The sequence below is a fragment of the Pectobacterium sp. A5351 genome (genome assembly GCF_028335745.1).
GTDB lineage: Bacteria > Pseudomonadota > Gammaproteobacteria > Enterobacterales > Enterobacteriaceae > Pectobacterium.
In genome coordinates this window covers 3,572,443-4,033,815 of the sequence record NZ_CP116477.1, presented here as the reverse complement: position 1 = coordinate 4,033,815, position 461,373 = coordinate 3,572,443, and the positions used below count along the sequence as shown (strand labels likewise).

413 protein-coding genes, 4 tRNA genes, 3 rRNA genes, 15 pseudogenes, 2 riboswitches and 1 other annotated feature (2 of these 438 cut by a window edge) are annotated in these 461,373 nt (G+C 52.0%); of the genes and pseudogenes, 286 read left to right on the top strand and 149 right to left on the bottom strand.

Annotation, left to right across the window (positions count from 1 at the left end):
- A protein-coding gene (recQ, locus tag O1Q74_RS18595) for an ATP-dependent DNA helicase RecQ (RefSeq protein WP_271874990.1) crosses the window boundary here: on the top strand, window positions 1-646 show its final stretch. 1,181 nt of this gene lie to the left of the window's left edge; 646 of the gene's 1,827 nt are visible here — the last part of the coding sequence; its start codon lies beyond the left edge, outside the window; the stop codon is at window positions 644-646.
- A 12-nt stretch (window positions 647-658) separates the two neighbouring features.
- On the opposite strand, the gene rhtB is transcribed toward recQ, so the two are convergent.
- Complete coding sequence (gene rhtB / locus O1Q74_RS18590; protein ID WP_271874989.1) at window positions 659-1,279, bottom strand: homoserine/homoserine lactone efflux protein; 621 nt, start codon at window positions 1,277-1,279, stop codon at window positions 659-661.
- Window positions 1,280-1,410: 131 nt separating this feature from the next.
- Between rhtB and pldB the strand changes: the two genes are divergently transcribed.
- Window positions 1,411-2,448, top strand: a complete 1,038-nt coding sequence (gene pldB / locus O1Q74_RS18585) for a lysophospholipase L2 (protein ID WP_271874988.1) — start codon at window positions 1,411-1,413, stop codon at window positions 2,446-2,448.
- A gap of 102 nt (window positions 2,449-2,550) precedes the next feature.
- On the top strand, window positions 2,551-3,351 hold the full coding sequence (gene yigL, locus O1Q74_RS18580; RefSeq protein WP_271874987.1) for a sugar/pyridoxal phosphate phosphatase YigL: 801 nt from the start codon (window positions 2,551-2,553) through the stop codon (window positions 3,349-3,351).
- A gap of 178 nt (window positions 3,352-3,529) precedes the next feature.
- Here yigL and glpQ read toward each other — a convergent pair whose 3' ends face one another.
- Together glpQ and glpT are read right to left on the bottom strand one after the other, a co-directional pair.
- Window positions 3,530-4,615, bottom strand: a complete 1,086-nt coding sequence (glpQ, locus tag O1Q74_RS18575) for a glycerophosphodiester phosphodiesterase (protein ID WP_271874986.1) — start codon at window positions 4,613-4,615, stop codon at window positions 3,530-3,532.
- Window positions 4,616-4,690: 75 nt separating this feature from the next.
- Window positions 4,691-6,040: a glycerol-3-phosphate transporter gene (gene glpT, locus O1Q74_RS18570; RefSeq protein ID WP_271874985.1), complete on the bottom strand. Its 1,350-nt coding sequence runs from the start codon at window positions 6,038-6,040 to the stop codon at window positions 4,691-4,693.
- 314 nt (window positions 6,041-6,354) lie between these two features.
- Between glpT and glpA the strand changes: the two genes are divergently transcribed.
- The 11 genes from glpA (at window position 6,355) to gntR (ending at window position 18,661) form a co-directional block, all read left to right on the top strand.
- Entirely contained in the window at window positions 6,355-8,022 is a 1,668-nt protein-coding gene (gene glpA, locus O1Q74_RS18565) for an anaerobic glycerol-3-phosphate dehydrogenase subunit A (protein ID WP_271874984.1), read from the top strand.
- Window positions 8,012-9,274, top strand: coding sequence for a glycerol-3-phosphate dehydrogenase subunit GlpB (gene glpB, locus O1Q74_RS18560; RefSeq protein ID WP_271874983.1), 1,263 nt, complete (start codon window positions 8,012-8,014; stop codon window positions 9,272-9,274). The genes glpA and glpB overlap by 11 nt, the downstream gene beginning before the upstream one ends.
- Window positions 9,271-10,482 (top strand): anaerobic glycerol-3-phosphate dehydrogenase subunit GlpC, encoded by a 1,212-nt coding sequence (gene glpC / locus O1Q74_RS18555; protein WP_271874982.1) that lies wholly within the window; start codon window positions 9,271-9,273, stop codon window positions 10,480-10,482. Before glpB ends, glpC begins: the two co-directional genes overlap by 4 nt.
- A 755-nt stretch (window positions 10,483-11,237) precedes the next feature.
- Window positions 11,238-12,107 carry a thymidylate synthase gene (locus O1Q74_RS18550; protein ID WP_271874981.1) on the top strand — a complete coding sequence of 290 codons (870 nt, stop codon included), beginning with the start codon at window positions 11,238-11,240 and terminating at the stop codon, window positions 12,105-12,107.
- Window positions 12,097-12,654 carry an inosine/xanthosine triphosphatase gene (locus tag O1Q74_RS18545; protein ID WP_271874980.1) on the top strand — a complete coding sequence of 186 codons (558 nt, stop codon included), beginning with the start codon at window positions 12,097-12,099 and terminating at the stop codon, window positions 12,652-12,654. The genes O1Q74_RS18550 and O1Q74_RS18545 overlap by 11 nt, the downstream gene beginning before the upstream one ends.
- Window positions 12,647-13,321 carry an HAD family hydrolase gene (locus O1Q74_RS18540; protein ID WP_271874979.1) on the top strand — a complete coding sequence of 225 codons (675 nt, stop codon included), beginning with the start codon at window positions 12,647-12,649 and terminating at the stop codon, window positions 13,319-13,321. The genes O1Q74_RS18545 and O1Q74_RS18540 overlap by 8 nt, the downstream gene beginning before the upstream one ends.
- Window positions 13,314-14,603, top strand: a complete 1,290-nt coding sequence (locus O1Q74_RS18535) for an amidohydrolase family protein (protein ID WP_271874978.1) — start codon at window positions 13,314-13,316, stop codon at window positions 14,601-14,603. The genes O1Q74_RS18540 and O1Q74_RS18535 overlap by 8 nt, the downstream gene beginning before the upstream one ends.
- Window positions 14,600-15,229 carry a phosphoribosylglycinamide formyltransferase gene (gene purN / locus O1Q74_RS18530; protein ID WP_271874977.1) on the top strand — a complete coding sequence of 210 codons (630 nt, stop codon included), beginning with the start codon at window positions 14,600-14,602 and terminating at the stop codon, window positions 15,227-15,229. The genes O1Q74_RS18535 and purN overlap by 4 nt, the downstream gene beginning before the upstream one ends.
- On the top strand, window positions 15,210-16,409 hold the full coding sequence (locus O1Q74_RS18525) for an MFS transporter (protein WP_271874976.1): 1,200 nt from the start codon (window positions 15,210-15,212) through the stop codon (window positions 16,407-16,409). Before purN ends, O1Q74_RS18525 begins: the two co-directional genes overlap by 20 nt.
- Window positions 16,410-16,805: 396 nt before the next feature.
- A complete protein-coding gene (locus O1Q74_RS18520; RefSeq protein ID WP_263058221.1) occupies window positions 16,806-17,501 on the top strand; it encodes a pirin family protein in 696 nt (231 codons plus the stop codon).
- Window positions 17,502-17,665: 164 nt separating this feature from the next.
- Window positions 17,666-18,661, top strand: coding sequence for a gluconate operon transcriptional repressor GntR (gene gntR, locus O1Q74_RS18515; protein WP_271874975.1), 996 nt, complete (start codon window positions 17,666-17,668; stop codon window positions 18,659-18,661).
- A gap of 9 nt (window positions 18,662-18,670) precedes the next feature.
- On the opposite strand, the gene O1Q74_RS18510 is transcribed toward gntR, so the two are convergent.
- A complete protein-coding gene (locus tag O1Q74_RS18510; RefSeq protein WP_271874974.1) occupies window positions 18,671-19,183 on the bottom strand; it encodes a gluconokinase in 513 nt (170 codons plus the stop codon).
- 158 nt (window positions 19,184-19,341) lie between these two features.
- Between O1Q74_RS18510 and O1Q74_RS18505 the strand changes: the two genes are divergently transcribed.
- A complete protein-coding gene (locus tag O1Q74_RS18505) occupies window positions 19,342-20,718 on the top strand; it encodes a GntP family permease (protein WP_271874973.1) in 1,377 nt (458 codons plus the stop codon).
- An 88-nt stretch (window positions 20,719-20,806) separates the two neighbouring features.
- Here O1Q74_RS18505 and O1Q74_RS18500 read toward each other — a convergent pair whose 3' ends face one another.
- On the bottom strand, window positions 20,807-21,400 hold the full coding sequence (locus O1Q74_RS18500; RefSeq protein ID WP_263058219.1) for a YhgN family NAAT transporter: 594 nt from the start codon (window positions 21,398-21,400) through the stop codon (window positions 20,807-20,809).
- A gap of 297 nt (window positions 21,401-21,697) precedes the next feature.
- On the opposite strand from O1Q74_RS18500, the gene asd (O1Q74_RS18495) reads away from it, so the two are divergent.
- The 3 genes from asd (O1Q74_RS18495) (at window position 21,698) to O1Q74_RS18485 (ending at window position 24,635) form a co-directional block, all read left to right on the top strand.
- Complete coding sequence (gene asd / locus O1Q74_RS18495; protein ID WP_271874972.1) at window positions 21,698-22,801, top strand: aspartate-semialdehyde dehydrogenase; 1,104 nt, start codon at window positions 21,698-21,700, stop codon at window positions 22,799-22,801.
- Window positions 22,802-23,071: 270 nt separating this feature from the next.
- A complete protein-coding gene (locus O1Q74_RS18490) occupies window positions 23,072-23,377 on the top strand; it encodes a helix-turn-helix domain-containing protein (RefSeq protein WP_442953100.1) in 306 nt (101 codons plus the stop codon).
- Window positions 23,367-24,635, top strand: a complete 1,269-nt coding sequence (locus O1Q74_RS18485) for a type II toxin-antitoxin system HipA family toxin (RefSeq protein WP_271874970.1) — start codon at window positions 23,367-23,369, stop codon at window positions 24,633-24,635. Before O1Q74_RS18490 ends, O1Q74_RS18485 begins: the two co-directional genes overlap by 11 nt.
- Before the next feature lie 58 nt (window positions 24,636-24,693).
- Here the strand turns inward: O1Q74_RS18485 and O1Q74_RS18480 are convergent, their stop codons facing one another.
- Window positions 24,694-26,412 (bottom strand): sensor histidine kinase, encoded by a 1,719-nt coding sequence (locus O1Q74_RS18480; protein ID WP_271874969.1) that lies wholly within the window; start codon window positions 26,410-26,412, stop codon window positions 24,694-24,696.
- Between the two features lie 370 nt (window positions 26,413-26,782).
- On the opposite strand from O1Q74_RS18480, the gene glgB reads away from it, so the two are divergent.
- From glgB to glgP, 5 genes are all read left to right on the top strand, one after another.
- Window positions 26,783-28,960: a 1,4-alpha-glucan branching enzyme gene (gene glgB, locus O1Q74_RS18475; RefSeq protein WP_271874968.1), complete on the top strand. Its 2,178-nt coding sequence runs from the start codon at window positions 26,783-26,785 to the stop codon at window positions 28,958-28,960.
- Entirely contained in the window at window positions 28,961-30,937 is a 1,977-nt protein-coding gene (gene glgX, locus O1Q74_RS18470; RefSeq protein ID WP_271874967.1) for a glycogen debranching protein GlgX, read from the top strand.
- Window positions 30,938-30,973: 36 nt separating this feature from the next.
- On the top strand, window positions 30,974-32,251 hold the full coding sequence (gene glgC, locus O1Q74_RS18465; protein ID WP_271874966.1) for a glucose-1-phosphate adenylyltransferase: 1,278 nt from the start codon (window positions 30,974-30,976) through the stop codon (window positions 32,249-32,251).
- A 28-nt stretch (window positions 32,252-32,279) separates the two neighbouring features.
- On the top strand, window positions 32,280-33,719 hold the full coding sequence (glgA, locus tag O1Q74_RS18460; protein ID WP_271874965.1) for a glycogen synthase GlgA: 1,440 nt from the start codon (window positions 32,280-32,282) through the stop codon (window positions 33,717-33,719).
- A gap of 75 nt (window positions 33,720-33,794) precedes the next feature.
- Window positions 33,795-36,242: a glycogen phosphorylase gene (gene glgP / locus O1Q74_RS18455; RefSeq protein ID WP_271874964.1), complete on the top strand. Its 2,448-nt coding sequence runs from the start codon at window positions 33,795-33,797 to the stop codon at window positions 36,240-36,242.
- Between the two features lie 92 nt (window positions 36,243-36,334).
- Here glgP and glpD read toward each other — a convergent pair whose 3' ends face one another.
- Window positions 36,335-37,837, bottom strand: coding sequence for a glycerol-3-phosphate dehydrogenase (glpD, locus tag O1Q74_RS18450; RefSeq protein WP_271874963.1), 1,503 nt, complete (start codon window positions 37,835-37,837; stop codon window positions 36,335-36,337).
- Between the two features lie 444 nt (window positions 37,838-38,281).
- Here glpD and glpE point away from each other — a divergent pair, with 444 nt between their 5' ends.
- From glpE to malQ, 5 genes are all read left to right on the top strand, one after another.
- Entirely contained in the window at window positions 38,282-38,605 is a 324-nt protein-coding gene (gene glpE / locus O1Q74_RS18445; RefSeq protein ID WP_225086059.1) for a thiosulfate sulfurtransferase GlpE, read from the top strand.
- A gap of 68 nt (window positions 38,606-38,673) precedes the next feature.
- Complete coding sequence (gene glpG, locus O1Q74_RS18440) at window positions 38,674-39,507, top strand: rhomboid family intramembrane serine protease GlpG (RefSeq protein ID WP_271874962.1); 834 nt, start codon at window positions 38,674-38,676, stop codon at window positions 39,505-39,507.
- 24 nt (window positions 39,508-39,531) lie between these two features.
- Complete coding sequence (locus tag O1Q74_RS18435) at window positions 39,532-40,290, top strand: DeoR/GlpR family transcriptional regulator (RefSeq protein WP_005969330.1); 759 nt, start codon at window positions 39,532-39,534, stop codon at window positions 40,288-40,290.
- 42 nt (window positions 40,291-40,332) lie between these two features.
- Window positions 40,333-42,855, top strand: coding sequence for a maltodextrin phosphorylase (malP, locus tag O1Q74_RS18430; protein ID WP_271874961.1), 2,523 nt, complete (start codon window positions 40,333-40,335; stop codon window positions 42,853-42,855).
- A gap of 12 nt (window positions 42,856-42,867) precedes the next feature.
- Window positions 42,868-44,952 carry a 4-alpha-glucanotransferase gene (gene malQ, locus O1Q74_RS18425; protein ID WP_271874960.1) on the top strand — a complete coding sequence of 695 codons (2,085 nt, stop codon included), beginning with the start codon at window positions 42,868-42,870 and terminating at the stop codon, window positions 44,950-44,952.
- A gap of 69 nt (window positions 44,953-45,021) precedes the next feature.
- Here malQ and nfuA read toward each other — a convergent pair whose 3' ends face one another.
- Both nfuA and gntX read right to left on the bottom strand, forming a co-directional pair.
- Window positions 45,022-45,597 (bottom strand): Fe-S biogenesis protein NfuA, encoded by a 576-nt coding sequence (gene nfuA, locus O1Q74_RS18420; RefSeq protein WP_015842023.1) that lies wholly within the window; start codon window positions 45,595-45,597, stop codon window positions 45,022-45,024.
- A gap of 60 nt (window positions 45,598-45,657) precedes the next feature.
- Window positions 45,658-46,359: a DNA utilization protein GntX gene (gntX, locus tag O1Q74_RS18415; protein ID WP_271874959.1), complete on the bottom strand. Its 702-nt coding sequence runs from the start codon at window positions 46,357-46,359 to the stop codon at window positions 45,658-45,660.
- An 89-nt stretch (window positions 46,360-46,448) separates the two neighbouring features.
- Between gntX and bioH the strand changes: the two genes are divergently transcribed.
- The 14 genes from bioH (at window position 46,449) to O1Q74_RS18345 (ending at window position 59,957) form a co-directional block, all read left to right on the top strand.
- Window positions 46,449-47,216, top strand: a complete 768-nt coding sequence (bioH, locus tag O1Q74_RS18410; protein WP_271874958.1) for a pimeloyl-ACP methyl ester esterase BioH — start codon at window positions 46,449-46,451, stop codon at window positions 47,214-47,216.
- Between the two features lie 378 nt (window positions 47,217-47,594).
- Window positions 47,595-50,711: a multidrug efflux RND transporter permease AcrD gene (acrD, locus tag O1Q74_RS18405; RefSeq protein WP_271874957.1), complete on the top strand. Its 3,117-nt coding sequence runs from the start codon at window positions 47,595-47,597 to the stop codon at window positions 50,709-50,711.
- A 146-nt stretch (window positions 50,712-50,857) separates the two neighbouring features.
- Complete coding sequence (locus O1Q74_RS18400; RefSeq protein WP_271874956.1) at window positions 50,858-51,472, top strand: LysE family translocator; 615 nt, start codon at window positions 50,858-50,860, stop codon at window positions 51,470-51,472.
- Window positions 51,473-51,578: 106 nt separating this feature from the next.
- Entirely contained in the window at window positions 51,579-52,562 is a 984-nt protein-coding gene (locus O1Q74_RS18395; protein ID WP_271874955.1) for a GlxA family transcriptional regulator, read from the top strand.
- Window positions 52,563-52,686: 124 nt separating this feature from the next.
- The gene (locus tag O1Q74_RS18390) at window positions 52,687-54,432 is read left to right on the top strand and encodes an alkaline phosphatase (RefSeq protein WP_271874954.1); all 1,746 of its coding nucleotides are present in this window, start codon (window positions 52,687-52,689) and stop codon (window positions 54,430-54,432) included.
- 12 nt (window positions 54,433-54,444) lie between these two features.
- A complete protein-coding gene (locus O1Q74_RS18385) occupies window positions 54,445-54,948 on the top strand; it encodes a hypothetical protein (protein ID WP_271874953.1) in 504 nt (167 codons plus the stop codon).
- 8 nt (window positions 54,949-54,956) lie between these two features.
- Complete coding sequence (locus tag O1Q74_RS18380; protein ID WP_271874952.1) at window positions 54,957-55,649, top strand: ABC transporter ATP-binding protein; 693 nt, start codon at window positions 54,957-54,959, stop codon at window positions 55,647-55,649.
- Complete coding sequence (locus O1Q74_RS18375) at window positions 55,646-57,025, top strand: FtsX-like permease family protein (RefSeq protein WP_271874951.1); 1,380 nt, start codon at window positions 55,646-55,648, stop codon at window positions 57,023-57,025. Before O1Q74_RS18380 ends, O1Q74_RS18375 begins: the two co-directional genes overlap by 4 nt.
- Before the next feature lie 180 nt (window positions 57,026-57,205).
- The gene (locus tag O1Q74_RS18370; RefSeq protein WP_271874950.1) at window positions 57,206-57,535 is read left to right on the top strand and encodes a type II toxin-antitoxin system RelE/ParE family toxin; all 330 of its coding nucleotides are present in this window, start codon (window positions 57,206-57,208) and stop codon (window positions 57,533-57,535) included.
- The gene (locus tag O1Q74_RS18365) at window positions 57,516-57,797 is read left to right on the top strand and encodes a helix-turn-helix domain-containing protein (RefSeq protein WP_271874949.1); all 282 of its coding nucleotides are present in this window, start codon (window positions 57,516-57,518) and stop codon (window positions 57,795-57,797) included. The genes O1Q74_RS18370 and O1Q74_RS18365 overlap by 20 nt, the downstream gene beginning before the upstream one ends.
- 294 nt (window positions 57,798-58,091) lie before the next feature.
- The gene (locus O1Q74_RS18360) at window positions 58,092-58,883 is read left to right on the top strand and encodes an SUMF1/EgtB/PvdO family nonheme iron enzyme (RefSeq protein WP_271874948.1); all 792 of its coding nucleotides are present in this window, start codon (window positions 58,092-58,094) and stop codon (window positions 58,881-58,883) included.
- Window positions 58,873-59,406: a carbapenem self-resistance protein CarG family protein gene (locus O1Q74_RS18355; RefSeq protein ID WP_271874947.1), complete on the top strand. Its 534-nt coding sequence runs from the start codon at window positions 58,873-58,875 to the stop codon at window positions 59,404-59,406. Before O1Q74_RS18360 ends, O1Q74_RS18355 begins: the two co-directional genes overlap by 11 nt.
- Window positions 59,403-59,540 (top strand): hypothetical protein, encoded by a 138-nt coding sequence (locus tag O1Q74_RS18350; protein WP_271874946.1) that lies wholly within the window; start codon window positions 59,403-59,405, stop codon window positions 59,538-59,540. The genes O1Q74_RS18355 and O1Q74_RS18350 overlap by 4 nt, the downstream gene beginning before the upstream one ends.
- Window positions 59,541-59,615: 75 nt before the next feature.
- Entirely contained in the window at window positions 59,616-59,957 is a 342-nt protein-coding gene (locus tag O1Q74_RS18345) for a hypothetical protein (protein WP_271874945.1), read from the top strand.
- Here O1Q74_RS18345 and O1Q74_RS18340 read toward each other — a convergent pair.
- The 5 genes from O1Q74_RS18340 to O1Q74_RS18320 form a co-directional block, all read right to left on the bottom strand.
- Entirely contained in the window at window positions 59,954-60,154 is a 201-nt protein-coding gene (locus tag O1Q74_RS18340) for a hypothetical protein (RefSeq protein WP_271874944.1), read from the bottom strand. The two genes, O1Q74_RS18345 and O1Q74_RS18340, sit on opposite strands and share 4 nt — an antisense overlap.
- Window positions 60,155-60,453: 299 nt before the next feature.
- The gene (kduI, locus tag O1Q74_RS18335; protein WP_271874943.1) at window positions 60,454-61,290 is read right to left on the bottom strand and encodes a 5-dehydro-4-deoxy-D-glucuronate isomerase; all 837 of its coding nucleotides are present in this window, start codon (window positions 61,288-61,290) and stop codon (window positions 60,454-60,456) included.
- A 12-nt stretch (window positions 61,291-61,302) separates the two neighbouring features.
- On the bottom strand, window positions 61,303-62,259 hold the full coding sequence (gene kdgT, locus O1Q74_RS18330; RefSeq protein WP_271874942.1) for a 2-keto-3-deoxygluconate transporter: 957 nt from the start codon (window positions 62,257-62,259) through the stop codon (window positions 61,303-61,305).
- A gap of 305 nt (window positions 62,260-62,564) precedes the next feature.
- Window positions 62,565-63,236 carry an IclR family transcriptional regulator gene (locus tag O1Q74_RS18325; protein WP_271874941.1) on the bottom strand — a complete coding sequence of 224 codons (672 nt, stop codon included), beginning with the start codon at window positions 63,234-63,236 and terminating at the stop codon, window positions 62,565-62,567.
- 461 nt (window positions 63,237-63,697) lie between these two features.
- Window positions 63,698-66,031, bottom strand: coding sequence for a Tex family protein (locus O1Q74_RS18320; RefSeq protein ID WP_271874940.1), 2,334 nt, complete (start codon window positions 66,029-66,031; stop codon window positions 63,698-63,700).
- 267 nt (window positions 66,032-66,298) lie between these two features.
- On the opposite strand from O1Q74_RS18320, the gene O1Q74_RS18315 reads away from it, so the two are divergent.
- The gene (locus O1Q74_RS18315; RefSeq protein ID WP_271874939.1) at window positions 66,299-66,712 is read left to right on the top strand and encodes a citrate/2-methylcitrate synthase; all 414 of its coding nucleotides are present in this window, start codon (window positions 66,299-66,301) and stop codon (window positions 66,710-66,712) included.
- A gap of 70 nt (window positions 66,713-66,782) precedes the next feature.
- On the opposite strand, the gene O1Q74_RS18310 is transcribed toward O1Q74_RS18315, so the two are convergent.
- Together O1Q74_RS18310 and O1Q74_RS18305 are read right to left on the bottom strand one after the other, a co-directional pair.
- Window positions 66,783-68,450: a methyl-accepting chemotaxis protein gene (locus O1Q74_RS18310; RefSeq protein WP_271874938.1), complete on the bottom strand. Its 1,668-nt coding sequence runs from the start codon at window positions 68,448-68,450 to the stop codon at window positions 66,783-66,785.
- Between the two features lie 89 nt (window positions 68,451-68,539).
- Window positions 68,540-68,821, bottom strand: a complete 282-nt coding sequence (locus tag O1Q74_RS18305) for a hypothetical protein (protein WP_271879017.1) — start codon at window positions 68,819-68,821, stop codon at window positions 68,540-68,542.
- Window positions 68,822-69,123: 302 nt separating this feature from the next.
- Here O1Q74_RS18305 and O1Q74_RS18300 point away from each other — a divergent pair, with 302 nt between their 5' ends.
- Genes O1Q74_RS18300 through greB form a run of 3 tightly spaced genes read left to right on the top strand, consistent with a single transcriptional unit; the run spans window position 69,124 to window position 71,223 of the window.
- Window positions 69,124-69,462 carry a helix-turn-helix transcriptional regulator gene (locus O1Q74_RS18300; RefSeq protein ID WP_271874937.1) on the top strand — a complete coding sequence of 113 codons (339 nt, stop codon included), beginning with the start codon at window positions 69,124-69,126 and terminating at the stop codon, window positions 69,460-69,462.
- Window positions 69,452-70,747 (top strand): type II toxin-antitoxin system HipA family toxin, encoded by a 1,296-nt coding sequence (locus tag O1Q74_RS18295; protein ID WP_271878986.1) that lies wholly within the window; start codon window positions 69,452-69,454, stop codon window positions 70,745-70,747. The genes O1Q74_RS18300 and O1Q74_RS18295 overlap by 11 nt, the downstream gene beginning before the upstream one ends.
- The gene (gene greB / locus O1Q74_RS18290) at window positions 70,744-71,223 is read left to right on the top strand and encodes a transcription elongation factor GreB (protein WP_271874936.1); all 480 of its coding nucleotides are present in this window, start codon (window positions 70,744-70,746) and stop codon (window positions 71,221-71,223) included. Before O1Q74_RS18295 ends, greB begins: the two co-directional genes overlap by 4 nt.
- Window positions 71,224-71,306: 83 nt before the next feature.
- On the opposite strand, the gene O1Q74_RS18285 is transcribed toward greB, so the two are convergent.
- A complete protein-coding gene (locus tag O1Q74_RS18285; RefSeq protein ID WP_271874935.1) occupies window positions 71,307-72,188 on the bottom strand; it encodes an HpcH/HpaI aldolase/citrate lyase family protein in 882 nt (293 codons plus the stop codon).
- 250 nt (window positions 72,189-72,438) lie between these two features.
- Between O1Q74_RS18285 and O1Q74_RS18280 the strand changes: the two genes are divergently transcribed.
- The 10 genes from O1Q74_RS18280 (at window position 72,439) to envZ (ending at window position 85,632) form a co-directional block, all read left to right on the top strand.
- Window positions 72,439-74,340, top strand: a complete 1,902-nt coding sequence (locus O1Q74_RS18280; RefSeq protein WP_271874934.1) for an IucA/IucC family protein — start codon at window positions 72,439-72,441, stop codon at window positions 74,338-74,340.
- An 83-nt stretch (window positions 74,341-74,423) separates the two neighbouring features.
- Window positions 74,424-76,628 carry a TonB-dependent receptor gene (locus O1Q74_RS18275; protein ID WP_271874933.1) on the top strand — a complete coding sequence of 735 codons (2,205 nt, stop codon included), beginning with the start codon at window positions 74,424-74,426 and terminating at the stop codon, window positions 76,626-76,628.
- Window positions 76,629-76,669: 41 nt separating this feature from the next.
- On the top strand, window positions 76,670-78,073 hold the full coding sequence (locus tag O1Q74_RS18270) for a Y4yA family PLP-dependent enzyme (protein WP_271874932.1): 1,404 nt from the start codon (window positions 76,670-76,672) through the stop codon (window positions 78,071-78,073).
- A gap of 13 nt (window positions 78,074-78,086) precedes the next feature.
- The gene (locus O1Q74_RS18265; protein WP_271874931.1) at window positions 78,087-79,103 is read left to right on the top strand and encodes a PLP-dependent cysteine synthase family protein; all 1,017 of its coding nucleotides are present in this window, start codon (window positions 78,087-78,089) and stop codon (window positions 79,101-79,103) included.
- A gap of 10 nt (window positions 79,104-79,113) precedes the next feature.
- Window positions 79,114-80,271, top strand: coding sequence for an NAD/NADP-dependent octopine/nopaline dehydrogenase family protein (locus O1Q74_RS18260; RefSeq protein WP_271874930.1), 1,158 nt, complete (start codon window positions 79,114-79,116; stop codon window positions 80,269-80,271).
- Between the two features lie 37 nt (window positions 80,272-80,308).
- On the top strand, window positions 80,309-81,559 hold the full coding sequence (locus O1Q74_RS18255) for an MFS transporter (protein WP_271874929.1): 1,251 nt from the start codon (window positions 80,309-80,311) through the stop codon (window positions 81,557-81,559).
- Entirely contained in the window at window positions 81,552-82,712 is a 1,161-nt protein-coding gene (locus tag O1Q74_RS18250; protein WP_271874928.1) for an ABC transporter substrate-binding protein, read from the top strand. The genes O1Q74_RS18255 and O1Q74_RS18250 overlap by 8 nt, the downstream gene beginning before the upstream one ends.
- Before the next feature lie 67 nt (window positions 82,713-82,779).
- A complete protein-coding gene (locus O1Q74_RS18245; RefSeq protein WP_271874927.1) occupies window positions 82,780-83,190 on the top strand; it encodes a ParB N-terminal domain-containing protein in 411 nt (136 codons plus the stop codon).
- Between the two features lie 364 nt (window positions 83,191-83,554).
- A complete protein-coding gene (gene ompR / locus O1Q74_RS18240) occupies window positions 83,555-84,274 on the top strand; it encodes an osmolarity response regulator transcription factor OmpR (RefSeq protein ID WP_005969424.1) in 720 nt (239 codons plus the stop codon).
- On the top strand, window positions 84,271-85,632 hold the full coding sequence (gene envZ, locus O1Q74_RS18235) for a two-component system sensor histidine kinase EnvZ (protein WP_271874926.1): 1,362 nt from the start codon (window positions 84,271-84,273) through the stop codon (window positions 85,630-85,632). The genes ompR and envZ overlap by 4 nt, the downstream gene beginning before the upstream one ends.
- Window positions 85,633-85,727: 95 nt before the next feature.
- Here the strand turns inward: envZ and pckA are convergent, their stop codons facing one another.
- The 5 genes from pckA to O1Q74_RS18210 all read right to left on the bottom strand — a co-directional run bounded on the left by pckA (window position 85,728) and on the right by O1Q74_RS18210 (window position 92,154).
- Entirely contained in the window at window positions 85,728-87,347 is a 1,620-nt protein-coding gene (pckA, locus tag O1Q74_RS18230) for a phosphoenolpyruvate carboxykinase (ATP) (protein ID WP_271874925.1), read from the bottom strand.
- Between the two features lie 322 nt (window positions 87,348-87,669).
- Window positions 87,670-88,539 carry an Hsp33 family molecular chaperone HslO gene (gene hslO / locus O1Q74_RS18225; RefSeq protein WP_271874924.1) on the bottom strand — a complete coding sequence of 290 codons (870 nt, stop codon included), beginning with the start codon at window positions 88,537-88,539 and terminating at the stop codon, window positions 87,670-87,672.
- 135 nt (window positions 88,540-88,674) lie between these two features.
- On the bottom strand, window positions 88,675-89,085 hold the full coding sequence (hslR, locus tag O1Q74_RS18220) for a ribosome-associated heat shock protein Hsp15 (RefSeq protein ID WP_271874923.1): 411 nt from the start codon (window positions 89,083-89,085) through the stop codon (window positions 88,675-88,677).
- A gap of 117 nt (window positions 89,086-89,202) precedes the next feature.
- Window positions 89,203-89,889, bottom strand: coding sequence for a GMP/IMP nucleotidase (gene yrfG / locus O1Q74_RS18215; protein WP_194431213.1), 687 nt, complete (start codon window positions 89,887-89,889; stop codon window positions 89,203-89,205).
- 117 nt (window positions 89,890-90,006) lie between these two features.
- A complete protein-coding gene (locus tag O1Q74_RS18210) occupies window positions 90,007-92,154 on the bottom strand; it encodes an intracellular growth attenuator family protein (RefSeq protein WP_271874922.1) in 2,148 nt (715 codons plus the stop codon).
- A 437-nt stretch (window positions 92,155-92,591) separates the two neighbouring features.
- On the opposite strand from O1Q74_RS18210, the gene nudE reads away from it, so the two are divergent.
- Complete coding sequence (nudE, locus tag O1Q74_RS18205) at window positions 92,592-93,149, top strand: ADP compounds hydrolase NudE (protein ID WP_271874921.1); 558 nt, start codon at window positions 92,592-92,594, stop codon at window positions 93,147-93,149.
- Between the two features lie 49 nt (window positions 93,150-93,198).
- A complete protein-coding gene (locus tag O1Q74_RS18200) occupies window positions 93,199-93,501 on the top strand; it encodes a nucleoside hydrolase-like domain-containing protein (protein WP_271874920.1) in 303 nt (100 codons plus the stop codon).
- A gap of 100 nt (window positions 93,502-93,601) precedes the next feature.
- On the opposite strand, the gene mrcA is transcribed toward O1Q74_RS18200, so the two are convergent.
- Window positions 93,602-96,157, bottom strand: coding sequence for a peptidoglycan glycosyltransferase/peptidoglycan DD-transpeptidase MrcA (gene mrcA / locus O1Q74_RS18195; protein ID WP_271874919.1), 2,556 nt, complete (start codon window positions 96,155-96,157; stop codon window positions 93,602-93,604).
- 111 nt (window positions 96,158-96,268) lie between these two features.
- Between mrcA and pilM the strand changes: the two genes are divergently transcribed.
- The 12 genes from pilM (at window position 96,269) to trpS (ending at window position 106,593) form a co-directional block, all read left to right on the top strand.
- Entirely contained in the window at window positions 96,269-97,120 is an 852-nt protein-coding gene (gene pilM, locus O1Q74_RS18190; protein ID WP_271874918.1) for a type IV pilus biogenesis protein PilM, read from the top strand.
- 2 nt (window positions 97,121-97,122) lie between these two features.
- The gene (locus O1Q74_RS18185; protein WP_271874917.1) at window positions 97,123-97,692 is read left to right on the top strand and encodes a PilN domain-containing protein; all 570 of its coding nucleotides are present in this window, start codon (window positions 97,123-97,125) and stop codon (window positions 97,690-97,692) included.
- Window positions 97,685-98,272, top strand: coding sequence for a hypothetical protein (locus O1Q74_RS18180; protein ID WP_271874916.1), 588 nt, complete (start codon window positions 97,685-97,687; stop codon window positions 98,270-98,272). Before O1Q74_RS18185 ends, O1Q74_RS18180 begins: the two co-directional genes overlap by 8 nt.
- Window positions 98,269-98,646 carry a HofP DNA utilization family protein gene (locus O1Q74_RS18175; RefSeq protein ID WP_271874915.1) on the top strand — a complete coding sequence of 126 codons (378 nt, stop codon included), beginning with the start codon at window positions 98,269-98,271 and terminating at the stop codon, window positions 98,644-98,646. Before O1Q74_RS18180 ends, O1Q74_RS18175 begins: the two co-directional genes overlap by 4 nt.
- A gap of 92 nt (window positions 98,647-98,738) precedes the next feature.
- Entirely contained in the window at window positions 98,739-100,010 is a 1,272-nt protein-coding gene (gene hofQ / locus O1Q74_RS18170; RefSeq protein WP_271874914.1) for a DNA uptake porin HofQ, read from the top strand.
- Window positions 100,011-100,359: 349 nt separating this feature from the next.
- Window positions 100,360-100,881 carry a shikimate kinase AroK gene (aroK, locus tag O1Q74_RS18165; protein ID WP_271874913.1) on the top strand — a complete coding sequence of 174 codons (522 nt, stop codon included), beginning with the start codon at window positions 100,360-100,362 and terminating at the stop codon, window positions 100,879-100,881.
- Between the two features lie 52 nt (window positions 100,882-100,933).
- On the top strand, window positions 100,934-102,019 hold the full coding sequence (gene aroB / locus O1Q74_RS18160; RefSeq protein ID WP_180743256.1) for a 3-dehydroquinate synthase: 1,086 nt from the start codon (window positions 100,934-100,936) through the stop codon (window positions 102,017-102,019).
- Window positions 102,020-102,186: 167 nt separating this feature from the next.
- Window positions 102,187-103,203 (top strand): SPOR domain-containing protein, encoded by a 1,017-nt coding sequence (locus O1Q74_RS18155; RefSeq protein WP_271874912.1) that lies wholly within the window; start codon window positions 102,187-102,189, stop codon window positions 103,201-103,203.
- A 79-nt stretch (window positions 103,204-103,282) separates the two neighbouring features.
- Window positions 103,283-104,095, top strand: a complete 813-nt coding sequence (gene dam / locus O1Q74_RS18150; protein ID WP_271874911.1) for an adenine-specific DNA-methyltransferase — start codon at window positions 103,283-103,285, stop codon at window positions 104,093-104,095.
- Between the two features lie 122 nt (window positions 104,096-104,217).
- The gene (gene rpe / locus O1Q74_RS18145; protein ID WP_271874910.1) at window positions 104,218-104,895 is read left to right on the top strand and encodes a ribulose-phosphate 3-epimerase; all 678 of its coding nucleotides are present in this window, start codon (window positions 104,218-104,220) and stop codon (window positions 104,893-104,895) included.
- Window positions 104,888-105,592, top strand: coding sequence for a phosphoglycolate phosphatase (locus tag O1Q74_RS18140; protein WP_271874909.1), 705 nt, complete (start codon window positions 104,888-104,890; stop codon window positions 105,590-105,592). The genes rpe and O1Q74_RS18140 overlap by 8 nt, the downstream gene beginning before the upstream one ends.
- A complete protein-coding gene (gene trpS, locus O1Q74_RS18135) occupies window positions 105,589-106,593 on the top strand; it encodes a tryptophan--tRNA ligase (RefSeq protein ID WP_271874908.1) in 1,005 nt (334 codons plus the stop codon). The genes O1Q74_RS18140 and trpS overlap by 4 nt, the downstream gene beginning before the upstream one ends.
- A 71-nt stretch (window positions 106,594-106,664) precedes the next feature.
- Here the strand turns inward: trpS and O1Q74_RS18130 are convergent.
- The 6 genes and pseudogenes from O1Q74_RS18130 to nirB form a co-directional block, all read right to left on the bottom strand.
- Window positions 106,665-107,294: pseudogene (locus O1Q74_RS18130) on the bottom strand (amidohydrolase); the annotation flags it as partial.
- A complete protein-coding gene (locus O1Q74_RS20315; protein ID WP_334311369.1) occupies window positions 107,212-107,430 on the bottom strand; it encodes a hypothetical protein in 219 nt (72 codons plus the stop codon). The gene O1Q74_RS20315 and the pseudogene O1Q74_RS18130, both read right to left, overlap by 83 nt.
- Window positions 107,430-108,137: pseudogene (locus O1Q74_RS18120) on the bottom strand (ABC transporter permease). Before O1Q74_RS18120 ends, O1Q74_RS20315 begins: the two are co-directional and overlap by 1 nt.
- A gap of 493 nt (window positions 108,138-108,630) precedes the next feature.
- Window positions 108,631-110,010 (bottom strand): siroheme synthase CysG, encoded by a 1,380-nt coding sequence (gene cysG / locus O1Q74_RS18115; RefSeq protein WP_271874904.1) that lies wholly within the window; start codon window positions 110,008-110,010, stop codon window positions 108,631-108,633.
- A gap of 81 nt (window positions 110,011-110,091) precedes the next feature.
- Window positions 110,092-110,460, bottom strand: coding sequence for a nitrite reductase small subunit NirD (nirD, locus tag O1Q74_RS18110; RefSeq protein WP_271874903.1), 369 nt, complete (start codon window positions 110,458-110,460; stop codon window positions 110,092-110,094).
- Entirely contained in the window at window positions 110,457-113,009 is a 2,553-nt protein-coding gene (gene nirB, locus O1Q74_RS18105) for a nitrite reductase large subunit NirB (protein ID WP_271874902.1), read from the bottom strand. Before nirB ends, nirD begins: the two co-directional genes overlap by 4 nt.
- 710 nt (window positions 113,010-113,719) lie before the next feature.
- Here nirB and O1Q74_RS18095 point away from each other — a divergent pair.
- On the top strand, window positions 113,720-114,295 hold the full coding sequence (locus O1Q74_RS18095; protein ID WP_271874901.1) for an aminodeoxychorismate synthase component II: 576 nt from the start codon (window positions 113,720-113,722) through the stop codon (window positions 114,293-114,295).
- 119 nt (window positions 114,296-114,414) lie between these two features.
- Window positions 114,415-115,641, top strand: coding sequence for a bifunctional acetylornithine/succinyldiaminopimelate transaminase (argD, locus tag O1Q74_RS18090; RefSeq protein WP_271874900.1), 1,227 nt, complete (start codon window positions 114,415-114,417; stop codon window positions 115,639-115,641).
- A 158-nt stretch (window positions 115,642-115,799) separates the two neighbouring features.
- Here the strand turns inward: argD and crp are convergent, their stop codons facing one another.
- Window positions 115,800-116,432, bottom strand: a complete 633-nt coding sequence (gene crp / locus O1Q74_RS18085; RefSeq protein WP_004090925.1) for a cAMP-activated global transcriptional regulator CRP — start codon at window positions 116,430-116,432, stop codon at window positions 115,800-115,802.
- A gap of 376 nt (window positions 116,433-116,808) precedes the next feature.
- Between crp and O1Q74_RS18080 the strand changes: the two genes are divergently transcribed.
- Window positions 116,809-117,216, top strand: a complete 408-nt coding sequence (locus O1Q74_RS18080) for an OsmC family protein (RefSeq protein ID WP_039466366.1) — start codon at window positions 116,809-116,811, stop codon at window positions 117,214-117,216.
- Between the two features lie 111 nt (window positions 117,217-117,327).
- On the opposite strand, the gene O1Q74_RS18075 is transcribed toward O1Q74_RS18080, so the two are convergent.
- The 3 genes from O1Q74_RS18075 to O1Q74_RS18065 all read right to left on the bottom strand — a co-directional run bounded on the left by O1Q74_RS18075 (window position 117,328) and on the right by O1Q74_RS18065 (window position 119,587).
- Entirely contained in the window at window positions 117,328-118,197 is an 870-nt protein-coding gene (locus O1Q74_RS18075; RefSeq protein WP_271874899.1) for a phosphoribulokinase, read from the bottom strand.
- Window positions 118,198-118,322: 125 nt separating this feature from the next.
- Window positions 118,323-118,559 (bottom strand): YheU family protein, encoded by a 237-nt coding sequence (locus tag O1Q74_RS18070; protein ID WP_271874898.1) that lies wholly within the window; start codon window positions 118,557-118,559, stop codon window positions 118,323-118,325.
- A complete protein-coding gene (locus O1Q74_RS18065; protein ID WP_271874897.1) occupies window positions 118,556-119,587 on the bottom strand; it encodes a hydrolase in 1,032 nt (343 codons plus the stop codon). Before O1Q74_RS18065 ends, O1Q74_RS18070 begins: the two co-directional genes overlap by 4 nt.
- 106 nt (window positions 119,588-119,693) lie before the next feature.
- Here O1Q74_RS18065 and O1Q74_RS18060 point away from each other — a divergent pair, with 106 nt between their 5' ends.
- Window positions 119,694-120,296: a LysE family translocator gene (locus O1Q74_RS18060; RefSeq protein ID WP_271874896.1), complete on the top strand. Its 603-nt coding sequence runs from the start codon at window positions 119,694-119,696 to the stop codon at window positions 120,294-120,296.
- 60 nt (window positions 120,297-120,356) lie between these two features.
- Here O1Q74_RS18060 and O1Q74_RS18055 read toward each other — a convergent pair whose 3' ends face one another.
- The gene (locus O1Q74_RS18055) at window positions 120,357-122,270 is read right to left on the bottom strand and encodes an ABC transporter ATP-binding protein (protein WP_271874895.1); all 1,914 of its coding nucleotides are present in this window, start codon (window positions 122,268-122,270) and stop codon (window positions 120,357-120,359) included.
- A gap of 125 nt (window positions 122,271-122,395) precedes the next feature.
- Here O1Q74_RS18055 and kefG point away from each other — a divergent pair, with 125 nt between their 5' ends.
- The 4 genes from kefG to slyD all read left to right on the top strand — a co-directional run bounded on the left by kefG (window position 122,396) and on the right by slyD (window position 125,717).
- Window positions 122,396-122,947 carry a glutathione-regulated potassium-efflux system ancillary protein KefG gene (gene kefG, locus O1Q74_RS18050; RefSeq protein WP_271878984.1) on the top strand — a complete coding sequence of 184 codons (552 nt, stop codon included), beginning with the start codon at window positions 122,396-122,398 and terminating at the stop codon, window positions 122,945-122,947.
- Window position 122,948: 1 nt separating this feature from the next.
- Window positions 122,949-124,760: a glutathione-regulated potassium-efflux system protein KefB gene (gene kefB, locus O1Q74_RS18045; protein WP_271874894.1), complete on the top strand. Its 1,812-nt coding sequence runs from the start codon at window positions 122,949-122,951 to the stop codon at window positions 124,758-124,760.
- Between the two features lie 62 nt (window positions 124,761-124,822).
- Window positions 124,823-125,017, top strand: a complete 195-nt coding sequence (locus O1Q74_RS18040; RefSeq protein ID WP_271874893.1) for a YheV family putative zinc ribbon protein — start codon at window positions 124,823-124,825, stop codon at window positions 125,015-125,017.
- A 121-nt stretch (window positions 125,018-125,138) separates the two neighbouring features.
- Window positions 125,139-125,717 carry a peptidylprolyl isomerase gene (gene slyD / locus O1Q74_RS18035; RefSeq protein WP_271874892.1) on the top strand — a complete coding sequence of 193 codons (579 nt, stop codon included), beginning with the start codon at window positions 125,139-125,141 and terminating at the stop codon, window positions 125,715-125,717.
- Window positions 125,718-125,818: 101 nt separating this feature from the next.
- Here slyD and O1Q74_RS18030 read toward each other — a convergent pair whose 3' ends face one another.
- Window positions 125,819-126,037, bottom strand: coding sequence for a protein SlyX (locus O1Q74_RS18030; RefSeq protein WP_271874891.1), 219 nt, complete (start codon window positions 126,035-126,037; stop codon window positions 125,819-125,821).
- Between the two features lie 282 nt (window positions 126,038-126,319).
- Between O1Q74_RS18030 and fkpA the strand changes: the two genes are divergently transcribed.
- On the top strand, window positions 126,320-127,138 hold the full coding sequence (gene fkpA / locus O1Q74_RS18025; RefSeq protein ID WP_271874890.1) for an FKBP-type peptidyl-prolyl cis-trans isomerase: 819 nt from the start codon (window positions 126,320-126,322) through the stop codon (window positions 127,136-127,138).
- A 184-nt stretch (window positions 127,139-127,322) separates the two neighbouring features.
- On the opposite strand, the gene pdxR is transcribed toward fkpA, so the two are convergent.
- Window positions 127,323-128,822 carry a MocR-like pyridoxine biosynthesis transcription factor PdxR gene (gene pdxR / locus O1Q74_RS18020; protein ID WP_271874889.1) on the bottom strand — a complete coding sequence of 500 codons (1,500 nt, stop codon included), beginning with the start codon at window positions 128,820-128,822 and terminating at the stop codon, window positions 127,323-127,325.
- 103 nt (window positions 128,823-128,925) lie between these two features.
- Here pdxR and O1Q74_RS18015 point away from each other — a divergent pair, with 103 nt between their 5' ends.
- Both O1Q74_RS18015 and glyA read left to right on the top strand, forming a co-directional pair.
- Window positions 128,926-129,738, top strand: a complete 813-nt coding sequence (locus O1Q74_RS18015) for a YggS family pyridoxal phosphate-dependent enzyme (RefSeq protein WP_271874888.1) — start codon at window positions 128,926-128,928, stop codon at window positions 129,736-129,738.
- A 32-nt stretch (window positions 129,739-129,770) separates the two neighbouring features.
- Window positions 129,771-131,042, top strand: a complete 1,272-nt coding sequence (gene glyA / locus O1Q74_RS18010; protein ID WP_271874887.1) for a serine hydroxymethyltransferase — start codon at window positions 129,771-129,773, stop codon at window positions 131,040-131,042.
- Between the two features lie 71 nt (window positions 131,043-131,113).
- On the opposite strand, the gene pmrB is transcribed toward glyA, so the two are convergent.
- The 3 genes from pmrB to eptA are packed head-to-tail and all read right to left on the bottom strand — an operon-like array spanning window position 131,114 to window position 134,516.
- On the bottom strand, window positions 131,114-132,208 hold the full coding sequence (gene pmrB, locus O1Q74_RS18005; RefSeq protein ID WP_271874886.1) for a two-component system sensor histidine kinase PmrB: 1,095 nt from the start codon (window positions 132,206-132,208) through the stop codon (window positions 131,114-131,116).
- Entirely contained in the window at window positions 132,205-132,873 is a 669-nt protein-coding gene (gene pmrA, locus O1Q74_RS18000) for a two-component system response regulator PmrA (RefSeq protein WP_271874885.1), read from the bottom strand. The genes pmrB and pmrA overlap by 4 nt, the downstream gene beginning before the upstream one ends.
- Window positions 132,870-134,516, bottom strand: a complete 1,647-nt coding sequence (eptA, locus tag O1Q74_RS17995) for a phosphoethanolamine transferase EptA (RefSeq protein WP_271874884.1) — start codon at window positions 134,514-134,516, stop codon at window positions 132,870-132,872. The genes pmrA and eptA overlap by 4 nt, the downstream gene beginning before the upstream one ends.
- 178 nt (window positions 134,517-134,694) lie before the next feature.
- Here eptA and O1Q74_RS17990 point away from each other — a divergent pair, with 178 nt between their 5' ends.
- From O1Q74_RS17990 to O1Q74_RS17795, 40 genes are all read left to right on the top strand, one after another.
- Entirely contained in the window at window positions 134,695-135,417 is a 723-nt protein-coding gene (locus O1Q74_RS17990) for a helix-turn-helix transcriptional regulator (protein WP_010296984.1), read from the top strand.
- Window positions 135,417-135,806, top strand: coding sequence for a sulfurtransferase complex subunit TusD (tusD, locus tag O1Q74_RS17985; protein ID WP_271874883.1), 390 nt, complete (start codon window positions 135,417-135,419; stop codon window positions 135,804-135,806). The genes O1Q74_RS17990 and tusD overlap by 1 nt, the downstream gene beginning before the upstream one ends.
- Window positions 135,807-135,815: 9 nt before the next feature.
- Complete coding sequence (gene tusC / locus O1Q74_RS17980) at window positions 135,816-136,175, top strand: sulfurtransferase complex subunit TusC (RefSeq protein WP_271874882.1); 360 nt, start codon at window positions 135,816-135,818, stop codon at window positions 136,173-136,175.
- A gap of 17 nt (window positions 136,176-136,192) precedes the next feature.
- Window positions 136,193-136,480 carry a sulfurtransferase complex subunit TusB gene (tusB, locus tag O1Q74_RS17975; RefSeq protein ID WP_271874881.1) on the top strand — a complete coding sequence of 96 codons (288 nt, stop codon included), beginning with the start codon at window positions 136,193-136,195 and terminating at the stop codon, window positions 136,478-136,480.
- Window positions 136,481-136,611: 131 nt separating this feature from the next.
- Entirely contained in the window at window positions 136,612-136,986 is a 375-nt protein-coding gene (gene rpsL, locus O1Q74_RS17970; protein WP_005969567.1) for a 30S ribosomal protein S12, read from the top strand.
- A 96-nt stretch (window positions 136,987-137,082) separates the two neighbouring features.
- Window positions 137,083-137,553 (top strand): 30S ribosomal protein S7, encoded by a 471-nt coding sequence (rpsG, locus tag O1Q74_RS17965; protein WP_009111198.1) that lies wholly within the window; start codon window positions 137,083-137,085, stop codon window positions 137,551-137,553.
- Between the two features lie 96 nt (window positions 137,554-137,649).
- Window positions 137,650-139,764: an elongation factor G gene (gene fusA / locus O1Q74_RS17960; protein ID WP_182100789.1), complete on the top strand. Its 2,115-nt coding sequence runs from the start codon at window positions 137,650-137,652 to the stop codon at window positions 139,762-139,764.
- A gap of 69 nt (window positions 139,765-139,833) precedes the next feature.
- On the top strand, window positions 139,834-141,018 hold the full coding sequence (gene tuf, locus O1Q74_RS17955) for an elongation factor Tu (protein ID WP_012772931.1): 1,185 nt from the start codon (window positions 139,834-139,836) through the stop codon (window positions 141,016-141,018).
- A 277-nt stretch (window positions 141,019-141,295) separates the two neighbouring features.
- Window positions 141,296-141,490 (top strand): bacterioferritin-associated ferredoxin, encoded by a 195-nt coding sequence (bfd, locus tag O1Q74_RS17950; protein WP_039349749.1) that lies wholly within the window; start codon window positions 141,296-141,298, stop codon window positions 141,488-141,490.
- A 72-nt stretch (window positions 141,491-141,562) separates the two neighbouring features.
- Window positions 141,563-142,036: a bacterioferritin gene (gene bfr / locus O1Q74_RS17945; protein WP_010286186.1), complete on the top strand. Its 474-nt coding sequence runs from the start codon at window positions 141,563-141,565 to the stop codon at window positions 142,034-142,036.
- Between the two features lie 310 nt (window positions 142,037-142,346).
- Window positions 142,347-142,658, top strand: coding sequence for a 30S ribosomal protein S10 (gene rpsJ, locus O1Q74_RS17940; protein WP_001181005.1), 312 nt, complete (start codon window positions 142,347-142,349; stop codon window positions 142,656-142,658).
- 32 nt (window positions 142,659-142,690) lie between these two features.
- Window positions 142,691-143,320: a 50S ribosomal protein L3 gene (gene rplC / locus O1Q74_RS17935; RefSeq protein ID WP_010304941.1), complete on the top strand. Its 630-nt coding sequence runs from the start codon at window positions 142,691-142,693 to the stop codon at window positions 143,318-143,320.
- A 10-nt stretch (window positions 143,321-143,330) separates the two neighbouring features.
- Entirely contained in the window at window positions 143,331-143,936 is a 606-nt protein-coding gene (gene rplD, locus O1Q74_RS17930) for a 50S ribosomal protein L4 (protein ID WP_015841926.1), read from the top strand.
- The gene (rplW, locus tag O1Q74_RS17925) at window positions 143,933-144,235 is read left to right on the top strand and encodes a 50S ribosomal protein L23 (protein WP_005970277.1); all 303 of its coding nucleotides are present in this window, start codon (window positions 143,933-143,935) and stop codon (window positions 144,233-144,235) included. Before rplD ends, rplW begins: the two co-directional genes overlap by 4 nt.
- A gap of 17 nt (window positions 144,236-144,252) precedes the next feature.
- Window positions 144,253-145,074 carry a 50S ribosomal protein L2 gene (gene rplB / locus O1Q74_RS17920; RefSeq protein ID WP_010286179.1) on the top strand — a complete coding sequence of 274 codons (822 nt, stop codon included), beginning with the start codon at window positions 144,253-144,255 and terminating at the stop codon, window positions 145,072-145,074.
- Window positions 145,075-145,090: 16 nt separating this feature from the next.
- Entirely contained in the window at window positions 145,091-145,369 is a 279-nt protein-coding gene (gene rpsS / locus O1Q74_RS17915; protein WP_004929772.1) for a 30S ribosomal protein S19, read from the top strand.
- A 14-nt stretch (window positions 145,370-145,383) separates the two neighbouring features.
- Entirely contained in the window at window positions 145,384-145,716 is a 333-nt protein-coding gene (gene rplV / locus O1Q74_RS17910) for a 50S ribosomal protein L22 (RefSeq protein ID WP_180743836.1), read from the top strand.
- Between the two features lie 17 nt (window positions 145,717-145,733).
- The gene (rpsC, locus tag O1Q74_RS17905; protein ID WP_005970274.1) at window positions 145,734-146,435 is read left to right on the top strand and encodes a 30S ribosomal protein S3; all 702 of its coding nucleotides are present in this window, start codon (window positions 145,734-145,736) and stop codon (window positions 146,433-146,435) included.
- Window positions 146,436-146,447: 12 nt separating this feature from the next.
- On the top strand, window positions 146,448-146,858 hold the full coding sequence (gene rplP, locus O1Q74_RS17900; RefSeq protein WP_005970273.1) for a 50S ribosomal protein L16: 411 nt from the start codon (window positions 146,448-146,450) through the stop codon (window positions 146,856-146,858).
- Window positions 146,858-147,049 (top strand): 50S ribosomal protein L29, encoded by a 192-nt coding sequence (gene rpmC / locus O1Q74_RS17895; protein WP_005970272.1) that lies wholly within the window; start codon window positions 146,858-146,860, stop codon window positions 147,047-147,049. The genes rplP and rpmC overlap by 1 nt, the downstream gene beginning before the upstream one ends.
- Window positions 147,049-147,303 carry a 30S ribosomal protein S17 gene (rpsQ, locus tag O1Q74_RS17890; RefSeq protein WP_011095505.1) on the top strand — a complete coding sequence of 85 codons (255 nt, stop codon included), beginning with the start codon at window positions 147,049-147,051 and terminating at the stop codon, window positions 147,301-147,303. Before rpmC ends, rpsQ begins: the two co-directional genes overlap by 1 nt.
- 163 nt (window positions 147,304-147,466) lie before the next feature.
- Window positions 147,467-147,838, top strand: a complete 372-nt coding sequence (rplN, locus tag O1Q74_RS17885) for a 50S ribosomal protein L14 (RefSeq protein WP_000613954.1) — start codon at window positions 147,467-147,469, stop codon at window positions 147,836-147,838.
- A 10-nt stretch (window positions 147,839-147,848) separates the two neighbouring features.
- The gene (rplX, locus tag O1Q74_RS17880; RefSeq protein WP_005970267.1) at window positions 147,849-148,163 is read left to right on the top strand and encodes a 50S ribosomal protein L24; all 315 of its coding nucleotides are present in this window, start codon (window positions 147,849-147,851) and stop codon (window positions 148,161-148,163) included.
- A gap of 14 nt (window positions 148,164-148,177) precedes the next feature.
- Complete coding sequence (gene rplE, locus O1Q74_RS17875; protein ID WP_005970265.1) at window positions 148,178-148,717, top strand: 50S ribosomal protein L5; 540 nt, start codon at window positions 148,178-148,180, stop codon at window positions 148,715-148,717.
- Between the two features lie 13 nt (window positions 148,718-148,730).
- The gene (rpsN, locus tag O1Q74_RS17870) at window positions 148,731-149,036 is read left to right on the top strand and encodes a 30S ribosomal protein S14 (RefSeq protein WP_010286114.1); all 306 of its coding nucleotides are present in this window, start codon (window positions 148,731-148,733) and stop codon (window positions 149,034-149,036) included.
- A 33-nt stretch (window positions 149,037-149,069) separates the two neighbouring features.
- On the top strand, window positions 149,070-149,462 hold the full coding sequence (gene rpsH / locus O1Q74_RS17865) for a 30S ribosomal protein S8 (RefSeq protein ID WP_005970261.1): 393 nt from the start codon (window positions 149,070-149,072) through the stop codon (window positions 149,460-149,462).
- Window positions 149,463-149,474: 12 nt separating this feature from the next.
- Window positions 149,475-150,008 (top strand): 50S ribosomal protein L6, encoded by a 534-nt coding sequence (gene rplF / locus O1Q74_RS17860; protein ID WP_015841923.1) that lies wholly within the window; start codon window positions 149,475-149,477, stop codon window positions 150,006-150,008.
- A gap of 9 nt (window positions 150,009-150,017) precedes the next feature.
- The gene (rplR, locus tag O1Q74_RS17855; protein WP_010286111.1) at window positions 150,018-150,371 is read left to right on the top strand and encodes a 50S ribosomal protein L18; all 354 of its coding nucleotides are present in this window, start codon (window positions 150,018-150,020) and stop codon (window positions 150,369-150,371) included.
- A 14-nt stretch (window positions 150,372-150,385) separates the two neighbouring features.
- On the top strand, window positions 150,386-150,886 hold the full coding sequence (rpsE, locus tag O1Q74_RS17850; protein WP_005970257.1) for a 30S ribosomal protein S5: 501 nt from the start codon (window positions 150,386-150,388) through the stop codon (window positions 150,884-150,886).
- Window positions 150,887-150,891: 5 nt separating this feature from the next.
- The gene (rpmD, locus tag O1Q74_RS17845; RefSeq protein ID WP_004846568.1) at window positions 150,892-151,071 is read left to right on the top strand and encodes a 50S ribosomal protein L30; all 180 of its coding nucleotides are present in this window, start codon (window positions 150,892-150,894) and stop codon (window positions 151,069-151,071) included.
- A gap of 3 nt (window positions 151,072-151,074) precedes the next feature.
- Window positions 151,075-151,509, top strand: coding sequence for a 50S ribosomal protein L15 (gene rplO / locus O1Q74_RS17840; protein ID WP_015841922.1), 435 nt, complete (start codon window positions 151,075-151,077; stop codon window positions 151,507-151,509).
- Window positions 151,510-151,516: 7 nt separating this feature from the next.
- Window positions 151,517-152,848: a preprotein translocase subunit SecY gene (gene secY / locus O1Q74_RS17835; RefSeq protein WP_005970255.1), complete on the top strand. Its 1,332-nt coding sequence runs from the start codon at window positions 151,517-151,519 to the stop codon at window positions 152,846-152,848.
- Between the two features lie 33 nt (window positions 152,849-152,881).
- Window positions 152,882-152,998 (top strand): 50S ribosomal protein L36, encoded by a 117-nt coding sequence (gene rpmJ / locus O1Q74_RS17830; RefSeq protein ID WP_002227352.1) that lies wholly within the window; start codon window positions 152,882-152,884, stop codon window positions 152,996-152,998.
- Between the two features lie 146 nt (window positions 152,999-153,144).
- Window positions 153,145-153,501 (top strand): 30S ribosomal protein S13, encoded by a 357-nt coding sequence (rpsM, locus tag O1Q74_RS17825; RefSeq protein ID WP_010286058.1) that lies wholly within the window; start codon window positions 153,145-153,147, stop codon window positions 153,499-153,501.
- Window positions 153,502-153,517: 16 nt separating this feature from the next.
- Window positions 153,518-153,907, top strand: a complete 390-nt coding sequence (rpsK, locus tag O1Q74_RS17820; RefSeq protein WP_002919257.1) for a 30S ribosomal protein S11 — start codon at window positions 153,518-153,520, stop codon at window positions 153,905-153,907.
- 30 nt (window positions 153,908-153,937) lie between these two features.
- Window positions 153,938-154,558, top strand: a complete 621-nt coding sequence (gene rpsD / locus O1Q74_RS17815) for a 30S ribosomal protein S4 (protein ID WP_010286047.1) — start codon at window positions 153,938-153,940, stop codon at window positions 154,556-154,558.
- Between the two features lie 25 nt (window positions 154,559-154,583).
- The gene (locus O1Q74_RS17810; RefSeq protein WP_005970247.1) at window positions 154,584-155,573 is read left to right on the top strand and encodes a DNA-directed RNA polymerase subunit alpha; all 990 of its coding nucleotides are present in this window, start codon (window positions 154,584-154,586) and stop codon (window positions 155,571-155,573) included.
- A gap of 40 nt (window positions 155,574-155,613) precedes the next feature.
- Complete coding sequence (gene rplQ, locus O1Q74_RS17805) at window positions 155,614-156,006, top strand: 50S ribosomal protein L17 (protein WP_005970246.1); 393 nt, start codon at window positions 155,614-155,616, stop codon at window positions 156,004-156,006.
- A 91-nt stretch (window positions 156,007-156,097) separates the two neighbouring features.
- Window positions 156,098-156,457, top strand: coding sequence for a DUF1992 domain-containing protein (locus tag O1Q74_RS17800; protein ID WP_271874880.1), 360 nt, complete (start codon window positions 156,098-156,100; stop codon window positions 156,455-156,457).
- 113 nt (window positions 156,458-156,570) lie between these two features.
- Window positions 156,571-156,783 carry an alternative ribosome-rescue factor A gene (locus tag O1Q74_RS17795; RefSeq protein WP_271874879.1) on the top strand — a complete coding sequence of 71 codons (213 nt, stop codon included), beginning with the start codon at window positions 156,571-156,573 and terminating at the stop codon, window positions 156,781-156,783.
- A gap of 30 nt (window positions 156,784-156,813) precedes the next feature.
- Here the strand turns inward: O1Q74_RS17795 and mscL are convergent, their stop codons facing one another.
- From mscL to def, 5 genes are all read right to left on the bottom strand, one after another.
- Window positions 156,814-157,227 carry a large-conductance mechanosensitive channel protein MscL gene (gene mscL, locus O1Q74_RS17790; RefSeq protein ID WP_271874878.1) on the bottom strand — a complete coding sequence of 138 codons (414 nt, stop codon included), beginning with the start codon at window positions 157,225-157,227 and terminating at the stop codon, window positions 156,814-156,816.
- Window positions 157,228-157,317: 90 nt separating this feature from the next.
- Window positions 157,318-158,694: a Trk system potassium transporter TrkA gene (trkA, locus tag O1Q74_RS17785; RefSeq protein ID WP_039308887.1), complete on the bottom strand. Its 1,377-nt coding sequence runs from the start codon at window positions 158,692-158,694 to the stop codon at window positions 157,318-157,320.
- 56 nt (window positions 158,695-158,750) lie between these two features.
- Entirely contained in the window at window positions 158,751-160,040 is a 1,290-nt protein-coding gene (gene rsmB / locus O1Q74_RS17780; protein ID WP_271874877.1) for a 16S rRNA (cytosine(967)-C(5))-methyltransferase RsmB, read from the bottom strand.
- Window positions 160,041-160,107: 67 nt separating this feature from the next.
- Complete coding sequence (fmt, locus tag O1Q74_RS17775) at window positions 160,108-161,055, bottom strand: methionyl-tRNA formyltransferase (protein ID WP_271874876.1); 948 nt, start codon at window positions 161,053-161,055, stop codon at window positions 160,108-160,110.
- 23 nt (window positions 161,056-161,078) lie between these two features.
- Entirely contained in the window at window positions 161,079-161,591 is a 513-nt protein-coding gene (gene def, locus O1Q74_RS17770; RefSeq protein ID WP_271874875.1) for a peptide deformylase, read from the bottom strand.
- A 128-nt stretch (window positions 161,592-161,719) separates the two neighbouring features.
- Between def and dprA the strand changes: the two genes are divergently transcribed.
- The 6 genes from dprA to O1Q74_RS17740 are packed head-to-tail and all read left to right on the top strand — an operon-like array spanning window position 161,720 to window position 165,527.
- Complete coding sequence (gene dprA / locus O1Q74_RS17765; protein WP_271874874.1) at window positions 161,720-162,841, top strand: DNA-protecting protein DprA; 1,122 nt, start codon at window positions 161,720-161,722, stop codon at window positions 162,839-162,841.
- Entirely contained in the window at window positions 162,813-163,286 is a 474-nt protein-coding gene (gene smg, locus O1Q74_RS17760) for a DUF494 family protein Smg (RefSeq protein ID WP_271874873.1), read from the top strand. Before dprA ends, smg begins: the two co-directional genes overlap by 29 nt.
- A gap of 20 nt (window positions 163,287-163,306) precedes the next feature.
- On the top strand, window positions 163,307-163,864 hold the full coding sequence (locus tag O1Q74_RS17755) for a DNA topoisomerase family protein (RefSeq protein WP_271874872.1): 558 nt from the start codon (window positions 163,307-163,309) through the stop codon (window positions 163,862-163,864).
- Window positions 163,857-164,426, top strand: a complete 570-nt coding sequence (gene tsaC, locus O1Q74_RS17750) for an L-threonylcarbamoyladenylate synthase type 1 TsaC (RefSeq protein ID WP_271874871.1) — start codon at window positions 163,857-163,859, stop codon at window positions 164,424-164,426. The genes O1Q74_RS17755 and tsaC overlap by 8 nt, the downstream gene beginning before the upstream one ends.
- A 19-nt stretch (window positions 164,427-164,445) precedes the next feature.
- The gene (aroE, locus tag O1Q74_RS17745; RefSeq protein ID WP_271874870.1) at window positions 164,446-165,273 is read left to right on the top strand and encodes a shikimate dehydrogenase; all 828 of its coding nucleotides are present in this window, start codon (window positions 164,446-164,448) and stop codon (window positions 165,271-165,273) included.
- Complete coding sequence (locus O1Q74_RS17740) at window positions 165,270-165,527, top strand: DUF1488 domain-containing protein (protein ID WP_271874869.1); 258 nt, start codon at window positions 165,270-165,272, stop codon at window positions 165,525-165,527. Before aroE ends, O1Q74_RS17740 begins: the two co-directional genes overlap by 4 nt.
- Here O1Q74_RS17740 and O1Q74_RS17735 read toward each other — a convergent pair.
- Window positions 165,512-166,060 (bottom strand): gamma carbonic anhydrase family protein, encoded by a 549-nt coding sequence (locus O1Q74_RS17735; protein ID WP_271874868.1) that lies wholly within the window; start codon window positions 166,058-166,060, stop codon window positions 165,512-165,514. The genes O1Q74_RS17740 and O1Q74_RS17735 overlap by 16 nt on opposite strands.
- A 487-nt stretch (window positions 166,061-166,547) precedes the next feature.
- On the opposite strand from O1Q74_RS17735, the gene O1Q74_RS17730 reads away from it, so the two are divergent.
- The 8 genes from O1Q74_RS17730 (at window position 166,548) to aceK (ending at window position 177,878) form a co-directional block, all read left to right on the top strand.
- Window positions 166,548-168,089, top strand: a 16S ribosomal RNA gene (locus tag O1Q74_RS17730).
- 86 nt (window positions 168,090-168,175) lie between these two features.
- A tRNA-Glu gene (locus O1Q74_RS17725) sits at window positions 168,176-168,251 on the top strand.
- 254 nt (window positions 168,252-168,505) lie between these two features.
- A 23S ribosomal RNA gene (locus O1Q74_RS17720) occupies window positions 168,506-171,412 on the top strand.
- 138 nt (window positions 171,413-171,550) lie between these two features.
- Window positions 171,551-171,666: ribosomal RNA gene (gene rrf, locus O1Q74_RS17715) — 5S ribosomal RNA — on the top strand.
- Together the 16S, 23S and 5S rRNA genes with 1 tRNA gene alongside form the textbook arrangement of a ribosomal RNA operon.
- Window positions 171,667-171,902: 236 nt before the next feature.
- The gene (gene metA, locus O1Q74_RS17710) at window positions 171,903-172,832 is read left to right on the top strand and encodes a homoserine O-acetyltransferase MetA (protein ID WP_271874867.1); all 930 of its coding nucleotides are present in this window, start codon (window positions 171,903-171,905) and stop codon (window positions 172,830-172,832) included.
- A gap of 283 nt (window positions 172,833-173,115) precedes the next feature.
- Window positions 173,116-174,714 carry a malate synthase A gene (gene aceB / locus O1Q74_RS17705; RefSeq protein WP_271874866.1) on the top strand — a complete coding sequence of 533 codons (1,599 nt, stop codon included), beginning with the start codon at window positions 173,116-173,118 and terminating at the stop codon, window positions 174,712-174,714.
- A 31-nt stretch (window positions 174,715-174,745) separates the two neighbouring features.
- The gene (gene aceA, locus O1Q74_RS17700; protein WP_271874865.1) at window positions 174,746-176,053 is read left to right on the top strand and encodes an isocitrate lyase; all 1,308 of its coding nucleotides are present in this window, start codon (window positions 174,746-174,748) and stop codon (window positions 176,051-176,053) included.
- A gap of 49 nt (window positions 176,054-176,102) precedes the next feature.
- Complete coding sequence (gene aceK / locus O1Q74_RS17695; RefSeq protein ID WP_271878982.1) at window positions 176,103-177,878, top strand: bifunctional isocitrate dehydrogenase kinase/phosphatase; 1,776 nt, start codon at window positions 176,103-176,105, stop codon at window positions 177,876-177,878.
- Window positions 177,879-178,096: 218 nt separating this feature from the next.
- On the opposite strand, the gene O1Q74_RS17690 is transcribed toward aceK, so the two are convergent.
- Complete coding sequence (locus O1Q74_RS17690) at window positions 178,097-179,743, bottom strand: Na/Pi cotransporter family protein (protein ID WP_271874864.1); 1,647 nt, start codon at window positions 179,741-179,743, stop codon at window positions 178,097-178,099.
- 305 nt (window positions 179,744-180,048) lie between these two features.
- Here O1Q74_RS17690 and O1Q74_RS17685 point away from each other — a divergent pair, with 305 nt between their 5' ends.
- The gene (locus O1Q74_RS17685) at window positions 180,049-181,503 is read left to right on the top strand and encodes a DASS family sodium-coupled anion symporter (protein WP_271874863.1); all 1,455 of its coding nucleotides are present in this window, start codon (window positions 180,049-180,051) and stop codon (window positions 181,501-181,503) included.
- A 69-nt stretch (window positions 181,504-181,572) separates the two neighbouring features.
- Here the strand turns inward: O1Q74_RS17685 and O1Q74_RS17680 are convergent.
- The 7 genes and pseudogenes from O1Q74_RS17680 to metH all read right to left on the bottom strand — a co-directional run.
- Window positions 181,573-181,716, bottom strand: a pseudogene (locus tag O1Q74_RS17680) (hypothetical protein); the annotation flags it as partial.
- A gap of 17 nt (window positions 181,717-181,733) precedes the next feature.
- Window positions 181,734-182,927, bottom strand: coding sequence for an IS4 family transposase (locus O1Q74_RS17675; RefSeq protein ID WP_271874016.1), 1,194 nt, complete (start codon window positions 182,925-182,927; stop codon window positions 181,734-181,736).
- A gap of 81 nt (window positions 182,928-183,008) precedes the next feature.
- A pseudogene (gene foxA, locus O1Q74_RS17670) lies at window positions 183,009-184,988 on the bottom strand (ferrioxamine B receptor FoxA); the annotation flags it as partial.
- A gap of 179 nt (window positions 184,989-185,167) precedes the next feature.
- The gene (locus O1Q74_RS17665; protein WP_271874862.1) at window positions 185,168-186,124 is read right to left on the bottom strand and encodes an AraC family transcriptional regulator; all 957 of its coding nucleotides are present in this window, start codon (window positions 186,122-186,124) and stop codon (window positions 185,168-185,170) included.
- Between the two features lie 186 nt (window positions 186,125-186,310).
- A complete protein-coding gene (locus O1Q74_RS17660) occupies window positions 186,311-186,922 on the bottom strand; it encodes a hypothetical protein (RefSeq protein ID WP_271874861.1) in 612 nt (203 codons plus the stop codon).
- Window positions 186,891-188,249 (bottom strand): AAA family ATPase, encoded by a 1,359-nt coding sequence (locus O1Q74_RS17655; RefSeq protein WP_271874860.1) that lies wholly within the window; start codon window positions 188,247-188,249, stop codon window positions 186,891-186,893. The genes O1Q74_RS17660 and O1Q74_RS17655 overlap by 32 nt, the downstream gene beginning before the upstream one ends.
- Before the next feature lie 37 nt (window positions 188,250-188,286).
- Window positions 188,287-191,970, bottom strand: a complete 3,684-nt coding sequence (gene metH / locus O1Q74_RS17650; RefSeq protein WP_271874859.1) for a methionine synthase — start codon at window positions 191,968-191,970, stop codon at window positions 188,287-188,289.
- 192 nt (window positions 191,971-192,162) lie between these two features.
- On the opposite strand from metH, the gene iclR reads away from it, so the two are divergent.
- Window positions 192,163-192,993 (top strand): glyoxylate bypass operon transcriptional repressor IclR, encoded by an 831-nt coding sequence (gene iclR / locus O1Q74_RS17645; protein WP_271874858.1) that lies wholly within the window; start codon window positions 192,163-192,165, stop codon window positions 192,991-192,993.
- Window positions 192,994-193,370: 377 nt separating this feature from the next.
- Here the strand turns inward: iclR and lysC are convergent, their stop codons facing one another.
- Window positions 193,371-194,747 (bottom strand): lysine-sensitive aspartokinase 3, encoded by a 1,377-nt coding sequence (lysC, locus tag O1Q74_RS17640; protein ID WP_263058142.1) that lies wholly within the window; start codon window positions 194,745-194,747, stop codon window positions 193,371-193,373.
- 114 nt (window positions 194,748-194,861) lie between these two features.
- Window positions 194,862-195,054: riboswitch (Lysine riboswitch) on the bottom strand.
- Between the two features lie 201 nt (window positions 195,055-195,255).
- On the opposite strand from lysC, the gene pgi reads away from it, so the two are divergent.
- Both pgi and O1Q74_RS17630 read left to right on the top strand, forming a co-directional pair.
- A complete protein-coding gene (pgi, locus tag O1Q74_RS17635; RefSeq protein ID WP_271874857.1) occupies window positions 195,256-196,905 on the top strand; it encodes a glucose-6-phosphate isomerase in 1,650 nt (549 codons plus the stop codon).
- A gap of 30 nt (window positions 196,906-196,935) precedes the next feature.
- Window positions 196,936-197,280: a DUF4156 domain-containing protein gene (locus O1Q74_RS17630; protein ID WP_225085962.1), complete on the top strand. Its 345-nt coding sequence runs from the start codon at window positions 196,936-196,938 to the stop codon at window positions 197,278-197,280.
- Between the two features lie 60 nt (window positions 197,281-197,340).
- Here the strand turns inward: O1Q74_RS17630 and epmB are convergent, their stop codons facing one another.
- Window positions 197,341-198,393, bottom strand: coding sequence for an EF-P beta-lysylation protein EpmB (gene epmB / locus O1Q74_RS17625; RefSeq protein WP_271874856.1), 1,053 nt, complete (start codon window positions 198,391-198,393; stop codon window positions 197,341-197,343).
- A gap of 41 nt (window positions 198,394-198,434) precedes the next feature.
- Between epmB and efp the strand changes: the two genes are divergently transcribed.
- The 3 genes from efp to O1Q74_RS17610 all read left to right on the top strand — a co-directional run bounded on the left by efp (window position 198,435) and on the right by O1Q74_RS17610 (window position 199,783).
- Window positions 198,435-199,001 (top strand): elongation factor P, encoded by a 567-nt coding sequence (efp, locus tag O1Q74_RS17620; RefSeq protein ID WP_180742814.1) that lies wholly within the window; start codon window positions 198,435-198,437, stop codon window positions 198,999-199,001.
- A 182-nt stretch (window positions 199,002-199,183) separates the two neighbouring features.
- Window positions 199,184-199,315, top strand: coding sequence for an entericidin A/B family lipoprotein (locus tag O1Q74_RS17615; RefSeq protein WP_005972977.1), 132 nt, complete (start codon window positions 199,184-199,186; stop codon window positions 199,313-199,315).
- A 114-nt stretch (window positions 199,316-199,429) separates the two neighbouring features.
- Window positions 199,430-199,783 carry a DMT family protein gene (locus O1Q74_RS17610; protein ID WP_015841889.1) on the top strand — a complete coding sequence of 118 codons (354 nt, stop codon included), beginning with the start codon at window positions 199,430-199,432 and terminating at the stop codon, window positions 199,781-199,783.
- 121 nt (window positions 199,784-199,904) lie between these two features.
- On the opposite strand, the gene O1Q74_RS17605 is transcribed toward O1Q74_RS17610, so the two are convergent.
- The 5 genes from O1Q74_RS17605 to frdA all read right to left on the bottom strand — a co-directional run bounded on the left by O1Q74_RS17605 (window position 199,905) and on the right by frdA (window position 203,906).
- Window positions 199,905-200,474, bottom strand: a complete 570-nt coding sequence (locus O1Q74_RS17605; protein WP_271874855.1) for a lipocalin family protein — start codon at window positions 200,472-200,474, stop codon at window positions 199,905-199,907.
- A gap of 125 nt (window positions 200,475-200,599) precedes the next feature.
- Window positions 200,600-200,956 (bottom strand): fumarate reductase subunit FrdD, encoded by a 357-nt coding sequence (gene frdD, locus O1Q74_RS17600; protein WP_005972985.1) that lies wholly within the window; start codon window positions 200,954-200,956, stop codon window positions 200,600-200,602.
- Window positions 200,957-200,970: 14 nt separating this feature from the next.
- A complete protein-coding gene (gene frdC, locus O1Q74_RS17595; protein ID WP_182101166.1) occupies window positions 200,971-201,366 on the bottom strand; it encodes a fumarate reductase subunit FrdC in 396 nt (131 codons plus the stop codon).
- A gap of 13 nt (window positions 201,367-201,379) precedes the next feature.
- Window positions 201,380-202,117, bottom strand: coding sequence for a succinate dehydrogenase/fumarate reductase iron-sulfur subunit (locus O1Q74_RS17590; protein WP_271874854.1), 738 nt, complete (start codon window positions 202,115-202,117; stop codon window positions 201,380-201,382).
- The gene (gene frdA / locus O1Q74_RS17585) at window positions 202,110-203,906 is read right to left on the bottom strand and encodes a fumarate reductase (quinol) flavoprotein subunit (protein ID WP_271874853.1); all 1,797 of its coding nucleotides are present in this window, start codon (window positions 203,904-203,906) and stop codon (window positions 202,110-202,112) included. Before frdA ends, O1Q74_RS17590 begins: the two co-directional genes overlap by 8 nt.
- Window positions 203,907-204,380: 474 nt before the next feature.
- Between frdA and epmA the strand changes: the two genes are divergently transcribed.
- The gene (gene epmA, locus O1Q74_RS17580; protein WP_271874852.1) at window positions 204,381-205,358 is read left to right on the top strand and encodes an elongation factor P--(R)-beta-lysine ligase; all 978 of its coding nucleotides are present in this window, start codon (window positions 204,381-204,383) and stop codon (window positions 205,356-205,358) included.
- Window positions 205,359-205,408: 50 nt separating this feature from the next.
- Here epmA and mscM read toward each other — a convergent pair whose 3' ends face one another.
- The 3 genes from mscM to rsgA form a co-directional block, all read right to left on the bottom strand.
- Window positions 205,409-208,732: a miniconductance mechanosensitive channel MscM gene (mscM, locus tag O1Q74_RS17575; protein WP_271874851.1), complete on the bottom strand. Its 3,324-nt coding sequence runs from the start codon at window positions 208,730-208,732 to the stop codon at window positions 205,409-205,411.
- 57 nt (window positions 208,733-208,789) lie between these two features.
- Window positions 208,790-209,818, bottom strand: a complete 1,029-nt coding sequence (asd, locus tag O1Q74_RS17570) for an archaetidylserine decarboxylase (protein ID WP_271874850.1) — start codon at window positions 209,816-209,818, stop codon at window positions 208,790-208,792.
- A 144-nt stretch (window positions 209,819-209,962) separates the two neighbouring features.
- Window positions 209,963-211,012, bottom strand: a complete 1,050-nt coding sequence (gene rsgA / locus O1Q74_RS17565; RefSeq protein WP_271874849.1) for a small ribosomal subunit biogenesis GTPase RsgA — start codon at window positions 211,010-211,012, stop codon at window positions 209,963-209,965.
- Window positions 211,013-211,317: 305 nt separating this feature from the next.
- Between rsgA and orn the strand changes: the two genes are divergently transcribed.
- The 6 genes from orn (at window position 211,318) to O1Q74_RS17535 (ending at window position 215,620) form a co-directional block, all read left to right on the top strand.
- Window positions 211,318-211,860 carry an oligoribonuclease gene (gene orn, locus O1Q74_RS17560; RefSeq protein WP_271874848.1) on the top strand — a complete coding sequence of 181 codons (543 nt, stop codon included), beginning with the start codon at window positions 211,318-211,320 and terminating at the stop codon, window positions 211,858-211,860.
- A gap of 246 nt (window positions 211,861-212,106) precedes the next feature.
- Window positions 212,107-212,182: transfer RNA gene (locus O1Q74_RS17555), tRNA-Gly, on the top strand.
- Between the two features lie 76 nt (window positions 212,183-212,258).
- Window positions 212,259-212,334 (top strand) — tRNA-Gly (locus O1Q74_RS17550).
- Window positions 212,335-212,872: 538 nt separating this feature from the next.
- Window positions 212,873-213,418, top strand: coding sequence for a hypothetical protein (locus tag O1Q74_RS17545; protein ID WP_271874847.1), 546 nt, complete (start codon window positions 212,873-212,875; stop codon window positions 213,416-213,418).
- 516 nt (window positions 213,419-213,934) lie between these two features.
- Window positions 213,935-214,708, top strand: a complete 774-nt coding sequence (locus O1Q74_RS17540) for a 2OG-Fe(II)-dependent halogenase WelO5 family protein (RefSeq protein ID WP_271874846.1) — start codon at window positions 213,935-213,937, stop codon at window positions 214,706-214,708.
- 21 nt (window positions 214,709-214,729) lie between these two features.
- Window positions 214,730-215,620 (top strand): DMT family transporter, encoded by an 891-nt coding sequence (locus O1Q74_RS17535; protein ID WP_271874845.1) that lies wholly within the window; start codon window positions 214,730-214,732, stop codon window positions 215,618-215,620.
- Between the two features lies 1 nt (window position 215,621).
- Here the strand turns inward: O1Q74_RS17535 and O1Q74_RS17530 are convergent, their stop codons facing one another.
- The 3 genes from O1Q74_RS17530 to O1Q74_RS17520 are packed head-to-tail and all read right to left on the bottom strand — an operon-like array spanning window position 215,622 to window position 217,491.
- Entirely contained in the window at window positions 215,622-216,170 is a 549-nt protein-coding gene (locus tag O1Q74_RS17530; RefSeq protein WP_271874844.1) for a biotin transporter BioY, read from the bottom strand.
- A 32-nt stretch (window positions 216,171-216,202) separates the two neighbouring features.
- A complete protein-coding gene (locus O1Q74_RS17525) occupies window positions 216,203-216,820 on the bottom strand; it encodes an energy-coupling factor transporter transmembrane component T family protein (RefSeq protein ID WP_271874843.1) in 618 nt (205 codons plus the stop codon).
- Complete coding sequence (locus tag O1Q74_RS17520; protein WP_271874842.1) at window positions 216,817-217,491, bottom strand: energy-coupling factor ABC transporter ATP-binding protein; 675 nt, start codon at window positions 217,489-217,491, stop codon at window positions 216,817-216,819. The genes O1Q74_RS17525 and O1Q74_RS17520 overlap by 4 nt, the downstream gene beginning before the upstream one ends.
- A 289-nt stretch (window positions 217,492-217,780) precedes the next feature.
- Between O1Q74_RS17520 and O1Q74_RS17515 the strand changes: the two genes are divergently transcribed.
- Window positions 217,781-218,488, top strand: coding sequence for an SDR family oxidoreductase (locus O1Q74_RS17515; protein ID WP_271874841.1), 708 nt, complete (start codon window positions 217,781-217,783; stop codon window positions 218,486-218,488).
- 58 nt (window positions 218,489-218,546) lie between these two features.
- Here O1Q74_RS17515 and birA read toward each other — a convergent pair whose 3' ends face one another.
- The 8 genes from birA to O1Q74_RS17480 form a co-directional block, all read right to left on the bottom strand.
- Entirely contained in the window at window positions 218,547-219,506 is a 960-nt protein-coding gene (gene birA / locus O1Q74_RS17510) for a bifunctional biotin--[acetyl-CoA-carboxylase] ligase/biotin operon repressor BirA (protein ID WP_271874840.1), read from the bottom strand.
- Between the two features lie 169 nt (window positions 219,507-219,675).
- Window positions 219,676-220,680, bottom strand: a complete 1,005-nt coding sequence (locus O1Q74_RS17505; RefSeq protein ID WP_271874839.1) for a zinc-dependent alcohol dehydrogenase family protein — start codon at window positions 220,678-220,680, stop codon at window positions 219,676-219,678.
- Window positions 220,681-220,715: 35 nt separating this feature from the next.
- On the bottom strand, window positions 220,716-221,501 hold the full coding sequence (locus tag O1Q74_RS17500) for an enoyl-CoA hydratase/isomerase family protein (RefSeq protein WP_271874838.1): 786 nt from the start codon (window positions 221,499-221,501) through the stop codon (window positions 220,716-220,718).
- A gap of 2 nt (window positions 221,502-221,503) precedes the next feature.
- The gene (locus tag O1Q74_RS17495) at window positions 221,504-222,721 is read right to left on the bottom strand and encodes a thiolase family protein (RefSeq protein ID WP_442953150.1); all 1,218 of its coding nucleotides are present in this window, start codon (window positions 222,719-222,721) and stop codon (window positions 221,504-221,506) included.
- A complete protein-coding gene (locus O1Q74_RS17490) occupies window positions 222,684-224,201 on the bottom strand; it encodes an AMP-binding protein (protein ID WP_271874836.1) in 1,518 nt (505 codons plus the stop codon). Before O1Q74_RS17490 ends, O1Q74_RS17495 begins: the two co-directional genes overlap by 38 nt.
- Window positions 224,202-224,204: 3 nt before the next feature.
- Window positions 224,205-224,648, bottom strand: coding sequence for an acyl-CoA thioesterase (locus O1Q74_RS17485; RefSeq protein ID WP_271874835.1), 444 nt, complete (start codon window positions 224,646-224,648; stop codon window positions 224,205-224,207).
- A 163-nt stretch (window positions 224,649-224,811) separates the two neighbouring features.
- A complete protein-coding gene (locus tag O1Q74_RS20415) occupies window positions 224,812-224,982 on the bottom strand; it encodes a DUF1963 domain-containing protein (RefSeq protein ID WP_442953149.1) in 171 nt (56 codons plus the stop codon).
- 330 nt (window positions 224,983-225,312) lie between these two features.
- On the bottom strand, window positions 225,313-225,927 hold the full coding sequence (locus tag O1Q74_RS17480) for an MFS transporter (protein ID WP_271874834.1): 615 nt from the start codon (window positions 225,925-225,927) through the stop codon (window positions 225,313-225,315).
- A 151-nt stretch (window positions 225,928-226,078) separates the two neighbouring features.
- Between O1Q74_RS17480 and O1Q74_RS17475 the strand changes: the two genes are divergently transcribed.
- From O1Q74_RS17475 to O1Q74_RS17455, 5 genes are all read left to right on the top strand, one after another.
- Window positions 226,079-227,128 carry an NAD(P)-dependent alcohol dehydrogenase gene (locus O1Q74_RS17475; protein WP_271874833.1) on the top strand — a complete coding sequence of 350 codons (1,050 nt, stop codon included), beginning with the start codon at window positions 226,079-226,081 and terminating at the stop codon, window positions 227,126-227,128.
- A gap of 521 nt (window positions 227,129-227,649) precedes the next feature.
- On the top strand, window positions 227,650-228,057 hold the full coding sequence (locus tag O1Q74_RS17470) for a DUF6138 family protein (RefSeq protein WP_271874832.1): 408 nt from the start codon (window positions 227,650-227,652) through the stop codon (window positions 228,055-228,057).
- Between the two features lie 54 nt (window positions 228,058-228,111).
- On the top strand, window positions 228,112-229,038 hold the full coding sequence (locus O1Q74_RS17465) for a D-2-hydroxyacid dehydrogenase (RefSeq protein WP_271874831.1): 927 nt from the start codon (window positions 228,112-228,114) through the stop codon (window positions 229,036-229,038).
- Window positions 229,039-229,259: 221 nt separating this feature from the next.
- Window positions 229,260-230,738: a hypothetical protein gene (locus tag O1Q74_RS17460; protein WP_271874830.1), complete on the top strand. Its 1,479-nt coding sequence runs from the start codon at window positions 229,260-229,262 to the stop codon at window positions 230,736-230,738.
- Window positions 230,739-231,031: 293 nt separating this feature from the next.
- A tRNA-Gly gene (locus O1Q74_RS17455) sits at window positions 231,032-231,107 on the top strand.
- 378 nt (window positions 231,108-231,485) lie between these two features.
- On the opposite strand, the pseudogene O1Q74_RS17450 reads toward O1Q74_RS17455, so the two are convergent.
- Window positions 231,486-231,605 (bottom strand): annotated as a pseudogene (locus O1Q74_RS17450) (IS3 family transposase); the annotation flags it as partial.
- A 271-nt stretch (window positions 231,606-231,876) separates the two neighbouring features.
- Here O1Q74_RS17450 and O1Q74_RS17445 point away from each other — a divergent pair.
- From O1Q74_RS17445 to ahpF, 9 genes are all read left to right on the top strand, one after another.
- Entirely contained in the window at window positions 231,877-232,176 is a 300-nt protein-coding gene (locus tag O1Q74_RS17445; protein ID WP_334311368.1) for an ATP-binding cassette domain-containing protein, read from the top strand.
- Between the two features lie 1,337 nt (window positions 232,177-233,513).
- On the top strand, window positions 233,514-233,813 hold the full coding sequence (locus tag O1Q74_RS17440) for an ATP-binding cassette domain-containing protein (protein WP_334311368.1): 300 nt from the start codon (window positions 233,514-233,516) through the stop codon (window positions 233,811-233,813).
- A gap of 1,326 nt (window positions 233,814-235,139) precedes the next feature.
- Window positions 235,140-235,841 carry an ABC transporter ATP-binding protein gene (locus O1Q74_RS17435; RefSeq protein WP_271874829.1) on the top strand — a complete coding sequence of 234 codons (702 nt, stop codon included), beginning with the start codon at window positions 235,140-235,142 and terminating at the stop codon, window positions 235,839-235,841.
- Complete coding sequence (locus O1Q74_RS17430; protein ID WP_271874828.1) at window positions 235,834-237,072, top strand: ABC transporter permease; 1,239 nt, start codon at window positions 235,834-235,836, stop codon at window positions 237,070-237,072. The genes O1Q74_RS17435 and O1Q74_RS17430 overlap by 8 nt, the downstream gene beginning before the upstream one ends.
- Window positions 237,065-238,531, top strand: a complete 1,467-nt coding sequence (locus tag O1Q74_RS17425) for a TolC family protein (protein ID WP_271874827.1) — start codon at window positions 237,065-237,067, stop codon at window positions 238,529-238,531. Before O1Q74_RS17430 ends, O1Q74_RS17425 begins: the two co-directional genes overlap by 8 nt.
- Entirely contained in the window at window positions 238,524-239,792 is a 1,269-nt protein-coding gene (locus O1Q74_RS17420) for an efflux RND transporter periplasmic adaptor subunit (RefSeq protein WP_271874826.1), read from the top strand. Before O1Q74_RS17425 ends, O1Q74_RS17420 begins: the two co-directional genes overlap by 8 nt.
- A 305-nt stretch (window positions 239,793-240,097) precedes the next feature.
- Complete coding sequence (locus tag O1Q74_RS17415) at window positions 240,098-240,421, top strand: hypothetical protein (protein WP_271874825.1); 324 nt, start codon at window positions 240,098-240,100, stop codon at window positions 240,419-240,421.
- A 110-nt stretch (window positions 240,422-240,531) separates the two neighbouring features.
- Window positions 240,532-241,095, top strand: a complete 564-nt coding sequence (ahpC, locus tag O1Q74_RS17410) for an alkyl hydroperoxide reductase subunit C (protein WP_271874824.1) — start codon at window positions 240,532-240,534, stop codon at window positions 241,093-241,095.
- 177 nt (window positions 241,096-241,272) lie between these two features.
- Entirely contained in the window at window positions 241,273-242,835 is a 1,563-nt protein-coding gene (gene ahpF, locus O1Q74_RS17405; RefSeq protein ID WP_271874823.1) for an alkyl hydroperoxide reductase subunit F, read from the top strand.
- A 547-nt stretch (window positions 242,836-243,382) separates the two neighbouring features.
- Here ahpF and queG read toward each other — a convergent pair.
- A complete protein-coding gene (queG, locus tag O1Q74_RS17400; protein ID WP_271874822.1) occupies window positions 243,383-244,522 on the bottom strand; it encodes a tRNA epoxyqueuosine(34) reductase QueG in 1,140 nt (379 codons plus the stop codon).
- A gap of 145 nt (window positions 244,523-244,667) precedes the next feature.
- Here queG and nnr point away from each other — a divergent pair, with 145 nt between their 5' ends.
- The 11 genes from nnr (at window position 244,668) to O1Q74_RS17345 (ending at window position 257,307) form a co-directional block, all read left to right on the top strand.
- The gene (nnr, locus tag O1Q74_RS17395) at window positions 244,668-246,185 is read left to right on the top strand and encodes a bifunctional ADP-dependent NAD(P)H-hydrate dehydratase/NAD(P)H-hydrate epimerase (protein ID WP_271874821.1); all 1,518 of its coding nucleotides are present in this window, start codon (window positions 244,668-244,670) and stop codon (window positions 246,183-246,185) included.
- Between the two features lie 78 nt (window positions 246,186-246,263).
- Window positions 246,264-246,746 carry a tRNA (adenosine(37)-N6)-threonylcarbamoyltransferase complex ATPase subunit type 1 TsaE gene (gene tsaE / locus O1Q74_RS17390; RefSeq protein ID WP_271874820.1) on the top strand — a complete coding sequence of 161 codons (483 nt, stop codon included), beginning with the start codon at window positions 246,264-246,266 and terminating at the stop codon, window positions 246,744-246,746.
- Window positions 246,743-248,428, top strand: a complete 1,686-nt coding sequence (gene amiB, locus O1Q74_RS17385; RefSeq protein WP_271874819.1) for an N-acetylmuramoyl-L-alanine amidase AmiB — start codon at window positions 246,743-246,745, stop codon at window positions 248,426-248,428. Before tsaE ends, amiB begins: the two co-directional genes overlap by 4 nt.
- 51 nt (window positions 248,429-248,479) lie before the next feature.
- Entirely contained in the window at window positions 248,480-250,489 is a 2,010-nt protein-coding gene (gene mutL / locus O1Q74_RS17380; protein ID WP_271874818.1) for a DNA mismatch repair endonuclease MutL, read from the top strand.
- A complete protein-coding gene (miaA, locus tag O1Q74_RS17375; protein ID WP_271874817.1) occupies window positions 250,482-251,423 on the top strand; it encodes a tRNA (adenosine(37)-N6)-dimethylallyltransferase MiaA in 942 nt (313 codons plus the stop codon). Before mutL ends, miaA begins: the two co-directional genes overlap by 8 nt.
- Window positions 251,424-251,551: 128 nt before the next feature.
- Window positions 251,552-251,854 carry an RNA chaperone Hfq gene (gene hfq / locus O1Q74_RS17370; protein WP_271874816.1) on the top strand — a complete coding sequence of 101 codons (303 nt, stop codon included), beginning with the start codon at window positions 251,552-251,554 and terminating at the stop codon, window positions 251,852-251,854.
- A 94-nt stretch (window positions 251,855-251,948) separates the two neighbouring features.
- Window positions 251,949-253,229, top strand: a complete 1,281-nt coding sequence (gene hflX / locus O1Q74_RS17365; RefSeq protein ID WP_225085872.1) for a ribosome rescue GTPase HflX — start codon at window positions 251,949-251,951, stop codon at window positions 253,227-253,229.
- A 96-nt stretch (window positions 253,230-253,325) separates the two neighbouring features.
- Entirely contained in the window at window positions 253,326-254,585 is a 1,260-nt protein-coding gene (gene hflK, locus O1Q74_RS17360) for an FtsH protease activity modulator HflK (RefSeq protein ID WP_271874815.1), read from the top strand.
- Window positions 254,586-254,588: 3 nt separating this feature from the next.
- On the top strand, window positions 254,589-255,584 hold the full coding sequence (gene hflC / locus O1Q74_RS17355) for a protease modulator HflC (protein WP_180742961.1): 996 nt from the start codon (window positions 254,589-254,591) through the stop codon (window positions 255,582-255,584).
- A 124-nt stretch (window positions 255,585-255,708) separates the two neighbouring features.
- Window positions 255,709-255,909: a DUF2065 domain-containing protein gene (locus O1Q74_RS17350; RefSeq protein ID WP_180778747.1), complete on the top strand. Its 201-nt coding sequence runs from the start codon at window positions 255,709-255,711 to the stop codon at window positions 255,907-255,909.
- Window positions 255,910-256,008: 99 nt separating this feature from the next.
- A complete protein-coding gene (locus O1Q74_RS17345) occupies window positions 256,009-257,307 on the top strand; it encodes an adenylosuccinate synthase (RefSeq protein ID WP_102118525.1) in 1,299 nt (432 codons plus the stop codon).
- A gap of 113 nt (window positions 257,308-257,420) precedes the next feature.
- On the opposite strand, the gene mpl is transcribed toward O1Q74_RS17345, so the two are convergent.
- Window positions 257,421-258,806: a UDP-N-acetylmuramate:L-alanyl-gamma-D-glutamyl-meso-diaminopimelate ligase gene (gene mpl, locus O1Q74_RS17340; protein WP_271874814.1), complete on the bottom strand. Its 1,386-nt coding sequence runs from the start codon at window positions 258,804-258,806 to the stop codon at window positions 257,421-257,423.
- Between the two features lie 169 nt (window positions 258,807-258,975).
- Between mpl and fbp the strand changes: the two genes are divergently transcribed.
- Window positions 258,976-259,980: a class 1 fructose-bisphosphatase gene (gene fbp / locus O1Q74_RS17335; RefSeq protein WP_010285800.1), complete on the top strand. Its 1,005-nt coding sequence runs from the start codon at window positions 258,976-258,978 to the stop codon at window positions 259,978-259,980.
- 101 nt (window positions 259,981-260,081) lie between these two features.
- Here the strand turns inward: fbp and ruvX are convergent, their stop codons facing one another.
- From ruvX to metK, 7 genes are all read right to left on the bottom strand, one after another.
- Window positions 260,082-260,501, bottom strand: a complete 420-nt coding sequence (gene ruvX / locus O1Q74_RS17330) for a Holliday junction resolvase RuvX (RefSeq protein WP_271874813.1) — start codon at window positions 260,499-260,501, stop codon at window positions 260,082-260,084.
- Entirely contained in the window at window positions 260,501-261,064 is a 564-nt protein-coding gene (locus O1Q74_RS17325) for a YqgE/AlgH family protein (RefSeq protein ID WP_271874812.1), read from the bottom strand. Before O1Q74_RS17325 ends, ruvX begins: the two co-directional genes overlap by 1 nt.
- A gap of 83 nt (window positions 261,065-261,147) precedes the next feature.
- The gene (gene gshB, locus O1Q74_RS17320; protein WP_010285797.1) at window positions 261,148-262,107 is read right to left on the bottom strand and encodes a glutathione synthase; all 960 of its coding nucleotides are present in this window, start codon (window positions 262,105-262,107) and stop codon (window positions 261,148-261,150) included.
- 11 nt (window positions 262,108-262,118) lie between these two features.
- Window positions 262,119-262,853, bottom strand: coding sequence for a 16S rRNA (uracil(1498)-N(3))-methyltransferase (gene rsmE, locus O1Q74_RS17315; protein ID WP_271874811.1), 735 nt, complete (start codon window positions 262,851-262,853; stop codon window positions 262,119-262,121).
- Between the two features lie 117 nt (window positions 262,854-262,970).
- Window positions 262,971-263,669, bottom strand: a complete 699-nt coding sequence (endA, locus tag O1Q74_RS17310) for a deoxyribonuclease I (protein ID WP_271874810.1) — start codon at window positions 263,667-263,669, stop codon at window positions 262,971-262,973.
- Between the two features lie 96 nt (window positions 263,670-263,765).
- The gene (locus O1Q74_RS17305) at window positions 263,766-264,278 is read right to left on the bottom strand and encodes a SprT family zinc-dependent metalloprotease (protein ID WP_271874809.1); all 513 of its coding nucleotides are present in this window, start codon (window positions 264,276-264,278) and stop codon (window positions 263,766-263,768) included.
- A gap of 302 nt (window positions 264,279-264,580) precedes the next feature.
- On the bottom strand, window positions 264,581-265,732 hold the full coding sequence (metK, locus tag O1Q74_RS17300) for a methionine adenosyltransferase (protein WP_225085861.1): 1,152 nt from the start codon (window positions 265,730-265,732) through the stop codon (window positions 264,581-264,583).
- A gap of 683 nt (window positions 265,733-266,415) precedes the next feature.
- Between metK and O1Q74_RS17295 the strand changes: the two genes are divergently transcribed.
- Both O1Q74_RS17295 and speA read left to right on the top strand, forming a co-directional pair.
- Entirely contained in the window at window positions 266,416-266,574 is a 159-nt protein-coding gene (locus O1Q74_RS17295; RefSeq protein ID WP_271874808.1) for a hypothetical protein, read from the top strand.
- Entirely contained in the window at window positions 266,567-268,549 is a 1,983-nt protein-coding gene (gene speA, locus O1Q74_RS17290) for a biosynthetic arginine decarboxylase (protein WP_271874807.1), read from the top strand. The genes O1Q74_RS17295 and speA overlap by 8 nt, the downstream gene beginning before the upstream one ends.
- 59 nt (window positions 268,550-268,608) lie before the next feature.
- Here speA and O1Q74_RS17285 read toward each other — a convergent pair whose 3' ends face one another.
- Entirely contained in the window at window positions 268,609-269,154 is a 546-nt protein-coding gene (locus tag O1Q74_RS17285) for a helix-turn-helix transcriptional regulator (protein ID WP_271878978.1), read from the bottom strand.
- 669 nt (window positions 269,155-269,823) lie between these two features.
- Window positions 269,824-270,576, bottom strand: a complete 753-nt coding sequence (locus O1Q74_RS17280; RefSeq protein WP_271874806.1) for a M48 family metallopeptidase — start codon at window positions 270,574-270,576, stop codon at window positions 269,824-269,826.
- 411 nt (window positions 270,577-270,987) lie between these two features.
- Here O1Q74_RS17280 and tkt point away from each other — a divergent pair, with 411 nt between their 5' ends.
- The 8 genes from tkt to O1Q74_RS17240 all read left to right on the top strand — a co-directional run bounded on the left by tkt (window position 270,988) and on the right by O1Q74_RS17240 (window position 280,951).
- Window positions 270,988-272,982, top strand: coding sequence for a transketolase (tkt, locus tag O1Q74_RS17275; protein WP_271874805.1), 1,995 nt, complete (start codon window positions 270,988-270,990; stop codon window positions 272,980-272,982).
- Between the two features lie 314 nt (window positions 272,983-273,296).
- Window positions 273,297-274,313: an erythrose-4-phosphate dehydrogenase gene (gene epd / locus O1Q74_RS17270; RefSeq protein WP_271874804.1), complete on the top strand. Its 1,017-nt coding sequence runs from the start codon at window positions 273,297-273,299 to the stop codon at window positions 274,311-274,313.
- A 72-nt stretch (window positions 274,314-274,385) separates the two neighbouring features.
- Window positions 274,386-275,549, top strand: coding sequence for a phosphoglycerate kinase (gene pgk, locus O1Q74_RS17265; RefSeq protein WP_271874803.1), 1,164 nt, complete (start codon window positions 274,386-274,388; stop codon window positions 275,547-275,549).
- Between the two features lie 136 nt (window positions 275,550-275,685).
- Complete coding sequence (fbaA, locus tag O1Q74_RS17260) at window positions 275,686-276,762, top strand: class II fructose-bisphosphate aldolase (protein WP_015841829.1); 1,077 nt, start codon at window positions 275,686-275,688, stop codon at window positions 276,760-276,762.
- A 128-nt stretch (window positions 276,763-276,890) separates the two neighbouring features.
- Window positions 276,891-278,219 carry an IS4 family transposase gene (locus O1Q74_RS17255; protein WP_271874802.1) on the top strand — a complete coding sequence of 443 codons (1,329 nt, stop codon included), beginning with the start codon at window positions 276,891-276,893 and terminating at the stop codon, window positions 278,217-278,219.
- Between the two features lie 105 nt (window positions 278,220-278,324).
- Window positions 278,325-279,185 (top strand): small-conductance mechanosensitive channel MscS, encoded by an 861-nt coding sequence (gene mscS / locus O1Q74_RS17250; protein WP_271874801.1) that lies wholly within the window; start codon window positions 278,325-278,327, stop codon window positions 279,183-279,185.
- 207 nt (window positions 279,186-279,392) lie between these two features.
- Window positions 279,393-280,007, top strand: coding sequence for an arginine exporter ArgO (gene argO / locus O1Q74_RS17245; RefSeq protein ID WP_271874800.1), 615 nt, complete (start codon window positions 279,393-279,395; stop codon window positions 280,005-280,007).
- Window positions 280,008-280,225: 218 nt separating this feature from the next.
- Window positions 280,226-280,951: an oxidative stress defense protein gene (locus tag O1Q74_RS17240; RefSeq protein WP_271878976.1), complete on the top strand. Its 726-nt coding sequence runs from the start codon at window positions 280,226-280,228 to the stop codon at window positions 280,949-280,951.
- Window positions 280,952-281,033: 82 nt separating this feature from the next.
- On the opposite strand, the gene O1Q74_RS17235 is transcribed toward O1Q74_RS17240, so the two are convergent.
- Window positions 281,034-281,927, bottom strand: a complete 894-nt coding sequence (locus O1Q74_RS17235) for a LysR family transcriptional regulator ArgP (protein WP_015841813.1) — start codon at window positions 281,925-281,927, stop codon at window positions 281,034-281,036.
- 239 nt (window positions 281,928-282,166) lie between these two features.
- On the opposite strand from O1Q74_RS17235, the gene rpiA reads away from it, so the two are divergent.
- Together rpiA and serA are read left to right on the top strand one after the other, a co-directional pair.
- Window positions 282,167-282,826 carry a ribose-5-phosphate isomerase RpiA gene (gene rpiA / locus O1Q74_RS17230; RefSeq protein ID WP_263058102.1) on the top strand — a complete coding sequence of 220 codons (660 nt, stop codon included), beginning with the start codon at window positions 282,167-282,169 and terminating at the stop codon, window positions 282,824-282,826.
- A gap of 294 nt (window positions 282,827-283,120) precedes the next feature.
- Window positions 283,121-284,353: a phosphoglycerate dehydrogenase gene (gene serA, locus O1Q74_RS17225; protein WP_263058101.1), complete on the top strand. Its 1,233-nt coding sequence runs from the start codon at window positions 283,121-283,123 to the stop codon at window positions 284,351-284,353.
- 70 nt (window positions 284,354-284,423) lie between these two features.
- Here the strand turns inward: serA and O1Q74_RS17220 are convergent.
- Window positions 284,424-285,057, bottom strand: a pseudogene (locus tag O1Q74_RS17220) (zinc-binding dehydrogenase); the annotation flags it as partial.
- Between O1Q74_RS17220 and O1Q74_RS17215 the strand changes: the two are divergent.
- Window positions 285,058-285,339, top strand: a pseudogene (locus O1Q74_RS17215) (LysR substrate-binding domain-containing protein); the annotation flags it as partial. It lies immediately after the preceding pseudogene.
- A gap of 250 nt (window positions 285,340-285,589) precedes the next feature.
- A complete protein-coding gene (locus O1Q74_RS17210; protein WP_271874799.1) occupies window positions 285,590-287,293 on the top strand; it encodes a methyl-accepting chemotaxis protein in 1,704 nt (567 codons plus the stop codon).
- Between the two features lie 76 nt (window positions 287,294-287,369).
- Here O1Q74_RS17210 and ettA read toward each other — a convergent pair whose 3' ends face one another.
- The gene (gene ettA / locus O1Q74_RS17205; RefSeq protein ID WP_015841807.1) at window positions 287,370-289,037 is read right to left on the bottom strand and encodes an energy-dependent translational throttle protein EttA; all 1,668 of its coding nucleotides are present in this window, start codon (window positions 289,035-289,037) and stop codon (window positions 287,370-287,372) included.
- A 366-nt stretch (window positions 289,038-289,403) separates the two neighbouring features.
- Here ettA and sltY point away from each other — a divergent pair, with 366 nt between their 5' ends.
- On the top strand, window positions 289,404-291,329 hold the full coding sequence (gene sltY, locus O1Q74_RS17200; RefSeq protein WP_442953148.1) for a murein transglycosylase: 1,926 nt from the start codon (window positions 289,404-289,406) through the stop codon (window positions 291,327-291,329).
- A 72-nt stretch (window positions 291,330-291,401) separates the two neighbouring features.
- A complete protein-coding gene (gene trpR / locus O1Q74_RS17195; RefSeq protein WP_271874797.1) occupies window positions 291,402-291,749 on the top strand; it encodes a trp operon repressor in 348 nt (115 codons plus the stop codon).
- A 3-nt stretch (window positions 291,750-291,752) separates the two neighbouring features.
- Here the strand turns inward: trpR and yjjX are convergent, their stop codons facing one another.
- Window positions 291,753-292,292 carry an inosine/xanthosine triphosphatase gene (yjjX, locus tag O1Q74_RS17190; protein WP_271874796.1) on the bottom strand — a complete coding sequence of 180 codons (540 nt, stop codon included), beginning with the start codon at window positions 292,290-292,292 and terminating at the stop codon, window positions 291,753-291,755.
- Window positions 292,293-292,342: 50 nt separating this feature from the next.
- On the opposite strand from yjjX, the gene gpmB reads away from it, so the two are divergent.
- Window positions 292,343-292,993 carry a 2,3-diphosphoglycerate-dependent phosphoglycerate mutase GpmB gene (gpmB, locus tag O1Q74_RS17185; RefSeq protein ID WP_271874795.1) on the top strand — a complete coding sequence of 217 codons (651 nt, stop codon included), beginning with the start codon at window positions 292,343-292,345 and terminating at the stop codon, window positions 292,991-292,993.
- A gap of 30 nt (window positions 292,994-293,023) precedes the next feature.
- Here the strand turns inward: gpmB and robA are convergent, their stop codons facing one another.
- Window positions 293,024-293,890 (bottom strand): MDR efflux pump AcrAB transcriptional activator RobA, encoded by an 867-nt coding sequence (gene robA / locus O1Q74_RS17180; RefSeq protein WP_271874794.1) that lies wholly within the window; start codon window positions 293,888-293,890, stop codon window positions 293,024-293,026.
- Window positions 293,891-294,095: 205 nt separating this feature from the next.
- Here robA and creA point away from each other — a divergent pair, with 205 nt between their 5' ends.
- Window positions 294,096-294,578, top strand: a complete 483-nt coding sequence (creA, locus tag O1Q74_RS17175) for a protein CreA (RefSeq protein WP_271874793.1) — start codon at window positions 294,096-294,098, stop codon at window positions 294,576-294,578.
- 60 nt (window positions 294,579-294,638) lie between these two features.
- Here creA and arcA read toward each other — a convergent pair whose 3' ends face one another.
- A complete protein-coding gene (gene arcA, locus O1Q74_RS17170) occupies window positions 294,639-295,355 on the bottom strand; it encodes a two-component system response regulator ArcA (protein WP_264496648.1) in 717 nt (238 codons plus the stop codon).
- Window positions 295,356-296,101: 746 nt separating this feature from the next.
- Between arcA and O1Q74_RS17165 the strand changes: the two genes are divergently transcribed.
- From O1Q74_RS17165 to thrC, 6 genes are all read left to right on the top strand, one after another.
- A complete protein-coding gene (locus O1Q74_RS17165) occupies window positions 296,102-296,788 on the top strand; it encodes a tRNA/rRNA methyltransferase (protein ID WP_271874792.1) in 687 nt (228 codons plus the stop codon).
- Window positions 296,789-296,798: 10 nt separating this feature from the next.
- Window positions 296,799-296,954 carry a hypothetical protein gene (locus tag O1Q74_RS17160; protein ID WP_180999029.1) on the top strand — a complete coding sequence of 52 codons (156 nt, stop codon included), beginning with the start codon at window positions 296,799-296,801 and terminating at the stop codon, window positions 296,952-296,954.
- Window positions 296,955-296,981: 27 nt separating this feature from the next.
- A complete protein-coding gene (gene thrL, locus O1Q74_RS20410) occupies window positions 296,982-297,068 on the top strand; it encodes a thr operon leader peptide (protein ID WP_071531141.1) in 87 nt (28 codons plus the stop codon).
- Window positions 297,007-297,122: a sequence feature (Thr leader region), on the top strand. Its footprint overlaps the gene before it by 62 nt.
- 91 nt (window positions 297,123-297,213) lie before the next feature.
- Window positions 297,214-299,673 (top strand): bifunctional aspartate kinase/homoserine dehydrogenase I, encoded by a 2,460-nt coding sequence (gene thrA / locus O1Q74_RS17155; protein WP_271874791.1) that lies wholly within the window; start codon window positions 297,214-297,216, stop codon window positions 299,671-299,673.
- Between the two features lie 2 nt (window positions 299,674-299,675).
- Entirely contained in the window at window positions 299,676-300,605 is a 930-nt protein-coding gene (gene thrB, locus O1Q74_RS17150; RefSeq protein WP_225085841.1) for a homoserine kinase, read from the top strand.
- A 3-nt stretch (window positions 300,606-300,608) separates the two neighbouring features.
- Window positions 300,609-301,898, top strand: coding sequence for a threonine synthase (thrC, locus tag O1Q74_RS17145; protein WP_271874790.1), 1,290 nt, complete (start codon window positions 300,609-300,611; stop codon window positions 301,896-301,898).
- A gap of 61 nt (window positions 301,899-301,959) precedes the next feature.
- Here the strand turns inward: thrC and yaaA are convergent, their stop codons facing one another.
- Window positions 301,960-302,733 (bottom strand): peroxide stress protein YaaA, encoded by a 774-nt coding sequence (gene yaaA / locus O1Q74_RS17140; RefSeq protein ID WP_271874789.1) that lies wholly within the window; start codon window positions 302,731-302,733, stop codon window positions 301,960-301,962.
- A 285-nt stretch (window positions 302,734-303,018) separates the two neighbouring features.
- Between yaaA and tal the strand changes: the two genes are divergently transcribed.
- Entirely contained in the window at window positions 303,019-303,972 is a 954-nt protein-coding gene (gene tal, locus O1Q74_RS17135; protein WP_015841794.1) for a transaldolase, read from the top strand.
- A gap of 76 nt (window positions 303,973-304,048) precedes the next feature.
- On the opposite strand, the gene O1Q74_RS17130 is transcribed toward tal, so the two are convergent.
- Entirely contained in the window at window positions 304,049-305,137 is a 1,089-nt protein-coding gene (locus tag O1Q74_RS17130) for a GGDEF domain-containing protein (RefSeq protein ID WP_271874788.1), read from the bottom strand.
- A 388-nt stretch (window positions 305,138-305,525) separates the two neighbouring features.
- On the opposite strand from O1Q74_RS17130, the gene mog reads away from it, so the two are divergent.
- Entirely contained in the window at window positions 305,526-306,113 is a 588-nt protein-coding gene (mog, locus tag O1Q74_RS17125) for a molybdopterin adenylyltransferase (RefSeq protein ID WP_271874787.1), read from the top strand.
- A gap of 120 nt (window positions 306,114-306,233) precedes the next feature.
- Window positions 306,234-307,571, top strand: a complete 1,338-nt coding sequence (locus O1Q74_RS17120; RefSeq protein WP_271874786.1) for an MFS transporter — start codon at window positions 306,234-306,236, stop codon at window positions 307,569-307,571.
- A gap of 134 nt (window positions 307,572-307,705) precedes the next feature.
- Here O1Q74_RS17120 and satP read toward each other — a convergent pair whose 3' ends face one another.
- Window positions 307,706-308,281, bottom strand: a complete 576-nt coding sequence (gene satP, locus O1Q74_RS17115) for an acetate uptake transporter (protein ID WP_271874785.1) — start codon at window positions 308,279-308,281, stop codon at window positions 307,706-307,708.
- Window positions 308,282-308,764: 483 nt separating this feature from the next.
- Here satP and dnaK point away from each other — a divergent pair, with 483 nt between their 5' ends.
- From dnaK to nhaR, 4 genes are all read left to right on the top strand, one after another.
- Window positions 308,765-310,672, top strand: a complete 1,908-nt coding sequence (gene dnaK / locus O1Q74_RS17110) for a molecular chaperone DnaK (RefSeq protein WP_271874784.1) — start codon at window positions 308,765-308,767, stop codon at window positions 310,670-310,672.
- A 107-nt stretch (window positions 310,673-310,779) separates the two neighbouring features.
- Entirely contained in the window at window positions 310,780-311,922 is a 1,143-nt protein-coding gene (gene dnaJ / locus O1Q74_RS17105) for a molecular chaperone DnaJ (RefSeq protein WP_271874783.1), read from the top strand.
- A gap of 285 nt (window positions 311,923-312,207) precedes the next feature.
- Window positions 312,208-313,404: a Na+/H+ antiporter NhaA gene (nhaA, locus tag O1Q74_RS17100; protein WP_271874782.1), complete on the top strand. Its 1,197-nt coding sequence runs from the start codon at window positions 312,208-312,210 to the stop codon at window positions 313,402-313,404.
- A gap of 32 nt (window positions 313,405-313,436) precedes the next feature.
- Complete coding sequence (gene nhaR, locus O1Q74_RS17095) at window positions 313,437-314,351, top strand: transcriptional activator NhaR (RefSeq protein WP_271874781.1); 915 nt, start codon at window positions 313,437-313,439, stop codon at window positions 314,349-314,351.
- Between the two features lie 37 nt (window positions 314,352-314,388).
- Here the strand turns inward: nhaR and rpsT are convergent, their stop codons facing one another.
- The gene (gene rpsT, locus O1Q74_RS17090; RefSeq protein ID WP_010681770.1) at window positions 314,389-314,652 is read right to left on the bottom strand and encodes a 30S ribosomal protein S20; all 264 of its coding nucleotides are present in this window, start codon (window positions 314,650-314,652) and stop codon (window positions 314,389-314,391) included.
- A gap of 425 nt (window positions 314,653-315,077) precedes the next feature.
- On the opposite strand from rpsT, the gene ribF reads away from it, so the two are divergent.
- The 10 genes from ribF (at window position 315,078) to O1Q74_RS17040 (ending at window position 328,091) form a co-directional block, all read left to right on the top strand.
- Window positions 315,078-316,019, top strand: a complete 942-nt coding sequence (gene ribF, locus O1Q74_RS17085) for a bifunctional riboflavin kinase/FAD synthetase (protein WP_271874780.1) — start codon at window positions 315,078-315,080, stop codon at window positions 316,017-316,019.
- Between the two features lie 31 nt (window positions 316,020-316,050).
- Complete coding sequence (gene ileS / locus O1Q74_RS17080; protein WP_271874779.1) at window positions 316,051-318,864, top strand: isoleucine--tRNA ligase; 2,814 nt, start codon at window positions 316,051-316,053, stop codon at window positions 318,862-318,864.
- Window positions 318,861-319,376: a signal peptidase II gene (lspA, locus tag O1Q74_RS17075; protein WP_271878974.1), complete on the top strand. Its 516-nt coding sequence runs from the start codon at window positions 318,861-318,863 to the stop codon at window positions 319,374-319,376. Before ileS ends, lspA begins: the two co-directional genes overlap by 4 nt.
- Window positions 319,376-319,849, top strand: a complete 474-nt coding sequence (gene fkpB / locus O1Q74_RS17070) for an FKBP-type peptidyl-prolyl cis-trans isomerase (RefSeq protein WP_271874778.1) — start codon at window positions 319,376-319,378, stop codon at window positions 319,847-319,849. The genes lspA and fkpB overlap by 1 nt, the downstream gene beginning before the upstream one ends.
- Window positions 319,830-320,780 carry a 4-hydroxy-3-methylbut-2-enyl diphosphate reductase gene (ispH, locus tag O1Q74_RS17065; RefSeq protein WP_271874777.1) on the top strand — a complete coding sequence of 317 codons (951 nt, stop codon included), beginning with the start codon at window positions 319,830-319,832 and terminating at the stop codon, window positions 320,778-320,780. The genes fkpB and ispH overlap by 20 nt, the downstream gene beginning before the upstream one ends.
- A 337-nt stretch (window positions 320,781-321,117) precedes the next feature.
- Complete coding sequence (dapB, locus tag O1Q74_RS17060; protein WP_271874776.1) at window positions 321,118-321,939, top strand: 4-hydroxy-tetrahydrodipicolinate reductase; 822 nt, start codon at window positions 321,118-321,120, stop codon at window positions 321,937-321,939.
- A 445-nt stretch (window positions 321,940-322,384) separates the two neighbouring features.
- Window positions 322,385-323,533 carry a glutamine-hydrolyzing carbamoyl-phosphate synthase small subunit gene (carA, locus tag O1Q74_RS17055; RefSeq protein ID WP_271874775.1) on the top strand — a complete coding sequence of 383 codons (1,149 nt, stop codon included), beginning with the start codon at window positions 322,385-322,387 and terminating at the stop codon, window positions 323,531-323,533.
- Between the two features lie 14 nt (window positions 323,534-323,547).
- Window positions 323,548-326,772 (top strand): carbamoyl-phosphate synthase large subunit, encoded by a 3,225-nt coding sequence (gene carB, locus O1Q74_RS17050; RefSeq protein WP_271874774.1) that lies wholly within the window; start codon window positions 323,548-323,550, stop codon window positions 326,770-326,772.
- 163 nt (window positions 326,773-326,935) lie between these two features.
- Window positions 326,936-327,625 (top strand): helix-turn-helix transcriptional regulator, encoded by a 690-nt coding sequence (locus O1Q74_RS17045; RefSeq protein ID WP_271874773.1) that lies wholly within the window; start codon window positions 326,936-326,938, stop codon window positions 327,623-327,625.
- 97 nt (window positions 327,626-327,722) lie between these two features.
- Window positions 327,723-328,091, top strand: a complete 369-nt coding sequence (locus tag O1Q74_RS17040) for a VOC family protein (RefSeq protein ID WP_271874772.1) — start codon at window positions 327,723-327,725, stop codon at window positions 328,089-328,091.
- A 101-nt stretch (window positions 328,092-328,192) separates the two neighbouring features.
- Here O1Q74_RS17040 and O1Q74_RS17035 read toward each other — a convergent pair whose 3' ends face one another.
- Complete coding sequence (locus tag O1Q74_RS17035) at window positions 328,193-328,807, bottom strand: LysE family transporter (RefSeq protein ID WP_271874771.1); 615 nt, start codon at window positions 328,805-328,807, stop codon at window positions 328,193-328,195.
- Between the two features lie 203 nt (window positions 328,808-329,010).
- Between O1Q74_RS17035 and O1Q74_RS17030 the strand changes: the two genes are divergently transcribed.
- From O1Q74_RS17030 to folA, 3 genes are all read left to right on the top strand, one after another.
- Window positions 329,011-329,784, top strand: a complete 774-nt coding sequence (locus tag O1Q74_RS17030; protein ID WP_271878972.1) for a threonine/serine exporter family protein — start codon at window positions 329,011-329,013, stop codon at window positions 329,782-329,784.
- On the top strand, window positions 329,775-330,245 hold the full coding sequence (locus O1Q74_RS17025; RefSeq protein ID WP_271874770.1) for a threonine/serine exporter: 471 nt from the start codon (window positions 329,775-329,777) through the stop codon (window positions 330,243-330,245). The genes O1Q74_RS17030 and O1Q74_RS17025 overlap by 10 nt, the downstream gene beginning before the upstream one ends.
- A gap of 98 nt (window positions 330,246-330,343) precedes the next feature.
- A complete protein-coding gene (gene folA, locus O1Q74_RS17020) occupies window positions 330,344-330,826 on the top strand; it encodes a type 3 dihydrofolate reductase (protein ID WP_271874769.1) in 483 nt (160 codons plus the stop codon).
- A 325-nt stretch (window positions 330,827-331,151) separates the two neighbouring features.
- On the opposite strand, the gene O1Q74_RS17015 is transcribed toward folA, so the two are convergent.
- Window positions 331,152-332,483 carry an FAD-binding oxidoreductase gene (locus O1Q74_RS17015; protein WP_271874768.1) on the bottom strand — a complete coding sequence of 444 codons (1,332 nt, stop codon included), beginning with the start codon at window positions 332,481-332,483 and terminating at the stop codon, window positions 331,152-331,154.
- A gap of 664 nt (window positions 332,484-333,147) precedes the next feature.
- Here O1Q74_RS17015 and gfa point away from each other — a divergent pair.
- Entirely contained in the window at window positions 333,148-333,720 is a 573-nt protein-coding gene (gfa, locus tag O1Q74_RS17010; protein ID WP_271874767.1) for an S-(hydroxymethyl)glutathione synthase, read from the top strand.
- A 105-nt stretch (window positions 333,721-333,825) separates the two neighbouring features.
- Window positions 333,826-334,398, top strand: coding sequence for a DUF1349 domain-containing protein (locus tag O1Q74_RS17005; protein WP_271874766.1), 573 nt, complete (start codon window positions 333,826-333,828; stop codon window positions 334,396-334,398).
- 51 nt (window positions 334,399-334,449) lie between these two features.
- Here O1Q74_RS17005 and O1Q74_RS17000 read toward each other — a convergent pair.
- From O1Q74_RS17000 to O1Q74_RS20405, 3 genes and pseudogenes are all read right to left on the bottom strand, one after another.
- Window positions 334,450-334,756 (bottom strand): annotated as a pseudogene (locus O1Q74_RS17000) (IS3 family transposase); the annotation flags it as partial.
- A 172-nt stretch (window positions 334,757-334,928) separates the two neighbouring features.
- On the bottom strand, window positions 334,929-335,531 hold the full coding sequence (locus tag O1Q74_RS16995; RefSeq protein WP_271874765.1) for a LysE family translocator: 603 nt from the start codon (window positions 335,529-335,531) through the stop codon (window positions 334,929-334,931).
- A 187-nt stretch (window positions 335,532-335,718) separates the two neighbouring features.
- Complete coding sequence (locus O1Q74_RS20405; RefSeq protein WP_442953147.1) at window positions 335,719-335,910, bottom strand: pyridoxine 5'-phosphate oxidase C-terminal domain-containing protein; 192 nt, start codon at window positions 335,908-335,910, stop codon at window positions 335,719-335,721.
- A 314-nt stretch (window positions 335,911-336,224) separates the two neighbouring features.
- Between O1Q74_RS20405 and O1Q74_RS16990 the strand changes: the two are divergent.
- Both O1Q74_RS16990 and O1Q74_RS16985 read left to right on the top strand, forming a co-directional pair.
- Window positions 336,225-336,379: pseudogene (locus O1Q74_RS16990) on the top strand (IS3 family transposase); the annotation flags it as partial.
- A 310-nt stretch (window positions 336,380-336,689) separates the two neighbouring features.
- The gene (locus O1Q74_RS16985) at window positions 336,690-336,884 is read left to right on the top strand and encodes a hypothetical protein (RefSeq protein WP_271874764.1); all 195 of its coding nucleotides are present in this window, start codon (window positions 336,690-336,692) and stop codon (window positions 336,882-336,884) included.
- A 43-nt stretch (window positions 336,885-336,927) separates the two neighbouring features.
- Here the strand turns inward: O1Q74_RS16985 and apaH are convergent, their stop codons facing one another.
- The 6 genes from apaH to lptD all read right to left on the bottom strand — a co-directional run bounded on the left by apaH (window position 336,928) and on the right by lptD (window position 343,816).
- The gene (gene apaH, locus O1Q74_RS16980; protein WP_271874763.1) at window positions 336,928-337,773 is read right to left on the bottom strand and encodes a bis(5'-nucleosyl)-tetraphosphatase (symmetrical) ApaH; all 846 of its coding nucleotides are present in this window, start codon (window positions 337,771-337,773) and stop codon (window positions 336,928-336,930) included.
- 2 nt (window positions 337,774-337,775) lie between these two features.
- Window positions 337,776-338,153 (bottom strand): Co2+/Mg2+ efflux protein ApaG, encoded by a 378-nt coding sequence (gene apaG, locus O1Q74_RS16975; protein ID WP_015841767.1) that lies wholly within the window; start codon window positions 338,151-338,153, stop codon window positions 337,776-337,778.
- A 12-nt stretch (window positions 338,154-338,165) separates the two neighbouring features.
- Window positions 338,166-338,984, bottom strand: a complete 819-nt coding sequence (rsmA, locus tag O1Q74_RS16970) for a 16S rRNA (adenine(1518)-N(6)/adenine(1519)-N(6))-dimethyltransferase RsmA (protein WP_271874762.1) — start codon at window positions 338,982-338,984, stop codon at window positions 338,166-338,168.
- Complete coding sequence (gene pdxA / locus O1Q74_RS16965; RefSeq protein ID WP_271874761.1) at window positions 338,977-339,978, bottom strand: 4-hydroxythreonine-4-phosphate dehydrogenase PdxA; 1,002 nt, start codon at window positions 339,976-339,978, stop codon at window positions 338,977-338,979. Before pdxA ends, rsmA begins: the two co-directional genes overlap by 8 nt.
- 31 nt (window positions 339,979-340,009) lie before the next feature.
- On the bottom strand, window positions 340,010-341,305 hold the full coding sequence (gene surA, locus O1Q74_RS16960) for a peptidylprolyl isomerase SurA (protein WP_271874760.1): 1,296 nt from the start codon (window positions 341,303-341,305) through the stop codon (window positions 340,010-340,012).
- A gap of 102 nt (window positions 341,306-341,407) precedes the next feature.
- Window positions 341,408-343,816 (bottom strand): LPS assembly protein LptD, encoded by a 2,409-nt coding sequence (gene lptD, locus O1Q74_RS16955; protein WP_271874759.1) that lies wholly within the window; start codon window positions 343,814-343,816, stop codon window positions 341,408-341,410.
- Window positions 343,817-343,965: 149 nt separating this feature from the next.
- Here lptD and djlA point away from each other — a divergent pair, with 149 nt between their 5' ends.
- Window positions 343,966-344,841 carry a co-chaperone DjlA gene (djlA, locus tag O1Q74_RS16950; protein ID WP_271874758.1) on the top strand — a complete coding sequence of 292 codons (876 nt, stop codon included), beginning with the start codon at window positions 343,966-343,968 and terminating at the stop codon, window positions 344,839-344,841.
- A gap of 83 nt (window positions 344,842-344,924) precedes the next feature.
- Here djlA and rluA read toward each other — a convergent pair whose 3' ends face one another.
- The 4 genes from rluA to O1Q74_RS16930 all read right to left on the bottom strand — a co-directional run bounded on the left by rluA (window position 344,925) and on the right by O1Q74_RS16930 (window position 352,922).
- Complete coding sequence (gene rluA, locus O1Q74_RS16945) at window positions 344,925-345,578, bottom strand: bifunctional tRNA pseudouridine(32) synthase/23S rRNA pseudouridine(746) synthase RluA (protein ID WP_271874757.1); 654 nt, start codon at window positions 345,576-345,578, stop codon at window positions 344,925-344,927.
- Between the two features lie 168 nt (window positions 345,579-345,746).
- Complete coding sequence (gene rapA, locus O1Q74_RS16940) at window positions 345,747-348,650, bottom strand: RNA polymerase-associated protein RapA (protein ID WP_271874756.1); 2,904 nt, start codon at window positions 348,648-348,650, stop codon at window positions 345,747-345,749.
- A gap of 184 nt (window positions 348,651-348,834) precedes the next feature.
- Window positions 348,835-351,201 carry a DNA polymerase II gene (locus O1Q74_RS16935; protein WP_271874755.1) on the bottom strand — a complete coding sequence of 789 codons (2,367 nt, stop codon included), beginning with the start codon at window positions 351,199-351,201 and terminating at the stop codon, window positions 348,835-348,837.
- 122 nt (window positions 351,202-351,323) lie between these two features.
- On the bottom strand, window positions 351,324-352,922 hold the full coding sequence (locus tag O1Q74_RS16930; RefSeq protein ID WP_271874754.1) for a sensor domain-containing diguanylate cyclase: 1,599 nt from the start codon (window positions 352,920-352,922) through the stop codon (window positions 351,324-351,326).
- A gap of 146 nt (window positions 352,923-353,068) precedes the next feature.
- On the opposite strand from O1Q74_RS16930, the gene O1Q74_RS16925 reads away from it, so the two are divergent.
- Window positions 353,069-353,839, top strand: a complete 771-nt coding sequence (locus tag O1Q74_RS16925) for a DedA family protein (protein WP_271874753.1) — start codon at window positions 353,069-353,071, stop codon at window positions 353,837-353,839.
- A 97-nt stretch (window positions 353,840-353,936) separates the two neighbouring features.
- Here O1Q74_RS16925 and ilvN (O1Q74_RS16920) read toward each other — a convergent pair whose 3' ends face one another.
- The 3 genes from ilvN (O1Q74_RS16920) to ivbL form a co-directional block, all read right to left on the bottom strand.
- A complete protein-coding gene (gene ilvN, locus O1Q74_RS16920; protein WP_271874752.1) occupies window positions 353,937-354,266 on the bottom strand; it encodes an acetolactate synthase small subunit in 330 nt (109 codons plus the stop codon).
- A gap of 5 nt (window positions 354,267-354,271) precedes the next feature.
- Window positions 354,272-355,936, bottom strand: coding sequence for an acetolactate synthase large subunit (gene ilvB, locus O1Q74_RS16915; RefSeq protein WP_271874751.1), 1,665 nt, complete (start codon window positions 355,934-355,936; stop codon window positions 354,272-354,274).
- Window positions 355,937-356,050: 114 nt separating this feature from the next.
- The gene (ivbL, locus tag O1Q74_RS16910; RefSeq protein ID WP_271874750.1) at window positions 356,051-356,155 is read right to left on the bottom strand and encodes an ilvB operon leader peptide IvbL; all 105 of its coding nucleotides are present in this window, start codon (window positions 356,153-356,155) and stop codon (window positions 356,051-356,053) included.
- 415 nt (window positions 356,156-356,570) lie between these two features.
- On the opposite strand from ivbL, the gene O1Q74_RS16905 reads away from it, so the two are divergent.
- Complete coding sequence (locus tag O1Q74_RS16905) at window positions 356,571-358,193, top strand: family 43 glycosylhydrolase (protein ID WP_271874749.1); 1,623 nt, start codon at window positions 356,571-356,573, stop codon at window positions 358,191-358,193.
- A gap of 4 nt (window positions 358,194-358,197) precedes the next feature.
- On the opposite strand, the gene thiQ is transcribed toward O1Q74_RS16905, so the two are convergent.
- The 4 genes from thiQ to O1Q74_RS16885 form a co-directional block, all read right to left on the bottom strand.
- Entirely contained in the window at window positions 358,198-358,908 is a 711-nt protein-coding gene (gene thiQ / locus O1Q74_RS16900; RefSeq protein WP_271874748.1) for a thiamine ABC transporter ATP-binding protein ThiQ, read from the bottom strand.
- Window positions 358,895-360,502 (bottom strand): thiamine/thiamine pyrophosphate ABC transporter permease ThiP, encoded by a 1,608-nt coding sequence (thiP, locus tag O1Q74_RS16895; RefSeq protein WP_271874747.1) that lies wholly within the window; start codon window positions 360,500-360,502, stop codon window positions 358,895-358,897. Before thiP ends, thiQ begins: the two co-directional genes overlap by 14 nt.
- On the bottom strand, window positions 360,478-361,461 hold the full coding sequence (gene thiB / locus O1Q74_RS16890) for a thiamine ABC transporter substrate binding subunit (RefSeq protein ID WP_271878970.1): 984 nt from the start codon (window positions 361,459-361,461) through the stop codon (window positions 360,478-360,480). The genes thiP and thiB overlap by 25 nt, the downstream gene beginning before the upstream one ends.
- Window positions 361,462-361,541: 80 nt before the next feature.
- Window positions 361,542-361,638: riboswitch (TPP riboswitch) on the bottom strand.
- 129 nt (window positions 361,639-361,767) lie between these two features.
- On the bottom strand, window positions 361,768-362,670 hold the full coding sequence (locus tag O1Q74_RS16885; protein WP_271874746.1) for a LysR family transcriptional regulator: 903 nt from the start codon (window positions 362,668-362,670) through the stop codon (window positions 361,768-361,770).
- Window positions 362,671-362,939: 269 nt separating this feature from the next.
- Here O1Q74_RS16885 and O1Q74_RS16880 point away from each other — a divergent pair, with 269 nt between their 5' ends.
- Window positions 362,940-363,869 carry an aromatic alcohol reductase gene (locus tag O1Q74_RS16880; protein ID WP_271874745.1) on the top strand — a complete coding sequence of 310 codons (930 nt, stop codon included), beginning with the start codon at window positions 362,940-362,942 and terminating at the stop codon, window positions 363,867-363,869.
- Between the two features lie 49 nt (window positions 363,870-363,918).
- Here the strand turns inward: O1Q74_RS16880 and sgrR are convergent, their stop codons facing one another.
- Window positions 363,919-365,577 carry an HTH-type transcriptional regulator SgrR gene (sgrR, locus tag O1Q74_RS16875; protein ID WP_271874744.1) on the bottom strand — a complete coding sequence of 553 codons (1,659 nt, stop codon included), beginning with the start codon at window positions 365,575-365,577 and terminating at the stop codon, window positions 363,919-363,921.
- 90 nt (window positions 365,578-365,667) lie between these two features.
- On the opposite strand from sgrR, the gene sgrT reads away from it, so the two are divergent.
- On the top strand, window positions 365,668-365,832 hold the full coding sequence (gene sgrT / locus O1Q74_RS16870; RefSeq protein ID WP_015841746.1) for a glucose uptake inhibitor SgrT: 165 nt from the start codon (window positions 365,668-365,670) through the stop codon (window positions 365,830-365,832).
- Between the two features lie 243 nt (window positions 365,833-366,075).
- Here the strand turns inward: sgrT and tnaA are convergent, their stop codons facing one another.
- Both tnaA and tnaC read right to left on the bottom strand, forming a co-directional pair.
- Entirely contained in the window at window positions 366,076-367,476 is a 1,401-nt protein-coding gene (gene tnaA, locus O1Q74_RS16865; protein ID WP_271874743.1) for a tryptophanase, read from the bottom strand.
- 106 nt (window positions 367,477-367,582) lie between these two features.
- Window positions 367,583-367,693: a tryptophanase leader peptide gene (gene tnaC / locus O1Q74_RS16860; protein ID WP_271874742.1), complete on the bottom strand. Its 111-nt coding sequence runs from the start codon at window positions 367,691-367,693 to the stop codon at window positions 367,583-367,585.
- A gap of 504 nt (window positions 367,694-368,197) precedes the next feature.
- Here tnaC and O1Q74_RS16855 point away from each other — a divergent pair.
- Complete coding sequence (locus tag O1Q74_RS16855) at window positions 368,198-369,157, top strand: Tar ligand binding domain-containing protein (RefSeq protein ID WP_271874741.1); 960 nt, start codon at window positions 368,198-368,200, stop codon at window positions 369,155-369,157.
- Here O1Q74_RS16855 and O1Q74_RS16850 read toward each other — a convergent pair.
- The 6 genes and pseudogenes from O1Q74_RS16850 to leuA form a co-directional block, all read right to left on the bottom strand.
- Complete coding sequence (locus O1Q74_RS16850) at window positions 369,144-369,461, bottom strand: hypothetical protein (protein ID WP_271874740.1); 318 nt, start codon at window positions 369,459-369,461, stop codon at window positions 369,144-369,146. The two genes, O1Q74_RS16855 and O1Q74_RS16850, sit on opposite strands and share 14 nt — an antisense overlap.
- 66 nt (window positions 369,462-369,527) lie before the next feature.
- Window positions 369,528-369,584, bottom strand: a pseudogene (locus O1Q74_RS20400) (hypothetical protein); the annotation flags it as partial.
- Between the two features lie 310 nt (window positions 369,585-369,894).
- Complete coding sequence (leuD, locus tag O1Q74_RS16845) at window positions 369,895-370,497, bottom strand: 3-isopropylmalate dehydratase small subunit (RefSeq protein ID WP_271874739.1); 603 nt, start codon at window positions 370,495-370,497, stop codon at window positions 369,895-369,897.
- A 13-nt stretch (window positions 370,498-370,510) separates the two neighbouring features.
- Window positions 370,511-371,911, bottom strand: coding sequence for a 3-isopropylmalate dehydratase large subunit (gene leuC / locus O1Q74_RS16840; RefSeq protein ID WP_271874738.1), 1,401 nt, complete (start codon window positions 371,909-371,911; stop codon window positions 370,511-370,513).
- A gap of 2 nt (window positions 371,912-371,913) precedes the next feature.
- Window positions 371,914-373,005 (bottom strand): 3-isopropylmalate dehydrogenase, encoded by a 1,092-nt coding sequence (gene leuB, locus O1Q74_RS16835; protein ID WP_039278282.1) that lies wholly within the window; start codon window positions 373,003-373,005, stop codon window positions 371,914-371,916.
- A complete protein-coding gene (leuA, locus tag O1Q74_RS16830; protein WP_271874737.1) occupies window positions 373,005-374,603 on the bottom strand; it encodes a 2-isopropylmalate synthase in 1,599 nt (532 codons plus the stop codon). The genes leuB and leuA overlap by 1 nt, the downstream gene beginning before the upstream one ends.
- Before the next feature lie 411 nt (window positions 374,604-375,014).
- On the opposite strand from leuA, the gene O1Q74_RS16825 reads away from it, so the two are divergent.
- The 4 genes from O1Q74_RS16825 to cra all read left to right on the top strand — a co-directional run bounded on the left by O1Q74_RS16825 (window position 375,015) and on the right by cra (window position 380,921).
- The gene (locus tag O1Q74_RS16825; protein WP_271874736.1) at window positions 375,015-376,820 is read left to right on the top strand and encodes an AMP-dependent synthetase/ligase; all 1,806 of its coding nucleotides are present in this window, start codon (window positions 375,015-375,017) and stop codon (window positions 376,818-376,820) included.
- A 487-nt stretch (window positions 376,821-377,307) separates the two neighbouring features.
- Window positions 377,308-379,026: an acetolactate synthase 3 large subunit gene (gene ilvI, locus O1Q74_RS16820; RefSeq protein ID WP_271874735.1), complete on the top strand. Its 1,719-nt coding sequence runs from the start codon at window positions 377,308-377,310 to the stop codon at window positions 379,024-379,026.
- A 2-nt stretch (window positions 379,027-379,028) separates the two neighbouring features.
- Window positions 379,029-379,520, top strand: a complete 492-nt coding sequence (gene ilvN / locus O1Q74_RS16815; protein WP_271874734.1) for an acetolactate synthase small subunit — start codon at window positions 379,029-379,031, stop codon at window positions 379,518-379,520.
- Window positions 379,521-379,916: 396 nt separating this feature from the next.
- Window positions 379,917-380,921 (top strand): catabolite repressor/activator, encoded by a 1,005-nt coding sequence (cra, locus tag O1Q74_RS16810; RefSeq protein ID WP_180778507.1) that lies wholly within the window; start codon window positions 379,917-379,919, stop codon window positions 380,919-380,921.
- Between the two features lie 96 nt (window positions 380,922-381,017).
- Here the strand turns inward: cra and O1Q74_RS16805 are convergent, their stop codons facing one another.
- The gene (locus O1Q74_RS16805; protein ID WP_271874733.1) at window positions 381,018-381,455 is read right to left on the bottom strand and encodes an L-alanine exporter AlaE; all 438 of its coding nucleotides are present in this window, start codon (window positions 381,453-381,455) and stop codon (window positions 381,018-381,020) included.
- Between the two features lie 870 nt (window positions 381,456-382,325).
- Between O1Q74_RS16805 and mraZ the strand changes: the two genes are divergently transcribed.
- The 16 genes from mraZ to lpxC all read left to right on the top strand — a co-directional run bounded on the left by mraZ (window position 382,326) and on the right by lpxC (window position 400,189).
- A complete protein-coding gene (gene mraZ / locus O1Q74_RS16800; protein WP_015841733.1) occupies window positions 382,326-382,784 on the top strand; it encodes a division/cell wall cluster transcriptional repressor MraZ in 459 nt (152 codons plus the stop codon).
- Between the two features lie 2 nt (window positions 382,785-382,786).
- Window positions 382,787-383,731 (top strand): 16S rRNA (cytosine(1402)-N(4))-methyltransferase RsmH, encoded by a 945-nt coding sequence (gene rsmH, locus O1Q74_RS16795; RefSeq protein ID WP_271874732.1) that lies wholly within the window; start codon window positions 382,787-382,789, stop codon window positions 383,729-383,731.
- Window positions 383,728-384,048 (top strand): cell division protein FtsL, encoded by a 321-nt coding sequence (gene ftsL, locus O1Q74_RS16790; RefSeq protein WP_271874731.1) that lies wholly within the window; start codon window positions 383,728-383,730, stop codon window positions 384,046-384,048. Before rsmH ends, ftsL begins: the two co-directional genes overlap by 4 nt.
- A gap of 23 nt (window positions 384,049-384,071) precedes the next feature.
- Entirely contained in the window at window positions 384,072-385,835 is a 1,764-nt protein-coding gene (locus tag O1Q74_RS16785; protein WP_271874730.1) for a peptidoglycan glycosyltransferase FtsI, read from the top strand.
- Window positions 385,822-387,309 (top strand): UDP-N-acetylmuramoyl-L-alanyl-D-glutamate--2,6-diaminopimelate ligase, encoded by a 1,488-nt coding sequence (gene murE / locus O1Q74_RS16780; RefSeq protein WP_271874729.1) that lies wholly within the window; start codon window positions 385,822-385,824, stop codon window positions 387,307-387,309. The genes O1Q74_RS16785 and murE overlap by 14 nt, the downstream gene beginning before the upstream one ends.
- Complete coding sequence (gene murF / locus O1Q74_RS16775; RefSeq protein WP_271874728.1) at window positions 387,306-388,667, top strand: UDP-N-acetylmuramoyl-tripeptide--D-alanyl-D-alanine ligase; 1,362 nt, start codon at window positions 387,306-387,308, stop codon at window positions 388,665-388,667. The genes murE and murF overlap by 4 nt, the downstream gene beginning before the upstream one ends.
- Window positions 388,661-389,743 (top strand): phospho-N-acetylmuramoyl-pentapeptide-transferase, encoded by a 1,083-nt coding sequence (gene mraY / locus O1Q74_RS16770; RefSeq protein ID WP_225085785.1) that lies wholly within the window; start codon window positions 388,661-388,663, stop codon window positions 389,741-389,743. Before murF ends, mraY begins: the two co-directional genes overlap by 7 nt.
- A gap of 3 nt (window positions 389,744-389,746) precedes the next feature.
- Complete coding sequence (murD, locus tag O1Q74_RS16765) at window positions 389,747-391,063, top strand: UDP-N-acetylmuramoyl-L-alanine--D-glutamate ligase (RefSeq protein ID WP_271874727.1); 1,317 nt, start codon at window positions 389,747-389,749, stop codon at window positions 391,061-391,063.
- Window positions 391,063-392,265, top strand: coding sequence for a cell division protein FtsW (gene ftsW / locus O1Q74_RS16760; RefSeq protein WP_225085783.1), 1,203 nt, complete (start codon window positions 391,063-391,065; stop codon window positions 392,263-392,265). Before murD ends, ftsW begins: the two co-directional genes overlap by 1 nt.
- Complete coding sequence (gene murG / locus O1Q74_RS16755) at window positions 392,262-393,353, top strand: undecaprenyldiphospho-muramoylpentapeptide beta-N-acetylglucosaminyltransferase (RefSeq protein ID WP_271874726.1); 1,092 nt, start codon at window positions 392,262-392,264, stop codon at window positions 393,351-393,353. Before ftsW ends, murG begins: the two co-directional genes overlap by 4 nt.
- Window positions 393,354-393,415: 62 nt before the next feature.
- The gene (gene murC, locus O1Q74_RS16750) at window positions 393,416-394,876 is read left to right on the top strand and encodes a UDP-N-acetylmuramate--L-alanine ligase (RefSeq protein ID WP_334311367.1); all 1,461 of its coding nucleotides are present in this window, start codon (window positions 393,416-393,418) and stop codon (window positions 394,874-394,876) included.
- Window positions 394,877-394,884: 8 nt separating this feature from the next.
- On the top strand, window positions 394,885-395,805 hold the full coding sequence (locus O1Q74_RS16745; RefSeq protein ID WP_271874725.1) for a D-alanine--D-alanine ligase: 921 nt from the start codon (window positions 394,885-394,887) through the stop codon (window positions 395,803-395,805).
- A gap of 1 nt (window position 395,806) precedes the next feature.
- Window positions 395,807-396,634 (top strand): cell division protein FtsQ, encoded by an 828-nt coding sequence (gene ftsQ, locus O1Q74_RS16740; protein WP_271874724.1) that lies wholly within the window; start codon window positions 395,807-395,809, stop codon window positions 396,632-396,634.
- 56 nt (window positions 396,635-396,690) lie between these two features.
- On the top strand, window positions 396,691-397,947 hold the full coding sequence (gene ftsA / locus O1Q74_RS16735; RefSeq protein ID WP_010298002.1) for a cell division protein FtsA: 1,257 nt from the start codon (window positions 396,691-396,693) through the stop codon (window positions 397,945-397,947).
- Between the two features lie 68 nt (window positions 397,948-398,015).
- Complete coding sequence (ftsZ, locus tag O1Q74_RS16730) at window positions 398,016-399,167, top strand: cell division protein FtsZ (protein WP_005975217.1); 1,152 nt, start codon at window positions 398,016-398,018, stop codon at window positions 399,165-399,167.
- A gap of 104 nt (window positions 399,168-399,271) precedes the next feature.
- Window positions 399,272-400,189 (top strand): UDP-3-O-acyl-N-acetylglucosamine deacetylase, encoded by a 918-nt coding sequence (gene lpxC / locus O1Q74_RS16725; protein WP_271878968.1) that lies wholly within the window; start codon window positions 399,272-399,274, stop codon window positions 400,187-400,189.
- Between the two features lie 12 nt (window positions 400,190-400,201).
- Here the strand turns inward: lpxC and O1Q74_RS16720 are convergent, their stop codons facing one another.
- Window positions 400,202-400,729, bottom strand: a complete 528-nt coding sequence (locus O1Q74_RS16720; RefSeq protein WP_271874723.1) for a DUF721 domain-containing protein — start codon at window positions 400,727-400,729, stop codon at window positions 400,202-400,204.
- Window positions 400,730-400,755: 26 nt separating this feature from the next.
- On the opposite strand from O1Q74_RS16720, the gene secM reads away from it, so the two are divergent.
- From secM to mutT, 3 genes are all read left to right on the top strand, one after another.
- Window positions 400,756-401,271: a secA translation cis-regulator SecM gene (secM, locus tag O1Q74_RS16715; protein WP_271874722.1), complete on the top strand. Its 516-nt coding sequence runs from the start codon at window positions 400,756-400,758 to the stop codon at window positions 401,269-401,271.
- 112 nt (window positions 401,272-401,383) lie between these two features.
- A complete protein-coding gene (secA, locus tag O1Q74_RS16710) occupies window positions 401,384-404,086 on the top strand; it encodes a preprotein translocase subunit SecA (protein ID WP_271874721.1) in 2,703 nt (900 codons plus the stop codon).
- Between the two features lie 95 nt (window positions 404,087-404,181).
- Window positions 404,182-404,577 carry an 8-oxo-dGTP diphosphatase MutT gene (mutT, locus tag O1Q74_RS16705; RefSeq protein WP_271874720.1) on the top strand — a complete coding sequence of 132 codons (396 nt, stop codon included), beginning with the start codon at window positions 404,182-404,184 and terminating at the stop codon, window positions 404,575-404,577.
- Window positions 404,578-404,641: 64 nt separating this feature from the next.
- Here the strand turns inward: mutT and yacG are convergent, their stop codons facing one another.
- The 3 genes from yacG to coaE all read right to left on the bottom strand — a co-directional run bounded on the left by yacG (window position 404,642) and on the right by coaE (window position 406,284).
- Window positions 404,642-404,836 (bottom strand): DNA gyrase inhibitor YacG, encoded by a 195-nt coding sequence (gene yacG / locus O1Q74_RS16700; protein ID WP_271874719.1) that lies wholly within the window; start codon window positions 404,834-404,836, stop codon window positions 404,642-404,644.
- A gap of 76 nt (window positions 404,837-404,912) precedes the next feature.
- Complete coding sequence (gene zapD / locus O1Q74_RS16695) at window positions 404,913-405,665, bottom strand: cell division protein ZapD (RefSeq protein WP_263058054.1); 753 nt, start codon at window positions 405,663-405,665, stop codon at window positions 404,913-404,915.
- Window positions 405,658-406,284, bottom strand: a complete 627-nt coding sequence (gene coaE / locus O1Q74_RS16690) for a dephospho-CoA kinase (RefSeq protein WP_271874718.1) — start codon at window positions 406,282-406,284, stop codon at window positions 405,658-405,660. The genes zapD and coaE overlap by 8 nt, the downstream gene beginning before the upstream one ends.
- A gap of 282 nt (window positions 406,285-406,566) precedes the next feature.
- On the opposite strand from coaE, the gene O1Q74_RS16685 reads away from it, so the two are divergent.
- Complete coding sequence (locus tag O1Q74_RS16685; RefSeq protein ID WP_225085773.1) at window positions 406,567-407,607, top strand: GMP reductase; 1,041 nt, start codon at window positions 406,567-406,569, stop codon at window positions 407,605-407,607.
- 85 nt (window positions 407,608-407,692) lie between these two features.
- Here O1Q74_RS16685 and hofC read toward each other — a convergent pair whose 3' ends face one another.
- Genes hofC through ppdD form a run of 3 tightly spaced genes read right to left on the bottom strand, consistent with a single transcriptional unit; the run spans window position 407,693 to window position 410,828 of the window.
- On the bottom strand, window positions 407,693-408,898 hold the full coding sequence (gene hofC, locus O1Q74_RS16680; protein ID WP_271874717.1) for a protein transport protein HofC: 1,206 nt from the start codon (window positions 408,896-408,898) through the stop codon (window positions 407,693-407,695).
- Window positions 408,895-410,379 (bottom strand): type II secretion system protein GspE, encoded by a 1,485-nt coding sequence (gene gspE, locus O1Q74_RS16675; RefSeq protein WP_271874716.1) that lies wholly within the window; start codon window positions 410,377-410,379, stop codon window positions 408,895-408,897. Before gspE ends, hofC begins: the two co-directional genes overlap by 4 nt.
- 2 nt (window positions 410,380-410,381) lie before the next feature.
- Window positions 410,382-410,828, bottom strand: a complete 447-nt coding sequence (gene ppdD / locus O1Q74_RS16670) for a prepilin peptidase-dependent pilin (protein ID WP_271874715.1) — start codon at window positions 410,826-410,828, stop codon at window positions 410,382-410,384.
- A 123-nt stretch (window positions 410,829-410,951) separates the two neighbouring features.
- Here ppdD and O1Q74_RS16665 point away from each other — a divergent pair, with 123 nt between their 5' ends.
- Entirely contained in the window at window positions 410,952-411,158 is a 207-nt protein-coding gene (locus O1Q74_RS16665) for a hypothetical protein (protein WP_271874714.1), read from the top strand.
- Here O1Q74_RS16665 and nadC read toward each other — a convergent pair.
- Window positions 411,138-412,028, bottom strand: a complete 891-nt coding sequence (nadC, locus tag O1Q74_RS16660; protein ID WP_271874713.1) for a carboxylating nicotinate-nucleotide diphosphorylase — start codon at window positions 412,026-412,028, stop codon at window positions 411,138-411,140. The genes O1Q74_RS16665 and nadC overlap by 21 nt on opposite strands.
- A 608-nt stretch (window positions 412,029-412,636) precedes the next feature.
- Here nadC and ampD point away from each other — a divergent pair.
- Window positions 412,637-413,209, top strand: a complete 573-nt coding sequence (gene ampD, locus O1Q74_RS16655; protein ID WP_271874712.1) for a 1,6-anhydro-N-acetylmuramyl-L-alanine amidase AmpD — start codon at window positions 412,637-412,639, stop codon at window positions 413,207-413,209.
- Window positions 413,209-414,063, top strand: a complete 855-nt coding sequence (ampE, locus tag O1Q74_RS16650) for a beta-lactamase regulator AmpE (protein ID WP_271874711.1) — start codon at window positions 413,209-413,211, stop codon at window positions 414,061-414,063. Before ampD ends, ampE begins: the two co-directional genes overlap by 1 nt.
- Window positions 414,064-414,140: 77 nt before the next feature.
- Here ampE and O1Q74_RS16645 read toward each other — a convergent pair whose 3' ends face one another.
- The gene (locus O1Q74_RS16645) at window positions 414,141-415,499 is read right to left on the bottom strand and encodes an amino acid permease (protein WP_271874710.1); all 1,359 of its coding nucleotides are present in this window, start codon (window positions 415,497-415,499) and stop codon (window positions 414,141-414,143) included.
- Window positions 415,500-416,167: 668 nt separating this feature from the next.
- On the opposite strand from O1Q74_RS16645, the gene pdhR reads away from it, so the two are divergent.
- The 4 genes from pdhR (at window position 416,168) to lpdA (ending at window position 423,308) form a co-directional block, all read left to right on the top strand.
- Entirely contained in the window at window positions 416,168-416,932 is a 765-nt protein-coding gene (gene pdhR / locus O1Q74_RS16640) for a pyruvate dehydrogenase complex transcriptional repressor PdhR (RefSeq protein WP_271874709.1), read from the top strand.
- Between the two features lie 141 nt (window positions 416,933-417,073).
- The gene (aceE, locus tag O1Q74_RS16635; protein WP_271874708.1) at window positions 417,074-419,737 is read left to right on the top strand and encodes a pyruvate dehydrogenase (acetyl-transferring), homodimeric type; all 2,664 of its coding nucleotides are present in this window, start codon (window positions 417,074-417,076) and stop codon (window positions 419,735-419,737) included.
- A 14-nt stretch (window positions 419,738-419,751) separates the two neighbouring features.
- Window positions 419,752-421,647: a pyruvate dehydrogenase complex dihydrolipoyllysine-residue acetyltransferase gene (gene aceF, locus O1Q74_RS16630; RefSeq protein ID WP_271874707.1), complete on the top strand. Its 1,896-nt coding sequence runs from the start codon at window positions 419,752-419,754 to the stop codon at window positions 421,645-421,647.
- Between the two features lie 236 nt (window positions 421,648-421,883).
- On the top strand, window positions 421,884-423,308 hold the full coding sequence (lpdA, locus tag O1Q74_RS16625) for a dihydrolipoyl dehydrogenase (RefSeq protein ID WP_039278363.1): 1,425 nt from the start codon (window positions 421,884-421,886) through the stop codon (window positions 423,306-423,308).
- Window positions 423,309-423,369: 61 nt separating this feature from the next.
- Here the strand turns inward: lpdA and O1Q74_RS16620 are convergent, their stop codons facing one another.
- Window positions 423,370-424,266, bottom strand: a complete 897-nt coding sequence (locus tag O1Q74_RS16620) for a LysR family transcriptional regulator (protein ID WP_271874706.1) — start codon at window positions 424,264-424,266, stop codon at window positions 423,370-423,372.
- Between the two features lie 118 nt (window positions 424,267-424,384).
- Between O1Q74_RS16620 and O1Q74_RS16615 the strand changes: the two genes are divergently transcribed.
- The 3 genes from O1Q74_RS16615 to O1Q74_RS16605 all read left to right on the top strand — a co-directional run bounded on the left by O1Q74_RS16615 (window position 424,385) and on the right by O1Q74_RS16605 (window position 428,061).
- Window positions 424,385-425,578 carry a serine hydrolase domain-containing protein gene (locus O1Q74_RS16615; protein ID WP_271874705.1) on the top strand — a complete coding sequence of 398 codons (1,194 nt, stop codon included), beginning with the start codon at window positions 424,385-424,387 and terminating at the stop codon, window positions 425,576-425,578.
- The gene (locus O1Q74_RS16610) at window positions 425,575-426,759 is read left to right on the top strand and encodes an MFS transporter (protein ID WP_271874704.1); all 1,185 of its coding nucleotides are present in this window, start codon (window positions 425,575-425,577) and stop codon (window positions 426,757-426,759) included. Before O1Q74_RS16615 ends, O1Q74_RS16610 begins: the two co-directional genes overlap by 4 nt.
- Window positions 426,760-426,882: 123 nt before the next feature.
- Window positions 426,883-428,061, top strand: coding sequence for a dienelactone hydrolase family protein (locus tag O1Q74_RS16605; RefSeq protein ID WP_271874703.1), 1,179 nt, complete (start codon window positions 426,883-426,885; stop codon window positions 428,059-428,061).
- Between the two features lie 427 nt (window positions 428,062-428,488).
- Here O1Q74_RS16605 and O1Q74_RS16600 read toward each other — a convergent pair whose 3' ends face one another.
- Window positions 428,489-429,817: an MmgE/PrpD family protein gene (locus O1Q74_RS16600; RefSeq protein ID WP_271874702.1), complete on the bottom strand. Its 1,329-nt coding sequence runs from the start codon at window positions 429,815-429,817 to the stop codon at window positions 428,489-428,491.
- Between the two features lie 225 nt (window positions 429,818-430,042).
- Between O1Q74_RS16600 and O1Q74_RS16595 the strand changes: the two are divergent.
- A pseudogene (locus tag O1Q74_RS16595) lies at window positions 430,043-430,186 on the top strand (IS630 transposase-related protein); the annotation flags it as partial.
- Here O1Q74_RS16595 and O1Q74_RS16590 read toward each other — a convergent pair.
- Complete coding sequence (locus tag O1Q74_RS16590; RefSeq protein WP_271874701.1) at window positions 430,154-430,783, bottom strand: hypothetical protein; 630 nt, start codon at window positions 430,781-430,783, stop codon at window positions 430,154-430,156. The pseudogene O1Q74_RS16595 and the gene O1Q74_RS16590 sit on opposite strands and share 33 nt — an antisense overlap.
- 11 nt (window positions 430,784-430,794) lie before the next feature.
- Between O1Q74_RS16590 and O1Q74_RS16585 the strand changes: the two are divergent.
- Together O1Q74_RS16585 and O1Q74_RS16580 are read left to right on the top strand one after the other, a co-directional pair.
- Window positions 430,795-430,977, top strand: a pseudogene (locus O1Q74_RS16585) (transposase domain-containing protein); the annotation flags it as partial.
- Window positions 430,978-431,126: 149 nt separating this feature from the next.
- Window positions 431,127-432,248, top strand: a complete 1,122-nt coding sequence (locus O1Q74_RS16580; protein WP_271874700.1) for a glycerophosphodiester phosphodiesterase family protein — start codon at window positions 431,127-431,129, stop codon at window positions 432,246-432,248.
- A 455-nt stretch (window positions 432,249-432,703) separates the two neighbouring features.
- Here the strand turns inward: O1Q74_RS16580 and O1Q74_RS16575 are convergent.
- Window positions 432,704-433,228: pseudogene (locus O1Q74_RS16575) on the bottom strand (DDE-type integrase/transposase/recombinase); the annotation flags it as partial.
- 416 nt (window positions 433,229-433,644) lie between these two features.
- Here O1Q74_RS16575 and acnB point away from each other — a divergent pair.
- On the top strand, window positions 433,645-436,242 hold the full coding sequence (gene acnB, locus O1Q74_RS16570; RefSeq protein WP_271874699.1) for a bifunctional aconitate hydratase 2/2-methylisocitrate dehydratase: 2,598 nt from the start codon (window positions 433,645-433,647) through the stop codon (window positions 436,240-436,242).
- Window positions 436,243-436,466: 224 nt separating this feature from the next.
- On the top strand, window positions 436,467-436,826 hold the full coding sequence (gene yacL / locus O1Q74_RS16565) for a protein YacL (RefSeq protein ID WP_271874698.1): 360 nt from the start codon (window positions 436,467-436,469) through the stop codon (window positions 436,824-436,826).
- Window positions 436,827-436,924: 98 nt separating this feature from the next.
- Here yacL and fsa read toward each other — a convergent pair whose 3' ends face one another.
- From fsa to O1Q74_RS16545, 4 genes are read right to left on the bottom strand one after another with little or no spacing between them, the layout of a single operon-like run.
- Complete coding sequence (gene fsa, locus O1Q74_RS16560) at window positions 436,925-437,590, bottom strand: fructose-6-phosphate aldolase (RefSeq protein WP_271874697.1); 666 nt, start codon at window positions 437,588-437,590, stop codon at window positions 436,925-436,927.
- A 53-nt stretch (window positions 437,591-437,643) separates the two neighbouring features.
- Window positions 437,644-438,903, bottom strand: a complete 1,260-nt coding sequence (locus tag O1Q74_RS16555; RefSeq protein ID WP_271874696.1) for a PTS ascorbate transporter subunit IIC — start codon at window positions 438,901-438,903, stop codon at window positions 437,644-437,646.
- A gap of 15 nt (window positions 438,904-438,918) precedes the next feature.
- Window positions 438,919-439,206 carry a PTS sugar transporter subunit IIB gene (locus tag O1Q74_RS16550; protein ID WP_039470109.1) on the bottom strand — a complete coding sequence of 96 codons (288 nt, stop codon included), beginning with the start codon at window positions 439,204-439,206 and terminating at the stop codon, window positions 438,919-438,921.
- Window positions 439,207-439,228: 22 nt separating this feature from the next.
- Window positions 439,229-439,672, bottom strand: a complete 444-nt coding sequence (locus O1Q74_RS16545) for a PTS sugar transporter subunit IIA (protein ID WP_271874695.1) — start codon at window positions 439,670-439,672, stop codon at window positions 439,229-439,231.
- A gap of 322 nt (window positions 439,673-439,994) precedes the next feature.
- Here O1Q74_RS16545 and O1Q74_RS16540 point away from each other — a divergent pair, with 322 nt between their 5' ends.
- The 9 genes from O1Q74_RS16540 to O1Q74_RS16500 all read left to right on the top strand — a co-directional run bounded on the left by O1Q74_RS16540 (window position 439,995) and on the right by O1Q74_RS16500 (window position 449,588).
- Window positions 439,995-441,185, top strand: a complete 1,191-nt coding sequence (locus tag O1Q74_RS16540; RefSeq protein WP_271874694.1) for a LacI family DNA-binding transcriptional regulator — start codon at window positions 439,995-439,997, stop codon at window positions 441,183-441,185.
- 458 nt (window positions 441,186-441,643) lie between these two features.
- Entirely contained in the window at window positions 441,644-442,474 is an 831-nt protein-coding gene (locus tag O1Q74_RS16535) for a DeoR/GlpR family DNA-binding transcription regulator (RefSeq protein WP_271874693.1), read from the top strand.
- A gap of 24 nt (window positions 442,475-442,498) precedes the next feature.
- On the top strand, window positions 442,499-443,482 hold the full coding sequence (locus O1Q74_RS16530; RefSeq protein ID WP_271874692.1) for a substrate-binding domain-containing protein: 984 nt from the start codon (window positions 442,499-442,501) through the stop codon (window positions 443,480-443,482).
- 4 nt (window positions 443,483-443,486) lie between these two features.
- Window positions 443,487-445,007 (top strand): sugar ABC transporter ATP-binding protein, encoded by a 1,521-nt coding sequence (locus O1Q74_RS16525; RefSeq protein WP_271874691.1) that lies wholly within the window; start codon window positions 443,487-443,489, stop codon window positions 445,005-445,007.
- A complete protein-coding gene (locus tag O1Q74_RS16520; protein ID WP_271874690.1) occupies window positions 445,000-445,989 on the top strand; it encodes an ABC transporter permease in 990 nt (329 codons plus the stop codon). The genes O1Q74_RS16525 and O1Q74_RS16520 overlap by 8 nt, the downstream gene beginning before the upstream one ends.
- Window positions 445,990-446,006: 17 nt before the next feature.
- A complete protein-coding gene (locus O1Q74_RS16515) occupies window positions 446,007-447,053 on the top strand; it encodes an ABC transporter permease (RefSeq protein WP_271874689.1) in 1,047 nt (348 codons plus the stop codon).
- Window positions 447,053-447,745, top strand: coding sequence for a D-allulose 6-phosphate 3-epimerase (gene alsE, locus O1Q74_RS16510; protein WP_271874688.1), 693 nt, complete (start codon window positions 447,053-447,055; stop codon window positions 447,743-447,745). The genes O1Q74_RS16515 and alsE overlap by 1 nt, the downstream gene beginning before the upstream one ends.
- A complete protein-coding gene (gene alsK / locus O1Q74_RS16505) occupies window positions 447,742-448,635 on the top strand; it encodes an allose kinase (RefSeq protein ID WP_271874687.1) in 894 nt (297 codons plus the stop codon). Before alsE ends, alsK begins: the two co-directional genes overlap by 4 nt.
- Entirely contained in the window at window positions 448,632-449,588 is a 957-nt protein-coding gene (locus O1Q74_RS16500) for a ribokinase (RefSeq protein WP_271874686.1), read from the top strand. Before alsK ends, O1Q74_RS16500 begins: the two co-directional genes overlap by 4 nt.
- 205 nt (window positions 449,589-449,793) lie before the next feature.
- Here the strand turns inward: O1Q74_RS16500 and O1Q74_RS16495 are convergent.
- Window positions 449,794-450,131, bottom strand: a pseudogene (locus tag O1Q74_RS16495) (pyruvate formate lyase family protein); the annotation flags it as partial.
- A 184-nt stretch (window positions 450,132-450,315) separates the two neighbouring features.
- Here O1Q74_RS16495 and O1Q74_RS16490 point away from each other — a divergent pair.
- A complete protein-coding gene (locus O1Q74_RS16490) occupies window positions 450,316-451,356 on the top strand; it encodes an IS630 family transposase (protein ID WP_271874685.1) in 1,041 nt (346 codons plus the stop codon).
- Window positions 451,357-451,523: 167 nt separating this feature from the next.
- Window positions 451,524-451,718, top strand: a complete 195-nt coding sequence (locus O1Q74_RS16485; RefSeq protein WP_271874684.1) for a toxin-antitoxin system HicB family antitoxin — start codon at window positions 451,524-451,526, stop codon at window positions 451,716-451,718.
- Window positions 451,719-451,758: 40 nt separating this feature from the next.
- Here the strand turns inward: O1Q74_RS16485 and O1Q74_RS16480 are convergent, their stop codons facing one another.
- The gene (locus O1Q74_RS16480; protein WP_271874683.1) at window positions 451,759-452,340 is read right to left on the bottom strand and encodes a hypothetical protein; all 582 of its coding nucleotides are present in this window, start codon (window positions 452,338-452,340) and stop codon (window positions 451,759-451,761) included.
- 753 nt (window positions 452,341-453,093) lie between these two features.
- Between O1Q74_RS16480 and O1Q74_RS16475 the strand changes: the two genes are divergently transcribed.
- Window positions 453,094-453,486 carry a YybH family protein gene (locus tag O1Q74_RS16475; RefSeq protein ID WP_271874682.1) on the top strand — a complete coding sequence of 131 codons (393 nt, stop codon included), beginning with the start codon at window positions 453,094-453,096 and terminating at the stop codon, window positions 453,484-453,486.
- A gap of 91 nt (window positions 453,487-453,577) precedes the next feature.
- On the opposite strand, the pseudogene O1Q74_RS16470 reads toward O1Q74_RS16475, so the two are convergent.
- Window positions 453,578-454,152 (bottom strand): annotated as a pseudogene (locus O1Q74_RS16470) (DUF1176 domain-containing protein).
- Window positions 454,153-454,528: 376 nt separating this feature from the next.
- On the opposite strand from O1Q74_RS16470, the gene lpxP reads away from it, so the two are divergent.
- Complete coding sequence (gene lpxP, locus O1Q74_RS16465; protein ID WP_271874681.1) at window positions 454,529-455,452, top strand: kdo(2)-lipid IV(A) palmitoleoyltransferase; 924 nt, start codon at window positions 454,529-454,531, stop codon at window positions 455,450-455,452.
- Between the two features lie 256 nt (window positions 455,453-455,708).
- On the opposite strand, the gene O1Q74_RS16460 is transcribed toward lpxP, so the two are convergent.
- Window positions 455,709-456,113, bottom strand: coding sequence for a hypothetical protein (locus O1Q74_RS16460; RefSeq protein ID WP_271874680.1), 405 nt, complete (start codon window positions 456,111-456,113; stop codon window positions 455,709-455,711).
- A 258-nt stretch (window positions 456,114-456,371) separates the two neighbouring features.
- Here O1Q74_RS16460 and O1Q74_RS16455 point away from each other — a divergent pair, with 258 nt between their 5' ends.
- The 4 genes from O1Q74_RS16455 to O1Q74_RS16440 all read left to right on the top strand — a co-directional run.
- Window positions 456,372-457,727 carry an NCS2 family permease gene (locus O1Q74_RS16455; RefSeq protein WP_271874679.1) on the top strand — a complete coding sequence of 452 codons (1,356 nt, stop codon included), beginning with the start codon at window positions 456,372-456,374 and terminating at the stop codon, window positions 457,725-457,727.
- A 278-nt stretch (window positions 457,728-458,005) separates the two neighbouring features.
- On the top strand, window positions 458,006-459,652 hold the full coding sequence (locus O1Q74_RS16450; RefSeq protein WP_271874678.1) for a Na+/H+ antiporter: 1,647 nt from the start codon (window positions 458,006-458,008) through the stop codon (window positions 459,650-459,652).
- A 359-nt stretch (window positions 459,653-460,011) separates the two neighbouring features.
- Window positions 460,012-460,722: a response regulator transcription factor gene (locus tag O1Q74_RS16445; RefSeq protein ID WP_010285248.1), complete on the top strand. Its 711-nt coding sequence runs from the start codon at window positions 460,012-460,014 to the stop codon at window positions 460,720-460,722.
- Window positions 460,700-461,373: the 5' end (the start) of a sensor histidine kinase gene (locus O1Q74_RS16440; RefSeq protein ID WP_271874677.1), read on the top strand. The gene runs 841 nt beyond the window's last position; the window shows 674 of its 1,515 coding nt (coding positions 1-674); the start codon lies at window positions 460,700-460,702; its stop codon lies beyond the right edge, outside the window. Before O1Q74_RS16445 ends, O1Q74_RS16440 begins: the two co-directional genes overlap by 23 nt.

Below are 461,373 nucleotides of genomic sequence, written 5' to 3'. Positions count from 1 at the left end.
ACAACCTTGCGGTAACTGCGATGTTTGTCTCGATCCGCCGAAGCGCTACGACGGGCTGGTTGAGGCGCAAAAAGCGCTGTCCTGCGTGTATCGAGTCGGGCAGCGCTTTGGTTTAGGGTATATCGTCGAGGTGCTACGCGGCGCCAATAACCAGCGTATCCGAGATTTTGCTCATGACAAGCTGCCGGTTTACGGCATCGGTAAGGATAAATCGCAGGAGCATTGGGTCAGCGTGCTGCGCCAGTTGATTCACCTGGGCTTGCTGAACCAGAACATCACGATGCATTCCGCCGTACAGCTTACCGAATCGGCACGTCCGGTATTGCGGGGAGAAGTGCCGCTACAGCTGGCTGTGCCGCGTGTGATTAACCTGAAGCCTCGCGCGAATCAAAAATCTTACGGCGGAAACTACGACCGTAAACTGTTCGCCAAATTGCGCAAACTGCGTAAATCCATTGCGGATGAAGACAATATCCCGCCTTACGTGGTGTTCAGCGACGCGACGCTGCTGGAGATGGCGGAACTGATGCCGATCACCGCGGGTGAACTGCTGAATATCAACGGGGTAGGATACCGTAAACTCGAACGTTTCGGGGCGCCTTTCATGAACATGATTCGCGATCATGTCGATAATGATGACGAGTGAGACTTCTCTTTGTCAGGCCTTTCTCGCTGTGGCGAGCAACGCGCCGACCAACACAAACAGTGAACCGAATATTCGGTTAAGCATCTTCATCTGCCGTGGACCTTTCAGCCAGCCAGCGATACGCGTGGCCAGCGTGGCGTAGCCAATCATCACGATAATATCGACTACCACGGTGGTGACGCCCAACACCAGATACTGTGCGGCCTGCGGCTGGTGGGGGATAATGAACTGCGGGAACAGCGCTGCCAGAAACACAATGCTTTTTGGGTTGGTCAAATTCACCAGCACTGCGCGTTTAAAGAGTTTACGACGTGGCATCGCGCTGGCGATCGCCTTAAGGTCAAGCGCACCTGCGGCACGCCACTGCTGAATCCCCAGCCAAATCAGATACGCTGCGCCCAGCCATTTCAGCATATCGAAAGCCAGTACGGACTGGTTAAGCAGCGCGCCTAGCCCGATGCCGACCAGTACGATATGAATCGCCAATCCGACCTGTAAACCACAGATCGAGGCTGCCGCACCGCGATAGCCGTGGCTAATGCCGGTACTCATGGTGTTGATGGCACCCGAGCCGGGTGACAGGCTGAGAATCAGCGTTGTGAGTAAATAGGTTAACCACCAATCCCATGTCATGAAGCCTGCCCCTGAATGATGTTCTGTATTACGAGAGTCTGTCTGTTTTTTATGTCACAATACGCTTGTGCTTCACTGCTTGTCATGTTTTTCCGCTAGCTTTCGTTTTCCCGCGTCACCGGAGAGGTGTGATGATTCAACGCCACAATTCGTTGTTTACGTCGGAACGGTTAACGCCTGAAGGGTTAACCTCGAGCCTGTTAACGCGAGAAGCGCAGTTTGCCGCTTTTGCTACCGGAGAATTACTGGATTTCTGGCGTCAGCGTGAAGAGGGCGAATTCTCTGGCGTTGATGACGTACCTATCCGGTTTGTTCGTTTTACCGCGCCACAGCACGACAAGCTTGTCGTTGTCTTTTCAGGCCGTATCGAAAGCTATGTCAAATATAGCGAAGTGGCGTATGACCTCTTTCATCGCGGCTATGATGTACTCATCATGGATCACCGTGGGCAAGGTCGGTCTGGACGGGTGCTGCAAGACGGCCACCGTGGACACGTTGTGCGCTTCAGTGACTATGTTGATGATGCCGAAACGCTGTGTCAGCAGTACATTGGTCTCAAACGGTACACCCGTCGGTTTGCGTTAGCGCATTCAATGGGGGGCACAATTCTGGCACAACTGCTGATTCGTCAGCCCGCGATGTTTGATGCCGTGGCGCTGTGTGCGCCGATGTTTGGTATCCGCTTGCCGCTTCCTCATTGCGTCGTGGGGTGGATTGTTGATTGGGCAGAGCGTCGCCCGGCGATTCGCGATTATTACGCCATCGGCACCGGACAGTGGCGTCCGTTGCCTTATCGGATGAATGTGCTGACACACAGCCGTGAACGCTACCAGCGCAGCATTCGCTTTTATGCGGATTCACCGGATTTACGCGTCGGCGGCCCCACTTATCACTGGGTGCGTGAAGCGATACTGGCGGGGAAACAGTTGCAGGCTCAGGCCAGTGCCGTTACTACGCCGCTTCTGCTGTTACAGGCGGGAGAGGAACGCGTGGTGGATAACCGTAGCCAGAATGCGTTTTGCCAGGCGCTGGCGCAGAGTGGTAACGCCAATGCGCATAATGTTTTGCAGGTTATCCCCGGTGCGCGGCATGAAATTCTCTTTGAAACGGATAACCTCCGCGCTCAGGCATTCGCACTGATTCTGGCGCATTTTGCGCGTTATCATTGATTGTAGGCTGTTGGTAAACCGCTTAACGGACACGCGGAGTCACCTCGTTAATTTTTTGCGGCGTGTGCCGCTACAACACACCAGAAGTGAGATCTTATCGTTATGTACCATGTCGTTGCTTCCGATTTAGATGGCACACTGCTGTCACCTGACCACTCGCTGTCCCCGTATGCGAAAGACACCCTCAGGCTGCTGACGGAAAAAGGGATTCACTTTGTGTTCGCTACTGGACGGCATCACATGGATGTTGCGCAGATCCGCGATAATCTCGGCATCAGCGCGTTTATGATTACCTCGAATGGCGCGCGAGTGCACAACTCGCAGGGCGAGCTGATTTTTAGCCACAATCTGGATCAGGACATTGCCCGCGACCTTTACAGCGTCGTGCACAATAACCCCGATATGCTGACGCACGTTTATCGTGATGACGAGTGGTTCATGAACCGCCCGCGTGCGGAAGAAGAACGTTTCTTCAAAGAGTCGATCTTTAAATACAAGCTGTTCGAGCCTGCGCTGCTGGAAACCGATGGTGTCAGCAAGGTGTTCTTTACCTGCGATTCCCATGAACAGCTGCTGCCGCTGGAAGAAGCGATCAACGCGCGCTGGGGCGACCGCGTCAACGTGAGCTTTTCGACGCTCACCTGTCTGGAAGTGATGGCGGGCGGCGTATCTAAAGGTCATGCGCTGGAACAGGTGGCGAAGATTATCGGCTTCTCACTCAAAGAGTGTGTGGCGTTTGGTGATGGCATGAACGACTACGAAATGCTGTCGATGGCCGGAAAAGGCTGCGTGATGCAGAACGCGCATCAGCGTCTGAAAGATATGCTGCCAGATCGCGAAGTGATTGGCTCTAACGCGGACAGCGCGGTACCGAATTACCTGCGTGAACTGTTTCTGAAATAATCGATGTGTTATCGAGCCAACGCATCATCGGGCACACCGTGCCCGATGGGAAAGCTGAGCCTCAGCGATTGTTTAAGGATCGAGATACCGAGGGCGACCACGGTGCGAGGCATCCCTGCGGGAGCCTCATCATCGTGTTTCCCTCTAAATCCATGCTTAAGCGACCAGTATTAGCGCTTCAGCGCGGTTTTTTCAGGAAATCGACCGCTTTATCGGGAAAGTCGGTGAACAGGCCGTCAACATCCGCCTGATAGTAGAGAATATCGTAGAGCCGATCGATATCCTTGGCGTACGCCGGTAGCCTGTCGGCTCTTGCCGTAAACGGGTGTACCTGAAGTTTATGCTGGTGGGCTTCTTTCACCATGTCGGTAAAGGTGATGTTGTCAGGCGTCGCTCCTTTCTGGACGAGCATGTGGTAGTCCGGCCCGATACCATCGGCATAGGTTGCAATCTGCTGCATAGCGCCGGGCTTTTGCATCCAGTCGTAGTGGTAATTCACCCACGTCCCATCGGCCTGTTTCTCGTAGGTCTCATGCCAGTCGGTATAGGCAATCAACTGAATCAGGTTCAGATCCATCTTCATCTGCGGCTGCAATTCGGTTTTGATGCGCTTTAGCTCGGCAACATCAAACGATTGCAGGAAGACCTTATCGCTTTTTTTCGTATAGCCATACTGCTTCAACACAGCCAGCGTTTCGCGGGCGATGTCTTTCCCTTCCTGATGGTGAAACCACGGCGCTTTGATCTCGGGGTAGAGCCCGATGTTCTTGCCGGTTGAATGATTCAGTCCCTGAATAAATTCAATCTCTTCCTGAAAGGTATGAATACGGAAGTCGGATTTCCACATCGGGAAACGGTTCGGGTAGCTCTGTACCTGCTTGCCGTCTTTGATGTCGAATCCTTCGGTGAATTTCAGCGATTTGATCTCTTGTAGCGTGAAGTCGATGGCGTAAAAGCGTCCATCTTTACGGGCGCGTTGCGGAAAACGTTCTGCTACGTCGGTCACGCGATCCAGATAGTGGTCATGCAGGACAATCAGTGCGTTATCTTTGGTGAGCACCAGATCCTGCTCCAGATAATCTGCACCCTGAGCGTAGGCCATTGCCTTGGCCGGAAGCGTATGCTCGGGCAGATAGCCGCTGGCGCCACGGTGGGCAATGACGATTTTGGTGGTTGATGAAGCGGGATCACTCGCGTGACTGGAGGCACTCAAGGACATGGAGAGTGCGAGGGCGGAGAGTAGGGATGTTACGGTAACGTTCATGCGATCAAACCTCTTTCTGTTGAGAGAAAGGCGGCGTCATCATGACGCCGCCAGAGGGATGCTTACAAGAGCGGGTTAAGCGCGGTTGGCTAACTCTGCTTTATGTTTTTTCTCATTCAGCATAACAACAATCAGCAGAAGTACCGCCAGAATGCTGCCGCCGATCATCACCATGAAGCCGCCGTCCCAACCGAAGAAGTCAACGGTGTAGCCGACGATGGCGCTAGCGGCAACGGAGCCACCGAGGTAGCCGAACAGGCCAGTGAAGCCCGCTGCTGTACCTGCTGCTTTCTTCGGTGCCAGCTCCAGTGCGTGCAGACCAATCAGCATCACCGGGCCGTAAATCAGGAAGCCGATGACGATCATACAGGCCATATCCACACCCGGATTACCGGCTGGGTTCATCCAGTACACGATGGTCGCTATCGTCACCAGCGTCATAAAGAACACGCCCGTTGCGCCACGGTTACCTTTGAACACTTTATCGGACATCCAGCCGCACAGCAGCGTACCCGGAATACCCGCGTATTCGTACAGGAAGTAGGCCCAGGACGATTTATCCAGTGCGAAGTGTTTCACTTCTTTCAGATAAGTCGGTGACCAGTCGAGGATGCCGTAACGCAGCAGGTAAACGAAGACGTTGGCGATAGCGATGTACCACAGCAGTTTGTTCGGGAAAACGTACTGCATGAAAATCTGCTTAGCCGTCAGTTCTTCTTCTGCTTTCTCATTATAATCAACCGGATAGTCGTTTTTGTACTCTTCGATTGGCGGCAAACCACAGGATTGCGGGGTATCACGCATCAGCGCAAAGGCAATCAGCGCAACCAGAATCGCGGCGAAGGCTGGCATGTAGAGCGCGGCTTTCCAGTCGTTGAACCAGGCCATACCCAGCAGGAACAGCAGCGGAGGAATACCGCCGCCGACGTTGTGAGCACAGTTCCACACGGACACGATGCCACCACGTTCTTTCTGTGACCACCAGTGAACCATGGTGCGTCCGCACGGTGGCCATCCCATTCCCTGGAACCATCCGCACAGGAACAGCAGAACGAACATAATCGCAATGCTGGACGTTGCCCACGGTACGAAGCCCATGAACAGCATAACGGCAGCGGCCAGAATCAGACCAGCAGGCAAGAACACGCGCGGGTTGGAACGGTCAGATACCGAACCCATGATGAATTTGGAAAAACCGTAGGCAATGGAAATGCCGGACAGCGCAAAACCAAGATCGCCGCGCGAGAAGCCCTGTTCAATCAGGTAAGGCATGGCGAGTGCGAAGTTTTTACGTACCAGATAGTAGGCGGCGTAGCCAAAAAAGATCCCCATGAAAATCTGCCAGCGCAGACGGCGATAGAGGGGATCGACACGATCCTGCGATACGCGCGCCTGGTGGGCTGCGGGCCTAAAAATACTCAGCATAGATATCTCCAATGCGAAAAAAAACGATAGCTTTTTTGTTCTATTACGAACGTTATTGTAAGGGGATAGCGTGCAAATGAGTGTGATTCATGACGCTAATGTTACACTTTTATGAAACTGTGACGATTTTTGCGCTCATGTTAACAGAATCGGAAAATTACACAGTGTGGTTTTAGTGACCTTAATCACACTTATTGTTTTTAGACACCTCTTTATTTTCGTTTAGTGTTCGTTTTTGCTCTTTATCAAACATTAACCCTTCTTTCTGTGTCCCAATAGCAACATACATACCCTCCGCCTGGAACGAGAACAGAATGAAAAACACGGGGAACTGGCGTGAAACTGACGTGGTTGTCATCGGCGGTGGCGCGACGGGAGCAGGTACTGCAAGGGATTGCGCCCTGCGCGGACTGCGCTGCCTGCTGCTTGAACGTTATGATATTGCGACCGGTGCGACTGGGCGTAACCACGGCCTGTTACACAGCGGTGCCCGCTACGCGGTAACCGATGGCGAGTCTGCTCGCGAATGTATTGAAGAAAATCAGATTCTCCGGCGGATCGCCCGCCACTGTATTGAACCCACCGACGGCCTGTTTATCACCTTGCCAGAAGACGATCTCGGCTGGCAGGCGCAATTTATTACCGCCTGTCAGCAGGCGGGGATTCGCGCGCAGGCAATGGATCCGCAGGAAGCGCTTAGGTTGGAGCCAGCGGCAAACCCTACATTGATTGGCGCGGTGCGCGTGCCGGATGGTTCTGTCGATCCCTTTCGCCTGACGGCAGCCAACATGATCGATGCCTGCGAGCACGGCGCGGAAGTCTTGACCTATCATGAAGTTATCGGACTGATTCGTCAGGGCGATCGGGTTACCGGCGTGCGCGTTTTCGACCATAAAAAAGGTGTGGAAACGGAAATATACGCACAGGTGGTCGTCAACGCTGGCGGTATCTGGGGACAACACATTGCGGAATATGCCGATCTGCGCGTGCGTATGTTTCCGGCAAAAGGCGCACTGCTGATTCTTGGGCACCGCATCAACAACATGGTGATCAACCGCTGCCGTAAACCGGCGGATGCCGACATTCTGGTGCCGGGCGATACCATTTCGCTGATTGGTACGACCTCAACTCACATCGACTACGACCAAATCGACAATATGCTGGTGACGCCTGCTGAGGTGGAAACGCTGATGCGCGAAGGTTCCATGCTGGCGCCGTCTCTGGCGAGCACGCGAATTTTGCGCGCCTATGCTGGCGTCCGTCCTCTTGTTGCCAACGACAGTGACCCCAGCGGGCGTAGCGTAAGTCGCGGCATTGTGCTGCTCGACCATGCCAGCCGCGACGGGCTGGAAGGGTTTATCACGATCACCGGCGGCAAGCTGATGACCTACCGACTGATGGCGGAGTGGGTGACGGACGCCATCTGCAAAAAGCTGGGTCATGACGTGGCCTGCTCGACGGCACAGACGCCGCTGCCCGGATCGGAATCACTGGATGAAGTGAAAACCGTTCCCCATGCGCTGTCTGCTTATCCTGCGGCAAAACCGCTCTCGGCACCGCTGCGCGGGTCGGCGATTTATCGCCACGGTGAACGTGCCGGAAGAATGTTGTCCGGTGAACGTCTTGATCGCAGCCTGGTGTGTGAATGTGAGGCCGTGACGGCGGGAGAAGTGCGCTACGCCGTGGAATCGTTGCAAGTGAATAACCTGATTGACCTGCGTCGGCGTACTCGCGTTGGCATGGGCACCTGTCAGGGGGAACTGTGCGCCTGTCGTGCGGCCGGTCTGTTGTGCCGTCTGGGTACTGCGACGCCGGGGCAGTCGCTCACGCAGCTCAGCCAGTTTTTGAACGAACGCTGGAAAGGCATTCGGCCGATTGCCTGGGGCAATGCCCTGCGTGAAAGCGAGTTTACCAGCTGGATTTATCAGGGCTTGTGCGGCCTGACGGCCAGCGACAGTCAGGAGGATCGCCATGCGTTATGACGTTGTGATTATCGGTGGCGGGCTGGCAGGGCTGACCTGCGGTATCCGCTTAGTGGAGCAGGGGAAACGCTGCGCGATTATTAGCGCCGGACAGAATGCGCTGCATTTTTCTTCCGGTGCGCTGGATTTACTCTCCCATCTCCCTGACGGACAGCCCGTGAGCCAGCCGCTTGAGGCACTAGACGAGCTGGCGCGTCAGGCTCCTCACCACCCTTATTCGCGTATGGGAGCAGCGGCGGTTGCCGCACTGTTGCCACAGGTTGAAGCATTGCTGGAGCGCAGCACTATCACTCTGCGAGGTAATCATCAACAGAACCACTGGCGCATGATGCCGCTAGGTAAGTTTCGTTCATGCTGGCTGAGCCCGGTCGATGGCGTCACGCGTGGTCTGCCGGATTCCCGATTTGGCGATAATCCGTTGATTGCCGGTATTGAAGGCTTTCTGGATTTTCAATCCCGTATCGTGGCTGGCACGCTTCAGACGCAGGGAATTGCGGCGCGCAGTGATGAACTCAAGCTGCCAGTTCTGGATCGGTTACGCCAAAACCCCAGTGAATTCCGTGCGGTAAATATCGCCCGGGTGCTCGACCGACCAGAAAATCGCTCGGCGCTGGTGGAGGAGTTGTCGCTTCTGGCCAACGGTAACGATGCCATCATCATGCCCGCCTGTTTGGGATTGGATAGCCCCGCGATCGTGGCTGAACTGGCTGATGCACTCGGTAAACCGGTATTACTACTGCCGACATTACCGCCGTCAGTGCTCGGGTTGCGTTTGCATCAGGCGCTGTCGCAGCGCTTTCGCCAACTGGGTGGCATGGTGATGCCGGGCGATCGCGCGGTGCGCGCATCGCTATCGCCGCAGGAGATTACCGTCCATAGCCACCATCACCGCGATATTCCGCTGCGGGCGAAGCACGCGGTGCTGGCGAGCGGCAGTTTCTTCAGCAACGGGCTGGTGACGCAATTCGATCGGGTGACCGAGCCGGTCTTTGGGTTGGATGTGCGGTTCGCTGACCAGCGCGAGGGCTGGAGCCAGCAGGATGTGTTTGCGCCGCAGCCCTATATGCAGTTTGGTGCGATTGTCGATGAGCATCTGCACCCGCGTATTGGCGGTGAAACGATCGGCAATCTGTACGCCATCGGCGCGGTGATGGAAGGCTTCGATCCGATTGCACAGGGATGTGGGGCGGGCGTTTCTTTGCTCAGCGCACTTCATGTTGCCGAACAGATTTTGACGGAGGGCAACCCATGAACCTGCTTAGCGATAACAGTTTTGAAGATTGTATCAAGTGTACGGTCTGTACCACGTACTGTCCGGTGTCGCGTGTGAACCCGATTTATCCCGGCCCGAAACAGGCTGGCCCGGACGGCGAACGCCTGCGGCGTAAAGACCCGGCGCTGTATGATGATGCGCTGAAATACTGCACCAACTGCAAGCGCTGCGAAGTCGCGTGCCCGTCGGATGTCAAAATTGGCGACATTATTCAGCGTGCGAAAGCCACGCACAACAGCCACAAGCCGACGTTGCGCGACGCGATTCTGAGCCATACCGACCTCATGGGATCGATTGCCACACCGTTTGCGCCGCTGGTCAATACGGCTACCAGCCTGAAGCCGGTGCGCCAATTGCTGGATAAGGCGTTGAAAATCGACCACCGTCGCCAGTTGCCGAAATATTCGTTCGGCACCTTCCGGCGCTGGTATCGTCAGCAGGCGGCAAAGCAGCAGGCCTATGATGAGCAGGTGGCTTACTTCCACGGCTGCTATGTGAACTACAACCATCCACAGTTGGGTAAAGATCTGGTGCAGGTCTTTAACGCGATGGGTATTGGTGTGCAGTTGCTGAATAAAGAGAAGTGCTGCGGCGTACCGCTGATCGCCAATGGTTTTCACGACAAGGCCAGAAAGCAGGCGCGCGCCAACATTACGTCGCTGGATGAGGCGATTAATCAAAAATCCCTGCCGGTGGTGGCGACCTCATCCAGCTGTACGTTCACGCTACGGGACGAGTACCCGCATCTGCTGGGCGTGGATAACGGCCACGTGCGCGAGGGTATCGAACTGGTGACGCGCCAGCTCTATCGCCTGCTGGAAGAAGAGGGGAGAACGCTGCCGCTGCGTAAATTGCCGCTGCGGGTGGCGTACCATACCCCTTGCCATCTGGAGAGGATGGGGTGGACAGCGTATACCCTGGCGCTGCTGCAACGCATCCCCGGTCTTGAACTGGTGATGCTGGACTCCCAGTGCTGCGGTATTGCGGGCACCTACGGCTTCAAGAAAGAGAATTACGCCACGTCGCAAGGCATTGGCGCACCGCTGTTCCAGCAGATTGAAGAAAGCGGGGTCGATATTGTGGTGACGGACTGCGAAACCTGTAAGTGGCAGATTGAGATGTCGACCAGCAAACGGTGTGAACATCCGATCACGCTGTTGGCGAGGTCATTAGCGCAGCCAGAGTAGCAATCTGCAGTAACGTGTTTCCGAACGTTTAACGCTCGGAAACACGAAACATAAAAAGCTCACGTAATAGCGACTTATCTTATTTATTTCAATCACATTATTTTAAAAATAAAGTACCCTCAAGGCGTGTTATACGCTAAATAATTCGAATTTCTCTCTTTCTGCTTTCCTCGGAATTTAGCGTATAAAACTATATTTTAATAAGCTAACGACTTACCATGGTAAGTGACGTGATTCATTAACTTGAACATATAAACAATGGTGTGATCATTTACCTCTCCTACATTAATTGTATATTTTATTGCTGCGCTACTCGATGTCCGTATATGTGCCTCTTTTCGCGGGAAGTTATGAAAATATCATTTAAATCAATAAATTGTGCAGGGGGGTGATCTAAGTAAGTTTATTGGTTTTTTTATGTGAATAGAATTACTTAAGGTATGGTAGAGGAATAGTTATATTTTATTATTTATGTATTCCTAATTATTCATAGTGTAATTATTATAGTTCTAATGTGTGTATCTTTATCTAATTTTTTATTTTCACTTAATTAATATTTAGAAAACATTTGATAAAAATTATTTTTGAACATATCTTATTAAGCGTTATTCCAGTTTTTGAAATATTACTTCATTCTAAAGTGCTCGATCTACACAGCAGCATTCTCCAAGTGCCTGTGCCAGTAATTCGTTGGGGAGTTGGGGAACAGGGTGACGTACTACGGATATATAAGCTTTATGATACAAGGAGAGAACATGAGCTTTGATATTGCAGAAAACACCTCTTCAGAGATTCAGGATTTTGTGACCATTAGCGGCTCTTCTGTGGATGAGCTTGTAAAAAAAGGAATTTATCATATTCAAACTTCTGGAAAGCGAATTTCATCCAGAGCGGGTAATGCATTACAGTCCTATGGGGTAAATTATATACTTAAAGATCCACGTAACCGGCTTCATCATCTTCGTGATGGGGCAATAAAGTATCTTTCTCGTGAGTTTTTGGCTTATTTCAGTGGGAACCTTAAAGCTGAAACTGGGCTTGCAAAAGCATCCAAATTTTGGATGACACTTGTAGATGAAGATGGGAATGTAAATTCTAATTATGGATACTATGTTTTTTATGAGGCGGTTGAGTCATATGGTAATCAGTATAATTGGGTGAAAAGTGTTTTACTTAAAAATAGGGATTCAAGAAGAGCGATTATAAATATAAACCAAAATTACCATAAATCTGACACAAAGGATTTCCCATGTACACTTGGAATGCAATTTTATATAAAAAATAATAAATTATTCTGTGAAACAATATCCCGTAGTACAGATGTAATTACAGGTCTTCCATACGACATGGGTTTTTTCTCTTTTATTCACGAGTTGGTTTGGAAAGATTTGATTGAAAATGGAGTTAAAAATCTTGATTTGGGATATACTATAATGAAAACAACGTTTACCCAAATATATGATAAGAATATTTCAAAAGCATGTGAAGCTATAGAAAATTTTTCTGATTATACTTCTATAACGAGAATGCCTGCTATTGAGTCAGCAAGCGAAACGTTGTCAGATATTTTGACAGGCAATGAAAATACTACCGTTATGAAATGGATTCATGCTCATGCAGAATAAAAATGTCACTATTATTTTGGCTTCAAATAACGAAGCGAAAATATCATCTACGCAGAATATATGTAGTAGTCTTTTCCCGAACTTCACGCTTAGTCATCATATAGTCTCTTCTGGTGTAAGCGAAACACCTGAAACTGATGACGAAGCTATAAAGGGATGCTATACACGCATTGATAATCTTGAGAGCGACATCAATTATCATGTTGATTATATTATTGCTCTGGAGGGGCTAACGGAAAAAACCTCTTTTGGCAGTTTTGTTTATGGATGGGCGGTTATTAAAGATACGAAAAAAAATAAATATCACTATGGTTGTAGTGGCAAAGTCATGTTACCTGAAGATGTAATGGAAAAGCTTTCAAAATATATCCGATTATCGGATGTAGTTCTTAATCTATACCCACATATATCAAAAGCAGATATGGATAGGCTTGGCACCAATGGCGTGCTCACCAATGGGCTTTATACACGAGTTCATGAGTTTGAAACCGCGTTGAAATGTGCATTTGGCTCACTTGCTCTTGAGAAAGGTAAGATGGGTGATTAAATTAATTTTATTTGATATTGATGATACGCTCGTGGACCATAAAACTGGGGCTTATCAGGCTATACAGAGAATCTCGGGTCTAATGATTCGTCTAAATTATGCTGATGCTCTGTATGACTTTAGTGAATTCATTTGCAGCTATGAGGCGCGAAACCATACACTTTGGTCAAAGTTTGAATTTGGTGAAATTGATATTGCTACATTATTAAAAAAGCGATTTATCTATATATATGATTGGTTCGGTGTTAAAGATTCTGATTATGAAATTATTGAAGAAACATATTGGAATGCATATGTAGAAAATTGTGCATTGAACAGTGACTGGCTTCCTTTACTTAAACAGTTAAGCTCTAGGTTTCCTTTGGTGATATGTAGTAATGGTATGGAATCTGTCCAGCGCCGAAAGCTTATACATACTAATATTTTGCCATTCTTTAGTCGTTTTTATTTTGGAAATCGTTATCCTGACTGTAAGCCTGATGTTCATTTCTTCACAAGAATTCTTCTGGATTTTAATGTGCAACCCGAAAATGCCATTATGATAGGGGATAGTATTAATAACGATATTCTCCCTTGTAAAAAACTGGGGATGAAAACACTACATTATAGTGATTTTGATTCGTTTCAACCTATTAAAAAAACACTTATGGAACTCACCAATGGATAAAGAATTTATCTTTAGGGATATAAGTTACCTTGATTCGACTTCAATGAAGTTAGTTCAAGGGGATATCTCGATGATGGGGGACGTGATAACTTACGTAGGCGAAAAGAGGAAGGGTGATGTCGAAGGAGTAATTATACCATCAGAACAATTCGTCGTCTTACCTGGGCTTGTCAATGCTCACCTTCACCCTAGTAAAGAGATTTATGGAAGCATCTTAGATGCATCCCCTATTGATGTGGTGCTTGATTCTGTGCATCGAAATAATACGCTGGAGGACGCTGAAGGTCAGTATGTTGCTTCGCTTAAATCATTAATGATGGCTATGAAGAAAGGTATAACAACAGTTGGTATTTTTACAAGCCGAATTGAAAGTGATATACGTGCAATACAACAGGTGAAAAGTCGGTGTGTAATAAATTTTTGTCAGAGTAATCAGTGGGTAGGTAATGGTAAAGGCCCAGAAAATGAAAGTGTTGAAACAATTTTTTATAAATACCTTCTTGCTGAGGAAAAATACCAGTCAGAATTAATTACTATTCTACCGGCTACCGCATCTGAACTTTCTGCCGATGACATTTTACTTAAAAAATTACACCAGCTTGCTAATCACCATCAAAAAAAGTTTACTCTTCATATTCATGAGGGAGCATATCAGGTTGATTCTCACCGAAATATATTTGGTGTGAGCGGCATTGAGCGTTTTGCTCGCTTGGGTATTCTTGATAAACATACAACGCTTATTCACTGTTGCCATCTATCAGATAGTGAGCTAGATATTCTGTTATCAACACAATGTCATATTATCCATTGCCCAGTAAGTAATAGTTTTGTTGGCGCAGGCACTTTACCATTACGTCGGCTCTCGTCTCATCTGGACCTAGGGCTTGGTACCGATGCTGCAATGGTTAATCCTGGAAATGATCTTACTTTTGACGCGCTTTTTGCCTTATACCATCATGGTGATGCCAATTTTGACACGAAAGTAGATGCTGGAAAAATTCTTCATATGATTACAGAAGGGGGAGCGAAGTCTCTTGGTCTAATGAATGTGGGTAGAATTGCTCGTGGTTTTAAAGCAGATCTTATTTTCTTTGATAAGACATGCATCGATGTTGATTATATCAATACACCTATTTCATTACTGAAAATGTTGCACTATGAGAATCCCTGTAAAGTAATCGTGAATGGCGACATTCGCCTGGATAATGGTCAATTTATAGACCCTGTTTTAGAAGGTAACAACGAAAAATTTTCTGAAATTAGAAGGAAGATCATAATATGAAAAGCATCGCTTTTTTGTTTTCAGGGAGAGGAAGTCTTTTAACCTCTGTGCAAGATGCTATCAAGGATACGGACTCTCAGGCAAAGTTGAGCCTTGTCTTAACAAATAACCGAGATTTTTCTCCTGAGGGTAAACCTATTTTCGACGGTGTTGCAGTTACAAAAATAACTCATCATGATTATAAAAATCGATGTGATTTTGAAGAAAAAATTGCGGAAAAATTAATAGAAGAAAAAGTTGATTTGATTATTTTAGGCGGTTTTAGACGAATTTTTTCTCCCGAATTTGTCGAGAGATTTGGTGACAAAACAATGAACACGCATCCATCACTTCTCCCTGCTTTTCCTGGCGATAAAGCGCAACTTAAAGCGTTGCAAGCAGGGTTGAGAGTGACTGGGGCAACGTTGCATTTTATTAATGAAGACGTTGACGCTGGTCCAATAATTGATCAAGAGCCTGTTAGGATCACTAATGGGATGAGCGAATCTCAGCTTCGAGAGAGTATTGTCGAGGCCGAAAAGAAAATGATATATAACGCCATTCGTGCTTTTTTGGATGGGAAAATAAAAATAGTGAATAATAGAGTTAGCTATGAAGGATATGCCGATGTACAAGATAAAAAATAATATTATTGCTGCGATCTGTGTTGCAAGTATACTATTTTTAGCTATTGTCAGCCTAGGGTTGTCACTGGCAATCCTTCCTTTATATGTTAATAAAGTGCTTGAGTATTCTGCATTTTATGTTGGTCTTGTGGTTGCGGTTGAGTCTGTGTCCACCTTGCTATCACGTGCGCTCGCTGGTCGATATTCTGATAATCATGGCCCGAGGAAAGGGATGGTGGTAGGTTTATTTTTAACTGTTTTTTCTGGTTTATTATGCTATCTATCATTTGCATTTCTGGACCCAGGAAAAGCGGTTTTTGCTGTAATAATTATTTCACGTATATTGATGGGAATAGGTGAGAGTCTTATTTTTACCTGTAGTGGCACTTGGCCGATTGGCTTGGTTGGAAGGGAGCATGCAGGTAAAATTATGTCTTGGGTTGGAATAGCAATGTTTCTTGGATTAGCTATTGGTAATTATTTTGGCATATGGTCTTATTATCACACTGGGATCACCCTATCCGCGATTATAATGACGATTTTACCCGCCCTAGGGTTTATTATCGTTTTAATCGTCAAGCCTGTAGCTGTGCATCCGAATAAGACACACGCGACACTATTATTTGCTGTTAAAAGAATATGGAAAGCCGGATCTGGTTTTTCATTAGCTAATATTGGTTATGCCTCTATTACCACTTTTTTAGTTCTTTATTTCATACAGAATGACTGGGGAGAAGATTCGGCTGTTGCGCTTGCTCTTTTTGGCGTGGGCTATGTTATTTCGAGGCTGACTCTTGGTTGGAAGGCTGACAGTTCGGGGTTAAAAATGACTCTATTCTCACTGACAATTGAGGCGGTAGGTCTGTTGTTGATCGGCTTATCATCCCATCCGTATGAGGCAATGCTGGGTTCTTTCCTTACAGGATTTGGTTTATCTATGGTATATCCGTTGCTCGCTCTTCCTGCTTTAAAAAGTATGCCGGAAGAGCATCTCGGTCTTGCTCTCAGTACCTATGAATCTTGCTTTGATATTGGCATTTTATTTTCTGGATTTATCGGGGGCATCATAGTTTCTGTTTTTGGCTATCCTGCTATGTTCCTTTTCTCATTTTGCTGTTGCCTGTTGGCATTGTACTCGTCGGTGTTGGCATATCGACAGGTGTCATTATCTGGTTCTATTCATCAGGTTCAGTCTTCCTAGCTGATGAACTCATTGGATGAGAGTGGGAAGTCAGGTTTGGAGATCCCTGCAAGTAATCCTTCGACTCGTATTGAGAATAAGAATTTATCGCAAAAAGCACTTTACAAGTGCGAATGATAATGATTATTATTGCTGTGCGTTCCGGGGAACGATGTCATGCGCCTGTGTTAGTTATTGATGGTGTTCATGACGATTCGGCTTCCCTGTGAAGGCACGACATTGCTCACATTGCTTCCAGTATTATTTAGCCAGCTCGGGTGCTGGCTTTTTTTTTTGCCTTCCTTTTTTACCCTTCACCCTGTTCTGATTTTTCGAACAGAGCGGTGAGTTTTTTGCGCTATCTTATTTACCACCGCCCGTTACACTTTCCTTATCAAAAACGCGGGAGGAAATAACATGATCTATTTACGTCAAGCGCAAGATCGCGGACATGCGAATCACGGCTGGCTCGACAGCTGGCACACGTTCTCATTCGCCGATTATTACGATCCTGATTTCATGGGATTTTCGGCACTGCGTGTGATTAATGAAGACGTTATCGAAGGTGGTCAGGGCTTTGGCACACACCCGCATAAAGATATGGAAATTCTGACCTATGTATTGTCCGGTGCGGTTGAACATCAGGATAGCATGGGAAATAAAGAGCAGGTGCCAGCGGGTGAATTCCAGATTATGAGTGCAGGCACGGGCATTCGTCACTCTGAATACAATGCCAGCAAAGACGAACCGCTGCACCTGTATCAAATCTGGATTATCCCGGAAAAAACTGGGCTGACGCCGCGCTACGAGCAGAAGCGCTTTGATGTGCAGCAAGGGCGTCAACTGGTGCTGTCCCCGGATGCGCGTGAAGGCTCGCTGAAAGTCTTTCAGGACATGACGTTGTGGCGTTGGGCGCTGAAAGCGCAGGAGCAATCGGTGTATCAGATTCAGGCTGAACGCCGCGTCTGGGTGCAGGTGGTGCGCGGTACGGTAGAGATTAACGGCCAGAAAGCGGAAACCAGCGATGCGTTTGCGGTCTGGGACGAAACGGCGATCTCCGTCCACGCCAGTGAGGACAGCGAAATCCTGCTGTTTGATTTGCCGCCAGTATAACAATGGCTAAGTCATCACACAGAAGCCTGCGTAGGAAAGACGCAGGCTTTTTATTTTCTTAAAAACCTCACGTTATCATGCAGATTCTGCCCCTTTGCCTTTACTTTCTTCATGCTTTTTTTGCTAGACTTAGCTTACTGTTTTTCAGGCATTTTTAGTCGACGATGAAGAAGAAAAGACCCGTTCTCCAGGATGTTGCTGACCGCGTTGGGATTACCAAAATGACGGTAAGCCGCTATTTGCGTAATCCTGCGCAGGTGTCAGCCGCGTTGCAGGAAAAGATCGCTATTGCATTGGATGAGCTGGGCTATATTCCCAATCTCGCGCCGAATATGCTTGCCAGTTCCACCAGTCGGGCGATTGGGGTGCTGTTGCCGTCATTAACCAATCAGGTTTTCGCTGAGGTATTACGCGGGATTGAACACACGGCGGAAGCGCACGGCTACCAGACCATGCTGGCGCACTATGGCTATCATCCTGACAGAGAAGAGCAGCGCCTGACTTCACTGCTGTCGTATCACATCGATGGGCTGATTCTGGCTGAACGTACCCACACGCCGCGAACGCGTCAGATGCTGGACGTCGCCGGCATTCCGGTGGTGGAACTGATGGATTCTGTTTCGCCCTGCCTGGATATGGCCGTCGGATTTGATAATGTTGAAGCCGCCCGCCAGATGACGCTGCGTATGGTCGCACTGGGGCACAGCCATATCGTTTATCTCGGGGCGCGGCAGGATGAGCGTACGATCATGCGCTGCCGGGGCTATGAACAAGCGATGTGGGAAAGCGGGCTCAAGAGCTATTGCGTGATGAGCGAGCGAGCCTCTTCCTATTCACTTGGTGGCGAACTGCTGCGGCAGACGCAGGAGGAATACCCGCAGGTCGATAGCGTATTTTGTACTAATGACGATTTAGCCGTCGGCGCGATGTTTGAATGCCAGCGGCAGGGATTGCGTGTGCCGGAAGATATCGGCGTCGCGGGTTTTCACGGGCACGACATCGGTCAGGCGATGGTGCCGAAGTTGGCTAGCGTATTGACGCCGCGTGAGCACATGGGGCGTGTCGGCACCGAACGTTTGCTGGCTCGTCTGCGGGGCGAGCCAGTCTCACTGGATATGATCGATGTCGGATTTACTCTGCTGGACGGCGAAAGCCTTTAAGCGGCGGCGTTAGCCAGCCGTGCGCAGTGCGTCAACACAGCGCTGTACGACTTCTTCGCGGGTGCCGTTAATATCGACCTTCAGGACATCCGGTTCATCGCTGCCCGGTTCTTCCAGCGCATCGAACTGGCTTTTCAGCAGGTCTGTTGGCATAAAGTGGCCTGCCCTGGCTTTGTGACGTTCCAGCACCAGCTCAAAGCTGCCTTTCAAATAGATAAACACCATCTTTTCGTTCCCTTCGCGCAGGCGGTCACGGTAACGCTTTTTCAGCGCGGAACAGACGATGATGCCGATCTCGTTTTTGTGTGCCAGGCTATAGGCGACATCGCTGAGCCGCTCCAGCCACGGTGCGCGATCGTCGTCGTTTAGCGGTGTGCCACTGGCCATTTTCTGGATATTCGCACGCGGGTGCAGATCGTCGCCGTCAATAAATTTTGCCTGAATGGCGCGGCCAAGTTCAGCGCCAACTGAGGATTTTCCACTGCCTGATACGCCCATCAGAATAATGCTTCGACCTGACATAATTTGATCTCTATCTCAAAATGTAAATTAAATGGTACTTAATGGTTCCTGATTTTAACATGTTACCCGTATCATGTTACCGGTATCAAATGATGATGTGATACACCTCACAAACAATCAGTCAATCCAGACCGAGTGCCCTAAAGAGATTATTAACGATGACAGAAATCACCTCCGCCTATAGCGCCAGTGTGTTATTGACCATTGCCGCTGGTGCAGTCGCACTGTTACTGGTGCTGATTATGCGCTTTAAAATCCATGCGTTTCTGGCACTGACGTTGGTCAGTGTGATCACCGCACTGGTAACGAAAACCCCTTATGAAAAAGTGGTTCCTATGCTGCTCAGTGGTTTCGGCAGTACGTTGGCATCTGTCGCGCTGTTGGTGGGACTGGGAGCCATGATTGGCCGACTGCTGGAGGTGACTGGGGGGGCGAATGTCTTAGCCGATACCCTGATTAATAAATTTGGCGAACATCGTGCGCCTTTCGCGCTGGGTGTCGCCTCTCTATTGTTTGGCTTCCCGATCTTCTTCGATGCGGGCCTGGTCGTGATGCTGCCGATTATTTTTAGTGTCGCAAAACGCTTCGGTGGTTCGACATTAAAATATGCTTTCCCTGCCGCAGGGGCGTTTGCAGCAATGCATGCACTGGTTCCCCCCCATCCCGGCCCGGTTGCTGCCAGCGAATTGTTAGGTGCTAACATTGGATTACTGGTGATTATCGGTACCCTCATTGCGCTGCCAACCTGGTATTTCGGCGGCTATCTCTATGGCTTGTACGCGGGGAAAAAATTCGACATCAAGCTGCCGTCAAGTTTTCTGTCTGCGGTTGAAACCGATTCGACAGTTAAACCACCGCGCTTTTCCGTGGTATTGAGCATCCTGTTGTTGCCATTGGTGTTGATCTTCCTTGATACGGGGCTGAATACGCTGACGGTGATGGGTATCGTGAGTGGCGACAATGGCGTCGTACAGTTCTTGCGGATGTTGGGGAAAACCCCGGTTGCGCTATTGATTACGGTGTTCTTCGCGCTGATGGTCTTTAGTGGCCGCAAGAGTGGCTCACACCTTGAAAAAATTTGTGACGGGGCGTTAGGTCCGATTTGCTCGATTATTCTGGTTACGGGAGCTGGCGGCATGTTCGGTGGCGTTCTGCGTGCCAGTGGCATCGGCAATGCGTTGTCTGGTGCCTTGGCGGATACCGGAATGCCGGTTATTGTGGCGGCGTTCGTGGTATCGATGGCGTTGCGTGTTGCCCAAGGGTCTGCAACGGTAGCACTGACGACGACAGCGGCGCTGATGGCACCGACTGTGGCGGCAACGACAGGGTTAAGCCAGTTTGACCTGTGCTTTATTGTGGTCGCAATTGCGGGCGGTGCGACGGTGTTGTCGCATGTGAATGACTCTGGCTTCTGGCTGGTCAGTCGCTTCCTCGAAATGGATGAGAAAACGACGCTGAAAACCTGGACGGTGATGGAAACGCTGCTCGGCACCATCGCGTTCCTGCTGGCAGGGATAGGTAGTATTTTGTTCTGATGTGTTTAGCCCTCCTCCTTGTGGAGGAGGGTTTTGACATGAGTCGGCATAAAAAATGTGACTAAGACACAGGGAGGCAACGATGCGGCTATAGCTTCATATAAGCGCGTACGCCGTCGAGGAACATCTGCGTCGATAGCATCACCAGAATCAACCCCATCAATTTCTCCAGCGCACTCACGCCTTTCTCACCCAGCAAACGCAAGAACACATTGGACATCAGCAGGATAATGAAAGAGATGCTCCAGGCGATAAACAGCGCCAGCGTCAGGTGGGGGAGCTGATTAGGGTACTGGTGGGAAAGTAGCATCAGCGCCGCCAGGATCGACGGCCCTGCCACCAGTGGAATCGCCATGGGCACCAGAAACGGTTCTTCACCGGCTGGCAGACCGCTGCTGTTGCCTTCCTGCGAGGGGAAAATCATACGAATCGCGATAAGGAACAGCACGATACCGCCGGAAATGGACACGGTTTCGGTACGCAGATTCAGGAACGCCAAAATGCGTTCGCCCGCAAACAGGAAAATCAGCATCAGACCAAGTGCGATCAGCATTTCACGGATCAGCACCACGCGCCGGCGTTTGGGGTCGAGGTGCTTGAGCACGGACATAAAAATCGGCAGGTTGCCGAGTGGATCCATAATGAGCAACAGCAGCACCGTTGCGGAGATCATTTCTGTCATGTTGGTTTTTTACTCCCGAAACCTTGTTTCCTGACCTGAGCCATCTTCACGGGCTGGTCAACGTTGTTATCCTGTACGCGGTCGATGATATTAGAATGACTGCTGAAAAATGCCGTACTATCGAATAAATTCACTTGCGACTTTATGTACATTTTGTAAGGCTGAATGACACAATTATTTACGGGTTTACGACACGACACGCGCACCTTCTGCGGCAGATCACTGAGTCAGCAATAACCAGGCGCTATCGACGTTAGCCACAATTCTTTTTGTTACCCCCAAAGCAGGACAGTTACCATGAAAAATGTTGGTTTTATTGGCTGGCGCGGTATGGTCGGCTCGGTTCTCATGCAGCGCATGGTGGAAGAACGCGACTTTGATGTGATTCACCCGGTATTCTTCTCGACTTCTCAGCACGGCGAACCTGCTCCGGCGCTGGGTGGTCATCAAGGCGTGTTGCAGGATGCTTATAATATCGAAGCCCTGCGTGCGCTGGACATCATCATTACCTGTCAGGGCGGCGATTATACCAATGAAGTCTACCCGAAGCTGCGTGAAAGTGGCTGGCAGGGTTATTGGATCGATGCCGCGTCCTCGCTGCGTATGAAAGATGACGCGATTATTATTCTGGATCCGGTTAACCACGGGGTGATTCAGCAGGGGCTGGATAAAGGCATCAAAACCTTTGCCGGCGGTAACTGTACCGTCAGCCTGATGCTGATGTCATTGGGCGGCCTGTTTGCCAACAATCTGGTGGAGTGGGTTTCTGCCGCGACGTATCAGGCTGCTTCTGGCGGCGGTGCGCGTCACATGCGTGAGCTGCTGACCCAGATGGGCGCGCTGCACGGTGAAGTGGCGAAAGAGCTACAGGATCCAGCTTCTGCGATTCTGGATATCGAACGTAAAGTGACTGCGCTGACCCGTAGCGGTTCGCTGCCGACCGATAACTTCGGCGTGCCGTTGGCCGGAAGTCTGATTCCGTGGATCGACAAGCAACTGGACAACGGCCAGAGCCGTGAAGAGTGGAAAGGTCAGGCGGAAACCAACAAGATTCTGGGTACCAACAGCGTCATTCCTGTTGATGGCCTCTGCGTACGCGTCGGCGCACTGCGCTGCCACAGCCAGGCATTCACCATCAAACTGAAAAAAGACGTGGCGCTGCCGGAAATCGAACAACTGCTGGCAACCCATAACGATTGGGTGAAAGTGGTGCCGAACGATCGTGATATTACTATGCGTGAGCTGACGCCTGCTGCGGTAACCGGCACGCTCTCTACGCCAGTGGGTCGTCTGCGTAAACTGAACATGGGACCGGAATACCTGTCCGCCTTCACGGTCGGCGATCAGCTGCTGTGGGGAGCCGCTGAACCGCTGCGCCGTATGCTGCGCATCCTGCTGTAGTTATCTTGCTATAGTCCTCCTGCTTTCCTGGCGCAACATCAGTTGGTGTTGCGTCAGATTTCTCAGCTCGAATCCCTTCTGTTAGTCACGTCTTCGGCAATTTGCACTCGTTTACCTTATCTCTGTCAGATTTTGGTTCTGATGGATTGTGGCATCGCATTTATTGCTGAAATTAACGCCACTTCGCTGTCGAATGGCAGTGAATAAATCTATAATATTGGGTGTTAAGTGAATTTATTCGAGGTAACTCACCATATTATGGATTTATCTATGAGTAAGCCTGACGAGATCGTCAAACTGCTCTGTCAGCGATTGCGTAAGGAGCGGCTGTCGCAGCAGATGACTCAGTCAGATGTGGCAGCCCGCTCAGGCATTGGCGTCAACACAGTGTCCAATCTGGAATCCGGGCGTAATGTTGGGTTTGAGAATGTGGTTAGAGTGGCAATGGTTCTTGGACGCGGTAATGAACTGGAAGCGCTGTTCATGCCAAAGATAGACAGTCTTGATGATCTGCTACGTTACGAAAAAAGTGCTACTCGCCAGCGTATCAAAAGGAGTTTCAACGATGGTGAGTAAAGTTGCTGTTTACTACGAAGGTTGGGGAGAGCGTTGGCAATGGGGAACGTTGGTTTCTTCTACTGCACTGACCGTGCGTCCACTGATTATGTTTGAGTACAGTGAGGAAGCCATTCGTCGTGGGCTGGAGCTATCTTCCTTCAGATTGCCCCTGAAAGGTCCAAGACTATCCCGAGATTTTCCCCTGCATCAGTTGGGTCTGCCGGGGCCTGCTTATGACTCGCTTCCTGACGGTTGGGGCATGTTATTGATGGATCGTCTGTTCAAGCTCCGTGGCCTCAATGCTGCACGTATAGGCCCTTTGGAACGGTTGACCTATATCGGTAGCAATGCGATGGGAGCGATGTCGTTCGAACCTTCCCAGCCTGAAGTCGCAGCGGTGGCTGAGGATATCCAGCTTGCCCAATTGTCTACAGAAGTTCAGGAAGTGCTTGATGGCGAAGGTGGTGCTTTTCTGCAAAGGCTATTGCTGATGGGGGGATCGCCTCAAGGGGCGAGGCCAAAAGCATTATTGTATCGTGCCCCAGGTTCTCGAATTTTCACAACATCGGCTACCTCTGGTCTGGAGGCTTGGCTGTTTAAGTTTCCGGCCAAACAGGAACATCCAGAAGTTTGTGCTATCGAAGCCGTCTATGCGCAATGTCTGCGAGAATGCCATATCCGCACGCCAGACACCGAATATTTTGCGTTGCCCAACGGGCAGGCGGCATTTGCCAGCAGGCGATTTGATCGGCAAAACGGTCTGCGTGTCCCGATGCAAAGTCTGGCTGCTTTTACTGGGGCAAACTACCAGAGTCCCGGCTCGCTGGACTATGCCAATTTTCTGCGCGCAACACAGCTATGCACCAATGACGTCAGGGAAAAAGTGCTGGCCTTTGAACGGGTTGTCTTCAACATTATTTTCAATAACCGGGACGATCATCCGAAGAATTTCGCCTATATCATGTCATCGTCTGGGCAATGGCAACTGGCACCAGCCTATGATGTTACCTACTGCGAAGGCCCAGGGGGGTATCATCAAATGGACGTGATGGGGGAAGCATTAGCAATCTCTCGGAAATCGCTTCATAAACTAGGTGTGCAGGAGGCAGATCTGGCACCGTCACAAATGGATCTCATCATAGATAAATACAGTGAGGTCGCAGCCAGTTTCGCTAAGAGAGCCGCAGGTATGTTCCCTGGATGTATCACTCAGGATACGCTCCGCACCATTCAGGCACGTATCAACGACAATATGGGTTACTTGCAAAGACGTTAGTATCACGGCGTGTCGCAGAGATACTCTGCGACATCCAGTCCGGGACGCCTGCACCCCATCACGCCACGCTATCCAGCTGTTCCAATGCCTGACGGGGTGAAATCAGCGGGACGCGCACTTCGACCCGGGTGAATTTATCCGCTTCGCTGACCACCGTGATGCCATAGCGGTTGCCGTAGCGTGCTTTGATACGGCGATCGACCAAATTCATGCCTAGCCCATCGCCGCCGCTGCAAGGCTGATAGGTGCCGGCGTTATCTTCTACTGACAGCTCCAGCGTGTTGGCGTGCAGGCGTCCGCTGATGTGGATGTGTCCGCTTTCAATCATCTGTGAGATACCGTGCTTAATCGCATTTTCGACGATGGGTTGCAGGGAAAACGCGGGTAATCGCGCCTCACGCAGCGCTTCCGGCAGCGAAATATCTACCGTCAGATGATCGGCAAAGCGCGCTTTCTCGATTTCGAGATAGGCGTTCACGTGCTCCAGCTCGTCATTGAGCGAGATTTCATCGTTGCTGCGTTTGAGGTTTTTACGGAAAAACGTCGACAGAGACAGCACCAGTTGACGGGCGTGAGCAGGATCGCGCCGTATCACGGCGGACAGCGTATTCAGCGCGTTGAACAGAAAATGGGGGTTGACCTGTGCGTGCAGCAGCTTGATTTCCGACTGGGCCAGAAGCTGTTTCTGCTGTTCAAAACGTCCTGTCAGAATCTGCGCGGAAAGCAGGTGAGCGATCCCTTCTCCCAGTGTGCGGTTAATGCTGGAAAATAGCTTATTCTTGGGCTCATAAAGCTTGATCGTGCCGACAACGCGCTGATCTTCGCCACGCAGCGGGATCACCAGCGTGGAACCGAGTTTGCAGTGTGATGAAACCGAACAGGTATAAGACACCTCATTGCCGTCGGCGTACACCACCTGATTGTTGTCTATCGCCCGGCGCGTGTGTGATGACGTGATAGGCGCGCCGACGTTGTGGTGGTCGTCGCCGAGCCCGATGAAGGCCAGCAGTTTGTCGCGATCGGTAATCGCCACTGCACCCACGCCCAGCTCTTCATACAAAACACGGGCAACGCGCATACTGTTTTGTGGGTTAAACCCCTGGCGCAGCGCCCCTTCGGCGCGGGCGGCGATTTGCAATGCCTTGGCGGAAAACGCGGAGGTGTATTTTTCAAAAATGGCGCGTCTGTCGAGCAGGATACGCATGAACATGGCGGCACCGATGGTGTTGGTGATCATCATCGGTAAGGCGATATCTCGAACCAGTTCAACAGCGTTATCAAACGGACGGGCGACCAGCAGGATAATCGCCATTTGCAGTATCTCCGCAACCAGCGCGGTCAGGCCGACGACGAGGGGCTGAAACAGCAGATCGATACGATTACGGCGTGCCAGATAGCGATGCAGTAACCCGCCGAGCAGGCCTTCGGCGATGGTCGACAGCATACAGGCCAGCGCGGTCATGCCGCCCATCGAATAGCGGTGTAATCCGCCCGTTAATCCGACGAGAAAGCCAACGGAAGGGCCGCCCAGCATGCCCCCGAGCACGGCACCGGTCGCACGGGTATTGGCAATCGAATCGTCTATATGCAGACCGAAGTAGGTTCCCATAATGCAAAACACGGAAAAAACCAGATAGCACACCAGCTTGTGCGGCAGGCGGATGGTGACCTGCATTAGCGGGATGAACAGCGGTGTCTTGCTGAGCAGATAGGCGATAACCAGATAAACACACATCTGCTGTAACAGGGAAAGAATGAGATCAATCTGGCTAACCATGGGCGGGGTCTCAACATACACAATCGCCAAATTGTACTGCTTTTTGCCAGCGGACGAATCGATCTTTAAACAAAAGATGCTAATTATCCCGTGTCATAACTTATTCATATAAATATAAACGGAAAAATTTCATCCGTTCTCTGATATTTCTCTGTTCTTTGACTACGCTGAATTAAGGGGCGTGGCTCAAGAACTCTTTCATACTATTCATTATTTTTACACGTCGCCGTTATTCATTAGCAAGCTAATAACCCGTTATTTTTATTGGTTTTTTGTTAAAAATAAGTAACGGGGGAATATAAGCGCAACGTAATGCGCTTTTATATTACTTATTTATTTAATTCAAATGGTTAATCAGAGGATGGATACCATGTCAGCGTTTTCTGATGCGATTAATTCACTTATTTCCGGGCATTATGCCGATCCGTTTTCGCTGTTAGGTATGCATCATTCTTCTAAAGGCCTTGAAGTTCGGGCACTGCTGCCGGATGCGCAGGCCGCCTGGGTGGTTGATGCCAGCAATGGACGAAAAATTGTCGAGCTGGAACGTATAGACGAACGCGGTTTTTTTTGTGGCCTGGTGCCGCGCCGGAAAAACGCTTTCCGTTATCAATTGGCCGTGACCTGGCGTGCAGAAACCCGGGTGATTGAAGATCCTTACCGCTTTGGCCCGCTGTTGCAGGATATGGACATTTGGCTGTTGGCCGAAGGCACCCATCTGCGGCCTTACGAGCGGCTGGGTGCCCATCTGGAAACGCTGGACGGTGTTGAAGGCACGCGTTTTGCCGTCTGGGCACCGAATGCTCAGCGCGTGTCGGTAGTGGGGCAGTTCAACTTCTGGGACGGTCGACGTCATCCGATGCGGCTGCGCAGAGAAAACGGCATTTGGGAGCTGTTTCTGCCCGATGTGAAAGCGGGGCAGCTCTACAAATATGAAATGATCGACAGCCACGGGAACGTCCGGTTGAAGGCCGATCCGTATGCGTTTGAAGCGCAGATGCGTCCTGATACCGCCTCGCTGATTACGCCGCTGCCTGAGAAAGTCCCAACCAGCGATGCCCGGCGTGAGGCGAATGGCCTGCGTTCGCCTATCTCCATTTATGAAGTTCACCTCGGTTCCTGGCGGCGGCATACGGATAACAATTTTTGGCTGAGCTATCAGGAACTGGCGAAGCAACTGATTGATTATGTGCAGTACATGGGTTTCACGCATGTGGAGCTGATGCCGATTAACGAACACCCGTTTGATGGTAGCTGGGGCTATCAACCGCTGGGGCTCTATGCGCCAACGCGTCGTTTCGGCACCGCGCAGGAGTTCAGGGCGTTTGTTGATGCGCTCCATGACGCGGGCATCAACGTCCTGCTGGACTGGGTGCCGGGGCACTTTCCCGGCGACGAATACGGTTTGGCACAGTTTGACGGCACCGCGCTGTATGAATACGCCGATCCGCGTGAAGGCTACCATCAGGACTGGAACACACTGATTTATAACTATGGCCGCCATGAAGTGCGTAACTATCTGGCGGGCAACGCGCTGTTCTGGATGGAACGCTATGGCATCGACGGGCTGCGGGTGGACGCCGTGGCTTCTATGATTTACCGCGATTACAGCCGTAGCGAAGGCGAATGGGTGCCGAACCATTATGGCGGTAAAGAGAACCTCGAAGCGATTTCGTTTCTGCGCTACACCAACCACATGCTGGGCCATGCGGCACCCGCGGCGATCACGCTGGCCGAAGAGTCTACCGATTATCCGGGCGTGACGCTGCCGCCAGACTGCAATGGTTTAGGATTTCACTACAAATGGAACATGGGCTGGATGCACGACACGCTGGCCTATATGCAGCACGATCCGGTTCACCGCAAATACCATCACGATTTGCTGACATTCGGCATGCTGTACGCCTATAGCGAGAACTTTGTGCTGCCGCTGTCTCACGATGAAGTGGTGCACGGCAAGCGCTCGTTGCTGGATCGTATGCCCGGCGATGTCTGGCAGAAATTTGCCAATTTACGTGCTTATTACGGCTTTATGTGGGCGTATCCCGGCAAGAAGCTGCTGTTCATGGGCGGCGAATTTGCACAAGGGCGTGAGTGGAACCACGATGCCAGTCTGGACTGGCATTTGCTGGAGGAGCCGGAAGGCTGGCACCGCGGCGTGCAGACGCTGGTGCGCGATCTCAATCATTGCTATCGCCAGCAACCGCCGTTGTATCAGTTGGATTTTCAGCCGCAGGGTTTTGAATGGCTGGTGGTGGACGATCGGGAGAACTCGGTTTTCGCCTTTGTCCGGCGTGATGAACAAGGTAATGAGGTGCTGGTGGTCAGCAACTTCACGCCGGTTCCACGCTATGGATACCGCATCGGCATCAACCAGCCCGGTGGCTGGCGAGAAGCGATCAACACGGATTCTGTTCACTACAACGGCAGTAATCTGGGCAATGCCGGAACGATTTACAGCGAGGAGTGGGGCAGCCATCAGCGTCAGCATTCTCTTGTTCTGACTATTCCGCCGCTTGCCACGCTGTATCTGGTGAAGGAGGCGTGAATGGCGGAATTACAGACGGGTAAGCCGACGCCGCTGGGGGCCAGTTTTGATGGACAGGGCGTGAATTTCGCCCTGTTTTCGGCGGATGCCGAGCGGGTCGAGCTGTGTGTCTTTGATGAACGCCAGCAGGAGCAGCGGATTGCGCTGACCGCACGCAGCGGCGATATCTGGCACGGCTACCTTCCTGCTGCGCAGCCCGGCTTACGTTACGGTTTCCGGGTCGATGGGCCGTTCGAGCCGTCACAAGGCTTGCGCTTCAACCCACATAAGCTGCTGTTAGATCCCTATGCGCGCCAGCTTGACGGCTGGGTAGTGGATGATGATTCCCTGCAAGGCGGCATTGACCAGCGGGATGAACGCGATAGCGCTGACATCATGGCGAAGTGCGTGGTCACGTCGGAAGAGTACGACTGGCAGGGCGACCAACATCCGCAAACGCCCTGGAGCCAGACGGTGATTTATGAGGCGCACGTACGCGGCCTGACACAGTTGCACCCCGATATTCCCGAAGACATTCGCGGTAGCTATGCGGCGTTAGGCCATCCGCTGATGATTGACTATCTGACGTCGCTGGGCGTGACGGCGCTGGAATTGCTCCCGGTGCAGCAGCATGCCGATGAACCCCGACTTCAACAGTTGGGGCTGCGTAACTACTGGGGCTATAACGTGCTGCTGCCGTTTGCTGTCGATAACAGCCTGGCCGCAGGTGACGACGCGCTGAATGAATTTCGGGATGCGGTGAAAGCGCTGCATCACGCGGGCATTGAGGTCATTTTGGATGTGGTGTTCAACCACAGTGCCGAATTGGACGTCGAAGGCCCCACACTCTGCCAGCGCGGTATCGATAATCGCAGTTATTACTGGCTGAGTGAAAACGGGGAATACCATAACTGGACTGGCTGCGGCAATGTGTTGCGCCTGAATCATCCGGCGGTCATTGACTGGGTGATGGACTGCCTACGCTTCTGGCGCGAAGTCTGCCACGTTGACGGCTTCCGCTTCGATCTGGCAACCGTATTGGGGCGCACCCCGGATTTTACTGCCGCCGCGCCGCTCTTGTCTGCCATGAAAAAGGATAGCCGCTTACAGGGCTGCAAGCTGATTGCCGAACCGTGGGACATCGGGCATGGCGGTTATCAGTTAGGTCAGTTCCCGACACCGTTTGCCGAGTGGAGCGATCGCTACCGTGACGACATGCGCCGCTTTTGGCTGCATGGTGATATTTCTCTCGGCGCATTTGCCCGCCGCTTTGCCGCCTCCAGCGACATCTTCCAACAGCGTGACCGCCTGCCTTACGCCTCCATCAACAAACTGACGGCCCATGACGGCTTTACGCTGCGCGATCTGGTGAGTTTCAACCACAAGCACAACGATGCCAACGGCGAGGGCAACCGCGACGGCACCGACAGCAATTTCAGCAATAACCACGGTACGGAAGGGCTGGAAGCGGACGATGACATCCTTCAACGCCGACTGGCCAGCCAGAAGGCGCTGCTGACGACGTTGATTCTGTCGCAGGGAACGCCAATGCTGCTGGCAGGTGATGAACTGGGACACAGCCAGCAGGGCAACAACAACGCGTACTGTCAGGATAACGAATTGACCTGGCTGCTCTGGGAAAACGCGAATAGCGCACTGCGCGAATTTGTCGCCGGATTGATCCAGTTACGCCGCACGATTCCGGCATTACAGCAGGAAACGTGGTGGCAAGAAGGGGATGGCGCGGTGCAGTGGCTGAACCGAGAAGGACAGCCTTTGACGCCGCAACAGTGGGAGCAGGGGGAGCACCAGCTACAGATTTTACTTTCCGGTCGTTGGCTCGTGTTGTTTAACGCCAGCCTGCATGCCGGTGCGTTCATTTTGCCAGAAGGCCACTGGCAGGTTTCACCGCCGTTTGATGAGACGAATCCGCCTGAGGGTGGAATGTGGCACGGACAAGCGCAGGCGGTGTGCGTCTTGATAAAGCAGACCGCCTAAGCGCAAGCCATTGAAAAGAATAATCAGGAGATAGCCATGGTGAATAACGATAAGCATGACCCTCTGATGTTGGCAAGACAGCTCCCTCTGAAATCCGTGGCATTAATTCTGGCCGGAGGCCGTGGAACGCGCCTGAAAGGGCTGACGGCGCTGCGTGCCAAGCCTGCCGTCCACTTTGGCGGTAAATTTCGCATTATTGATTTCGCGCTTTCTAACTGTCTGAATTCCGGGATCCGCCGTATTGGTGTGATTACCCAATATCAGTCGCATACGCTGGTACAGCATATTCAGCGCGGCTGGTCATTTCTGAATGCGGAAATGAACGAATTTGTTGATTTGCTTCCCGCTCAGCAGCGTCATTCTACCGATCACTGGTATCGGGGAACGGCGGATGCGGTTTGTCAGAATCTCGACATCATTCGGCGCTACCGTGCGGAGTATGTGGTGATCCTCGCGGGCGATCACATCTACAAGATGGACTACTCACGTATGCTCATCGATCACGTAGAGAAGGGGGCGGAATGCACCGTTGCCTGCCTGCCCGTGCCGCTGGAAGAAGCCAGCGCCTTTGGCGTCATGAGTGTGGACAAACAGCACCGCATTCTCGATTTTGCCGAAAAGCCGGATAACCCGACGCCGATGCCGGATAACCCCGACATGGCGCTCGCGAGCATGGGGATCTATGTTTTTAATGCAGACTATCTTTATCAATTGCTGGAAGCGGACCATCACGCGGCGGACTCTGCCCACGACTTTGGACAGGATCTGATCCCGAAGATTGTCTCTCAGCGTCTGGCCTGGGCGCATCCGTTTACCCTGTCGTGCGTCACGTCGGGTGAAGATGAAAATCAGTATTGGCGGGATGTCGGCACGCTGGAAGCCTACTGGCGCGCCAATCTCGATCTGGCGTCCGTCACGCCTGAACTGGATGTCTACGATCAGCACTGGCCGATTCGTTCCGCGATTGAATCGCTGCCGCCCGCCAAATTTGTTCAGGACCGTTCCGGTAGCCATGGGATGACGATGAACTCGCTGGTATCGGGAGGCTGCATCGTGTCTGGCTCTGTCGTCACGCATTCGGTGCTGTTCCCGCGTGTGCGGGTCAATTCATTTTGCAGTATCGATTCGACGGTGATCTTGCCGGATGTCAACGTAGGGCGCTCCTGTCGTTTACGCCGTTGCGTGATTGATCGCGCCTGCCATTTGCCGGAAGGCATGGTGATTGGTGAAAACGCGGAAGAGGATAGCCGCCGTTTTTACCGCTCGGAAGAGGGGATCGTGCTGGTCACGCGATCGATGTTGGAAAAGCTGTAAACACCATCGGAACGAAACGGGAGTAATAATGCGGGTCTTACATGTTTGTTCAGAGCTCTTTCCACTGCTGAAAACCGGTGGACTGGCGGATGTGGCTGGTGCGTTGCCCGGCGCGCAGATTGCGGCGGGGATGGATGTCCGCGTCATCCTGCCTGCCTTCCCCGATCTGAAAAAAGGCATCGCTAACCTACAGGTTGTACGTGAGCTGGATACCTTCGCCGGGCACGTCACGCTGCTGTTCGGTCATTTTAACGGCGTCGGTATTTATTTGATTGATGTGCCCGAGCTGTATGAACGCGCGGGCAGCCCTTATCACGACCCGGCGCTTTACGCTTATGCCGATAACTATCTGCGCTTTGCGCTGCTGGGGTGGATGGGATGCGAAATGGCGTGCGGCCTGGATCACTATTGGCGGCCCGATATCGTGCATGCCCATGACTGGCACGCGGGGCTGACCTGCGCCTATCTGGCGGCGCGTAACCGCCCGGCGAAATCGGTCTTTACCGTTCATAACCTTGCCTATCAGGGGCTGTTCGATGCCCGGCATATGTCGGATATCCAGTTGCCGGTCGATTTCTTTCAGGTATACGGGCTGGAATTTTACGGCCAGATTTCCTACCTCAAGGCGGGGTTGTACTACGCTGACCATATTACGACCGTGAGCCCGACCTACGCCCATGAGATTACGCTGCCGGCATATGGCTACGGTATGGAAGGCTTGCTGAAGGCGCGTGAAGAGGAAGGACGCCTGTCCGGTATCCTCAATGGCGTAGACGAGATGATTTGGAATCCGGCGCACGATCCTTTACTGACGAACCATTACAGCCGTGATGCGCTGGCGAATAAAGCGGAAAACAAGCGCCATCTGCAAACGGCGATGGGCCTGAAGGTTGATGAGAAAGCGCCGGTTTTTGCCATTGTCAGTCGTCTTACCAACCAGAAAGGGCTCGATATCGCGCTAAGCGCGATACCCGATCTGCTGGAGCAGGGCGGGCAACTGGTGGTGCTGGGCGCAGGGGATGCCGATTTGCAGGAAGGCTTTCTGGCGGCAGCAGCCGAATATCACGGTCAGATTGGAGTACAGATTGGCTACCACGAGGCCTTCTCCCACCGCATTATTGGCGGCGCGGATGTCATCATGGTGCCAAGCCGGTTTGAGCCTTGTGGGTTAACGCAACTCTATGGCCTGAAATATGGCACGTTGCCGTTGGTACGCCGTACCGGCGGGTTGGCAGATACGGTATCAGACTGTTCGCTGGAGAATCTGGCGGATGGGCTGGCAAGTGGGTTTGTCTTTAACGATTGCAGTGTGGGGTCGCTATCCCGCGCGATTCGTCGTGTGTTCGTGTTGTGGTCTCGCCCCACGTTATGGCGTTATGTGCAGCGTCAGGCGATGGCGATGGACTTTGGTTGGCAGGTTGCTGCTCAGGCTTATGGTGCGCTCTATCAACGCTTGTATACCCACTAGTTTTCCCACCACGCGTCATCCGCGTGCAATCTGAAAACGACAGGGTAGGGTAACACTCACTTGGGAATGAATATTATGAACTCTCCGTTTATCTATACTTCGCCAACGATCAGTGTGGAAGCGCTGAAACACTCTATTGCTTACAAGCTCATGTTTACCGTGGGGAAAGATCCCTCGATTGCGAATAAACATGACTGGCTGAACGCTACGCTATTGGCCGTGCGTGACCGGATGGTGGAGCGCTGGTTGCGCTCGAACCGCGCACAGCTTTCGCAGGATGTGCGGCAGGTGTATTACCTGTCGATGGAATTTTTGCTGGGACGAACACTATCGAACGCGCTGCTGGCGATGGGATTGTACGACGATCTAAAAGCGGCGCTGGATGGCATGGGGCTGGAACTGGACGATCTGCTTCAGGAAGAAAATGACCCCGGCTTAGGCAACGGCGGTCTGGGTCGTCTGGCGGCCTGTTTCCTGGATTCGTTGGCGACAATGGCGCTGCCGGGGCGCGGCTACGGTATTCGCTACGAATACGGCATGTTCAAACAGAATATTGTTAACGGCAAGCAGGCGGAATCGCCGGACTACTGGCTGGAATACGGCAACGCGTGGGAATTCCCGCGTCACAGCACGCGTTACAAAGTGCGCTTCGGCGGTCGTATCCAGCAGGAAGGCAGCAAAATGCGCTGGCTGGAAACGGAAGAGGTTATCGCGTGCGCCTACGACCAAATCATTCCCGGTTTTGATACGGATGCCACCAATACACTGCGTCTATGGGGCGCGCAGGCCAGTAATGAAATCAATCTGGGTAAATTCAATCAGGGCGACTATTTTGCAGCGGTAGAAGATAAAAACCACTCGGAAAACGTGTCGCGCGTGCTGTATCCCGATGACTCCACCTATTCAGGCCGCGAGCTGCGTCTGCGTCAGGAATACTTCCTGGTTTCGGCCACGGTACAGGACATCCTGAACCGTCACTGGATGATGCATAAAACGTACAGCAATTTGGCGGAGAAGTTCGCCATCCACCTGAACGATACGCATCCGGTGCTGGCCATCCCTGAGTTGATGCGTCTGCTGATCGATGAGCACAAATTCAAATGGATAGAGGCGTGGACGGTGGTGCGGAAAGTGTTCTCCTACACCAACCATACGCTGATGCAGGAAGCGCTGGAAACCTGGCCTGTCGATATGCTGGGTAAAATTCTGCCGCGCCATCTGCAATTGATTTTCGAAATCAACGAACATTTTCTGGAATACGTTCAGAAAGAAGTTCCCGATGACAACGATCTGCTGGCGCGGGTTTCCATCATTGATGAAAACAACGGGCGTAAGGTGCGGATGGCGTGGCTGGCCGTGGTCGCCAGCCATAAGGTCAACGGCGTATCGGAGCTGCATTCGGACCTGATGGTGCAATCTCTGTTTGCCGATTTCGCCCGCCTTTTCCCTAATCGGTTCTGTAACAAGACCAACGGCGTGACGCCACGGCGCTGGCTGGCGCTGGCTAACCCATCGCTCTCCAAACTGCTGGACGACACCATAGGCCACAACTGGCGCACCGATCTGAGTCAGTTGAGCGAATTGAAACAGCACATCGATTATCCGGCGTTTGTGCAGAAAATCCGTAAGGTGAAGCTGAAGAACAAAGTGCGCTTAGCGACTTATATGGCGGAAAACCTGAATATTGTGGTTAACCCTGAGTCGCTGTTTGATGTGCAGATTAAGCGCATTCACGAATATAAACGGCAATTACTGAATGTGTTGCACATCATTACGCTCTATAACCGCATTAAAGACGACCCTGATGTTGATCGTGTACCGCGTGTTGCCATCTTTGCGGGTAAGGCGGCATCGGCCTATTACATGGCGAAGCACATCATTAATCTGATCAACGACGTCGCCAAGGTGATCAATAACGATCCGGCATTGCACGATCGGCTGAAAGTGGTCTTCATCCCGAACTACAGCGTGAGTCTGGCGCAGTTAATCATCCCGGCAGCCGATCTCTCTGAGCAGATCTCGCTGGCGGGGACGGAAGCCTCCGGGACCAGTAATATGAAATTTGCCCTGAACGGCGCGCTGACGATCGGCACGTTGGATGGGGCGAATGTCGAAATGCTGGAACACATTGGCGAAGAGAACATGTTTATCTTCGGCAATACGGCTGAGCAGGTCGAAGCGCTGCGCCAGAGCGGTTATAACCCGAGACAGTATTACGATCAGGATGAAGAACTGCGCCGTGTACTGACACAAATTACTACAGGCGTCTTCAGCCCTGATGACAGCCGACGCTACAGTGACCTGTTTGATTCACTGGTGAATTTTGGCGATTACTACCAGCTACTGGCGGACTATCGCAGCTATGTGGATACACAGGATCGGGTGGATGAGCTGTATGAGAAAAAGGACGAATGGGCGCGCTGTGCCGTCCAGAATATTGCCAACATGGGCTATTTCTCGTCTGATCGCACTATCGGCGAATATGCAGAGGATATCTGGAATATCAAACCGATACGGTTGTGATTGCATGAGGGTGATATGAAAAAGCGCCGTAGGTTTTTGCCTATGGCGCTTTTGTATTTTTGGCAGTAAAAGGCGCTTGCGGTAACTGCTGATTAACCCGCTTTGGCCATTTGCTGTTGGCGGTGGCTGGCTAACCAGTCGCTGATGCGTTGTTTCTGGGCGTCATCGAAGCGCATGCCCAGCTTGGTGCGGCGCCAGATGACGTCGTCCAGCGTGACGGCCCATTCTTTCTCGACCAGATAGCGCAGTTCCGCTTCGTACAGGTCATGACCGAAATCTTCACCCAGATCGCCAAGGCCTTTCACGTTTGCCAGAATCAGTTCGCTGTTTGAACCGTAAGTGCGGCTGTAACGGCGCGTCAGTGATTCCGGCAGGTTGAAGCGACGACGCAGCGCAGCGGCATAGTCATCACGCGTGCCAGCGATATCACCACCCGGCAATACTGCATCTTTCGTCCAGGCTTTACCCGCTTGTGGATAGTATTTGTGCAGCTTCTCCAGCGCGTGCTCTGCCAGCTTACGGTACGTCGTCAGTTTGCCGCCAAACACGGAAAGCAGTGGAGCCTGACCGTTATCATCATCGACAGACAGCGTGTAATCACGGGTAATCGCCTGCGGAGAATCAGACTCGTCATCGCAGAGCGGACGCACACCGGAGTAAGTCCAGACGATGTCGTCACGCGTCAACTGCTGTTTGAAATGGTCGTTATACACATCCAGCAGGTAGCCGACTTCGTTATCGTCGATCTTCACATCGTGCGGATTGCCTTTATATTCCACGTCGGTCGTGCCGATGATCGAGTAATCGTCTTGCCACGGGATCACGAACACAATACGGTGATCTTTGTTTTGCAGAATATACGCCTGCGGCTGGTTGTGGACTTTTGGCACCACGATGTGGCTGCCTTTGATCAAACGGATGCCGTAAGGCGATTTCAGTTGCAGGCCGTCATCAAAGAATTCTTTCACCCACGGGCCGGTGGCGTTAACCAGACCTTTGGCGCGCCAGGTGAAAGTTTCACCGGTCAGTGAGTCGACCGCATCCACAATCCATACGCCTTGCTCACGGCGTGCGCGGGTGACTTTGGTGCGGGTACGGACTTCACCGCCGCGTTTTGTCACTTCCTGCGCGTTTAACACCACCAGACGCGCATCGTCCACCCAGCAGTCCGAATATTCAAAGCCCTGCTTCAATTCAGGCTTAAGCACGGAATCCGCGCCGAATTTCAATCCTTTACTGGCTGGCAGGCTGACGCGTTTGCCAATATTGTCGTACATGAACAGACCGATGCGAATCATCCAGGCCGGGCGCAGGTGCGGTTGATGAGGCAAACGAAAGCGCATCGGGAAAATAATGTGCGGGGCCATTTTCAGCAGCGTTTCGCGCTCAGACAGCGCTTCGCTGACCAAACGAAATTCATAGTGCTCAAGGTAACGCAGGCCACCGTGAATCAGCTTGGAGCTGGCGGAGGACGTGGCACAGGCAAGATCCTGCGCTTCTAACAACAGGACTGATAACCCCCGCCCAGCCGCATCTGCGGCGATGCCTGCACCGTTAATTCCGCCGCCGATAACGATGAGATCTTTGGTTTCCACGTTTCTTCCTCCACCCTCGAATAAATCAAAATGTTCGTTTTCGAGCATTATAATAATCGAAAACAAACAAATCAGCCAATGGTTAACCAAATAAAAACATTTATGCGTGATGAAGCTAACAATATGATGATAATTGTCACATTAAAATAAGGGTTATTGGGCTAATACTGGTCACTTAAGCCCGTTATTAGGGGAAACACAGAGGGAGGTTCCCGCAGGGAGGCCTCACCCCTGTGGTCGCCCCGTGTATCCCGATGCTTAAACGATCGGCATTAGGGTATTGGGCTGGGATTGTGCTGCTTTGTCGTCACGCTTCACGTTAGTGAAGCACTGTTTTTATAAATAACCTTATAATCATATAGGTTTTATGCCACCGAAGGCGGGTTACAATGACGCCAGTTGTTACGAATATCCTGTCCATTATTAACAAGGTTGTCACTTTCGATGGAACAATTTGAAGCTATTAGTCTTGAGCAAGCCCATTCTCGCTGGCAGGAAGGGGGCGTCGTCGTTGATATTCGCGATCCACAGAGCTTTGCCGCGGCCCATGTTCCCGGCGCGACGCATCTGACAAACGAGACGCTGTCTGACTTTGTACGCGGCGCTGACCTCGAAGCACCGGTCATGGTGATTTGCTACCACGGTATTAGCAGCCGCAATGCTGCACAGTACCTGATTAGTCTGGGGTTTGATTCGGTGTACAGTATCGATGGCGGCTTTGAAGCCTGGCAAAATCGCTACCCGCAAGACACGCAGGCGCAAGCCTGATCGCATGACGATTAAAGAACCTTTATTATCATGTTCCTAACTCAACCTACTCACTGGCGCTTCCCGCTATGATGACTCGCGTTATTGCTCTCTCCAATCCGCGTCTGGCTCAGGCATTTGTTGATTACATGCGTACACAGCAGGTCCATCTGGAAATGCGGCCTCAGGGGCATGAAGCTGAGCTGTGGCTGGAGGATGAAACCCAACTGAGCAAGGTTCAGGAAGCGCTGGAGATTTTTCTGCGCGACCCGACAAACCCGCGTTATCTGGCGGCCAGTTGGCAAACGGGATCGATGGACACCGGTATTCAATACCAACGCTACTCTTACCTGCAAACGCTGAAACAAAAGGCAGGGCCGCTGACGCTATCCGTGATGGTCGTGACGATTGCGGTGTTTATCCTGATGCAGATTTCAGGCTATGAGAGCGTGATGACGTGGCTGGCATTTCCGGCTGAGGGGCAGCAACTGGAGCTGTGGCGCTGGTTCAGTCATGCTTTGTTGCACTTTTCCCTGCTGCACATTTTGTTCAATCTGATGTGGTGGTGGTATCTGGGGGGACCGGTTGAAAAAGTGTTGGGGACCGGCAAGCTGCTGGTCATCACGCTGGTTTCCGCGCTGGTCAGCGGCTGGGCGCAGTCCTGGTTCAGCGGCACGTATTTTGGCGGCCTGTCTGGCGTCGTTTATGCCCTGATGGGCTATGTCTGGCTGCGAGGGGAAAGGGAGCCTGACGGCTACTTATCTATGCCGCGTAGTCTGATGGCTTTCGCTTTACTGTGGCTGGTCGCCGGATATTTCGATATTTTAGGCATGTCGATCGCCAATGCGGCGCATGTGGCTGGGCTGATTGTCGGGCTATTGATGGCCTTTTGGGACACGTATAATAAAACCAACCCCCGGTAAACCGGGGCGTCTTAGGGGATAAATGTGAAGCAGACACAACGGCATGACGCCATTATTGAACTGGTGCGTCGGCAGGGGTATGTCAGTACTGAAGAGCTGGTGGATCATTTTGCGGTGAGCCCGCAGACCATCCGTCGCGATCTGAACGATCTGGCCGAACAGAATAAAATCCATCGCCACCACGGCGGCGCGGCCTTGCCGTCCAGTTCAGTGAATACGGCCTACCATGACCGCAAAATGATGTGGTCGGACGAAAAAGCGCGCATTGCCCGTCGGGTGGCGAGCCAGATTCCAGACGGTGCCACCTTGTTTATCGATATCGGCACCACGCCTGAAGCGGTGGCCTATGCGCTCATGCAGCATAAGGATCTGCGCGTGGTGACCAATAACCTGAACGTGGCAACGCTGCTGACGGCAAAAGAGGATTTTCGCCTGATTCTGGCTGGTGGCGAAGTGCGCACCCGTGATGGCGGTATCATGGGTGAGGCGACGCTGGATTTTATCTCTCAGTTCCGCCTGGATTTCGGCATTTTGGGCATCAGCGGTATTGACATGGATGGGTCATTACTGGAGTTTGATTACCATGAAGTGCGCACAAAACGGGCGATTATTGAAAATTCTCGCTGCGTCATGCTGGTGACGGATCATTCCAAGTTTGGCCGTAATGCGATGGTGAATTTGGGCAACATGGATTTGATCGACTATCTTTTTACCGATCAGTCACCACCGCCCAGCGTACTGAAAATCATTGAACAACATAAGGTACAGTTGGAGTTGTGTTGAACCCGATGTGCCTTTTCCATGACGGACAACGGAGGAGGCACGATGTCAGATTCTTCAAGAAAGCCGGGTTCTGCAAAGCGATCAGGCTCGTCAACACGTTCAGCGGCGGCAAAAAAGCCAGAGGCTTTCACGCAGCCCGTTTCCTCCGCTTATCCCCCCATCGCTTTTGATACCGCAGAATTTACCGCCGCGCTGCTTCGTCAGCAGCGGCTTGCTGGCGTCACCTCGCTTAATGCGATGACGCCAGTGCAGTGCTGGCGCGCCGTCAGCCTTGCGCTGTCTGAACAATTGCTGATGCATACTGCATCGCCCACGTCTTCCTCGACCAATACGCCGCAACGCCATGTGAACTACCTGTCGATGGAGTTTCTGCCTGGACGTCTGACGGGCAACAACCTGATTAATCTGGGATGGTATGACGCCGTTGCCGCCGCGCTGGCTGAGCAGGGGCTGAACCTGAGCGATATTCTGGAGCAGGAAACCGATCCGGGTTTAGGCAACGGTGGATTAGGCCGACTGGCGTCCTGCTTTCTGGATTCGATGGCAACGGTGGGGCAGCCCGCCACGGGGTATGGTCTCAACTATCAGTATGGCCTGTTCCGTCAGCACTTCGCCCAAGAACAGCAGCAGGAAACGGCGGATGACTGGCAGCGCGACACCTATCCGTGGTTTGTACCGCGCGCGGAACTGGCGGTGGATGTCGGGTTTGGCGGGCGTCTGCAACCCCAGACGGACGGCACCCTGCGCTGGCTGCCGGATACCGTTTTCAGAGGCGAAGCCTGTGACCTGCCGGTGATTGGCTATCACAACGGCGCCGCGCAGCCGCTGCGTCTGTGGCGCGCGACGCATCGCGATCCATTTGATTTGACGCTATTCAACGAAGGGCATTACCTGCGTGCGGCCCAGGCGGGCATTTCCGCCAGCAGCCTGACCAGCGTGCTGTATCCGAATGACAATCATGCGGCGGGCAAACGCCTGCGCCTGATGCAGCAGTATTTCCACTGTGCCTGTTCGGTGGCCGATATTTTGCGTCGCCATCTTAAGGCGGGGCGCGCACTGTCCACGCTGCCGGATTACGAAGTCATCCAGCTTAATGATACTCATCCGACGCTGGCGATCCCTGAACTGATGCGGCTGCTGCTGGATGAGCATCAGATACCGTGGGATGAAGCCTGGTTGATAACCGGACGCACCTTCGCTTATACCAACCATACACTGATGCCGGAAGCGCTTGAGCGCTGGGACGAACGGCTGTTTGGCCGTCTGCTGCCGCGTCACCTGTCTATCATTCGGCAAATTGATACCCAGTTTAAGGCGCAGGTCGAGGACAAGTGGCCTGGCGATCGGCAGGTGTGGGCGAAGCTTGCCATCCGCCATCAGCGCCAGATTCGCATGGCAAACCTGTGCGTCGTCAGTTGCTTTGCGGTCAACGGCGTGGCCGCGCTGCACTCGGAACTGGTGGTGAAAGATCTGTTCCCTGAATACCACCAGTTGTGGCCGACCAAATTCCATAACGTCACCAACGGCATTACGCCACGTCGCTGGCTAAAACAGTGTAACCCGGCGCTGTCCGCGCTGATCGACGATACGCTTCACACGCCGTGGGTAAATGATTTGCCCGCGTTGCGCGGGCTGGAGCCCTATGCTGACGATGCCGGTTTTCGTGAGCGTTATCGACAAATCAAAGCTGATAATAAAACGCAACTGGTGACCTACCTGCGCCAGCAGTACGACATCGTCATCGATCCGCAGGCGCTGTTTGATGTGCAAATCAAGCGATTGCATGAGTACAAACGCCAACATTTGAATCTGCTGCATATTCTCGCGCTATATCGTCAATTGCGTGACAATCCGCATCTGGATATAGTGCCGCACGTCTTTTTGTTCGGTGCCAAAGCGGCACCGGGCTATGTATTAGCGAAAAACATCATTTACGCCATTAACCGGGTTGCTGCGGTCATTAATCAGGATCGCCGTGTTAGCGATCGCCTGAAGGTCGTCTTCCCGCCGGACTATCGCGTCTCGCTGGCTGAACGGATGATTCCTGCCGCAGATGTGTCTGAGCAGATTTCAACAGCAGGCAAAGAGGCGTCTGGCACGGGCAATATGAAGCTGGCGCTGAACGGTGCGCTGACCGTTGGCACGTTGGACGGGGCGAATGTAGAAATGGCGCAGCAGGTCGGTGAAGACAATCTGTTCATTTTCGGCCACACCGTTGAACAGGTAAAAGCGTTGCAGGCGCAGGGCTATGAGCCGTCTGACTACCTTGCCGTGACGCCGCTGCTGCGTGAAGTGCTGAATGAGCTTGCGAGCGGCGCGTTCAGTCAGGGGGATAAAAACGCGTTCGCCCCGTTGTTGGATAGCCTGCTGAAGCTGGGCGATCCCTATATGTTAATGGCCGATTTTGCACCGTACTGCGAGGTGCAACAGCGTGTTGATGCGCTTTACCGTGAGCCGGATGAATGGACGCGCCGCTGTGTGCTGAATACCGCCAAAATGGGGATGTTCAGTTCGGACCGGGCGATCCATGATTACCAGACGCGCATTTGGCAGGCGCATCGTTAGGAAAAGGAGAGGGTGTTCAAGGTGGATAAACTGGCAAGCCAGCAGACAGGCATTGCGGAAAGCTATACCGATGCCTATGGCAAAGAGCACATTGTTGCGGCCGCAATCAGAAACCAGATTCAGGCAATGATGGACGTTTCTGATAGCGGCAATGCGCCTTTGCCGCCTGTTCGTGTCTTTTTGCAAGGGCGGGATGCGATCATCGAGCTTGCTGGTCACGGTGAATTCCTCTGGACGCTGATGTATGAAAACGGCGGTCAAATTCAAGGACAGATAACGGGTGGATCAACGCTGGCGTTGCCGGGCGTGCTGCCGCTGGGTTATCACTACCTGACGCTGACGCAGGCCGACCAGCGCTGGAGCTGCCGGATTATTGTCGCGCCGCACCGCTGCTATGAGCCCGAAGCCTTACAGCAGGGAAAACGCTGGTGGGGCGTTACCGTCCAGCTTTATACCCTGCGCTCGCAGAATAACTGGGGCGTCGGGGATTTTGGCGACCTGCGCCAACTGGTGGAGCAGATTGCCCGACGCGGCGGTGCCTTTGTGGGGCTGAACCCGCTGCATTCGCTGTATCCCGCACAGCCAGAAGCCGCCAGTCCTTACAGTCCTTCCTCCCGACACTGGCTGAACATCATTTATATCGACGTGAATCGCATTGATGATTTTCAGCAGAGCGAGGAAGCGCAGGCATGGTGGCACCGTGAGGATACACAAAGCGCGGTTGCCGCGTTACGGGGAGGGCGCTGGGTCGATTATGAACCAGTGACAGCCCTTAAACTGACCGCCTTACGGATGGCTTTCCGCTACTTTACGACCCGCAGCGCGCTGGACCCGCGTATTAGCGCCTTTCGCCAGTTTGTCGTCAGCGGCGGGCAGAGCCTGCAACTTCAGGCGACGTTTGATGCGTTGCAGGCCTACCTGAAAAAGCAGGGCGAGAATTACGCAGACTGGCACCAATGGCCTGCCCGTTACCATGACGTGCACAGTGAGGCCGTGAAATCATTCCGCCGTGAACACAGCGATGAGATTACGTTTTACAGCTGGCTGCAATGGGTGGCGCATGAGCAACTTGCAGAGTGTTACGCGCACAGTAAACAGCTTGGCCTGCCGCTCGGTCTGTATCGCGATTTAGCCGTTGGGGTCGCACAGGGCGGCGCGGAAACCTGGGATGAACGGCAGCTCTATTGCCTTGATGCCTCTATCGGTGCACCGCCGGATCCGCTTGGACCACAGGGACAAGACTGGCAGCTCGCGCCGATGAACCCCACCATGATGCAGCTGCGCGGCTATCAGCCGTTTATCGACGTACTGCGCAGTAACATGGCGCACTGTGGTGCGCTGCGACTTGATCACGTGATGGCGCTCTTGCGCCTGTGGTGGATCCCCAAGGCGGAGACAGCAGGCAACGGGGCTTACGTACATTATCCGGTTGACGATCTGCTGGCGGTGCTGGCGCTGGAAAGTCAGCGCCATCGCTGCCTGATTATCGGCGAGGATTTAGGCACGGTGCCGCCGGAAATTGTCAGCAAGCTGCATGACTACGGTATCTATTCTTACAAGGTGCTGTTCTTTGAAAAGGATGAGGAGAACCATTTCCGCGCACCGGAAGATTACCCACGTCAGGCGATGACAACGATCACCACGCACGATCTCCCGACGCTGCGCGGCTACTGGCAAACCGTGGATTTATCGCTGGGGCGGGAATTGGGGCTGTACCCGACGGAGGCGTTACTGCAAGAACAAATGCAGCAGCGTGAGAAGGCGAAACAGGGGCTGCTTAACGCGTTGCACGAATTCGGGCTATTGCCGCAGCGGGTGGGGCGTAACTCGGCGCTGACGACGATGGGTGCGCCGCTGAGTCGCGGTGTTCATCGGTATGTTGCCGATAGCGCAAGCGCATTGGTCGGGTTCCAACTGGAAGACTGGCTGGATATGGCGACGCCGGTCAATGTGCCGGGTACCAATCGTGAATACCCCAACTGGCGGCGCAAACTTACGCGCCCGCTGGAGTCGATCTTCGCTGACCGCTGCCTTGAACGGCTGGTTCGGGATATGGATTTGCGCCGTGGCGCACCAATGAAAACGCAGAAAGCCTAAATCACGGAATGACAATGATTCCTCCCCCGAGTTGGGGAGGAATAAGAAATAAATCAGCAGGAGAGGGGATTAATAGTAGGAGTGTTCGCCGCGCTGGTGCTCGGTGAGATCTCTCACGCCTTTCAGCTCAGGGAATTTTTCCAGCAGCTCTTTCTCGATCCCTTCTTTCAGCGTGTAGTCGACCATTGAACAGCCGTTACAGCCACCGCCAAATTGCAGAATCGCCATGCCGTCATCGGTAATTTCCATCAGCGTCACGCGGCCGCCGTGGCCAGCCAGCTGTGGGTTGATCTGCGATTGCAGTACATACTCAACGCGTTCCATCAGCGGGGCGCTGTCGTCCACTTTACGCATTTTGGCGTTTGGCGCTTTCAGCGTGAGCTGAGAACCTAACTGGTCAGTTACGAAGTCGATTTCAGCGTCTTCCAGATAAGGTGCGCTGAGTTCGTCTACGTAAGCGGAAATCTTTTCAAACTTCAGTACGGTATCGCTCGCTTCTACGGCATCCGGCGGACAATACGAGACACCGCACTCGGCGTTTGGCGTACCTGGATTGATAACAAATACGCGAATCTGTGTGCCTTCTTCCTGTTTTGCCAACAGTTTTAGGAAATGCTCCTGAGCAGCATCGGTAATACGGATCATAATAGTAAGCTCAATAGTTGACTGCACTTGTCGGTTATAATACGCCCATCCTCCCCCCAACTACAAGGTGCGGCACACACACCAGACCTGAACGCCCGCCGCACCTTGAGCCAGCAGCAGCCTGCTGATTTCAGCGGCGGTACTGCCCGTCGTGACCACATCATCCAGTAACACCACCTGTTGCCCGGATAGCGAAATGTCACACGAGAATGCGCCCCGTAGGTTGCGCCGCCGCGCGCTGGCGCTGAGCGTTTGCTGTAGCGGCGTGCGCCGGATGCGCTGCAATGCGCGGGGCTCGTAAGCACAGTTTAACCAGCGGGCGAGAGGACGGGCGAGCAACGCGGTCTGGTCGAAGCCACGATGCCACTGGCGGTTTCGGTGCAGGGGAACGGTGAACAGACGGTCAGGGCGGAACAGGGGAACCTGTCCGGTGAGTTTCCGATCGCGGTAGGTCATTTGCCAGCGCAGTAAGAGCTGCCGGGCGAGCACGGCTGCCAGCTCGGTTTTACCGTGGAACTTAAACTGTTTCAGCAGCGTGTTAAACGGCGGTACATAGTCGCTGATAAAGGTGAGCGATTGCCAGGGCGGTGGATTTTGCAGGCAGCGCCCGCACTGACGCGTTGTGTCGCTGGAGGGCAAGCCACAACGTGGGCAGCAGGCGGGCAGACGCGGCAAATGGCGCTGGCAGTACGAGCAAATGCCTTGCTGGCTACGATGAAGCGGTAATAAACATAGCCAGCAGCGGGCGGTGATGGTTAACATTGTTTTCCTTAACGATAACGATCGTTTTCCCTGAAATATATTGACCCCACGCAAACGTGAAGGGGTGTCCTGAAGAAGGAAGATAACTGATGGCAGCGTTGTATTGGCAGACCGAAGGCGCAGGAAATACGGATCTTGTGTTGCTGCACGGATGGGGATTGAATGCGCAGGTATGGCAAAGCATTACTGCGCGACTCGCCCCGCATTTTCGTTTGCATAGGGTCGATCTGCCGGGCTATGGCAGAAGTCAGGGGTTTGGACCGATGTCGCTGAGTGACATGGCGGCGAAGGTATTAGCGCAGGCACCGGAACGCGCCGTCTGGCTAGGATGGTCGCTGGGCGGACTGGTTGCCAGCCAGATTGCGTGGCGCGCGCCTGAGCGCGTGGAAAAGTTGATTACCGTGGCATCGTCGCCCTGTTTCAGCGCACAGGACGGCTGGCCGGGTATCAAGCCGGACGTCTTGCAGGGGTTTCAGCAGCAGCTTAGTGAAGATTTTCAGCGTACGGTCGAGCGGTTTCTGGCGCTGCAAACGCTGGGAACGGAGAGCGCACGGCAGGATGCCCGACTATTAAAAAGCGTGGTGCTGGAACAGCCAATGCCGTCCGTCGAGGTATTAAACGGCGGACTGGCCATATTGCGTGAAGCGGATTTACGTCAGCCGTTAGCCGGCTTGGGCGTGCCGTTCCTGCGGCTTTATGGTGCGTTAGACGGGCTGGTGCCGCGCAAAGTCGCTGGATTGCTGGATGAGCAGTGGGCGAATTCGACGTCGGTGGTGATGCCAAAGGCCGCACATGCGCCTTTTATCTCGCATCCCGATGCCTTTACCGAGCAGGTGATCGCGTTCGCTCAGGCCTAGCCGACGATAATTTACATTTTCTCCTCAATTTCTCCACGATTTAGCCGATGTCGGCAGTTAAGGTAATTCGGCACCCTGTATGCATAATGTCGGTCGTTTCAAGATCGAGATACCGGGGGACTACCACGGTGTGAGGCATCTCTACGGGAACCTCATCATCGTGTCTCCCCCTATAAAATGCAAACGCATTTTAAATGCCACTTGTGGCAGCCCGTCAGGGCGAGCACAGGAACTGGGCGAGTAAATTCATGCTGAAGTGATCTGCATTACCTTGTATGCAGGGTTTTCTCTGGGTTGAATGAACCCGATTCTGTTCGATTATAAGTAGGCTGCTCATACAGCAGCCTCGTCAAGATATGGCTGAGGAGTATCGAAGCGATGGCGAATTTTTTTGTCGACCGTCCTATTTTTGCGTGGGTACTGGCTATCCTTCTCAGCCTGTGCGGTATGTTAGCCATCAAGTCATTACCGCTGGAACAGTATCCCGATCTGGCTCCGCCCAGCGTGCGGATTACGGCGAGCTATCCCGGTGCATCGGCGCAAACGCTGGAAAATACCGTTACGCAGGTTATTGAGCAGAGTATGACCGGGCTGGATAACCTGATGTACATGGCCTCAGACAGCAGCAATACCGGGCAAGCGCGCGTCATGTTGACCTTCGAGGCGGGTACCGACCCCGATGAAGCCCGCCAACAGGTGCAAAACCAGCTTCAATCCGCTATCCGCAAGCTGCCACAGGACGTCCAGCAGCAGGGTGTCACCGTGAGTAAAACGGGCGATACCAATATCCTGATGGTCGCGTTTGTCTCTACCGATGGCAGCATGGACAAACAGGATATCGCCGATTATGTCGCGACGAATATTCAGGAACCGATTAGTCGTATCAGCGGGGTGGGTGAAGTTTCTGCGTATGGATCGCAGTATGCGATGCGCATTTGGCTGGATCCGGCCAAACTGATGGATTATGTGCTGACTACCAGCGACGTGGTACGCGCCATCGAATCGCAGAACAGCCAGGTTTCGGTAGGGCAAGTCGGCGGCGTACCGTCGGTTGACAATCAGGCGCTGAATGCGACGATCAATGCACAATCCCTGCTACAGACGCCGCAGCAGTTCCGTGATATCACGCTGCGCGTCAATCAGGATGGCTCCGCCGTGACGTTAGCTAACGTTGCAGAAGTAGAACTGGGTGCCGAACGTTATGATTTTCTCAGTCGTTTCAACGGGCAATCCGCTTCTGGTTTGGGGGTGACGCTGGCGTCTGGTGCGAATGAGCTGGAAACGGATAAGCGTGTCAGGGAACGCATCGAGGAACTATCACACTATTTTCCGCACGGGCTGGAAGCCAAAATCGCTTTTGAAACCTCCCCCTTCGTAAAAGCCTCGATCACCGATGTGGTGAAAACCCTGTTTGAAGCGGTGCTGCTGGTCTTTTTGGTGATGTACCTGTTCTTGCAGAATTTCCGCGCCACGCTGATTCCCACTATTGCGGTGCCGGTGGTGTTGCTCGGCACGTTTGCCGTGCTGTACGTCTGTGGGTTCAGCCTGAACACCCTGACGATGTTCGCGATGGTGCTGGCGATTGGTCTGCTGGTCGATGATGCCATTGTGGTGGTGGAGAACGTCGAACGGGTGATGAGCGAAGAGGGGCTCTCACCACGGGAAGCGACACGAAAATCAATGGGGCAGGTGCAGGGCGCGCTGGTCGGGATTGCGCTGGTGCTGTCGGCTGTGTTTGTGCCAATGGCCTTCTTTGGCGGCACTACGGGGGCGATTTACCGCCAGTTCTCCATCACGATTGTGACGTCAATGATTCTGTCGGTGCTGGTGGCGATGATTCTGACGCCCGCGCTGTGCGCGACGCTGCTCAAGCCGCTTGCCAAGGGGCAGCATCATGGCCGCAAAGGGTTCTTCGGCTGGTTTAACCGGAGCTTTATCCGCACGTCGCTGAAGTATGAGCGCGGCGTCGGCAAGATATTGATTACCAGCGGGCGCTGGCTGCTGCTGTATATGGGCATCATCGGGGTTATGGCTTTCCTGTTCTTCCGACTGCCGACCTCGTTTTTGCCGCAGGAAGATCGGGGCGTGTTCACGACACAAGTGCAGCTACCGCCGGGGGCGACGCAGCAGCAGACCTTACAGGTGGTTCACAAGATCGAGCAGTACTATCTCACGCAGGAAAAAGACACGGTGACGTCCGTGTTTTCCACCATTGGTTCAGGGCCGGGCGGAAATGGGCAAAACGTGGCGCGGCTGTTTATACGTCTTAAAGACTGGAGCGAACGCACCACGCCGGAAAGTAGCTCGTTTGCGGTGATTGAAAGCGCGACCAAAGCCTTTCGTCATATTCAGGAAGCGCGTGTGTTTGCCAGTAGCCCGCCGTCAATTAACGGCTTGGGTAGCGCTGCGGGCTTCGCCATGCGGTTGCAGGATCGTGGTGGGCTGGGGCACGATGCGCTGATGGAAGCGCGAGATCAACTGCTGAACATGGCTGACAGCAACCCCGAACTGACGCGCGTGCGCCACAACGGTCTGGACGATAGCTCGCAACTGCGGATTCATATCGATCAGCGCAAAGCACAGTCGCTGGGGGTGTCGATCGATGACATCAACAGCACGCTGAAAACGGGCTGGGGCTCGACCTATGTGAATGATTTCCTTGACCGTGGCAGGGTGAAGAAAGTCTACGTTCAGGCGGCGGCGAAGTTCCGTATGCTGCCGGACGATGTCAGTAAATGGTATGTGCGCAACAACCGTGGCGGCATGGTGCCCTTCAGCGCGTTTGCGCAAACCGTCTGGGAAACCGGATCGCCACGCCTCGAACGCTATAACGGTTATTCCTCGCTGGAGATTGTCGGTGAAGCGATGCCGGGCATCAGTACCGGTACTGCCATGACGATCATGGAATCGCTGGTGGCGAAGTTGCCGGAAGGCTTTGGCTTAGAGTGGACGGGCATGTCGTTACAGGAACGTCTGAGCGGGGCGCAGGCACCGGCGCTGTATGCGATTTCGCTACTGGTGGTGTTCCTGTGTCTGGCTGCGCTGTACGAGAGCTGGACGGTGCCGTTCTCCGTCATGCTGGTGGTGCCGATGGGCGTGCTGGGGGCGCTGTTGGCAACCTGGGCGCGCGGTCTGGAAAACGATGTTTATTTTCAGGTCGGGCTACTGACGGTCGTCGGGCTATCGGCGAAGAACGCCATTCTGATTGTGGAATTCGCCAACGAGATGAATCAGAAAGGGAAGGATTTGGTTGAAGCCACGCTGGAGGCATCCCGTCAGCGACTGCGGCCGATATTGATGACGTCACTGGCATTTGTCTTCGGTGTTTTGCCGATGGCGACCAGCAGCGGCGCGGGCTCGGCCAGTCAGCATGCGGTGGGAACGGGCGTGATCGGCGGTATGCTGGCTGCAACTTTCCTCGCTATTTTCTTCGTGCCGCTGTTCTTTGTCGTTGTACGGCGTCGTTTTCCGTTGAAGGAGAAGACGCTGGAGTAGGGCATCGTCGACATTGCCTGACGACCTGATGGTATTCGTCAAAGGGTGGCTTGCTGGGTGTCCATAAACAACACGATTTAGTCCGAACTGTTCATTTCTTCACGCTGAACAGTTCGCTCTAATACCTCTGTAAAAGAGGAGATCTTATGGACATCACGGTGTGGTTTTACTTCGCGCTTGCCTGTTGTGGCCTTGCTCTGACCCCTGGGCCGAATGCGCTACTGGTCATCACGCACAGTATTCGATTCGGGCCTGCTATCACCCTGTATACCATTTTGGGCGGCATACTGGCCTTCGCGCTGTTGATGACGGTGTCCCTGTTTGGCATTGACGTGTTGCTTAACATGTACCCTTCTTTCCTGACTTACCTAAAATTTGTCGGCGGCCTGTATCTTATCTGGCTGGGTTTCAGGCAGTGGCGGTTAAGAACGTTGAATATCGGTGAGTCTGCGCCATTGACCGCATCGATAAATCGGTTATCTCTTTTTACTCAGGGTGCCGCGTCAGCAGGGGCGAATCCGAAAGTCTTCTTATTCTTCGGGGCATTTCTCTCTCAATTTATCGATCCGACAAAGGACACATTACTGCAATTTGTCGTGATGGTTGCCACCTTTGCTGCTGTAGAGTTTCTGGTTGAATTGGCTATCAACCTGACGGCGGGGCGATTCCGGGCTTACCTTGCTGTGCATGGTAAAGCCTTTAGTCTGGTCTGCGGTGCCATCTTTATGACGATTGGCGGGCTGGTACTGTTTATGCAGTAAACGGTGGTGCTTGCGCGAAAAAGACGCTTTCCCTCGCTGAGCGTTAAAATAGGGTTATCTCTGTCTGGATTGCGTTGTCGCGATCCGTTTTTTGAGCAGGCGTAAAATGGCTGATCCCAAGGTAAAATTTGTTCTACTGCTGATGCCGGGGTTTTCCCTGCTGTCGGTCGGCGGGTTTCTTGACAAGCTACGGTTCTCTGGCGATGAGGAGGACTATAGCCGTCAGATGAACTGTTCCTGGACGCTGACTGCGCTGGATAACCAGCCGGTGACAGCCAGCTGTGGGGTCGTACTCGTACCAGACGACGCGGTTTCAACGCAGAAAATCCATGCCGGAAACTGCGATTATTTCGTCATTTTTGGTGGGAATACACCCGCCAAAGTCATGTCTGATACCGCCTTTTATCTCCCCTTGCTGCGGCACCTTCGGCGCAGCAAGATCCCGCTTGTGAGTGTCGATAACGCCGCCTTTCTTCTCGCGGAGACAGGATTTTCCGGCAAACGCATTCTGGTTCACTGGCGTCACTTTGGTGAGTTTAAAGCCCTGTTTCCGTCTATTACCCCCGTTACGGACAGGAACGTCATGGAGGAAGGAAACCTCTATTCTTGCCCCGGCGGCAGCGCCACCATCGAGCTGGCCGCCTTTCTGCTGGAAAAAAAACTAGGGAGAGAACGGGCTATCAAGGGGTTGTCAGATATGTTGGTCGGTGGGTTTGTTCCGCCGTCCAGCCTGACATGGAACAGCCCTGAGCTTGAAGGCGCGCCGACGTCGGTACGACGGGCGCTGACTATCATGCGCCAGAGTCTGGCAAGCAGGCTAACTTCTAAAGAGATTGCCCAGCGCAGCGGCCTGTCGCGGAGACAGCTGGATAGATCGCTGCAAAAGAGCATTGGCCGTACCATCCAGCAGACGTACATGGACATGAGGATCGCTCAGGCCTGTTGGCTGATGCTGCGGACTTCCCGTACTTTGTCCCAAATTGCGGCAGATACCGGTTTTTCCGATCCCAGCCATCTGAGCCGCATTTTCCGGCAGCATCTGGGGATGGCGCCCGGAAAGTGGCGTCGGGAGAATGCATTTGAAACGTAACAGCCAGATTGCATTTGTTATTGAAAATAGATGTAGATGCAATAATTTATGGTGAAATTCATCAAACTGTAAAAAAAGGTAACTACGTTATGTCCTGTTAAATGACGCAACCAAGGACATAACAATGAAAGCTCGCTGGTTACTGCCTTTACTGATTTCTACTGCTTTACCGGGGATGGTGCAGGCTCAGGCTATTTATCCCATTGACCGCGCCACCATGTTGGCGGGCGGGAAATTCGATTTTAAAGTCGAGTTTGATGAAGTACTCAAGCCGGAAGATATCCGCATTCTGATCAACGGCAAGGATTACCAGCAGGTGCTGGGCAAAACGGCCTCGTTTGTTGAGCGTGAAGACGGCGGCAATGCCTCCACGATCTGGCTGCGAGACGTAAACCTGCCAGAAGCAGGCAAATATGTCGTCGAAGCAGAAGCTAAAGGCAAAAAAACACAGGTGAGCTGGGACGTTTATTCCGCGTCCGGTACGCGTAAAGCCAAAAACGTGATTCTGTTCATCGGCGATGGCCTGTCCGTTGCGCACCGCACTGGCGCACGTATCCTGTCCAAAGGGGTGACGGAAGGCAAGGCAGACGGGCGTCTGGCGATTGATGACCTGCAATATATGGCGTTTGCCGGTACGTCCAGTACCGACTCCATCGCGGCCGACAGCGCCAACACCATGAGCGCTTACATGACCGGTCACAAATCCGGTGTGAATGCGCTGGGTGTGTACGTCAGCCGTAGCAAAAATTCACTGGAGCACCCGAAGCAGGAAACGCTGGGTGAGCTGTTAACCCGTTCGACCAAGATGTCTGTCGGCGTCGTCAGCGATGCTGAACTTCAGGATGCTACGCCAGCGGCGGTCGTCTCTCATACTCGTCGTCGTGCGGATAAAGCTGAAATCGTTGAGATGTTCTACAACGTGCAGCCTACCGTCATGCTGGGTGGCGGCTCTGCCTACTTCCTGCCGAAAAGCACGCCGGGATCAAAACGTAAAGACGAAACCAACTACGTTGAGAAATTCCAGCAAGCTGGCTACTCATTGGTGACTGATGCGGATTCACTGAAGAAAAACGCGGCGCAGGCCACCAAGCTGCTGGGGCTGTTCCACACCGGCAACATGGATGGCGTGATGGATCGTCGTTTCCTGAAAAACGATGTCGCCAAGAAATTCCCTAACCAGCCTGACCTGACTGAAATGACACAGGCGGCGCTGGATGTGCTGTCCAAAAACAAAGACGGTTTCTTCCTGATGGTAGAATCCGCGCTGATCGACAAAGCCTCTCACCCGCTGGATTGGGAGCGCGCGTTTACTAACACCATCATGCTGGATCAGTCTGTGGCTATCGCGAAGAAATTCGCCGAGAAAAACCCGGATACGATGATTATCGTGGCGGGCGACCATACGCACGGCCTGTCTATCATCGGTACGGTAGATGACAGCAAGCCGGGTACCGAGATGCGTGAGAAAGTCGGTGTGTATGAAGATGCAGGCTATCCGAACTATAAAGACGCCAACAAAGACGGCTACCCGGATGACCTGAATGTTTCTAAGCGTCTGGCCGTGTTCTTCAACAACTTCCCTGATTATTACGAAACGTTCCGTCCGAAGCTGGATGGCCAGTTCGTTCCTGCTATCAAGAACGAAAAAGATGAATACGTTGCCAACAAAGCCTACGAAAAAGTGGAAGGTGCGGTATTCCGCGAAGGGATTCTGCCACGCTCTTCCGATACGGGCGTTCATGCCGTTGACGATATGGTCATTCAGGCTAGCGGTCCAGGTGCAGAACGTATCCGTGGTTACATGGAAAACACTGACCTGTTCCGGGTGATTGTGGACGCGCTTGCGGTTAAACCTCAGGACAAAAAGTAATCCGATAACACGATGAATAATGCGACATGCAGCAAAGCGGGGGCAACCCCGCTTTTATTCTCCTGGTTGCGCACGGTGCTGGTGCTCCTCCTTCTCGGTGGTATTGCTCCGGCGAACGCCGCGCAGTCTGAATTTTCTTTCGATAAGCAGTCTGAACTTTCTTTCGATAAATTGTACGCCTCTTACGGCGTGTTGGGTCTGGAATTCTCCAATGATGTCAAAGCGCTCTCCGGTAAACGGGTCAAGATGCGCGGCTTTATGGCACCGCCGCTCAAGGCGGAGTCACAATTCTTTGTCTTAACCAAAATGCCGATGGCGCTGTGCCCCTTCTGTTCCTCTGATGCGGACTGGCCTGAAGATATTGTCGTTGTCTATCTCGCCAAACGTCAGACCTTCGTACAGAACAACACCATGATTGAGGTAGAAGGCGTGCTGGAGCACGGATCGTGGACCGATCCTGAAACGGGTTTTGTCAGCCTGCTGCGATTGCGTGAAGCCACGTTCGATACCCTTTAGGAGCGCTGATGGCGGAGTTATTGATTCAACACCTAAGTGTGACCTTCCCCGATACGTCCGAGGCCGTGCTGGATATTCCCGCACTGTCTATCCGTTCTGGTGAGCGGGTCGCGGTGATGGGGCCTTCCGGTTCTGGCAAAACCACGTTGGTGAATGCCATCACCGGGATGGATCACAGCGGAACGGGCTGTGTACAGTGGGAAAAGCAGGATATCTGGCAGATGAACGAAGCGGAACGCGACCGCTGGCGGGCGCAGCATATTGGGTTGGTGATGCAGGATTTCCATCTGTTCCCCGGCCTGAATGCGCTGGAAAACGTCTTACTGCCCGCGCAGTTTCACCACTGGCGGATACCTGTGTCGCTCAAACAGCGGGCGGCGGATTTGTTGGCTCAGGTGGGGCTGGATACCGCGAAACGCCCGATCGACGTGCTATCACGCGGCGAGAAGCAGCGGGTTGCCGTGGCGAGAGCGTTGCTCAGCAAGCCAGATATTATCGTGGCCGATGAACCAACAGCCAGTCTGGACGCGCAGAGCGGCGAGCAGATTGCCGATTTGCTGGCGACGCTAGCGCGCGATAGCCGTGCCACGCTGATCGCCATTACGCACGATGCGCGTCTGGCTTCGCAGATGTCGCGCTGTATTCAACTGGAAAAAGGACGCCTCGTGGCGGACACGCCGTATCAGGAGGATCGCGCATGATTCCTTGGCGTCTTATCTGGGTCGACTGGCGTCGGCTCTGGCCGGGTGTGCTGGTCGTGGTGTTGCTGATCGCGATGGCGACAGCATTAAGTATTTCGGTGAGTTTGCAGGAAAGAGCGCTGCGCATGGGCAGTGCCAAAGCCGCTGACCGTTTCGATCTGGTGATCGGCGCGCCGGGGAGCGAAACCCAACTGGTGCTGTCGTCCGTGTTCCTGCAACCGTCCGCGCTGACGTTGATTCCTGCGCAGGTGCTGGCCGATCTGGAAAAGAATCCGCTGGTGGCTTGGGCGGCCCCGGTCGCGTTTGGTGATTTCTATCAGGGAATGCCGATTGTCGGTACGACACCACCGCTGGTGACGGATAACGGTAAGCGGCAGCTCATCGCCGGACGTGTGTTCAACGATGACTTTGAAGCCGTAGTCGGCGAGCAAACGGGGCTGAGGGTGGGGAGCACGTTCAGCCCGATTCATGGTCAGGTGGGGACGGAAGGGGCGCATGCGCACGATGACGTCACCTACACCGTGGTCGGCGTGTTGCCTGCTGACGGCAGCGCGTGGGATAAAGCGATTCTGGTGCCGGTGAATGCGGTATGGCGGGTACATGGTATCCATCCGCCACATGATGCGGACGATGCACACCACGATCATGACGAACATGGGCAGGGGGAAACTGCGCATGCGGAAGGCGATCAGCATGCCGATGAACATCATCATGATGCGCATCCCGCAGAAGGTGCAGCAAGTGACGATCATCATGCCGATGCTGAGGCCGCTCAACCGGTAACGGCTTCACACGCCGACGAGCACGACGAGGCAGAAGCACACGGCCATGCGCATCAGGCGGGTTTACCCGCTATCGTGGTGAAACCGAAAACGATCGCGGGGGCCTATCAGCTGCGTTCGCTGTATCGCAGCAATACAACGCTGGCGGTGTTCCCCGGCGAAGTGCTGGTGAAGCTCTACTCGATGCTGGGCGATATTCGTGAACTGCTGACCTATATCTCGCTGGGGACGCAGGGGCTTGTGGGCGTCGCGGTGGCGATGGTGGCGGTTATCCACCTGCGGCAGCGGCAGAAACAGATCGGCGCACTCCGTGCGTTTGGCGCGCCGCGCTATGGGATTTTCACGCTGATTTGGAGCGGACTGATGTCACTGGTGAGCGTCGGCGTACTGCTGGGCGTTGGCCTGGGCTACCTGGCTGCCCGTGCGATTGCGGTGGTCATGAGCGAAAAAAGCGGCTTTGTCCTGCCGGTGACGCTGGAATGGGAAGACATCCATTTTGTTCTGCTCTTGTTGCTGGTTGCCGCGGTAGTTCTCACTCTCCCCGCAATGCTGTCCTACCGTCAATCACCCGCAACGGCGCTGCGTGGCGAGTAAGTTGTTACGCTAGCCGTATTCGCATCGGACGTGTCTTTTTGGCGTCCGATGCTGTTTTTCTGATTCAAGATGCTGTTTTCTGATTCAAATAGGATTAAGCTCCGTTTATTAGCTTATGGGTTAATTTTTTCTTGTTGAAAATAACGCTATCGGTTAATTTTATTGGAGATGTAAGGCCATATGTTTAATGTCGTTTATCACCCAACAGCGAGAGAAGAAGCGACAGCTTTACCCGTGCGGCTTCGGGTGAAATTTGACCGGCTCATCAGTAAACTGGAGTATGATGCCCGATTACTACGAGAACCGGATACCAAACCTTTAGGTGATGGTTTTTTTGAGATCCGCACGATGGGGACGGATATTGCCAGAGGTATCTGGGTATATCACACAGGCAATACCATCATCATGCTCCGAGTTTTCATCAAGAAGTCACAGAAAACACCAGCGAAAGACATCGAATTTGCGAAAAAGCGGTTAGCAGAGGTACTTAATGAAACTGGTAAGTCATAAAGAACTGCATAATGAGTGGATGCAGAACGATGAGTATCGCGAGGCATGGCAGGAAGAAGAACGCAAAGAGAAACTCAGAAACTTATTGGCTGAATGGCGTAAGCATGACAACCTGACAAAAGCACAGGTTGCTGACCGCATGGGCGTCACACCTCCTGTTATCTCCCGTTTGGAAAACAACATTACCAAAGCCAGCATCGATACACTGACCCGTTACGCCCGCGCCTGTGGCATCAAAAAGCCGGTTATTCCTCTGTATTGAACAACCTGCCAGTCAGTGCAGGTCTTTTTATAGAGTCTGTCGAATGTTGTGTTGCCCCATCGAATGATGGTTTCAGAGTCATCCTTTCGTCTTCACTCAGAAAGCTTGGCTTTTCACTCCATTCCTAATGTCTGCTTCGGCAGTAAATCATCAGACGACCTCCTCTCTTTAGTACACGCAACATGGATGGTTATGTTTAAGAGCTGTTTTATCTTTTTAGGCTTGTGTTTAGGACTATCGTTTATCACCGCCACTAGCGCGTCTCTTCCTGTTACTGATGTTAAGGCAACGGGCATGACCGAAGTCGTCGTCAACGGTGGTCATTTCTATGTTGGATCGGTCTTTGGCTCGGAAGACTATGCCGCCCATGCCAACACCTCTGTCGTGTCTTTTGCCATGACGAAAACGGAAATCACCTATCAGCAATACCATGCGTTGCAAGCATGGGCGGACGCACACGACTATCAGCTAAGCGGTGGTTGCAATGGTGCGACCTTCGAAGATTGCCTGCCGCCTGAACAGGATGGCGGCCTTCATCCTGTCACCAATATCTCATGGTGGGATGCTGTGATTTTCGCCAATGCGCTGAGTGAACGGGAACGGCTGCAACCTCACTATCTGGCGGCAGACGGCAAAACGCTGAAGCGTGCGCCGGACGGTGATAATGAAAAACTCATACGCGAGAATCCGCAGGCTTCAGGCTATCGCTTGCCCACGCTGGCGGAATGGCAGATTGCGGCCAGAGGCGGAAAGAAAGGACTCGCGAATGCTACTTACGGTCAGCGCTATGCTGGCAGCGAACAGCCGGAGAGTGTGGCGCATTTCCCCTCTGATTCATCCTCGTTCGGCACGGTGCCTGTGGCGTCGAAGCGCCCTAACGCTCTGGGGATTTACGATATGAGCGGTAATGTATCCGAGTGGCTGAACGAACCTTATGTGGTGGAGGGGGGCAAAACCATGTACTACTTTTGCGGCGGAAGTTATCTCGAGCGGACGCACAGTCTGGCGAGCTGCGATCTTCACACGCCCGGTTTTTTCATGCCGGATATTGGTTTTCGACTAGTAAGGACACTTGATGGTCAATAAAGTTATAGGGTGGTTGGCGCTCTGCGCGATCGGTAGTTCGGCTGCTGCACTCTCTCCCGTGGCGTTGAAAGACGGCATCAATCGGGTGGATCTCAATCAGGACGGCGGGAAAGATTATGTCGTCGTCGCCCAATTTGACAACAATACCTCACACCCTAATCTCGGGATGACTTTTTTTGTCCGCCGTCCAGACGGTGGGCATAGCATCATGCCAGTTGCCAACAGCAATACGTTTACCTGGTTCGACTATCGGTTGTCCGCCGCCGCGGATTTTCTGGTGCAGGATAATCGGTTGTTCTTGTCTGGGAAGCATTACTTTCTGGTGACGGCAAAGAAGCAAGGGGAAAATGTCTTTGATTCGACAAAAGTCATTTTAACGATTTACGATTTTAAAGCCTCGCGGGACGATCCTGGAGTGCCGCTCTATGAATGGTCGGAGCGCAAGCGTGTGGTAACGCAAAATACCTACCAATCGGTCGATGAGGCCTACAAGGAAGTGAATGAGGCGATGCTGGAAAAATGAAAACATTGGTATTAATCGTGTTCGGCCTATTGTCGCCCCTCGGGGCATGGGCGCAGCTCAGTGAGCAGGATTACCAGCAACGCGTACAGGAGTTTTTTTATGCAGAACCGCCGCTGTGTCTGGGCGAGAAGTAGTGGCCGGTTCATAGTCCTAAAGGTGATTCCCCCTGGAACAGTGGACGTTTGAATGCGCTAGTGGAAGCAAAGTTGGTGCATGAGACGCTTGAAGGAACAGGTAAAGTCTATCGTTTATCCCCTGTAGGAGAGAAGAATTGGCGTCAATATGGTGACCTGTGCTACGGCCGTATGCAGGTAAGTCGTATTGAGAAAATCGATCGCGTGAACCAGGAATTGACGGTGGTGTACTTCACGTATCGTCTGACTTCATTGGAGGATTGGGCGTACAATCGTTCGTTACGCTTTGCATTTAGCGAACTGGATAACCTTGTTGGTGGCATGGAAACCACGCTCTATTCGGCCACGATTCGTGAGACGTTGGGCGGAGCCGCCAAGTTGCAGGACTACCCCGTGCCGGTCGAGCTGGATTACTAACGCGAGCATAGTGAAAACCTACGTTGTTGTGAAAAGGTATAACCTGTCGTAGCCGTATTGGATTCTGCCTTTCCGGCGATGGTGCCGCCGGTTGCGTATATCGTGACGCCAGGTTTGGCGTCATCGGCCAGTTGCGCATGGGACGACAGCATCAGACAGGCGGCGGTGATGGTGCGGGCGATGGATGAGAGTTGCATTCACAGGTCCTTGTTTTTGGTATGGGAAAACAAGAACAAAGCAACTTCTATACCAATGCGTATTTATCTATTAGTCCGCTAATTAATGGTGGCGAGTCTTTGGTTTGGTGCACCGCGTGGGGCGTTGGCGGCTGTATTACACTGCAATGGTGAGCGCAGCGGCAGTGAAGGAGATGAGAGGGGCGACGGGTGTTGGTAACCTGGAATGACGTCATGCGACGTCCTACTGACGCGGTATTAAAACAGGGTGAACGAGGCTCACCCTGCTGTATTTTACGATCGCTGTAACTGCTGGCGGATTAGCGTAAATCCAACATCGCGATATGATCCATATCGTCAAACGTCAGGTTTTCACCGATCATGCCCCAGATGAAGGCATAGTTTTTCGTGCCGACACCGGTATGAATCGACCAACTGGGGGAGATCACCGCCTGCTCGTTATGCATCACCAGATGGCGCGTTTCATGCGGTTCACCCATCATGTGGAAGATAATGGTGTCTTCCGTCATATCAAAATAGAAGTACACTTCCATTCTGCGTTCATGGGTATGCGTCGGCATGGAGTTCCAGTTGCTGCCTTCCGCCAGACGTGTTAATCCCATGCTCAACTGGCAGGTGTCCACCACTTCCGGTACCAGATATTTGCAAATCGTCCGCTTGTTGCAGGTTTTCACATCGCCCAGCGGGGCTTTGATCGCGTCATCCTGCGTAATGATGCGTGTCGGGTAAACGGCATGCGCCGGAGCGCTGTTATAATACAGTTTGGCTGGCTTGGCTTTGTCCAGGCTGCTGAATGCTAAGTCTTTGGCACCTTTTCCAACATAGAGCGCTTCTTCATTACCAACCTGATAGCTTGTGCCGTCGATAACAATGTTGGCCGGGCCACCGATGTTGATAAGCCCCAGTTCGCGCCGCTCAAGAAAATAGTTCACGCCAAACTGTTTGCCGATACCGTCATCAAACGTGATCTCGCCATCTATCGGCATGATGCCGCCCACCACAATACGGTCGATGTGGCTGTAAGTCATGGTGTAGTGGTTTGGCGTAAATATCTGCTCAATGAGAAATTTCTTTCTCAGCTCAGTGGTATCAAGCGTTTTCGCATGCTCACTGTGTACACTCTGTCGTACGTCCATTTCGTTACCTTTTTATGCGTGTTTAGGTGAAAAGCGTTTTGTCCATAATGCCGTGATGATGGGCACCAATACTGATGTCACGATCACACTGGTGGCGACGAGCGCTGTCGCCTGTTGAGCGACCGGCGCGAATTCCGGCGCCATATTCGCGATGAGCAGAGGTGTGGCGACGGCAGCGCCTGCGCTGCTGGATGCGGCCACACCCGCTGTACCATTACCACCGCCGATAAATTTATCCGCCAGAATCAACGGGATCCCAGTAACGATAATCACCAGCAGGCCGAGGAAGATACCCGCAAAGCCGGTCTGGAGGATCACGGCCAAATTAATCGTATTGCCTAACGCAAAGGCAAAGAAAGGAATCAGCGTTTGTACGGAATTACCAAACAGTTTTCTCAGGTTCGAGTCGAGGTTACCCAGTATAAAACCAATCAGGAAAGGCAGGACGGCACCGACAAAGAGCCGAGGCTCGAAGGTGGAAATACCACTGGCACTCAGAATGACCATAGTCATCAACGGGCCGGACTCCAGAGACATCAGGACGAATGCGCCTGCTTCTTCTTTCGAACCGTATTGGTTCATCAATGCGGCGTACAAACCGCCGTTAGTCATGTCCATTGCCGCGACCAGCGCCAGTACGGAAATCCCGGCCAGCAAGCCGTTCTGGATGCCGTCTCCTGGTAAGAATGTGCCCGCGATCAGCGCGACCACCCAGGCGGTGGCGATTTTGGTGACTACCAGAACGCCTGATTTTCTCAACATGGTTCCCGTTGCTTTAAATTCAGTGGACGCGCCCATGCAGAAAAACCAGACTGCCAGAATAGGAATGGTGCCAGTAATCAGGCCGTTACTGAAAGAACCTAAGTATTTCCCAGCCCCTGGTGTAAAGGTATTACAGAGTGCGCCCAAAAAGAGCGGCACCAGCATTAATCCTCCTGGAATCTTATCAATAGCTTGCTTGATTTTCATAAAAGACCTCATTTAAAAATATGTTCAGCCTGATTTCAGTGAAAGCAGATGGATTATTTGTAAAACGTATAAATAAGGGGGATAAAATCCAAGAGGTTATTACCTGATTTTATTAACTATTGAATATGGCTATACTTATTATTAAATTGATAATGAATGTTTTTCGTTGTCTTGATGATAGCCTTTAAATTATGATTATTTTGCTTTTAATTATGTCTTAATGTGTCCGTGTTCCTGATTTTTTATGATGCTATCTTCAATGCATCATAAGTTAAAATGTAGTCTGTCTCTTCACGATAAATATATTATCTACTATCAGTATTCCTGCTGTTAATATGCGTATTAATTGCTTTTCTGGTTTTAATCAGGCTTGCCAGATGCTTCTCTTTCTTTCCATTAGCATATTGTGATTGCATGCCGTTAACGCCAATGGCGGCGATGGCTTCACCGTTTTGGTTAAAAATCGGGGCGGATATACAGCAGATTTCTTCTATATCTTCGCTGTCGTCGATTGCCCAGCCTTGTTCCTTGACGATTTTCAGATGCTGTAGGAAATCTTCTTTTTTGGTAATTGTCCGGGGTGTTAAATATTCAAAAGTGCAATCGGCAATCAGTGCGTCAATTCTTTCTTGTGGCAGCCAGGCTAATAATACTTTTCCCAGCGACATACGGTTAAAAACGATTTTCTTACCTTCCCAAGATGTTTTTACGATGGCCCTGGGCGATGCCACTTTACTCAGGAAGAAACCGTTGTCGCCGTCCAGAATACCGAGATGGCAGGTCAATTCTGTCTCTTTGACCAACTCATGCATAACGTTAATGGTGTCTTTACGCAGATCGATATTCTTTATTACCAGACCGACCAGCTCGAATAGCCTTAACTCCAAAACATAACGCCCGTCAGCACGCTGGCACAGCAGTTGCGTAACAACCAGCACCTCTAATAAATGGTGCACGCTGCTTTTGGGGATAGACAAATCAGTTCAAATATCAGTGAAACTGGCTTCGTCACGCTTGGCGATGTAGTCAATCATCATCACTAAACGAACCGCTGCTGGTGCTTTACTGTGTTCGAGCTGTTGGAATATATTCATGGTTGTTCTATATATAAAACGATGGTTTCCTATATAGAGAAATAATAACGAAAAGGTAATTTATTTACTTGGATGCAGATGACAAAACAGTCTCGAAATGGTTGAATATTTCAATATAAATGAAGCGTGGTTTTATTAGGGAAAAAATAGCGGTATTTTGGCGGGAAAGAGAAAGATGCCAGACCTTATGAAAATAAGGTCTGGCTAATAGTAGAACGGTTATTAGCGAATATAGGTCACTTAAGCCCGTTATTAGGGGAAACACAGGGGGAGGTTCCCGCAGGAGGCCTCACCCCTGTGGTCGCCCCGTGTATCTCGATGCTTAAACGATCGGCATGAGGTGATTAACGTTTTTTAAAGGCAGCGGCCAGCGCGTCACCCATCGCGCTATTGCCAGCGACGGGGGTAATAGCTGGACGAGGGCGTGATTTTCCTGCGGACTGACGCGGCAAGGTGTTGCTGTCGCCGCGTGCATTGCCGCCGCCACGGCGTGATGCCGTCTCGCCCGGCTGATCATCCAGACGCATGGTTAGCGCGATGCGCTTACGTTGCAGATCCACTTCCATTACTTTCACTTTCACGATATCGCCCGCTTTTACGACCTTATGCGGATCGTCGACGAAATGATCGGCCAGTGATGAAATGTGGACCAAACCGTCCTGATGGACGCCGATATCCACAAAAGCGCCAAAGTTGGTGACGTTGGTGACCGACCCTTCCAGAACCATGCCCGGCAGCAGATCGTTTAAGGTTTCTACGCCTTCGGCGAAGCTGGCGGTTTTGAATTCAGGGCGCGGATCGCGACCCGGTTTTTCCAGCTCTTTGATGATGTCGGTCACTGTCGGTACACCGAAACGCTCATCGGTGAAGTCCGAAGGTTTCAGATTACGCAGTGCGTTTGGATTCCCCATCAGCGCTTGCAACGCCTGTTCCGTCGCGGCCAGAATGCGTTCCACGACCGGATATGCTTCCGGGTGAACGGTAGAAGCATCCAGCGGGTTATTACCGTGGTTGATGCGCAGGAAGCCCGCACACTGTTCAAAGGCTTTTGGCCCCAGACGGCTGACTTTCAGCAGTTGCTCACGATTATGGAAGCGGCCATTCTCATCACGCCAGGTCACAATATTTTGCGCCATCATGCGCGTCAGCCCTGCAACACGCGTCAGCAGCGCCACGGATGCGGTGTTCAGGTCAACGCCGACGGCGTTTACGCAGTCTTCGACCACTGCATCCAGTTTCTTCGCCAGCAGGCTCTGGCTTACATCATGCTGATACTGGCCAACGCCGATGGATTTCGGGTCGATCTTCACCAGCTCTGCCAGCGGATCCTGCAAACGGCGGGCGATGGATACCGCACCGCGCAGCGACACATCCAGATCGGGGAATTCTTGTGCAGCCAGCTCGGACGCGGAATACACCGATGCGCCCGCTTCGCTGACGATCACTTTCTGTGCGTTGATATCCGGGAATTGCTTCTGCGTATCGAGGAAGAAACGCTCGGTTTCACGTGAGGCGGTACCGTTACCAATCGCCACCAGCTCAACCTGATGTTTGAGGCACAGCGCGGCCACAACCGTCGCGGCTTTAGCCGCCTGACCGGTATGCGGATAAATGGTGTCGGTGGCGACCAGCTTGCCAGTGGCATCCACCACCGCGACTTTTACGCCGGTACGCAGACCGGGATCCAGCCCCATCGTGGCGCGCATGCCCGCCGGGGCGGCCATCAGCAGGTCGTGCATGTTGCGGGCGAAGACGTTGATCGCTTCATCTTCGGCTTTTTCACGCACGCTGCCCATCAACTCGGTTTCAAGGTGCAGCAGCACTTTAATACGCCACGTCCAGCTAATCACGGCGCGTCGCCAACTGTCCGCTGCCGCATTCCCCAACCGTAGGTTCAGGTGGTCGATAATAATCTGTTCGCAGTAGCTCTCACGCGGCGCTTCTTCATGCTGTGGATCGGCATTCAACGCCAGTTGCAGCACACCTTCATTCCGGCCACGGAACATCGCCAGCGCGCGGTGTGAAGGCACCTGAGCGATCGGTTCATGATGATCGAAATAGTCACGGAACTTCGCGCCTTCCTCCTCTTTCCCTTCCACGACTCGGGAAACCAGATGGGCGTTTTTCCACAGGTAGTTACGCACTTTTGCCAGCAGCGTGGCATCTTCGGCGAAGCGCTCCATCAGAATGTAACGAGCACCGTCCAGCGCGGCTTTCACGTCCGCCACGCCTTTCTCGGCATCGACATAAGACTGTGCCGTCAGCTCTGGAGCCTGGCTTGGGTCTTGCCACAGGCCGTCGGCCAACGGCTCCAGACCCGCTTCAATCGCAATCTGTCCGCGCGTGCGGCGTTTCGGTTTATACGGCAAGTAGAGATCTTCCAGCTCGGTTTTGCTCAGTGTGCCGTTAATGGCAGTAGCGAGCTGTGGGGTTAATTTCCCCTGATCGTCGATGGATTTCAGAATAGTCTGGCGTCGGTCTTCCAGCTCACGCAGGTAACCGAGGCGTGTTTCGAGTTGGCGCAGTTGGGTGTCATCCAGCCCGCCGGTCACTTCTTTACGGTAACGGGCGATAAAAGGGACGGTATTTCCTTCGTCCAGCAGGCGGACTGCGGCGTCCACCTGCTCCGTACGCGCCTGCAATTCGCTGGCGATGATGTGGCTTAATGAATCATTCATAGGTCTGATATCAGTCGTCATCACATTAGTGGAATAAAAAGTAGTGGGTGAAACAAGTGAGGACAGTTATACGGATTGAGCGCGCAAAATGCCAGCCGTCACCGTCTGGAATACGGCGGCGATAACGGCGCTGTTCGACGAATTACAACCAGAGAAAGAGAAAACAGTAGAGCAAAATTTACCTAATTGATGCGGTGAATAGAAGAGTGTGCGGCTACTGTCGAAAATGCCGATCATGGTCAATGCCCGTCTACGATGGCGGTCAGCGTGTCTGGCTCTTTTGGCGTGAACACGTTTGCCTGCATGCGTCTGCTGGAAGAGATTCAAACGGTCAATCGCGTGCCTGAATTCGTACAACGTGCAAAAGGTGGCTGTGATTCTTTCCTCCTGATGAGATTCGGCAACTCTGTCTACCAGCATTTCGATCCCCACGCGGCGATTCTGCGTAAAATCTGCTACGAAGTGCTCAACGAACTCGGCAGGGAAGACAGCCTGTTACTGGTGGCGATGGAACCACCGCCATCAATGTTTACGGTTATCTCCACTGCTGGCAGGATGGTTGGCTGGATTGCGCATGGGGATGAGATGCACAAGCAGGAAGATATCAACATCTATCGCGCGCGCCAGATTTATACCGTGCAGCCGTCGGGATTATGTTTCCCAAAAATAGTCTTTCTCTAAGCAAGGTTGGCACGATTATCACCATGATGCCGATATTGGCGCATCATGGTGATCGTGAGCAGGAATAAGCCTAGAATTTTTCCCAGTTGTCTTGTGTGTTGCCGACCGGCGCGAGGGCTAAACGGGCCGGTTGCGTTTTCTTCGCCATTGGTGCCGGACGGGCTGCTGGCGTGCCGCGCAGGTGGAAATGGTTCATGAGTGTAACCAGATGGGATGACTGTTCGCGCAGGTTGGTTGCCGCATTGGCGGACTCTTCCACCAGCGTCGCGTTCTGTTGGGTGACCTGATCGAGCTGGTTCACCGCGTCATGAATTTGCGAAATGCCGGATTCCTGCTCCTGCGTTGTCGTCCCGATCTCACTGATTAAATCTGCCACGCTGCGTGCCTGACGTACCAGCTCATCAATGGTGCTGCCGGTGTCTTCGACCAGACGGTTCCCCGCTTCGACTTTTTCGACGCTGGTGTTGATCAGTACCGCGATCTCTTTGGCGGCGGAGGCGGAACGCTGCGCCAGGGAGCGGACTTCTCCGGCTACCACGGCGAAGCCGCGGCCTTGCTCACCCGCGCGTGCGGCTTCGACCGCTGCATTCAGCGCCAGAATGTTGGTCTGGAAGGCGATGCCATCAATGACGCTGATGATATCGCGGATTTTATGTGAGCTGTCGGAGATCTCTTTCATGGTAATGACCATATCGCCGATCGCCTCACCGCCCTTGGTCGCCGTCTTGCTGGCCTGGCTGGCAAGCTGAGTGACGCTACGCACGGTATGCGCATTCTGGCGAATCGCCTGACTCATCTGTTCCATTGACGCTGCGGTCTGCTGTAGGCTGGCGGCCTGCTCTTCCGTGCGTTGGCTCAGGTTTTCGCTGCCTGCGGCGATTTGGCTGGAGCCCGAAGCGATAGCTTCGCTGCTCTCCCGCACCTGCTCGACGATATCACCCAGGTTATTGCTCATATGGCGCATTGTGGCTAACAGGCTGCTGTGGTCATTCGTGTTTATGGCAATATCGACGGCCAGATCGCCATCGGCCACCTGCCGGGCAACGTGGGTCGCGTAGAGCGGCTCGCCGCCCAGTTGGTTTTTCAACGTACGGGTAATCAGCCAGGCCACGACTGCGGCCATGGCAGCGGCGGCAAGGGCGAGAATCAGCATAATGACGCTGCCGGAGTACGCGCTATGCTGTGCGTGGCTGACAATCTCGTTGGTATCTTGCTGCTGTGAGGCCATCATCGCGTCCAACACTTTGAACAATGCGTTTTGCGCGGGCTGCATCTCATTGAGAATAATGGCGTTACCTCTCAGACGCTGCTCTGGATCGGTGGATTGCACCAGTTCTATGGCTTTCAAAAAGGCCGCAAGGTACGGCGGGCGGGTGTCCTGAAACTGCTTCAGTAGCGCACTGGTTCCTTCGGTATCCAGCTGTTGCCCCAGTTTTTTCAGGTTGGCGGTATTACGGGCGATTTGCTCATCGACAAACTGCTTTTCCTGTCTGATTTGCGCTGGGTCGGTGCTGATTGCAATGTTGCGAATCAGGCGAGCATTGGCGTCGAAACCGGCTTTAACTTCCTGAATCAATAGCATGTTTGCTAATGTAGTGCCGGAAAGGCGGCTGATGTCGTTACCCAGCCCAACCAGTTGGAGCCGTCCGAAGAATGCCACCATCAGACTGATGATGATAACCAGAGAAAATCCCATACCCAGCATCTTGCCGAGTTTGATTCTGTTCAGCATATTCATAAACATCCTTAATTTTTTGACATGCTATGAAGGCATAACGGAGGGGACTTGCTATCGTAATCGATGCAAGTAATGACAAGGTATTATAGCTATGTTTTACATTTCCGGGATACATCGATAACTCCCGCATTCAAAAATATATAGATAAGAATATCTTTAATATCGGCAGAAAAAGCGTTCAGTTGATCACGTAAATTACGACAGAGGGGATTTCGTATGAAATGTGTGATCTGAGAGACAAAATACGCGTGACTATCGCTGGCAAAAGTGGCGGTATAGCGCTGATAGCGTGGGGCTTTCAATTTCTTCAGATCGATAAGCACCGGATCCAAGCCTTTCAAATGTGGGTAACGCCGGGCAAATTGCTGCATTTCATTTTCAAATAGCAGAGAACGCAAAACCGTTTTCTGCCAGGGTGGCGTATGGCGATTTTTTCGGGCTATTACCAACCCAGGATGCTGATTAGCTGTGGAAAAAGCTCGCCAGAACAGGTCTGTTGCCGCTGTTATTCAATGCAGGGTCGTTTTCCGTGCTTCATTAATAAGGCATAGTTTGCCAATATGACCTATTAATAGAACGAAAGTCTTGTATTCCCTTCATTGCAGACGCATCATGTTCTATAAATAGGTGTCAAGTATGGGGTATGCCCCATTAATGGAACAGGAATATAGCGATGGCGAAACCTTCTGCTCGAACATATTCTCGCTACAGCCGTGACGCAGCTCGTTTACTCGGGTTGATGCTTCGCAGCGCGAGGATCGAACGTAATATGACAGTGGAAGAATTAGCTGAACGGGCAGGCGTATCACGAGGCTTAGTCTATCGCGCAGAGGAAGGAGATATGGGATGTTCAATTGGCGCGGTTTTTGAGCTGGCTACCCTTGTTGGTGTCCCTCTTTTTACCGCGGACCAATCCGCAATGGCACTTCATATGGCCAACACGGAGAAAACACTCTCTCTTCTGCCGCGCGCTGTACATCATTCCAAAAAGGTCGTGAATGATGACTTCTGATAACGCTATCGACAAAGCCTATGTATGGATCTGGTTGCCTGATGCGACGAAGCCTGTTGTGGCTGGTTTATTGAGCCGGGACGGCGACCGACTCATTTTCAATTATGGTCGTAACTATCTGGAGCGAAAAGACGCGATCCCTATCTATGAACCTGAACTGCCGTTAATGCGTGGTGCTATACCGCCAGCGGCGGGCCTATGGCAGGCGAGTGCATTACGCGATGCCGCACCTGACGCATGGGGACGCAGGGTCATCCTTAATCGACTGATGGGTGTCAGAGGCAGGGGAACAGATAGCAGTACGCTGGATGAATTGACATATCTGCTTGAGTCCGGTTCAGACAGAATTGGCGGGCTCGATTTTCAGGCATTGCCGACAGAGTATGTCCCGCGTTCAGCTCAAAATGCTTCTCTTGAAGAGTTGATGCTTGCTGCCACTATGGTGGAAAACGGTGCCTTGTTGACGCCTGAGCTTGATCAAGCACTTTTCCATGGGAGTTCGTTGGGGGGCGCACGGCCGAAAGCGATGATTGAAGATGAGAACCATAAGTTCATCGCAAAATTTTCATCTTCAACGGATACCTACAACGTTGTTAAGGCCGAATATATCGCTATGCGGTTGGCCGCAAGTGCTGGCTTAGATGTGGCTCCGGTGCACTTTCGTCAGACGGCGGGGAAGGACGTTATTCTGATAGAACGTTTTGACCGTATGAAAGCAGAAGGTGGCTGGAAACGCAGGCTAATGGTCTCTGCACTGACGCTTTTCAGCCTTGATGAAATGATGGCGAGATATGCGAGCTACGAAGAATTCTCGGACATCATCCGGCAACGTTTCGACGAACCGAAAGCGACGCTGCGTGAGTTGTTTGGCCGCCTGGTCTTCAACATCATCTGCGGAAACACCGACGATCATGCCCGAAACCACGCGGCATTCTGGGATGGCCGAACACTAAAGCTGACTCCAGCCTATGATATTTGCCCGCAGAATCGGGCGGGTAATGAGGCGACGCAGGCAATGTTGATCACGGGTGAAAACAGGATGAGCAATTTCGCTGTCTGTCTGGCGGCTGCACCTAAATTTCTGCTGAGCGAAGCTGAAGCTATTGAGATCATCATGCATCAGATAGAAACGGTGCGTGCGTGCTGGGAAAGCATCTGCGATGAAGTCGCATTAAGCGAAGTGGATCGCAAGCTGTTTTGGGGCCGGATGTTTCTCAACCCTTTTATTTTTGAAGGTACGCCGGACAGCTTACGCACTAAGCGCCTAACGGGGTTAATGACTTGAAAACCAACCTGATTACCCGCGAGGGGTATGACAAACTGCGGGCAGAGCATGACCATCTCTGGAATGTAAAGCGCCCGGAAATTACCAAAATTGTTTCCTGGGCAGCCAGCTTGGGGGATCGTTCAGAAAATGCAGACTACACCTATAACAAGCGTTTATTACGCCAGATCGACAGGCGTGTGCGTTACCTGAGAAAATGCCTGACGGAATTGAAAATCGTTGATTATTCGCCGCAGCAGGATGGCAGCGTATTTTTTGGTGCCTGGGTAGAGATCGAAAATGAGCAAGGTGATGTGAAGCATTTTCGGATTGTCGGCCCGGATGAGATCTACGGCGACAATAAAGACTATATTTCGATCGATTCCCCGATGGCGCGTGCCATGCTGAAAAAAGCGGTTGATGAGGAATTCACCGTGAATACGCCAGACGGCCCGCGTGAGTGGTTCGTCAATTCCATTGATTACGTTAAGTCATAAACCGCTCGGTAGCGGCACGTAGGGGAACACGCAACAAGCCATGCTAGCGCATTCTCCCTTCGTGCCCTAGTGGCACCAGAGGTTTAGTCATCTACATTTTTCGCTCGCAATAGCTGCCTGGCCTGCTCAATGACGGGTAAATCCACCATCTCGCCGTTTATCTGGAAAGCGTAGCTGTGTTCGGCCGCTTTCAGAACCTGCTTTGCCCAGTCTATTTTGCTGCGATCCGTTGCGAACGCCTGCTGAACGGCATCGATCTGTGAGGGGTGAATACAGAGTTTGGCCGAGAAGCCGAGCGAGCGCGCATGTAATGCATCGGCTAACACCCGGTCATGATGTGTGAAGTCAGGGTTGACGCAATCTATTGGCGGGGGCAAATCGGCCTGTCTTGAAGCCACGACAATACGGCTTCTGGCATACAGCAAGGCATGCAGGGATTGATCGCAATGCATATCGAGTGAGAAATCCAGTGAGCCAAATGCGACTCTTTCTACTCCTGCCGCACAAATTTCTTCTGCATTATGCAGCCCGCGCACGGTTTCAATAATCGCAATAATATTCACGTTTTCCAATCTATTACGATTTATCATTTCCCGCGCGTCATTCAGCATTTCTGCTGATTCTATTTTAGGTAAAACAATTTCCCATGTGACTATTTTATGTTTGGATGATGTGTTATTTCTTAATTTCTCTTTATTGCTGAGTTTATTCAGAAACTCGATGTCTTCGCTGAATGCCATTGATCCAAATTTATTTAAACGTATATATTTTTTGCAATTTATTTCAGAGACGGGAGTATCGTTTTTATCCCACTCGATAATATTCTCTCTGGCCTGGTTTTTCTCATCAGGATGAACAGCATCTTCTAAATCAAATATCACGGCATCGGCCCCGCAGTTGACGGCATGTTGAAAGCGGCGGGGCGCATTACCGGGTACAAAGAGATAGGTTTTAGCGTGTTCCATGCTGCTCTCATTTTGTTAATTAATTGATTAAATTACATTTTATTAAAATGTAACTAATTAATTGCGAATAAGAATGATACCTATTTACATTGACGTTAGTGATATGCTAGCTTTCCGTTCATTATTTTTCAATCCATCTATCACGACATTTTTATTAAGTTTCGGGATGTGTTAACCCGAGCTTTAATGACACCCTTTTATACGTTACTGCAATCGGTTTTTACTTGTTTTATCGGTATGAGGAGTGGTTATGAATATCAAGGCTGACGACGTTAAATACAGGGATATACATCAGGATGTAGATGGTTTTCTTTCTGATTATTCAAATAAAAACGCGTTAAGGCGATTGATTCGCTGTTTTTTTGCAGAAGGGATTTTGAATAAAAATGACCTGAATTTTATTAAGGATAATTCCCGGAAAGCAACGCTGGCGTTGCAGGGTGGCAAAGGTATATTGAAATTCGACGATATTTCCCCATCACCGGCAAACACTTATATTAATAATGGAAATATTTATCATATTAATTCAGATGGCGCGTCTTTTCCCGTTACCAGCCACGAGCGATTGATTGATTTACTTCGCGATAATTTCGATTTTCTCCCTGAAGAGAGCGGCATCAGCGGCCTGAAAAAAGATGTGGGTAACAGTATTCGCAATGATACCCATGCCCGGCGCTATCGCTGCCAATGGCGTGCTGAGGTGGCTGATGCCATGCAGCAGGACGGGCAGAACCATTTCACGCCGTGGCTGCGCCGGCAGTTAAGCATTCGCGATGCGGCCATGTTTCTCGATCAGTGGGGATCGCTGGAAGGCCACCCTTACTACCCGACCTGGAAATCCCGCCCTGGCCTGAGTGACGAAGACGTCCAGCAACTGTCACCCGAATTCAACGCCCGCGTGCCGCTGCGTATTACCGCGCTGCGCCGCGATATGGCGTATGTGGAATCCATGCCTCACGTCGATGATTTTCATGCGTGGTTTGCTCAGGCGTTCCCCGCGCTCTGGCAGGACTGGAAGCAGCGCCTGAATCAACAGGGGCTGGATGAGGCGCAGTGGCTCCCGCTGCCTATCCACAGCTGGCATCTGGAAAACTGGGTGAAATCTCACTACGCGGATGAGATCGCCGAAGGGATTCTACTGACCGATGGTCCCGATCTCATCACGCTGCCGGGTATGTCGTTCCGTACCGTTTTGCCCGTTGAACCGCCTGCGTCCCCCTTCATCAAACTGCCTGTCGCCATCTGGATGACCAGCGAAATGCGCAGCCTACAGGCGAAATCGATCCACATGGGGCCACGTATCAGCACCATTATCGAAGCGATTTTGGCACAGGAAGGCGGATTCGAGCAGCGGCTGGAGTTTTTCCGTGAAGAGGCAGCGTTCCACTACAAGCACGCGGTTCATCAGGATGATGCGCCGGGCAAACACCTTTCGGTTGTGTTCCGCGATGCACACGCCTATGAACGCGCTGACGGCGCGCTGCCCGTGACCGTCGCCACGCTGTTTACGGCGCTGCCTCATCGCGACCAGCCGTTGTTCACCGAGCTGGTCACGCTGTCCGGGCTTGTCCCCGAAGCGTGGTTCTGCCAATACGTGCGCGCCGTGACCCGGCCTGTCATCGCTATCTATCTGCTGTACGGCATCGGGCTGGAAGCGCATCAGCAGAACAGCCAGATCCTCTTTTCATCTGAAGGCGTCGCGCAGGGATTATTAATCCGCGATTTCGGCGACGGGCGTACCTACGCGCCGCTGCTGCGTCAGCGCGGCTATCACCTGCAACCCTACGTTTGGCCCGGCATTCTGCCCACGGTGTTTGAAGGCGATATCGAACCCGTGCGGATGTTTGTCGTCGATGCCTGTTTTGTCAGCCACCTGCACGAACTGGCGCTGGCGCTGAGTGCGGAATACGGCTTTGCCGATGCGCGTCTGTGGCAGGTGATGAAAGAAGAAACGGCCGCAGCGTTTGATGCGGTGAAGTCGCGCGTTGATGGCGAACTGTGGCAGACCGAACGCGACATGTTTTTGACCCAGCCCTGGTATACGCGTTCGCTGCTGCGGATGCATATCCAGGAATATCGCGACTACCGGATTCAGCACGGTCTGAGCAACCCCTTTCTCACGGCAGGGGAAGAAACCCGCCTCGGATCGTGATGTATGGCGATGCTCCCGCCTTACAGGCTGAAAACACGGGAGCATCTTTTTCACTCCTCATTTTGAGATGGATAACTTTGTTGATGAACGCCAGGAAGAACTTCACTCCACCTACCGGGAAAACGCGTTTTCCTATTCCCTCCGCGTTGGCCGCCGCCGTCACGACGGCACTCACTGTGCTAACCGGCATCGCGATACCCGCGCAGGCTGAAACGGGCGAGCGCGATGATTCCACTATCGTGGTTGAAGCCAAAAACGCGGAAGCCGTTCAGGGGCTGGTGGCGGGTGGCATGTCGGCGCGTTCGTCCAGTACCGGGCTGCTGGGCAAAAAGGACGTGATGGATACGCCGTTTAACGTCAGCAACATGACCTCATCGTTTATTGAAAATAAACAGGCACAGACGCTGGGGCAGGTGGTCGCACATGATGCATCGGTGCGGGTGAGCAGTTCTCAGGGCGGCCTGTTGGATTCTTATTACATCCGCGGCTTTCCACTCAATGAAGGAAACCTGAGCGACATCGCCATGAACGGTGTCTACGGTGTTGCGCCCAACTATCAACTGATGACTGACTACATCGAGCGGGTGGAAGTGCTGAAAGGGCCGTCGGCGCTGCTGTATGGGTTGTCGCCTAACAGCAGTGTGGGTGGCGTGATTAACGCCGTCACCAAACGCCCGACCACCGTAGGCAATCTGACCCGACTGACCACCAGCTGGCAGTCTGATTCCCAACTCATGCAGCATGCGGATATTTCCCGCGTCTATGCGTTGGAGAACAACAACCTGCTCGGCATTCGCTTTAACGGGAATTACGGCTACGGCGACACGGTGTGGGACGGCAGCGACAAGCGCACGCAGGTCGGCGCGCTCGGGCTGGATTTCTCGTCAGAACGTTTCCGCACCACGCTGGATCTCATCACTCAGCACCTGAAAACCCGGGCACCGTCGCGTCCTTATTCGTTTGCGGCCGGTGTGACCGTGCCCGACGCGCCGGATGGCAATAACAATATCTCTCAGCCATGGGGATTCTGGCATTCCAAAGACCAGTCGGTGCTGCTGCATACCGAATACGATCTGGCGGATAACGTCACCTGGTTTACCGATCTGGGCGGTTCCAGCGCACACGTGAGCCGACTGTCGGAGCAGGTGCCGCAGGTGACGAATAACAATGGTGATGTGAGTTCCGACGTGAGGAATTTCCGTTTTACTACCAGCCGCTACACGCTGGCGACCGGTGTTCGGGCGGATGTGGAAACCGGATCGGTGACGCACAAACTGTCGGCACAGACTAGCTACTATCGCGATCGCCAGGCTAGCGCTAATGCGCGAGGAACAACCATTAATTCAAATATTTATAATCCAGTTTCCTCACCCACACAGAATATTGCTGCTCCCCCAAGCGTGTATAAGCGTTCATCCACTGCGCTGTCAGGCATCGCATTGGCGGATACGCTCGGCTTCTGGAACGATGCATTGCAAGTGACGGGAGGACTGCGTTATCAGCAAATCAACTCGGATAACTTCGCTGCGCCGGATGGCGGGGCGCGCTCTTCTTATGACAAGAGCGCAATCACCCCGATGCTCGGGGTGATTGTTAAACCCTGGCAGCACGTCTCGCTCTACGCCAATTACATCGAAGGGCTGAGTAAAGGGGACGTGGCACCCACGACGGCGAGCAATGCGGGGCAGGTGTTGGCACCGTATAAGAGCAAGCAGTACGAAGCTGGGGTGAAAGTGGACGCGCTGGGGACGATCTCTACGCTGAGCGTCTTCCAGATTACCAAGCCGAGCGGTGCGCTGGTTAATGGTACGGGTAGTGAGTTTGTTACCGCCAACGAGCAGCGCAATCGGGGTATTGAGCTGGATGTGGTTGGTTCACCGCTAGAAGATCTGCGTCTGACCGGTGGCGTGATGCTGCTGGATGCCGAGCTAACCAAAAGCGTGACGCCGGGTGCACAGGGCAAGCGCGCGCCGGGGACGTCACGTTTTCAGGCGAACGCCGGCGTGGAATATGATCTGCCGTTCCTGCGCGATCTGACGCTGAACGCCAACGTCACCCATAACGGGAAGCAGAACGTCAACACCATCAATACCCAATCCATTCCTTCCTGGACCACCGTTGATTTCGGCGCGCGCTACAAGACGCGAATCTATAACGCGCCCACCACGTTCCGTGCCGATGTGCTTAACGCTTTTGACCGTAATTACTGGTCTGGCGTGACATCGTTCAGCACGGTATCGCAAGGAACGCCGCGAACGCTGATGCTGTCCGTCGCGGTGGATTTCTAAGGATAGGCATTTTTCAGGAACCGAACGTTAAGGAGATAGCGATGAGCAACCTGTTTAGCTTTGCCGCAGTGTCTTCCCCCTCTGTCGCGCAGGCCCACTGGCCTGAGAGACTGACGCCTTATCTGGATAGTGAGATTGAGCAGTTTCTTTTCAACTCGCCGCAAAGGCTGTCATGGCTGGTTGAGCAGTATGGGTCGCCGCTGAATATTGTCTGGCCGCACACCGTGGCCAACAATATCGCGGCATTGCGAACCGTGTTGCAGCGTCATGATGTGGACTGCCGTCTGTACTACGGCGCGAAGGTGAACAAATCACCGGGGCTGGTTCAGGCGGCGGTTAACGCGGGCGTCGGCGTGGATGTTTCCAGCTTACAGGAACTGAAAGATGCGCTGCGGGCAGGCGGTGACGGCACGCGGCTGTGCGCCACCGGTCCGGCGAAAACGCGCGAATTCCTGACGGAGCTGGTTTATCACCGCGCGCTTATCGTGCTGGATTCGCCGGAAGAGTTCGGCGAGGTACTCGCGCTGGCGGATTTACTGCGCGTGACGGAACCGGTGCGGGTTTTGCTGCGCTATCGCCCGTCGTTCGCACAAAACAGCCGGTTTGGCATGCTGGCTGATGAGATCGCTATTTGCCTGGATACGTTGAGTACCAGACTGAATGCGCTTCATCTGGAGGGCTTCCATTTCCATCTGGGCGGCTATGAACCCGACACCCGCGTGGCCGCATTGGCTGAGGTGCTGCCGTTGCTGGAGCGGGCGCGCTCAAAGGGATTACAGCCCGCCATTATTGATATCGGTGGGGGATTGCCGATTCAATATCTTCCGGCTTCACGCTATCAGGACTATTTAGCGAAGCAGAGTGGGGCAGACTACCGCCACGGTCAGGTGCCGGCCTCGTTTTATCCGTATGGTGGCGAGCGTTCGGCAACTGACTACCTTGAGGCATTTCTGTCAGCCTCAATCGGGGATACCCGTGTGGCAGACATGCTCAAGCAGCACGGCCTGATTCTGGCGATAGAGCCGGGACGCAGTCTGGCTGACCAAAGTGCGATTACGGTGTTTCGCGTCACGCGCACGCGCCGCCAGCCGGATGGCAACTACGTCGTGTTTGTCGAAGGCAGTAGCTTCAGCGCGTGTGAAACCTGGTTTAACTCTGAGTTTTTGATTGATCCTCTGCATGTTTTTTCCGTCAAAAAAGACACGTCTCCGACACCGGGCAAAGCCTGGATCGCCGGACACAGCTGTCTGGACGATGATGTCATTACGAACCGATTGATTCATTTTCGAACCGTGCCGCAGCCTGGCGATTTACTGATTTACGCGAATACGGCGGGATACCAGATGGACCTGCTGGAAAACGCGTTTCATCGGCATCCGCTGCCTGCGCGCCTGTGTGCGTTCAAAGGTAAGAAAGGTGAGCTGATTTTTTCCAGTGATAACTGAATGGAGCAGAACCATGATCCTGAATAAAGTAACTGATTTGATTGGTAATACGCCTGTTATACAAATTCCGGTTCCCTATGGGGATACGCGTTTGTTTTTAAAAGTGGAGAAGAATAACCCCGGTGGCAGCATGAAGGATCGCATGGCGCGAAACATGATTGTCGCCGGGCTGAAGTCAGGCAAAATCCGCCCCGGTGGCACCATTGTTGAGTCGTCATCGGGTAATACCGGTATCGGGCTGGCGCTAGCGTCGATTGAATACGGCCTGCGCTTTATCGCCGTGGTCGATCATCATGCGGCGCAGGACAAAATTGCCATCATGCGCGCGCTCGGCGCGGAAATTCGCTATGTCTCCGGCGACTACGGCGAAGATGAGGTCGCGGTGGTGGAACGCCAGCGCATGGCGGCACAGCTGGCGCAGGAAATACCCGGCGCGGTGTTTATGAACCAGTCGGACAACGCGGCGAATGCGGGCGGCTATGCCGACTTGGTGCGCGAGCTGTTCAGCCAGATTGGCAAGATCGACGCGTTTGTCGGCTGCGTGGGCACTGGCGGATCGATGACCGGCATTTCACACGGCCTGAAAGTCCATAACCCGGATATTACAACCATTGCCGTTGAACCGGTGGGTTCTATCGTCTTTGGGCACCCCGGCAAGCCTTACTATCAATCCGGCACCGGTACGCCAGCGGGAGATACCGTGGGGCTGGTGCTGGATTACAGCTGCATCGACTGTGGCGAGCAGGTTTCGGATGCGCAGGCGTTTGAAACCGCACGCTATATCGCACGTCATTACGGCCTGCTGGTCGGCGGCTCGACGGGTGGGGTGATCTATAAAGCGCTGGAACTGATCTATCAGGATCGCATCGGCGGCAACGTCGTGCTGGCGATCGCCGACGGCGGTGAAAAATACCTGCACACGGTGTTTAACGAAGAGTGGCTGGCGGCGCGTAATCTGACAGATAGCGGCGTATGGCACGATCTGGATCGCTGGCTGGGCAACGCGATTGCTCTGGAGCAGGCAAGCTAAGGAGTCAAGGATGACCGAAGCGCTAAGCGGGCAGCCGCTTAACGTGGTGATTTGCGGGGCCGGCAAGACCGGCCATCTCACCACGGTACTGTTTAAGCAACTGCCGGACGTTAAGGTGACGCTGCTGGGCAGCCATCCGCGCCTGCCGGAAGCCTATCAGCAGCACGGTAAGCGGCTACACGCACTGCTGCCGGATGGCGAGACGCTAACGGCGACACCAGACTGCGTCACCTGCGATCCGGCGCAAGCCTGCCGCGACGCGGATGTCGTGATTATCACCGTTCCCGCCAACTTCCGTGCCGATCTGCTGGCGCGGATCGTTCCCCATCTGCCCGCCGACAAGCCGGTTTACGTTGGCGCGATCCCCGGTTTTTGCGGCTTTGACTGGCTCGCTGAACGTGAGCTGGCTGCTCGGCCAAACGCGGTGATTTGGGGAATGAAGGACGTCGCGCACATTGCGTTTGATTTGCAGCCAGGTCAGTCGATCAAAATGGGGGGCGAAAAATCCACGCTGTATGCGGCTACGCATCGGCGTGAAACGGCTGCGCGCCAGCAGGCGCTGATGGCGCTGCTGCAACGGCTTTATTCTGCGCCCGTGGTGCTATTGCCGGATTATCTGGAAATCACGCTGACACCGGGTAACCCGATTATGCACAGTGCGGTGATTTATGGCCTGATCGGCCCCTATGGGCAGTGGCACGCTCGACCTTTTCCGCAGCCGTTGTGCTGGTGGAATGATTGCCCGGAACTCGGTGCTTATTATCTGGAACGTATGGATGAAGAGAACCAGCAGCTGTGTGCGGCGCTGGAAACGCGGCTCGGCGTGCGGCTGGACTCGGTACTGCCGCTCAAGCAGGAGATTATCGATGCCTATGGCGATCAGATTGCCGATGCACACACGATGCTCTCTGTGCTGCGTACCAATCAGGCTTACCACGGCATCGGCCTGCCGCTGCGACAGCATGACGGGGGTGGGTACGTGTTTGATACGCAGCATCGGGTGTTTCAGGAAGATATTGCCTACGGCCTGAGCCTGCTGGTGACCATCGCGGAGAATCTGGCGGTTAGCGTGCCGTATATTGAGGAAGTCTACCGGTGGTGCAGCGATTACATGGGCGCATCCACGCAGGATCGTCCCGACTATTTCCCGCCGCAGTGGCTGAAATGAAGTGGGGTAATGCTGTGGAACTCGAAGGAGCTGACGCATGCGCTTAAGCGGGCAGGTGGCGTTCATCATCCACTTTATGTTTGTCGTGCAACTGGTCGCGATGGGGGCGATGGAGATGAGCGGGCCGTTTTGGCCGCTGCATCTGGAAAGTATGTCGTCCGGCGCGGAACTGAGTATCGCGGGGATTGCCGTGTACGTCGGGCCGATGCTGGGCATCATGCTGACCAGCGCCTTCTGGGGACGGATGGGCGATAGGCTGGGCAACAAAGCCATGATGATCCGCGCGCTGTTTGGGCTGGCGTTGACCCAGCTTGGACTAGCGTGGGCGAATGATATCTGGATCATCGTCGCGCTGCGCTTTATTCAGGGTGCCTGTGCGGGCTATATCGCCCCCGCGCAGGCTTACGGTGTTGCGGTGGTTAGCCCGTTACAGCGCACGCGGCTGTTCGCCTGGCTTCAGGTGTCCACTAACGTGGGATCGCTGCTGGGCGCGATTGTCGGCGGGCTGATCCTCGACTACCTGAACTTCTTCTGGATCAACCTGAGTGCGGCGATCCTGTGTGCGCTGTGCGGCATTACCGTCGCGCTGTTTCTGCCCCATGTTGCGCCGGTGGTGCCTGCTGTTCCACCTGAGAATACGTCACAAAACAACGCTTCCCGCAGGCTGATTTGGGCACTGTCTCCGATTTCCGGTCTGCTGCTGATTTCTGGCCTGCTGCTGACCAGCCGCATGATTCCGCAAACGCCGTTTTCCCTCTATATGGACGGCTTTTTTCAGGTGGATAAATGGATTATTGGCCTGTGCTATGGCTTGCAGGCGACCGGCGTGATTGTCTCTGCATCGCTGTGGGCGCGCTATTTTGAAAACCTCTCGCTGTCGCAGACGCTGAGCCGCCTGTGTGTGGTGATGCTGGCCTGCGCCATCGTCACGTTGACGGCCGCCACGATCCTGGATATTGCGATTTTCATCCCGCTTTATTTTCTGTGGGGCGTGCTGTTGGGGGCGACGACGCCCGTTCTGATGGCGCTGATTTCTCGCTCGGCGGGGGATGGGCAGCAGGGTTACCTACTCGGTGTGGCGCAAAGCGTCAGCCAGTTTGCCTCTATTCTGGGCATTTCTTTGGGCGGAGTGGTGCTCTACTCCCCCGGACTACGTTCGCTGTTCTTCTGCGTTGGCGCCGCTTACCTGGTGACCTTCCTGGTCTCGCTGATGCTGCTACGACGCCTGCGGAGACAGGCGGAAAAACATGACGCTCTCTCGACGAAGGGAAATATCGAAAATGTGTAATCGTTGGACGCGGCAACATTGCCGTCGGTTATTGCTGAGTGCGCTGTTGATGGTCGGTCTGTCGCCGCTGGCGGGTCAGGCTGAGCAAATCGCGCAAACGTCAACCGTCATCAAGGACGTGCTGGGGCGTGAGGTGAGAGTCAACACGCCAGTGCAGCGCGTTATGTTGGGCGAGGGGCGTCAGCTTTATCTGGTTGCGATGCTCGACAGGGAAGATCCGGCGAAAAGGATTGTCGCCTGGCGGCGCGATCTGATTCAGTCCGATCCGGCAACGTGGCACCAGTATCGCGATCGTTTCCCACAACTGACGAAAATCCCGACGTTCGATGGTACGGAAAAGGGCACGTTTGACGTGGAGCAGGCGGTGTCGCTCAAGCCGGACGTCATCATTATGAACATTGAGGCGCAGCGGGCGATTGTGGATGCGGGCTATGACCGGATACTGGATAGCGTCGGCATTCCGATTGTGTATGTCGATTTCCGTTATCACCCGTTGGAAAACACCGCGCCAACCCTGCGTCTTTTCGGCAAGCTGTTTCATCAGGAAGCGCGTGCCGAAGCGTTTCTCGCGTTCCGTGAGGCGCAGCTAAAACGCGTTTCCGACCTGCTGGCGGCCAAAAAACCGCGCTCTCCACGCGTGTTCATTGAGCGATTGGGAGGGTACACCGATGAATGCTGCCTGACGTTCGGCCGGGATAACTTCGGTAAGTTCGTACAACTGGCCGGTGGCGATAATGTTGCGGCGAAAAGTGCGCCGAACACGTTTATGCAGATGCACCCGGAACAGGTGATTGTGGAGAACCCGGAAATCGTCGTCATCACTAGCGGCAACTTTGAAGCCTTCGTGCCCGGTGGGCGCTGGATTGGATTGGGGCCGGGGCAGGACATGACGGAAGGGCGCAAGCGGCTTGAATGGTTTTTGGGGCGGCCTGCGTATACCAACACCGTTGCGAAACAGCAACGCGCCTTCCATGCCATCTGGCACCAGTTCTACAACGGCCCCTATGATTTCATTGCGATTCAGCAACTGGCTGAGTGGTTCCACCCTGACCTATTCCGCGATATCAATGCGGATGACACCTTCCGCCAGCTTCATCAGCAATTTTTACCAGTTGATTACCAGCCGGGCTATTTCGTCAGTCTTGAGCAGTAAGTCAATAAGAGGCGGCTCCGGTAGATAAACCGGAGCGACACGAGACCGTTACGTCAGGAGGTGGATAATGTTTGAAGGTATGAGTTACCACATTGCCCTTACGCCCGTGCAGTTCCTGCTTCCCTCTGAAAATGTTGATATGTCGAACGTGGAGTGTCTGATGGAGGATATTTGCCGCTGTGGCTGCTGGACGACGCCGGTACCGATAGAGAAAGAGACCGGAATTATTATGGATGGCAACCATCGGCTACGAGCCGCCACCGAACTGGGGTTAAAGCATATTCCTTGCGCGCTGCTCGATTACGAAGATCCTCGCGTATCGGTTTACCATTGGAAGACCGGACAGCCTTTTTGCAAGAATCTGATTATGCAGACGATCGTGACGGAAAAGAGCCTGTTTCCCTACAAGACCACGCGCCATTTTTTCCAGCCCGCACTGCCGTCGGTGAGCGTGGTGCTGGATGAACTGATGCGCTAATCATGGCTAGCGCTAACCGCCTTACGTTGTCGCCCTGGATCCGGGTGGCAACGCCCTCTCTTTTCTCTTTTTCTCCTGCTTTTGCCGCTACCGTGCCTTTTTATTGTCGGCGGCGTTACTATAATCTTCGTAAAAGGCAATTTTCATAAATCACAGCCTTCATAAACGACTCTCTTCGTAAGCGACAATCACCGTAAATCGCCGATTATTTTATGACTGATGGCAAAGGAAATGATTGATTACACGAATTTTAATATGCTTTGTAACAATTTTGCCTAGAATGTATACCAGAAACGACTGTCAGTAATTCGTGTGTTTCTGAACAATAGCAGCGTCGGCGCTATTACGCCTTTGGAGAAAGAGAATGCAAGAAAACTATAAAATTCTGGTTGTAGATGACGACATGCGGTTGCGTGCGCTGTTAGAGCGTTATCTGACTGAACAGGGTTTTCAGGTACGTAGCGTAGCCAATGCTGAACAGATGGACCGTTTACTGACCCGTGAATCCTTTCACCTCATGGTGCTGGACCTGATGCTGCCGGGCGAAGATGGTCTGTCCATCTGCCGTCGCTTGCGTAGCCAGAGCAACCCGATGCCGATCATTATGGTGACGGCGAAAGGGGAAGAAGTGGATCGTATCGTCGGGCTGGAAATCGGCGCGGACGATTATATTCCTAAACCTTTCAACCCACGCGAACTGCTGGCGCGTATTCGTGCGGTGCTGCGTCGTCAGGCGAATGAACTGCCGGGCGCGCCGTCGCAGGAAGAAGCCATTATCGCGTTTGGTAAATTCAAGCTGAATCTGGGCACGCGCGAAATGTTCCGTGATGATGAACCTATGCCGTTGACCAGCGGTGAGTTTGCCGTGCTTAAGGCGCTGGTGAGCCACCCGCGTGAACCGTTATCTCGCGATAAGCTGATGAATCTGGCGCGCGGTCGCGAATACAGTGCGATGGAACGTTCCATCGACGTACAAATTTCCCGCCTGCGCCGCATGGTGGAAGAGGATCCGGCGCACCCGCGCTACATCCAGACCGTGTGGGGCCTTGGCTACGTGTTTGTTCCGGACGGCAGTAAGGCATGATGCAATGGCGCTTTTCTCCGCGCAGCTCATTTGCACGGACGTTGCTACTGATTGTCACGTTATTGTTTGTCAGTTTGGTCACCACCTATCTGGTGGTACTTAACTTCGCTATTTTGCCGAGTTTGCAGCAGTTTAATAAGGTGCTGGCATACGAAGTGAGAATGCTGATGACGGACAGTCTGCAACTGGAAGATGGCACCACGCTCGAGGTGCCGCCTGCGTTCCGGCGTGAGATTTACCGCGAATTGGGTATATCGCTGTACACCAATGCGGCGGCAGAGGAAAGCGGCCTGCGTTGGGCGCAGCACTACAAGTTTTTGAGTGACCAGATGGCGCAACAGTTGGACGGCCCGACGGATGTGCGCGTTGAGGTCAGCAAGAACACGCCTGTGGTGTGGCTGAAAACCTGGCTGTCACCGGATATCTGGGTGCGCGTTCCCCTCACTGAAATCCATCAGGGCGATTTCTCGCCGCTCTTCCGCTATACGCTGGCGATCATGCTGCTGGTGATTGGTGGTGCCTGGCTATTTATCCGAGTGCAGAACCGACCTTTAGTTGAGCTGGAACATGCGGCGTTGCAGGTCGGTAAGGGCATTATTCCGCCGCCGCTGCGTGAGTATGGTGCCTCCGAAGTGCGTTCTGTGACTCGCGCCTTTAACCAGATGGCCTCCGGCGTGAAGCTGCTGGCGGATGACCGCACACTGTTAATGGCGGGCGTGAGCCATGACCTGCGTACGCCGTTGACGCGAATTCGTCTGGCGACTGAAATGATGGGCAAGGAAGATGACTATCTGGCGGAGTCGATCAATAAGGACATTGAAGAGTGTAATGCGATTATTGAGCAGTTCCTCGACTACCTGCGCACGGGGCAGGAAATGCAGACGGAAGTGGCCGATCTGAACGCCATCATGGGTGAAGTGGTGGCATCGGAGAGCGGTTATGAACGCCAGATCGACAGCGAGTTTGCTATCGGTGAGCTGCTGGTGTGCATCAGTTCGCTGTCGATAAAACGGGCGGCGCTGAATCTGGTGGTGAATGCGGCGCGTTACGGTAACGGCTGGATAAAAGTCAGTACCGGACGTGAGCTACAGCGCGTCTGGTTTCAGGTCGAGGATGACGGAGAAGGCATTGCACCCGATCAACTGAAGCACCTGTTCCAGCCGTTCGTCCGTGGCGACAGCGCGCGAACTACCAGCGGTACTGGGCTGGGGCTGGCGATTGTGCAGCGTATTATTGATGCGCACAATGGCGTGCTGGATGTCGGCACCAGCGAACGCGGTGGGCTCTGCGTCCGCGCGTATCTGCCGTTGCTCTCGGACGTCGCGGTAGCGGATACGGGGGCTGTGAAGGAGTCATAAGTATGTTGGGCAGCACTGGCATTAAAGCTGTTCAGATATGAATAAAAGAAAGGCGCGGAGTCCGCGCCTTTTTCGTTATGGACTCTCTTCAGTGTTTACCGCTTCGGTCCTGCTTTCACCAGCGCTGCGCCTGCTGGTGCATCGGTGTATTTATCGAAGTTGGTGATAAAGCGCTGTGCCAGGTCGTCCGCTTTTTCCTGCCACTGCTCGACGCTCGCGTAGGTATCACGTGGGTCGAGAATGTCAGGATTAACGCCGGGCAGCGAAGTGGGGATCGCCAAATCGAAGACCGGCAACGTCTGCATTTCTGCATTATCAATGCTGCCATTCAGGATGGCGTCAATAATCCCGCGCGTATCCTTAATAGAGATACGTTTACCGCTGCCGTTCCAGCCGGTGTTCACCAGATAGGCCTGTGCGCCCGCCGCCTTCATGCGTTTTACCAGCACTTCAGCGTACTGCGTTGGGTGCAGCATCAGGAATGCCGCGCCGAAGCAGGCGGAGAATGTCGGTGTTGGTTCCGTCACGCCGCGTTCGGTTCCCGCCAGCTTGGCGGTAAAGCCAGACAGGAAGTGATACTGCGTTTGATCGGACGTCAGGCGAGAAACAGGAGGCAACACGCCGAATGCATCAGCCGTCAGGAAGATCACTTTCGTTGCATGGCCCGCTTTGGAGACCGGTTTAACGATATTCTGAATGTGGTAGATCGGATAAGAAACACGGGTGTTTTCGGTTTTGGAACCGTCGTTGAAGTCTACGGTGCCGTCTGCCAGCACCGTGACGTTCTCCAGCAGCGCATCGCGCTTGATGGCACCAAAGATATCCGGTTCGGCTTCTTTGGAAAGCTTGATGGTTTTGGCATAGCAGCCGCCTTCAAAATTGAAGACGCCATCGTCGTCCCAGCCGTGTTCGTCATCGCCAATCAACTGGCGTTTGGGATCGGTGGAAAGCGTGGTTTTTCCCGTACCGGACAGACCAAAGAACACCGCCACATCGCCTTTTTTACCGACGTTTGCCGAACAGTGCATGGAGGCGATGCCTTTCAGCGGCAGCAGGTAGTTCATGATGGAGAACATCCCTTTCTTCATTTCGCCGCCGTACCAGGTGCCGCCAATCAGTTGGATGCGCTCTGTCAGGTTGAACGCGACAAAGTTCTCGGAGTTCAGCCCCTGTTCCTGCCAGTTCGGGTTAGTGCATTTTGCGCCGTTCATCACGATGAAATCCGGCTCAAAGCCTTCCAGTTCTTCATCGCTCGGGGGGATAAACATGTTTTTGACGAAATGCGCCTGCCAGGCCACTTCCGTCACGAAACGTACGCTAAGGCGGCTGTCTGGATTCGCGCCGCAGAAGGCATCGATGATGAATAACCGCTTGCCAGAAAGCTGCGTAGTGACGAGCTGCTTCAGGTGCGTCCAGGTTTCCTGGCTCAACGGGTGGTTATCGTTCTTACCTTTACCCTGATCGGACCACCACACGGTGTCACGGGTTACGTCATCGCGCACGATGTATTTGTCTTTCGGGGAACGGCCGGTAAAGATGCCAGTATCGACGGCTACGGCACCCAGTTGGGTTTCGATACCGCGTTCATAACCTTGTAGAGTAGGGGAGCATTCTTCTTCAAAAAGCAGTTCATAGCTGGGGTTGTAGACAATATCGCGGACATCGTGGATTCCATAAGCCGTCAGGGCTTGCGGGGTAATACCGTTGATCTGCATGTTGCCACTCCTCAAGTTATAGTCGTACTACTATACTCGTCATACTTCAAGTTGCATGTGCGTTGGCTGCGTTCACTCACCCGAATCACTTACTCAAGTAAGCTCATCGGGATTCCTTCTCTTGCCGCCTTCCTGAAACTCGAATTATTTAGAGTATAAACATTGTAGGGAGTGAGCTTATTTTAACCGCGATAGCAATCATAAAATTAAATAAATTCATTAATAACTTTGCTTATTTAGGGTGTTTGAAAAATAATCACGGCGATTTACAGATGGGAAAATAAGCAAAATAAAACGGGTACTGTCGTACCCGTTAAAACGATTAATGCAACAGATTTTCTGATGAATCATTCCGTATGGCGCGGATGTCCAGCGAATTAAACAAGTAGTGCGTACCACAATAATCACAGTGCATATCGATTTCACCATCCTGCTCGATCATTTCATTGATCTCCTGATCGGACAGCGTCATTAATGCATCAGCGCAACGATCGCGCGAACAGTGGCAGCGGAATTCGACATCCTGCGGTTCGTACACGGTCACCTCTTCCTGATGGTAAAGGCGATACAGCACCTCGGTGGCGGGCAGGGAAAATAGCTCTTCGGCTTTGACCGTGGTGGTGAGCTGCGTCAGGTGATCAAAATCATTACGATTGGCATCCTGTGCAGGTAGTACCTGAAGCAGCATACCTGCGGCCGCCTGATTACCCTCGTGCTGTCCGGTACGGATAAACAGCCGTGTCGGCAACTGCTCGGACTGCTGGAAATAGCTCTCCAGACATTCGGCAACGGTCTCACCTTCTAAACCGACAACGCCCTGATAGCGTTCACCTTCCGTCGGCGTAATGGTAATCACCAGATAGCCATTGCCGACCATCTCTTTCAGCGAACTCCCCGGCGCGATATCCCCTTGCAGGCGGGCAACGCCACGCATTTGCTGCTGATGGTTGCCGTTAATCACTGCCAGTTTCAGTGGACCGTCGCCCTGAAGCTGAACGGTAATATCGCCGCTGAATTTTAGCGTGGCCGTCAACAGGCTGGTGGCAACCAGCATTTCACCCAGTAGCGTTTGCACCGCAGACGGATAGTCGTGGTTGGTCAAAATACGTTGATACGTCTGGTTAACGGTGACTAGTTCGCCACGAACAGCATGATTTTCAAATAGGTAACGGTGTAATTGGTCGTGAGCCATAATGTTTTCTCGTTGTTGTAGTGCGCGATGAGTTGTAGTGCGCGATGAGTGGTACGGCGAATGAATGGTGCAGCGATCGCTGAGCCTTCTCTCTATTGTCATCAGTTTGATGACCAACAAATGAAGGGCGGAGCGTTATTCCTGATCGCTGTATTTAAATTTAATCAGATCGCGTCGCTCTTTTTTATCAGGGCGGCGATCGGGGTGTGGCATCGTTAGCGCATTCATTTTCCGCGCCTGCGCCAGCTTTTCTCGCTTCTCAATACTGTCGGCCGTTTCCTGATACAGCGCCTGCGCCTCTGTCGCACTTCTGCGCTGGCCGCTGACGGCTAAAATGACCACGGTGCGTTCGTCATTGCCCTGACGCAGTTTAACCTCGGCATTCAGTTCGACCTGTTTGCTCGGCTTACCGCGTTGCCCGTTATAGTGGACTTTGCCGCCGTCGATCATTTCGCGGGCAATGGCCCGGGTTTTATAGAAACGGGCTGCCCAGAGCCATTTGTCCAGACGAACGGCGTTGTCGGCCTGCTCGGTAATTTTCGCCATCAATCCCCCTGATTACCCTCATGCCGATCGTTTAAGGATCGAAATACTGGGGGCGACCACGGCGCGAGGCATCCCTGCGGGAACCTCATCGCCGTGTTTCCCCTTCATGCCACTGCATTACCCGGCGTTAACGGAGTGACGCAGAGCGGGTAGCAGCGCAAGATAGTCGTTCATTGACGGATGTTGCAGGAATACCTTTTCCTGCTCGCCGGAATCTGGATTACGCACGCCCAGACAGTAATGGATGCCGAAGGTTTTCGCGGCATCCAGAATCGGCTCGCTGTCATCCACGAATAATGTTCTGGCAGGGTCGAAGCCGGTTTGCTGCTGGACGGCCTGCCACAAGCGCTGATTCTCTTTCGGATACCCATAAGTATGGGTGGAAAGTAATAAATCAAGGTGCTGATCCAGCCCGGTATGTTCGATTTTTACCGCCAGACTGTGTGGATGAGCATTGGTCAGCAGAATCGTCTCTTTACCGCACTCGCGCAGCGCCGTTAAAAATGGCGTGGTGTCATCGCGCAAGCGGGCACGCGTGCCGATATCCGTCGTCATTTGATAGATGTCCAGATCGAGACGTTCTGACCAGTAATCGAAACAATACCAGTTTAGCGTGTGCTGAACCGCCTGATACTCTTGCTTGATAAGTTGGTGTGCCTGCTCAAGGCTGATATGGCGCTTTTCACTGAGCGACTGCGGTACCAGTTGAAGCCAGAAGTAGCTGTCAAATGCCAGATCGAGCAGCGTGCCATCCATATCCAGTATCACGGTGTCGATGTCGTGCCAGTTAACGTGGGGATTCATAACGACTCCAGATGTCGCGCGTGCCATAAGGATGATGAAGCAGGAGACGCGCAATGCAATAGTGACGGGAAACCGATTCCGCTAGGTTAGCATAACCGCAGAGCGGACACGATGCCGTTAGCGGGGGAGCTGGGGGCGATTGTCCAGGAATGCATTCGTCATCATGTTGAAACGGGAAGCGTAATAGCGCTGAATATCGCTAATGCGTTTCTGGCTTTTACGCATTTTAATGCCGGTCAGAACCGCATTAACGATAAACGTTGCAGAAAACAGCAGCAGCAGCAGGCAACTGCCGAGATAGCGCCAGACGGTAATGACGTCGGGTTCGCTGTGCAGGTTGATGTGCTGCGTTCCGTTGGCATCGGTGCTGAGTTGGGTGATAACGCCCGTGGCATTAAACGGGGTATGCAGCAGCATCGCGGAAAGCCGCTGTAGCTCTTGCCACTGATCTGATGGACGATAATCATTGAGCGGCATCGGAGGAAGCGGATGGCTGACGAACTGCTTTCCCTCGTCGCTGCGAATCAGGAATCCTCCGGGCGGTGGGCTGTTTAGCGACTCTGCCGCATTATTGATTTCCTGATAGAAGAATTGATCGGTAGAACTGTTGACCAGAGATTCCAGCGTTTCTGCGCTGACGGCGGGCAGCACCACGTTCATGCCTTTCAGGGTGCCGGAGTTGGCGTCTTTGACCAGCGTATTCCAGTTTTTGACATCGCTCAGATTCACCAGCGCATTCTTCAGGCGGGAACAATCGTTTTCCTGTCTACACAGATCTTGTGTTTTCAGGACAACATCAGCGAAGTTTTTCATCAGGATCAGCCCTGATTTCTGGATCGTGGACGCTAGCTGAGAATTTACCTGACCTTCTTTTTCCGCCTGCGGGTGAAGCTGGCTGTTGACGGATTTCAGCAAGGCAGAGGCTTTTTCAATCGTCTCGGATTCCGGTAATGGCAACGGTGCGGCTTTATTCCAGTAAATGGCGGAACAGTCGAATGGGCTGAACGCGTAGGACGACGGCGTGGAGACGGGACGAATTTCTGCGGGCACATAGCACATGCCGCTGCCACGCACCGCCAGCATATCCCCAATGCGGAGTTGGGCTTTTTCCAGATCGCTGACCTGCGTAACCTCAATACGCTGTGCGCCCTGAAGCCAGGCCAGACTGAGCCTGAGCGGCAGTTCAAGCTGCACGTTGGTAACCAGTAAAATCAGGCTGAGCAGTGAACCAACGGACAGCAGCAGATTTCTGCCCCAGCGCTGTAGCGGGAAATTTTTCACTTCATCATGCAGCGAAAGGTGTTCTCCCTGACGGATGACCTGTCGATCGAGATAGATATCGACATCCGTTTTTCTGCCCAGATCCTGCGTGATGTAGGGTTGCCAATGAGGCGGGTAAATCAAATCGATATTACCGAGCGAGATATTGCCGAGCGGCCCCTGATTGGATTCGCCAAACAGGCCCAAACCTTGCGGTGTGCCGTGAAGGCAGTGCACATCCCGCAGTTCATGAGCGGACGGCGAGCGAAAAAGCTGCCACAGGCTCCAGCCCGCTAATAAGGATGCGGTACCGATCAGCCAGGGGAGCAGGGGGATAGGGCTATTCAGGCTGATGAACAAGAGCAGAAAAGCCAGGCAGAGTACGGCGGTTTCCTTCAAGCCCCCAGAGTAATGCATGGCGTGTTCTTCACGTGTTTCCTTACGGATCGTGACCAACTCGACATGCTCACTGCCTTCCTGACGAATGGAGGCATTCGGGAGAGGAATGTCGCTCGGTAATGGAGACAGCGGCCGATCGTCGAGGCACTCTGTTAGCGAGTGCCCGTTCAGGGAAATAACCAGCGGGATCGAGCGTGTCTTTATCAGTTCGACGGTGTTGTTTTCGGTAATGAACTGCTCCCAACTGGGCGGCAAATGGATCTCTTGTGTATCGATGTAGTAGCGCCACTTATTCTGAGCATCGGTGCTCAGGCCGTAGCGGGTAATCGTATGGGTGACGGGGTAAACCCGATTACTTTGTAGGGAACGCGGCAGTTTTGGCTGCGCATTCGGGGTATCAAGCGGCGTGGTTTGCTGGCTATTTTCCTGAGCCAGATAACGTTCAACGGCGATCCGTTCATCTTCAGTTAGCCGTCGGGGAAGCGATTGCGAAACGGGTAATGGCGGGGTAGATAAGAAACGACGGCGCAGTCGGTAGCTGACAAGACCTCCGATCACGATCAGACAGGCAAGCAATATCGCCAATAAGGTAAATATTGTGCTCATGTCATCTCCTTTCCAAAACGCGAGGCTCCTTGTTTTCGTCGGAGTTTAACAAAATTATACAATTGATGATAATCCGTATGGCATTGTTTTCTTAGATTAATAAGGTAATTGTGAGTGGGATTAATCGTATAAGGCGATGATAGTAACAAGCAAAAAATGCCTCTTGAATGAGGATATTCCTATTTTTCTTACGGTATTGACTTTTAGCGGCGGTTTCTCATACAGAATGTATCCCGTATGTTGCTCACACGTAAATTCATCGTCACGATAGTTGCAGCGAAGGCAACTGTTAACGCACAATGTGAACAGAATCAAAAAAGAATATTTACGATCTCTTCTTACTCCAACAGCATGCCATATTCAGATTGTCTTAGATGCAGTCTCTCATGGGGGTTGGGCTAAGATGCCGTTCTGGTCGTAACGCTCTGGGGGCATCAATGAGTCATAACCTGCAAAAACCTAAAATCCTCAAGGTAGAAACAGTAGCACGTTCGAGCCTGTTTAATGTGGAGTCCGTCGATCTTGAATTTAGCAACGGGGTACGCCGGGTTTATGAACGGATGCGTTCAAGCGGTCGACAGGCGGTAATGGTTGTCCCAGTTATTGATGATGAACTGGTGTTGATCCGTGAATACGCCGTCGGCATTGAGGAATACGAATTAGGCTTCCCCAAAGGGCTGATCGATCCCGGTGAAACAGTCTTTGAAGCCGCTAATCGCGAACTAATGGAAGAAATCGGCTTTGGGGCGGAGCAGTTGGAGTTACTGGCGACATTAACCATGGCGCCGTCCTATTTTTCCAGCCAGATGAATATCGTGGTGGCGCGCGGATTGTATCCGCAAAGCTTGGAAGGGGACGAGCCGGAGCCCATGCCACAAGTCCGTTGGCCTGTGGATAACATGATGTCACTGCTGCAAGAGCCTGATTTCCGTGAAGCGCGTAATGTCAGTGCGCTGTTTCTGGCTCACGATTGGTTGTGTCGTACACCCCGCTAATTTCCTGTGACATAACGGAAAGCGTACTGAACCTGATGACTCGCAGTCTTTGGTTCGCTTCCTGCTCTACAGTAACGAATTCGATGTCGAAGGGATTGCGGCAACCACCTCAACCTGGCTGAGGAATAAGGTCAATCCAGAGATGATTATGCCGCGCCTTGATGCTTACGAGCAGGTGTTGCCTAACCTGCGTCAGCATGCGTCCGGCTATCCGTTTGCGGAGGCATTGCGTCAGACGTTAAAACACCGACGCTTTTTCATATCATTTTACAGGCGAAAGATGAGGGAACACCGAACCTGTTCTCCTATCGTCGGGCGATTGTCACCGTGGTGCCCAGGTGATGTGGTTTGAAAGGTGAAGGATTGAACGCCGATAGCCCGATCTACAAGGCATTGTGCCAATAAAAATGGCCTTCCGTCAGGAAGGCCATCAATGAACGTGATACCGGATATCAGAACAGCTCTTCGCTTTGTCCGTTATCCATCAGCGTAGTGCCGACTTCGTGCACTTCATATTCTTTTGGCTGCGTTCCGTCAATGAAGTATTCGGAACGGCTGTTCCCGCCACCATTGGACAGTTTGCCGCTACTGCGGTCAATGACGACACTGACGACGCCGGGTGGTGGTGTTAGCGGCTGTTCCGGTACGCCATCCAGCGCGGATTTCATGAAATCATCCCACGCAGGCTGTGCGGATTTCGCCCCACCTTCATAGCCGGAGATCTGATCTTTGATGACGCCAGAGGCGCTGCTGGTGCCCAGATCGCGGCGGTGATCGTCAAAGCCTATCCAGACCGAGGTGACCAGATTCGGACCATAGCCGGAGAACCAAGCGTCTTTGGAACTGTTCGTTGTACCGGTTTTACCGCCGATATCCCGACGCTTCAAATCACGACCTGCGCGCCAGCCCGTACCCATCCAGCCGGGTTCGCCAAAGACGTTACTGTTCAGCGCGTCTTTAATCAGGAACGCCAGCGGCGTGCTGATGACGTGCGGAGCGTAAGGCTGTGCCGCGTTTTGCTGTGCCGCCTCTGGTGTGACAGGCTCCAGCTCCGGCTGCGGCAGACCTTGCGGTGGCGCTTCGTTTGATGTGGCGACGTCTTCAACGTTAGTGGTCGCCAACACCGGTGAGCGTGGCGTTTCGCCGTAGACCAGCGGTAAGTTACAAGTATCGCAGACTACTTTAGGCGTCGCCGTAAAGACCGTACCGCCTGCTTCGCTCTCTATTCTGGTAATCAGATAGGGATCGACCAGATAGCCGCCATTTGCCATCACGGCATAACCCCGCACGACCTGAAGCGGCGTAAACGAAGCGGCACCCAGCGCTAGCGATTCGGTATGGACGATATTCTGCTCAGGGAAACCGAAGCGTTGCAGGTAATCCGCCGCATAATCCACGCCCATCGCGCGCATGGCACGTACCATCACTACGTTTTTGGACTGACCCAGCCCCTGACGCAGACGGATCGGACCATCATAGGTTGCCGGTGAGTTTTTTGGCCGCCAGTCAGATCCAGCACCCGCATCCCAACGGGTAATCGGCACGTCGTTCAGAATCGTTGCCAGCGTTAACCCTTTGTCCATCGCTGCGGTGTACAGGAACGGTTTGATGTTGGAACCAATCTGCCGCAAAGCCTGCGTCGCACGGTTGAATTTACTTTGGTTAAAGTCAAAACCGCCGACCAGCGCTTCTATCGCGCCATCTTTCGGGTTGAGAGAAACGATGGCGGAGTTGACGTCCGGCACCTGTGCCAGCCACCAGTCATCATTCACTTTACGTACCCAGATCTGCTGGCCTGCCTGCACCACGTCCGTTACGCGTTTCGGCGTTGGCCCTTGCTGCGTATCGGAACGGTATGGACGTGCCCAACGCATGCCCGCCATTGGCAGAGCAATATTGCTGCCGTCAGACAGGATCGCAATCGCGTTGTCTGCCGTGGTGCTGGTAACGATAGCCGGAGAGAGCGGGCCATAGACCGGCAGCGCTTTCAACGCGGCAATCATTTTCGCCTGATCCCAAACGCCTTCACCCACTTTCCAGAGTACTTTGCTCGGGCCGCGGTAACCGTGGCGCATGTCATAGGCCATCACGTTATTACGCAGGGCGTCCTGCGCGGCTGTTTGCAATTTTTTGGTGACCGTCGTGTAGACCTTATAACCGTCGTTATAAGCGTCTTCGCCGTAGCGTTTAACCATCTCCTGCCGCGCCATTTCCGCGACATACGGTGCGGAGAACGAAATATCCGGTGCGTGATAGTTCGCGACCAGCGTTTCGCTACGCGCTGCATCGTATTGCGCCTGCGTGATGTAGTTTTCATCCCTCATGCGCGCAAGTACCACGTTGCGGCGGGCAACGGCGCGGTCATAGGAATAGAGCGGGTTGAACGTTGACGGTGCTTTCGGCAGGCCGGCGATCATCGCCATTTCGCTCAGCGTCAACTGGTCAACAGGGCGGCCAAAGTACACCTGTGCCGCCGCGCCAACGCCATAGGCGCGATAGCCGAGGTAAATCTTGTTCAGATAGAGCTCAAGGATTTCATCCTTGGTCAGCAACTGCTCAATGCGGATAGCCAGAAACACTTCCTTGATCTTACGAATCAGGGTGCGTTCTGGGCTCAGGAAGAAGTTCCTGGCGAGCTGCTGCGTAATGGTACTCGCCCCTTGAGAGGCGTGACCCGACGTTAACGCGATAGACGCGGCACGGATAATCCCGACGGGATCGACACCGTGGTGATCGTAGAAGCGGCTGTCTTCGGTCGCGATAAAGGCGTGTACCAACTCAGGGGGAATCTGGTCCAGCTTGAGCGGGATACGGCGTTTTTCACCAAATTGGGCGATCAGTTCGCCATCGGCGCTGTAGACCTGCATCGGCGTTTGCAACCGAACGTCTTTCAGCGTGGCGACATCGGGCAGTTGGGGTTCGATATAGCGGTACAAACCGTATATCGAGGCAGCTCCCAGCAGAATGCAAGAGACTGCAAGGATGAATAGATACTTTACGAACTTCACCTGGGATTTTCCATTCAGTAGCGTTTGGACAGTTTATAAACAACCGGGCGCTAGTATAAAGGTAAGCCAGCACTGTGGATATGTTTATTGGATAAGGAAATCGGGTTGAACATGGCTTATCACATCTGGCGGGTTGGATTAGATATACAGAACGGCTTCATGCGCGCTCTGGCGGTTCAGCGCCGCCGCTATGGCTGGCAGCTTCGTCACTGGTGGCAATGTCCGTTACCAGACGATACGTTGCGCACGGGTAGTCTACACCATACTGAGGCGCTTTGTGAGGCCTTGCGCACATGGCGTTGTTTGCTGCCTGGACACATTTCGCTACGGGTCGGGTTTCCTGCCCAGCTGATCTTGCAGCAGCATCTACCGATGCCCGACCAGCGCTTACAGGAGCCAGGGCGCAGTCTCTATATTGAAACCATGGCGGCGCGTAAGCTGCCAGTTAGCAGCGAATCGCTGGCGATAGACTATCGGGAAGACCCGCAGGAACAGGGGGCGCTGCTGGTGACGGCAGCACGCCGGCAGGAAATTGATAAATGGCAGGCATGCCTGAATAGCGCGGGGCTGCGTCCTGATGTCCTTGACGTCTCAACGTGTGCGCTTCGAACGATGGCGCAGCTGGCAGGGCTTGAATCTCATCGTCTGTTGCTGCATCGCCTGTTGGATGGTTGGCTGTGGGTATCCCCGTTGAACCACGCTTTTCACTCGGGGGTCATACATCTTGATGAACTGAACGACGAGGTTGATATCTTATCGATTGTAAGCACTCGCTATCAGCATGACATCGATAATATCGCCTATTACTCTGGCGTTTCGCCCGATTTTCTCAATCAGAAGGTCGACGTATTACAGCCGTGGTCGCCGTTAACGGTGTTTAGCCACCTGCAACCACCGTTGCCGAGTTTCCCCTCGGCTTTTGCGATTGCGGGTGGACTGGCATTGCGCCCTGAGGATGTCTGACTATGCTGCTGATTAATCTTTTACCCTGGCGCAAAAACCGGATGCATTGGCAGGCACGTCGCTGGGTGGGGCTGTTGTGGCTACAGACAGGGATGGCGTTATGCCTTATCGCCGCGAGTTATCTGTTTTGGCAGCACAGGCAGCAACAGGCGCAGGATGCACTCAATACGGTGCTGGCCCAGCAACAGCAACTGACGGTGCGATATCAACAAACGCATCAGGCGCGGGAAACGCTGCGTCGCTATCTGGAACAAGAACGGATTCAGGCGATAATCCTGAATGACAATCGTCGTAACCTCCATTTGCTAGAGCAGATTGCTGGCATGATGCCCGCGCGTCTGTGGCTGACGGAAATCGCCGACCGCGGATCGCATCTGTTGCTTTCAGGCGTGAGTGAAAGCTATCGCGATATCGTTACGTTACAGCATGCATTATTGCGCCATGCTTCCGTCGAACGTGTACAACTGCTGCATACTTCCCAAGAGCGTGGCGTGAACACCGGGCTGCGCTTTTCCTTTCAGGCTAACTGGCGTGATGTGGGTACTTCCTCATTGGGGGAAGGCCATGATTAATCAAACGCTCCTGATTGACGTCGTACTGCGCCGGCCAGAGCTGGTGAATAAACCGCTCTGGCAACAGATAGCTCTTCAATTGGCATTTGTCGTCGTTACCGGACTGCTGGCCGGTTGGTTACTTATCGGCGAAGCCCGGCAGGTGGTGCTTGGTATAGAAGCGCAAACCGCTCAGGCGCGCTTCGCGTTACGGGAACTCCAACAAAAGCTAGACGTGATGCCGCAGCTGTCAGAGCTACGCGAGCAATTAGCGGAGAAAATCGCGCAAGACCAACCTTTCCAGCCGGACAGGCTGTCGCAGCTTATCGTCGAGCCGCTGGCACAGGCTGGCGCATCGCTACTGTCCTGGCAGCCAGCTCCGAGTCACGCAGGGGAACCTCATCAGGAACGTTGGCAATTGGCGTTTAGCGCAGATTATACGGGCGTGTTGCAGGTGCTGCGTGAACTGGCTGCGCTGCCTTATGTGCTGCGTATTGCACAGTTGAGTATCAAGCCTGATGCGGTTCTAACCGCATCGCCGCCGGAAACACCGCCGCTTCAGGTCGCATTAACGTTGAGCGGGCCGGAGGACGTGCCATGAGTCTTGCCTTCTTTCGGATCACATTGGTGCTGCTATTCGTGCCACATAGCGTGCTGGCAGAAAAGCTCGCAGAACGTATCGACCCTTTTCAGCCGTTGGTCACCGCGCGTTGTTTGCCCTCCGCAGTGCTCCCCGCGTGGCAGCTAAAAGGCGTGATTGGCTCTGGCGAACGCTGGATTGGCTGGTTGGCGCAGCCAGAGGCTGGCTGGGTCCGGCTGGCGAGCGGCGAAACGATCCCTCCTGGGAACTGGATGGTTAGCCAACTGGATAAATCCGGTGCAAAACTTGTCCCTATCGTGCGTGAGATGGGCTGTGATGGCCTGCCGGATAGCCTGCTGCTGGCTTCTCCGTTTATCAATAAGCCAGAGGAATAGGCGAAATCTGACTGGTGCCGCGTATTCGTTTTTTGGCAGCCGCTCTTTGAAAACAACGCTGATAACAGCGTATCTCAATAATAAGGAAAGTGATGAACATGAGGATGTTATGTCAGGTGGTGTGGATCGGGCTGCTTTTTCTTACCGCGTCGTCTTATGTTCGCGCGGAAAGTTCGGTATCGATGGCGTTTGAGGATGCACCGATAGCACGGGTGCTACAGGCGTTAGCCGATCACCAGCAGCTTAACGTCGTGATGGCGCCGGGCGTGGCGGGTAATCTGAGTTTGAGGCTGGCAGACGTACCGTGGCAGCAGGCGCTGGATATTGTGCTGCGCATGGGGAAGCTCAGCGTAGAACGTAGCGGTAATGTGCTATTGGTTTTCCCTGCCGGGCACCTTGAGTCTTTATTGAAGGAGCAGGACGAACGTATGGCGGAGCAGGCGCAGAAATTGCCGCTGCACAATCTCTCTGTCGCGTTGCAGTATGCCGAAGCGACGGAAGTGGCGGCTAGCGTTCAGGCTCAGCGCGGAGCGCTGCTCTCTACTCGCGGCAGCGTAACGGTGGATAAACGGACGAATACGCTATTGATTCGCGATACAGAAGAGGCTCTGGCACAGCTCGAACCGTGGGTGAAGGCGCTCGATCTCCCCTTAGCGCAGGTACAGTTGGCGGCGCATATTGTCACCATCAGTAGTGAACACCTTCAGGAACTGGGCGTTAATTGGGGGTTGGGGGAAGGCGGTGCGGCGAATAAAGCGCTCAGGCTGAATAATTTTAATGTTGGTTTGCCAGTAGATACGCCAGCAATCAATGCGGGATTCCATTTAGCGCGATTGAATGGCCGCCTGCTGGATCTGGAACTCATGGCGCTGGAGCAGGAAAGTCAGGTTGAAATTATTGCCAGCCCTCGCCTGTTTACCGCGCACCAGCAGACTGCCAGTATTAAACAAGGTACGGAAATCCCATATCAGGTTTCCAGTGGTGCCAGCGGATCAACGTCCATCGAGTTTAAGGAAGCGGTGCTCGGAATGGAGGTCACGCCGGCTATTTTGCGTGCCGGGCGGATTACACTGAACCTGAAAATCAGTCAAAACATGCCAGGACAGACGATTAAGCAGGGCGATAATGGCGAAGCGTTGGCGATTGATAAACAGGAAATCCAAACTCAGGTGACGGTCGCCGATGGCGAAACTATCGTATTGGGCGGCATTTTCCAGCAGCAAAAAAAGAACAGCGACAAACAAGTGCCACTCTTGGGTGAGGTTCCCGTATTTGGTCACCTGTTCAGAAACCATACTCAGCAGCACACGCGTCGAGAATTAGTCATTTTCATTACCCCGACGCTGATACCTGCCTCATCGTGAGTAAACCCAGTCATACACTGATGCCATACGGTTATTTTTTTCTGGCAGGACACAATATTTTGTCGCGTTCGCGCTTATGCGTTTGACGCTGCGGCGGATTTAGCTTACAAGGGTTAGCGAATTGAGCACTGAAGTGTTGTTCCACCGAAAATGTCGATAAAACATACTGCATTGACCCCCTGTGGTCGGTGTGACATTTTATTCGGTTGCCAAACTACCCTGAGTCTTGAGATAATTTTTTGTCTGATTCTCGCACTATCGCTCATGAGGTTTCAGTTTAGGTCCCGCCGCTGGTTTGATTGGCGGGGCGGGTTATCATTAACGAATTGTCTTAGTAATACCAAAAAACATGGCAGAGAAACGCAATATCTTTCTGGTTGGGCCTATGGGTGCCGGCAAAAGCACTATTGGCCGTCAGTTAGCTCAGCAACTCAATATGGAGTTTTTCGACTCTGATCAAGAAATTGAGCGACGCACTGGGGCTGATGTGGGCTGGGTATTCGATGTGGAAGGCGAAGAAGGCTTCCGCGATCGTGAAGAGAAGGTCATTAATGAATTGACGGAAAAGCAAGGCATCGTGCTGGCGACAGGCGGTGGCTCAGTCAAATCACGTGAGACGCGTAACCGTCTTTCCGCGCGGGGCGTTGTCGTTTATTTGGAAACGACGATCGAGAAGCAGTTGGCTCGCACGCAGCGTGATAAGAAGCGTCCGTTACTTCAGGTTGAAGCCCCTCCACGTGAAGTATTGGAAGCGTTGGCGAAAGAGCGGAACCCGCTTTATGAAGAAATCGCTGACGTGACCATTCGGACTGACGAGCAAAGTGCTAAGGTCGTTGCTAACCAGATTATCAATATGCTGGAAAGTAACTAAAAGCATACCTTTATCCGCATTGAGCGGATCCTGAACGGGTTGTTTAACGCGCATGGAAAGAATTACCGTAACACTCGGGGAACGCAGTTATCCCATTACGATAGCCGCCGGATTATTTGATGATTCGGCTTCTTTTATGCCGTTGAAAGCGGGGGAGCAGGCCATGCTGGTGACTAACCAGACGTTGGCTCCTCTGTATCTTGACCGTGTTCGTGGTGTGCTGGAAAACAACGGTGTACATGTCGATCAGGTGATTTTGCCTGATGGTGAGCAGTACAAATCGCTGGCCGTATTGGATCAGGTCTTTAGCGCGCTGTTGGCGAAGCCGCATGGTCGTGATACGACGATTGTTGCCTTGGGTGGCGGTGTTATCGGCGATTTAGCCGGTTTTGCCGCAGCCAGTTATCAGCGTGGCGTCCGGTTTATTCAGGTGCCAACCACGCTGTTATCGCAGGTAGATTCCTCCGTCGGTGGTAAAACCGCCGTCAATCACCCGTTGGGTAAAAACATGATCGGGGCGTTCTACCAGCCCGTATCGGTTGTGATCGATCTGGATTGCCTGAAGTCTTTACCGGCACGGGAATTGTCATCCGGGCTGGCGGAAGTCATCAAGTACGGCATCATTCTGGATCGCGATTTCTTTCTTTGGCTTGAAGAAAACATTGAAGCAGTGCGTGGGTTACAGCATGACGCGCTGGCTTATTGCATTCGACGCTGCTGTGAAATCAAAGCGGCAGTGGTCGCGGCAGATGAACGTGAAAGTGGTATGCGTGCGCTGCTCAATTTGGGCCATACTTACGGTCATGCTATCGAAGCGGAAATGGGCTACGGCAACTGGCTTCATGGTGAAGCGGTTGCGGCAGGTATGGTGATGGCTGCACATACGGCACGTCGCCTTGGGCAGTTCTCCGTTGAGGATGTCGAGCGAGTCAAATCTCTGCTGGTTCGCGCGGGCCTGCCGGTGAACGGCCCTGCACAAATGGCGCCTGAAGCCTATCTTCCTCATATGATGCGCGACAAGAAAGTGCTGGCGGGTGAGTTACGTCTGGTACTGCCAACGGCAATTGGCCAATCGGAAGTCCGTGGCGGCGTAGCGCATGACATGGTGCTGGCCTCAATAGCTGATTGCCTGGCCTGATGCGATAGCGCTATCGGGTTGTGAAAGACGATCGGTTATGAAAGATAAGTATTAACGACAGACACGCCCTGATGGGTTATGGTTAATAAAATACAATGCGTTACGATTCAATGATTCGCCCTGGCGACTGCGCGGCGGATTCGAGCTTTTTAGTGGGGAGATGTTAAATGGATGAGTTCAAGCCGGAAGATGAGCTGAAGCCTGATACCAGTGACCGTCGACCTACTCGTCAGCAAAAAAGCAGCAACTTCGCGGTACCTAAAATCGCGCTTTCCAGACAGCACCTGATGATTGGTATCGGGATTGTTGTGCTGGTGTTGCTGATCGTGGGTATCGGTTCTGCTTTGCAGGCACCTTCTCAGCCACAAACGTCACAGACGCAGAATCAAGCGAGCGGCGAGAGAAATATCGATCTCTCTTCCTCGTCCTCCATGACGCAGAGCACGCAGCCTTCCTCACAGGGTGAAAGCCCTGCGGCAGTTTCCGGCGATGCCAGCCATGGCCAACTGTCAGGGCAGGCGTCTTCTCAGATGCCGACGTCGCCTCAGACATTAAGCGCTCCGCCAATTTCCGGTACGCCGACGGATGCGCAAGTTCAGCAGCCAGTGGCAGGCCAGCAGCGTATCGAGCTGCCGGGCAATATCACCGATGCGTTGTCACAACAGCAAGGGCGCGTGAGCGAATTCTCTCAGGGTACGACAGGAAACTCTACGCTGCCGACGGCACCTGCGACCGTCGTGCCGACGGGGAAAACGCCAGCAACCTCATCCGCTAAAAATACGCACAATACGGTGCCTGCACATGCGAATGGCACCAAACCTGCGGCGAACAGCGCACCAAAAGCGCCAGTCGTAAGCAAGCCAGCGGCTAATGCCAAAGCGGCGCCGGCGGCAGCCGGGCAGACCGTCTCCGTACAGAATGCACCTGCCAGCCACTTTACGTTACAACTGAGCAGCGCGTCACGCGCGGACACGCTGAAAGCCTACGCGAAACAGAACAACCTCACCCATTCGTGGGTGTACGAAACGAAACGAGACGGAAAATCCTGGTATGTGTTAGTGACCGGAGTCTATGCGTCTTCTGCGGAAGCAAAACAGGCGATTGCCACCTTGCCCGCAGAAGTTCAAGCGAAAAAACCATGGGTTAAGCCGATCCGTCAGGTGAAGCAGGACTTGAATAAGTAACACCAATTTTAGCCCTGATGTGCTGTCTGACACAGAGTACAATCCGCGGCTCTGAAACGTATGAGTAACTAACGACGGCATGAAGAAGAACCGCGCTTTTTTAAAATGGGCTGGTGGTAAATATCCGCTGGTAGAAGAGATTCGTCGCTATTTACCCGCAGGAGACTGTCTTATTGAGCCCTTTGTCGGCGCGGGTTCCGTATTTCTGAATACGGAATACGATCGCTACATACTGGCCGATATTAATAGCGACCTGATTAACCTGTACAATATCGTCAAATCGAATGCCGATGAGTTTGTTCTCGACGCCCGTAAACTGTTTACGGAAGAGGTGAACACGTCTGAGGCGTTTTATCTGCTGCGTGATGAATTTAACCTTTGCAGCGACGCCTATCGGCGCGCGCTGCTGTTTCTCTATTTGAATCGCCACTGCTATAACGGCCTGTGCCGCTACAACATGCGTGGGGAATTCAATGTTCCTTTCGGGCGCTATAAAAAGCCCTATTTTCCTGAAGAAGAGATCCGCTGGTTCGCCTTTAAGGCGCAAAATGCCACCTTTGTCTGTGAGCACTATCAGGACACGCTGGAAAAAGCAGAGAAAGGATCGGTTATTTATTGCGATCCGCCTTATGCGCCGCTGTCTGCGACCGCAAATTTTACGGCCTATCACACCAATAATTTCAGCCGTGCCGATCAGCAGAGTTTGGCGCAATTGGCGCGCCGTTTGTCGGTAGAAAGCCAGATTCCGGTACTGATTTCCAATCATGACACGTTGCTGACCCGTGAGTGGTATCAGGAAGCTGTGCTGTATGTGGTTAAAGCGCGTCGAACAATTAGCCGTAATATTTTAGGGCGTAGTAAAGTAAGCGAGTTATTAGCCCTCTATCGGTGATACCGTTTTGTATACAGGGTGGGGTAAACAGAGCGCAGTGAATCGGTTAATGGCGTGAAAGACGTTATTAACCGGGAACAGGTTACCCGCAGGCATTCAGACTTTACCGTTTGGAGAAATGAATGAAACCGTTTTTAATCGCGCCGTCCATTTTGTCGGCTGATTTTGCCCGTCTTGGTGACGATACCGCTAACGTATTGGCTGCCGGTGCGGATGTGGTCCATTTTGATGTCATGGATAACCACTATGTGCCAAATTTGACGATTGGCCCGCTGGTACTGAAATCCCTGCGCGATTACGGCATTACCGCGCCGATTGACGTTCACCTGATGGTGAAACCCGTTGATCGTATCATCCCCGATTTCGCCAACGCGGGAGCCAGTTTCATTACCTTTCATCCTGAAGCCACCGATCACCTCGATCGTTCTCTGCAACTGATCAAAGATCACGGTTGCAAAGCCGGGCTGGTGTTTAACCCTGCGACGCCGTTAAGTTATCTCGATTACGTCATGGATAAGCTGGATATCATTCTGCTGATGTCGGTTAACCCCGGATTTGGCGGCCAGTCCTTTATTCCCAGCACGTTGGATAAGCTGCGTCAGGTTCGCCGCTTGATCGACGACAGCGGTTACGACATTCGACTGGAAGTCGATGGTGGTGTAAAAGTAGAGAATATCGGCGCGATTGCTGAAGCAGGCGCGGATATGTTTGTGGCGGGATCGGCTATTTTTGGTCACCCAGATTATCGAACCGTCATTGATCAAATGCGTAATGAAATTTCAAGGACGACACATGACTGAATTAACCGCAGTTCGCAGCTTGGCTTTTGATTTGGACGGCACACTGATTCACAGCGCACCGGGTCTGGCGGCCGCTATTGATCAGGCGTTAGTGGCGCAATCGTTACCTGCGGCGGGTGAAGCCCGTGTCGCAACCTGGATTGGTAACGGTGCGGACGTGATGGTGGAACGTGCGCTGCGCTGGGCTGGTGTTGAGCCAACGGCGGCGCGCTTGCAGGAAACCCGTGAGCGGTTCGATGGCTATTATGCGCAGACGGTGGATAGCGGTAGTACGCTGTTTCCGCAGGTAAAAGAGACGCTGGCGCAGTTGGCGCAGCAGGGCGTTCCGATGGCGGTGGTGACCAATAAGCCCACGCCGTTCGTTGCCCCGTTATTGGCAGGCTTGGGGATTGGTGATTATTTTTCGCTGATCATCGGTGGTGATGACGTCATTGTGAAAAAGCCTCACCCTGCGCCGCTCTATCTGGTTCTGGGTAAGTTGGGGCTGCGTGCCAGCGAACTCCTGTTCGTCGGCGATTCTCGCAACGACATTCAGGCGGCACAGGCGGCGGGCTGCCGTAGCGTCGGCATGACGTATGGTTATAACTATGGTGAAGCGATCGAACTGAGCCAGCCGGATGTCGTTCTGGATCGTTTTGCCGATATTTTGCCCCTGATCGGGCATTCTTCTTCACACAATCAGGAACCCTTAGTATGAGCAAGCCCATTGTATTTAGCGGTGCGCAACCGTCTGGTGAATTGACCATTGGTAACTACATGGGGGCGTTACGTCAGTGGGTCAACATGCAGGACGATTACGACTGCATCTATTGCATCGTGGATTTGCACGCCATCACGGTACGTCAGGATCCGCAGGCGCTGAGAAAAGCGACGCTGGATACGCTGGCGCTGTACCTGGCTTGTGGTATCGATCCGAAAAAGAGCACCATTTTTGTTCAGTCCCACGTGCCTGAGCACAGCCAACTGAGCTGGATACTGAACTGCTACGCGTATTTCGGTGAACTGAGTCGTATGACGCAGTTCAAGGATAAATCCGCGCGTTATGAAGAGAACATCAACGCGGGTCTGTTTGATTATCCGGTGCTGATGGCGGCGGATATCCTGCTGTATCAAACGAATCAGGTGCCAGTGGGTGAAGATCAGAAGCAGCATCTGGAACTGAGCCGTGACGTTGGCCAGCGCTTTAACAGCCTGTATGGTGATATTTTCAACGTGCCAGAGCCGTTCATTCCGAAATCGGGCGCGCGCGTGATGTCGCTGCTGGAACCGACCAAGAAGATGTCCAAGTCTGACGATAACCGCAATAACGTTATCGGGCTGCTGGAAGATCCGAAAGCGGTGGTGAAGAAGATCAAACGCGCGATGACGGATTCCGATGAGCCGCCAGTCATTCGCTATGATGTGAAGAATAAAGCTGGGGTATCGAACCTGTTGGATATTCTGTCTGGCGTGACGGGAAAAACCATCCCTGAGCTGGAGCAGGAATTTAACGGCCAGATGTATGGTCACCTGAAAGGCGCGGTGGCGGATGCGGTATCCGGCATGCTGTCTGAACTGCAAGAGCGTTATCACCGCTTCCGTAACGATGAGGCATTCCTGCAACAGGTCATGCGTGAAGGCGCGGAAAAAGCCAGCGCTCGTGCACAGGAAACGCTGAAGAAAGTCTATGACGCCGTGGGTTTTGTTGCTCGCCCGTAAGTCTTAATCACCGTCAGGAGGGTATCTCCTGACGGTATCTTGTCACTTTTCCATCTCTTCGAATTCGCGTCTTATCCCTGTGGGATAGGCGGGAACACATCGTCTTGAATCGGGTTTTCGAACGGCGTCTGTTGCAATCTTTCCTGATGGTCGGCTTTTGCCTGTGCAATCAGTTCAGGCGTCACGAGCAGATCGATAGCCAGTGAGGCCATCGCTTTCGCTGCATACTCCATGCCTTTGTGTGCCGCACCGGTTTTCCCCTGTGCGACCAACTGCCACGAATGCGCCGGTGTGCCGATGGCATAGGTGGCGCTGCGAATCTGCACGGTCGGCACAACCCAACTGACCGTTCCCACGTCCGTAGAGCCGATGAAGGCGTCATTCGGGCTATACAGCGGATAAATTCCGTCGTGCAGCGTTAAACCCGGCTGCGGTTTAACGCCGAAACGCGCGTAGGATTCGGCGATGTCTTCTGCGCTCAGCGCGGTCTGGAACATCGCCGCCATCTTACGGTCTTCGTCATCGAACGGTATTGGGCCGAGCGCCAGCAGATGTTCGTGCATACGCGCTTCCAGCGGCGGATTTGCCAGCAGATTGGCATCGCCGCTAATCACTTCGCTACTGACTTCGGTTTCTGTCATCAGCGCCGCGCCCTCGGCAATTTTCTTCACACGTTTGACGAGCTGGTGCAGTTCCGGCAAAGGATGACTGTTGCATCAATGCCAAACCTAATGCCAGAAAGAAGCCCAGAAAAACGGAGCTGACCGCCAGTTGCAGCGTCAGCGGAATGCCGGGAATCATCTCCAGAAACGTGTCGTACAGAAAAGGGAAATCCATCAGTGTTTCACCCCCCGAGAATAATGAGACTCGGCGCGGCGCATAATCCAGCCAGAACCGATCGAAATAAACAGATACAGCAGCCATGAAGAAATCAAACGGTTTGCCAGTCGATCCAGCCCCGGTTTGCGACTGGGTCATTAGCTCGGCGACACCGGTAACGGAAACCAGCGCGGAGGTTTTCAGCACCAGTTGCCAGACGTTGCCGAGCGCGGGGATGGCGTGGCGCAGCAGAAGCGGCATGATGATGCGGCGCAGGCGTAACATCGTTGGCATGCCACAGGCTTTGGCGGCTTCAATTTCCCCTTGGAGACGGCGTAGAACGCACCGCGATAAACTTCCGTCTGCTGTGCGCCGGAGGAAATGTCGACAGCGAAGACACCCGCGAGGAAGCCTGGAAAGCCCAGGAATTCGTTGCTGCCAAACAGTTTAGCCAGCAGTGTTAACGCGGAGCTACCGCCGAAATACAGCAGATAGATGATGAGCAGGTCTGGAATGCCGCGGGTGATGGTAGTGTACCCATCGGCCAGATAGCGCACGGGACGATTGCCACAAATTTTGGACCAGGTGCCAATCGTGCCGATCGTCGCCCCCAGCAGGAAACCGCAGATCGCCAGTGCGAGCGTCATGCCTGCCCCAATCAGTAATAATTTTCCCCAGCCCTGTTCACCAAAACTGATGAGTTGCCAGAAAGTAACGTCTTCCACAAGTGACTCCAAACGGCTTGCTTGTTGTTCTGCTAAACAGAACTCTTTTTGTGATGAGAGGACTCTATGTTCCGTCTCTGTTCAGAAACGAGAGTAGAAATACGTCATGACGCGATGTATCACCCTTTGATATGTACTCATGGGATGAGGCACTCATTTCGATAAACCACGATGGCTTGACGATGAGATCGGTTCGATATGAACGACTCAGGGGCCGTGCCGAGAATCTATTAGAAGGCTAAGCAATAGCCAAGCCACATTTTACGTAAACTATTATTGATTATTTATTCATATAGTCCGCTTATTAATGAGTTTTGTTTTAGTCAAAATAAGGCAGATATGGCCTGCGGTAAAGCATTAAAGTGACATTTTGTAAGGGAGTATGTTCAAAATAGTGCATTGTTATGCTATTTGATAGTGCGTTGCATTATGATGGTGCATAACCGCTATCCGGTAGAACGGATAGCGGGTAAGCCGAGAGGCAGGGAGAGGATTATGCTGTCTGATCAGAGAACCAGCTCAATTTCTCCCGTAGTCCGACGACGCTGCCGATGATGATCAAACTTGGGCTGCTTGCCTGTTGTGCTAATTCGCTCAGTTGGGAGAGTTGTCCACTCAGAACGCGCTGTTTGGTTGAGGTGCCGTTTTCGATAATGGCAATAGGCACGGTTTCTGGTAGCTGCTGTTCGATCAGCTTGCTTTGAATGTACCCAGCCTGTTGAAGCCCCATGTAAAACACCAGCGTCTGTTTTTCCGCTGCGAGGCTGGACCAGTCCAGATCGTTGTCGTGCTTGACGTGTCCGGTGATCAGCCTGACGCCCTGCGAGTGATCGCGATGGGTGAGCGGGATACCGCTGTAGGCTGAACAGCCCGACGCGGCGGTAATACCGGGCACGACAGAGAACGGCACGCCCGCCTGTTGCAGATACTCCAGCTCTTCGGCACCACGGCCGAAGATAAAAGGGTCGCCGCCTTTCAGCCGGACGACGCGATGGCCAGCCCGCGCCTTTTCTTCCAGTAGCTGATTGATTTGCTCCTGAGGAACGCTGTGATAGCCAGATGATTTACCGACGAAGATGCGCTCGGCGTCGCGGCGTGACAGGTCGAGAATCTCTTTCGAGACCAGCCGATCGTAAACGACGATGTCGGCCTGTTGTAAATGCTGTAGGCCTTTCAACGTCAGTAATCCCGCGTCGCCCGGCCCAGCGCCGACCAGCGTCACTTCGCCTCGGTCATCCAGCGGGGCGGAAAAGAGCAGTTCCGTCAGCTGTTGAACGCTTTGGCTATTTTCATTGGCCAGCGCCTGCGCCAGCCGATCGTGGACGAAGAGTTTTTCCCAGAAGCGACGACGTGCGCTCATATTGCGGAACCGGCTTTTCACCCGGCTGCGCAGTTCGCCTGCGAATGTCGCCAGTTTACCGAGATGTTGCGGCAGAATACTTTCCAGCTTTTCCCGCAGCAGTCGTGCCAATACCGGCGCGGTACCGCCAGAAGACACGGCGACCATGAGTGGTGAACGGTCGATGATCGACGGCATAATGAAGCTGGCGCGTTCAGGTGAATCGACGACATTGCAGAAAATCCGGCGTTCGCTGGCGCTGGCATAGACATGGTTGTTGACGTCCTGATCGTCAGTGGCGGCAATCACCAGCCACACGTCGTCCAGTAACGTCGGATCGAAAGTGCCGTGTACCAGCGTTAATTGCGCGTCCTGCTCCCAGGCCCGAAATTGATCGTTAAAATCGAGTGCGTTGACGGTAATGATTGCACCAGCGTCCAACAACAGCCGGGCTTTGCGCTCGGCGATTTCACCCCCTCCCACCAATAGACAAGGTTTATCGTGTAGCTGACAGAATATTGGCAGGTAATCCATGTAACGCCTCTTGAACACGCAGATTTTCTTGAAAAATCAAATGGGGTTGTGCCCTGCGGCCACAGGGCATCGACCATTTCATTAAGGTAATGGTTGGCTATTATCAACCGCTATGTCATGGTCTGCGATGGATATTTGCACATTACCATTGGTGACCTGAGCATCGTACGCTGCAACAGAATAGGCTCCATCCTCCAGACAGAAGCCATCATAAAGGCGAAAATGTTGTTTTTTCAATGGGCTTGCTACCCAAAGCTCCTCATGATGTTCGGCCAGTATGCCACGGCTTAATACGCTAGCCTGCGCGAACGGATCGATATTGCTGATGGCGTAAACCTGCTCGTCGTTACGAGGCCGGAACACGGCGACCTGCTGCTGTTCGACGAGTGCGCAAACGCCAGTGCCGGGCAGAATGTCGTCTAACTTACATACTGTAGTCCACTGTCTCATGCGTTTTCCTCTTCTGGTTCAATCTGTTGCACAGGAATGCGCTCAACAGGGCGCGCCGGACGATGTTGTTGGCGTTCACTCACCATTTGCACGTTTGGATCACGTTCCGGGCTGTTAATGAAGTGGGCAAAGCGTTTCTGTGCTTCCGGGGCTGTCAGCGTCGCCTGCCATTCACAGACGTAGCCGTCGCGCAGCCGTGCGATATCGGCTTCAAGCTGATCGTTAATGCCCAGTTTGTCTTTCACAATCACGTTGCGCAGATAGTCGATGCCGCCTTCGAGGTTATCCAGCCAAACGGAGGTACGCTGGAGCTTATCGGCCGTGCGGATATAGAACATCATGAAGCGGTCCAGATAGCGGATTAAGGTCTCGCGATCTAAATCGGCTTCCAGAAGGTCGGCGTGGCGCGGCTTCATCCCGCCGTTGCCGCATACATAGAGGTTCCAGCCTTTTTCGGTGGCGATAATCCCCACGTCTTTACCCTGTGCTTCTGCACATTCCCGCGTACAGCCGGAGACGCCAAATTTCATTTTGTGCGGCGTGCGGATGCCTTTGTAGCGGTTTTCCAGCTCGACGCCAAAGCCTACGCTGTCGCCGACGCCAAAGCGGCACCAGGTGCTGCCGACGCAGGTTTTTGCCATGCGTAACGCCTTGGCGTAAGCATGGCCGGTTTCAAACCCGGCTTCGATGAGCTGGGCCCATACGTCCGGCAGATCGTCTTTCTGCACGCCAAATAGCGCCATGCGCTGGGAACCGGTCATTTTGGTGTACAGGCTATATTGCTTCGCGATGCGACCGATGGCGATCAGACCATCCGGCGTGATTTCCCCGCCTGCGGAGCGTGGGATCACGGAGTACGTTCCATCTTTCTGGATGTTGCCGAGGAAGTTATCGTTGGAATCCTGTAGTGGAGTGTGCTGTGGTTTGAGCACGTATTCATTCCAGCAGGAAGCCAGCAGGGACGCCGCTGTCGGTTTACAGACTTCACAGCCGTAGCCTGAGCCGTGTTTCTCCAGCAGCTGATCGAACGTTTTGATTTTCTCGATTTGGATCAGGTGGTATAACTCCTGACGCGAGTAGGCGAAGTGTTCGCACAGGTGATTATTGACTTCAATTCCCTGTTTGCTGAGTTCGGTGTTTAACACCTGTGTGATTAGCGGGATACAGCCGCCGCAGCCAGTGCCCGCTTTGGTGGTTTCCTTAATCGCCGCAACGGTGTGACAGCCGCCGTTAATCGCTTTGATGATGTCGCCTTTGGATACGTCGAAACAGGAGCAGATTTGGGCGCTTTCCGGTAACGCATCTACACCCAGCGTCGGTTTTGCATTGCCAGCCGTCGCAGGAAGAATCATCGCTTCGGGGGAATCCGGCAGCGGGATCTTGTTGAGCATGAATTGCAGCAGGTTGCCGTAATCCCGCGTGTCGCCGACCAGAACGGCACCGAGCAGCGTTTTATTGTCGGCGCTGACGATCAAACGTTTGTAGGTTTCTTTGTTTTCATCCAGCCACATGTAGCTGCGGGAGCCCGGTGTGTGGCCGTGTGCATCGCCAATTCCGCCGACATCGACGCCCATCAGCTTGAGCTTGGCGCTCATATCGGCGCCCTGGAATCGGTTTTCATGCCCTAACAGGTGGTCGACGGCCACCTGCGCCATCTTGTAGCCGGGCGCGACCAGACCGAATGGTCTGCCTTGCCAGGCGGCACATTCGCCGATGGCGTAGACATCGGGATCGGACGTCTGGCACCAGTCATTAATCGCGATACCGCCGCGTGGGCCAATTTCCAGCGCACACTGGCGCGCCAGTTTGTCCTGCGCGCGGATGCCGGTAGAGAACACGATAAAGTCGACTTCCAGCGTACTGCCATCGGCAAACACCATCGTCTTGCGGCTTTCCAGACCAGAATGCTGGATGGCCTGCGTATTCTTGCTGGTATGCACGCGCACACCCATGTTTTCAATCTTGCGTTGCAGCAGGGCGCCGCCCTGCGCATCCAACTGCTCGGCCATGAGTACGGGAGCGAACTCAATGACGTGCGTTTCCACGCCGAGGTGTTTCAGCGCGCCTGCCGCTTCCAGACCTAACAGCCCGCCGCCGATTACCGCACCGCGTTTGCTACGGCGGGCGCAGTTTTCGATGGCATTCAGATCTTCAATGGTGCGGTAGACGAAACAGTCTTGCCCGTTTGAGCCTTTAATGGCAGGGATCCAAGGATAAGAACCGGTTGCCATGATCAGCTTGTCGTAATACACGGTTCGGCCGGAATTGGAGTGAATCGCTTTTTCACTGCGGTTGATGGTGATGGCGCGTTCACCGAGCAGGACGTTAACACCATTTTTTTCATAGTAGCCTTCGCGTACTAAAGAAAGCTCTTCTACCGTGTGGTGCGCGAAGTAAGAAGAGAGGTGGACACGATCGTAGGCGACGCGGGGTTCTTCACAAAAAACGGTAATCTCGTAGGTGGACGTCGGGGTCTTATCCAGCAACTCTTCGATAAAACGGTGGCCGACCATCCCGTTACCGATAACAGCGAGTCTGACTTTGTTCATTTTTGCCTCAAAATTGCTTCTTCTGAGGTTACCTTATCGCTCTACAGAGGGCGCTTATTGATGTACATCAAATAGTCTTTTATATACTACTTTATGAGTATCTTTATGATTTTACTTATTTTTTATTAAGTGTTGGTTTTTGTTGGGGTTTTGGTGGCAGGAAAAAATGAGACCTATAGCACGCTTTTGGTCAGAAGCCGACTGATTAGCGGCCAATCCGGTATCAGAGTAATCGTCCCCCTCGTCAATCATTCGTTCTGCTGGATGCTTAAACATAAAACTAAGGGCCTATCTCAATAGGACTTTATTCCAGACGATAAGGCCACAGGCAAAATGCAACATGGCCTCGTAATTTTCAGACTTCTTTTCTCATCGGGTGAAGTCAGGGAAGATGATACTGCCAGCGACCCCGAGTTGGCGGGCATTGCGCGGCTGACAGAAAATCATTTTACTCTGTGGTAGGCCATTCGCTCACGCACGGCCAATGACGAAGGCTGCACCAGCTCATTAGTGCGTGATGATATGTGGGCAGGGGGCTTTGTTAACGGCAATTTCTTGTCATCCCTTTCATGCCGGAGACGGGTACAATGGTTTTTATCGCTTTAGCCCAAACAATAAGAAGGTATCGAAAAAAATTGCAGGTATTCATGCGAGTATGGAAAGAAAAAATAAATAATATGTTTATTATTTATCAATGGGTTAAGTAAAATATGCTGCTAATTATCGATAACTACGACTCCTTTACCTACAACCTTTACCAATACTTTTGTGAGCTTGGTGCGCAGGTTGTGGTGAAGCGTAATGATGAACTCACGCTGCGTGAGATTGAACAGCTTGCGCCTGAGCGATTGGTCATTTCACCGGGCCCTTGTACACCGGATGAGGCGGGTATTTCACTGGCTGCAATCCGTCACTTCGCCGATAAATTACCGATTCTGGGCGTATGCCTTGGCCATCAGGCGATGGGGCAGGCGTTCGGCGCGCGCGTGGTGCGGGCACGGCAGGTCATGCACGGGAAAACGTCTGCGATTGCGCACAGCAATACAGGCGTTTTTACGGGGCTAGCTCAGCCTTTGACGGTTACCCGCTATCATTCACTCATCATTGATTCCGCCTCTCTACCCGATTGCTTTGAGGTTACGGCCTGGAGCGAATCGGAAGGAAAACGTGACGAAATTATGGGAATCCGCCATCGCGTATTGCCGCTGGAGGGAGTGCAGTTTCATCCAGAAAGCATTCTCAGCCAGCAAGGGCATCAACTTTTGGATAATTTCCTTAAAATTTAGCCATATAGAGAGTTATTCTCTCCAATAGCCGATTTAATATTGCCTGTTATTGATTTTTTATGCATATTTATTGACTATATTTTCATTCCGATATGATGGACAGCAGAGTGAGGCAGCAAATGGCAGCAGAGCAGAAAGCAGTGACACGGGATACTCACGATAAAGTGATTTTGCCGGTTTATGCACCCGCGAAGTTTGTACCAGTGAAAGGTAAAGGGAGCCGCGTCTGGGATCAGGATGGCCGCGAGTATATTGATTTCTCTGGTGGCATTGCGGTTACGGCACTGGGTCACTGCCATCCTGCACTGGTGAACGCATTGCAGCAACAGGGTGAAAAGCTGTGGCACACCAGCAATATTTTCACCAACGAACCTGCGCTACGTCTCGCCAGCAAATTGATTGATGCCACTTTTGCCGATCGCGTGTTCTTTGTTAACTCCGGCGCTGAAGCTAACGAAGCGGCATTTAAACTGGCACGTCACTATGCGGTTAAACGTCATAGCCCGTATAAAACCAAGATCATTGCCTTCTACAATGCATTCCATGGCCGGACGCTGTTCACTGTCTCGGTTGGCGGACAGCCTAAATATGCCGATGGCTTCGGGCCTAAGCCGGCGGATATTGTCCATGTTCCTTTCAACGATTTGGCTGCGGTCAAAGCAGTGATGGACGATCACACCTGTGCCGTCGTGCTGGAGCCGATTCAGGGTGAGGGCGGCATTACGCCTGCTACGCCTGAGTTTTTGCAAGGTGTTCGCGAGCTGTGCAATCAACACAAGGCGCTGCTGGTATTTGATGAAGTGCAGAGTGGGATGGGTCGTACCGGTAAATTATTCAGCTATATGCATTACGGTATTACGCCGGATATTCTCACCACCGCTAAAGCGCTGGGCGGCGGTTTCCCGATTAGTGCGATGCTGACGACGGAAGAGATTGCCTCTGCGATGACGGTGGGGGTACACGGAACCACCTACGGCGGCAACCCGCTGGCCTGTGCGGTGGCGGAAGCGGCGCTGGATATCATCAATACGCCGGAAGTGCTGTCAGGTGTCGCAGATCGGCACGCTCGCTTTGTCAGTGAACTGGAGAAAATCAACCAGCAGTACGGCGTATTTGAGCAGGTTCGCGGTATGGGGCTGTTGTTGGGGGCAGAACTGAAATCGCAGTGGCATGGTCGTGCAGGCGAGTTTTTGGCTGCTGCAACGGCTCAGGGCCTGATGGTACTGATGGCAGGGCCGAACGTCATCCGCTTTGTGCCGTCTTTGATCATTGATGAAGACGACATTGTGCAGGGGATGGATAAGTTTGCAAAAGCCGTCGCACAGGTTGTTAACGCAGCAAACTGAGTGCGCTCTCAAAAGAGCAGCCATAAAAAAACGTAGGGAACGTTTTTCAACGTTGCGTCAGCAACGGCCCGAAGGGTGGCGAGCAGGAAGCTCGCCATAAAAAAAGCCTGAGGCCGAGGCTTCACGCTTTTTTATTGGTAGGGTACAGCGGCAGGGATTTAGCGAGTGCCGTAAACGACAATCGTTTTACCGTGCGCAGAGATCAGGTTCTGGTCTTCTAACATTTTCAGAATGCGGCCCACGGTTTCACGCGAGCAGCCAACGATTTGCCCAATTTCCTGACGAGTAATTTTTATTTGCATGCCATCTGGATGCGTCATGGCATCAGGTTGTTTGGCCAGGTTGAGTAGCGTTTGAGCAATACGGCCGGTCACATCAAGGAAGGCGAGGTTGCCGACTTTCTCTGAAGTAACCTGGAGTCTGCTTGCCATTTGCGCAGACAGACGCATGAGGATATCTGGGTTAACCTGAATGAGCTGGCGGAACTTTTTATAGGAAATTTCAGCCACTTCACAGGCGGTTTTTGCCCGCACCCAAGCGCTGCGTTCCTGACCTTCTTCAAACAGGCCGAGCTCGCCGATAAAATCGCCCTGATTGAGGTAGGAAAGGATCATTTCCTTGCCTTCTTCATCTTTGATTAGCACTGCGACAGAGCCTTTCACGATGTAGTAAAGCGTTTCTGCTTTTTCACCTTGGTGAATAAGCGTGCTCTTCGATGGATACTTGTGGATATGACAATGGGAAAGGAACCATTCGAGAGTTGGGTCTGTTTGCGGTTTGCCGAGAACCATTCGCTATCATCCTCTGTTGTAATTCACTGCGCAAATTACAGGGGTCAGAGTTCCCTGTACGGCGTGTTTAACTGCTAAAAAAAATAAAATTCAGTCTAGGCAGAATGACGTCAGGGAATATACTGGAACCACTGTACCCTTGATTTTCCGGTTGCTGCCTTGCCGCACCGTAAACGTGGCTGGGGTATGTCCGGCTACGTCATCATCTTCTTCGTTTCTGGGTTTGTCCAGAAAAGGTCTATTCTATTTTCGTTTTAACACAGCTTTAAGGACGTGTCTTGTGTTGTCTCGCTTCAGCATGACAAAGCTCTGATTAACGCTGGTTTTTGTACAGTAACGGTATAAATTTTCAAAAAATTTTTAGTGGAGAGGCACCATGCAGGCACGGGTAAAATGGGTTGAAGGCTTAACGTTTTTGGGCGAATCCGCGTCAGGGCACCAGATCTTGATGGACGGTAATTCCGGTGATAAAGCGCCCAGTCCGATGGAAATGGTGTTGATGTCTGTGGGGGGATGCAGCGCGATTGATGTGGTGTCGATTCTGCAAAAAGGCCGCAACGATGTGGCGGACTGCGAAGTGAAACTGACGTCAGAGCGCCGGTCTGACGCGCCGCGTTTATTTACCCATATCAATCTGCATTTTATCGTGACGGGAAAAGGGCTGACCGACAAAGCCGTTGAGCGAGCTGTCGCACTATCAGCGGAAAAATACTGCTCTGTGGCACTGATGCTGGGCAAAGCCGTTGAGGTAACGCACAGCCACGAAATTAGAGTGCTGGAATAATCCCTTTCTCTGGGTACTAATTCTGGTCACTTAAGCCTGTTATTAGCGGAAACACAGGGGGAGGTTCCCGCAGGGAGGCCTCACCCTGTGGTCGCCCGTATATCTCGATGCTTATTCGATGGTTTTCCCTTCAATTAACCGCTGCACCAGCGGTGCCATGATGAGCTCCATCGCCAGCCCCATTTTCCCGCCGGGAACGACCAACGTGTTGATGTGGGAGATAAACGATCCCTGCAACATGGCCAGCAGATAGGGGTAATCAATATTATCCAACCCCTGAAAGTGAATAACGACGAAGCTTTCATCCAGTGACGGGATCGATTTGGCAGCAAACGGGTTGGAGGTGTCCACGGTGGGTACGCGCTGGAAGTTGATGTGCGTACGAGAGAACTGCGGGGTGATGTAGGTGATGTAGTCTTCCATCGAACGGACGACGGAATCCATCACCGCTTCACGCGAGTGACCACGTTCATTGACATCACGAATCAGCTTTTGGATCCATTCCAGGTTGACGATCGGCACCACGCCGACGAGCAAATCGACATGCTGTGCCACGTCGTTTTGCTCGGTGACCACACCGCCGTGCAGCCCTTCATAAAACAGAATGTCGGTGGGTTCCGGCATCGGCTCCCACGGCGTGAAGGTTCCGGGAACCTGATTATAGGGAATCGCTTCATCGTAAGTATGAAGGTATTTACGCGTCTGACCGCGGCCGTGCAGGCCATATTCGATAAACGACTGTTCCAGCAGGCTGAAGTCATTCGCTTCCGGGCCGAAGTAGCTGATGTGGCGTCCTAAATCACGTGCTTTGCGAATGGCCATATCCATTTCTGGGCGGGTATAGCGGTGAAAACTGTCCCCTTCCAGCTGGGCGGCTCGCAGGTCAAGCTGCTGAAAAATCTTACGGAAGGCCAGGCTGGTTGTCGTTGTTCCCGCCCCGCTGGAGCCGGTAACCGCAATAATCGGATGCTGATGTGACATAAGGCGCGTAACTCCGTGATCGCGATGCCCGCATCGGCTGAGAGCCTGCGCGCATCCTCAAAAATGACGTAAGTTTTTATCATTGTTAGCATGTTTGACGCGTTCTTTCACGACTTTCGGCGTGCTCAATAAGGAGCATGTCCTCCAGAATTGAGCTGGTTGCGGGACATGATATTGAGAGTTTCATGTAACTCAGACCACACCAACACCACCTCGCCCGATTTGAGCTGGCTGCGAATATCTTCCACTTTCTGCGCCAGCGAATGTTCCTGTTCGCCGTAATCGGTACCTTCCCGCAGGACGAAAGATTCGATGATGTTATCCAGCGTTTCTGGATCGAGCTGTTGCCAGGGAATAATCACGCTATTCCTCCTGAATAAGAGGTTCCTGAGTGAAAGGTTCCTGAAGAATCGGTGGCGTGGTCCAAAAATGGGCTAAGCCAGTTAGGAATGCGCTGTTCCAGCCACATTTCCGGTTTCAGCAACGTGCCACCGACGAAGCCAACATGTCCACCGTGTTCCGTTAGCTGATATTCAATAGTAGACGGTAACTGCGACAAATCGGGAATCACCTCTGATGTCATGAAAGGATCGTCCTTCGCATGGATGATGAGCAGCGGTTTGCGTATCTGAGGTAACAGCGGCAGGGCGCTACAGCGTCGATAATAGTCGGCCGCATCGCGGAAGCCGTGGATACGTGAAGTAATAACGTCATCAAACTCTCGCAGTTGGCGGATTCGCTTCAACTGTGGCAACTGAATCGGCAGCGTGTCTGGATAAGCTGCTAGTTTGCGTCGGGCGTTTTGTTTCAACAGTCGCAGAAGATAGTGCTGATAGACACGGGAGAAGCCTTGCTCCATTCGACGGCTACAGGGTTCGAGCATCAATGGCGCGGAAACAACCACGGCAGCGGACAAAGAACAGGCTTCACCCTGCTGTGCGAGCAGATATGCCAGCATGTTGCCGCCAAGCGAGACGCCGATGGCGGCGGTAGGTACCTCGCCCAGCGTCTCTTGCATCCAGTGCAGAAAATAGCTGGCATCACTGGTTTCACCAGAGTGATAAATACGCTTCATTCGGTTGGGCTTACCGCTGCATCCACGAAAATGCATGATGACGGCTAGCCAACCGCGCTGTCTACAGGCATGTAACAGGCCGTGAGCGTAAGGGCTGTGGAAGCTGCCTTCCAGCCCGTGAAACAGCACCACTCGCGGTTTGTGCCGCGCCTGTTCAGGCGCTTCGCTCCACGCCAGATCGACGAAATCGCCGTCCGGTAATTCGAGCGCTTGCCAGACTGGCAAGAACTGCGCGTGACGGCGAATCAGGCGCGGTAATAGCGTTTGCAGATGTGGGTTACGAGCGCCGCTCAGCGGACGAAAATGGTCATGCATAAAGGATATGAAAATCTTGTTGTTGGCTCTTGTACGATCAATATCACACTGTTAGCTTCAATGCTGCCAGTTGGTACGATATTTGGGTCAGGAGCGCCCACAAATAATGGAGCTGAGTTTATTTCTGTCGATGTTGGGTTTTTTGTGGGTGGCGGCCATCACGCCGGGGCCGAATAATATGCTGTTGACCACCTCGGGCGCGAATTTTGGCTTTATGCGTTCGCTGTGGCTGATGATTGGCATCATGCTGGGCATGCAAAGCATTTTGTTGCTGGTGGCATTCGGTGTCGGTGGTTTGATTCTGATTTACCCTGCGCTGCACGTTATCCTGAAAGTTCTCGGTAGCGCCTATCTGCTCTGGCTGGCGTGGAAAATCGCCACGGCGGCTTACGAACGGCTGGAAACGTCCGTTGCGCCGCCCCAGCCGATCCGGCTTTATCAAGGGTGGTTGCTGCAATTCCTGAACCCGAAAGCGTGGCTCATGGCGCTGGGCGCGGTGGCCAGTTTTAGTCTGGCGGGTGAAGAGTATAACCATTCTGTGATCGCGATAAGCATCGGGATTGTGCTGGTGAATCTGGTGTCCGGTGTTATCTGGCTCGGATTCGGCACGATGATTGGGCGACTGCTGCGCAGTAAGAAGGCGTGGATTATCTTTAATGTGTCAATGGGACTGCTGACCGCCGCCTGCGTGTTGTTGATTTGGCATTAATGCTTCGTTGATAACGTCGCGAGCAGTTTTCCGCTCGCGACGTCTTTCAGGGCACAAATCTTAAAGCGAATCGCTCTGCATCATTTGCTCTAGCTGTTCCTGCGCATCCAGCCAGGACATTTCCGTTTCTTCCAGCTCGATTTTGACTTTGGTTTGCTGTTGCAGGCAGTCGGTGAGTTCGGCCTTGCGGCTGATGTCGTAGATTGCGCTGTCCGCCAGTCGGGCTTCAAGCGCTGCCAGCGTTTCACCCAGCTTTTCCATCTGCTGTTCAAACTTAGCGATCTGTTTGCGCAGTGGCTGGGTTTGTGTTCTCAACTCGGCTTCGCGACGTTTCTGATCTTTTCTGCCCTGCGCGCTGTTGGTCGTATTTTCTTTTGGTGTTTCAGCCGCTGCATTTTCCTGACGTTGCAGGCTAACCAGCCACTGTTGGTAATCTTCCAAATCGCCGTCGAACGGCTCTACTTTTTGGTCGTGTACCAGATAGAGATCGTCGGTAGTCGAACGGATCAGGTGTCGATCGTGCGAGACAACAACCAGCGCGCCTTCAAAATCGATTAACGCTTCAGTCAACGCCTGACGCATATCCAGATCGAGGTGGTTGGTCGGTTCGTCGAGCAGCAGGAGATTCGGACGCTGCCAGACGATCAGCGCCAGCACCAGACGGGCTTTTTCGCCGCCGGAGAAACGTTCGGTGATCTCGGTGACTTTATCGCCCTGAAAACCGAAACCGCCGAGGTAATCACGTAGCTGCTGTTCCGTTTCCCGCTCTGCCAGACGTACCAGATGCTGCAAGGGCGACTCGTCCGCACGCAGAAACTCTAACTGGTGCTGAGCGAAATAACCGAGCTTCACGCCTTTTGCCAGCCCGATTTCCCCTTTCAACGGGGCAAGTGACCCAGCAAGCAATTTGATCAGCGTGGATTTACCCGCGCCGTTATGGCCGAGCAGTCCGATGCGGGAACCCGGTACTAAATTGAGTTTAATCGATTCCAGAATCAGCTTGTCGCCATAGCCTGCGCTGACCTTTTCCATCTTCATGAGTGGATTGGGCAACGATTCCGGGGCACGAAAGCTGAAGCGGAAAGGATTATCGACATGCGCGGGCGCAATCAGCTCCATGCGTTCCAGCATTTTTATCCTGCTTTGCGCCTGCTTGGCTTTGGTCGCTTTCGCGCGGAAGCGGTCAATATAGTGTTGCAGATGTGCGACGCGTTCCTGCTGATGCTCATAAAGTGACTGCTGCTGTGCAAGACGGGTGGCGCGCTGGCGTTCAAACGAGGAGTAGTTACCGGTGTACTCGTTGAGCGACTGCTGCTCGATGTGCAGAATCTTGGTCACCACCGGATCGAGGAAATCGCGGTCGTGCGAGATAAGAACCAGCGTGCCAGTGTAGTTTTTCAGCCACTTTTCCAGCCAGATGACGGCATCCAGATCGAGGTGGTTGGTGGGTTCATCCAGCAGCAGCAGGTCTGAACGACAGATCAGCGCCTGTGCCAGATTCAGGCGCATCCGCCAGCCGCCGGAAAAAGCGCTGACAGGCTGCTGTAATTGTGACTGAGAAAACCCTAGTCCGTTGAGCAGGCTCGAGGCTCTGGCCTGAATCGTCCAGGCCTGAATCGCATCCAGTTTGCCGTGTAGCGTGGCGATGGCGTTGCCGTCGTTCTCTTCGTTGGCGGTATGCAACGCGGCTTCCAGTTGGCGAAACTCGCGGTCGCCGTCAATCACGTAGTCCAGCGCGGGTTTGTCCAATGCCGGTGTTTCCTGATTAACCCAGGCCAGCGACCAGTTTTGCGGGAATGTCGCGCTGCCGCCGTCGGCGCTGATTTCACCTTTCAGTAAGGACAGCAGGGTAGATTTACCACAGCCGTTCTTGCCAACCAGACCGACTTTCTGGCCGGGATTAACCGTTGCTGTCGCGTTGTCGATCAGAACGCGCACACCACGTCGAATTTGCAGCGAAGAGAAAACAATCATAAAGCGCCGTATGTTCAGAGTATGTTAAATTATGGACATATCAGGACACGCGGTGTCCTGTTTTTAGTCGTTGCGCAGCATGGTAACGGAAAACAATTATCATGACGACGCTTTGGAGGGGAATGATGTCGCAGCCACCGAAGATTTTGCTGCTGTATGCCCATCCGGAACCACAGGATTCGGTGGCAAACCGGATCTTATTGCAACCGGCGCAGCAGTTGGCGAATGTAACCGTGCACGATCTTTACGCGCACTATCCTGATTTTTTTATCGATATTCATCATGAACAACAGCTGCTGCGTGAGCATCAGGTCATTGTTTTCCAACATCCATTTTATACCTACAGCTGTCCGGCTTTGCTGAAAGAGTGGCTCGATAGGGTGCTATCCCGCGGCTTTGCCAATGGGATTGGCGGTAATGCGCTGGCGGGGAAATACTGGCGCTCGGTGATTACGACCGGTGAACCGGAAGATGCCTATCATCCTGACGGGAGTAATCGCTACTCGATGGAAGAGTTGCTACGTCCGTTTGAGCTAACGGCAGCCATGTGCCGTATGCATTGGATGCACCCCATGATTGTTTACTGGGCGCGCCGTTTACAGCCCGATGTGTTGTCGAGTCAAGCCAAAGCTTACGGTGAATGGCTATCCTCCCCTTTACCTGAAGAGGAACGCTAATATGGAGAGTTCCGCGCTACTGACCGCTGGAGTCTTGTTTTTGTTTGTGGCGGTCGTAGCCGTACCGATTGCTGCCCGACTAGGAATTGGCGCTGTACTGGGCTATTTGATCGCCGGGATCGCCATTGGCCCGTGGGGTCTTGGCTTTATCCGTGATGTGGAAGCGATTCTGCATTTCTCGGAGCTGGGTGTCGTTTTCCTGATGTTCATCATCGGTCTGGAGTTGAATCCCTCTAAGCTCTGGACGCTGCGCCGCTCGATTTTTGGCGTGGGGGCCGCGCAGGTTGGCCTGAGTGCGCTGCTTTTAGGCGGTGCCTTGTATCTGACTGACTTTTCGTGGCAGTCCGCGCTGATTGGTGGCGTCGGGCTGGCGATGTCATCGACGGCCATGGCGCTACAGTTGATGCGTGAAAAGGGCATGAACCGTAGCGAGTCCGGGCAGCTTGGCTTCTCTGTCCTGCTGTTTCAGGATTTGGCTGTGATTCCTGCATTGGCGTTGATTCCGATTTTGGCGGGTGTGCAGGGCGATTTCGGGGATTGGGAACGGATTGGTCTGAAGGTCGCTGCGTTTCTCGGTATGTTAATCGGTGGCCGCTATCTGGTGCGTCCGCTGTTCCGCTTTATCGCGGCATCCGGCGTACGTGAGGTGTTTACTGCCGCCGCGTTGTTGCTGGTGCTCGGCTCGGCGCTGTTTATGGAAACGCTGGGGCTTTCCATGGCGCTAGGGACTTTTATCGCCGGTATTTTGCTGGCGGAAAGCGAGTATCGGCATGAGTTGGAAATTGCTATCGAACCGTTCAAAGGCTTGTTGCTGGGCCTGTTCTTTATTTCGGTGGGGATGGCGCTGAATCTCGGCATCCTCTACACCCACATTGTGAAGATTATGGTTGCGGTGCTGGTGCTGGTGGCAGTGAAAGCGGCTGTACTGTATTTCCTTGCGCGGGTTAACCGGATGCGCCGCTCCGAGCGCTTGCAGTTTGCCGGCGTGCTGAGTCAGGGCGGCGAGTTCGCTTTCGTCCTGTTTTCCGCTGCGGCGTCATTCAACGTATTGAAAGGCGAACAGTTGCCGCTGTTGCTGGTGACGGTGACCTTATCGATGATGACGACGCCGTTGCTGATGCAGGTGATCGACCGCATTCTGGCGCGTCGTTATAACGTGCAGGATGTACCGGATGAGAAACCGTATGTCGAGGATGACGAGCCACAGGTGATTGTGGTGGGGTTCGGCCGTTTCGGACAGGTGATCAGCCGCTTGCTCATGGCGAACAAAATGCGGATTACGGTTTTGGAACGTGACATCAGCGCCGTGAGCCTGATGCGCAGCTATGGCTATAAGGTTTACTATGGCGATGCCACAGAGCTGGAACTGCTGCGTTCGGCGGGTGCGGATAAAGCGCGCTCAATCGTGATCACCTGTAATGCGCCGGAAGATACGATGGAGATTGTGCACCTTTGTCAGCAGCATTTTCCGAATCTGGAAATTCTGGCGCGGGCGCGCGGACGTGTTGAAGCCCATGAACTGTTGCAGACGGGCGTAAGACACTTTTCGCGTGAAACCTTTTCCAGCGCGTTAGAGCTAGGGCGGAAAACGCTGGTGACGCTGGGTATGCACCCCCATCAGGCGATGCGTGCGCAACAGCACTTCCGCCGTCTGGATATGCGTATGCTGCGTGAGCTGGTGCCGCAACTGACGGGAGATGTTGCACAAATCTCCCGTGTGAAAGAGGCGCGACGCGAGCTGGAGGATATTTTCCAGCGAGAAATGCAACGTGAGCGGCGTCGGCCTAGTGTATGGGATGAGGACGACGAGTAAGCACCAATAACGCCTACCGGAATAGGTTCTGGGTGCTGGAACGGAGATGAATGGGAGTTATTATGCGTAAACGCTTTATTGCAGGAGCCGTGTGCCCGACGTGTCAGGCGCAGGACACGCTGGCGGTTGGACGAGAGGATCACGTCGAGGTGGTCGTGTGCGTGAAGTGCGGATATCGCCAGAGCCAGACTGAAGAACCTGCGACGGTATCTGCCCCGCAGGCTAACGAGATCATCGGGATCTTCCGGCCTGAATGAGGGAGACGTGTCCATGATGGCATTGTCATCAACCGTCGACGTTTTTTGATTCCGGACGGTACATAGGGACATTTTTCAGCTACAATTTGCGCCAGTTTGATTTCCAACGGTAGGAGATATCATGAAAGTAGCAAAAGATCTGGTGGTCAGCCTGGCCTATCAGGTACGTACAGAAGACGGTGTGTTGGTTGATGAGTCTCCGGTGAGCGCGCCGTTGGACTATCTGCATGGTCACGGTTCCCTGATTTCTGGTTTGGAAAAAGCCTTGGAAGGCCGTGAAGCTGGCGCGAAGTTTGATGTGAACATTGGTTCCAGCGACGCTTACGGCAACTATGATGAAAATCTGGTTCAGCGCGTACCGAAAGATGTCTTTATGGGTGTTGACGAGCTGCAGGTTGGCATGCGTTTCCTGGCTGAGACCGATCAGGGTCCAGTACCCGTTGAAATCACCGAAGTTGAAGATGACCACGTTGTTGTTGACGGCAACCACATGCTGGCAGGCCAGAACCTGAGCTTCAATGTTGAAGTTGTTGCTATCCGCGAAGCAACGGAAGAAGAGCTGGCGCACGGTCACGTTCACGGTGAGCACGATCATGAACACGGCGACGGCTGCTGTGGCGGTCACGGCCATGACCATGACCACGGCCATGAGCACGGTAAAGGCGGCTGCGGTGGCCACGGTGGATGCGGCTGCCACTAATTTAGCCGTAGCGCACAAAAAAAAACCTCAGGTTGATGATTATCACCTGAGGTTTTTTATATCTGGCCCGTCTTGAGCGCTGATACAACGAGGTGCAGATCTTAATAATGCGGCGGCGGCGTTTCTTCCGACTGAGGGGCAACAAGCGACGTTTGCTGGTTGCGAACCCTGTCGGTGAGTAGACGCACATGCTCGCGCAGGCGGCTAATTTCCCGCTCGTGTTGAATAACCGTTTGGTTAAGCTCTTCGATGGCGACTTCCTGGAAAGCCTGTCGGCTTTCCAACTGTTCGAGTCGTTCTTCAAGGGCTGATGGTGACATCGCGATTCCTCTTACTTCTTGTTACCCATGAGTTTGTCAGAAAGTGGAAACTTCTGGTAGTAAAAATGGTCGCAGTAGGGCGCAATGCACCATCCTGAGTGGGGCGTATTGTTGCCAGATGGCCTTAGGACGACACAAATGATGCCGGAAAAGCTTCCTGACGTTTTTTATCAAAGGATTGTCGAGTGCGTCGTTGTGTTGTCTTCGTCCGCACAGTTATAGTAGGCGCGAATGTATTTTAATGATGGCTGGGGCACGTCGCTCCAGATGCTGGAGAAATGGATGAAATCACTGTTTAAAGTAACGCTGTTAGCAACAACGATGGCTCTGGCTCTGAACGCAGGCCAGGTTCTGGCGGCAGACAAGGCGCAGGCGTCTGACAATACTGCGGCAGCCAAATTCAAGAACGATGAGCAGGCAGCGGCTTATGCGTTAGGTGCATCTTTAGGGCGTTACATGGATAACTCTCTGAAAGAACAAGAAAAATTAGGTATCAAACTGGATAAAGAGCAGTTGATTGCCGGCGTGCAAGATGCGTTTGCTGACAAGAGCAAGTTGACTGACGAAGAAATCGAGAAAACACTGCAAGGTTTTGAAGGCAAAGTTAAAGCTGCCGCTGAAGCCAAAATGAAGCAAGATGCGAAAGATAATGCGGACAAAGGTGCCAAGTATCTTGAGTCCTTCGCTAAAGAAAAAGACGTGAAGAAAACTGCATCTGGCCTTCTGTATCAGGTTGAGAAAGAAGGTAGCGGCAATGCGCCGAAAGATAGCGATACCGTGGTGGTTAACTACAAAGGTACGCTGGTTGACGGTAGCGAGTTCGATAACTCCTACAAACGTGGCGAGCCGCTTTCTTTCCGTCTGGACGGTGTAATTCCTGGCTGGACCGAAGGCCTGAAACACGTTAAGAAAGGCGGCAAAATCAAGCTGGCTATCCCGCCTGCACTGGCCTATGGCGAAAATGGCGTGCCTGGCATCCCGGCTAACTCTACGCTGGTGTTCGACGTTGAACTGCTGGACATTAAATCCGAAGCTGATCTGAAAGCCGCGGATGATGCGAAAGCTGAAAAACCAGCAGCCGAAGAGAAAGCGGCTAAATAAGCTTCGCGATAATAATGAGATAACCGCAGGTTTCGGCCTGCGGTTTTTTTTTGCTTCAAAACAATTGCCTGCGATCTCATCCCTCTTCCCGCAAACGTCTTTTAATGACGCTCATCCTCGGCCTGATTGATACTTTTCCGTGGCCACGCGACGTCGTATATCACGCATTCACCACTGCGACTGATCATCGGCACAGTGCACGTAGCACCTTCGCTAATGTCTTGACGGCACTCTCCAGTTCATGCGGCGCGTGGGCAGCAAATCCCATGAGGAAACCGGCTTTATGCTGACCTGACGCTGCATACAGCGCTGTCAGCCCGAGCAGGTCGATACCGGCTCGGCGTGCGGATTCCACCGCGTCGTGTTCAGGGATGTCACGGATGAACAGACAGGGCATTTGCATGCCTCCGGCTGGTACCTGTGGTTCCACAAAGTCGGCCAGATGCTGACGCGCCAACCGTGCCAGCACATCGCGGCGTTCCGCATAAACGGCGCGCATCGTGCGTACATAGGCACCGAAGTGTCCTCCTTCGATAAAACGGGCCAGCGTGAGCTGCGGAATGGGGGCGCTGTGTCCATCCATCAGGGTGCGGGCCACGGTCATCGGGGCAACCAGTTGTGGCGGCAGAACCATATAGCCGATGCGCAGGCCGGGAAACAGCGATTTGGTGAAGGTGCCGATATAGATGGTGCGATCGTGCGGGTCGAGCCCTTGCACGCAGGCGGTAGGTTTGCCCGCATAGTGGAACTCGCTGTCGTAGTCGTCTTCAATAATCCAGCTCTGTTGCTGCCAGGCCCATTCGATCACGGCCAGACGCCGATCCAGCGACAGTGTTGCTCCGGTGGGAAACTGGTGTGACGGCGTCAGGAACACGGCTTTCGCTGGCGCATGGTGTGCATTGCTTACTTCAAGCAGATGTTCGACCTGCAAACCATCGGCATCTAATGGGATTGGCACGCACGCGAGCCCGGCCGCCTCGAATGCCTTGCGTGCGCCATGGTATACGGGATCTTCAAGAAAGATTCGATCGCCGGCATCCAGCAGGACATTCGCACACAGGGTTAGCGCTTGCTGGGAACTGGTCAGTACCAACACGCGATCGGGCGTGGCGCGAGCGCCCCGTTCGAGATTGACATAATCTGCGATGGCACGCCTCAGCGCTTCCATGCCCTGCGGCGGGCTGTGCAGCAGCGCCCGTGTGCCATATTCTTTTAGTACCTGCCGTTCCAGCCGTTCCCACGTCTGGAGGGGAAAACTGCGTGTTTCCGGCACGCCGGGCGCGAACGCGCGCGGGATGATGAAATCGCGTACCCCACCATTCTGGAACATGGCGCTACCGCGTTGACTGAGGCGCAGTTCTGCTTTGCTATCTCCCGTTTTCCGCGCTTTGCCACGCCCCGGTAGACGCTTTGCCCGCTCCGACACAGAACTACCGCTGCCGATGCGACGTTCGATAAATCCTTCCGCATGCAGCTGGCTGTAAGCTGATTCGACCGTATCGCGTGATACCCCCAATGATTTAGCCAATGCGCGTGAGGCGGGTAAGGATTTGCCCACATCAAGAACACCATCGAGGATTAACTGGCGAATCGCCCGCTGGATGCGGGCGTGCAGGGGGAGGGCACCTTGTGCGGGATCGCCAATCCAGGCCTTGACCGATTCAAGCTGAGCGTGTTTGAACAATTGGTCTGCCTCTTGTCATAAAAATGGTGGGGAACATCCGGCTATTTTAAGTCTATAAATGCGTTTCACAATCCATTCATTCTCTTCGTCAGGAGTTAAGCTGATGCCGCTCTCTTCCGATACACCCACTCGCCACGACAGGCACGGTCGCTATCCCGAAGCCGCCACGGTTGAAGATTTCCAGTTCAATCTGGCAGCGGTGCAGGCTCGTATCGAAGCGGCCTGCCACCGCGTTGGTCGCGATCCCGCCACGGTGCGATTGTTGCCAGTCAGCAAGACCAAACCCGAAAGCCGCCTGCGTATGGCCCATATGGCGGGTTGTCGAGTATTGGGCGAGAACAAAGTGCAAGAGGCGTACCGTAAATGGGAATCGATGCAGGATTTAGCCGATTTACAGTGGTCGGTCATTGGGCACCTGCAAACCAACAAGGCCAAGCTGGTGGCACGTTTCGCTACCGAGTTTCAGGCGCTGGACAGCCTGCGACTGGCTGAAGCGCTGGATCGCCGATTACAGGTAGAAGGGCGCTCATTAGACGTATTCGTACAGGTGAATACCTCCGGTGAGGCCAGTAAATACGGCCTGTCTCCCGATGACGTACCGGTTTTTATTCAGGCACTTCCCACATTCTCTGCGCTACGTGTGCGCGGGCTCATGACGCTGGCGCTGTTCTCCAGCGAGGCCGAACGCGTTCGCCAGTGTTTTGTACGGCTGCGTCAGTTGCGCGATCGGTTGCAGCAAAACCTCCCGGTTGGCATTGAGCTGGATGACTTATCCATGGGCATGTCCGGCGATTTTGAAATAGCCATTGAAGAAGGCGCCACCGTGGTTCGCGTCGGTCAGGCAATTTTTGGCGCCCGCCCGCTACCGGATAGCTACTACTGGCCTGATAACCCCCTCACAGAATCACACGATTAAAAAACCAATGACTAACGTATAGGACGATGCCCATGTATGACGCTTCTCTTACCCTTACCGACTTCGACCCAGAACTGGCCGACGCCATCCGGCATGAAGAACATCGGCAGGAAACTCACATTGAACTTATCGCCTCAGAGAACTATGCCAGTCCGCTGGTGATGGCGATCCAGAACTCCGTGTTCACCAACAAATATGCGGAGGGCTACCCTGGCAAGCGCTACTACAGCGGCTGTGAGCATGTTGATATGGCTGAACGTCTGGCTATCGAGCGGGCCAAAGCGCTGTTTGACTGCGATTATGCTAACGTCCAGCCCCATGCTGGCGCTCAGGCTAATGCGGCCGTGTTTCTGGCGTTGACGAATCCGGGTGATACCGTGATGGGCATGAATCTCGCTCAGGGCGGGCATCTGACCCACGGTAACCCCTCCAACTTTTCTGGTCGCCACTACAACATCGTCCCTTATGGATTAAACCCCGACACGGGGCTGATCGACTACGATGAAATGGAGCGTATTGCGTTGGAAACCCGACCAAAGATGTTAATTGGCGGGTTCTCCGCCTATTCACGCCACAAGGACTGGGCGCGGATGCGCGCGATTGCTGACAAGGTGGGCGCTATCTTCTGGGTGGACATGGCTCACGTCGCGGGGTTGGTGGCTGCTGGAGAGTACCCGAATCCTCTCCCTCATGCGCACGTCGTCACCAGCACAACCCATAAAACGCTGCGTGGCCCGCGCGGTGGAATTATTTTAGCCAAAGGGCAGAGTGAGGAATTCTACAAAAAGCTTAACTCCGCCGTGTTCCCCGGTATTCAGGGCGGTCCGTTGATGCACGTTATCGCAGCCAAAGCGGTGGCATTCAAGGAAGCGCTGCGCCCTGAATTCACGGTTTATCAACGTCAGGTGGTGACTAATGCCCGTGCCATGGCGCGCGTCCTCCAACTTCGTGGCTATAAGATTGTCTCTGATGGCACCGACAACCATTTGATATTGATCGACCTGTCTGCCAGACCCTATACCGGTAAGGATGCCGATGCTGCCCTGAGCGAGGCTTACATCACGACAAACAAGAACTCGGTGCCTAACGACCCGCGTTCCCCCTTTGTGACCTCAGGCCTGCGTATTGGAACGCCAGCCGTGACGACGCGCGGTTTTGGTGTGGCGGAGTGCGAGCAACTGGCGGGATGGCTATGTGATGTACTCGATGGGCTTGGCGCAGGGGATGACGCATTAACGGCGGTACGCGATCGTGTACGCCAGCAGGTTGTGGCGCTGTGCCGACGCTATCCGGTGTATCAATAAGTCAGGCGAGGTTTGTGCACAGGGATGTGCTGTTTTACTATTGATGAGATGTGGATCCGCTGGTTTATTATTCAGGCGGAATCGGGGTATTCGTCAGGCATGGTTAGCACCACGCGGGCGAGGGCACCGGAACCTTGCGGTCGATTACTCAGGAAAAACTGCCCATCGTGCAACTGAGCAATGCGCGTCACGATACTCAGCCCGAGGCCGATACCGCCATAGCGGCTGTCCATACGCACAAACGCCTTACTTAATTCACCCACTTTGCTTTCATCGATACCCGGTCCTTCATCTTCGATCAGCAGTTCAAGGTGTTGTCGTGTAGTCAGGCTAACCGTGATCTGGCTTGCTTCCGGGCTATAGCGGTAAGCGTTTTCTACCAGATTGCGTAGCAAGAGCTGGAGCAAGGTGGCATCACCGCGCAGCGTGATCTCTTCTTGCGGTAATACCCATTTCAGCGTCTGCTGGCGCTTTTGCAGCATCTCGGTCAGTTCATCCTGCATGGGAAAAATGACGTCTTTCAGAAACGCAACATTTTGGTGATGGCCTGCTGAAAAATCTTGTCCGACTCGGGCAAGCAGCAGAAGTTGCTCTACCGTTTTCACCATTTTATCAATGCGTTTGATGAGCGAACTACAGTCAATCTGGTGGTGTTGCTGGTGCAGTTCGAGGTGTAGCCGAATCCCGGATAGCGGCGTGCGTAATTCATGTGCAACATCCGCGGTAAACTGCCTGTCACGCTTTAACGTTTCGTCCAGACGCTGAAAAAGCTGGTTGATGGTGTGGGTGACGGCAGCGACCTCTTTGATATTGCTCTGCTGTGGCAGCGGCTCCAGGTTTTCGGCCGTGCGATCCTGTAACTCTTTCTGTAGGCGAGAAAGTGGGCGGGTGATCCAACTGACGGCCTGAACGCACATGAGCAACGTCAGGATGACCATCACCAGGCTTGGGATACTGAGCGAGGCGATTGCTTCGTTAATCTCCTGGTCGATCTGCATGTTTTGAACGGTCGTGCTCAGCGATTTATCAACCAGCAGACTGATTTGCTCTTCGCTTTCGTGCCAAAGCCAGAATACGCTGATCATCTGACAGACGAGTAAGATGCCGCCCAGTGCCAGCACCAAACGACGGCGCATGCTGGTGACGGTGTCGGCATCGCTCTTCATGGTTGTTCGCCTTTAGTCAGCAGATAGCCAAAGCCTCGCAGGGTGCGGATACGGTCTTTCCCTATCTTTTGACGCAGATTGTGGATATGGACTTCCAGCGAATTGGAAGACGGATCGTCGTTCCAGGCATAAATATCCTGATGCAGCACTTCTCGGTGTACCTGAGAACCGGCTTTCAACACCAGACGAGACAAGATCGCGAACTCTTTTGGCGTGAGTACTATCGGCTTTTCGTCCAGCCACACCTGCTGATTGTTTAAATCCAACGTAATGTTGTCAACCTGTATCTTACTGTTACTTGAGCCTTGATTGCGGCGAATCAGCGCGCGTACGCGCGCCTGTAATTCCGTTAGTGCGAACGGTTTGGCGAGATAATCGTCTGCACCGACATCCAGACCATTAACGCGATCGTTGACGTTATCCCGTGCCGTTAAAATGAGTACGGGATGCTGGTAATGATTCTTACGCCAGCGTGATAGCAGGGCGAGCCCGTCTTCGTCCGGCAAACCCAGATCGAGAATGACCAGGCTGTAGTGTGCGCTGCCGATGAGCGCGTCTGCTTCTTTGGCTGTGCCTGCGCAATCGCAGGCATAACCTTCATGACTCAACGCCAATAATAATCCTTCCTGCAACAGCTTATCATCTTCAACAATCAATAATTTCATGTTGCCTTGTCCCTGCATGGCTGAAGGATATCGAGCTGAGGCTGATATTCTTTCGTGGCGATAGTAAACATCCCCAGTATGGTATGGAAAAGATTATCTTGCGAATACGCCTGCTGTTTCGCGTTTTGGCGTAGGCAGGTGTCCTGAATGGCCTGCTGCTGTTGGTAACCCGGCGATAGCCACATCAGCATCGGTACCTGCGTTTGCTGTTTCGGCGCAATAGAGTAGGGCATGCTGTGCAGGTAGATACCGTTCTCTCCTAACGATTCGCCGTGGTCTGACAGGTAAACCAGTGAGGTGTTAAATTTATCCTGATGCTGTTTCAGTAAATTGATCGCTTTATCCACAACAAAATCGACATACAGGATCGTATTGTCATACGTGTTGGTCAGCGCTTCCTGCGTACAGGTTTGAATCTGATTGGTATCACACGTTGGGGTAAATTTCTTAAAGGCGTCAGGGTAGCGCTGGTAATAGCTTGGGCCGTGGCTGCCTATCGTATGTAATACGATAATTCCGTCGTTATCGAGCTTATTGATATAGTCTTCGACGCCGTGGAATAACGCTTCATCGTGGCATTCGCCGCTGGTGCATAATCCCGGCAGCTTCAGCGACGTCACATCAACGGTTGGCACTCGCGTACAGGCATCTTTGCAGCCGCCGTCATTTTCCTGCCAGAGCACGTTAACTTTTGCCCGCTGTAATATATCCAGTAGCCCTTCCTGATGGCTGGCTAAGTCACCGTTAAAGCTTTGGCGCGGCATGTTGGAGAACATGCAGGGGACAGAGACGCCTGTTGAGGTACCGCATGATGACGTGTTTTCAAAATAAATCACATTGTCTTTTGCCAGCAGTGGATTCGTTTCTTTCCCGTAGCCGCCCAGCGAAAAGTTTTGCGCCCGGGATGTCTCTCCTACGACCAGAATAACCAGGTTCTTTTTTGCCGTCGGGGACGCTGGTGACACTTTATGAGCGTCCAGGCCGATTTGCTCTAGGGGTAAATTAGCCAGTGCGCTGTGTTTATGGTAGGACAAGCTGGCCGCTACAATATTGCTGGGTGTAATTGCTTTTACCAACTCTTTGTTATTACGCATGAACGAGGCGTAATCTTTATAAAAGAATGCCGCGACTGATAAAATGGCGAATAACGAAATAATAACGCTAAGAAAGCGTATGCCAATATAGAGCGTTGTCGGCTTGGCGGGTTTTATTTTTATCCAGATGGCGAGTGCGGCAGGAATGACGCCAATAAAGAATACCCAGGCGACAAGCTGTGGCGTAAGCAGTGAAAAAGATTCGCTGGCCGTTGTCTCTAGAATATTCTGGATCATGGTGCGGTCAATGATGATGCCGTAGTTCAGCATGAAGTACTGCGCGGCGGCACCGCTCAGCAGGAAGAAAACAATGACGGCCTTACGTAGGTAAGGCGCTGCCAGAAGGGTGAAAATAATATTCAGCACCGCGAAAATCACAACGGGCATGCTGAGAAAGAAAGGAATATTGATCCAGTCTGTCATGTCCAGCAGTTGCAACGTCTGACGGTAGTAGGCGATGTTCTGGACCAGAGTAATAAAGGCAGAAAAGATCAGCACGAACGTGATGCTGCTTAGGTGTGGTCTGCCCATCGGTATTGGTTTTTTCATACACGTCTCTCGTGATTTCCATGATGGAGAGGAAAGAAGACGCAGACTCTAGCGGGATTAAATTAATACAACCTTAAGAGGGTACCCGTTAAATTCAGGGACGCGAGAGTGGACATTTGCTAGACTATGTCCCCTGTCAATACAAAATAAATAGATGACGTTGAGGGTGGTGTCTGCCATGTCTAATTCGCTTGTATCTGGCGAATCTTATGAGCTTGATTTGCTGGATGAACGTCCTTTCAGCCAGACGGACTATGAGATCCTGAAATCGTATGAAGCGGTGGTTGATGGCTTGGCCATGTTGATTGGCGAGCACTGTGAGATTGTGTTGCACTCGCTTGAGGATCTTAAATGTTCCGCCGTGCGTATTGCGAATGGAGAACATACCGGCAGGAAGATTGGCTCGCCGATTACGGATCTTGCATTGCGTATGCTGCATGACATGGCAGGTGAAGATAGCAGCGTATCGAAGGCCTATTTTACCCGTGCCAAAAGCGGTGTGTTGATGAAGTCAGTCACGATTGCGATCCGTAATCGCGATCAGCGCGTGATTGGGCTGCTGTGCATCAACATGAATTTGGATGTGCCTTTCTCCCAGATTGTGCAGACCTTTATCCCCCCTGAAACGCATGATGCTGCATCTTCTGTTAACTTTGCGTCATCGGTTGACGACCTCGTGGCACAAACGCTGGAATTTTCGATCGAAGAAGTTAATGCGGATCGCAACGTCTCTAATAATGCGAAGAATCGCCAAATCGTACTGAGCCTGTATGAGAAAGGCATTTTTGATATTAAAGACGCCATCAACCAGGTCGCCGAACGCCTCAATATCTCTAAACACACGGTCTATCTTTATATTCGTCAATTCAAAAGCGGCGACTTCAGCGGGCACGAACGTTAATGCTGAGTTACTGTTTGCTGGTGACTGGCCCTGCTTATGGCACACAGCAGGCAAGCAGCGCGTTGCAGTTTGCACAGGCGCTGTTGGCTGAAGGGCACAGGTTAAAAAGTGTGTTCTTCTATCGGGAAGGCGTGTTGAATGCCAACCAGCTGACGTCACCCGCTAATGATGAATTTGATCTGGTACGCGCCTGGCAGCAGTTGGGTGAAACGCATCAAGTGGCGCTGAATGTCTGCGTTGCTGCGGCACTACGCCGGGGTGTGACCGATACTCAGCAAGCTGCTCAGCTCAACCTTGCGGGAGCGAATCTGCAATCCGGCTTTGTTCTGAGCGGGCTGGGTGAACTGGCGCAATCGGTGCTGACCTGCGATCGGGTTATTCAGTTTTAAGGTAGCGTTATGAAGCGAGTCGCATTTGTTTTTACGCATGCTCCACATGGGAGTGCTTCCGGGCGGGAAGGGCTGGATGCGCTATTGGCGATGTCAGCACTAACGGAAGAGATTGGCGTATTTTTTGTTGGTGATGGCGTACTGCAACTGCTGCCACATCAACAGCCGGAAAAGATTTTGATGCGTAATTACATCGCAACGTTTGGTGTGCTGCCATTGTACGATATCGAATGTTGCTATCTGTGTGAGACTTCTGTGCGTCAGCGCGGGCTGAGTATCGAGACAGACTGGGTTTTGGATGTCGAACTATTAGCGCCGCAAGCATGGCGCAGTAAGCTGGCCGATTATCATACCATTCTTTCATTCTAGCGACGGATCTCCCCTTTATGCTGCATACGCTCTCACGTTCTCCTTATCACGTTGACCTGGATGCATTTTTGCGCAGTGTGGGGCAGGGTGATGCGTTGGTCTTATTGCAAGACGGTGTTATCGCTGCTCTGGCTGGTGGCGATATTATTCAGCGTCTTCTGGATTCAGCGGTTCTTCTCTACGCGCTTCAGCCTGATACGGCGGCAAGAGGAATGACTGAACAAATTTCAAACAATGTGACACTCATTGACTATAATCAGTTTGTTCAACTGACAGTGGAGCACCCGCAGCAACTCGCGTGGTAACGCCGAATTTTTGTATATTTCTTGACTCCTTCCACTGCCAGCCCTAAAATTCTGCGTCCTCATACTTTGCCTTGCGCAAACATGAGGCGATTTATTACGTGTTTACGAAGCAAAACCCAGGAGCTTTTTGAATGGCAACGATTAACCAGCTGGTACGCAAACCACGCTCCCTGAAGGCTGCTAAAAGCAACGTTCCGGCGCTGGAAGCATGCCCGCAGAAACGTGGCGTATGTACTCGTGTATATACTACCACCCCTAAAAAACCGAACTCCGCACTGCGTAAAGTATGCCGTGTTCGTTTAACCAACGGTTTTGAAGTTACCTCCTATATCGGCGGTGAAGGTCATAACCTGCAGGAGCACTCCGTGATCCTGATCCGTGGCGGTCGTGTTAAAGACCTGCCAGGTGTGCGTTACCACACCGTTCGTGGCGCGCTGGACTGCTCAGGTGTTAAAGACCGTAAGCAATCCCGTTCCAAATACGGTGTGAAGAAGCCAAAGGCTTAATGGTTCTCCGTTAAGTAAGGCCAAACGTTTTAACTTAAATGTCAAACTAAACTCGTAGAGTTTTGGACAATCCTGAATTAACAACGGAGTATTTCCATGCCACGTCGTCGCGTCATTGGTCAACGTAAAATTCTGCCGGATCCTAAGTTCGGATCAGAACTGCTGGCCAAATTTGTAAACATCCTGATGGTAGATGGTAAAAAATCTACTGCAGAAGCAATCGTCTATACCGCGCTGGAGACCCTGGCTCAGCGTTCTGGTAAAGATCATCTGGAAGCTTTTGAAGTAGCTCTGGACAACGTTCGCCCGACTGTCGAAGTTAAGTCGCGCCGCGTTGGTGGTTCTACTTATCAGGTACCAGTAGAAGTCCGTCCGGTTCGTCGTAATGCGTTGGCAATGCGTTGGATCGTAGAAGCTGCTCGTAAACGCGGTGATAAATCTATGGCTCTGCGCCTGGCGAACGAACTTTCTGATGCAGCAGAAAACAAAGGTACTGCTGTTAAGAAACGTGAAGACGTTCACCGTATGGCCGAAGCTAACAAGGCGTTCGCTCACTACCGTTGGTAATCCCTTCGCTGTAGTCATGCTAACCAAGCGGGCGCTAAAAATAGCCAACCCGCTTGGGTTAACTAAATTGAACGCCCTAGTAAATAGAGGATACAAATGGCTCGTACAACACCCATCGCACGCTACCGTAATATCGGTATCAGTGCGCACATCGACGCCGGTAAAACCACTACTACCGAACGTATTCTGTTCTACACTGGTGTAAACCATAAAATCGGTGAAGTTCATGACGGCGCAGCTACCATGGACTGGATGGAGCAGGAGCAGGAGCGTGGTATTACTATCACCTCCGCAGCGACTACTGCATTCTGGTCTGGTATGGCTAAGCAGTATGAACCGCATCGTGTAAACATCATCGACACCCCGGGACACGTTGACTTCACTATCGAAGTAGAACGTTCCATGCGTGTACTTGATGGTGCGGTAATGGTTTACTGCGCAGTTGGTGGTGTTCAGCCACAGTCTGAAACCGTATGGCGTCAGGCAAACAAATATAAAGTTCCACGCATTGCGTTCGTTAACAAAATGGACCGCATGGGTGCTAACTTCCTGAAAGTTGTTGGTCAGATCAAAACCCGTCTGGGCGCGAACCCTGTTCCGTTGCAGTTGGCGATTGGTGCTGAAGAAGGTTTCACCGGTGTTGTTGACCTGGTGAAAATGAAAGCCATCAACTGGAACGACGCCGATCAGGGCGTGACCTTCGAATACGAAGATATCCCTGCTGATATGCAGGATCTGGCTGACGAATGGCACCAGAACCTGATCGAATCCGCAGCTGAAGCTTCTGAAGAGCTGATGGAAAAATACCTGGGTGGTGAAGAACTGACTGAAGAAGAGATCAAAAAAGCTCTGCGTCAGCGCGTTCTGAACAACGAAATCATCCTGGTAACCTGTGGTTCTGCGTTTAAGAACAAAGGTGTTCAGGCGATGCTGGATGCGGTAGTTGATTACCTGCCATCTCCAGTTGACGTACCTGCGATCAACGGTATTTTGGATGACGGTAAAGACACGCCGGCTGAGCGTCACGCAAGTGATGACGAGCCGTTTGCTGCGCTGGCGTTCAAAATCGCTACCGACCCATTTGTGGGTAACCTGACGTTCTTCCGCGTGTACTCTGGTGTTGTTAACTCCGGTGATACCGTACTGAACCCAGTTAAATCAGCTCGTGAACGTTTTGGTCGTATCGTTCAGATGCACGCTAACAAGCGTGAAGAGATCAAAGAAGTTCGCGCAGGCGATATCGCTGCTGCTATCGGTCTGAAAGATGTAACGACGGGTGACACACTGTGTGATCCAGACAACGTCATCATTCTGGAGCGTATGGAATTCCCTGAGCCGGTAATCTCCATCGCGGTAGAACCGAAAACCAAAGCTGACCAGGAAAAAATGGGTCTGGCATTGGGCCGTCTGGCTAAAGAAGACCCGTCTTTCCGCGTATGGACTGACGAAGAATCTAACCAGACTATCATCGCTGGTATGGGTGAATTGCACCTCGATATCATCGTTGACCGTATGAAGCGTGAATTCAACGTTGAAGCGAACGTGGGTAAACCACAGGTTGCTTATCGTGAAGCAATTCGTGCGAAAGTTACCGATATCGAAGGTAAACACGCCAAGCAGTCTGGTGGTCGTGGTCAGTATGGTCATGTTGTTATTGACATGTACCCACTGGAGCCGGGCTCAAACCCGAAAGGTTACGAGTTCATCAACGACATCAAAGGTGGTGTAATTCCTGGCGAATACATCCCTGCCGTTGATAAAGGCATTCAGGAACAGCTGAAAGCGGGTCCTCTGGCTGGTTACCCAGTGGTTGATCTCGGCGTGCGTCTGCACTTCGGTTCTTTCCATGACGTTGACTCCTCTGAATTGGCGTTTAAACTGGCTGCTTCTATCGCCTTTAAAGATGGCTTTAAGAAAGCAAAACCTGTTCTGCTTGAGCCGATCATGAAGGTTGAAGTTGAAACGCCGGAAGAGAACACTGGTGACGTCATCGGTGACCTTAGCCGTCGTCGTGGTATGCTGCGCGGCCAGGAATCCAACGTTACTGGCGTTGTGATTCATGCTGAAGTTCCGTTGTCTGAAATGTTCGGATACGCGACTCAACTGCGTTCTCTGACCAAAGGCCGTGCTTCTTACTCCATGGAGTTCCTGAAGTACGATGATGCGCCTAACAACGTTGCTCAGGCCGTAATTGAAGCCCGTGGTAAATAAGCCTCAGGGTTAAAACAAAATCCCGTGCTCTCTCCATAGGGGGAGAGCATTTGAGTAAGGAATATCGCCGTGTCTAAAGAAAAATTTGAACGTACAAAACCCCACGTTAACGTCGGTACTATCGGCCACGTTGACCATGGTAAAACGACTCTGACTGCTGCAATCACTACCGTTCTGGCTAAAACCTACGGTGGTAACGCACGTGCATTCGACCAGATCGATAACGCGCCAGAAGAAAAAGCGCGTGGTATCACCATCAACACGTCTCACGTTGAATACGATACCCCGTCTCGCCACTATGCGCACGTTGACTGCCCAGGACACGCCGACTATGTGAAAAACATGATCACCGGTGCTGCCCAGATGGACGGCGCGATCCTGGTTGTTGCTGCGACTGACGGCCCAATGCCTCAGACCCGTGAGCACATCCTGCTGGGTCGTCAGGTTGGCGTTCCTTTCATCATCGTGTTCCTGAACAAATGTGACATGGTTGATGACGAAGAGCTGCTGGAACTGGTTGAGATGGAAGTGCGTGAGCTGCTGTCTCAGTACGACTTCCCAGGCGACGACACCCCAGTGGTTCGTGGTTCTGCGCTGAAAGCGCTGGAAGGCGAAGCTGAGTGGGAAGCAAAAATCATCGAACTGGCAGAGCACCTGGATTCTTATATCCCAGAGCCAGAGCGTGCAATTGACAAGCCGTTCCTGCTGCCAATCGAAGACGTATTCTCCATCTCCGGTCGTGGTACCGTTGTTACCGGTCGTGTAGAGCGCGGTATCGTTAAAGTTGGTGAAGAAGTGGAAATCGTTGGTATCAAAGATACTGCGAAATCTACCTGTACCGGCGTAGAAATGTTCCGCAAACTGCTGGACGAAGGTCGTGCGGGTGAGAACGTTGGTGTTCTGCTGCGTGGTATCAAGCGTGAAGAAATCGAGCGTGGTCAGGTACTGGCTAAGCCGGGTTCAATCAAGCCACACACCAAGTTCGAATCAGAAGTGTATATCCTGAGCAAGGATGAAGGCGGCCGTCATACTCCGTTCTTCAAAGGCTACCGTCCTCAGTTCTACTTCCGTACGACTGACGTAACGGGCACCATCGAACTGCCAGAAGGCGTAGAGATGGTAATGCCGGGCGACAACATCAAAATGGTTGTTACCCTGATCCACCCAATCGCGATGGATGACGGTTTGCGTTTCGCAATCCGTGAAGGCGGCCGTACAGTAGGCGCGGGCGTTGTTGCTAAAGTTATCGCTTAATCGCTGATAAACTTAATACATGAAAAAGGCACTTCGGTGCCTTTTTTTATGGCGAAGACTTATAGCTGCCACTCATCGCATCGTCGTAAGCAATATTGAAAATTGCTTACGGCGATTTTTTATATCTGAACGATAAGATGTAAATTGAAATAAAAACAATTCTTATTTACAATGTGTCGATTGATTAAAAAATCGCTAGGAGCGGTTTCAAATACCGTTTGCAGTGTCCCGAAAGGTAGCGTGAAAGACACTCGCGATAACGATGAGTCATTTCGGTATGTATGTTTGTTTGTGCAACGCAATTTCTGACAAAACTATTCGTAATGCTGTTCGTCAGCACCAGCCTCAATCTATGCAGCAACTACGCAAACTCGTTCCTATTGGGACAGACTGCGGTAAGTGCATTCGTCAGGCGCGTGTCATTTTCGAGGAAGAACAAGCCAAAATTCCTGACATGTATGAAGTAGCATAAAATGTAGGGTCGTTTTTTTGACTCTCTGCTTACCGGTTCTACACTTTAAGAACTGGAGCGGAGGAGCATGTCATGAAAGGCGATAAAAAAGTCATTACACATCTGAATAAGTTATTGGGCAACGAGCTGGTAGCCATTAACCAATATTTTCTTCATGCCCGGATGTTTAAAAACTGGGGCTTAACCCGTCTTAACGATCACGAATATCATGAGTCTATCGACGAAATGAAACACGCTGATCGCTACATCGAACGAATCCTGTTTCTCGAAGGCATCCCGAATCTGCAGGACTTGGGTAAGTTAAATATTGGCGAAGATGTCGAAGAGATTTTACGTTCTGATCTTCAACTTGAGTTGGATGGCGCAAAGAATCTGCGTGAGGCGATTGCCTATGCCGATTCGGTACATGACTACGTCAGCAGGGATTTAATGATAGAAATTCTTGCCGATGAAGAAGGGCACATTGACTGGCTGGAAACTGAGTTGGATTTGATTTCACGTCTTGGTATACAAAACTATCTTCAAGCTCAGCTGAAAGCTGAGTAACATGGCATTATAAATTTGTTATGTGCTGCCCTATAGCCTAACTCTGGCCGGACTCAGACACATCGCTCCGGCCGCGTTTAAAATCATTTCATCCTGCTTATTGCTTCCTCAGCCAATTTGCGTATAATGCGCGAGCTTACCAAAACAAGGTAAGCCTGATTCAATCAGAATCAGGGGTTGATATTCATTTATTAACCAAAACAATACTCCCGATATGGGGGTTATGTGCTAACGATTACACTCCCCCATCAATCGAAATGGGTGTGAGGAGTAATTATTTACGTTTATAAATAATTGGAGCTCTGGTCTCATGCAGAACCAAAGAATCCGTATCCGCCTGAAAGCGTTTGATCATCGTTTGATTGATCAATCAACTGCGGAAATCGTCGAGACTGCTAAGCGCACTGGTGCGCAAGTACGTGGTCCGATCCCGCTGCCGACCCGCAAAGAGCGCTTTACCGTTCTGATTTCTCCGCACGTCAATAAAGATGCGCGCGATCAGTACGAGATTCGCACTCACAAGCGTCTGGTTGACATCGTTGAGCCAACCGAGAAAACCGTTGATGCTCTGATGCGTCTGGATCTGGCTGCTGGTGTAGACGTGCAGATCAGCCTGGGTTAATCAGGTCATTGAGCGATTGAGAGGTTGAAACAATGATTGGTTTAGTCGGTAAAAAAGTGGGTATGACCCGTATCTTCACTGAAGATGGCGTATCTATCCCTGTAACCGTTATCGAAATTGAAGCAAACCGCGTCACTCAGGTTAAAGACCTGGCTAACGACGGTTACCGCGCTGTGCAAGTAACTACTGGTGCTAAAAAAGCAAACCGTGTTACTAAGCCAGAAGCAGGTCACTTTGCTAAAGCTGGCGTAGAAGCTGGCCGTACTCTGCGTGAATTCCGTCTGTCTGAAGGCGAAGAGTTCACTGTAGGTCAGAGCATCAGTGTTGAAATTTTCGCGGACGTTAAAAAAGTAGACGTTACTGGTACATCTAAAGGTAAAGGTTTTGCTGGCACAGTTAAGCGCTGGAACTTCCGTACCCAGGATGCTACCCACGGTAACTCTTTGTCCCACCGCGTTCCGGGTTCTATCGGTCAGAACCAGACTCCGGGCAAAGTGTTCAAAGGCAAGAAAATGGCAGGCCAGCTGGGTAACGAACGTGTAACTGTTCAGAGCCTGGACGTAGTGCGTGTTGACGCTGAGCGCAACCTGCTGCTGGTTAAAGGTGCTGTACCGGGAGCTACCGGTAGCGACCTGATCGTTAAACCAGCTGTGAAGGCGTGAGGAGATAGCAATGGAATTAGTATTGAAAGACGCGCAAAGCGCGCTGACTGTTTCCGAAACTACCTTCGGTCGTGATTTCAACGAAGCGCTGGTACACCAGGTTGTTGTTGCTTATGCAGCAGGTGCCCGTCAAGGTACTCGCGCTCAGAAGACCCGTGCTGAAGTAACTGGTTCCGGTAAAAAACCTTGGCGTCAGAAAGGTACTGGCCGTGCGCGTTCTGGTTCTATTAAGAGCCCGATCTGGCGTTCCGGTGGTGTGACCTTCGCTGCTAAGCCTCAGGACCACAGTCAGAAAGTTAACAAAAAGATGTACCGCGGCGCGCTGAAAAGCATTCTGTCCGAACTGGTACGTCAAGATCGTCTGATCGTTGTCGAGAAGTTCTCTGTAGAAGCACCGAAAACTAAGTTGCTGGCTCAGAAACTGAAAGAAATGGCACTGGAAGACGTGCTGATCATTACCGGTGAACTGGATGAGAATCTGTTCCTGGCTGCGCGCAACCTGTACAAGGTTGACGTGCGTGATGCAGCTGCAATCGATCCAGTTAGCCTGATCGCCTTCGACAAAGTCGTTATGACTGCTGACGCAGTTAAGCAAGTTGAGGAGATGCTGGCATGATCCGTGAAGAACGTCTGCTGAAAGTACTGCGCGCGCCGCACGTATCTGAAAAAGCATCTACCGCGATGGAAAAAACTAACACCATCGTTCTCAAAGTTGCTAAAGACGCGACTAAAGCAGAGATCGTTGCTGCTGTCGAGAAACTGTTCGAAGTAGAAGTTAAAGACGTAAACACCCTGGTAGTTAAGGGTAAAGTTAAGCGTCACGGACAGCGTATTGGTCGTCGTAGCGACTGGAAAAAAGCTTACGTCACCCTGAAAGAAGGCCAGAATCTGGACTTCATCGGCGGCGCTGAGTAAGTCGGAGGAGAAAGACAATGGCAGTTGTTAAATGTAAACCGACATCTCCGGGTCGTCGCCACGTTGTTAAAGTGGTTAACCCTGAGCTGCACAAGGGCAAACCTTATGCCCCGTTGCTGGAAAAGAACAGCAAATCCGGTGGCCGTAACAACAATGGCCGCATCACTACCCGTCACATCGGTGGTGGTCATAAACAGCAATATCGTCTGATTGACTTTAAACGCAATAAAGATGGTATTCCTGCGGTTGTTGAGCGTCTGGAGTATGATCCGAACCGTTCCGCGAATATCGCGCTGGTTCTGTACAAAGACGGCGAACGCCGTTACATCCTGGCGCCGAAAGGCCTGAAAGCCGGCGACCAGATCCAATCTGGTGTTGATGCTGCGATTAAAGCGGGTAACACCCTGCCGATGCGTAACATTCCTGTCGGTTCAACGGTTCACAACGTAGAAATGAAACCAGGTAAAGGCGGCCAATTGGCTCGTTCTGCTGGTGCTTACGTTCAGATCGTTGCTCGTGACGGTTCTTACGTTACCCTGCGTCTGCGTTCTGGCGAAATGCGTAAAGTTGAATCCGACTGCCGCGCTACGCTGGGCGAAGTTGGCAACGCTGAGCATATGCTGCGCGTTCTGGGTAAAGCTGGTGCTGCACGCTGGCGTGGTGTTCGTCCTACCGTTCGCGGTACGGCAATGAACCCAGTCGACCACCCACACGGTGGTGGTGAAGGTCGTAACTTTGGTAAGCACCCGGTTAGTCCGTGGGGCGTTCAGACCAAAGGTAAGAAGACCCGCAGCAACAAGCGTACTGATAAATTTATCGTACGTCGCCGTACTAAATAATCTTAGAGGATAAACCATGCCACGTTCTCTCAAGAAAGGTCCATTTATTGACCTGCACTTGCTGAAGAAGGTAGAGAAAGCGGTGGAAAGCGGTGACAAGAAGCCTTTGCGCACTTGGTCCCGTCGTTCAACGATCTTTCCAAACATGATCGGTTTGACCATCGCTGTCCATAATGGTCGTCAGCACGTACCGGTGTTTGTTTCCGATGAAATGGTCGGTCACAAGCTGGGTGAATTCGCGCCGACTCGTACTTATCGCGGCCATGCGGCCGACAAAAAGGCCAAGAAGCGCTAAGGTAGGAGGAAGAGATGGAAACTATCGCTAAACATCGCCACGCTCGTTCTTCTGCTCAAAAGGTTCGCCTGGTGGCAGACCTGATTCGCGGTAAGAAAGTGTCGCAAGCTCTGGAAGTTCTGACCTACACCAACAAGAAAGCTGCTGGTCTGGTTAAAAAAGTGCTGGAGTCTGCTATTGCTAACGCAGAACACAACGATGGCGCTGACATTGATGATCTGAAAGTCGCGAAAATCTTCGTTGACGAAGGCCCAAGCATGAAGCGCATTATGCCGCGTGCTAAAGGTCGTGCGGATCGCATCCTGAAGCGTACCAGCCACATTACTGTGGTTGTGTCCGATCGCTGAGACTCTGGAGACTAGCAATGGGTCAGAAAGTACATCCTAATGGTATTCGCCTGGGTATTGTCAAACCTTGGAACTCTACCTGGTATGCGAATACCAAAGAATTCGCTGACAACCTGGACAGCGACTTTAAAGTTCGTAAATACCTGACGAAGGAACTGGAGAAGGCTTCCGTTTCTCGTATCGTTATCGAACGTCCTGCAAAAAGCATCCGTGTGACTATTCACACTGCTCGCCCAGGTATCGTGATCGGTAAAAAAGGTGAAGATGTTGAAAAACTGCGCAAAGTCGTAGCGGATATCGCTGGCGTACCTGCACAGATCAATATCGCAGAAGTTCGTAAGCCTGAACTGGACGCAAAACTGGTTGCTGACAGCATCACGTCTCAGCTGGAACGTCGTGTCATGTTCCGTCGTGCTATGAAGCGTGCGGTACAGAACGCCATGCGTCTGGGCGCTAAAGGTATTAAAGTTGAAGTAAGCGGCCGTCTTGGCGGCGCTGAAATCGCGCGTACCGAATGGTACCGTGAAGGTCGTGTTCCGTTGCACACACTGCGTGCGGATATCGACTACAACACCTCCGAAGCGCACACCACTTATGGTGTTATCGGTGTAAAAGTGTGGATCTTCAAAGGTGAGATCCTGGGTGGTATGGCTGCCGTTGAACAACCGGAAAAACCGGCTGCTCAACCTAAAAAGCAGCAGCGTAAAGGCCGCAAGTAAGGAGAGTCGCTGATGTTACAACCAAAGCGTACAAAATTCCGTAAGGTGCACAAGGGCCGCAACCGTGGTCTGGCGCAGGGTACGGATGTTAGCTTCGGCACTTTCGGTCTGAAAGCTGTTGGCCGCGGTCGCCTGACTGCTCGTCAAATCGAAGCTGCACGTCGTGCCATGACTCGTGCTGTTAAGCGTCAAGGTAAGATCTGGATCCGTGTATTCCCGGACAAACCAATCACCGAGAAACCGCTTGAAGTTCGTATGGGTAAAGGTAAAGGTAACGTGGAATATTGGGTTGCCTTGATTCAGCCAGGTAAAGTCCTGTACGAAATGGACGGTGTGCCGGAAGAGTTAGCCCGTGAGGCATTCCAACTGGCAGCAGCGAAACTGCCTATCAAAACCACCTTTGTAACTAAGACGGTGATGTAATGAAAGCAAATGAGCTGCGTGAAAAGAGCGTTGAAGAGCTGAACACTGAACTGCTCGGCTTACTGCGTGAGCAATTTAACCTGCGTATGCAGGCTGCCAGTGGTCAACTGCAACAGACTCACCTGGTAAAACAAGTGCGTCACAATATTGCACGTGTTAAGACTTTACTGACTGAGAAGGCGGGTGCGTAATGACCGATAAAATCCGTACTCTGCAAGGTCGTGTTGTAAGTGACAAAATGGAGAAATCCATGGTTGTTGCTATCGAACGTTTTGTGAAACACCCGCTTTACGGTAAATTCATCAAGCGTACGACTAAGCTGCACGTACATGACGAGAACAATGAATGTGGTATCGGTGACGTGGTTGAAATCCGCGAATGCCGCCCGCTGTCCAAAACTAAGTCTTGGACACTTGTTCGCGTTGTAGAGAAAGCGATTCTGTAATAAAGTAGCGCTCTTCTCTTATGATAAACGGCTCTGCAAAGGGCCGTTTATTTTTTCTACCCATACCAAGGAAGCGGTGTTATAATGCTGCGCCCTCAATTATGGGGTATTTAATGGCCCGAAAGGGTCCTAAAGTAGTAGTTGACATTAGCGGAGCACTAAAATGATCCAAGAACAGACTATGCTGAATGTGGCCGATAATTCCGGTGCACGTCGCGTAATGTGTATCAAGGTTCTAGGTGGCTCGCACCGTCGCTACGCAGGCGTCGGCGATATCATCAAAATTACCATCAAGGAAGCAATTCCTCGCGGTAAGGTGAAAAAAGGCGATGTTCTGAAGGCGGTAGTGGTGCGCACCAAGAAGGGTGTTCGTCGCCCGGACGGTTCTGTCATTCGCTTCGATGGCAATGCTTGCGTTATTTTAAACAATAACAGCGAACAGCCTATCGGTACGCGTATTTTTGGGCCGGTAACTCGTGAACTGCGTAATGAGAAGTTCATGAAAATTATCTCTCTGGCACCAGAAGTACTTTAAGGAGCGAATCATGGCAGCGAAAATCCGTCGTGATGACGAAGTTATCGTGCTAACCGGCAAAGATAAAGGTAAGCGCGGTAAAGTAAAAAATGTCCTGTCTGCTAGTAAGGTCATTGTTGAAGGTATTAACCTGGTTAAAAAACATCAGAAGCCGGTTCCGGCCCTGAATCAACCAGGCGGCATTGTTGAAAAAGAAGCTGCAATTCAAGTTTCTAACCTTGCAATCTTCAATGCGGCAACTGGTAAGGCTGACCGTGTAGGCTTTAGATTCGAAGACGGCAAAAAAGTCCGTTTCTTTAAATCTAATAGCGAAACTATCAAGTAATTTGGAGTAGTACGATGGCGAAACTGCATGATTACTACAAAGACGAAGTAGTTAAAAAACTCATGACTGAGTTTAACTACAATTCTGTCATGCAAGTCCCTCGGGTCGAGAAGATCACCCTGAATATGGGTGTTGGTGAAGCGATCGCTGACAAGAAACTGCTGGATAACGCAGCAGCTGATCTGGCAGCAATCTCCGGTCAAAAACCGTTGATCACCAAAGCACGCAAATCTGTTGCAGGCTTCAAAATCCGTCAGGGCTATCCGATCGGCTGTAAAGTGACTCTGCGTGGCGAGCGCATGTGGGAGTTCCTTGAGCGTCTGATTTCCATTGCTGTACCGCGTATTCGTGACTTCCGTGGCTTGTCTGCCAAGTCATTCGATGGCCGTGGTAACTACAGCATGGGTGTGCGTGAGCAGATCATCTTCCCGGAAATCGACTACGATAAAGTCGATCGCGTTCGTGGTTTGGACATTACCATCACCACTACTGCGAAATCCGATGATGAAGGCCGTGCGCTGTTGGCCGCCTTTAACTTCCCATTCCGCAAGTAAGGTAGGGTTACTAATGGCTAAGCAATCCATGAAAGCACGCGAAGTTGTTCGTGTGAAACTGGCTGAAAAATACCGCGCTAAACGCGAGGAATTGAAAGCTATCATCTCTGGTGTGAACTCATCCGACGAAGATCGTTGGGATGCAGTTCTTAAGCTGCAGACTCTGCCGCGTGATTCCAGCCCGTCTCGTCAGCGTAATCGCTGCCGCCAAACTGGTCGTCCGCACGCTTTCCTGCGGAAGTTCGGGTTGAGCCGTATCAAGGTCCGTGAAGCCGCTATGCGCGGTGAAATTCCGGGTCTGAAAAAGGCTAGCTGGTAATTGTCACCAATTGAATCACGGGAGTAAAGACAGATGAGCATGCAAGATCCGATCGCGGATATGCTGACCCGTATCCGTAACGGTCAAGCCGCGAACAAAGTTGCGGTCACCATGCCTTCCTCCAAGCTGAAAGTGGCAATTGCCAACGTGCTGAAGGAAGAAGGTTACATTGAAGATTTCAAAATCGAAGGCGACACCAAGCCAGTTCTGGAATTAGAACTTAAATATTTCCAGGGCAAGGCTGTGGTAGAAAGCATTCAGCGAGTAAGCCGTCCAGGTCTGCGCATCTATAAAAGAAAAGATGAGCTGCCAAAAGTTATGGCCGGTTTGGGTATCGCAGTTGTTTCTACCTCTAAAGGTGTTATGACTGATCGTGCAGCTCGCCAGGCTGGTCTTGGTGGCGAGATTATCTGCTACGTAGCTTAATCGGGAGGAAAAATGTCTCGTGTTGCAAAAGCACCCGTCGTCATTCCTGCCGGCGTAGAGGTAAAACTCAACGGTCAGGATATTTCGATTAAGGGTAAAAACGGCGAGCTGAGTCGTAAGATCCACGATGCTGTTGAAGTGAAACAAGCTGACAACGCTCTGACTTTCGCTCCGCGCGAAGGTTTCGTTGACGGATGGGCCCAAGCGGGCACCACTCGCGCTCTGTTGAACGCAATGGTTATCGGTGTTACCGAAGGCTTCACTAAGAAGCTGCAACTGGTTGGTGTTGGTTACCGTGCTGCTGTTAAAGGCAATGTGGTTAACCTGTCTCTTGGGTTCTCTCACCCAGTAGATCACGCACTGCCGGCAGGTATTACTGCAGAATGCCCAAGCCAAACTGAAATCGTACTGAAAGGTGCTGATAAGCAGGTTATTGGTCAGGTTGCTGCGGAATTACGCGCCTACCGTCGTCCTGAGCCTTACAAAGGCAAGGGTGTCCGTTACGCCGACGAAGTCGTGCGTACCAAAGAGGCTAAGAAGAAGTAAGGTAACACTATGGATAAGAAAGCAGCTCGTATCCGTCGTGCGACCCGCGCACGCCGCAAGCTCCAGGAACTGGGTGCGACGCGTCTGGTGGTACATCGTACTCCACGCCATATTTATGCGCAGGTCATTGCACCGAACGGTTCTGAAGTCCTGGTAGCCGCTTCTACTGTAGAAAAAGCTATCGCTGAACAACTGAAGTCTACCGGTAATAAAGACGCAGCAAGTGCAATAGGTAAAGCTATTGCAGAACGCGCGTTAGAAAAAGGCATCAAAGATGTCTCTTTCGACCGTTCCGGTTTCCAATATCATGGTCGAGTCCAAGCACTGGCAGATGCTGCCCGTGAAGCTGGCCTTCAGTTCTAAGGTAGAGGTGTAAGATGGCTCACATCGAGAAACAAGCTGGCGAACTGCAGGAAAAGCTGATCGCGGTAAATCGCGTATCTAAAACCGTTAAAGGTGGTCGTATTTTCAGCTTCACCGCACTGACTGTAGTGGGTGATGGCAACGGCCGCGTTGGTTTTGGTTACGGTAAAGCTCGCGAAGTTCCAGCAGCGATCCAGAAAGCGATGGAAAAAGCCCGTCGCAATATGATGAATGTCGCGCTGAACAACGGCACCCTGCAGCACCCAGTTAAAGGTGCTCACACGGGTTCTCGTGTGTTCATGCAGCCAGCTTCCGAAGGTACCGGTATTATCGCCGGTGGTGCAATGCGCGCCGTTTTGGAAGTTGCAGGGGTTCACAACGTATTGGCTAAAGCCTATGGTTCCACTAACCCAATTAACGTGGTTCGTGCAACGATTGATGGTTTGGCCAACATGAAGTCCCCGGAAATGGTCGCTGCCAAGCGTGGTAAATCCGTTGAAGAAATTCTGGGGTAATGACCGTGGCAAAGACTATTAAAATCACTCAAACCCGTAGTGCAATCGGTCGTCTGCCGAAACATAAGGCGACACTGCTTGGCCTGGGTCTGCGTCGTATTGGTCATACTGTTGAACGTGAGGATACTCCTGCAGTTCGTGGTATGGTCAACGCGGTTTCCTACATGGTTAAAGTGGAGGAGTAACAGATGCGTTTAAATACTCTGTCTCCGGCCGAAGGTGCTAAACACGCACCGAAGCGTTTAGGTCGTGGTATCGGTTCTGGCCTGGGCAAAACTGGCGGTCGTGGTCACAAAGGTCAGAAATCTCGTTCTGGCGGTGGCGTACGTCGTGGTTTTGAAGGTGGTCAGATGCCTTTATACCGTCGTCTGCCGAAATTCGGTTTTACTTCTCGTAAAGCGATGATCACATCAGAAGTTCGTCTGTCTGATCTTGCTAAAGTAGAAGGCGACGTAGTTGACCTGAATACGCTGAAAGCCGCTAATGTTATTGGCATTCAGATTGAATTCGCGAAAGTGATTCTGTCTGGTGAAGTTGCTCGTCCGGTAACGATTCGTGGTCTGCGTGTCACTAAAGGTGCTCGTGCTGCTATCGAAGCTGCTGGCGGTAAAATTGAGGAATAAGTAGCAGATGGCCAAACAACCAGGATTAGATTTTCAGAGTGCTAAAGGCGGAGTTGGTGAACTGAAGCGCAGACTTTTGTTTGTTATCGGTGCGCTAATTGTTTTCCGTATTGGCTCTTTTATTCCGATTCCTGGTATTGATGCCACTGTGCTTGCCAAATTGCTTGAACAGCAGCGAGGCACCATCATTGAAATGTTTAACATGTTCTCTGGTGGTGCTCTCAGCCGTGCTTCTATCTTTGCTCTGGGTATTATGCCGTATATTTCGGCGTCGATTATTATCCAGTTGCTGACGGTGGTTCATCCTGCGTTAGCTGAAATAAAGAAAGAAGGGGAAGCTGGCCGTCGTAAGATAAGCCAGTATACCCGCTACGGTACCTTGGTATTGGCTATATTCCAGTCGATCGGTATTGCTACTGGTCTGCCGAATATGCCTGGAATGCAAGACTTGGTGATAAATCCGGGTTTTGCTTTCTACTTTACCGCTGTTGTAAGCCTGGTTACTGGGACAATGTTCCTGATGTGGCTGGGAGAACAGATTACTGAGCGTGGTATCGGTAACGGTATCTCGATCATAATCTTCGCTGGTATTGTTGCGGGTCTACCGCCGGCCATTGGCCATACCATCGAGCAAGCTCGGCAAGGCGACCTGCACTTCCTCCTGTTGCTGTTGGTTGCAGTTTTAGTGTTTGCAGTAACCTTCTTCGTTGTTTTCATTGAGCGTGGTCAACGTCGTATCGTCGTTAATTATGCAAAACGTCAACAAGGTCGTCGTGTTTATGCAGCACAGAGTACGCATTTACCGCTGAAGGTGAATATGGCTGGGGTTATTCCCGCGATCTTTGCTTCCAGTATTATTCTGTTCCCTGCCACGATTGCATCTTGGTTTGGGGGCGGTACCGGTTGGAACTGGCTGACAACTATTTCGCTGTATTTGCAACCCGGACAACCGCTTTATGTGTTACTCTATGCGTCTGCAATCATCTTCTTCTGTTTCTTCTACACTGCGTTGGTTTTCAACCCGCGTGAAACAGCAGATAACCTGAAGAAGTCCGGTGCATTCGTGCCAGGAATTCGTCCGGGAGAGCAAACGGCGAAATATATCGATAAAGTGATGACTCGCCTGACTCTGATTGGTGCGATGTATATTACTTTTATCTGCCTGATCCCGGAGTTTATGCGTGACGCAATGAAAGTACCTTTCTATTTCGGGGGTACATCTTTATTGATCGTTGTTGTCGTCATCATGGACTTTATGGCTCAAGTGCAAACTCTGATGATGTCGAGTCAATATGAGTCTGCATTGAAGAAAGCAAACCTGAAAGGCTATAACCGTTAATTAGGTGAGCTTGAGAAGTTACGGAGAGTAAAAATGAAAGTTCGTGCTTCCGTCAAGAAATTATGTCGTAACTGTAAGATTGTTAAGCGTAACGGTGTCGTTCGTGTGATCTGCAGTGCCGAACCGAAGCATAAACAGCGTCAAGGCTGATTATCTCGCATATTTTTCTTGCAAAGTTGGATTGAGCTGGCTAGATTAGCCAGCCAATCTTTTGTATGTAACTGCAACATTATTTGAGTATCCTGAAAACGGGCTTTTCAGAATGGTGTTGCTGTATAAAATTGTAGGAGTGCATAGTGGCCCGTATAGCAGGCATTAACATTCCTGATCATAAACATACCGTTATTGCGTTAACGTCGATTTTCGGTATCGGTAAAACCCGTTCGCAGGCTATTTGTGCTGCAACAGGAATTGCCGAAGATGTTAAGATCAGTGAGCTGTCTGAAGAGCAAATCGATAAGCTGCGTGACGAAGTTGCCAAGTTTGTTGTAGAAGGTGATCTGCGTCGTGAAGTTACCCTGAGCATCAAGCGTCTTATGGACCTTGGTACTTATCGTGGTTTGCGTCATCGTCGTGGTCTGCCGGTTCGCGGTCAGCGTACCAAGACTAACGCCCGTACCCGTAAGGGTCCGCGCAAACCGATCAAGAAATAATCGGGGTGATTGAATAATGGCAAAGGCACCTATTCGTGCACGTAAGCGTGTAAGAAAGCAAGTCTCTGACGGTGTGGCTCATATCCATGCTTCTTTCAACAACACCATCGTAACCATTACTGATCGTCAGGGTAATGCGCTGGGTTGGGCAACTGCTGGTGGTTCCGGCTTCCGTGGTTCTCGTAAATCTACGCCGTTCGCTGCTCAGGTAGCTGCAGAACGTTGCGCAGAGGCCGTGAAAGAGTACGGTATTAAGAACCTGGAAGTTATGGTTAAAGGACCTGGTCCGGGCCGTGAGTCTACTATCCGCGCATTGAACGCGGCTGGTTTCCGCATCACTAATATTACTGATGTGACTCCGATCCCTCATAACGGTTGTCGTCCGCCGAAAAAGCGCCGCGTATAACGCCGCTTTTAGGATTGTTGGAGAAAGAAAATGGCAAGATATTTGGGTCCTAAGCTCAAGCTGAGCCGTCGTGAAGGCACCGACCTGTTCCTGAAGTCTGGTGTTCGTGCGATCGATTCCAAGTGTAAAATTGAACAAGCTCCTGGCCAGCACGGTGCGCGTAAACCGCGTTTGTCTGACTATGGTGTACAGTTGCGTGAAAAGCAAAAAGTTCGCCGTATCTACGGTGTTCTGGAGCGTCAGTTCCGTAACTATTATAAAGAAGCTGCACGTCTGAAAGGCAACACAGGTGCAAACCTGCTGCAACTGCTGGAAGGTCGTCTGGATAACGTTGTTTATCGTATGGGTTTTGGTGCCACTCGTGCCGAAGCACGTCAGATGGTTAGCCACAAAGCTATCATGGTAAACGGTCGCGTTGTTAGCATCGCTTCTTATCAGGTATCCCCGAATGACGTAGTCAGCATCCGTGAGAAAGCGAAAAAGCAATCTCGCGTGAAAGCCGCTCTGGAGCTGGCTGAACAGCGTGAAAAGCCAACTTGGCTGGAAGTTGATGCTGCCAAGATGGAAGGTGTGTTCAAGCGTATTCCTGAACGTACCGATCTGTCTGCGGACATTAATGAACACCTGATCGTCGAGCTTTACTCCAAGTAAAGCTTAGTACCAAAGAGAGGACACAATGCAGGGTTCTGTGACAGAGTTTCTAAAACCGCGCCTGGTTGATATCGAGCAAGTGAGTTCGACGCACGCCAAGGTGACCCTTGAGCCATTAGAGCGAGGCTTCGGCCATACTCTTGGCAACGCACTGCGCCGTATTCTGCTTTCATCCATGCCAGGTTGCGCGGTGACCGAGGTTGAGATTGATGGTGTACTGCATGAGTACAGCACCAAAGAAGGCGTACAGGAAGATATCCTGGAAATCCTGCTCAACCTGAAAGGGCTGGCGGTGAGAGTTCAAGGCAAAGATGAAGTTATTCTTACCCTGAATAAATCTGGCATTGGCCCTGTGACTGCAGCCGACATCATCCATGATGGTGATGTCGAAATCGTCAAGCCGCAGCACTTAATTTGCCATCTGACCGATGAGAACGCATCTATTAGTATGCGTATCAAAGTTCAACGTGGTCGTGGTTATGTGCCGGCATCTGCCCGTATTCATACGGAAGAAGATGAGCGCCCGATTGGTCGTCTGTTAGTTGATGCTTGCTACAGCCCTGTAGAGCGTATTGCCTACAATGTTGAAGCGGCTCGTGTAGAACAGCGTACTGACTTGGACAAGCTAGTCATCGAAATGGAAACCAATGGCACGATCGATCCTGAAGAGGCGATCCGCCGTGCGGCTACCATTCTGGCCGAACAACTTGAAGCTTTTGTTGACTTACGTGATGTTCGTCAGCCAGAAGTTAAAGAAGAGAAACCAGAATTCGATCCGATTCTGCTGCGCCCTGTTGACGATCTGGAATTGACTGTCCGCTCTGCTAACTGCCTTAAGGCAGAAGCTATCCACTACATCGGTGATCTGGTACAGCGTACCGAGGTTGAGCTGCTTAAAACGCCTAACCTGGGTAAAAAATCTCTTACTGAGATTAAAGACGTACTGGCTTCCCGTGGTCTGTCTCTGGGCATGCGCCTGGAAAACTGGCCACCGGCAAGCATTGCTGATGAGTAACCAGATCACAGGTTAAGGTTTTACTGAGAAGGATAAGGTCATGCGCCATCGTAAGAGTGGTCGTCAACTGAACCGTAACAGCAGCCATCGTCAGGCTATGTTCCGTAACATGGCTAGTTCTTTGGTTCGTCATGAAATCATCAAGACGACCCTGCCGAAAGCGAAAGAGCTGCGTCGCGTTGTTGAACCGCTGATTACTCTTGCCAAGACCGACAGCGTTGCTAATCGTCGTCTGGCATTCGCCCGTACTCGTGATAACGAGATCGTGGCAAAACTGTTTAATGAACTGGGCCCGCGTTTCGCGAGCCGTGCCGGTGGTTACACTCGTATTCTGAAGTGTGGCTTCCGTGCTGGTGACAATGCGCCGATGGCATACATCGAGCTCGTTGATCGCTCAGTCTCTCAGACAGAAGAAGTTGCTACTGCAGAGTAATCTGTAAGAGCATAAAAAAACCGGGGAAACCCGGTTTTTTTACATCTGAAATAAACTAAGCTCCATTAATGAAAACAGGTGAGAGATTGCCATGTGGTTGATTGATGAGTTAGTTGAAAAATGTATCCGCAAGGCTCAGGAAGACGGTGTTTTTGACAATCTTTCAGGTTCCGGCAGCCCTTTGATTCTTGATGATGATAGTGGCATACCACAGGAACTAAGAACCGCCTATCGGCTACTCAAGAATGCTGGCTATTTGCCTGTAGAACTTCAAGAAAGGAAAGACGCTTTACAACTAACCGACTTTCTTGAAACGATATCCCGTGATTCTCCTGAATACGAAAAAGCTTCTCGACGCTTGCGTATGTTGGAAATGAGCTTGCAGCAGAAAGGGATCAATACTGATTTTCTACATCAGGAATACAAAACACAGTTCAATGAAAAGTTCTAGCTGCCAGAAGAATTCTCCAGATTGCTATTCTCATCTTTCCATTTCGGCTATATACTCCGCCTGATTTATTGATACATATACAGCTTATTAACCCAACTTTCTTAGGAGTGATGATGACCACATATCGTCATAAGCGTGGGAAAATTCAGGACAACGCCATTGAGGCACTGTTACATGACCCACTGTTTCGCCAACGTATTGAAGTGAATGAAAAAGGTAAAGGAAGTTATCGTAGAAAAGAAAAACATGTGAAGAAAGGTAGTTGGGAGGCCAGTGGTAAGCAATCAAGTGATTATTTACCTCTGGCCTTTCTGCTTTTTGTGTAGCGAAAGTAAGAATTAATAAAAGCTCAGTTCTTATTGTTTAGGCTGTTGTTCTTTCAATAAGTCGCGAATTTCAGCTAACAGTTTCTCTTCAGCGCTAGGCTTCGGCGGTGCGGCAGGTACATCCTCCTGCTTGCGGCGTAGCTTGTTCATGAGTTTGATTGCCATAAAGATCGCGAAAGCGACGATGACAAAGTCGAAAATATTTTGAATGAAAGCGCCATAGTTCATGACAACGGCGGGAATTTCGCCTTGGGCATCACGAAGAATTAGGCTGAATTGTTTAAAATCGACCCCGCCAATCAAAAGCCCAAGTGGCGGCATAATAATATCTGATACCAGCGAAGAGACAATTTTGCCGAAAGCAGCACCAATAATGACACCCACCGCCAAATCGACAACATTGCCACGCATGGCAAACTCTCTGAATTCTTTGATGATGCTCATATCTGTTCTCCTTGCCAAAAATATAAATTAATTCTAACCAATAGCCGTATCTTTGCCAGATTATCGATTCGTGATAAATCTGTTCCTACATTACAAAAAGAAGGGACTTGGTTGAAATAGTCGTTCAACATCAGGTACAAATTTTTTGTCAGCTAAGAACATGATGACATGATCGCCTTGCTCGATTTTGCTATTTGCATTGGCAATGATGACGTCATCACCGCGAACAATTGCGCCGATAGTGGTACCAGGTGGAAGCTTAATATCTTCGATCATTCTTCCGACAACTTTCGATGTGCCTTCATCACCGTGGGCGATGGCCTCGATTGCTTCGGCCACACCACGGCGCAAGGAGGATACGCTAACGATATCTGCCTTACGGACGTGGCTGAGTAGCGCAGAAATGGTTGCCTGCTGTGGGGAGATAGCGACATCAATGACGCTACCCTGGACCAGATCGACATAAGCTCGACGTTGGATGAGCACCATTACTTTTTTCGCACCCATACGTTTGGCCAGCATCGCTGACATAATATTCGCTTCGTCATCATTGGTAATGGCGATGAATACATCAATCTGCTCAATATGTTCTTCGGCAAGGAGTTCCTGGTCTGAAGCATCGCCATGAAATACCACCGTATTTTGCAGAAGCTCAGCCAGCTCTGCTGCACGATCTGCATTTCGTTCTATCAACTTGATGCTGTAGTCTTTTTCTAACCGCTGGGCTAATCCTGCACCGACGTTACCTCCGCCAACGATCATGATCCTTTTATACGGTTTCTCAAGGCGCTGCAATTCGCTCATCACTGCGCGAATATGTTGGGAGGCAGCAACAAAAAACACTTCGTCACCGGCTTCGATGATAGTGGAACCCTGTGGGCGAATCGGACGATCGTGACGGAAAATAGCCGCAACGCGGGTATCTACATGGGGAATGTGTTCACGAAGAGAGGTGAGGGCATTGCCAACCAGCGGGCCGCCATAATAGGCATTAACCGCAGCAAGACTCACTTTGCCTTCGGCGAAGTTGACGACCTGGAGCGCTCCGGGATATTCGATCAGTTTGTAGATGTTATCGATCACCAGTTGTTCTGGGGAGATCAAGTGGTCGATGGGAACCGCTTCGGGTAAAAACAGCTGTTCTGATTCACGGATGTATTCGGCAGCACGGATGCGCGCGATCCGGTTTGGTGTTTTGAAAAGAGAATAAGCGATCTGGCAGGCTACCATATTCGTTTCATCTGAATTGGTAACGGCGACCAGCATATCCGCATCTTCCGCTCCTGCTTCACGTAGCACTCGCGGATGAGAGGCATAGCCAGTAACGACACGCAGATCAAACTTATCCTGAAGCTGGCGTAACCGGTTTGCATCAGTATCAACGACAGTGATGTCGTTGTTTTCACCTGCTAGATTTTCTGCCAGTGTTCCGCCGACCTGACCCGCGCCAAGGATGATAATTTTCATAATAAGCCATGCCGTTTATTGATTGCTGCCTGTTGCAGACAATACTGGGTTCAATATCAGTTTTTTACCAGCTTCGCATAAAAGAAACCATCGCCACCATCAGCATGAGGAAGCATCTGTATGCCTGGCTGTTCTTGTGTTCCTGTATCAACCAGTGTTGCATCGGTATGGCGAGTCAGGAAATCCGTAACTTGTTGGGCGTTTTCTTGCGGCAGAATGGAGCAAGTGGCGTAGACCATTGTGCCGCCTGCTTTGAGATGTGGCCAAATGGCGTCAAGAATTTCTTTTTGCAGTGCAACCAACTCCTCGATATCTCTGTCCCGGCGTAGCCATTTGATATCAGGATGACGACGAATCACGCCAGTGGCGGAACAAGGAGCATCCAACAGAATACGATCAAACATGCGCCCTTCACACCACGAATCGGGGTAACGCCCATCACCTTGTTTCACTTCTGCATGCATTTGTAATCGCAGTAAATTTTCTTTTACCCGACTTAAACGCGTCTCATCAATATCGACAGCGAGCACGTGAGATTTGGGTGCAGCTTCTAAAATGTGCGTCGTTTTTCCACCGGGTGCAGCGCAGAGATCGAGGATCTGTTCGCCATTTTGTGGATCGAGCCAATAGACGCAGCCTTGAGCAGAAGCATCCTGCACCGTTGCCCATCCTTGTGAAAAGCCCGGTAATTGATCGACGGCGCAGGGAGAAGCTAACCGTATCGCATCGGAGTATTCAGTATGAGGAAATGCTTCGATTCCCTCTTGCGCCAGTAAATTTAAGTACGCTTCCCGCGTATGATGTAACCGATTCACACGTAGCCACATCGGAGGGCGCTGGTTATTTGCCTCAACGATGCTTTGCCAGTGATTTGGATAGGCATGCTCAATACGTTCCAGCAACCAGCTTGGATGCAGGTAGTGAGATGAGTGAGTTGCTTCACGCTGAATGAGTTCTTCCTGCTGGCGCTGGAATTGACGCAATACGCCATTAATCAGCCCCTTGAGCTGTGGCCGTTTTAGTGCGACGGCACCTTCTACCGTTTCTGCCAGAGCCGCATGTGGCGGGATTCGAGTGTAGTGCAATTGGTAAATGCCGACCATGATGAGGTAATGCAGCGTGCGTTGTTTGCCCGTCAGGGGTTTTGCCATCAGCTGCTGAATACACCACTCCAACTGAGGTAAAACGCGCAATACGCCAAAGCAAAGCTCTTGTAAAAGTGCGCGATCTTTCTCGGAAACTTCACGCTGATGAACAGGTAATAAGGCACTGAGTGACTGTCCCTGATCCAGAACCTGTCCCACCACTTTTGCGGCAATACTGCGTAGATTGTATGAGCTTTTCATGTGTTAGCGATGACGTATACGTAAAAAAGAGAGGATATACCGGCATGACGCCGGTATGAAAAATAGATTAGCCCAGTGTATTACCGGGAGCGAACCACTCACGACGTGAGTTAAGCAGATCCTGCGCACTCATCACTTTTTTGCCGGCAGGCTGCAATTCCTGAATATTCAAGATACCCGCAGCTGTTGCCACCTGAATACCCTGTTTATCTGCCTGAAGGATGGTGCCGGGCAATGTACTATGTGCTGTAGTAATGACCTCGGCTTTCCAGACTTTCACCGGTTGTTCATCTACCGTGAAATAGCTGACAGGCCAAGGATTAAAAGCACGAATACAACGCTCAAGTTGCTCGGCAGATAACTGCCAGTTTAGACGAGCTTCTTCTTTGCTGAGCTTTTCTGCGTAGGTGGCAAGGGCGTCATTTTGCGCTTCAGCGACAGCGATGCCATCAGCAAGTTGTTCCAGCGTTTCCAATAAGCCACGCGGTCCCAGCTCAGCAAGTTTATCGTACAACGTTGCGCTGGTATCTTGAGGCAGGATGGGGCATGAAATTTTGTGCAGCATTGCACCGGTATCAAGTCCGACATCCATTTGCATGATCGTCACACCGGTTTCGCTATCCCCAGCCCACAGTGCACGCTGAATTGGCGCCGCACCACGCCAGAGAGGCAACAGAGAACCGTGGACATTAATGCAGCCAAGGCGCGGCATGGATAATACGGGCTGCGGCAGAATTAAGCCGTAGGCGACAACGACCATAACATCGGCATCTAACGCCTGAACCATCGCCTGATTTTCTGCTGGTCGCAGAGATTTAGGCTGAAAAACGGGAATGTTATGTTGCTCTGCCAGTACTTTCACCGGACTGGGGGTGAGCTTGTTGCCTCTGCCAGATGGGCGATCGGGCTGGGTGAAAACGCCAACGACCTCATGTCCTGATGATAAAAGCGCGTCAAGATGACGCGCTGCAAAGTCAGGGGTGCCGGCAAAGATTATGCGTAAAGAATCAGACACGGTGCTTCCTGTCAGGATGAAAATTAGCGGGCTCGGCTATTCTGCTTAGCCAGTTTTTCCAGTTTTTGACGAATGCGCTGGCGTTTAAGCGGGGAAAGGTAATCGATAAACAGTTTCCCAACCAGATGATCCATTTCATGCTGAATGCAAATGGCAAGTAGTTCGCTTGCTTCGAGCTCGAACGTCTTACCTTCACGATCTAATGCACGCACTTTTACATGCTCTGAACGAGGAACCAGCGCACGCGTTTCAGGGATCGACAGGCAACCCTCTTCGATACCCGTATCGCCGCTCTTTTCAATCAGCTCGGGATTGATCAGCACCAGCCGTTGGTTTCGTTCTTCAGAGACGTCAATGACAATAATACGCTGATGAATATCCACCTGTGTTGCGGCAAGCCCAATACCTTCTTCTTCGTACATGGTATCGAACATATCATCCACGATACGTTGAATATCTGCATTGACTTCTTTTACGGGCTGCGCAGTAATGCGGAGCCGCTCGTCTGGGAAATGTAATACCTGCAAAACTGCCATATATATTTAGATCTGTATCTGAATAGTGAGAGAGTCTTAGCGCTCATTCTAGACATTTCCTGCCCCGATTGACAGCATCAGCACTGAATTGCACCACTTATCTGAACATAGCGGAATAAGGGACGCTGATGCTATCAACGGAAATTTGGCTACGTATGGCGGGGGTAAGGCACCTGGGCACCTTGCGCGCTCGGGTTATTGTCAGAAAACTTATTAATTTAAAAACGTTCGATCATGAGAGCCTGCGCACGTTAGGCCTGTCTGATGAGCAAATCGCACAATTCTGTTCCTATGATCGTAAGAGCTTGGAAGAAACACTTAATTGGTTGTCTTATCCCAATCATCATATCGTGACGTGCGAAGACGCCCTGTATCCTTTTCTGTTGAACAACATTCGTGATTTTCCACTGTTGCTTTTTGTGTCTGGCTCTCCTGAGTTATTGGCATCGCCACAGATATCGATTATTGGTAGCCGAGACAGCAGTGCTTACGGCGAACGCTGGGGAGGATTTTTTGCTCAAGAACTTGCCGCAAATGACCTTACTGTGACAAGTGGGTTAGCCATTGGTATTGATGGTATTGCTCATCGTGCTGCTTTGGATGCAGGGGGGAGAACCATTGCCGTGTTAGGAAGCGGACTGGAGAATATTTATCCCAAGCGGCACGTTAAGCTTGCCGAACGTATTTGTGGTGCTGGCGGTGCATTGGTCTCCGAATTTCCCCTCGCGATGCCGCCTTTCCCAACCAACTTTCCCAGAAGAAATCGTATCATTAGCGGGTTAGGGTTGGGGGTTCTGGTTATTGAAGCGTCTATCCGCAGCGGGTCGCTGGTCACGGCACGTTATGCTTTAGAACAAGGGCGTGAGGTTTTCGCTCTGCCAGGGCCAATCGGTAACCCTATGACTGAGGGAACGCACTGGTTGATCCAGCAAGGAGCCAACCTGGTTACACATCCGAAGGATATTCTTGAGCAATTGGTGAGTGAGCTACAGTGGCTGTCAATGGAAAGCGGGCAAACTATTTCTAACGAAGAAGAGGATGGCGAATTGCCATTTGCCGACGTGTTGGCTAACGTAGGAGATGAGGTTACACCTGTTGACGTTGTCGCTGAACGTGCCGGCCAACCTGTGCCAGAGATAGTCACCAAGCTATTAGAGCTGGAGTTAGCAGGATGGATCGCAGCAGTACCCGGCGGCTATGTCCGATTAAGGAGGGCAGGCCATGTTCGACGTACTCATGTACTTGTTTGAGAGCTACATCCACAATGAAACTGAAATGCGTGTCGATCAGGATACGTTAACTGATGACCTCACCCGCGCTGGATTCGATCGTAACGATATCTATAGCGCGTTGAGTTGGCTGGAAAAATTGGCCGATATTCAGGAAGGGCAGACTGCTCCGCTTTATTTGGCGAACGATCCTCTGGCTATGCGGATCTATACGCAGGATGAGGAGATGCGTCTTGATGCGGAATGTCGTGGCTTTTTATTGTTCCTTGAGCAAATTCAGGTTCTGAATCTTGAAACGCGGGAGATGGTCATCGAACGCGTCATGGCGTTGGAAACGCAGGAGTTCGATCTGGAAGATCTGAAGTGGGTCATCCTCATGGTGCTTTTCAATGTGCCTGGCTGTGAGAATGCCTATCAGCAAATGGAAGAATTACTCTTTGAGGTCAATGACGGTTATGTGCAATAGCCAGAGGGATAACATTTCAAATGGCTAAGCCCATACTGTTTGCTGAAAAAAAACAGGAAATATGTCCAGACTGTGGGTCTGTGCTGGTTATCCGTTCTGGTCGGCACGGCCCGTTTCTCGGCTGTTCTGCGTATCCAGAATGCGAATTCATTCGCCCACTGAAAGCGCAGGCTGATGGACATATCGTCAAAGTGTTGGATGGGCAGCAATGCCCACTTTGTCAGTCGACATTGGTATTAAGGCAAGGCCGTTATGGGATGTTCATCGGCTGTGGCAATTACCCTGAATGCCATCATACCGAGACTATCGATCGCCCTGATGAAACGGCGATTCGATGCCCACAGTGTAATGAAGGCACGCTGTTACAGCGTAAGTCTCGCTACGGTAAGGTGTTTCATTCTTGCGATCGCTATCCCGATTGTCAGTTTACGTTAAACCATAAGCCGATCGCGGGTGAATGTCCTTCTTGCCATTACGCCTTATTGTTTGAAAAAAAAACGGCGCAAGGTACCAAGCTATTTTGTGCCAGTAAATTATGTGGAAAGCCGGTAGCGGCAGAAGTTGATAAGAATGAGTGATGTCTCTGATGAACTAATGATTCCCGTTTTACGGGAATTACATAACCAGCAGGTTATTGCGTACCCGACTGAAGCGGTGTTTGGGTTGGGCTGCGATCCTGATAGTGAGGTGGCGGTTAATCGCCTGCTAGCGTTAAAACAGCGCCCCTGGCAAAAAGGATTGATCCTGATTGCGGCAGATTTTAGCCAACTTGCTCCTTATATTGATGACAGCGCGTTGTCCGATGAGCAGAAGGCTATGATGTTTTCTACATGGCCTGGTCCGGTTACTTGGGTATTGCCTGCAAAACGCACGACTCCGCAATGGTTAACGGGGCAATTTTCTTCGCTTGCGGTGCGCATTAGCGACCATCCGTTAGTCAAAGAACTGTGTCAGCGTTACGGTAAACCGCTGGTGTCGACTAGCGCCAATTTAAGTGGTCAACCTCCCTGCCGTACTGCTCAGGAAGTCTCTCAGCAGTTTGGTGATGATTTTCCTGTGCTAGTTGGGGATGTCGGGGGAAGAATGAACCCATCGGAAATCAGGGATGTATTAACAGGCGAGCTTATTCGTCAGGGGTAACGACAAGTTGGAGAGGAACGTGTCTGAAGTAACGTCTTTTGCGGTTTTTGGCAATCCGATTGCACATAGTAAATCACCTCGCATACATGAGCTATTTGCTGCACAGACGGGGATAACGTTGACGTACCAGCGCGTGTTAGCGCCTCTGGATAATTTTGAGCAGATGCTGCGCCAGTATTTTCGTGATGGTGCTGGTGGGGCGAATGTGACTGCGCCCTTTAAAGAGCGTGCCTTTGCTGAAGCCGATGAACGTAGCGAATGCGCGGCGCTTGCTGGGGCGGTCAATACATTGAAGAGGCTGAGTGACGGTCGCCTGTTTGGTCATAATACGGATGGCATTGGTTTACTTAGCGATCTGCAACGATTGGCGCTGGTAAAGCCGTTGGATCGTGTGTTGCTGGTTGGTGCTGGTGGTGCAGCGCGAGGGGTTATCCAACCCTTACTGGCTTATGGCTGTACGGTTGTGCTGACGAATAGGACGTTTTCCAAGGCTGATGAATTAGTTAAGATCTTCAGTGGCATTGGAGATATTCAAGCTGTTGCTCTCGACGATTTACAGGGTCAGTCATTCGATCTGATCATTAATGCGACATCTTCTGGGATGTACGACAGTATTCCTAATTTACCGCCAGAACTCATTTCGCCGGATACAGGTTGTTATGACATGTTCTATCTGCCGCAACTGACCCCCTTTTTGTCATGGTGCGTACAGCATGGTGCTATCCGTTATGCAGATGGCTTGGGAATGTTGGTGGGGCAAGCGGCCCATGCGTTTAAGCTTTGGCATGGCGTTATGCCTGATGTGGAACCCGTGATCGGTATACTAAAGCAGGAGCTTGCGAAGTGAATCAGGCGTTCCAGTTCCCAGATCGTGAAAGTTGGGATGATGAGGTAATGGCGATCCGCTTTCCCGTTTTAGTGAATGGCTTTCAGCAGGAATGTTTAGTCAGCGCAGAGCTGCTCCAGCAACGTTATGGCGGTGATAGCCCTGAACGGTGGCTGGCACTGTTCAGGGAGTATCGATGGGATCTTGAGGATGAACTAGAAAAAATGATCGTTGCTGAAGAATGGGATGATGAAGGTTATTACTCATTGTCCTGAGCAAGATATTCATCTTTCCAACGAACATAGTTGTCTGCCGAGTAAATCAACCCTTCTATTTCTTCTTGTGTGAGTGGCCGAATTTTTTTGACTGGGCTGCCGAGATATAGATGTCCCTTCTCTAGCCGTTTTCCTGGAGGGACCAAGCTGCCTGCGCCAATCATGACATCATCTTCAACAATCGCTCCATCCAAGAGTATTGATCCCATTCCGACCAAAACCCGATTTCCTATTTGGCAACCGTGCAGCATCGCTTTATGGCCCACTGTGACGTCTTCACCAATAATAAGTGGATTACCTTCTGGTTTTTTCTCTGAGCAGTGGGTGACATGAAGTACAGAACCGTCCTGAACATTACTCCTTGCACCAATAGCAATGTAGTTAACGTCACCGCGTATGGCGACAAGGGGCCAGACACCGACATCATCGCCTAGTGTTACTTTGCCAATCACCACGCTGGAATGATCGACCATAACTCTTTCGCCTAAAATGGGAGAAATACCGTTATAACGACGGAATGTTTTTGCACTCATCGACAACCTCGTAGTTATTTGCCACATACTGATTATTCGTATTACAGACAAAATATCGACAGATATGAGACATCGGCAACTGAAAAGTGGTGTGGATCGAGTAAGATCTCATCGAAAGGGTTGAAAAACAGGCGAACGGAAAAAAAGATCAAGAAAGTTGTTGTGTAACGAAAACGGATCCCTATAATGCGCCTCCATCGACACGGCGCTGTGACTCACAACCGGGTAGGTAAAGAAAGAGAAAACGCTTTAAAATAAACGTTGACTCTGCAGGTGATAAGCGTAATATACGCCACCTCGCGAAGTGGTTAAGGCCGCAACGCACTGCTCTTTAACAATTTAATCAGACAATCTGTGTGGGCACTCACAATACCGTATCTCAACGATATAAAAAGTCTTGAAGAGTGAACAACAGTAAATTCATTACGAATAAACAGTTTTAATTCTTTGAGCATCGCTGACGAGTTCAGCAAATCAAACAAATCTTAAATTGAAGAGTTTGATCATGGCTCAGATTGAACGCTGGCGGCAGGCCTAACACATGCAAGTCGGGCGGTAGCACAGAGGAGCTTGCTCCTTGGGTGACGAGCGGCGGACGGGTGAGTAATGTCTGGGAAACTGCCTGATGGAGGGGGATAACTACTGGAAACGGTAGCTAATACCGCATAACGTCTTCGGACCAAAGCGGGGGACCTTCGGGCCTCGCGCCATCAGATGTGCCCAGATGGGATTAGCTGGTAGGTGAGGTAATGGCTCACCTAGGCGACGATCCCTAGCTGGTCTGAGAGGATGACCAGCCACACTGGAACTGAGACACGGTCCAGACTCCTACGGGAGGCAGCAGTGGGGAATATTGCACAATGGGCGCAAGCCTGATGCAGCCATGCCGCGTGTGTGAAGAAGGCCTTCGGGTTGTAAAGCACTTTCAGCGGGGAGGAAGGCGGTGAGGTTAATAACCTCATCGATTGACGTTACCCGCAGAAGAAGCACCGGCTAACTCCGTGCCAGCAGCCGCGGTAATACGGAGGGTGCAAGCGTTAATCGGAATGACTGGGCGTAAAGCGCACGCAGGCGGTTTGTTAAGTCAGATGTGAAATCCCCGAGCTTAACTTGGGAACTGCATTTGAAACTGGCAAGCTAGAGTCTTGTAGAGGGGGGTAGAATTCCAGGTGTAGCGGTGAAATGCGTAGAGATCTGGAGGAATACCGGTGGCGAAGGCGGCCCCCTGGACAAAGACTGACGCTCAGGTGCGAAAGCGTGGGGAGCAAACAGGATTAGATACCCTGGTAGTCCACGCTGTAAACGATGTCGATTTGGAGGTTGTGCCCTTGAGGCGTGGCTTCCGGAGCTAACGCGTTAAATCGACCGCCTGGGGAGTACGGCCGCAAGGTTAAAACTCAAATGAATTGACGGGGGCCCGCACAAGCGGTGGAGCATGTGGTTTAATTCGATGCAACGCGAAGAACCTTACCTACTCTTGACATCCACAGAATTCGGTAGAGATACCTTAGTGCCTTCGGGAACTGTGAGACAGGTGCTGCATGGCTGTCGTCAGCTCGTGTTGTGAAATGTTGGGTTAAGTCCCGCAACGAGCGCAACCCTTATCCTTTGTTGCCAGCGGTTAGGCCGGGAACTCAAAGGAGACTGCCAGTGATAAACTGGAGGAAGGTGGGGATGACGTCAAGTCATCATGGCCCTTACGAGTAGGGCTACACACGTGCTACAATGGCGTATACAAAGAGAAGCGACCTCGCGAGAGCAAGCGGACCTCATAAAGTACGTCGTAGTCCGGATTGGAGTCTGCAACTCGACTCCATGAAGTCGGAATCGCTAGTAATCGTAGATCAGAATGCTACGGTGAATACGTTCCCGGGCCTTGTACACACCGCCCGTCACACCATGGGAGTGGGTTGCAAAAGAAGTAGGTAGCTTAACCTTCGGGAGGGCGCTTACCACTTTGTGATTCATGACTGGGGTGAAGTCGTAACAAGGTAACCGTAGGGGAACCTGCGGTTGGATCACCTCCTTACCAAGAAGATGTGCGTTGAGTGAAGTGCTCACACAGATTGTCTGATGAAAATAATGAGCAAAAGCGTCAACAAAGTACGGTGTCGTGTCCCCTTCGTCTAGAGGCCTAGGACACCGCCCTTTCACGGCGGTAACAGGGGTTCGAATCCCCTAGGGGACGCCAGCGCATCCGACCATTCCGGTGAAAGCGGGGGTCTTCAGTAAGTCAACTACTTACCTCATATCTTAAAACTGATTAGTAATAGTCAGGGTTTAAGATATTGCTCTTTAACAATCTGGAACAAGCTGAAAATTGAAACATGACAGCTGAACATACTGACACGACAGTAATGTGGTGTGAGCAATGAATCAGTCTGTCAATGAGTCTCTCAAATAATCGCAGCGCGAATGTGTCTTCAAGACACCTTCGGGTTGTGAGGTTAAGCGACTAAGCGTACACGGTGGATGCCTAGGCAGTCAGAGGCGATGAAGGGCGTGCTAATCTGCGATAAGCGTCGGTAAGCTGATATGAAGCGTTATACCCGACGATACCCGAATGGGGAAACCCAGTGTGTTTCGACACACTATCATGACATGAATCCATAGTGTCATGAGGCGAACCGGGGGAACTGAAACATCTCAGTACCCCGAGGAAAAGAAATCAACCGAGATTCCCCCAGTAGCGGCGAGCGAACGGGGAGGAGCCCAGAACCTGAATCAGTTTGTGTGTGAGTGGAAGCGTCTGGAAAGTCGCACAGTAAAGGGTGATAGTCCCGTACACAAAAATGCACAAGTTGTGAGTTCGATGAGTAGGGCGGGACACGTGACATCCTGTCTGAATATGGGGGGACCATCCTCCAAGGCTAAATACTCCTGACTGACCGATAGTGAACCAGTACCGTGAGGGAAAGGCGAAAAGAACCCCGGCGAGGGGAGTGAAATAGAACCTGAAACCGTGTACGTACAAGCAGTGGGAGCCTACTTGTTAGGTGACTGCGTACCTTTTGTATAATGGGTCAGCGACTTATATTCTGTAGCAAGGTTAACCGAATAGGGGAGCCGCAGGGAAACCGAGTCTTAACTGGGCGTTAAGTTGCAGGGTATAGACCCGAAACCCGGTGATCTAGCCATGGGCAGGTTGAAGGTTGGGTAACACTAACTGGAGGACCGAACCGACTAATGTTGAAAAATTAGCGGATGACTTGTGGCTGGGGGTGAAAGGCCAATCAAACCGGGAGATAGCTGGTTCTCCCCGAAAGCTATTTAGGTAGCGCCTCGTGAATTCATCTTCGGGGGTAGAGCACTGTTTCGGCTAGGGGGTCATCCCGACTTACCAACCCGATGCAAACTACGAATACCGAAGAATGTTATCACGGGAGACACACGGCGGGTGCTAACGTTCGTCGTGAAGAGGGAAACAACCCAGACCGCCAGCTAAGGTCCCAAAGTCATGGTTAAGTGGGAAACGATGTGGGAAGGCACAGACAGCCAGGATGTTGGCTTAGAAGCAGCCATCATTTAAAGAAAGCGTAATAGCTCACTGGTCGAGTCGGCCTGCGCGGAAGATGTAACGGGGCTAAACCATGCACCGAAGCTGCGGCAGCGACACTCAGGTGTTGTTGGGTAGGGGAGCGTTCTGTAAGCCTGCGAAGGTGTCCTGTGAGGGGTGCTGGAGGTATCAGAAGTGCGAATGCTGACATAAGTAACGATAATGCGGGTGAAAAACCCGCACGCCGGAAGACCAAGGGTTCCTGTCCAACGTTAATCGGGGCAGGGTGAGTCGACCCCTAAGGCGAGGCTGAAAAGCGTAGTCGATGGGAAACAGGTTAATATTCCTGTACTGGGTGTTACTGCGAAGGGGGGACGGAGAAAGCTAGGTTATCCGGGCGACGGTTGTCCCGGTTTAAGCGTGAAGGTGGGTGACTTTGGTAAATCCGGGTCATCATTAACACTGAGGCGTGATGACGAGTCACTACGGTGATGAAGTAACTGATGCTACGCTTCCAGGAAAAGCCTCTAAGCTCCAGGTAACACCGAATCGTACCCCAAACCGACACAGGTGGTCAGGTAGAGAATACTCAGGCGCTTGAGAGAACTCGGGTGAAGGAACTAGGCAAAATGGTGCCGTAACTTCGGGAGAAGGCACGCTGGTGTAAGGTGAAGTCCCTCGCGGATGGAGCTGAGACCAGTCGAAGATACCAGCTGGCTGCAACTGTTTAATAAAAACACAGCACTGTGCAAACACGAAAGTGGACGTATACGGTGTGACGCCTGCCCGGTGCCGGAAGGTTAATTGATGGGGTCAGCCGCAAGGCGAAGCTCTTGATCGAAGCCCCGGTAAACGGCGGCCGTAACTATAACGGTCCTAAGGTAGCGAAATTCCTTGTCGGGTAAGTTCCGACCTGCACGAATGGCGTAATGATGGCCAGGCTGTCTCCACCCGAGACTCAGTGAAATTGAACTCGCTGTGAAGATGCAGTGTACCCGCGGCAAGACGGAAAGACCCCGTGAACCTTTACTATAGCTTGACACTGAACCTTGAGCCTTGATGTGTAGGATAGGTGGGAGGCTTTGAAGCGTGGACGCCAGTCTGCGTGGAGCCGACCTTGAAATACCACCCTTTAATGTTTGATGTTCTAACGTGGGCCCGTAATCCGGGTTGCGGACAGTGTCTGGTGGGTAGTTTGACTGGGGCGGTCTCCTCCCAAAGCGTAACGGAGGAGCACGAAGGTTAGCTAATCCTGGTCGGACATCAGGAGGTTAGTGCAAAGGCATAAGCTAGCTTGACTGCGAGAGTGACAGCTCGAGCAGGTGCGAAAGCAGGTCTTAGTGATCCGGTGGTTCTGAATGGAAGGGCCATCGCTCAACGGATAAAAGGTACTCCGGGGATAACAGGCTGATACCGCCCAAGAGTTCATATCGACGGCGGTGTTTGGCACCTCGATGTCGGCTCATCACATCCTGGGGCTGAAGTAGGTCCCAAGGGTATGGCTGTTCGCCATTTAAAGTGGTACGCGAGCTGGGTTTAGAACGTCGTGAGACAGTTCGGTCCCTATCTGCCGTGGGCGTTGGAAGATTGAGAGGGGTTGCTCCTAGTACGAGAGGACCGGAGTGAACGCACCACTGGTGTACGGGTTGTGATGCCAATTGCATTGCCCGGTAGCTAAGTGCGGAAGAGATAACCGCTGAAAGCATCTAAGCGGGAAACTTGCCTCGAGATGAGTCTTCCCTGGGTACTTGATACCCCTGAAGGGCCGTTGAAGACGACGACGTAGATAGGCTGGGTGTGTAAGCGTAGCGATACGTTGAGCTAACCAGTACTAATGACCCGAGAGGCTTAACCTTACAACACCGAAGGTGTTTTGTGAGATGACTTATAGAGAAGTGTTTTGATATTTAGCTTGTTCGAAGATTGGTTCTGATGGTTGTACACAAACACACGAAAGTGAGTGAAGTACAACGGTTGGAATGAAACAGAATTTGCCTGGCGGCGATAGCGCGGTGGTCCCACCTGACCCCATGCCGAACTCAGAAGTGAAACGCCGTAGCGCCGATGGTAGTGTGGGGCTTCCCCATGTGAGAGTAGGGAACTGCCAGGCATCAAATAGTGGAAGGCCCCTGTCGAAAGACAGGGGCTTTTTGCTATATGTCGCTCGCGTTAGTGATTCTGACGCGCTCAAACGTATTAAGCAGAAGTCGTTCTGATTGTGCATATTGAATCTCGTGAAACATTTTCACCTTATGCGCTGAGCACTCGACATTAGAACGAAAACTCGCTATCTTCGGGCATCTGGATGTCTAAACGTTTAAACGTATGCTTTGAGGATATAAGGTTATGCCAATTCGGGTTCCTGATGAGTTACCAGCCGTCAATTTTCTGCGTAATGAGAACGTCTTTGTCATGACGTCCTCGCGTGCTAAAACGCAGGAAATACGTCCCCTCAAAGTGCTGGTGCTGAACCTGATGCCTAAAAAGATCGAGACTGAAAACCAGTTTCTGCGCCTGCTATCCAATTCGCCATTACAGATCGATATTCAACTGCTACGTATCGATAGTCGTGAATCAAAGAATACGCCAGCCGAGCATTTGAATAACTTCTACTGTGATTTCGAGGACATCCAGAATGAAAACTTTGATGGCTTGATTGTAACTGGTGCCCCGCTGGGATTAGTCGATTTCTGCGATGTTGTTTATTGGCCACAGATCGCGCGTGTCATCGAGTGGGCAAAAGAGCATGTTACCTCCACATTATTTGTGTGTTGGGCTGTGCAGGCTGCTCTCAATATCCTCTACGGTATTCCTAAGATGACCCGCAAGGAAAAGCTATCTGGCGTTTATTCGCATCAAACGTTACAACCCCATGCGTTGCTGACCCGTGGCTTTGACGAAACGTTTCTGGCACCACATTCGCGCTATGCGGATTTTCCGGTTGATGTGATTCGCCAGCATACAGATTTAGATATTCTGGTTGAGTCAGAGCAAGCGGGCGCCTATCTGTTTGCCAGCAAAGATAAGCGTCTGGCGTTTGTTACCGGACACCCAGAATATGATGTTCTGACACTGGCGGGAGAGTTTTTCCGTGATTACGACGCTGGCTTGGATCCGGCGGTTCCGGTTAACTATTTCCCTGACGACAACCCTGAACTGGCACCGAAAGCGAGCTGGCGTAGCCACGGCCATCTGCTTTTTGTTAACTGGCTGAATTACTACGTCTACCAGATTACGCCTTATGATTTACGTCGAATGAACCCTACGCTTGACTAAGCCATCTCCCTTCTTTTCTCTAAGGCACCTTTTAAGGTGCCTTTCTTTTTTGTGCTGAATCATTTCATTTCTATTGATGAGTGAAAGTCATTTCTTTTCTCTTTCTATTTTTATCTTCATTTTTATTAATGGGTTATGTTTAAAGGTATATAAAAATGGAAATTGTTTTTGATTTTGTTTTTTATTGTATTACGCTTAATTCTGTCGGCTAAGAAATGTACATACTGGTTTGCCGATTTGGCGGTTGTTGATGAATGAAGCGGAATCTGAAAAGGAACCACGAATGATGCAGCAGACGATAAACAGAGAATTGGCGTTTAGTCAGCGTTTTGGCGAAGGTGAGAAGCAAATTCTTACGGAGGAAGCGATTGATTTTTTAACGGAGCTGGTCGCGCATTTCACACCGGCACGTAATCAGTTGCTCGCCGAACGGCAGATCCAGCAGCGTAATATCGATCAGGGTAAGCTACCTGATTTTATTTCAGAAACGGCTTCCATTCGTGATAAAGCGTGGACAATACGCGGTATTCCCGATGACCTTCAGGATCGTCGTGTTGAGATTACCGGTCCGGTTGAACGCAAGATGGTAATCAATGCATTGAATGCCAATGTGAAGGTTTTCATGGCGGACTTTGAGGATTCACTGTCGCCGGGATGGGAAAAGGTTATCGACGGGCAAATCAACTTACGTGATGCCGTACGCGGTACGATTTCCTATATCAATGAAACAGGAAAAATCTACCAGTTGAAGCCCAACCCTGCCGTGTTGATTTGTCGTGTACGCGGTTTGCATTTGCCCGAGAAACATGTGTCCTGGCAAGGGGAAGCGATTCCTGGCAGCCTGTTCGATTTCGGGCTGTATTTTTTCCACAACTATCAGGAACTGCTGAAGAAAGGGAGCGGCCCTTATTTCTATCTGCCAAAGACGCAGTCATGGCAGGAAGCGGCCTGGTGGAACGATGTCTTCTGCTACACGGAAGATCGTTTTAATTTGCCGCGCGGGACGATCAAGGCAACGGTGTTGATTGAAACGCTGCCTGCCGTTTTCCAGATGGACGAGATCCTCTATCACCTACGTGACCATATCGTTGGGCTGAACTGTGGCCGCTGGGACTACATCTTCAGCTATATCAAAACATTAAAGAACCACGGCGATCGCGTTTTGCCCGACCGCCAGTCGGTGACGATGGAAAAACCTTTCCTTAGCGCTTATTCGCGGCTGTTGATCAAAACCTGCCATCGCCGTGGTGCGTTCGCGATGGGCGGGATGGCGGCGTTCATCCCAAGTAAGGATGCGGAACGCAATAACTGGGTGTTAGACAAGGTTCGTAAAGACAAAGAGCTGGAAGCTCACAATGGTCACGATGGCACCTGGGTGGCTCATCCGGGGCTGGCAGATGCGGTGATGGAGGTGTTCGATCGGGCGTTAGGTGGGCGTAAAAATCAGCTCGATATTCGCCGTGAGCAAGATGCCTCCATTCGCGCTGAGGAATTGCTGGAGCCTTGTCCGGGAGAGCGAACAGAAGTGGGGATGCGCGCGAATATTCGTGTTGCGGTGCAGTACATCGAAGCATGGATATCCGGTAATGGCTGCGTCCCGATTTATGGGCTGATGGAGGACGCGGCGACGGCAGAAATTTCCCGTACCTCAATTTGGCAGTGGATTCGCCACGGCAAGACATTGAGCGATGGTCGCGTGATCACCAAGGCGCTGTTCCGCCAGATGCTGGCCGAAGAGATGTTTGTGGTACAGGAGGAGCTCGGTGATGCCCGTTTCAGTGGAGGACGCTTTGATGACGCCGCCCGGCTGATGGAGCAAATCACCACGCAAGATGAGCTGATCGACTTCCTGACATTACCCGGCTACGCACTGCTTGATTAATCCTGACTGATAATAAAAAGGAACCTCTGCTATGACAACCTCTCGTACCCAACAAGTCCAGCATATTGAAAAAGAGTGGAAAACCGCCCGCTGGGAAGGTATTACGCGCCCTTACAGCGCAGAAAATGTGATTAATCTACGGGGCTCGGTGAACCCGGAATGTACGCTCGCGCAGCTCGGTGCAGCTAAGTTGTGGAATCTGCTGCATGGTGACGCCCGCAAAGGCTATGTGAATTGCCTGGGGGCGCTGACGGGAGGGCAGGCTTTACAGCAGGCGAAAGCCGGTATTGAAGCGATTTACCTTTCTGGCTGGCAGGTGGCGGCGGATGCCAATCTGGCGTCGAGCATGTATCCCGATCAGTCGCTCTACCCAGCGAACTCTGTGCCTGCGGTGATTGAACGCATCAATAACACTTTTCGGCGTGCCGATCAGATTCAGTGGGCGAACCGCATTGAACCGGGCGACAAGCGCCATACCGACTACTTCCTGCCGATTGTTGCGGATGCGGAGGCGGGATTCGGCGGCGTACTTAACGCGTTTGAGCTGATGAAATCGATGATTGAAGCCGGTGCGGCGGCAGTTCACTTTGAAGATCAATTGGCATCGGCGAAAAAATGCGGACACATGGGCGGTAAAGTGCTGGTTCCCACTCAGGAAGCGGTTCAGAAGCTGGTTGCGGCGCGTCTGGCGGCAGATGTGTTGGGGGTGCCTACTTTACTGGTTGCGCGAACCGATGCGGATGCGGCGGATTTGCTGACGTCTGACTGTGATGAGTACGATCGTGATTTCATCACCGGCGAACGCACGGTAGAAGGATTCTATCGCACCCGTGCCGGGATTGAGCAGGCTATCAGCCGCGGTTTGGCCTATGCACCTTATGCCGATCTGGTGTGGTGTGAGACGTCTACACCGGATTTATCGCTGGCGCGCCGTTTTGCTGAAGCTATCCACGCGAAGTTCCCCGGTAAGCTGCTGGCATACAACTGTTCACCTTCCTTTAACTGGAAGAAGAATCTGGATGACAGCACGATTGCGCGTTTTCAGGATGAGTTGTCGGCGATGGGTTACAAGTATCAGTTCATTACGCTGGCGGGTATCCACAGTATGTGGTTCAACATGTTTGACCTGGCGCATGCCTATGCGCAGGGTGAAGGGATGAGACACTACGTAGAAAAGGTACAGCAGCCTGAGTTTGAAGCGATTAAAGATGGCTATACCTTCTCATCACATCAGCAGGAGGTAGGGACCGGCTACTTCGATAAGGTGACAAACATCATTCAGGGAGGCGAGTCTTCGGTGACGGCGCTGACGGGATCGACGGAAGAACAGCAGTTCTGATCCTAACCCGGTCAGTGAACCGCTGGCCGGGTTTCATCTGGAGATCATGATGACGCGTGACCTTGAAAAGCTGGTGGCGCAGACGATCCTGCAAGGGTTTGATGCGCAATATGGACGTTTTCTCGAAGTGACGGCGGGGGCGCAGCAGCGCTTTGAACAGGCTGACTGGCCTGCCGTACAACAGGCAATGAAACAGCGTATTCACCTATACGATCACCACGTTGGTTTGGTGGTTGAACAGTTGCGCTGTATTACCGGTATCCGCTGTGATGACGCGGATTTTTTGGCGCGAGTGAAGCATATCTACACCCGCTTACTGCCGGATTACCCGCGTTTTGAGATTGCTGAGAGTTTCTTTAATTCTGTCTATTGTCGGCTGTTTAACCATCGGGAACTGACGCCGGATAAGCTGTTTGTTTTCAGTTCTCAGCCTGAACAGCGCTTTCGTGAGATTCCCCGACCTATCGCCAAGACATTTATGCCAACCGACGGCTGGCATAACATGTTGGAAAAATTGTTGGGTGATGTGCCGCTGCGGCTACCGTGGGAAGATTTGCCACGTGATATTGGTTATATCGCGGCGTATTTACAGCGCACTTTCTCTGCGGAACAGCTTGCTCAGGCGACGTTACAGGTGGCTAACGAGCTGTTTTATCGCAACAAAGCGGCCTGGTTGGTGGGCAAGCTGTCGCTCCCTGACGGTATTTTTCCGTTCCTGTTGCCGATTCACCACAATGAGCGCGGTGCGCTGTTTATTGATACCTGCTTAACCGGTCAGGCGGATGCCAGCATTGTGTTTGGTTTCGCCCGTTCTTACTTCATGGTGTATGCCCCGTTGCCGTCTGCGCTGGTGGCCTGGCTGCGGGATATTTTGCCGGGGAAGACGACGGCGGAGCTTTACCTGGCGATTGGCTGCCAGAAGCACAGTAAAACCGAGTATTACCGTGAATACCTGCACTACATTGCTGAATCAGAAGAGCAGTTCATCATCGCGCCCGGCGTGAAAGGGATGGTGATGCTGGTGTTTACGCTGCCTTCTTTCGATCGCGTCTTTAAGGTCATCAAAGATCGTTTTGCGCCGCAGAAAGAGGTGAGTGCGGAGCGGGTCATGGCGTGCTATCAACTGGTGAAAGAGCACGATCGCGTTGGGCGCATGGCGGATACGCAGGAATATGAAAACTTCGTCATTGATAAGTATCGCATCAGCCCGGAACTGCTGGATGAGCTTTGGCGTGAAGTACCGGAAAAGCTCGAAGATCTGGGCGATCGGTTGGTGATCCGGCACTTGTACATGGAACGCCGGATGACGCCGTTGAATCTCTATCTGGAGCAGGCAAACGCACAGCAGTTGCATGATGTGATTGAAGAATATGGCAATGCCATCAAACAGCTGGCTGCGGCGAACATTTTCCCCGGCGACATGCTATTCAAGAATTTCGGCGTCACGCGTCATGGGCGAGTCGTATTTTATGACTACGATGAAATTTGCTACATGACCGAGGTGAACTTTCGCAAAATACCGCCGCCGCGTTACCCGGAAGATGAACTGGCCGCAGAACCGTGGTACAGCGTCGCGCCGAATGATGTGTTTCCCGAAGAGTTTCCCCATTTCCTGTGTAGCGACCGCCACATTCGTACGCTGTTTGAGGAAATGCACGGTGATCTGTTTTGCGCGGATTACTGGCGAGCGCTACAGCAGCGTATCAGGGAAGGGCACATTGAGGATGTGTACGCCTACCGGCGGAGGAAGCGTTTTAGCCAGCGTGCTGAGCCGCTATACACCACAACTGAGAATGATTCTGGCCTTTGCCGTTATCCGGCCTAAAAAATTATGCAGCGGTGGGCTCGACTTGTGCTCGGGAACACCGATGGAACCGCGTTAATGGCATAATGTTCGTCAGGAACCTGGGGCCAGGGCGAGCGGTGATTGGGCCGTTCCGTGTCGGGCGCGTGCTACGCGGTAACATGAATATAACGGTATTATCGTGCGCGAAACGGCCTCTTAGTCTGCATAAAAATATTACTAAGACGTTTCCCGGGGGGTCACAGCGCTAACGGTGATTCTTCACACTCCTCTTCCCCATCCTGCTGCACAATCAAGACGTTATACGCTACCGCACAGAACAGTGAGTTCAGTCGGTTCATGTCCCCGAGTAAGCTCAAATGGAGCGAGCTGGTTTCCAGACTCTGTACGTTGTGCTGATGTAAGCGATCGACGTGCGCATGCGCATAACGACGGTTCATAATGCGGAATCGGTGTTTGGCACGACGCAAGCGTTTCGCGCTGGTGATATCCTCCGACAGGAAAACCGATAGCCCCAGACGCAAATTCGCCAGCAGTTGTTCATGCAGTTGATTCAGCTCTTCCAGCCCCTGTGCAGAAAACGCCATCCGCACGCCGGAGGAATGATTGGCGATGTCGTCTGCCATGCGCTCGATAATATCTCCCGCCTGTTCCAGATTCAGCGCCACTTCGATCACTTCAGCCCAGCGTCGGGAATCCCGTTCATCCAACCCATCTTTCTGAATCTGCGCCAGATAGAGCTTAATCGCGGTGTAAAGAATATCGACATCATCATCAAGCCGGCGAATCTCCCGGCGCTGCATATGGTCGCCCTGCAACACGTCGCGGTACAACCGCAGCATCTGCTCCAGCACATCACCAATTCGCAGCGTTTCCCGCGCAGCATTGGTCAACGCCAGCGCTGGCGTGTCCAGCGAGCTGGTGTCCAAATGGCGCGGTTTCATCTGAAGATCGACCTGCGGTGAGTCCGCAATCATCATACAGGACAGGCGCGCCACCACGCCGGTCAGCGGAATCAGCAGCAGGCAACGGATCAGGTTGTAGAACAGGTGGAAGTAAATCACCAGCTCTTCTGCACCCAGCGGAATACGCGTCAGCCAGCGCGAAAGCGGCTCAACCAGCGGCATCACGGCCAGACACCCGATCAGCTTGAACAGCATGCTGCCGAGCGCCACGCGTCGCCCCTCCGCATTCTGCGTCGAGGTGCTCATCATCGTCAGCAATCCACTACCCAGATTGGCACCAATGACCAGACACATCGCCACTTCCAGCGAAATCACACCGCTTGCCGTCAAGGTAGCTGTCAGCAGCACCGCTGCCAGACTGGAATAGGTAATCACCGCGAACAGCGCGCCAACCAGTGCGTCCAGCATGACGTCGCCCGTCAACGAGGAAAACAGCACCTTCACGCCCGACGTCTGCGTGATCGGGGCAGCAGCCACGACAATCATTTCCAGCGCCAGCAGAATCAGCCCGAGCCCAATCGCCACACGGCCAATCTGACCAACCCGCGTCTGCTTGCGGCTGAGGAAAAATATCACGCCAAGAAAAATCAGCAGCGGAGAAAGCCAGGACAGATCGAACGTCAGAATTCGCACCATCAGTGCCGTCCCGACATCAGCCCCGAGAATAATCACCAGCGCAGGCGTTAGCGCCACCAGCCCCTGTGAGACAAACGAGGTCGTCAGCAACGCGGTCGCATTGCTGCTCTGCACCAGCGCAGTAACGCCAATACCGGCCATAAAAGCCAACGGTTTTTTCTCAACGCTGTCGCTGAGAACCCGCCGTAGCTGGGTGCCATAAACCCGCATAATACCGGTACGGACAATGTGAGTGCCCCACACCAGTAACGCAATCGCAGAAAGGAGATTCAGCAGTGTTAACAAAAAATCCGCGCCTCCAGCTAAACATGTGTTGATGAAATACGATCTGTTGATGACGTAATGAACGACCATCTTACCAGATGTTAGCAGACCGTATTGCGAGGCAGCCCGCGCCGGAGCAAAATCGTTCAGTAGTCAATTAATGATAAAAATTAATTAACTGACAATATTTAAAAAACAGAATCCAAATCAATAAGCCCATAATTTTGCCTCACGCCTTCCCCGGTTAGCGCTATGCTCTTTTTATCCCTATGACTCTTATGGGTTATAGTCCCGCATTATTCCGCTAGCTCGTGTAAGGAAAATGGATGAAGACGAAAACCTCGTATGGACTGAACTGGCTCCCACTGATCGTGATTCTTGCCATCGCCGCCTTTTTTTGGCAAATGGAACCCCCAACCGGCTTAAGCCCCGCCGCCTGGCACTCCGCCGTCATTTTCGTCGCAACGATCGTGTGTATTGTCGCGAATGTTCTCCCGATTGGGGCTATCGGTATTATCAGTATCACGATCTTTGCGCTGACGTATGCCGCAGGGGATACAACGGCCAGCAGCGCGATACAGACCGCACTCAGCGACCTGAACAGCTCGCTGATCTGGCTGATTGTTGTGGCATTCATGATCGCTCGCGGATTTATCAAAACGGGTCTGGGCCGCCGCATCGCCTTGCAGATGATCCGTCTGCTTGGGAAACGCACGCTGGGTCTGGCTTACGGGCTGGCCTTTGCCGATCTGGTACTTTCCCCTGCGATGCCGAGCAACACCGCACGCTGCGGTGGGATTATTTATCCGATTGCCGATTCGCTATCGCGCAGCTTCGATTCCAAACCGGAGGATGCCTCGCGGAGTAAGATTGGCACCTTCCTGATTACCTGCATCGGTAACGTTAACGACGTGACAGCAGCGCTGTTTATGACCGCCTACACTGGCAACCTGCTGGCGGTGAAACTCGCAGCCAACGCGGGGGTGACCATCACCTGGGGGAGCTGGTTTCTGGCAGCGCTCGTGCCCTGTTTGATCTCTCTGGCCGTTGTTCCCCTGCTCGTTTACTGGCTGACCAGGCCGGAAATTCGCCATACGCCGGATGCGCCAAAACTGGCCGTCGCCGAACTGGCCAAAATGGGCAACATGAGCCGCGGTGAATGGCTGATGGCATTTACCGTCATCCTGCTGCTGGTGCTGTGGATTTTTGGCGACCGCTTAGGTGTGGATGCCACAACGGCCTCGTTCGTTGGGCTGTCTTTCCTGCTGTTGACTGGCGTACTGAGCTGGGAAGACGTGAAGAGCGAGAAAGGCGCCTGGGATACGCTGATTTGGTTCGCTGCCCTGCTGATGATGGCGAATCAGTTGAAAAAGCTCGGCTTCACGAACTGGTTTGGCGATCTCATCGGCAGCAACATCGGCCACCTGATGCAGGGAACCAGTTGGGTATTGGTGCTATTGCTGCTGAATGCGGCCTACTTCTACACTCACTATTTCTTCGCCAGCGGCAACGCGCAGATCGCCGCGCTTTTTGCGGTGTTCCTCGGTGTCGGAATCAACCTGAACATTCCCGCGGTGCCGATGGCGTTCATGCTGGCGTTTACCAGCAGCCTGTACTGTTCACTGACGCAATATACCCACGCACGCGGCCCCATCCTGTTCGGCGCGGGCTACGTGCCCACCGCTATCTGGTGGCGCACGGGCTTCGTCGTCAGTCTGGTCAATCAGGCGATCTTTATGAGTGCGGGTCTGCTGTGGTGGAAGGTCATTGGTCTGTATTAAGTGTGAGAGAAGGAATGAAATGAAAAAGCCGGGTTGCTCCGGCTTTTTTATCACAGAGAAAACAAACGATTAGAACGAATAAGAGACGCTGCCAACAACGCTGCGCTCGGCACCGAAATAGCAGAATTCCAGCGAGTTACAGGCGGAGACATAGCGTTTATCAGTCAGGTTGTTCACATTAAGCTGCGTGCTTAGCCCTTTCAGACTGAGGGATCCCCACAAAATCATCGCTAATAAACCAGCACCATATTTCGGTAGGTGCTGGTGAGTTGGGCTAAAATACTCTCCAGCTTCACTCGCCTGATTATTCGCGGTGAATGCCGCAGTACATTTTCCGCCAGTGTCAAAAACGATATCACTCTTCGACTTTTAAGGCTGTTCGCCTGATAATGAAGATGAAGACCTTTATTTTCAAAATGATATCCTAATAACCAGAGAACAATTGATGCCAGTGTTGCCAGCAAACTCAGCACCCAAAGCCGCTCACCCGTTTTGCTTCCACAGGCGCGTAAGCCAAAGCCAAATCTCTCACTCTTTTCATCGCGAAAGTTTTGTTCAATCTGCATTCTCCTGCTGTAGAGTTTCATAATTTCATGGGGCTTGAATTCATCAGTACTGGTAAATAGCAGCCACGGCTCTTTAGCTGACGCACGCTGTTCTTTTTCTGTTGTGGGATGGCTCGGTTTCCCTTTGCGACGTTGGCTTTTTCGGCCTTTCGGCGCTTTTTTATAAAGATAAAAATGTCCGTTGCATTGCGCCTTTTTTGAACGCGCCAGCGTTCCGGCTCCCAGATATTCCGCGCGCGCCGTGCCAGTACAGTCTTTCACGTTCAGCCAGCGTTCCGGGCCATGATGAAGGCAAAATTTTACGTTTCCCCGGATGCGACCAATAAAGTCCCATCCCAGTGCTTTGATATGCCGAAACCATTCATTGTGGAAGCCCGCGTCGGTGATGAGGGTGACTTTCATTTGCGGGGCAATAGCACAGGCAAGCGCGTCAAGAAAGGCTTTCTGTATCAAAATATTGTTTTGCTTTTCTGACGGAACCACCTGACTCATCAAGGGGATAGCGCGGCCATCACAGACAAGGCTGGCACGCAGGACATGAAAATCCTGAGAGGGATAGCCACTCCAGTCGACGGCAATAACACACCACGGCATGTTTTTGGTCATCATGGATGTAATCTGATTAAATATTTTCGGGATATCGTGATGAAGCGCAGTGTTTCCCAAAAGGCGGTCAACCCGTTTTATTTTATCTTTCACGCGAGCAGGGCCGGGTAAATAACGCCCGATGCAGGTGAGTGAAAGCGTGGCACCGCTTATCAACGCAGCGGTGGAATCAATAAGCGCATGTTGTCGATATTGATGTGTTGAAGCTAAAGCGTGACGGAAAAAAGTCTGGCATACTTTACGGACAGGCATAGGGTGATCTCATTGAATTTTTTGGCGAAAATCAGTAGATCATAAAACTCTATGCCTGTCTTGTTTTCTGGGGATTCCTCAGCCTTTCAGACCCACTTTCGAGAGATCGTATCCTATCGCCATATCCACCAGCGTATAAGACGGCAGCGTGTGGGTATTGGCACGATCGGAGGTCACACCGTTCACGTAACGCACGCCAGAACCAATAGTCAGGCTATCCAGCGGACCGCTTTTGACATCATAGCTGGCCCAGGCGCTGGCCTGATTGCGCGGCGCGTACACCGCACGCTTTCCTTGCTCAGCCACACTGCTTTTCTTATAGCGAATATCCGTATAGGTATAAGCGGCTTGCAGACGCAGATTCTCCGTAATATGGCTCACGGCCTCCAGTTCCACCCCTTCTGACTCGATTTCACCAATCGAACGGTAAGGATCGTTAGGCTGAACTTTGGTCGCCACATTTTTCTGATTAATACGGAATACCGACAGGCTGTACTGATCCTGAGAACCTTCAGGCTGATACTTCATCCCGGCTTCCCACTGCTTGCCCTTCATCGGTTCCAGTACGTTGCCGCTATCATCAGCGAAGCTGGTCGGCGTAAAGGCCGTGGAATAGCTGACATACGGCGCAAAACCACTATCAAATAGATAAAGCAACGCGGCACGCGAGCTAAAGTTGTTTTTATCCAGCTCGCTGTGTGTCCCTTTCGTTTGGTTAATGTGGGTCACTTTCACCTGATCGTGTCGACCGCCCAACGTTAAACGCCAGCGTTCCCAGCTCATTTGATCCTGCATATAGATGCCGGTTTGTTGCAGCTTGTGTTTTTCCAGCGTGCCAGACATGGCTGTTGGCCCAGAACCGTAAACGGGATTAAACGCGTCGATCGCCGGGAAGGAACCCGAAGGCCAGTTCACATTGTTATTACGCTGCTGATAGTCGATTCCCACCAGTAGACGGTGGTTTACCGCGCCGGTATCCACGCTACCATCAAGCTGATTATCTAACGTGATCGCCGACAGCGACTCACGGGAACCGGAGTAGTAGCGAGTCAGTGTATTGTTACCCAACGGTTCCCAGCCATAGGCATATACCTGATCCAAATGCACCTTAGTACGCAGATAACGCAGTTTTTGGCGCACCGCCCAGCCACTATCAAAACCGTGCTCAAAGTTGTATCCCACCATGTTTTGCTTACGGTCGTATTTCTCATAATTCTCTTCCCCTTCATAGAAGGTGTTCGAGATTTTCCGCCCGTTATGCGCCACCACCGTGCCTTCATACGGTAAACCCGAATGGCTGCCGCCCTCAGGATCGCGTTGCAGGTAAGCCATCAATTCCAGACGCGTCTTGTCGGAAATCCGCCACAGCAGGCTAGGCGCAACCGCATAGCGTTCTTCTTTCAGCGGCCCAAATTGGGTATCCGCTTCACGGACCATCCCACCCAGACGGAACGCAAAACGCTCGTCATCATCCAGCGGCCCGGTAACATCAAACGCCGCACCACGTTGTGCATTGTTGCCTGCGAACAGTTTGATCTGTCCACTGCGATCGAAGGATGGCTGGCGGGAATTCAGCGCCACAATCCCGCCAGGAGAAGAACGGCCGTAGAGTACGGACGCCGGGCCTCTGACCACTTCAATGCTGTCGAGGAACCAGGGATCGATAACCAGCGAACTATGGGAGTTGGTATCCCCCATCACCTTCAGCCCATCGAGATAGACGTTATCTAGGCTACCGTCGGAAAAGCCGCGCAGAACCATGTAGTCAAAGCGGTTGGAGGCGCCGATCTGGTTGTTATACACACCCGGTGTATAGCCAACCGCCTGCCGAACGCTGGTCGCCCCTTGTTCCTGAATCTGATCGCGCGTAATGATAGAAACGGCCTGAGGAGTCTCAATATCCGGTGTTTCCAGCTTGGTCGCACCGCGTTGCGTTTGAGACGTGACGACTAACGTATCACCCTGAGAAGAAGGGGATGGCGTATCCTGCGCCAGTACCGACACGGTAAATCCACCGGTGAAACAGCCGACCACCAGCGCCAGTCGCGTTTTTCTGAACATGGGAATCTCCACAAAACCTTATTATTGTAAATAAGAATTATTACCGTTTTTGGTTTTGCAATAGCTATGCGCAGTGACAGCTTGCGTATGCGCAATGACAAAACGGGAACTCAGGGAGAAAATGTCAGGCGGGCAGCCTCTGACATAAATAATGTTCGGGAGAGTAATGAAGGGAAACGCTAGCTGGGCATACGTGCATCGCTTGGTGCCATACCGTAACGTCGCCGGAAAGCCGTGGCAAAGTTGGTCGCGTGCTGGTAGCCCGACATCCAGGCCGCCTGCTGAACGCTGTATCCCTGTGCCAGATAGCGTCGAGCCAGCTCCAGCCGACAGTCGCGCAGGTAATCAAAAACCGAATGACCATACGCCTGACGAAACTTGGTGCGCAGGCTGCTGCTGCTCATCGCGGCCAGTTGTGCCAGTTCATTCAGGGTGTATTCTTTTTCAGGCTGCTGAGCCAGAAGCCGGCGAACGTTCTCCAACCGCTCCTGTTCACCGGGGGGAGGTAATACGCGCCGCTCTCCAGCGCATTGCCCGAATGACAGGCCTTGCCCTAGCAGTTGTAGCATCACGCCTTCCAGCATCAGTTGGCGGGATAGTCCCGGCGTGGTGCTTTCCAGCGCATGCTGTAACCCAGATAACAAATGTCCCGGAACCTGCCATAAAAACGTCGGATTCCCCTCTTGTTCCCACTCGTTCAGCAACGAACCCAACAGCGGATTCAAAGCAAAAGTGGCGGGAAAAATACCCAGTGATACGGTGCGAAGGTGGCAATCCGCAAGGTGGCTGGCGTTCATGACTAACGGGTCGCCCAGCCTGGTGCTGAATGCCATACCTGACCGCACCACAAACTCCTTACCGTTCAGGCGCAGCGCGACGCACCCTTCCAGCACCACCAACGTATAAAACGGGCAGCAGTGCAAAGACGTCGATTCGTAGGGCTGCAACACGCGCACGTTGGAATTCGTCAGGCAAATACCGGAGGAGAGCGTCATTTCTTCGACATCACCCTGCACGACGATACGTTTTTCTTTCGTGCGATCGCGGCAAGACGAAAGTTGAGGGAAGTGGTAATCAATCCCGTAACGTTCACCGATGTCGAAGAAATCCTCAATGGAAAAGAGTCGTTTGAGCATGAGCGGGAAGATATCCTCATCCTGTTTAACGCCCAGAGTCAGGTCTGAGATTAACGGACATAGCGTGACGCAGCGACGTATTCGCTACAAAGATCGTTATTCACCTTAGCATTGTGCCGCAAGTGCATCAATAAGACTGATACGTATTCTCATTAAAGCCAGAGAAAAGAAATCTTCAGCCAACCGTTATCGAGTCAGACCCTGCCGTACAATTTCTGCGTATACAAAAGGGGAATGTTTTTCCAGATGACGAAGCGAGCAATCCTCTAAACGATAATCGGTAAAGTGGTCTGTTCGCATTTTACGGTGCTCAGGGCTGTCGAGCTTCAGTCGGGATATTGTCAATTCCGCCTGAATAGCATACGGCGAACCTTTAGGATATAACGCATAATTAGGGCTAATTTCACCCGATGCAAAATTAATTACAAAGGTATTTGGCTGCAAACTGATTGGATCCAGCACATCATCAAAGTCATTCTTGTTGCGATTCGGCCCTAATGCGCTGAGGCGATAATTCCCCCATTCATAGGCATCACCAGCGTTACGTGATTTAGCAACAAAATGATCGGTAGAAGATGCCCCTGTCACCCACTCAAAATAAATAGCCAGATAGGTACAGACACCGCTATAAGATTCCCAAAGCGAATAATTACTGTGCGTCCAGTAATTAGGTAAGTCAGAAGCTTTTGGCGGTGGTGAATTGAGGGAAATCCCTTTTTTACGCAACCAGCTATGCCCCTTCTGACGCACCTCTACATCAAAATCATCAGGCTCCACCTGTAACACTACCGGAATCATCTTTGCGCCCCTTTTTTGTTTTTTTATCCTGAACAGAATTGGTTTTGCTATCTCGGATCGCTCTCCAGCGAAACAGAAATTCATCTTTTGCGTCCAGCGCAGTCAGTAAACGCTGATACATCGCATCCAATTCACTGCCGGATGCCGCTACCTTATCCAGCAGTTTGGCCGCCTCATCCACCAATTTTTCATATTCAAGCGGTCTGCTGCTTGTTAAATCAAATGCTTCGCTGGTCAGCCAATTACCCGCATCACCGTATTTCTCGAATTCACGTTGTTCAAGCGCAACGACACCGTCACTAAAGTCCAGATCAAACCAAGCATCCTGCTTGTCATCAAATAACGGTTCTACTGACGTCATCACCAGTGGGGAGTGCGTGGTAGTAATCAATTGCACCTGCGCTTTAGCATTCAACTTTCCAACGACTTTCAGCAACGCCGGAACAATGCTCCGCTGCCAGCTTGGATGAAGGTGAGATTCCACTTCATCAATGAGAAACGTAATCTGAGGCGTTACCGCTTCACCCAACAATTTGGCGGCTTGCTGATGCTCTTCCCATGCCCAGACCAAAAAATAAGCTAGCGCCAGAATACGTCGCATCCCCGAAGAAGCATGGAGTATCGGCACATCCTTTTGATAAGGCATCCTAAGCGTCGGGATTTCGCGCACATCATCAAGGCTAATGCGGATCAACTCTCCCAGCGAAAGCACCTCAGTTGCAGAGGGAGAGAGTACCTTTAACACCGCATTAAAATGCTTGAACGCCGCGCCTTTCTCTTTTTGCCAACTGGCGATGTCCCGAATCAGCCCGTTACAAAGCCAAGAACGTTCATCCCCCGGCAAACCATCCCATACTTCCGCTGGGCTTAATACATAAGCGGGTACTCGCTCCTGTACATCAATGCCTTCCTGCGTATTCCAGTAATTGCGATGAGGATCCCATACTGCAAAACTGCCATCCGCCATAGCATAAAGAACTAAGCCTGGGTTGGCGGGGCGACCCGCTCGACCAGTCCAACTTTGCTCACGTCGGGCATAATGGCTCTCGTAGCGTTCAGTTTTGACTTTGCCCGCAAACGAAAAGGCGATACTGGCTTTGCTGACTTCTTCAGATGTGATTACAGGCGCTGGTAATGCTTTTTTGCCAGCGGTCAATTTAGGATTCACTTCCGCAGGCCACCTACGGGTCAACGCCCACCAGGTAATATCCAGCAAAAAACTTTTACCTAAGCCGTTGTCGCCCGTTAACAGATTAAGCCGATGGCCAAATGTGAGATGCATCATGCTGGCAGGCCCAACATTCGCAATGCTGAGTTCGTGGATCATCTCCCCCCCTTATTTAAATTCATGAATAATCTTCGACTTAATCCGCATCATAACCCAAATTTGGCGCTAACCAGCGCTCCACTTCACTCACATCCATGCCTTTACGTACCGCGTAATCCTCTACCTGATCGTGCTGGATTTGCGCGACGGCGAAGTATTTGCTGTCGGGGTGGCTGAAGTACCAGCCGGATACCGACGCGCCCGGCCACATGGCATAGGATTCGGTTAACTTCATGCCGGTATGCTTTTCCACATCCAACAGTTGCCAGATTTGCACTTTCTCCGTGTGATCTGGGCAAGCCGGATAGCCCGGCGCGGGGCGAATCCCCTGATAGTTTTCTCGAATCAGCAGCTCATTACTGAGGTTCTCATTCGGCGCATAGCCCCAGTAGACCTTACGCACGCGCTCATGCAGGTATTCCGCAAAGGCTTCTGCCAGACGGTCAGAGATCGCCTTCACCATGATCTTGTTGTAATCATCATGCTGAGCTTCCCATTGATCGGCCAACGTATCTTCTTCCAGACCGCCAGTTACCGCAAAGGCACCGAGATAATCTGGCTTACCGCTGGACTTCGGCGCCACGAAGTCGGACAGGCAATAGTTCGGGAAGTCAGTTTTCTCCGTCTGCTGGCGCAGATGGTGGCTGACTGACAGCACCGTTTCACGCCGTTCATCAGAATAAATCACGACGTCATCCCCAACGCGGTTCGCCGGGAATAAGCCCACCACGCCACGGGGGTTCAGCGCACCGCGCGCGGACAAGTCATCCAACATCGCGTTGGCATCAGCAAACAGGCGCTTCGCCTCTTCACCTACCACCTCATCTTCCAGAATGCGGGGATATTTCCCCGCCAGCGACCAGGTCATAAAGAACGGTGTCCAGTCGATGTAGTTGCGCAGCGTTTCAATGCTGGCCGTCACTTCCTGAACGCCCAAACGATGCGCCACCGGCGGCGTATAGTTTTCCCAATCCAGATCCGAGGCGTTAGCGCGTGCAGCCTCTAATGTCACAGGCGGCGTTCTCGGTTTTTTACGCGCGTGCTGAATACGCACTGTTTCATACTCTTTACGGGTACGCGCAACGAAGTCGTCATACTGCGCACTGGACAGCAGAGCCGACACCACGCCAACAGAGCGTGAGGCATTCTGTACGTAGACCGTCGGGCCGCTATAGTTTTGTTCAATCTTCACAGCGGTATGCGCTTTAGACGTCGTCGCGCCGCCAATCAGCAGCGGCAGCGTGAAGCCCTGACGCTCCATCTCTTTCGCCACGTTGACCATTTCATCCAGCGATGGCGTAATCAGCCCGGACAACCCGATAATATCGACGTTCTCTTCACGCGCGGTCTTCAGGATCTTATCCGTCGGCACCATCACGCCCAGATCGATAATTTCGTAGTTATTACATTGCAGCACCACGCCGACGATATTCTTACCGATGTCGTGAACATCGCCTTTGACCGTGGCCAGCAGAATCTTCCCGGCTGACGTCCCTTTGGCCTTGCTGGCTTCAATATAGGGTTCGAGATAGGCCACCGCCTGCTTCATCACGCGGGCAGATTTCACCACCTGCGGCAAAAACATTTTCCCCGCGCCAAACAGATCGCCGACCACGTTCATGCCATCCATCAGCGGACCTTCAATCACCTCTATCGGCCGTGCAGCCTGCTGGCGCGCTTCTTCCGTATCCAGCTCGATAAACTCAGTAATGCCTTTCACCAGCGAATATTCCAGACGCTTCTTCACATCCCAGCCGCGCCATTCCGCCTGCGTTTTACTGCCTTCCTCTTCCGTTTTGCTGCCGCGGTATTTTTCTGCCAGTTCAAGCATGCGTTCGGTGGCATCGCTGCGACGATTAAGGATCACATCCTCCACCGCATCGCGCAGTTCCGCAGGGAGATCGTCATAGATCGCCAACTGCCCGGCATTCACGATCCCCATGTCCATGCCGTTGCGGATCGCGTGATAAAGGAAGACGGCGTGGATCGCTTCACGCACCAGATCGTTGCCGCGGAATGAGAAGGAAACGTTAGACACGCCACCGGAGATCATCGCATGGGGCAACTGCGCCTTGATGTCTGCACAGGCTTCAATGAAATCCACCGCGTAGTTGTTGTGTTCATCGATCCCCGTTGCTACGGCGAAAATGTTCGGGTCGAAGATGATATCTTCCGGTGGAAAACCGACGTCTTCCGTCAGGATGCGGTACGCCCGGCTACAAATCTCAATTTTACGCGCGCGGGTATCCGCCTGGCCGACTTCATCAAAAGCCATGACCACCACGGCCGCGCCATAGCGCCGTACCAATTTGGCATGGTGAACAAAGGCTTCAACGCCTTCCTTCATGGAGATCGAGTTAACAATCCCTTTGCCCTGAATGCATTTAAGCCCTTTCTCAACCACATCCCATTTTGAGGAATCGATCATGATCGGCACGCGGGCAATATCCGGTTCGCCGGCAATGAGGTTCAGGAAACGGACCATCGCCGCTTCCGCATCCAGCATGCCTTCATCCATGTTGATATCGATGATCTGCGCGCCGCTTTCCACCTGCTGGCGGGCAACATCCAGCGCTTCGTTGTATTTTTCTTCTTTGATCAGACGTTTAAAACGTGCAGAGCCGGTGACGTTCGTCCGCTCCCCAACGTTAACAAACAGCGTGTTGGCATCGATAGTCAGCGGTTCCAGACCGGATAAACGGCAAGCCACTGGGATCTCCGGCAGCTTACGTGGCGGAACGCCTTCCACCACTTTCGCCATCGCGGCAATGTGTGCAGGTGTCGAACCACAGCAACCGCCCACGATATTCAGGAAGCCGGATCGCGCCCATTCTCCGATATGTTTCGCCATATCAGCCGGATCCAGATCGTATTCCCCAAAGGCGTTGGGCAGCCCCGCATTCGGGTGCGCACTCACATAGCATTCTGAAATACGCGATAGCTCAGCGACATACTGACGCAGCTCATCCGGCCCCAGCGCACAGTTCAGGCCGAAGGAAAGCGGTCGGGAATGGCGTAAGGAGTTGTAAAACGCTTCTGTTGTCTGGCCGGATAGCGTACGCCCTGACGCATCCGTGATCGTGCCGGAAATCATAACCGGCAGTACGATCCCTAATGCCTCAAATTCACTTTCGACGGCGAAACTTGCCGCTTTAGCATTCAAGGTATCGAAAATGGTTTCGATCATAATCAGATCGACACCGCCTGCGATCAGTGCCCGTGTCGATTCACGATATGCATCCACCAGTTGATCAAAACTCACGTTACGAAACGCCGGATCGTTAACATCGGGGGAGATCGACGCGGTGCGGTTCGTCGGGCCGAGCACACCAGCAACATAACGCGGTTTATCCGGCGTTAATGCCGTCCATTTATCCGCACTGGCACGTGCGAGCTGTGCGGCGACAGTATTCATTTCCGCCGACAGCGCTTCCATATCATAGTCCGCCATCGCAATGGTGGTGGCGTTGAAGGTGTTGGTTTCGAGGATATCGGCACCGGCTTCCAGATAGGCGTCATGGATTTCGCTAATCACCTGTGGCCTGGTGAGCACCAGCAGATCGTTATTTCCCTTCACATCGCTCGGCCAGTCAGCAAAGCGCTCGCCGCGATAATCTGCTTCCTGTAGGCGATAACCCTGGATCATGGTGCCCATACCACCATCCAGCACCATAATGCGTTGCGCCAACTGACGCCGTAATTCATCTACCCGATTACTCACGCGAACCCCATTCCCGGCCAATAAATACGATATATATTGCGTCTATCCTAGCATAAGTCGTAAAGGCACTAATGCGGTGCAGCATGAGACTTTTTCAGATCATTTGCCGATAAAAACCCAGAGAAAGAAGAGTTGCATTCTGCGGCAAAAAAACGAAAATCAATTCCATTACCATAAAAAGGAATCGACGCCATGACGCCACCAGAGCCAGCCAAACGTGGGAAAAAACCCCGATCCAGCACGGGCGCTACCGCACAGCCGACCGGGCAGGTTCAGTCGCTGACCCGTGGCCTGACGCTGCTGGAGTATATCGCCAGAGCAAACGGCAGCGTGGCGCTAACCGATCTCGCTCAACAGGCCGGTTTACCGAATTCCACGACCCATCGCCTACTCACGACTATGCAGCAGCAGGGCTTTGTGCGTCAGGTTGGCGATCTGGGATTGTGGACGATTGGCTCACACGCCTTTATCGTCGGCAGCAGCTTTCTGCAAAGCCGCAACCTGCTGGCGATTGTGCATCCGATAGTACGCAAGCTGATGGAAGACTCGGGCGAAACCGTCAATCTGGCCGTTCTTGATAAGACCGACAGCCAGGCGATCATCATCGATCAGGTGCAGTGTACGGCACTGATGCGTATGTCTGCACCGATCGGCGGTAAGCTGCCGATGCATGCTTCTGGTGCCGGGAAAGCCTTTCTGGCGCATTTGCCCGATGCACAGGTCACGCAATTGCTGCATAAGAAAGGGCTGCACGGCTACACGCCACACACCTTTAGTTCGCCGCAAGCCCTGAAGGAAAACCTGTCGCTGATTCGCAAGCAAGGCTACTCCTTCGATGACGAAGAGCACGCGCTGGGGTTACGCTGTATCGCAGCCTGTATTTTGGATGAACATCATGAAGCTTTCGCCGCCATTTCCATCTCCGGCCCCGTATCTCGCATCACGGACGACCGCGTCACGGAACTCGGCGCACTGGTGATCAAAGCCGCCAAGCAGGTCATGCAGGAATATAGCGGGTTATAAGCAAGATGTATCACTCGTAATAAGCTACCTGTTATAACGGACTTCACTATTATCCGGCGTAAAAATTATGCAGCGGTAGGCTTGGCTGCCGAGTGGGCGGCATGAACGCTGATGGTACCGCGTAGCGGCATAATTTAGCCGGAAGCCTGGGTTCACAGGGCGATAGCGTTTGAATGGCCCTGTGTCGGGCGTGTGCTACGAGAATGAGATGAACGCATCCCAACTATTTAAGAGCGGCGAAAGGTTCGGCTGGTAGGTGTGGATCCTCACAGACTTCCGGCATCATAGTAGCATGAAGATGATGATATTCTGGCGCACGACACTGTCTCCGCGCCTGCATAAAAATATGACGAAGAGACAGACTAAGCGTAGCGAACTTACTCGAACAGGCTGCGGTGCAGCGTCTGTACCACGCGTTCGGCGTCGTCGCCAGGAACCAGGAAGCATAGGTTGTTGCTGCTGGCACCGTAGCAGATCAGGCGAATGCGGAAAGGTTCCAGTACGCCAAACACTTCTTTCCCGACGCCACAGGCTTGAGACAGCTTGTTGCCGATCAGCGCGACCAGTGACAGATTCTCTTCAACCTCGACCCGACACAGCGATGACAGCTCGGTCAGCAGAGCGCTGGACAGCAGGCTGTCGCCCGTTGAGGTGGAGCCGGTTGTGTCGAGCGTCAGCGCAACGTTGACTTCTGACGTAGTGATCAGGTCAACGGAGATGTTGTGACGCGCCAGAATACTGAACACTTCGGCCAGGAAGCCGCGTGCGTGCAGCATGTTCAGGCTATACAGCGTGAGCAGCGTTTGTTTACGACGTAGCGCCAGCGCACGGAATAGCGGCGGGTTTTCGGTTTTATTGCACACCAGCGTACCGCCAGCGGCTGGATCTTTGCTGGAGCCGACGAACACCGGAATATCGCTACGCACCGCAGGCAGCAGCGTGGCCGGGTGCAGGACTTTCGCGCCAAATGTTGCCATTTCGGCCGCTTCTTCAAACATAATTTGGTCGATGCGTTTTGCCGTCGGCACCACGCGAGGATCGGTGGTGTAGATGCCGGGAACATCGGTCCAGATATCAATTCGGCTGACGTTGAGGGCTTCGCCCAGCAGCGCTGCGGTATAATCGCTACCGCCGCGACCCAGCGTGGTCGTACGGCCTTTCGCTTCACTACCGATGAAGCCCTGTGTGATCACCAGACCTTGCTCAAGACGCGGCTGCAACTGGCTGCGCGTCAGTTCGCCCAGCACGTCGCAGTCCGGCTGCGCACGGCCAAAGTTATCGTCGGTACGCATGATTTTGCGCACATCGAACCACTCTGCCACCACATCGCGCTGGCGCAGGATTTCGACAAACAGCAGGGTGGACATCAGTTCACCGTGGCTGACCAGTTCATCGGTCAGCGCGTTGGACGTCGCGAGCGCCGCCGCTTCAGACAGGGTAGTGACGCTGTCCAACATGCGGTCAATCTCATCGCGAATGACGCTTTGATTGGTGAGCTTGTCGATGATGGCATATTGGATCTGGCGGATTTTCGCCAGATTCTCTGCGCGCGCTTCCGGTGCTAAACCTTCTGCGAGTGCGACCAGTAAATTGGTGATACCCGCCGATGCCGACAGCACCACAACGCGTACATTGGGATTCGATAACACCACATCGGCGCTGCGATTCATGGCGTCAAAGTCCGCCACGCTGGTGCCGCCAAATTTGGCGATAACGGTAGAATTCGCGTTTGCGGAGACTTCAGTTGCAGACATGTCAAAAAACCTCGTGTCAGGGGTAGGCTGTTTTCAGTAAACAGCATTCCATTAATCAACCTTGGCACAGGGGGAGAGCAGAAGTAGGGGGCAGGCGTAGAAAATGACTACGATACACCCAGAAGCGCTCCACCTTGCTGAACGTCCATCAGGACGAATCCGGTGACAACCCAGAGGATTCAGCCTCTGTAGTCGATAGGGTGAAAGCCGTATTTCACCGCATCTCGGCGTCGCTCCCCCTCGGATATCATCAGTGGATTACGGTTCCTCCGATATCTTACCTGGGCGACGCGCCTCTTCTGGCTTGCACACCGAGTGCGCAAGTACGGTGTTACAAATAACGGGTTATGCGGTTTCTGTCAATAAACAATCTGTCAGTAAACGACACGCTGTCAGTAAACCACAAGGCATGAAGCGCTTTTAGCAAGAAAAGGGATCTCAATCGGGATTTTAAGGGATACAATCGATTCAGTCACTTTGAACTCATGCTTAGAGAGAAAGTCGCATTATGAAAAATATCAATCCAAGCCAAACTGCCGCCTGGCAGGCATTACAAACCCATTTTGACGCGATGAAAGCGGTGCAAATCAGCGAGCTGTTTGCACAGGATAGCGATCGTTTTGCGCATTTTTCCGCCACGTTCGACGATCAGATGCTGGTGGATTACTCCAAAAACCGCATTACAGCGGAAACGATGGAAAAACTGCACGCACTGGCGCGGGAAACCGACCTGTCTGCGGCGATTCAGTCCATGTTTGCCGGCGAGAAAATCAACCGCACGGAAGACCGCGCCGTTCTGCACGTTGCCCTGCGCAACCGCAGCAACACGCCGATTCTGGTGGATGGCAAAGATGTGATGCCGGAAGTCAACGCGGTGCTGGCGAAGATGAAAGATTTCAGCGAACGCGTGATCGGCGGTGAGTGGAAAGGCTATACCGGAAAAACCATCACCGACGTGGTTAACATCGGTATCGGCGGTTCCGATCTGGGGCCGTTCATGGTAACCGAGGCGCTGAAGCCGTATAAAAACCACCTCAACATGCACTTTGTCTCTAACGTTGACGGCACGCATATTGCTGAAACGTTGAAGCCGCTGAACCCGGAAACCACGCTGTTCCTCGTGGCGTCTAAAACCTTTACCACGCAGGAAACCATGACCAACGCGCACAGCGCTCGCGACTGGTTCCTGAACACGGCGCAGGACGAAAAACACGTTGCCAAACACTTTGCCGCGCTGTCTACCAACGCGAAAGCTGTTGGCGAATTTGGCATCGATACCAACAACATGTTTGAGTTCTGGGACTGGGTGGGCGGACGCTACTCCCTGTGGTCGGCGATTGGGCTGTCGATCATTCTTTCTCTGGGCTTTGAGAACTTTGAAAAACTGCTCAGCGGCGCGCACGCAATGGATAAGCACTTTGCTTCCACGCCCGCGGAGGAAAACCTGCCCGTGCTGCTGGCGCTGATCGGCATTTGGTACAACAATTTCTTCGGTGCTGAAACCGAAGCGATTCTGCCGTATGACCAATACATGCATCGTTTCGCGGCCTATTTCCAACAGGGAAATATGGAATCCAACGGAAAATATGTCGATCGCAACGGCAATCCGGTGGATTACCAGACCGGGCCGATTATTTGGGGTGAACCGGGTACGAACGGCCAGCATGCGTTCTACCAACTGATCCATCAGGGCACCAAGCTGGTTCCGTGTGATTTCATTGCGCCAGCGATTAGCCATAACCCATTGAGCGATCACCACAGCAAGCTGCTGTCGAACTTCTTTGCGCAGACGGAAGCGCTGGCGTTCGGTAAGAGCCGTGACGTGGTGGAAGCGGAATTTGCGGCGGCAGGCAAAAGTGCCAAAGACGTGGAACACGTGGCGCCGTTTAAAGTCTTTGAAGGCAACCGTCCAACCAACTCCATCCTGCTGCGCGAAATCACCCCGTACAGCCTGGGTGCACTGATTGCGCTGTATGAACATAAGATCTTTACTCAGGGCGCGATCCTGAACATCTTCACGTTCGATCAGTGGGGCGTGGAGCTAGGTAAACAACTGGCAAACCGTATTCTGCCAGAGCTGGAAAATGACAGTCAGATCGACAGCCATGATAGCTCCACTAACGGGCTGATCAACCGCTTCAAAGCGTGGCGTAACTAATCGGGCCTTTTCAATCGCAAGGAGGAAGACATGCAGGTTCGTATTTTGTTGGGACTATCAGCGGCAGTGTTGCTGGCGGGGTGCAGTAGTACCAGTCAAGTCAGCGCCGCTGGTCAGGCAGTGACGTTCACGGATACCAAGCCAGGAAGCGAATGTCAGCTGTTGGGGCAGGCCAGCGGTAGCCAGTCTAACTGGCTGGCAGGCAACCATAGCGACGGCAGCTCTATGCGCGGTGCGGCAAACGATCTGCGCAATAAAGCGGCGGCGATGGGGGGCAATACGGTCTATGGTGCAACCAGTCCGAGTGAGACCTTCTGGTCAAGCTTTGCGCCGCTGGACAGCAAAATGAACGGCAGCGTCTACAAATGTCCTTAAGCTAAAGAAAAAACCGGTGAGAGTGACATGTTGCTCTCACCGCTTTTCCTAACGTATTTCTCAACCGACTATCCCAGTGTCGTCCTGATGCTGCTTCATTCCTAAATCCAGCGGCGTTTTGCTGGCTTCCCCACCGATTTCCCGCGCCAGACGCGGCACCAGATAGCCGGATACCTGTTTCATGAGCGCTTTGACCAAGACGCGCGCCTCGTTGTCATCCACCAGAAAATGCGCGGCACCCTGAACCTTGTCCAGCACATGCAGGTAATAAGGCAGAATGCCCGCGTCAAATAAGGCATTGCTGAGCTGGGCGAGCGTTTCTGCGCTGTCATTCACCCCACGTAGCAGCACGCTTTGGTTGAGCAGCGTCACGCCAGCGCGATGCAAACGCGCCATACTTTGTGTTAAATCAGGATCAATTTCCTGCGGATGATTAATATGCGTCACCAGCAACACCTGAAGCGAACTGCGGGACAGGCGATCGCACAGCGCGTCGGTGATGCGGGCAGGGATCACCACCGGCAAACGGCTGTGAATGCGCAGGCGTTTCAGATGCGGGATATGTTCCAGTTCGGTAATCAGCCAGTCCAGCTCGTGGTCTTTGGCCATCAGCGGGTCGCCGCCGGAAAAAATGATTTCATCCAGTTCGGGATGCTGACGGATATAATCCAGTGCCTGACGCCAGTTGGCCTTATTGCCCTGATTATCCTGATACGGGAAATGGCGGCGGAAGCAGTAACGGCAGTTCACCGCGCAGCCGCCTTTCACCAGCAATAATGCGCGGTTGTGATATTTGTGCAGCAACCCCGGCACGACGCTGTGTTGCTCATCAAGTGGATCGTGGGTGAAGCCTGGCGTGGCAATAAACTCCTCACGCGCGGTCAATACCTGTCGCAGCAACGGGTCGTCAGGATTGCCTTTTTGCATCCGTGCAGCGAATGCACGTGGTACTCGCAGAGCAAAAAGCCTGCGTGCATCGTTACCTTGTCGGAGTTTAGCGTGATCGTTCAGTGCCAAAAGTTGCAGTAATTCATCAGGATCGGTAATTACGTCTGCAAGTTGCTGCAACCAATCTTCTCTGGAAGGTATATTTAGGGTTACAATGTGTGCCATTTTTTTGGCTTCGTACCAGTATTAAATTGTAGAGGGCCTTTATGGCGACTTATTCTAGCAACGATTTTCGTTCCGGTCTTAAAATCATGTTCGAAGGCGAGCCGTATGCCATCGAATCCAGTGAATTTGTGAAACCGGGTAAAGGCCAGGCTTTTGCTCGTGTAAAAATGCGTCGCCTGTTGACGGGCTCTCGCGTTGAAAAAACCTTCAAATCTACCGATTCTGCAGAAGGCGCAGATGTTGTAGATACCAACATGAACTACCTGTACAACGATGGTGAGTTCTACCACTTCATGCACCCTGAGACGTTTGAACAGCATCAGGTTGAAGAGAAGACCGTTGGTGATTCTGCAAAATGGCTGCAGGACAACGCTGAATGTATCGTTACCCTGTGGGATGGTCGTCCTATCGCTGTTCAGCCGCCGAACTTCATCGAAGCTGAAATCACCGATACCGATCCAGGCCTGAAAGGCGATACCGCAGGTACTGGTGGTAAGCCAGCAACGCTGAGCACCGGCGCGGTCGTTAAAGTGCCATTGTTCGTACAGATCGGCGAAGTGGTCAGAGTTGACACGCGTTCTGGTGAGTACGTTTCACGCGTTAAGTAATGTATCTGAAAAGGCTGCCTTCTGTGAGGGCGGCCTTTTTGCTCCCGTAGCCTCACTGAAATCACCCTCTTATTTTTTCTCCTCGTCCGAAAAAATCCCCACAAGAATTAAAATTGGCTACGCTTAAAAAGCAGTCACTTTCGTACCGTTGAAATCCTACTCTCATAAAGAAGGAACCGAGTATGTTGAAGAAAGCTTTTGTTGCCATTTTCTCTCTGGTTATTCTCTCTGCGGTGGTTGGGTGTAATACCACCCGAGGGGTTGGACAAGATGTTGAGGCGGGTGGGAAGGCTATTCAGCGCAGCGCCCAATGATCTAACCTAGGAAATAAGTCGTAATAACTTTTCCGAGTGGAAGAAAATACCGTTTATGGTGTTTTCTTCCCTGCGGCGAGATAATGTGAAAGTGGATCACTCGGAGAAGTAATAATGTCGCCTATTTTCATTACTGTCGGCATGCTGACATTGAGTAATATATTTATGACGTTCGCCTGGTACGGGCATTTACGCTATTTCAGCGGCCGTACCTGGATAATTGCCGCGTTGGTCAGTTGGGGGATTGCGTTATTCGAATACCTCTTGCAGGTGCCGGCCAATCGGATTGGCTATCAGGTTGCTTCCGCCGGTCAATTGAAGATATTGCAGGAAGTGATCAGCCTTTCCGTATTTATCCCTTTCTCAATGATCATTTTAAAAGAGCCGTTCCGCACCGATTATATTTGGGCGGGGCTGTGCCTGCTGGGCGCGGTTTTCTTTATGTTCCGCGATAAGATTATGGGATAACACATACCCGTCATACTTCAAGCTGCTTGTGCGTTGTTCAAAACCATAACGTTTTGTCACGCAACTCGAATTATTTAGGGTATAGCCGTTTCATCTCTGTGTTGTGCTCAATATGCCACGATCACTGATTGACCCAGATGAGCGCCTCTGTCGGGAAGCCGTAGCGTTTGGCCGTGGCGACCAGTTTGTCGCGTGTCGCGGCATCCAGCGTTGGCGTGCGTGAGAGTATCCACAGATAGTCACGGTTCGGCCCGCAAATCAGGGCATAGCGGTAATCGTCATCCAGCTCAATAATGTTGTAACCGCCATAAAATGGCCCGAAGAACGACACTTTTAGCGCGCCACGCTGAGGCGAACCGGTGAAATAGGCTTTCCCGGTGCTTTCTTTCCATTCCTGTTTTTCGACGTTAAAGCCACGGTTGATCACCTTGATGCCGCCATCATCTCGTGGGCTGTAGGTTGCTGTCACGCGTTCGAGATGGCGTTCAAAGCGATGGTCGAGACGAGCGATCTCGTACCATGTGCCGAGGTAGCGATTGACGTTAAAATTTTCCACGACGGTGACGTTATCGGGCGGCGTTACGCTACAGGCGACAGAGAAGAGCGCCACCAGCGCGGCAATGCAGGCTTTTCCGCAGCGTCTGATGGTTAAGAAAAGCGTGTTAAAGCGAATAGCGTTAAAGTGCATCATATTGACGTCTCATCGTTTTCATCTCTGTTCCAGTGTAGACGATGGACATGGTCAGGTGGGGAAATAAAACGGCCTGCGACGATGTCGTGCAGGCCGTGAGATACTACAAATTTACGGTGTGAGCTTTACAGCGTGACGACGCCGATGACGGTCACCACGGTCAGGATTGCCGCCAGACCGTAGAACACCCATTTTCCGGCAGGAACGTGGATTTTCAGGTCATGCATCGCATGGTGGATACGGTGTAAGCCACACCAGAGCGGCAGCACAATCATCAGCAGTAAAAAGACGCGGCCGATAAAGCTCTGGCTGAACGCGGCGATGCGTTCATAGGTTAGCGCATCCGGGAACAGCCCCAGAGGCAGCATCACGCCGACCAGCAGGATAATCACCGGGGCGAAGAACGCGCTCCACATCCCACCGGCGCCGAACAGGCCCCAGAAAGGCGGTTCGTCAGAACGTTTTGGCGTTGGGTTAATCACGTTATTTCTCCTGTTCAGAATAGTAAGGCGATCGCCAGAACGGCTACGGTTACCACCACGGTGACAGCCCACAGCCCTTTAATGAGTGGCTCTGGCCCCATTTTTTCATCTTTAACGATGATGATGCTGGCCTTCGGTGCCAGTTCAAACCAGGTTTTGGTGTGCAGCACGGCGGCCAGTAGTGCAACGATGTTAATCAGCAGCACCAGTGGGTTTTGCAGGAAGCTGACGAAGTGTGCCCAGCCTTCCGGCCCGTTCTTCAGTGCGAAGACGCCGCACATCAGTACGATGCTGAACCAGACGGCGGGGACAGCCGTCCCCTCACGCAGCATATAAAAGCGGTAGAACCCCAGTTTTTTCCACCAGGTCGGCGACATATCGCGAACATACGCTTTACGTTTAGATGTCATCATTGTCCCTCCCTTATTGTGGTTTCAGCATGGCGATCATGAAGTCTTTCGCGCTCTCGACCTTGCCTTGCTGGATAGCAGCGGCTGGGTCGACATGCTTCGGACACACTTCTGAGCAGTAGCCCACAAACGTACAGCTCCACACGCCGTTATTACCGTTCAACTGCGGCATACGCTCTTTCTTACCGCGATCGCGGTTGTCCAGGTTATAACGGTGCGCCAGCGTAATCGCCGCCGGGCCGATGAACTCAGGGTTCAGGCCAAACTGCGGGCATGCCGCATAGCACAAACCACAGTTAATACAGCCGGAGAACTGGTGATACTTCGCCATTTGCGCCGGAGTCTGCTTGTTCGGGCCATCAGCTGGTTTACGATCGTTGCCGATGATATACGGCTTGATGGCTTCCAGACTCTCGATGAAGTGGGTCATATCGACCACTAAATCGCGCTCGATGGGGAAGTTGCCCAGCGCTTCGACCTTCAGACCGTTCGTGTAGTCACGCAGGAACGTTTTACAGGCCAATTTAGGGACGTTGTTTACCATCATGCCGCAGGAGCCACAGATCGCCATACGGCAGGACCAGCGATAGGAGAGGTCCGGTGCCAGGTTATCTTTGATATAACCCAACGCATCCAGCAGGGAAGTCTGCGTGTTGTACGGGACATCGAACGTTTCAAAATAGGGTTCATTGTCCTGTTCAGGGTTATAGCGCATGACTTCCATTTTCAGGGTTTTGATCGTCTCAGCCATTCGCCTGCTCCTTCTTGCTGCCTTCCTGCGCATCACCTTCTGCACCGTATACGCGTTTGGCCGGTGGAAGTTTGGTAATCTTCACATCGCTGTACTCCAGACGTGGTGCGCCTTCCGGGTTATAGAACGCCAGCGTATGCTTCAGGAAGTTAACGTCATCACGCTCGGTGCAACCTTCATCCAGACGCTGGTGCGCGCCGCGAGACTCTTTACGGTTGATCGCCGAGTGCGCCATACATTCCGCGACATCCAGGCTGTGACCCAGCTCAACGGTGTACAGCAGGTCGGTGTTGAACACGCTGGAGCGGTCGGTGATTTTCACGCGTTTGAAGCGCTCTTTCAGCTCAGCAATCTTATCGACGGTTTTCTGCATCAGATCGGTGGTGCGGTAAATACCACAGCCTTCTTCCATCGACATGCCCATTTCGTCGCGGATTTTCGCCCAGCTTTCGGTGCCTTCTTGATTCATCAGGTCGTGCAGGCGCTGTTCGATGTCACGCGTTTGTGCATCCAGCGCCGCACCGTTGGCGGGTGCTGCCGCCTGTGCGCGCTGTACGGCATGTTCACCCGCAACGCGCCCGAAGACCACCAGTTCGGCCAGTGAGTTGGAACCCAGACGGTTCGCGCCGTGCAAGCCAACAGAGGAACATTCGCCGACGGCGAAGAGACCCTTGATACGGGTTTCGCAGTGTTGATCGGTTTCAATACCGCCCATGGTGTAGTGCGCAGTAGGACGAATAGGAATCGGCTCTTTCACCGGATCGACGCCGACATAGGCTTTTGCCAATTCGCAGATGAACGGCAAGCGTTCCAGAAGCTTCTTCTCGCCGAGGTGGCGCAAGTCGAGGTAAACCACGTCGCCCAACGGGGTTGAGACGGTGCGGCCTGCGCGCCATTCGTGCCAGAACGCCTGCGAGACTTTATCGCGTGGCCCCAGCTCCATGTATTTGTTTTTCGGCTGGCCGAGCGGTGTTTCCGGGCCCATGCCGTAGTCTTGCAGGTAACGGTAGCCGTCTTTGTTGACCATGATGCCGCCTTCGCCGCGACAGCCTTCAGTCATCAGGATACCGGAACCGGGCAAACCCGTCGGGTGATACTGAACGAATTCCATATCACGCAGCGGGACACCGTGGCGGAACGCCATGCCCATGCCGTCGCCGGTGACGATGCCACCGTTGGTGTTGTAACGGTACACGCGACCTGCGCCGCCTGTTGCCAGTACCACGGCATTCGCGCGGATCTGAACCAGCGAACCTTCCATCATATTGATGGCAACAAGACCGCGCGCCTGGCCGTCATCGACCAGAACGTCGAGGACAAAGTGCTCGTCAAAACGTTGAATTTGCGGATATTTAAGGGACGTTTGGAACAGCGTATGCAGCATGTGGAAGCCGGTCTTATCGGCGGCAAACCAGGTGCGTTCGATCTTCATTCCGCCAAAGCGGCGAACGTTGACAGAACCATCCGGTTTACGGCTCCAGGGGCAGCCCCACTGTTCCAGTTGAATCATCTCTTCCGGGCAGTGTTTGACGAAGTGCTCAACTACGTCTTGTTCACACAGCCAATCGCCACCGGAGACGGTGTCGTTGAAGTGATAATCGAAACTATCGTGTTCCTGAGTCACTGCTGCTGACCCACCTTCTGCCGCCACGGTATGGCTACGCATTGGGTAGACTTTTGAGATCAGCGCAATTTTCAGTTGAGGGTTGGCTTCTGCGGCAGCAATTGCCGCTCGTAGGCCAGCACCTCCGGCCCCGATAATGGCCAAATCGGCATTAAAGGTTTGCAATGCATTCCTCCAGTTACTTAAGTTAATTAAGTTAAAATAAAAAAATAATATCTATTCATTTCTGTCTTTATATCCGAGCTTAATATCAAACCCGCTGAAAATTATGTGATAGAGGTATAAAGAATAGATAAACCTATAATTTTTGTGTGGGAATAATTATACCGAATTATAGGTAGATGAAATTTGATGTGATCCCGTATTTTGTCGTTTTTTCAGCGAGTCTCGTATTTATTGATAAAAACGTGATCGAAAGACTTATTTAGGTGGAAATGGTGCTTTTATTTCTTTAATAACCCTTTTGAAGGGGATATAAGAAAATGATCCACTGGAGATAATTTACGGCTGCTATCCTGAGCGCACCCTCTTAAAGGGTAGAGCATACCTTGCTGAAAAGCGCGTCAGGCCTTTTTTCCGCTGGAAATTTGGGCTGAGGCGGGTAGACTGCACCCCCTGTTTGACTTTGGAGTAAGAACCATGAGCGAGACGACAAGTTGGCAACCTAGTGCTTCTGTCGCTAATTTGTTGAAACGAGCGTCGATCATTGCCGCTATCCGGCGCTTCTTCACCGATCGTGGTGTACTGGAGGTCGAAACGCCTGCGATGAGCCAGGCTACGGTAACGGATATTTTCTTATACCCGTTCCAGACCCGTTTCGTTGGCCCCGGTGCTGCGGATGGTATGACGATGTACTTGATGACCAGCCCGGAATACCACATGAAACGTCTGCTGGCGGCTGGCAGCGGACCGATCTTTCAACTGGGCCGCAGCTTCCGCAATGAAGAGTCAGGCCGACACCACAACCCTGAATTCACCATGCTGGAATGGTATCGCCCTCACTATGATATGTACCGCCTGATGAATGAGGTTGATGACCTGTTGCAGCAGGTACTGGATTGTGAAAGTGCAGAGATGCTCTCGTATCAGCAGGCATTTCTACGCCATCTGGAAATCGACCCGTTGTCTGTCGACAAAGCGCAGCTGCGCGAAGCGGCAGAAAAAATCGGATTGGGTGATATCGCCTGCCGTGAAGACGATCGCGATTCGCTGGTGCAGATGCTGTTTACTTTTGGCGTTGAGCCGCACATCGGGCGCGACAAACCGGCGTTTGTCTACCATTTCCCAGCTACACAGGCTTCGCTGGCTGAGATCAGCTCGGAAGATCATCGCGTTGCCGAACGTTTTGAGGTCTATTTCAAGGGGATTGAGCTGGCGAACGGCTTCCGTGAATTGACCGATGCCGATGAGCAACGTCAGCGTTTTGAGCAGGATAACCGTAAGCGTGCCGCGCGGGATTTGCCACAGCAGCCGATTGATGAAAATCTGCTGGCGGCGTTGAAACACGGCTTGCCGGAGTGTGCTGGTGTAGCGTTAGGCGTGGATCGTTTGATCATGCTGGCGCTGAATGCCGAAAAGCTGAGTGACGTGATGGCGTTCTCTGTAGAACGCGCGTAACCATCTGATCCAGGGCGGAGCCATATCTGGCTGCCGCCCATTTGCCCTTCTTATAAGCTGCCCGGTGTTCGCTGCCGTGGCGTCAGCGTTCTTCCACTGCGCGACAGATTGTCCATTCTCACCTGGAACGGTGGGAAAGGGAGATCCAGATTGTGCTTGCGATAGTTTTCCAGAATCAACTGATGCAACTCATGGCGCAGCGGCATACGGTGCCCCATTTCGGCGGCGAACACGCGCAGCTCGAAAATTTGAATCCCCTGTTGCAGGTCAACCAGAAAGGCTTCTGGCTCTGGCGTATCCAGAATCAACGAACAGCGCTTCACCGCGTCCATAAGCAGTTCCGTGACTTCCTGGCTGTTTGCGTCCGCCGGGGCAGGCACCGTCAGCACGACACGTGTGACGGAATCCGACAGCGACCAGTTGATAAACTGCTCGGTAATAAATGCCTTGTTTGGCACGATGATTTCTTTGCGGTCCCAGTCGGAAATGGTGGTGGCGCGGGTATTAATACGCATGACGCTACCGGTGAGATCGCGGATCGTAACGGTATCGCCGATACGGATCGGTTTCTCAAACAGGATGATCAGGCCGGAGATAAAGTTGGCGAAGATCTCCTGCAAGCCGAACCCGAGTCCCACACCCAGTGCGGCCACCAGCCATTGCAGCTTCGACCATTCGATCCCGATCAGCGAGAACCCCATCAGACAGCCGATCAGCATCAAAATATATTTGCTGATGGTGGTAATGGCATAGCCGCTGCCCGGCGACAGATCCAGGTGCTGTAGGATCGCCAGTTCCAGCAGCGCAGGCAGGTTACGCACCAGTTGTGCGGTAATAATAAAGATCAGAATGGCGATCAGCACCGATCCCAGCGTAATCGCCTGAACGCTCTCCACGCCTTTGACCGTGCTGGAAACATCCCACAGGCTGATATTTTCCAGGAAGGCGAAGGCTGAATGAATTTCCGACCACAGCGCGATAACGGAAACCAGCGCGATCAGCGTCAGAATGGATCGCACCAGTTGCAGGGATTTGGCGCTGATGGCGTCCAGATCGACGACAGGCTCTTCCACCGCTTCCGAACTGCTTTCATGGGACGACGCAGACGGCGCGTCTTCTTCACCTTTGGCACGCTGCGCCAGAATTTCCGAACGTCGCTGTTTGGCGCGGTCGAAGGCGATGCGACGCCGCTGAATCAACATCCAACGGCGAATAATGTGGTAAACCACCAACAGGAAGAACCAGATAGAGACGGAGGTTTCCAGGCGTGCCAGCAGCGCCTGCGCGGTTGCCAGATAGCCGATGCAGGAAGCTAAGGCTGCAATGAGCGGCATGGCGATCAGGAGGTTCCACATCGCACGGTTAACGGAGTTTTCCCCAGAACCTTCTTTATCCAGATACAGCGGGATACCGGCGCGTTTTAACCCGGTCGTGACCAGACTCAACGCCATACAGAGCAGGATGAAACAGAGCCGCCCCAGCGTGCTGGAAAACTCGCGATCGTTGAGCTTATCGAACGTAATCAGCGCCATAATCAGCGGCACGATAAAGGCGATGGAAAGGCGATAGTAGCGCATCGCTCTGGCGACGCGTTCCGGCGACCAGCGAAAGTGGACAATAAACAGCCCCTGCGGGTGCGCGAATGAGGCGCTGATCATCACCAGCCACATCAACGGCACGGTGGCGGTCACGCTGTCGCCGATGGCAACGGCAATCGGATAAGGCCAGGCGTTTTGCAGCCCGTAGCCCAGCGCGGCCCAGAGCACCGGCAGCGGCAGGGCAGTAAGGATGGACCAGAACACGGTACGCAGTGTCAGCATAAAGTGATCGAGCGTGACTTTACCGACGCGACTGCTGGCGCGCTCCATAAACGCATGATAGTGGCGACGGGAGCTGATACTGAAGCCCACCAGCAGCAGCGCGCCCAGCAGCGGCAGCACGGTTTCCTGACTGGTGACCATCATCACCAGCGCGCTACCCAACTGCGTCAGCGTATCCAGAGACAGCAGACGCGTCAGATCCTGCACCAGTTTCAGCGGATAGGCGAACGTTACGGGCTCGACATCCGCAACCCAGAATAGATCGCGATGGGCCGCTTCCCGTGTTTCGGTCAACGCATCCGCCAGTTGGTTATTGGCGACTTTGAGTTTGGTCAGTTCCAGTATCTGTGAGTCACAGCCGGAGATCAGTGAAGTCAGCAGGTCGCGCTGGGTACGCATCTGGTCGGTCAGAATACGCTGCTGTGCGCTGGTCAGCGGATCGCCGTTGTCCTGTTTGGCGTTATCAAGATCCTGCGGTTTGTTGATCAGGTCTTCAAAGTGCAGCCGTTGTACGCGCAACTGCGCCATGTCACTATCCAGCAACTGAGGTTTGGGCATTTCCGGCAGACGCGCTATTTGCGCCCGTAGCGTTTCTCCCAATATCGGTGAGACGCCGAGCCACTGTGCCTGTTCGCGGATGGTACTTAGCGCCTGACGAACCTGAATGGTGTGCGTGGCAGCCTGACGCTGTTGAGAAGCGATCAGGTCCATCCGCTGCGCCTGTTGGTTCAGCGCGACGGAGAGCTCACGATTAACCTGTAGCTGTTTGCTGATGACGTTGGGTAAATCGCCGCTTTGTTCCGCGAGAAGCTCTGTGCGCTCTAATGCCTGTTCGGCTTCGCGCTGGCGTAGGTTATTGAGCCTGCTGCGTAAATCCTGTTGCAGCAGATCCAGCCTGTCGTGGCGTTTTTTATACAGCTCGACGCGTAGCCGGGACAGCTCCTGACGATTGCTGGCTGACAGTTGCGCCAGCTCCAGTTCGTCCACCCGGCTTTTACGCAGCGCGGATTCGGCCTGAAGCGCGACGAGCTGCGCTTGCCCCAGCGGCGTGGCGGGCGTACCGAGAGACTGAATACGGCGTTCCGCATCGCTTTGCATGCGACTGGCTTCGGTTTGCTGCTGCGGAAGCTGGCTCAGTGAATCACTGATTTCACGCAGCCGATCTTGCTCCTGTTGGAGCTGGCGGGCCTGTTCCAGCAGTTGGCTGCTCGTTTGCAACAGCTGCTGTTCAAGATCGTTGCTGGAGAGTCCTTCTGGAATTGACGAGGGTTTGCCGTCTTCGGCATTAAGCTGACGACGCAGTTCCTGAACCAGCTTGGGGAAATCATCAATAACGCGCTGATACTGTGTGGCGCGTTCCAGCGCCTCTTTGCGATCCTGTAGGGTGTTCAGTGCAGCCTGATATTCTTCAACGACTTTTGCCTGATCGGCTGCACCTTTGTTGGCCTCCGCCTGCTGTAGCTGCTGGCGGAGTTGCGCCTCATTGGGCGCAGTGGCAGCCAACGTGGCAGTTGATAATAAACATCCCAGAAGAAAAGTCAGAATCAGACGCACGTTAGCTACCCTTTATGACAAACAACACGCTTACAAGCGACTAAAGCCGGACGCTAGTTACGGCGCGTCGGGTTTGTGGCCCGTCTGGCCGGACGCGTCAATCGCAGTATTTTGTCCCTCAGCCTGAGCAGGCTCAGGCGTTGCAACGACAGGCGACGGTGCGGCGTCGTTTGCTGCCAGTTCGGTTCCTTCCGGGAAGATGACAGGCGTTGGTTCGTCCTGACGGACTTCGGCAAACGGTTCACCCACACGGGTCACGCTCAGGGTATTCAGATGAGCGGCAAACTGGAGATTGTTGCCTGCGGCAAACAGGTTAATCACCGTTGAACCCAGCTTGAAGCGGCCCATTTCCTCGCCTTTCGCCAGTACGACGGCGCCTTCTTCACCCGCCTGCGGGTAAGTCCAACGCTTGATGATGCCTTCACGTGGTGGCGTCACCACACCTGACCACACGGTTTCGATGCTGCCGACAATGGTCGCACCGACCAGAATTTGTGCCAATGGCCCGAATTCAGTATCGAACAGGCAAATGACGCGTTCGTTACGCGCAAACAGATTCGGCACGTTATCGGCCGTCAGCAGATTGACGGAGAACAGGTCACCCGGCACATAAATCATCTCGCGCAGCACGCCGTCGCACGGCATGTGGAGGCGGTGATAATCACGCGGCGAAAGGTAAATGGTGGCAAACAGGCCATCACAAAACAGATCCGCCATCATATAGTTGCCAGCCAGCAGCGCTTCCAGCGTGTAGTCGTGATTCTTCGCCTGAATCAGCTTGCCGTCGGTGATGGGGCCAAATTGCGACAGCACGCCGTCAGCAGGCTGCACCAGACGGTGTGCATGGGGATCGACAGGGCGAATACCTGGACGCAGAGGGCGAACGAAAAACTCGTTAAACGTGCGATAGGATGCGGTATCCGGCTGCTGCGCTTCCTGCATGTTGACATTGTATTGGCGGACAAACAGATCGATCACCAGCTTGGTGAGTTTTCCCGCACGTTTGTTGGCTCCCCAGCCCGCTAAGCGGGTCAGCCAGATCTTGGGAAGCCAATACTGTAATTTGATTTTGATATTATCCAGCACGGTGAGCCTCTTGGATTAATAGTGCGCCATAAAATAAGCTGTCTGGGAAACACGTCTGACGTTGTCAGCGGTAGCCCAGAAAGAGAGTCAGCGAATTCGTTAACTCTCAAAGGGGGCGCATTGTAACGATGGTCATGATAAATGTCAGTTATCTGTATCTGAAAAGCCTTTACGCGTTTTTACTTGCGCCATGCTTTCCAGAATCCGGTGATAGTTATCATAGCGCTCTACGGCAATCTCTCCGCGCTCCAGTGCGGCGTTAATGGCGCAGCCCGGATCGTTTTCATGTTTACAGTCGCGGAACTTACACGAACCGATGTATTTGCGTAGCTCGATGAAACCACGCGTAACCTGTTCGGGTTCCAGATGCCACAGACCAAATTCGCGCACGCCCGGTGAGTCGATGACGTCGCCGCCGTGCGGGAAGTGGTAAAGCCGGGAGGCGGTCGTCGTGTGCTGTCCCAATCCTGAGGTATCGGAAACCTCATTCACCAGAATCTGTTCTTCACCCAGTGCGAGCAGCGCGTTAAGCAGGCTGGATTTCCCTACGCCTGACTGCCCGGCGAAAATACTGATACGGTCAGTGAGCGCCTGTTCCAGCTCAGGGATACCCTGTTGTATGTGGCTGGACACCATCAGCACGCGATAGTTGAGTGCGCGGTAGATATCCATCAATTTATCCACAAACTGGCGGGATTCGTCATCCAGCAGATCAATTTTGTTCAGTACGATCAGCGGTTCGATCTCCAGCGTTTCGCAGGCGACCAGATAGCGATCGATAATGTTCAGCGACAGTTCGGGCAAGATCGCGGAGACGATCACGATCTGATCGATATTGGCGGCGATCGGCTTAATGCCATCGTAATAGTCAGGACGTGTCAGGACGGAATGACGGGGGTGAACGGCTTCCACGATCCCGCTGATGCCAGCGAGCGATTCATGGCCGGGTCGCCAGACGACGCGGTCGCCAGTCACCAGCGATGAAATGGTCCGACGAATGTTGCAGCGGTGCACCACGCCATCGGCGGCTTCCACATCGGCGTGCATACCGAATCGGCTGATGATAATGCCTTCCTGCGCATCGCCCAGTTGGCTATCTTCCCATTCGACTTTGCTTTCCGTTTTTTTCAGGCGACGCTGATGGTTGGCGCTAACCCGACGCTGCTGACCTTTCGACAGTTTCTTTTTGCTCACTGAGCCTCACTTAATACGATTTATCGTTCGCGGCAGCGCGTTATCGCCCCACCCGTCATACTTCAAGCTGCATGTACGTTGGCTCCTTCGTTCACCTCAGTCACTTACTGGTGTAAGCTCCTGAGGATTTACTACGTCGCCGCCTTCCTGCAACTCGAATTATTTAGGGTGTATAATACACCCTATTTGATTTTAATTAACTGATACCACCTTGTCGGTATCTGCGCTGGGACTGATACTGTTATCCTTGTATCGATGACAGAGCACAAAGCAACAGTAACACCCACGCAACAGGAACACCCACGATGGTAGATGAAAATAATCTGATCTGGATCGATCTCGAAATGACCGGCCTGAACCCAGATCGCGATCGCATCATTGAGATCGCAACGCTGGTGACGGATGCTAATCTGAACGTGTTGGCCGAAGGGCCGGTACTGGCGGTGCACCAGTCGGATAGCCAATTAGCGCTGATGGATGACTGGAATGTGCGTACACACGGCGCTAGCGGCCTGACGGATCGCGTCAAAGCCAGCACCACGGACGAACGTGCTGCCGAGCTGGAAACGCTGGCGTTTCTACAAAAATGGGTGCCGGCGGGTAAATCGCCGATCTGCGGCAATAGTATTGGGCAGGATCGCCGCTTCCTGTTCCGCTATATGCCGGAGTTGGAAGCCTACTTCCACTACCGCTATCTGGATGTCAGCACGCTCAAAGAACTGGCGCGACGCTGGAAGCCGGAAATTCTGACGGGCTTTAAGAAGCAGGGCACGCATCAGGCGATGGACGACATTCGCGAATCCCTGGCGGAACTGGCTTATTACCGTGAGAATTTTCTGCGGTTGTAGATGAAGTAAGCGGGGGTAGGGCGTGATGCGCAGCGAACTGCTGCTATTTACGCCACAACTCTACGCAACAACGTTTGTTTTGTCAGCGAGAGTCTGTTTTATCAACATATTGTTTTTTTTATCAGCAGTCAGATAATTTTTCATTTTTTGGGGCTTGCGGTTAAACGGATTTCTCGTATAATGCGCACCCCATACCGATGAAGAATTTCAATTAAAGAACTTCAACATCGTATGAAGATTTCCCGGGCGGGAATAGCTCAGTTGGTAGAGCACGACCTTGCCAAGGTCGGGGTCGCGAGTTCGAGTCTCGTTTCCCGCTCCACGTTTTATCACTGTTTGTCACCATACAATCAGTGTGCAGTAATCAGACGTAACGCCTGTTAATGTCTGTCCGATATGCGGGAATAGCTCAGTTGGTAGAGCACGACCTTGCCAAGGTCGGGGTCGCGAGTTCGAGTCTCGTTTCCCGCTCCAATCTTTTCATCTCTCTTTTTTCTTGTACCATCAATTTCCCTGTCGTGCCTGAAATCTATTCGTTTTTCCGTTGTGCAACGATACCGTTAGTACATCAGGTAAGTGATTCCGGTGAGTGAACGCAGCCAACGCACATGCAACTTGAAGTATGGCGGGTATACACCATTGTTGTATTCGATGAACATCGTTAAGTACATTCGAGTTGTGCCTTTATCGTTGATATTGTAGATAAATTATTCTATTAAATACTTAGCCTGATTATATTTATTCTGATTCCTGTTTTTATTTTATTTTTGTATTGGTTGGTTTTTGACGTAATATCAAAAATTGACTATGTTTATAACCAGAATGCATTTATAAAAATCACATCGTTTAAAATGGTCAACGTTATTATTGCTTTTTAGTGATTTTTTTCTATTCGATTTTATCTGGGAAATATCATTTAAATTTCATGAGACATTTCGATTGTTTATTTAATAAATAACGAATTGTTGTCATGGATCATAGGGTATCCCTACAGATAAAAGAGGATGGAAAAATGAATGCAATGAATAGCTCTATTTTACACGTTGTAGCAACGGCGGCGCTGCTGATGAGCGGTTTTGCTCAAGCAGATGATATGGTAAAGGCACATACCGGAAAAGACCAAGTTGAATTAAAACATGTTCATGCTGTCCTGCAAAATGGCACGCCCAGCCCGCAGCACGATGCAATGTGTGAAAAACAGTTGAATATGCCTGAATCCAAATACGTCGGCATGAAAGTAACAACAGAATATAACATTAATACCCAGTCAATGATGATGTCAGCAAAGTCTATGTTCCCTTCGCCACACAGTACGCAGCCTATGGAATTAACGGCTGACTTATCCCCTCTCGGTTTATCTGATAGCTACTCATTCGGTGCATTTAAACCCAGTTCCTTACCCAATGCTTATATTATTTTCTCTGTTGATAAAAAAATGAAAAACCCGGTGAGCACTTTTATGGTTATTAATGAAAGTGAAGCTTATAACTGTGTGATTAGCAGTTCAACGCATGGGTTAAGCAAAGAGGAAATGAAAAGCCTTGAAATGAAGAAATAATAAACTGTTTGTCGTAAATTGCAGACTACTGTCTGCAATTTACGCGATATCTTAGATCATGTGCATTGCCATAAGGGAGCAATCGCAAGAATGTCGGGTTGCATATGAGTCAATGGATTGGAGAATACGTTGAAACGTAAGTGACTATAGATTACTCATGCAGCCATTCAGAAGACGAACGAATATCACCGTGCCAAATGTATAACGCGAGAACGGGCTCTGCCTGTGCCTGAGTCCGCCGCGCCATTGCCAGAGATTGACAATGAGCGATGTAACGGCTGTGGCGAGTGTTTAGTACAGGGCGGTGATAACGCTGTAAGTCTCACGTTGACGAGTATGATGTAGGCTTCTGAAATTATTCAACAGCGGTTCTGTTTCGCTGCACTAATGTTAAGTTCCATACCGTCTTATCGTACAGCGGATGAGCATAATGGATAGATACGACACTGATAATTGGCTATGCTAAAGTATAGTGCAAAGGAGAATAGCTCTTAATCGCAATTGGAGATGAAGTGTATGGAATCTACCTGGAAGTTGAACGAATTAGTCGAGTTGTCTTCAGAAAGTCTTCAGTCTCTCATCCATAATGAAATACCTGCGATTGTGATTAATAATTTTGCTTCCTTTGAGGAGGCTGCTCAGTTTGCGGATGCTGTATCTCAAATGGAGACGAAAGCTTATGAATTTGGTAAGCCAGGGGCTTATCTCGGTAATCCACTTTCCCACTATCGCAACCGCCCAAAGGAAGAATACTTTGCTCAGGTAAACGCTGCTGAATATGAGCGCATGCAAGTCGCCGAAAAATCATTTGATCCTGTTGCTCGGTTTATTCAGGTAATGAAAGAGAAGACCGATTTTGCTGTGTCGATTGCGGCTGAACCAGATTTTGGTTCTTATTTCGCAGGTATTATTCGCTTAATATCAGGTGGTTCAGACCTCCATGTCGACTATGCACCTATATTTGCTCGTGGTTCTATGTCTGTTGGTGATATATCAGCTCAGCTTGCCTGGAATTTTTATGCAGCGTCTCCTAAAGGTGGCGAAACAGTCATTTACAACCGTCCTTATCAATTCACGTCTGTAGACAAAGTGTATAAAGCGTACGATAGTTCACTTGTTGAGGGTTGTGATTCATTTGCTTTTAAGCCTATGATCGGCTCGGTTGTTATTTTTAATACCAGTAATCCCCACGCTGTTTTACCTAATGCAGTGGGTGAGAAAGGGGTTCGTATTGCGACGGGATCCTTTATTGGTCTTTCAGAGAATTACAAATTAGTTTTATGGTCATAAATTAATTTTAATGGATGTTATATGAAAGGTTTTCGCATCACCAATACAGCCGTTCTATATATCCTGACTGTGTTGACGGGGGGGACATCGTGGTATGCTGCAAAATTGCAATTAACGGATGTTCCACCAATTATTTCATTGATTTATCGATTTGGTGGTGCTGCGATATTATTATTATTCATTGCCATAATCGTAGGGAACCGGCTGCGATATGGCTGGCGTGAACATGTTGGTATGGGCGGGCTAGGCGCTTTAGGACTCTCGATTGCATTCTTGTTGATTTATAAGTCTGCATCTCTGATGACCACCGGGCTCATTGCTTTAATCTATTCCACGGTAGTGATACTCAACCCTGTAAATACATACCTATTCTTAAAAACACCAATTCCACGAATAACATTGATAGCCGCGACTATAGGTATAACGGGTATTATTTTGGTCTTTCTGCCGGAACTCCGTGGACATAGTTGGCACTGGGAAGGTGTCGGTTATGCTTTTGGCGCAACATTAGCATTTTCGCTTGCGAATATTATTGCGGTAAAACTGCATGCTCGTAATGTGGCAGTGATTCCAATGACAGGGATTTCAATGGCGTATGGTGCCTCTTTACTTGTTATTTATGCCTTATTGAGCCATCAGGAATTTACGTCTGATGTGACGCCTGTTTATCTATGGTCACTCATATATCTTATTGTCTTTCCATCGGTTATTGGATACACAACCTATTTTGCTGTCATAGGAAGACTGGGCCCCGAGCGTGCGGCTTATACTATGCTATTGGTTCCTCTTGTTGCGCTTGTCATTTCCGCGATTACAGAAAATTACCGACCAACCATTTGGGCGATAGTAGGAACATCTATGATTCTGGCGGCTAATTATTGGGCTATAACCGCCAGATTCCGAATACAATAACTTAGGGTCGAGGTTCAAGTGTTGGATAAGCACGTCGAACCGATCTAGCGATTAAAATAACAAGAATAATTTTGAAAATATCGGCTGGAATGAATCCGATTGAACCAATGGCAGCTTGCCAGACGCTAAGATTGGCGAATGTGGCAATCCAAGGTACGCCAATCCCATAAATAATGATGAATCCACCCAGCACTAAAAATAGGGCTTCTTTTAAAATAGTGAGTGACGACAAGTTCTTTTCGTAGAGATAACCAATGGTAAACGCGGCGATTGGCCAGGCTAGGATAAAGCCACCACTTGGGCTTAAGAAGACCCCAAGCCCCCCTCTGCCTCCAGCCATTACTGGGAGTCCAACGGCTACCAGAACGCAGAATAGCACAAGGGCCAAGGCACCGCGCTTCGAGCCTGAAATTGCACCGGCGAGCATACATCCCATGGATTGTGCTGTTATTGGTACACCTATAATTGGTAGCGTTAGTGGGGGGAACAATCCTAAAGCCGCTGTTAAAGCTGCAAACAACGCAATATAGACAATATCTTTCGTGGACATTTTTATTCCTTCTCTCTTGCTTAGGATTGAACTTATTTTTTCTTTTTATGGCCCGGATTATATGACCGAGCTTCGATTGCCGCTGAGATGTCATCGGCCATTTTCAGTGTGCGTACGATAACGGGAACGGCGATTGCTATAATACTTCTTTCAAGTCCACGAGCCCTTTGTGCTTCTCTCACCTCGGCAGTAACCGATGCCAGAACGGGTATAAAGCGCATTGCTAGAGACAACGCTAAACTCACTTTCCCAGGGTTGATGCCGAGGAAACGTAGCCAAGCTAATCCTTTTTCCAGTGCATCGATCATATCTGAGGAACGGGTAGTCAGGGTGACCAGTGACGCTAATAACAACAGGGCCGAAAGGCGAGTGACGACAAGCGCTCCCGAAAGCCAGTCGTTCAGAGAAACCTGAACAATAAATAAAAGTGCGATAATCCAGATGGCAGGTCTGAGCTGAGCCCATAATGTTGTTATGGATAGCGTGGCGGCAGAATAGAGCAGCAAGATGGCGATTAGCGCGGTAATTGACAGATCAAGCCGCGGAACGATGAAAAGGGTTGTGCCCACGACCATCAAGAGCATCAGCTTTACTCCAGGCCAGACTTTATGGATGCGTGATGTGCCGGGAACGTATTCTGAAAGGCTCATGACATCATTCTCACGTATTCTCGCAACGCAACGGAAGGCACATCATCGATAACGATACGTCCGCCTTCAAATACCAGGACACGATCAAAATTTTCCAGAAATTCAAGATCGTGGGATATAACAATCACGGTTTGGGGTAATCGCTCTATCGCTTCAGCAACCCGACGTTTGTTTCTCAGGTCTAATAACGTCGTGGGCTCATCGAAAACGATATAACTTGGATCCATGACAAGTACACCTGAAATAGCGAGGAGCTGTTTTTGTCCTCCACTCAGTAAATGAGCAGGGTGTTCCCGAAACGAAAGCATATCGTAACGAGATAATGCCTCTTCTGTGCGCTTCTTAATTTCGTCCTTACTAAAACCAAGGTTTTTCATTCCGAAAGCAAGATCTTCCTCAACAACCGGGAATACAATCTGATTATCAGGGTTTTGAAAGACAAACCCGACTTTGCGTCGTACTGACTTTCCGTCTGTTCTGGTATTTATACCATCTACCAACACGTCTCCACTTTTCGGAATCTGTAGCCCATTTAGGAGGCGTGCGAAGGTGCTTTTTCCACATCCGTTGCTACCAACAACCGCGATTCTCCTTTCTTTCAACTCTAAATTTATGTCGCTCAATACAACTCGATCGCCATAGGTAGACGTTACGTTACGTAACTCCAACATAAATAATTTACCCCTTCCGTGTCGTGCTTTTCGTTCTTAATGGTGCTATTTATACAGTATGCCTGTGAATACTGTTGTTCGCAATTCCGTGTTGATACAATATAATTGTATAATTATAGATGATTGGGAATATATCAGGTGTTGTGCTATGATTTTTCATTCTTACTGTGCCACACTATTTTAGTGTTATTTTATAAATGGATAGCTATACCAATAAATAGCATTTTTTGTAACAATATTGGATAGGTATTTATGGTGTTTATTTATCACAATACGAAGGGATTATATTTTGAAAAAAATTGCTTTTATCACCGGTGCCAGTAGGGGGATTGGTTATGATGTGGCAAAATACTTTGCGGAAAAAAATTATAATCTCATTATTCTGGCTAGAGATGAACAGAGATTAGTTAACATATCGAAATATTTTAATGAAGAGTTCGGTACGTTATCTAAAATCATTGCTATTGACGTTTGTGATTTTCCCGCTGTCGAAAAAGAAGTGTTAAAAGCAATAAATGAATTAGGCCACATTGATGTTCTAGTTAATGCCGCTGGGATATTTCTCCCAGGATCTCGTTCTGCTGCGTTAGATGATTTTTCCGCGATGCTTAATACCAACGTGACATCTATCCATCATCTTTGTAAGCTGTGCCACCCGTTCATGGGACGTTACCATCCCGGATGGATCTTTAATATTGCTTCGATTTGCGGCATAAAATCCTATGCTGGAATTGCGGGTTACGTGGCGAGCAAACATGCATTAGTTGGGTATAGTCTATCTATTGGTCAAGAACTTATAAAACAGGGAATTAAAGTGACAACTATTTGCCCTGATGTGGTAAATACCGATATGTCTGAAGGGTCAGGGCTAAACGATGAGGAAAAAATAGCTACATCAGATATTACCCGTGCTATTGATTTTGTTATGTCGCTTTCACCATCCGCGATCGTCGAACAGATAACGATAGGAAGAAAGCCTAAACAGGCTACCAGGTAACAGCCGTGAATGATCAGCGACTACTGAGTGTAGGAGGAAAGGGTTTCCTCCTTAAAACTCAGGCCCCTCGAAGGGATATTTCGCCGCCAATATAGGGCACTATTTCGCCATCTCTTTCCAGAAGAAGAGCGCCTTGTTTGTCGATTCCCCGACCGATACCGTAGATCTCTTTATCCCCGATAATGAGTTTAACGTTACGGTTGTAGAAATTGTCTAATGCTTCCCAACGTGAAACAAATGGCGCGAGGCCTTCTTGCTCGAATTGTATTAGTGCTGAACGCAACGCATTGATCAGCGTGATCGCTAATGTATTCCTGTCGATATCAATACCAGCTTCTTGTAAATTAATCCATCCTTGATTTATTGTGTCAATATTGGACTCTCGCATTGTTAAATTAATGCCAATTCCGATGACCAGATTCGCTGCATCGCCAGTTCGGCCATTGAGTTCCACGAGAATACCAGCCAGTTTACGATCATGAAGATACAGATCATTTGGCCATTTCACTCTTACTCCCTCGGCTCCTAGGCTGTGCAGAACTTCAGCCATAACGATACCAATAGCGACACTGACCCCAACCGCTGCGGCGGGCCCTTGTTCCAACCGCCAGAATAAGGAAAGATAAAGATTTGTTCCAAAAGGAGATACCCATTGTCTTCCTCGGCGTCCACGCCCGGCGGATTGATATTCCGCCAGGCAGGTATCGCCGGACGATAATGAATCCAAACGCGTCAATAAATACTGATTGGTTGAATCAATGACAGGGAATACGGAAACGTGACCGCCGTTAACCAGTGAAGTGATTTTCTCTACATCCAACAATTGCATCGGGCTGGGTAACGAATATCCTTTACCTGTCAAGGTCATGACGTCAATGCCCCATTCCCGTATCGTTTGGATATGCTTATTGATGGCGGAACGGCTCATCCCCATGACTTCGCCCAAATCTTCGCCTGAATGACAGTTTCCGTCAGCGAGAATAGCGATGAGTTTTAACGGAATCGTGTGGTCTTTCATGCCAGTCCCTTAGCCACATTTGTCTTAATGGATGAAAGGGATGTGCTGGGTACATTAGATGCTATGAAGAAATCGGTCATGATGTGTCACGGTCGCTGATGAATGGTTTACAGTTTACCCTATTGCGGCCGATCCCAACAATGTTACTGATTGGGAAGCGAACAAAAAATTAACACGTAATTAAAACTTTCCCTTTTATTTTTCCCGCCATAATAGACTGTATCACGAAGGATAAGTCCTTAATGTCAAACACCTCGGAGATATGGGTGTAAATAACATGGCTTCGGATCAGTTGCATGACTTCATCAATTTTATTTTGAATTAATGGTTTCTCTGTATTGTGGATCCATTGCCGCAGGTGGAAATGGGAAAAATCGATATCAGGTCTTTCTTTCCAGAATGCAGTCGGTATGGCTTTACCCGATAATAAACCATAGTGAATAAACTGCCCGCCCTGTTTTACGGCGCGAGAAGTGCACATAGCATCGTCTCCGCCGATGCAGTCGAGAACGGCATCAACGCCACCTTCTTTTTTTATCTGTGCTAAATCGTGGTGATAACTTTCTGCATGGGACACCAGAATACGTTGGACGGCGCAATCCTTAAAAAAGTCGCTATCAGGCATGTGTCGGACGACGGCTATAGGATATATGCCCATGTTGTTGGCGATACGGATAAGCATGCGACCGATAGCCGAGTTGGCCGCGTTGATCATGATTCTCGTGTTGTTGGTGGTTATCAATCTTTCCGACATGATTAAGAATGCCGTCATGGGATTAATATAACCGGTGGCGGCGTGTTCTTCTGAAATATCATCAGGAATAGAAAAACACCACTTTGCATCAATGTTTCGCACGCCTTGCCAGGCTCCCATACTGCCCAGCGGCAATACTCGCTGGCCAACCGCAAAATTATTGACGGATGTTCCTGTCTCGCGAATTATCCCCACGCCCTCAAAACCAGGAACAAAAGGCAGTTCTATTCTTGATTTATATGCTCCGGAAATCGTGATCAAATCCGATGGATTGATGGTGGAATATCGCATTCTGACACTCACCATTTCGGAGGAAAGTGGTTCAGGAATATAATTTTCGATGGCGACGCATTTGCTGGCGAGCCCGAATTCTCTGACGAACGCCCGAGTGTACGTTTTGCTTTCTTCTTTACTACACATATCAATATCCTTGGCTATCTATTTTTCAAACGTTCTCATTTGGCATGCCATAACGGAATTTTTTTCTTTATAAACGCGTCCTGATTATCAGAATAGTCTTGGCTACTTCTGATGGCGGAGAGTTCCTCCTCGCACCGTTGCAGCCATTCAGACGTGCTACACTGGTTAACTTCACTGATGAGTGTGTTACAAGCACGTACCGCCAGCGGGGCATTGCGACATAGCCTGGTGGCAAAATGTTCCGCTGATGCCATCAGCGATTCCCGCGAAACAATGTGGTTGATGATACCCAACTGAAAAGCGCGCTCGGCATCAATCGCTTCGCCACTCAGAATAATTTCGCGCGCCAGATTTATAGGCAAAGAAGAGACGAGTTTCTGAATCCCGCCACCTAACGGGAGAAGGCTATGGCGAACTTCTGGCAGACCTAATTTGATGCCAGCGGACGAGAGAATAAAGTCACAGTGTAAGGCCAGTTCGAAACCTCCACCGAATGCATCGCCATTCAAGGCGGCAATCCATAATTTCTGACGTTTGATGTTTTGTAATGGCTGGTATCCCCCATGCTTCGATAGTAATTTCGTACCGCCATTTTCAAATGCCTCTTTCAGATCGGCTCCAGCGCAAAATGATTTATCTCCTGAGCCGGTTAATATCACGACCCAAATATCACGGTCTTCTTCCGTTTTTTTTATTATGTCATCAAGGTGCCTGACCATTGCTGCGTTATAGGCATTGCGGGACTGAGGACGATTTAAGGTGACCCGTGCAATGTGTTCGCCGGAGCGTGTATAGGTAATTTCAGTAGAGGGGGTATCCATCTTTAAATCGTCTCCGCAATGTCAAACAGGGAGGTGAGACCTAAGCCGCCTGCGATCCCCAACATCGCCATTGCGTATTGTTTGTCTGCTTGATGTTGGGGAGCACGGATCAACTGACTAAAAAGCCTGGTCACCAGAATAGAGCCCGAAGCGCCATAGGGATGGCCCAGCGCGATTGCACCGCCTTGACGATTCACTTTATGTTCATCAACGCCTAATGCATCCAACGAACCTAAAACTTGTGAGGCAAAGGCTTCATTAAACTCAATAACGTTAATCATACTCATCTGCAAAGACGGTTGTCTGGAGAGCAATTTTTTCGTTGAGGCCACAGGGCCTAATCCCAAATAGTTGGGATCCACGCCTGCGCTGGCTGAATCCAGAAATCGTAACCCCGTCGAATAGCCGTATTCTCTGGCCTTCTTCCGGCTCATAATAAGGACGAGGGAGGCACCGTCATTTAGCGGACAAGCATTGCCTGCCGTGACTGTTCCACCAAGAACGAAGGCGGACGGAAGGGAGGAGAGCGCTTCAAATGAGGTGGAGGGTCTGGGACATTCATCGGCGGAAATAGACTGATTTCCAACGGATAGTGGGACAATCTCTTCATTAAATACGCCATTGATAGCGGAAGAAACAGCACGTTGATGGCTGCGTAGCGCAAAGTGATCCTGCCTTTCCCGTGTGATAGCACATTTTTCCGCGACATTTTCTGCCGCCACGCCCATTTCTGGGTCGCCAATCTCCTCCGGTGAAAAACGCGAACGGTTATAGAACTGTGGCAGATTTTTCGGTGATGAGGGCTTTTCTATTCGCCAAGGCGCTGTGCTTACGCTTTCGACGCCACCTGCAATATAGCAGTCTCCTGCACCGGCCTGAATAAAACGAGCCGCCTGGATAATCGCTTCCAGACCGGAACCGCATTGGCGATCGATCGTCACTCCGGGAACCTCGAGCGGTAATCCCGCAGACAGTGCAGCTAACCTGGCAATATTGCCATTGCAGCCAGTGACGTTACCGATGAAGACTTCATCAACAGCTATTGGAGCTAACTCACTGCCGGATATGAGCTTTTTAATGAGCGGAACCAATAAATCAATTACGCTCAGGCCAGACAAGCAGCCATAGGCTCTGCCTACAGGCGTTCTGTAAGCATTCACGATGATCGGCTCGTTGTCTTGATTAGGTTGGTAATTTAACAATGGATGCCTCTTTACTATTGATCATCTTCTCAAGTTCTTTGCGTTTAATTTTTCCGCTCGATGTCATTGGCCATTTATTTATCGTATAGACGTCTTTCGGTATTTTATATCTTGGCAGGTGAGTGGAACAATACGCCACTACATCAGAATAATGGTGAATATGACCTTCGATGATGGAAACGATTTTACTTCCTAAATATTCATCAGCGATGGCGAGTACGATAGCTTCATCGATTTCCGGCATGCTTCGAAGCACTTTCTCGACTTCGGAAAGATAGACGTTATAACCGCCGGTTAAAATCATGCCGCCGGTTCGACCAAGAACATGGAGCCGTCTGTGCTCGTCAATATACCCCATATCCCCGACCGTTGCCCCGTTCTGGGTAACGTGAAAGGCCTTGCCATCATCGCCCCATAAATAACGGTCGGCAATGAGTTCGCTATTCACGTAAATATATCCCGTTTCTCCGTTTGCAAGCGCATTGCCATGCTCATCACGGATAACAATGTTAACGCCGGGGAACGCGTAACCAACAGAGTCGATGGATTCATCGATGTTTTCATCATCCAATAGTGAAACGGAGATAAAACTTAATTCAGAGGCGCCATAATACTCTTGAACAATGGCATTAGGCAGCATATCTCGGATAGTGAGATATTTATTAATGTCGAGTTTTGCGCCAGCGGTCAAGATGTATTTCACGTTAGAAAGTGCATTAACGTGTGTTCTAAAGATTTTCCCCAGAGACACGACCATAGAGGGGACGACGACCAGACGATCAATGGAATGACGAGTGATCGTCTTATAAGCGATATCATTATTCCATTTCGACAAAGAGTAGAATGTCGATCCTGAATATAATGTTTCATTCAGGCAATAAAGTCCGATGCCATGAAAAATAGGACACGGACAGAAGGTGTTAATCACGCTATTTAAAAAGAAAAGTGTATATCCACTGTCAAAACTGTTTCGCCAGGATTGTCTGGAACGCAGTAATGCTTTAGGAAAAGACGTTGTTCCTGACGTAAAGTAAATTAAGAAATAGCCATCTTTCTTATCTTCGAAAAACGATATTTTCGTACTCTTCGAAAATGGATCATCATAGCACAGGCAGTCTATTTTCAACGCTTGTGCTAGATTCTGGATGTCATTGCGGTCTGAGCCAATAATGATCAAATCAGGGGACAGTTTCTCCAACGTTTCAGCGAGCTGAGTATAGGGGATGTTTGGGTCGATTACCGCACAGACGTTAGGAAATACTGTTGCTGCGAGGTATGCTTCAGGGAATCTAACACTATTCCCTAACATGATAGCGATGACTTTAGCATCTTTTATATGCTTTTCATTTTTACCAGTAGGAATAGCGGATATATAGCCGTAGAGGGCTAAAGCATTATTCCATAGCGCTTTATACGTGAGCGTATTTTCATCGATATTAACTGCAATTTGGTTGCCATTGTGTTCTGCGTAAAAACGAACTTTATCATGAATTGGCATAAATCATTTTTCCTGCTTAGCTACCGACTCAAAGCCATTCATTAATGCCTTTCTCGTTTCTTCAGGGACGCTAATCGGACGTCCACTTTCTAAGCTAACACAAACCCAAACAATACTCCCTTGAGCACTGGACGCGTTTGTTGACTCATTATGTAAATGTATTTCAAATTCGAGGCTACTGTTGCCGATTTTGTTGAGATACACATGAGGTTTGACAATGTCATCAATGGATAATTCACTGATAAAAACAACTTCGCAGCGCTTGACGTGATAAGCAACTCCCGATGTTTTGGGCCTGAAAAGATGAAGTATTTCATTTTCCCTGAGCTGGTTGACTATCGCATCTTCAAAATAATCCAGATACACAGAATTATGTACGTGTCCATTCAAGTCGATATCTCGCATAGAGACCTGAAAATATTTTCCTACGGGATACTTATTATTCATACATCTCCTTTGTATCAGAGAAAATGATTGAGGATAGTGGAGTAATTTCTTGCATTATATTCGCTCCATTTAGTCAGGTGCTAACCATGAGTAAAGCTGTCTTCTACCATGATAGTTCATTAAAAAGACAGCGTTATTATACATTTTCCAGTGTGACCCGCCGTCACCAGTAGTCACAGATCATCAACACACGGTCGAAGTGTTGGGCTGCGAAGTCGGTGCAATGGATGATGAAATTCAGCGTGCCGCCATCCCACTGAAAAAGCTGGGTAAGGCGACGCTGGTTCTCGGATGCAGTTGAAAGGCGGGCTTTTGCCCAAGCGTCTTCTCGCATTGAAGGCCGGGTCGGCAAAGCGCATGCCGCTGCACAGACGGGCGGCATCCTGCACATTTGCCTGCCTCAGCAAGAAGACGATGCACTGACAGCGAGTCACTCTGCATCACCCATAATGCATTTTTGTAACGTTTTGCCTTTTTTGGGGGCGTTAACGCGCCGGAATCCCTGTGTCTACTGCATTTTCACCGCATTGGAAATCATGGCACGGCCTGTGCCTAGTCTTATATATCATCTTGTGTACAAGATGGGGCGACTCAGGCAATCGACCTGATCGGTTTTTTCAGGCTTACCAGGCCGTCGCTGGTCTGGTAAGACTGATGCCGACATTCACTCTTCACCCAGCGAACGCGATACGCGTTCTTTTCTTAATACGCCCTGTATGCCGACAAACAGCACGCCGGTTAGCAACAAGATAGCAATGAGGCCGTCGTAGCCGTAAAACGTGATGGCTGCGCCAGAGAACAGCGGCCCGCTGATGCTGCCCGCAGACCACACCAGCCCCAGAAGGGAATTCATCACGATCAGTCGCTGACCAGCAAATTTCTGACCCGCCCGTACCAGAGACAGCGTGTAAAGCCCGCCTGCGGCGGCACCCAGTACGATACAGACGGGAACCAGAAGTGCAGGGGAGGAGAATGAGAAGGTGATCAATACCAGCATCACACAGAACAGGATGCCGCAGGCTATGTGGGTTTTGATAATGCCGCATTTGTCTGCCAGCCAGCCAATCGGCGTCTGAAATACGGCATCGCCCAGAAAAATGAGCGTAACCAATAAGATTGCGGACTTTTCGTCTAAGCCTTGTTCCATACCGTAAAGCGGAAAGAGCGCCAGTATGCTGGCATCAAAGAAGGAAAAGCAGAGCACGCCAGAGGCGATGGTCGGGAGAAAAGGGATTGGGGTTGCGCTGATTGCGTTAGGCGCTTCGCTGGCGTTGACCAAAATGACTCTCTGATGGGGCAATTCATCGGATCAGGCAAGAAAACCATCGGAATGCTATACCTGTCTGCTGGGGGATTAAGGAAAATATTCGATTTCTTAACATGATCAATGTCTCAACATGATCGGTTTCTCAACAGAAAAGGAAATAGCCATGCTTGTACACGCCTATGGAGCCCATGCGGGCGATAAACCTCTCGAGCCGTTGCAGATTGTCCGTCGTACGCCGGGAGCCCACGATGTCCAGATTGACATTGCGTACTGTGGTATCTGCCATTCGGACCTGCATCAGGTGCGTGCTGAATGGGAAGGTACACAGTTTCCCTGCGTGCCCGGCCATGAGATCGTCGGACGGGTGTCTGCGGTTGGGGCTCATGTCTCCGCTTTTAAGGCGGGCGATCTGGTGGGTATCGGCTGCATCGTGGACAGTTGTCGACACTGCGAAGAATGCGATGATGGCTTAGAAAACTACTGTGATGGCATGGTCGGTACCTATAACGGCCCGACGGCGGATGAGCCAGGCTGGACGCTCGGCGGCTACTCTCAGCAGATTGTCGTGCATGAACGCTATGTGCTGCGCGTCCGACACCCTGAGGCGGAACTGGCTGCGGTCGCACCTCTGCTGTGTGCGGGGATTACGACTTATTCGCCGCTGCGCCACTGGAATGCCGGGCCGGGTAAGAAGGTCGGCGTCGTAGGGATCGGCGGGCTTGGCCACATGGGGATCAAACTGGCGCATGCTATGGGAGCCTATGTTGTGGCGTTCACCACGTCTGAATCCAAACGTGAAGATGCCAAGGCGCTGGGCGCCAATGAGGTCGTGGTGTCTCGTAATGTGGAAGAAATGGCGGCACACGCGGGCAGCTTCGATTTAATCCTGAATACTGTTGCCGCGCCACACGATCTGGATACGTTTCTGGTGCTGCTGAAGCGTGATGGCGCGCTAACGCTGGTCGGTGCGCCGGCATCGCCGCATCCTTCTCCTAACGTGTTCAACCTGATCATGAAACGCCGTACGGTGGCGGGATCGATGATTGGCGGCATTCCTGAAACGCAGGAGATGCTGGATTTCTGTGCCGAGCACGGGATTGTTTCTGATATTGAGCTTATCCGCGCCGATGAAATCAATGAGGCCTACGAGCGGATGCTCAAAGGTGATGTGAAATACCGCTTCGTTATTGATAACGCCACGCTGAACGCCTGATTGGCCTGGGTTCTGCTGCACTGACTTCCTCCCGGTGCAGTGGGACTATCATCAAGTGATCTATCACGCCTTCTCGACATCATGAGAAAAACCACGCTGTCGTAATTTCTCGTCACCAGAGACGCCAGAATGCGTTACTATTCGTCGATACTCTTCATTGTTACCCCAACGCGTTGATTTTCCTTCTCTATCACAGCGAAAAGACAGTTTAAAATAAGTATTTATACCGATTTAGCTCTCCTGATTCGTTTTCTATCTCTCACGGCTACAGCATGACAAGAAAGGCAAAAAATAGTGCTTTCGTGCTACCTTTTGGGCGGGTGGTAGATACCATCAATACCGTGCTTTGGGGCAACCTCTCATCTGCGAGCAACAAGGGAAAAGAGAAAAATAACGGACAGGCATTCAAACAAAACCGGGGTATCACCACCACTTGCTCTCTCTATGCGGGATAAATCGCTTACTGAAATCAACGAGTGGTTTGAAGCGCTGGAGAAAAGGTCGATGCCAATGACGTCATTGTGCGAACCACGTTGCACATGGGCATCCATAACAATGTGATGTTGGATTATACGCCGAGCCGCACGGAAATATCCCCAGAGCCAAAACGTGATGCCGACGGAGTCGCTGCAAACGTTCGGGCGTTTTTCGATAAGCATAGCGTGACGGTACAGCGTGTGGCCACGCTGGCCGCCTGCCTGAGCCATGCGACAGAAGGGTTAAAACTGAATATGTTGCCTGCGCTAGAGGATGACACGCTGTTCGAACAACTGGTCGACGAAGTTTGGCTACGGGAACCCGCCGTGATCGAACATGTTCTGTATCTGATCTGGGGTAATACGAAGAAACTCGCCGCACTGGTGAAAAAATCGGAAGCGAAGCGCGGCGCGTTATTAACGTCGCTTATTCAGGCTTCGGCCAAATCTTAAATGTAATAACGGTGGGTGAGGCCGTAGGGTTTCATCCCATAAAGGAACATGTTTATGACTGCTATTCTGCTGTTGGACTCTCGTGCCGATGAGATCGGCTCTGTCTTAAATCATGCGGCGCCGGAGCTTGAACTCGTGCTTTCAAACGGTACGGCGGAGCAGGCGTCGGGCTGTCCGATTTGGTTGGGCGAGCCTGATACCGCTGCGGCATTGCTGGCTGAGGGGGCTAAACCGATGTGGTTACAGTCTACCTGGGCGGGGTTCAAGCCGCTGCTGGCCGATGGGCTACCGCGTGATTATCGTTTAACTCGTGCCGTTGGCGTGTTTGGGCAGCCAATAGCCGAATATGTGACTGCTTATATGCTCAGACATGAGTTGCGTTTGGGGGAACGGCAAACCAGTCAGGAAGAACGACGCTGGGATCACCGTTTACCGGGATCGCTGGCAGATAAATATGTGCTGATTGTCGGTGCCGGAGAGATCGGCTGCGAGGTTGCTGGCTTTCTACGGCCTTTTGGCGTCGAGCTATATGGCATCGTCAGTACGCTAAGACCGCGACCGGATTTTAAACAGATCATGAGCTTAGCGGATCTACCCGACGCGGTAACGAAGGCCGATTATGTCATCAACCTTCTTCCTGATACCCCGGCAACCACCGATATCTATGATGCCCGTCTGTTTGCCGCGATGAAGCCTTCTGCGCTGTTCATCAATGTCGGGCGTGGTAGCGCCGTGGTGGATGATGATTTACAGACGGCGCTGTGTGATGGACAGATTGCGGGAGCGGTACTGGATGTCTTCAGGCAAGAGCCGCTACCGTACAGTCACCCATTTTGGAACATGCCGAATCTAACGTTGACGGCGCACATTGCCGGACCGATGGTGCCAGGGCTGATGGGACGATTATTTCTGGATAATCTTGCTCGCTTTCAGGCTGATAATACGCTGCGTGGTGAAGTGGATTTTCATCGAGAATATTAAATAATAATCTCGATAATTATAAATGCGTGAATTAATTTATTTGATAATAATTTTAATTCACGCATTTATAATGTTTCATTTTAAATATTTTTGTAAAAATTTATTGAGATTGTATGGCGTGTCAGTGTAATACTACTCTCGCTAAAAATGATTATTTGTTAATTTCTAAATAATAAGTCTGCGTTCTATTTGAGAATACTCAAAAATAAGGAAATCTTGGGATGAAATATCATCGTTTGAATTTATGTCTTGCGGCAGCTGGACTGGCATTTTGTATGAGTTCAGCGCTTGCTGAAACCAGCGTTTCTGTCGAAGTGAAGGATATTGGGAAACTGCAAAAGAAAGGCACGGTTTCTGTATTTGATGCCCCTAATAGTATACAAGCGCATGCTGCAAGTAATTATAAATTTCATAAAGCGGAAAATGAGGGGGTTGTCGTTATTTCCCCTAATGCATCAACTGCGCAGGCTGATGCAAAAAGCGCGCAAAAAAAACCGTTATCCAGCACCCAACCTCTTGCGAATAACGCTGCATTCACTCCTTTGTGTCCAACCCTTGCCGTAAATTCAATTTATACGCTGGATGGGCTACAAAGTGGAGGTAGCGCCTGTTATCACTTTGAAATTACTCAGCGTTCTAAAACCACCGCTTTCGTCGTAGGTATGAGTCCTGAAACAGACATTGCACTTAGCTTGATGCGTGATGATGGCCAGAATAATGTGACGGCAATTAATTATTCCAATCAAGCGGGAAATGCTGATGAGGCTACGTTAGATTTAACGCCGCCGGGGCACTATTACTGGTTTATGGAGGCCAATACCGCTGATGGCTCCGGTTTTAATTTTGGCGCTATCGTTAATACGAATGTTGATGACTATGAGCTAAATGATATTCCCTCTCTAGCCACCCCGATGTCTGATAGTTTGAGGGAAATTGAGGCTAACTCTGATAGCGATTCTGATGCGGATTACTATGTCTTTACTGCAACCCGTGGCCAGCATGTTTTACTTCGCTTGAATGGCGTGACGAGTGGAACCAATAACAACTGGTTACTGGCGTCTTCCACTGATGGGGGTAATAGCTGGACAACCCGTAATACCGCACAGGAAATTACGATCATTCCATCTCAGCCGAATGAGAAAATTTTGGTGAGAGTGCTGCCTAATCCATCACGATTGCCGACCGTATCTCAGAAATATAAGTTAACGCTGGGTTCTAAAATTACCAATTTTACCCATTCTGTTTCGGGGGAAAGTACCGTTCTGCGTATCCCAAGTTCAGCACCGACAGCGTATGGTTTCATGACCACGCAAGCCTATCGGGATGTGACCTGGGGAGTCACGATGGCGGATTCAACTGGCGCGGGTATTCCAAATATCGTGGCGATTCTTATACTCGACCAACGAGAAAACAACGGTGAGTTAGAGTTTAATGCCGCCAATGCTCACGGAATAATCACTGATTCAAATGGGCGCGCCTCTGGGTCTGTGAAATTGGATAACTGTTATGCTGATTACACGACGCAGTTCCAGGACTACAGCCAGGGTTATATTAATACGTGGAGAACAACCTACGATGTGGGTGCATGGCGTATTGAAGTCCCTGCTCAGAGCGGTGTTGGTGTTGGCGGGAATAATGTCACTCATGTCACCTTCGGGCACATTTGTAAGCAAACCTTGGTTAGCAGCGTAAAATCCTGATACGCAGAAGACAATGAAATATCAGGCCGCCTTAACGTCAGGCGGTCTGGTTGTGGAAGCGGGATCATGGTTTCGTTTCCACAGCGCTAGCGTTGATCACAATTGAGCGATAATGTTTCTCAGTGAAAAGGGCTTGCCACACTCAGTTGATTGGTACATAATGCTGACCGTTGAATCGCCAGATGAGTAAATAATGATTAAATTCATTAAGTTACATGTGATTCAGCAGGATTTGATAAATTTTAATTCCAGTGTGGTTTACTGAAGTAAAAAAGTAATCAATCCTATTCTCTGCGGGAATAGCTCAGTTGGTAGAGCACGACCTTGCCAAGGTCGGGGTCGCGAGTTCGAGTCTCGTTTCCCGCTCCAAAGTTCTTCATCGTTCTTCCTAAAACCTTCATTTTGCCATTCTCTGATTGAATTTTTTCAGGCCTCTTCCTGGAATTCAAAAATTTTTTATCTGTCTGAATTATAATATCTCATCCTGCGTATTATTTATCTGTGTAGGCGAGGGGAGAACTGTTTTTTAGTCGTTGTTTAGATCTATTTTTCATCTGAGAGTATGCCGCTGTAGATGCATTAATAATAATGAAAGTCCGTTCCTTGCCTGTAGTGTAAATGCCATTTTTGCAATTGATATTAAGGGAGTTGCATTTTTCCTGTCTGGTGGTGAGATGAGATATGTACAGACACCAATTCAGTAGATCCGCTAATGTGTTCGTGGTTATATAAGATAATATCATTTCTGGCCATTTCCAGAGCTTTGATGGTCAGTCTGCTGTTCGGTGAGAACGACATTGCCCAACCCACCGATTTCCTTGCGAATAAGTCGAGAACAACGACGAGGTAATCCCAACGTTTGCCTGTTCAGGCCATCACATAACTGCTTTACCCATCGCGTTCATGATGCAGTACCTCTGAAAAAAGAATACTCAGCATAAGTGTGGTAGGACTTGCGCTGAGGGAGGGACATCCATCACATCACTACAGAACGAGCATTCGGCGCTGGTGGCTGAATCTATTGCAGTAGCGTGACTATGGACCTGCGCAAGGATAGCATCATTCACTGAAAACCAATGAGTTGGTCTATTGGTGTAATATTTTCGGGGGGCAGCAAAGAGGCAAGGGGGAAAGAATAATGGATCTGAATTGTTTGCAATTTATTTCAAATGATTACTGTCCAGGTGTCTCTTTTCAATCGGCGCTGCATAATATTTTACAGTCTATTACTGCCTGGCAACGCTGTACGATCGTGGGCGCATCGGGTTCCGGCAAAAGCATTTTGCTCAACATCATTGGTTTACTCTATCAATGGGCCTCCGGGCGTTTATTATTTTCAGGGTGGATCAAGCATCTTTCTGAAATAGTTTTTGTTACATGTATGCTTTATTTCTTTACGCGTTGGTTGTTTTTCATCAGGAACTGTTGTTATGATTGATATCGCTTAGTCTGTTTGGTGACATCCTGTCGTATTTAAAAATTTTTGTGCGTTGACGCACTCAGCCACCCAAGTCATTTATCTGTCTTGGTGAGGTGTGTTGTTGCCGACTTCATACAAACTTGAATTATTTAGCGTATAACTTTGGTTTGGCGATTAATGCCGATCGCTTAATGCAGACTGGGTTTTTTCAGGTTTTATAATATTTAAGAAATTATTTAGAGTTATTGGAGTAATACGTAGATAATTTGTTGAATATAGAATTGGTTGTTCTGAATATATTCTGCATTTTTCTCATTAATAGTTGTTTTAAGGCTAAATCAACTTAAGGCTAAATCAGCACTATATAAACCTCACTAATTCGAGTTGCAGGTAGGAGGCCAACTGCGTGAGTCCCGTGAGCATATACCAGTAAGCGACTGGGTTGAGTAAGGACAAATTGGCTTAGTCAATTTGAACGCCGCTTGCGGTGGCCCCTCAGGGCGAGGCTCAGAGATGAGCCGAGTATTGCCAACGTACAGGCTACTTGAAATATGATGGATATTATGGACTTTAAATGGAGCGTAAAATGGATAACGCAAGGAAAATACTGCTTTCAATTGTTCTTTTGACTACGTCGCTCGCATTGCCGAGCGTGTCGTGGGCTATTAACAATATCCGGGTGATAAATGTGTCGGCAGGATGTGTGCGCGTATTTTATGAAGGGATGCAAAAGGACGTCAGAGATGGAGAACGTGAAATAGTAGGGATGAGACGTACTTTTTCCTTACTGGTTACTAGATTTCCCACTGCGACCTGTGGCGGTGTTGCATCCTGGTCTCGCCAGCTAACGACGTTGAATTACACCAATTATAATCTTAGGGTGCGTGCTGATGCTGATTCGCTGGAGTTTAGCCCAGACCGTACTCCGGGTAATGACTACCGTATTCCGGGTGGTTAATACCGTTGAGCTGCCGGTTGCTTAATTCCAAAATAACTATAGTCATTTCACCCATTTTCTTTAACGCTTAAGTGCACCGTCTTCGGCGGCAAACTTCTATGCCTGGGGCACGGTTCCTTTTCGCCGAAGATCTCTGATGACGCTGGGTAAAGTTGCAGTACAAAACATTTTTGTGCATTTGCTTTACCCGGCGCTTCTTGAGCCAACAATAAGGCCAGAAGCACCGAGCAGATAAAATAAAGATATTACAGTATCACGTGGTTCGTTTGGCACGACCATACAGTTCAGTGTCTTGTAGAAAGTGCTTTAAGCAGTTTTCCCTAAAACACTAACAGTAATATAACTCGACACGTGTAATATTTTCGGGGGGCAGCAAAGAGGCAAGGAGGAAAGAATAATGGATCTGAATTGTTTGCAATTTATTTCAAATGATTACTGTCCAGGTGTCTCTTTTCAATCGGCGCTGCATAATATTTTACAGTCTATTACTGCCTGGCAACGCTGTACGATCGTGGGCGCATCGGGTTCCGGCAAAAGTATTTTGCTCAACATCATTGGTTTACTCTATCAATGGGCCTCCGGGCGTTTATTATTTTCAGGGTGGATCAAGCATCTTTCTGAAATAGTTTTTGTTACATGTATGCTTTATTTCTTTACGCGTTGGTTGTTTTTCATCAGGAACTGTTGTTATGATTGATATCGCTTAGTCTGTTTGGTGACATCCTGTCGTATTTAAAAATTTTTGTGCGTTGACGCACTCAGCCACCCAAGTCATTTATCTGTCTTGGTGAGGTATGTTGTTGCCGACTTCATACAAACTTGAATTATTTAGCGTATAACTTTGGTTTGGCGATTAATGCCGATCGCTTAATGCAGACTGGGTTTTTTCAGGTTTTATAATATTTAAGAAATTATTTAGAGTTATTGGAGTAATACGTAGATAATTTGTTGAATATAGAATTGGTTGTTCTGAATATATTCTGCATTTTTCTCATTAATAGTTGTTTTAAGGCTAAATCAACTTAAGGCTAAATCAGCACTATATAAACCTCACTAATTCGAGTTGCAGGTAGGAGGCCAACTGCGTGAGTCCCGTGAGCATATACCAGTAAGCGACTGGGTTGAGTAAGGACAAATTGGCTTAGTCAATTTGAACGCCGCTTGCGGTGGCCCCTCAGGGCGAGGCTCAGAGATGAGCCGAGTATTGCCAACGTACAGGCTACTTGAAATATGATGGATATTATGGACTTTAAATGGAGCGTAAAATGGATAACGCAAGGAAAATACTGCTTTCAATTGTTCTTTTGACTACGTCGCTCGCATTGCCGAGCGTGTCGTGGGCTATTAACAATATCCGGGTGATAAATGTGTCGGCAGGATGTGTGCGCGTATTTTATGAAGGGATGCAAAAGGACGTCAGAGATGGAGAACGTGAAATAGTAGGGATGAGACGTACTTTTTCCTTACTGGTTACTAGATTTCCCACTGCGACCTGTGGCGGTGTTGCATCCTGGTCTCGCCAGCTAACGACGTTGAATTACACCAATTATAATCTTAGGGTGCGTGCTGATGCTGATTCGCTGGAGTTTAGCCCAGACCGTACTCCGGGTAATGACTACCGTATTCCGGGTGGTTAATACCGTTGAGCTGCCGGTTGCTTAATTCCAAAATAACTATAGTCATTTCACCCATTTTCTTTAACGCTTAAGTGCACCGTCTTCGGCGGCAAACTTCTATGCCTGGGGCACGGTTCCTTTTCGCCGAAGATCTCTGATGACGCTGGGTAAAGTTGCAGTACAAAACATTTTTGTGCATTTGCTTTACCCGGCGCTTCTTGAGCCAACAATAAGGCCAGAAGCACCGAGCAGATAAAATAAAGATATTACAGTATCACGTGGTTCGTTTGGCACGACCATACAGTTCAGTGTCTTGTAGAAAGTGCTTTAAGCAGCTTTCCCTAAAACACTAACAGTAATATAACTCGACACGTGTAATATTTTCGGGGATCAGCAAAGAGGCAAGGATGTCTGATGAAAGAACAACGGATCTGATCTGTTTACAAGGTATTTCACACACCTACCGTACCGGAGTTTCCTCTCAATCGGTGCTGCATAATATTTCACTGTCTATTGCTGCTGGGCAAAGCTGTGCGATTGTGGGCGCATCGGGTTCCGGCAAAAGCACTTTGCTCAACATCATTGGTTTACTCGATCAGCCAGTCTCCGGGCGTCTATTGCTTGCGGGGCAGGATATGTCTCAGGCCAGTGCTGATGAACGTGCGATCGTGCGTAATCAAGTCATTGGCTTTGTCTTCCAGAGTTTTAATTTACTGCCGCGTCTGGATGCGTTGGATAATGTTGCGCTTCCCCTGGCTTACCGTGGCGTATCGCGTCAGGACGCCCGTCAAGCCGCACAGATACAGTTGGCGCGCGTCGGCCTTGCAGAGCGAACTCATCATCGGCCCGCTGATCTCTCAGGTGGTCAACGTCAGCGGGTAGCGATTGCGCGTGCGCTGGTCGGTGAACCTGCACTTCTGCTGGCGGATGAACCGACCGGTAATCTCGACAGCCAAACGGCTGATGACATCATCACACTATTGCTGGCATTGAACCGCGAACAGGGGACGACGCTCGTGATGGTGACGCATGACGAAGGCATGGCCTGCCGTATGGCGCGGCGCATTCATGTGCAGGATGGCCGAATCTATGAGGTGAATCATGTCTGAGCCTCGTTCACGGATGGCAGAGCGTTCTATCCATTATGGCCCTTCACTGCCACAGCGTCTGCTTGAAGCATTGAATAGCCTTATTCTTCTGGGACGCCGTGCTGTTCTGGCACTGATTGGGATTACCGTGGGGTGCGGCGCTGTTGTCGCTTTACTTAATGTTGGGCACAACGCTGAAGCCGAAGCGATGGGGATATTCAGAGAAATGGGCAGCGATCTGATGGTTGCTACGGTTCAGAATCGGATGGGGAGCCGTAAAATGAACACGGCCCCTTCTGATCTGGATATCCCTGTTTTGCGGCAAGCTCTGCCCGACATTAAGGCGGCAACAGCCTTAATTATCACCCCCACTGAAGCGCGACTGCGTGGCCGTTCACTCAGTACCATGGTGGTGGGAAGTAGGGCTGAATTGTCGGAGGTGTTAGGATTGACGCTCGCGCAAGGCCGCCACTTGAGTGATTTCGATGAACGAAGTACCTACATTGTGTTGGGCGCGAATGTTGCGTCGCAATGGGCATCGCAGGGCCGCACGGCGGGTTTAGGCGAGGCTGTGCAGGTGGGGGGATATTTGTTTGAGATCGTAGGGATCCTGCAACCACAGGGGCATAATCCTTTGGTACCTGTCTCGATTGATGACTTCATTCTGATGCCTATCTCAGGTATGCGCCGTATCATGCCAACACCGCAGATCGTTAGTGTGATTGCGCGCAGCCATGACAGCAACACGTTGCTCAAAACGGGCGCGCAGCTAAAGGATTATTTAGCCTCTGTCATGCCAAAACTTAATATCGATGTGCAAATCCCACAGCAGCTACTGGAGGGAATGGCACAGCAGTCACGGATGTTTTCATGGCTACTCGCGGGGTTGGGGGGGATTTCCCTGCTGGTCGGTGGGGTTGGTGTGATGAACGTCATGGTAATGAATGTGTCTGAGCGACGTCGTGAAATTGGTGCTCGTATGGCGTTGGGCGCGCGGCCGCGTGACATTGCAGGGCTGTTTTTGCTGGAGGCTGTTGTGTTATCCGCTTGCGGAGCCCTGATTGGGGCAGTGTGTGGTATTGCAGCGGCGTGGTTGTTTGTCTTTTTTTCAGGCTGGTCAGCCTTTTCGCTTTCGGCATTGTCACTTCCTCTCGGCATCGGCAGTTCATTAGCCATTGGTCTGTTTTTCGGGCTTAACCCGGCGATGACCGCTGCGCGGCTTGAACCGGTACAGGCTCTACGCGATGCATAAATTTATCCTGTGTTTACTTATTTTATTTTCTGCTCATGAAGGATATGCGGAAACGGCTTTGAATCCTTCTCAGGCGACGCGGCAAGGGCAGGCGGCAGTCAGTACGTCGTTGAGTGCACAAACGATCGATCTCACGCTGAGTGATGCCATTTATCTTGGTTTGCGCGACAATCGCGCGATCCGTAGCGCCTATCTGGATCGTATCGCGCAGAAATTTGCTCTTCATGTGGCGGAGGATCGTTTCACCCCCAAACTGTCGCTGACGGGCAGTTATCTTTCCAACCGTAACCAAAACGATCGCTATCGGCAGGGTAATCTGACGCCGACATCAACTCTGCTTACGCCTTATGGCACCCGCTTCAGCCTTGGCTGGACCTACCGCCACACGCGCGCTGATAGCGGGGGGCTGTCGCGTAACGATGGTGCCAACATTACGGTGATTCAACCCTTGCTGCGCGGTGCAGGTAAAGACGTCTCCACCGCGCCTGTGCAGATTGCGCAACTGACTGAGCAGTTAAATCGTCTAACGTTAAAATCTACCGTTTCTCAAACAATTACGCAGATTATCACCGCCTATCGGGAACTGTTGCGTTCACAGGAACAACTGCAAATCGCTCGTGATGCCCTAGCGCGTGCGCGCCAACTGGTTGACGTCAACCGTGCAATGATTGCCGCAGGCCGCATCGCCGAATTTGAAATTGTGCAAACTGAGGCTGAAGTGGCCACGCAGGAACTGGCGCATGAAGAAGCGAGAAACCAACTGGATACTGCACGCCTTGCGTTGCTGCAACTTCTGGCTTTGGACTTAAATACTCTGGTTGTGGCAACGGAGTCTATGCAGGCGCAGCGCGTTGATGTCAACGCTGCGCTCGCGTTGAAACAGGCTGAGGCCTCTCGGCCAGCGTATCTCGCACAGATCATCGCTAATGAGCAGGCGGCGCTTGGTTTGGTGCTAGCTCGTAACGATCGCCTGTGGGATGTCTCGCTGATCGGGGGCGCGAGTCAGGTGCGCGACCGAGCAGCACAGAGCAGCACTTTGCGTACCTGGGAGAATTACATTGGCGTTCGGGTAGAGATCCCGATCGGCGATCTGAGTACCCGTCAGGCGGAAGTGCAAGCACGGGTCAACGTGCGTAATCAGCATATTCAGTTGGATGAGGTTAGGCAGCAACTTGAGCGCGATGTCACCAATGCGGTACGCGATATCGGCACGCGCTGGCGACAGTTCGAGATCTCCCAACGCGCAAGGGATTTGTCGCGCCGTAAGCTGGAAATTGAACGAGAGAAGCTCACGGTTGGGCGTTCCAGTAACTTTCAGGTACTGAGCTTCGAGAACGATTTACGCAACGCTGAAAACGCCCGTCTCAATGCGCTGATCGGCTATCTCAATGCACAGGCGGAACTGGATGAAACGCTGGGCACCACATTACAAAGCTGGGATATCGCACTCAATGATTAGGCATCATTTTTTTTCTCGTCTGCGTTGGCGTCATCTTGTTGTCTTGTCGCTGAGTGTGGTGCTTGGCGTACTTATTTGGCTATTGGTCGGGCGAACGAACGAGCGGGAAAGCGCTCCTCATGGAGTAGTATGGTTATCCGTTCAGCCGCAATTGTTGGAAAATCAGCTAGGCCTCGTTGGACGCATTAAGGCTGCAACGCAGACCACGCTGGCGGCACCTTTTGAAGGCATCATCCGTGAGGTACTGGTTCACGAAGGACAAGCGGTCGAGCAAGGCCAAACGTTAGTGACATTGGAGCCGGACCAAATTGAAATCCAGTTACGTCAGGCGCAGGCTGAACTCCTCAAAGCTCAGCGCGAGGTTCAATCTCTAAGGCAATGGGAGCAGAGCACGGAGGTATCGCGTGTGCGGCGTGCGGTCAGCTCAGCCCAGTCAACGTTTAGCAATACGCAAGCTAACCTTCGAGATACACAGGCCCTGTTCGAACGTGGCATTGTCGCACGTATGGAAGTTGACACGCTAAAGCAACAAATACGCGCGCAGGAGCAGGATTTGATTGCAGCGAAAGAGGAACTGCGCACGGTGTTGGCGCGTGGAAGTGGTGAGGAACGCAAGATTGCGGAGATGGAACTGACCAATGCACAGGTACGCTATGAAACGCTTGCCGCTCAGGCTGAGCGGCAGACTGTCAAGGCACCGTTTAGCGGTTTTGTGGTACGTTCTGCTACGCCTGATAACGGCAAGGCCATGGTCATTCAACCTGGTTTGCTGGTCAGTCAGGGGACACCACTGTTTGGTGTCATTGCTCAGGATCGATTTCAGGTAACGACTCGGGTAGAAGAGACAGACCTGCATCAGTTGCAAGAGGGGATGCCGGTTAGTGTGACTGGGGATGGCTTTGCCGGACAAACGTTGACAGGCAAAATTGCGTCGATTGATATGCAGGCTGATGCTGCGGATATGTCTGGCAGCGGTGCCTACTATGATGTGGTCGTGTCACTCGATACGCCGTTGGTAGGCTTAAGACAAAATATTCGACTGGGGATGAGCGCACGATTGGCTATTATTGTCTATCGTAACGAGCAGGGTATCGCCGTGCCTGCGCAGGCTGTACATACTGATGAGAATGGCCGTGCCTATGTGATTTACCGTCCGACCGCTGACTCCCCACCAAAGAAAATCAACGTGACATTAGGGAAAACCGTGGCACAGGGCGTAGAAATCATCGGGCTGGAGGCGGGTGAAGTGCAGATTCCTTAATTATCGGCTTCATCGTGCGGCTGGTGCCAGATACGGTCATGGTGAGTATGTCGGCTTCTATTTTTTAAGTCAGAAGTTGGGAGGGCAGGAAACAAGCACATGCTTGCTATCAGGTTTCCCCTGAACACCCACTGGGTTATGTTCTTGCTTGCTCTGCGCTACGACTCTGTGGCTCCAGGCGCTTTCTATTTCGCAATGCCGGCCTACGTTCGTTGACGGTGGCGACGTATTGATCGCAGTGCCCAAAATGCTGGGCTAGGGCCCCCGCGAAAGAGCTCTCTGTTCAGGTCGAATGGTTTAGCCCGTTGGAGGACGGGGTCGAAAGCCTGTTACAGGGCGATAATTTGGGTAATCAATGCAGAGAAATCGCTTGTCTGCTCTTTGCTATTGATTTGACAGGCGATGGCCATAACGAAGTACTCGTTTTCCCCAGAGTAGGCTGGGGGAATGGTGGGAAGATCCTCGTTCGTGATGAAAAAGGGCAGTGGCAGATTGCAGCCAGCATGTTTGGCGCGACTGGTACGGAAAAATTGGTCACGCTGGTGAAGGACGGCAAGGTTGAAGCGGTTACGCCATGCTTCAAGACGATCAAGATCGGGGACCAGAATATGGAGATTACGTATCCCTGATTCCACCCTACGTTAGGTATTACTTATTGATTCGATAAAGACAACGGATTGGTGATAACGATCACGTTTCTGTACTTTAGCCACATACGAAAACACATGAGGATAAAGTGATGTCAGTAATCAATACCCAAGTTAAACCATTCAAAAACATGGCTTTCAAAGACGGTCAATTCATCGAAGTGACGGAGAAGAACATCGAAGGGAAATGGAGCGTGTTCTTCTTCTATCCGGCCGACTTTACGTTTGTTTGCCCGACCGAACTGGGTGATGTCGCTGACTATTACGACGAATTCCAACAGCGTGGCGTGGAAATCTACTCTGTTTCCACCGACACCCACTTCACGCACAAAGCGTGGCATAGCAGCTCTGAAACGATTGGCAAAATCAAATACACCATGATCGGTGACCCAACGGGCCAACTGACGCGTAACTTTGAAAACATGCGCGAAGCAGAAGGCCTGGCCGATCGCGGTACGTTCATCGTTGACCCACAGGGCACCATCCAGGCGGTAGAAATCACGGCCGAAGGTATTGGCCGCGATGCCTCTGACCTGCTGCGTAAAGTGAAAGCGGCTCAGTATGTGGCTTCTCACCCAGGCGAAGTGTGCCCGGCCAAATGGAAAGAAGGCGAAGCTACGCTGGCTCCGTCTCTGGATCTGGTTGGCAAAATCTAAGCTAACACCTCGGAAAACATCGCGATAGAAAACATGGCTGTTTTTGTCGGGTGCGTTGCACCCGATTTTTCTGGCCCGGTTTTTTGGGCCAGCTCTCTCTACGACTTTGTTTTTGTACCACTTGGTCTTTGTACCACTTTTGGTCTTTGTACCCACTTGCCTAATTAAGGACGACCGATGCTCGACAATACGATGAAAGTCCAGTTGAAAGCCTATCTGGAAAAATTAACCAAACCTGTTGAGTTGATTGCGACTCTGGATGACTCCGCTAAATCTGCTGAAGTCAGAACCTTGCTGACTGAGATCGCTGAGCTGTCCGAACGGGTAAGTTTTGTTGAAAAGAATGCTCTGGCAGTACGTAAGCCTTCATTCCTGATTACCAATCCAGCTTCCCAAAGTGGCCCGCGTTTTGCCGGTGCGCCAATGGGGCACGAATTTACCTCCCTGATCCTGGCGTTATTGCAGGTGGGCGGTCATCCGTCGAAAGAAGCGAAAGAATTACTCGATCAAATCCGCCATCTTGACGGTTCGTTCCACTTTGAAACCTATTATTCGTTGTCCTGCCATAACTGTCCGGATGTGGTGCAAGCTCTGAATTTAATGGCCGTGTTGAACCCGAATATCACCCATACCGCGATTGATGGCGGTGTGTTTCAGGATGAGATCCAAAGCCGTAATGTGATGGGCGTCCCTACCGTTTTCCTGAACGGTGAACATTTCAGTCAAGGGCGGACGACCCTGGCTGAGATCGTGACTAAAATTGATACTGGCGCGGGGGCTAAACAGGTTGAGAAACTGAACCAGCGCGACGTCTATGATGTGTTAATTATCGGTAGCGGCCCGGCGGGCGCAGCAGCAGCGGTCTATTCGGCGCGTAAAGGCATCCGTACCGGTTTGGTCGGCGAACGCTTTGGCGGCCAGGTACTGGATACTGTCGATATCGAAAACTACATTTCCGTGCCGAAAACGGAAGGTGCCAAACTGGCGACCGCGCTGAAGAGCCATGTCGATGACTATGATGTCGACGTGATCGACGCGCAGAGCGCAGAAGCCTTAATTCCCGGCGGCGAACCGGGTAAACCGCATCAGGTGATTACCGTATCCGGTGCGACGCTGAAAGCGCGTAGCGTGATCATTGCGACCGGCGCGCGCTGGCGGAATATGAATGTACCCGGCGAAGATCTGTACCGTACGCGCGGCGTCACATACTGTCCGCACTGTGATGGGCCGCTGTTCAAAGGCAAGAGTGTCGCGGTGATTGGCGGCGGGAACTCCGGCGTGGAAGCGGCGATCGATCTGGCTGGCGTGGTAAAACATGTCACGCTGCTTGAGTTTGCCCCCGAACTGAAAGCGGATTCTGTATTACAAGATAAAGTGCGTAGCCTGCCGAACGTTGACATCATTCTGAATGCGCAAACCACAGAAGTGAAAGGCGATGGACAGAAGGTGACGGGGCTGAGCTACAAAGATCGTCTTACCGATACGGTGCACGATTTAGCACTGGAAGGGATCTTCGTGCAGATTGGCCTGCTGCCTAACACCCACTGGCTGGAAGGTACGGTAGCCAGAAACCGCATCGGTGAAATTGAGATCGATGCCAAGTGCGAAACCAGTGTAAAAGGTGTCTTTGCTGCTGGCGACTGTACGACGGTGCCGTACAAGCAGATCATCATCGCGACCGGTGAAGGCGCAAAAGCATCCTTGAGCGCTTTTGACTACCTGATTCGAACCCGCGCATAACATCGATTCATGAGAAAGGGAGGGCGATGCCGCTGTCACCGTCCCAATTCTTTGAAGACGATCTTAATGCTCCGCGCGGCGATGCCTCATAAACAGGCGTCGCTGCGCTTTTTGCTTATGATCGTAAAATTGTCCTTTTGATCATAAAACGCCCCTTTCGATCGTAAAAAGTAGATCTCAGCCCTTGCTAAAGGATAATAAGAAATTCATAATGCTCGCCGCTTTGTGCTGTTGCCCGTTTTTTACTGTCTACACGGCATCGTATTTCGAGTGCTCGCGTGACCTAAATCCACATCATTTTTTATCAGTTAATACAAAAAATCATATTCTTCTTAACAGACTTATCCACAGGCTGTTTGTTGGTGATTTATTAATCACGCCATGTTATTGATAAAATACTGTAGAGTATCTTATTGATATTTATTCATAAATTTTACTTATAAAACGTTATAACGATCGCTTGTACTTTTTGTGACAGTTGATTGGCAACGGTTTTTTTATTTATTCACAGCGCGTGCGACAAACTGATGACAATAGTTTGAGCGGCTCACGCATCACGCGGTAATCCTTTCTCTACTGCACGAATAAGCCGTTTTTTCTGTGTGGATTGGACGTCAATTCCCAGTGACGCGCGACGCTCCATCTGCTGATGAATCGCCCAGTGGATATGTTCATCCAACAGTTCGCTTTCACCCAGACGGGCTTGCAGTGCCAGCACAATACTATCCTGATAGGGCGCATTACCCAGCGCGACGGCAATATTGCGTAGCCAGCGGAGATGACCGATGCGCCGGATCGGCGATCCTTCTGTAATCCGCAGAAATTTCTCTTCATTCCAGCCAAATAATGCCAACAGTTCCGGCGTATGCAGCGCGGCGCGCGGGCTGAAATCGGCCTCGTCGGTAAGCTGTGAAAACCGGTTCCACGGGCAAATCAGCTGACAGTCATCGCAGCCATAGATACGATTTCCCATTAGCGGACGAAATTCTTCAGGAATCGGGCCTTCCAATTCGATAGTCAGATAGGAAATACAGCGGCGGGCATCGACGGTATAAGGTGCGACAATCGCGCCAGTTGGGCAGGTAGTCATGCAGGCGACACAGCGGCCGCACTGTTCTTCCTGCGGCCGATCGACGGGCAGAGGTAAATCGATCAGCAGCTCGCCGAGAAAGAACCAGGAACCGGCCTCTCTGTTCAGAATTAGTGAGTGTTTACCAACCCAACCAAGCCCGGCTTTCGCGGCCAATGGGCGTTCCATGATAGGAGCGGAATCGACAAAGGGGCGAAAATTCAGTTCAACGCAGTATTCCTGAATCCGATCGCCGAGTTTTTTCAACCGCTGGCGTAACAGCTTGTGGTAATCGCGGCCCAACGCATAGCGGCTAACGTAGCCGAGTTCCGGGTTCTTTAAGGTGCTGGCGAATGCGGCTTTGGCGGGAAGGTAATTCATACGAACACTGATGACGCGCAGTGTACCGGGCAGCAGCTCATGTGGACGCGCCCGCAACATGCCGTGGCGTGCCATCCAGTCCATTTCTCCGTGGTATTGCTTATCCAGCCAGTCCTGAAGCCGAGGCTCTTCTGCGGACAAATCGGTGTCGCAGATGCCGACCTGCTGGAAGCCCAATTCCTGTCCCCATTGTTTGATGTGTTGCGCTAATTCATTGAGATCGTAGGGGTATGACATGATGGACCACAGAAATAAACAGGACGGGGTGATGTTACCATATCTTGGCTGTGTAGCCGATGCTTGCTGAGAAGCCGGGAATGCTGGCGGTGATTTAGGTTGCTTGCTAATTTTAAGTCATTGTAATGAAAACCAAGAGTAAATGATGACGAGTCACATTCGGAAGCGAGAGGATGCGTTACCTGATTCGGTGTTTTACGCCGAGTGGGTTCGCCGTGAAGAAGCCAGAGCGGCGCGCGAGGCAGGGCTTTCGCTGTGGGTGCTTATGCAGCATGCGGGAGATGCCGCATTTCAGGTTGCTCGTCAATGCTATCCCTCGGCTCGACGCTGGCGGGTTCTGGCTGGAAACGGCAATAACGGCGGCGATGGATATGTGGTCGCCAGTTTGGCGCTGGCAGCGGGCATTGACGTGGATGTTGTTGCCTGTGCCAGCGATAAGCCGTTGCCCGATGATGCCCGTCTTGCCCGCCAGCGCTGGCTGGAGCAGGGTGGTCGTATCCAAGAGGTTAGTGCGCAGGATGGTGATACACCGTGGCCGGAAGGGATCGATCTCATCGTTGATGGTCTGCTCGGCACCGGGCTTTCCGCCGCACCGCGCGCACCCTATGCCGCGTTAATGACGCAGGCGAATGCTTATCCCGCTCCCATCGTTTCACTGGATATTCCCTCTGGCTTACATGCCGAAACCGGCACTTGTGCGGGCGTTGCGATTTGTGCCGCGCAGACGGTGACGTTTATCGCGCTTAAACCGGGGTTACTGACGGGTCGTGCGCGTGAACAGGTTGGGAAATTACATTACCACTCGCTAGGCTTACAGACATGGCTGGATGACCAAATTGCACCGATACGGCGACTGACTGCAGCGCACCTTGCCGAATGGCTGTCTCCGCGACCGGCCGGACAGCATAAGGGCGATAATGGCAGACTGCTGGTGGTGGGCGGTAACGCCGGTTTCGGTGGCGCGGTATTGATGGCTGCCGATGCGGCGTTACGCAGTGGCGCAGGCTTGGTGCGAGTACTTACTCACAAACAATATCAATCGGCGTTTCTGACGGCCCGACTTGAGCTGATGGTGCAGGAAATGACGACAGATACCCTGTGGCAGGGGCTGGAATGGGCGGATGTCGTCGTGATAGGACCCGGTTTAGGACAGGATGAATGGGGTAAAAATGCGCTGCGTTTGGCAGAAAATTGTAACAAACCCATGTTATGGGATGCGGATGCGCTTAACCTGCTGGCAATCAATCCGCATAAGCGGCAGAATCGCGTGCTGACACCTCACCCCGGCGAAGCGGCGCGTTTACTGAATTGTCGCGTCTCTGATATTGAAAGTGATCGCTTACTTGCAGCGACAAGATTGGTAAAACGCTATGGTGGCGTTGTCGTGTTAAAAGGCGCGGGAACGGTCATCGTCAGCGAGCGAGACGAGGTTGCCATTGCTGATGTGGGTAACCCTGGCATGGCGACAGGTGGCATGGGTGATGTGCTGTCAGGTATTGTCGGCGGTTTGCTGGCACAAAAGCTCTCGCTGTATGATGCGGCCTGTGCAGGATGTGTCGTACACGGTGCGGCGGCCGATTGGTTGGCGGCGCGACGCGGCACCCGGGGTATGCTGGCAACCGATTTACTGCCTGTGCTGTTCCGGTATGTTAATCCGAGCTGATGTTTTTAGAGCCGATGTTTTTAGAATCGATGTTTTTAGAATCGATGTTTTTAGGACTTATGTTGTTAGAACAATAGAATGAAAAAAATAGTCTTACTTCTGCCGGATGAGGCAGCAACGATCTCGTTAGGCACGGCGCTGGCGCAAGCTTGTGACGGCGCTTGTGTTATCCACCTTTATGGCGACCTCGGCGCAGGAAAAACGACGTTCAGCCGCGGGTTCCTACAGGCTCGCGGTCATCAGGGCAATGTCAAAAGCCCCACTTATACGCTGGTCGAGCCTTATGCGCTATCGCCGCTGGCGGTCTACCATTTTGATCTCTATCGACTGGCTGACCCGGAAGAGTTGGAGTTTATGGGGATCCGTGATTATCTGACGCAGGATGCCATTTGCCTGATTGAATGGCCGCAGCAGGGGGCGGGTGTGCTGCCCGAGGCGGATATCGAACTGCATTTGCGCTATCAGGATCAGGGCCGACAGGCTGAACTGTTCGCTGTCTCTGCAACGGGATACGCGATGTTACAACGTTTTTCTCTCCAGCCAGGAACAACAGAATCATGATGAGTCGTATGGCTAAGCTGTTCATCGGTGTGTGGCTGTTGCTGGCAGGGTCGGTGTGGGCTGCTAATCTGTCGGACATTAAGGTGGACAATGCTTCAGGTCAGGCGACGGTGCGTCTGAGCTTTAGCGGTCAGCCTATTTATGCTTTTTTCCCGCTGAGTAATCCTGCCAGAGTGGTGATTGATATTCGTCAGACTGGCATTATTCAGGGGCTGCCGCTGGATTTCAGCGGGCAAAATCTGATTAAGCGTGTGCGCACCAGCAATGCGCAGGATGCACAAAGCCTGCGTTTGGTGCTGGATTTGACTCAAGCGGCTAAAACGCGGGCGGTGACGCAAAAAGAAGGGACGGGTTACGTTGTTGTCTTCACCATCACCGGCGATAAAGCGAAAACGGTACCAGCCTCAACGCCCCCTGCGTCACGGCAGCAAAATAGCGCGCCGGTAGAACCTGCCAAAAATCCATTTACCAATAAGCCCACTGTCGTCGTGAATAGCAGTTCATCATCTACCCGAGTACCAGCCAGACAGAGTAATGAACGGATTGTTGTGGCGATTGATGCGGGGCACGGCGGGCAGGATCCTGGAGCGATTGGCACGAACGGATTGCGGGAGAAAAATGTCACTATTTCTATCGCCCGTAAGCTACAAGCCTTACTGAATAGCGATCCGGCCTTTAAAGGCGTGCTGACGCGCGACGGCGACTACTTTATCTCCGTCATGGGGCGTTCGGATGTGGCGCGTAAGCAGGGCGCAAACCTGTTAGTGTCGATTCATGCGGACGCCGCGCCGAACCGTAATGCCAAAGGGGCTTCGGTTTGGGTGCTGTCCAACCGCCGTGCGAATAGCGAAATGGCAAACTGGTTGGAGCAGCATGAGAAACAGTCCGAACTGTTGGGCGGTGCAGGCGATCTGTTGGCGAACAGCAGCGCGGATCCTTACCTCAGTCAGGCGGTGCTGGATCTACAGTTTGGTCACTCCCAGCGTGTCGGGTATGACGTGGCGACTAAGGTGCTGCGTGAGTTACAGCGTGTTGGGGAGTTACATAAACGGCGCCCTGAGCACGCCAGTCTGGGGGTGTTACGCTCGCCAGATATTCCTTCTTTGCTGGTGGAAACCGGGTTTATCACTAATGTCTCAGAAGAACGGCTCTTGGGGAGTGACGACTATCAGGAAAAACTCGCTAATGCGATTTATCAGGGATTGAGGGGATACTTCCAGACGCATCCGATGCAATCCGTTCCCAAAAACACTCTCCCAAAGCAGGAAAGCCGCCCACTACAGTCGGCGGCAGATGATACGGAAACGTCGGGCGGTAGCGTAACCAGAGCAAAAGCGAGTGCGGGCAGCACGCGTCATACCGTTGCACGCGGTGAAACGCTTTCTTCCATTGCCCGGCGTTATGGCGTCAGCCTCGCGGCCATGCGTGATGTGAATAAGCTGAACAAGGACATCGTCTGGGTTGGACAGCGCCTGAATATTCCGACCACAGGGGCGAAACAGACGGCACCAACGCCAGCGCTCAAAAAGGCCGCGCCGGTAAAGCATAAGGTCGTAAAGGGTGATAGCCTGAGTGCGATTGCTGCCCGTTACGGTGTTAGTATGAAGGATATCCAACAGGCGAATAATATGCGCTCCGGCACAGTACAACTGGGGCAAACGCTGATTATTCCGTCCGCCTGAGACTTCATGCTGACAATGTCGATAGATTGACGTTATTAAGAGGGATGAGCCATGCCGATTCAGGTGTTGCCACCGCAGTTGGCTAACCAGATTGCTGCCGGAGAAGTGGTTGAACGTCCGGCTTCGGTCGTGAAGGAGCTGGTGGAAAACAGTCTGGATGCAGGGGCGACCCGGATTGATATCGACATCGAGCGCGGCGGTGCGAAGCTGATCCGTATTCGTGACAACGGCTCGGGCATTGGAAAGGATGAATTAACTCTGGCGCTGGCGCGCCATGCGACCAGCAAAATCTCGACGCTTGACGATCTGGAAGCGATCGTCAGTATGGGGTTTCGCGGCGAAGCGCTGGCGAGTATCAGTTCTGTCTCCCGCTTAACCCTGACATCACGCACCGCCGAACAATCCGAAGCCTGGCAGGCCTACGCCGAAGGGCGTGACATGGCGGTGACGGTCAAACCCGCGGCCCACCCTGTGGGCACCACGCTGGAAGTACTGGATCTGTTTTATAACACGCCCGCCCGCCGTAAATTTATGCGTACCGAAAAAACCGAATTCACGCATATTGATGAGGTGGTGCGCCGCATTGCGCTGGCGCGTTTCGATGTCGCCATTACGCTGCATCATAACGGTAAGCTGATGCGGCAGTACCGTGCGGCACCGGATAAAAGCCAGTACGAACGCCGGTTGGGCAGCATCTGCGGTGCGACTTTCCTGCAACATGCGCTGGCGGTGTCATGGCAACACGGCGATCTCACCATTCATGGCTGGGTGGCCGATCCGGTTGGCGCGAAACAGCTGCCTGATATGCAGTATTGCTACGTGAACCAGCGCATGATGCGCGATCGGCTCATCAATCACGCCATCCGACAGGCTTATCAAGATCAGCTTAGTGACGATCAGCAGCCCGCCTATGTGCTGTATCTGGAGATCGACCCGCATCAGGTTGATGTGAATGTGCATCCTGCCAAGCATGAGGTTCGGTTCCATCAGGCTCGCCTGGTGCATGACTTTATCTATCAGGCGGTGATGTCCGTTCTGCAACAGGCCTCCGCGCCGGGGCTTGGTATGACGGAGCCAGAAACCGGGAAATCCGTGCAATGGCAGCAGGAAAACCGCACCGCCGCTGGCGAAAATCACTTTGCTCAGCCGTCACGTACCGATAACGCTCCATCGTATGGCGGGAAAACGCCGCGCGCGGGTCATGCCGGTCAGGCGCGGGAATCTGCCTATTCCGGCTATCAGCCGGAGAACCCATACCAGAAAAAGCAGGGCGATCTGTATAAGGCGCTGCTGCAACCGACGGATAACGCAGCAAATGTACCGCCGCCGTCTGATGAGCGTATTTCTGTACCGTCGAATCACGTGATGTCGTCGGATAGGGTTGTTTCATCCACGGTATCGCATGACGCACCGCCAAACCGAAACGCCGCGGACACGGCAGCCAGCAATAATAAGCAACGTGCGCCGGCCGAATCGCCGCTGGAAAGCCAATCGAACGGCTTTGGGCGAGTGTTGACGGTTTATCCACCGTGCTACGCGCTGTTGGAGTACCATAAGGGTTTGGCGATGCTGTCGCTTTCCGTTGCTGAACGTTATCTGAAAGCGGTGCAGTTGACGCCGTCGGAAGAGGGATTGCGGGCGCAGCCGTTGCTGATTCCGCAGCGCCTGACGCTGAGTAAATCTGAACTGAACGTTTTGTCTGCCCATCACGCCTTGCTGACGCGTTTTGGTATTGATGTACTTGTTGAGTCACAGCGTGCCACATTGCGTGCCGTACCTTTACCATTGCGCCAACAAAATTTACAAAACTTGATCTCTGAACTGATAGGCTATCTGGCCGACTATCAGACGGTTGAGACACAGCAGGTGGAACCTGGCGAATTGGCATCGTGGATGGCAACGCGATTGCAGAGCGAGCAGGAAAGCTGGAGCCATTCTCAGGCCATACAATTACTGGCGGATGTCGAGCGGCTTTGTCCGCAACTGGCGAAAGCGCCGCCGTCTGAACTTTTATATATGATGGACATTGATGATGCCATCAAGGCTTTAAAGCATGAGTGATGTAGAAAACGCGCCGTTGCCGCCCGCCATTTTTATCATGGGGCCAACGGCGTCAGGAAAAACGGCACTGGCAATGGCGTTACGAGAATATTTGCCAGTAGAGTTGATTAGCGTCGATTCCGCCCTCATCTATAAAGGTATGGATATCGGGACAGCGAAACCGAGTGCGGAAGAGCTGGCACTGGCACCGCATCGGTTAATCGACATTCTCGACCCGGCGGAATCTTATTCTGCGGCCGATTTTCGCCGCGATGCGCTACGTGAGATGGCAGACATTACCGCCGCCGGGCGCATTCCCCTTTTAGTCGGGGGGACGATGCTGTATTTCAAGGCGCTATTGGAGGGGCTTTCTCCTCTGCCGCCAGCCGATGCCGCAGTGCGCCAGCGCATTGAAGAGCAGGCACAAGAAATCGGCTGGGAAGCGATGCATCGGCAGCTCAGTGAGATCGATCCGGTAGCAGCAATTCGGATTCATCCAAATGATCCGCAGAGACTCTCGCGAGCACTGGAAGTTTTTTTCGTTTCAGGTAACACTTTAACTGAACTGACAAAAACGTCTGGCGACGCGCTGCCCTATCAGGTTCATCAGTTTGCTATCGCCCCGGCGACGCGTGAATTGTTGCATCAGCGAATTGAACAGCGTTTTCACCAGATGTTGGCGGCGGGGTTTGAGACAGAAGCCCGGACATTGTTTGCCCGGCACGACCTGCATACGGATATGCCCTCTATTCGTTGCGTGGGTTATCGCCAGATGTGGTCATATTTATCCGGTGAAATTGATTACGATGAGATGGTTTATCGGGGTATTTGTGCGACGCGTCAGCTCGCGAAGCGGCAAATGACCTGGCTACGCGGTTGGGATGATGTCTACCGGCTGGATAGCGAAAAGCCGACTGAAGCACTGGACAACGTTATGCAGGTCATTAAGGCATAGGTTTGTTAGTGCATAGGTTGAGTGATTGTGTACAATCGGTGAGTCTCAGCGTGCAAGTTTTTTACACCGTTATTTTAGAACCATAGGGTTCTTTGTTACAAACAACATACAAATAAGGAAAATATAGAATGGCTAAGGGGCAATCTTTGCAAGATCCGTTCTTGAACGCTTTGCGTCGTGAACGTGTTCCGGTTTCGATTTATTTGGTGAACGGTATTAAGCTGCAAGGTCAGATCGAATCTTTCGATCAGTTCGTGATTTTGTTGAAAAACACGGTAAGTCAGATGGTTTATAAGCATGCCATCTCTACAGTTGTTCCCTCTCGTCCTGTATCTCACCATAGCAACAATCCAGGCGGCGGCAGCAGCAATTATCACGGTAACAACACGGCGGCTTCGCAGCAGTCGCAGGACGCTGATGACGCCGAATAAGGCGTATTGTCAATTCACCACGGCGCGGGAGAGCTGGACGCATCGCTCGGCTCCTTCGCTGTGGTGTTTTTTGCTCGTTTGAGAGGTTACTCGCTTGTTTGACCGTTATGAATCAGGTGAACGGGCCATATTAGTTCATATTTACTTCTCGCAAGATAAAGATACGGAAGATCTGCTGGAGTTCGAATCTCTGGTTTCTTCTGCCGGTATTGAATCCTTGCAGGTGGTTACTGGTAGCCGTAAGGCTCCTCACCCCAAGTATTTTGTCGGGGAAGGCAAAGCAGAAGAAATTGCTCAGGCAGTAAAAGAAACCGGCGCGTTTGTCGTGCTGTTTGATCATGCGTTGACGCCAGCTCAGGAACGTAACCTGGAGCGTTTGTGCGAGTGCCGGGTGATTGACCGTACCGGACTGATTTTAGATATTTTTGCCCAGCGTGCGCGTACGCACGAGGGGAAATTACAGGTAGAACTGGCACAGCTGCGCCACCTTGCGACCCGATTGGTTCGCGGCTGGACGCACCTTGAGCGTCAGAAAGGCGGTATCGGTTTGCGTGGCCCGGGTGAAACCCAGCTTGAAACCGACCGTCGTTTATTGCGTAACCGTATCACTCAGATACTGTCGCGTCTTGAGCGGGTAGAAAAACAGCGTGAACAGGGGCGGCGCTCGCGGGTTCGTGCCGATGTCCCCACCGTTTCGCTGGTGGGCTATACCAATGCGGGTAAATCCACGCTGTTTAACAAGATTACATCGGCGGGCGTCTATGCTGCCGATCAGTTATTTGCCACACTGGATCCCACATTGCGCCGCATTGAAGTGGATGATGTTGGTGATACGGTGCTGGCGGATACCGTAGGTTTTATCCGTCAGTTGCCCCATGATTTGGTGGCTGCGTTTAAGGCTACACTACAGGAAACACGTCAGGCCTCGCTGCTGTTGCACGTTGTTGATGCTGCCGATCCTCGTCTTGACGAGAACATTGAGGCGGTTAACGACGTGCTGACGGAAATCGAGGCGGATGAAATACCTGCGCTGTTGGTAATGAACAAGATTGATATGCTGGATGATTTCGTTCCGCGTATCGATCGCAACGAAGAGAATCTACCGGTACGGGTCTGGCTTTCAGCGCAGACCGGCGACGGTATTCCGTTGCTATTTCAGGCATTGACTGAGCGGCTTTCCGGGGAAATCGCGCAATATACCTTGCATCTTCCCCCGCAGGCAGGACGCTTGCGTAGTCGTTTTTACCAGCTTCAGGCAATAGAAAAAGAATGGATTGAAGAGGATGGGCAAATTGGTTTGGTTATTCGTATGCCGATTGCTGACTGGCGCCGCCTCTGCAAAAAAGAGCAGGAACTGATGGACTATATTGTCTGATTTGACTGGCAGAAGCAGTCTGAACGGTGAAATAGTCTGACGGGCTCTGGGATATTGAACCTGAAGAACACCTATCATAAAGAATGGAGCTAAAACATGGCGTGGAATCAGCCCGGTAATAACGGACAAGACCGCGACCCGTGGGGGAGCAGCAGCAATAATGGCGGCAACTCTGGCGGAAATAACAATAAAGGTGGCCGAGATCAGGGGCCGCCGGATCTGGACGACATCTTCCGTAAGCTGAGCAAAAAACTCAGCGATCTGGGTGGCGGAAAAGGTTCTGGCTCAAGCAACAGCGGAAATTCTGGCGGCCCAGCACTGGGTGGCCGGATCGTCGGTATCGCTGCCGTCGCTGCGGTTGTCATCTGGGCTGCTACGGGTTTCTATACCATTAAAGAAGCGGAACGCGGTGTCGTCACGCGCTTTGGTAAATTCAGCCATTTGGTGGGGCCTGGCCTTAACTGGAAACCGACCTTCATTGACTCTGTTCGCGCCGTGAACGTCGAGTCGGTGCGTGAACTGGCGACGTCGGGCGTGATGTTGACGTCAGACGAGAACGTCGTGCGCGTTGAAATGAACGTGCAGTATCGTGTCACGCAGCCAGAACAATATCTGTTCAGCGTGACCAATGCGGATGACAGCCTGCGTCAGGCAACTGACAGCGCGCTGCGCGGCGTGATTGGTAAGTACACGATGGACAAAATTTTGACGGAAGGCCGTACTATTGTGCGTACGGATACCCAGCGCGTACTGGAAGAAACCGTTCGTCCGTACAACATGGGGATCACGCTGCTGGACGTCAACTTCCAGACCGCGCGTCCGCCGGAAGAAGTGAAGGCCGCGTTTGACGATGCGATTGCTGCTCGTGAAAACGAACAGCAATACATTCGTGAAGCGGAAGCGTACGCGAACGAAGTGCAGCCGCGTGCTAATGGTCAGGCTCAGCGTATTCTGGAAGAGTCTCGCGCTTATAAAACCCGTACCGTTCTGGAAGCTCAGGGTGAAGTTGCCCGTTTTGCCAGAGTCTTACCGGAATATAAAGCGGCACCTGAAATCACCCGCGAGCGTTTGTATATTGAAACCATGGAACGCGTGCTGAGCCACACCCGTAAAGTTCTGGTCAATGACAAAGGGGGCAACCTGATGGTGCTGCCGTTGGATCAGATGCTGCGTGGACAAGGCAGTGACAATACGCAAAGCAATAACAGTAGCAGCGCTAATCCACTGCGTTTGCCTGGCAACAGCAGCGGTGCGACCAATAGCAACCAGACGCGCAGCAGCAACAATGGAAATATCATGGATCAGCGCAGAGCCAATGCGCAGCGTGATGACTTCACTCGAGTAGGGAGAGAATAATCGATGCGTAAGCCCTTACTATTTATCCTGATCCTGGTACTGATGGTGGTCTATGCGTCACTGTTTGTGGTGCAGGAAGGCCAGCGCGGCATTGTGATGCGTTTTGGCAAAGTATTGCGTGATGACGACAATAAACCGCTGATCTATGCACCGGGATTGCAGTTCAAGATTCCGTTTATCGACTCAGTGAAAATGCTGGATGCGCGTATCCAGACGATGGAAAACCAGGCTGACCGCTTTATCACTAAAGAGCAGAAAGACCTGATTGTCGATTCTTACCTCAAATGGCGTATTAGCGATTTCAGCCGCTACTATCTGGCAACGGGCGGTGGTGACATCTCTCAGGCTGAAGTTCTGCTGAAACGTAAATTCAGTGACCGTCTGCGTTCCGAGATTGGTCGTCTGGATGTAAAAGGCATTGTTACCGACTCACGTGGGCAACTGATGTCCGACGTGCGTGAAGCACTGAATACCGGTACGGGGGAAACCACCGAAGCCGATAATGCGATTGCTTCTGCTGCTGCGCGCGTTGAGAAAGAAACGACGGGCAACGAGCCTCATATCAACCCTAACAGTATGGCTGCACTGGGGATTGAGGTTATCGATGTGCGAATTAAGCAAATCAACCTGCCAACGGAAGTCTCTGACGCGATTTACCAGCGTATGCGTGCAGAGCGTGAAGCGGTAGCGCGTCGCCACCGTTCACAAGGTCAGGAAGAAGCTGAAAAGCTGAAAGCGGCGGCAGACTATGAAGTCACTCGTACGCTGGCTGAAGCTGAACGTCAGGGACGTATCACCCGTGGTGAAGGGGATGCCGAAGCGGCGAAACTGTTTGCGAATGCATTCAGTGAAGATCCTGACTTCTACGCTTTTGTTCGTAGCCTGCGCGCGTATGAAAGCAGCTTCAGTAATAATCAGGATGTGATGGTTCTCAGCCCGGATAGCGACTTCTTCCGCTACATGAAGTCACCGGATAGCAGTATGGCACCACGCCGCTGATAGTCATTAACTGACGTTTTTCATCAAGCCCGGGTCTTTCTCGGGCTTTTTTTTGTCATTTGCTGGCAGAGAAATATCCAAAGGCTTGTCCTGCTCAAATCGGATGCAGGAAAAAGGGGTTGTTATGAATTCAACGATTTGGCTGGCACTTGGGCTGGTTTTGGTGCTCGAAGGATTGGGGCCGTTGCTGTTTCCCCGCCTCTGGCGGCGTATGATTTTGGGTATCGCGCAGCTGCCGGACAATGTTTTGCGCCGTTTCGGCGGCGGAATAGTTGTTGCTGGGTGCGTGATCTACTACATGTTGCGTAGCCGGATGGGCAGCTAGAATTACGCGGAAAAATGTGCGCAATCGTGTGCTAAAAGTACTGAAAGCATCCAAATGAGATGGTAGAATCCTTTTTTAAGCAACCTGGTGATTCTTGAAATGGGTAAGAACGTCGTCGTACTGGGCACCCAATGGGGTGACGAAGGTAAAGGCAAGGTCGTTGACCTGCTGACTGAACGGGCTAAATATGTTGTGCGCTATCAGGGTGGACACAACGCTGGCCACACGCTGGTTATCAACGGTGAAAAAACCGTACTTCATTTAATTCCTTCTGGCATTCTGCGTGAAAATGTTGTCAGCATCATCGGTAACGGTGTTGTGCTGGCACCTGACGCATTGATGAAAGAAATGACGGAGCTTGAAGCGCGTGGCGTCCCGGTACGCGAACGTCTGCTGCTTTCTGAAGCTTGTCCGTTAATCCTGCCTTATCACGTCGCGCTGGATAACGCCCGTGAGAAAGCGCGTGGTGCGAAAGCAATTGGTACGACTGGCCGTGGTATCGGTCCTGCGTATGAAGATAAAGTTGCTCGCCGTGGCCTGCGCGTTGGCGATCTGTTTGATAAAGAAACCTTTGCCGTCAAACTGAAAGAGATCGTCGAATACCATAACTTCCAGTTGGTTAACTACTACAAAGCCGACGCGGTCGACTACCAGAAAGTGCTGGACGATGTGCTGGCGATTGCTGACATCCTGACTGCGATGGTGGTTGATGTTTCCGATCTGCTGTACAAAGCGCACCTGCGTGGCGATTTCGTCATGTTTGAAGGCGCACAGGGTACGCTGCTGGATATCGACCACGGTACTTATCCGTACGTGACTTCCTCAAATACCACGGCGGGTGGCGTTGCTACCGGTTCTGGTCTGGGGCCACGTTATGTAGACTATGTGCTGGGTATCGTTAAAGCTTACTCTACCCGTGTGGGCGCAGGTCCATTCCCGACTGAGCTGTTTGAAGAAGTCGGTGAGCACCTGTCTCAGAAAGGTAATGAGTTTGGCGCGACAACAGGTCGCCGTCGTCGTACTGGCTGGCTGGATGCAGTTGCCGTGCGTCGTGCAGTACAGATCAACTCGCTGTCTGGCTTCTGTCTGACCAAGCTGGATGTTCTGGACGGCCTGAAAGAGATTAAAATCTGCGTAGGCTATCGTTTGCCGAATGGCACCGAAGTGGATACCACTCCGCTGGCTGCTGAAGGCTGGGAAGGTCTTGAGCCGATTTACGAAACGATGCCAGGCTGGTCTGAAAGCACGTTTGGCGTGAAAGATCACAGTAAACTGCCGCAGGCTGCGCTGAACTACATCAAACGTATCGAAGAAATTACGGGTGTGCCGATTGATATTATTTCTACCGGCCCAGATCGTAGCGAAACGATGGTGTTGCGCGATCCGTTCGACGCTTGATTTTGCCACCCATTATTAATGGGTTATGCGAAGATGAAAAAGGACGGGATTCCCGTCCTTTTTGCTATCTACTGTTTAACCGTTGCGATGTGCACGACAACGGTTTCCACCTGTTATTCCTGAACTGCCTTCGCCTTCTGCGCTTTGTTCTTCAGGCCATCCAGCAGCTTATTGTGGATGTTGCTGAATCCGCCGTTGCTCATCACCAGAATGTGGTCGCCAGGCTGTGCGGTCTTGACGATGTTGTCTACCAACGTGTCAATATCCGCGCTCCAGTGAGCAGGTTGTACGCAGGCTTCCGCGACTTCTACGACCTGCCACGGAATGTGTGCTGGCTGGAAGAGGAACACTTCATCTGCACGGCCTAATGACGGTGCCAGCTCGTTTTTACACATCCCCAATTTCATGGTGTTGGAACGGGGTTCAAGCACGGCCAAAATACGCGCCGTGCCGCCAACCTTGCTGCGTAGCGCCGACAGCGTCGCCAGAATCGCGGTAGGGTGGTGTGCAAAGTCGTCATAAACTGCGACGCCATGCGCCGTACCGCGTAATTCAAGGCGTCGGCGCGCGTTGATAAATCCACCCAGTGCGCGGCAGGCATCTGCGGGTAGCACGCCGACGTGGTGCGCGGCGGCGATGGCCATCAACCCGTTATGCATATTGTGTTCACCCACCAGCTTCCAGTGGACTTCACCGACGAGTTCATTGTTCAGGTAAACCTGGTATTGGCTGGCATCGATCGACACTTTCTGTGCCCGCCACGTGCCTTCTTCGCCAACCAGTTCTTGCTCACTCCAGCATCCCATTCCCATCACCTGTTTGAGGTTAAGGTCGTTGGTTGGCAGGATGATTTTCCCGCTGCCCGGCACCAGCCGCACAAGGTGATGGAACTGTTTCTGAATGGCTTTCAGATCGTCAAAGATGTCGGCGTGATCGAACTCAAGATTGTTGAGCACCAGCGTTCTTGGGCAGTAGTGTACGAATTTGGAACGCTTGTCGAAGAATGCACAATCATATTCATCGGCTTCGAGTACCATGAACGGGCTGTCGCCCAACCGTGCGGAAACGGTGAAGTTGCCGGGAACGCCACCGATCACAAAGCCGGGCTGGTAGCCGCACTCTTCCAGAATCCAGGTGACCATCCCCGCCGTGGTGGTTTTGCCATGCGTTCCTGCAATGGCAATCACCCAGCGATCGCGCAGCACATAATCATGCAGCCACTGTGGACCGGAAACATAAGGTAATCCCTGTTCCAGTACGGCCTCGACGCACGGGTTTCCGCGCGTCATCGCATTACCGATGATGACCAAATCAGGCGCGGGGCTAAGCTGTGCCTGATCGTAGCCCTGAATCAGCGTGATTCCCTGTTCTTCAAGTAAGGTACTCATGGGGGGATAAACATTTGCATCTGAGCCCGTGACGTCATGCCCCAGTGAACGAGCAAGCAGGGCAAGGCCACCCATAAAGGTGCCGCAGATACCTAAAATATGAATACGCATACATTTTCCATCTTCACAGTGAGTCTGCGTCACATTCTAACGCTATGAATCCGCCATAAGAAATGGATTTGACTAGGTACTCACTTTCTCTTTGGGCTACACTGCATGCGCAAACGTTGGCGGTGCAGAAATGAAACCGCTTTTCATCCGTAGATTCTGGAATAGTGTTATGAAAACGTTAGGCGAATTTATCGTCGAAAAACAGCACGATTTCTCTCACGCCACAGGTGAGCTTACCGCGCTGCTGTCTGCTATTAAACTGGGTGCCAAGATTATTCACCGTGATATCAATAAAGCGGGTCTGGTTGATATCCTGGGTGCCAGCGGCATTTCTAATGTTCAGGGCGAAGTGCAGATGAAGCTCGATCTGTATGCCAATGAGAAACTGAAAGCGGCATTAAAAGCGCGTGGTGAAGTGGCAGGTATTGCCTCCGAAGAAGAAGATGAAATTGTTATCTTTGAAGGTGATAAGGCGGAAAATGCCAAGTATGTCGTTCTGATGGATCCGCTGGATGGCTCGTCGAATATCGATGTGAACGTCTCTGTCGGTACCATTTTCTCTATTTATCGCCGTATTACGCCGCTGGGAACCTCAGTCACGGAAGCTGACTTCTTACAGCCGGGTAGCCAGCAGGTTGCGGCGGGCTACATTGTTTACGGTTCTTCCACCATGCTGGTGTACACCACGGGTCACGGCGTTCACGCCTTTACCTACGATCCGTCGCTCGGTGTATTCTGTCTCTCGCATGAAAAAGTTTGCTTCCCGGAAAAAGGGAATATGTATTCCATCAACGAAGGGAACTACATCAAGTTTCCTGTCGGCGTGAAGAAATACATCAAATACTGTCAGGAGCAGGATGAAGAGACGCAGCGTCCTTATACGTCGCGTTATATCGGCTCACTGGTGGCGGATTTCCACCGCAATCTGCTGAAAGGCGGAATTTACCTGTATCCGAGCACGGCGAGCTACCCGAAAGGCAAACTGCGTTTGCTGTACGAATGCAACCCGATGGCGTTTCTGGCGGAGCAGGCGGGCGGTAAGGCCAGCGACGGTAAAAACCGTATTCTGGATATCACGCCGGAGAAACTGCACCAGCGCTCACCGTTCTTCGTCGGGACGGAATCGATGGTTGATGATGTTGAACGTTTCATCCGTGAATTCCCAGACGCTTAATTAGCGCTTTCCCGTGTTGCTGGGCTCTCTGCCAACGCGGGATGACTTTATGGCGTGCTATCCAGTACGCCATCTTTGTGGTTCATCGTAACCCGCGTTTTTTAGTGTTGTGCCTCGAACCAGCTTTCCAGAATAATCACCGCAGAGGCCGCGTCTACGCTCCCTTTATCCAGTGCTCTAAAGCCGCCACGTTCGAAGAGATCCGCGCGCGCTTCTACGGTACTCAAGCGTTCATCGTGTAACTCAATCGCGACGCCAAAACGGCCATGCAGTCGGTTAGCGAACTTTCGCGCCCGTGCCGTCAGCGGCTGTTCGGTGCCATCCATATTGAGCGGTAAACCAACGACGACCAGATCGGGCTGCCATTCTGACAACAGCTTCTCCACTTTTTGCCAGTCTGGGATCCCTTCCTGCGCTTTGAATGAGGTCAGCGGCCGCGCCGTACCAGTAATCTCCTGACCGATGGCGACACCGATACTTTTTGTCCCAAAATCAAAGGCAAGAATGGTTCTGCTGGTCATTAGGCATGTCCTGCTTCAGTGGAGATGTTATGAATATCGATGCCCAATTTTCTGGCCGCTGCCCGCCAGCGTTCGGCAATCGGCGTATGGAACAAAATGTCTTTATCGGCCGGCGTGGTCAGCCAGGCGTTCTCCAGCAGCTCTTCTTCCAACTGGCCGTTCTCCCAGGCGGAATAGCCTAAGGCGACCAGCGTATTTTTCGGCTGATTAGGCGTCCCCAACGTTTCCAGCACGTCTTTTGACGTGGTGATCATGGTGTCCTCAGAAATACTGATGCTGGAGCCAAAGCCGGGGCAGGGCGTATGCAGGATAAAACCCCGATCGTCCGCCAGTGGGCCGCCCATGAAGACGGGTTTATCTAATCGAATGGCAGGATCGCGCGGTGTCGGATCTATTTTTAGCTTGTTCAGCACATTTTCCACGGAAAACTGATCCATCGGTTTGTTGATGATCAGCCCCATGGCTCCGTCTTCATTATGTTCGCAGATATAGACCACCGAACGTTTAAATACAGAGTCCTGTAGTGCTGGCATAGCAATGAGGAAGTGATGCTGTAAATTCATTGTGTATTTTTATCGATATCCGTCAGCGTTGGAGAAACGGCCCGTATTGCGCGGGCCGAGTGGTGTGTCAGGTGTCTCTGGTATTAGCGAGTACGTGCAGCCAGACGTTTTTCAATGGCGTCCATCAACATACCGGTGATGGAAACATCCGGGTAGGCCGCTTCGATTTCACGTACGCAGGTCGGGCTGGTGACGTTAATTTCTGTCAAACGGTCACCGATGATGTCCAGACCGACGAAAATCAGGCCTTTGGCTTTTAACGTTGGGGCGACGTCACGGGCGATTTTCCAGTCGCTTTCGGTTAGCGGACGTGCTTCACCACGGCCACCGGCGGCCAGATTACCGCGTGTCTCACCGCTTTTCGGGATACGCGCCAGGCAGTAAGGAACGGGTTCGCCATCGACCACCAGTACGCGTTTGTCGCCATCTTTAATCGCAGGCAGGTAGTTTTGCGCCATGCAGTAACGGGTGGCGTGTTCGGTCAGCGTTTCGATGATGACCGAGACGTTGGCGTCGTCCTGCTTCAAACGGAAAATAGACGCGCCGCCCATGCCGTCCAGCGGCTTGAGAATGACGTCACCGTGTTTTTCATGGAACTGACGCAGCTTATCGGCACGACGTGTGACGAGCGTATCGGGAGTCAGATGTGGGAACCAGGCGGTGAACAGCTTCTCATTACAATCACGCAGGCTTTGCGGTTTGTTGACGATCAACGTGCCTTTCTCTTCTGCGCGTTCCAGAATATAGGTGGCGTAGATGAACTCCGTATCGAACGGCGGATCTTTACGCATCAGCACCACATCCAACTCTTCCAACGCAATGTCCTGCTCGCCGGAGAAATCGTACCAGCCGTCGTAATCGTACTGGACGCTCAGGCGACGGGTTGTCGCACGGGCGACGCCCGCGTGCATGTAGAGATCGTTCATCTCCATGTAATGCAGTTCCCAACCACGGCGCTGTGCTTCCAGCAGCATGGCAAAGCTGGTGTCTTTCTTGATATTGATGGTGTCAATCGGGTCCATCACGATACCGAGTTTGATCATTCTTTTCTCCTTTACCCCAAATCGCCGAAACGTACCTGTAAGGCGGTAATGGCGGTGAGTGCGGTGGTTTCTGTGCGCAAGACGCGTGGCCCCAACAGGATATCAGTGAATCCGTGTTCTGAGGTCATGGTAATTTCATCGGTGGTGAGCCCGCCTTCTGGCCCTATCAGCAATCTGATCCGTTCTACCGGCAGCGGCAGTGTATTGATGCTTTGTGTGGCGCGCGGATGCAGATTTAATTTCAACGCATTGTCTTGTTCCGCACACCAGGCTTCCAGCGTCATCGCTGGCCGCACCTGCGGCACACAGTTGCGGCCAGATTGTTCACAGGCGGCAACCGCAATTTTCTGCCACTGGCTAATTTTTTTCTCCATACGCTCGGCATCCAGCTTTACGCCACAGCGTTCGGAAAGCAGCGGGGTAATCACATTGACGCCCAGCTCGATAGATTTCTGGATAGTAAACTCCATTTTTTCGCCGCGCGACATCACCTGTCCCAGATGTAAATGTAGGGGCGATTCTTTATTTTCCAACTTACCTGCTGTGAAGCGAACGCGCACACTCTTTTTGCCGGCCGCGATGATTTCCGCATCAAAGACATGATTGCTGCCATCAAATAGCTGCAATGCCTGTCCTGTATTCATGCGTAACACGCGACCAACGTGATTGGCGGCATCGTCGCTCAGTTCGACTTCACCGCCGTTAAGGGAAAGCGTTTCGGGATGAAAAATGCGTGGTACTCGCATACTGGATTAAGACCTTTGAATGAAATTAATCGGCACAGGAACGCCAGAAACAGGCAACACCACCGTCATCTGACGGCGGCTTTGCTGGAAACCGATTCGCTATAGTAGGTAGACGAACTAGCGCTGGCAAGCTTGTTGAACGTAGGGATTCGGGTTTCCCTGTTTTGCGGCGATGCGCTGATTGCGGGTACATTCCCACTGGGTGACCGGGTACTGCTTATCCCAGGCTTCGAACAGCTGAGTTTGCTGACTGGACAAGCGTAACTGATAGCGATCGCGCATGTAGAAATAGGTACGGGCGATCTGGCCGCGAGCGCGAGCAGGTGGCTCTGCCAGATTGTTTTTAAAATCGATCTTCATCTCGCATTGGCCGTACTGGGATGTACCACCGTTCCACTGCCCATACATCGCATTGCCGCGATCGCCGTTTACCTCGCCGATAGCCGGTTGCAGGTTATGCAAATCGGTTTCCATCTCACGGTAGACGGGGTCGCTGCTACAGTTCTTTCTTCCGCCATCCTGCCAGCACTGGCGCTGGTGGCCGAACTGCCAGGCAGGCACAACGTGTTCCCATTCGATACGGCTGGCACGCTGTTCATTTTTTCTGACCTGATAGCCGCAGGATTCAAGGTCGGGAGTGCCTTTCTTGCCTTGCCATGTAATTTTGCAGCCGCAGTAAAACGAACCCGGCGCATCCCGGTTGATTTCGACTGCGGCGGCTTTTGCCTGCGAAAAATTATTGATGTTCTGACCTAACGCGGTGGCCGAAAACAGCGCCGCGCCAACGGCGGAGATAGCGAGAATTTTGCGTAGCATATTCCAAATAATCCACAGGCTGTAAAGTTGGCAGACTACCGGATGTCTCGTCGGCAGGCAAATGCAAAAGCAGTTTTTAAAACTGGAAATTCCCTTTTAAATAGAACTTGTTACATCATGACGTAAGGTTTTCCCGCAACGACGGCAGCGATATTCTGTTTCGCCGCGCAGCACCCGATTGTGTCGGCGGATCGTCAGTTCATGCCGTTGGCAATCGCACAGGTAGGTGAAGGTTTTCCCCTGTACGGATTGTACCGCAAACCGATGCGTGCGTTTTGCCGGAACACGCAGAACGTTTTCCATCATCCAGCGCCATTCTTTGCCATGTGGCGCGACACGGCCAAAACGCGCGTAGACTAGCAGATGGGCCAGTTCATGAGGCACCACCTCATCGATAAAGGCTTGCTGATTTTCCTGCAACAAAACGGGATTCAGCCGAATTTCCCAATGTTGCAGCCATGCCGTTCCTGCCGTAGCACCACGCTGCTGGTAGTTTACCGTTGGCTCAGTGTAGTCAGTTTGCAAAGTGAGGTTGGCCTGCTGCAATTTATCACGCAGACAGCGCATCACAGCCTGATGGCTGGCAATGGGGATTCGGGGTGTGTTCATATTCGGTGAGGATAAAGTGAGTAGCAGGGAGACGCAATAGGTGACGCGGAGGGAATCAGAATGAAAAACGGCGAATTCTCATTCGCCGTTTCAGACAGTTGGCAAACTTATTTGTCGAACGAAAACGAGAGTAACGGAATAGAAGAGTAAAGCGTTTGCGCCAGGGATGGCGCAAGCCGAGCGCACAGGGATGTGTTCACAGCGTCTTTACGATCTATCCGTTGCTCTCGCGCTACGGACTTTATCAGTAACCTCAAACAGCGAATCTTCATTCGCCGTTTGGTCTTTATTGCATCGCCGGATTACAGGCCTGCGGCCTCGCGCAACTGTGCGGCTTTGTCCGTTTTTTCCCACGGGAAATGTTCACGGCCAAAGTGACCATAGGCTGCCGTTTCCTGATAAATCGGATGCAGTAGATCCAGCATCTGGATTAAGCCGTAAGGACGCAGATCGAAGAATTCGCGCACCAGCAGCGTCAGTTGCTCGGTAGACACTTTCTCTGTACCGAAGGTTTCGATCATGATAGAGGTCGGTTCTGCTACGCCAATAGCGTAGGACACCTGAATTTCGCAGCGATCGGCCAGGCCAGCCGCGACGATATTCTTGGCAACATAGCGCGCGGCATAGGCAGCAGAACGGTCTACTTTAGACGGATCCTTACCGGAGAATGCACCGCCGCCGTGACGCGCCGCGCCACCGTAGGTATCAACGATGATTTTACGACCGGTCAGGCCGCAGTCACCCATTGGGCCGCCGATAACAAAGCGTCCGGTTGGGTTGATGAAATATTTAGTGTTGGCAGACAGCCATTCTGCAGGCAGAACCGGTTTGATGATCTCTTCCATCACCGCTTCATGCAGATCTTTCTGGCTGATGTCTTCTGAATGCTGGGTAGACAGTACTACGGCATCGATGCCGGCAATCTTGCCATCGTCATACAGGAACGTAACCTGGCTTTTCGCATCTGGGCGCAGCCACGGCAGAGTGCCACTCTTACGCACTTCTGACTGACGCTGAACCAGACGGTGCGCGTAAGTCACTGGGGCAGGCATCAGCACGTCGGTTTCATTGGTCGCGTAGCCGAACATCAGACCCTGATCGCCTGCGCCTTGTTCCAACGGATCGGTACGGTCAACGCCTTGATTGATGTCTGGAGATTGCTTGCCAATCGCGCTCAGTACGGCGCAAGAGTTGGCATCAAAGCCCATTTCGGAATTGACATAACCGATATCACGCACGGTACGACGGGTAATTTCTTCAATATCGACCCAGGCGCTGGTGGTGATTTCGCCACCGACTAACACCATTCCGGTCTTTACATAAGTCTCACAAGCGACACGCGCTTTTGGATCTTGCTCCAGAATGGCGTCGAGAACCGCATCAGAAATCTGGTCAGCAATTTTATCAGGGTGTCCTTCAGAGACTGACTCGGACGTAAAAAGGTGTTTAGCCATGAGTTTCTTTACCTTCAAATCAAAGCCGTTAAGCAGTGTATCAGTTAATCGGTATATACCCGTAATACTTCAAGCCGCAGATGCGTTGGCTGCGTTCACTCACCCGAATCACTTACCTGAGTAAGCTCATCGGGATTCCCTCTCTTGCCGCCTTCCTGCAACTCGAATTATTTGGGGTATAGACGGATTAACATCTGGATGGCTATTCTAGGTCACCTTTTGGTCTCAGTGCCAGTAGTTTTTCGTATTAGCTCACCGTCGTCCTTTTATCATCGGCTGTTTTTTCTTTTACAAGAGATGACTGGCGGCAATTTTCATTTTGCTTTTCCAGTAGCATGTAGGTATAAACGGCGAGCGGTAATGCAATCCGCGACATCTTGAATTTCTTATTGATAGCTGACCGCATAACCTGCGGCGCACGTGGAGGTGGTAGGATTAATGATCCGTTGTTTACTGAGTATATTGCGTTCGCAATATGTCCCTTTTGACGCTATCGCGTCCGCGACTCAACCCTTCTTTTCCGTTTCCCGATGTAGCCTGTCTTTAAATTCGACACAGGACTCCAGGGCTGGTTAATCCGCCTGTTATTCTTTCTGCCAGAAGCGGTTAACGCCTTTCTGGTCACGTTCGCCCGGTGATTTTCACAACGAGTTTTATCGACCCGTAACACGGAGCCTGACAACGTGTTTTACACTAATAAGAGTAATAAAGTGACGGCATACTTCACTACGCCGGTTTTTTCACTGTCGACGCCGCATGTTGCAGGTATGCTCATGTGGGCGGTTTATTCAGGTACTGATGTGATCAGCAGTTTAGAAAAAGAAGAGGTTCGTTATGTCTGACGACATGATTCATCACGGCTCGTCAGCGACGGGTAAACATGAAAATTTGCGCTCTATGCAGGAGGTTGCCATGAATGACCGTAATGCCAGCGAAATGCTTCGTACCTACAATATTGCCTGGTGGGGCAATAATTACTATGACGTCAATGAGCTCGGCCACATTAGCGTGTGTCCGGATCCTGACGTACCAGAAGCTCGCGTCGATCTGGCCAGACTGGTCAAAGATATGCAGAAGGACAACCATCAGCGCTTGCCTGCGCTGTTCTGCTTTCCGCAAATCCTTCAGCACCGCCTGCGTTCAATTAACGCTGCGTTTAAACAGGCTCGTGAATCCTTTGGCTATGAAGGTGGCTATTTTTTGGTTTACCCCATCAAGGTTAACCAGCATCGTCGCGTGATTGAGTCACTGGCGAACTCCGGTGAACCGTTGGGTCTGGAGGCCGGTTCAAAAGCGGAACTGATGGCCGTTCTGGGCCACGCCGGTATGACGCGCACGGTGATCGTGTGTAACGGCTACAAAGACCGTGAATACATTCGTCTGGCACTCATCGGTGAAAAGTTGGGCCACAAGGTGTATCTGGTCATCGAGAAGATGTCTGAAATTCGTCTGGTGCTGGAAGAAGCCGAGCGTTTGAATGTGGTGCCGCGTCTTGGCGTCCGCGCGCGTCTGGCTTCTCAGGGCTCGGGCAAGTGGCAATCCAGCGGTGGCGAAAAATCCAAATTTGGTCTGGCGGCGATTCAGGTGCTGCAACTGGTTGAGATGCTGCGTGAAGCGGGGCGGTTGGATAGCCTGCAACTGCTGCATTTCCATTTGGGTTCGCAACTGGCGAATATCCGCGATATCGCGACGGGCGTGCGTGAATCCGCGCGTTTCTATGTCGAGCTGCATAAGCTGGGCGTGAATATCCAGTGTTTTGACGTCGGTGGTGGTTTGGGCGTGGACTATGAAGGCACGCGCTCTCAGTCCGATTGTTCAGTGAACTATGGCCTGAATGAATACGCCAACAACGTGATTTGGGGCATCGGCGATGCCTGTAACGAACACGGGCTGCCGCATCCTACGGTGATCACCGAATCCGGTCGTGCGGTAACCGCGCACCATACCGTGCTGGTTTCCAATATTATCGGGGTGGAACGCAATGAGTTCAGCGAACCTACCGAGCCTGAAGAAGATGCGCCGCGCGCGCTGGAGAGCCTGTGGTCGACCTGGAAGGAAATCAAGCAGCCAGGAAAACGCCGGTCGCTGCGTGAGTGGCTGCATGACAGCCAGATGGATTTGCACGATGTGCATACCCAGTACACGCACGGCATGTTGGATCTGACACAGCGTGCCAAAGCGGAGCAGCTTTATCTGAGCATCTGCCAGATGATTCAGGAGCAGTTGGATCCGAGCAACCGCGCGCACCGGCCGGTGATTGATGAATTACAGGAGCGCATGGCTGACAAGCTGTATGTCAACTTCTCACTGTTCCAATCCATGCCGGACGCATGGGGTATCGATCAGCTGTTCCCGGTGCTGCCGCTGGAAGGGCTGGATAAGCAGCCTGAGCGTCGTGCTGTGCTGCTGGATATCACCTGTGATTCTGATGGCACGATCGATCATTATGTTGATGGCGACGGCATTGCGACTACGATGCCAATGCCGCCTTACGATCCAGAAAACCCGCCGCTGCTGGGCTTCTTTATGGTCGGTGCCTATCAGGAAATTCTGGGGAACATGCATAATCTGTTCGGCGATACCTCGACTGTTGACGTGTTTGTCTTCCAGGACGGCACCGTTGAGATTGAAGAATCCGACGAAGGGAATACGGTTGCCGACATGCTGGAATATGTGCAGCTTGACCCTGAAGTGCTGATGGCCCGTTTCCGCGATCAGGTTAAAGAAACCGATCTGGATGCTGAACTTCAGGCGCAGTTCATGGAAGAGTTTGAGTCTGGGCTGTACGGCTATACTTATTTGGAAGACGAAGAATAAGTGTGACTGACGAAGTAAAAGGGGATGCGAGCGCGCATCCCCTTTTTTTCGGCTATCGATCAGATAAGCGAATTACTTATATTGATATCGGTTGCTGGTTTGGGAAGGGAATCAAATTCTTCAATGACGCTGTCTTTGAAGATAATCTTAGCAATTAGCAGTAAAGAGTTTTTATCCTGAACGCCATATTTATTCAGTAATCGTGATTTGCTGTTCAGTACTGATTTCTTATTTAACCCGATGATATCGGCAATCGCTTCCGCCGTGTAGCCCGCACACCAGTGTTGGAATACGGCATATTCAGACTTTGACAACCTGACGGGACTGAATAAACGGCGATCGTGAAGGTGGACGAAATCGAGTAATTTATAAAAAGAATCGATGGCGGCTGACTTTGAAATAAGAATCGTTTTTTCGTCAATGCACACGGGAGGGTGATTGAGGGAATTATTGATGATCACGAATGACGACGCCATATTATAAAAGTGAGTTCTTATCGACTCATAGTATTCCTCAAAGCCCTCGCTGCTACCGTCAATGATGAAAATACATTTTTTCTTTCCCTGCTGCAGCGTAAACCTGTTGACGGGTTTTATTGAGAGCATAGGGATACCGGATAGGATTTCCCGTAATCCTACCGTGGTAAAATTGCATTTACTGAAAATTCTCACATCCATGATTTTTAACACATATGAGTTTATTGTCTGAAAGTGGCCACAAACCAATAATGGCTGCTGATGTTATCCAGTTATTAAGAAATCGCGATCCCGAAATGCCTTTAATCGCTAAAAGATGGAGCCTCTAGAGAAACCTGCGGAAGAGACAACAGGGTTTATCATATATCCATATGATCGAACTGGAAAAATTTTTATTGGTTTAACATAGTATGCTTGATTTATTGGTTTATTTCTATCTTTAAATACAGGAGCTTATCCTAGGATTCCTGCTTATTGAGACGTAGATCTCTGCGCTAATCGTGGTTACTACTTTGTCGCCACATTCGTGGGCGACGGCTTTCTAACATCTGGAAATCCACTGAGTATCGTTTCTTAAAAGAGAACGTAAAGTCAGTGAGATTGAAAATAGCTATCTATTTATTATCGATTAATTCTTAAATCCTATCATCAGGACAATGGCGGGATTTAAAGATGACTGTTACACAGCAGCTTACAGCGAATATGGCGGGGATGATAGTGGTCGGATGACTAGCGGGCAATTGAGATTTTTTCAATTGCCCGCGGTGTGTCTGCTTTGTGAGTCATCAGAATGCGAGGTTATTTCTCGGCAACAATGCGTTCACGAATGTGTTTAGCACGGCCTTCAGATGAAGGGTGAGAATCAAACATGCTGCTCTCATGGCCCGTATCAAGCTTGGCGAGCTTCTCGAAGCTGGTTGCCAGACCTTCCCGATTGATGCCGCGTTTCTTCAGAAAATCGAAAGAGTAATCATCAGCCTGCGTTTCCTGCGTTTGAGAGAACTGGGAATTCACCAGTTTTTCTCCCAGATCGGCTAGCTGAGACTGTGACAAGGACTGCGCGACACCACCCACAGAGGCGATGGCAGTACGGGCGGCCGTCGCAGCATAGGCAACCTGCATCGCTTTACGTGTGTGTCCCAGCGCAACGTGGCCCATTTCGTGGCCGAGAACGCCTTCCACTTCATTGTCGTTCATGATGTCCATCAGGCCGCTGTACACCCGGATGCAGCCGTTAGCCATTGCCCAAGCGTTAACGTCTTTCTCCAGATAGACCTTGTAGTTTGCCGGCGTACCGTTGATATCGTGGCCCAGCGCATCCGCAATTTTATTCAGGCGCTGCATGTATTTGCTGTCGGCAGGGGCAATTTTTGCTTCTTTGTCCATTTGCTCACAGGACTGGTGGCTAAGCGCTTTAACCTGCTCATCGCTGAGCGTTGCCGCCTGAAACGCCTGAGCGCCGGATTGCATTAAGGTATTGGTGTTTAAGTTCTGGCAGCCAGTCAGCAACGTTGCGACACTCAGCGCCAGCACAGAAGATCGAATTGCCATAAAAATCATCTCCCTACGACTGTGCTTGTTTTTTAGTACGAAAGAAAACCGACTATAAACTACCCGAAAACGACATGGAGAAATAGATCGGAAAATCTGATTTGTGCTTTTTACGAGAGCATGTAGGTAATGCATTTTGTTTCTGATGCATTCCCAAAAGGCACGCCAAATAAAGGTGAACCCACTAGAAAACATCGCGTATGGTGCTGTAATCCACTGCACAATTGGCAAAAGAACCGCTATTGATTCGTCAGCCGATAAATCCCTGTTTTTTGCTCACGGTTCCATGTGCATTCGCTACATTTTTCATGTACATTTGTAATCATATTTATTTTGTCATTCTTGTTTAACTTGTTGATTTTTATGTGTTTTACAGGAAGGGCAGTCGTTCAATCCGATCTGGAGTCAAGCATGTCCTCTCGTAAAGAACTTGCCAATGCTATCCGCGCGCTGAGCATGGATGGGGTGCAGAAAGCCAAATCCGGTCACCCGGGCGCACCGATGGGCATGGCCGATATCGCCGAAGTGCTGTGGCGCGATTACCTCAACCATAATCCGGCCAACCCCAACTGGGCAAACCGCGACCGCTTCGTGCTGTCCAACGGCCACGCGTCCATGCTGATTTACAGCCTGCTGCATCTCTCCGGCTACGACCTGCCGATTGAAGAACTGAAAAACTTCCGTCAGCTGCATTCCAAAACGCCGGGTCACCCTGAATACGGCTACACCGCCGGCGTCGAAACCACCACCGGCCCGCTGGGTCAGGGGATTGCCAACGCCGTCGGCATGGCGATTGCCGAGCGCACGCTGGCCGCACAGTTCAACCGTCCGGGCCACGAGATTGTCGACCACCACACCTACGCCTTCCTGGGTGACGGCTGCATGATGGAAGGGATTTCTCACGAAGTCTGCTCGCTGGCCGGCACCATGAAGCTCGGCAAACTGACTGCGTTTTATGATGACAACGGTATCTCCATCGACGGCCACGTTGAAGGCTGGTTTACCGACGATACCGCTGCCCGTTTTGAAGCCTACGGCTGGCACGTAGTACGTGGCGTGGACGGTCACGATGCGGACGCCATCAAACGTGCCATCGGCGAAGCCCAGCTTGTCACTGACAAGCCGTCGCTGCTGATGTGCAAAACCGTGATTGGCTTCGGTTCACCGAACAAGGCCGGTACGCACGATTCCCACGGCGCCCCGCTGGGTGATGCCGAAGTCGCCGCCTCCCGCGAACAGCTGGGCTGGGCATATGCACCGTTTGAGATCCCTGCTGATATCTATGCAGTCTGGGACGCCAAACCGGCCGGTCAGCGTAAGGAAGCGGCCTGGGATGAGGCGTTTGCCGCCTACGCCAGCGCCTACCCGGAACTGGCTGCCGAGTTCACACGCCGCACCGGCGGTGAGTTGCCGGCCAACTGGCAGGCGGACGCACAGAAATTTATCGACGATTTGCAGGCCAATCCGGCGAAAATCGCCAGCCGCAAAGCCTCACAGAACGCGCTGGAAGCCTACGGCAAACTGCTGCCGGAATTCCTGGGCGGCTCTGCCGACCTGGCACCGAGCAACCTGACCATCTGGTCCGGCTCGGTCTCGCTGGATAAAGACCACGCGGGTAACTACATCCATTACGGCGTGCGCGAATTCGGCATGATGGCGATTGCCAACGGGATTGCACTGCACGGCGGCTTTGTGCCGTACACCGCGACCTTCCTGATGTTTGTGGAATATGCCCGTAACGCCGTGCGCATGGCCGCGCTGATGAAAATCCGCAGCATCTACGTTTACACCCACGACTCCATCGGTCTGGGTGAAGACGGCCCGACGCACCAGCCGGTTGAACAGCTGGCGAGCCTGCGCGTGACGCCGAACATGAGCAACTGGCGTCCGGCAGACCAGGTGGAAACGGCAGTGGCGTGGAAATACGCGATTGAGCGTCAGGACGGCCCGACATCGCTCATCCTGTCCCGTCAGAATCTGGCGCAGCAACCCCGTACCGCGGAGCAACTGGCGAACGTGGCGAAAGGCGGCTACGTGCTGAAAGACAGCGACGGTCAGCCTGAGCTTATCCTGATTGCCACCGGTTCTGAAGTTGAACTGGCGGTTGGCGCCTATGACAAGCTGACCGCGGCAGGCCGCAAGGTGCGCGTGGTGTCGATGCCGTCTACGGATGCGTTCGACAAGCAGGATGCAGCCTACCGTGAAGCGGTGCTGCCGAAAGCGGTATCGGCGCGTGTGGCAATTGAAGCGGGTATCGCGGACTACTGGTTCAAGTATGTTGGCCTGAACGGCGCGATTGTCGGCATGACGAGCTTCGGCGAATCCGCGCCGGCTGAGCAGTTGTTTGAAACCTTCGGCTTCACCGTGGATAACGTGGTGGAAAAGGCGCAGGCGCTCCTGAAGTAATCACGCTGCGTTAACCCCGATATGAGAAGCCGTCAGCTAACGCTGGCGGCTTTTTTTCATCCTGAATTTCCCCTTATTTTCAATGTGGTTTGCCTGCTCCCCAAACGCCGTTTTTTCATTTTTATGACGCAGGTCACTCTTCTGGCGTGTGCCAGACGAGAATATTTCTTTTATGCGTTAATTCGTTTATTCTAGCTGAAGCGTTTCAGTTGTTGTGCTGACGGCGTTTCGTCAGGGGTTCTCTGGTGTCTAAGAAGGGTATATCCTATGCGCTGGGTAGCCCAGCGATGACATAAGGAACCACAAGGAACGCCATGACGATCCGTATTGCGATAAACGGTTTTGGCCGCATAGGCCGCAGTGTTTTACGTGCGTTGTATGAATCAGGCCGCCGCGCTGAGATTGCCGTTGTGGCGATTAACGAGCTGGCGAGTGCGGAAGGCATGGCGCATTTGCTCAAGTATGATTCCAGCCACGGCCGTTTTTCGTGGGATGTGCGTCAGGAGTGCGATCAGCTTTATGTTGGTGATGACTGTATTCGCTTGTTGCATCAGGCAGAAATTCAGCAGTTGCCTTGGCGAGAACTCGGTGTCGATATCGTGCTGGATTGCAGCGGTGTCTACGGCAGCCGGGAAGACGGGGAAGCCCATCTGGCGGCAGGCGCAAAGAAAGTGCTGTTTTCTCATCCGGGAACGACGGATCTGGATGCGACGGTGGTGTTTGGCGTCAATCACCAGCAGTTGGAAAGTGGGCATCGTATTGTTTCCAATGCGTCCTGTACGACCAACTGTATTATTCCGGTGATTAAACTGCTGGATGATGCCTTCGGCATCGAGAATGGCACGGTAACGACGATCCACTCATCCATGAATGATCAACCGGTGATCGATGCTTATCATCACGATCTGCGACGTACGCGAGCCGCCAGTCAGTCGATCATCCCGGTGGATACCAAACTGTCAGCGGGGATCACCCGTATTTTTCCACAGTTTGTTGACCGTTTTGAGGCGATCTCGGTGCGAGTGCCGACGATCAACGTTACGGCAATTGACCTGAGCGTTAGCGTCAGGAAAGCCGTAAACGTGAATGAAATTAATGCACTATTGCAAAAATCAGCGCATGAGTCGTTTCGTGGTATAGTTGATTATACTGAATTGCCATTAGTGTCAGCTGATTTTAACCACGATCCGCACAGTGCCATTGTTGACGGCACGCAGACACGGGTCAGTGGTCAGCATCTGATTAAAACATTGGTCTGGTGCGATAACGAATGGGGCTTTGCCAACCGGATGTTGGATACAACACGGGCGATGGCAGCCTGCGGTTTCTAGTACGACGGTGGCGATCAGGGGTCGCTATCTCGCTCAAGCAACTTTAAAAGAGAATCAACAAGAGGATTCACCATGTCTGTAATTAAGATGACCGATCTGGATCTGGCTGGTAAACGTGTTCTTATTCGTGCGGATCTGAACGTACCAGTAAAAGAAGGGAAAGTGACGTCTGATGCGCGCATCCGTGCCTCTCTGCCGACCATCGAAATCGCCCTGAAACAAGGCGCTCGTGTTATGGTTACTTCCCACCTGGGACGCCCGACCGAAGGCGAGTACAGCGAAGAATTTTCTCTGCTGCCTGTTGTTGACTACCTGAAAGAGAAACTCTCTTCGCCTGTACGTCTGGCGAAAGACTATCTTGATGGTGTTGATGTCGCCGAAGGCGAGCTGGTTGTACTGGAAAACGTTCGCTTTAACAAAGGCGAGAAGAAAGACGACGAAGTCCTGTCCAAAAAATACGCGGCGCTGTGCGATGTGTTCGTGATGGACGCATTCGGTACTGCACACCGTGCGCAGGCTTCCACTCACGGCGTGGGTAAATTTGCGCCTATCGCCTGTGCAGGCCCGCTGTTGTCTGATGAGCTGGAAGCGCTGGGTAAAGCCTTGAGCGAACCAGCACGTCCGATGGTTGCCATTGTGGGCGGCTCTAAAGTCTCCACCAAGCTGACCGTGCTGGATTCTCTGTCTAAAATCGCCGATCAGCTGATCGTCGGTGGCGGTATTGCTAACACCTTCGTGGCTGCACAAGGCCACAACGTGGGCAAATCCCTGTACGAAGCAGACCTGATTCCTGAAGCGAAAAAGCTGCTGGAAACCTGTGATATTCCTGTACCGAGTGATGTGCGTGTTGCGTCAGAATTCTCTGAAACTGCAACCGCAACGCTGAAGTCAGTTACGGCAATCAAAGACGAAGAGCAGATTCTGGATCTGGGTGATGTTTCCGCTGAGCGTTTGGCTGAAATTCTGAAGAATGCCAAGACTATCCTGTGGAATGGCCCGGTTGGCGTCTTCGAATTCCCGAATTTCCGTAAAGGAACCGAGACCATTGCCCGTGCGATCGCAGATAGCGAAGCATTCTCTATTGCAGGCGGCGGCGATACGCTGGCTGCGATCGATCTGTTTGGTATTGCTGACAAAATCTCCTACATTTCTACCGGTGGTGGTGCATTCCTGGAGTTCGTTGAAGGGAAAAAACTGCCAGCAGTGGTTATGCTGGAAGAACGCGCCAAGCAGTAATTTAAGGTAAGGGCCACTTTTTCCCCTTTCCTGTTGTTGTCTCGGCATGTCGTTATGCATAGCGTGTCGAGACAACCTGTCGATTCAACATCAATTTCTCTAACCCCTCCACGGCCAACGAAACGGGACACGTAACATGTCTAAAATTTTTGATTTCGTAAAACCCGGTGTCATCACTGGTGATGACGTTCAGAAAGTTTTCGCAGTAGCAAAAGAAAACCAATTCGCCTTGCCAGCAGTGAACTGTGTCGGTACCGACTCAATCAATGCTGTGCTGGAAGCCGCAGCCAAAGTACGCGCGCCGGTCATCGTTCAGTTCTCTAACGGTGGTGCAGCATTCATCGCGGGTAAAGGCCTGAAAGCAGAAGGTCAGCAGGCGGCAATTTTGGGTGCGATTTCTGGCGCTCATCATGTTCACCAAATGGCTGAGCATTATGGTGTTCCGGTCATTCTGCATACTGACCACTGTGCCAAGAAACTGCTGCCGTGGATCGATGGCCTGCTGGACGCGGGTGAAAAACACTTCGCGGCTACCGGCAAACCGCTGTTCTCTTCTCACATGATCGATCTGTCTGAGGAGTCTCTGGAAGAGAACATCGAAATCTGTTCTAAGTATCTGGCACGTATGGCCAAAATCGATATGACCCTGGAAATCGAACTGGGTTGTACCGGTGGTGAAGAAGACGGCGTGGATAACAGCCACATGGACGCTTCTGCTCTGTACACCCAGCCAGAAGACGTTGACTACGCGTACACCAAACTGAACGCGATCAGCCCACGTTTCACCATCGCTGCCTCTTTCGGTAACGTACATGGCGTCTACAAGCCAGGTAACGTGAAGCTGACCCCAACCATCCTGCGTGATTCTCAGGAATATGTTTCCAAGAAACATAACCTGCCGCACAACAGCCTGGACTTCGTGTTCCACGGTGGTTCTGGTTCAAGCGCGCAAGAAATCAAAGATTCTGTCAGCTACGGCGTCGTGAAAATGAACATCGATACCGACACCCAGTGGGCAACGTGGGAAGGTATCCTGAAGTACTACAAAGATAACGAAGCTTATCTGCAAGGCCAATTGGGTAACCCGAAAGGCGAAGACCAGCCAAACAAGAAATACTATGACCCGCGTGTGTGGCTGCGTTCCGCTCAGGCGAGCATGGTGACTCGTCTGGAACAAGCCTTCAAAGAGCTTAACGCTGTTGATGTGCTGTAAGGCAGACAACGTAAACATGATTTGATGCTAAGGCTCCTACGGGAGTAATGCTGATCAGTTAAGGATCAGTTGAACGATCCAATAGCTGTGTAAGAATCCGGAAATGTTCTTCATTTCCGGATTTTTTTATGCGTATTTCTCAGGCCATCGACCTCGTTTCACGTTACGACTCGACCCGTAACCCTTTGACTTCTCTTGGCGACTTTCTTGACCCAGAACTTATTGCTCGTTGCCTTGCTGAGTCCGGCGTGGTCACCCTGCGTAAACGCCGTCTTCCTCTCGAAATGATGGTCTGGTGCATTGTCGGCATGGCGCTTGAACGTAAGGAGCCGCTTCATCAGATTGTCAATCGGCTGGATATTATGCTGCCCGGTAACCGTCCCTTTGTTGCTCCCAGCGCGGTTATCCAGGCCCGCCAGCGACTCGGAAGTGATGCCGTTCGACGGGTGTTCACGCACACTGCTCACTTGTGGCACAACGCTGTGGCACATCCTCACTGGTGTGGATTGACGTTACTGGCGATGGATGGCGTCGTCTGGCGCACACAGGAAACACCTGAAAATGATGCCGCCTTCCCGCGCCAGACTTACTGCGGCCAACCTGGCCCCTACCCGCAGGTCAAAATGGTCTGTCAGATGGAGCTGACCAGCCATCTGATAACCGCCGCAGCCTTCGGTACGATGAAAGACAGCGAATATACCCTGGCTGAGCAACTGATAGACCAGACCGCAGATAATACGCTGACGCTGCTCGATAAAGGGTATTACTCATTAGGGTTACTGAATGCCTGGAAGCGTGCGGGAGAACACCGACACTGGATGATACCGCTTAAGAAAGGTACCCGTTACGAGGAGGTCCGGAAACTGGGAAAAGGCGATCATCTGGTACAGTTGAAAACGACGCCACAATCCCGCAAAAAATGGCCGGGACTGAGTACAGAAGTGACAGCCCGATTACTGACCTATAGCCGTAAAGGCAAAACCTATCAGTTACTGACCTCGATGACCGATGGCATGCGTTATCCGGGAGGTGAAATGGTTGAGCTTTACAGTCACCGTTGGGAAATCGAGTTGGGTTACCGTGAAATCAAACAGACAATGCAACTGAGCAGACTGACACTGAGAAGCAAAAAACCGGAACTTGTGGAGCAGGAGTTATGGGGTGTGCTGCTGGCGTATAATCTGGTGCGTTATCAGATGATTAAAATGGCCAGTCAACTGAAAGGTTACTGGCCAAATCAGCTGAGCTTCTCAGAATCCTGCGGGCTGGTCATGAGAATGTTGATGACGCTTCAGGGCGCATCGCCGGGTCGTATCCCTGAGCTACTGCGAGATCTGGAAAGTATGGGGCAGATGGTGAAGCTGCCGATAAGAAGGGAAAGAGCCTTTCCGAGAGTGGTGAAAGAGAGACCTTATAAATATCGAAAAGCTGAGAAAAAATGCCAGTCAGTTGCTTAACTGACTGGCATTACTCCTACGGGAGCCTTAATTTTTGGTGGTAATGTTGCGCTTTAAGTGATGAACGTTATGCTTTCCCAGTGATTAAAAAACAGGAGCTTTCAAATGGAAGAACTTAATACGAGCCTGGATCAGGCAGAGAGCTGGTTGGTGGCGCATCAGAACTTGTTTTTGCAGTATGCCGTGAATATTGTCGCTGCATTAGTGATCCTCATCGTTGGTCTGGTGATCGCTCGGATCGTTTCTGGCACGATTAATAAACTGATGATCAGCCGCTCTATCGATTCAACCGTGGCGGATTTCCTCTCTGCGTTGGTACGTTATGGCATAATCGCGTTCACGCTGATTGCAGTATTGAGCCGGGTTGGCGTGCAGACGGCATCGGTCATTGCCGTACTGGGTGCGGCAGGCTTGGCTGTCGGTCTGGCATTGCAGGGGTCGTTAGCCAACTTTGCTGCGGGCGTCTTGCTGGTGATTTTCCGTCCTTTCCGTACCGGTGAATGGGTGGATTTAGGCGGTGTGTCTGGTTCCGTCACACAGGTACAGATTTTCTCGACGACGCTGCGTACCTCTGACGGTAAAATTATCGTGGTTCCGAATGGCAAAATCATTGCTGGCAACATCATCAACAGTTCACGTGAGCCGGATCGCCGTACCGAAATTATTGTTGGCGTGGCCTATGATGCCGATATCGACGTGGTGAAAAAGCTGTTGGGCGATATTGTTGCCGCGGACGAGCGTATCCAACACGACAAGGGCGTCACGATCCGTTTGAATGAAATGGCAGCGTCATCGCTGAATTTTGTGGTGTGGGTGTGGACAACCAACGGCAACGCGCAGGCGGTGTATTGGGATCTGCTGGAAAGCTTTAAACGCGTGCTGGATGAGCACCGTATCGGTATTCCTTACCCGCAGATGGACGTACATCTGCATAACGTACCATCCACAGCGAAACAACCTGAGTAAACTCTGCTGACTTAAGCAAATAAATAGGCACCATGTCCCGATATTGGCATGGTGCATCATCAGAAATCGCCTTCTCATTCAACCTCGCTTTTACCCGCCTTCAGCACATTAGATTAGCTAATGTAGCGTTAGAATATTCAATTTCACTTATTTAATCGGCTTCCATAAACTCCTCCGCGATAACAACAAACGGGGTAGGAGAGAAGTATGTGGGCGGTGTATTTACAGGGTGTTCTGTTGGGGGCAGCGATGATTTTGCCTTTGGGGCCACAGAATGCGTTTGTGATGAATCAGGGGATTCGTCGGCAGTACCACCTGATGGTGGCGCTGTTATGTGCCTTGAGCGACATGGTGCTGATTACCGCCGGTATTTTTGGCGGTAGCGCGTTGCTCAGTCAGTCTTCATTGCTGCTGGGTGCGGTGACCTGGGGTGGCGTGGCGTTTCTGCTTTGGTTCGGCTGGGGCGCGATGAAAACAGCCTTCAGCAAGAATATTTCACTCGCCAGCGCCGAGGTGATGAAACAAAGCCGCTGGCGCATTATCGCTACCATGCTGGCGGTGACCTGGCTGAATCCGCACGTCTATCTGGACACCTTTGTGGTGTTGGGGAGTCTGGGCAGTCAGTTTACGGATGATGCTCGGCGCTGGTTTGCGCTGGGGACGATGACTGCGTCTTTCACCTGGTTTTTTGCGTTGGCGCTCTTGGCCGCCTGGCTGGCACCGTGGCTGAATACGCCGCGGGTACAGCGGATCATCAACTTTTTTGTCGGCGTGGTGATGTGGGGGATTGCCCTGCAACTGGCGCGCCACGGCTGGCAATAATGGTTGGAAATAAATAACCTCGCCTTACGCTGTGTTTCAGAAATTCACCTATATTGTGTGGAGTTAGTAATGCGTTATGGTGGTTGGTGAAGCAGTCCGTCTTGTCTCTTTCATTCTGGAAGAGTCCGTGTTGGCACAGACAATTTATTGATACAGATAGTCTGCCAGCGGCATACGTGACGAAACATAAGTAAGGAGAGATTGTGAAGCGAGGTATGATGAAGCTAAATGCACTGGCGTTGGCCGCTGCGGTAGGATTGGGCGGTATGTCGATGGTCGCTCAGGCTGCGGAACTGCCGGATGGCCCGCATATCGTGACGTCAGGGACATCCAGCGTCGATGCGACGCCAGATATCGCCCGTCTGGCGATTGAAGTCAGCGTGTCATCGAAGGATGCGGCGGAAGCGAAAAAGCAGGTCGATGCCCGTGTTGCACAATATTTTGATTTTCTGAGTAAAAACGGTATTGAGAAAAAAGATATCAATGCCGCCAATTTACGCACGCAGCCAGAGTATGACTATCTTAAAACGGGTGGCTCGGTGCTGAAAGGCTATCGTGCCGTGCGTCAGGTGGAGGTGACGTTGCGCCAGTTAGACAAGCTGAATGAACTGCTGGATGGGGCGCTGAAATCGGGGCTTAATGAGATTCGCACGGTAGAATTAGGCGTTGCCAATCCAGAAGCCTATCGTGATGAAGCGCGTAAGAAAGCGATTGAGCAGGCGACGCGTCAGGCGGCCGCGCTGGCACAGGGCTTTAACGCCAAGCTGGGGCCGATTTACAGCGTTCGCTATCACGTTGCCAACTATCAGCCGATGCCGATGGCGCGGATGTTTAAAACGGCAGACGCGGCAGTGCAAACCGAAGCATCACAAACCTATGAACAGCAAACTATTCACTTTGACGATCAGGTGGATGTTGTCTTTGAGCTACAGCGTACGCCGTAAGCGCCGTTCTCACTTGTTCATAATACCCACAGGCCTGCTCAGACAGGCCTGTGGCATTTTACTGAATAACTATCTCAGTGCGTTATGACTGCCGCAGTACCTGATGACCGTGTGCGAGCAGGGCGTCCGTCACTTTTCTCATCATCCGGCTTTCCGGCGCAAAGCGATGCCAGTAGAGCATCCGACGTTGAAACAGCCCCGGCGTCAGGTCGACTAACTCGTTATTGGCCAGTTCTTTCTCGATTTGCAGATGTGGGATCATGCAGCAGGTTGTGCCTTGTCGTGCCAGCTGTACAAACGCTTCCGACGAATTCACGATGTGGCAGGGAACGCTGCCCGGCGATAAATCAAAGTTTTGCTGTAAAAAAGCCTGATGCATGTCATCCAGATGGTCGAAGGCGACCGCGGGCGCGCGCAGCAGTGCCGAACGCGTCACGCCATTGGGAAAATAGCGGGCGGCAAAGGTCGGCGAGGCCACAAACAGATAATCTAATGCGCCCAGCTTATCCACCAGACAGCTCGGCAGCGGCTGGGACTGAATACTCACCGCGCCCACCACTTCACCCCGGCGCAGCCTTTCCTGTGTGCGCGTTTCATCTTCTACCTGTAAGTTAAGGCGAATCGGGGAATCGACCAGCACTGGCTGTAATGCGGGCAGCAGCCAGGTTGCCAGACTGTCGGCGTTCACCGCCAGCGACAGCAGCAACGGGATATCGCTATTGGTTTCATTTCCCAGCCACTCTTCTTCCAGCAGCTCAACCTGATGCAGCAGCGCCAGCAGCTTCTGCCCTTGTTCCGTCGGGCGCGGGGGAATGGTTCTGACCAAAAGCGGCTGGCCGAACAGGTTTTCCAACTGTTTGATACGCTGTGAAACGGCAGATTGGGTAATACACAATTTTTGGGCGGCGCGCTCAAAACCACGCTCGCGGATGACGGCATCCAGAGCCTGAAGCGTTCGATAGTCCGGGCGTTTCATGAAAGTCAAAATCCTCTGAATGAGCCTGTTTTTTTCACTATGCCACATTTTGCTGATTTGCCATGCAGAAATCTTATTTTGGCTCTTGTGCGCAATTACGATTCAGCAGGGTAGGTGTGGAATGAGGCGCATGAAATAATGCATCGGCGGTGAAGTGAATTTACACGCTTTCCCCAATGAGCATGTTCTATAATACGCACACGTTTTCGTATATCGATTCTACAGGCCAGAAGCAGATTATGACGCAAGATGAACTGAAAAAAGCAGTGGGATGGGCAGCGCTCGACTACGTCCGCCCGGACACCATTGTGGGAGTAGGAACCGGATCGACAGCCGCACACTTTATTGATGCGCTGGGTTCGATAAAACATCAAATCAAAGGCGCGGTTTCCAGCTCGGATGCCTCAACGGAAAAACTGAAAAGTCTGGGTATTCCCGTGTTTGACGCCAATGAGGTCGATTCGCTAGATGTCTATGTCGATGGTGCGGATGAGATCAATGGCCACATGCAGATGATCAAAGGCGGTGGTGCGGCGCTGACCCGTGAGAAAATCATTTCAGCACTGTCGCGCCAGTTCATCTGCATTGTTGATGCATCCAAGCAGGTTGATGTGCTGGGTAAATTCCCGTTGCCGGTTGAAGTGATTCCGATGGCGCGGTCTTACGTGGCGCGTGAACTGGCGAAGCTGGGCGGGCAACCGGTCTATCGTCAGGGCGTCGTGACGGATAACGGCAACGTCATTCTGGATGTGCACAACCTGAATATCATGGATGCGGTCGCCGTAGAAAACCACATCAATGGTATCCCCGGCGTGGTGACCGTTGGGCTGTTCGCCAACCGCGGCGCGGATGTCGCCTTAGTCGGGACGGCTGATGGGGTAAAAACCGTCGTTAAATGAGTGCGAGATCGTTCTGACGTGGTGAACGTCCACGTCAGAAATTTTTTAGCTAAAAAAATCTATTTAGTTAACGGCTCATTTTTGGTAGTTAATATCACATTTTCTTATTTTGTTTATCGCCGATATGGCAATGCACATCTTTGGCAATATTTTTTGCCATAAATCAGGCGCGCCTCTTTGTGGCGTGATTCGGGCGAAGCAATCGTTTGTATTGCTGACTGCGTAATTTTTGTTATGTTGGCAGAGGCTATTTAGCACTCTGTCACATTTGAAGTCTGAAAATAAGGTCGGGAAATGGCAAAGGTATCACTGGAAAAAGACAAGATTAAGTTTCTGTTAGTGGAAGGCGTGCACCAGAGCGCGCTGGATAATCTGCGTGCAGCCGGTTACACCAACATCGAGTTCCACAAGGGCGCGTTGGATCCTGAGGCGCTGAAAGCCTCCATTCGCGATGCGCACTTTGTGGGTATTCGCTCGCGTACCCATCTGACAGAAGAGATTTTTGCTGCTGCGGAAAAACTGATCGCGGTAGGGTGTTTCTGTATCGGAACGAATCAGGTTGATCTGTCGGCCGCGACCAAACGCGGTATCCCAGTATTTAACGCACCGTTTTCCAATACCCGATCCGTGGCAGAAATGGTGATCGGCGAAATGCTGCTGATGCTGCGCGGTATCCCGGCGGCGAACGCGAAAGCGCACCGTGGTATCTGGCACAAACTGGCTGTCGGCTCGTTTGAAGCGCGCGGCAAAAAGCTGGGGATCATCGGCTACGGTCATATCGGTACTCAGTTGGGTATTCTGGCTGAAAGCCTGGGTATGCACGTTTACTTCTATGATATCGAAAGTAAATTACCGCTGGGTAATGCTCAGCAGGTGCGCCACCTGTCCGACCTGCTGAATATGAGCGACGTAGTGAGCCTGCACGTGCCGGAAAATGACAGCACGCAGAATATGATGGGAGCGGAAGAGCTGGCGCTGATGAAGCCGGGTTCCATCCTGATTAACGCTGCTCGCGGTACGGTGGTTGATATTCCTGCATTGTGCGAAGCGCTGAGCAGCAAGCATCTGTCCGGTGCGGCCATTGACGTGTTCCCACAGGAACCGGCAACCAACAGCGATCCGTTCCTGTCGCCGCTGTGTGAGTTTGATAACGTACTGCTGACGCCGCATATCGGTGGTTCTACGCAGGAAGCGCAGGAAAACATCGGTGATGAAGTGGCCGGAAAACTGGCGAAATATTCAGACAACGGGTCTACGCTGTCTGCGGTGAATTTCCCGGAAGTGTCGCTGCCTGTTCATGGCGCACGCGCCAGCCGCCTGCTGCACATCCATGAAAATCGTCCTGGCATTATTACCAAAATTAACCAGATCTTTGCTGAGCAGGGCATTAACATTGCCGCGCAGTATCTGCAAACGACGCCTGAAATTGGTTATGTGGTCATTGATGTCGAAACCGACGGCGCGCAAACGGCGCTGCAACTGATGAAGGCGATTCCAGGCACCATTCGTGCCCGTCTGCTGTTCTAATTCGCTTTAAGCGGCGAATCGCGTTAATCAGTGAATAAACAGCCAGCCCCAAATGGGGCTGGCTGCGTTATTACAGCGCGATAACGATCTTGCCGCGCATATGCCCTTCCTGCACTTTACTGTGAGCCTGCTTCAGCGTGTCTACGGTTAACCCTTGCAGCGTTTCGCTGGCAGTTCCCTGAAGTTTTCCTGCATCAACCAACTGTGCGATTTCGTGCAAAATATTCCCCTGTTCGGTGATATCTGGCGTGGTGAACATGCTACGGGTAAACATGAGTTCCCAATGTAGCGCTGCGCTTTTGAGTTTCAACGCCGTTTGATCGAGCGGGTTTTTGTTTTCCACGATGGTGCAAATGTGGCCCATCGGCGCGATCAGTTTGCTGATGGCATCCCAGTGGCCGTCCGTGTCGTTCAGACAGAAAATGTAGTCGACCTGTTTAATCCCTTCTTTTGCCAGTTCCTCGATCAGATTGCGGTAATCGACGACCTTGTGGGCACCGCGCTGGCTGCACCACGCTGCTGAGTCAGGCTGCTGAGTCAGGCTGTGATGCGGTAGCGATGATGTTCACTGAACTGCGTAGTGCTGCCAGCGAAATCGCAAGGGAGCCTACGCCGCCTGTGCCACCGATAATCAACAGCGTTTTCTCGCTGTCGGCCTGCTGTATTTTCAGGTGTTCGAACAATCCTTCCCATGCTGTCAGTGCCTACTGCCCGAGGCGCATATCACGGATAACCTGCTTTACGCCCGCGAGTGTGCCATGGCGGGGGCGGGGATTACACTATTGCCGGATTTTCTCTGTCTGGATGACGCAGTTTCCGGGAAGCTGGTCAGGGTCTTGCCGGAGTGGCAGGCGGAAGCTAACGAACTTTATCTGGTGTATCCCAGCCGCAAACTGAATTCGGCTGCGTTAGCGTGTTTTATTGACTTTGTTTTACAACATCGTGCGCTGGACGATAACTCAACATTTTTGAAAAATCAGCCGTGATACCATGCCCATAATATTTTTGTTTCATTTTTATTGGTTGTTTTTAATTTTTATTGAAACGTGATTTCTATCAAATTATTTTAGGTACGTTTTTGATTGGAAATGCCGATAACATTTTTGGTTCCTTTTGACTTTTTTATGAAAGGTCTGTTCTGCGTGACGTTATTGTCACAGTGATATCTGGGCTCTGTCAGGTCTGTAATGGCAGAGATAATGTATGCCAGTGATGGTGAAAATGAGAATGCAACCGATGTCTATTCAAAAAGAGAAGTTGGGTTACATCAACAACATACGTCTCGTTTCGTTATTTATTACTCTTTTTTCAATTATCTTGATTTTATTTGCGCTTTCTATTGGTACGGCGAGCTATTTCTTAAAGCTGAGTGATGATTCACTGGATAAGACAAATGAATTGTCTGATGTCCGTGCTGGTATCAGCAGCAGCCTCGATCAGCTACGTGTTGCTCGACTGCTGCTTATTCAGGCTGGTGCCGCAAACCGTATTAGCGATCGCGAGGTCTTTAAATCCGCTTCAGATCAGGCTGCTGGTCGAGTCAGAGCCTCACAGAAACGTTTGGATGAATATCTTGCGCGTCCAGACAAACTGGAGAGTGAAAACGCGCTGGATGGTGAAATTCTTAAGGCGTACGCCGACTACCGCGATAACGCGATTCTGGCGATGCAGAAAGCGACAAACGACGGAAAATTTGAAGAGACGATCACGCTGGAAAGCACATTGGCTCGTCAGTTAGATGAAGCGTTCAGTGTTCCAGTACGCAAGAAAGTGACTGAACTGACGAAAGCCGCGCAGGAGATCAACCTGCAGGCAGAGCATAATGCCAGACTGGGTTACTGGATGATGGCGGGGTCCTTTGCTCTGTCTATCATTATGGCGATCATGGCCTACATCATTGTACGCAATGTGATCCTCGCGCCAATCAACAGACTGGTTGAACGTATCCAAAAGATTGCCTCAGGCGATTTGACACAGCCGCCGATGGCAATGGGGCGTAATGAAATCGGTATTCTGGGAACGAATATTCAGAACATGCAGGCGGAACTGACGGATACGGTGACGATCGTGCGTGAAGGTGCGGATTCGATCTATCAGGGATCGTCAGAAATTACGGCGGGTAACGTCGATCTCTCTTCGCGTACCGAGCAGCAGGCGGCCGCGTTGGAGGAAACCGCCGCGAGCATGGAGCAACTGACCGCAACGGTGAAACAGAACTCTGACAACGCCCATCACGCCAGCCAACTGGCGAAAAATGCCTCTGAAAAAGCCGAGAAGGGTGGGCAGATCGTGAAGAACGTGGTGGATACCATGCAGGATATTTCCACCAGTTCACGGCGTATTTCCGAAATCACCTCGGTTATTAATAGCATTGCATTCCAGACCAACATTCTGGCGCTGAACGCGGCGGTAGAAGCCGCGCGTGCGGGTGAGCAAGGGCGTGGTTTTGCGGTGGTTGCAGGTGAAGTCCGTAATTTGGCGCAGCGCAGCGCACAGGCTGCGAAAGAGATTGAAGGGTTGATTGGCGAATCGAGCCGGCTGGTGGAAACAGGGTCTGGGCTTGTGTCTCAGGCAGGTACAACCATGGGTGAGATTGTCCGTGCGGTTGTCAGCGTGACCGATATCATGGGAGAAATTGCTTCTGCTTCCGACGAGCAAAGTCGTGGTATCGGGCAGGTGAGTCAGGCCGTGTCTGAAATGGATAGCGCAACGCAGCAGAATGCGGCGCTGGTGCAGGAAGCTTCGGCGGCCGCTGTGTCACTAGAAGAACAGGCTGCACGGCTGACTCAGGCTGTCGCGGTATTCAAGCTGGCTGGTGTGGCTCAGAGACTGAAAGCGTCATTGCCGAAGGCTGCGCCGCAACCGCGCTTAGCGCCAGCAATGGCGATTGGCGGAACCAGTAGCAAAGCCAGCGATAATCAAAACTGGGAAACGTTCTGATTCCCGATAAATGAAGCATGGTAGGAAACAAATGACCCGCAATGCGGGCCATTTGTTTATGACGTTCGGTGACGGCTTATTTAGCGATCTTCTTGTATTTGATGCGGTGGGGTTCCAGCGCATCGGCGCCCAGTGTACGCTTCTTGTATTCTTCGTATTCGGTAAAGTTACCTTCGAAGAATTCCACTTTACCTTCATCCTGGTAATCCAGAATGTGCGTTGCGATACGGTCGAGGAACCAACGGTCATGCGAGATCACCATGGCACAGCCAGGGAATTCCAGCAGGGCGTTTTCCAGCGCGCGCAGGGTTTCGATATCCAGGTCGTTGGTCGGTTCATCGAGCAGCAATACGTTGCCGCCGACCTGCAACAGCTTCGCCAGATGCAGACGACCGCGTTCACCACCGGACAGCTCGCCAACGCGTTTGCCCTGATCAACGCCTTTGAAGTTGAAACGACCAACGTACGCGCGGCTTGGCATCTCGGTGTTGCCGATACGCATGATGTCCTGCCCGCCGGACACTTCTTCCCAAACGGTTTTGCTGTTGTCCATCGCGTCACGGAACTGGTCGACTGACGCCAGTTTCACCGTTTCACCCAGCTCGATCGTACCGCTATCTGGCTGCTCCTGACCGGACATCATACGGAACAGCGTCGATTTACCGGCACCGTTCGGGCCGATAATGCCGACAATGGCACCTTTTGGTACGGAGAAAGACAGCCCGTCGATGAGCTGGCGTTCGCCGTAAGATTTGCTGAGGTTGGTGACTTCCACCACTTTATCGCCGAGGCGAGCACCAGGCGGAATAAACAGTTCGTTGGTTTCGTTGCGTTTCTGGTATTCCGTGTTGTTCAGCTCTTCAAAGCGTGCCAGGCGAGCTTTACCTTTGGACTGACGGCCTTTGGCACCTTGACGCACCCACTCCAGCTCTTTCTCAATGGATTTACGGCGCGCTGCTTCCTGAGAGGCTTCTTGGGCCAGACGCTGATCTTTCTGCTCCAGCCACGAAGAGTAGTTGCCTTCCCACGGAATCCCTTCGCCACGGTCCAGCTCCAGAATCCAGCCTGCGACGTTATCGAGGAAGTAACGGTCGTGGGTAATGGCGACCACGGTACCCTCGAAGTCGTGCAGGAAGCGTTCCAGCCAGGCGACAGACTCGGCATCCAGGTGGTTGGTCGGTTCGTCGAGCAGCAGCATGTCTGGCTTTTCCAGCAGCAGACGGCACAGGGCCACGCGACGACGCTCACCCCCAGACAGGTTAGCGATTTTCGCATCCCACTCCGGCAAGCGCAGCGCATCGGCGGCGCGCTCCAGTTGGTTATTCAGATTGTGACCGTCGTGCGCCTGAATGATTTCTTCCAGCTTGCCTTGCTCGGCGGCCAGCTTATCGAAGTCCGCATCTGGGTCGGCATACAGCGCATAGACCTCATCAAGACGCTTCAGCGCGGTCACGACTTCAGACACCGCTTCTTCTACGGATTCACGTACGGTGTGCTCCGTGTTTAACTGCGGTTCCTGCGGCAAATAGCCGATTTTGATGCCAGGTTGTGGGCGAGCTTCGCCCTCGATGTCCGTATCAATGCCAGCCATAATACGCAACAGCGTTGATTTACCGGCTCCGTTCAGACCCAGCACGCCGATCTTGGCACCGGGGAAAAAACTGAGGGAGATGTTTTTCAGAATGTGACGCTTCGGCGGTACGACCTTACCGACGCGATGCATGGTATAAACATATTGAGCCACGTTGCGACTTCGCCTCTCTCTTATCTCTATGATTTGTCACCATAAGCGGGTGACCATGTGTAGCACGATGCTACTTAATACTACATCGCTGTTAAGGCAATACCCTGGCAGCGGATCGATTATTCTAAGTGCATTACTTTGAGTATGAAGTGTAGCGGGTTTCAGCCCGCGATCCCAGCTATCCGGCGATTTGCCATGGCCGATCTGAGAGCTTGGCCCGCCTGGAGAATTTCAGAATCGGCTTGCGGATCGACGTATCGTTGTCTGGCATGATGTGCCACACTGGATCTGCCCGATAGGATAGGGGTATCGATACGATGAAGGATACCGATAGCAAGTTCGATAACGGATGAGGTTATGCAGGTGATGAAAGCGGTTCATTGGTGGTACGCCGTTGCGGCGATATGTCTGGCTGGGGCCTCTGGCCATGTGCTGGCGGATTCTCTGGACGAACAGCGTCAGCGCTATCAGCAGGTTAAGCAAGCATGGGACAGCAACCAGATGGACACGGTAGCGCAACTGATGACGACGCTGCGCAGTTACCCGCTTTATCCTTATCTTGAATACCGTTCGCTCACGCAGGACCTGAGCCAGGTCAGCGCGACGCAGGTGAGGCAGTTTATGGCAACGCACCCGACGCTGCCGCCCGCCCGTAATCTCAATACCAGCTTTGTGAATGAACTGGCGCGTCGTCAGGACTGGATCGGGCTGCTGGCATTTAGCCCGCAGCCGCCGAAACCGGTTAGTGCCCGCTGTAATTTTTATTATGCCCAGTGGGCTACCGGCCAGCGTCAGGGCGTGTGGGAAGCTACACGTGATATCTGGCTGACCGGGCGTTCGCTCCCTGAGGTGTGCGATAAACTCTTTTCCGTCTGGCAGCAGGCGGGCGAACAGACGCCGATGACGACGCTGGAACGCACGCGTCTGGCGATGGATGAGGGCAGTAGCAGTCTGGTGAGCTACCTCATCAAGCAGTTACCTGACAATTATAAAACGATGGGCGATGCGCTGCTAAAACTCCAGAACGATCCGAATTCGCTGGAGAGCTTCGCCCGCACTGTCGGGCCAACGGATTTCACCCGGAAAGTCACGCTGTCGGCCTTCACGCGCACGGCGCGTCAGGATGCCGATAATGCCCGTGCGATGCTGCCGATTATTGTCCGTCTACAGAAAATGAGTGCCGCAGAGCGTCAGGAGATGGAAGAAACCATTGCCTGGCGGTTGATGGGCAACGATGCCACATCAGAGCAGGCGCAGTGGCGGGATGACGTGGTGCGCAAGAGTGCATCGACCACGTTGCTGGAGCGTCGTGTACGCATGGCGTTGGGTGCAGGCGATCGTCAGGGGCTGACAAGCTGGATGGCGCGCTTGCCAGCGGAGGCGTTACAGAAAGACGAATGGCGCTACTGGCGTGCGGTGGTGCTGTTGGATCAGGGTAAACGTCAGGAAGGCGAGACGCTATTACGCAGCCTGATGCAAGAACGCGGGTTCTATCCTATGGCGGCAGCGCAGAAGCTCAATGAGCGCTATCCCATTACGATCATGACGGCGGTGAAGCCGGATTCTTCTTTGTCCCAGCTACCGGAAGTCGCCCGCGTGCGGGAATTGATGTTCTGGCAGATGGATAATCTGGCGCGCAGCGAATGGGTGGGGCTAATGGCGAATCGCAGTAAGCCGCAGCAGGAGGCGCTGGCGCGCTATGCGTTTGAGCAGCGCTGGGCGGATTTGAGCGTGCAGGCAACGATTGTCGCGAAGCTGTGGGATCATCTGGAAGAGCGTTTCCCTTTGGCCTGGAGTGACGAATTCCGCCGTGAAACGCAGGGGAAAGGGATTAGCCAGAGTTATGCGATGGCGATCGCGCGTCAGGAAAGCGCCTGGAACCCGAAAGCGCGTTCTCTGGTTGGCGCATCGGGTTTGATGCAGTTGATGCCCGCGACGGCGCAGCATACTGCCAAAATGAGCAATATCACGTTCTACACAAACAGTAGCCAACTGTTCGATCCTGAGACGAATATACTGTTGGGAACGAGCTATCTGGAGTACGTGTACCAGACATTTGGCCGCAACCGGATCCTGTCTTCCGCAGCTTATAATGCCGGACCATCGCGGGTGAATACCTGGTTGAGAAACAGCGCCGGACGCATTGATCCCGTTGCGTTTATCGAAAGTATTCCGTTCTCGGAAACGCGAGGATACGTGAAAAATGTGCTGGCCTATGACGTCTTCTATCGCTATTTCCTTAATCAGCCAGCCAATGTACTGACGGATGCGGAATGGCAGCGGCGTTATTGAGACGCGGCGTTGCGATCGCTACCCGAAATTGTGTTATGCTGCCGTACTAGTTAAATAGTATGGTAGCCCGTTATGACTCCGTTATCGCTTATTGACCCGGCACTTTCTGAACAAGACAATGCGCACTGGGTGCGCTTTGTTGCGCTATTGCAGCAGTCTATTGCGGAGGATCTGCAATTGCCGTTGCTTCAACTGCTACTGACGCCGGACGAGCGTACGGCGTTGGGAACGCGGGTGAGAATTGTGCAGGAGCTGATGCGGGGTGACATGAGTCAGCGTGAGTTGAAAAGCGAGTTAGGGGCAGGGATTGCTACCATCACGCGCGGTTCAAATAGCCTGAAAGCCGCGCCCCCCGCGTTAAAAGCCTGGCTGGAAGCGCAGTTGCTGTCGGCAGATAAACCGTTGGGTGACGACGCGTAACTGTTACGATTTTGCGGCGTGGACGGGAATCTGATAGATCGGGTTATGGAACGGCACCAGTGCCAGCAGCAGCGCCTGGTGATATACGCTGGTACGTGACAGTTTGCCGTCGGTGAAGACGCCGATGGCACCACCTTTATGTTTAATATTCTGAACGCCCGTCAAACGCTCCATTTCATCGCCTAATTCCCGTCCTTCACGGATACCATGTAATATACTTTCAGGAAGAACCAGGCTTGCAGAGCGTGATTCGCCACGCAGGTGGGTATTCTCGATCACCATCCAGGCGAATGTCATGCTTTCTTCAATGCCCGCTTCGACACCGACCCAAAAATCGGCTTCCGGTCGCACCTGGCGTGCCATCATAACGCGGTTTCTGGCGCCAGTACGGGTTTCGAGAGAACCAAGAGGTTGACGCGGGACGCCGCTATCGACGTCAACGCCTTCGATGCGGCAGTTTTCTGCACCAAAGACATCGGTGAATGCCAGAGTAATAGCCTTAATCTTTGCCGGGTTGGTAGTTGCAGCAACAACGTGATACATAACAGTTTCGTACCTTTAGTTAATTTGACGCAGTATAACGGAAAATAACCATGTTACAGGTATATCTTGTTCGCCACGGCGAAACAGAATGGAATGTGGCTCGACGTATTCAGGGTCAATCGGACAGTGCGCTGACGCCAAGAGGTGAGCAACAGGCACAGCAAGTTGCTGAACGAATCAGGACGTTAGGGATTACGCATATTTTTACCAGCGATCTCGGAAGAACGCGTCAGACGACAGAAATCATCGCTAAATCTTGCGGCAATTGCCAGATAATCCTGGAGCCTGGGTTACGTGAATTGAATATGGGCGTGTTGGAAGCGCGCGATCTGGATTTGCTGACTGCTGAGGAAGAAAGGTGGCGTAAAGGGCTGGTGGATGGCACGCCCGATGGCCGTATCCCGGAAGGTGAATCGATGGTTGATGTGGCATTACGCATGCACGGCGTTCTGGAGCGATGTCTGGCGCTGCCAGCAGGCAGTCGTCCTCTGCTGGTGAGCCATGGGATGGCGCTGGGGTGCCTGCTGAGTACGGTTCTGGGGCTACCGGCGTCTGCTGAGCGGCGCCTGCGCCTGCGCAACTGCTCGCTGTCGCGCATCGATTATCAGCAAAGCCCGTGGCTGGCACCGGGATGGGTGGTGGAAACGGCCGGAGATATCTCGCATCTGGATATTCCGGCACTGGATGAGCTACAGCGCTGAGTTTTTGCAGAAAATAAAACACACTGGCGGTTAACGGATAATTGGGGTCAGATATTCACAGCGCAATACCGCTGGTGGACCATTCTCCGTCATGTTCGTCGTATCAAATCGTTCAATGCTGAACCCTTTGCGGAGGGTGAGGTGGAACGTGGGGAGGCTGGTATCGTACAGTGTGAGAATGAAGTCCTGAAGAGAATCTGTCGGGCCGTCATAGATAAACCGTGCATACTCGCCTGCTGGCAAAATGATCGGAGTTCCTGCCTGTAGATCTTCTGGAACATGTTGGGGCTCAATGGCTGTCGTATAGAGCACTTCATGTTCATCTTCCTTTTCCAGGCTGGGACGAACGTGATGTAGCCCGTAAAGCACAGGAGGAACACTGGTCGTTTCACCTAAATATTGGCTCCAGAAATGAACGCGAATGTCCGTGCGAAAATTCGAGATTTGTTCTAATCGACAGCTGTAACTTTGCGTGGTGCCAACCAGGTGGGTTTCCGGCAGCATGATAAATTCTGGCTGTGGCAGGGTGAATTCACCGAGCCGGATCGGCGGACGAATGCCGAAAGTATTCCAGTTATCGGAACGACGGTAAGACGCTGGCGTTTGGGTAAACTGCTTTTTGAACGCGCGAGTAAAGGTCTGTTGTGAATCAAAACGGTATTGCAGGGCAATATCAAGGATAGGGCGACTGGTCAGACAAAGTGCAACCGCCGCTTTGGTCAATCTCCGCGCTCGGATATATGAACCAATGGCATGGCCCGTCACGTCTTTGAACATTCTTTGCAGATGCCACTTGGAATAACCCGCTTTCGCCGCCACATTATCCAGTGATAGCGGTTGGTCGAGATGGCTTTCCAGCCAGTTAAGCAAGTCACGTATGATACCGGCTTGATCCATAATATTCCTCATCAAACACATTGGGCGTGAGCGTATTGAGATCCCGCATCATAGCAATATTTTCACTTTGGTACTGCCGAAGATTTTTGAAAATATTCCGCAGGTAATTTGGATAAGGAGGATTGTGATAGTGGTTTATTTTGTACATCCTCTTTTTGATTGTGGTTATTAATCGTTTGTTATGAATTGTCACAGGGCCTGAAATATGAACATAAAGCGTACCATGGTAGCGGGTCTGCTGCTGCTATCTACCGCTGGCGTCGTCAGTGCGGAAGAGATCGGGTCTGTCGATACCGTCTTTAAACTGTTGGGGCCAGATCATAAGATCGTGGTAGAAGCGTTCGACGACCCGGATGTCTCAAACGTGACCTGCTACATTAGCCGAGCCAAAACGGGTGGAATCAAGGGTGGATTAGGGCTGGCTGAAGACACGTCGGACGCGGCTATTTCCTGCCAGCAGGTTGGGCCGATCACGCTGTCCGATAAAATCAAAAACGGCGGCGACCGCGGATCTGTGGTATTCCAGAAAAGAACCTCGCTGGTTTTCAAGAAATTGCAGGTTGTTCGGTTTTACGATCAAAAGCGCAATGCGCTGATCTATCTCGCTTACTCCGATCGTGTAGTCGATGGTTCGCCGAAAAACGCGTTAAGCGCGGTGCCAGTTATGCCGTGGGGAAAGAGTGAATAATGTGCGGTAAGAATAAGAAGGGAAAACAGCCGGAACAGATGCCTGTTCCGGCTGAGGGGATTAATTTTCCAGGTCGCCGCAGAAGCGGTAGCCTTCGCCGTGGATCGTCGCGATGATTTCCGGCGTATCGGCTGTAGATTCAAAGTGCTTGCGGATACGGCGGATGGTGACGTCAACGGTACGGTCGTGTGGCTTAAGCTCACGGCCCGTCATTTTCTTCAGCAGTTCCGCGCGAGACTGAATCTTGCCCGGGTTTTCGCAGAAGTGCAGCATGGCGCGGAATTCACTGCGCGGCAGTTTGTATTGTTCGCCAGCCGGGCTAATCAGAGAACGGCTATTGATGTCCAGTTCCCAGCCGTTGAAACGATAGCTTTCCACCAGACGACGCTCTTCAGTGCCGCTACCCAAATTCATGGTACGTGACAGCAGGTTACGTGCGCGGATCGTCAGTTCACGTGGGTTGAAGGGTTTGGTGATGTAGTCATCCGCACCGATTTCCAGACCGAGGATCTTATCGACTTCATTGTCGCGGCCAGTGAGGAACATCAAGGCAACGGCGGCTTGCTCACGCAGTTCACGTGCCAGCAACAGGCCGTTCTTTCCTGGCAGGTTGATGTCCATGATCACCAGGTTGATGTCATTCTCAGACAAAATGTGGTGCATTTCTGCGCCGTCAGTGGCTTCGTGAACAACGTATCCTTCCGCCTCAAAAATGCTTTTGAGGGTATTACGAGTTACCAACTCGTCTTCAACAATAAGAATGTGCGGCGTCTGCATGTTTGCTACCTAAAATTGCCAACTTAAATTATAGAAATCGGAAGTACAGAAGTCGCTGTCATACCCTGCTGGCCCGCTGGCTACAACGCCAGTTATTCCGGGTATTTCCCTGGAGCTTATCGAGGTAAACTACGGCCTCGCTCAGCATCAGACTCAAGTACGTAAATGCGTAACTGGTGTTCATTCTCTACCCGCTTAGAGGTACTGCTAGCGGATGAGCGTGGCGCTAATTTAACTGCGCTCAAAGTGGCGCACAGTTTAACCTTATTAACAGCAACATAACAGTAAGCACGGATTTTGCCTGCTGATAAATCTACGGTTCTGTTGACATATATCAAATTTCATTTTAGCACGTTAACTATTTTGTGATAAACACTTATAGGATTGCCAGTTTACGTCACAATTTAGCATTTTTTATGAACGATTTAGCATAGTAAATGCCAATAATCATCATTGGCGCTACACCGTCGTTAGTCGTTTTATAACTTATTGAAATAAAATAATTTACCTTGTTTTTCGTATGGTTTCTCTTCCCGCCCATTTTTTGGACATCACTGATGTTTCCTACCGAAGGCCGAGTTGATGCCGGAAATTTTGTTGGTTTATTGTTAATTTTCCACCTGTAGTTATTGATGGAGAGTCATTGGTAAATAGTGAACGATGAATCGCTATTGATGACATGGCCTGATTATTTAGCGGCTGGCGAAAATCGTGCCAGAGAGTATGTAACCCATACTGAGGAGTCTATGCAGTTTCATATTATTTTGGTTGAGCCCGCTCGGGCAGAGAACGTGGGAGCGGCAGCCCGTGCAATGAAAACGATGGGTTTCAGTAGTTTACGTATTGTCGGTAGCGCAGTACATCAAGAACCCGCTGCTCGTTGGGTGGCACACGGTTCGGGGGATGTTCTGGATAACGCGCAGGTATTTTCCACGCTAGCTGAAGCACTGGCTGATGTGGATTTTACGGTCGCGACCACCGCGCGTAGTCGTGCTAAATTTCGCTATTACTGCACGCCAGCCGAATTGACTGGTGTGTTACAGGAGAAGGGACAATGGATGACTTCTGCGGCGCTGGTGTTTGGTCGGGAAGATGTTGGCCTGACGAATGAAGAACTTGAACTGGCAGATGTGCTGACTGGTGTGCCGATGAAAGCGGATTATCCTTCGCTGAATCTTGGTCAGGCGGTGATGGTGTACTGCTACCAACTGGCTGAACTCATGCAGGTCAAACCGGAAGCAGCAGAGCCAGCGGTGGCAGGGCAGTTGTCGGCGCTGCACGATCGTTTGGATCGGCTACTGGTTACTCTGGCGGTTGAGGACGATGAAAAACTGCGGGACTGGTTGCATCAGCGGCTAGGGCGTTTAGAGCAACGCGATACGGCGATGCTCCATCGATTGCTACACGACATTGAAAAAAGACTGCCGAAATAAGATAGCAGAGATGGCTTTTTTGGCAGTCGAACATCTTGAGTCACGTATTTTGACAACGGTTTGTCCGGCTTATTCCTGTTTAGGCAGTGGGTTGAGCGGCTGGATTTTTTCCTTCGGCGAGAAGAAAAAAAAGAAATCCGTTGACTTCAAAGGGCGATTGGCCTAACTAATAGGGCAGATAACTCTACTTCTAATGAGATTCGATTTTAGCATGCGCACTATCAGCCTGATCACCACGATTATTACCATCACCGATACAACCAGTAACGGTGCGGGCTGACGCATATAAAGATTCCAGAAAAAGCCCGCACCGAACAGTGCGGGCTTTTTTTTTACGGCAGGTTATCCCTCAGCGCCGCCTGTAAGCGGCATACAAAAAACGCTTCCGGCGTTTGGTTGGCAGAAATTCAGGAGAAAAGATAAAAATGCGAGTGTTGAAATTTGGCGGGACTTCAGTAGCAAATGCGGAGCGTTTTGCGCGCGTTGCCGACATTATCGAGAACAACGCGCGCCAGGGACAGGTGGCTACCGTATTGTCCGCTCCGGCGAAAATTACCAACCATCTGGTTGCCATGATTGAGAAAACCGTCGCCGGACAAGATATCCTGCCTCATTTGAATGACGCCGAAACGATCTTTTCTTCGCTGCTGCAAGGCCTTGCCGCATCTCAACCCGGCTTTGACCATGCCCGCCTGAAGGCATTCGTGGATCAGGAATTTGCACAACTGAAACACGTTCTGCACGGCATCGCGCTGCTGGGCCAATGCCCTGATAGCGTGAACGCTGCGATTATCTGCCGAGGGGAAAAACTGTCTATCGCCATCATGGAAGCGGTCTTTCAGGCGCGCGGCTATGGGGTCTCCGTTATCAACCCGGTTGAGAAGCTGCTGGCGCAGGGACACTATCTTGAATCCACTGTGGATATCACGGAATCGACTCGCCGTATCGCCGAAAGCGCCATTCCGGAAGATCATGTGATCCTGATGGCAGGCTTTACTGCCGGTAACGACAAAGGGGAACTGGTGGTGCTGGGCCGCAACGGTTCTGACTATTCCGCTGCGGTACTGGCTGCGTGTTTACGTGCCGACTGTTGTGAGATCTGGACCGATGTGGACGGCGTTTATACCTGCGATCCGCGTCAGGTGCCGGACGCTCGATTATTGAAATCGATGTCCTATAAGGAGGCGATGGAGCTGTCCTATTTCGGTGCCAAAGTCCTCCACCCCCGCACTATCGCCCCTATCGCCCAGTTCCAAATTCCCTGCCTCATCAAAAACACCGAAAACCCTCAGGCCCCCGGTACGCTCATCGGCATGGACAGCACGGATACTCAGTATCCGGTAAAAGGCATCACCAACCTGAACAATATGGCGATGATTAACGTATCCGGCCCCGGCATGAAAGGCATGGTCGGCATGGCGGCGCGTGTGTTTGCCGCGATGTCACGTGCGGGTATCTCTGTTGTTCTGATTACGCAGTCATCTTCTGAATACAGCATCAGCTTCTGCGTATCGCAAAACGAGCTGGCGCGTGCCCGCAAAACGCTGGAAGACGAATTCTATCTGGAACTGAAAGAAGGCGTGCTGGAGCCGTTGGATGTGATGGAACGTCTGGCGATCCTTTCTGTCGTGGGTGATGGTATGCGCACACTGCGCGGCCTGTCTGCGCGCTTGTTCTCTGCGCTGGCGACGGCGAATATTAATATCGTGGCTATCGCGCAGGGTTCCTCTGAACGTTCTATCTCCGTTGTGGTGAACAACGATGTGGCGACCACCGGCGTGCGCGTGGCGCACCAGATGCTGTTTAACACCGATCAGGTGATCGACGTGTTTGTGATCGGCGTCGGTGGCGTGGGCGGCGCGCTGCTGGAGCAGATTCACCGTCAGCAGCCGTGGCTGAAAGACAAGCACATCGACCTGCGTGTGTGTGGGATCGCGAACTCCAAAGCCTTGCTGACCAATATTAACGGCATTTCGATGGACAACTGGCGTGAAGAGCTGGCGAAAGCCCGCGAGCCGTTCAATCTGGGCCGTCTGATTCGTCTGGTGAAAGAGTACCACCTGCTGAACCCGGTTATCGTTGACTGTACGTCGAATCAGGCTGTGGCCGATCAGTATGTGGATTTCCTGGCCGACGGTTTCCACGTGGTGACGCCAAACAAGAAAGCCAACACCGGGTCGATGAACTATTATCACCAACTGCGCAGCGCCGCGGCGAAATCCCGCCGTCGTTTCCTGTATGACACTAACGTCGGTGCTGGCCTGCCGGTGATTGAGAACCTGCAAAACCTGCTGAATGCCGGTGATGAACTGATTCGCTTTACCGGTATTCTCTCTGGTTCGCTGTCCTTTATTTTCGGTAAACTCGATGAAGGTATGTCGTTGTCGGAAGCGACCACGCAGGCGAAAGAGAAAGGGTACACCGAACCCGACCCGCGTGACGATCTGTCCGGTATGGACGTGGCTCGTAAGCTGCTGATTCTGGCGCGTGAAGCGGGTTATCAGCTTGAGCTTAGCGATATTGAAGTAGAGTCCGTTCTGCCAGCCAGCTTCGATGCTTCTGGCGATGTCGCGAGCTTCATGCAGCGTCTGCCGTCGGTAGACGATGAGTTCGCCAGCCGTGTTGCACAAGCGCGTGATGAAGGTAAAGTGTTGCGTTATGTCGGCGTGATTGAAGAAGGTCGCTGCAAGGTTAAGATCAGTGCCGTTGGTGGCAACGATCCGCTGTTTAAAGTCAAAGATGGCGAGAATGCGCTGGCATTCTACAGCCGTTATTATCAGCCACTGCCGCTCGTGTTGCGCGGTTATGGCGCGGGTAACGCTGTTACCGCTGCTGGTGTGTTCGCAGATCTGCTGCGCACCTTGTCATGGAAGTTGGGAGCATAATTATGGTTAAGGTGTATGCACCTGCATCAATCGGTAACGTCAGCGTTGGGTTTGATGTGCTGGGTGCGGCCGTTTCGCCGGTAGACGGTTCATTGCTGGGCGATTGCGTCTCTGTCGAGGCCGCCGATCTGTTCAGCCTGCGTAATGAAGGGCGTTTTGTCAGCAAGCTGCCGGACAACCCGAAAGAAAACATTGTGTATCAATGTTGGGAGCTTTTCTGCCAGGAAATTGGCAAAACCGTGCCAGTGGCGATGACGCTCGAAAAGAATATGCCGATTGGCTCAGGGCTAGGTTCCAGCGCCTGTTCTGTCGTCGCCGGGCTGATGGCGATGAACGAATTTTGCGGCAAACCGCTGGATGATACCCGTCTGCTGACGCTGATGGGCGAGCTGGAAGGGCGCATTTCCGGCAGCGTTCACTACGATAACGTGGCACCGTGTTTCCTTGGCGGCGTCCAACTGATGCTGGAAGAGAACGGCATTATCAGCCAACCTGTGCCATCGTTTGATGACTGGCTGTGGGTCATGGCGTATCCGGGGATTAAAGTCTCTACTGCCGAAGCGCGCGCGATTCTGCCTGCGCAATACCGTCGTCAGGATTGCATCAGCCACGGCCGTTATCTGGCGGGTTTTATCCACGCGTGCCATACCGGACAGGCCGCGCTGGCGGCGAAACTGATGAAGGATGTCATCGCAGAACCTTATCGTACGAAACTGCTGCCCGGCTTTGCTGCCGCTCGCCAGGCTGCTGAAGATATCGGGGCGTTGGCCTGCGGTATTTCCGGCTCTGGCCCGACGTTATTCTCCGTTTGCAACGACATGGCGAGCGCGCAGCGTCTGGCCGACTGGCTGCGGGATAACTATTTGCAGAACGATGAAGGTTTTGTTCATATTTGCCGTCTTGATACGACTGGCGCACGACTACTGGGATAACGCATGAAACTGTACAACCTTAAAGATCATAACGAGCAGGTCAGTTTTGCTCAGGCTATCAAGCAAGGGCTGGGTAGCCAGCAAGGGCTGTTCTTCCCGCTGGATCTGCCGGAATTTGAGCGCACCGAAATCGATGCGCTGCTGGATCTGGATTTTGTTACCCGCAGCAGCCGCATTCTGTCCGCCTATATCGGCGATGAAATTGCGGCTGAAACCGTGTTCAAGCGCGTAAAAGCGGCCTTTGCATTCCCTGCACCGGTTGCACCGGTAGCGGAAGATATCGCCGCGCTGGAGCTGTTCCATGGCCCGACGCTGGCTTTTAAAGACTTCGGCGGCCGCTTTATGGCGCAAATGCTGACGGAAGTGTCTGGCGACGAGAAAATTACCATTCTGACGGCGACCTCTGGCGATACCGGTGCTGCCGTGGCGCACGCTTTCTATGGTCTGGAAAATGTCCGTGTGGTGATTTTGTATCCGCAGGGCAAAATCAGTCCGTTGCAGGAAAAGCTGTTCTGTACGCTGGGCGGCAACATTCACACCATCGCGGTCGACAGTGATTTCGATGCCTGTCAGGCATTGGTGAAAAAAGCGTTCGATGATGAAGAACTGAAAAAGGCGATTGGCCTGAACTCGGCAAACTCCATCAATATCAGCCGTCTGCTGGCGCAAATTTGCTACTACTTTGAAGCGGTTGCACAATTGCCGCAGGAAGCGCGTAATCAGCTGGTGGTTTCCGTACCGAGCGGTAACTTCGGCGATCTGACTGCTGGTCTGCTGGCTAAATCGCTGGGGCTGCCGATTAAGCGTTTCATCGCGGCGACCAACGCCAATGACACCGTGCCGCGTTTCCTGAGCAGTGGAAACTGGGAGCCGAATAAAACGGTGGCAACGTTATCCAACGCGATGGATGTGAGTCAGCCGAACAACTGGCCACGTGTGGAAGAGCTGTTCCGCCGTAAAAACTGGCAGTTGAAAACGCTGGGCTTTGGTGCGGTGAGCGATGAGACCACGAAAGAAACCATGCATGAGTTGGATGCGTTAGGGTATGTCTCTGAGCCGCATGCGGCGATTGCTTATCGTCTGCTGCGCGATCAACTGCAAGCGGGTGAGTTCGGCCTGTTCCTGGGTACGGCGCACCCGGCGAAATTCAAGGAAAGTGTAGAAGACATTCTGGGCAAAGAACTGGATCTGCCGGAAGCGCTGGCTGAGCGTGCCGATCTGGATCTGCTATCGCACAACTTCCCGGATGATTTCGCGAAGCTGCGTGAGTTCCTGATGTCGCTGCCGGAATAAGGTGGCTGAAAAGGCGGCGGTTTCGCCGCCTTTCTCTTTGTTGCCTATCGTACTACTTTGTTTACTGCTCGTGGCGTTTAAACACCAGCTCGTCACTCGAGGAGTCTGCTGCCTCGAAGAAGTAGCCATCCAGATTAAACGCTTTCAACTGTTCCGGTTGCGTCAGACGGTTTTGAATAATGAAACGACTCATCAGGCCGCGCGCTTTCTTGGCGTAGAAACTGATCACCTTGAATTTACCGTTTTTCTCATCCAAAAAGACGGGTTTGATCAGACGAGCATTGAGCTTTTTCGGTTTGACGGCCTTGAAATATTCATCCGATGCCAGATTAACCAGCACCTCGTCGCCTTGGTCGCGCAGCGCCTGATTCAGTTTTTCCGTAATAGTGTCGCCCCAGAAACTGTAGAGATCTTTACCGGCTTTATTTTCCAGTTTGGTACCCATTTCCAGCCGATATGGCCGCATCAAATCCAGCGGACGCAACACGCCGTACAGACCAGATAGCATACGCAGATGCTGCTGGGCGAAATCGAAATCATCCTCGCTGAAATCTTCTGCGGCTAATCCAGTATAGACGTCACCCTTAAACGCCAGCAGCGCTTGACGCGCGTTCTCCGGTGTGAAATCTGGATGCCACTCGCTAAAGCGGCCTGCGTTCAGATCGGCCAGTTTATCGCTGATACTCATCAGCGAGGCGATCTGCGCTGGCGTCAGTTTTTTACATACATCAATCAACTGGCTGGACTGGTCCAGAAGTTCTGGCTGGGTATAGTGCGTCGTTGCCAAAGGACTGGTGTAGTCGAGCGTTTTTGCGGGTGAAATAGTAATAAGCATGCGCCATGTCCTGTCGGTCTGATTTTAGATGAGCCTACTATAGCAAGAACGCCGTAAGAAAACGGCGATAGCTACAATACGCCTTGTCTTTGACGTTCGAGCGTCTTTGGAAAGGGGGAACGCCAGTGTGCGACCCCCATTGCAGAGGAACGTCGGAAAAGGCTGGCTTGCGCGGGAAAGTGCGCGTGTTATTATCAGATTTCGGCACAAAACAGATGGCCACCCGATTAGATAACAAGTCGATTCATTCACGAGCACCACGTATAAACAACGAGACATGCCAACATGACGGATAAACTGACTTCCCTACGCCAATTGACCACGGTTGTAGCTGATACCGGCGATATTGCGGCAATGAAACTGTACCAACCGCAAGATGCGACCACCAACCCTTCACTGATTCTGAACGCGGCGCAAATTCCTGAATACCGCAAGCTGATCGACGAGGCAATTGCCTGGGCGCGTGAGCAGAGCAGCGATCGCAAACAGCAGGTCGTGGATGCCACGGATAAACTGGCGGTCAACATTGGTCTCGAAATTTTAAAATTGATCCCCGGCCGCATCTCCACGGAAGTGGATGCACGTTTGTCTTATGACACCGAAGCCAGTGTGGCGAAGGCAAAACACCTGATCAAACTGTACAACGACGCAGGCATCAGCAACGAGCGTATCCTGATTAAACTGGCGTCAACCTGGCAGGGCATCCGCGCGGCGGAGCAACTGGAAAAAGAAGGCATCAACTGTAACCTGACGCTGCTGTTCTCCTTTGCACAGGCTCGCGCTTGTGCTGAAGCTGGCGTATTCCTGATTTCACCGTTTGTTGGCCGTATTCTTGACTGGTACAAAGCCAATGGCGATAAGAAAGAATTCGCGCCGCACGAAGATCCAGGCGTGGTGTCCGTTAGCGAAATCTATGACTACTACAAAGAGCACGGCTATGAAACCGTCGTGATGGGCGCGAGCTTCCGTAACGTGGGTGAGATTCTGGAACTGGCCGGGTGTGACCGTCTGACGATCGCACCAGCGCTGTTGAAAGAGCTGTCAGAAAGCGAAGGCGAGGTGGTTCGTAAATTGTCTTATGCTGGTGAAGTGAAAGTTCGTCCGGCGAAAATGACGGAAGCGGAATTCTACTGGCAGCACAATCAAGACCCAATGGCGATTGATAAACTGGCCGATGGGATCCGTAAATTTGCTATCGACCAGGAAAAACTGGAAAAGATGATTGCAGATTTACTGTAAGCATTCTGCTGATAAAAATAGCCGGGATTCCCGGCTATTTTTTTGTCTGCGCGCTGGCATTTTTGAAGGGAGAAGTCTATCTCGCCGTCGCGTTACGGGTTTTCTTCGCGACATAAAGATTATCATCGGCCCGTTTCATCACCTCGCTGAGGTCTTCTCCAGCGATATGGTATTCAACCAGCCCAATACTGACCGTCAGCTTGATTTTCCCTGTGGCGGTTTCACAAGGCGTGTCGCTAACGCGTGCTCTCGCTTTATCCACGATGGTGTACGCATCGTCTAACCCGGTATTCGGCAGCACGATTGCAAATTCATCGCCGCCAATACGGCCAAAAATATCTTCGCGACGAAATGATTTTTTGAAGGTGTCGGCAACACACTTCAGCGCCTCGTCACCGACGCCGTGACCAAAGCTATCATTCACGTGCTTAAAGTAGTCGATGTCGATCAGAATGACGCTGACGGGCCGCTTGGTCAGATTGGCGACACTAAAGGCTTTATTGGCAGCCAGAAAGAACGCGTCTCGCCGTAAATAACCAGTGAGGTCGTCATAGCGCGCGATGATCGGCAATTCCACCAAATATTTTTTTGTCAGCAGTGACATCAGGCTACCTAAAATAGCGAAGAGCAGCACGCTACCTGCAATAATGAGAAGCGAGGACAAAGAGGACAGCGTCTGGATAAGGGATGGTTGTGGGTTTTCTGATGTTGTTCTTATCCAAATACCCAATAACTCATCGGTTGGCGACAGAATAGGGAAAATAATCGTCAGTGTGTCTTTACCCGCATAATCTCCTATAGAAGGCAGTTTATTCTGGCAGGTGCGAATAACGGCCATATCGTTGAAGGTGAGGTCGGAAGAAGAAAGTTTGTTTATACATTCGCTACGCGAATCTCGCGTGTTAAAGGCAAATGTTCTGGTACGTGAAGACAAATAAATGCCGGATTGCCGATCAATATCGCTTTCTGTTACTTCACCGCTGTTGGTGTAGGAGCCGTAGGTTTTTATGGCGGTATCGAGATTTGTTCGTTCTGTTTTCCAGGTCGACTTGTTCGCTTCATGCATAATAATGATAGTGAAGATAAAGGAAATCACTCCGAACAGGAAAAAGGCGTATGTCGGATGGGCAAAAAGCTTAAGTATCTTATATTTAAGATCGTTCATGGCGACTTCCTTGATAGGTCTTTTTTACTTATTTTGATACTCAAGAAGTGCTTTAATTTTATCATATGATTTGATTTAAGGTGATGTTCTGCCGCGGTGGATATCATTCTTTTCTCTTTAATTTATCGGCTTATTTCATCTGCTCTTAATGGGTAAGCGATCTTTTTTATGCGCTTACTATTCTTAAATTTTAATTGCGCCAGGGTATTATTAATTTCAGTAATCTTTTACTTTTTTTGAGACGCTATTTAATAATAGTTATCAAATGTCATACCGCATACAGCGCGAAATAACGAACGTGGTATGCATTTCCTCATAAGAGATAATTGCTTGCTAAAAGCGTTCAATATCCTGATAAAATTAATGTTTTACTTAGACTGAGGTGCTTATGAATGTATTGCGTATTGGGTTGGTCTCCGTATCTGACCGCGCTTCCAACGGGGTTTATCAGGACAAAGGCATCCCAGAATTGGAATCCTGGCTCCGTAGCGCCCTGATTACACCTTTTGAAGTGGAAACTCGACTGGTGCCGGATGAACAGCCGATGATTGAACAAACACTGTGTGAGCTTGTGGATGAACGTGGCTGCCATCTGGTGCTGACAACCGGGGGAACGGGGCCTGCGCGTCGTGATGTTACGCCAGATGCCACGCTGGCTGTTGCCGATCGAGAAATGCCGGGTTTTGGCGAACAAATGCGGCAGATCAGCTTGCGCTTTGTTCCTACCGCGATCCTCTCTCGTCAGGTGGGGGTGCTGCGCAAACAGGCGCTGATTCTTAATCTTCCAGGGCAGCCCAAGTCGATTAAGGAAACGCTGGAAGGTTTAAAAAACGCTGATGGCAAGGTGGTTGTGGCCGGTATTTTTGCCAGCGTACCGTATTGTATCCAACTGCTGGAAGGCCCTTACATTGAAACCAATGCGGATGTGGTAGCAGCTTTTCGCCCTAAAAATGCTGTACGCGAAATAAAAGACTGAAGTTAGGTGATTTGGAACATAAGATTCAGCTTTGCTGGTGTATAAAAATTTTGCCGCTATAGTAATTTCTACTTTACACACTGTGGTGGATTTTTTCACTCTGGCAATGCACGGTATCTTATGACTCAGGATCAACACGCCGATCCTCGCCGGTTGAACCGGCAGGACTATAAAACGCTGTCTCTGGCTGCGCTGGGTGGCGCGTTAGAGTTTTATGATTTTATTATTTTTGTCTTCTTTGCTGCCGTGATTGGCGATCTCTTCTTTCCGCCGGATATTCCTGAATGGCTGCGGCAGGTACAGACGTTCGGTATTTTTGCCGCAGGCTATCTGGCTCGCCCACTTGGGGGCATCATCATGGCCCACTTTGGTGATAAAAGCGGACGTAAGAGAATGTTCAGCCTCAGTATATTGCTGATGGCGCTACCGACGCTGGCAATGGGCCTGCTGCCAACCTATGAAGCCATTGGTATTGCTGCACCGCTTCTGCTGCTGTTGATGCGCGTGCTGCAAGGGGCTGCAATCGGTGGGGAAGTCCCCGGTGCGTGGGTCTTCGTGGCGGAGCATGTGCCTCGAGCTCGCATCGGTTTTGCCTGCGGTACGCTGACTGCCGGGCTGACGATGGGGATTCTGCTGGGTTCGCTGATCGCGACGTTGCTGAATACGGTGCTTACGCCGGAGCAGATGTCGGGCGGCGGCTGGCGCTTGCCGTTCTTCATCGGCGGGGTTTTTGGCCTTGCTGCCATGTATCTGCGCCGCTGGTTGCAGGAAACGCCTATTTTTATGGAAATGCAGGCGCAGAAAAAGCTGGCGGAAGAGCTGCCGCTAAAATCTGTCGTCTTAAACCATAAACGTGCGGTTGTGGTTTCCATGCTGCTGACTTGGTTGCTGTCTGCGTGTATCGTCGTCGTTATTCTGATGGCACCGACCTACCTGCAAAAAGTCCACGGCATTCCTGCGGCGCTGGCGTTGCAGGCGAACTGTCTGGCAACGATTGCGTTGATGGTGGGTTGTGTCGGTGCGGGGCTGCTGGTCGACCGCTTTGGCGCCAGCAGGCTGTTTATGGTGGGCAGCCTGTCGCTGGCCGCCTGTAGCTGGTTCTTTTACAGTTCGGCAGCAAGCAGTACGACGCTGCTCTTTGTCAGCTATGCAGTTGTGGGGCTCAGCGTTGGCGTGGTGGGCGGTGTGCCGTATGTCATGGTGCGGGCGTTTCCGGCTGCGGTGCGGTTCTCGGGGATTTCTTTTTCCTACAACGTTGCCTATGCCATTTTCGGTGGCCTGACTCCCGTCTTTGTCACGCTGATTATGAAGGCCACGCCGCTGGCACCGGCATTCTATGTTCTGACTCTGGCCGCGGTAGGGTTGCTGCTGGGGATGTATTTGCAGCGCGATCTGGATGCCGATTCGCGCGCTTTGGCCGATAGCGACGCGCGCGATCGTTCGCCTGTTGAGGTTTAAGCGTGTTGTATCGTTCTTAAAATGTACCGTCATCAAAAACGCGGCATTATCAAAAACAAGCGGGCCCTGTCACGTTAACAGGGCCCGCTTGCATTTCACGCAGGATCGCGTCGGTACGGGTATGGCGTCAGAACTTAGTGAGACGCGCCACGAGCACCAATTGGCAGGACGCTACGGCCAAACTTCTCGTTCAGCACTTCAGCCATTGCCAGATAAATTGCGCTCGCGCCACAGATAATACCTTCGTAACCCGCGAAGGTCAGCAGCGCGTGATTGCCGGTAAAGTTACCGACAGCCAGCAGAGCAAACAGTATGGTCAGGCTACCGAAGACAAATTGCGTTGCGCGGTTGGTGCCGAATGTACCGAAGAACATAAACAGTGTGAAAATGCCCCACAGGCCAAGGAACACGCCAAGAAACTGGGGATCGCTGGCTTCCGCCAGACCCATTTTCGGCAGCATGAGAATAGCAACCAGCGTCAGCCAGAATGCGCCATAAGACGTAAACGCGGTCACGCCAAATGTATTGCCTTTTTTATACTCCAGCAGACCGGCCAGAATCTGGGCGATGCCGCCGTAGAAAATACCCATGCTGAGAATGATGGAAGAAAGTGGGAAAAAGCCTGCGTTGTGCAGGTTCAACAGAATAGTGGTCATCCCGAAGCCCATCAGTCCTAATGGACCAGGATTTGCCAACGTGTTCGTGCTCATAAATCCTCTGCAATAACAGATAATTAATAGTCCCTTCGTGTCGGGCGCGGCATTTAAAGTTAGCGAATGCGCCAATCACGTTGGGATAGGTGTCGTTTAGGTGTTATTGCCCGCCATTGTGTAGGGAAATGTCCCCATTTTTGCGGCGAGCGCGGCATCATATCGGGCGTTTGGAATGGACACAACATGGGGAAGACAGAATAGTTTGATCGTACGAGGGATAAAGGTCATTTTTTTTCATCTTCCCCCCTTGATGATAGAAATGTTGGCCCCATCTTATTTCCAACCGAAACAGTTTGACCTGCCGCGAAGGCGTGTGTCGGGCCGTTACATCGGTGGTTAGCATGACAATGAAACGTGTGCTGCTGATGAAAACGAGGGTATGTTGTTGGAAAACGAGAAATCTTGTTGAAAAATGACATTTCGCCCGCACAGTAGGTTTAACCACCACACCGAATATGACTTTTTAGTGGAGATGTTTAGATGGGTAAGATTATTGGTATCGACCTGGGTACAACCAACTCTTGTGTCGCGATTATGGACGGTACGCAGGTAAAAGTACTGGAAAATAGCGAAGGCGATCGCACCACGCCTTCAATTATTGCTTATACGCAAGATGGCGAAACTCTGGTTGGCCAACCGGCTAAACGTCAGGCAGTGACCAACCCGAAAAATACCCTGTTTGCTATTAAGCGTCTGATTGGTCGTCGTTTCAAAGACGAAGAAGTTCAGCGCGATGCCAACATCATGCCGTACAAAATTATCGCGGCAGATAATGGCGATGCATGGCTGGAAGTGAAAGATCAGAAGATGGCTCCGCCGCAGATTTCGGCTGAAGTGCTGAAAAAAATGAAGAAAACGGCAGAAGACTATTTGGGTGAGACGATCACCGAAGCGGTTATCACCGTACCAGCTTACTTCAACGATGCGCAGCGTCAGGCAACCAAAGATGCTGGCCGTATCGCGGGCCTGGAAGTAAAACGTATCATCAACGAACCGACAGCGGCAGCGTTGGCTTATGGTTTGGATAAAGAAGTCGGCAACCGTACTATCGCGGTTTACGACCTGGGCGGCGGTACGTTCGATATTTCCATCATCGAAATCGACGAAGTTGATGGCGAAAAAACCTTTGAAGTGCTGGCGACCAACGGTGATACCCACCTGGGTGGTGAAGACTTCGATAGCCGCATGATCAACTATCTGGTTGATGAATTTAAGAAAGAGCAAGGTTTCGACCTGCGCAATGACCCGCTGGCGATGCAACGTCTGAAAGAAGCGGCAGAGAAAGCCAAGATTGAGCTGTCTTCTGCTCAGCAAACCGACGTTAACCTGCCATACATCACGGCGGATGCGACGGGTCCTAAGCACCTGAACATCAAAGTAACTCGTGCGAAACTGGAATCACTGGTAGAAGAGCTGGTAAACCGTTCTCTGGAGCCGCTGAAAGTGGCGTTGCAGGATGCTGGCCTGTCCGTTTCTGAAATTCAGGACGTGATTCTGGTTGGTGGTCAGACGCGTATGCCTCTGGTGCAGAAGAAAGTCGCTGACTTCTTCGGTAAAGAGCCGCGTAAAGACGTGAACCCGGATGAAGCGGTTGCTATCGGTGCTGCGGTTCAGGGCGGTGTTCTGTCTGGTGACGTGAAAGACGTTCTGCTGCTGGACGTTACCCCGCTGTCTCTGGGTATCGAAACCATGGGCGGCGTGATGACTGCGCTGATCGCCAAGAACACCACGATCCCGACTAAACACAGTCAGGTGTTCTCAACGGCGGAAGACAACCAGTCTGCGGTAACGATTCATGTTCTGCAGGGTGAGCGTAAGCGTGCGCACGATAACAAATCGCTGGGTCAGTTTAACCTGGATGGTATTCAGGCTGCACCGCGCGGTATGCCGCAAATCGAAGTCACTTTCGACATCGACGCCGACGGTATCCTGCACGTTTCCGCGAAAGACAAAAACAGCGGTCGCGAGCAGAAAATCACTATCAAGGCATCTTCTGGTCTGAACGAAGAAGAAATCCAGAAAATGGTACGTGACGCGGAAGCGAATGCTGAAGCTGACCGTAAGTTTGAAGAGCTGGTTCAGGTACGTAACCAGGGCGATCACCTGCTGCACAGCACGCGTAAGCAACTGGAAGAAGCGGGCGATAAACTGGCCGCTGACGATAAAGCTGCCATTGACGACGCACTGAAAGCGCTGGAAAGCGCACTGAAAGGCGAAGACAAAGCAGAAATCGAAGCGAAAATGCAGGCGCTGGTTCAGGTTTCCGGCAAGCTGCTGGAAGCGTCTCAACCACAGCAAGGTCCTGAAGGTGCCGCTGATGATGCCTCTGCTCGTCGCGACGACGATGTCGTTGATGCTGAGTTTGAAGAAGTAAAAGATAAAAAGTAATCGCCCTTGAGCGGGCGCAGTAGCAGCCACAAGGCTATTGCTGGCAATCAGCACGGGCGTCGAGGAAACTCTGCGCCCGTGCACGCATGTTGAGGGCAGGAAAAGAAATGGCGAAGCAAGATTATTACGAAAGCCTGGGCGTTTCGAAAAGCGCGGATGAGCGCGAAATAAAGAAAGCCTACAAGCGTCTGGCGATGAAGTACCACCCCGATCGTAATCCGGGTGATAGCGAGGCAGAAGCCAAGTTCAAAGAGATCAAAGAAGCCTACGAGATCCTTACCGACTCGCAAAAACGCGCTGCCTACGATCAGTACGGCCACGCGGCGTTTGAGCAAGGTGGTATGGGCGGAGGCGGAGGCGGCGGTGGCTTTGGCGGCGGCGGTGCCGATTTTGGTGATATTTTTGGCGACGTGTTCGGGGACATTTTTGGCGGTGGCCGCCGTCAGCGTGCGAGTCGTGGCTCCGATTTACGCTACAACATGGAGTTGACGCTGGAAGAAGCGGTACGTGGCGTCACCAAAGAGATCCGAATTCCCGCGCTGGAAGAGTGTGATGTGTGCCACGGCAGCGGTGCGAAGCCGGGTAGCTCCCCGATCACCTGTCCGACCTGTCATGGTAATGGTCAGGTTCAGATGCGTCAGGGCTTTTTTACCGTACAGCAGGCGTGTCCACACTGTCATGGGCGCGGTAAGATCATTAAAGATCCGTGCGTCAAATGCCACGGTCATGGCCGCGTAGAGAAGAGCAAAACGCTGTCGGTGAAAATTCCGGCGGGCGTGGATACAGGCGACCGTATTCGCTTATCCGGTGAAGGTGAAGCGGGCGAGCACGGCGCGCCGTCAGGGGATTTGTACGTTCAGGTGCAGGTTAAAGCGCATCCGATCTTCCAGCGTGAAGAAAATAACCTGTACTGTGAAGTGCCGATCAATTTTGCGATGGCGGCATTAGGCGGCGAAATTGAAGTCCCGACGTTGGATGGCCGGGTGAAGCTGAAAGTGCCTGCGGAAACGCAAACCGGCAAACTGTTCCGTATGCGTGGTAAAGGTGTGAAATCGGTACGTGGCGGTGCACAGGGCGATCTGCTGTGCCGTGTGGTTGTGGAAACGCCGGTGAACCTGAACGAGCGTCAGAGACAGCTACTGCAAGAACTCGATGAGAGTTTCGGCGGCCCGTCTGGTGAAAGAAACAGCCCGCGTTCGAAAAGCTTTTTCGATGGCGTGAAGAAATTCTTCGACGATTTGACCCGCTAATGGCTTATCGTTAACGCGTAATCAAAAAGACCGGTGGGGTAAACCTGCCGGTTTTTTTATGACAGCCATCCTTGTTCGTCACCCCGCGCCGTTGCTGCACAACGTTGAAAAGCGCTCCCGACGTTTTTTATATCTCGCTTTAAAACTCCCCACTTAACAAATCGGTTTTTACGAGTTTTATGCCAGTTTTAATCTGCTTTTAACGAGTGGTTAGATTGCGTAATCTTGCTGGCAAGAAAGCGGGCGTACGATATTAACGTTCGTGTCTGATGGGAGAGTAAGTCAATGATAACAATGATTCGCCGTTTTATCGGATTGGATGCGGCGGCTGGCATGATGTTGATGGTGGCAACGGTTTTCGCGCTCGCGTTTGCCAACTGGTCTGTTACCGCCGCTGGCTATCAACAGTTCCTGATGATGCCAGTGGAAATGCGCTTTGGTGCACTGGAAATTAATAAAAATCTGCTGCTGTGGATTAACGATGGCCTGATGGCGATTTTCTTTCTGCTGATTGGTCTGGAAGTGAAACGCGAGCTGGTTGAAGGCTCGTTAGCCAGCCGTCAACAGGTAATGTTGCCACTGGCGGCGGCGGTAGGCGGAATGATTTTTCCCGCCTTGCTCTTTCTGCTTTTCAACGCAAAGGATGAGGTAACGCGCGCTGGTTGGGCTATTCCCGCTGCGACGGATATTGCGTTCGCCATTGGTGTGCTGACGCTATTGGGCAAACGCGTGCCCGCAGGATTAAAAGTCTTCCTGCTGGCACTGGCGATCATTGACGATCTGGGGGCGATCCTGATCATTGCCCTGTTTTATACGCAACAGATCTTCTGGCCTGCGCTGGGCGGCGCGGTGTTGGCGGTTGCAGCGCTGGCCTATTTGAATAGGCAACAGGTCAGGAAAACATCCGCCTATTTACTGGTGGGGATGGTCCTGTGGGTCTGCATCCTGAAATGTGGCGTTCATGCGACGCTGGCTGGGGTAATCGTCGGATTCTTTATTCCCTTGCGTACGTCCGATGGGGAAACGTCTCCGGCAACCACGCTGGAACACGGTTTACAAACATGGGTCGCGTTTCTGATTATTCCGCTGTTTGCCTTCGCTAACGCAGGCATTGTGTTACAGGGAATTGTGCTGGAAAAACTGTTCTCCCCTTTGAGTCTGGGTATCGCCGCCGGGCTGCTGATTGGTAAACCGCTGGGTATTACCTTGCTCAGTTGGCTAACCATCCGGCTGGGCTACGCGCGTCTGCCTGCTGGCGTTGGCTTTAGCCAGATTGTGGCGGTGTCCGTGCTGTGTGGTATCGGTTTTACCATGTCAATATTCATTACGCTGCTGGCCTTTTCCGGCGGCGATGCGGAATTGATTACCTATGCCAAGCTGGGAATCTTGCTGGCATCGGGGCTGGCGGCGCTGCTCGGCTATCTGGCACTGCGTGGGGTGTTGCCTACGCTGGACAAGGCGGTGCAGCCGTGTAAGGGTTGAGGCTATGCCGGAGGCGCGAAGAGGGGGCGAGTGTGTCTCATTTGAATTTTAATCATCTCTATTATTTCTGGCAGGTTTATAAGTCGGGTTCCGTTGCTGGTGCGGCAGAGACGCTGTTCTTAACGCCGCAGACCATTACCGGGCAGATTAAATGCCTGGAAGAGCGTCTGCAAGGCAAGCTTTTCAAGCGCAAGGGACGGGGGCTGGAACCGACAGAGCTGGGGCAGCTTGTTTTTCGCTATGCGGATAGCATGTTCCAGCTTAGCCAGGAAATGTTGGATATTGTGAACTACCGCAAAGAATCGAACCTGTTATTCGATGTCGGTGTGGCCGACGCGTTGTCCAAACGACTGGTGAGCAGGGTGCTGGAAACGGTCGTGACGGAACAGGAGCATATCCATTTGCGCTGTTTTGAGTCGACGCACGAAATGCTGCTGGAGCAGTTGAGTCAGCATAAGCTGGATATGATTTTGTCGGACTGTCCGGTGGATTCGACGCAGCAGGAAGGGCTATTTTCAATCAAGCTGGGCGAGTGTGGCGTAAGCTTTTACTGTAAACGTCCGCAGCCTGAGCTGCCTTTTCCCGCCTGCCTTGAACAGCGTAAGTTACTGATTCCCGGGCGACGAACCATGCTAGGACGTAAACTGCTGAACTGGTTTACTGCGCAGAATATTCAGACGACTATTTTGGGCGAATTTGATGATGCAGCGCTGATGACGGCGTTCGGCATTAACAATGACGCGATTTTCGTTGCGCCATCGCTGTATGCCAATGAAATCTACCAGCAAGGCGATGTCGTCGAAATCGGCAGGATCGAGAACATTCAGGACGAGTATTATGCGATCTTTGCGGCCAGAATGATCCAGCACCCGGCGGTGCAGCGCGTATGCAACGCGGATTTCTCGGCGCTCTTCAGTGATACTACAGACACAAAAAAACCGGCCTGAGCCGGTTTTTTCTTAGCAACAACACGCAAGTGCGTGATTATTGCATGGCGTTGATGCGCGCAACCAGATTGGATTTATGACGTGCAGCTTTGTTCTTGTGGATCAGGCCTTTACCAGCTTGGCGATCCACGATCGGTTGCATGTCATTAAACGCTTTCTGTGCCGCTTCTTTATCGCCAGTCGCGATCGCCGCGTATACTTTCTTGATGAAAGTACGCATCATAGAGCGACGGCTTGCGTTATGCTTACGGCGCTTCTCAGATTGTACGGCGCGTTTCTTAGCTGATTTGATATTAGCCAAGGTCCAACTCCCAAATATATTCAATCGAGGACAATTCAAAGGCCGTGGAATATGCTCGTTTAGCCTTCGTTTGTCAATGGATTTGTGCAAATAAGCGTCGTTTGTACGTCGACACTTGTTACGTTGTGATGGCGCAGGATTTTAGCAGCTTCACGCGGTGGAATACAGCCTTTCGCATCATAAATTCATCCTGAATGTGATAAAACCCTGTCTGCCATCGGTAAAGTCGGATTGTGCAGGGCATCGGCTATCTGGATATTCTGCGTCTGGGCGTTATCCATCGAGGATTCCGCTAAAAAACGTGCAAATACTGGCACGATTTACAGGGTGGCTGCAAAAGGCGCGAATCGCGGGTTAACCTTACTCGCTGTACAAGGTATAATCCGCCGATTTCCATAATATTAACCCTTTGTTCTGGGCCAGCCATGCAGCTAATTCGCGGTATACACAATCTTCGGGCACACCATTACGGCTGTGTGCTCACTATTGGTAATTTTGACGGCGTGCACCTCGGACACCAAATGCTGCTTGAACGACTGAAGCAGGAAGGGCGCGCTCGTGGGCTGCCGGTGATGGTGATGATTTTTGAACCACAGCCGCTGGAACTCTTCGCGGCGGAAAAAGCGCCTGCCCGTTTGACGCGTCTGCGTGACAAGGTGAAATATCTGGCGCAGGCTGGCGTGGACTATCTGCTGTGCGTCAGATTCGACGCGCATTTTGCCGCCAACGATGCCGAGACGTTTGTTTCTTCTCTGCTGGTGAAGAAATTGGGCGTGAAGTTTCTGGTGGTGGGGGATGACTTCCGCTTCGGGGCTGGTCGTCAGGGAGATTTCCTGTTATTACAGAAGGCTGGACGTGAGTCGGGATTTGATGTCATCAGCACCGATTCGTTCTGTAATGGCGGTAAACGGGTTAGCAGCACTGCCGTGCGGGAAGCGCTCAGTCGCGATGAACTCGAGCTGGCGGAAAGCCTGCTGGGTCACCCTTACTGCATTTCCGGACGCGTGGAACATGGCAAAGAATTGGGGCGAACCATTGGGTTCCCTACCGCCAACCTGCCGCTGAAACGTCAGGTTTCCCCTGTTAGCGGCGTGTATGCCGTCAGCGTTTATGGGCTGGGGCAAGAACCGCTGCCGGGCGTTGCCAATATTGGCACGCGTCCAACCGTAAACGGTGACAAACGCCAGCAGCTTGAAGTGCATTTGCTGGACGTGACGATGAACCTTTATGGTCGTCATATTGAAGTCGTACTGCGTAAAAAGATCCGTAATGAACAGCGTTTTGCTTCGCTCGATGCGTTAAAACAGCAAATCGCCGATGATGTGGTGACAGCCCGGACGTTCTTCGGGTTAACGACACCGGTTTAATTTTTCTAGCCGAAACGAAATCGAGAATCTAATGAGTGACTATAAGACTACCCTGAACTTGCCGGAAACAGGGTTCCCGATGCGTGGCGATCTGGCCAAGCGCGAACCTGACATGCTGAAACGTTGGTATGAACAGGATCTGTACGGGATTATTCGCAATGCGAAGAAAGGAAAGAAGACCTTCATTCTGCACGATGGCCCTCCGTACGCGAACGGCAGTATTCACATTGGTCACTCAGTTAACAAGATTCTGAAAGATATTATCGTTAAATCGAAGGGCCTGTCTGGCTACGATTCTCCTTATGTGCCGGGCTGGGACTGCCACGGTCTGCCGATTGAGCTGAAAGTAGAGCAGCTGGTCGGCAAGCCGGGTGAAAAAATCAGCGCGTCTGAATTCCGCGCTGAGTGTCGCAAATATGCAGCAGAGCAGGTTGCCGGTCAAAAAGCCGACTTTATTCGTCTTGGCGTGCTGGGCGACTGGGATCGTCCTTACCTGACGATGGATTTCAAAACCGAAGCGAACATCATTCGTGCGTTGGGACGCATTATTGAAAACGGTCACCTGCACAAAGGGGCCAAGCCGGTTCACTGGTGTGTAGACTGCGGTTCTTCACTGGCAGAAGCAGAAGTTGAATACTACGACAAAACCTCTCCATCCATTGATGTCGCGTTTAACGCCAGCGATGTGCCCGCGGTATTAGCCAAGTTTGGTGTGAGTAGCGTAGATGGCCCTGTTTCACTGGTGATCTGGACAACGACGCCGTGGACGCTGCCAGCAAACCGTGCGATCTCACTGAATGCGGAATTCGATTATCAGTTGGTGCAGATTGACGGTCAGGCGCTGATTCTGGCAGCCGATCTGGTTGAAAGCGTGATGAAGCGCGTCGGCGTGACGCAGTGGATCGTTCTGGGCGACTGTAAAGGCGCGGATCTTGAACTGCTGCGTTTCAAACATCCGTTCCTGGGCTTCGACGTACCGGCCATTCTGGGCGAGCATGTGACGCTGGATGCGGGTACCGGTGCGGTGCATACCGCTGGTGGTCACGGTCCTGACGACTATGTGATCAGCCAGAAATACAATCTGGAAATCGCTAATCCGGTTGGACCGAACGGTTGCTACCTGAGCGGTACGTATCCTGAACTGGACGGCAAATTCGTTTTCAAAGCCAACGATCTGATCGTTGAAATCCTGCGTGAAAAAGGCATGTTGCTGCACGTAGAGAAATTACAGCACAGCTACCCGTGCTGCTGGCGTCATAAGTCGCCGATCATTTTCCGTGCCACGCCACAATGGTTTGTCAGCATGGATCAGAAAGGCCTGCGTAAGCAGTCACTGTCTGAAATCAAAGGCGTGCAGTGGATCCCAGATTGGGGTCAGGCGCGTATCGAAGCGATGGTCGCCAACCGTCCTGACTGGTGTATCTCCCGTCAGCGTACCTGGGGCGTGCCGATGTCTCTGTTCGTTCATAAAGAGACGGAAGAACTGCATCCGCGCACTGCTGAGCTGATTGAAGCCGTGGCGAAACGTGTTGAAGCCGACGGCATTCAGGCATGGTGGGATCTCGATCCGGCTGAGGTGCTGGGTGATGATGCTGAGAACTATGTCAAAGTGCCTGATACCTTGGACGTGTGGTTCGATTCTGGTTCTACACATTCATCGGTGGTTGATGTTCGTCCTGAGTTTCACGGTAATGCGGCAGACATGTATCTGGAAGGCTCTGATCAGCATCGTGGCTGGTTTATGTCTTCTCTCATGATCTCCACGGCGATGAAAGGCAAAGCGCCTTATCGTCAGGTACTGACCCACGGTTTCACCGTTGATGGTCAGGGCCGTAAGATGTCTAAGTCGATCGGTAATACGGTTAGCCCGCAGGATGTGATGAACAAGCTGGGTGCTGACATTCTGCGCCTGTGGATCGGTTCAACGGATTACTCTGGTGAAATCGCCGTGTCCGATGAGATCCTGAAGCGCTCTGCTGATGCTTATCGCCGTATTCGTAACACCGCGCGTTTCCTGTTAGCGAACCTGAATGGGTTTGATCCACAGAAAGATTGTGTGAAACCAGAAGACATGGTTGTGCTGGATCGCTGGGCGGTTGGCTGTGCGAAAGCCGCGCAGGAAGAGATCCTTGAAGCGTATGAAAGCTATGATTTCCACCGCGTCGTTCAACGCCTGATGCAGTTCTGCTCGATCGAGATGGGTTCATTCTATCTGGATATCATTAAAGATCGTCAGTACACGGCAAAAAGCGATAGCGTTGCACGTCGTAGTTGCCAGACTGCGCTATACCATATCTCAGAAGCGCTGGTGCGTTGGATGGCACCGATCATGTCCTTCACAGCAGATGAGATTTGGAACTACCTGCCGGGAGAGCGTGCGCAGTACGTGTTTACCGAAGAATGGTATGACGGTCTGTTCTCGCTGGATAGCGCAGAAACCATGAACGATGCGTTCTGGGCGGATGTCCTGAAAGTGCGTAGCGAAGTGAACAAAGTCATCGAGCAAGCGCGTAATGACAAGCGCATCGGTGGATCGCTGGAAGCCTCCGTTACGCTGTACGCCGATGCCAATCTGGTGGGCAAGCTGAGCCAGTTGCGTCAGGAACTGCATTTCGCGCTGTTGACGTCAAAAGCGCGGGTAGAACGTTATGAAAATGCGCCGGATAGCGCGCAGGCAACGGAACTCACCGGACTGAAAATTGCCTTAAGTGAGGCAGAAGGGCACAAGTGTCCACGCTGCTGGCATTACGAGACGGATATCGGTAGCAATGCCGATCATCCTGAAGTGTGTGGTCGCTGTGCGACTAACGTGGGTGGTAACGGCGAAGAGCGTAAATTTGTCTGATGAATAAGATCTGTTCGAGTGGACTGCGCTGGCTCTGGCTGGCAATACTGGTTTTAGCTATAGATGTTAGTAGTAAACAGTTGATCCTCGCCTACTTTGCGCTGGGAGATACGGTGCCGGTAATGCCTTCTTTGAATCTGCATTACGCCCGTAACTACGGTGCAGCATTCAGCTTCCTGGCAGATAAAGGCGGTTGGCAACGCTGGTTCTTTGCTGGTATCGCGATTGCCATCGTGGTTGTGCTGTTGGTGATGATGTACCGTGGTAGCGTCAAACACTGGCTGAATAACATTGCGTATTCGCTGATTATCGGCGGCGCATTGGGCAATCTGTTTGATCGGACATGGCATGGCTTTGTCGTCGATTTCATCGACTTCTATGTCGGTGACTGGCACTTCGCCACGTTTAACCTTGCCGATACCGCCATCTGCATTGGGGCGGCGCTCATCGTACTGGAAGGGTTTTTCAGTACGCATGATGATACTGATACCGCTAAGCAAAAGGGTCACTGATGTCCGAGACTGTGCAGCACAGCAGCGCGCTGCTGGTGCATTTTATTCTCACGCTGGAGGATGGCTCCACGGCCGAGTCTACGCGTGAGCGCGGCAAGCCAGCGCTGTTCCGCCTTGGCGATAGCAGCCTGTCTGACGCGTTGGAACAACATCTGTTGGGATTGAAGCGTGGTGATAAACGCAAGTTTACGCTGCCGCCGGAGTCGGCCTTTGGGCCGACCAATCCGAACCTGATCCAGTTCTTCCTGCGTCGTGATTTCGCTCAGACCGGCGTGCCGGATGTGGGTACCATCATGCTGTTCAGTGGTGTTGCCGGAAATGATATGCCGGGGATTATCCGCGATGTGACCGAAGAGTCCGTCACCGTGGATTTCAACCATCCTCTATCCGGCCAGGCGATAACCTTCGATCTCGAAGTGCTGGATATCGATCCCGTACAACAGGAGGTAGCACATGCAGATCCTGCTGGCTAATCCACGCGGCTTTTGTGCCGGTGTCGATCGTGCTATCAGCATTGTGGAGCGCGCGCTGGAGCTGTTTGGTACGCCGATCTACGTCCGTCATGAAGTGGTGCATAACCGCTATGTGGTTAACGGATTACGCGAACGTGGCGCGATTTTTATTGAGCAGATTGAAGACGTGCCGGACGGCGCGATTCTGATTTTCTCGGCACATGGCGTTTCGCAAGCGGTACGTAATGAAGCAAAAAGCCGTGACCTGACGGTATTCGATGCCACCTGTCCACTGGTAACCAAAGTGCATATGGAAGTGGCCAGAGCCAGTAAGAAAGGCGTGGAGGCGATTCTTATTGGGCATGCCGGACACCCTGAAGTTGAGGGGACGATGGGTCAGTACAGCAATGTGGATGGTGGCATGTATCTGGTGGAATCCCCTAAGGATGTCTGGCAGCTACAGGTAAAAGATGAAAGCAATCTGTGCTTTATGACGCAAACCACGCTTTCAGTTGATGATACCTATGCGGTGATTGACGCGTTGCGTGGGCGTTTCCCGCAGATTGTCGGGCCGCGTAAAGATGATATCTGTTATGCCACGACCAATCGTCAAGAAGCGGTTCGCCATTTATCGGATAAGGCGGATGTCGTGTTTGTTGTGGGCTCTAAAAATTCCTCAAACTCTAACCGTCTTGCTGAATTGGCACAGAGAGCGGGGAAAGCAGCTTATCTGATTGATTCAGCGGAAGATATCCAAGAGGCATGGGTAGAAGGTGCTTCGCATGTTGGGGTAACCGCAGGCGCATCTGCACCGGATATTCTGGTACAACAGGTGATTCAGCGCCTGAAAGCATTGGGCGGCAAGGTTGCTGTTGAAATGCAGGGACGTGAAGAAAACATCGTCTTTGAAGTGCCGAAAGAGCTGCGTGTTGAAGTCAAACAGGTAGATTAATGCTGTATCTGTGGTAGGGCTTCGGCCCTATCGCTGTTATGCCCCTCTGTTTTCTCCCCCTGTATTCACTCATGAAAATGTTAATGCATAAAAATGAATTTTTATGCGTTATGTCATGTGGTTTATTTTTGGCCTTCCCGGCATGTTTTCAAACGCATCACGATTTTTTATCGCTTCCAGACGCGATTCTGCTGCCAGTGGTGAGACAGTTTTGCTGATTTTCTGCGGCTTCAAACAGTATTTTCTAATCTGGCGGTAAATCCGCTGGCGATAGTGCGCAGTGCCCGTTAACCTGATGCTATTTTTATGTCGTCAGGATCAAAAAGAGAGAGACATTATGAAGGATTCATCCATCCGTATTGCGGTTGTAGGTGCGGGCGGCCGTATGGGACGCCAGTTGATTCAGTCTATCGAGCAAATGGACGGCGTAGTATTGGGCGCGGCGCTGGAACGTTCTGGTTCGTCTCTAATAGGTAGCGATGCCGGTGAACTTGCCGGGCTGGGTAAAAGTGGTATTACCGTGAATGAAAGTCTGGATGCCGTGCAGAATGATTTCGATATCTTGATCGACTTCACCCGTCCGGAAGGCACCTTAGCGCATCTGGCATTTTGCCGTCAGCACCGTAAGGGCATGATTATTGGGACAACCGGCTTTGATGACGCAGGGAAGGCGGCGATTAAGCAGGCTGCACAAGATATCGGAATTGTGTTTGCCGCGAACTTCAGCGTTGGCGTCAATGTCATGCTGAAGCTGCTGGAAAAAGCGGCGAAGGTCATGGGCGACTATACTGATATCGAAATCATCGAAGCACACCATCGCCACAAAGTGGATGCGCCGTCTGGCACCGCGCTGGCGATGGGCGAAGCGATTGCCGATGCGCTGGGACGCGATCTGAAGTCTTGTGCCGTGTATGCGCGTGAAGGTCATACCGGTGAACGCGATCCGAAAAGCATTGGTTTTGCGACCGTGCGGGCGGGTGACATTGTCGGTGAACATACGGCGATGTTTGCGGATATTGGCGAGCGCGTTGAGATTACCCACAAGGCATCCAGCCGTATGACGTTTGCCAATGGTGCGGTAAGAGCCGCTATCTGGATTAGTGCGAAAGAAAGCGGTCTTTTCGATATGAAAGATGTGCTTTCTCTGGATGATTTATAGTTTTTAATTTTTTATAAAAAATTATATCTTACTGATAAAGGTGATTATTTTTAATATCACCTTTATTTTTAAGCTTTTGGTTTGGATTTTTTATTATCATTTGTTTTTATCTGTTTTTTAGTCGATTTTTTAGCGGAAATACTTCCCCTTTACTCCTGAAATGTGCCTTACTGGTGATTTGTTATTCTTATTTTAGCGATGTTGTCTCGCAACCGTTTACTTATCTAAGTTGATCGGGTTTTTTACGTCTGTGGGCGGCTATTTATTTCGGAAAGCATAAAAATAAGAGAAAAAAAGCGGTTTGGGTAGACAATCAGGGAGACCATCATTAAAATGCGCCCAATTTGCCAAAAATTGGCCTTACAGGTAGTTTTTGCATTGATTTAGTGGCTCGAATCTGAATTAATATGCAAATAACGTGATTGTTTATTCCTTGGAGGGTGTTTTGATTAAGTCAGCGCTATTGGTTCTGGAAGACGGAACCCAATTCCACGGTCGGGCCATTGGGGCAGAAGGGGCGGCAGTGGGGGAAGTGGTCTTCAATACGTCGATGACCGGTTATCAAGAAATCCTTACTGATCCTTCCTATTCCCGCCAGATTGTCACTCTCACTTATCCCCATATCGGTAATGTCGGCGCCAATGCCAACGATGAAGAATCCCCCTCTGTACAGGCTCAAGGTCTGGTCATTCGCGATTTACCTCTGATTGCCAGCAACTACCGTAGTGAAGAAAGCCTGTCTGAATACCTCAAACGCAACAACATCGTCGCCATTGCTGATATCGATACCCGTAAACTGACCCGTCTGCTGCGTGAAAAGGGCGCACAGAATGGCTGCATCATTGCGGGTGATGCGCCGGACGCCACTGTCGCGTTGGAGAAAGCGAAAGCCTTCCCAGGGTTGAAGGGAATGGATCTGGCAAAAGAAGTGACGACGGCAGAAAGCTACAGCTGGTTACAGGGAAGCTGGACGCTGGAAGGCGAACTGCCTGCGGCGAAAAACGAAAGCGAACTGCCTTACCACGTAGTGGCGTATGACTACGGTGTGAAACGCAACATTTTGCGTATGCTGGTGGATCGCGGCTGCCGCCTGACGGTTGTTCCGGCGCAGACTCCTGCCGAAGATGTGCTGAAGTTGAATCCAGACGGTATTTTCCTTTCTAACGGCCCGGGCGACCCAGAGCCGTGTGACTACGCGATTCGCGCGATCAAAACCTTCCTGGAAACGGATATTCCGGTATTTGGTATCTGCCTGGGTCACCAACTGCTGGCGCTGGCGAGCGGTGCGAAGACCATCAAAATGAAGCTGGGTCACCACGGCGGCAACCATCCGGTAAAAGATCTGGATAACAACTGCGTGATGATTACTGCGCAGAACCACGGTTTTGCGGTGGATGAAGATAATCTGCCTGACACGCTGCGCGTCACGCATAAATCCCTGTTTGACCACACGGTTCAGGGGATTCACCGCACGGATAAGCCAGCGTTCAGCTTCCAGGGGCACCCAGAAGCGAGCCCTGGCCCGCATGATGCTGCGCCGCTGTTCGACCACTTTATTGACTTGATTCAGACTTACCGTTCTTCCGCTAAATAATCAGGAGCGAGACAATGCCAAAACGTACAGATATTAAAAGCATCCTGATTCTGGGCGCCGGCCCGATTGTTATCGGCCAGGCGTGTGAGTTTGACTACTCGGGTGCACAAGCCTGTAAAGCGCTGCGTGAAGAGGGTTACCGCGTTATTCTGGTGAACTCCAACCCGGCAACCATCATGACCGACCCGGAAATGGCCGATGCGACCTACATCGAGCCGATTCACTGGGAAGTGGTGCGCAAAATCATTGAAAAAGAGCGTCCAGACGCGGTGCTGCCAACGATGGGCGGCCAGACCGCGCTGAACTGTGCGCTGGAACTGGAACGTCAGGGCGTGCTGGCCGAGTTCGGCGTCACCATGATTGGTGCAACGGCGGATGCGATTGATAAAGCAGAAGATCGCCGCCGTTTTGACGTCGCGATGAAGAAGATCGGTCTGGACACCGCGCGTTCCGGTATTGCACACACGATGGAAGAAGCGCTGGCCGTGGCGGCTGATGTGGGCTTCCCGTGCATCATCCGTCCTTCCTTCACGATGGGCGGCACCGGTGGCGGTATCGCGTACAACCGCGAAGAGTTTGAAGAGATCTGCGAACGCGGGCTGGATCTTTCGCCAACCAAAGAGCTGCTGATTGATGAATCGCTGATCGGTTGGAAAGAGTACGAGATGGAAGTGGTGCGTGATAAGAACGACAACTGCATCATCGTCTGCTCCATCGAAAACTTCGATGCGATGGGGATCCACACCGGAGACTCCATCACCGTCGCACCTGCACAAACGCTGACCGATAAAGAATATCAAATCATGCGTAACGCCTCGATGGCGGTACTGCGTGAAATCGGCGTAGAAACTGGTGGTTCTAACGTCCAGTTCTCGGTGAACCCGAAAACCGGTCGTCTGATTGTTATCGAAATGAACCCGCGCGTATCGCGTTCTTCCGCACTGGCTTCTAAAGCGACGGGCTTCCCGATTGCAAAAATCGCAGCCAAGCTGGCGGTGGGCTACACGCTCGATGAACTAATGAACGACATCACTGGTGGCCGTACGCCAGCGTCCTTCGAACCCGCTATCGACTACGTGGTCACCAAGATCCCACGTTTCAACTTCGAAAAATTCGCCGGTGCCAACGACCGTTTGACCACGCAGATGAAATCTGTGGGTGAAGTGATGGCGATTGGTCGCACACAGCAGGAATCCCTGCAAAAAGCGCTGCGTGGGCTGGAAGTGGGGGCAACGGGCTTCGATCCGAAAGTGGATTTAGATGACCCTGAAGCACTGACCAAAATTCGCCGCGAGCTGAAAGATGCGGGTGCCGAGCGTATCTGGTACATCGCCGATGCCTTCCGTGCAGGGATGTCAGTCGATGGCGTGTTTAACCTGACTAACGTCGATCGCTGGTTCCTGGTGCAGATTGAAGAGCTGGTGCGTCTGGAAGAGCAGGTCGCAGAAAAAGGCGCAACTGCGCTGGATGCCGAGTTTCTGCGTATGCTGAAGCGTAAAGGCTTTGCCGATGCGCGTCTGGCGAAACTGGCTGGCGTGGCGGAAAGCGAAATTCGCAAGCTGCGCGATAAGTTCGACCTGCACCCGGTGTACAAGCGTGTCGATACCTGTGCGGCAGAATTCGCGACCGACACGGCTTACATGTACTCCACGTATGAAGAAGAGTGTGAAGCTAATCCGAGTCAGGGCCGTGACAAAATCATCGTACTGGGCGGCGGGCCGAACCGTATCGGTCAAGGGATCGAATTTGACTACTGCTGCGTCCACGCTTCACTGGCGCTGCGTGAAGATGGCTATGAAACCATCATGGTCAACTGCAACCCGGAAACCGTTTCAACAGACTATGACACGTCAGACCGTTTGTATTTCGAGCCAGTAACGTTTGAAGACGTGCTGGAAATTGTCCGTATCGAGAAGCCAAAAGGCGTGATCGTGCAGTACGGCGGCCAGACACCGCTGAAACTGGCGCGTGCGCTGGAAGCGGCAGGTGTGCCGGTTATCGGTACCAGCCCGGATGCGATTGACCGTGCAGAAGACCGTGAACGGTTCCAACAGGCGGTTAATCGTCTGGGGCTGAAGCAGCCTGCTAACGCTACGGTAGCGACGATTGAACAGGCGGTAGAAAAAGCGCGTGGCATCGGCTACCCGCTGGTTGTCCGTCCTTCTTATGTTCTGGGCGGCCGCGCGATGGAAATCGTGTATGACGAAATTGACCTGCGTCGCTACTTCCAGACCGCCGTTAGCGTGTCTAACGATGCGCCGGTCCTGTTAGACCGTTTCCTTGACGATGCCATCGAAGTCGATGTCGATGCGATCTGTGACGGTGAGCGTGTACTGATTGGCGGCATCATGGAGCACATCGAGCAGGCAGGGGTTCACTCCGGTGACTCGGCGTGTTCACTGCCTGCTTACACGCTGAGCAAAGAGATTCAGGACGTGATGCGTCAGCAGGTTGAAAAACTGGCGTTTGAACTCTGCGTTCGCGGCCTGATGAACGTGCAGTTTGCGGTGAAGGATAATGAAGTTTATCTGATTGAAGTGAACCCGCGTGCGGCGCGTACTGTACCGTTTGTCTCGAAAGCGACTGGCGTTCCGTTAGCGAAAGTCGCGGCACGCGTGATGGCAGGCAAAACGCTGGCTGAGCAGGGCGTCACCAAAGAAATTATCCCGCCGTACTATTCGGTGAAAGAAGTGGTACTGCCGTTCAACAAATTCCCTGGCGTTGACCCGATTCTGGGGCCAGAAATGCGTTCGACTGGTGAAGTGATGGGCGTGGGCCGCACGTTTGCTGAAGCGTTTGCCAAAGCGATGCTGGGTAGTAACTCGCACATGAAGAAAACCGGACGCGCACTGCTGTCGGTACGTGAAGGCGATAAGGCTCGCGTGGTAGATCTGGCGGCCAAGCTGCTGAAGCACGGTTTTGAACTGGATGCGACGCACGGCACGGCGATTGAACTGGGTGAAGCCGGTATTAATCCGCGTCTGGTGAACAAGGTGCATGAAGGTCGTCCGCACATTCAGGACCGCATCAAGAACGGCGAGTACACCTACATCGTCAACACCACCGCAGGGCGTCAGGCGATTGAAGACTCCAAGCTGATTCGCCGCAGTGCGCTGCAATACAAGGTGCACTACGACACCACGCTGAACGGTGGTTTCGCGACCGCGATGTCATTGACGGCAGATCCGACCGAGAAGGTCACGTCTGTGCAGGAAATGCATGCGATGATTAAAGGCTGATTGACCGACTTCGGTAGGCAGTAAGCCGATAAGAAAAAGCCAGCGTTGGGAACAGCGCTGGCTTTTTTAATTCGGAAATCCCCGGATAGCAGGGCTGGTTTTCAGCGAGTAGCCGTATATTCTCTTGCTGAAACCGCGTGAGTACCGTGAATCCAGAGGTGTTATGTCCAGAACGCAGCGTTTGCTCGAACTTTTACAGCTATTACGCCATCACCGCTTTCCCGTAACGGGAGCGTACCTTGCGGAAAAATTAGGCGTAAGCCAACGAACCCTCTACCGGGATATTGCCACGCTGCAATTGCAGGGGGCGCATATTGAGGGGGAGGCAGGCTTAGGATATATCTTGCGGCCAGGATTTATGTTACCCCCGCTGATGTTTTCAGAAGAGGAAATTGAAGCACTGGTATTGGGCTCGCGCTGGGTGGCAAGAAGAACTGACGAACGTTTAGGGGGCGCTGCCCGTAATGCGTTGATGAAAATTGCGGCGGTATTACCACCAGAGTTGCGTAACGCGCTTGATTCTTCTGGGTTATTAGTGGGGAAGGCAGAATTTACTCCCGCAGTGGTTATCGATTTATCCGCTTTGCGTCACGCTATCAGAGCGGAGCGCCGTACGGAGATCGCATATTGCGGCCTTCAGGGCGATGAGTCTCATCGTATTATCTGGCCGTTCGCATTAGGATTTTTCGATCAAACGCACGTGATTGCCGCCTGGTGCGAGCTTCGTCAGCAGTTTCGTCATTTCAGGGCTGAACGTATCCGTAGCATGACGGTTTTGGATCAGCGTTATCCCCGTCGTCGCCAGCAGTTATTAAAAGAGTGGCATGAAAAAGAAGACATTCCTCGGCAGTAATGGCTACTGACAAAAATTGACAGCGGTGCGTACTACGATGCATTCAGGCAAGCAGAAGCCTTCTGCTTATTACTCACCTGATTACAGAGAATCCCTGATGAACGCACCAAATCTTATTATTTTATATGTGGAAGATGCCGTTACCAGTGAGCGTTTCTATCGTGAACTGTTTGATTTGCAACCTGTTGAGAAGTCGGAAAACTTTGCCATGTTTGCCTTTGACTCCGGGTTGTTATTGGGAGTGTGGTCTAAACATGAGGTTAAACCGGTGGCCCAACTGGCAGGCGGTGGTAGCGAATTGGCCATTCGTGTCGAGAGTGAAACCGCACTAAACGCGATGTATGAAAGCTGGAAGGAACAGGGGATGACCCTGATTCAGGACATCACTCAGATGGATTTCGGTTTGACGTTTGTGGCGATCGATCCCGACCAACATCGGATACGGGTTTATTATGCCAGCTACTAAGCTCGCTTCGACATAAACGCAAACATACCTTCCCAGTGGAAACTGGGAAGGTATTCATATTACGCACCCAATCGCTTCAGGCTAAAAAACACTCCGCAAGCCTAACCCAGCGCGACTTTGATACCCAAGGCGATAAGCACCGTGCCCAGTAGTTTATCCACCAGTTTCTGCACCTTCGCCAGCCCACGCCGTACCGGTTCACTTTGGAAAAGCAGCACCAGCACCGGCCACCAGATGGCAGCGAGCAGCCAGATAATCATGGCGTACCACAACTTTTCACCAAAACCAGAGTGAATATTCAGGACCTGTGTGAACATCGCCAGAAAGAACAGTGTCGCTTTTGGATTAAGTAGATTACAGAGGTAACCTTGCAGGAACGCTTTTTTCAGGCTGACGCTTTGCTGCCCCTGAGTTGATACATCCAGCTTGCTGCCTCCGCGCGCCAATAATGCCTGAATACCGATCCAGATCAGATAGGCGGCGCCTGCATATTTCAGTACATTAAACAGCCACGGTGTCGTCGTGATGACGACGGCCAGCCCGGCGACGCAGTATGCCATGTGTGTTGCTACGCCGCAGATGACGCCCAAAGCGGTCATCAACGCGGCGACGCGTGGATAGCGCGTGGCGTTCTTGATGACGAGGAAAAAGTCAGGGCCGGGAGAGAGCATCCCCAGCGTGGCAATGGTGGCGACAAACAGCGATGTTTCTAGCATAGTCATTCCAGCGAGTGAAAAGAGTAAGAGCGTTTGAAATGATAGCGCCAGAATAATGAATTCGCATCACACTTATTGGTTATTCGGCGGCGATATGTTAACAATTGTCCTTTCATTTTTTGTGGTTAATTTCAGGGGCGGGTTGAGATAACAACATGGTCAGTGAATGTGAGAGCCGTGAATTACTAAGTAATACAAAACGGATGGGGGAAGCGCCACAGCAGCGGGAAATCACCCGGCTGTGCATCCAGTGCGCACTGCTGCTATTACAGCATGGCGCAGAGAGTATGGTCGTGGAACAGCTATCGTCACGGCTGGGTATGGCTCTGGGCGCTGATAGCGTTGAGAGTTCTATCTCGGCAAACTCGATTGTCCTGACCACTATCATGCAAGGACATTGCCTGACGTCGACGCGGAAGAATGTGGACCGCGGCATTAATATGCACGTCGTCATTGAAGTTCAGCATGCGGTCATCATGGCCGAGCATAAACTGCTGGATGTGGCGGGGGTGGAAAAACGTCTGGGGAACATCAAACCCTTGCGCTACCCGCGCTGGCTGATGGTTTCCGTTGTGGCGCTTTCCTGCGGCTGCTTCAGCCGTTTGAATGGCGGCGGGTGGGATGCATTTATCGTCACGCTGATTGCCAGCGGACTGGCGATGTATGTCCGACAGGTGTTTACGGCGCGACATCTGAATCCGTTGATCAACTTCTGTATTACGGCGTTTGTTGCGACGTCAGCATCCGGACTGTTGATGCGTTTACCCACTTTTTCTCAAACCTCAACGGTCGCGATGGCGGCCAGTGTGCTGCTGCTGGTTCCCGGCTTTCCGTTGATTAATGCCGTGGCAGATATGTTTAAAGGGCACGTGAATACCGGTCTGGCACGCTGGACGGTCGCGAGTTTACTGACGCTGGCAACCTGTATTGGCGTTGTGATGGCGATGTCGCTGTGGGGGTTACGCGGATGGGCTTAAGTTTACTGTGGGCGTTCTTACAGGATATGGTGCTGGCGGCGGTGCCTGCGTTGGGCTTTGCGATGGTCTTCAACGTACCGCTGAAAGTGTTGCCCTACTGTGCGCTGCTGGGCGGCGTCGGGCACGGCGTACGGTTCCTGGCGATACATTTCGGTATGAATATTGAGTGGGCGTCGTTTCTGGCGGCAATCCTGATTGGCATCACTGGTATTCGCTGGTCACGCTGGCTGCTGGCGCACCCGAAAGTTTTCACCGTCGCGGCCGTGATCCCGATGTTTCCCGGTATTTCTGCCTACACGGCGATGATTTCGGTAGTGGAGATTTCGCATCTTGGCTACAGCGAAGCGCTGATGAGCGTCATGATGACCAATTTCCTTAAGGCCAGTTTTATCGTCGGCGCACTCTCTATCGGCCTGTCTTTACCGGGAATCTGGCTCTACCGAAAACGGCCGGGAGTATAAAACTCTTATATTACGTTTCGGCCTCGTATCTATATCGACGAGCGAAAGGGCTTTCCGTATAGTGTCAGCAATTTTCTGACCTACAGGGTTTTTTCACCATGGTTATTAGTTTGATTGCTGCACTGGCAGTGGATCGCGTAATCGGTATGGAAAACGCGATGCCGTGGCATTTGCCCGCCGATCTGGCGTGGTTTAAGCGTAATACGCTGAATAAGCCGATTATTATGGGGCGTAATACTTTCCGTTCTATCGGTCAGCCGCTGCCCGGCCGGCTGAACATTGTCGTCAGTAATCATCCCGGTGATGACGATCGTGTGACCTGGGTCTCTTCGCTGGATGCTGCGCTGGTGGCGGCGGGCGACGTTGAAGAAGTGATGGTGATTGGCGGCGGCAGTATTTATCAGCAAATGCTGGCGCAGGCTAACCGTCTTTACCTGACTCACATTGATGCTGAAGTGGAAGGCGACACGCATTTCCCTGACTATGAGCCGGATGAATGGCAGTCTGTTTTCAGCGAATTCCATGATGCTGACGAGCGCAACTCACACAGTTACTGCTTCGAGATTCTGGAACGCCGCTAGGCGCATAGCATCACCCACATCTTTCTAAGTTTGCTCTGGTGGCCGCTTGGAGAATATCTGGTTGTGGGCGAGTAAAAAAATCAGGCATAGTTTTGTGAGCAACTTATTGTACTAACCATTCACTGTGTGTTCCTCTATGCCGTCTTTCAAAGAGCCAGCCATTCTCCTGCTACGCCTTGGCCTTGCTTCATCGCACTTTCTCTGGGCTATCATCCTGACATTAAATAATTACGACTGAGAGCTCAGAATGACTGCGGTGGAATTAAGCCGTCCTCCTCGACGGCACGATTGCCGCCGAGGAGGACGTATTTGGCAACTCGTGTCGTTACTTGCCGCCTTTGGTAAGATAGCTGAGGAATCGGTTCTCGGGATCCACCTTTTTTCGGATACGTTCCAGTTGCTCAGCGTTTTTTATGCTGTGCACGGGCGCATCACGGTAGAGCAGCCCTTCGTCGGCCAATCCCATCCCCTTAGCGAAGGGTTCGAGCATTGATATTGATCGCATGGAAGCGGAACGTCCAGTGCTGTCCTGTTTCGGGTCATTCCATCCACTGATTGCACAGGCGTAGATTTTTCCCGCCATCGAAAAGAGCGAATCCTGAAACGGGAGAGGAGAAGGCCAACCGTAAACGACAAGGTGCGAAGGCCACGGTGGCAGTACATTAGCCGCCTCAACAATTGCGGCAGCCAAGTCGTCCGAACCTTGATCGAACCATGCGTTGTCGCCAGCCCAGCGATAGCCTTCCAGATACAGCCCGTCTGTACCAGCCAAGAGTGTCGCCATGTCGGTTATGGCCGTGGGTGAACTACTGATTGCCTTGTGACGAACAGGGCAACTATCAAAAATCTCGAGTGCTTGTCGACCAGTCGACTCGTCTGACAAAAACGAGATGGCTTCGACCCGATACTGCGCTTTTTCCGTGGGAGACGGACGGCTACAGAACACAAACCATTCTACCTCGTTTGGAAGCTGCTCTTGTAGGCCGAAGGACCACTTCATAATTTCTTCGCCGCATTCTTCCGGATAAATTTCCTGACGATGAAGCAGGCACTTGGGCTGCGTGAAACAGGACACATGGAAGTGGGTCACAATACCGAAGTAGCCTGAACCTGCTCCCCGTGCACCCCAGTAGTACTCCGGATTTTCCGTTGCGTTAGCGTGGATTAGCCTGCCATCGGCAGTGACGACGTCGACCGCTCGGACATTGGTGCATGCAACGCCCAAGGCACGTGAATTCCATCCCCATCCACCCTGCAGAAGAAATCCGCCAATGCCCACACTTGGGCAATGACCTGCTGGAAAGAACAAATCGTTATCTGCGAGTGTTCCAACAACCTGTTTCACCTTTGCACCCGTTCCAATTACCGCGGTCGACGACTCTCGATCAACCGTAATGTCATTGATTTCCCCCAGATCAATCAACATAGAATCTTGCCTGACGCAGGATGCCGTCCAACTATGTCCGCCAGACCTGGCCTTGATCTGCAAACCCTTTTCAGCGGCCAACTTGACCGCATCCGCGACATCCGCAGCAGATTGCGGGCGTACGATTACGGCTGGCTCTCGTTCCGGCTTCATGGCATTCCAAACAATGTCGTTCAACACTTCGCGAAAACCGCTTTCGCCGCGAAAGATAATTGTTCCGCTAAAACTCATCCCGATCTCCTAGGTTTGTTCATCTGGTTGGTAAATCGACATATCTAGACTTGTTCAGATGTTCCGATTTTGTCAATACCTTTGTTGAGTTGTAAAAGAAAAGTGGTCAAATTTGTGTAAGAGGTACAGAAAGCGTGGAGATGCACGCCGCCCGAAAGTTCACGATAAAAGACGTCTCCAGAGCCGCAGGTGTTTCGCTTTACGCAGTCTCTTGCCTAAAGACAAATCGTAATTCCCCCTTGATAGCGTGTTGAGCAATCAGGCAGCTCTTCGCGATCTAACAGCGATCCTCAACTTGCTGGAATAGACACTTTCAATTTTGTTCGTCGATGGTGGTACGTAGGTTCTCAAAGCGAGGTCAACGTCAGTCGGTATGACGCAATCTATTTAAAGCAGTGCGTCATGTAGCGTCAATTTAAGTGAGGTTGCGAAGTTGATGCTTTTCAAGATTGTCCTGATCATCTCAGTAAGAAAAGGGAACGCTCGTTACGCTTAGCAAAAGGGGGGGAACTGATGCATTCTGGCAATAGCATTCGCGGTGTGGTGGTTTACTGAGAAGCTGAACCGATCTGTTCTGTCGGCTCATCAGGTATTTCACTGGTGCTCTCCAATGACGTTCATGGAGCGCTGCCTGACTTTGGCGAGTTAAAGGAGGAAGACTTTGGTGACCAAAATCGCAATACATCCTAACATCGACAATCAGTTTGCAGGAAGTGGTACATCGTTCTCCGGTGGTACGCTGGTGTGTGAGTGTACAAGGAAATCAGTCAGGGTCCGCGTTAAAGGTGATATAGCTCATAACCACGCCTGCGGATGCACAAAGTGCTGGAAGCCCGATGGTGCTGTCTTCTCCGTAGTTGCTGTCGCCCCCACAAACAATGTGGAAGTCATCGAGCATGCTGAAAAATTAATGGTGGTCGATTCTGCCGCGTTAATCCAGCGGCATGCTTGTAAGGAGTGTGGCGTTCACATGTATGGTCCGGTGGAACGCGATCATCCATTTCAGGGACTTGCGTTCATCCATCCTGAGCGATTTGAGGAGGAGGGCTGGGCCAAACCCGGATTTGCTGCGTTCGTTTCGTCAATTATCGAGAGTGGTACGAACCCTTCGCGTATGGAGGAAATACGAGGCCAGCTCAAGGAATTGGGTCTTGAACCCTTCGATTGCCTGTCTCCGGATCTTATGGACTACATTGCCACATGGACGGCGAGGAAGGCGGGAGTTCTTCCTAACTGATGAATCTGAATTTTCTAATGATGACTTAACACTGTTGTGCTGACGCGGCTTGCCGCCTCAAGGCGTTTAAATTTGATCTGTAAGCTTGAATAAAAAGGATTAAATATGTCAGATAATCAGGAAAATCTGCTTTCTAACGGACAGTGGCTCAATGAGCCGAAGGTATGGAAGAACGACCAAGGCTCGATAACGCTGACGACGGATAAGGGAACTGACTTCTGGCGTGAGACGTTTTCGAACGTCATTCGTGACACAGGACATTTTTTCGGCGTGAAGACTGGCAGTGAGTTCACCGCGCAGGTTCGTGTGTGCGGGAAATTCGAAAAGCATTATGATCAGGCTGGCATCATGGTTCGTATCGATGACAAGAACTGGATGAAATCCGGGATCGAATATTCGGGAGGCTTGCCCAAGCTTGGTAGCGTAATCACAAACGTCAAGTCCGATTTCGCCGCTTCCGATTACCACGGTGATGCAAAGGACTTCTATATGAAGGTCTCTGTGGGAAAAGGCACATTAAGACTATACGTGTCCTCTAACGGTGGTGACTGGTCTTTAATTCGACTCGCTCCATTCCCTGAAGCAGATCACTACCTTGTTGGTCCGATGGCTTCTACACCTGAACGTGAGGGACTGGAGGTGACTTTCTCGGACTTCAATTTATCAGCAGCGATGTAATGGATTCCCCCTAAAGCAGCCGATGCCATACTTTTACTGACTGTGTAATGGTCAAGCCATATGGGCCACGGTTTTACAGTAAGAACGGTATATGTTATCTGATTCTTCCTGCGTCAGTCCTCCGTTGTAATGGTGAGGCCTGACGCTGTTGTCGTCATTCAATATATAGCCACTGATTTGTTGCCGGGCTGCATCTTTGCACCGATAACCCTTTGCAGGTACCTATTCTGTTTTCAGGCTACGGAGAAGCGCTTCATTGGACTGTTATCCCAGCAGTTTCCTTGCCGACTGACGCTTTTTTTATGAGAGGTTGTTGATATTTCAAGCCCGTATAGTGGCTTCCTTGATCGCTATAACAGCGAGCGTCATCATTCCTCCCTGAATAATCTGATGCCGGATGAATAGCGACTGATGATTGAAAAAACCGTAAACCTCAAAATTGTGTGTAAATAAATCAGGGAGCCTTACAGGATGCCAGACAGTCCCAGAAAAGATAGTCATATCATATACTAAAATAGATTGTGAAAATTTTAGCAGATAACGTTGCTTAAAGAGAAAAAAATGAGCAGAACTCCACCACCCACATTGACGTATTTTTTTAGCATTATAGGATCTGCTTTTTTAGCAGAAAAAACAAATGCATTGCTGACAGCGACAAGCCATGTTCCCATAATTAAAATATGCACTGAAGCCAAAATTAGATAATTAACCATGTGGCCACTAGCACCAGCAAACTGCGAAACGACTGTAAGATAAAACATAACGGCTTTAGGATTGAACACATTTGCCAGATATGCTTCTTTCAGCGTGAAGGTAAGAACATTCCCATTACATTCAACGCGTTGATTCTTCATACCACTACTGATGAGCTGAATACCTAACCAAAATAGATAAGCTGTTCCTGCAATTTTCAGAATATTAAATATAGCAGGAGAAGCAACAAGTATGGCTGTTATGCCGAGGCCTATAAGCGTTGCATGCGTGTATATGCCAAGAGCGGTTCCAGCCAATGTTTTTAATAGCCCACGCCGTCCACCCGAAATGGCACTGTTCATAGCGAGGGTAAAACTCGCTCCAGGGGAAAGCGCAATGGGAAGTAAAGCAGGTATAAAACCAAGAATATCAATTTCCATATATCCTAATGTTATAAATTAAAGAAAAACGGATTGAAAATACCATTATCAAACACTGCATCAACCCGAAAAAACAGTCGGGTAATTGTTGAGAAGGCAATACAAATAACGTTTCACAATAAAGCAAACCTCTTAATAGAACAGAATAAATTCAGCTAAACTTTCACCGACTTATCCTGACTGAACGCTATGGTTGCAATAGTTTATAGCTCCAATTACCTTCCAATCTCGAATATAATTCTCGCAGATGCAATCGGTTTTCACGAAATGTCAAAAACTCAATCGACAAAGGCGTCACCCGTATCCCACCCCATCGCTCGGGTTTATTTACAAGATATCCTTTCGTTTCAGCCTGTGTCTGGCGAAATCTTTCCAGCATTTCAGCCTCAGAGGCTAATTGGCTTAGCCAATTTGAACGCCGCTTGTGGCGGCCCTTCAGGCTGAGGCTCAGAGATGAGACGAGTATTGCCAACGCACAAGCAGCTTGAAGTATGACGGGTATATATGGGTACTGACTCAGTGCAAGCACAGACAGATCTTTTCTGACAATGTAGTCACACACATGTAGTGATGTTATGGACGCCCCTTCCTAAAGTAACCAGTGTCATATACTACAAACCTCGAAGAACTGGGCTTACCCCTATTGAAAGACCAATCAGGGTGATTTGCGAGACGCGCGTTCGTTATGGATAAAACGACGTCTGGGACATGGATTTTGTTCACAACCAACTCGGCAGCGGCAAGAAACTGCGTATCTGACCGACCATCGTGGATACGCCTCCCGCTACTGCTTCGCAACCGATTCACACTTCACCTACCACGTCAAGGATGTGGTGCAGACGCTGGAAGGTCCAGTCGGCGCGAAGCTGCGATTTCTGCCAACCCAAAGGACGGACAGAGAACACTTGTTTTACAAGGTTTCTGACTTGGCGCGTTGATTCGCCAGAGCGCGATAAAATCTTCCCAGCGCTAGCGGGGATAAACCAAATGAGCAGTGAGGTGGCGTTTTCAATCGATAGTATTCTGCCTCATTGAGGCAGCGTTCATATTTGCGTCATCTGGCATCGATAGTATCAGGATGCATAACGTTCTGTACCCGCCACGTTGGCGTGTAATGGAACACGATGCACGATGTTTGATAGACAGGAGACAGTAAGCATGACGAATAGAAACAGCAATCTGAATACTGACCGACTGAGCGATCCACGCCGCCGTGAATTACCATCAGGCAACGTAGACGCTGTGGGGCTGGCTGGATTTCTTGGCGGCGGTATCTGGTCGATTCCCGCTGAGGAGCTAGCCGTTCCGCCAGCCAAAAACGTTCAGCCTGGGACGGCCTTCCCCTTTCTCTGACAGTAGTGCGGTTGCGATAGTCTGAAGACATTCGCGCATCCGATCAGGACGCGCTATCGCCAGAGAGTTCGGCAGTTGATGAAAGCGACGGTTGCGTGAAATAGCGCTTATCATCCCAACGCAGCATAGTCAGTTCCCCTCCCCAACAGCACCCGGTATCCAGCGCGTAAATATTTTCCGGTGTGCCTTTCCCTTCCAGCGATGCCCAGTGACCGAAGGCAATAGCATATTCCCCGGTAATCTGACTTGGCAGATCAAACCACGGTTTTAGCAGAGAAGGAGCCTGACTCGGCGGCTCTTTACAGAGCATATCCAGTTGCCCGCCAGAGAAACAGTAGCGCATACGGGTAAAGACATTGGTGCTAAAGCGTAGTCGAGCCAGACCGCTAAGCTCCGGGCTCCAGTGGTTTGGCATATCGCCATACATGGCATCAAGGAAAAGCGGATAGCTGTCGCTGCTCAGGATCGCTTCGACCTCGCGTGCGCACATGAGCGCTGTCGGCAGATCCCACTGTGGTGTGATGCCCGCGTGCGCCATGACCAGCTTCAGATCGTCATCAACCTGTAGGATCGGCTGGCGGCGTAGCCAGTTGATGAGCTCGTCTGCGTCCGGTGCGGTGAGGAGATCGCTGATACGATCTTTCGGCTTGTTGCGGCTGATGCCAGCATAAACGGCCAACAGGTGCAGGTCGTGGTTGCCGAGCACCATGCGGACGGAAGAACCGAGAGAGCGAACGAAGCGCAGAACTTGAAGTGAATCTGGCCCGCGTGCGACTAAATCACCGGTTAACCACAGTGTATCTTGCTCAGGATTAAAGGAAACTTGCGCCAATAGCGCTTTGAGTTCAACTAAACAGCCATGAACATCGCCAACTAAGTAGGTAGACATAATTAATGTATCAGTGAAGGGATAGCCAGACGGAAAACGGGGATGGAAACCTGAAATGCTTTACCCTGATGGTCGGTCATATGGTAGTGGCCCTCCATCGTGCCGAGGGGCGTTTCGATGACGGCACCGCTGGTATATTGGAATTCGCTACCAGGGTGGATAATCGGCTGTTCGCCGACCACGCCTTCACCCTGAACTTCAGTCTGTCGGCCGTTACCGTTGGTGATCAGCCAATAACGTCCTAAAAGCTGGACTTCATGACGCCCCAGATTGCGAACCGTAATCGTGTAAGCAAACACGAAACGTTCTTCATCAGGCTCCGATTGTGATTCCACGTAGAAGCTCTGAACCTGTACACAAACACGGGGCGCATTAATCATGATGAACTCCAGTTATTCCTGTTTTGCAGGATGCTCGCTTAACCAGTTTGCCAATCGGCAATACTGCTCAACGGTTACATTCTCTGCGCGGCTGGTGGCATCGATCCCCAGCTCGGTGAGCACGTCTGGGGTAAACAGATTGCCGAGACTGTTACGCAGTGTCTTACGGCGCTGGTTAAATGCTTCCGTCGTGATGCGGCTCAGTACGCGAATGTCGCTGACCGGGTAAGGGATCTCGGCATGAGGGACGAGTCTCACAACAGCGGAATCAACTTTAGGTGCGGGCTTGAACGCCTCCGGCGGCACTTCAAGCACCGGAATCACCTGACAATAATACTGTGCCATGACGCTCAGACGTCCGAAAGCTTTGCTGTTCGGCCCTGCGACCAAACGGTTAACCACTTCTTTCTGCAACATAAAGTGCATGTCGCGGATAGATTGAGTATAGCTGAACAGGTGGAACATCAGCGGTGTGGAAATATTATACGGCAGGTTGCCAAAAACGCGCAGCGGTTGTCCAGCTTGCTCAGCGAGCGCGGCGAAATCGATGGTCATGGCATCTTGCTGAATAATGGTCAGCTTATCTTTCAGCGTCGGATGTGTTTCCAACCGCGCGGCCAGATCCCTGTCCAGTTCAATCACGGTAAAACGATCCATTCGTTCGCCGACAGGCGCGGTCAGTGCGCCGAGGCCGGGGCCGATCTCTACGACGGCTTGACCCGGCTGAGGATGAATAGCCGAAACGATGCTATCGATCACGAAGTGATCGTTTAAAAAGTTTTGCCCAAAACGTTTACGGGCGAAGTGACCTTGGTGTACGCGATTATTCATTACTGTGTTTTATCATTTTAATGGCAAGATTTAATGCCGTGATGAAGCTGCCGGGGTCGGCACTGCCCGTTGAGGCCAGCTCAAGCGCTGTACCGTGGTCAACGGATGTGCGGATAAAAGGTAACCCCAGCGTGATATTAACGGCGCGCCCGAAGCCCTGATATTTCAGAACCGGGAGCCCTTGATCGTGGTACATCGCCAAAACGGCGTCAGCGTGTTGCAGATATTTGGGCTGGAAAAGCGTGTCGGCAGGCAGCGGCCCAACCAACGTGATGCCCTGCTGACGTAGTTCGTCCAGCGCAGGGTTAATCACATCCAGCTCTTCACGGCCCATATGGCCGCCTTCACCGGCATGAGGATTCAGCCCGCAGACGTAGATGTGCGGTTGAACGATGCCGAATTTTGTCTGCAAATCATGGTGCAAAATCGTGATGACTTCGTGCAGGCTCTGACGGGTAATGGCCGCAGAGACGGCGGCAAGCGGCAGATGCGTGGTCGCTAAAGCAACACGCAGTTCCTCCGTCGCCAGCATCATGACGACGCGGTCACAGTGGCTGCGATCGGCGAAAAATTCAGTGTGTCCACTGAACGGGACGCCAGCATCGTTGATAATACCTTTATGTACCGGGCCGGTAATCAGCGCGGCAAATTCACCGTTCAGGCAGCCGTCGCAAGCTCGCGCCAAGGTCTCAACGACATAAGCGCTGTTAGCGACATTCAATTGACCTGGAATGACGGTTGCCGGTGCGGCGATTGGCAGAATGGTGAGACTACCTGCCTGCTGTGGCTGTGCGGGTTGGCCGGGTTGATAGTCACGTAGCGTCAGTGGCATAGACAATTGCAGTGCGCGACTGAGTAACAGCTCAGGATCCGCACAGATCACCAGCTCCACAGGCCAGGCCTGCTGAGCCAGAGCAATCACCAGATCGGGGCCAATCCCGGCGGGTTCGCCGGGGGTGATCACAACGCGTGGCGTATTGCTCTCAGTCTGCATGAGTTTCAATCTGCATGAGTTTCAATCAGCATTAGTTAGTGGCACCATTAATCACTTTGACATAGGCCGCTGCACGTTGTTCCTGCATCCAGGTTTGCGCTTCTTCGGCGAATTTACGATTAAAGATCATACGGTACGCCTGCTCTTTTTGTGCCGCGTCGGTTTTATCCACCTGACGGGTATCCAGCAATTGAATCAGATGCCAGCCAAAAGAGGAGTGAACAGGCTGACTGATTTCGCCTTTCTTCAGTTTCAACAACGCATCGCGGAAGGCCGGATCGTACATATCTGGAGAAGCCCAGCCAAGGTCGCCGCCCTGATTCGCTGAACCGGGATCCTGAGAGAGCAGTTTGGCTTGCGAGGCGAAATTGGTGCTGCCGTTTTTGATCTGCTGTGCCACTTCGGTCAGCTTGGCTTGTGCCTGACTGTCCGTCATAACGACGGAAGGTTTGATCAGAATGTGGCGAGCATGGGTTTCGGTTACCGATACGCTTTTGTTACCACCGCGAATATCGTTCACTTTCAGAATGTGGAAACCTACGCCAGAGCGGATTGGGCCGACGATTTGGCCTTTTTGCGCCTGAGTTAAGCGCTCGGCAAACAGCGTGGGGATCTCTTGCAGTTTACCCCAGCCCATCTGGCCGCCTTTCAGTGCCTGAGAGTCAGCCGAATAGGTGATGGCCAACTTACCAAAATCCGCGCCTTCATTGATTTGTTTCACCAGAGAGGTTGCCAGATTTTCCGCCTCATCAACCTGCTGCTGAGTAGGGTTTTCCGGCAGGGGGATCAAAATGTGGCTCAGGTTCAGCTCATCATTTTCACCGGTCTGGTTGGCGATCTGCTTAGCCAGCGTATCGACTTCCTGTGGCAGTACAGTCACGCGACGACGGACTTCGTTGTTACGGACTTCCGAGATCAGCATCTCTTTGCGAATCTGGTTACGGTAGGTGTTGTAGTTCAGACCTTCGTAGGCCAACTGGCTTTTTAGCTGGTCCAGAGACATACGGTTCTGAGCGGCAATATTGGCAATTGCCTGATTCAACTGCTCATCGGTCACCTGAATCCCCATCTTCTGCGCCATTTGCAGGATGATGTTATCCATGATTAAACGGTCGGTAATCTGATGGCGCAACGTGGCGTCATCAGGCAACTGTTGCCCGGCCTGCTGGGCGTTCAGTTTTACCGACTGCAAAAGACTGTTTACATCACTTTCCAACACGACGCTGTTGTCGACCACTGCTGCGACTTTATCAACCACCTGTGGTGCTGCGAACGCGGTAGAGGCACTCAGTGCCAATCCGAGAATAAGCGTTCTCCAGTTCTTCATACCTTTCCCATTATTTCATCCGCAAGGCGGGTTAAAAGTTCCAATATTTCAGTAATGTAGTCTGTTTTCCACACCCTTATCGGCTCAGCACTCCGTATGACATCAGAATGCGCGCTGGTAAGGCAGAATACCTGAGCGCAGCATTTTTTCAGAACCCAGACTGTAATTACTGCTTAAACCACGTAATTCGATATTAAACGACACTTTGTTGTCGTATTCGCTGCTGCGGCTGACGCTGTTCCAGTCGGTAATTTTACGTTCATAACCGACGCTCACGGCCCAACAGCAGGTATTGTACTGTAAGCCAATAAGCTGGTTCGCCGGCTGATTGGCCTTGGTGTCGTAATAATAAGCACCCACCACGGCCCAACGCTCGACAATCGGCCAGCTCGCGGTGATACCAACCTGCGAAATACCCTGCTGGAAACCAGGATTCGTGACATTAGGAATCATGTCTCGAATATATTCAGGGCTGGCGTAACGATAATTTAATTGCACCAGACGTTCCGCATCACGACGGTATTCTAACACGGCGTCGCCCAGTGCGATTTCGTTCAGGCGATTGTCATACTGTAGACCCCCGCGAACACCCCATCTGTCATCGATTTTCAGGAAGGAGTCACCGGCCCATACCTGGCTACCATTGTTATCGCTTTTATCGAGCGCAGTATTGCGATCCCCTGTGCGTGGGCGATCGAAGTAATAGATTTGACCAATAGAAGCGTTAAAACGTTCAACCAATGCGTCATCATAAATACGTGTAGTGACACCAGTCACGAGTTGATTCGCCGATGCAATACGATCCAGACCACTGTAACTGCGATCGCGGAACAGGCCGGAATAGTCGGTCTGCATCAGCGTAGAATCATAGGTATGAATACTGCTCTGGTCGCGATAAGGCACATAGAGGTATTGCGCACGAGGCTCCAACGTCTGAGTATAAGCCTGCGACCAGTCCATTTCGCGCTCAAAGACCATCTTGCCATCGACTTTATATTGCGGCATTACGCGATTCACTGAATCTTTTAGTGCATTTTTTGAATCTTGTATCTCTTGAGAGCTACTTGGTGTCGCACGGTAACGATCGAGATTATCTTGTTGATAATGTGTCGCCAAGAGCTTGGCTTCAGTATTTAGGCTTGCCCAGCGATTTGCCAACGGGAGATTCAGGGTGGGTTCAACGTGCAGACGCGTCGCTTCCGGCCGATTGTCGTTGACGTTGGTAAATTTTACCGCCTGACCATAAAGATGCATATCAACCGGGCCGATATCATTCTGGTAGTAATTGATATCGAGCTGCGGCGCGGCACGATAGACATCGCGGCTGGTTGCGTTGGAAAAGACCTGGAACTGTTTGGTGGACACGGTGGCGTTCCAGTTTTGGTTCGCGTAACCCGCACTGAATTTTTGGGTGACGTAGCCATCCGTGGTTGAACCGTAATTCGAGTCCAGATCGGTGAAGTAGCGGTCGTCGCTGACTTTGGTGTAGTCCGCGTTAAAACGCCATACCTGATCCATCACGCCGCTATGACCCCAGTGGAACAACCAACGGGTATCGTTATCGTCTTGCGGTGAGATTTTGGCGTATTCACGGTCGCCAGGCAGCCAGTCGAACTGAACAACGCCAAGGCCCGGCGTGGTCAGGTAGCGGAATTCGTTCTGCCACTGCATACCGCGTTTGGTTTGCAGGTGTGGTGTGATCGTGGCGTCGAAATTAGGCGCGATGTTCCAATAATAGGGTGTCAGCAGCTCAAAGCCATTGCTGCTACCATATTTCGCATTAGGGACCAGGAAGCCAGAGCGTCGTTTGTCGCCGATAGGAAGCTGCAAATACGGGCTATAGAACACAGGTACGCCAGCAATCTTGAAACGCGCGTTCCAGATTTCAGCAACCTGCTCTTCTCTGTCTTGAATCACTTCCGAACCGACGACACTCCAGCTATTATCTCCCGGCAGACAGGAAGTGAAGGAGCCGTTTTCCAGAATGGTGTAGCGATTGCTGTCACGCATTTTCATTTTGTCAGCGGAGCCACGCCCTTGACGCCCCACCATCTGATAGTCGCCTTCATAGACGTCGGTATCTTTGGTGTTCAGGTTGGCCCAGGCTTTAGGGCCTTTCAGGATAACCTGATTGTCGTCGTAGTGGACATTTCCTGTCGCGGTAATCGTCCGCGTGGGGGGGCTACCCTGCGTTGCCGGATCCAACTGATTCAGTTCCACCTGCTCGGCAGTCATGACGCTGTTGCCCTGCTGGATGTTAACATTACCGGTGAATTTGGCACTGTCTGGATAGTTGGCTGCGGTTTTATCGGCCTGAATGTTGACCGGCAACTGATTGGGATCGCCAGTGACCAGCGGTCTGTTGTACGTAGGTACACCCAGCATGCACTGTTCAGCGAGATCGGCCAGCGCATGCTGGCTGTAAAGCGCCGACCAAACCAGAGTGGCCAGCAGAGTTGGGAAGCTTTTTTTCATACGCAGTATCAGGTGTTCCGTCATCAGGGGCATCATGCCGGCAAACGGTCAGAGACTATATCACTCGTTAGCGTTGCGCCAGTGTTAAATCCCCACCGCCTATACGCACCGCCGTTAGGTGCAAAGATAAATGACAGGTATGATAAAGCAATTTTTGGCTGACGGCATGAGGATTTGAGGAGTATATGCGGTATTGGGGAAAGTTGCTGGGGTTAGCGTTGGGAATCGTCTCAAGCGCTGGCATCTGGGGAGTGATCATGGGTTTGCTGATGGGGCATTGGATTGACAAAGCCCGGGCATCGCGTCGCCGTGATTATTTTTCGGCCCAGTCTACCCGTCAGTCTTTGTTCTTTCTCACGACCTTTCAGGCCATGGGGCACCTGACCAAATCCAAAGGGCGGGTGACGGAAGCCGATATCAAGATCGCGACCAAAATGATGGATCGCCTTGAGCTGTTTGGTGAAGCCAGAACCGCAGCTCAACAGGCTTTCCGCGAAGGAAAGGCCGGCCATTTCCCGCTGCGCATAAAATTACGCAAGCTGCGTGATGCCTGTCTGGGACGCTTTGATTTAATTAAGATGTTTCTGGAAATTCAGCTTCAGGTCGCGTTTGTTGATGGCATTTTGCACCCGAATGAGCGACGTGTGTTATACGTGATAGCCGATGAGTTGGGCGTGACGCGTGAGCAGTTTGAGTTCTTCCTGCGCAATATGGAAAGCCCCTCGGGGCAACAGTCTCGACAGAATCAATCACGACAGAACGGAAAATCACATCAGCGTCGTAATAATGGCTATTCCAACGGTCACTCTTATGGCGGTCAACGTCCGGCGTCACCGCCGCGTGGGCCAACGGTCGAAAGCGCCTGTCGTACGCTGGGCGTGCGGAGCAGCGATGATGCCGCGACGATTAAGCGCGCCTACCGTAAACTTATGAGCGAGCATCATCCTGATAAGTTGGTCGCCAGGAAACTTTCGCCGAGGATGATGGAGATGGCCAAGCGTAAAGCGCAGGATATTCAGGCAGCCTATGAACTGTTGAAAAGCGCGAATCAGACAAAATAATCCGCACCTTCCCCCCTTCTTTTTACTTCCCCGTTTTACCGCTCTACCAAATTCGATTTGCAAATACCGTCGGCGCGTTTGCCTCAGAAATCCGCTTCGCAACGAAAGTGCATCGGGGTATTAAAAGCCGGGTGCGTGATAGCCAGTTCTTGTGCGTGCAGTAACAGGCGGGGCGCCATCGCTTTAGTATCAGGATGTGCATAAAAGCCATCGCCGAGGATAGGGTGGCCTAGCGCGAGCAGATGGACGCGCAGTTGGTGGGATCGGCCGGTAATCGGCATCAGCTTGACGCGTGTTGTACCGTCAGCGTCACGCGAAAGTACCTGATACACCGTCTGTGCTGATTTTCCTGTTTCAAAGCAGACTTTCTGTTTTGGGCGGTTCGGCCAATCGCAGATCAGAGGAAGATCGATGACGCCTTCATCCTGCGCCATATGCCCCCAGACGCGGGCAAGATAGGATTTTTTCGGTTCGCGCTCGCGAAACTGGCGCTTTAATTCGCGCTCGGCGGCTTTCGTGAGGGCGACGGCAATCACGCCGCTGGTCGCCATGTCCAGACGATGAACGGATTCGGCTGTGGGATAGTTAGCCTGAATGCGGCTCATCACGCTGTCTTTGTGTTCTGGCGCACGGCCGGGAACCGACAGCAGACCGCTGGGTTTATTCACCACCATGATGTGCTGATCCTGGTAAAGAATGTGCAACCAGGGATCGGTAGGCGGATTATAGGGTTCCATCGGAGCACCTTCAGACAACATATAATGTGTGATATTAGGGAGAACACGGGGATGAGGTTCCCGCAGGGAGACCTCGCCCCGTGGTATGCCCGTGTATCTCGATTTTGCAAACAACGTGTCTTTATAACAGCGGTATGAGGTTTATGCCTATACCGCTGTCAGAAACGTTTACTGATGTGTCACCACCACCAGACGAATCGCATCCAGACGCCAGTTGGCTTCGTGCAGATTGCTCAGCACCTGCTCACGCTGGTTTTCCAGTGCAGTCAACTCATCTTCACGAATGTTAGGGTTGACGGCTTTCAGCGCTTCCAGACGCTCCAGCTCGCGGCGCAATTGCAGGTCAGCCTGCTCCTGCGCGTCGGTAATGAGCTGGCGTGCCTGCGCTTCAACTAATGCTTCCGCCTGCTGTAGCATGGCGTGGACGTCTGCTTGTACCGCATTCACCAGCTTGCTGGACGTATGACGGTTTACCGCGTTGAGCTGGCGGTTGAAGCTCTCAAACTCAACCTGTGCGGCCAGATTGGTTCCTTTACGATCCATGAGCAGGCGAACCGGCGTTGGTGGCAGGAAGCGGGTCAGTTGCAGGTGTTTCGGTGCTTGTGCTTCGACAACGTAAACCAGCTCCGCCAGCAGCGTGCCGACCGGCAGGGCTTTATTTTTCAGCAGCGACACCGCACAGCTTCCGGTATCGCCGGACAGCACCAGATCGAGCCCGTTACGGATGAGCGGGTGCTCCCAACTGATAAACTGCGCATCCTCGCGGGAAAGTGCCTGATCGCGATCGAAAGTGATCGTGCAGCCGTCCTGCGGCAGGCCTGGGAAATCCGGCACCAGCATATGATCGGATGGCGTCAGGACGATCAGATTATCGCTGCGATCTTCCTGATTGATGCCAACAATATCAAACAGGTTCAGCGCGAATGTCACCAGATTGACGTCATTATCCTGCTCGGCGATGGCCTGCGCCAACAGTTGAGCCTGTTCGCCACCGTTAGAATGCATTTCCAGCAGACGATCGCGGCCTTGTTCAAGCTGCTGTTTCAGGCTGTCGTGCTGTTGTCGGCAGGTGTGAATAAATTCATCCAGCCCTTGCTGTTCATCGACGGTCGTCATGCGCTCGATCAACTGCGTATGGTGGGCATCATAGATGGTGCGGCCTGTCGGGCAGGTGTGCTCAAACGCATCCAGCCCTTCGTGATACCAGCGAACCAGCATGGCCTGCGCAGTATTTTCCAGATACGGCACCATAATCTGAATTTCTTTAGCCTGCCCGATACGGTCCAGACGACCAATACGCTGTTCCAGCAGATCGGGGTTGAACGGCAGATCGAACATCACTAAATGGCTGGCGAACTGGAAGTTACGACCTTCGGAACCGATCTCTGAACAGATCAGCACCTGTGCACCTTCTTCTTCAGAAGCAAAATAGGCGGCGGCGCGGTCACGCTCCAGAATCGATAGCCCTTCATGGAAGACGGCGGCGCGGATCGCTTCACGCGTGCGCAGCACTTGCTCCAGCTGTAGCGCGGTGGCTGCCTGCGCACAGATCACCAGCACTTTTTCATCTCGGTTGGCGGTCAGGTAGTTCAGTAACCATTCCACGCGCGGATCGAAGTTCCACCAGGTGGCATCGTCCCCTTCGAGCTGCTGATAAATTTGTTCCGGGTACAGCATGTCGCGGGCGCGGACTTCCAGCGCTTTATTCGCGTTCATAATGCCGGACACTTTAATCGCCGTTTGGTACTGCGACGGCAGCGGCAGGCGGATTTGATGCAGGATACGCTGCGGGAAGCCTTTAACCCCCTGACGCGTGTTACGGAACAACACGCGGCTGGTGCCGTGGCGATCCATCAGCATGGCGATCAGTTCCTGACGCGCCTTCTGATTATCATCGCTGTCGCTGTTAATGGCTTTCAGCAGCGGCTCGATGTCCTGTTCACCCAGCAAATCGCTCAGCGCGTTCAGTTCAGCCGTTTGGGCTTTTTCGCCCGCTAACAGCAGCGTGACGGCATCGGCAACCGGGCGGTACTGCTGCTGCTCGGCAAGGAATTCCTGATAGTCGTGGAAGCGGTTGGGATCGAGCAGGCGTAAACGCGCAAAGTGGCTCTGCTGACCAAGTTGTTCCGGCGTTGCGGTTAACAGCAGAACGGCCGGCGTGGCGCGTGCCAGCGCTTCAACGGCCTGATATTCCGGGCTGGGGTTTTCTTCGCTCCAGACCAGATGGTGAGCTTCATCCACCACCAGCAGATCCCAGTCTGCGTTGACGAGTTGTGCAAAACGCTGGGCGCTGCGCTGTACAAAACCCAATGAACAAATCACCAACTGTTCGGTTTCAAACGGGTTGCTGCTGTCGAGTTTGGCTTCGGCATAGCGCTCGTCGTCAAACAACGAGAACAGCAGGTTAAAGCGGCGCAGCATTTCGACCAGCCACTGATGTTGCAGGGTTTCCGGTACGATAATCAGCACGCGACTGGCACGGCCCGCCAGCAACTGCTGGTGGATGATCATTCCGGCTTCAATGGTTTTCCCCAGACCGACTTCGTCCGCCAGCAAAACGCGTGGCGCATGACGTTGGCCGACTTCGTAAGCGATATGAAGCTGATGCGGGATGAGGCTGGCACGCATGCCGCGTAACCCGCCCTGTTGCTGTAGCGCCTGCTCGTTTTGATGCTTGCGGGCGCGGTAGCGCAGGGCAAAGCGATCCATACGATCGATCTGTCCGGCGAACAGACGATCTTGCGGTTTATTGAACGTCAGTTTGCTGTCCAGAAAGACTTCACGCAGTTCTGCTGGCGTTTCATCATCCAGACGTTGGCCGCAATACACCAGTAACCCTTTTTCTTCTCGCACGTCATCAACTTTGAGCTGCCAGCCTTCATGGCTGGTGACGGTATCGCCGGGGTTGAACATCACACGGGTGATGGGGGCGTCGCTGCGGGAATAAAGTCGGTTTTCACCGCTGGCAGGAAAAAGCAGCGTTATCATACGCGTATCGACGGCAACAACCGTTCCCAGTCCAAGTTCGCTTTCCGTATCGCTGATCCAGCGCTGACCAAGTGTAAAAGGCATAAATTCTTAGCTCGATTTCGTCTGTGTCGGGGGAATGTCTGATTACATTACCGGGTGCCGATAATGCTGCTGATGCAAATTCAGAAAGGGCGTTATGGTAATGGATGACGGTGCGTTCGTCACCCCTCAAACTTGCTGTACCGCGAATTAACCCCTTTCATTTAAAGACAGAAATACGCGTCATTTAAAACAGGCCCATCTGGCCTGTTACCAGTGTAGCAAAATCATCATGCAGGAAAGGCAGAATGGCGTCCGCGACCGGCTGGAGCTGACGTTCTACATAATGCTGATAATCCAGCGGCGAATGGCGGGTTTCCAGCGGCTCGGGGCCATTCACGGTCATCACATAGCTGATCCAGCCGCCGTTTTGGTATTGCAGCGGCCGCCCTTGCTGGCGGTTATAGTCATCGGCGATTTTTGCGGCTCTGGCGTGGGGCGGCACGTTGCGCTGGTAGTCATCCAGTCGGCGGCGTAGCCGTTTGCGATAGATCAGCAACTCGTCGAACTCCCCGTTCAGAGTGCGATCGACATAATTACGCAGCCACGCCTGGTACGGCTGTTGTTGAAAAATCAGCAGATAGAGCTGCTGTTGAAACTGTTGCGCTAGCGGTGTCCAGTCGGTGCGCACGGTTTCCAGCCCTTTGAATACCATTTTTTCGCCTTGTGGCGTGTCGATGAGTCCGGCGTAGCGCTTCTTGCTGCCTTGTTCGGCACCGCGAATGGTGGGCATCAGGAAGCGGCGAAAATGCGTCTCAAACTCCAGTTCCAGCGCGCTGGTCAACTGCTGGGTGTCGTGCAAGTGCTGTGTCCACCACTGGTTAACGTGCTGTACCAGCGCGTTGCCAATCGCTGTCGCTTCTTCTTCGCGATGCGCGTGTTTCAGCCAGACGAACGTGGAGTCGGTATCGCCATAAATCACTTGATAGCCTTGTTCTTCGATCAGTTCGCGCGTTTTGCGCATGATTTCATGGCCGCGTAGGGTGATGGAGGAGGCGAGACGCGGATCGAAGAAGCGGCAGCCTGTGGCACCGAGTACGCCGTAAAAGGCATTCATGATAATTTTTAGCGCCTGCGACAGCGGCTTATTATTGGTGCGCTTCGCGGCTTCACGCCCTTGCCATATTTGCTCGACAATCGCGGGCAGGCAGTGCTGCTCGCGGGAGAACCACGCACCGCGAAAGCCGGGGACGGCGTGCTGCGCGTCTGGATTTTGTGTTCCCACCGCCAGCCCGACCGGATCGATCAGGAATGTGCGGATAATCGAAGGATAAAGGCTCTTATAATCCAGCACGAGTACCGAATCATACAAACCGGGACGCGAATCCATCACAAATCCGCCGGGGCTGGCTTCAAGCGCGACATCGCCCAGATTGGGGGCCACGTAACCCATGCGGTGCATGCGCGGTAAATAAAGGTGGGAAAAGGCGGCAACGGAACCGCCGCTGCGGTCTGCTGCCAGTCCGGTGACGCTGGCGCGCTCCAGCAAGAACGGCAGCAGTTCGGTTTTGTCGAAAATACGCGTGACCAGTTCGCAGTCTTGCAGGTTATAGCGCGCCAGTGCGGGTTTATCTTCGGCAAAACGTCGATCAATCTCATCCATCCGCTGATAGGGTGTGTCGATGGCTTTACCTTCCCCCAGCAGGGACTGTGCAACAAATTCCAGACTAAACGACGCAAAATTCCACGTCGCGGATTTGAGCGCTTCAATGCCGTCAATAATCAGGCGACCGGTGGCGCTGGCAAAAAAGTGCCCTTGCTTAAAGCCGTGTTCCCGCCATTCCAGCGCCTGCCCATTACGCCCCAGCTTGAGCGGAATAGTGTAGCGCTCGGCATGTTTCTGTAAGACGCGCAGGTCAAACTGCACCAGATTCCAGCCGATGATGGCATCGGGATCGTGCTGCTGCATCCAGACATTCAGCTTTTCCAGCAATTGCGGGCGGCTGGCGACGTACTCCAGCGTAAAATCCTCCTGCTCGGCAGGCGTGCCGTTCGGCGGGCCGAGCATGTAAACCTGACGCTGCCCGCAGCCTTCCAGCCCGATGCAGTAAAGCTCGCCGTGGCGGTTGGTTTCGATATCCAGCGACACCAGCCTGAGCGTCGGGCGGTAATCGGGATGAGGTTTCATTCGAACATCCGTCAGCAGGCCGTCTGACGTGGGCGTACCGCTAAACCACACCGGTGCCGTGATAAAGCGTTCCATCAGAAAGCGTTCCGTCGGGCGAATATCAGCTTCGTAGATTTGCACGCCGCCTTCACGCAGCAATTTCTCTAGCCGCAGCAACTGCCGGTATTGTGGGCAATACAGCCCCAATAGCGGCTGATGGTGGAAATCCTGCATGGCGAGCGGTTTTAACTGCCAGCGTTTTTCCTGCTGTAAGAGCGTTCTTGCGCGGGCTTCCTGCTGGGCGGGAATAAAAGCAATGGCTTCTTGTACCGGCAGCCGTGCGAGCAGCGGGCCCTCATCGGTGGCCAGCCAGAATTCAACCTGTGTGCCAGCTGGTGTGTCATTCCAGTGGCGGGTCAGCAGAAACCCCTGACGAACCTGAGTCACTAAGCGGCCTTTTATAGCGAGCGGGATAAGAAAGGATAGTAGGAGTCAGTATGGTTATTTATACAGGTGATGTCCAGCGTCCTGCGACATCACCGATATACCGATATAAAGAGGAATTGGTGTTAACTCTCGTTGCCGGAGGCAGACACCACGCGGTTGCGGCCTTCCTGCTTGGCTTGATACAGCGCTTCATCCGCCAGTTTGAAGGTACGCTCAATCGACATGTTGTTGACGCCCGGTTCCCACAGGGCAACGCCCAATGAGATGGTGATATTGCCCACGACAGGAATGGTCGATTCCTCCACGCGCTGCCGTAGCCGTTCAGCAATGCTGAGGGAGACGTCGAGATGCGTTTCCGGCAGCAGGATAAGGAACTCTTCACCGCCGCTGCGGCAGAGAATATCGGTATCACGTGAGCTGGTGCGGATCAGCTCTGCGATATAGCGAATGACATTATCGCCGACATCATGACCGTAGGTGTCGTTAATACGTTTGAAGCGATCGATATCCAGTGCAATGACCGCGAAACTTTTTTGCCCTATCTGCCAGTAGCGCAGAACACTTTCCAGCCCACGGCGATTGAGCAGTTCGGTCATTGGGTCTGAGTGTGCCTCCGAACGTAACTTACCAATTTTGCGCTGAAGTAAATCGATACCCAGCAGCATGGCCTGTTTAAGCTGCGAGGCCTCGAAATACCAGGAGTGAATATTTCTGATGTCGTCGGAGACATCCATCGCATCCATCTTATTGGCGCTGCGCGCCAGCAGCCACAGTGGTTGGGCGATAAGCCGGGCAAACAGCCAGACAAGTAAGAGGGTCAGAATCGCCAGCGGTAATGTATTTATTAGTACATTAAGCATCAACATATCCAAGGGCTTGAGCGTCACGCTAGTAGGCCGTAGTACAACAATTTCCCACTTGCTGGTTGGCACGGTAGCGAAGCCCGCCAGCATCGGCTTGCTTTCACGGTTCACGATTTGTTCACTACCGCTGGTTGCTTCCTTGTTGCTGACCGTCATGGTGTTGTTAGCGATTTCTCCAACCCGCTTGATATCCTGATGGTACAGCACTTTTTTATTTTCATCGGAGACCGAGATATAAGAGCCGTCACGGTAGTAGTGTTGATCCAACAACGTATTAAGAATACTGGTTTTTTTTAGATAAATAGAGCCACCGACAAACCCTTTGTAGCGCCCGTCGCGGGTGAAAATGGGAACAGAAATCATCACAATGAAATTATTGGCCGCAGACATAAAAGGCTGGCTGATGAGCGGCTGTTTTTCACTCAGGGCTTCCTGCGCACCGGGAGACGTTAACTTTTTCCCCATCAGTTGAAAGGTATCAGGAGAGGTAGCAAGCACAGTACCGTTTATATCGGCAATCACTACAGAATTGAAATTGGTGGTTTGAAGACGTAACCGATCGGCTTCTTCTCGCAGGCTTTTTGAGTCGTCCATCCGTGTCGAAATGATGCTAGCGCTGTACGCCAATTGCTGCAGGGACTCTTTGAAAAATGAGTCAGTCATGGCTGCAAGCTTGGTAGCGTAGACGCGGTTGGCTTCAAGTGTGTTATCAATCAGCAACTCTCGTTGGACGCGGTAGGTGGCATAAAAACTGTTTGCCAGCGTCACCAATGCGCTCGCTACTGCCAGAAGTAGGATAAGACGTCGTAATCCGAAATGGTTGAATCGTTTAAAAAACTTGAATTGTTTAAAAAACATAGTGGCAGTGCGGCACAGTGGCAAAAAATGACCGCTATCATAAGTGTTGGCGTCCTTAGGTGCAAAAGAATTGACCAGCAATCAGGAGTTGACGGCTTCTGCTATGATCCAGACAATCCTTGTTTTTATAAAATACGGGTAGGTTTATGGAAGCGTGGCTGGATCATCTGGTTACCCAATCGTTAGCGTATTCACTGATCGCCGTCATGCTGGTTGCCTTTCTGGAATCTCTGGCTCTGGTGGGGTTGTTGTTGCCGGGAACGGTGATGATGGCAACGCTGGGCACGCTGATCGGCAGCGGACAAATGGGGCTTTACCCGGCGTGGGCGGCCGGCATCATCGGTTGCCTGTTAGGTGACTGGATTTCCTATTTTATCGGCATGCGTTTTAAGGCACCGCTGCATAACTGGTCTTTCCTGAAAAAGTATCAGGCGTTGCTGAGTAAAACCGAATATGCCCTGTATCAGCATCCGATGCCGACAATATTGATCGGGCGTTTTGTTGGCCCGACGCGTCCCCTTATTCCGATGGTGGCGGGGATGCTGGGGCTACCGCCTTATAAATTTGCCGTGCCGAATATCATTGGCTGCCTGCTGTGGCCGCCGGCCTATTTCTTACCCGGTATTCTGGCTGGCGTGGCGATTGATATTCCCGCAGGGACGAACAGCACGGGGTTTAAGTGGTTGTTATTATTCACGGCTGTCGTGGTGTGGGTCGCTGGCTGGCTAAACTGGCGCTGGTGGCACAGCGATAAGCGTAAACACCGTGACTGGTTTAGCAGAAAGATGCCGCTCAGAGGCCTGCGTTGGGTGGCCCCAGGTGTGTCCGTGGCGGCAGTAGCATTGTTGATCGTGTTGATTCAACATCCGTTGATGCCGGTTTATCGTCATCTGCTGTGGCAGGTATTAAACGGGTAAGCGTAGGCTGGCCGGGAAAGACCCGGCCAAATTATATAGTGGTAAAATGCGTAGTGGTAAAAATTCGTAGTAGTAAAATTAATCGCGGTAACATTCACTAGCGATAAAATTCGGCGACCTGCTCGAAAATACGCATTTCTTCACCGTGGCGACGAACCTGAAGGACGTCCTCCAGCTTTTCCACCTGACTGATCATCTGCTGTAGTCGTTGGTCATCTTTAACCAATAGCCAGATGCGACTTTCTTCGCCGCTTGCCAGCGGCATACACAGAATGCCTTCCACGTTAAATGCCCGACGGGCAAACAGACCGCAAACGTGTGACATGACGCCGGGGTGGTTGCGCACAGAGAGCTCTAGCGTGACCTGATTTGACGTTACTGGTGTTAACGACATTGCTTGTGTGAGCGACGTTGGTTGAGTGGACATAGTCATTAATCTCCGATCATATCGATGTTTGCTGCGCCCGGTGGCACCATCGGGAAAACTTTCTCACTGGCGTCAATGCGTACGTGGATCAACGCTGGCCCCGGTTGATTCAGTATCTCCTGCAACGCGGTCTGTGGATTGGCGGCTGCGTTCAGATCGCAGGTCGCAAAGCCAAAACCTGCGGCAATCGCGAGGAAATTTGCACTGTAGCGGTAATCGGCAGCGAAAATGCGCTGCTGAAAAAACAGATCCTGCTGCTGATGAACCAGACCGAGTGACTGGTTGTTCATCAGAACGATTTTGACGTTAAGCCCTTCTTCTGCCGCGGTTGCCATTTCCTGAATATTCATCATCAGGCTGCCATCACCCGAGAAGCACACCACGGTGCGCTCGGGTTCAGCCAACGCTGCGCCAACTGCCGCAGGCAAGCCAAAGCCCATCGTCCCAAGCCCGCCGGATGTCAGCCACTGACGTGGACGGCGCAGCGGATAAGATTGAGCGACCCACATTTGGTGCTGGCCGACATCGGTTGCGATGATGGCATCATTCGTCAGCGCCTGCGCCGTGGCCTGCACCAGTCCATAATGGCTTAAGGGATCGTCAGCATTCGGCATGTTGAACGGAAATTCCTCTTGCAGTTCGCGAACGGTCGTACGCCACACGTCACGCTGCTGCGGTGTAATGTGTGGCAGCAAGCAATCCAACGCCTCCGCGACATCCGCGTTGATCGCCACATGCGCCTGGCGGATCTTGCCCAATTCTGCGGGATCGATATCGATGTGGATGATATTGGCATTCGGGCAAAACTGTTCTGCTTTGCCAATCGCGCGATCGTCAAAACGTGCACCCAGCACAATTAACAAATCTGCCTGCTGTAAGATCAGATTGGTTGATCGCGCGGCGTGCATCCCGAGCATCCCGAGCGACAGTGGGTGATCGACGGCCATCGCGCCCAGCGCCATCAGCGTCATGGTGGTTGGCAGGCTCGAACGTTCCGCCAGTTGTACTGCTTGTTCGTGTGCGGCACCGCTAACAATCCCGCCGCCCAGATAGAGAATCGGGCGCTGAGCGGCGTTAATCATCGTTGCTGCTCGCTCGATTTCCTGCTGTGCAATGGCGGGAGGCCTATCGAGAGGGAAAATGTCTGGCAGCGTATTCAGCTCAATGGTTGCAGTCTGGATGTCTTTTGGAATGTCGATCCACACCGGGCCGGGCCGACCTGACTGCGCAATGCGAAAGGCTTCCGGGATCACGCGTGGCAGATCGTTGATGTCGCGAACGAGATAGTTATGTTTGGTGACGGGAATAGAGATGCCGTAGGTATCGACTTCCTGAAACGCATCGGTGCCGATCATGCCAGAAGGTACCTGGCCGGTAATACACACCAGCGGGATTGAATCCAGTTTGGCATCGGCAATCGCGGTGAGCAGGTTGGTTGCGCCCGGCCCACTGGAGGCCATGCAAACGGCGGCCCGCCCACTGGCACGCGCCATACCTTGCGCCATAAACCCAGCGCCTTGCTCATGGCGAGCCAGGACGTGGCGGATTGTCTTACTTTGTCCCAGAGCATCATATAACGGCAGCGCCGCGCCGCCGGGAATACCCGCTACGGTGGTGATGCCCTGCTGTTCGAGCAGCCGAACAATTAACTGAGCGCCTGTATAACGCATGCTTACATCCTTCATCAGGGCCGGTGCAGTGTCTGAGCGGGGAGGGTAGAAACAAGAAACCCCGCTCGGCTGGCGCCGGCGGGGTTTGAGAATCTGGTTTGGATTCGGAACCCGTTACGGCGCGCTGCCGACGACGACGACTGCCACGCGCACGACGACGACCGCGTCAACATGCGCGGTGCGTAGTAGTGCTGAAGTGGAAGAAGAGTAGTGCGTCACGGGAATCCTGTTTGCTTATGTTTACTTACTGTTATTTATGGTCGGGTGTTGTGTTCGAATGAATCATCAATCGACGATTTATATAAGCACAGCAGTACAAAAAGACACAATACCTACAAGGTATAAAAACTGAATATGTCGAACTGGTCACAGTATACCCGTCATACTTCGAGTTGCATGTGCGTTGGCTGCGCTCAGTCACCCGAATCACTTACTTGAGTAAGCTCATCGGGATTCCCTCACTTGCCGCCTTCCTGAAACTCGAATTATTTAGGGTATATATTGGTATTTCACCGCACGATTATCGCTTGATTTTTCGCCGCAGAACCAGAGAAGCGTGACTGTTTTCACAATTGGAACAGGGTTTCAATGTTATAAATTATAAAATAATCATTGGGATAGTGGGTGGTGACAAATGGGCGTGTCCCGAAGGGTAGGGGAAGGCGTATTAAGCGGTATCTTATTGATGGCAATGGGTATCGGCACGGCGATGGCCTGTCAGGCTGGCCCTGCCAACGAATGGAAACGGGGGATTGAGCAGCAGCGCCAGGCGGATTTGGGCAATGGCTGTTATCTCAATCCGATTATTGCAGGCGACCATCCTGACCCGACGATTATCAAGGACGGTGATGACTACTACATGACGTTCTCGTCATTTGACGATATCCCCGGACTACTGATTTGGCACTCGCGCGATTTAGTGAACTGGCAGCCGCTTGGCCCGGCGATCGCGACACCCGTTGATGCCATCTGGGCACCGGATTTGGTGAAACACGACGGCAAATATTATATCTACTTCACCACGAACCGGATTATCGACGCCAAAGGAACGAAAAAGAAAACGCTGTATGTGATCACCGCCGATAATATCCGTGGCCCGTGGACGCCACCGAAAGACACGGGCTTGAAAAATCCAGCCAGCGATCCCGGCCACGTGGTGGGAGAGGATGGCAAACGTTACATCTTTATGTCTGGCGGTAATCGCGTGCAATTAACGGACGATGGGCTGTCGACAGTCGGTGACATGGCGGTGGTCTATCAGGGATGGCAGTACCCGGAAGAGTGGGATGTGGAAAGCTTCTCGCAGGAAGGGCCTAAGATGCTGCGCCACGGCGACTACTTCTACATGGTGCTGGCGGAAGGTGGCACGGCCGGGCCGCCGACCGGACACATGGTGATTGCGGCTCGATCGAAATCGATCAATGGGCCGTGGGAAAACTCGCCGCATAACCCGATTATTCGTACGCAGGATCGCTCCGAAAAATGGTGGTCGCGTGGCCATGCGACGCTGATTGAAGGGCCGGATAAAAATTGGTACATGGTGTACCACGGCTATGAGAATGGCTTTATGACGCTGGGGCGGCAGGCAATGCTGGAGCCCATTGTCTGGGGCGATGACGGCTGGTTCACGTCCGCCAGGTTTGATACCGGTAAGCCGATTCGCAAGCCAGCAGGGGGCGAAGCGGTGCCGCACGGTATCGGCTGGTCTGATAGCTTTACCGATGAAAAATTTCCGGCACGCTGGCATTTCTACCGTGCCAATGCGGAAGAGCTAAAACGGGTTACGCTCAGCGACGGCAAGCTGCACCTGAAAGCAAAAGGCACATCGCCGAAAGACAGCGCGCCGCTGACGATGATCCCCGGCGATCAGGCTTACCAAATTGAGGTCACGGCGAATTTTGCCCCCGGCGCACAGGCTGGCCTACTGCTGTTCTACAACGCGAAGCTGTATGTCGGGCTGTCGTTTAATCAGGATGGCACCGTCATGCACCGCTATGGGCTGGAAAGAGCGGAGAAGAAACTGCCGCACATCACAGGCAATGAGGTGCAGATTCGGATGAAAAACGATCGTCATATCGTGACGTTTTACACCCGAACGTCGGATCAGGAAGCGTGGAAGAAATACCCGGTGCAGATGGAAGTCTCCGGCTACCATCACAACGTTGCGTATGACTTCCTCAGTTTGCGGCCCGCCTTGTATGCGTCGGGCGAGGGCGAGGTCACATTCAGCAACCTGCGCTATCAGGCGTTGCCTTAACGCCTCAATCCGCAGACGGGCGTGAAATTCCCAGGATGGCGGCTGCATCGGCGCTGCCATCCTGTAGCGCCTGAGTCGGCCCGTCATAATAAATCTGTCCGTCCACGATCAGCACCGTGCGTTTTGCGATCCGCATGGCATCATCCAGATTGTGGGACACCATCAACAGTGTGAACTCACGCTCCTGACACACGCTTTCAACCAGATCGAGCATTTCCTGACGCAGCGCCGGATCGAGGGCCGAGAAGGGTTCATCCAGCAGCAGAATGGGCTGGTGACGCACCAGACAGCGTGCCAGTGCCGCACGCTGGCGCTGCCCGCCGGAAACCTGCGACGGCAGACGATCCAGAAGATCCGCCAGACCGACACGATCGGCGATCTGGCGTAGGGTTTCACGCTGTGCGGCACTGAGACGCAGGCCGGGATGGAGCCCCAGCGCGATGTTTTGCCCAATGGTCAGGTGAGGAAACAGGTTATTTTCCTGAAACAGAATCGAAACCGGCCGTTTAGCGGGAGGCGTCTCGCGATGAGGTTCACCGTTAAGCCGTAATTCGCCGCTGTCTGCCATCAGGAAACCGGCAATCAGATTCAGCAGCGTACTTTTCCCTGCGCCGCTGGGGCCGAGGATAGCGATGCGCTCGCCTGGTTTGACGTGAAAATCAAAACGCATGGGCAAGTGCTGATAGAAGTAGGTCAATTTCTCAAGCGCGATCATGACGGCCTGCCAGTTTCTCAATCAGGGTAAATAACATAAAGCACAGCAGCATCAACAGCAGTGCTGTGACTGCGCCGTCGGCGCTGCGATAGGAACCAATTTGCTGGTACAGGTAGAACGGCAGCGTGCGGAACTGCTCATTGCCAAACAGCGCGATAACGCCAAAATCACCGATCGACAGCACGCAGGCAAAGGCTAACGCCTGCGCGAGCGGTTGCTTCAGTGCAGCCAGCTCGATCAGCTTCAGCCGCTGCCAGCCGCGAATATCCAGTGATGCGCAGAGCCGGTTGTAGCGCTCGGCAACGTCCAGCATCGGATTTTCCAGCACTTTGATCGCATAGGGAATCGCCATCAGCGCATTAGTGAGCACCACTAATGCGTAGGGGGATTGCGGCAATCCGATGCTGTTATTCAGCAGCAGGAAAAAGCCGGTTGCCAGCACAATACCGGGCATGGCGAGGATGAGCATGCCACTCAGGTTCATCAACTGCCCGTAGAGCGGCTTCTGACGTAGCTTGAGCTCACGGCTGCTCCAGAGCAGCATCATAGTCAGCACCAGACACAGGAACCCTGCGCCCAGAGCAATGCGCAGTGAGGTAAACAGCGTTTGCCAGAGCACAGGCTGTTGCAGCACGGTAACCAGAGAGCGGTTCACGCCATCAACCACGACGGCCAGCAAGGGAGGAATGACCAGTAGTAACAGCGCGCTAATCAACAGACCGTCGATGAGGCGACTTACGGCGCTATCCTGCGGGTTGCGCCAGGCCAACTGCTGTGTGCTGCCGACGGGCAGAATGCGCCCTAGCCGCTGGCTCAGCAGCACCAAACCCAGACAGCAAACCATCTGAATTAACGCCAGCAGCGCCGCGCGTGCCGGATCGTAATCAAAGCTTAATGCCTGATAGATGGCCAGCTCAATCGTCGTTGCCTGTGGGCCGCCGCCCAGCGACAGCACCGTCGCAAAGCTGGCAAAACAGAGCATAAAAATCAGTGCGCCGGTCGGTAAAATCTGTCGGCGCAGAGCGGGCCACTCCAGCAGACGGAAATGCTGCCAGTTGTTCATGCCCAGATTCGCAGCCAACTGACGTTGCTCGGTAGCAATCCCCTCCAGCGACTGCAACAGCAATCGGGTTGCCAGCGGCAAATTGAAGAAAACATGCGCCAGCAGGATGCCCTGCAATCCATAGGGGGAAAATGTGTATTTCAGGCCAAATCCGCTCAGTGCAGAGGCTAGCCAGCCCTGACGCCCATATACGCTGAGTAGGCCAAAAACGGCAACCAGCACGGGCAACACCAGCGTCATCGCGCACAGGCGCAGCAGCCAGCGGTAGCCGGGAAAGCGTCGTCGATACAGCGCTCTGGCGAGAAAAATGGCCGGAACGGTAGAAAACAGCGCAGAGAGAAACGCCTGCCAGAAGGTAAACCGAATAACATGCCAGAGATAACTGTCATGCCATAGCGTGCGCCACTGGCTTTCGGGCGCCTGTAGCCACAGGGCACCGAAAGCCAGCGTGGCAACGGAAATTAACAGCGTTGTGGCCAGTAGCCCTGGCCACAGACGTCCGCCGATTAGTGGCTGACGGCGCGTTGCCATGCCTGAATCCACTGCGTCCTTTGGTCAGCGACTTCCTGCGCGCTAAACTGCATGGCTTTCTCCGGCACCGCGAGTGTGGCGAAGCCTGCTGGCAGGTCAGTTTTAACCGCAGGGTACATCCAGTTCGTGGTGGGGATCGCCTGCTGGAAGGTTGGGCTCAGGATGAACTGCATAAAGCGTTTCGCCAACTCGGGATTTTTGCTGGAAACCAGCTGCCCGGCGATTTCAATTTGCAGGTAGTGCCCTTCGCTGAAGGTCGCCGCCGCGTAGTTATCTTTCTTCTCTTCAATGATGTGGTAGGCCGGTGACGTGGTGTAGCTCAGCACCAGATCGGCTTCCCCTTTCAAGAACAGACCATAGGCTTCGCTCCAGCCTTTGGTGACGGTGACGGTTTTCTTCGCCAGCTTCTGCCAGGCTTGCGGCGCATCATCGCCGTACACTTTCTGCATCCATAGCAGCAGACCCAGCCCTGGGGTGCTGGTGCGTGGATCCTGATAGATCACTTTCCACGGTGCGTTGCTGTCCACCAGCTCATGCAGGCTTTTCGGCGGGTTCTTCAGCGTGTCTTTGTTATACACAAATGCGAAATAGCCGTAGTCGTAAGGGACGAACGTCTTGTTGTTCCAACCGCCCGGCACCGTAACGGCGCTGGTGTCCAGATTGTGCGGGGCAAACAGGCCGGTTTGTTCCGCCGCCTGCAACAGGTTGTTGTCCAGCCCCAGAATGACATCCGCCTTGCTGTTTTTACCTTCCATACGCAGCCGGTTCAGCAGTGAGGCACCATCTTCCAACGCGACGAAATTCAGTTCGCACTCGCACTCTTTTTCAAACGCGGTCTTGATGACAGGCCCAGGACCCCACTCGGAAGCGAATGAGTCATAGGTATAAACGGTAAGTGCGGGCTTGGCGAAGGCCGAAGCAGAGATCAGTAACAGGCAAGACAGGCTGGTTTTCAGCACGGTGGCTGAACGCGGTAGTAATTGATTTAACACTTTGCACTCCTGAGAATCATAGGGTGGCAAAGGACTTTGAGGCAGCAATGAGCCGCACTCTCAAATCCCTTCGCCGGTATTAACCGGATCAGGTTCGACGGGTATCTTCTCAGCGAAAAATCTTCCGCACCCCGTTGAGAACGGCACATTGTAAAGGGTTAAGCCGAGCAGCGAAAGGCTCTTGGCGTTCCGGTGGCGCGAATCAGGCGGATTTAAAATCAAACGCTCACCCAGAGGCCGTGGCGTGGCCTCTGTTGTCCTGATTGTAGATATTCACCATTGCGCCGACTCTTGCTCGATTCGCGCAGTACACCAGTCGATAAAGGCGCGAATAGCTGGCGAGAGGTGGCGGCTTTGTGGGTAGAGAATGAAAATAGGTTCAAGCGGGGCACTGATGTCAGGAAGTAGCCTGACAAGATGTCCATCAGCAAGTTGCTGGCGCACCATATAGCTGGCAATGCGTATGAGCCCCAGGCCGGCTACACCCGCGGCAAGATAGGCATCGGTGTCATTTACGCTGATTGGTGCGGCGATTGGTATCGCTGCGGTGTGCGTTCCATCGTGAAAATCCCAGCGAGTTGAACGACCCGTCCGGCTGTGGGGATAGCCTACTGCGGCATGCTTGTTGAGCGACGCTAACGTTGTCGGGTGTCCATGCTGTTCAAGATAGCGTGGGGAGGCGCAAATATACCAATGGAACGCACCGAGTCGCCGTGCGACCAATCGCGATAACGGCGGTTCTCCGGTTCTGATGACACAATCGATACCATTCTGAACAATATCCACCGTGGCATCGCCCAAGTGGAAGTCCAACTTTATTCCCGGATAGCGCTCACAGAAGCCTGACAGGTCTGGAATGAGGAAGTTTTTGACCAGCGAAGGTGTCGCCCCGACTCTGATCGTTCCCTGCACTTCTTCCTGCTGTGCCGTCATGTTTTCAACGTCGTATACGTCACGCAAGATCGCTTTGCAACTGTCGTAATAGCGTAGGCCAACATCCGTAATACTGAGTGCTCGCGTTGTTCGGTTAAGCAACCGCGCCCCAAGATGTGATTCAAGTTCCTTGATACTGCGCGTTACGGTGGAGGGCAGAACATGCAGGGTTTCTGCCGCTTTTTTGAAACTCCCCGCATCGACAACACGGATGAATATTTCCATAGCCTGAAATCGATCCATTCGATGATGTTTCCTGTTTTGTGATGAAACGTTGTGCTCGTCGACAAGGCGATCATATCGCTTAATTGTTTGAAAAAATCAAATTATTAAATGGTGTGGCTGAGTCTTATCATGCGCGTATTTTTGTATAACATAACACCTGTTCTTCGGGTTTTTCCATAATTTAAGGCATTTTTGGAAATCAGCGATAGGTTGGAACGCGGAATGCTCGGGAATGCTTCACCACTCCTTGTGATAGAGATAATTTGAAATTTTTAAGGAATTAAGAGATGAATGATAGCGGAACAGTGTTGAAAGATATTCTTGTGCTTGGCGCAGGACAGCTCGGTATGGCGGTATTGCGTGCTCTCGCACCGCGTGCGCGAGCCTTGTCGTTGTCGGTTACGGCACTTGTTTCGCCAGACACGATTAACGATCCGTCTGTGCAGGATCGGGCAAGATTGATCGAACTCCGTGCATTAGGGATTGACGTTATGGGATTCGATCTCGCATCTGATGAACACATGCTTACGGGGCTTTTCAGGAATTATAAGACGGTATTGAATTGTTCGGGATTTGTGGCAGGGCCGGGTACTCAGATGAAAATCACCAGAGCGGTGCTGGCTGCCAATGTCGCACGCTATTTCCCTTGGCAGTTCGGTGTTGACTATGATGTCGTGGGGCGACACAGCGGCCATCCGGTTTTTGATGAACAGTATGATGTGAGGCAGTTGTTACGCAGCCAACAGAGTACCGAATGGGTGATTGTGTCGACCGGCATGTTCACGAGTTTCCTGTTTGAGCCCGCCTTTGACGTGGTGGATCTGGAGCGTGAGACCCTTCACGCTCTGGGAAGCTGGGATACCAAAGTGACAGTGACGATCCCCGAAGACATAGGTTGGCTCACGACGGAAATCTTGCTGGCTGAACCTCGATTGGCGAATGAGGTTATTCATGTGGCAGGTGACACGATCTCATACGCGCAGCTTGCCGATGTTGTCGAACGTGTGACGGGGAAAGCGTTTAAGAAAGACGTGTGGACTCTGGACAAATTGCGCACGGATTTGCAGGTGGCTCCAGATGACGTCATGGCGCGCTATCGTGCCGCGTTCGCTTTGGGTGAGGGGATGTGGTGGGACAAATCCGGTACGTTCAATCAACGTAATGGCTACGAGACGGTCGACGTCGAGCATTTCTTACGGATGCAACTGCAAAAATAGGCAGAAGGGTGCGGTGCAATTCTCTTTGCTCCGCACTTTTCAGATACCGTCAGCGTTCCGGCGGCGCGAACCAGGCAGATTTAAAATCAAACCAGCCCAGCATATTCATCCTGACGCCGCGCATACTGCGCTGCCCCTGAAGTTGCAGCCAATGATGCAGCAGAGGGTGCAGTTGACCGCTGGCGATCAGTTTTTCACACCACTCCGCCATCGGTAGCGTCTGGTTACGCCACTGTTGCGCATCCGCGAGCAGATCGTCATCCAGGCAGTGCTGTACCAGCGGGAGTTCGTAGAGCATCGCGAACAGGGAGAATTCGAGCGGCAAATAGCAGTTCAGGCTGCCAAACCAGATATCGCTCTCGGCGTTCCCTTGATACCAGTCTTCGTAACTGACCGTCTGGATATGCAATGTGACGCCATGCTGCGCCAGCAGCGTGCGCATAATCTCGCTTAATATCCGGTATTCAGGGTGTGCCTGATAGAACGTGAGTGTGACGTCCGTCAGCCCTTTGGGAAGGGATTGCGGTATATCGGGGTGATGATGGTGCCAGCGCGGCAGCAGACTGTAGGCCGGCGACCAATCACGCTGATTGCTGGTGTTGGCATGGTTGAGTAGCGAAATTGGGTTAAATACCTGCCTGAGCCACCGCTGCGCTTCTGGCTGTGATGCTAACGGCGAGCGTTTGTCGAACAGCAGAAAATAACCGCCTTCTTCCATCCGACTTTCCAACTGTTCGTGACGAGAATTGTCAGACTGTAGCTGAATGGAGACCGGCATTTCCTCCGGTTCGTCCGGTAGAACCCAGATATTGACCTCATCAATTAACGCCCGATAGCCAAAATAATCATCGAAGGCGCGAATTTTCAACTGGTTACTGTTATTACGCACCACGGCATACGGGCCGGTACCGATCGGGTGCTGGGCAAAATCTGGTAGCGTTTGCCACTCTTGCGGCAAGATCATGGCGTGCACGCTGCCTAATAGCCACGGTAGCCATTTATCCGGGCTGTGTAGCCGAATATCAACGACGAAGGGCATCGGTGAGGTGACGGCTTCAATATGAGAAAAGAGCGGAAACGGAATAAGGCGAGAGAGTGACGTGGTGATGTCGTCCATTGTGAGCTCTCGACCATGATGAAAACGGATCGCCGGGCGCAGGTAGAAGCGCCAATGCAGAGGGGAGATCATCTGCCAGTGATGGGCCAGATCGGGTTTAATTTCCCCATTTTCCTCATTTATATTGGTGAGTCCGCTGAAAATTTGCCGTGCGATGTGCATTTCTGAACGCCGTAGCGCCGATCCGGGCAGCAAATTGCGTAACGGACGGTAATAGAGGATGCGCAGAATATGCTTTCCTTGCCGGAAGCTCCGCCCAAGATGGGCGAGTAACATCTGACGTACGGCTTCTTTATCACCCACTAACTGCACCAGTTGCTCAATACGATCCTGTTCCAGCAGATCCTCGGCGCGCTGCTGCTGGAGGGCTAATCCGGTATACACAAAAGAGAGCTGAGAGCGTTTTCCTCTTCCGGCTTCTGCCTGCCAGACGAGCCAGCCTTCCTGCTGCATCGCGTTCAGCAGTGAACGAATATGGCGGCGTGAGCAATTCAACACCCCGGTTAGCTCTTGCAGCGTGGTGTCCGTGGCCTGACCCTGAAAGTGTTGCCACAGGCGGATGAACTGTTGTTGTAGCCGAGGAGAAGACATAAAAGAGGAACTCCCTGCACTAAAGTCATCAATTTATCTTTCCCTATATTACGTCGATACTTTCCAACAAGGAAAGAGAGGAGGTGGCTTATGGCGATTTCCCGTTTGTACCGGTTCTATCAAACCTACTTATCGACCTGTAAGGCAAAGTGGTTGCGATGGATGTCTACCCAACAGCGCGTTGCATTATTGCAGCAGGCAACGCAGTGGCACCTGAACGAAATGTCTGATGAAGAGTACCGTCATTGGCTCTAGGTGGTCGAAACAATTTATTCTGAGTAAAAATTTTTAAGTAAAACAATGTATTCTGAGTAATGGTGACGTTTCACCAGCCAGCGAATTTTTCGCTGGTTTTTTTTGGGTATTGGCCTTGCCGCAACCTTTTAATTAAATGGCGTGACGGGCCTGCGTGCAGCTTCGCAAAAGCAAATGGCAGCAGAGCAAGACAGAAGAGGGAGCATGCCCGCAGAGAAAGGCGTCGGGCATGCTTACGGCAGGTTATTCCACCGGTTTTAGGCGGGCGACAAAGTGCCGTAGTACGGGCGGTTCATAGGTGAATGTGAGCCCTTTAATATCGTTGGCGCGGGTTTTTAGTGTGATAAGGGCATCTGCAATATAGTCCATGTGGTCGTTGGTATAGACTCGGCGCGGGATGGTCAGGCGCAGCAGCTCAAGCGGTGACGCCTTCTGTTGCCCGGTGTCGGGATCGCGCCCCAGCAGAAGTGAGCCGATTTCAACGCTGCGGATGCCGGCTTCCAGATACAGCGCATTGTTAAGCGCCTGTGCTGGAAACTGCTCTGGTGGAATATGGGGTAATAGCCGCGCTGCATCGACAAACACAGCATGTCCACCAACCGGATACTGAATCGGAATTCCCCCGGCTTTCAGGCGTTCTCCGAGATAGGCGACTTGCCCAATGCGGTAGGCCAAATAGTCTTCATCCATTCCTTCTTCCAGACCGATGGCGAGCGCTTCCATATCTCGCCCAGCCAGCCCGCCATAGGTGACGAAACCTTCCATTGGAACGCAGCGAATGCGCACCTCGTTAAATAGGTCTTCATCACTACGGAAGCAGCATAATCCGCCGATATTGACCATCGGATCTTTCTTGGCGGACATCGTCAGCATATCGCCGTATTCATACATCTCATGCACGATGGCTTTAATAGATTTGTCCGCGTAGCCCGCTTCGCGCTGTTTGATAAACCAGGCGTTTTCGCAGAAACGTGCCGAATCAATCACCACGGGGATATGGTGCTGTTGTGCAATACGGTAAACGTCGCGCATGTTGCTCATTGAGACGGGTTGGCCGCCGGAACTGTTACAGGTTACCGTGGTGATGATGGCGACGACATTCTCCGCGCCATGCTGTGAAATCACGCTTTGTAACTGATCCAGATCGAAATCGCCTTTCCAGTCATAGGCCGTGTTGGTATCAAAGGCCTTTGGCGTAACGACGTTAATGGCCCGTGCGCCGTTCAACTCAACGTGTGCTGCGGTGGTATCGAAGTGAAAGTTAGAAATGAAGACGGGCTTTTTCGCGCCGCCAGCCCGCTGCTTCTTGGCTATCAGACAGGGAAATAAAATCTGCTCGGCGCCGCGCCCTTGGTGGGTGGGAATCGTAAACGGGTAGCCCAGTAAGGTTTCGACTTTTTCACACAGATGATAATAGTTACGTGACCCCGCGTAGGCTTCATCACCCATCATTAAACCCGCCCACTGGCGGTCACTCATTGCGCCGGTGCCAGAATCGGTCAGCAGGTCGATGTAGACGTCTTCGCTACGCAGCAGAAAAGGGTTATATCCCGCCTCGGTTAACGCTTTTTTACGTTCCGCCTGGGTTGTCATGCGTATGTTTTCTACCATTTTAATGCGGAATGGTTCAGGAATGCGTTTCATGCCATTTATCTCCAGAAAAATTCTCAAGAAAAAAAGCTCGTTGCGACACGTTATGTGACGCAGGGAAAGGAATGCAGCAACAGGAAGCGATCAGCGTGGCGCTGATTTAGGCATGATGTGGTTGAGGGAAATCATCGGTGAGGCGGTGGTCGATATTGAACCAGGCTCGGCAATCACCAGAAATACTTAAATGGTAACGCTGAATAATGCGTGTCATAGATTCCCCCTCACTCATTGAATAAATTACTTTCAGTATAGTATGCCAGCGGAAAAACACCGTGGTTGCAACGATAATCCGGTTTTATCAATGTATGAGATCCTCGTTAGCCTTGTGTGGTGCTTTTATATTCAGAATATATAGGATAATAAATTTATCAGTAACGTTGACTGTTAGGAAGGGCTATTTTCAGGAAAATAGCATGCGTTCATTTATCATTTTTATTCCTCTGATTAATCTTGCTGTAAGAAGAATAAATAAAATTATTCACTGGTTCAGTGTAATGATTTTATTTTAAATTATTTTTCTGGGAATAATATTTTTTAAAATTATGGGGGTTGTGATGGCGATCTTAGCGATAAATTATTTTTTATGGTCTGATGTTTTTTCTCTTGTATTTAATGCGGATTGTCACAATCCTTAAATATTATGTAACATGCGGCGGAATGTTATTTTCCTCGGCTTGCCTGCAATTTACTTCACAGCAATGTTTTGAATAACCCGATGGATGTAAAAACGAGCGATGCCCCTTACCAGTCAATAGCGATTTATGAGCAACCAGAATCCCGGCATTCCGCTTCCGGGTTGCATAACATCAAACTGACGCCACTTTTCATCATTGTTTTTTCTGGTGTTTTACTGCTTTTTGCCTTGGCGATCTCCACATCATCGTATTTTCTGAAGCAGGCTGAACTGTCGCTAAATGATTCTACCTTGGAATTGAATGTGCGAATGGAGTTAGTGGATAGCGCTAACCATATGCGTGCGGCGCGTATGAATTTGCTTCATGCCGTGAATCATTTACGCAATGGACTTACGGATAACTATAACGCCAGCATGAAAGCCGCAGAAGAGCGTCTGTCGCTGTCTCAGCAAATGTTCAATGGGTATCAAAATAGAGCAGTGCGCTCTGATCTTGAACTCGCTCGCGACAATGAATTAAAAGCACGCTATAGCGATTATGTTGAGCGCGGGATCAAACCTATGTTTGACATCGCGAAAAAGGGTAACGTTGAAGAACTCAATGCGTTTGAGTCGACGGTGATGTCTAAATTGGATGATGACTATGATGTGCCGTTGAAAGCGTCTTATCTTTATCGGGTTGAGATGGCAAAAAATATTAATGTGACGGCAGAAAGGAATTCGACACTGGGATATACGCTCATGACGGGCGCATTTATTTTAGCCATCGTATTAACGGGTATGACGTTCTTAGTCATTCGTCGGGTTATTATTAACCCAATTCAGTATTGGGTATCATGCATACAGGCGATTGCTCACGGGGACTTAACGCGCGTGAGCGTGGTTGTGGGAAGCAATGAAATCGGCATCCTATGGAACAATATCCAGCAAATGCAAGATTCGATCTCGGAAACGGTTGGTTCGGTACGCGACAGTGCAGAGTCAATTCACCGCAGTTCGACGAAAACTGCTGTCGGTAACCCACTTTTCATTGGCTTTTGATGCACCGAAGTCCCATCTCACTGATTTTGTTTTTCAGCTCAGCATGCTTATCCGCGCGCTTCAGCGCATTCATATTGTGATACCACGTACTGCGGGACATGCCTGCGGTACGCAGAAGGTCACTGAGGGAATACTCACGCCTTCGTTTACTGATTCCGTTTTTCTCGCGTTGAACTAAGGCCTTCAGCTTTTTTAGGTAGGCATTCTCTGCTCGCAGGTAACAGAGCTCAGTCCGCAGTTCTGCGGGGGATAACTTTTCCAGCGCCTCATCGGTAAACGGGGATGTTTGTTTGGGTTTTGTCATGTCTTTGCTCCGGCCGGGTTTTATGCTCAGAAGGCCTTTCTGGCCTGAGATTTTGTAGACATTAACCCAGTGCCGGACAACAGTTTCATTTGAGATATTAAACCGTGCGGAGGCTTCACGCATCGAAAGTTTTTCACCGAGAGCCGTCTGGACAACAGCAATCCGGAACGCCGGAGAATGGCGGTCATTTTTCCAGGTGATGCCATCAATACCGTGTAATTGCCAGGTTCTGACCTAACGACGAACCGATGTTCTTTCAACACCAAAATGTTCTGCGATCCGTTGTGTACCGTTATTACCGGAGAGGTAGTGTCTGATCACTGCCTGTCTGGTTTCGAGGGGATATTTTGATTTTGCCATAAAAAACTGCACCTTACTCCGTTGGGTATCCAACTTTTGGGGTGCAGTACAAATCGTTATCTGTTATCTCAAATCAGTTCAGAAAAGCAGGCTGATTCTTTTCATACTCGGTGATAGACGCTTCGTGTTGCAACGTCAGGCCGATGCTGTCTAACCCGTTGATCATGCAGTGACGGCGGAAGCTGTCGATTTCGAACGGATAGCGTTTGCTGCCTGCCTGAACGACCTGATTTTCCAGATCGACCGTGAAGGTAATCCCTTCCTGACCATCAACCAGCTTGAACAGCTCGTCCACTTCCTCGTCGCTCAGTTTTACCGGCAGCAGCTGGTTGTTAAACGAGTTGCCGTAGAAAATATCGGCGAAGCTTGGGGCGATAACGACTTTGAAGCCGTAATCGGTCAGTGCCCACGGTGCGTGCTCACGGGAAGAGCCACAGCCGAAGTTTTCCCGCGCCAGCAGGATGCTTGCCCCTTTGTAATGCGCCTGGTTCAGCACAAACTCAGGATTGGGCTGTTGCCCCGCATCGTCCAGAAAGCGCCAGTCGTGAAACAGATGTTGGCCGAAACCGGTACGCGTCACCTTTTGCAGAAACTGCTTGGGAATGATGGCGTCGGTATCGACGTTAGCGGCATCCAGAGGAACCACCAGACCCGTGTGTTGAGTAAATTTAGCCATGTTGGTTTCTCTCTTAATTCAACTCTCGGACGTCGGCAAAGCGACCCGTCACTGCGGCAGCCGCAGCCATTGCCGGGCTGACCAGGTGGGTGCGGCCTGCGCGCCCCTGACGACCTTCAAAATTACGGTTACTGGTTGAGGCGCAACGCTCGCCGGGGTTCAGGCGGTCATTGTTCATCGCCAGACACATGGAGCAGCCCGGTAAGCGCCACTCAAAGCCCGCCTCGATGAACACTTTATCCAGCCCTTCCAGCTCCGCCATGGTTTTTACCGGGCCGGAGCCGGGTACAACGATAGCCTGTACGCCAGCGGCGACTTTGCGCCCTTTGGCGATTTCTGCCGCCGCGCGCAAATCTTCAATGCGCGAGTTGGTACAGGAGCCAATGAAAACCTTATCGATCTTCACGTCGGTCAGTTTAATGCCGGGTTGCAGATCCATATAAGCCAGCGCTTTGGCGGCAGAGGCGCGCTCTACCGGATCGCTGAAGGAATCTGGGTTAGGGATTTCCTGATTGACGGCGATAACCTGGCCGGGGTTGGTGCCCCAGGTGACCTGCGGTGCGATCTGAGCAGCGTCCAGCGTGACAACCGTATCAAACTGCGCATCATCATCCGATTTCAACGTGCTCCAGTAGGTGACGGCGGCGTCCCAATTGGCGTCTTTCGGCGCAAATTGACGGCCTTTCAGGTAGTTGAAGGTGGTTTCGTCCGGCGCAACCAGCCCGGCTTTCGCCCCCATTTCAATCGCCATGTTGCACAGCGTCATACGACCTTCCATGCTCAGCGCACGAATGGCTTTACCACAGAATTCAACGACGTGACCAGTACCGCCTGCGCTACCGGTTTTACCGATGATCGCCAGCACGATGTCTTTCGCGGTGATGCCGTGTGGGGCATCACCGGTAACTTCAATCTTCATGGTTTTGGCGCGACCCTGTTTCAGGGTTTGCGTTGCCAGCACATGTTCCACTTCCGACGTACCGATACCGAAGGCCAGTGAGCCAAACGCGCCGTGCGTTGCCGTGTGTGAGTCACCGCAGACGATGGTCATACCCGGCAGCGTCATCCCTTGTTCAGGGCCGATAACGTGAACGATGCCCTGATAGGGGTGGTTCAGGTCATACAGTTGAACGCCGAATTCTGCACAGTTCTTGATTAACTCCTGCATCTGAATACGGGCCATCTCGCCACTGGCGTTGATGTCTTTGGTCTGCGTGGACACGTTGTGGTCCATGGTCGCGAAGGTTTTCCCCGGTTGACGAACCTTACGGCCCATCGCGCGCAGGCCGTCGAAGGCCTGTGGGGAAGTCACTTCATGTACCAGATGTCTGTCGATATACAGCAGCGGCGTTTCGTTCGGCGCTTCATGAACCACATGCGCGTCGAACAATTTTTGATATAACGTCTTACCCATGGTTATGCCCCTTGCGCGACAAAACGCGCAATCACGTCGCCCATTTCATTGGTACCAATCGCGTTGCTGGTACTTGCCAGGTCGGCGGTGCGGTAACCTTCAGCCAGTGCGGTATTGACCGCTTTTTCGATCGCCTCTGCGGCATCGTCTGCACCCAGGCTGTAGCGCAGCAGCAGTGCCAGCGACAGAATCTGCGCGATCGGGTTGGCAATATCTTTACCAGCGATATCTGGTGCGGAACCGCCAGCAGGTTCGTACAGGCCAAAGCCTTGCTCGTTCAGGCTGGCAGAAGGCAGCATGCCCATTGAGCCGGTAATCATGGCGCACTCGTCTGACAGAATGTCACCGAACAGGTTAGAACACAGCATCACGTCAAACTGAGACGGATCCTTAATTAACTGCATCGTCGCGTTATCGATATACAGGTGAGACAGCTTCACATCGGGATAGGCTTTGGCGACTTCATTAACGATCTCGCGCCACAGAATCGAGCTTTGCAGCACGTTGGCTTTATCGATAGACGTCACGATGCTGCGACGTTTGCGAGCGGATTCAAACGCGATGTGCGCGATACGCTCAATCTCGAAACGGTGATACACCTCGGTATCGAAAGCGCGCTCATACTGACCGCTACCTTCACGCCCTTTTGGCTGGCCGAAGTAGATCCCACCCGTCAGTTCACGGACGCACAGAATATCAAAGCCCTTCGCGGCGATGTCGCTACGCAGCGGGCAAAACGCTTCCAGCCCCTGATACAGACGCGCAGGACGCAGGTTGCTGAACAGTTTGAAGTGTTTACGCAGAGGCAATAACGCACCGCGCTCCGGCTGCTCTGCCGGTGGCAGGTGTTCCCATTTTGGGCCGCCCACGGAACCGAACAGAATCGCATCGGCCTGCTCACAACCCGCGACGGTTGCCTGCGGCAGCGGCGTACCTTGGCGGTCAATAGCGATACCGCCAACGTCATATTCGCTGGTGGTAATGCGGATGCCAAAACGCTGACGTACCGCATCCAGTACTTTATGGGCCTGCGCCATTACTTCCGGGCCAATGCCGTCTCCGGGTAAAACGGCGATATGGTAGCTCTTTGTCATCACACTGTTTCCTGACTGTTTTGTTGTTTGCTATCGTTTTGTTGTTGGCTATTGTGCTGTTGCAGACGTTGAATTTCTTTTTCTACCTGCTGAGCACGTTTGATGTTGTTTAATACATTTACCATTGCCTGTGCGGAAGATTCAACGATATCTGTTGCCAGACCGACGCCGTGGAAACGGCGGCCTTGATAATCTGCAACGATATCAACCTGACCCAGCGCATCACGCCCCTGACCTTTGGCGGTCAGTTGGTATTTAACCAGCGAAACCTGATAACCGGTAATGCGGTTGATTGCCTGATACACGGCATCGACGGGGCCATTCCCCGTGGCGGCTTCTGACTGGGTTTCTTCGCCGCAGATCAGTTTGACAGAAGCGGTTGCCATCACGCTGGAACCGGACTGAACGCTGAAATAATCCAGATGGTAGAACTCAGGCTCTTCCTGCTGACGGTTGATAAAGGCCAGCGCTTCCAGATCGTAATCAAAGACCTGACCTTTCTTATCTGCCAGTTTCAGGAAGGCGGAGTACAGGTCGTCCAGATTATAATCGCTGTCCTGATAACCCATCTCTTCCATGCGGTGTTTCACGGCGGCGCGACCGGAACGGGAAGTCAGGTTCAACTGCACTTCTTTCAGGCCGATGGATTCCGGCGTCATGATTTCGTAGTTTTCACGGTTCTTCAGTACGCCATCCTGGTGAATACCAGAAGAGTGAGCGAAGGCGTTGGCACCGACCACCGCTTTGTTAGCAGGGATAGGCATATTACAAATCTGGCTGACTAACTGGCTGGTGCGGTAGATTTCCTGATGATTGATATTGGTGTGGACATTCAGGATGTTATGGCGGGTTTTGATCGCCATGATGACCTCTTCCAGTGAACAGTTACCCGCACGTTCGCCGATACCGTTCAATGTGCCTTCTACCTGACGAGCCCCGGCGTGTACCGCTGCCATGGCGTTGCCGACCGCCAAACCCAGATCGTCATGGGTGTGAACAGAAATAATGGCTTTATCGATATTAGGAACGCGTTGGTACAAAGAGGAGATGATATTGCCGAACTCATGCGGCATGGTGTAGCCGACAGTATCCGGGATATTGATGGTGCGGGCGCCGGCGTTGATGGCGGCCTCAACTACACGACACAGGTCCGGGATTGGTGTACGGCCTGCATCTTCGCATGAGAATTCGACATCGTCTGTATAGTTACGCGCGCGTTTGATCATGTAGATGGCGCGTTCGATCACCTCGTCCAGCGTGCTGCGCAGCTTGGTCGCGATGTGCATCGGTGAGGTTGCGATAAACGTATGAATACGGAAGGCGTCTGCGACACGCAGCGCTTCTGCGGCGACATCGATGTCCTTTTCAACGCAGCGGGTCAGGCCGCACACACGACTGTTTTTGATGTTGCGGGCGATGGTCTGAACGGATTCAAAGTCGCCGGGAGAGGAAACCGGAAAGCCCACTTCCATGACATCAACGCCCATACGTTCCAGGGCGAAAGCAATTTGCAGCTTTTCTTTTACACTCAGACTCGCCTGTAAAGCCTGCTCACCATCGCGTAATGTGGTATCAAAAATAATGACTTGCTCGCTCATCGGTTTAGTTCCTTGTCGTGTCTACTTGTACTTGGCGCTCGGCGAGTAAAAAAAAACCCGCGCATCAGCGCGGGTTTTTTGTATCGTGTGGCGAGAAACTTAGTTCTGAACTCTGCCCACAAACCTACCGCGCAAGAAGGATGCGTTTAGTAGTAGGCTTAGTAGGACAGTAAAGTTGAACATGGTGTCTCGTCATCTAAAATTCGGTGTTGCTTTATTGGTACGCGATTATCAGGGATATGTCAACTTTTGATTGGTGTGATGTGCGTCAAGTAAACCAGCTATAGCCAGCGGCGAATGCACGAAAGAACGTTGCGGTTTTGAACAATGACGGTAGACTGCACGCCAAATAATGTACAGTTGTACGCTGAAACGCTGTCGAATTCATTTCCCTTATAAATTCTTTTACAGATGACTAATCATTTACAGCCATATCATGTGGTGCACCGGGTTCAAGATCGGATCAATCACTGCGCGGGTCGTATTGCGTTGCGCGAGTGGACGCCTGCGGGCGAAAAACAGCTCACCTGGACACAGGCCGGACAGCGCATTCAGCGCATTGCCAGCGCGCTTTTAGCGCTGGGCGTAGATGTTCAGGAGCGGGTGGCTATTTTTTCTTATAACTCGATGAACTGGTCGCTGGCCGATTTGGCGCTGCTGCACCTGCGGGCGATCAGTGTGCCAATCTATGCCACGAATACGGCGGCACAGGCGGCGTTTATCATCAATGATGCCGATATTCGTACGATATTCGTTGGGGGGCAGGCGCAGTTGGATGCCTTGCTGGCGCTGCGTGATACCTGTCCGCAACTGCGAAATATTATCGTGATGGATGAAGGCATTAATCTGCGCGGTAGCGATATTGCGCAATCTCTACAGGAATTTGAAGCGCAGGCGGTAGACGATTTCTGGCGTGAAGAATGGCAAACGCGCATCGATAGCCGCGATCTCAACGATCTGTTTACGCTGATTTATACCTCTGGCACCACCGGCGAACCGAAAGGCGTCATGCTGGATTACACCAACATGGCGATGCAGCTTAAGCTGCATGACGATCGTCTGGATATGTCGGAAAATGACGTATCGCTCTGTTTCTTACCGCTTTCACACGTATTTGAGCGCGCATGGAGCTTTGTCATTATGCATCGCGGCGCACAGAACGTGTACCTCCGTGATACGAATCTGGTACGTGCCGCGATGCAGGCGGTGAAGCCTACGGTGATGTGCGCGGTACCGCGTTTTTATGAGAAAGTGTATAGCGCAATCCATGAAAAAGTGGCGCAGGCGCCGTGGTATCGCCAGCGGCTCTTCAACTGGGCTGTTACGCAGGGGCAATACGTTTTTCTGGCTAGCCAGACGGCGAAAAAAGCGGGACTCTTCCGCCGCGTGATGCATCGCTATGCTGACCGTCTGGTGCTAGGGAAACTGCGCCAGCTTCTGGGAGGTGAGATTCGTTTTATGCCAGCCGCAGGCGCGCGACTGGATGACAATATCATTCTGTTTTTCAGCTCGATAGGGATTCGCATCATCTATGGTTACGGTATGACCGAAACCTGTGCGACGGTTTCCTGCTGGGAAGAAAATCGTTTCCGCTTAGGTTCTATTGGTACGCCGCTGCCGGGCATTGAAGTCCGCATTGGTGAGGAAAAAGAGATTCAGGTGCGCGGCGCGACCATCATGCGGGGTTATTTCCATCGCCCGCAGGAAACCGCAGAAACCTTTACCGAAGACGGCTGGTTGAGAACCGGCGATGCGGGAGAGCTGGATGCCAACGGTAACCTGTTTATTACCGAGCGCTTGAAGGATCTGATGAAAACGTCGGGCGGTAAATATATTGCTCCGCAGCATCTGGAAGGGACGCTGGGGCAGGATCGCTTTATCGAGCAGGTGGCGATTATCGCGGACACACGTAAGTACGTGTCTGCGCTGATTGTTCCCTGTTTCGAGGCGCTGGAAGAATACGCTCACTCCATCAATCTGAAGTATCACGATCGGCTGGAATTGCTGCGTCACAGCCATATTATTGAGCTGTTCGAGCAGCGCCTGTGGGAGATGCAGAAGGAACTTTCCCGCGTTGAGCAGGTGAAGAAATTCACGCTGTTGCCTATACCGTTTTCGATGGAGGAAGGGGAACTGACGCCAACACTCAAGCTACGCAGGAAGATTATCAACCAGCGTTACCAGTTGGAAATTGATGCGATGTACGCGGAATCCTGATGATGTTGGAGGCCGGATAACCCGTTTCATGAAAAGAAAAGGGATTTTCTGGCCTCAAGATTTCGCTCTGTAATTCATGTTCTCCATGGACGATCTCTCAGGTCTGACGGTTTCCTGTTAGTATTTTATTTCAGTTCTTTTTTCCCTCACGTTCGATTCCCCCTGTTCCTGATTAAGGGCGGTGGTTTTTTGTCGTTTGTCTGCGTCATAATCTGGCGTTATGTTAATGGGTTATTAGTCATCCCTATAATATTTCGTATTCTTGTCTATCCGTCATACTTCAAGTTGCATGTACGTTGGCTGCGCTTAGTCACCCGAATCACTTACTTGAGTAAGCTCATCGGGGTTCCTTCCCTTGCCGCCTGCCTGAAACTCGAATTATTTAGGATATACTAAAATTTAACAGTATTAACACAACGTGAGCGCGGGGATTTCCCCCGGTCAATACAGAAGCGGATTCCGCTTTCTGAACAAAAGAGGCAAACCCATGGAGATGTTGTCAGGTGCCGAAATGGTGGTCCGATCGTTGATCGATCAGGGCGTAAAACATGTGTTCGGTTATCCGGGCGGTGCGGTGCTGGATATTTATGATGCCCTGCATACGGTTGGCGGTATCGAGCATATTTTGGTGCGGCATGAGCAAGGTGCGGTACATATGGCCGATGGCTATGCACGAGCGACGGGCGAGGTCGGCGTTGTGCTGGTCACTTCCGGCCCGGGTGCGACCAACGCTATTACCGGTATCGCCACGGCGTATATGGACTCCATTCCTATGGTGGTGTTGTCCGGTCAGGTTGCGACTTCGCTGATTGGTTATGATTCCTTTCAGGAATGCGACACGGTGGGGATTTCCCGCCCTATCGTGAAACACAGCTTTTTGGTCAAAAAGACCGAAGATGTCCCCACGATCCTGAAAAAAGCGTTTTATCTGGCGTCCAGCGGGCGTCCGGGCCCGGTCGTCGTCGATCTGCCGAAAGACATCATGAATCCGGCAAATAAGCTGCCGTACGTTTATCCTGAAAGCGTCAGCATGCGTTCCTATAATCCGACGGTTCAGGGGCACAAAGGCCAGATTCGTCGTGCGCTGCAAACGCTGCTAGCGGCAAAAAAACCGATTATCTACAGCGGCGGTGGCGTGATTAACGCGGAGTGTCACGAAGAGCTGCTGACGCTGGCGGAAAAACTTAACCTGCCAGTGACCACTTCTCTGATGGGACTCGGTGGTTTTCCCGGTACGCACCGTCAGTGCCTCGGTATGCTGGGGATGCACGGGACGTATGAAGCCAATACGGCGATGCATAACGCCGATGTGATTTTCGCCGTAGGGGTGCGTTTCGACGACCGTACGACGAACAATCTGGCGAAGTATTGCCCGAATGCGACCGTACTGCACATTGATATCGATCCCGCGTCGATTTCCAAAACGGTCAACGCCGATATCCCTATCGTTGGCGACGCTAAACAGGTGTTAACCCTGATGCTGGAGCTGCTGGAACAGGATGGCGCGCCGCAGCAGTTCGATGCGCTACGCGACTGGTGGCAGAGCATTGAGCAGTGGCGTGCCCGTCACTGCCTGAAATACAGCACCGAAGGCGAGAAAATCAAACCGCAGGCGGTGATTGAAACGCTGCATCGTCTGACTGAAGGCAAAGCCTATGTGGCCTCAGACGTTGGTCAGCACCAAATGTTCGCCGCGCTGTATTATCCGTTCGATTTACCGCGCCGCTGGGTGAACTCCGGTGGGTTGGGCACGATGGGGTTTGGCCTGCCTGCGGCACTGGGTATTAAGCTCGCGCTACCGGAAGAGACCGTGATTTGTGTAACGGGCGACGGCAGTATTCAGATGAATATTCAGGAGCTTTCTACGGCGCTGCAATATGATTTGCCCGTTGTGGTCATCAACCTGAACAACCGCTTCCTCGGTATGGTGAAGCAGTGGCAGGACATGATTTACTCTGGCCGCCATTCCAGTTCTTACATGGAATCGTTACCGGATTTCGTCAAGCTGGCTGAAGCGTACGGTCACGTCGGGATTTCTATCGATACGCCGGACGAACTGGAAAGTAAGCTGTCACAAGCGCTGGCGCAGAAAGATCGTCTGGTGTTTGTTGATATCAACATCGACAGCAGCGAGCATGTTTACCCCATGCAGATTCGTGGCGGGGCGATGGATGAAATGTGGCTGAGCAAAACGGAGAGGACCTGATCATGCGGCGGATTTTATCAGTATTACTTGAGAATGAATCGGGCGCCTTGTCACGTGTCGTCGGCCTGTTTTCACAGCGCGGCTACAACATCGAAAGCCTGACGGTAGCCCCAACCGAAGATCCTACGCTATCCCGTATGACGATTCAGACGGTGGGCGATGAGAAAGTGCTGGAGCAGATTGAAAAGCAGTTGCACAAGCTGGTGGATGTTCTGCGCGTCAGTGAACTGGGACAGGGTGCGCACGTTGAGCGTGAAATCATGCTGGTGAAGCTGCAAACCACAGGATATGGGCGCGAAGAAGTGAAGCGCTGCGCCGATATTTTCCGCGGGCAGATTGTGGATGTTACTGCCTCGCTTTATACCGTACAGCTTGCTGGCACCAGCGATAAACTGGACGCCTTCCTCAGCGCCGTGCGTGAAGTGGCCGAAATTGTTGAAGTAGCACGCTCTGGGATCGTCGGCGTATCACGCGGCGATAAAATCATGCGTTAATCGACTTTTCGCTGCTTTTTCCTTTCTGAGGCCCGATAATAGTATCGGGCCTCTTTATTTCCCTTATCTTATATATACCCGTCATACTTCAAGTTGCATGTGCGTTGGCTGCGTTCACTCACCCGAATCACTTACCTGAGTAAGCTCATCGGGATTCCTTCTCTTGCCGCCTTCCTGAAACTCGAATTATTTAGGGTATAGGCGCAATATATTTCAGGTTAAAAGACGTCCATTATTGATATGACAGCTTGAAATATGCGGGTAACGTGATAAAAGCAGTTGCCGTACAAAAGCTTCTGCTGTTAGATCTACGCCATATCCATGATGATTTTATGGTCATCACACTATTTATTATTTATCCGGCCTATTTATTTTCCGGCCTACTAAGGGGTTACCGTGAAACTGGATGAAATCGCGCGTCTTGCGGGTGTTTCACGCACGACAGCCAGCTATGTTATTAACGGGAAAGCAAAGCAATATCGCGTGAGCGATAAGACCGTTGAGAAAGTCATGGCTGTCGTCAGGGAGCACAATTATCATCCCAACGCCGTCGCGGCTGGATTACGTGCCGGACGCACACGTTCAATTGGTTTGGTTATTCCCGATCTGGAAAATACCAGCTATACACGCATCGCCAATTATCTGGAGCGTCAGGCCAGACAGCGCGGATACCAGTTATTAATTGCGTGTTCAGAAGATCAGCCGGACAACGAGATGCGCTGTATTGAGCATCTGTTACAGCGTCAGGTTGACGCTATTATCGTTTCTACCGCATTACCCCCCGAGCACCCGTTTTATCAGCGCTGGATAAACGGCAACCTGCCGATTATTGCGTTGGACAGGGCGTTAGATCGTGAGCACTTTACCAGCGTGGTCGGGGCCGATCTTGAAGATGCCGAAATGCTGGCGCAGGAATTACGCAAAGTGCCTGCGAAATCGGTACTGTATCTTGGCGCTTTGCCTGAGCTTTCTGTTAGCTTTCTGCGTGAGCAAGGGTTCCGCCAGGCCTGGGCGGGCGATCCGCGTGAAGTGAATTATCTTTACTCCAATAGTTATGAGCGCGTAGCCGCCGCTGCCGCGTTTATGGATTATCTGAAAAATAACCCGATGCCTGAAGCGCTGTTCACGACGTCATTTCCGCTATTGCAGGGAGTGATGGACGTTAACCTGAAGATTAACGGGCGTTTACCGAATAATCTGGCTATCGCGACCTTTGGGGATAATGAACTGTTGGATTATCTGGAATGCCCGGTATTGTCTGTCGCTCAGCGCCATCGTGAAGTCGCGGAACGCGTACTGGAGCTGGTGTTGGCCAGTCTGGATGAACCGAAAAGGCCGAAGCCCGGTTTGAATCGCATCCGGCGTAACCTGTACCGTCGTGGCTCACTGAGTCGCGTGTAATCTCTCTGCCTTTCTGCGCCATAGATGACTATGGCGCTTCTTCTTGACTATTCAGTACTTCTCAATCTCAATTCACAACCCACTCTTACTTCGCTTTTATGGCAACGCCACGCGGAATAGCCGACGGCAGTATTCCAGGAAATAACCGTATATCACGCCTGTCACCATCGATATCACCAGATTACTGGTCACGGCCGTCAGGATTTGCGCGGGATTCGCCCCGATAGACCAGAGAATAATGGCGTAAACCGGGGATTGGAAACTGACATAGGCAAACAGATCGCCAAGGCTGCGCACCAGAAAATGCTCACCACCGTGACGTCTGGCTATATTCAACACACGATCGCGATACAGCCCATACGGCCAGGCAATGGCAATATTAACGGGGATAGACAGTAAACGCGAAGACAGCGATTGCTCGAAGCTCATACCGGAAAGCATGATTTCTATCGCCATGCCAGTGATGAAACAATAGACAACGAGCGCAAAGGTATCTGCGGTGACACTTCGCAATCGTGACGTCGGGGAAAACATACCGGGTTGCTCCATTCTTAGGGCGGATAAACTGGTTTAATGGTTTTGTGTGGTTTTTTGTCATGCCTTATTTTGTTTGTTTAGTTTACATCACTGAATGATTGGCTTTGTACTAGGTGAAAATATTTATTTATGCGCGTTTTTTATACTTTCCCGCTACTTTATATCTATCCGATAAATTTCCCGTTTTTTTATCGCGATAAGAGATTTAAAATTTCTTAAAAACAATGTGTTATGGTTTTTTAGGGCAAGATATTTCCGCGAGGAGGTAATGGCATTAAAGGAAGTGAGTAAATGACCGATAAAAAAGGGCTGCTTGTGACGCCCCTCATGCTTCTCTTGGGAGGATAAGTGAAACCCCACTTTCTGAGCCTGCATGGCTGTTCAGGGAACCGTTAGTTGCTGGTTTGGCGGAGCATTAAGTCAGGTAAAGCGGCTGATTCATCAATAATCGATGAGGCTGATGTTAAAAATGTGACATTGAGCAACTGTCAGTTGCGCGGTATGATTCTGCGGGCTCACGCAGGCCTTGGTATTCAAGGTATTCGGGGCTGGTAAGACAATTCTGAAAACGGTTGTCTTTGGTATCAGCGTGTGACAGTAAAAATAATCGAGATGCCGTAGTGAATAGCGACATGTTTGTCATGTTCCCATTCTGTTATGAATTTTTCTCAAATTATCATGACCTTAATCTTCGTTAATTGTGACTCCTTATTCCTTTTACCTCTATGCCAGCCCCAATTCATTCAGGAATAATCCCAACGTGCGCCAGCTCTGGCTTGACAAGGTTTTCATACCCTCCGTACACTCTTAAAGGTGGGAATTTGTGGGGTAAAGTGGTGGAAAAGGTGATGAAGGGGTAACTCAGGTATGTTTCGTGGGGCTACGCTGGTTAACCTCGACAGTAAAGGGCGCCTTGCTGTGCCTACCCGATACCGGGAAATGCTGAACGGGGAATCGCAAGGTCAAATGGTTTGCACCATTGATCTGCATCAGCCATGCCTGCTGCTTTATCCCTTACCTGAATGGGAAATCATTGAACAAAAGCTGTCTCGCTTATCGAGCATGAACCCCGCTGAACGTCGCGTTCAGCGCTTGTTATTAGGGCATGCCAGTGAGTGCCAAATGGATAGTGCAGGGCGTTTGTTGATTGCGAATACGTTAAGGCAGCATGCGGACCTTAAAAAAGAAGTGATGCTAGTCGGGCAGTTCAACAAGTTTGAGCTGTGGGATGAACAGACTTGGTATCAACAGGTCAGGGATGATATTGACGCTGAACAATCGACTCAGGAACCCTTATCTGATCGGTTGCAGGATCTATCGCTATAGTCATGCTGGAAAATTATAAACATACCACCGTCCTGTTGGATGAGGCCGTAAATGGCCTGAACATTCGCAGCGGCGGCATATACATCGACGGCACATTTGGCCGTGGTGGTCACTCTCGTCTGATTCTTTCCCAACTGGGGCCGGAAGGACGTCTGTTAGCTATCGATCGCGATCCTCAGGCAATTGAAGCCGCCAAGGCGATTGACGATCCTCGTTTCTCTATCATTCATGGGCCGTTCTCCGCCATGGCAGAGTATGTTGCGGAGCTCGGGCTGACCGGGCAGATCGACGGTGTTCTGCTCGATCTTGGCGTTTCCTCCCCACAGCTTGATGACCCTGAGCGTGGCTTCTCATTCATGCGCGATGGCCCGCTGGATATGCGTATGGATCCGACGCGCGGCTTGTCTGCCGCCGAATGGCTGATGAAAGCGGAAGCGGACGATATTGTCTGGGTCTTGAAAACGTTCGGCGAAGAGCGTTTTGCCAAGCGCATTGCCCGCGCGATTGCAGAGCGTAACCGCACTGAGCCGATGACTCGGACAAAAGAGCTAGCCGAATTGATCGCGGCTGCCAGTCCGGTGAGAGAAAAACATAAGCACCCGGCGACGCGCAGTTTTCAGGCGATCCGCATTTACATCAACAGTGAGTTGGAAGAGATCGAGCGTGCGTTAGAAGGCGCGTTAAGCGTGCTGGCTCCGCAGGGCCGTTTGTCGGTTATCAGTTTCCACTCGTTAGAAGATCGAATCGTGAAACGGTTTATTCGCCATCAGAGCCGTGGGCCACAAGTGCCTGCTGGCCTGCCGTTAACGGAAGAGCAGTTGCGCAGTCAGGGCGGCCAGACGTTAAAAGCCGTTGGAAAGAAACTGATGCCTTCGGAAGCCGAAATTGCAGAAAACCCGCGCGCGCGTAGCTCCGTGCTGCGGTTCGCTGAGAGACTGCCGGCATGATCGGTAACGAACGGCACACTCTGGTTGGCGTCATCGGTGAGGATCTGCTGCGTAATGCAAAGCTCCCCATGCTGCTGATGATTGCTGCACTGGTTTCTGCCGTTTTTGTGGTGACAACGGCGCACAAGACGCGCTTGCTGACAGCGGAACGTGAGCAGCTTCTGCTGGAGCGTGATGCGTTGGATATCGAATGGCGAAATCTGATCCTGGAGGAGAACTCTCTCGGGGATCATAGCCGCGTTGAGCGGATCGCGACGGAAAAGCTGCAAATGGGGCATGTCGATCCGTCACAGGAAAATATTGTGGTTAAGCAATGAACTAAATAGGCAACCAGTTACGCATGAAAGCAGCCCGTACAGGAAAGTTAAAGCGCCAGGAAGATCAAGCCAGCTTTGTTAGCTGGCGTTTTGCGTTGCTTTGCGGCTGTATCCTGCTGGCGATGTTTGGTCTGATGGCGCGTGCGGCTTATCTTCAGGTGATCAACCCAGACAAACTGGTGCGTGAAGGGGATATGCGTTCCCTGCGCGTACAGGAAGTGCCAACGGCTCGTGGGATGATCAGCGATCGCGCAGGTCGTCCTTTGGCTGTCAGCGTACCGGTGAATGCGGTTTGGGCGGATCCGAAAGAAGTGAATGATCGTGGAGGGATTACGCTGGATACGCGCTGGAAAGCCCTTTCTGACGCGCTTGATATCCCGCTGGATCAACTGGCCACGAAGATCAACGCTAACCCGAAAGGACGCTTCGTTTACCTCGCGCGTCAGGTGAATCCTGCTATTGGCGAATACGTCCATAAACTGAAACTGCCGGGCATTAATCTGCGGCAGGAGTCTCGACGGTATTATCCTTCCGGGCAAGTGACCTCCCACCTCATCGGCTTCACTAATATCGATGGACAAGGCATTGAAGGGGTAGAGAAAAGCTTTGATCGCTGGTTGACCGGTCAACCCGGTGAACGCACCGTGCGTAAAGACCGGTTTGGCCGCGTGATTGAAGATATCTCCTCGATTGATAGTCAGGCGGCACATAATCTGGCGCTGAGTATTGATGAGCGTTTGCAGGCGCTGGTGTACCGCGAACTGAACAACGCGGTTGCTTTTAACAAAGCCGAGTCAGGTACGGCCGTGTTGGTCGATGTGAATACCGGTGAAGTGCTGGCGATGGCGAATAGCCCGTCTTATAACCCGAATAATCTGGCGGATACGCCGAAAGAGATTATGCGTAACCGCGCCATCACCGATATCTTCGAACCGGGTTCTACGGTGAAACCGATGGTGGTGATGACGGCGCTGCAACGCGGTGTCATCAAAGAAAATAGCGTGCTCAACACGCTGCCTTATTATATCAATGGCCATGAAATCAAAGATGTGGGGCGCTACAGTGAATTGACGCTGACGGGCGTGCTGCAGAAATCGAGTAACGTCGGTGTTTCCAGACTGGCGTTAGCGATGCCTTCCTCTGCGCTGGTAGATACATACTTGCGCTTTGGATTAGGAAAAGCGACCAATTTGGGGTTGGTCGGAGAAAGCAGTGGCTTATACCCTCAAAAACAACGGTGGTCTGACATAGAGAGGGCCACCTTTTCTTTCGGCTACGGGCTGATGGTAACACCGTTACAGTTAGCGCGAGTCTACGCCACGATCGGCAGTTTCGGCATTTATCGTCCACTGTCGATTACAAAAGTTGATCCACCTGTTCCCGGCGAGCGTGTTTTCCCTGAAGCGCTGGTGCGTTCCGTGGTGCACATGATGGAAAGCGTTGCGCTGCCCGGTGGAGGTGGTACCAAAGCGGCCATCAAAGGCTACCGTATCGCGATTAAAACCGGTACGGCCAAAAAGGTCGGCCCGGATGGCAAATACATCAACAAATATATTGCCTATACGGCTGGCGTGGCTCCAGCCAGTAACCCACGTTTTGCTCTGGTTGTCGTGATCAACGATCCGCAGGCAGGGAAGTATTACGGCGGTGCAGTTTCTGCGCCAATCTTTGGCGCCATCATGGGTGGCGTTCTGCGTACGATGAATATCGAACCGGATGCGTTGCCGTCGGGCGACAAAAACGAGTTTGTAATTAATAGAGAAGAGGGATCAGGTGGCAGATCGTAATTTGCGCGATTTACTTGCGCCGTGGGTGCAAGACACTCCGGTGCGCGCGCTGCGGGAAATGACATTAGACAGCCGCGTTGCGGCTGCCGGGGATCTGTTTGTCGCGATTGTCGGGCATAAAACAGATGGACGGCGCTATATTCCGCAGGCAATTGCGCAAGGTGTAGCAGCGATCGTTGCCGAAGCAGAAGGTGAGGCTGCTGATGGCACCGTTCGCGAAATGCATGGTGTGCCAATGGTGTATCTCAGCAATCTGAACCAGAGACTGTCAGCGTTGGCAGGCCGTTTTTATCAGCAGCCTGCAGAAAAGTTACAGCTGATTGGCGTAACAGGAACCAATGGAAAAACGACGACGACTCAGCTTCTGGCACAGTGGAGCCAGGCATTAGGCGAAACGAGTGCGGTGATGGGTACCGTAGGCAATGGCCTGCTGGGGCGTGCGATTCCAACAGAGAATACGACGGGATCGGCTGTCGATGTTCAGCAGGTGCTGAGCCAGCTGGTCGAGCAAGGCGCGACATTCGCCGCAATGGAAGTCTCTTCCCACGGACTGGTGCAGCATCGTGTCGCGGCGTTGCCATTCGCGGTAGCGGTGTTCACTAACCTGAGCCGCGACCATCTTGATTACCACGGCGATATGGAAAGCTATGAAGCGGCCAAATGGGCGCTGTTCGCCGAGCATCGCGTGGGGCAGATGATTATCAACGCCGATGATGAAGTCGGGTTGCGCTGGTTGGCGAAGCTGCCGGATGCCGTAGCTGTAACGATGGAAAACAATTTGGTCCCCGGCTGCCGTGGGCGCTGGCTGAAAGCGACACAAATTGATTATCACGACAACGGAGCCACGATTGCGTTTGATTCAAGCTGGGGAAACGGCGAAATCGAAAGTCGTCTGATGGGCGCGTTTAACGTCAGCAATATGCTGCTGGCGCTGGCAACGCTGTTGTCTCTTGGCTATCCGCTCGACAAGCTGGTCATTACTGGCTCTCAACTGCAACCCGTGTGTGGCCGCATGGAAGTTTTCCATGCTGAAGGGAAACCCACGGTCGTTGTTGATTATGCTCACACGCCGGACGCGCTGGAAAAAGCGCTCGACGCTGCACGTTTGCACTGCCAGGGGAAACTCTGGTGTGTGTTTGGTTGCGGCGGCGATCGTGATAAAGGTAAGCGCCCACTTATGGGCGGCATCGCAGAACAACTGGCCGATCGCGTTGTGGTTACTGATGATAACCCGCGCAGTGAAGAACCTCAGGCCATTGTTGCTGATATTCTCTCCGGGCTGCTGGATGCCGGGCGGGTTCAGGTGATTCACGGGCGTGCTGAAGCGGTCACCAGCGCGATCATGCAGGCGCAGGAAAATGACGTCGTGCTGGTTGCGGGCAAAGGGCACGAAGATTACCAACTGGTCGGCAATCAGCGTCTTGATTATTCCGATCGTATCACCGTTGCCCGTCTGCTGGGGGTGATTGCATGATTCGCGTCTCCCTGCAACAGCTTGCCACGGTGCTGAATGCGCAACTGATTGGTGAAAGCATTGATATTGAAGATGTTTCAACCGATACGCGTAAGCTGGTGTCTGGCTGCCTGTTTGTCGCGCTGAAAGGCGAGAAATTCGACGCGCATGATTACGCTGCTGATGCGGTAACAGGCGGTGCGGCGGCTCTTTTAGTCAGTAAGCACTTACCTATTGATGTGCCGCAACTGTTGGTGAGCGATACACGTTTGGCTTTGGGGCAATTGGGTGCCTGGGTTCGCCAGCAGTCAACGGCACGCGTTGTGGCACTGACCGGATCCTCCGGTAAAACGTCGGTTAAAGAGATGACGGCGGCGATTCTGCGCCAGTGCGGCTCAGTGCTGTATACCGCTGGTAACTTCAACAACGATATCGGTGTGCCGTTAACGCTGCTGCGCCTGACGGCGGAACACCAGTTTGCGGTGATTGAACTCGGGGCGAATCACATTGGTGAGATTGCCTATACCACCGATTTAGTGCGGCCGGAAAGCGCACTGGTCAATAATCTGGCCGCTGCGCATCTGGAAGGGTTTGGTTCACTGGCTGGTGTGGCGCAGGCGAAAGGTGAGATTTTTGCGGGTTTGCCAGTAGACGGTGTCGCTATCGTGAATGCGGACAGCAACGATTTCCCACACTGGCAGGTCATGTTTAATCATAAAACCGTGTGGCGTTTCTCGCCGCAGGCCGCTTGTGATATCGATTTTTTTGCCAGCGACGTAGACGTTTTGGCGCAAGGTACGCGTTTCACTCTTTACTCGCCATTTGGCAAAACGCAGATTCTGCTGCCTTTACCGGGTCGGCATAACATTTCTAACGCACTGGCAGCGGCCGCGCTGGCAATGTCCGTCGGAGCGACGCTGGAAGCCGTTAAATCTGGTTTATCCCAGCTTCAGGCGGTGCCGGGACGGCTGTTTCCGATTGCTTTGTCTGAGGGCAAGTTGCTGCTGGATGACAGCTACAACGCGAATGTGGGCTCGATGACGGCGGCGGCACAGGTATTGGCTGACATGCCGGGCTACCGCGTGATGGTCGTGGGTGATATGGGCGAGCTAGGGGATGAAGCCCCTGAGTGCCATCGTCAAGTGGGCGAAGCGGCGCGTGCTGCGGGCATCGATCGCGTATTGAGTGTGGGAACATTGAGTGAATTGATCGGCACTGCCAGTGGCAAGGGTGAGCATTTTCAGGATAAAGCCGCGCTGGTTTCACGTTTGAAGGTGCTGATGTCAGAACATAACGTCATCAGCGTATTGGTTAAAGGCTCACGCAGTGCTGCGATGGAGCAGGTTGTACATGCATTACAGGAGAATGCGCAATGTTAGTATGGCTGGCCGAACATTTGGCCAAACTTTATACCGGCTTTAACGTCTTTTCTTATTTGACGTTCCGCGCCATTGTCAGCCTGCTGACCGCATTGGTTATTTCCTTATGGATGGGGCCGCACATGATCGCCTGGCTGCAGCGTTTGCAGATTGGTCAGGTGGTGCGTAACGAAGGGCCTGAATCACATTTCAGTAAGCGCGGCACCCCAACGATGGGGGGCGTGATGATCCTGGTGGCGATTATCGTTTCCGTTTTGATGTGGGCGAATCTGTCGAACCCGTATGTCTGGTGCGTATTGCTGGTGTTAGCAGGCTATGGCGCGGTCGGTTTTGTTGATGACTACCGCAAAGTGGTCCGTAAGGATACCAAGGGGCTGATTGCCCGCTGGAAATATTTCTGGCAGTCCGTGATTGCGCTCGTGGTGGCTTTCAGCATGTATTCCATCGGTAAAGATACGCCGGCTACGCAGCTGGTTGTGCCGTTCTTCAAAGATGTGATGCCGCAACTGGGCTTGCTTTATGTTGCGTTGGCCTACTTTGTGATTGTCGGTACCAGCAACGCGGTAAACCTGACTGACGGTTTGGACGGGCTGGCAATCATGCCGACCGTGTTTGTGGCCGCGGGTTTTGCGCTGGTTGCATGGGCAACAGGGAACATGAATTTTGCTGGTTACCTGCATATCCCGTATATCCGCCATGCCAGTGAACTGGTGATTGTTTGTACTGCGATTGTGGGCGCGGGGCTTGGGTTCCTGTGGTTTAACACCTATCCGGCACAGGTCTTCATGGGGGACGTCGGGTCGCTGGCGCTGGGCGGCGCGTTGGGCACTATCGCGGTTCTCCTGCGTCAGGAATTTTTGTTGGTGATTATGGGCGGCGTCTTTGTGGTCGAAACGCTGTCGGTGATTCTGCAAGTTGGGTCCTTTAAGCTGCGCGGGCAGCGGATTTTCCGTATGGCGCCGATTCATCATCATTATGAACTTAAGGGCTGGCCGGAACCGCGCGTGATTGTGCGCTTCTGGATTATTTCATTGATGCTGGTGCTGATTGGCCTGGCAACGCTGAAGGTACGATAAGACATGGTGGACTATCAGGGTAAAAAAGTCGTCATTATCGGGTTGGGCCTGACTGGGATCTCCTGTGTTGATTTCTTTCTCGCACGCGGTGTGGTACCGCGCGTGGTGGATACCCGTATCAGTCCGCCGGGTCTGGATAAGCTGCCTGAGCAGGTAGAGCGACACCTCGGTAGTCTGAATGAAGACTGGCTGATGAACGCGGATTTGATTGTCGCCAGCCCCGGTGTGGCGTTGGCGACACCGATTCTGTGCGATGCTGCCGACGCAGGCATTGAAATCGTTGGCGATATCGAACTGTTCTGCCGTGAAGCACAGGCACCGATTGTGGCGATTACCGGTTCTAACGGTAAAAGCACGGTGACGACGCTGGTCGGTGAAATGGCACGAGCGGCGGGGTGGCAGGTGGGCGTGGGTGGCAACATTGGTCTGCCTGCGCTGCAACTGCTTGAGCAGCCTGCTCAGCTTTATGTGTTGGAGCTGTCGAGTTTCCAACTCGAAACGACGAACAGCCTGCACGCGGCGGCGGCAACCATTCTGAACGTGACGGAAGATCACACCAACCGTTACCCATTGGGTCTACAGCAGTACCGGGCGGCGAAATTGCGTATTTATGAACACGCAGAGTTGTGTGTTGTGAATGCTGATGATGCGCTGACCATGCCGGTTCGCGGTGCGGATGCACGCTGCCGCAGTTTTGGGGTTGATGTCGGCGATTATCATCTTAACCGCCAGCAGGGAGAAACCTGGCTGCGGGTGGATGGTGAACGTGTACTCAATACCCGTGAAATCAAGCTGGTTGGCCAGCACAATTATACGAACGCATTGGCAGCGCTGGCGCTGGCTGATGCCGTGAAGATTCCTCGCTCGTCTGCGCTGACGGCGTTGACGTCATTTACCGGGCTGCCTCATCGCTTTCAAATGGCCTTTGAGCGCAACGGCGTGCGGTGGATCAATGATTCTAAAGCCACCAATGTGGGGAGCACTGAAGCTGCATTGAGCGGGTTGACCGTCGAAGGCACGCTGCACCTGCTGCTAGGTGGTGATGGAAAATCTGCCGACTTCTCACCACTGGTGCCGTATTTACAGGGTGAACACATTCGTTTGTATTGTTTTGGTCGTGATGGACAGCAACTGGCTGCGTTACGTCCTGAGGTTGCTGAACAAACAGAAACGATGGAACAGGCGATGTGCGTCATCGCCGAACGCGTTAAGTCAGGCGATATGGTGTTGCTGTCGCCTGCCTGCGCAAGTCTGGATCAGTTCCGCAGTTTTGAACAGCGAGGCGATGAATTCGCTCGTCTGGCGGAGGAGTTAGGCTGATGCGGTTCTTCGGGCTGGCGTTTATCGAACGCATCAAAAGCTGGGTTATGGGAACGCGTGAAAGCGATACGCTGAGCGTGGTTCTCTATGACAGGACGCTGGTGTGGTTGACGCTTGGGCTGGCTGTGATTGGTTTTGTGATGGTGACGTCGGCTTCCATGCCAGTCGGACAACGTCTTGCCAGCGACCCGTTCCTGTTTGCGAAACGTGATGCGATTTATCTCGGGTTGGCATTTGGTTTGTCGTTAGTCACGCTGCGTATCCCGATGGAGATATGGCAGCGCTACAGCCCGGTGCTGTTGTTGCTCGCGATGGTTATGCTGTTGGTGGTTCTGGCGGTGGGAAGCTCGGTCAACGGTGCATCCCGCTGGATTTCGCTGGGGCCGTTGCGTATTCAGCCTGCGGAGTTATCCAAGCTGGCGCTGTTTTGCTACCTGTCCAGCTACATGGTGCGCAAAGTTGAGGAAGTGAGAAATAACTTCTGGGGCTTTTGCAAACCGATGGGCGTGATGGTGGTGTTGGCGGTGCTGCTGCTGGCGCAGCCTGATCTCGGTACCGTGGTTGTGCTCTTTATTACGACGCTGGCGATGCTGTTTCTGGCCGGTGCCAAGATGTGGCAGTTTTTGGCGATTATCGGCTGTGGCGTGTTTGCCGTTGGCCTGTTGATTGTCGCTGAGCCTTACCGTATGCGACGTGTGACGTCTTTCTGGAATCCGTGGGACGATCCGTTCGGCAGCGGTTACCAGTTGACGCAATCCCTGATGGCATTTGGGCGCGGCGAATTCTGGGGACAAGGGCTGGGGAATTCAGTACAGAAACTGGAATATTTGCCGGAGGCGCATACCGATTTCATTTTCTCTATTTTAGGTGAGGAACTCGGCTATATCGGTGTGGTTTTAGCGTTGTTAATGATATTCTTCGTCGCTTTTCGCGCGATGTCTATCGGGAAGCGGGCGCTGGAAATCGATCAGCGTTTTTCGGGCTTTCTGGCGTGTTCAATCGGTATCTGGTTCAGCTTTCAGACGCTGGTGAACGTAGGCGCGGCGGCGGGAATGCTACCGACGAAAGGGCTGACGTTGCCGCTGATCAGTTACGGCGGTTCCAGTTTGCTGATTATGTCGACGGCGATTGTTTTGCTGTTACGCATTGATTTTGAAACGCGTCTGACGAAAGCGCAGGCGTTTACGAGAGGTGCCCGATGAGTGGCGAAGGCAAGCGTTTGATGGTGATGGCTGGCGGTACGGGCGGGCATGTTTTCCCCGGACTCGCGGTTGCACACCACCTGATGGCGCAGGGCTGGCAGGTTCGCTGGTTAGGTACGGCGGATCGAATGGAAGCCGATTTGGTGCCTAAGCATGGTATCGAAATTGATTTTATCCGCATTTCTGGATTGCGTGGTAAAGGCATTTGGGCGCAGTTAAGCGCACCGATTCGTATTTTTCAGGCAGTACGTCAGGCGCGGGCGATTATGCGCCGCTACCAGCCTGATGTGGTGTTGGGGATGGGCGGTTACGTTTCCGGCCCCGGCGGTCTGGCCGCCTGGCTGTGCGGCATTCCGGTCGTGCTCCACGAACAGAACGGGATTGCAGGGTTGACCAACCGCTGGTTATCCCACATTGCCAAAAAAGTATTGCAGGCGTTTCCTGGCGCATTTCCCAACGCAGATGTGGTGGGGAATCCGGTCAGAACTGATGTGCTGGCGCTGCCTGCACCGGAAACACGATTAGCCGATCGCTCAGGCCCTGTGAGGGTGCTGGTTGTTGGCGGTAGTCAGGGCGCAAGAGTACTGAACCAAACGCTGCCCGGTGTGGCGGCACAGCTGGGCGACCGCGTGACGATTTGGCATCAGGTCGGTAAAGGTGCGTTATCAACCGTTCAGCAGGCCTATCAGGATGTTGGGCAGACGCAGCACAAGATTACCGAGTTTATTGATGACATGGCGGAAGCCTACGCCTGGGCGGATGTTGTGGTGTGCCGTTCCGGTGCATTAACCGTCAGTGAAATTGCGGCGGCTGGGTTACCGGCGCTGTTTGTGCCGTTCCAGCATAAAGATCGGCAGCAGTATTGGAATGCGCTGCCGTTGGAACAAGCTGGCGCAGCAAAAATTATTGAGCAGCCACAGTTTAACGTGGCGGCTGTCAGCGAGGTGCTTTCCGGTTGGGATCGTGCAACCTTGCTGACAATGGCGCAAAAAGCCCGCGCAGTGGCGATTCCAGATGCAACCGAACGGGTTGCGGCGGAAGTCAGTGCAGCGGCAGGCAGTCGGGCCACACATGTGGCTCACGGTTAATTAATACAGCGTGGGCGGGCAGAAGGCTGTGCGGCCACGCACCAAGGTAGCGATAGAATAAAGTGAATACTCAACAACTGGCGAAACTGCGTTCAATCGTGCCCGAGATGCATCGCGTCCGGCACATACACTTTGTTGGCATCGGCGGTGCTGGCATGGGTGGTATCGCCGAAGTGTTGGCCAACGAAGGTTATGAGATTAGCGGGTCCGATCTGGCACCGAATGCGGTGACGCAGCAGTTGACCGAACTTGGCGCACAGATTTACTTCCACCACCGTGCGGAGAACGTTTTGAACGCCAGCGTGGTGGTGGTGTCGAGTGCGATTACTGCGGATAACCCTGAGATTGCCGCCGCGCATGACGCCCGTATTCCGGTGATCCGTCGTGCCGAGATGTTGGCGGAACTGATGCGTTTTCGTCACGGTATTGCGATTGCGGGTACGCACGGTAAGACGACCACCACGGCGATGGTCAGCAGTATTTACGCGGAAGCGGGATTAGACCCGACGTTTGTGAATGGCGGATTAGTGAAGGCGGCAGGAACGCATGCGCGTTTGGGCTCAAGCCGTTACCTGATTGCGGAAGCAGATGAAAGCGATGCGTCTTTCCTGCATTTGCAGCCGATGGTGGCGATTGTGACCAACATTGAAGCCGACCATATGGACACCTATCAGGGCGATTTTGAGAACCTGAAGCAGACGTTCATCAATTTCCTGCACAACCTGCCGTTTTACGGGCAAGCGGTGATGTGTATTGATGATGCGGTAATCCGTGAGCTGCTGCCGCGCGTGGGTCGCCATATCACTACGTATGGCTTTAGCGACGATGCCGATGTGCGTATTTCAGGGTATCACCAGACTGGTGCGCAAGGGCATTTTACGCTGGAGCGGAAAGATAAACCGCTGCTCACTGTCACGCTGAATGCGCCGGGGCGTCACAATGCGCTCAACGCAGCGGCGGCGGTTGCGGTGGCGACCGATGAGGGCATTGATGATGAGGCGATTCTGCGTGCGCTTGAACGTTTTCAGGGCACCGGACGTCGCTTTGATTTCCTCGGTGAGTACCCGCTTGAATTGGTGAATGGGCAAAGCGGTACGGCGATGTTGGTGGATGATTACGGCCACCATCCGACGGAAGTTGATGCCACGATTAAAGCTGCCCGTGCTGGGTGGCCGAATAAGCGGTTGGTCATGATTTTTCAGCCGCATCGCTATACGCGAACCCGCGATTTGTATGATGATTTCGCGCACGTGTTATCACAGGTTGACGTATTGCTGATGCTGGATGTGTATTCCGCTGGAGAGTCGCCGATTCCAGGTGCGGACAGCCGTTCGCTGTGCCGTACGATACGCGGAAGAGGTAAGATTGATCCGATTCTGGTGACGGATGTGGATACTTTACCGGAACTGTTGTCACAGGCGCTGCGAGGTGAAGACCTGATTTTGGTTCAGGGCGCCGGCAACATCGGTAAACTGGCGCGTAAACTGGCTGATTCCAGATTACAGCCACAGATGAGTGAATGAGGAACATCATGACTGAGAAAGTTGCTGTATTGCTTGGTGGAACCTCTGCCGAACGTGAAGTGTCGTTACTTTCCGGTCAGGCGGTTTTGGCTGGTCTGAAAGAAGCGGGCATCAATGCGCATGCGGTTGATACCCGTGATGTCTCTGTGACGACGTTAAAAGAAGAAGGTTTCACCAAAATATTCATCGCCTTACATGGTCGCGGTGGAGAAGACGGTACATTGCAGGGCGTTCTGGAATTCCTGGGCTTGCCTTATACCGGTAGCGGCGTCATGGCGTCCGCACTGACGATGGATAAACTCCGCACCAAACAGGTGTGGCAAGCGGTGGGATTACCAGTATCGCCATACGTGGCGCTGGATCGTCGCCAATATTCGGAAACGGCGGCAAACACTCTGTTGGCGAAGTTTACCCATCTCGGGTTGCCGCTGATCGTTAAGCCAAGCCGCGAAGGTTCCAGCGTCGGTATGAGCAAAGTGAATACGCTGAGCGAACTGCCCGCGGCACTGGAAGAAGCCTTCCGTCACGATGACGATGTTCTGGTCGAGAAATGGCTGAGTGGCCCAGAGTATACGGTGGCTATCCTGGGTGATGAGGTGTTGCCTTCTATTCGTATTCAGCCTGCCGGTACGTTTTACGATTATGAAGCGAAGTATTTATCGGATGATACGCAGTATTTTTGCCCGAGTGGTCTGCCGGATGAGCAAGAACAGGCGTTAGCGGGATTGGCGATGGCGGCCTATCGTGCGGTGGGCTGTCGCGGGTGGGGACGCGTCGATTTTATGTTGGATAACGACGGTGGCTTCTATCTGCTTGAGGTAAATACGTCTCCGGGGATGACGAGCCACAGTCTGGTTCCTATGGCGGCGCGTCAGCGTGGCCTGACGTTCTCGCAACTGGTCGTGAAAATTTTGGAGCTTGCTGGCTGATATGTCCCAGGCAGCCCTGAATACACGCGGACGAGAGCCTGAAACGAAAGGAACACGTCGCAGTAATGGAGGCCAACTGGCAGGGATGATTTTCCTGCTGATGGTGATAGGGACTATCGTCTGGGGAAGCTGGATGGTGGTGGGATGGATGAAAGATGCCAGCCGTTTACCGCTTTCCCGCATGGCTGTAACAGGGGAAAGGCAGTTCACCACCAACGACGATATCCGTCAGGCCATTTTGTCGTTGGGGTCGCCGGGCACATTCATGACACAGGATGTGAATGTGATCCAGCAGCAGATTGAACGTTTGTCGTGGATAAAACAGGCCAGTGTGCGTAAGCAGTGGCCAGATGAATTAAAGATTCATCTGGTTGAATATGTTCCGGTAGCACGTTGGAATGATCAGCTAATGGTTGATGCGGAAGGAAATTCGTTCAGTGTACCTGCCGAACGTATTGGCAATCGCAAGATGCCGTTGCTGTATGGCCCGGAAGGCAGTGAGACAGAAGTGTTGGAAGGCTATCGCACAATGAGTCAGACCTTAGCCGCCGGGAAGTTTACATTAAAGACAGTGGTGATGAGTGCGCGGCATTCCTGGCAACTGGGGTTAGACGATGATACTCGCCTTGAATTGGGGCGAGATGATAGAGCCAAACGTCTGCAACGCTTTATCGAGCTGTATCCGCTGTTACAGCGGCAGGCTCAGAGCGAAAACAAACGTATCAGCCATGTGGACTTGCGGTACGACAGCGGGGCCGCGATAGGTTGGGCTCCAGCCTTGCTTGATCAACAAAATCAAAATGTTGATCGGCAACGAGTTGGTCAGTAACAAGACATTGATCAGCAACAAAACAGTAACCAGAAACAGGCACAGGCTAAACAACAATGATCAAGTCGACGGACAGAAAACTGGTAGTTGGGCTGGAAATCGGTACAGCAAAAGTGGCTGCGCTGGTAGGGGAAGTTCTGCCCGATGGCATGGTCAATATTATTGGCGTGGGCAGTTGCCCGTCACGCGGTATGGATAAAGGCGGCGTAAACGATCTGGAATCAGTCGTTAAATGTGTTCAGCGCGCTATTGATCAGGCTGAGTTGATGGCAGACTGCCAGATCTCCTCCGTATATCTGGCGCTGTCGGGAAAACATATCAGCTGCCAGAATGAAATAGGGATGGTGCCTATTTCAGAAGAAGAGGTTACGCAGGACGACGTGGAAAGCGTGGTGCATACCGCTAAATCCGTGCGCGTGCGTGATGAACATCGTGTTCTCCATGTGATTCCACAAGAGTACGCGATCGATTATCAGGAAGGGATTAAAAACCCGGTTGGCTTATCCGGCGTGCGCATGCAGGCGAAAGTCCACCTGATAACCTGCCATAACGACATGGCAAAGAATATTGTTAAAGCCGTTGAACGCTGCGGCTTAAAGGTCGACCAGCTGATTTTTGCGGGACTGGCTTCCAGTTATGCTGTGCTGACTGAAGACGAACGTGAGCTGGGCGTGTGTGTCGTTGATATTGGTGGCGGTACAATGGATATCGCAGTCTACACCGGCGGCGCATTGCGACACACTAAAGTGATTCCGTATGCGGGCAATGTGGTTACCAGCGATATTGCCTACGCATTTGGTACGCCGCCGACGGATGCCGAAGCGATCAAGGTGCGCCACGGTTGCGCATTAGGCGCGATCGTCGGCAAGGATGAGAATGTGGAAGTCCCGAGCGTTGGAGGACGTCCACCCCGCAGTCTGCAAAGACAGACGCTGGCGGAAGTGATTGAACCACGTTACACCGAACTGTTGAATCTGGTGAACGATGAACTTTTACAGTTGCAGGAGCAGTTGCGTCAACAAGGCGTGAAACACCATCTGGCAGCAGGAATTGTGCTGACGGGCGGTGCCGCGCAAATAGACGGTTTGGCGGCTTGTGCGCAGCGTGTGTTCCATACACAGGTGCGTATTGGACAACCGATGAATATAACAGGGCTGACGGATTATGCCCAAGAGCCTTATTACTCAACGGCGGTTGGGTTGCTGCATTACGGAAAAGAATCTCATCTGGGCGGTGAGCATGAAGTCGAAAAACGAGCCTCAGTGAGCAACTGGTTCAAACGAATCAACAGCTGGTTGAGGAAAGAATTTTAATGTTATCAAAGAGATCACCTGGCACAGTTTTATGATCTCGCAGTTACAGGCACAAACGGAGAGAAATTATGTTTGAACCAATGGAATTAACCAACGACGCGGTGATTAAAGTCATCGGCGTCGGTGGCGGCGGTGGTAATGCCGTTGAACACATGGTGCGTGAGCGCATCGAAGGCGTCGAATTCTTCGCGGTTAACACGGATGCGCAGGCATTACGTAAAACGGCTGTCGGCCAGACGATTCAGATCGGTAGTGGCATCACAAAAGGTCTGGGCGCAGGCGCTAACCCGGAAGTCGGCCGTAACTCGGCTGAAGAAGATCGCGAAGCGCTGCGTTCAGCCCTGGAAGGTGCGGACATGGTGTTTATCGCCGCAGGTATGGGCGGTGGCACGGGGACAGGTGCTGCGCCGGTTGTGGCCGAAGTCGCAAAAGACCTGGGCATTCTGACTGTCGCTGTGGTGACCAAACCTTTCAACTTTGAAGGCAAAAAGCGTATGGCGTTTGCGGAGCAGGGTATCGCCGAGCTGTCTAAGCACGTCGATTCGCTGATCACCATTCCAAACGACAAATTGTTGAAAGTGCTGGGACGCGGCATTTCCCTGCTGGATGCCTTTGGTGCGGCAAACGATGTGCTGAAAGGCGCGGTGCAAGGTATCGCCGAGCTGATCACCCGTCCGGGTCTGATGAACGTCGACTTTGCTGACGTGCGTACCGTGATGTCCGAAATGGGTTATGCCATGATGGGTTCCGGCGTGGCGCGCGGTGAAGACCGGGCAGAAGAAGCCGCTGAAATGGCGATCTCCAGCCCGCTGCTGGAAGACATCGATCTGTCCGGCGCGCGTGGCGTGCTGGTCAACATCACGGCGGGCTTTGACCTGCGTCTGGATGAATTCGAGACGGTGGGTAACACCATCCGTGCATTCGCGTCTGACAATGCGACAGTCGTAATCGGTACGTCGCTTGACCCAGAAATGAATGATGAACTGCGTGTAACGGTCGTTGCAACGGGTATCGGTATGGACAAACGTCCTGAGATTACGCTGGTGACGAACAAGCAGGCCAGCCAGCCTGTGATGGATCATCGCTATCAGCAGCACGGTATGACGCCACTGGCGCAAGAAAAACCGGCTGCCAAAGTGGTTAACGACCAGAATCCGCAGACAAATAAAGAGCCAGACTATCTGGATATCCCGGCGTTTCTGCGTAAGCAGGCAGACTAATTTGCTGCCAGATAACGTTGGAATCTCCGCTCTTTGTGCTAAACTGTGCCACCGAGCCTGGTGTATACTAGGTCGGTAGGTTCAGTAACATGCGAGATAAAATGATGATCAAACAACGTACATTAAAACGTATTGTTCAGGCGACTGGTGTCGGGTTACATACCGGCAAGAAGGTCACGTTGACCATGCGTCCTGCACCGGCAAATACCGGGGTCATCTATCGCCGCACAGACTTGAATCCCCCGGTTGATTTTCCGGCTGATGCAAAATCCGTGCGTGATACCATGCTCTGTACTTGCCTGGTTAATGAGCATGACGTCCGTATTTCTACGGTGGAGCATCTTAACGCTGCGCTTGCAGGGTTGGGCATTGACAATATTGTCATTGATGTTGACGCGCCAGAAATTCCAATTATGGATGGCAGCGCCAGCCCGTTCGTTTACCTGCTGTTAGATGCCGGTATCGAAGAGCTGAATTGTGCCAAGAAATTCGTACGTATCAAACAGCCCGTTCGCGTTGAAGATGGCGACAAGTGGGCCGAGATGAAACCGTTTAACGGCTTCAGCCTGGATTTCACTATCGACTTCAACCACCCGGCGATTGATGCGGGCAACCAGCGCTATCGTTTAGATTTCTCCGCTGATGCGTTTGTTCGCCAGATCAGCCGTGCGCGTACCTTCGGCTTCATGCGCGATATCGAATACTTGCAGTCTCGTGGGTTGTGCCTGGGCGGCAGTATGGATTGTGCCATCGTCGTTGACGATTACCGCGTACTGAACGAAGACGGTCTGCGTTTTGAAGATGAGTTTGTCCGTCATAAAATGCTGGATGCTATCGGTGACCTGTTTATGTGTGGTCACAACATCATCGGAGCATTCTCTGCGTTTAAATCCGGCCATGCTCTGAACAACAAACTGTTGCAGGCTGTGTTGGTCAATCAGGAAGCGTGGGAATACGTGACCTTTGAAGACGAAGCTGAAATGCCGCTGGCGTTTAAAGCACCGTCTATCGTGCTGGCGTAACGCTTAACGCCGTTACTTCTTATTACGACTGGTTTTACTGGTACTCTCTCCGGCCAGTGAAGCCAGTCGTTCTAATATCTTTCCGAGTTTTTCCGGGCTGTTTCCTGCTAACGTCCTCAATGTTTCCGCACTTTGTTCGCTCAACTGACGCAACGGTTTGTCATCGGCATTTTCCGTCGCTGAAATGTCACTATTTTTCACGATTTCATGCCCTTTTGCGGCAAGCGTTGGATTAATCCTGATGTCGATTGAAGCCAATGATGGTAGTATTTGTGCGCGTAATGCAGAGAGCAGCGCAGGTTGTTCGTAACGTAACCGCATCAGCCAACTGGCGTTGGCGGTTTCCAGTATCAGTAAACCTTGCCGGTAATTAGCGACGCGGCACCATGGGTGCAACGGTGCAGGCAGTAACCCGCGTACGGCACGGTTGAGTTTTAATAAGGCGATAGCGCGCTGTTGCACATCTTGTAGCGGGCCTTTACCCGACATGGATGCGCTATCAAACAGAAATTCCAGTGATTGTGGGCGGCTATCACGCATAGGCCTGGCTCCGGTGGATGTTACTCGTGATTGGTATTCTAAATCGTTGGCGACAATTTGGCAGACGTTATTTCTGGCCGCATCTCTTATTAGGGATGGTCGCGGCGAGTCTTGGCCTGCCGACAAGCCTGAACGACTCACAGGATATCGCCTCACTCCCGAATTCAAGCTCCAGTGTTAGTCGCCAGAATAACGTATCGCTGAACCTTACCGATCTGGTCGCCCTGAAGGAAGCGCATCGGCGCTCGTCCTACAGCGTTGACTACTGGCATCAGCATGCGATTCGTACGGTAATTCGCCACCTTTCTTTTGCGTTGACGACGCCACAGACGGCCACCGCCCAGCAGGTTGACGATCTTCAACCTCATTCTCTGGTTTTGCTGGATACGCTAAATGCGTTGCTGACGCAGGATTCCCAGTATCCCTTTGTGATCTCCCCCCATGCTGGGCGCGTCACTTTTTATCCTCAGGCACACCATCAAATCGGTATCTGGCTTGCCCAAATCCGCGGCATCCGTGCAGGACCTTCTCTTCTCAGCTGAAAGTGTAGTGGATAATTAGCTGAAGAAATTTCTCTCGTTTTTTGCTGAGTTCCTCAGTTTTTCGATGTTGTGTTGCCACTGGATACGTGGCATTTGTGAGATTAAAACTATTATGGTCATGAATATCCTAACCAAAATTTTTGGTAGCCGTAACGATCGTACGCTGCGTCGTATGCGTAAAAATGTTGATGTCATCAGTCGTTTAGAGCCAGAAATGGAAAAACTTTCAGATGAGGAACTGCAAGCGAAAACGCTGGAGTTCCGTGTTCGTCTGGAAAAAGGCGCGACGCTGGAGAGCCTGCTGCCAGAAGCCTTCGCCGTGGTGCGTGAATCCAGTAAGCGTGTCTTTGGTATGCGCCACTTCGACGTGCAGCTTCTCGGCGGTATGGTACTGAACGAACGCTGCATCGCGGAGATGCGTACCGGTGAAGGTAAAACGCTGACGGCAACGTTGCCTGCGTACCTGAATGCGCTGACGGGTCGTGGCGTACACGTGGTTACTGTGAACGATTATCTGGCACAGCGTGATGCCGAAAATAACCGTCCGTTGTTTGAGTTCCTTGGCCTGAGCGTCGGTATCAACCTGCCGGGAATGCCTGCTCCGGCGAAGCGTGAAGCGTATGCTGCAGACATTACCTACGGTACCAATAACGAATACGGTTTTGACTACCTGCGCGACAACATGGCGTTCAGCCCAGAAGAACGTGTACAGCGTAAATTGTACTACGCGCTGGTGGATGAGGTTGACTCCATCCTGATCGATGAAGCACGTACGCCGCTGATCATTTCTGGCCCGGCTGAAGACAGCTCTGAGCTTTATATCAGCGTCAATAAAATCATCCCTCACCTGATCCGTCAGGAGAAAGAAGATTCGGATACCTTCCACGGTGAAGGTCACTTCTCTGTTGATGAAAAAGCGCGTCAGGTTAACCTCACCGAGCGTGGTCTGGTTCTGGTCGAAGAACTGCTGGTGAAAGAAGGCATTATGGAAGAGGGAGAATCACTGTACTCCCCGACCAACATTATGCTGATGCACCATGTGACCGCCGCGCTGCGTGCGCACGTGTTGTTTACTCGCGATGTCGATTACATTGTGAAAGACGGTGAAGTGATCATCGTTGACGAACACACGGGCCGTACCATGCAGGGTCGTCGCTGGTCCGACGGCCTGCATCAGGCGGTGGAAGCAAAAGAGAAGGTAACGATTCAGAATGAAAACCAGACGCTGGCTTCCATTACCTTCCAGAACTACTTCCGCCTGTATGAAAAACTGGCGGGTATGACCGGTACGGCAGATACCGAAGCGTTCGAGTTCAGCTCTATTTACAAGCTGGATACGATTGTGGTGCCGACCAACCGTCCGATGATTCGTAAAGACTTGCCTGATCTGGTCTACATGACCGAGCAGGAAAAAATCGATGCCATCATTGAAGATATCAAAGAGCGTTCAGCAAAAGGTCAGCCGATTCTGGTCGGTACGATCTCCATCGAAAAATCAGAAGTGGTTTCTCATGCGCTGGAGAAAGCGGGCATCAAACATAATGTGTTGAATGCGAAATTCCACGCTATGGAAGCTGATATTGTTGCTCAGGCGGGTCAGGCTGGCGCGGTGACCATCGCGACCAACATGGCCGGTCGTGGTACGGATATCGTCTTGGGGGGAAGCTGGCAGTCGGAAGTGGCACTTCTGGAGAACCCGAGTGACGAGCAAGTTGCAGAAATCAAAGCGGCCTGGAAAATACGTCACGATGCTGTATTAGCTGCGGGTGGTTTGCACATCATCGGTACGGAGCGCCATGAGTCTCGTCGTATCGATAACCAGCTGCGTGGTCGTTCCGGTCGTCAGGGGGATGCGGGTTCATCACGTTTCTATCTGTCGATGGAAGATGCGCTGATGCGTATTTTTGCCTCCGATCGTGTTTCCAACATGATGCGTAAGCTGGGCATGAAGCCAGGTGAAGCCATTGAGCACCCGTGGGTCACGAAGGCGATTGCTAACGCCCAGCGTAAAGTGGAAAGCCGTAACTTTGATATTCGTAAGCAACTGCTGGAATACGATGATGTGGCGAACGACCAGCGTCGTGCGATCTATACGCAGCGTAACGAGCTGCTGGACGTGTCTGATATCAGCGAAACCATCACTAGCATTCGTGAAGATGTTTTCAAAGCGACGATCGACAGCTACATTCCGCCACAGTCTCTGGAAGAAATGTGGGATGTGGAAGGCCTGGAACAGCGCTTGAAGAACGATTTCGATCTGGATATGCCAGTCAAAGCGTGGCTGGATAAAGAACCAGAGCTGCATGAAGAAACGCTGCGTGAACGTATTTTCCAGCAGGCGCTTGAGGTTTATCATCGCAAAGAAGACGTGGTCGGCAGCGAAGTCATGCGTAACTTTGAAAAAGGCGTGATGTTGCAGACGTTGGATTCGCTGTGGAAAGAGCACCTGGCAGCAATGGACTACCTGCGTCAGGGCATCCATCTGCGTGGCTATGCACAGAAAGATCCGAAACAAGAATATAAGCGTGAGTCGTTCTCTATGTTTGCCGCGATGCTGGAATCACTGAAATATGAAGTGATCAGCACGCTGAGCAAAGTTCAGGTGAGAATGCCGGAAGAGATCGAAGCGCTGGAGCAGCAGCGCCGTGAAGAAGCCGAACGTTTGGCACGGCAGCAGCAACTGAGCCATCAGGAAGAAGACAGCCTGAACACGGGTTCACCAGCGCAGGCGGATCGTAAAATCGGACGTAACGATCCTTGCCCATGTGGTTCAGGCAAGAAATATAAGCAGTGCCACGGCCGCTTACAGAAATAATCGACCGCTGAAATCAGCGAATACAATGTGATAAGTGCAAAGGAAAGGCGGTCATTGACCGCCTTTTACTTGATAAGAACCTGATAGGAAGTGTCATGACGCAAAAACAGTTATCCGTCGCGGTGGGCATCATCCGTAATGCGGAACAGCAATATTTCATTGCTCGTCGCCCAGATGGCGTTCACATGGCAGGTATGTGGGAGTTTCCCGGCGGTAAAATTGAAGAAGGGGAAACGCCAGAGCAGGCGCTGATTCGTGAGCTGCGCGAAGAGACGGGCATCGACGCTACCACACCGCAGCCGCTAAACGACAAAACGTTTTCTACGCCGGAAAGAATCATTACGCTTCATTTCTTTCTGGTTGAAACGTGGCAGGGGGAACCCTATGGTCGGGAAGGGCAGGAGTCTCGCTGGGTGAGCGTAGAAGAATTACGTGAGGAAGAATTTCCGCCAGCGAATGCGGAGATGATCCGCTGGCTGAAATCGCTTTAATCCAGCCTTGCTTTTGCCTGTCTGAAAAACTTTGCCTGAAAACTATAGTGGCGAAACGCGGTCGTTACCGCGTTTCGCTCCAGTCTTCACTATCAGAAACCATATCATCACTGGGTATGCGCTTTTCTTCATCAGCCCATTCACCTAAATCGATGAGCTGACAACGCTTGCTGCAAAATGGGCGATAGAGGCTGGTTTCATCCCAGATGACCGTCTGCTTGCAGGTTGGGCACTTCACCGTCGTAATTTCTGTTGTCATAAGGTTCTTTTCACTCTATTTGATACGTAATCCATACCTGATACTTAACACATTTTGTCTGTCGGTGACGCTGGGGTTAGCAGCAGGCCAGCTCAAAGGTTAAACGAGGAGGAATGTGGCCGTTTTCGCTATCTAATGGTAGGAAACGGATGGCATAGCGTGTTTTATGGCCAGATATCTGTGGGTAGAGCTGGTGTGCCTGTTCAAGACGCAAGCGCAGCAGATCGGCATCGGAAGCATTGTCTTGAAAGAAACCATTCAGGCTGATCTGCGGGCGAAACGTACCGGAATGGCGGATCAGTTCCAGGATCATATCCAACGCGTGTTTAAGCGGAGATAGCGAACCAAGCCAGCCAGAAACCAGCTTCTCACGGAGTTCCTGAGGTTGATGCAGCCAGCTATGCAGCGTCGGTAAGTCAAAACTGCAACACCCACCGGGAATTCCGAGCCGCTGGCGTACCATGCCAATCAGACGATCTTCTCGTAAGAACTGCCCCATCCGTGGTGCCGCCATCAGCGTGCTGGCCAAATCTTTCAACTGACGTCTCAACGTATGGATGCGTTCCATGTCTACGCCCGGCACATCGCTCCACTGCAGCAGTTTTTGCTGTTGTCGCTCCAGTTCTTTCAGCAGTTCGGTACGCACATCTCCACGTTCCAGCACATCAAGCAACTCGGCGATAGCGCGAAAAAATGTCAGCGCGCTTCCCATATCGGTCAGGGAGTGGTTTTGATGCAGCTGCTGCAATAATGATTCGATACGCAACCAGGTACGCGTTTTTTCATTCAGCGGGTATTCGAATAAAATGGTTGAGGAGGCGTCACTCATTCTTAGTCATCCTGTCGGCTACGGAGGCGGCTAGCTCAAGGTAATGACGGTGTAATCCCGCAACCTGTGACGCCAGCTCGCTTGGGCATCGACTGTTATCAATAATATCATCGGCATAAGCCAGGCGCTGTTCTCGGGTAGCCTGTGCTGCCAGTATGTTTTCTGCTTGCTGCCGACTGATGCCATCGCGGGCCAGCGTGCGTTCAAGCTGTGTGTCTCTGTCTACATCAACGACCAGAATACGCTGTGCTCGCTGTTGTAAACCGTTCTCCACCAGTAGGGGGACGACCCAGAGAATATACGGTGCGGATGCCGCCTGAAACTGGGCCTGTGTTTCCTGATGGATCAACGGATGGAGTAAATTATTCAGCCACTGTTTCTCCTCTGGCGAGGAAAAAATCCGTTGGCGTAGTGCGGTGCGGTTCAATGAACCATCGATATTGAGTATAGCGTCGCCAAACCGGAGCCTGATGGCATCCAGCGCGGGTTTCCCAGGCTCGACTACCTGACGCGCGATGATATCCGCGTCAACGATAGTGGCCCCTAATTTGGCAAATTCATCGGCTACGGTACTTTTACCGCTGCCGATACCGCCCGTTAAGGCTACGATGTATGTCATTGCACTCGTGTTGAAAAGTTAACATTGCTACTATTTTCAAGGGGAGAGGAATATTTTCCTGTGCCCCTGACGTCAATCAGGCATAAACCGCAGTGTGCTTCACGCTATCACGTTGCTCGGTGATAGGTAAATTTCTCTGATTTTATCCCAAATAAAGTGAAAATCGCAGTCTTGCCGCAGGATTATTCCTGCGTATGATAACGTCACTGGTAAAGGGCATTATTTTTTCACTCAGCAGCAATACTGAGTATTCCGCCGTCACTCACCAGGAACTCGAACCTCATGCGTATTGAAGAAGATTTAAAGTTAGGCTTTAAAGACGTTCTCATCCGGCCAAAGCGTTCGACGCTGAAAAGCCGCTCCGACGTTGAACTGGAACGTCAATTCACCTTCCTTCATGCCGGAGGCAACTGGTCCGGTGTACCGATTATCGCAGCCAATATGGACACTGTGGGTACGTTTAGCATGGCGGAAGCACTGGCCTCTTTTGATGTTCTGACCGCCGTCCATAAACACTATTCTGTCGAGCAATGGTCCCAGTTCGTGCAACGCGTACCGGCATCGGTACTGCGCCATGTCATGGTCTCGACTGGGACGTCAGACGCCGACTTCATTAAGTTAAAGCAGATTCTTGCGCTGTCATCCGAGTTGAAATTTATTTGTATCGATGTGGCAAATGGCTACTCTGAACACTTTGTGACCTTCCTGCAAAAAGCGCGTGAGGCTTGCCCGGACAAGGTTATCTGTGCAGGAAACGTCGTGACCGGCGAAATGGTGGAAGAACTGATCCTCTCCGGTGCGGATATCGTGAAAGTTGGCATTGGCCCCGGTTCTGTCTGCACGACGCGCGTTAAAACGGGCGTTGGCTACCCTCAGCTTTCCGCAGTGATTGAATGCGCCGATGCGGCACATGGTCTTGGTGGACAAATCGTGAGCGACGGCGGCTGCGCCATGCCGGGTGATGTAGCGAAAGCATTTGGTGGCGGAGCCGATTTCGTCATGTTGGGCGGGATGCTGGCAGGGCATGATGAATGTGAAGGCACCATCGTCGAAGAAAACGGCGAGAAAATGATGTTGTTCTACGGCATGAGCTCCGCGTCCGCGATGGAGCGCCATGTTGGCGGTGTGGCGGAGTACCGGGCTGCGGAAGGAAAAACCGTAAAATTGCCTCTGCGCGGTCCGGTAGACAATACCGTGCGCGATATTCTTGGCGGCCTGCGTTCTGCCTGTACCTATGTTGGTGCATCCCGTTTGAAAGAGCTGACGAAGCGTACAACGTTTATCCGCGTGGCCGAGCAGGAAAACCGTATTTTCAACGGGTAGCTGCTGCTGTTTCGCGCCGTCTTTCTGCCGCTAACGGTGGTGGGGACTGTGTAGCTTGTCGCTTTTTGGTGCTGTATTGGTCGGCTCAGGCTCCGGCCAATACATTCCCCAGTTGGAAGATAGGCAAATACATGCCAACCACCAGCGCCCCAACCATTCCTCCAACAACCATCATCAGCAGCGGTTCCAGCGTTTGGGTCAGCATGTCGGCCTGCTGTTGTACCCGTCTTTCATGCCATTCTGCCAGCTGTGTAAAGATCGCATCCAGCGATCCGGTTTCTTCCCCAACCCGAATTAGCTGCGGACAGGGCGCAGGGAACAGCGTGGCGTGATGCTGTGTGGCATGGTATAGCGACGTGCCCTGATGCAGCTGTGCTTGCATCTGTTGAATCGCATCCTGATAAAGCGGATGACGGATTGTCGCGGCGGCATCCAGCCCTTCTGGCAACGTCAAACCGGCTTGTTGCGTCATGGACAGAATATTGAATATCTGGTTCAGCGACTTACCGCGTAACAGGCTGGATACGATGGGAAGCTTCAGCAGCCATTCTTGCTCTCTGGTTTTCCATAAGGGCCTTTTCTGCCTTAAACGGACATATCCCGCGATCAGGCCGCTAAGAGATAGCAATCCAATCAATCCGTAGTCTGTGATGACCTCTGCCAGAGAAAGCAACTGCCGAGTAAACCACGGTAACGGTGTATCAAATGAGGAGTAGAGCGTCGCAAATTCGGGTAGAACCAGCGTCAACATCATCATGCTGACCAGCACAGCGATTGCCAAAACAAAGCAGGGGTAGCGTAGCGCTTTGATGACTTTCTGTTGCAGTCGGGACTGCTTTTCTTGCTGTTGTGCCAACTGTAGACAGCACGCGTCTAACTTCCCGGTCAACTCGCCGACGGCAATGAGGGAACGATACAGAACGGGGAAGATATGCGGGTATTCCTGTAACGCCTCAGAGAACGCATTTCCCTGAGCAACACGGGTTCGGACATCCCGTAATACGCAGCGCCAGCCGGGGCGCTCATGTTGTTCTGATACCAGTTTTAATGCTTCCAGCAACGGCAATCCAGCTTGTAGCAGAGCAGCAAGCTGTTTGATTAATTCGCCTAGCTGTTCGCGTTTCCAATAGCGGAGCGACAGATAATGGCCAGCCTTTACGATGAGCGGCTGGTAGCCCTGAGCAATCAGGCTGGCGTAGGCGTGCTGGCGTTGTGTGCTAATGAGTTCTCCATCGATAAACTCGCCCTCTGACGTAATCGCCTGCCAGTGATATAAACGCGCTAGCCTCATTGCGTCTCCTGATTTATTACGTGCTCATCGCCCACCACACGGTAGACTTCAGCAAGTGAGGTCAGACCGTCGTTGACCAGCTCAAGCCCTGCGGCCAGCAACGTTGGGAAACCTGAATGGCGAGACAGCGCAGATAATTCCCCTGCGCTGGCGTTGCCCGCTAGCGCTGCCTGAAAATCTGGCGTGATGGGCAGTAATTCATAGAGCGCGACGCGGCCATAGTAGCCAGAGAAACAGTGGCTACAGCCGCGGGCTTGCCAATGGTGTAGTGGCCCTTGCCATACGTCGTTTGGCAGCGAAAGTAGTGGTTCTCCAGGCGTCTTACAGTGTGGGCATAACCGACGCACAAGGCGTTGTGCGATGATGAGTTTTAGTGCTGCGGCTAACAGATAATCGGGGATACCCAGATGGTTGAGGCGAGTCAGCGTTTCTACGGCAGAGTTGGTGTGCAATGTGGACATGACCAGATGGCCGGTTTGTGCGGCTTTGACCGCAATTTCTGCGGTTTCGGCATCGCGTATTTCGCCGATCATAATGACGTCTGGATCCTGTCGCAGCAGCGCACGTAAGACTCGGCCAAATCCCAGTTCAGCTTTGGGATTGATTGCCGTTTGGTTGATGCCCGGCAGGGGGATCTCAACGGGATCTTCTACGCTACAGATATTTCGGCTGCACTCGTTCAGCCAGCGTATCGCGCTGTAAAGCGTGACGGTTTTTCCACTGCCTGTCGGGCCAGTGACTAACAGCATTCCCTGTGAGGCGCTCAGCACGTTAATCACCTGCTGTAATGCTTTTGCGGTAAGCCCGAGTTTATCTAGCACCAGCTCCTGCTGGTGCGTTTGCAAAATACGCAACACGACTTTTTCGCCTTGTTGTACGGGCAGCGTAGCGATGCGCAACGAGTAGGCTTGCTGATCCAGCATCAGACTGAACTGGCCGTCTTGCGGCAATCGTCGTTCGGCGATGTTCAACTTGCCCATGATTTTCAGCCGCGCGGTAATACGGTTTGTCAGCTCGGAAGGTGGGGAGGATATGGCCTGTAGCACGCCATCAATGCGCAGCCGCACGCGATAGCTGTCCAGTAACGGCTCAAAGTGGATATCAGAGGCACGACGCTGCACGGCGAGACGCAGCGTTTGATGGATAAATTGTGCAACAGGGGAGTCGTCGTCATGATCCTGTTGCCCGGTGCTGTTGTGATAAGTGCTGTTATAAGTGCCGGCATGGTAGGTTTCTGCGGGTTCGGCAACGGCGTTCACGGGGTTAAGCTGCTGTTCCATTCTGGCCTGTGGCCATTGCTCCACCATAATGCGGCGATTGCTGGCGAAACGCAGCGCGGCAATCATCTCCTCAGAAGGAGACGTTGTGACGGCGACCGACAGCGTTTGATCATCAAGACTAAGTAATAATGCCTGATAACGTCGGCACAGCGCCTGTAGTTCGCTGAGCGTATGCTCGGAGGAGAAGGATGAGTCTGTCATGCTTAACCCGCCGTGTTATCGAAACGGAAAACGTCCTGACAGGCGGATTGCAGGCTCTCTTCGCCGCCATCTGTGGCGCAGTTTTTCGTCCAGCGTGAAGCGCCAGTTTCGGTATCCCACGTTGGCGTCAGAATAACGCGCAGCCCTTGCAGAGTGGATTGTCCGGTGAGCGTAATCACCCCTTGGGCGACGCTAACGGCGCTGACATAGCGTGAGGATTTGCTCCCCGGAATGCCCTGATTGCCTGCGTTGCAGGCCGTAAAGCTGGCATTTTCCAGACCACAGAGATCGACTGGCGTTTTATAAGACACCATGGTTTGTAGCATGTCCGTCAGCGCCGCTTTTTGCAGATAGCCTTGATAGGCGGGGACGCCAATGGCGCTGAGGATGGCGATGATCGCAATGACGATCATCAGCTCAATCAGTGTGAATCCTTGTTGTGTTGTCATGTTGATTTCCCTGTTGTTGCATATAAATTTTTTGGCAAACAAATCCATACGGATAGCCGGCAGCATAGAAAAGCGCGTGAAGGTTGACGAGCAGGGAAACGTGAAACAGGAAAGCGCCACGAGATGTTTTTAGCGATTTGCAGAACGTTGAAAAATTTTTGCGGGCAGATACGCAATTTTTGTTTTATCAGGACAGAACATTTGCGCAGGGCAGGAAGGTTGGATCGTGACGGTGTTATGGGGAAAGATGAGATGAAGAAGGGCGACGAGGTGCGAGAGGGCACCTCGTCGGAAGAAATAGAAGAACGATTAGATAAAGCGCATGGATAAATCGAGTGCCTGTACGTGCTTGGTCAATGCTCCCACCGAGATATAGTCCACGCCGGTTTCCGCATAGCCACGCAGCGTGTCGAGGGTGACATTACCGGATATCTCCAGCAGTGCGCGGCTTTGTGTGATGTTAACGGCTTCCCGGATGTTATCCAGACTGAAATTATCCAGCATGATGATATCAGTACCCGCTTCCAGCGCCTGCTGTAACTCATTCAGCGATTCGACCTCAACCTCTACCGGAACATCACCGCGCAGAGACTGTGCTTTTTCTACTGCATTTTTGATGGAGCCAGCGGCGATGATGTGGTTTTCCTTGATCAGGAACGCATCGGATAAGCCGAGCCGATGGTTGTCGCCGCCGCCGCATGATACGGCGTATTTCAGTGCGGTGCGCAGTCCCGGCAGCGTCTTACGTGTATCCAGCAGCCGAGTGCGCGTTCCCTGCAATACCGCAACATAGCGGCTGACTTCCGTTGCGACGCCAGACAGCGTTTGCAGGAAATTCAGCGCCGTGCGTTCGCCTGTCAGAAGCTGTTTGGCTGGCCCCGTAATGTCACACAGCGTTTGGTTGGGGGTGATGGCATCGCCATCGGCGACGTGCCAGACGATCGTTGTCGTGTTGCCCAATTGAGAAAAGACTTCTTCAAGCCAACGCGCACCGCAGAATATACCCGCTTCACGCGTGATAATACGTGCGCTGACGATCTCGTTGTCAGGTAACAAAAGCGCGGTAATGTCTTGATTAGCATCGACGATGCCACCTAAATCTTCACGCAATGCCAGTTGCACGCTGGCGGGGATATCTTGTGCAATACGAGCAAGCAAGGCTTGTTGGCGTTGTTCCTGACTGTAGCGACGCGTTGACATGACAAAACTCCGAAGGGGGATTCGGAGGTCTATGCTACCTTGTTTATATCAGGACATCCAGAATGAATAGTTGTTAACATTCAATGTGTTAATGTTATTCGTCTTCCGGCGAATATTGCTGCTCGCCGGAAAGGGGCATGCGGTTTTAGACGTTGTAACCGACGACAAGATAGTAACCCCTGTCGGTAGATTTCACTTTAAACGGACCTTTGACGTCCTGCGTAAGATTGTGGAATAAGTTTTGGCTATATCTAAAAAAATTAGAATATAATTTTTTCATGCCTCTTAATTAAGTAAATGTAGATACGATTCACAAAAGCCATTGCTTTTTATTACACCATTATATTTGTAATGTGATTTTAATCATCTGGTGGTGTTAAGGATTTCACCTGGCTAAAAAAGATGTTGAGAGTGGGGGCGGACAGTAAAGTGGTGGGAACATCACAAAACGAGCGGTAGAACCTATTGCTATCCGGTTGAATCGATAGGATGGTGTGAAACATGGTATCTTGGATATAAGGATCTTTTGGTTACTATGGTTTTTACGCCAGAAATGAGTTTTTACGCCTTATTCAGCCGGCAAACGATATGATGCGAGGTTATCGCCGATGCTTTTGGAAAATGGCTGGTTATCTGATATTACACACATGTTTTCACCGCATTATGATGGCCGCCCGAATAATGAGGTGCCTTCCTTACTGGTTATCCACAATATCAGTTTGCCGCCCGGTGAGTTTGGCGGCCCCTATATTGATCAACTGTTTACGGCGACGTTGGATCCCTCCGCGCATCCCTATTTCGCCGGTATTTCCCATTTACGTGTCGCGGCGCACTGCCTGATTCGCCGTGACGGACAAATTACACAGTATGTGTCGTTCGATCAGCGCGCCTGGCACGCCGGTGTTTCGGTGTTTGAAGGTCGTGAACGCTGTAATGATTTCTCTATCGGCATTGAGTTGGAAGGGACGGATACGCTGCCTTTTACCATGGAGCAATATCACTCGCTGGCTGCGATTACACGCCTATTAATGCAGGTCTATCCCATCACCTTATCGCGAATTACCGGGCACAGCGACATCGCTCCGGGCCGGAAAACCGATCCTGGCCCGGCATTTGACTGGGACGGCTATCATCTTCAGCTACAAGAAAACTGGACAAAGAACAAAGGGAGCCTGGATTAATGACGCTGTTTACACTGTTGCTTACGCTGGCCTGGGAGCGCTTGTTAAAACAAGGGGAGCACTGGCAGATCGATCATCGGCTTGAGGTTGTGTTCCGGCACGTTCCATCCTTGTCTTTATTTCAAACACTGTTCCTGATGTTGTGCAGCATGGGCATCGTGGCAGGGCTGCTATGGCTCACCAGCGGTATTCTATTCGGTCTGGTTTCTCTTCTGCTGTGGATCGTTATCAGCCTGATGTGCATTGGCGCGGGTGAAATTCGTCAGCACTATCGGCGCTATTTGCAGGCCGCGCAGCGCGGTGAGACGGATGCCAGTCGGGAAATGGCGGCAGAATTGGCGTTGATTCACGGTCTGCCCGTTGGTACTGGTGAAAGCGAGCAGTTGAAAGCGTTGCAAAACGCGCTGCTGTGGATAAATTTCCGCTTTTATTTGGCCCCACTGTTCTGGTTCATCGCGGCCGGGCCATACGGACCGATTGCGTTGGTGGGATATGCGTTTTTACGCGGCAGACAGACTTGGCTTGCTCGCCATCACACCCCTCTGGAACGCGCGCAGTCTGGTGTGGATAGCTTGCTGCATTGGCTTGACTGGATTCCTGCTCGTTTGGCTGGTGCTGCTTACGCATTGCTGGGACACGGCGAAAAAGCGTTGCCTGCCTGGTTCGCCTCGCTGGGGGATTTTCGTAGTTCGCAATATTGGGTGTTAACACAGTTGGCGCAGTTTGCTTTGGCGCGTGAACCTCATATTGAGCCTGTTGAAACGCCGAAAGCCGCCGTGACGCTGGCTAAAAAGGTGACGTCGGTGCTGGTGGTTGTCGTCGCACTCCTGACGATATACGGTGCGCTGGTTTGATTTCCCACTGTTAGCCCGATGTAAAAATGGCCGACAAGTGTCGGCCATGAGAACGGAGTCGGTGAAGTGGAAGCGCGTTACTGCGCCTGATTTTTCTTTTTGATAAAGTAGCCCACCGCCAGAATAACCAGCCAGACTGGAATCAGCAGAACAGAAATCTGAATGCCCGGCGTCAGGAACATGATGACCAATATGCCGGCCAGGAACAGCAGGCAGAGATAGTTACCCAGCGGATAAAGCAGCGCTTTAAATTTGGTCACCGTACCTTCTTTGTCCTTTTGCGCTCGGAACTTCAGGTGCGCCAGACTGATCATCGCCCAGTTAATTACAAGCGCGGACACGACCAGCGCCATCAGCAGCTCGAACGCTTTACCTGGAATGAGGTAGTTGATTAGCACGCACAGCGCAGTCGCCAGCGCGGAGAGACCGATAGCGACAACTGGCACACCACGGCGATCGACGGTTTCTAGTATTTTCGGTCCATTCCCCTGTTTTGCCAGACCGAACAGCATGCGGCTGTTGCAATACACACAGCTGTTGTAAACGGATAGCGCGGCGGTCAGTACCACGATATTCAGCACCGTCGCCACGACGTTGCTGTTCAGTTCATGGAAGATCATGACGAACGGGCTACCGCCTTCTACAACCTTGCCCCACGGGTAAAGTGACAGCAGGATAGCGAGCGAGCCGATGTAGAAAATCAGGATGCGGTAGATAACCTGATTGGTGGCGCGTGGAATGCTTTTCTCTGGGTCATCCGCTTCTGCGGCGGTAATCCCTACCAGTTCCAGCCCGCCAAATGAGAACATGATAACGGCCATCGCCATTACCAGACCAAGCACGCCGTTCGGGAAGAACCCGCCCTGCGCCCACAGGTTGGTCACGGTGGCTTCCGGCCCGCCTGTACCGCTGAGCAGCAGCCAGCCGCCAAAGGCTATCATGCCAATGATTGCGGCGACTTTTATGATAGCAAACCAGAACTCCATCTCACCGTAGACTTTGACGTTTGCCAAATTGATGGCGTTAATCAGCAGGAAGAACACGGCGGCAGATACCCAGGTCGGAATGTCTGGCCACCAGTACTGGACGTAAATGCCTACAGCGCTGAGTTCGGCCATGGCGACCAGAACATATAGCACCCAGTAGTTCCATCCCGATGCAAACCCCGCGAAATCGCCCCAGTATTTATAAGCGAAATGGCTGAACGATCCGGCCACCGGCTCTTCGACCACCATCTCGCCCAACTGGCGCATAATGAGAAACGCGATCAACCCGCCAATCGCATAGCCTAGCAGGACCGACGGCCCGGCCATTTTGATTGTTTGAGCAATACCAAGAAAGAGGCCAGTACCTACCGCGCCACCCAAGGCAATCAACTGAATATGACGATTTTTCAAGCCACGCTTTAGCGTGCCGTCTGTTTGTTGATCATCCATCAAATTTAACCCTCTGCCAGTGCAGTAAAAAACACGGTGTGAACGAGCACACGTATTAGTGACTGTACGTTTATGTAATTTTATTTTTACGGAGTGGTATTTCTTAAAATAAGAAAAAACCTACCGTTTGCCAGAGAATAGTGGTAAGTGCGCAAGATTGCACTGATTTCTTGTAGCCTGATAATTAAAAACTATCGCGACATCAAAATTTTTACCTTTCCTTAATTAAGTCCCTGAGAAGAAGAAAACCGGAAGAGATGTGTGAGGGGAGTACCTCTTTAGGTTTACTCCTTTTTATTATCTCTTTATCCCTGCGGTAAAAACGGTGTTGACCACGATGAGGATTGGTGGGGAATCTCCTTTTTATAAAGAATAAAAATTCTTATTTTTTGAATTAAAATTCACTATTTTTGCATTTAAACGGTTCAGCAATGCCTGCTTCACGTTTCAAAAAAGTTAAAATATAGACTGAGGGGATTAATGGTCATACCACAGGCGGGCTATCACTTTGCCGCATGTTTCTCGTGCATTTGTTAAAATCTGGTGGGATTGGTGATTTAGCTCAAGGTCCTTATGGACAGAAGGTGAATACTTTGTTACTTTAGCGTCACGTTTTTTAAATTGGTATTACCAATTGACTCCGCGCCATTCGCAGAGAAGAATTCACTATGGCATATAGCAAGATCCGTCAGCCCAAACTGTCAGATGTGATTGAACAGCAGTTGGAGTTTCTGATACTTGAGGGAACCTTGCGCCCCGGCGAGAAGCTCCCACCGGAGCGCGAACTGGCAAAACAGTTTGATGTTTCCCGCCCTTCTCTGAGAGAAGCCATTCAACGTCTGGAAGCCAAAGGTCTCCTTTTGCGCCGTCAGGGTGGTGGTACCTTCGTTCAAGCCAATCTATGGCAAAGTGTCAGCGATCCGCTGGCAGAATTACTGAGCACACATCCCGAATCACAGTTCGATCTTCTGGAAACGCGTCATGCGCTGGAAGGCATTGCTGCCTACTACGCTGCACTGCGTGGCACAGCGTCGGATCTGCAACGTATCCGGGATTGCCATGCCGTGATTGAGAAGGCGAGGGAAGCGGGCGATCTGAACGCCGAGTCAGAAGCCGTTATGCAGTATCAGGTTGCTGTAACAGAAGCCACGCATAATGTGGTTTTGCTGCATTTGGTGCGCTGTATGGGGCCGATGCTCGAACAGAACGTGAGGCAGAATTTTGAATTGCTTTATTTGAGCCGTGAAGTGTTGGCTCAGGTTAGCATTCATCGCGCCAGCATTTTTGAGGCGATTGTTGCCCGTGAGCCGGAGAAGGCGCGCGAAGCATCACACCGCCATCTGGCGTTTATTGAGGAAGTATTGCTGGATCTTAACCGGGAACATAGTCGGCGCGAGAGATCGCTGCGTCGGCTCCAGCAACGCAGGGACTGAGCACCCGTATTTTGGTGTTCTAAATGCGGTAATCAAGACGATGAGCCTGTCTTCATGCGTTTTGCTTAACAGTAGCGCTGAGCAGAATGCAGGAAGACAGGCTCCAACAAACCAACTTATTAGAGAAGATAAGGAATAACCATGTCAGATCGTTTAAATAATGACGTGGATCCGATCGAAACCCGCGACTGGCTGCAGGCGATCGAATCGGTCATCCGTGAAGAGGGTGTTGAACGCGCCCAGTTCCTGATTGATCAGGTTCTGAGTGAAGCACGTAAAGGCGGTGTCAGCGTTGCTGCTGGTACGGCTGCACGTCAATACATCAACACCATCGCAGTGGAAGACGAGCCGGAGTACCCTGGTAATCTGGATCTGGAACGTCGTATTCGCTCAGCAATCCGCTGGAACGCGATCATGACGGTGCTGCGCGCTTCGAAAAAAGATCTGGATCTGGGCGGCCACATGGCTTCTTTCCAGTCTTCCGCCACTTTCTATGAAGTGTGCTTTAACCACTTCTTCCGTGCTCGCACTGCGCAGGACGGCGGCGACCTGGTCTACTTCCAGGGCCACATTTCTCCGGGCGTTTACGCTCGTGCCTTCCTTGAAGGCCGTCTGACCGAAGACCAGATGAACAACTTCCGTCAGGAAGTTCACGGTAACGGTCTGTCTTCTTATCCGCACCCGAAACTGATGCCGGACTTCTGGCAGTTCCCGACCGTTTCTATGGGGCTGGGCCCGATTGGTGCTATCTATCAGGCTAAATTCCTGAAGTATCTGGAAAACCGTGGTCTGAAAGATACCTCTAAACAAACCGTTTACGCTTTCCTGGGCGACGGTGAAATGGACGAACCAGAATCCAAAGGGGCGATCACTATCGCGACCCGTGAAAAACTGGACAACCTGGTGTTCGTCATCAACTGTAACCTGCAACGTCTGGATGGCCCAGTTACCGGTAATGGTAAGATCATCAACGAGCTGGAAGGTATCTTCAGCGGCGCTGGTTGGGATGTGATCAAAGTCATGTGGGGCGACCGTTGGGACGAACTGCTGCGTAAAGACACCAGCGGTAAACTGATCCAACTGATGGACGAAACCGTCGACGGTGACTACCAGACTTTCAAATCCAAAAACGGTGCCTATGTGCGTGAGCACTTCTTCGGTAAATACCCGGAGACGGCAGAACTGGTTAAAGACTGGACCGACGATCAGATTTGGTCACTAAACCGTGGTGGTCACGATCCGAAGAAAGTCTACGCTGCACTGAAAAAAGCGCAGGACACCAAAGGCAAACCAACCGTTATTCTGGCGCATACCATTAAAGGTTACGGTATGGGCGACGCGGCTGAAGGTAAGAACATCGCTCACCAGGTTAAGAAAGTTAACATGGATGGCGTGCGTTACTTCCGTGACCGCTTTAACGTGCCAGTGTCTGATGATGACATCGAAAAACTGCCATACATCACTTTCGATAAAGATTCAGCAGAGTACAAATACCTGCACGAGCGCCGTCAGGCGCTGGGTGGCTACCTGCCATCTCGTCAGCCGAACTTTGACGAAAAGCTGGACCTGCCAACGCTGGAAGATTTCAGCACCCTGCTGGAAGAGCAGAACAAAGAAATCTCTACCACTATCGCGTTTGTTCGTGCCCTGAACGTGATGCTGAAGAACCAATCTATCAAAGATCGTTTGGTTCCAATCATCGCTGACGAAGCGCGTACCTTCGGTATGGAAGGTCTGTTCCGCCAGATCGGTATTTATAGCCCGAAAGGCCAGCAGTACACCCCGCAGGACCGTGAGCAGGTTGCTTACTACAAAGAAGACCAGAAAGGTCAGATTCTGCAGGAAGGTATCAACGAACTGGGAGCAGGCTCGTCCTGGCTGGCGGCGGCAACGTCTTACAGCACCAACAACCTGCCAATGATCCCGTTCTACATCTACTACTCCATGTTCGGTTTCCAACGTATCGGCGACCTGTGCTGGGCAGCGGGTGACCAACAGGCGCGTGGCTTCCTGATCGGTGGTACTTCAGGTCGTACGACGTTGAACGGCGAAGGTCTGCAGCACGAAGATGGTCACAGCCATATTCAGTCGCTGACCATCCCGAACTGTATCTCCTACGATCCCGCATTCGCCTATGAAGTCGCAGTCATCATGCATGACGGTCTGCACCGCATGTACGGTGAAGCGCAGGAAAACATTTACTACTACATCACCACGCTGAACGAAAACTACCACATGCCTGCGATGCCGCAGGGTGCGGAAGAAGGTATCCGTAAGGGTATCTACAAGCTGGAAACGGTTGAAGGTAGCAAAGGTAAAGTGCAACTGCTGGGCTCCGGTTCTATCCTGCGTCACGTACGTGAAGCGGCTCAGATTCTGGCGACAGATTACGGTATCGGCTCTGACGTATTCAGCGTAACGTCCTTCACTGAACTGGCACGCGAAGGCCAGGATTGTGAGCGTTGGAACATGCTGCATCCGACCGAAACGCCACGCGTCCCTTACGTGGCTCAGGTACTGAGCGATGCGCCAGCGGTTGCGTCTACTGATTACATGAAGCTGTTTGCTGAGCAAATCCGTAACTTCATCCCAGCGAGCGATTACCGCGTACTGGGTACTGACGGTTTCGGTCGTTCTGACAGCCGTGAGAACCTGCGTCACCACTTTGAAGTGGATGCGTCTTACGTCGTGGTTGCGGCTCTGGGTGAACTGGCTAAACGCGGTGAAATCGATAAGAAAGTGGTTGCTGATGCCATCACTAAATTCAACATCGATGCAGATAAAGTTAACCCGCGTCTGGCATAAGAGGTAAAGATTACATGGCTATCGAAATCAACGTACCGGACATCGGTGCAGATGAAGTTGAAGTCACCGAAGTGCTGGTGAAGGTTGGCGACAAAGTTGAAGCTGAACAGTCGCTGATCACGGTTGAAGGTGATAAGGCTTCTATGGAAGTCCCTTCTCCGCAGGCTGGTGTCGTGAAAGAGATTAAAGTCTCTGTCGGTGACAAAGTTGAAACTGGCAAACTGATCATGATTTTCGATTCCGCCGACGGTGCAGCTGACGCTGCACCTGCCAAGGCAGAAGAGAAGAAAGAAGCGGCGCCGGCTGCTGCCCCAGCGGCATCGGCTGCGAAAGACGTCAACGTACCGGATATCGGCGGTGACGAAGTCGAAGTGACTGAAGTATTGGTTAAAGTAGGCGACACCGTTGCGGCTGAACAGTCTCTGATTACCGTAGAAGGCGACAAAGCGTCTATGGAAGTCCCTGCACCGTTCGCGGGTACGGTTAAAGAAATCAAAATCAGCACCGGTGATAAAGTGTCTACCGGTTCTCTGATCATGGTATTCGAAGTGGCGGGTGCAGCACCTGCTGCCGCTCCGGCACAAGCCGCTGCTCCAGCAGCAGCTGCGCCAGCGGCCGCTGGCGCGAAAGACGTCAACGTACCGGATATCGGCGGTGACGAAGTCGAAGTGACTGAAGTGATGGTTAAAGTTGGCGATAAAATCGCGGCTGAGCAATCACTGATCACCGTTGAAGGCGATAAGGCTTCAATGGAAGTCCCTGCGCCGTTCGCGGGTACGGTTAAAGAAATCAAAATCAGCACCGGCGATAAAGTGAAAACCGGCTCACTGATCATGGTCTTCGAAGTGGAAGGCGCTGCACCTGCTGCGGCTCCAGCTCCGGCTGCCAAGCAAGAAGCGGCTGCACCGGCTCCAGCAGCAAAACCTGCTGCTGCACCGGCTGCGAAAGCGGAAGGCAAGAGCGAATTTGCTGAGAACGACGCGTACGTTCACGCGACGCCGGTTATCCGTCGTCTGGCTCGTGAATTCGGTGTGAATCTGGCGAAAGTGAAGGGTTCTGGTCGTAAAGGCCGTATCCTGCGCGAAGACGTTCAGGCGTACGTGAAAGATGCGGTGAAACGCGCTGAGTCTGCACCTGCCGCTGGCGCTGCTAGTGGTGGTTCTCTGCCGGGGCTGTTGCCGTGGCCGAAAGTCGATTTCAGCAAGTTTGGTGAAGTGGAAGAAGTGGAATTGGGTCGTATCCAGAAAATCTCTGGTGCTAACCTGAGCCGTAACTGGGTGGTAATCCCGCACGTTACGCACTTCGACAAAACCGATATCACCGAACTGGAAGCGTTCCGTAAACAGCAGAACGTGGAAGCTGAGAAGCGCAAACTGGACGTGAAAATCACCCCAGTTGTCTTCATCATGAAAGCCGTTGCTGCTGCCCTTGAGCAAATGCCACGTTTCAACAGCTCACTGTCTGAAGATGCGCAGCGTCTGACGCTGAAGAAATACATCAACATCGGTGTGGCGGTTGATACACCGAATGGCCTGGTGGTTCCAGTGTTCAAAGACGTGAACAAGAAAGGCATCATTGAGCTATCTCGCGAACTGATGGCGATCTCCAAGAAAGCTCGTGATGGCAAACTGACTGCTGGCGAAATGCAGGGCGGATGCTTCACTATCTCCAGCCTGGGCGGCATCGGAACGACTCACTTTGCGCCGATCGTCAACGCGCCGGAAGTGGCTATCCTGGGTGTGTCCAAGTCCGCGATGGAACCGGTCTGGAATGGTAAAGAGTTCACGCCGCGTCTGATGATGCCGATGTCTCTGTCCTTCGACCACCGTGTCATTGACGGTGCTGATGGTGCTCGTTTCATTACCATCATTAACAACACGTTGTCTGACATCCGCCGTTTGGTGATGTAATCGAAAAGCCGGCCTGACGGCCGGCTTTTTTCTGATAAGCTGTTATTCGTTACAGCAATCAGTGATTAAGGACAAATCGTTAGTCGCTTGTTGTTTCAAAATTGTTAACGATTTTGTAAACTACTGCGGCAAAGACACGTCCCGGTGGAAGAGGGCGTTATTAAAAATGCACCCTCAATCAGAATGATGACGGGTGTGACGTCACAGACCCGCCGGAAATCAATTAAGAGGTCATGATGAGTACTGAAATTAAAGCTCAGGTAGTGGTACTTGGTGCCGGCCCCGCGGGTTACTCTGCTGCATTCCGCGCGGCGGATTTGGGTCTGGAAACCGTACTGGTAGAGCGCTACTCCACGCTGGGTGGGGTGTGTCTGAATGTAGGTTGTATTCCTTCCAAAGCCCTGCTGCACGTTGCTAAAGTCATTGAAGAAGCCAAAGCGCTGGCGGAACACGGTATCGTGTTCGGTGAACCTAAAACCGACATTGATAAAATCCGTCTGTGGAAAGAAAAAGTCATCACCCAACTGACCGGTGGTCTGGCTGGCATGGCGAAAGGCCGTAAAGTTAAAGTGGTTAACGGTCTGGGTAAATTCACCGGTGCCAACACGCTGGAAGTCGACGGTGAAAACGGCAAAACGACGATCAACTTCGATAACGCGATTATCGCTGCGGGTTCACGTCCGATCCAACTGCCTTTCATTCCTCATGATGACCCGCGCGTATGGGATTCTACCGATGCGCTGGAGCTGAAAAGCGTCCCAGGACGTCTGCTGGTTATGGGCGGCGGTATCATCGGTCTGGAGATGGGTACCGTTTACCACGCTCTGGGTTCACAGATCGACGTCGTTGAAATGTTCGATCAGGTGATTCCGGCTGCTGACAAAGACATCATCAAAGTCTTCACCAAGCGTATCAGCAAGCAGTTCAACCTGATGCTGGAAACCAAAGTGACGGCAGTAGAAGCCAAAGAAGACGGCATCTATGTAACGATGGAAGGCAAAAAAGCGCCTGCTGAGCCACAGCGTTACGACGCGGTTCTGGTGGCTATCGGTCGCGTACCGAACGGCAAAAACCTGGATGCGGGCAAAGCGGGCGTGGAAGTTGACGATCGCGGCTTTATCCACGTTGATAAACAAATGCGCACCAACGTGCCACACATCTACGCTATCGGCGACATCGTCGGTCAACCGATGCTGGCGCACAAAGGCGTGCATGAAGGCCACGTTGCTGCCGAAGTCATCTCCGGTAAGAAACACTACTTCGATCCGAAAGTGATTCCTTCTATCGCCTATACCGAACCGGAAGTGGCGTGGGTGGGTCTGACCGAGAAAGAAGCGAAAGAGAAAGGCATCAGCTACGAAACCGCGACCTTCCCATGGGCCGCGTCTGGCCGTGCTATCGCGTCTGACTGCGCTGACGGTATGACCAAACTGATTTTCGACAAAGAAACTCACCGTGTTATCGGTGGTGCGATTGTCGGTACTAACGGTGGTGAACTGTTAGGTGAAATCGGTCTGGCAATCGAGATGGGCTGTGATGCAGAAGATATCGCACTGACCATCCATGCGCACCCAACGCTGCATGAGTCCGTTGGTCTGGCGGCTGAAATCTTTGAAGGCAGCATCACTGACCTGCCGAACCCGAAAGCGAAGAAGAAGTAAGTTCGCTCAGGCTCGACTAGCGTGAATTCAATCCGGCACCTTTACAGGTGCCGGATTTTTTTTACGCATCAGAGGTGGGAAATACTCGCGCGCAGAGGAAATCCACGAGTGCCCGTACTTTTGGTGACGGGTGTTTGCTGGCAGGCCACAACACATGGAAGACGCCGCTGCGTTCCACATAGTCGGTCAGGATCGGCTGTAGATGGCCGTCGGCCAGCGCTTCACGGATGGAGAAATCTGGCAGGTAGGCGATCCCTAGCCCTTGCAGTGCGAAACAGAGGCGCGTTTCGATGTTGTTGCAGACCATCGAGGTGGGTAAGAGTAACTCTGATTCGCCGGGGGGAAGCCGCAGCGCCCACGGCTCCAGCTTGCCGCTGTTGGGAAAGCGGTAGTGCAGACAGGTGTGCTGCATCAAATCGGCAGGTTTCTGAGGCATACCATGCCGAATAAGGTAGTCCGGCGCGGCCACCACCATAAAACGAAAAGTACCCAATTTACGTGCGGTGAGGCGTGAATCAACGGGGTCTCCTGTCCGTACCACGGCATCGAAACCTTCCTCAATGACGTCCACCATTCGGTCGGTGAAGTCCAGATCCAGTTCTATCTCGGGATATTCGCACATGAACTCACCGAGCACGGGGAGCACCAGTGAACTGACCAACGGCAGACTTACCCGCAGGCGTCCGCGTGGAACGGCGCTGGTCTGCGACAGTTCCAGTTCTGCGGCCTCGATTTCTGCCAGAATACGCCGGCTACGCGCCAGAAATAGTGATCCTTCAGCCGTCAGTGTGATGCTGCGCGTACTGCGGTGAAACAGCCTCACGCCCAGTTTTTCTTCGAGCCGTGCGACGCTTTTGCCTACCGCGGACGCGGACACGCCCAGTAGACGACCCGCGGCAACGAAGCTGCGCGTTTCGGCCACCTGTACAAACACCACAAAGCCATTCAGGCTATCCATACACCCTCTCTCTATTGCGGACAATTTATTCCGCATACCAAGGAACTGTATCCCACTTTTTCTTTAATGGTTGATTTTTTATCGTAGCGGGAATGCTCATTGATGAAAGGAATATTTCGTGATAACTCCCGCATTTCCTCTGTATAGCCGTGTTGCAACAGCGCCTCTCTCTGCCCGAATTCAGGCCATTGTTCAACAGGCGTTGGACGAACGGCGTTTGGTCGGTGCTGTTGTGCTGGTCGCGCACAACGGAGAATTGATGCATCAGCAGGCGGCAGGATGGGCTGACCGGGAAAACGCCCGTCCTATGACGCTGGACGCTATCTTCCGGCTGGCCTCCGTCAGCAAGCCGATTGTGTCCGTAGCAGCGATGGTGCTTGTGGCGCAAGGCCGGCTCGATCTGGATGAAGATATCACTCGCTGGATGCCGACGTTCCAGCTCCGGCTGGCCGACGGCAGCCCAGCGCGCATTACCGTGCGGCAGTTACTCAGCCACACCGCGGGTTTGGGCTACCGCTTTTTCGAGCCCCATGCGGACGGCCCTTACGCACAGGCGGGTGTCTCCGATGGTATGGATGCCTCCGGCATCAGCTTGACTGAGAACCTGCGTCGCATCGCCAGCGTTCCCCTGCAATACGCGCCGGGAGAGGCCTGGGGCTATTCGCTGGCAACGGACGTATTGGGAGCCTTGATTGAACGCATTCACGGTACGTCATTGGACGAGGCGGTTCGCCAACTGGTGACTGACCCGTTGGGCATGCACGACACCAGCTTCGTTGTGCGCGACCCATCGCGCCTGACTACCGCTTATGTGAATGACACCCCGCAGCCGCACCGTCTGGCCGAAGGCGAAACGGTTTCTCCATTTGAGGGAGCCATCGGCATCGCGTACAGCCCCGCTCGCATTTGTGATGCGCGAGCTTTTCCATCAGGCGGAGCAGGCATGGCAGGGACGGCCTGGGATCTGCTGCGCCTGCTGGAAGCCCTGCGTAAAGGGGGCGGCGTTCCGCTGCCTGACGCGCTGATCGAGGAGATGGGGTGCGATCAGACTCAGGAGCTGGAACTGCCCAATGCACCGGGCTGTGGTTTTGGCCTCGGTTTCTCGGTCTTGCGCGATCCGCAGTTAGCCGAGTCGCCAGAATCGTCAGGCACCTGGCGCTGGGGGGGAGCTTACGGTCATTCATGGTTTGTCGATCGACAACAAGGTTTGAGCGTGGTGGCTTTCACCAACACCATGTACGAGGGGATGTCGGGGCGTTTTGTCACCGATCTGCGCGATGCCGTGTATGGCGAGTTGGAGGCAGCACGATGACGGCCTCATTGACCGATGTACACCGTGACAGACTGCCTGTTGCCTCATTGCTGGCATTAGCCACGGCAGCTTTCATCACTATCCTGACCGAAGCGCTGCCAGCAGGCTTGCTGCCGCAAATGGCGCAAGGTCTGGCGGTGTCCGAAGCCTGGGTCGGGCAAACCGTCACTATCTATGCCGTGGGTTCTTTGGCGGCCGCGATCCCGTTAACCGCCGCTACGCAAGGTGTGCGTCGTCGCCTATTGCTGCTGGTAGCCATCGCAGGTTTCGCTGTCGCCAATGCTGTTACGGCATTTTCCGGTAGCTATGTGCTGACGATGGCGGCGCGTTTTCTGGCGGGTGTTTCAGCCGGGTTGCTGTGGGCGCTACTGGCGGGCTATGCGGCCCGTATGGTGCCTGAACATCAGAAGGGACGCGCTATTGCGATAGCGATGGTGGGCACTCCATTGGCGCTGTCGCTCGGCGTGCCCGCTGGCACCTTTCTGGGTAACTTACTCGGCTGGCGCATGTGCTTCGTTATGATGAGTGGTTTGGCATTAATACTCATGCTGTGGGTTCGTATTCAGGTTCCGGATTTCGCTGGGCAATCTGCTGGCAAGAGGCTATCTCTGGGGCGCGTGTTCACGATGGCGGGTGTGCGGCCCGTGCTATGTGCCGTGCTGGCCTTTGTGCTGGCGCATAACATTCTCTACACCTACATTGCGTCGTTTCTTGCGGCAGTGGGCATGGTTGCACAGACGGGTCTGGTGCTGCTGGTATTCGGCGTTACATCACTGCTGGGCATCTGGATCGTCGGCGTGCTGATTGACCGCTATTTGCGCGCCCTGACGCTCGCCTGCTCGGCATTGTTCTGTCTGTCCGTCCTGGCGCTTGGCGTGGCGGGTGATGTACAAGCCGTGGTCTATGTGGCTGTGGCGGGCTGGGGACTTGCCTTCGGCGGCGCGGCGACGTTATTCCAGACGGCTATTGTCAGAACGACTGAAGAGGGGGCCGATGTGGCGCAGTCTATGTTGGTTACGGTCTGGAACATGGCTATTGCGGGGGGCGGTATTATCGGCGGCATTCTGCTGGAGCACGTCGGCGTTATCGCGTTCTCTCCGGTGCTGCTGGTGCTGTTATTGATTGCGTTCGTTGTCGTCTGGTCTGCCAGACAACATGGTTTCCCTATGACGCAACGGTAAAGTACTTGAGTGCGATTTTTTGCCGGACGCTTCGCAGAATGCACCCTCCGTCCGTTTATTTTTAGCCGCGTCAATTACAATCAAACTTCAAAAAAGAAACGATGTTTTGTTTTTGAGGTTATGATGAATCTGAATACCTTACGCACCTCTGTCTGGCTATTGGCGGCTTTGCTGGCTAGCCCTTCACTGATGGCGAACGACATGAACCCTACGATTCAACCCGCGACGGATCTGGCGGTGACGGATGAAGGGCTGCCTTCATTTTATCCGCAGCTTAAACAACAGATGACCTACTCGGGTTCTTGGCTATCTGGGAATTTTACGGATTTTAGCCAGTGGCAATCCCAGTCGAGAAAAACGCTGCGTGCGCTACTGCTGACGCCGGATTCCACCAAAGACTTCGCGCCGCAGGCGATGGAAAAACAAGATCGCGGCAGCTATATGGCGGAGAAAATCGCCGTCAACCTGACCGATGAAAGTCGTGTAGACGCGTTGCTTCTGACGCCAAAAAGCGCGGGGCCGCATCCCGCGGTCATCCTGCTGCACGATCACGGTGCGAAGTTTGATATTGGCAAAGAGAAGATGATCAAGCCGTGGGGGAATGACGCACAGCTTGATTCTGCACAGGCATGGGCCGATAAGTTTTTCACCGGGCGCTTTGTCGGGGATGAACTGGCGAAGCGGGGCTATGTGGTGCTGGCTGTGGATGCACTCGGTTGGGGATCGCGCGGGCCGATTAAATATGAGCAGCAGCAGGCACTGGCGAGTAACTTCTTTAATCTGGGGCGCTCGCTCGCGGGTCTGATGGCCTACGAAGACATGCGGGCAACGGACTTTCTGGCATCACTTGAGCAGGTTGATAAGCAACGTATCGGCGTCGTGGGGTTCTCGATGGGCGCCTATCGTGCCTGGCAGCTCGCAGCGCTGTCGGACAAGGTAGCGGCGACGGCGGCGGTGTCCTGGATTGGCACGTACGACGGTCTGATGACGCCGGGTAACAATGTGTTGAGAGGACAGTCGGCATTCTACATGTTGCACCCAGGGCAACCGACACGCTTTGATTTCCCGGATGTGGCGAGCGTTGCCGCACCAAAACCGATGCTGTTATTTAACGGTGGCAAAGACAAACTGTTCCCGACGCAATCTGTTGAAGACGCCTACGCGAAAATGCACAAGGTGTGGCAATCTCAAGGAGCGGACAACAACCTGCAAACCAGGATCTGGCCTGAGCTGGGACACGTGTTCTATCAGGAACAGCAGGAAGAGGTGTTTCGCTTTCTGGATCAATGGCTAAAACCATAGCCGTTAGCGACTGAATTGTAATAAATTTTTGATAACATCAGGCTACAGACGCAGTGTTAAATAGCTATTTAGAAAAATCTGAGCTTTTTATCAACAGTGACATGAAGCGTATACGGCTAACATTCCCATCAGGCAGATTGAGTTGATATCGAGGCACGCTAATACTGGCGCTGCCGATAAGGGAGTTATCGATAGCGCCTGCAACATAGAACCGTTTTATACCCTAAATAATTCGAGTTGCATGAAGGCGGCAACCGCACGAGTCCCCAGGAGCTTACTCAGGTAAGTGACTGGGGTGGGTAAGGACAAATCGGCTTAGCCGATTTGAACGCCGCTTGCGGCGGCTCTTTAGAGCGAGGCTCAGAGATGAGCCGAGTATTGCCAACGCACAAGCAGCTTGAAGTATGACGGGTATAGTCGTGGGAAATTAAAACAGCAACCCGAGTAAATAGCGTAAATCGCCTGATTGTCGTAATGCGCAGCGGTCAGCGATCTGGTCGCTGTCGAGGTGCGTCAACGAACCGAGCGTTTGTTGCAGCTTGGCACGGGGGTCTGTGGGGCGCGCCGAGGTTTCCTGACGTGTGGTGCGCTGGATTAACGTACTGCCGTTACGCAGGTGCAGTGTCACCTCATGAAAGCGTGCCTCCGGGTCAAGCTCATCGGGCGGTGCGGTTTCATCGGCGCGGCGTATGATGCGATTCGCCAGCGCGGAGATCGCGGTTTCAACTGGTGCTTCCGAAAAATGCGCCAGCTTCAATTCCCCTTCAATTAGCGCCGCTGCAATCACATACTCCAGACTAAAGCGCGCTTCTACGCCGTTTGTCGCGTTACGGATAAACGGCGCGACATCGCCACCCGGCGGGAACGCCACCGTGATATGTTCGATGGCATCGGCCAGATCGGCATCCGCGCCATTCTGTTTATGCCATTGTTCCCGCAGGGCAAACGCGGCTTCGGCCGCGCTGTGGGTGCCGCCACAGGTTGGGTAGCGCTTGAACTCCAGACCGGGAGACAGCATGCGCCACGGCGCACCCCAGTTTTCAACCAGCAGTTCCGGCTGTTGTTGTTGATCGCCGTGCGCCGCAAGAAAGGCGTCAATCACCTGCTGTGTGTTGCCCTCGAAGCCTGCTAAGCCCAGTTTGACGGCGGTTAGCCCCGCTCTGGCGGAAAGTCCGGCATGTAGCGGTTTGACCGCTGAACCAAACTGCGCCCTCAGCCCTGCGGCCTGTGTAGCGGCTAAGCCAAGAATAATCTGTGTCTGCTCCATCGAAGCGCCAGCCAGACGTGCCGCGGCAGCAGCAGCGGCGATAGCACCGAGCGTCGCCGTGTTGTGGTAGCCGAGGCTGTAATGGCGTGGGCCACATGCCAGCCCGATTCTGCCTGCCGCCTCCACGCCAATCACGTATGCCGTCAAAAACGCCTCTTCCGTTACGGATGAATCCTCTGCGGCAAGGGCAAACAGTGCGGGCAGAATGACGGTACTGGGGTGTCCACGAAACGCCGGATGGTAATCGTCAAAGTCCAGTACGTGGCCGGAATAGCCCAGGATCAGACTACGCGTCAGGGTGTCCGTGCCGCTGAACACCTGCTTTAACGGCGCAAGCCCGCTATCGGTAATGGCTCCTTGTGCGATCGGAAGCGCGGTAGAGATGAAGTCAGTCACTCCGTCACGGGCAGCCTCTATCGCTTCCCGATTGGGGTCGCTGTGGATGATGTGGTGGGCAAGCATTGCGGTGATATCAGTCTGATTGGTCATGGGTCGTCATGTGTGCTGGCAGAAAAATAGTAATTTACTGTGCATCGCTGAATAGCGATTAATAACCAAACGGAATAATAAATTCCATTTGGTTATTAGCGGTTCGGAATCAGAAGCGGTCTTTTAGCTGGCCAAGTGTAATACCGAATGCACGGCGCAGAGCCGTAGCAAAGTTGAACTGCACCCCAAATGTTGGATACCCAACAGAGTAAGGTGCAGTTTTTTATGGCAAAACCTAAGTATTCCCTCGAACTCAGACTCGCAGTCGTAAACCACGTTCTCTCGGGCAGCGACGGAACCCATCGCACTGCCGAAATTTTTGCCGTCGAAAGAACCTCAGTTCGACGCTGGGTCAGCGCTGCCGCTTTCCAACATATCTCTGATCTGTTGAATGCGATGGTAGCCGCGCAGGGTAACGCCGCTGCTTTTCTCCTGCGCCACGCTAGCCGTTAATGAGGTAAACGCCTCGATAATCAGGCTCATGCACTGCGTTTCCAGATAAAGACGCTGGAGCGGCGTTTGGCAAGGTTCAGCGTCCAGCGTTTGTGAGGCGATGGCTTGCGCCTGTCGGGACGGTGTCCATAGATGTGTCACAAGGTGAGTCTGCGTGAAATTATGGATGGCCGGCCAGTCACCTACGTTATCCATCATATTGCCGTACAGCCATTCTCTGTCGAACGTAATCGTTCGCTCATATCCATCACGCTTGCCGATGTGGGTAAACATCGTCGGTTCCGTCAGCGCAATCAGAGAGGTCGGTTGGCTCTCTCCCAGATGCAGTTCCTGATGACCAAGTGAGATATGCGCATTGCCGCTCACCACAATGGCGAGCTTGATTGCGTCGTCCAGCAGGTTTTGCGTTTTCATGTTGTGGCGATTAATCGCATCAGCGGTATGCAGGATCAGATGCGGATTGAGCTGCACGACACTGAATGACCCAAAGAGCACCGGTGTGTTGTCGATCAACCGTGGACCGATTCGTCGGCAGCGATCACGGTGGTGAGCGTGGTGCACTGCTGTACGGTCTGATCGGTACGTGCAGGCTGAATGGCATCGATCCGGAAGCTTACCTTCGCCATATCCTGAGCGTACTGCCGGAGTGGCCTTCCAATAAAGTGGCTGAACTTCTGCCCTGGAATGTTGATCTCATCAATAAATAGCCGTCAATACGGTGCTCACTTTACGCTGACACATTTACGTCATAAAACAATCAGAATATTTCAACATTATTGCCGCCTTTTCGAAACAGTCTGTCTTTAATACTGAGAGCTAATTTACAGTCAGATATCATTCGTAGGGGGGGAAATTAATGCTTAAATATATTAGAACGTTGCTGCTAATAATCACCACGGCTTTCGTCGTCACCCATGCTTATGCTGATAATTATGATCCTTCTAAAGTCATCGGGCAGATGCGGGTGGTAAATAAAAAACTGAAGTTTGTCATTGCACACAGGGGACTTTATGGTCGTGGTGTGGCCGAAAACTCTATTGCATCCATAAAAGCAGCAGCAGATAAAGGAATTGAAGCTGTAGAGCTGGATGTCAAACCATCCAGAAATAACACATTATGGCTTTTTCATGATCTTACCGTCGGGAGAGCAACTAATTATGGGTATCCTTCAGCATTCGATCCCTTTTCACCTAATGTCGGTAAAAACTCAGAGCTAAACCCTCCTGTAAACACTCTCACCGACAGTCAGTTGAATGCGCTCAAAGTCAAAGATATCATAGGCTTTATCCTTCCTACCTATGCACTTCGTCTGGAAGATGTTTTTGCTGTCGCGGAACAGGACTTCCCTAACATGGTTTTTATACTGGACATAAAAAATGCTAATGACGTAGGGCAGGCCGCTTTCCAGTCACAAAAGGCAAACATGGCCGACAGGGTGATTTTGAAATTCTCAGTCAGTGCAATCCTACCAGACCAGGTCACCCGATATACAAATGGCCAACCATTTGTGCCAACGGTTTATACCGGGGATCTTAACGCTATCGTGAACGAATACCGTAAAGAGCACCCCAGACGAGGAGCGCCCGTCAATGCAAAACTAATTGTGCAGGACTATCTCGACAAATATACCCAACAAAAAGGGTTTGTTTACTTTGAACTTGGGATGAAAACCTGGCCGGATGGCCCCCTTGGTAGCTATGCGTATCATTTACATAATCTTGGGGTTCCCATCGGGAATTTTTCTCCCGTCCCTGAAGCACGAAATGGGTATTTCCGGAGTAACGGTACATGTTGTGCCAGTCTGAATGATTACCTAACACCCTCCCCCTATTTTGGTAATGAAACTGTAGATAACCGGACAAGCTTAAGAAGTATGGTTGATTTTTTTGATAACGTGTTAACAGATGCTGCATCTGATGCGGTATCTTATGCTGATTCCAGCGGGTATCGTTCTGATAAATACAAAATATTACGCTAGGAATAATGCTCGGTATAGATCGCAATACTCTATTGCAAAAGTTCAATTTTTATAAAAGGCAGGCAACGGTGCACACAAAAGTACGTACCCGTCGCTGGATGTATCCGGTGTGTCAACGTCAGGGTTTATGGTCGTTTGGGTTTGGGAGTACGGATTTTTTCCTGGGCTAATTTATTGTGTTATCCCAAATTGTCTTCGGTACATACCCGTTCTGACCGAACCTAACGACAGTTTGATACGACGTTCGTTATACTACTGGATGTAAACATTCACATGCTGCATAAAGTTTTCCAGCGACATGTCATGACCACTCATGACCACTCATGACTGTATGACTATGACTATGACGTAAAACGTTCTTTTGAGCGTCAAACCCCATAACCATCCATATACGTTATTTACGATCAGGTTTTTGAACCGCACCGAGTTTTCTGGAGAGAGTAAAGTTAGGAAGCTCAGGCTGCCAGATTGTTACTGTTTCTGGAAGCGTAATAGGCTTTTTCGGCTTCTACTGGGGGTATGTGACCGATTCGTTCGAGCAACCTGCGATTGTTATACCAGTCCACCCAGGCCAGTGTCGCCAGCTCCGCGTCCTGCAACCTTTGCGTGTAGGCCAGCGAGACGTACTGCGAACCTTTATCACTGTGATGGATGGTTCAGGCAGGACGACGAGCCCACAGCGCCTGCTCCAGCGCATCCAGTATGAACCTCGTCTCCATCGACGATGAGACTCGCCAGCCAACGCTCACGCCAGCGAACACATCGATGATGAACGCCACATAGGCGAAGCCCTGTCAGGTGCTGACGTAGGTAAAATCTGCGCACCAAAGCTGATTGGGACGTTCGGCTACGAACTGACGGTTTACCCGATCCGCTGCTGTCGTTGTTTTGCGGCTGTTCATGGTCCTGACGACTTTGCCGCAGAGCACACCCCGAAGCCCTATCATTTTCATCAGACGCTCCACTGTACATCGTGCAACACATCCTGACGGCGTGTTCACGTAACTCTGGTGGATAACGGTTTGCTGATTTTGATTTCATTTAGGATCTCCTTTCACTGAGAGTTTAGTCTCCAGGATTCCCGGGGCGATTCATAGTTAGTGTACGAGCATAGTTAGTGTACGAGCATAGTTAGTGTGCGTCGTCAGGGACATGCTATTCTGCTGGTGTCGGTATTTTTCAGTGATAGTGAAATTGGGCACATCGCGCAGTTGAATAAAAATTAATGTTGCTATTATGTGAACGAATTAACAATCAATTCAAATCCTGATATGCTGACGAGGCTGGACCGGACACTCTATTACCTTACATCCACACGCTGACACCCAGGCATGGACACCACAATTGGGAACAAGAGCGCCGGCATAATGAAGACAATGAGAGCGAGGAGAACGTCGTGCTAGAAGAATATCGTAAGCACGTAGCCGAGCGGGCTGCGCAGGGGATTGTTCCTAAACCGTTAGATGCCACGCAGATGGCCGCGCTGGTTGAGTCACTCAAGAATCCCCCGGCAGGCGAAGAAGAAGCATTGCTTGATCTGCTGATTAATCGCGTCCCTCCCGGCGTTGATGAAGCCGCCTATGTAAAGGCCGGTTTTTTGGCTGCCGTCGCCAAAGGCGAAGCCACTTCCCCATTGGTGACTCAGGAAAAAGCGGTTGAACTGCTGGGCACCATGCAGGGGGGTTATAACATCCATCCGCTGATTGATGCGTTAGACAATGACAAGCTGGCACCAATTGCCGCCGAAGCGCTGTCCCACACGCTGCTGATGTTTGATAACTTCTACGATGTGGAAGAAAAGGCGAAAGCGGGCAATGCGCACGCCAAGAAAGTGATTCAATCCTGGGCTGATGCCGAGTGGTTCCTGTCCCGCCCGAAACTGGCGGAAAAAATTACCGTTACCGTTTTTAAAGTCACCGGTGAAACCAATACGGATGACCTGTCTCCGGCACCTGATGCCTGGTCACGCCCTGATATCCCCCTGCACGCGCTGGCGATGCTGAAAAACGCCCGTGAAGGTATCGATCCCGATCAGCCTGGCACCGTTGGCCCGATCAAACAGATCGAAGAACTGAACAAGAAAGGCTTCCCGCTGGCTTACGTCGGCGACGTTGTCGGTACCGGTTCGTCGCGTAAATCGGCAACCAACTCCGTGCTGTGGTTCATGGGCGAAGATATTCCTTATGTCCCGAACAAACGCGGCGGCGGTGTGGTGCTGGGCGGTAAGATCGCCCCGATCTTCTTCAACACCATGGAAGATGCCGGTGCGCTGCCGATCGAAGTGGATGTGAACGATCTGAATATGGGCGATGTGATTGACATTTACCCGTATGAAGGCGAAGTACGCCGCCATGACACCAATGAAGTTCTGGCGACGTTCGCGCTCAAGACCGATGTACTGCTGGATGAAGTGCGTGCCGGTGGCCGTATTCCACTGATTATCGGCCGCGGGCTGACCTCCAAAGCGCGTGAGTCACTGGGCTTGCCGCACAGCGACGTGTTCCGTATTTCCAAAGCAGTGGAAGCCAGCAAAAAAGGCTTCTCGCTGGCGCAGAAAATGGTAGGTCGTGCCTGTGGCGTCGCGGGTATTCGTCCTGACGAATACTGCGAACCGAAGATGACCTCTGTCGGTTCACAGGATACCACCGGCCCAATGACCCGTGATGAGCTGAAAGACCTGGCCTGTCTGGGCTTCTCTGCCGATCTGGTGATGCAGTCATTCTGTCACACTGCCGCCTATCCAAAGCCGGTTGACGTGACCACGCACCACACGCTGCCTGATTTCATCATGAACCGTGGCGGCGTATCGCTGCGTCCGGGCGATGGGGTTATCCACTCGTGGCTGAATCGTATGCTGCTGCCGGATACCGTGGGTACGGGCGGTGACTCCCATACGCGTTTCCCTATCGGTATCTCTTTCCCGGCGGGCTCTGGTCTGGTGGCGTTTGCTGCCGCGACAGGCGTGATGCCGCTGGATATGCCGGAATCCGTTCTGGTGCGCTTCAAAGGCAAAATGCAGCCGGGTATTACCCTGCGCGACTTGGTTCACGCCATCCCGCTGTATGCCATCAAGCAAGGCTTGCTGACCGTTGAGAAGAAAGGTAAGAAGAACATCTTCTCTGGCCGTATTCTGGAGATTGAAGGTCTGCCGGATCTGAAAGTCGAGCAGGCGTTTGAACTGACCGATGCCTCGGCGGAACGCTCTGCGGCTGGCTGTACGATCAAGCTGGATAAAGCGCCGATCATCGAGTATCTGAACTCCAACATCGTACTGCTGAAGTGGATGATCTCCGAAGGCTACGGCGATCGCCGTACGCTGGAGCGCCGTATTCAGGGCATGGAAAAATGGTTGGCCGATCCGCAACTGCTGGAAGCCGATGCCGATGCTGAGTACGCGGCGGTGATCGACATCGATCTGGCCGACATCAAAGAGCCGATCCTGTGTGCGCCGAACGATCCAGACGATGCTCGCTGGCTGTCTGACGTGCAGGGCGAGAAGATTGATGAAGTCTTTATCGGTTCCTGTATGACCAACATCGGGCACTTCCGTGCGGCAGGTAAACTGCTGGATAGCCACAAAGGCCAGTTGCCGACCCGACTGTGGGTTGCGCCGCCGACCAAGATGGATGCGGCACAACTGACCGAAGAAGGTTACTACAGCGTGTTTGGTAAGAGCGGGGCACGTATCGAGATCCCAGGCTGCTCGCTGTGCATGGGTAACCAGGCCCGCGTGGCAGATGGTGCGACGGTGGTTTCGACCTCGACACGTAACTTCCCCAACCGTTTGGGAACGGGTGCCAACGTGTATCTGGCGTCTGCTGAGCTGGCGGCGGTGGCGTCTCTGCTGGGTCGCCTGCCGACGTCAGAAGAGTACCAGACCTACATGTCTCAGGTGGATAAAACCGCGCAGGACACCTATCGCTATCTGAATTTTGACCAGTTAGGCCAATATACCGAGAAAGCCGATGGCGTGATCTTCCAGACGACTGTCTAACTCGCTATAGTTCGCATCTCTACCGAAGGAGGCCTACACAGGCCTCCTTTTTTCTACCTGTTTTCATACTTCACGTTGTCTGTGCGCTGGCCGTTGGCTGCGGGCATTGTGCATCTGCAATATCAATTGTGCATGTGCAACATCAAAGGTGAAGGTGCGTCACGACGGCAGGGCGCATAGGCGACTAAACTAAACAGAAGAAACATCACAATGAGGATGGCATCATGGACTATGAATTTTTGCGCGATGTGACGGGCCAGGTCATCGTTCGTATGTCGATGGGACATGAAGCGATCGGGCACTGGTTCAATGAAGAAGTAAAAGGCCAACTGACGATATTGGCTGACGTTGAAGAGGCGGCGCGTTCTGTTGCTGGCAGCGAACGGCAGTGGCGGCGCGTGGGACATGAATACACGCTGTCGCTGGATGAAGAAGAAGTGATGGTGCAGGCGAATCAGCTATCTTTCACCACGGATGAGTTGGAAGAAGGCATGAGTTATTACGACGAGGAAAGCCTGTCTTTATGCGGCCTGGATGATTTTCTGACGCTGGTGGAAAAATACCGCGAGTTCGTCCTGCATTGATGCTTTTGGCAAAACGACCGCATTAGTCATGCAATCGTTTTGAGAACACGGTTATGTTGGACACACCACCCGACGGGCGAGTGGTGTTTTTCCATCAGTTAGCCAAGATCGGCATGGCCGAAACGTGCCTGCCAGTCATGATCAAATCGGTTAAGCGCATCCTCAACCGCCGGATCTTGCAGGAACAGCTCGGCAACCGCAGGGTCAACCGTAATGGCTCGACACCCAGCCAGCAGGCAGTCCAATACCTGACGCGGCGTGCGAAAGCTGGCTGCCAGCACCTGAGTTTTCGGGCAGTGCAGGTTAATCAGGGTTTGAAGCTCTTTCACGAGCGTAATCCCGTCTCCCCCCTGTGCGTCAATGCGGTTGACGTAAGGCGCGATGTAGCGAGCCCCCGCCAATGCAGCATAGAATCCTTGTCCCGCGCCGTAGATGGCGGTGCCGAGGGTGGGAACCTCCAGCGTCGTCAATTGCTTAATGGCACGTAAACCTGCGTGTGTGACCGGGACTTTGACGACCAAAGAGGGAATGACCTCCCTGAGTTTCAACGCTTCTTCTACCATCACCTTCGAATCGCGAGACATCACCTGAGCAAACAGCTGGCCTTCCGTGCCGATAATGGCCTGCATGTCCCGTAGCACGGTATAAATATCGGATTTTCCGCGTGCAACAATACTTGGGTTGGTGGTCACGCCTTTAATCGGTAACACGCCAGCAAGCCGTTCTACTGCGGCCACATCAGCCGTATCTAAATAGAATTCCATCATTTCCCCCGTTAACGAAAACTCGTGTTGCGGATGAGATTCATCATGCGGACTTAGCGCACGATAATGCCCAGTAGAATACCCACCGCGCCGAAATCGGAATCACTGAACGTGGTGTTTGCCAGTCCGATACTGCCCAACACCGGCAGCAGGAAGACAGGCAGGAAGGTAATCAGCAGTCCATTGGCGAAAGAGCCTAAAATCGCACCGCGACGCCCGCCAGTGGCATTACCGAAAACGCCAGCAGCTGCGCCGACGAAGAAGTGCGGCACCACGCCAGGAATGATCACTGTCATACCTAACAGATAGAGCAGCACCATACCGACCACCCCGGCTGCAAAGCTGCTCAGGAAGCCGACCAGCACGGCATTTGGCGCATAGGGGAAGACCACGGGACAATCTAATGCCGGTTTAGCATTGGGGACCAGTTTGTCAGAAATGCCTTTAAACGCAGGCACGATTTCCGCAATCACCATCCGCACGCCTTGCAGCACGATGTACACGCCGGCGGCAAAGGTAATGGATTGAATCAGCGAAAACATGAACCAGTTTTTCCCACCGGCGTTCATCGTTTTCACCGCTTCCGGGCCAGCAAACAGACAGGTAAACATGAAGATGAAGAACATGGTAAAGGCGATGGCGACCGGCGTATCACGCAGGAACAGCAGGCTTTTCGGTACTTCCATGTCTTCCGTTGATTTCTCTTTATTACCAAATTTGCTGCCGATAAACGCTGACAGCAACTGTGATATCGCAGAGAAGTGACCAAAGGCGACGTCATCCGATCCTGTGACTTTCTTCATATACGGGTGAATAATGGCAGGGAACAGTACCATTGATACCCCAACCACCAGCGAGCCAACGGTAATCAGCAGTATCCCCTTCATGCCCGCTGTCGCCAGAATTACGGCAACCATCATCGACATAAACAGCGTATGGTGGCCGGTCAGGAAAATGTATTTCCACGGCGTAAAGCGGGCGATCGCGATATTAATGACCATCGCGAAGAACATGATCATCGCCATCTCGGTGCCGAAGTTCTTCTGTGCGACGGCGACAATGGCTTCATTGTTAGGCACCACACCGGCGATACCAAACGCGTGGTGGAAAATTTCGGCGAAGTCCCCCAACGATGAAACGATCAGGCTGGCACCGGCACCGAGAATCAAGAAACCCATCACGGTTTTCACGGTGCCTTTGATGCACTCCGTGGCCGGCTTTTTTTGTGCAATCAGGCCGATAAGCGCAATCAAACCGACCAGGATAGACGGTTCAGACAGCACATCACTCATTAAAAAACGGAAAAATTCCATTTTTGATCCCCCAGCTTATAAGGCACCAAGTTCTGTCAGGGCGACCGACAGACGCTCTTTCATCGCCACTTTATCGATCATGTTACTCAGGGAGACAATTTTTCCCCCCACCGCCTGTGCGACGAGCTGATCGGCAATATCTTTGGTACCGACAAAAATATCGCTGTCCGTGCCTTTCGCTGAACCTAAATCCACGTGATCCACATCAGCAACCACGCCAAGCTCTTTAACGATGTTTTTAATGCTCATTTCCATCATCAGGCTGGTACCCAGGCCGTTACCGCATACGACTGTAATTTTCATAATCTGTGTCCTCTGGTGGCAATTAATAACGAGAAATAACGGAAAACACCTGTTCTACGTCCGTCGCGTGGAGTAACGCGGCGACGTCATCAGGCGTGTCGAACAACTGAGCGAGCTGTGAAATAATATCGATGTGGCTATTGCTGTCCGTGGCGGCCAAAACAATGAGTAAATGCACGGGATCGTTATCTTCGGAATGGAAAATCACGCCGTCACGAATCAGCGTCAGGCTGACGGCAAGTTGGTTCACGCCGTCTTCCGGTCGCGCATGCGGCATGGCAATCCCAGGGCCGACGACATAGTAAGGGCCGATGGCCTCATGAGAGCGGTATATCGCCTCAACATAGGTGGGTTCAATCGAACCGTTATCCAGTAAAGGCTGACAGGACAAGGCGATAGCGTGACGCCAGTCATCACAGGCAGGTAAAATCTGAACAACGTCTGGTGTTAGTAAAGTGTTAAGCATTGGAGTCACCTCTGTATCATTCTGAACGCAGGATAGTGTGGCGATGGCGTAAATAATGTGACTAATCTCTAAAAAGATATCGCTAACTGATATGCCTATCATTAACTGTGACCGACTTAGCACAAGCGGGGGCATTATTTGTTCCCCCATGTCACCATAGGCACACTATGAACGGCGATGACAGGGTGTGAATGACGCAGTAAGGAAATCGGGGTTGTTCGCTCGTTGCCTACCCCTTCACGCCAGCCTGAAGGCAATAGAGGTCACTGGCTGTTATCGCGATCGTGCGATGAGAAAAATGACGAATGGAGAGGAAGTGAGCATGCGTAAGCGTCGTAGTACCGGTAAGGTTACGCTACAGGATGTCGCCGACTACGCGGGCGTCGGGACGATGACGGTATCGCGCGTGATGCGCAAACCCGATCTGGTCTCTGAGAAGTTACGCAGCAAAGTGGAACTGGCCGCCAGAACATTGGGCTATGAACCCAATCAAGAAGCCAGCCAGCTTACCGAGAGTACGAGTCGCATCACGCTACAGGACATTGCGAACCATGCTGGTGTCGGTGCGATGACGGTGTCCCGCGCATTGAGGGAGCCAGGGCTGGTCTCCGATGCCACACAGAAGAAAATCAATGAGGCGATAAAAACGCTGGGCTACGTACCGAACCAGGCCGCAGGCGCGCTGGCCTCAGCCTATCAACCCACTATCGCGGTGCTTTATCCTTTTCAGCAAGACCGCGCCAGCGTGCGTTTTGTGCAGGCATTACAGCAGGCGGTTGGCAAACATCATGTGTCGTTAATCATGGGTTGCCATGAATATCGCCAGCACACTGAAGCGGGCATGGTGGAAAAACTCTTGCAGCAGCGGCCAGCGGCGCTGGTGTTATTCAGTGCGCAACTCTCGCAACGTACTCAGGACATCATACAGGCCAGCAACGTCATTACGGTGAATGTGTCCGGTGCTGCCGCGTTGAATACCAATATCACTATTGATATCGCCCTTGCCGAAGCGGCGGAACAACTGACAATGTCGCTGCTGGAAAAGGGATATCGTCACGTGGCTTATATCGGTGCGCATACGGATAACCGTTTGCAAAAGCAGCAGTTGAACGGCTGGAATAAAGCCATGCTGGCACACTATCACAATGCGGATTTGAAAATTACGATCCCGGAAGCCCCCAGCCTACAGTTTGGCCGCTATGCGATGACGGAACTGCTGCAAAACCAGCCGGAGCTGGATGCAATTATCTGTAGCCACGAAGAAATTGCGTTGGGCGCGCTCTTTGAATGCCAGCGCCGGCTGATGAAAGTGCCCTACGATCTGGCGATTGCCTGTCTGGATGGCTCTGAACAATGTGAGCATACGTTCCCGGCGTTGACGGCGATGCGGCTCGATTATGAAAAGCTAGGGGCGGAGGTCGGGCATCTGGTGCTCGCCATGATGGACAATGACGAACACCCACCCGTAGTGGAAAAGGTAAAATTCATCTTTGAGCCTCGAGCTAGCAGTTAAGTAGGGGGAAAATGCCACAGAGAAAACCTGAGTATGTCTGACGCAAGTTTGTCAGACGACGCCGTTGTTCCCACCTGGATCGGATTGATGCAACAGCGATTCAGAGCGCTTTTTTCCAGCATTTTCGCTATTTACTGCGAAAAGATGAGGCAAAAGATGTTTTTTTGTTAATGAACGTCAACTGGATGAAACGGTCAAATACACAAATTCGGTCATATTCAGTCATTGCAATGTGTTGTCGCCGTTTTTCTCCTTGTTTGAATGGAGGTAAAAAAATGGCGTATAGCGGCCTTAAATGAGAGTTTTGTCACAATAAATAATGAACATCATTGTTTATTTTCATTATTTTTCAATGTTCTTCACGTAATGCAATCTATCCTTTTTCCCCTTTTGTACTATCGCGTAGTGCACATTTTTCGAACTCTCTATCCATTACTTTATTAACACCGGAGGTCATCATGTTACCGATTGAACGCCAGCGCCGGATAATGGAAATATTAGCGTTGAATAGTCGCGTGTTGGTTACAGAATTAGTGAGTTTATTACAGGTTTCTCAGGAAACCATTCGCCGAGATTTATCAAAGTTGGAGGCGAAAGGCGTATTGCAGCGGAGTCATGGCGGAGCAGTATTAGCACAGAAACACCAGGGAAATATAATAAATAATATAACTAAAAATAGTGAATATGAATTAACCTTCCGCCAGCGTATGAATGAACATGTTTCGCAAAAAATGCAAATAGCCAAACGTGCACTGGATTTTATTAGCGTGGGGGATTGTCTGTTACTCGACAGCAGTACCACATGTTGGTTCCTTGCTCGGCAATTACCCGACATAGAGTTAACGGTAATAACGAATTCACTACGGACGGTTCAAACATTGGCAGCGAAAGGAAATATCCGCACGATCTGTCTGGGGGGAGAATATTCCGACCGCCATGAGGATTTTAACGGCTTGGTGACGGAGCAACCGTTAAAAGAATTTTTGATTAATAAGATTTTCTTCTCCTGTAGCAGTCTGGGTAATGACGGTTATTTACGTGAGGGAAATGAAAATAAAGCACACCTAAAACAGCAAATGTTATTGGCTTCCGAAAGAAAATATTTGCTGATGGATGCGAGTAAATTTCTACGCCCTTCTTTTGCACGTATTTGTCATTATCGGGATGTGGATTTTCTTATTACCGAAAAATTGGACGACAAAGATCTAACACAGGAACTGGCCTGGAACGGCGTCAATATTATTGATTGCTCGCAACGTGCTCAGACCATGCAGTTAATTAATAATTAATAGGATCATCACACTGGAGAGATTATGAAAAGAACATTCCTCGCCTGTACCCTCCTTGCCTTGTTGAGTTCAGCTCACGCCGATGCCGCCGAGAAATTGCGCATGGGCGTTGTCGTCAAAATTGGTGGTATTCCCTGGTTTAATGCGATGGAGGCGGGCATCAAAAGCGAAGCGGCCAAGCGTGGTATTGATGCCTGGCAGGTCGGCCCCACTGCTGCTGACCCCGCTCTACAGGTGCGCGCTATTGAAGACTTAATCGCCCAGAAAGTGGATATCATTGGCGTGGTGCCGAATGACCCGAAAGTGCTGGAACCCGTGCTCAAACGTGCGCAAGAGGCTGGCATTAAAGTGCTGGTACATGAATCTCCTGGCCAGAAATATGCAGACTGGGATTTTGAGTTGGTTGATGCGCCAACGCACGGCATCAACCATATGAAAGCGCTGGCTGCATGTATGAAAGAGGAAGGCAAATACGCCATGTATGTGGGGAGCCTGACGGTGCCTCTGCATCAGGAATGGACAGATGCGGCCCTAGCCTATCAGAAGGCACATTATCCGAAAATGCAACTCGTGACGGATAAATTTGGAGTCGGTGAATCGCTGGATGAATCTATCCGCACCAGTAACGAACTGATGTCTAAATACCCCGATCTTAAAGGCATCATGGCTTTTGGTTCACAGGGGCCGATCGGTGCGGGGCGCGCGGTGATGAACCGTAATAAAACCGATCAAATTTGTGTGATTGGTGCGTTTAGCCCAGGGCAGGGTGCAACGCTGGTAAATCGCGGGGCCATCAAAGGGGGTTATATCTGGAACCCGAAAACGGCTGGAGAGGTGTTTGTTCGGCTGGCCGATATGATGCAAAAAAATCAGCCGATTACGGACGGGATGACGATTGAGGGGCTGGGCAAGGTCAATGTGGATACGCAGGCACGCACCATTCTTGGCAATAACACGGAGAGCCTCGATAAATCTAATTTGCCAAAACTAATCGAGATGGGGCTGTAAGCCGATGACGCTGACCGAACCACAGACGTTGATTGCTCTCGGCTCTGTCTCCAAGACGTTTGGCGGTAGCCGTGCGCTGAATGACGTTGATCTGTCACTGGCTGTCGGGGAGGTCCACTGCCTTGCTGGCACCAACGGCTGTGGCAAAAGTACGTTGATAAAGGTGATTGCCGGCGTGTACACGCCGGATGCGGGTAGCCAGATCTCGCTATTTGATGGTGAAACCGCGACAGAATCTCGTTTTCCTCGTCTGACGCCTAAGCAGGCACGCGAATTTGGTATTCAGGTGATCTATCAGGATCTGTCGTTATTTCCCAATCTGAGCGTGGCGGAAAACATTGCATTTGAACATAACCTGAAAGGGTTGCTGGGCTGGTATCGGGCAGGGACGCTGCGGGAAACGGCACGGCGGGTCATCAGCGAACTGAACTTCGAGCTAAATCTGGATGAAAAAGTCTCTGCTTTGTCCATCGCCCAGCGCCAGCAGGTTGCCATCTGCCGTGCGCTGGTGGCGGATGCCCGGCTGGTGATCATGGATGAACCGACGGCATCGTTAACGCGAACCGAAGTGAATCAACTGTTGCGTACCGTGCGCTACCTGAAAGAGAAGCGTATCTGTGTGGTGTTTGTCAGCCACCGTCTGGATGAGGTGCTGGAGATTTCCGATCGCGTCACGGTGATCCGTGATGGACGGAAGATTGGCACCTGGTCGGCCAGTGATATGGATGGTCATCGTCTGACCGAATTGATGACGGGAATGACGCTGGATTACCAGCGTAAAATGCCGACGTTGAATCCAGAACGCACATTATTAGAGGTGGCAGGCCTGACTCGTTCAGGCCAGTACCACGATATCAATTTTACCCTACACGAAGGGGAAGTTCTGGGGCTGTGTGGGCTATTAGGATCGGGGCGTACGGAGCTGGCGCTCTCTTTGTTTGGTATGACGCGTCCAGACAGTGGGAAAATCTGGTTAGACAGCAAGCCCGTCACCTTCCGCAGCCATGAAGACGCGATTAAAGCAGGGATTGGATACGTGTCTGAAGATCGTCTGACGCTGGGGTTGGTACAGCAGCAGTCAGTTGCTGACAACATGGTGCTGACGATTCTCGATCGGCTTCGCAGCCGCTTTCACCTGATTGATGAGTACCGTAAAAATAAATTGATCGTGAAGTGGATTGAGCGGTTGGGGGTACGGATGGCCGATCCCCAGCAGGCAATTTCCACGTTGTCTGGGGGCAATCAGCAGAAAATCGTACTGGCGAAGTGGGTGCTGACCCAGCCAAAAATTCTCATTCTGGATTCGCCCACGGTTGGCGTTGATGTGGGTGCCAAAGCCAGTATCTACGCGTTAATCCACCAACTGGCACAGGAGGGGATTGCCATCATCCTGATCTCCGACGAAGTGCCAGAAGTCTATTACAACTGTGACCGGATTTTGCACTTTCGCAACGGGGCCATCCATGCCGAATACCAGCCCGAACAGGTTGAACAACAGCAGCTTGCGGAGGTGATCAATGCCTGATTTCTCTTTTTTCAAACCCAAGAGTAGCCAGGGATGGCTGGCCTGGGTACTGCTGGTTGCGATCGTATTTTTCTCATTAACCAGCGATCAATTTTTATCGATGCAAAACCTGCTCGATCTGGCGGAGAGCTACGCGGTGACCGGTATCTTCGCGCTGGGTCTGTTCGTTGTGCTGGTAACGGGGGGGATCGATATCTCGTTTGCCGCCGTGGCATCCGTTGTGCAGTACCTGATCGCCACACTTTTTATCCAGTTTCAATTTGATAATGCCGCGCTCAGCATTGTGCTGGCGATTGCCTGCGGCATGTTGTGCGGCATGGTCAACGCGGTGCTGATCTATTCGCTGAGAATTGTCTCGATCATCATCACGATCAGCATGCAGTCGCTGCTGTTTGGCCTGCTGATGTGGTTGACCGATGGCCGCAGCCTTTACACCTTGCCCGAATGGTGGGTCACGCTGCGGCAAGTCTTGCCGTTTTCGCTGAATGGCCTGACGTTTCAGGTGGGGCTGCCGCTGGTCACCCTGCTGGTGATTACGGGGTTGACCTGGCTCCTGCTGAATAAAACGCATCTGGGGCGTCAGCTCTATGCGGTCGGCGGCGATCAGGAATCCGCACGTCGAATCGGGATTCGGGTTGGACTGATCCACCTCTTCGCCTATGGCTATCTGGGGGCGATGGCTGCCATTGGCGGGCTGGTACAGACCTATCGCATGGGCGAAGTGGTGCCCAATGCGCTGGTCGGCGGCGAACTGGACGTACTGGCCGCTACCGTACTCGGCGGAGCCAGCCTGATGGGTGGCAAAGGGACGGTGTTGGGAACGCTGATGGGGGTCTTTCTCATCGCTATTTTGAAAAACGGCCTGAATCTGATCGGGGTGTCTAGCTATTTCATGAATATCGTTATTGGCGTGGTGATCATGTTGGCTATTGCCGTCACACATTACAAAAAGCGCAAAGAAACTGACGTCAGCTTTGTGTGACCGACCGGAGGATCCTGATGAAACGATATATCTTCAAACCAAACGGTGCCGACGCAGGGTTATTGCTCCTCATCGCACTGTGTTGTGCGCTGTTCAGCGTCATGCTACCAGGCCGCTTTTTTACGACGTCGACGTTCATGAGCATGGCGTTCCAACTGCCTGAACTGGGCTTGCTGACGTTGGGAATGTTTATCGCCATTCTTAGCGGCGGGTTGAACCTGTGCATTATTGCGACAGCCAATCTGACCAGCCTGTTTATTGCCTGGGTTCTGCTGCATTTCCTCCCTGAAGGTGCAGGAACTGCTATGCAGTTGCTGTGGCTGGGAGTGGGTCTGTTGGGGGCATCGGCTATTGCCATCGTGATTGGCGCATTGACCGGATTTATGGTCACGAAGGTGGGCGCACACCCCATTCTGGTGACGCTGGCGAGCATGATGACCGTGAACGGGATTGGCATCTGGCTGACCAAAGGGGCAGCTGTCAGCGGAATGCCTGATGTGTTGCGCACGTTGGGTTCCGGTACATGGATCGGAATTCCGCTACCGCTCTGGTTGTTTGTGGCTGCTGCGGGAGCTCTGGCGCTCTTCCTCGGTAAGACCCGGGCAGGAAAGTGCATTTATATGGGCGGTAGCAACATTAACGCGACTTGGTTCAGCGGCATCAATACGCATCGCATGTTGATGCTGGTTTATGTCATCTCCAGCCTGATGTGTGTCCTGGCGGGGCTAGTGATGATGGCGCGCTTTAACTCGGCGCGGATGGGGTACGGTGACTCCTACCTGCTGTTGACGGTACTGGCGATCATCCTTGGCGGCACCGACCCGAATGGCGGGTTCGGGCGGGTGACGGGGGTGGTGTTGTCACTCATCGCGCTTCAGATTCTCTCTACGGGCTTCAACCTGATGAATATTAGCCAGCATTTCAGCCTGGCCATGTGGGGTGCCGTGCTGATTGTCGTCCTGGCACTGAAATTCTTTAAAGCTCGCTACGTCGATTATCGTGCGGTGCGCCTGAGTGCTTTACGCGCCCGTGCCGACCATTTAACTGAAAAAAAGGAAGTCTGATGCAGACCAAAATCTCTCCCTCGCTGATGTGCATGAACCTGATTGAGATTAAACAACAGTTGGCCGTCCTGAACTCGCGTGCTGATTTTTTGCATGTAGACATCATGGATGGGCACTACGTGAAAAATATCACGCTGTCGCCGTTCTTTATTGAGCAAATTCGCCCACATACGTCACTCGTGATAGACGTACACCTGATGGTGGAAGCGCCTACCGATTTTATCGATGCGATTGCGAAAGCCGGTGCGGACTATATTTGCCCCCACGCCGAGACGATCAACCGGGATGCGTTTCGGGTAATCAATCAGATACGTTCACTCGGCAAAAAGGTGGGCGTGGTACTGAACCCCGCGACGCCGGTCGAATTTATCCAACACTATATTCATCTACTGGACAAAATTACGGTGATGACGGTCGATCCAGGCTATGCGGGTCAGCCGTTCATCCCGGAAATGCTCCAAAAGATCAAAAAACTAAATGCGTTAAAACAGCAACATGGCTATTCCTACCTGATCGAAATTGATGGCTCTTGTAATCAGAAAACCTACGGTACGCTGCTAGCGGCAGGGGCTGAAGTTCTGATTGTTGGAACATCGGGACTCTTTAACCTGCATGACGATCTGGCGACATCATGGGAGATGATGACGGGGCACATCGCACAGGCACAGCGCCTGATACAGGAGTCTGCATGACAGAACGGTGGCTGGGAATCGATATTGGCGGTACCAGCACACGGTTAATGCTGATGGATGCGCAGCACCAGTGGTCGGGATTTCGCAAAGTAGCGACGGCGAGCTGGGCACAGCAAGGTGATGCGTTGGCAGCATTGACTGATGTGATTGCGCAGACGCTGGAACAGCAGGCGGTAAATGGCGTGATGCTCGGGTTGCCGGGTATTCTGAGCCGCGATCGTCAATCCGTGCTGTCGTTGCCATTTATTCCAGCGCTGAATGACCAGCCAGTTGCGCAAAAAATCGGTGAACGTCTGGGCATACCCGTGGCGATGGATAAAGACGTTAATCATTTGATGTTGTGGGACTTAATGCAGTTAAAAATGCTGCCGGACACGGCGGTTGGTATTTACCTCGGCACCGGGATTGGTAATAGCCTGTGGCTCAATGGTCGTTTTTATCATGGCGAACACGGGGGGGCGGGTGAACTGGGGCATATTCCCTGGCAGGATAATCAACGGCCTTGCCCTTGCGGCAATCTTGGCTGCGTGGAAACGCTGACATCGGGGCACTGGTTACAACATTGGGCAACGCAGCAGGACGGCGCAACCATGCCATCCCTGTTTACGTATTTTGGCTCACACCCGGATTTACTGGCATTTGTTGATCGGTTGGCGAAGGTGGTTGCAACGGAGATGAATATTTTCGACCCCGACTACCTGATTCTCGGCGGTGGCGTTTTATCGATGGTTGATTTTCCGCATGCTGCCCTGCGCGATGGGATCTGGCGGCATCTGCGTCCCCCGATGACGCGTGGGAAACTCAATATGGTGTTCAGTGAGGCCACGGACTATACCGGCTGTCGTGGTGCCTGTCTGGCGGCAGAGCGTCAATTCGGGGGGAAAATATGAAAGGTAAAGTTTGTGTGTTTGGCTCGTTCAATTTGGACATTGTGGCGGGAATGTCCCGCTTTCCGCAGCCGGGAGAATCGCTGATTGCACACCGCAGCATGATGGGGCCGGGGGGAAAGGGGGCTAATCAGGCGACCGCCGCGTTGCGTGCCGGTGCGCGGGTACACTATATCGGTAAAATTGGTAATGATGATTTTGGTCTGTTTGCCAGACGCCATCTCGAAAAGACGGGCTTTGATGCGATTACCTTGTTTACCTGCAAAGAAAAACCGACAGGGAATGCGTTGATCTATGTGGCAGGCGACGATGCAGAAAATATGATTTCCGTCTACCCAGGTGCGAATCTGACAGTGACGGCAGCGGAGATCGCACGCTGCCAACCGACGGTCGCAGCGGCAGATATTTTGTTGATTCAACTGGAAAATAATCTTAGTGCAATTCAGCGTATCGTGGATAGTGCACAGGAGGCGAACACGTTCGTCATTATGAACCCCGCGCCCTGGCAAAAAGTGAGCAATGCCTTACTGCGTAAGATCGATCTCCTGACGCCAAATAGCACTGAAGCGACGTTGTTGACCGGCATTCCGGTAATGGATATCGACAGCGCACGGCAGGCGGCTGCGGTGTTACACGACAAGGGGGTACGCCAACTGGTCATTACGCTTGGTGTGCAGGGTGCATTCTTATCAACGGGGGATGTTCAGGCACATATCCCGGCGTTTCCAGCCCAGCCCAGGGACACCACGGGGGCTGGCGATGCATTTAACGGCGCACTGGCGGCGAGGCTGGCGGCCGGTGATTCTCTGGAGCGGGCGGTGCTATTTTCTTCCTCCTATGCCTCACTTTGCGTGGAACGTGAAGGTGCTGCGCATGCGATGCCACGTTATGAAGAAGCGCTTGAACGAATGCAACAGCACGCGGAACGGCGGTATGAGGCGGGAATCACCGAATAGAGCGGTAGAAGCGGCCTGTAGGGCTGTTTCACTGGGAAGGGAACATTCATTTTTGTCCCGTACTAACGGTTAACCCGAGGGAAAATACCACAGAGCAAACCTGCGTATTTCTGATGCAGGCTTGCTAAATATGATGCGATTAGCTACCCGCATCAACGTGTTTACCGTCGAAGAAGTAGTCTTTGACGGATTCCGGTTTGTTTTTACTTTGCAGCGCTTCCTGCAACGTCTTGGGGGGATGAGCTGGCACGTTCTCGTTTACTTCTGCAATGGCCAGAAGTTCGGCACGCCTTGAGGCATCCTCTTCCTGTTCTGCCAGTTCGTGTTCGTGTGCCGCAATGCGGCGCGCATAGGCCATGACGCCGTCGCAGGTTTCAATCGCGCCTTATAAAAATAGATACGATCGATATCTTCCGGTTCTTCCATATCAAGCTGAGCCAGATTTGCTTGTGCGTCGGCTTTGATGCCCTTCATGCCTTTGGTAAACAGCAACACATCGTCGCCGGGGCAGGTGTCGCCGCCGCCGTTGACCTGGTGGTAGGAATAGAAATACTGGGGCGTGCTTCTAAATAGCGGGCACGAAGGCGTTGCATGCGTGGCGTAAGGGGAACTTCCTCCGTAACGCTAAATAGCTTCGCCAAATAGTAGATCACTTGAAGGGAACTCAGTCCGAGTTGTGCGATCTGATCAATCGCCAAACATCACAAATCACCAACCGGACTGAGCGATGCCGATCATAGCAGCAATCCCTGATGAAGAACGACGACTAATGCGTAAAGAAGCCCAACAAACACGCGATAAAAACCATTCCAGACGACTCATCGCCATACTGATGCTCCATCGGGGAATGACCGTCACCGACGTCGCCAGACTGCTCTGTGCCGCTCGTTCATCCGTTGGAAGATGGATAAATTGGTTTACTTTACATGGTATTGAAGGACTAAAGAGCCTCAAGTCCGGACGAACACCACCCTGGCCGGTCGCGGATATCCTGCCTACTTTGCCGCTTCTGGTTCAGCGTTCTCCTCAGGATTTTGGCTGGCTGCGTTCCCGCTGGAGCACGGAGTTGTTATCACTTGTCGTTAATCGGCTTTTTAATGTAGCGCTCCATCCTTCCACGTTGTACCGCTATCTGAGGCGAGCGGGTATTGTCTGGCGCAGAGCCGCGCCAACACTGAAAATCAAAGACCCGCATTATGAGGAAAAGCGACTCGCCATCGAACAGGCCGTCTCCCGGAAACAGACGATTCATCCGGTATTTTATCAGGATGAAGTGGATATCGACCTGAACCCAAAAATCGGTGCAGACTGGATGCTCAAAGGGCAACAGAAACGTATTACTACGCCGGGACATAATCAAAAGTATTATCTGGCAGGAGCACTGCATTCGGATACGGGACGGGTCCATTACGTTGGCGGCAGTAAAAAGTGTTCTGATTTATTTATCAATCTGTTAGAGACGTTACGACGGACATATCGGCGAGCGAAAACCATTACGCTGGTCGTTGATAACTACATCATTCATAAAAGCCGCAAGGTGGAACGGTGGCTGGAAAAAAATACGAAGTTCCGGTTGTTGTTCCTGCCCACGTATTCGCCGTGGCTCAATCCAATCGAGTTGCTCTGGTTGTCGTTACACGAAACCATAACGCGTAACCATCGGTGCCGATATATGCGGCAGTTACTGGAACAGGTAAAGCTATTTATGAATGCCGCTTCACCATTCCCCGGCAATCAGCATGGTCTGGCTAAAGTGGAGCGGTATTAGGCGAAGCTATTTAGACTTGCTGATAGCCATATCGTTAACTCCATAACAGCGTGGTGAGCCCCTGTCTGGTATTACACTACCTTTCGGGGGCGAAACGGGTGATGAGTATGAGACTTTGTGATAGTGTACGTACCTATGAAACTCAGCATAGTTAAAAAGGTACGTACATGTCAACGATAAAACGCGATACGAAAAAATCTTCATCATTGGGGAAATCACCAACCTTCCAGATACGGATCTCCCCTGAGCTACGCGAACAGCTTGATGAGATAGTTACAAAAGAAGGTGTCAGTCTCGGCAACTGGTTCAAAGAGCTTGCCCGTCAGGAATTGAGAAAGCAGGGGATTGAGCCGAAGGGGTGATGTGTTGGCGAAGTATAGCCTTGTCAGGCTATACACTTGATCATGATAATTTTTCAATGATAAGTAGTCCTAACTGCCTTGTATTCCTATCATTTCCATTTGAATTCACAGGCGACACACCGATTTCCTGAGCTATTACTCTCAAAACAGGCATTACGGTATCAACAATTTCACCAGCATTATATACAGTGATGGTTCCTGTATCTAATTGGTTTATTTTGAAATTTTTATAAATAGCGCTTCTTTTTACATCTATCCCATTTTTATTTTCTTTGATTGTAAAAACGGCACGAATGATGCCTTTTTCCTTCCAGTTCCGAAGATAACCAGACCAAAGATTACTGCGAAGTGATGATGTCTGATTAATGGTTCTTGCATTCCACTCTCCTTCCTCTTTAGTCCCATCGGCCTTATATAGTTCCACTTTTGCATGTTTTATTCTTATAAGCTCTTGTTTAAAAAGCTCTTCACTCTCTGGCTTGAATGTGAGTTCTGGTCGCTGGCTGAGTTCTACTTCTTGTGTATCTAATAGACGGTTTATGACATTTTCTGGTGTATCAAACCCAGTTGCATATTTAGCCAGACGATCAAAGGTTTCTTGGCTAATTTCTATCGTTCTCATATCAACACCTTAGTTTGTTTTTATCATATTTGATTTGTTTATGATGATGTTGTTTGTTTTTTGAGTCAATGGTTATGTTGTTATTTTTAATTACCTATTGAAAATAAAGATAAAATTTAATAATTATCTTCACAAATCCGGGATGTGCTTAAGGTTATTTTTAGATATTTTCGAGATTAGGGGATTGAGCCGAAGGGATAGGGTTATCTTCTCTGGTAGTTACGTTTCATCCAGATAAACCGAAGTGGTTAGTAGTGGTAAGGTGCTACCAGACAACGTTTATACCTATTAATGAATGCTATTTTCTACGTTTTTACTCTTCACACCAAAATCAAGATTTCGCTGTTGGTAAAATTCAAGCGAGAGTGAATGTGTATAGAAATGCGTATAGCTACAAAGGTTAAAGATGGATGATTTATCTTAATATCAATGCGTTATGTGATTTATTCGATTCCCTTCACTCGCTCCAATATCTCTTCTTTCAACGTCTATCCAAGTCCAATAAATCCAGTCACCACAAGGCTTAGCGCTACTTCTCAGTCGTTCAGGAAAAACCCTCGTCTATCGAAAGTTATACATCAGAGTGTATAGAGTTTGCGTATAAAGCCATCTCCCGAAAAAAGCAGAGCATTCATAAGCAGAATTTTCTCGCAATCTGAATACAAGAGATTATTATGAATAACATCTCTATTATCATAGGGTTGTGTGTCATTCCTTATTGGGTTTTTACGCCATTTCACTGAGGCCATGCTTATGAAACCCCATCCGATACGCGAGATTATTGAGGCCTGTGATAAAGCAATTTCTGAGCGAAATTTTGATGCTCTGATGTGTTATTACGCTGAGGATGCCGCACTTGTTATCAAGCCAGGCATGGTTGCGAGAGGCAAAGAGGATATAAAAAAAGCGTTTGTCGCCATTGCCGATTATTTTAAAAATCAACTTATTGTTGAACAAGGCAATATGCAGGTCATTGAAGGTGGTGGAGACGCTTTCGTTATCATGGAAACCGTTCTTCATTACCCAGATGACAAAGGGAATATTGTCACAACAACGCGACGAGCGACTTATGTGTTCAGGAAAAATGTCGATGGAAACTGGCTTTGCACCATTGATAATTCCTATGGAACAACGCTGCTGGACTGATTCTGTTTAGTTAAGGCAGGTGCGTTTTTATTCTTCCTCGACAGCTTTTCCCATGATTGAATTTGAGGTCAGCGAGTGACCTCAATTCCTGTCATTTACCCGGTTTCACCACGGTTGTTGTCCAGCTAGGTAAATCCCAGGTGCCACCGAGTTGGATCATGCGGCATGAATCAGTAGTCGATACACTGCTTTGCTGGAATGTTTTGCCATCCCATGTCCAGATGTCATAGCTCATGCAGTCTGCAAGTCCACGTCCCTTATGCACAGAGGTAATTTCACCGTTTTCGTAATCTGTGCCATCTGTCGTCACGAGCTGAGTCTGTATGGCGTTATCGATAACCCAGTAGGCATAGCCTTCGTTATACGCCGCACGCCAGCAAAGGGTGCTGAGCAGGGACAGGTTGTCATTCAGGGGGGTAAGCTCAATGGGTTCCGTTGACCATCTTGCGGTTGTAATCTATCGCAATCATCATTGAGCGTTTCTCCCGCGTACTGTTTTTCTGACGAGTAACCGGCGGCCCGGCACGTCAGCGTGTTATCACAGACTACTTCCCAGTCTTTGTGAGAGAAAGAGCTATCGGCAAGCGTTGTAGCCAACGCCAAAGCAGGGATCCCCGCGATAAGCGCCGTGAGCATAGTGAGGTGGGAAGGGAGAGAAAAATTCATTTTTCATCAGCTTATTGATTATATTGTTACTTGTCATCGTCCTGTTCTTCACGTCAGGACGTTAAGCGCTTTTTTGACATATACCAAGATGTTAGCGTTAGACTACGTGATATTGCGAATATTTCTTGTCTGACCACTCCTTTATTAAGAGCGAATCGGGTATGATGCCGTTGCCGTCAACTGCTCATAGATTGCTCAACATCCCCTCTGTGTTATCAGCATGTTTATTCTGCTTTTTAACCTCATGCGTGATAACGGTCAGAAGCAGTTTTTCACACAGCTAAAACGATTCCTATAAATAAGTGTCATGATAGATGTAGCGCGATAAGAACGACTCTTTATGCGGTACGCTGTTAATCACTTAAAGACGAGTATCATGAAGATTAAGCAAACCTTTACCAGGGCAGTACTCCACCCGCGCTATTGGACGACTTGGTTCGGCCTTGGCGTGCTGTTTTTATTAGTTCAACTTCCTTACCCGCTGCTGATGAAAATCGGGAGCAGTGCAGGTCGCCTGTCCCGCGTCTTTCTCAAACGTCGGGTGTCGATTGCCAGACGCAACCTTGAATTGTGCTTCCCTACGATCTCTGACGACGAAAGAGAAGCGATGATTGACAGCAACTTTGCTTCGCTCGGCATGGCATTGGTCGAAACCGGCATGGCCTGGTTCTGGTCCGATCGTCGCGTGCGTCACTGGTTTGATGTTTCGGGACTGGAACACTTACACCACGCTACGGCAAAAGGTCAGGGCGTGATGGTGATTGGTATTCACTTCATGTCGCTGGAGTTGGGCGGCAGGGCGATGGGGCTATGTCGACCGATGATGGCGATGTACCGTCCGCACAATAATAAAGCGATGGAGATGGTACAAACCTGGGGACGTTCTCGTTCGAACAAGGCGATGATCGACCGTAAAGATCTGCGTGGCATGGTGCAAGCGTTGAAACGCGGTGAAGCGGTATGGTTCGCTCCCGATCAGGACTACGGCCCTAAAGGCAGTGTTTTTGCCCCGTTCTTTGCGGTGAAAAATGCGGCGACGACCAGCGGAACGTACACGCTCAGCCGTCTGGCAAAACCGGCGATGATGACGACAGTGCTGATTCGTAAACCCGATGCCTCTGGCTATCAACTGGTGATTCAGCCCGAATTACAGGATTACCCTTATCACGATGAACAGGCTGCGGCGTGTTATATGAATAAGGTGATTGAGAAAGAAATCATGCGTGCGCCTGAGCAGTATCTCTGGCTGCACCGTCGCTTTAAAACGCGACCAGCGGGGGAAATGTCGCTCTACGCCTGATGGCATAAACACGTATGATATCGGATGGCGCTGTTGCGCCATCACGGTCGGTATGGTGAGCAGAGTTAGTGACGCATCGTGTAAAACAAAAATGGCCACCGGATGGCAGCCATTTTAGGGTGGTTAACGTACTGAGTACGATTAACGGAAGATAGCGTGGGGGTTAACACCGCGATAGGTTTTGCCCAACGCTTTTAATATTTGATTGATTTTGCGGACAACGCGCATCTTTTTTATCCCCACGATTCTTAAATAATTATTGGTTGAAAGTACCAAAGTTGATGTTGATGTTTTCAAACATAGCGATGATTTTGTTCAGCAGTTTCATGGTCATTTCCTCATTGTTAGTTGATTTGTTTTCTGTGATGCTGTTCACGTTTTTAAGAATACTCGTACTGATACGAACGGTCAACTTTTTTGTGATGAAAATCACAAAAAAATGAACGATCAGTTTGTGAGGAATAAACCGCTGTTTTGATTTTCTTCTAAACACCTTTTCTGCTTTTTCTTCATACTGATGCGTTTTCAGCGAGTTGCCTGCTTGAACGCGGTCTGTACTGGCCGAGCGCTGCCTTGTCGGACAGATTAAGTGAGATAGGTAAATTGTCTCGATTAGCAGTTGAAATAAGCGCAGGTGAAGCGGGATAATCACGCGTTTCACATTGCCAGACCCTGTTTTATCCAGCTTGTTTTAATACAGTCTGTTTTGATACAGCAGTGTCTTGATATAGCACCGTTTCTATACATCAATGTCTTGATAAGACAGCGTTTTCCGGTTTTGCACTCAGCGAGTTAATCGTTTGCGTGCGGAGCCATACGGTTCATGGTGCGCCAGTGAAGCTGGTGCGCTTGCGGAGCAAGGCCGCGGGAACCGGTCAAATTGATCGTAAATAATAATGGCATTTCAGGGGATACCACCATGTCAAACACCACTCGTCAGGCAGGCTCGCAGGGCGCGCTTGATGCTTTTTTCAAAATTACACAGCGCGGCAGTAATGTGCGTCAGGAAGTGTTAGCGGGTCTGACGACATTTCTGGCGATGGTTTACTCGGTGATTGTGGTGCCGAGTATGCTGGGCAAGGCCGGCTTCCCGCCTGCGGCCGTGTTTGTGGCAACCTGTCTGGTTGCCGGGCTGGGGTCGCTGCTGATGGGGTTGTGGGCTAATCTGCCGATGGCGATTGGCTGTGCGATTTCACTGACGGCGTTCACCGCGTTCAGTCTGGTGCTGGGGCAACAAATCAGTATTCCCGTGGCGCTGGGAGCGATTTTCCTGATGGGCGTGCTGTTTACCATCATTTCCGTCACAGGCATCCGTTCCTGGATCTTGCGTAACCTGCCGATGGGCGTGGCGCACGGAACGGGGATTGGTATTGGCCTGTTCCTGCTGATTATTGCCGCTAACGGTGTGGGGCTGGTGGTAAAAAACCCGATTGATGGCCTGCCGGTCGCGCTGGGTGATTTCACCTCTTTCCCCGTCATTATGTCTCTGCTGGGGCTGGCGGCGACCATCGGTTTAGAGAAACGTCGCGTACCGGGCGGTATTCTGCTGGTTATCATCGCGATCTCTATTCTGGGACTGATTTTTGACCCGAAGGTAAAATACGCGGGCTTCTTTGCGTTGCCGAGTCTGACGGCGGCTGACGGTTCGTCGCTGATCTTCAGTCTCGATATCATGGGTGCATTGCAGCCGATGGTTCTGCCGAGCGTATTGGCGTTGGTGATGACCGCCGTGTTCGATGCCACCGGTACTATCCGTGCCGTAGCCGGACAGGCGAACCTGCTGGATAAAGACGGGCAAATCATCAACGGTGGTAAAGCGCTGACCGCAGACTCCGTGAGCAGCATTTTCTCCAGCCTGGTCGGGACGTCACCTGCGGCGGTCTACATCGAATCGGCAGCGGGTACGGCGGCTGGTGGTAAAACGGGCTTAACGGCAACCATAGTGGGCGTGTTGTTCCTGCTGCTGCTGTTTGTCTCTCCATTAGCGTATCTGGTGCCTGGTTATGCCACCGCACCCGCGCTGATGTACGTTGGCCTGCTGATGCTGGGCAACGTCTCCAAACTGAACTTTGATGACTTCGTGGACGCAATGTCCGGTCTGGTCTGTGCCGTATTCATCGTACTGACCTGTAACATCGTGACTGGTATCATGCTGGGTTTTGGCGCGCTGGTATTAGGCCGCATTTGTGCTGGCGAATGGCGTAAGCTGAACATCGGAACCGTCATTATCGCTGTCGCGCTGGTGGTGTTCTACTCGGGCGGCTGGGCGCTGTAATCCCTTCCGACAGACCTTCTGGCGCCGCCCAGAAGGTCTGTTATTCCTCGTCTTTCCTTCCTCTTCTCTTCCTTATCGTTTCTCACGCCAAACGCGATTTCATGTGCCCTTTTATTGGCTTTGGGTTGATGTTACTTGTGTGATAATCAATCTTGTTATTAATCTCGATTTCGGCCAAAAACCCATTTTCATACCGAGCTAAATGCGTTAAATATGGAAGGGGTGTTTGCTCGCTAACAGGCAGAATTTTTTGATTTAGGAGTACGTCTAAGGAAAGCATGGAAATATTTTTTACGATTCTTATTTTGACCCTGGTGGTATCCCTGTCCGGGGTAGTTACCCGCATTTTACCTTTTCAAATTCCCCTGCCTTTAATGCAAATTGCGCTTGGTGCCATCCTTGCCTGGCCCCAGTTCGGTTTGCACGTTGATTTCAATCCCGAGCTGTTTATGGTGCTCTTCATTCCGCCGCTGCTGTTTGCCGACGGCTGGAAAACGCCTACGCGTGAGTTTCTGAAACACGGTCGGGAAATTATTGGTCTGGCGCTGGTTCTGGTACTGATTACCGTGGTGGGCATCGGCTATTTCATCTACTGGATGGTGCCGGGCATGCCGCTGATTGCCGCTTTTGCGTTGGCCGCCGTGCTGTCACCAACGGATGCCGTCGCGCTGTCTGGCATTGTGGGTGAAGATCGTATTCCGAAAAAACTGATGGGCATTTTGCAGGGCGAAGCGTTGATGAACGATGCGTCCGGTCTGGTGTCGCTAAAATTTGCTGTCGCGATTGCGATGGGCACGATGGTGTTTACTGTTTCAGGCGCAACGCTGGAGTTCATGCAGGTTGCGCTGGGTGGGCTGTTGGCGGGCGTTGGCGTGACCTGGATATTCGGGAAATCGCTGCGTGTTATCAGCCGCTGGAGCGGTGATGATGCCGCGACGCAGATCGTGCTGCTGCTGCTGTTGCCTTTCGCATCGTATCTGATCGCGGAACACATTGGTGTGTCAGGCATTCTGGCGGCGGTGGCGGCAGGGATGACCATCGGCCAGTCGGGCGTCATCCGTAGTGCCCCCCTTGCGATGCGGCTGCGAGCAAACGGCGTGTGGTCGATGCTGGAATTTGTGTTTAACGGCATGGTGTTTATCATGCTGGGCCTGCAATTGCCGGATATTCTGGAAACCTCGGTGACGCAGGCGGAGCTGGACCCGACGGTTGAAACCTGGATGCTGTTTACCGATATTGCGATCATCTATGGCGCTCTGTTGCTGCTGCGTTTCTGCTGGCTGTGGGTGATGAAAAGATACAGCATGCACATTCAGAAAAAGCGCCCGATGATCTTCGCCGAATTTTCTACGCGCGAGTTGTGGATCGCGTCCTTTGCTGGTGTACGCGGGGCGATTACGCTGGCGGGTGTGCTGTCTATTCCGCTGCTGCTGACGGACGGCACCGCGTTCCCCTCACGCTATCAGCTGGTGTTTATCGCCACGGGCGTCATTTTGTTTTCTCTGCTGTGTGGTGTGCTGGCCTTGCCGTTTCTACTGCGCGGCGTGGTGGTGGCGGATAAAGCCGCGCACGCCAAAGAAATCCGCATGGCGCGTATGGCGGTGGCAGAAGTGGCGATCAAAAGCATGCGCAAAATGGAGGAGCGGCTGGCGGCCGATCGGGAGGAAAACATTGATGAGCAGGTGCTGAAAGAAGTCAGCGCACGCGTTATCGGTAATCTGCGCCGACGGCTAATCGATAAAGACGATCCTGAAAATGGCCTGCTGATTGAGAATCTGGAGCGACGTTTTCGTCTGACCGCGCTGAATTCCGAACGTGCGGAGCTGTATCATCTGCGCGCTACGCAGCAGATCAGCAATGAGACGTTGCAAAAAATGCTGCGCGATCTCGATCTGATGGAAGCGCTTCTGATCGAAAATGAATAAGCCGTGGTGAGGTGATCCTCGCTACCACGTTGATTTTTTTCTCTTCTTTTCCCTTCCTCAACATCCCCATGGCGTAAGCGATGGGGATGTTTTTTATGCGTCTGGTCTAAGAACAACGTCAGGCGATTGTAAACTGCTTGTCACTAAATGATAATGATTGTTATTATCCGTAGGACTTTTCTTAGAGGTGAAAAGTAGAGCAGTAAAAAGCAGAAAAGTAAAAAAACCAGAAGAACAAAACGGCCCGCACGGTATCAACACCGTGTGGGGTGAATGGCTGTTTAAAGGACCAAATAAAAAATAAACGGACATTAACCCTGAATTAATTAGGTAATAAGCCACGTTTATAGGGGAACATTATGCGTGTATTAGTGGTTGATGATGATTCTGTGCTGTGCCATTGGCTGGGGTCTAAATTACATTCCCACGGCCATTCTTGCCGAATGGTGCATGATGGCGCACACGCATTAAAAGCGATCAAGGATGAAGTTTATGATGTCGTTCTGTTAGACAGAATGTTACCCATCATGGATGGATTCACGGTATTACGTGAATTACAAGGCTCGCGTCATCCACCCATTATGCTGCTTTCGGCGTTGGATCGTGATGTTGATCGGGTGATGGGCTTAGAGCTCGGTGCAGAAGATTATCTCGGCAAACCTTTTAATTTTAATGAGCTTAGGTTACGTCTGGATATTATGGCGCGGCGCGGTAAACGTCATGTCGATAATCCTTCTATGCTGACCTTTGAAGACCTGCAACTGGACCGTATGCAGCGCGTTGCATGGCGCGGCGGCAAGCGTATCGATTTGACTGATAAAGAAATCAAGTTACTGATTATATTGATGGAAAATCCAGGCCAGGCGATTACGCGCACCATGCTGTTAGAGCGTGTCTGGGGCTATAATTTTGATCCACAGACCAATTTGATCGACGTTCATATGTCAAAGCTGCGGGCGAAAATTGATAAAGGCTTCCCGCGTCCATTAATTAAAACGTTAAGAGCGATGGGCTACGCATTAGGCGCGGTAGATAAGGACAAAACCGATGTTGGCAGCCACGCTGAATAAAATAAAAATAAAGAAGCTGGGGCAGCGCTGGCAGGTAAAAATAAAACACTGGCAATTACTGGGGGCAAGCCAATATCCTGGCTTTTTATGCACCTCTAATTTTCGTCAGGCAATAACCATTGTTTTTCTGTTCTTATTGATGATGCTGATGTGTATTGTCGGCTTCAGTTCACTCAGCGAAACGCTGATTAGAACGCATGTCCGCGAAGTTATTCTGGGTAATATTTACGATTACTCGATGCAGTCGCGTTTAACCAATGCCGATAGCCTGATCGCGCAATTACGCCAGGATAATCGGGCGAAAGGGGATGAATTACCGCTGTTTCTGGTGATGAATAAAGACGGTGATATTCTGTATCACAATCATTCTCTAAAACCGCATCCTCTGAAAACGTCTTCTCTACAGGCACTTCCTCTCAATATCCATCCTCTGGAAATGCGGCAGCACACTGACTGCCGGATGGATGTCAGCTGCCTTAAGGCCGAAATTTCCAGTCCTGACGATCCCAATCTGATCGGTTTGTCCGTCATGCTGGATGATGGGGGCGTGCTGTTTACCGCCTATAACATTCGGCCCATGTTAGAACGGGTGAGGACGATCCCGCTGGTGGCGGGGGCAGGACTGTTTATCGTGCTGCTTTTCTGCCTGTT

What these genes read in the sequence shown, in the direction of transcription:
- rhtB (WP_271874989.1), bottom strand. Translation starts at nt 1,279, where the DNA reads ATGACATGGGATTGGTGGTTAACCTATTTACTCACAACGCTGATTCTC.
- pldB (WP_271874988.1), top strand. Translation starts at nt 1,411, where the DNA reads ATGATTCAACGCCACAATTCGTTGTTTACGTCGGAACGGTTAACGCCT.
- yigL (WP_271874987.1), top strand. Translation starts at nt 2,551, where the DNA reads ATGTACCATGTCGTTGCTTCCGATTTAGATGGCACACTGCTGTCACCT.
- glpQ (WP_271874986.1), bottom strand. Translation starts at nt 4,615, where the DNA reads ATGAACGTTACCGTAACATCCCTACTCTCCGCCCTCGCACTCTCCATG.
- glpT (WP_271874985.1), bottom strand. Translation starts at nt 6,040, where the DNA reads ATGCTGAGTATTTTTAGGCCCGCAGCCCACCAGGCGCGCGTATCGCAG.
- glpA (WP_271874984.1), top strand. Translation starts at nt 6,355, where the DNA reads ATGAAAAACACGGGGAACTGGCGTGAAACTGACGTGGTTGTCATCGGC.
- glpB (WP_271874983.1), top strand. Translation starts at nt 8,012, where the DNA reads ATGCGTTATGACGTTGTGATTATCGGTGGCGGGCTGGCAGGGCTGACC.
- glpC (WP_271874982.1), top strand. Translation starts at nt 9,271, where the DNA reads ATGAACCTGCTTAGCGATAACAGTTTTGAAGATTGTATCAAGTGTACG.
- O1Q74_RS18550 (WP_271874981.1), top strand. Translation starts at nt 11,238, where the DNA reads ATGAGCTTTGATATTGCAGAAAACACCTCTTCAGAGATTCAGGATTTT.
- O1Q74_RS18545 (WP_271874980.1), top strand. Translation starts at nt 12,097, where the DNA reads ATGCAGAATAAAAATGTCACTATTATTTTGGCTTCAAATAACGAAGCG.
- O1Q74_RS18535 (WP_271874978.1), top strand. Translation starts at nt 13,314, where the DNA reads ATGGATAAAGAATTTATCTTTAGGGATATAAGTTACCTTGATTCGACT.
- purN (WP_271874977.1), top strand. Translation starts at nt 14,600, where the DNA reads ATGAAAAGCATCGCTTTTTTGTTTTCAGGGAGAGGAAGTCTTTTAACC.
- O1Q74_RS18525 (WP_271874976.1), top strand. Translation starts at nt 15,210, where the DNA reads ATGTACAAGATAAAAAATAATATTATTGCTGCGATCTGTGTTGCAAGT.
- O1Q74_RS18520 (WP_263058221.1), top strand. Translation starts at nt 16,806, where the DNA reads ATGATCTATTTACGTCAAGCGCAAGATCGCGGACATGCGAATCACGGC.
- gntR (WP_271874975.1), top strand. Translation starts at nt 17,666, where the DNA reads ATGAAGAAGAAAAGACCCGTTCTCCAGGATGTTGCTGACCGCGTTGGG.
- O1Q74_RS18510 (WP_271874974.1), bottom strand. Translation starts at nt 19,183, where the DNA reads ATGTCAGGTCGAAGCATTATTCTGATGGGCGTATCAGGCAGTGGAAAA.
- O1Q74_RS18505 (WP_271874973.1), top strand. Translation starts at nt 19,342, where the DNA reads ATGACAGAAATCACCTCCGCCTATAGCGCCAGTGTGTTATTGACCATT.
- O1Q74_RS18500 (WP_263058219.1), bottom strand. Translation starts at nt 21,400, where the DNA reads ATGACAGAAATGATCTCCGCAACGGTGCTGCTGTTGCTCATTATGGAT.
- asd (WP_271874972.1), top strand. Translation starts at nt 21,698, where the DNA reads ATGAAAAATGTTGGTTTTATTGGCTGGCGCGGTATGGTCGGCTCGGTT.
- O1Q74_RS18490 (WP_442953100.1), top strand. Translation starts at nt 23,072, where the DNA reads ATGAGTAAGCCTGACGAGATCGTCAAACTGCTCTGTCAGCGATTGCGT.
- O1Q74_RS18485 (WP_271874970.1), top strand. Translation starts at nt 23,367, where the DNA reads ATGGTGAGTAAAGTTGCTGTTTACTACGAAGGTTGGGGAGAGCGTTGG.
- O1Q74_RS18480 (WP_271874969.1), bottom strand. Translation starts at nt 26,412, where the DNA reads ATGGTTAGCCAGATTGATCTCATTCTTTCCCTGTTACAGCAGATGTGT.
- glgB (WP_271874968.1), top strand. Translation starts at nt 26,783, where the DNA reads ATGTCAGCGTTTTCTGATGCGATTAATTCACTTATTTCCGGGCATTAT.
- glgX (WP_271874967.1), top strand. Translation starts at nt 28,961, where the DNA reads ATGGCGGAATTACAGACGGGTAAGCCGACGCCGCTGGGGGCCAGTTTT.
- glgC (WP_271874966.1), top strand. Translation starts at nt 30,974, where the DNA reads ATGGTGAATAACGATAAGCATGACCCTCTGATGTTGGCAAGACAGCTC.
- glgA (WP_271874965.1), top strand. Translation starts at nt 32,280, where the DNA reads ATGCGGGTCTTACATGTTTGTTCAGAGCTCTTTCCACTGCTGAAAACC.
- glgP (WP_271874964.1), top strand. Translation starts at nt 33,795, where the DNA reads ATGAACTCTCCGTTTATCTATACTTCGCCAACGATCAGTGTGGAAGCG.
- glpE (WP_225086059.1), top strand. Translation starts at nt 38,282, where the DNA reads ATGGAACAATTTGAAGCTATTAGTCTTGAGCAAGCCCATTCTCGCTGG.
- glpG (WP_271874962.1), top strand. Translation starts at nt 38,674, where the DNA reads ATGATGACTCGCGTTATTGCTCTCTCCAATCCGCGTCTGGCTCAGGCA.
- malP (WP_271874961.1), top strand. Translation starts at nt 40,333, where the DNA reads ATGTCAGATTCTTCAAGAAAGCCGGGTTCTGCAAAGCGATCAGGCTCG.
- nfuA (WP_015842023.1), bottom strand. Translation starts at nt 45,597, where the DNA reads ATGATCCGTATTACCGATGCTGCTCAGGAGCATTTCCTAAAACTGTTG.
- gntX (WP_271874959.1), bottom strand. Translation starts at nt 46,359, where the DNA reads ATGTTAACCATCACCGCCCGCTGCTGGCTATGTTTATTACCGCTTCAT.
- bioH (WP_271874958.1), top strand. Translation starts at nt 46,449, where the DNA reads ATGGCAGCGTTGTATTGGCAGACCGAAGGCGCAGGAAATACGGATCTT.
- acrD (WP_271874957.1), top strand. Translation starts at nt 47,595, where the DNA reads ATGGCGAATTTTTTTGTCGACCGTCCTATTTTTGCGTGGGTACTGGCT.
- O1Q74_RS18400 (WP_271874956.1), top strand. Translation starts at nt 50,858, where the DNA reads ATGGACATCACGGTGTGGTTTTACTTCGCGCTTGCCTGTTGTGGCCTT.
- O1Q74_RS18395 (WP_271874955.1), top strand. Translation starts at nt 51,579, where the DNA reads ATGGCTGATCCCAAGGTAAAATTTGTTCTACTGCTGATGCCGGGGTTT.
- O1Q74_RS18390 (WP_271874954.1), top strand. Translation starts at nt 52,687, where the DNA reads ATGAAAGCTCGCTGGTTACTGCCTTTACTGATTTCTACTGCTTTACCG.
- O1Q74_RS18385 (WP_271874953.1), top strand. Translation starts at nt 54,445, where the DNA reads ATGAATAATGCGACATGCAGCAAAGCGGGGGCAACCCCGCTTTTATTC.
- O1Q74_RS18380 (WP_271874952.1), top strand. Translation starts at nt 54,957, where the DNA reads ATGGCGGAGTTATTGATTCAACACCTAAGTGTGACCTTCCCCGATACG.
- O1Q74_RS18375 (WP_271874951.1), top strand. Translation starts at nt 55,646, where the DNA reads ATGATTCCTTGGCGTCTTATCTGGGTCGACTGGCGTCGGCTCTGGCCG.
- O1Q74_RS18370 (WP_271874950.1), top strand. Translation starts at nt 57,206, where the DNA reads ATGTTTAATGTCGTTTATCACCCAACAGCGAGAGAAGAAGCGACAGCT.
- O1Q74_RS18365 (WP_271874949.1), top strand. Translation starts at nt 57,516, where the DNA reads ATGAAACTGGTAAGTCATAAAGAACTGCATAATGAGTGGATGCAGAAC.
- O1Q74_RS18360 (WP_271874948.1), top strand. Translation starts at nt 58,092, where the DNA reads ATGACCGAAGTCGTCGTCAACGGTGGTCATTTCTATGTTGGATCGGTC.
- O1Q74_RS18355 (WP_271874947.1), top strand. Translation starts at nt 58,873, where the DNA reads ATGGTCAATAAAGTTATAGGGTGGTTGGCGCTCTGCGCGATCGGTAGT.
- O1Q74_RS18350 (WP_271874946.1), top strand. Translation starts at nt 59,403, where the DNA reads ATGAAAACATTGGTATTAATCGTGTTCGGCCTATTGTCGCCCCTCGGG.
- O1Q74_RS18340 (WP_271874944.1), bottom strand. Translation starts at nt 60,154, where the DNA reads ATGCAACTCTCATCCATCGCCCGCACCATCACCGCCGCCTGTCTGATG.
- kduI (WP_271874943.1), bottom strand. Translation starts at nt 61,290, where the DNA reads ATGGACGTACGACAGAGTGTACACAGTGAGCATGCGAAAACGCTTGAT.
- kdgT (WP_271874942.1), bottom strand. Translation starts at nt 62,259, where the DNA reads ATGAAAATCAAGCAAGCTATTGATAAGATTCCAGGAGGATTAATGCTG.
- O1Q74_RS18320 (WP_271874940.1), bottom strand. Translation starts at nt 66,031, where the DNA reads ATGAATGATTCATTAAGCCACATCATCGCCAGCGAATTGCAGGCGCGT.
- O1Q74_RS18310 (WP_271874938.1), bottom strand. Translation starts at nt 68,450, where the DNA reads ATGAATATGCTGAACAGAATCAAACTCGGCAAGATGCTGGGTATGGGA.
- O1Q74_RS18305 (WP_271879017.1), bottom strand. Translation starts at nt 68,821, where the DNA reads ATGCAGCAATTTGCCCGGCGTTACCCACATTTGAAAGGCTTGGATCCG.
- O1Q74_RS18300 (WP_271874937.1), top strand. Translation starts at nt 69,124, where the DNA reads ATGGCGAAACCTTCTGCTCGAACATATTCTCGCTACAGCCGTGACGCA.
- O1Q74_RS18295 (WP_271878986.1), top strand. Translation starts at nt 69,452, where the DNA reads ATGACTTCTGATAACGCTATCGACAAAGCCTATGTATGGATCTGGTTG.
- O1Q74_RS18285 (WP_271874935.1), bottom strand. Translation starts at nt 72,188, where the DNA reads ATGGAACACGCTAAAACCTATCTCTTTGTACCCGGTAATGCGCCCCGC.
- O1Q74_RS18280 (WP_271874934.1), top strand. Translation starts at nt 72,439, where the DNA reads ATGAATATCAAGGCTGACGACGTTAAATACAGGGATATACATCAGGAT.
- O1Q74_RS18275 (WP_271874933.1), top strand. Translation starts at nt 74,424, where the DNA reads ATGAACGCCAGGAAGAACTTCACTCCACCTACCGGGAAAACGCGTTTT.
- O1Q74_RS18270 (WP_271874932.1), top strand. Translation starts at nt 76,670, where the DNA reads ATGAGCAACCTGTTTAGCTTTGCCGCAGTGTCTTCCCCCTCTGTCGCG.
- O1Q74_RS18265 (WP_271874931.1), top strand. Translation starts at nt 78,087, where the DNA reads ATGATCCTGAATAAAGTAACTGATTTGATTGGTAATACGCCTGTTATA.
- O1Q74_RS18260 (WP_271874930.1), top strand. Translation starts at nt 79,114, where the DNA reads ATGACCGAAGCGCTAAGCGGGCAGCCGCTTAACGTGGTGATTTGCGGG.
- O1Q74_RS18255 (WP_271874929.1), top strand. Translation starts at nt 80,309, where the DNA reads ATGCGCTTAAGCGGGCAGGTGGCGTTCATCATCCACTTTATGTTTGTC.
- O1Q74_RS18250 (WP_271874928.1), top strand. Translation starts at nt 81,552, where the DNA reads ATGTGTAATCGTTGGACGCGGCAACATTGCCGTCGGTTATTGCTGAGT.
- O1Q74_RS18245 (WP_271874927.1), top strand. Translation starts at nt 82,780, where the DNA reads ATGTTTGAAGGTATGAGTTACCACATTGCCCTTACGCCCGTGCAGTTC.
- ompR (WP_005969424.1), top strand. Translation starts at nt 83,555, where the DNA reads ATGCAAGAAAACTATAAAATTCTGGTTGTAGATGACGACATGCGGTTG.
- envZ (WP_271874926.1), top strand. Translation starts at nt 84,271, where the DNA reads ATGATGCAATGGCGCTTTTCTCCGCGCAGCTCATTTGCACGGACGTTG.
- pckA (WP_271874925.1), bottom strand. Translation starts at nt 87,347, where the DNA reads ATGCAGATCAACGGTATTACCCCGCAAGCCCTGACGGCTTATGGAATC.
- hslO (WP_271874924.1), bottom strand. Translation starts at nt 88,539, where the DNA reads ATGGCTCACGACCAATTACACCGTTACCTATTTGAAAATCATGCTGTT.
- hslR (WP_271874923.1), bottom strand. Translation starts at nt 89,085, where the DNA reads ATGGCGAAAATTACCGAGCAGGCCGACAACGCCGTTCGTCTGGACAAA.
- yrfG (WP_194431213.1), bottom strand. Translation starts at nt 89,889, where the DNA reads ATGAATCCCCACGTTAACTGGCACGACATCGACACCGTGATACTGGAT.
- O1Q74_RS18210 (WP_271874922.1), bottom strand. Translation starts at nt 92,154, where the DNA reads ATGAGCACAATATTTACCTTATTGGCGATATTGCTTGCCTGTCTGATC.
- nudE (WP_271874921.1), top strand. Translation starts at nt 92,592, where the DNA reads ATGAGTCATAACCTGCAAAAACCTAAAATCCTCAAGGTAGAAACAGTA.
- pilM (WP_271874918.1), top strand. Translation starts at nt 96,269, where the DNA reads ATGGCTTATCACATCTGGCGGGTTGGATTAGATATACAGAACGGCTTC.
- O1Q74_RS18185 (WP_271874917.1), top strand. Translation starts at nt 97,123, where the DNA reads ATGCTGCTGATTAATCTTTTACCCTGGCGCAAAAACCGGATGCATTGG.
- O1Q74_RS18180 (WP_271874916.1), top strand. Translation starts at nt 97,685, where the DNA reads ATGATTAATCAAACGCTCCTGATTGACGTCGTACTGCGCCGGCCAGAG.
- O1Q74_RS18175 (WP_271874915.1), top strand. Translation starts at nt 98,269, where the DNA reads ATGAGTCTTGCCTTCTTTCGGATCACATTGGTGCTGCTATTCGTGCCA.
- hofQ (WP_271874914.1), top strand. Translation starts at nt 98,739, where the DNA reads ATGAACATGAGGATGTTATGTCAGGTGGTGTGGATCGGGCTGCTTTTT.
- aroK (WP_271874913.1), top strand. Translation starts at nt 100,360, where the DNA reads ATGGCAGAGAAACGCAATATCTTTCTGGTTGGGCCTATGGGTGCCGGC.
- aroB (WP_180743256.1), top strand. Translation starts at nt 100,934, where the DNA reads ATGGAAAGAATTACCGTAACACTCGGGGAACGCAGTTATCCCATTACG.
- O1Q74_RS18155 (WP_271874912.1), top strand. Translation starts at nt 102,187, where the DNA reads ATGGATGAGTTCAAGCCGGAAGATGAGCTGAAGCCTGATACCAGTGAC.
- dam (WP_271874911.1), top strand. Translation starts at nt 103,283, where the DNA reads ATGAAGAAGAACCGCGCTTTTTTAAAATGGGCTGGTGGTAAATATCCG.
- rpe (WP_271874910.1), top strand. Translation starts at nt 104,218, where the DNA reads ATGAAACCGTTTTTAATCGCGCCGTCCATTTTGTCGGCTGATTTTGCC.
- O1Q74_RS18140 (WP_271874909.1), top strand. Translation starts at nt 104,888, where the DNA reads ATGACTGAATTAACCGCAGTTCGCAGCTTGGCTTTTGATTTGGACGGC.
- trpS (WP_271874908.1), top strand. Translation starts at nt 105,589, where the DNA reads ATGAGCAAGCCCATTGTATTTAGCGGTGCGCAACCGTCTGGTGAATTG.
- O1Q74_RS20315 (WP_334311369.1), bottom strand. Translation starts at nt 107,430, where the DNA reads ATGGATTTCCCTTTTCTGTACGACACGTTTCTGGAGATGATTCCCGGC.
- cysG (WP_271874904.1), bottom strand. Translation starts at nt 110,010, where the DNA reads ATGGATTACCTGCCAATATTCTGTCAGCTACACGATAAACCTTGTCTA.
- nirD (WP_271874903.1), bottom strand. Translation starts at nt 110,460, where the DNA reads ATGAGACAGTGGACTACAGTATGTAAGTTAGACGACATTCTGCCCGGC.
- nirB (WP_271874902.1), bottom strand. Translation starts at nt 113,009, where the DNA reads ATGAACAAAGTCAGACTCGCTGTTATCGGTAACGGGATGGTCGGCCAC.
- O1Q74_RS18095 (WP_271874901.1), top strand. Translation starts at nt 113,720, where the DNA reads ATGCTGCTAATTATCGATAACTACGACTCCTTTACCTACAACCTTTAC.
- argD (WP_271874900.1), top strand. Translation starts at nt 114,415, where the DNA reads ATGGCAGCAGAGCAGAAAGCAGTGACACGGGATACTCACGATAAAGTG.
- crp (WP_004090925.1), bottom strand. Translation starts at nt 116,432, where the DNA reads ATGGTTCTCGGCAAACCGCAAACAGACCCAACTCTCGAATGGTTCCTT.
- O1Q74_RS18080 (WP_039466366.1), top strand. Translation starts at nt 116,809, where the DNA reads ATGCAGGCACGGGTAAAATGGGTTGAAGGCTTAACGTTTTTGGGCGAA.
- O1Q74_RS18075 (WP_271874899.1), bottom strand. Translation starts at nt 118,197, where the DNA reads ATGTCACATCAGCATCCGATTATTGCGGTTACCGGCTCCAGCGGGGCG.
- O1Q74_RS18065 (WP_271874897.1), bottom strand. Translation starts at nt 119,587, where the DNA reads ATGCATGACCATTTTCGTCCGCTGAGCGGCGCTCGTAACCCACATCTG.
- O1Q74_RS18060 (WP_271874896.1), top strand. Translation starts at nt 119,694, where the DNA reads ATGGAGCTGAGTTTATTTCTGTCGATGTTGGGTTTTTTGTGGGTGGCG.
- O1Q74_RS18055 (WP_271874895.1), bottom strand. Translation starts at nt 122,270, where the DNA reads ATGATTGTTTTCTCTTCGCTGCAAATTCGACGTGGTGTGCGCGTTCTG.
- kefG (WP_271878984.1), top strand. Translation starts at nt 122,396, where the DNA reads ATGTCGCAGCCACCGAAGATTTTGCTGCTGTATGCCCATCCGGAACCA.
- kefB (WP_271874894.1), top strand. Translation starts at nt 122,949, where the DNA reads ATGGAGAGTTCCGCGCTACTGACCGCTGGAGTCTTGTTTTTGTTTGTG.
- O1Q74_RS18040 (WP_271874893.1), top strand. Translation starts at nt 124,823, where the DNA reads ATGCGTAAACGCTTTATTGCAGGAGCCGTGTGCCCGACGTGTCAGGCG.
- slyD (WP_271874892.1), top strand. Translation starts at nt 125,139, where the DNA reads ATGAAAGTAGCAAAAGATCTGGTGGTCAGCCTGGCCTATCAGGTACGT.
- O1Q74_RS18030 (WP_271874891.1), bottom strand. Translation starts at nt 126,037, where the DNA reads ATGTCACCATCAGCCCTTGAAGAACGACTCGAACAGTTGGAAAGCCGA.
- fkpA (WP_271874890.1), top strand. Translation starts at nt 126,320, where the DNA reads ATGAAATCACTGTTTAAAGTAACGCTGTTAGCAACAACGATGGCTCTG.
- O1Q74_RS18015 (WP_271874888.1), top strand. Translation starts at nt 128,926, where the DNA reads ATGCCGCTCTCTTCCGATACACCCACTCGCCACGACAGGCACGGTCGC.
- glyA (WP_271874887.1), top strand. Translation starts at nt 129,771, where the DNA reads ATGTATGACGCTTCTCTTACCCTTACCGACTTCGACCCAGAACTGGCC.
- pmrB (WP_271874886.1), bottom strand. Translation starts at nt 132,208, where the DNA reads ATGAAGAGCGATGCCGACACCGTCACCAGCATGCGCCGTCGTTTGGTG.
- pmrA (WP_271874885.1), bottom strand. Translation starts at nt 132,873, where the DNA reads ATGAAATTATTGATTGTTGAAGATGATAAGCTGTTGCAGGAAGGATTA.
- eptA (WP_271874884.1), bottom strand. Translation starts at nt 134,516, where the DNA reads ATGAAAAAACCAATACCGATGGGCAGACCACACCTAAGCAGCATCACG.
- O1Q74_RS17990 (WP_010296984.1), top strand. Translation starts at nt 134,695, where the DNA reads ATGTCTAATTCGCTTGTATCTGGCGAATCTTATGAGCTTGATTTGCTG.
- tusD (WP_271874883.1), top strand. Translation starts at nt 135,417, where the DNA reads ATGCTGAGTTACTGTTTGCTGGTGACTGGCCCTGCTTATGGCACACAG.
- tusC (WP_271874882.1), top strand. Translation starts at nt 135,816, where the DNA reads ATGAAGCGAGTCGCATTTGTTTTTACGCATGCTCCACATGGGAGTGCT.
- tusB (WP_271874881.1), top strand. Translation starts at nt 136,193, where the DNA reads ATGCTGCATACGCTCTCACGTTCTCCTTATCACGTTGACCTGGATGCA.
- rpsL (WP_005969567.1), top strand. Translation starts at nt 136,612, where the DNA reads ATGGCAACGATTAACCAGCTGGTACGCAAACCACGCTCCCTGAAGGCT.
- rpsG (WP_009111198.1), top strand. Translation starts at nt 137,083, where the DNA reads ATGCCACGTCGTCGCGTCATTGGTCAACGTAAAATTCTGCCGGATCCT.
- fusA (WP_182100789.1), top strand. Translation starts at nt 137,650, where the DNA reads ATGGCTCGTACAACACCCATCGCACGCTACCGTAATATCGGTATCAGT.
- bfd (WP_039349749.1), top strand. Translation starts at nt 141,296, where the DNA reads ATGTATGTTTGTTTGTGCAACGCAATTTCTGACAAAACTATTCGTAAT.
- bfr (WP_010286186.1), top strand. Translation starts at nt 141,563, where the DNA reads ATGAAAGGCGATAAAAAAGTCATTACACATCTGAATAAGTTATTGGGC.
- rpsJ (WP_001181005.1), top strand. Translation starts at nt 142,347, where the DNA reads ATGCAGAACCAAAGAATCCGTATCCGCCTGAAAGCGTTTGATCATCGT.
- rplC (WP_010304941.1), top strand. Translation starts at nt 142,691, where the DNA reads ATGATTGGTTTAGTCGGTAAAAAAGTGGGTATGACCCGTATCTTCACT.
- rplD (WP_015841926.1), top strand. Translation starts at nt 143,331, where the DNA reads ATGGAATTAGTATTGAAAGACGCGCAAAGCGCGCTGACTGTTTCCGAA.
- rplW (WP_005970277.1), top strand. Translation starts at nt 143,933, where the DNA reads ATGATCCGTGAAGAACGTCTGCTGAAAGTACTGCGCGCGCCGCACGTA.
- rplB (WP_010286179.1), top strand. Translation starts at nt 144,253, where the DNA reads ATGGCAGTTGTTAAATGTAAACCGACATCTCCGGGTCGTCGCCACGTT.
- rpsS (WP_004929772.1), top strand. Translation starts at nt 145,091, where the DNA reads ATGCCACGTTCTCTCAAGAAAGGTCCATTTATTGACCTGCACTTGCTG.
- rplV (WP_180743836.1), top strand. Translation starts at nt 145,384, where the DNA reads ATGGAAACTATCGCTAAACATCGCCACGCTCGTTCTTCTGCTCAAAAG.
- rpsC (WP_005970274.1), top strand. Translation starts at nt 145,734, where the DNA reads ATGGGTCAGAAAGTACATCCTAATGGTATTCGCCTGGGTATTGTCAAA.
- rplP (WP_005970273.1), top strand. Translation starts at nt 146,448, where the DNA reads ATGTTACAACCAAAGCGTACAAAATTCCGTAAGGTGCACAAGGGCCGC.
- rpmC (WP_005970272.1), top strand. Translation starts at nt 146,858, where the DNA reads ATGAAAGCAAATGAGCTGCGTGAAAAGAGCGTTGAAGAGCTGAACACT.
- rpsQ (WP_011095505.1), top strand. Translation starts at nt 147,049, where the DNA reads ATGACCGATAAAATCCGTACTCTGCAAGGTCGTGTTGTAAGTGACAAA.
- rplN (WP_000613954.1), top strand. Translation starts at nt 147,467, where the DNA reads ATGATCCAAGAACAGACTATGCTGAATGTGGCCGATAATTCCGGTGCA.
- rplX (WP_005970267.1), top strand. Translation starts at nt 147,849, where the DNA reads ATGGCAGCGAAAATCCGTCGTGATGACGAAGTTATCGTGCTAACCGGC.
- rplE (WP_005970265.1), top strand. Translation starts at nt 148,178, where the DNA reads ATGGCGAAACTGCATGATTACTACAAAGACGAAGTAGTTAAAAAACTC.
- rpsN (WP_010286114.1), top strand. Translation starts at nt 148,731, where the DNA reads ATGGCTAAGCAATCCATGAAAGCACGCGAAGTTGTTCGTGTGAAACTG.
- rpsH (WP_005970261.1), top strand. Translation starts at nt 149,070, where the DNA reads ATGAGCATGCAAGATCCGATCGCGGATATGCTGACCCGTATCCGTAAC.
- rplF (WP_015841923.1), top strand. Translation starts at nt 149,475, where the DNA reads ATGTCTCGTGTTGCAAAAGCACCCGTCGTCATTCCTGCCGGCGTAGAG.
- rplR (WP_010286111.1), top strand. Translation starts at nt 150,018, where the DNA reads ATGGATAAGAAAGCAGCTCGTATCCGTCGTGCGACCCGCGCACGCCGC.
- rpsE (WP_005970257.1), top strand. Translation starts at nt 150,386, where the DNA reads ATGGCTCACATCGAGAAACAAGCTGGCGAACTGCAGGAAAAGCTGATC.
- rplO (WP_015841922.1), top strand. Translation starts at nt 151,075, where the DNA reads ATGCGTTTAAATACTCTGTCTCCGGCCGAAGGTGCTAAACACGCACCG.
- secY (WP_005970255.1), top strand. Translation starts at nt 151,517, where the DNA reads ATGGCCAAACAACCAGGATTAGATTTTCAGAGTGCTAAAGGCGGAGTT.
- rpmJ (WP_002227352.1), top strand. Translation starts at nt 152,882, where the DNA reads ATGAAAGTTCGTGCTTCCGTCAAGAAATTATGTCGTAACTGTAAGATT.
- rpsK (WP_002919257.1), top strand. Translation starts at nt 153,518, where the DNA reads ATGGCAAAGGCACCTATTCGTGCACGTAAGCGTGTAAGAAAGCAAGTC.
- rpsD (WP_010286047.1), top strand. Translation starts at nt 153,938, where the DNA reads ATGGCAAGATATTTGGGTCCTAAGCTCAAGCTGAGCCGTCGTGAAGGC.
- O1Q74_RS17810 (WP_005970247.1), top strand. Translation starts at nt 154,584, where the DNA reads ATGCAGGGTTCTGTGACAGAGTTTCTAAAACCGCGCCTGGTTGATATC.
- rplQ (WP_005970246.1), top strand. Translation starts at nt 155,614, where the DNA reads ATGCGCCATCGTAAGAGTGGTCGTCAACTGAACCGTAACAGCAGCCAT.
- O1Q74_RS17800 (WP_271874880.1), top strand. Translation starts at nt 156,098, where the DNA reads ATGTGGTTGATTGATGAGTTAGTTGAAAAATGTATCCGCAAGGCTCAG.
- O1Q74_RS17795 (WP_271874879.1), top strand. Translation starts at nt 156,571, where the DNA reads ATGACCACATATCGTCATAAGCGTGGGAAAATTCAGGACAACGCCATT.
- mscL (WP_271874878.1), bottom strand. Translation starts at nt 157,227, where the DNA reads ATGAGCATCATCAAAGAATTCAGAGAGTTTGCCATGCGTGGCAATGTT.
- trkA (WP_039308887.1), bottom strand. Translation starts at nt 158,694, where the DNA reads ATGAAAATTATCATCCTTGGCGCGGGTCAGGTCGGCGGAACACTGGCA.
- rsmB (WP_271874877.1), bottom strand. Translation starts at nt 160,040, where the DNA reads ATGAAAAGCTCATACAATCTACGCAGTATTGCCGCAAAAGTGGTGGGA.
- def (WP_271874875.1), bottom strand. Translation starts at nt 161,591, where the DNA reads ATGGCAGTTTTGCAGGTATTACATTTCCCAGACGAGCGGCTCCGCATT.
- dprA (WP_271874874.1), top strand. Translation starts at nt 161,720, where the DNA reads ATGCTATCAACGGAAATTTGGCTACGTATGGCGGGGGTAAGGCACCTG.
- smg (WP_271874873.1), top strand. Translation starts at nt 162,813, where the DNA reads ATGTTCGACGTACTCATGTACTTGTTTGAGAGCTACATCCACAATGAA.
- O1Q74_RS17755 (WP_271874872.1), top strand. Translation starts at nt 163,307, where the DNA reads ATGGCTAAGCCCATACTGTTTGCTGAAAAAAAACAGGAAATATGTCCA.
- tsaC (WP_271874871.1), top strand. Translation starts at nt 163,857, where the DNA reads ATGAGTGATGTCTCTGATGAACTAATGATTCCCGTTTTACGGGAATTA.
- O1Q74_RS17735 (WP_271874868.1), bottom strand. Translation starts at nt 166,060, where the DNA reads ATGAGTGCAAAAACATTCCGTCGTTATAACGGTATTTCTCCCATTTTA.
- metA (WP_271874867.1), top strand. Translation starts at nt 171,903, where the DNA reads ATGCCAATTCGGGTTCCTGATGAGTTACCAGCCGTCAATTTTCTGCGT.
- aceB (WP_271874866.1), top strand. Translation starts at nt 173,116, where the DNA reads ATGATGCAGCAGACGATAAACAGAGAATTGGCGTTTAGTCAGCGTTTT.
- aceA (WP_271874865.1), top strand. Translation starts at nt 174,746, where the DNA reads ATGACAACCTCTCGTACCCAACAAGTCCAGCATATTGAAAAAGAGTGG.
- aceK (WP_271878982.1), top strand. Translation starts at nt 176,103, where the DNA reads ATGACGCGTGACCTTGAAAAGCTGGTGGCGCAGACGATCCTGCAAGGG.
- O1Q74_RS17685 (WP_271874863.1), top strand. Translation starts at nt 180,049, where the DNA reads ATGAAGACGAAAACCTCGTATGGACTGAACTGGCTCCCACTGATCGTG.
- O1Q74_RS17675 (WP_271874016.1), bottom strand. Translation starts at nt 182,927, where the DNA reads ATGCCTGTCCGTAAAGTATGCCAGACTTTTTTCCGTCACGCTTTAGCT.
- O1Q74_RS17665 (WP_271874862.1), bottom strand. Translation starts at nt 186,124, where the DNA reads ATGCTCAAACGACTCTTTTCCATTGAGGATTTCTTCGACATCGGTGAA.
- O1Q74_RS17660 (WP_271874861.1), bottom strand. Translation starts at nt 186,922, where the DNA reads ATGATTCCGGTAGTGTTACAGGTGGAGCCTGATGATTTTGATGTAGAG.
- O1Q74_RS17655 (WP_271874860.1), bottom strand. Translation starts at nt 188,249, where the DNA reads ATGATCCACGAACTCAGCATTGCGAATGTTGGGCCTGCCAGCATGATG.
- iclR (WP_271874858.1), top strand. Translation starts at nt 192,163, where the DNA reads ATGACGCCACCAGAGCCAGCCAAACGTGGGAAAAAACCCCGATCCAGC.
- lysC (WP_263058142.1), bottom strand. Translation starts at nt 194,747, where the DNA reads ATGTCTGCAACTGAAGTCTCCGCAAACGCGAATTCTACCGTTATCGCC.
- pgi (WP_271874857.1), top strand. Translation starts at nt 195,256, where the DNA reads ATGAAAAATATCAATCCAAGCCAAACTGCCGCCTGGCAGGCATTACAA.
- O1Q74_RS17630 (WP_225085962.1), top strand. Translation starts at nt 196,936, where the DNA reads ATGCAGGTTCGTATTTTGTTGGGACTATCAGCGGCAGTGTTGCTGGCG.
- epmB (WP_271874856.1), bottom strand. Translation starts at nt 198,393, where the DNA reads ATGGCACACATTGTAACCCTAAATATACCTTCCAGAGAAGATTGGTTG.
- efp (WP_180742814.1), top strand. Translation starts at nt 198,435, where the DNA reads ATGGCGACTTATTCTAGCAACGATTTTCGTTCCGGTCTTAAAATCATG.
- O1Q74_RS17615 (WP_005972977.1), top strand. Translation starts at nt 199,184, where the DNA reads ATGTTGAAGAAAGCTTTTGTTGCCATTTTCTCTCTGGTTATTCTCTCT.
- O1Q74_RS17610 (WP_015841889.1), top strand. Translation starts at nt 199,430, where the DNA reads ATGTCGCCTATTTTCATTACTGTCGGCATGCTGACATTGAGTAATATA.
- O1Q74_RS17605 (WP_271874855.1), bottom strand. Translation starts at nt 200,474, where the DNA reads ATGATGCACTTTAACGCTATTCGCTTTAACACGCTTTTCTTAACCATC.
- frdC (WP_182101166.1), bottom strand. Translation starts at nt 201,366, where the DNA reads ATGACATCTAAACGTAAAGCGTATGTTCGCGATATGTCGCCGACCTGG.
- O1Q74_RS17590 (WP_271874854.1), bottom strand. Translation starts at nt 202,117, where the DNA reads ATGGCTGAGACGATCAAAACCCTGAAAATGGAAGTCATGCGCTATAAC.
- epmA (WP_271874852.1), top strand. Translation starts at nt 204,381, where the DNA reads ATGAGCGAGACGACAAGTTGGCAACCTAGTGCTTCTGTCGCTAATTTG.
- orn (WP_271874848.1), top strand. Translation starts at nt 211,318, where the DNA reads ATGGTAGATGAAAATAATCTGATCTGGATCGATCTCGAAATGACCGGC.
- O1Q74_RS17545 (WP_271874847.1), top strand. Translation starts at nt 212,873, where the DNA reads ATGAATGCAATGAATAGCTCTATTTTACACGTTGTAGCAACGGCGGCG.
- O1Q74_RS17540 (WP_271874846.1), top strand. Translation starts at nt 213,935, where the DNA reads ATGGAATCTACCTGGAAGTTGAACGAATTAGTCGAGTTGTCTTCAGAA.
- O1Q74_RS17535 (WP_271874845.1), top strand. Translation starts at nt 214,730, where the DNA reads ATGAAAGGTTTTCGCATCACCAATACAGCCGTTCTATATATCCTGACT.
- O1Q74_RS17530 (WP_271874844.1), bottom strand. Translation starts at nt 216,170, where the DNA reads ATGTCCACGAAAGATATTGTCTATATTGCGTTGTTTGCAGCTTTAACA.
- O1Q74_RS17525 (WP_271874843.1), bottom strand. Translation starts at nt 216,820, where the DNA reads ATGAGCCTTTCAGAATACGTTCCCGGCACATCACGCATCCATAAAGTC.
- O1Q74_RS17520 (WP_271874842.1), bottom strand. Translation starts at nt 217,491, where the DNA reads ATGTTGGAGTTACGTAACGTAACGTCTACCTATGGCGATCGAGTTGTA.
- birA (WP_271874840.1), bottom strand. Translation starts at nt 219,506, where the DNA reads ATGAAAGACCACACGATTCCGTTAAAACTCATCGCTATTCTCGCTGAC.
- O1Q74_RS17505 (WP_271874839.1), bottom strand. Translation starts at nt 220,680, where the DNA reads ATGTGTAGTAAAGAAGAAAGCAAAACGTACACTCGGGCGTTCGTCAGA.
- O1Q74_RS17500 (WP_271874838.1), bottom strand. Translation starts at nt 221,501, where the DNA reads ATGGATACCCCCTCTACTGAAATTACCTATACACGCTCCGGCGAACAC.
- O1Q74_RS17490 (WP_271874836.1), bottom strand. Translation starts at nt 224,201, where the DNA reads ATGCCAATTCATGATAAAGTTCGTTTTTACGCAGAACACAATGGCAAC.
- O1Q74_RS17485 (WP_271874835.1), bottom strand. Translation starts at nt 224,648, where the DNA reads ATGAATAATAAGTATCCCGTAGGAAAATATTTTCAGGTCTCTATGCGA.
- O1Q74_RS20415 (WP_442953149.1), bottom strand. Translation starts at nt 224,982, where the DNA reads ATGCGAGAAGACGCTTGGGCAAAAGCCCGCCTTTCAACTGCATCCGAG.
- O1Q74_RS17475 (WP_271874833.1), top strand. Translation starts at nt 226,079, where the DNA reads ATGCTTGTACACGCCTATGGAGCCCATGCGGGCGATAAACCTCTCGAG.
- O1Q74_RS17465 (WP_271874831.1), top strand. Translation starts at nt 228,112, where the DNA reads ATGACTGCTATTCTGCTGTTGGACTCTCGTGCCGATGAGATCGGCTCT.
- O1Q74_RS17460 (WP_271874830.1), top strand. Translation starts at nt 229,260, where the DNA reads ATGAAATATCATCGTTTGAATTTATGTCTTGCGGCAGCTGGACTGGCA.
- O1Q74_RS17445 (WP_334311368.1), top strand. Translation starts at nt 231,877, where the DNA reads ATGGATCTGAATTGTTTGCAATTTATTTCAAATGATTACTGTCCAGGT.
- O1Q74_RS17440 (WP_334311368.1), top strand. Translation starts at nt 233,514, where the DNA reads ATGGATCTGAATTGTTTGCAATTTATTTCAAATGATTACTGTCCAGGT.
- O1Q74_RS17435 (WP_271874829.1), top strand. Translation starts at nt 235,140, where the DNA reads ATGTCTGATGAAAGAACAACGGATCTGATCTGTTTACAAGGTATTTCA.
- O1Q74_RS17430 (WP_271874828.1), top strand. Translation starts at nt 235,834, where the DNA reads ATGTCTGAGCCTCGTTCACGGATGGCAGAGCGTTCTATCCATTATGGC.
- O1Q74_RS17425 (WP_271874827.1), top strand. Translation starts at nt 237,065, where the DNA reads ATGCATAAATTTATCCTGTGTTTACTTATTTTATTTTCTGCTCATGAA.
- O1Q74_RS17420 (WP_271874826.1), top strand. Translation starts at nt 238,524, where the DNA reads ATGATTAGGCATCATTTTTTTTCTCGTCTGCGTTGGCGTCATCTTGTT.
- ahpC (WP_271874824.1), top strand. Translation starts at nt 240,532, where the DNA reads ATGTCAGTAATCAATACCCAAGTTAAACCATTCAAAAACATGGCTTTC.
- ahpF (WP_271874823.1), top strand. Translation starts at nt 241,273, where the DNA reads ATGCTCGACAATACGATGAAAGTCCAGTTGAAAGCCTATCTGGAAAAA.
- queG (WP_271874822.1), bottom strand. Translation starts at nt 244,522, where the DNA reads ATGTCATACCCCTACGATCTCAATGAATTAGCGCAACACATCAAACAA.
- nnr (WP_271874821.1), top strand. Translation starts at nt 244,668, where the DNA reads ATGACGAGTCACATTCGGAAGCGAGAGGATGCGTTACCTGATTCGGTG.
- tsaE (WP_271874820.1), top strand. Translation starts at nt 246,264, where the DNA reads ATGAAAAAAATAGTCTTACTTCTGCCGGATGAGGCAGCAACGATCTCG.
- amiB (WP_271874819.1), top strand. Translation starts at nt 246,743, where the DNA reads ATGATGAGTCGTATGGCTAAGCTGTTCATCGGTGTGTGGCTGTTGCTG.
- mutL (WP_271874818.1), top strand. Translation starts at nt 248,480, where the DNA reads ATGCCGATTCAGGTGTTGCCACCGCAGTTGGCTAACCAGATTGCTGCC.
- miaA (WP_271874817.1), top strand. Translation starts at nt 250,482, where the DNA reads ATGAGTGATGTAGAAAACGCGCCGTTGCCGCCCGCCATTTTTATCATG.
- hfq (WP_271874816.1), top strand. Translation starts at nt 251,552, where the DNA reads ATGGCTAAGGGGCAATCTTTGCAAGATCCGTTCTTGAACGCTTTGCGT.
- hflK (WP_271874815.1), top strand. Translation starts at nt 253,326, where the DNA reads ATGGCGTGGAATCAGCCCGGTAATAACGGACAAGACCGCGACCCGTGG.
- hflC (WP_180742961.1), top strand. Translation starts at nt 254,589, where the DNA reads ATGCGTAAGCCCTTACTATTTATCCTGATCCTGGTACTGATGGTGGTC.
- O1Q74_RS17350 (WP_180778747.1), top strand. Translation starts at nt 255,709, where the DNA reads ATGAATTCAACGATTTGGCTGGCACTTGGGCTGGTTTTGGTGCTCGAA.
- O1Q74_RS17345 (WP_102118525.1), top strand. Translation starts at nt 256,009, where the DNA reads ATGGGTAAGAACGTCGTCGTACTGGGCACCCAATGGGGTGACGAAGGT.
- mpl (WP_271874814.1), bottom strand. Translation starts at nt 258,806, where the DNA reads ATGCGTATTCATATTTTAGGTATCTGCGGCACCTTTATGGGTGGCCTT.
- fbp (WP_010285800.1), top strand. Translation starts at nt 258,976, where the DNA reads ATGAAAACGTTAGGCGAATTTATCGTCGAAAAACAGCACGATTTCTCT.
- ruvX (WP_271874813.1), bottom strand. Translation starts at nt 260,501, where the DNA reads ATGACCAGCAGAACCATTCTTGCCTTTGATTTTGGGACAAAAAGTATC.
- O1Q74_RS17325 (WP_271874812.1), bottom strand. Translation starts at nt 261,064, where the DNA reads ATGAATTTACAGCATCACTTCCTCATTGCTATGCCAGCACTACAGGAC.
- gshB (WP_010285797.1), bottom strand. Translation starts at nt 262,107, where the DNA reads ATGATCAAACTCGGTATCGTGATGGACCCGATTGACACCATCAATATC.
- rsmE (WP_271874811.1), bottom strand. Translation starts at nt 262,853, where the DNA reads ATGCGAGTACCACGCATTTTTCATCCCGAAACGCTTTCCCTTAACGGC.
- endA (WP_271874810.1), bottom strand. Translation starts at nt 263,669, where the DNA reads ATGCTACGCAAAATTCTCGCTATCTCCGCCGTTGGCGCGGCGCTGTTT.
- O1Q74_RS17305 (WP_271874809.1), bottom strand. Translation starts at nt 264,278, where the DNA reads ATGAACACACCCCGAATCCCCATTGCCAGCCATCAGGCTGTGATGCGC.
- metK (WP_225085861.1), bottom strand. Translation starts at nt 265,732, where the DNA reads ATGGCTAAACACCTTTTTACGTCCGAGTCAGTCTCTGAAGGACACCCT.
- speA (WP_271874807.1), top strand. Translation starts at nt 266,567, where the DNA reads ATGTCTGACGACATGATTCATCACGGCTCGTCAGCGACGGGTAAACAT.
- O1Q74_RS17285 (WP_271878978.1), bottom strand. Translation starts at nt 269,154, where the DNA reads ATGCTCTCAATAAAACCCGTCAACAGGTTTACGCTGCAGCAGGGAAAG.
- O1Q74_RS17280 (WP_271874806.1), bottom strand. Translation starts at nt 270,576, where the DNA reads ATGGCAATTCGATCTTCTGTGCTGGCGCTGAGTGTCGCAACGTTGCTG.
- tkt (WP_271874805.1), top strand. Translation starts at nt 270,988, where the DNA reads ATGTCCTCTCGTAAAGAACTTGCCAATGCTATCCGCGCGCTGAGCATG.
- epd (WP_271874804.1), top strand. Translation starts at nt 273,297, where the DNA reads ATGACGATCCGTATTGCGATAAACGGTTTTGGCCGCATAGGCCGCAGT.
- pgk (WP_271874803.1), top strand. Translation starts at nt 274,386, where the DNA reads ATGTCTGTAATTAAGATGACCGATCTGGATCTGGCTGGTAAACGTGTT.
- fbaA (WP_015841829.1), top strand. Translation starts at nt 275,686, where the DNA reads ATGTCTAAAATTTTTGATTTCGTAAAACCCGGTGTCATCACTGGTGAT.
- O1Q74_RS17255 (WP_271874802.1), top strand. Translation starts at nt 276,891, where the DNA reads ATGCGTATTTCTCAGGCCATCGACCTCGTTTCACGTTACGACTCGACC.
- mscS (WP_271874801.1), top strand. Translation starts at nt 278,325, where the DNA reads ATGGAAGAACTTAATACGAGCCTGGATCAGGCAGAGAGCTGGTTGGTG.
- argO (WP_271874800.1), top strand. Translation starts at nt 279,393, where the DNA reads ATGTGGGCGGTGTATTTACAGGGTGTTCTGTTGGGGGCAGCGATGATT.
- O1Q74_RS17240 (WP_271878976.1), top strand. Translation starts at nt 280,226, where the DNA reads ATGAAGCTAAATGCACTGGCGTTGGCCGCTGCGGTAGGATTGGGCGGT.
- O1Q74_RS17235 (WP_015841813.1), bottom strand. Translation starts at nt 281,927, where the DNA reads ATGAAACGCCCGGACTATCGAACGCTTCAGGCTCTGGATGCCGTCATC.
- rpiA (WP_263058102.1), top strand. Translation starts at nt 282,167, where the DNA reads ATGACGCAAGATGAACTGAAAAAAGCAGTGGGATGGGCAGCGCTCGAC.
- serA (WP_263058101.1), top strand. Translation starts at nt 283,121, where the DNA reads ATGGCAAAGGTATCACTGGAAAAAGACAAGATTAAGTTTCTGTTAGTG.
- O1Q74_RS17210 (WP_271874799.1), top strand. Translation starts at nt 285,590, where the DNA reads ATGTCTATTCAAAAAGAGAAGTTGGGTTACATCAACAACATACGTCTC.
- sltY (WP_442953148.1), top strand. Translation starts at nt 289,404, where the DNA reads ATGAAAGCGGTTCATTGGTGGTACGCCGTTGCGGCGATATGTCTGGCT.
- trpR (WP_271874797.1), top strand. Translation starts at nt 291,402, where the DNA reads ATGACTCCGTTATCGCTTATTGACCCGGCACTTTCTGAACAAGACAAT.
- yjjX (WP_271874796.1), bottom strand. Translation starts at nt 292,292, where the DNA reads ATGTATCACGTTGTTGCTGCAACTACCAACCCGGCAAAGATTAAGGCT.
- gpmB (WP_271874795.1), top strand. Translation starts at nt 292,343, where the DNA reads ATGTTACAGGTATATCTTGTTCGCCACGGCGAAACAGAATGGAATGTG.
- robA (WP_271874794.1), bottom strand. Translation starts at nt 293,890, where the DNA reads ATGGATCAAGCCGGTATCATACGTGACTTGCTTAACTGGCTGGAAAGC.
- creA (WP_271874793.1), top strand. Translation starts at nt 294,096, where the DNA reads ATGAACATAAAGCGTACCATGGTAGCGGGTCTGCTGCTGCTATCTACC.
- arcA (WP_264496648.1), bottom strand. Translation starts at nt 295,355, where the DNA reads ATGCAGACGCCGCACATTCTTATTGTTGAAGACGAGTTGGTAACTCGT.
- O1Q74_RS17165 (WP_271874792.1), top strand. Translation starts at nt 296,102, where the DNA reads ATGCAGTTTCATATTATTTTGGTTGAGCCCGCTCGGGCAGAGAACGTG.
- O1Q74_RS17160 (WP_180999029.1), top strand. Translation starts at nt 296,799, where the DNA reads ATGGCTTTTTTGGCAGTCGAACATCTTGAGTCACGTATTTTGACAACG.
- thrL (WP_071531141.1), top strand. Translation starts at nt 296,982, where the DNA reads ATGAGATTCGATTTTAGCATGCGCACTATCAGCCTGATCACCACGATT.
- thrA (WP_271874791.1), top strand. Translation starts at nt 297,214, where the DNA reads ATGCGAGTGTTGAAATTTGGCGGGACTTCAGTAGCAAATGCGGAGCGT.
- thrB (WP_225085841.1), top strand. Translation starts at nt 299,676, where the DNA reads ATGGTTAAGGTGTATGCACCTGCATCAATCGGTAACGTCAGCGTTGGG.
- thrC (WP_271874790.1), top strand. Translation starts at nt 300,609, where the DNA reads ATGAAACTGTACAACCTTAAAGATCATAACGAGCAGGTCAGTTTTGCT.
- yaaA (WP_271874789.1), bottom strand. Translation starts at nt 302,733, where the DNA reads ATGCTTATTACTATTTCACCCGCAAAAACGCTCGACTACACCAGTCCT.
- tal (WP_015841794.1), top strand. Translation starts at nt 303,019, where the DNA reads ATGACGGATAAACTGACTTCCCTACGCCAATTGACCACGGTTGTAGCT.
- O1Q74_RS17130 (WP_271874788.1), bottom strand. Translation starts at nt 305,137, where the DNA reads ATGAACGATCTTAAATATAAGATACTTAAGCTTTTTGCCCATCCGACA.
- mog (WP_271874787.1), top strand. Translation starts at nt 305,526, where the DNA reads ATGAATGTATTGCGTATTGGGTTGGTCTCCGTATCTGACCGCGCTTCC.
- O1Q74_RS17120 (WP_271874786.1), top strand. Translation starts at nt 306,234, where the DNA reads ATGACTCAGGATCAACACGCCGATCCTCGCCGGTTGAACCGGCAGGAC.
- satP (WP_271874785.1), bottom strand. Translation starts at nt 308,281, where the DNA reads ATGAGCACGAACACGTTGGCAAATCCTGGTCCATTAGGACTGATGGGC.
- dnaK (WP_271874784.1), top strand. Translation starts at nt 308,765, where the DNA reads ATGGGTAAGATTATTGGTATCGACCTGGGTACAACCAACTCTTGTGTC.
- dnaJ (WP_271874783.1), top strand. Translation starts at nt 310,780, where the DNA reads ATGGCGAAGCAAGATTATTACGAAAGCCTGGGCGTTTCGAAAAGCGCG.
- nhaA (WP_271874782.1), top strand. Translation starts at nt 312,208, where the DNA reads ATGATAACAATGATTCGCCGTTTTATCGGATTGGATGCGGCGGCTGGC.
- ribF (WP_271874780.1), top strand. Translation starts at nt 315,078, where the DNA reads ATGCAGCTAATTCGCGGTATACACAATCTTCGGGCACACCATTACGGC.
- ileS (WP_271874779.1), top strand. Translation starts at nt 316,051, where the DNA reads ATGAGTGACTATAAGACTACCCTGAACTTGCCGGAAACAGGGTTCCCG.
- fkpB (WP_271874778.1), top strand. Translation starts at nt 319,376, where the DNA reads ATGTCCGAGACTGTGCAGCACAGCAGCGCGCTGCTGGTGCATTTTATT.
- ispH (WP_271874777.1), top strand. Translation starts at nt 319,830, where the DNA reads ATGCAGATCCTGCTGGCTAATCCACGCGGCTTTTGTGCCGGTGTCGAT.
- dapB (WP_271874776.1), top strand. Translation starts at nt 321,118, where the DNA reads ATGAAGGATTCATCCATCCGTATTGCGGTTGTAGGTGCGGGCGGCCGT.
- carB (WP_271874774.1), top strand. Translation starts at nt 323,548, where the DNA reads ATGCCAAAACGTACAGATATTAAAAGCATCCTGATTCTGGGCGCCGGC.
- O1Q74_RS17045 (WP_271874773.1), top strand. Translation starts at nt 326,936, where the DNA reads ATGTCCAGAACGCAGCGTTTGCTCGAACTTTTACAGCTATTACGCCAT.
- O1Q74_RS17040 (WP_271874772.1), top strand. Translation starts at nt 327,723, where the DNA reads ATGAACGCACCAAATCTTATTATTTTATATGTGGAAGATGCCGTTACC.
- O1Q74_RS17035 (WP_271874771.1), bottom strand. Translation starts at nt 328,807, where the DNA reads ATGCTAGAAACATCGCTGTTTGTCGCCACCATTGCCACGCTGGGGATG.
- O1Q74_RS17030 (WP_271878972.1), top strand. Translation starts at nt 329,011, where the DNA reads ATGGGGGAAGCGCCACAGCAGCGGGAAATCACCCGGCTGTGCATCCAG.
- O1Q74_RS17025 (WP_271874770.1), top strand. Translation starts at nt 329,775, where the DNA reads ATGGGCTTAAGTTTACTGTGGGCGTTCTTACAGGATATGGTGCTGGCG.
- folA (WP_271874769.1), top strand. Translation starts at nt 330,344, where the DNA reads ATGGTTATTAGTTTGATTGCTGCACTGGCAGTGGATCGCGTAATCGGT.
- O1Q74_RS17015 (WP_271874768.1), bottom strand. Translation starts at nt 332,483, where the DNA reads ATGAGTTTTAGCGGAACAATTATCTTTCGCGGCGAAAGCGGTTTTCGC.
- O1Q74_RS17005 (WP_271874766.1), top strand. Translation starts at nt 333,826, where the DNA reads ATGTCAGATAATCAGGAAAATCTGCTTTCTAACGGACAGTGGCTCAAT.
- O1Q74_RS16995 (WP_271874765.1), bottom strand. Translation starts at nt 335,531, where the DNA reads ATGGAAATTGATATTCTTGGTTTTATACCTGCTTTACTTCCCATTGCG.
- O1Q74_RS20405 (WP_442953147.1), bottom strand. Translation starts at nt 335,910, where the DNA reads ATGCTGGAAAGATTTCGCCAGACACAGGCTGAAACGAAAGGATATCTT.
- O1Q74_RS16985 (WP_271874764.1), top strand. Translation starts at nt 336,690, where the DNA reads ATGACGAATAGAAACAGCAATCTGAATACTGACCGACTGAGCGATCCA.
- apaH (WP_271874763.1), bottom strand. Translation starts at nt 337,773, where the DNA reads ATGTCTACCTACTTAGTTGGCGATGTTCATGGCTGTTTAGTTGAACTC.
- apaG (WP_015841767.1), bottom strand. Translation starts at nt 338,153, where the DNA reads ATGATTAATGCGCCCCGTGTTTGTGTACAGGTTCAGAGCTTCTACGTG.
- rsmA (WP_271874762.1), bottom strand. Translation starts at nt 338,984, where the DNA reads ATGAATAATCGCGTACACCAAGGTCACTTCGCCCGTAAACGTTTTGGG.
- pdxA (WP_271874761.1), bottom strand. Translation starts at nt 339,978, where the DNA reads ATGCAGACTGAGAGCAATACGCCACGCGTTGTGATCACCCCCGGCGAA.
- surA (WP_271874760.1), bottom strand. Translation starts at nt 341,305, where the DNA reads ATGAAGAACTGGAGAACGCTTATTCTCGGATTGGCACTGAGTGCCTCT.
- lptD (WP_271874759.1), bottom strand. Translation starts at nt 343,816, where the DNA reads ATGATGCCCCTGATGACGGAACACCTGATACTGCGTATGAAAAAAAGC.
- djlA (WP_271874758.1), top strand. Translation starts at nt 343,966, where the DNA reads ATGCGGTATTGGGGAAAGTTGCTGGGGTTAGCGTTGGGAATCGTCTCA.
- rluA (WP_271874757.1), bottom strand. Translation starts at nt 345,578, where the DNA reads ATGGAACCCTATAATCCGCCTACCGATCCCTGGTTGCACATTCTTTAC.
- rapA (WP_271874756.1), bottom strand. Translation starts at nt 348,650, where the DNA reads ATGCCTTTTACACTTGGTCAGCGCTGGATCAGCGATACGGAAAGCGAA.
- O1Q74_RS16930 (WP_271874754.1), bottom strand. Translation starts at nt 352,922, where the DNA reads ATGTTTTTTAAACAATTCAAGTTTTTTAAACGATTCAACCATTTCGGA.
- O1Q74_RS16925 (WP_271874753.1), top strand. Translation starts at nt 353,069, where the DNA reads ATGGAAGCGTGGCTGGATCATCTGGTTACCCAATCGTTAGCGTATTCA.
- ilvN (WP_271874752.1), bottom strand. Translation starts at nt 354,266, where the DNA reads ATGTCCACTCAACCAACGTCGCTCACACAAGCAATGTCGTTAACACCA.
- ilvB (WP_271874751.1), bottom strand. Translation starts at nt 355,936, where the DNA reads ATGCGTTATACAGGCGCTCAGTTAATTGTTCGGCTGCTCGAACAGCAG.
- O1Q74_RS16905 (WP_271874749.1), top strand. Translation starts at nt 356,571, where the DNA reads ATGGGCGTGTCCCGAAGGGTAGGGGAAGGCGTATTAAGCGGTATCTTA.
- thiQ (WP_271874748.1), bottom strand. Translation starts at nt 358,908, where the DNA reads ATGATCGCGCTTGAGAAATTGACCTACTTCTATCAGCACTTGCCCATG.
- thiP (WP_271874747.1), bottom strand. Translation starts at nt 360,502, where the DNA reads ATGGCAACGCGCCGTCAGCCACTAATCGGCGGACGTCTGTGGCCAGGG.
- O1Q74_RS16885 (WP_271874746.1), bottom strand. Translation starts at nt 362,670, where the DNA reads ATGGATCGATTTCAGGCTATGGAAATATTCATCCGTGTTGTCGATGCG.
- O1Q74_RS16880 (WP_271874745.1), top strand. Translation starts at nt 362,940, where the DNA reads ATGAATGATAGCGGAACAGTGTTGAAAGATATTCTTGTGCTTGGCGCA.
- sgrR (WP_271874744.1), bottom strand. Translation starts at nt 365,577, where the DNA reads ATGTCTTCTCCTCGGCTACAACAACAGTTCATCCGCCTGTGGCAACAC.
- sgrT (WP_015841746.1), top strand. Translation starts at nt 365,668, where the DNA reads ATGGCGATTTCCCGTTTGTACCGGTTCTATCAAACCTACTTATCGACC.
- tnaA (WP_271874743.1), bottom strand. Translation starts at nt 367,476, where the DNA reads ATGAAACGCATTCCTGAACCATTCCGCATTAAAATGGTAGAAAACATA.
- tnaC (WP_271874742.1), bottom strand. Translation starts at nt 367,693, where the DNA reads ATGACACGCATTATTCAGCGTTACCATTTAAGTATTTCTGGTGATTGC.
- O1Q74_RS16855 (WP_271874741.1), top strand. Translation starts at nt 368,198, where the DNA reads ATGGATGTAAAAACGAGCGATGCCCCTTACCAGTCAATAGCGATTTAT.
- O1Q74_RS16850 (WP_271874740.1), bottom strand. Translation starts at nt 369,461, where the DNA reads ATGACAAAACCCAAACAAACATCCCCGTTTACCGATGAGGCGCTGGAA.
- leuD (WP_271874739.1), bottom strand. Translation starts at nt 370,497, where the DNA reads ATGGCTAAATTTACTCAACACACGGGTCTGGTGGTTCCTCTGGATGCC.
- leuC (WP_271874738.1), bottom strand. Translation starts at nt 371,911, where the DNA reads ATGGGTAAGACGTTATATCAAAAATTGTTCGACGCGCATGTGGTTCAT.
- leuB (WP_039278282.1), bottom strand. Translation starts at nt 373,005, where the DNA reads ATGACAAAGAGCTACCATATCGCCGTTTTACCCGGAGACGGCATTGGC.
- leuA (WP_271874737.1), bottom strand. Translation starts at nt 374,603, where the DNA reads ATGAGCGAGCAAGTCATTATTTTTGATACCACATTACGCGATGGTGAG.
- O1Q74_RS16825 (WP_271874736.1), top strand. Translation starts at nt 375,015, where the DNA reads ATGACTAATCATTTACAGCCATATCATGTGGTGCACCGGGTTCAAGAT.
- ilvI (WP_271874735.1), top strand. Translation starts at nt 377,308, where the DNA reads ATGGAGATGTTGTCAGGTGCCGAAATGGTGGTCCGATCGTTGATCGAT.
- ilvN (WP_271874734.1), top strand. Translation starts at nt 379,029, where the DNA reads ATGCGGCGGATTTTATCAGTATTACTTGAGAATGAATCGGGCGCCTTG.
- O1Q74_RS16805 (WP_271874733.1), bottom strand. Translation starts at nt 381,455, where the DNA reads ATGTTTTCCCCGACGTCACGATTGCGAAGTGTCACCGCAGATACCTTT.
- mraZ (WP_015841733.1), top strand. Translation starts at nt 382,326, where the DNA reads ATGTTTCGTGGGGCTACGCTGGTTAACCTCGACAGTAAAGGGCGCCTT.
- rsmH (WP_271874732.1), top strand. Translation starts at nt 382,787, where the DNA reads ATGCTGGAAAATTATAAACATACCACCGTCCTGTTGGATGAGGCCGTA.
- ftsL (WP_271874731.1), top strand. Translation starts at nt 383,728, where the DNA reads ATGATCGGTAACGAACGGCACACTCTGGTTGGCGTCATCGGTGAGGAT.
- O1Q74_RS16785 (WP_271874730.1), top strand. Translation starts at nt 384,072, where the DNA reads ATGAAAGCAGCCCGTACAGGAAAGTTAAAGCGCCAGGAAGATCAAGCC.
- murF (WP_271874728.1), top strand. Translation starts at nt 387,306, where the DNA reads ATGATTCGCGTCTCCCTGCAACAGCTTGCCACGGTGCTGAATGCGCAA.
- mraY (WP_225085785.1), top strand. Translation starts at nt 388,661, where the DNA reads ATGTTAGTATGGCTGGCCGAACATTTGGCCAAACTTTATACCGGCTTT.
- murD (WP_271874727.1), top strand. Translation starts at nt 389,747, where the DNA reads ATGGTGGACTATCAGGGTAAAAAAGTCGTCATTATCGGGTTGGGCCTG.
- ftsW (WP_225085783.1), top strand. Translation starts at nt 391,063, where the DNA reads ATGCGGTTCTTCGGGCTGGCGTTTATCGAACGCATCAAAAGCTGGGTT.
- murG (WP_271874726.1), top strand. Translation starts at nt 392,262, where the DNA reads ATGAGTGGCGAAGGCAAGCGTTTGATGGTGATGGCTGGCGGTACGGGC.
- O1Q74_RS16745 (WP_271874725.1), top strand. Translation starts at nt 394,885, where the DNA reads ATGACTGAGAAAGTTGCTGTATTGCTTGGTGGAACCTCTGCCGAACGT.
- ftsQ (WP_271874724.1), top strand. Translation starts at nt 395,807, where the DNA reads ATGTCCCAGGCAGCCCTGAATACACGCGGACGAGAGCCTGAAACGAAA.
- ftsA (WP_010298002.1), top strand. Translation starts at nt 396,691, where the DNA reads ATGATCAAGTCGACGGACAGAAAACTGGTAGTTGGGCTGGAAATCGGT.
- ftsZ (WP_005975217.1), top strand. Translation starts at nt 398,016, where the DNA reads ATGTTTGAACCAATGGAATTAACCAACGACGCGGTGATTAAAGTCATC.
- lpxC (WP_271878968.1), top strand. Translation starts at nt 399,272, where the DNA reads ATGATCAAACAACGTACATTAAAACGTATTGTTCAGGCGACTGGTGTC.
- O1Q74_RS16720 (WP_271874723.1), bottom strand. Translation starts at nt 400,729, where the DNA reads ATGCGTGATAGCCGCCCACAATCACTGGAATTTCTGTTTGATAGCGCA.
- secA (WP_271874721.1), top strand. Translation starts at nt 401,384, where the DNA reads ATGGTCATGAATATCCTAACCAAAATTTTTGGTAGCCGTAACGATCGT.
- mutT (WP_271874720.1), top strand. Translation starts at nt 404,182, where the DNA reads ATGACGCAAAAACAGTTATCCGTCGCGGTGGGCATCATCCGTAATGCG.
- yacG (WP_271874719.1), bottom strand. Translation starts at nt 404,836, where the DNA reads ATGACAACAGAAATTACGACGGTGAAGTGCCCAACCTGCAAGCAGACG.
- zapD (WP_263058054.1), bottom strand. Translation starts at nt 405,665, where the DNA reads ATGAGTGACGCCTCCTCAACCATTTTATTCGAATACCCGCTGAATGAA.
- coaE (WP_271874718.1), bottom strand. Translation starts at nt 406,284, where the DNA reads ATGACATACATCGTAGCCTTAACGGGCGGTATCGGCAGCGGTAAAAGT.
- O1Q74_RS16685 (WP_225085773.1), top strand. Translation starts at nt 406,567, where the DNA reads ATGCGTATTGAAGAAGATTTAAAGTTAGGCTTTAAAGACGTTCTCATC.
- hofC (WP_271874717.1), bottom strand. Translation starts at nt 408,898, where the DNA reads ATGAGGCTAGCGCGTTTATATCACTGGCAGGCGATTACGTCAGAGGGC.
- gspE (WP_271874716.1), bottom strand. Translation starts at nt 410,379, where the DNA reads ATGACAGACTCATCCTTCTCCTCCGAGCATACGCTCAGCGAACTACAG.
- ppdD (WP_271874715.1), bottom strand. Translation starts at nt 410,828, where the DNA reads ATGACAACACAACAAGGATTCACACTGATTGAGCTGATGATCGTCATT.
- O1Q74_RS16665 (WP_271874714.1), top strand. Translation starts at nt 410,952, where the DNA reads ATGTTTTTAGCGATTTGCAGAACGTTGAAAAATTTTTGCGGGCAGATA.
- nadC (WP_271874713.1), bottom strand. Translation starts at nt 412,028, where the DNA reads ATGTCAACGCGTCGCTACAGTCAGGAACAACGCCAACAAGCCTTGCTT.
- ampD (WP_271874712.1), top strand. Translation starts at nt 412,637, where the DNA reads ATGCTTTTGGAAAATGGCTGGTTATCTGATATTACACACATGTTTTCA.
- ampE (WP_271874711.1), top strand. Translation starts at nt 413,209, where the DNA reads ATGACGCTGTTTACACTGTTGCTTACGCTGGCCTGGGAGCGCTTGTTA.
- O1Q74_RS16645 (WP_271874710.1), bottom strand. Translation starts at nt 415,499, where the DNA reads ATGGATGATCAACAAACAGACGGCACGCTAAAGCGTGGCTTGAAAAAT.
- pdhR (WP_271874709.1), top strand. Translation starts at nt 416,168, where the DNA reads ATGGCATATAGCAAGATCCGTCAGCCCAAACTGTCAGATGTGATTGAA.
- aceE (WP_271874708.1), top strand. Translation starts at nt 417,074, where the DNA reads ATGTCAGATCGTTTAAATAATGACGTGGATCCGATCGAAACCCGCGAC.
- aceF (WP_271874707.1), top strand. Translation starts at nt 419,752, where the DNA reads ATGGCTATCGAAATCAACGTACCGGACATCGGTGCAGATGAAGTTGAA.
- lpdA (WP_039278363.1), top strand. Translation starts at nt 421,884, where the DNA reads ATGAGTACTGAAATTAAAGCTCAGGTAGTGGTACTTGGTGCCGGCCCC.
- O1Q74_RS16620 (WP_271874706.1), bottom strand. Translation starts at nt 424,266, where the DNA reads ATGGATAGCCTGAATGGCTTTGTGGTGTTTGTACAGGTGGCCGAAACG.
- O1Q74_RS16610 (WP_271874704.1), top strand. Translation starts at nt 425,575, where the DNA reads ATGACGGCCTCATTGACCGATGTACACCGTGACAGACTGCCTGTTGCC.
- O1Q74_RS16605 (WP_271874703.1), top strand. Translation starts at nt 426,883, where the DNA reads ATGAATCTGAATACCTTACGCACCTCTGTCTGGCTATTGGCGGCTTTG.
- O1Q74_RS16600 (WP_271874702.1), bottom strand. Translation starts at nt 429,817, where the DNA reads ATGACCAATCAGACTGATATCACCGCAATGCTTGCCCACCACATCATC.
- O1Q74_RS16580 (WP_271874700.1), top strand. Translation starts at nt 431,127, where the DNA reads ATGCTTAAATATATTAGAACGTTGCTGCTAATAATCACCACGGCTTTC.
- yacL (WP_271874698.1), top strand. Translation starts at nt 436,467, where the DNA reads ATGGACTATGAATTTTTGCGCGATGTGACGGGCCAGGTCATCGTTCGT.
- fsa (WP_271874697.1), bottom strand. Translation starts at nt 437,590, where the DNA reads ATGGAATTCTATTTAGATACGGCTGATGTGGCCGCAGTAGAACGGCTT.
- O1Q74_RS16555 (WP_271874696.1), bottom strand. Translation starts at nt 438,903, where the DNA reads ATGGAATTTTTCCGTTTTTTAATGAGTGATGTGCTGTCTGAACCGTCT.
- O1Q74_RS16550 (WP_039470109.1), bottom strand. Translation starts at nt 439,206, where the DNA reads ATGAAAATTACAGTCGTATGCGGTAACGGCCTGGGTACCAGCCTGATG.
- O1Q74_RS16545 (WP_271874695.1), bottom strand. Translation starts at nt 439,672, where the DNA reads ATGCTTAACACTTTACTAACACCAGACGTTGTTCAGATTTTACCTGCC.
- O1Q74_RS16540 (WP_271874694.1), top strand. Translation starts at nt 439,995, where the DNA reads ATGCGTAAGCGTCGTAGTACCGGTAAGGTTACGCTACAGGATGTCGCC.
- O1Q74_RS16535 (WP_271874693.1), top strand. Translation starts at nt 441,644, where the DNA reads ATGTTACCGATTGAACGCCAGCGCCGGATAATGGAAATATTAGCGTTG.
- O1Q74_RS16530 (WP_271874692.1), top strand. Translation starts at nt 442,499, where the DNA reads ATGAAAAGAACATTCCTCGCCTGTACCCTCCTTGCCTTGTTGAGTTCA.
- O1Q74_RS16525 (WP_271874691.1), top strand. Translation starts at nt 443,487, where the DNA reads ATGACGCTGACCGAACCACAGACGTTGATTGCTCTCGGCTCTGTCTCC.
- O1Q74_RS16520 (WP_271874690.1), top strand. Translation starts at nt 445,000, where the DNA reads ATGCCTGATTTCTCTTTTTTCAAACCCAAGAGTAGCCAGGGATGGCTG.
- O1Q74_RS16515 (WP_271874689.1), top strand. Translation starts at nt 446,007, where the DNA reads ATGAAACGATATATCTTCAAACCAAACGGTGCCGACGCAGGGTTATTG.
- alsE (WP_271874688.1), top strand. Translation starts at nt 447,053, where the DNA reads ATGCAGACCAAAATCTCTCCCTCGCTGATGTGCATGAACCTGATTGAG.
- alsK (WP_271874687.1), top strand. Translation starts at nt 447,742, where the DNA reads ATGACAGAACGGTGGCTGGGAATCGATATTGGCGGTACCAGCACACGG.
- O1Q74_RS16500 (WP_271874686.1), top strand. Translation starts at nt 448,632, where the DNA reads ATGAAAGGTAAAGTTTGTGTGTTTGGCTCGTTCAATTTGGACATTGTG.
- O1Q74_RS16490 (WP_271874685.1), top strand. Translation starts at nt 450,316, where the DNA reads ATGCCGATCATAGCAGCAATCCCTGATGAAGAACGACGACTAATGCGT.
- O1Q74_RS16485 (WP_271874684.1), top strand. Translation starts at nt 451,524, where the DNA reads ATGTCAACGATAAAACGCGATACGAAAAAATCTTCATCATTGGGGAAA.
- O1Q74_RS16480 (WP_271874683.1), bottom strand. Translation starts at nt 452,340, where the DNA reads ATGAGAACGATAGAAATTAGCCAAGAAACCTTTGATCGTCTGGCTAAA.
- O1Q74_RS16475 (WP_271874682.1), top strand. Translation starts at nt 453,094, where the DNA reads ATGAAACCCCATCCGATACGCGAGATTATTGAGGCCTGTGATAAAGCA.
- lpxP (WP_271874681.1), top strand. Translation starts at nt 454,529, where the DNA reads ATGAAGATTAAGCAAACCTTTACCAGGGCAGTACTCCACCCGCGCTAT.
- O1Q74_RS16455 (WP_271874679.1), top strand. Translation starts at nt 456,372, where the DNA reads ATGTCAAACACCACTCGTCAGGCAGGCTCGCAGGGCGCGCTTGATGCT.
- O1Q74_RS16450 (WP_271874678.1), top strand. Translation starts at nt 458,006, where the DNA reads ATGGAAATATTTTTTACGATTCTTATTTTGACCCTGGTGGTATCCCTG.
- O1Q74_RS16445 (WP_010285248.1), top strand. Translation starts at nt 460,012, where the DNA reads ATGCGTGTATTAGTGGTTGATGATGATTCTGTGCTGTGCCATTGGCTG.